Origin of the sequence: Pseudoalteromonas sp. SCSIO 43095, from assembly GCF_023650455.1 — a bacterium.
GTDB lineage: Bacteria > Pseudomonadota > Gammaproteobacteria > Enterobacterales > Alteromonadaceae > Pseudoalteromonas > Pseudoalteromonas tetraodonis.
This window is the reverse complement of record NZ_CP087995.1, coordinates 1,211,099-1,672,471: the sequence shown is the minus strand read 5'-3', so window position 1 is coordinate 1,672,471 and position 461,373 is coordinate 1,211,099. Positions and strand designations below refer to the sequence as shown.

General features: G+C 40.1%; 408 protein-coding genes, 5 tRNA genes and 11 pseudogenes (2 of these 424 only partly in view). 224 read left to right on the top strand and 200 right to left on the bottom strand.

Translation table 11 applies throughout. From position 1 onward, the window contains the following. Positions 1 to 2,441, bottom strand: the 5' portion of a protein-coding gene (gene rne, locus LOC50_RS07920) for a ribonuclease E (protein ID WP_250653028.1). Its footprint begins 721 nt before the window's first position; only the first 2,441 of its 3,162 coding nucleotides appear in the window; the start codon lies at positions 2,439 to 2,441; its stop codon lies off the left edge, out of view. A 769-nt stretch (positions 2,442 to 3,210) separates the two neighbouring features. Here rne and rluC point away from each other — a divergent pair. Both rluC and LOC50_RS07910 read left to right on the top strand, forming a co-directional pair. Further along, on the top strand, positions 3,211 to 4,170 hold the full coding sequence (gene rluC / locus LOC50_RS07915) for a 23S rRNA pseudouridine(955/2504/2580) synthase RluC (RefSeq protein ID WP_250653027.1): 960 nt from the start codon (positions 3,211 to 3,213) through the stop codon (positions 4,168 to 4,170). Between the two features lie 11 nt (positions 4,171 to 4,181). Then, positions 4,182 to 4,826, top strand: coding sequence for an HAD-IA family hydrolase (locus tag LOC50_RS07910; protein WP_250653920.1), 645 nt, complete (start codon positions 4,182 to 4,184; stop codon positions 4,824 to 4,826). Here LOC50_RS07910 and LOC50_RS07905 read toward each other — a convergent pair. Continuing rightward, complete coding sequence (locus tag LOC50_RS07905; RefSeq protein WP_248530680.1) at positions 4,819 to 5,415, bottom strand: Maf family protein; 597 nt, start codon at positions 5,413 to 5,415, stop codon at positions 4,819 to 4,821. The genes LOC50_RS07910 and LOC50_RS07905 overlap by 8 nt on opposite strands. 131 nt (positions 5,416 to 5,546) lie before the next feature. Here LOC50_RS07905 and yceD point away from each other — a divergent pair, with 131 nt between their 5' ends. From yceD to LOC50_RS07835, 14 genes are all read left to right on the top strand, one after another. Beyond that, positions 5,547 to 6,071: a 23S rRNA accumulation protein YceD gene (gene yceD, locus LOC50_RS07900; protein ID WP_036982975.1), complete on the top strand. Its 525-nt coding sequence runs from the start codon at positions 5,547 to 5,549 to the stop codon at positions 6,069 to 6,071. A gap of 9 nt (positions 6,072 to 6,080) precedes the next feature. Then, positions 6,081 to 6,251, top strand: a complete 171-nt coding sequence (rpmF, locus tag LOC50_RS07895) for a 50S ribosomal protein L32 (protein WP_008109865.1) — start codon at positions 6,081 to 6,083, stop codon at positions 6,249 to 6,251. A 12-nt stretch (positions 6,252 to 6,263) separates the two neighbouring features. Next, on the top strand, positions 6,264 to 7,301 hold the full coding sequence (gene plsX / locus LOC50_RS07890) for a phosphate acyltransferase PlsX (RefSeq protein ID WP_138626509.1): 1,038 nt from the start codon (positions 6,264 to 6,266) through the stop codon (positions 7,299 to 7,301). A 55-nt stretch (positions 7,302 to 7,356) separates the two neighbouring features. Further along, positions 7,357 to 8,283, top strand: a complete 927-nt coding sequence (fabD, locus tag LOC50_RS07885; RefSeq protein WP_036956225.1) for an ACP S-malonyltransferase — start codon at positions 7,357 to 7,359, stop codon at positions 8,281 to 8,283. Positions 8,284 to 8,294: 11 nt separating this feature from the next. Beyond that, positions 8,295 to 9,041 carry a 3-oxoacyl-ACP reductase FabG gene (gene fabG / locus LOC50_RS07880; protein ID WP_036982969.1) on the top strand — a complete coding sequence of 249 codons (747 nt, stop codon included), beginning with the start codon at positions 8,295 to 8,297 and terminating at the stop codon, positions 9,039 to 9,041. A gap of 250 nt (positions 9,042 to 9,291) precedes the next feature. Next, entirely contained in the window at positions 9,292 to 9,528 is a 237-nt protein-coding gene (acpP, locus tag LOC50_RS07875) for an acyl carrier protein (protein WP_008109873.1), read from the top strand. Positions 9,529 to 9,797: 269 nt separating this feature from the next. Beyond that, positions 9,798 to 11,036, top strand: coding sequence for a beta-ketoacyl-ACP synthase II (gene fabF, locus LOC50_RS07870; protein ID WP_008109876.1), 1,239 nt, complete (start codon positions 9,798 to 9,800; stop codon positions 11,034 to 11,036). Positions 11,037 to 11,104: 68 nt separating this feature from the next. Then, positions 11,105 to 11,896: an aminodeoxychorismate lyase gene (gene pabC / locus LOC50_RS07865; protein ID WP_036982968.1), complete on the top strand. Its 792-nt coding sequence runs from the start codon at positions 11,105 to 11,107 to the stop codon at positions 11,894 to 11,896. Then, positions 11,896 to 12,882 (top strand): endolytic transglycosylase MltG, encoded by a 987-nt coding sequence (mltG, locus tag LOC50_RS07860; protein ID WP_036982967.1) that lies wholly within the window; start codon positions 11,896 to 11,898, stop codon positions 12,880 to 12,882. Before pabC ends, mltG begins: the two co-directional genes overlap by 1 nt. Before the next feature lie 5 nt (positions 12,883 to 12,887). Beyond that, positions 12,888 to 13,514: a dTMP kinase gene (tmk, locus tag LOC50_RS07855; protein WP_016899838.1), complete on the top strand. Its 627-nt coding sequence runs from the start codon at positions 12,888 to 12,890 to the stop codon at positions 13,512 to 13,514. 1 nt (position 13,515) lies between these two features. Then, on the top strand, positions 13,516 to 14,430 hold the full coding sequence (locus LOC50_RS07850; protein ID WP_013464701.1) for a DNA polymerase III subunit: 915 nt from the start codon (positions 13,516 to 13,518) through the stop codon (positions 14,428 to 14,430). Positions 14,431 to 14,442: 12 nt separating this feature from the next. Continuing rightward, positions 14,443 to 14,769 (top strand): PilZ domain-containing protein, encoded by a 327-nt coding sequence (locus tag LOC50_RS07845; protein ID WP_008109887.1) that lies wholly within the window; start codon positions 14,443 to 14,445, stop codon positions 14,767 to 14,769. 17 nt (positions 14,770 to 14,786) lie between these two features. Continuing rightward, on the top strand, positions 14,787 to 15,566 hold the full coding sequence (locus LOC50_RS07840; RefSeq protein WP_036982965.1) for a TatD family hydrolase: 780 nt from the start codon (positions 14,787 to 14,789) through the stop codon (positions 15,564 to 15,566). Between the two features lie 4 nt (positions 15,567 to 15,570). Beyond that, positions 15,571 to 17,430, top strand: a complete 1,860-nt coding sequence (locus LOC50_RS07835) for an alkaline phosphatase D family protein (protein WP_250653026.1) — start codon at positions 15,571 to 15,573, stop codon at positions 17,428 to 17,430. 602 nt (positions 17,431 to 18,032) lie between these two features. Here the strand turns inward: LOC50_RS07835 and LOC50_RS07830 are convergent. The 4 genes from LOC50_RS07830 to LOC50_RS07815 all read right to left on the bottom strand — a co-directional run bounded on the left by LOC50_RS07830 (position 18,033) and on the right by LOC50_RS07815 (position 22,675). Next, on the bottom strand, positions 18,033 to 19,355 hold the full coding sequence (locus tag LOC50_RS07830; protein WP_250653025.1) for an O-antigen ligase family protein: 1,323 nt from the start codon (positions 19,353 to 19,355) through the stop codon (positions 18,033 to 18,035). 64 nt (positions 19,356 to 19,419) lie between these two features. Beyond that, positions 19,420 to 19,965, bottom strand: coding sequence for a hypothetical protein (locus tag LOC50_RS07825; protein WP_069439327.1), 546 nt, complete (start codon positions 19,963 to 19,965; stop codon positions 19,420 to 19,422). Positions 19,966 to 19,986: 21 nt separating this feature from the next. Then, positions 19,987 to 21,993 (bottom strand): bifunctional diguanylate cyclase/phosphodiesterase, encoded by a 2,007-nt coding sequence (locus tag LOC50_RS07820; protein WP_250653024.1) that lies wholly within the window; start codon positions 21,991 to 21,993, stop codon positions 19,987 to 19,989. Then, on the bottom strand, positions 21,977 to 22,675 hold the full coding sequence (locus LOC50_RS07815) for a transglutaminase-like cysteine peptidase (protein WP_248530688.1): 699 nt from the start codon (positions 22,673 to 22,675) through the stop codon (positions 21,977 to 21,979). Before LOC50_RS07815 ends, LOC50_RS07820 begins: the two co-directional genes overlap by 17 nt. A 257-nt stretch (positions 22,676 to 22,932) precedes the next feature. Here LOC50_RS07815 and galU point away from each other — a divergent pair, with 257 nt between their 5' ends. The 23 genes from galU (at position 22,933) to LOC50_RS07700 (ending at position 48,101) form a co-directional block, all read left to right on the top strand. Continuing rightward, complete coding sequence (gene galU, locus LOC50_RS07810) at positions 22,933 to 23,859, top strand: UTP--glucose-1-phosphate uridylyltransferase GalU (RefSeq protein WP_250653023.1); 927 nt, start codon at positions 22,933 to 22,935, stop codon at positions 23,857 to 23,859. Positions 23,860 to 23,867: 8 nt separating this feature from the next. Continuing rightward, positions 23,868 to 25,001, top strand: coding sequence for a non-hydrolyzing UDP-N-acetylglucosamine 2-epimerase (wecB, locus tag LOC50_RS07805; RefSeq protein WP_250653022.1), 1,134 nt, complete (start codon positions 23,868 to 23,870; stop codon positions 24,999 to 25,001). Between the two features lie 45 nt (positions 25,002 to 25,046). Then, on the top strand, positions 25,047 to 26,297 hold the full coding sequence (wecC, locus tag LOC50_RS07800; protein WP_250653021.1) for a UDP-N-acetyl-D-mannosamine dehydrogenase: 1,251 nt from the start codon (positions 25,047 to 25,049) through the stop codon (positions 26,295 to 26,297). Positions 26,298 to 26,306: 9 nt separating this feature from the next. After that, entirely contained in the window at positions 26,307 to 27,668 is a 1,362-nt protein-coding gene (locus tag LOC50_RS07795; protein ID WP_250653020.1) for a UDP-glucose dehydrogenase family protein, read from the top strand. Next, on the top strand, positions 27,665 to 28,654 hold the full coding sequence (locus LOC50_RS07790; RefSeq protein ID WP_250653019.1) for an NAD-dependent epimerase: 990 nt from the start codon (positions 27,665 to 27,667) through the stop codon (positions 28,652 to 28,654). The genes LOC50_RS07795 and LOC50_RS07790 overlap by 4 nt, the downstream gene beginning before the upstream one ends. Then, the gene (locus LOC50_RS07785) at positions 28,651 to 29,232 is read left to right on the top strand and encodes a serine O-acetyltransferase (RefSeq protein WP_250653018.1); all 582 of its coding nucleotides are present in this window, start codon (positions 28,651 to 28,653) and stop codon (positions 29,230 to 29,232) included. Before LOC50_RS07790 ends, LOC50_RS07785 begins: the two co-directional genes overlap by 4 nt. Position 29,233: 1 nt before the next feature. Next, positions 29,234 to 30,454: an oligosaccharide flippase family protein gene (locus LOC50_RS07780; RefSeq protein ID WP_250653017.1), complete on the top strand. Its 1,221-nt coding sequence runs from the start codon at positions 29,234 to 29,236 to the stop codon at positions 30,452 to 30,454. Then, positions 30,455 to 31,681 (top strand): O-antigen ligase family protein, encoded by a 1,227-nt coding sequence (locus LOC50_RS07775; protein WP_250653016.1) that lies wholly within the window; start codon positions 30,455 to 30,457, stop codon positions 31,679 to 31,681. Then, positions 31,656 to 32,735 (top strand): glycosyltransferase family 4 protein, encoded by a 1,080-nt coding sequence (locus tag LOC50_RS07770; protein WP_250653015.1) that lies wholly within the window; start codon positions 31,656 to 31,658, stop codon positions 32,733 to 32,735. Before LOC50_RS07775 ends, LOC50_RS07770 begins: the two co-directional genes overlap by 26 nt. Beyond that, entirely contained in the window at positions 32,728 to 33,234 is a 507-nt protein-coding gene (locus LOC50_RS17365; protein ID WP_284692558.1) for an acyltransferase, read from the top strand. Before LOC50_RS07770 ends, LOC50_RS17365 begins: the two co-directional genes overlap by 8 nt. A gap of 25 nt (positions 33,235 to 33,259) precedes the next feature. After that, positions 33,260 to 33,661 (top strand): serine O-acetyltransferase, encoded by a 402-nt coding sequence (locus LOC50_RS07760; protein WP_250653014.1) that lies wholly within the window; start codon positions 33,260 to 33,262, stop codon positions 33,659 to 33,661. A 16-nt stretch (positions 33,662 to 33,677) separates the two neighbouring features. Beyond that, positions 33,678 to 35,009 carry a phenylacetate--CoA ligase family protein gene (locus LOC50_RS07755; RefSeq protein ID WP_250653013.1) on the top strand — a complete coding sequence of 444 codons (1,332 nt, stop codon included), beginning with the start codon at positions 33,678 to 33,680 and terminating at the stop codon, positions 35,007 to 35,009. Beyond that, positions 35,006 to 36,052, top strand: coding sequence for a glycosyltransferase family 4 protein (locus LOC50_RS07750; RefSeq protein WP_250653012.1), 1,047 nt, complete (start codon positions 35,006 to 35,008; stop codon positions 36,050 to 36,052). The genes LOC50_RS07755 and LOC50_RS07750 overlap by 4 nt, the downstream gene beginning before the upstream one ends. After that, positions 36,039 to 37,229 carry a YyaL domain-containing protein gene (locus tag LOC50_RS07745; RefSeq protein ID WP_250653011.1) on the top strand — a complete coding sequence of 397 codons (1,191 nt, stop codon included), beginning with the start codon at positions 36,039 to 36,041 and terminating at the stop codon, positions 37,227 to 37,229. Before LOC50_RS07750 ends, LOC50_RS07745 begins: the two co-directional genes overlap by 14 nt. Positions 37,230 to 37,244: 15 nt before the next feature. Next, positions 37,245 to 37,976: a WecB/TagA/CpsF family glycosyltransferase gene (locus LOC50_RS07740; RefSeq protein ID WP_250653010.1), complete on the top strand. Its 732-nt coding sequence runs from the start codon at positions 37,245 to 37,247 to the stop codon at positions 37,974 to 37,976. A gap of 395 nt (positions 37,977 to 38,371) precedes the next feature. Beyond that, positions 38,372 to 40,606, top strand: a complete 2,235-nt coding sequence (locus LOC50_RS07735) for a choice-of-anchor A family protein (RefSeq protein WP_250653009.1) — start codon at positions 38,372 to 38,374, stop codon at positions 40,604 to 40,606. A 108-nt stretch (positions 40,607 to 40,714) separates the two neighbouring features. Beyond that, positions 40,715 to 41,113 (top strand): 3-phosphoshikimate 1-carboxyvinyltransferase, encoded by a 399-nt coding sequence (locus tag LOC50_RS07730; RefSeq protein ID WP_250653008.1) that lies wholly within the window; start codon positions 40,715 to 40,717, stop codon positions 41,111 to 41,113. A 189-nt stretch (positions 41,114 to 41,302) separates the two neighbouring features. Continuing rightward, on the top strand, positions 41,303 to 42,706 hold the full coding sequence (locus tag LOC50_RS07725; RefSeq protein ID WP_250653007.1) for an undecaprenyl-phosphate glucose phosphotransferase: 1,404 nt from the start codon (positions 41,303 to 41,305) through the stop codon (positions 42,704 to 42,706). Then, positions 42,690 to 43,904: an outer membrane beta-barrel protein gene (locus LOC50_RS07720; RefSeq protein ID WP_250653006.1), complete on the top strand. Its 1,215-nt coding sequence runs from the start codon at positions 42,690 to 42,692 to the stop codon at positions 43,902 to 43,904. Before LOC50_RS07725 ends, LOC50_RS07720 begins: the two co-directional genes overlap by 17 nt. After that, positions 43,901 to 44,422 carry a polysaccharide biosynthesis/export family protein gene (locus LOC50_RS07715; protein WP_250653005.1) on the top strand — a complete coding sequence of 174 codons (522 nt, stop codon included), beginning with the start codon at positions 43,901 to 43,903 and terminating at the stop codon, positions 44,420 to 44,422. The genes LOC50_RS07720 and LOC50_RS07715 overlap by 4 nt, the downstream gene beginning before the upstream one ends. 24 nt (positions 44,423 to 44,446) lie before the next feature. Then, on the top strand, positions 44,447 to 46,654 hold the full coding sequence (locus tag LOC50_RS07710) for a GumC family protein (RefSeq protein WP_250653004.1): 2,208 nt from the start codon (positions 44,447 to 44,449) through the stop codon (positions 46,652 to 46,654). A gap of 12 nt (positions 46,655 to 46,666) precedes the next feature. Beyond that, positions 46,667 to 47,395: a tyrosine-protein phosphatase gene (locus tag LOC50_RS07705; RefSeq protein ID WP_250653003.1), complete on the top strand. Its 729-nt coding sequence runs from the start codon at positions 46,667 to 46,669 to the stop codon at positions 47,393 to 47,395. After that, on the top strand, positions 47,388 to 48,101 hold the full coding sequence (locus LOC50_RS07700) for a VpsP family polysaccharide biosynthesis protein (RefSeq protein WP_250653002.1): 714 nt from the start codon (positions 47,388 to 47,390) through the stop codon (positions 48,099 to 48,101). Before LOC50_RS07705 ends, LOC50_RS07700 begins: the two co-directional genes overlap by 8 nt. Before the next feature lie 316 nt (positions 48,102 to 48,417). Here LOC50_RS07700 and rsmF read toward each other — a convergent pair whose 3' ends face one another. Beyond that, positions 48,418 to 49,857 carry a 16S rRNA (cytosine(1407)-C(5))-methyltransferase RsmF gene (gene rsmF / locus LOC50_RS07695; RefSeq protein ID WP_250653919.1) on the bottom strand — a complete coding sequence of 480 codons (1,440 nt, stop codon included), beginning with the start codon at positions 49,855 to 49,857 and terminating at the stop codon, positions 48,418 to 48,420. 265 nt (positions 49,858 to 50,122) lie between these two features. On the opposite strand from rsmF, the gene LOC50_RS07690 reads away from it, so the two are divergent. From LOC50_RS07690 to prpF, 5 genes are all read left to right on the top strand, one after another. Next, positions 50,123 to 50,839 carry a GntR family transcriptional regulator gene (locus LOC50_RS07690; protein ID WP_250653001.1) on the top strand — a complete coding sequence of 239 codons (717 nt, stop codon included), beginning with the start codon at positions 50,123 to 50,125 and terminating at the stop codon, positions 50,837 to 50,839. 63 nt (positions 50,840 to 50,902) lie between these two features. Beyond that, positions 50,903 to 51,781, top strand: a complete 879-nt coding sequence (prpB, locus tag LOC50_RS07685) for a methylisocitrate lyase (RefSeq protein ID WP_013464731.1) — start codon at positions 50,903 to 50,905, stop codon at positions 51,779 to 51,781. A 24-nt stretch (positions 51,782 to 51,805) separates the two neighbouring features. Further along, positions 51,806 to 52,933, top strand: coding sequence for a bifunctional 2-methylcitrate synthase/citrate synthase (prpC, locus tag LOC50_RS07680; protein WP_250653000.1), 1,128 nt, complete (start codon positions 51,806 to 51,808; stop codon positions 52,931 to 52,933). 113 nt (positions 52,934 to 53,046) lie between these two features. Beyond that, entirely contained in the window at positions 53,047 to 55,656 is a 2,610-nt protein-coding gene (acnD, locus tag LOC50_RS07675) for a Fe/S-dependent 2-methylisocitrate dehydratase AcnD (protein ID WP_250652999.1), read from the top strand. Between the two features lie 13 nt (positions 55,657 to 55,669). Next, on the top strand, positions 55,670 to 56,842 hold the full coding sequence (prpF, locus tag LOC50_RS07670; protein WP_250652998.1) for a 2-methylaconitate cis-trans isomerase PrpF: 1,173 nt from the start codon (positions 55,670 to 55,672) through the stop codon (positions 56,840 to 56,842). 69 nt (positions 56,843 to 56,911) lie between these two features. Here prpF and LOC50_RS07665 read toward each other — a convergent pair whose 3' ends face one another. Further along, positions 56,912 to 57,106 carry a hypothetical protein gene (locus LOC50_RS07665; protein ID WP_250652997.1) on the bottom strand — a complete coding sequence of 65 codons (195 nt, stop codon included), beginning with the start codon at positions 57,104 to 57,106 and terminating at the stop codon, positions 56,912 to 56,914. 255 nt (positions 57,107 to 57,361) lie between these two features. After that, positions 57,362 to 57,700: a hypothetical protein gene (locus LOC50_RS07660; protein ID WP_250652996.1), complete on the bottom strand. Its 339-nt coding sequence runs from the start codon at positions 57,698 to 57,700 to the stop codon at positions 57,362 to 57,364. 177 nt (positions 57,701 to 57,877) lie between these two features. On the opposite strand from LOC50_RS07660, the gene LOC50_RS07655 reads away from it, so the two are divergent. Next, positions 57,878 to 58,801, top strand: coding sequence for a hypothetical protein (locus LOC50_RS07655; protein WP_250652995.1), 924 nt, complete (start codon positions 57,878 to 57,880; stop codon positions 58,799 to 58,801). On the opposite strand, the gene LOC50_RS07650 is transcribed toward LOC50_RS07655, so the two are convergent. From LOC50_RS07650 to LOC50_RS07630, 5 genes are all read right to left on the bottom strand, one after another. Continuing rightward, positions 58,785 to 59,561 carry a transporter substrate-binding domain-containing protein gene (locus LOC50_RS07650; protein ID WP_250652994.1) on the bottom strand — a complete coding sequence of 259 codons (777 nt, stop codon included), beginning with the start codon at positions 59,559 to 59,561 and terminating at the stop codon, positions 58,785 to 58,787. The two genes, LOC50_RS07655 and LOC50_RS07650, sit on opposite strands and share 17 nt — an antisense overlap. Before the next feature lie 473 nt (positions 59,562 to 60,034). Then, positions 60,035 to 60,111 (bottom strand) — tRNA-Val (locus LOC50_RS07645). Positions 60,112 to 60,137: 26 nt separating this feature from the next. Then, positions 60,138 to 60,214: transfer RNA gene (locus LOC50_RS07640), tRNA-Val, on the bottom strand. 235 nt (positions 60,215 to 60,449) lie between these two features. Then, complete coding sequence (locus LOC50_RS07635; RefSeq protein WP_250652993.1) at positions 60,450 to 61,499, bottom strand: DUF3080 family protein; 1,050 nt, start codon at positions 61,497 to 61,499, stop codon at positions 60,450 to 60,452. Next, on the bottom strand, positions 61,477 to 62,832 hold the full coding sequence (locus LOC50_RS07630) for an MATE family efflux transporter (RefSeq protein WP_069439356.1): 1,356 nt from the start codon (positions 62,830 to 62,832) through the stop codon (positions 61,477 to 61,479). Before LOC50_RS07630 ends, LOC50_RS07635 begins: the two co-directional genes overlap by 23 nt. Before the next feature lie 192 nt (positions 62,833 to 63,024). Between LOC50_RS07630 and LOC50_RS07625 the strand changes: the two genes are divergently transcribed. Next, positions 63,025 to 63,651, top strand: coding sequence for a riboflavin synthase subunit alpha (locus tag LOC50_RS07625; RefSeq protein ID WP_138627701.1), 627 nt, complete (start codon positions 63,025 to 63,027; stop codon positions 63,649 to 63,651). Here LOC50_RS07625 and LOC50_RS07620 read toward each other — a convergent pair. Beyond that, positions 63,648 to 63,851, bottom strand: a complete 204-nt coding sequence (locus tag LOC50_RS07620; RefSeq protein ID WP_008464077.1) for a CPXCG motif-containing cysteine-rich protein — start codon at positions 63,849 to 63,851, stop codon at positions 63,648 to 63,650. The two genes, LOC50_RS07625 and LOC50_RS07620, sit on opposite strands and share 4 nt — an antisense overlap. A 213-nt stretch (positions 63,852 to 64,064) precedes the next feature. Beyond that, positions 64,065 to 64,934 carry a fructosamine kinase family protein gene (locus LOC50_RS07615; protein WP_036982909.1) on the bottom strand — a complete coding sequence of 290 codons (870 nt, stop codon included), beginning with the start codon at positions 64,932 to 64,934 and terminating at the stop codon, positions 64,065 to 64,067. A gap of 122 nt (positions 64,935 to 65,056) precedes the next feature. Here LOC50_RS07615 and LOC50_RS07610 point away from each other — a divergent pair, with 122 nt between their 5' ends. Then, positions 65,057 to 65,749: a hypothetical protein gene (locus tag LOC50_RS07610; RefSeq protein WP_024601678.1), complete on the top strand. Its 693-nt coding sequence runs from the start codon at positions 65,057 to 65,059 to the stop codon at positions 65,747 to 65,749. 98 nt (positions 65,750 to 65,847) lie between these two features. Here LOC50_RS07610 and LOC50_RS07605 read toward each other — a convergent pair whose 3' ends face one another. Further along, positions 65,848 to 66,210: a DUF3718 domain-containing protein gene (locus tag LOC50_RS07605; protein ID WP_193048898.1), complete on the bottom strand. Its 363-nt coding sequence runs from the start codon at positions 66,208 to 66,210 to the stop codon at positions 65,848 to 65,850. 443 nt (positions 66,211 to 66,653) lie between these two features. On the opposite strand from LOC50_RS07605, the gene LOC50_RS07600 reads away from it, so the two are divergent. The 3 genes from LOC50_RS07600 (at position 66,654) to LOC50_RS07590 (ending at position 70,176) form a co-directional block, all read left to right on the top strand. After that, positions 66,654 to 67,439 (top strand): hypothetical protein, encoded by a 786-nt coding sequence (locus tag LOC50_RS07600; protein WP_076920911.1) that lies wholly within the window; start codon positions 66,654 to 66,656, stop codon positions 67,437 to 67,439. Positions 67,440 to 67,539: 100 nt separating this feature from the next. Further along, positions 67,540 to 68,922: an amidohydrolase gene (locus tag LOC50_RS07595; protein WP_193048897.1), complete on the top strand. Its 1,383-nt coding sequence runs from the start codon at positions 67,540 to 67,542 to the stop codon at positions 68,920 to 68,922. Between the two features lie 12 nt (positions 68,923 to 68,934). Next, positions 68,935 to 70,176: an amidohydrolase family protein gene (locus tag LOC50_RS07590; protein WP_250652992.1), complete on the top strand. Its 1,242-nt coding sequence runs from the start codon at positions 68,935 to 68,937 to the stop codon at positions 70,174 to 70,176. A 110-nt stretch (positions 70,177 to 70,286) separates the two neighbouring features. On the opposite strand, the gene LOC50_RS07585 is transcribed toward LOC50_RS07590, so the two are convergent. Both LOC50_RS07585 and cspD read right to left on the bottom strand, forming a co-directional pair. Then, on the bottom strand, positions 70,287 to 72,509 hold the full coding sequence (locus LOC50_RS07585) for an NADP-dependent isocitrate dehydrogenase (RefSeq protein WP_250652991.1): 2,223 nt from the start codon (positions 72,507 to 72,509) through the stop codon (positions 70,287 to 70,289). A gap of 453 nt (positions 72,510 to 72,962) precedes the next feature. Beyond that, complete coding sequence (gene cspD / locus LOC50_RS07580) at positions 72,963 to 73,181, bottom strand: cold shock domain-containing protein CspD (RefSeq protein WP_013464751.1); 219 nt, start codon at positions 73,179 to 73,181, stop codon at positions 72,963 to 72,965. Between the two features lie 209 nt (positions 73,182 to 73,390). Between cspD and clpS the strand changes: the two genes are divergently transcribed. Together clpS and clpA are read left to right on the top strand one after the other, a co-directional pair. Continuing rightward, a complete protein-coding gene (gene clpS / locus LOC50_RS07575; protein ID WP_008110102.1) occupies positions 73,391 to 73,699 on the top strand; it encodes an ATP-dependent Clp protease adapter ClpS in 309 nt (102 codons plus the stop codon). 68 nt (positions 73,700 to 73,767) lie between these two features. Then, positions 73,768 to 76,029 carry an ATP-dependent Clp protease ATP-binding subunit ClpA gene (gene clpA, locus LOC50_RS07570; protein ID WP_036982899.1) on the top strand — a complete coding sequence of 754 codons (2,262 nt, stop codon included), beginning with the start codon at positions 73,768 to 73,770 and terminating at the stop codon, positions 76,027 to 76,029. A gap of 466 nt (positions 76,030 to 76,495) precedes the next feature. On the opposite strand, the gene infA is transcribed toward clpA, so the two are convergent. From infA to trxB, 5 genes are all read right to left on the bottom strand, one after another. Then, positions 76,496 to 76,714 carry a translation initiation factor IF-1 gene (gene infA, locus LOC50_RS07565; RefSeq protein ID WP_002962494.1) on the bottom strand — a complete coding sequence of 73 codons (219 nt, stop codon included), beginning with the start codon at positions 76,712 to 76,714 and terminating at the stop codon, positions 76,496 to 76,498. Positions 76,715 to 76,804: 90 nt separating this feature from the next. After that, complete coding sequence (locus LOC50_RS07560; protein ID WP_069439360.1) at positions 76,805 to 77,509, bottom strand: arginyltransferase; 705 nt, start codon at positions 77,507 to 77,509, stop codon at positions 76,805 to 76,807. After that, positions 77,502 to 78,218 (bottom strand): leucyl/phenylalanyl-tRNA--protein transferase, encoded by a 717-nt coding sequence (gene aat / locus LOC50_RS07555; RefSeq protein ID WP_036982897.1) that lies wholly within the window; start codon positions 78,216 to 78,218, stop codon positions 77,502 to 77,504. The genes LOC50_RS07560 and aat overlap by 8 nt, the downstream gene beginning before the upstream one ends. Before the next feature lie 182 nt (positions 78,219 to 78,400). Continuing rightward, complete coding sequence (locus LOC50_RS07550; protein ID WP_248530723.1) at positions 78,401 to 81,214, bottom strand: bifunctional aconitate hydratase 2/2-methylisocitrate dehydratase; 2,814 nt, start codon at positions 81,212 to 81,214, stop codon at positions 78,401 to 78,403. A gap of 294 nt (positions 81,215 to 81,508) precedes the next feature. Continuing rightward, positions 81,509 to 82,459, bottom strand: coding sequence for a thioredoxin-disulfide reductase (gene trxB / locus LOC50_RS07545; RefSeq protein ID WP_008110078.1), 951 nt, complete (start codon positions 82,457 to 82,459; stop codon positions 81,509 to 81,511). A 276-nt stretch (positions 82,460 to 82,735) separates the two neighbouring features. Here trxB and pssA point away from each other — a divergent pair, with 276 nt between their 5' ends. Beyond that, the gene (pssA, locus tag LOC50_RS07540) at positions 82,736 to 84,061 is read left to right on the top strand and encodes a CDP-diacylglycerol--serine O-phosphatidyltransferase (protein ID WP_250652990.1); all 1,326 of its coding nucleotides are present in this window, start codon (positions 82,736 to 82,738) and stop codon (positions 84,059 to 84,061) included. Positions 84,062 to 84,179: 118 nt separating this feature from the next. Here the strand turns inward: pssA and ald are convergent, their stop codons facing one another. After that, positions 84,180 to 85,301, bottom strand: a complete 1,122-nt coding sequence (ald, locus tag LOC50_RS07535) for an alanine dehydrogenase (protein WP_008110075.1) — start codon at positions 85,299 to 85,301, stop codon at positions 84,180 to 84,182. 139 nt (positions 85,302 to 85,440) lie between these two features. On the opposite strand from ald, the gene lrp reads away from it, so the two are divergent. The 7 genes from lrp to LOC50_RS07500 all read left to right on the top strand — a co-directional run bounded on the left by lrp (position 85,441) and on the right by LOC50_RS07500 (position 93,486). Then, on the top strand, positions 85,441 to 85,920 hold the full coding sequence (lrp, locus tag LOC50_RS07530) for a leucine-responsive transcriptional regulator Lrp (protein WP_036982893.1): 480 nt from the start codon (positions 85,441 to 85,443) through the stop codon (positions 85,918 to 85,920). A 196-nt stretch (positions 85,921 to 86,116) separates the two neighbouring features. Continuing rightward, complete coding sequence (locus tag LOC50_RS07525) at positions 86,117 to 88,606, top strand: DNA translocase FtsK (protein ID WP_250652989.1); 2,490 nt, start codon at positions 86,117 to 86,119, stop codon at positions 88,604 to 88,606. Next, positions 88,606 to 89,232 carry an outer membrane lipoprotein periplasmic chaperone LolA gene (lolA, locus tag LOC50_RS07520; protein ID WP_024601693.1) on the top strand — a complete coding sequence of 209 codons (627 nt, stop codon included), beginning with the start codon at positions 88,606 to 88,608 and terminating at the stop codon, positions 89,230 to 89,232. Before LOC50_RS07525 ends, lolA begins: the two co-directional genes overlap by 1 nt. After that, complete coding sequence (locus LOC50_RS07515) at positions 89,225 to 90,568, top strand: replication-associated recombination protein A (RefSeq protein ID WP_214552801.1); 1,344 nt, start codon at positions 89,225 to 89,227, stop codon at positions 90,566 to 90,568. The genes lolA and LOC50_RS07515 overlap by 8 nt, the downstream gene beginning before the upstream one ends. Next, complete coding sequence (gene crcB / locus LOC50_RS07510; protein ID WP_010389726.1) at positions 90,561 to 90,941, top strand: fluoride efflux transporter CrcB; 381 nt, start codon at positions 90,561 to 90,563, stop codon at positions 90,939 to 90,941. Before LOC50_RS07515 ends, crcB begins: the two co-directional genes overlap by 8 nt. Before the next feature lie 9 nt (positions 90,942 to 90,950). Continuing rightward, positions 90,951 to 92,255 carry a serine--tRNA ligase gene (serS, locus tag LOC50_RS07505; RefSeq protein ID WP_138627598.1) on the top strand — a complete coding sequence of 435 codons (1,305 nt, stop codon included), beginning with the start codon at positions 90,951 to 90,953 and terminating at the stop codon, positions 92,253 to 92,255. Between the two features lie 376 nt (positions 92,256 to 92,631). Continuing rightward, on the top strand, positions 92,632 to 93,486 hold the full coding sequence (locus tag LOC50_RS07500) for a DUF6236 family protein (RefSeq protein ID WP_008110062.1): 855 nt from the start codon (positions 92,632 to 92,634) through the stop codon (positions 93,484 to 93,486). A gap of 185 nt (positions 93,487 to 93,671) precedes the next feature. Here LOC50_RS07500 and LOC50_RS07495 read toward each other — a convergent pair whose 3' ends face one another. Further along, positions 93,672 to 94,853 (bottom strand): PQQ-dependent sugar dehydrogenase, encoded by a 1,182-nt coding sequence (locus LOC50_RS07495; protein ID WP_250652988.1) that lies wholly within the window; start codon positions 94,851 to 94,853, stop codon positions 93,672 to 93,674. Between LOC50_RS07495 and LOC50_RS07490 the strand changes: the two genes are divergently transcribed. Then, on the top strand, positions 94,838 to 95,299 hold the full coding sequence (locus LOC50_RS07490) for a hypothetical protein (protein WP_069439366.1): 462 nt from the start codon (positions 94,838 to 94,840) through the stop codon (positions 95,297 to 95,299). The two genes, LOC50_RS07495 and LOC50_RS07490, sit on opposite strands and share 16 nt — an antisense overlap. A gap of 74 nt (positions 95,300 to 95,373) precedes the next feature. Here the strand turns inward: LOC50_RS07490 and LOC50_RS07485 are convergent, their stop codons facing one another. The 3 genes and pseudogenes from LOC50_RS07485 to avtA form a co-directional block, all read right to left on the bottom strand. After that, positions 95,374 to 96,573 (bottom strand): Nramp family divalent metal transporter, encoded by a 1,200-nt coding sequence (locus LOC50_RS07485; protein ID WP_250652987.1) that lies wholly within the window; start codon positions 96,571 to 96,573, stop codon positions 95,374 to 95,376. A 245-nt stretch (positions 96,574 to 96,818) separates the two neighbouring features. After that, positions 96,819 to 97,159 (bottom strand): annotated as a pseudogene (locus tag LOC50_RS07480) (transposase); the annotation flags it as partial. 90 nt (positions 97,160 to 97,249) lie between these two features. Beyond that, a pseudogene (gene avtA / locus LOC50_RS07475) lies at positions 97,250 to 97,813 on the bottom strand (valine--pyruvate transaminase); the annotation flags it as partial. 234 nt (positions 97,814 to 98,047) lie between these two features. Between avtA and LOC50_RS07470 the strand changes: the two are divergent. The 4 genes from LOC50_RS07470 (at position 98,048) to LOC50_RS07455 (ending at position 104,334) form a co-directional block, all read left to right on the top strand. After that, the gene (locus tag LOC50_RS07470) at positions 98,048 to 99,061 is read left to right on the top strand and encodes an endonuclease/exonuclease/phosphatase family protein (protein WP_350309904.1); all 1,014 of its coding nucleotides are present in this window, start codon (positions 98,048 to 98,050) and stop codon (positions 99,059 to 99,061) included. Positions 99,062 to 99,416: 355 nt separating this feature from the next. Beyond that, positions 99,417 to 100,421, top strand: a complete 1,005-nt coding sequence (locus tag LOC50_RS07465) for an HlyD family secretion protein (protein WP_250652986.1) — start codon at positions 99,417 to 99,419, stop codon at positions 100,419 to 100,421. Next, complete coding sequence (gene rbbA / locus LOC50_RS07460) at positions 100,421 to 103,210, top strand: ribosome-associated ATPase/putative transporter RbbA (protein ID WP_250652985.1); 2,790 nt, start codon at positions 100,421 to 100,423, stop codon at positions 103,208 to 103,210. Before LOC50_RS07465 ends, rbbA begins: the two co-directional genes overlap by 1 nt. A 2-nt stretch (positions 103,211 to 103,212) precedes the next feature. After that, positions 103,213 to 104,334: an ABC transporter permease gene (locus LOC50_RS07455; RefSeq protein WP_248474596.1), complete on the top strand. Its 1,122-nt coding sequence runs from the start codon at positions 103,213 to 103,215 to the stop codon at positions 104,332 to 104,334. Positions 104,335 to 104,652: 318 nt separating this feature from the next. On the opposite strand, the gene LOC50_RS07450 is transcribed toward LOC50_RS07455, so the two are convergent. Continuing rightward, a complete protein-coding gene (locus tag LOC50_RS07450; RefSeq protein ID WP_248474597.1) occupies positions 104,653 to 104,823 on the bottom strand; it encodes a hypothetical protein in 171 nt (56 codons plus the stop codon). A 273-nt stretch (positions 104,824 to 105,096) separates the two neighbouring features. Between LOC50_RS07450 and LOC50_RS07445 the strand changes: the two genes are divergently transcribed. Further along, on the top strand, positions 105,097 to 105,516 hold the full coding sequence (locus LOC50_RS07445; RefSeq protein ID WP_250652984.1) for an MAPEG family protein: 420 nt from the start codon (positions 105,097 to 105,099) through the stop codon (positions 105,514 to 105,516). Positions 105,517 to 105,568: 52 nt separating this feature from the next. Here LOC50_RS07445 and yddG read toward each other — a convergent pair whose 3' ends face one another. Both yddG and LOC50_RS07435 read right to left on the bottom strand, forming a co-directional pair. Next, positions 105,569 to 106,471 (bottom strand): aromatic amino acid DMT transporter YddG, encoded by a 903-nt coding sequence (gene yddG / locus LOC50_RS07440; protein WP_250652983.1) that lies wholly within the window; start codon positions 106,469 to 106,471, stop codon positions 105,569 to 105,571. Positions 106,472 to 106,653: 182 nt separating this feature from the next. Continuing rightward, complete coding sequence (locus LOC50_RS07435) at positions 106,654 to 108,501, bottom strand: ABC transporter ATP-binding protein (protein WP_250652982.1); 1,848 nt, start codon at positions 108,499 to 108,501, stop codon at positions 106,654 to 106,656. 380 nt (positions 108,502 to 108,881) lie between these two features. Here LOC50_RS07435 and LOC50_RS07430 point away from each other — a divergent pair, with 380 nt between their 5' ends. Next, the gene (locus LOC50_RS07430; protein WP_250652981.1) at positions 108,882 to 110,276 is read left to right on the top strand and encodes a M28 family peptidase; all 1,395 of its coding nucleotides are present in this window, start codon (positions 108,882 to 108,884) and stop codon (positions 110,274 to 110,276) included. A 119-nt stretch (positions 110,277 to 110,395) separates the two neighbouring features. Next, on the top strand, positions 110,396 to 110,842 hold the full coding sequence (locus LOC50_RS07425; RefSeq protein WP_008110031.1) for a DUF4826 family protein: 447 nt from the start codon (positions 110,396 to 110,398) through the stop codon (positions 110,840 to 110,842). Positions 110,843 to 110,939: 97 nt separating this feature from the next. Here LOC50_RS07425 and LOC50_RS07420 read toward each other — a convergent pair whose 3' ends face one another. Genes LOC50_RS07420 through LOC50_RS07405 form a run of 4 tightly spaced genes read right to left on the bottom strand, consistent with a single transcriptional unit; the run spans position 110,940 to position 113,851 of the window. Further along, positions 110,940 to 111,407 carry an outer membrane lipoprotein gene (locus tag LOC50_RS07420; RefSeq protein WP_036982871.1) on the bottom strand — a complete coding sequence of 156 codons (468 nt, stop codon included), beginning with the start codon at positions 111,405 to 111,407 and terminating at the stop codon, positions 110,940 to 110,942. A 16-nt stretch (positions 111,408 to 111,423) separates the two neighbouring features. After that, on the bottom strand, positions 111,424 to 112,041 hold the full coding sequence (gene lpoB, locus LOC50_RS07415; RefSeq protein WP_051894383.1) for a penicillin-binding protein activator LpoB: 618 nt from the start codon (positions 112,039 to 112,041) through the stop codon (positions 111,424 to 111,426). An 11-nt stretch (positions 112,042 to 112,052) separates the two neighbouring features. Next, positions 112,053 to 112,478, bottom strand: coding sequence for a YcfL family putative periplasmic lipoprotein (locus LOC50_RS07410; RefSeq protein ID WP_036982869.1), 426 nt, complete (start codon positions 112,476 to 112,478; stop codon positions 112,053 to 112,055). Positions 112,479 to 112,486: 8 nt separating this feature from the next. Next, positions 112,487 to 113,851: a COG3014 family protein gene (locus LOC50_RS07405; RefSeq protein WP_250652980.1), complete on the bottom strand. Its 1,365-nt coding sequence runs from the start codon at positions 113,849 to 113,851 to the stop codon at positions 112,487 to 112,489. A 216-nt stretch (positions 113,852 to 114,067) separates the two neighbouring features. On the opposite strand from LOC50_RS07405, the gene LOC50_RS07400 reads away from it, so the two are divergent. After that, entirely contained in the window at positions 114,068 to 114,943 is an 876-nt protein-coding gene (locus LOC50_RS07400) for a DMT family transporter (protein ID WP_250652979.1), read from the top strand. Here LOC50_RS07400 and LOC50_RS07395 read toward each other — a convergent pair. From LOC50_RS07395 to LOC50_RS07365, 7 genes are all read right to left on the bottom strand, one after another. Next, a complete protein-coding gene (locus tag LOC50_RS07395) occupies positions 114,930 to 115,625 on the bottom strand; it encodes a M15 family metallopeptidase (protein WP_036982866.1) in 696 nt (231 codons plus the stop codon). The two genes, LOC50_RS07400 and LOC50_RS07395, sit on opposite strands and share 14 nt — an antisense overlap. Further along, positions 115,625 to 116,755, bottom strand: coding sequence for a succinyl-diaminopimelate desuccinylase (dapE, locus tag LOC50_RS07390; protein ID WP_250652978.1), 1,131 nt, complete (start codon positions 116,753 to 116,755; stop codon positions 115,625 to 115,627). Before dapE ends, LOC50_RS07395 begins: the two co-directional genes overlap by 1 nt. Then, positions 116,755 to 117,099 carry an ArsC family reductase gene (locus LOC50_RS07385; protein WP_069439382.1) on the bottom strand — a complete coding sequence of 115 codons (345 nt, stop codon included), beginning with the start codon at positions 117,097 to 117,099 and terminating at the stop codon, positions 116,755 to 116,757. Before LOC50_RS07385 ends, dapE begins: the two co-directional genes overlap by 1 nt. A gap of 4 nt (positions 117,100 to 117,103) precedes the next feature. Next, positions 117,104 to 117,601 carry a PTS glucose transporter subunit IIA gene (locus LOC50_RS07380; RefSeq protein WP_036982864.1) on the bottom strand — a complete coding sequence of 166 codons (498 nt, stop codon included), beginning with the start codon at positions 117,599 to 117,601 and terminating at the stop codon, positions 117,104 to 117,106. Between the two features lie 3 nt (positions 117,602 to 117,604). Further along, positions 117,605 to 117,991, bottom strand: coding sequence for an ACT domain-containing protein (locus LOC50_RS07375; protein WP_029609972.1), 387 nt, complete (start codon positions 117,989 to 117,991; stop codon positions 117,605 to 117,607). Positions 117,992 to 118,212: 221 nt separating this feature from the next. Further along, complete coding sequence (gene pta / locus LOC50_RS07370; protein WP_250652977.1) at positions 118,213 to 120,366, bottom strand: phosphate acetyltransferase; 2,154 nt, start codon at positions 120,364 to 120,366, stop codon at positions 118,213 to 118,215. 1 nt (position 120,367) lies between these two features. Then, positions 120,368 to 121,582 carry an acetate kinase gene (locus tag LOC50_RS07365; protein ID WP_138626867.1) on the bottom strand — a complete coding sequence of 405 codons (1,215 nt, stop codon included), beginning with the start codon at positions 121,580 to 121,582 and terminating at the stop codon, positions 120,368 to 120,370. A 253-nt stretch (positions 121,583 to 121,835) separates the two neighbouring features. Between LOC50_RS07365 and yfbV the strand changes: the two genes are divergently transcribed. Next, complete coding sequence (yfbV, locus tag LOC50_RS07360) at positions 121,836 to 122,282, top strand: terminus macrodomain insulation protein YfbV (protein WP_036956398.1); 447 nt, start codon at positions 121,836 to 121,838, stop codon at positions 122,280 to 122,282. Here yfbV and rlmA read toward each other — a convergent pair. From rlmA to xthA, 3 genes are read right to left on the bottom strand one after another with little or no spacing between them, the layout of a single operon-like run. Beyond that, on the bottom strand, positions 122,266 to 123,069 hold the full coding sequence (rlmA, locus tag LOC50_RS07355) for a 23S rRNA (guanine(745)-N(1))-methyltransferase (protein WP_013464793.1): 804 nt from the start codon (positions 123,067 to 123,069) through the stop codon (positions 122,266 to 122,268). The genes yfbV and rlmA overlap by 17 nt on opposite strands. Further along, positions 123,066 to 123,713, bottom strand: coding sequence for an energy-coupling factor ABC transporter permease (locus LOC50_RS07350; protein WP_250652976.1), 648 nt, complete (start codon positions 123,711 to 123,713; stop codon positions 123,066 to 123,068). Before LOC50_RS07350 ends, rlmA begins: the two co-directional genes overlap by 4 nt. Positions 123,714 to 123,718: 5 nt before the next feature. Beyond that, positions 123,719 to 124,525 carry an exodeoxyribonuclease III gene (xthA, locus tag LOC50_RS07345; protein ID WP_250652975.1) on the bottom strand — a complete coding sequence of 269 codons (807 nt, stop codon included), beginning with the start codon at positions 124,523 to 124,525 and terminating at the stop codon, positions 123,719 to 123,721. 239 nt (positions 124,526 to 124,764) lie between these two features. On the opposite strand from xthA, the gene LOC50_RS07340 reads away from it, so the two are divergent. The 4 genes from LOC50_RS07340 to rluB all read left to right on the top strand — a co-directional run bounded on the left by LOC50_RS07340 (position 124,765) and on the right by rluB (position 127,527). After that, positions 124,765 to 125,196 (top strand): hypothetical protein, encoded by a 432-nt coding sequence (locus LOC50_RS07340; RefSeq protein WP_036982857.1) that lies wholly within the window; start codon positions 124,765 to 124,767, stop codon positions 125,194 to 125,196. Between the two features lie 200 nt (positions 125,197 to 125,396). Further along, on the top strand, positions 125,397 to 125,915 hold the full coding sequence (locus LOC50_RS07335; protein WP_036982856.1) for an EF-hand domain-containing protein: 519 nt from the start codon (positions 125,397 to 125,399) through the stop codon (positions 125,913 to 125,915). A 155-nt stretch (positions 125,916 to 126,070) separates the two neighbouring features. Continuing rightward, entirely contained in the window at positions 126,071 to 126,661 is a 591-nt protein-coding gene (gene scpB, locus LOC50_RS07330) for an SMC-Scp complex subunit ScpB (RefSeq protein WP_250653917.1), read from the top strand. Beyond that, positions 126,658 to 127,527, top strand: a complete 870-nt coding sequence (gene rluB / locus LOC50_RS07325) for a 23S rRNA pseudouridine(2605) synthase RluB (RefSeq protein ID WP_036982855.1) — start codon at positions 126,658 to 126,660, stop codon at positions 127,525 to 127,527. The genes scpB and rluB overlap by 4 nt, the downstream gene beginning before the upstream one ends. Positions 127,528 to 127,599: 72 nt before the next feature. On the opposite strand, the gene LOC50_RS07320 is transcribed toward rluB, so the two are convergent. Further along, a complete protein-coding gene (locus tag LOC50_RS07320; protein ID WP_010389778.1) occupies positions 127,600 to 128,346 on the bottom strand; it encodes a YciK family oxidoreductase in 747 nt (248 codons plus the stop codon). A gap of 207 nt (positions 128,347 to 128,553) precedes the next feature. On the opposite strand from LOC50_RS07320, the gene LOC50_RS07315 reads away from it, so the two are divergent. Both LOC50_RS07315 and sohB read left to right on the top strand, forming a co-directional pair. Continuing rightward, positions 128,554 to 131,010 carry a VolA/Pla-1 family phospholipase gene (locus LOC50_RS07315; protein WP_250652974.1) on the top strand — a complete coding sequence of 819 codons (2,457 nt, stop codon included), beginning with the start codon at positions 128,554 to 128,556 and terminating at the stop codon, positions 131,008 to 131,010. 100 nt (positions 131,011 to 131,110) lie between these two features. Continuing rightward, positions 131,111 to 132,127: a protease SohB gene (gene sohB, locus LOC50_RS07310; RefSeq protein WP_250652973.1), complete on the top strand. Its 1,017-nt coding sequence runs from the start codon at positions 131,111 to 131,113 to the stop codon at positions 132,125 to 132,127. An 83-nt stretch (positions 132,128 to 132,210) separates the two neighbouring features. On the opposite strand, the gene LOC50_RS07305 is transcribed toward sohB, so the two are convergent. Continuing rightward, the gene (locus tag LOC50_RS07305; RefSeq protein WP_013464802.1) at positions 132,211 to 133,542 is read right to left on the bottom strand and encodes a dicarboxylate/amino acid:cation symporter; all 1,332 of its coding nucleotides are present in this window, start codon (positions 133,540 to 133,542) and stop codon (positions 132,211 to 132,213) included. A 185-nt stretch (positions 133,543 to 133,727) separates the two neighbouring features. Here LOC50_RS07305 and LOC50_RS07300 point away from each other — a divergent pair, with 185 nt between their 5' ends. Beyond that, positions 133,728 to 136,439: an Ig-like domain-containing protein gene (locus tag LOC50_RS07300; RefSeq protein WP_250652972.1), complete on the top strand. Its 2,712-nt coding sequence runs from the start codon at positions 133,728 to 133,730 to the stop codon at positions 136,437 to 136,439. A 253-nt stretch (positions 136,440 to 136,692) separates the two neighbouring features. Continuing rightward, positions 136,693 to 139,401, top strand: coding sequence for a type I DNA topoisomerase (gene topA / locus LOC50_RS07295; protein ID WP_250652971.1), 2,709 nt, complete (start codon positions 136,693 to 136,695; stop codon positions 139,399 to 139,401). Positions 139,402 to 139,568: 167 nt separating this feature from the next. Here the strand turns inward: topA and LOC50_RS07290 are convergent, their stop codons facing one another. After that, positions 139,569 to 139,811 (bottom strand): hypothetical protein, encoded by a 243-nt coding sequence (locus LOC50_RS07290; protein ID WP_016899532.1) that lies wholly within the window; start codon positions 139,809 to 139,811, stop codon positions 139,569 to 139,571. A 243-nt stretch (positions 139,812 to 140,054) separates the two neighbouring features. Here LOC50_RS07290 and LOC50_RS07285 point away from each other — a divergent pair, with 243 nt between their 5' ends. Then, positions 140,055 to 140,606 carry a TIGR00645 family protein gene (locus LOC50_RS07285; RefSeq protein WP_250652970.1) on the top strand — a complete coding sequence of 184 codons (552 nt, stop codon included), beginning with the start codon at positions 140,055 to 140,057 and terminating at the stop codon, positions 140,604 to 140,606. A 3-nt stretch (positions 140,607 to 140,609) separates the two neighbouring features. Here the strand turns inward: LOC50_RS07285 and LOC50_RS07280 are convergent, their stop codons facing one another. Both LOC50_RS07280 and LOC50_RS07275 read right to left on the bottom strand, forming a co-directional pair. Beyond that, positions 140,610 to 141,470, bottom strand: a complete 861-nt coding sequence (locus tag LOC50_RS07280; RefSeq protein ID WP_250652969.1) for an IS982 family transposase — start codon at positions 141,468 to 141,470, stop codon at positions 140,610 to 140,612. A gap of 168 nt (positions 141,471 to 141,638) precedes the next feature. After that, on the bottom strand, positions 141,639 to 143,279 hold the full coding sequence (locus tag LOC50_RS07275) for an alpha-glucosidase family protein (RefSeq protein WP_250652968.1): 1,641 nt from the start codon (positions 143,277 to 143,279) through the stop codon (positions 141,639 to 141,641). Positions 143,280 to 143,929: 650 nt separating this feature from the next. Between LOC50_RS07275 and LOC50_RS07270 the strand changes: the two genes are divergently transcribed. The 6 genes from LOC50_RS07270 (at position 143,930) to LOC50_RS07245 (ending at position 155,984) form a co-directional block, all read left to right on the top strand. Continuing rightward, positions 143,930 to 146,731, top strand: a complete 2,802-nt coding sequence (locus LOC50_RS07270) for a TonB-dependent receptor (RefSeq protein ID WP_250653893.1) — start codon at positions 143,930 to 143,932, stop codon at positions 146,729 to 146,731. A 104-nt stretch (positions 146,732 to 146,835) separates the two neighbouring features. Beyond that, complete coding sequence (locus LOC50_RS07265) at positions 146,836 to 148,329, top strand: tryptophan halogenase family protein (RefSeq protein ID WP_250653892.1); 1,494 nt, start codon at positions 146,836 to 146,838, stop codon at positions 148,327 to 148,329. A gap of 138 nt (positions 148,330 to 148,467) precedes the next feature. Continuing rightward, positions 148,468 to 150,327 (top strand): alpha-amylase family protein, encoded by a 1,860-nt coding sequence (locus LOC50_RS07260; RefSeq protein ID WP_250653891.1) that lies wholly within the window; start codon positions 148,468 to 148,470, stop codon positions 150,325 to 150,327. Next, the gene (locus tag LOC50_RS07255; protein WP_250653890.1) at positions 150,317 to 151,807 is read left to right on the top strand and encodes an MFS transporter; all 1,491 of its coding nucleotides are present in this window, start codon (positions 150,317 to 150,319) and stop codon (positions 151,805 to 151,807) included. The genes LOC50_RS07260 and LOC50_RS07255 overlap by 11 nt, the downstream gene beginning before the upstream one ends. Before the next feature lie 36 nt (positions 151,808 to 151,843). After that, positions 151,844 to 154,246 (top strand): glycoside hydrolase family 15 protein, encoded by a 2,403-nt coding sequence (locus tag LOC50_RS07250; protein WP_250653889.1) that lies wholly within the window; start codon positions 151,844 to 151,846, stop codon positions 154,244 to 154,246. A 25-nt stretch (positions 154,247 to 154,271) separates the two neighbouring features. Then, positions 154,272 to 155,984 carry an alpha-amylase family glycosyl hydrolase gene (locus LOC50_RS07245; protein ID WP_250653888.1) on the top strand — a complete coding sequence of 571 codons (1,713 nt, stop codon included), beginning with the start codon at positions 154,272 to 154,274 and terminating at the stop codon, positions 155,982 to 155,984. Between the two features lie 394 nt (positions 155,985 to 156,378). Here the strand turns inward: LOC50_RS07245 and LOC50_RS07240 are convergent. The 7 genes and pseudogenes from LOC50_RS07240 to LOC50_RS07210 form a co-directional block, all read right to left on the bottom strand. Further along, positions 156,379 to 156,692, bottom strand: a pseudogene (locus tag LOC50_RS07240) (IS110 family transposase); the annotation flags it as partial. Next, a pseudogene (locus tag LOC50_RS07235) lies at positions 156,682 to 157,053 on the bottom strand (IS982 family transposase); the annotation flags it as partial. The pseudogenes LOC50_RS07235 and LOC50_RS07240, both read right to left, overlap by 11 nt. A gap of 331 nt (positions 157,054 to 157,384) precedes the next feature. Continuing rightward, positions 157,385 to 159,109, bottom strand: a complete 1,725-nt coding sequence (locus LOC50_RS07230) for a proline--tRNA ligase (RefSeq protein ID WP_250653886.1) — start codon at positions 159,107 to 159,109, stop codon at positions 157,385 to 157,387. Positions 159,110 to 159,238: 129 nt separating this feature from the next. Then, positions 159,239 to 159,943, bottom strand: a complete 705-nt coding sequence (gene tsaA / locus LOC50_RS07225) for a tRNA (N6-threonylcarbamoyladenosine(37)-N6)-methyltransferase TrmO (protein ID WP_250653885.1) — start codon at positions 159,941 to 159,943, stop codon at positions 159,239 to 159,241. 172 nt (positions 159,944 to 160,115) lie between these two features. Further along, the gene (locus LOC50_RS07220; protein ID WP_069439394.1) at positions 160,116 to 160,685 is read right to left on the bottom strand and encodes an outer membrane beta-barrel protein; all 570 of its coding nucleotides are present in this window, start codon (positions 160,683 to 160,685) and stop codon (positions 160,116 to 160,118) included. Between the two features lie 249 nt (positions 160,686 to 160,934). Further along, positions 160,935 to 161,399, bottom strand: coding sequence for an acyl-CoA thioesterase (locus LOC50_RS07215; RefSeq protein ID WP_024602547.1), 465 nt, complete (start codon positions 161,397 to 161,399; stop codon positions 160,935 to 160,937). Between the two features lie 101 nt (positions 161,400 to 161,500). Then, positions 161,501 to 163,147 (bottom strand): electron transfer flavoprotein-ubiquinone oxidoreductase, encoded by a 1,647-nt coding sequence (locus LOC50_RS07210; RefSeq protein WP_248530761.1) that lies wholly within the window; start codon positions 163,145 to 163,147, stop codon positions 161,501 to 161,503. 219 nt (positions 163,148 to 163,366) lie between these two features. On the opposite strand from LOC50_RS07210, the gene LOC50_RS07205 reads away from it, so the two are divergent. The 4 genes from LOC50_RS07205 (at position 163,367) to LOC50_RS07190 (ending at position 165,755) form a co-directional block, all read left to right on the top strand. Beyond that, positions 163,367 to 164,116 (top strand): electron transfer flavoprotein subunit beta/FixA family protein, encoded by a 750-nt coding sequence (locus tag LOC50_RS07205; RefSeq protein WP_013464986.1) that lies wholly within the window; start codon positions 163,367 to 163,369, stop codon positions 164,114 to 164,116. After that, entirely contained in the window at positions 164,117 to 165,043 is a 927-nt protein-coding gene (locus tag LOC50_RS07200) for an electron transfer flavoprotein subunit alpha/FixB family protein (protein WP_069439396.1), read from the top strand. A gap of 118 nt (positions 165,044 to 165,161) precedes the next feature. Beyond that, positions 165,162 to 165,473, top strand: coding sequence for a hypothetical protein (locus LOC50_RS07195; RefSeq protein ID WP_248530762.1), 312 nt, complete (start codon positions 165,162 to 165,164; stop codon positions 165,471 to 165,473). 129 nt (positions 165,474 to 165,602) lie between these two features. Beyond that, positions 165,603 to 165,755 (top strand): hypothetical protein, encoded by a 153-nt coding sequence (locus LOC50_RS07190; protein ID WP_250653884.1) that lies wholly within the window; start codon positions 165,603 to 165,605, stop codon positions 165,753 to 165,755. A 320-nt stretch (positions 165,756 to 166,075) separates the two neighbouring features. Here LOC50_RS07190 and asnS read toward each other — a convergent pair whose 3' ends face one another. Continuing rightward, the gene (gene asnS, locus LOC50_RS07185; RefSeq protein WP_013464983.1) at positions 166,076 to 167,473 is read right to left on the bottom strand and encodes an asparagine--tRNA ligase; all 1,398 of its coding nucleotides are present in this window, start codon (positions 167,471 to 167,473) and stop codon (positions 166,076 to 166,078) included. Between the two features lie 290 nt (positions 167,474 to 167,763). Here asnS and LOC50_RS07180 point away from each other — a divergent pair, with 290 nt between their 5' ends. Further along, positions 167,764 to 168,198: an AAA family ATPase gene (locus tag LOC50_RS07180; RefSeq protein WP_013464982.1), complete on the top strand. Its 435-nt coding sequence runs from the start codon at positions 167,764 to 167,766 to the stop codon at positions 168,196 to 168,198. Between the two features lie 3 nt (positions 168,199 to 168,201). Here LOC50_RS07180 and LOC50_RS17360 read toward each other — a convergent pair. The 6 genes and pseudogenes from LOC50_RS17360 to bioA all read right to left on the bottom strand — a co-directional run bounded on the left by LOC50_RS17360 (position 168,202) and on the right by bioA (position 174,725). After that, positions 168,202 to 168,830 (bottom strand): annotated as a pseudogene (locus LOC50_RS17360) (CatB-related O-acetyltransferase). 30 nt (positions 168,831 to 168,860) lie between these two features. Then, positions 168,861 to 169,871 carry an ABC transporter ATP-binding protein gene (locus LOC50_RS07170; protein ID WP_036982836.1) on the bottom strand — a complete coding sequence of 337 codons (1,011 nt, stop codon included), beginning with the start codon at positions 169,869 to 169,871 and terminating at the stop codon, positions 168,861 to 168,863. Between the two features lie 13 nt (positions 169,872 to 169,884). Next, positions 169,885 to 171,384, bottom strand: a complete 1,500-nt coding sequence (locus tag LOC50_RS07165; protein ID WP_036982834.1) for an ABC transporter permease — start codon at positions 171,382 to 171,384, stop codon at positions 169,885 to 169,887. Beyond that, entirely contained in the window at positions 171,384 to 172,430 is a 1,047-nt protein-coding gene (locus tag LOC50_RS07160) for an ABC transporter substrate-binding protein (protein WP_069439400.1), read from the bottom strand. The genes LOC50_RS07165 and LOC50_RS07160 overlap by 1 nt, the downstream gene beginning before the upstream one ends. Next, complete coding sequence (locus LOC50_RS07155; RefSeq protein WP_036983462.1) at positions 172,431 to 173,243, bottom strand: hypothetical protein; 813 nt, start codon at positions 173,241 to 173,243, stop codon at positions 172,431 to 172,433. 180 nt (positions 173,244 to 173,423) lie between these two features. After that, entirely contained in the window at positions 173,424 to 174,725 is a 1,302-nt protein-coding gene (bioA, locus tag LOC50_RS07150) for an adenosylmethionine--8-amino-7-oxononanoate transaminase (protein ID WP_138627433.1), read from the bottom strand. A gap of 95 nt (positions 174,726 to 174,820) precedes the next feature. Here bioA and bioB point away from each other — a divergent pair, with 95 nt between their 5' ends. The 5 genes from bioB (at position 174,821) to htpX (ending at position 179,591) form a co-directional block, all read left to right on the top strand. Beyond that, the gene (bioB, locus tag LOC50_RS07145; RefSeq protein ID WP_138627432.1) at positions 174,821 to 175,861 is read left to right on the top strand and encodes a biotin synthase BioB; all 1,041 of its coding nucleotides are present in this window, start codon (positions 174,821 to 174,823) and stop codon (positions 175,859 to 175,861) included. Positions 175,862 to 175,916: 55 nt separating this feature from the next. Further along, complete coding sequence (locus tag LOC50_RS07140; RefSeq protein ID WP_069439403.1) at positions 175,917 to 177,071, top strand: aminotransferase class I/II-fold pyridoxal phosphate-dependent enzyme; 1,155 nt, start codon at positions 175,917 to 175,919, stop codon at positions 177,069 to 177,071. Next, positions 177,068 to 177,886 carry a methyltransferase domain-containing protein gene (locus LOC50_RS07135; protein WP_138627431.1) on the top strand — a complete coding sequence of 273 codons (819 nt, stop codon included), beginning with the start codon at positions 177,068 to 177,070 and terminating at the stop codon, positions 177,884 to 177,886. The genes LOC50_RS07140 and LOC50_RS07135 overlap by 4 nt, the downstream gene beginning before the upstream one ends. 18 nt (positions 177,887 to 177,904) lie before the next feature. Beyond that, complete coding sequence (gene bioD, locus LOC50_RS07130) at positions 177,905 to 178,588, top strand: dethiobiotin synthase (protein WP_138627430.1); 684 nt, start codon at positions 177,905 to 177,907, stop codon at positions 178,586 to 178,588. Between the two features lie 139 nt (positions 178,589 to 178,727). After that, positions 178,728 to 179,591: a protease HtpX gene (gene htpX / locus LOC50_RS07125; RefSeq protein WP_138627429.1), complete on the top strand. Its 864-nt coding sequence runs from the start codon at positions 178,728 to 178,730 to the stop codon at positions 179,589 to 179,591. Between the two features lie 59 nt (positions 179,592 to 179,650). On the opposite strand, the gene LOC50_RS07120 is transcribed toward htpX, so the two are convergent. From LOC50_RS07120 to LOC50_RS07105, 4 genes and pseudogenes are all read right to left on the bottom strand, one after another. Then, positions 179,651 to 180,979: an IS4 family transposase gene (locus tag LOC50_RS07120; RefSeq protein ID WP_250653883.1), complete on the bottom strand. Its 1,329-nt coding sequence runs from the start codon at positions 180,977 to 180,979 to the stop codon at positions 179,651 to 179,653. Positions 180,980 to 181,105: 126 nt separating this feature from the next. Next, positions 181,106 to 181,633 carry a lactoylglutathione lyase gene (gene gloA / locus LOC50_RS07115; RefSeq protein ID WP_250653882.1) on the bottom strand — a complete coding sequence of 176 codons (528 nt, stop codon included), beginning with the start codon at positions 181,631 to 181,633 and terminating at the stop codon, positions 181,106 to 181,108. A 697-nt stretch (positions 181,634 to 182,330) separates the two neighbouring features. Further along, positions 182,331 to 182,816: pseudogene (locus LOC50_RS07110) on the bottom strand (acetyltransferase domain-containing protein); the annotation flags it as partial. 127 nt (positions 182,817 to 182,943) lie between these two features. After that, positions 182,944 to 183,360: an MgtC/SapB family protein gene (locus tag LOC50_RS07105; RefSeq protein ID WP_036982817.1), complete on the bottom strand. Its 417-nt coding sequence runs from the start codon at positions 183,358 to 183,360 to the stop codon at positions 182,944 to 182,946. 270 nt (positions 183,361 to 183,630) lie between these two features. Between LOC50_RS07105 and LOC50_RS07100 the strand changes: the two genes are divergently transcribed. Beyond that, the gene (locus LOC50_RS07100; RefSeq protein ID WP_250653881.1) at positions 183,631 to 183,969 is read left to right on the top strand and encodes a hypothetical protein; all 339 of its coding nucleotides are present in this window, start codon (positions 183,631 to 183,633) and stop codon (positions 183,967 to 183,969) included. Here LOC50_RS07100 and fghA read toward each other — a convergent pair. Next, positions 183,923 to 184,765 carry an S-formylglutathione hydrolase gene (fghA, locus tag LOC50_RS07095; RefSeq protein ID WP_069439408.1) on the bottom strand — a complete coding sequence of 281 codons (843 nt, stop codon included), beginning with the start codon at positions 184,763 to 184,765 and terminating at the stop codon, positions 183,923 to 183,925. The two genes, LOC50_RS07100 and fghA, sit on opposite strands and share 47 nt — an antisense overlap. A 66-nt stretch (positions 184,766 to 184,831) precedes the next feature. Next, complete coding sequence (locus tag LOC50_RS07090; RefSeq protein ID WP_036982813.1) at positions 184,832 to 185,953, bottom strand: S-(hydroxymethyl)glutathione dehydrogenase/class III alcohol dehydrogenase; 1,122 nt, start codon at positions 185,951 to 185,953, stop codon at positions 184,832 to 184,834. Between the two features lie 130 nt (positions 185,954 to 186,083). Between LOC50_RS07090 and LOC50_RS07085 the strand changes: the two genes are divergently transcribed. The 7 genes from LOC50_RS07085 (at position 186,084) to LOC50_RS07055 (ending at position 193,833) form a co-directional block, all read left to right on the top strand. Continuing rightward, positions 186,084 to 186,956, top strand: a complete 873-nt coding sequence (locus LOC50_RS07085) for a LysR family transcriptional regulator (protein ID WP_250653916.1) — start codon at positions 186,084 to 186,086, stop codon at positions 186,954 to 186,956. Between the two features lie 134 nt (positions 186,957 to 187,090). Next, positions 187,091 to 188,308, top strand: coding sequence for a lipoprotein-releasing ABC transporter permease subunit (locus LOC50_RS07080; RefSeq protein ID WP_069439410.1), 1,218 nt, complete (start codon positions 187,091 to 187,093; stop codon positions 188,306 to 188,308). Next, the gene (lolD, locus tag LOC50_RS07075; RefSeq protein WP_036982810.1) at positions 188,301 to 188,999 is read left to right on the top strand and encodes a lipoprotein-releasing ABC transporter ATP-binding protein LolD; all 699 of its coding nucleotides are present in this window, start codon (positions 188,301 to 188,303) and stop codon (positions 188,997 to 188,999) included. Before LOC50_RS07080 ends, lolD begins: the two co-directional genes overlap by 8 nt. Next, positions 188,989 to 190,233 carry a lipoprotein-releasing ABC transporter permease subunit gene (locus LOC50_RS07070; RefSeq protein WP_250653880.1) on the top strand — a complete coding sequence of 415 codons (1,245 nt, stop codon included), beginning with the start codon at positions 188,989 to 188,991 and terminating at the stop codon, positions 190,231 to 190,233. Before lolD ends, LOC50_RS07070 begins: the two co-directional genes overlap by 11 nt. A 98-nt stretch (positions 190,234 to 190,331) precedes the next feature. Beyond that, positions 190,332 to 190,805 (top strand): YehS family protein, encoded by a 474-nt coding sequence (locus LOC50_RS07065; RefSeq protein WP_024601041.1) that lies wholly within the window; start codon positions 190,332 to 190,334, stop codon positions 190,803 to 190,805. A gap of 387 nt (positions 190,806 to 191,192) precedes the next feature. Further along, on the top strand, positions 191,193 to 192,545 hold the full coding sequence (gene gdhA, locus LOC50_RS07060; RefSeq protein WP_250653879.1) for an NADP-specific glutamate dehydrogenase: 1,353 nt from the start codon (positions 191,193 to 191,195) through the stop codon (positions 192,543 to 192,545). 709 nt (positions 192,546 to 193,254) lie between these two features. Then, positions 193,255 to 193,833 carry a GGDEF domain-containing protein gene (locus tag LOC50_RS07055; protein WP_250653878.1) on the top strand — a complete coding sequence of 193 codons (579 nt, stop codon included), beginning with the start codon at positions 193,255 to 193,257 and terminating at the stop codon, positions 193,831 to 193,833. A gap of 45 nt (positions 193,834 to 193,878) precedes the next feature. On the opposite strand, the gene LOC50_RS07050 is transcribed toward LOC50_RS07055, so the two are convergent. After that, positions 193,879 to 195,612: an AMP-binding protein gene (locus tag LOC50_RS07050; protein ID WP_214553229.1), complete on the bottom strand. Its 1,734-nt coding sequence runs from the start codon at positions 195,610 to 195,612 to the stop codon at positions 193,879 to 193,881. 330 nt (positions 195,613 to 195,942) lie between these two features. Then, positions 195,943 to 196,389, bottom strand: a complete 447-nt coding sequence (locus LOC50_RS07045; RefSeq protein WP_010389888.1) for a DUF3010 family protein — start codon at positions 196,387 to 196,389, stop codon at positions 195,943 to 195,945. A 566-nt stretch (positions 196,390 to 196,955) separates the two neighbouring features. Between LOC50_RS07045 and thrS the strand changes: the two genes are divergently transcribed. From thrS to LOC50_RS06995, 10 genes are all read left to right on the top strand, one after another. Next, entirely contained in the window at positions 196,956 to 198,866 is a 1,911-nt protein-coding gene (gene thrS / locus LOC50_RS07040) for a threonine--tRNA ligase (protein WP_036982803.1), read from the top strand. A gap of 59 nt (positions 198,867 to 198,925) precedes the next feature. Then, positions 198,926 to 199,486 (top strand): translation initiation factor IF-3, encoded by a 561-nt coding sequence (infC, locus tag LOC50_RS07035; protein WP_008110479.1) that lies wholly within the window; start codon positions 198,926 to 198,928, stop codon positions 199,484 to 199,486. A 212-nt stretch (positions 199,487 to 199,698) separates the two neighbouring features. Beyond that, on the top strand, positions 199,699 to 199,899 hold the full coding sequence (rpmI, locus tag LOC50_RS07030) for a 50S ribosomal protein L35 (RefSeq protein ID WP_004587840.1): 201 nt from the start codon (positions 199,699 to 199,701) through the stop codon (positions 199,897 to 199,899). 15 nt (positions 199,900 to 199,914) lie between these two features. Continuing rightward, positions 199,915 to 200,277: a 50S ribosomal protein L20 gene (gene rplT / locus LOC50_RS07025; RefSeq protein ID WP_008110477.1), complete on the top strand. Its 363-nt coding sequence runs from the start codon at positions 199,915 to 199,917 to the stop codon at positions 200,275 to 200,277. Between the two features lie 306 nt (positions 200,278 to 200,583). Then, positions 200,584 to 202,401, top strand: coding sequence for a M14 family metallopeptidase (locus LOC50_RS07020; RefSeq protein ID WP_036983458.1), 1,818 nt, complete (start codon positions 200,584 to 200,586; stop codon positions 202,399 to 202,401). A gap of 1 nt (position 202,402) precedes the next feature. Beyond that, positions 202,403 to 203,044 carry an MBL fold metallo-hydrolase gene (locus LOC50_RS07015; RefSeq protein ID WP_036982802.1) on the top strand — a complete coding sequence of 214 codons (642 nt, stop codon included), beginning with the start codon at positions 202,403 to 202,405 and terminating at the stop codon, positions 203,042 to 203,044. A gap of 84 nt (positions 203,045 to 203,128) precedes the next feature. Continuing rightward, positions 203,129 to 203,587 (top strand): Lrp/AsnC family transcriptional regulator, encoded by a 459-nt coding sequence (locus LOC50_RS07010; RefSeq protein ID WP_008110469.1) that lies wholly within the window; start codon positions 203,129 to 203,131, stop codon positions 203,585 to 203,587. A gap of 114 nt (positions 203,588 to 203,701) precedes the next feature. Then, complete coding sequence (locus LOC50_RS07005; protein WP_008110467.1) at positions 203,702 to 205,258, top strand: SulP family inorganic anion transporter; 1,557 nt, start codon at positions 203,702 to 203,704, stop codon at positions 205,256 to 205,258. A 258-nt stretch (positions 205,259 to 205,516) separates the two neighbouring features. Beyond that, on the top strand, positions 205,517 to 206,590 hold the full coding sequence (locus tag LOC50_RS07000; protein ID WP_008110465.1) for a sensor histidine kinase: 1,074 nt from the start codon (positions 205,517 to 205,519) through the stop codon (positions 206,588 to 206,590). Then, on the top strand, positions 206,587 to 207,411 hold the full coding sequence (locus tag LOC50_RS06995; protein WP_250653877.1) for a LytR/AlgR family response regulator transcription factor: 825 nt from the start codon (positions 206,587 to 206,589) through the stop codon (positions 207,409 to 207,411). Before LOC50_RS07000 ends, LOC50_RS06995 begins: the two co-directional genes overlap by 4 nt. A gap of 60 nt (positions 207,412 to 207,471) precedes the next feature. On the opposite strand, the gene pyk is transcribed toward LOC50_RS06995, so the two are convergent. Continuing rightward, positions 207,472 to 208,908 carry a pyruvate kinase gene (gene pyk / locus LOC50_RS06990; RefSeq protein WP_036982801.1) on the bottom strand — a complete coding sequence of 479 codons (1,437 nt, stop codon included), beginning with the start codon at positions 208,906 to 208,908 and terminating at the stop codon, positions 207,472 to 207,474. 350 nt (positions 208,909 to 209,258) lie between these two features. Here pyk and gnd point away from each other — a divergent pair, with 350 nt between their 5' ends. After that, positions 209,259 to 210,632 carry an NADP-dependent phosphogluconate dehydrogenase gene (gene gnd / locus LOC50_RS06985; RefSeq protein ID WP_036982800.1) on the top strand — a complete coding sequence of 458 codons (1,374 nt, stop codon included), beginning with the start codon at positions 209,259 to 209,261 and terminating at the stop codon, positions 210,630 to 210,632. A 67-nt stretch (positions 210,633 to 210,699) separates the two neighbouring features. Here gnd and ansA read toward each other — a convergent pair whose 3' ends face one another. Continuing rightward, positions 210,700 to 211,710, bottom strand: coding sequence for an asparaginase (gene ansA / locus LOC50_RS06980; protein ID WP_036982799.1), 1,011 nt, complete (start codon positions 211,708 to 211,710; stop codon positions 210,700 to 210,702). Positions 211,711 to 211,779: 69 nt separating this feature from the next. Next, on the bottom strand, positions 211,780 to 213,645 hold the full coding sequence (gene sppA, locus LOC50_RS06975) for a signal peptide peptidase SppA (RefSeq protein ID WP_250653876.1): 1,866 nt from the start codon (positions 213,643 to 213,645) through the stop codon (positions 211,780 to 211,782). Between the two features lie 322 nt (positions 213,646 to 213,967). On the opposite strand from sppA, the gene LOC50_RS06970 reads away from it, so the two are divergent. The 6 genes from LOC50_RS06970 to bamJ all read left to right on the top strand — a co-directional run bounded on the left by LOC50_RS06970 (position 213,968) and on the right by bamJ (position 218,930). Next, a complete protein-coding gene (locus LOC50_RS06970; protein WP_069439418.1) occupies positions 213,968 to 215,929 on the top strand; it encodes an oxidoreductase in 1,962 nt (653 codons plus the stop codon). Between the two features lie 557 nt (positions 215,930 to 216,486). After that, positions 216,487 to 217,035, top strand: a complete 549-nt coding sequence (locus LOC50_RS06965) for an NAD(P)H nitroreductase (protein ID WP_036982794.1) — start codon at positions 216,487 to 216,489, stop codon at positions 217,033 to 217,035. 203 nt (positions 217,036 to 217,238) lie between these two features. Beyond that, positions 217,239 to 217,616, top strand: coding sequence for a hypothetical protein (locus tag LOC50_RS06960; RefSeq protein ID WP_024601029.1), 378 nt, complete (start codon positions 217,239 to 217,241; stop codon positions 217,614 to 217,616). Between the two features lie 98 nt (positions 217,617 to 217,714). Next, positions 217,715 to 217,805: transfer RNA gene (locus LOC50_RS06955), tRNA-Ser, on the top strand. A gap of 114 nt (positions 217,806 to 217,919) precedes the next feature. After that, complete coding sequence (locus LOC50_RS06950; protein ID WP_036983456.1) at positions 217,920 to 218,243, top strand: hypothetical protein; 324 nt, start codon at positions 217,920 to 217,922, stop codon at positions 218,241 to 218,243. A 69-nt stretch (positions 218,244 to 218,312) separates the two neighbouring features. Continuing rightward, on the top strand, positions 218,313 to 218,930 hold the full coding sequence (gene bamJ, locus LOC50_RS06945; RefSeq protein ID WP_008112467.1) for a BamJ family beta-barrel-assembly machinery protein: 618 nt from the start codon (positions 218,313 to 218,315) through the stop codon (positions 218,928 to 218,930). 78 nt (positions 218,931 to 219,008) lie between these two features. Here the strand turns inward: bamJ and LOC50_RS06940 are convergent, their stop codons facing one another. Together LOC50_RS06940 and LOC50_RS06935 are read right to left on the bottom strand one after the other, a co-directional pair. Next, on the bottom strand, positions 219,009 to 221,399 hold the full coding sequence (locus LOC50_RS06940; protein WP_250653875.1) for a TonB-dependent receptor: 2,391 nt from the start codon (positions 221,397 to 221,399) through the stop codon (positions 219,009 to 219,011). A 151-nt stretch (positions 221,400 to 221,550) separates the two neighbouring features. Next, on the bottom strand, positions 221,551 to 221,940 hold the full coding sequence (locus LOC50_RS06935) for a YkgJ family cysteine cluster protein (RefSeq protein ID WP_250653874.1): 390 nt from the start codon (positions 221,938 to 221,940) through the stop codon (positions 221,551 to 221,553). A gap of 208 nt (positions 221,941 to 222,148) precedes the next feature. On the opposite strand from LOC50_RS06935, the gene LOC50_RS06930 reads away from it, so the two are divergent. The 3 genes from LOC50_RS06930 to LOC50_RS06920 all read left to right on the top strand — a co-directional run bounded on the left by LOC50_RS06930 (position 222,149) and on the right by LOC50_RS06920 (position 223,696). Further along, complete coding sequence (locus tag LOC50_RS06930) at positions 222,149 to 222,574, top strand: tetratricopeptide repeat protein (protein WP_008112472.1); 426 nt, start codon at positions 222,149 to 222,151, stop codon at positions 222,572 to 222,574. A gap of 360 nt (positions 222,575 to 222,934) precedes the next feature. Continuing rightward, positions 222,935 to 223,072, top strand: a complete 138-nt coding sequence (locus tag LOC50_RS17585) for a hypothetical protein (RefSeq protein WP_248474184.1) — start codon at positions 222,935 to 222,937, stop codon at positions 223,070 to 223,072. A gap of 27 nt (positions 223,073 to 223,099) precedes the next feature. Beyond that, the gene (locus tag LOC50_RS06920) at positions 223,100 to 223,696 is read left to right on the top strand and encodes a DUF1287 domain-containing protein (RefSeq protein ID WP_138627291.1); all 597 of its coding nucleotides are present in this window, start codon (positions 223,100 to 223,102) and stop codon (positions 223,694 to 223,696) included. A 110-nt stretch (positions 223,697 to 223,806) separates the two neighbouring features. Here the strand turns inward: LOC50_RS06920 and yfaE are convergent, their stop codons facing one another. The 5 genes from yfaE to ubiG form a co-directional block, all read right to left on the bottom strand. Then, positions 223,807 to 224,079, bottom strand: a complete 273-nt coding sequence (gene yfaE / locus LOC50_RS06915) for a class I ribonucleotide reductase maintenance protein YfaE (RefSeq protein WP_013464872.1) — start codon at positions 224,077 to 224,079, stop codon at positions 223,807 to 223,809. Then, the gene (gene nrdB / locus LOC50_RS06910) at positions 224,079 to 225,209 is read right to left on the bottom strand and encodes a class Ia ribonucleoside-diphosphate reductase subunit beta (protein ID WP_036982786.1); all 1,131 of its coding nucleotides are present in this window, start codon (positions 225,207 to 225,209) and stop codon (positions 224,079 to 224,081) included. The genes yfaE and nrdB overlap by 1 nt, the downstream gene beginning before the upstream one ends. Before the next feature lie 73 nt (positions 225,210 to 225,282). After that, positions 225,283 to 227,565, bottom strand: a complete 2,283-nt coding sequence (gene nrdA / locus LOC50_RS06905; RefSeq protein ID WP_036982784.1) for a class 1a ribonucleoside-diphosphate reductase subunit alpha — start codon at positions 227,563 to 227,565, stop codon at positions 225,283 to 225,285. A 410-nt stretch (positions 227,566 to 227,975) separates the two neighbouring features. After that, positions 227,976 to 228,656: an HAD family hydrolase gene (locus tag LOC50_RS06900; protein WP_214552424.1), complete on the bottom strand. Its 681-nt coding sequence runs from the start codon at positions 228,654 to 228,656 to the stop codon at positions 227,976 to 227,978. Continuing rightward, positions 228,656 to 229,366, bottom strand: a complete 711-nt coding sequence (gene ubiG / locus LOC50_RS06895) for a bifunctional 2-polyprenyl-6-hydroxyphenol methylase/3-demethylubiquinol 3-O-methyltransferase UbiG (protein ID WP_250653873.1) — start codon at positions 229,364 to 229,366, stop codon at positions 228,656 to 228,658. The genes LOC50_RS06900 and ubiG overlap by 1 nt, the downstream gene beginning before the upstream one ends. A 178-nt stretch (positions 229,367 to 229,544) precedes the next feature. On the opposite strand from ubiG, the gene gyrA reads away from it, so the two are divergent. From gyrA to LOC50_RS06845, 10 genes are all read left to right on the top strand, one after another. Next, entirely contained in the window at positions 229,545 to 232,244 is a 2,700-nt protein-coding gene (gyrA, locus tag LOC50_RS06890) for a DNA topoisomerase (ATP-hydrolyzing) subunit A (protein ID WP_250653872.1), read from the top strand. Between the two features lie 115 nt (positions 232,245 to 232,359). Continuing rightward, positions 232,360 to 233,442, top strand: coding sequence for a 3-phosphoserine/phosphohydroxythreonine transaminase (gene serC, locus LOC50_RS06885; RefSeq protein ID WP_250653871.1), 1,083 nt, complete (start codon positions 232,360 to 232,362; stop codon positions 233,440 to 233,442). After that, positions 233,442 to 234,719, top strand: coding sequence for a 3-phosphoshikimate 1-carboxyvinyltransferase (aroA, locus tag LOC50_RS06880; RefSeq protein WP_250653870.1), 1,278 nt, complete (start codon positions 233,442 to 233,444; stop codon positions 234,717 to 234,719). The genes serC and aroA overlap by 1 nt, the downstream gene beginning before the upstream one ends. A 107-nt stretch (positions 234,720 to 234,826) precedes the next feature. Next, positions 234,827 to 235,537, top strand: a complete 711-nt coding sequence (gene cmk / locus LOC50_RS06875) for a (d)CMP kinase (protein WP_250653869.1) — start codon at positions 234,827 to 234,829, stop codon at positions 235,535 to 235,537. A 95-nt stretch (positions 235,538 to 235,632) separates the two neighbouring features. Beyond that, on the top strand, positions 235,633 to 237,300 hold the full coding sequence (gene rpsA / locus LOC50_RS06870) for a 30S ribosomal protein S1 (protein ID WP_002961176.1): 1,668 nt from the start codon (positions 235,633 to 235,635) through the stop codon (positions 237,298 to 237,300). Positions 237,301 to 237,367: 67 nt separating this feature from the next. Continuing rightward, positions 237,368 to 237,655 (top strand): integration host factor subunit beta, encoded by a 288-nt coding sequence (ihfB, locus tag LOC50_RS06865; RefSeq protein ID WP_008114744.1) that lies wholly within the window; start codon positions 237,368 to 237,370, stop codon positions 237,653 to 237,655. A 21-nt stretch (positions 237,656 to 237,676) separates the two neighbouring features. Then, entirely contained in the window at positions 237,677 to 237,958 is a 282-nt protein-coding gene (locus tag LOC50_RS06860; protein ID WP_250653868.1) for a lipopolysaccharide assembly protein LapA domain-containing protein, read from the top strand. A gap of 2 nt (positions 237,959 to 237,960) precedes the next feature. Then, positions 237,961 to 239,097 (top strand): lipopolysaccharide assembly protein LapB, encoded by a 1,137-nt coding sequence (lapB, locus tag LOC50_RS06855; protein WP_214552419.1) that lies wholly within the window; start codon positions 237,961 to 237,963, stop codon positions 239,095 to 239,097. A gap of 33 nt (positions 239,098 to 239,130) precedes the next feature. Further along, positions 239,131 to 239,835 (top strand): orotidine-5'-phosphate decarboxylase, encoded by a 705-nt coding sequence (gene pyrF / locus LOC50_RS06850; protein WP_016899932.1) that lies wholly within the window; start codon positions 239,131 to 239,133, stop codon positions 239,833 to 239,835. A 90-nt stretch (positions 239,836 to 239,925) separates the two neighbouring features. Continuing rightward, positions 239,926 to 240,300: a hypothetical protein gene (locus LOC50_RS06845; RefSeq protein WP_250653867.1), complete on the top strand. Its 375-nt coding sequence runs from the start codon at positions 239,926 to 239,928 to the stop codon at positions 240,298 to 240,300. Positions 240,301 to 240,355: 55 nt separating this feature from the next. Here the strand turns inward: LOC50_RS06845 and LOC50_RS06840 are convergent, their stop codons facing one another. Both LOC50_RS06840 and LOC50_RS06835 read right to left on the bottom strand, forming a co-directional pair. Continuing rightward, positions 240,356 to 241,186 (bottom strand): CvfB family protein, encoded by an 831-nt coding sequence (locus LOC50_RS06840; protein WP_138627287.1) that lies wholly within the window; start codon positions 241,184 to 241,186, stop codon positions 240,356 to 240,358. A 2-nt stretch (positions 241,187 to 241,188) separates the two neighbouring features. Continuing rightward, entirely contained in the window at positions 241,189 to 242,511 is a 1,323-nt protein-coding gene (locus LOC50_RS06835) for a DEAD/DEAH box helicase (RefSeq protein WP_250653866.1), read from the bottom strand. A gap of 205 nt (positions 242,512 to 242,716) precedes the next feature. Here LOC50_RS06835 and trhO point away from each other — a divergent pair, with 205 nt between their 5' ends. Further along, complete coding sequence (gene trhO / locus LOC50_RS06830) at positions 242,717 to 243,724, top strand: oxygen-dependent tRNA uridine(34) hydroxylase TrhO (RefSeq protein ID WP_069439431.1); 1,008 nt, start codon at positions 242,717 to 242,719, stop codon at positions 243,722 to 243,724. 59 nt (positions 243,725 to 243,783) lie between these two features. Here the strand turns inward: trhO and LOC50_RS06825 are convergent, their stop codons facing one another. Next, positions 243,784 to 244,221, bottom strand: a complete 438-nt coding sequence (locus LOC50_RS06825; protein WP_248530779.1) for a hypothetical protein — start codon at positions 244,219 to 244,221, stop codon at positions 243,784 to 243,786. 221 nt (positions 244,222 to 244,442) lie between these two features. Here LOC50_RS06825 and LOC50_RS06820 point away from each other — a divergent pair, with 221 nt between their 5' ends. The 4 genes from LOC50_RS06820 (at position 244,443) to LOC50_RS06805 (ending at position 251,229) form a co-directional block, all read left to right on the top strand. Next, positions 244,443 to 245,459 carry an efflux RND transporter periplasmic adaptor subunit gene (locus LOC50_RS06820; RefSeq protein WP_250653865.1) on the top strand — a complete coding sequence of 339 codons (1,017 nt, stop codon included), beginning with the start codon at positions 244,443 to 244,445 and terminating at the stop codon, positions 245,457 to 245,459. Between the two features lie 2 nt (positions 245,460 to 245,461). After that, positions 245,462 to 248,542 carry an efflux RND transporter permease subunit gene (locus LOC50_RS06815; RefSeq protein WP_013464884.1) on the top strand — a complete coding sequence of 1,027 codons (3,081 nt, stop codon included), beginning with the start codon at positions 245,462 to 245,464 and terminating at the stop codon, positions 248,540 to 248,542. Positions 248,543 to 248,628: 86 nt separating this feature from the next. Then, on the top strand, positions 248,629 to 250,524 hold the full coding sequence (locus tag LOC50_RS06810) for a putative nucleotidyltransferase substrate binding domain-containing protein (protein ID WP_069439434.1): 1,896 nt from the start codon (positions 248,629 to 248,631) through the stop codon (positions 250,522 to 250,524). Between the two features lie 3 nt (positions 250,525 to 250,527). Further along, positions 250,528 to 251,229 carry a 3'-5' exonuclease gene (locus tag LOC50_RS06805; RefSeq protein ID WP_036982761.1) on the top strand — a complete coding sequence of 234 codons (702 nt, stop codon included), beginning with the start codon at positions 250,528 to 250,530 and terminating at the stop codon, positions 251,227 to 251,229. A 75-nt stretch (positions 251,230 to 251,304) separates the two neighbouring features. Here LOC50_RS06805 and LOC50_RS06800 read toward each other — a convergent pair whose 3' ends face one another. The 4 genes from LOC50_RS06800 to pxpB all read right to left on the bottom strand — a co-directional run bounded on the left by LOC50_RS06800 (position 251,305) and on the right by pxpB (position 257,206). Next, positions 251,305 to 252,885: a BCCT family transporter gene (locus tag LOC50_RS06800; RefSeq protein ID WP_036982759.1), complete on the bottom strand. Its 1,581-nt coding sequence runs from the start codon at positions 252,883 to 252,885 to the stop codon at positions 251,305 to 251,307. A 771-nt stretch (positions 252,886 to 253,656) separates the two neighbouring features. After that, positions 253,657 to 255,324 (bottom strand): asparagine synthase B, encoded by a 1,668-nt coding sequence (gene asnB / locus LOC50_RS06795; RefSeq protein WP_250653864.1) that lies wholly within the window; start codon positions 255,322 to 255,324, stop codon positions 253,657 to 253,659. Positions 255,325 to 255,611: 287 nt separating this feature from the next. Next, positions 255,612 to 256,553 (bottom strand): 5-oxoprolinase subunit C family protein, encoded by a 942-nt coding sequence (locus tag LOC50_RS06790; protein WP_250653863.1) that lies wholly within the window; start codon positions 256,551 to 256,553, stop codon positions 255,612 to 255,614. Then, positions 256,550 to 257,206 carry a 5-oxoprolinase subunit PxpB gene (gene pxpB, locus LOC50_RS06785; RefSeq protein WP_069439437.1) on the bottom strand — a complete coding sequence of 219 codons (657 nt, stop codon included), beginning with the start codon at positions 257,204 to 257,206 and terminating at the stop codon, positions 256,550 to 256,552. The genes LOC50_RS06790 and pxpB overlap by 4 nt, the downstream gene beginning before the upstream one ends. Before the next feature lie 361 nt (positions 257,207 to 257,567). Between pxpB and msrA the strand changes: the two genes are divergently transcribed. Next, positions 257,568 to 258,854 (top strand): peptide-methionine (S)-S-oxide reductase MsrA, encoded by a 1,287-nt coding sequence (gene msrA / locus LOC50_RS06780; RefSeq protein WP_248473878.1) that lies wholly within the window; start codon positions 257,568 to 257,570, stop codon positions 258,852 to 258,854. 838 nt (positions 258,855 to 259,692) lie between these two features. Here msrA and LOC50_RS06775 read toward each other — a convergent pair. The 9 genes from LOC50_RS06775 to LOC50_RS06735 form a co-directional block, all read right to left on the bottom strand. Next, the gene (locus LOC50_RS06775) at positions 259,693 to 260,571 is read right to left on the bottom strand and encodes a LysR family transcriptional regulator (RefSeq protein WP_013464894.1); all 879 of its coding nucleotides are present in this window, start codon (positions 260,569 to 260,571) and stop codon (positions 259,693 to 259,695) included. A gap of 247 nt (positions 260,572 to 260,818) precedes the next feature. After that, complete coding sequence (locus LOC50_RS06770) at positions 260,819 to 261,475, bottom strand: 3-oxoacid CoA-transferase subunit B (RefSeq protein ID WP_013464895.1); 657 nt, start codon at positions 261,473 to 261,475, stop codon at positions 260,819 to 260,821. A gap of 15 nt (positions 261,476 to 261,490) precedes the next feature. Beyond that, complete coding sequence (locus LOC50_RS06765; protein WP_013464896.1) at positions 261,491 to 262,189, bottom strand: CoA transferase subunit A; 699 nt, start codon at positions 262,187 to 262,189, stop codon at positions 261,491 to 261,493. A gap of 29 nt (positions 262,190 to 262,218) precedes the next feature. Beyond that, a complete protein-coding gene (locus LOC50_RS06760; protein WP_069439439.1) occupies positions 262,219 to 263,115 on the bottom strand; it encodes a hydroxymethylglutaryl-CoA lyase in 897 nt (298 codons plus the stop codon). Further along, positions 263,115 to 265,106 (bottom strand): acetyl/propionyl/methylcrotonyl-CoA carboxylase subunit alpha, encoded by a 1,992-nt coding sequence (locus LOC50_RS06755; protein WP_250653862.1) that lies wholly within the window; start codon positions 265,104 to 265,106, stop codon positions 263,115 to 263,117. Before LOC50_RS06755 ends, LOC50_RS06760 begins: the two co-directional genes overlap by 1 nt. An 8-nt stretch (positions 265,107 to 265,114) precedes the next feature. Next, positions 265,115 to 265,885, bottom strand: coding sequence for an enoyl-CoA hydratase/isomerase family protein (locus LOC50_RS06750; protein ID WP_250653861.1), 771 nt, complete (start codon positions 265,883 to 265,885; stop codon positions 265,115 to 265,117). Between the two features lie 12 nt (positions 265,886 to 265,897). Then, positions 265,898 to 267,505: a carboxyl transferase domain-containing protein gene (locus tag LOC50_RS06745; protein WP_250653860.1), complete on the bottom strand. Its 1,608-nt coding sequence runs from the start codon at positions 267,503 to 267,505 to the stop codon at positions 265,898 to 265,900. A 10-nt stretch (positions 267,506 to 267,515) separates the two neighbouring features. Beyond that, complete coding sequence (locus LOC50_RS06740; protein WP_250653859.1) at positions 267,516 to 268,691, bottom strand: isovaleryl-CoA dehydrogenase; 1,176 nt, start codon at positions 268,689 to 268,691, stop codon at positions 267,516 to 267,518. A 37-nt stretch (positions 268,692 to 268,728) separates the two neighbouring features. After that, positions 268,729 to 269,163: a MerR family transcriptional regulator gene (locus tag LOC50_RS06735; protein WP_008114692.1), complete on the bottom strand. Its 435-nt coding sequence runs from the start codon at positions 269,161 to 269,163 to the stop codon at positions 268,729 to 268,731. Between the two features lie 329 nt (positions 269,164 to 269,492). Here LOC50_RS06735 and LOC50_RS06730 point away from each other — a divergent pair, with 329 nt between their 5' ends. The 7 genes from LOC50_RS06730 to LOC50_RS06700 all read left to right on the top strand — a co-directional run bounded on the left by LOC50_RS06730 (position 269,493) and on the right by LOC50_RS06700 (position 277,142). After that, a complete protein-coding gene (locus LOC50_RS06730; protein WP_215522119.1) occupies positions 269,493 to 270,674 on the top strand; it encodes a thiolase family protein in 1,182 nt (393 codons plus the stop codon). A gap of 70 nt (positions 270,675 to 270,744) precedes the next feature. Further along, on the top strand, positions 270,745 to 272,235 hold the full coding sequence (locus LOC50_RS06725; protein WP_069439443.1) for a CoA-acylating methylmalonate-semialdehyde dehydrogenase: 1,491 nt from the start codon (positions 270,745 to 270,747) through the stop codon (positions 272,233 to 272,235). A 118-nt stretch (positions 272,236 to 272,353) separates the two neighbouring features. Next, positions 272,354 to 273,511, top strand: a complete 1,158-nt coding sequence (locus LOC50_RS06720) for an acyl-CoA dehydrogenase family protein (RefSeq protein WP_010389955.1) — start codon at positions 272,354 to 272,356, stop codon at positions 273,509 to 273,511. A 10-nt stretch (positions 273,512 to 273,521) separates the two neighbouring features. Beyond that, the gene (locus LOC50_RS06715; RefSeq protein ID WP_250653858.1) at positions 273,522 to 274,301 is read left to right on the top strand and encodes an enoyl-CoA hydratase; all 780 of its coding nucleotides are present in this window, start codon (positions 273,522 to 273,524) and stop codon (positions 274,299 to 274,301) included. Continuing rightward, on the top strand, positions 274,301 to 275,458 hold the full coding sequence (locus LOC50_RS06710; RefSeq protein ID WP_250653857.1) for an enoyl-CoA hydratase/isomerase family protein: 1,158 nt from the start codon (positions 274,301 to 274,303) through the stop codon (positions 275,456 to 275,458). Before LOC50_RS06715 ends, LOC50_RS06710 begins: the two co-directional genes overlap by 1 nt. Before the next feature lie 4 nt (positions 275,459 to 275,462). Next, the gene (gene mmsB / locus LOC50_RS06705) at positions 275,463 to 276,362 is read left to right on the top strand and encodes a 3-hydroxyisobutyrate dehydrogenase (protein ID WP_036982733.1); all 900 of its coding nucleotides are present in this window, start codon (positions 275,463 to 275,465) and stop codon (positions 276,360 to 276,362) included. A gap of 9 nt (positions 276,363 to 276,371) precedes the next feature. After that, on the top strand, positions 276,372 to 277,142 hold the full coding sequence (locus LOC50_RS06700; protein WP_036982730.1) for an SDR family oxidoreductase: 771 nt from the start codon (positions 276,372 to 276,374) through the stop codon (positions 277,140 to 277,142). A gap of 86 nt (positions 277,143 to 277,228) precedes the next feature. Here LOC50_RS06700 and LOC50_RS06695 read toward each other — a convergent pair. After that, a pseudogene (locus LOC50_RS06695) lies at positions 277,229 to 277,333 on the bottom strand (integron integrase); the annotation flags it as partial. Between LOC50_RS06695 and LOC50_RS06690 the strand changes: the two are divergent. Together LOC50_RS06690 and LOC50_RS06685 are read left to right on the top strand one after the other, a co-directional pair. Continuing rightward, positions 277,305 to 277,799 carry an endonuclease/exonuclease/phosphatase family protein gene (locus tag LOC50_RS06690; protein ID WP_250653935.1) on the top strand — a complete coding sequence of 165 codons (495 nt, stop codon included), beginning with the start codon at positions 277,305 to 277,307 and terminating at the stop codon, positions 277,797 to 277,799. The pseudogene LOC50_RS06695 and the gene LOC50_RS06690 overlap by 29 nt on opposite strands. Positions 277,800 to 277,966: 167 nt before the next feature. Next, positions 277,967 to 278,167, top strand: a pseudogene (locus tag LOC50_RS06685) (DMT family transporter); the annotation flags it as partial. Between the two features lie 357 nt (positions 278,168 to 278,524). On the opposite strand, the gene LOC50_RS06680 reads toward LOC50_RS06685, so the two are convergent. Next, complete coding sequence (locus tag LOC50_RS06680) at positions 278,525 to 278,728, bottom strand: hypothetical protein (RefSeq protein WP_036982727.1); 204 nt, start codon at positions 278,726 to 278,728, stop codon at positions 278,525 to 278,527. A gap of 99 nt (positions 278,729 to 278,827) precedes the next feature. Between LOC50_RS06680 and LOC50_RS06675 the strand changes: the two genes are divergently transcribed. From LOC50_RS06675 to LOC50_RS06665, 3 genes are all read left to right on the top strand, one after another. Then, positions 278,828 to 279,337 carry a GNAT family N-acetyltransferase gene (locus LOC50_RS06675; protein ID WP_250653856.1) on the top strand — a complete coding sequence of 170 codons (510 nt, stop codon included), beginning with the start codon at positions 278,828 to 278,830 and terminating at the stop codon, positions 279,335 to 279,337. Positions 279,338 to 279,455: 118 nt separating this feature from the next. Beyond that, on the top strand, positions 279,456 to 279,809 hold the full coding sequence (locus LOC50_RS06670; RefSeq protein WP_250653855.1) for an alpha/beta hydrolase-fold protein: 354 nt from the start codon (positions 279,456 to 279,458) through the stop codon (positions 279,807 to 279,809). Between the two features lie 395 nt (positions 279,810 to 280,204). Further along, a complete protein-coding gene (locus tag LOC50_RS06665) occupies positions 280,205 to 280,363 on the top strand; it encodes a hypothetical protein (RefSeq protein WP_250653854.1) in 159 nt (52 codons plus the stop codon). Positions 280,364 to 280,688: 325 nt separating this feature from the next. On the opposite strand, the gene LOC50_RS06660 is transcribed toward LOC50_RS06665, so the two are convergent. Next, positions 280,689 to 281,210, bottom strand: a complete 522-nt coding sequence (locus LOC50_RS06660; protein WP_028835232.1) for a TetR/AcrR family transcriptional regulator — start codon at positions 281,208 to 281,210, stop codon at positions 280,689 to 280,691. Positions 281,211 to 281,321: 111 nt separating this feature from the next. Between LOC50_RS06660 and LOC50_RS06655 the strand changes: the two genes are divergently transcribed. Continuing rightward, a complete protein-coding gene (locus tag LOC50_RS06655; RefSeq protein ID WP_250653853.1) occupies positions 281,322 to 281,504 on the top strand; it encodes a hypothetical protein in 183 nt (60 codons plus the stop codon). 96 nt (positions 281,505 to 281,600) lie between these two features. Here LOC50_RS06655 and LOC50_RS06650 read toward each other — a convergent pair whose 3' ends face one another. After that, a complete protein-coding gene (locus LOC50_RS06650) occupies positions 281,601 to 282,809 on the bottom strand; it encodes a porin (protein WP_069439450.1) in 1,209 nt (402 codons plus the stop codon). 616 nt (positions 282,810 to 283,425) lie between these two features. On the opposite strand from LOC50_RS06650, the gene LOC50_RS06645 reads away from it, so the two are divergent. From LOC50_RS06645 to LOC50_RS06620, 6 genes are all read left to right on the top strand, one after another. Beyond that, positions 283,426 to 285,012, top strand: coding sequence for an ABC-F family ATPase (locus LOC50_RS06645; RefSeq protein WP_250653915.1), 1,587 nt, complete (start codon positions 283,426 to 283,428; stop codon positions 285,010 to 285,012). Between the two features lie 153 nt (positions 285,013 to 285,165). Further along, positions 285,166 to 285,648, top strand: coding sequence for a 5-(carboxyamino)imidazole ribonucleotide mutase (gene purE / locus LOC50_RS06640; protein ID WP_036982714.1), 483 nt, complete (start codon positions 285,166 to 285,168; stop codon positions 285,646 to 285,648). A 2-nt stretch (positions 285,649 to 285,650) separates the two neighbouring features. Beyond that, the gene (locus tag LOC50_RS06635) at positions 285,651 to 286,793 is read left to right on the top strand and encodes a 5-(carboxyamino)imidazole ribonucleotide synthase (protein WP_250653852.1); all 1,143 of its coding nucleotides are present in this window, start codon (positions 285,651 to 285,653) and stop codon (positions 286,791 to 286,793) included. 187 nt (positions 286,794 to 286,980) lie between these two features. Beyond that, positions 286,981 to 287,910: a YeiH family protein gene (locus tag LOC50_RS06630; protein ID WP_250653851.1), complete on the top strand. Its 930-nt coding sequence runs from the start codon at positions 286,981 to 286,983 to the stop codon at positions 287,908 to 287,910. Then, complete coding sequence (locus tag LOC50_RS06625; RefSeq protein ID WP_250653850.1) at positions 287,910 to 289,079, top strand: endonuclease/exonuclease/phosphatase family protein; 1,170 nt, start codon at positions 287,910 to 287,912, stop codon at positions 289,077 to 289,079. The genes LOC50_RS06630 and LOC50_RS06625 overlap by 1 nt, the downstream gene beginning before the upstream one ends. Before the next feature lie 105 nt (positions 289,080 to 289,184). After that, positions 289,185 to 291,686: a S9 family peptidase gene (locus tag LOC50_RS06620; protein WP_250653849.1), complete on the top strand. Its 2,502-nt coding sequence runs from the start codon at positions 289,185 to 289,187 to the stop codon at positions 291,684 to 291,686. A gap of 38 nt (positions 291,687 to 291,724) precedes the next feature. Here the strand turns inward: LOC50_RS06620 and rrtA are convergent, their stop codons facing one another. Further along, the gene (gene rrtA, locus LOC50_RS06615; protein WP_250653848.1) at positions 291,725 to 292,318 is read right to left on the bottom strand and encodes a rhombosortase; all 594 of its coding nucleotides are present in this window, start codon (positions 292,316 to 292,318) and stop codon (positions 291,725 to 291,727) included. Positions 292,319 to 292,415: 97 nt separating this feature from the next. Here rrtA and ggt point away from each other — a divergent pair, with 97 nt between their 5' ends. From ggt to LOC50_RS06595, 4 genes are all read left to right on the top strand, one after another. Beyond that, positions 292,416 to 294,194 (top strand): gamma-glutamyltransferase, encoded by a 1,779-nt coding sequence (gene ggt, locus LOC50_RS06610; RefSeq protein WP_069439457.1) that lies wholly within the window; start codon positions 292,416 to 292,418, stop codon positions 294,192 to 294,194. A gap of 371 nt (positions 294,195 to 294,565) precedes the next feature. Next, entirely contained in the window at positions 294,566 to 296,260 is a 1,695-nt protein-coding gene (locus LOC50_RS06605; protein WP_036982701.1) for an NAD-dependent malic enzyme, read from the top strand. 127 nt (positions 296,261 to 296,387) lie between these two features. Further along, positions 296,388 to 297,716 (top strand): IS4 family transposase, encoded by a 1,329-nt coding sequence (locus tag LOC50_RS06600; RefSeq protein WP_250653046.1) that lies wholly within the window; start codon positions 296,388 to 296,390, stop codon positions 297,714 to 297,716. A gap of 97 nt (positions 297,717 to 297,813) precedes the next feature. Next, positions 297,814 to 298,524: an SIMPL domain-containing protein gene (locus LOC50_RS06595; RefSeq protein ID WP_250653847.1), complete on the top strand. Its 711-nt coding sequence runs from the start codon at positions 297,814 to 297,816 to the stop codon at positions 298,522 to 298,524. Between the two features lie 86 nt (positions 298,525 to 298,610). On the opposite strand, the gene LOC50_RS06590 is transcribed toward LOC50_RS06595, so the two are convergent. Beyond that, the gene (locus LOC50_RS06590; RefSeq protein WP_250653846.1) at positions 298,611 to 299,972 is read right to left on the bottom strand and encodes a DUF2254 domain-containing protein; all 1,362 of its coding nucleotides are present in this window, start codon (positions 299,970 to 299,972) and stop codon (positions 298,611 to 298,613) included. A gap of 120 nt (positions 299,973 to 300,092) precedes the next feature. Here LOC50_RS06590 and LOC50_RS06585 point away from each other — a divergent pair, with 120 nt between their 5' ends. The 12 genes and pseudogenes from LOC50_RS06585 to LOC50_RS06530 all read left to right on the top strand — a co-directional run bounded on the left by LOC50_RS06585 (position 300,093) and on the right by LOC50_RS06530 (position 310,184). Further along, positions 300,093 to 300,461: an MAPEG family protein gene (locus LOC50_RS06585; protein ID WP_138626592.1), complete on the top strand. Its 369-nt coding sequence runs from the start codon at positions 300,093 to 300,095 to the stop codon at positions 300,459 to 300,461. A gap of 6 nt (positions 300,462 to 300,467) precedes the next feature. After that, positions 300,468 to 301,367, top strand: coding sequence for a transporter substrate-binding domain-containing protein (locus LOC50_RS06580; protein ID WP_250653845.1), 900 nt, complete (start codon positions 300,468 to 300,470; stop codon positions 301,365 to 301,367). Positions 301,368 to 301,373: 6 nt separating this feature from the next. Further along, positions 301,374 to 302,007 (top strand): annotated as a pseudogene (locus LOC50_RS06575) (sulfotransferase). 74 nt (positions 302,008 to 302,081) lie between these two features. Then, entirely contained in the window at positions 302,082 to 302,654 is a 573-nt protein-coding gene (locus tag LOC50_RS06570) for a MiaE family protein (RefSeq protein ID WP_013464932.1), read from the top strand. 178 nt (positions 302,655 to 302,832) lie between these two features. Next, complete coding sequence (locus LOC50_RS06565; RefSeq protein WP_250653844.1) at positions 302,833 to 303,801, top strand: ATP-dependent 6-phosphofructokinase; 969 nt, start codon at positions 302,833 to 302,835, stop codon at positions 303,799 to 303,801. A gap of 27 nt (positions 303,802 to 303,828) precedes the next feature. After that, entirely contained in the window at positions 303,829 to 303,981 is a 153-nt protein-coding gene (locus LOC50_RS06560; RefSeq protein ID WP_249929830.1) for a hypothetical protein, read from the top strand. Positions 303,982 to 304,041: 60 nt separating this feature from the next. Continuing rightward, entirely contained in the window at positions 304,042 to 304,251 is a 210-nt protein-coding gene (locus LOC50_RS06555) for a DUF1090 family protein (protein WP_248473885.1), read from the top strand. 356 nt (positions 304,252 to 304,607) lie between these two features. Then, entirely contained in the window at positions 304,608 to 304,991 is a 384-nt protein-coding gene (locus LOC50_RS06550; RefSeq protein WP_013464929.1) for a response regulator, read from the top strand. Positions 304,992 to 304,999: 8 nt separating this feature from the next. After that, positions 305,000 to 305,905, top strand: a complete 906-nt coding sequence (locus LOC50_RS06545) for an AAA family ATPase (protein ID WP_138626588.1) — start codon at positions 305,000 to 305,002, stop codon at positions 305,903 to 305,905. 4 nt (positions 305,906 to 305,909) lie between these two features. Next, complete coding sequence (locus LOC50_RS06540; protein ID WP_502934583.1) at positions 305,910 to 306,899, top strand: DUF58 domain-containing protein; 990 nt, start codon at positions 305,910 to 305,912, stop codon at positions 306,897 to 306,899. Then, on the top strand, positions 306,892 to 308,865 hold the full coding sequence (locus LOC50_RS06535; RefSeq protein WP_250653842.1) for a transglutaminase TgpA family protein: 1,974 nt from the start codon (positions 306,892 to 306,894) through the stop codon (positions 308,863 to 308,865). Before LOC50_RS06540 ends, LOC50_RS06535 begins: the two co-directional genes overlap by 8 nt. Beyond that, positions 308,862 to 310,184, top strand: coding sequence for a Na+/H+ antiporter family protein (locus tag LOC50_RS06530; protein WP_250653841.1), 1,323 nt, complete (start codon positions 308,862 to 308,864; stop codon positions 310,182 to 310,184). Before LOC50_RS06535 ends, LOC50_RS06530 begins: the two co-directional genes overlap by 4 nt. A 184-nt stretch (positions 310,185 to 310,368) precedes the next feature. On the opposite strand, the gene LOC50_RS06525 is transcribed toward LOC50_RS06530, so the two are convergent. Genes LOC50_RS06525 through LOC50_RS06515 form a run of 3 tightly spaced genes read right to left on the bottom strand, consistent with a single transcriptional unit; the run spans position 310,369 to position 312,477 of the window. Continuing rightward, positions 310,369 to 310,803 carry an acyl-CoA thioesterase gene (locus LOC50_RS06525; protein WP_008114650.1) on the bottom strand — a complete coding sequence of 145 codons (435 nt, stop codon included), beginning with the start codon at positions 310,801 to 310,803 and terminating at the stop codon, positions 310,369 to 310,371. 5 nt (positions 310,804 to 310,808) lie between these two features. Beyond that, a complete protein-coding gene (locus tag LOC50_RS06520; RefSeq protein WP_069439467.1) occupies positions 310,809 to 311,627 on the bottom strand; it encodes a M23 family metallopeptidase in 819 nt (272 codons plus the stop codon). Beyond that, entirely contained in the window at positions 311,620 to 312,477 is an 858-nt protein-coding gene (locus LOC50_RS06515; RefSeq protein WP_250653840.1) for a 6-carboxytetrahydropterin synthase, read from the bottom strand. Before LOC50_RS06515 ends, LOC50_RS06520 begins: the two co-directional genes overlap by 8 nt. Positions 312,478 to 312,672: 195 nt before the next feature. Here LOC50_RS06515 and fabA point away from each other — a divergent pair, with 195 nt between their 5' ends. After that, on the top strand, positions 312,673 to 313,188 hold the full coding sequence (fabA, locus tag LOC50_RS06510; protein ID WP_008114654.1) for a bifunctional 3-hydroxydecanoyl-ACP dehydratase/trans-2-decenoyl-ACP isomerase: 516 nt from the start codon (positions 312,673 to 312,675) through the stop codon (positions 313,186 to 313,188). 63 nt (positions 313,189 to 313,251) lie between these two features. Here the strand turns inward: fabA and rmf are convergent, their stop codons facing one another. Next, the gene (gene rmf, locus LOC50_RS06505) at positions 313,252 to 313,422 is read right to left on the bottom strand and encodes a ribosome modulation factor (RefSeq protein ID WP_008114656.1); all 171 of its coding nucleotides are present in this window, start codon (positions 313,420 to 313,422) and stop codon (positions 313,252 to 313,254) included. A gap of 363 nt (positions 313,423 to 313,785) precedes the next feature. Between rmf and acuR the strand changes: the two genes are divergently transcribed. The 3 genes from acuR (at position 313,786) to LOC50_RS06490 (ending at position 315,952) form a co-directional block, all read left to right on the top strand. Then, positions 313,786 to 314,421, top strand: coding sequence for an acrylate utilization transcriptional regulator AcuR (gene acuR / locus LOC50_RS06500; RefSeq protein WP_069439469.1), 636 nt, complete (start codon positions 313,786 to 313,788; stop codon positions 314,419 to 314,421). A gap of 49 nt (positions 314,422 to 314,470) precedes the next feature. After that, positions 314,471 to 315,463: an acrylyl-CoA reductase (NADPH) gene (gene acuI / locus LOC50_RS06495; RefSeq protein WP_250653839.1), complete on the top strand. Its 993-nt coding sequence runs from the start codon at positions 314,471 to 314,473 to the stop codon at positions 315,461 to 315,463. Between the two features lie 72 nt (positions 315,464 to 315,535). Continuing rightward, complete coding sequence (locus LOC50_RS06490; RefSeq protein ID WP_248473853.1) at positions 315,536 to 315,952, top strand: VF530 family protein; 417 nt, start codon at positions 315,536 to 315,538, stop codon at positions 315,950 to 315,952. Between the two features lie 63 nt (positions 315,953 to 316,015). Here the strand turns inward: LOC50_RS06490 and LOC50_RS06485 are convergent, their stop codons facing one another. Continuing rightward, entirely contained in the window at positions 316,016 to 316,450 is a 435-nt protein-coding gene (locus tag LOC50_RS06485) for a DUF3859 domain-containing protein (RefSeq protein ID WP_036982677.1), read from the bottom strand. A gap of 43 nt (positions 316,451 to 316,493) precedes the next feature. Next, the gene (locus LOC50_RS06480) at positions 316,494 to 318,311 is read right to left on the bottom strand and encodes a protein kinase domain-containing protein (protein WP_250653838.1); all 1,818 of its coding nucleotides are present in this window, start codon (positions 318,309 to 318,311) and stop codon (positions 316,494 to 316,496) included. A 241-nt stretch (positions 318,312 to 318,552) separates the two neighbouring features. Between LOC50_RS06480 and LOC50_RS06475 the strand changes: the two genes are divergently transcribed. Beyond that, complete coding sequence (locus tag LOC50_RS06475) at positions 318,553 to 320,070, top strand: leucyl aminopeptidase (protein WP_248473851.1); 1,518 nt, start codon at positions 318,553 to 318,555, stop codon at positions 320,068 to 320,070. A gap of 551 nt (positions 320,071 to 320,621) precedes the next feature. On the opposite strand, the gene LOC50_RS06470 is transcribed toward LOC50_RS06475, so the two are convergent. Further along, complete coding sequence (locus tag LOC50_RS06470) at positions 320,622 to 322,529, bottom strand: beta-ketoacyl synthase (RefSeq protein WP_250653837.1); 1,908 nt, start codon at positions 322,527 to 322,529, stop codon at positions 320,622 to 320,624. Positions 322,530 to 322,657: 128 nt separating this feature from the next. Here LOC50_RS06470 and LOC50_RS06465 point away from each other — a divergent pair, with 128 nt between their 5' ends. Continuing rightward, a complete protein-coding gene (locus LOC50_RS06465) occupies positions 322,658 to 323,668 on the top strand; it encodes a GlxA family transcriptional regulator (RefSeq protein ID WP_250653836.1) in 1,011 nt (336 codons plus the stop codon). On the opposite strand, the gene LOC50_RS06460 is transcribed toward LOC50_RS06465, so the two are convergent. Together LOC50_RS06460 and LOC50_RS17435 are read right to left on the bottom strand one after the other, a co-directional pair. Further along, positions 323,646 to 324,023 carry a GGDEF domain-containing protein gene (locus LOC50_RS06460; RefSeq protein ID WP_250653835.1) on the bottom strand — a complete coding sequence of 126 codons (378 nt, stop codon included), beginning with the start codon at positions 324,021 to 324,023 and terminating at the stop codon, positions 323,646 to 323,648. The two genes, LOC50_RS06465 and LOC50_RS06460, sit on opposite strands and share 23 nt — an antisense overlap. A gap of 247 nt (positions 324,024 to 324,270) precedes the next feature. Further along, entirely contained in the window at positions 324,271 to 324,486 is a 216-nt protein-coding gene (locus LOC50_RS17435; protein ID WP_350309916.1) for a hypothetical protein, read from the bottom strand. 104 nt (positions 324,487 to 324,590) lie between these two features. On the opposite strand from LOC50_RS17435, the gene LOC50_RS06455 reads away from it, so the two are divergent. Beyond that, on the top strand, positions 324,591 to 324,731 hold the full coding sequence (locus LOC50_RS06455) for a hypothetical protein (RefSeq protein ID WP_250653834.1): 141 nt from the start codon (positions 324,591 to 324,593) through the stop codon (positions 324,729 to 324,731). Between the two features lie 12 nt (positions 324,732 to 324,743). Here LOC50_RS06455 and LOC50_RS06450 read toward each other — a convergent pair whose 3' ends face one another. The 3 genes from LOC50_RS06450 to LOC50_RS06440 are packed head-to-tail and all read right to left on the bottom strand — an operon-like array spanning position 324,744 to position 327,811. Continuing rightward, positions 324,744 to 325,256 (bottom strand): MgtC/SapB family protein, encoded by a 513-nt coding sequence (locus LOC50_RS06450; RefSeq protein WP_013464839.1) that lies wholly within the window; start codon positions 325,254 to 325,256, stop codon positions 324,744 to 324,746. A gap of 15 nt (positions 325,257 to 325,271) precedes the next feature. Beyond that, complete coding sequence (locus LOC50_RS06445; protein ID WP_250653833.1) at positions 325,272 to 326,417, bottom strand: GNAT family N-acetyltransferase/peptidase C39 family protein; 1,146 nt, start codon at positions 326,415 to 326,417, stop codon at positions 325,272 to 325,274. Further along, positions 326,417 to 327,811 carry a RimK family ATP-grasp domain-containing protein gene (locus LOC50_RS06440; RefSeq protein WP_250653832.1) on the bottom strand — a complete coding sequence of 465 codons (1,395 nt, stop codon included), beginning with the start codon at positions 327,809 to 327,811 and terminating at the stop codon, positions 326,417 to 326,419. Before LOC50_RS06440 ends, LOC50_RS06445 begins: the two co-directional genes overlap by 1 nt. 315 nt (positions 327,812 to 328,126) lie before the next feature. Here LOC50_RS06440 and LOC50_RS06435 point away from each other — a divergent pair, with 315 nt between their 5' ends. Beyond that, complete coding sequence (locus tag LOC50_RS06435) at positions 328,127 to 328,462, top strand: zinc ribbon domain-containing protein YjdM (protein ID WP_036982665.1); 336 nt, start codon at positions 328,127 to 328,129, stop codon at positions 328,460 to 328,462. 147 nt (positions 328,463 to 328,609) lie between these two features. On the opposite strand, the gene LOC50_RS06430 is transcribed toward LOC50_RS06435, so the two are convergent. From LOC50_RS06430 to LOC50_RS06405, 6 genes and pseudogenes are all read right to left on the bottom strand, one after another. After that, entirely contained in the window at positions 328,610 to 328,951 is a 342-nt protein-coding gene (locus LOC50_RS06430; protein ID WP_231485830.1) for a hypothetical protein, read from the bottom strand. Between the two features lie 226 nt (positions 328,952 to 329,177). Next, positions 329,178 to 329,348, bottom strand: coding sequence for a hypothetical protein (locus tag LOC50_RS06425; protein ID WP_250653831.1), 171 nt, complete (start codon positions 329,346 to 329,348; stop codon positions 329,178 to 329,180). Between the two features lie 104 nt (positions 329,349 to 329,452). Further along, on the bottom strand, positions 329,453 to 329,929 hold the full coding sequence (locus tag LOC50_RS06420) for a transcription elongation factor GreAB (protein WP_250653914.1): 477 nt from the start codon (positions 329,927 to 329,929) through the stop codon (positions 329,453 to 329,455). A gap of 265 nt (positions 329,930 to 330,194) precedes the next feature. Continuing rightward, positions 330,195 to 331,124 (bottom strand): protein translocase subunit SecF, encoded by a 930-nt coding sequence (secF, locus tag LOC50_RS06415; RefSeq protein WP_028835309.1) that lies wholly within the window; start codon positions 331,122 to 331,124, stop codon positions 330,195 to 330,197. After that, positions 331,117 to 332,955, bottom strand: a complete 1,839-nt coding sequence (secD, locus tag LOC50_RS06410) for a protein translocase subunit SecD (protein ID WP_250653830.1) — start codon at positions 332,953 to 332,955, stop codon at positions 331,117 to 331,119. The genes secF and secD overlap by 8 nt, the downstream gene beginning before the upstream one ends. Positions 332,956 to 333,062: 107 nt before the next feature. Next, positions 333,063 to 333,523: pseudogene (locus LOC50_RS06405) on the bottom strand (hypothetical protein). Positions 333,524 to 333,635: 112 nt separating this feature from the next. Between LOC50_RS06405 and LOC50_RS06400 the strand changes: the two are divergent. From LOC50_RS06400 to LOC50_RS06385, 4 genes are all read left to right on the top strand, one after another. Next, complete coding sequence (locus LOC50_RS06400) at positions 333,636 to 335,426, top strand: ABCB family ABC transporter ATP-binding protein/permease (protein WP_250653828.1); 1,791 nt, start codon at positions 333,636 to 333,638, stop codon at positions 335,424 to 335,426. Between the two features lie 195 nt (positions 335,427 to 335,621). Then, a complete protein-coding gene (locus LOC50_RS06395) occupies positions 335,622 to 337,700 on the top strand; it encodes a M13 family metallopeptidase (RefSeq protein ID WP_250653827.1) in 2,079 nt (692 codons plus the stop codon). Between the two features lie 200 nt (positions 337,701 to 337,900). Continuing rightward, positions 337,901 to 338,614 carry a YebC/PmpR family DNA-binding transcriptional regulator gene (locus tag LOC50_RS06390; RefSeq protein ID WP_128583594.1) on the top strand — a complete coding sequence of 238 codons (714 nt, stop codon included), beginning with the start codon at positions 337,901 to 337,903 and terminating at the stop codon, positions 338,612 to 338,614. A gap of 73 nt (positions 338,615 to 338,687) precedes the next feature. After that, complete coding sequence (locus LOC50_RS06385) at positions 338,688 to 339,965, top strand: protein kinase (protein ID WP_250653826.1); 1,278 nt, start codon at positions 338,688 to 338,690, stop codon at positions 339,963 to 339,965. Between the two features lie 46 nt (positions 339,966 to 340,011). Here LOC50_RS06385 and LOC50_RS06380 read toward each other — a convergent pair whose 3' ends face one another. From LOC50_RS06380 to glk, 6 genes are all read right to left on the bottom strand, one after another. Then, positions 340,012 to 341,136: a sterol desaturase family protein gene (locus tag LOC50_RS06380; protein ID WP_250653825.1), complete on the bottom strand. Its 1,125-nt coding sequence runs from the start codon at positions 341,134 to 341,136 to the stop codon at positions 340,012 to 340,014. A gap of 135 nt (positions 341,137 to 341,271) precedes the next feature. Continuing rightward, positions 341,272 to 342,276, bottom strand: coding sequence for a type I glyceraldehyde-3-phosphate dehydrogenase (gene gap / locus LOC50_RS06375; protein ID WP_036982650.1), 1,005 nt, complete (start codon positions 342,274 to 342,276; stop codon positions 341,272 to 341,274). Further along, positions 342,273 to 342,905 (bottom strand): bifunctional 4-hydroxy-2-oxoglutarate aldolase/2-dehydro-3-deoxy-phosphogluconate aldolase, encoded by a 633-nt coding sequence (eda, locus tag LOC50_RS06370; RefSeq protein ID WP_036982648.1) that lies wholly within the window; start codon positions 342,903 to 342,905, stop codon positions 342,273 to 342,275. The genes gap and eda overlap by 4 nt, the downstream gene beginning before the upstream one ends. 33 nt (positions 342,906 to 342,938) lie before the next feature. After that, positions 342,939 to 344,789, bottom strand: a complete 1,851-nt coding sequence (gene edd, locus LOC50_RS06365) for a phosphogluconate dehydratase (RefSeq protein WP_250653913.1) — start codon at positions 344,787 to 344,789, stop codon at positions 342,939 to 342,941. Between the two features lie 337 nt (positions 344,790 to 345,126). Next, entirely contained in the window at positions 345,127 to 346,140 is a 1,014-nt protein-coding gene (locus tag LOC50_RS06360) for a LacI family DNA-binding transcriptional regulator (protein WP_250653824.1), read from the bottom strand. Between the two features lie 29 nt (positions 346,141 to 346,169). Continuing rightward, positions 346,170 to 347,168, bottom strand: coding sequence for a glucokinase (gene glk, locus LOC50_RS06355; RefSeq protein ID WP_214552710.1), 999 nt, complete (start codon positions 347,166 to 347,168; stop codon positions 346,170 to 346,172). Between the two features lie 290 nt (positions 347,169 to 347,458). On the opposite strand from glk, the gene LOC50_RS06350 reads away from it, so the two are divergent. Together LOC50_RS06350 and LOC50_RS06345 are read left to right on the top strand one after the other, a co-directional pair. Further along, on the top strand, positions 347,459 to 348,475 hold the full coding sequence (locus tag LOC50_RS06350) for a LacI family DNA-binding transcriptional regulator (protein WP_069439487.1): 1,017 nt from the start codon (positions 347,459 to 347,461) through the stop codon (positions 348,473 to 348,475). 278 nt (positions 348,476 to 348,753) lie between these two features. Beyond that, positions 348,754 to 349,386: a trimeric intracellular cation channel family protein gene (locus LOC50_RS06345; protein WP_036982642.1), complete on the top strand. Its 633-nt coding sequence runs from the start codon at positions 348,754 to 348,756 to the stop codon at positions 349,384 to 349,386. Positions 349,387 to 349,395: 9 nt separating this feature from the next. Here LOC50_RS06345 and LOC50_RS06340 read toward each other — a convergent pair whose 3' ends face one another. The 5 genes from LOC50_RS06340 to LOC50_RS06320 all read right to left on the bottom strand — a co-directional run bounded on the left by LOC50_RS06340 (position 349,396) and on the right by LOC50_RS06320 (position 353,501). Further along, a complete protein-coding gene (locus LOC50_RS06340; RefSeq protein ID WP_250653823.1) occupies positions 349,396 to 349,635 on the bottom strand; it encodes a DUF3955 domain-containing protein in 240 nt (79 codons plus the stop codon). Positions 349,636 to 350,154: 519 nt separating this feature from the next. After that, positions 350,155 to 350,529, bottom strand: a complete 375-nt coding sequence (locus LOC50_RS06335; RefSeq protein ID WP_139129360.1) for a hypothetical protein — start codon at positions 350,527 to 350,529, stop codon at positions 350,155 to 350,157. A gap of 173 nt (positions 350,530 to 350,702) precedes the next feature. After that, a complete protein-coding gene (locus tag LOC50_RS06330; protein ID WP_036982632.1) occupies positions 350,703 to 351,911 on the bottom strand; it encodes an ABC transporter permease in 1,209 nt (402 codons plus the stop codon). After that, entirely contained in the window at positions 351,904 to 352,692 is a 789-nt protein-coding gene (locus tag LOC50_RS06325; protein ID WP_036982630.1) for an ABC transporter ATP-binding protein, read from the bottom strand. Before LOC50_RS06325 ends, LOC50_RS06330 begins: the two co-directional genes overlap by 8 nt. Continuing rightward, positions 352,689 to 353,501 carry a DUF3025 domain-containing protein gene (locus LOC50_RS06320; RefSeq protein ID WP_250653822.1) on the bottom strand — a complete coding sequence of 271 codons (813 nt, stop codon included), beginning with the start codon at positions 353,499 to 353,501 and terminating at the stop codon, positions 352,689 to 352,691. Before LOC50_RS06320 ends, LOC50_RS06325 begins: the two co-directional genes overlap by 4 nt. A gap of 107 nt (positions 353,502 to 353,608) precedes the next feature. Here LOC50_RS06320 and LOC50_RS06315 point away from each other — a divergent pair, with 107 nt between their 5' ends. Next, positions 353,609 to 355,237, top strand: coding sequence for a M28 family metallopeptidase (locus LOC50_RS06315; protein WP_036982626.1), 1,629 nt, complete (start codon positions 353,609 to 353,611; stop codon positions 355,235 to 355,237). A gap of 85 nt (positions 355,238 to 355,322) precedes the next feature. Then, positions 355,323 to 356,492: a putative manganese transporter gene (locus LOC50_RS06310; protein ID WP_250653821.1), complete on the top strand. Its 1,170-nt coding sequence runs from the start codon at positions 355,323 to 355,325 to the stop codon at positions 356,490 to 356,492. A gap of 58 nt (positions 356,493 to 356,550) precedes the next feature. On the opposite strand, the gene LOC50_RS06305 is transcribed toward LOC50_RS06310, so the two are convergent. The 7 genes from LOC50_RS06305 to seqA form a co-directional block, all read right to left on the bottom strand. Next, positions 356,551 to 357,879 carry an IS4 family transposase gene (locus tag LOC50_RS06305; RefSeq protein ID WP_250653046.1) on the bottom strand — a complete coding sequence of 443 codons (1,329 nt, stop codon included), beginning with the start codon at positions 357,877 to 357,879 and terminating at the stop codon, positions 356,551 to 356,553. A 135-nt stretch (positions 357,880 to 358,014) separates the two neighbouring features. Next, positions 358,015 to 359,583 (bottom strand): dihydrolipoyllysine-residue acetyltransferase, encoded by a 1,569-nt coding sequence (locus tag LOC50_RS06300; protein ID WP_250653820.1) that lies wholly within the window; start codon positions 359,581 to 359,583, stop codon positions 358,015 to 358,017. A gap of 8 nt (positions 359,584 to 359,591) precedes the next feature. Further along, positions 359,592 to 360,569 carry an alpha-ketoacid dehydrogenase subunit beta gene (locus tag LOC50_RS06295; protein ID WP_010390106.1) on the bottom strand — a complete coding sequence of 326 codons (978 nt, stop codon included), beginning with the start codon at positions 360,567 to 360,569 and terminating at the stop codon, positions 359,592 to 359,594. Beyond that, the gene (locus tag LOC50_RS06290) at positions 360,569 to 361,783 is read right to left on the bottom strand and encodes a thiamine pyrophosphate-dependent dehydrogenase E1 component subunit alpha (protein WP_013465000.1); all 1,215 of its coding nucleotides are present in this window, start codon (positions 361,781 to 361,783) and stop codon (positions 360,569 to 360,571) included. The genes LOC50_RS06295 and LOC50_RS06290 overlap by 1 nt, the downstream gene beginning before the upstream one ends. Before the next feature lie 265 nt (positions 361,784 to 362,048). Next, positions 362,049 to 363,101: a succinylglutamate desuccinylase gene (gene astE / locus LOC50_RS06285; protein WP_250653819.1), complete on the bottom strand. Its 1,053-nt coding sequence runs from the start codon at positions 363,099 to 363,101 to the stop codon at positions 362,049 to 362,051. 82 nt (positions 363,102 to 363,183) lie between these two features. Then, entirely contained in the window at positions 363,184 to 364,821 is a 1,638-nt protein-coding gene (gene pgm / locus LOC50_RS06280) for a phosphoglucomutase (alpha-D-glucose-1,6-bisphosphate-dependent) (RefSeq protein WP_248473834.1), read from the bottom strand. A gap of 9 nt (positions 364,822 to 364,830) precedes the next feature. Continuing rightward, positions 364,831 to 365,412 carry a replication initiation negative regulator SeqA gene (seqA, locus tag LOC50_RS06275; protein WP_069439500.1) on the bottom strand — a complete coding sequence of 194 codons (582 nt, stop codon included), beginning with the start codon at positions 365,410 to 365,412 and terminating at the stop codon, positions 364,831 to 364,833. Positions 365,413 to 365,726: 314 nt separating this feature from the next. Between seqA and LOC50_RS06270 the strand changes: the two genes are divergently transcribed. The 5 genes from LOC50_RS06270 to fur all read left to right on the top strand — a co-directional run bounded on the left by LOC50_RS06270 (position 365,727) and on the right by fur (position 368,259). Continuing rightward, a complete protein-coding gene (locus tag LOC50_RS06270) occupies positions 365,727 to 366,494 on the top strand; it encodes an alpha/beta fold hydrolase (protein ID WP_250653818.1) in 768 nt (255 codons plus the stop codon). Between the two features lie 95 nt (positions 366,495 to 366,589). Beyond that, the gene (locus LOC50_RS06265) at positions 366,590 to 366,811 is read left to right on the top strand and encodes a DUF2788 domain-containing protein (protein ID WP_008113777.1); all 222 of its coding nucleotides are present in this window, start codon (positions 366,590 to 366,592) and stop codon (positions 366,809 to 366,811) included. Between the two features lie 2 nt (positions 366,812 to 366,813). Next, positions 366,814 to 367,092 (top strand): LexA regulated protein, encoded by a 279-nt coding sequence (ybfE, locus tag LOC50_RS06260; RefSeq protein WP_008113775.1) that lies wholly within the window; start codon positions 366,814 to 366,816, stop codon positions 367,090 to 367,092. 13 nt (positions 367,093 to 367,105) lie between these two features. Further along, positions 367,106 to 367,633 (top strand): flavodoxin FldA, encoded by a 528-nt coding sequence (gene fldA, locus LOC50_RS06255; protein WP_250653817.1) that lies wholly within the window; start codon positions 367,106 to 367,108, stop codon positions 367,631 to 367,633. Positions 367,634 to 367,815: 182 nt separating this feature from the next. After that, a complete protein-coding gene (fur, locus tag LOC50_RS06250) occupies positions 367,816 to 368,259 on the top strand; it encodes a ferric iron uptake transcriptional regulator (RefSeq protein ID WP_036982608.1) in 444 nt (147 codons plus the stop codon). Positions 368,260 to 368,329: 70 nt separating this feature from the next. Here the strand turns inward: fur and glnS are convergent, their stop codons facing one another. Beyond that, positions 368,330 to 369,994, bottom strand: a complete 1,665-nt coding sequence (gene glnS / locus LOC50_RS06245; protein ID WP_138627012.1) for a glutamine--tRNA ligase — start codon at positions 369,992 to 369,994, stop codon at positions 368,330 to 368,332. 214 nt (positions 369,995 to 370,208) lie between these two features. Between glnS and LOC50_RS06240 the strand changes: the two genes are divergently transcribed. Further along, positions 370,209 to 371,279 (top strand): DUF3083 family protein, encoded by a 1,071-nt coding sequence (locus LOC50_RS06240; protein WP_069439502.1) that lies wholly within the window; start codon positions 370,209 to 370,211, stop codon positions 371,277 to 371,279. 78 nt (positions 371,280 to 371,357) lie between these two features. Here the strand turns inward: LOC50_RS06240 and sucD are convergent, their stop codons facing one another. The 8 genes from sucD to sdhC all read right to left on the bottom strand — a co-directional run bounded on the left by sucD (position 371,358) and on the right by sdhC (position 381,216). Beyond that, positions 371,358 to 372,230: a succinate--CoA ligase subunit alpha gene (sucD, locus tag LOC50_RS06235; protein ID WP_024603036.1), complete on the bottom strand. Its 873-nt coding sequence runs from the start codon at positions 372,228 to 372,230 to the stop codon at positions 371,358 to 371,360. Next, positions 372,230 to 373,396, bottom strand: coding sequence for an ADP-forming succinate--CoA ligase subunit beta (gene sucC / locus LOC50_RS06230; RefSeq protein WP_008464053.1), 1,167 nt, complete (start codon positions 373,394 to 373,396; stop codon positions 372,230 to 372,232). Before sucC ends, sucD begins: the two co-directional genes overlap by 1 nt. Before the next feature lie 176 nt (positions 373,397 to 373,572). Continuing rightward, positions 373,573 to 375,090 carry a 2-oxoglutarate dehydrogenase complex dihydrolipoyllysine-residue succinyltransferase gene (odhB, locus tag LOC50_RS06225; protein ID WP_138627015.1) on the bottom strand — a complete coding sequence of 506 codons (1,518 nt, stop codon included), beginning with the start codon at positions 375,088 to 375,090 and terminating at the stop codon, positions 373,573 to 373,575. 3 nt (positions 375,091 to 375,093) lie between these two features. Beyond that, entirely contained in the window at positions 375,094 to 377,913 is a 2,820-nt protein-coding gene (gene sucA, locus LOC50_RS06220; RefSeq protein WP_250653816.1) for a 2-oxoglutarate dehydrogenase E1 component, read from the bottom strand. A gap of 87 nt (positions 377,914 to 378,000) precedes the next feature. Continuing rightward, positions 378,001 to 378,717, bottom strand: a complete 717-nt coding sequence (locus LOC50_RS06215; protein ID WP_008112091.1) for a succinate dehydrogenase iron-sulfur subunit — start codon at positions 378,715 to 378,717, stop codon at positions 378,001 to 378,003. A gap of 10 nt (positions 378,718 to 378,727) precedes the next feature. Next, positions 378,728 to 380,500, bottom strand: a complete 1,773-nt coding sequence (sdhA, locus tag LOC50_RS06210) for a succinate dehydrogenase flavoprotein subunit (RefSeq protein WP_036982597.1) — start codon at positions 380,498 to 380,500, stop codon at positions 378,728 to 378,730. Beyond that, positions 380,501 to 380,848, bottom strand: coding sequence for a succinate dehydrogenase, hydrophobic membrane anchor protein (gene sdhD / locus LOC50_RS06205; RefSeq protein WP_013465012.1), 348 nt, complete (start codon positions 380,846 to 380,848; stop codon positions 380,501 to 380,503). Beyond that, on the bottom strand, positions 380,839 to 381,216 hold the full coding sequence (gene sdhC, locus LOC50_RS06200; protein ID WP_076916082.1) for a succinate dehydrogenase, cytochrome b556 subunit: 378 nt from the start codon (positions 381,214 to 381,216) through the stop codon (positions 380,839 to 380,841). Before sdhC ends, sdhD begins: the two co-directional genes overlap by 10 nt. 405 nt (positions 381,217 to 381,621) lie before the next feature. Between sdhC and LOC50_RS06195 the strand changes: the two genes are divergently transcribed. The 3 genes from LOC50_RS06195 to LOC50_RS06185 all read left to right on the top strand — a co-directional run bounded on the left by LOC50_RS06195 (position 381,622) and on the right by LOC50_RS06185 (position 384,675). After that, positions 381,622 to 382,908 (top strand): citrate synthase, encoded by a 1,287-nt coding sequence (locus tag LOC50_RS06195; protein ID WP_036982594.1) that lies wholly within the window; start codon positions 381,622 to 381,624, stop codon positions 382,906 to 382,908. 111 nt (positions 382,909 to 383,019) lie between these two features. Beyond that, positions 383,020 to 384,246, top strand: coding sequence for an aminotransferase class V-fold PLP-dependent enzyme (locus LOC50_RS06190; RefSeq protein ID WP_250653815.1), 1,227 nt, complete (start codon positions 383,020 to 383,022; stop codon positions 384,244 to 384,246). Positions 384,247 to 384,258: 12 nt separating this feature from the next. After that, positions 384,259 to 384,675 carry a SufE family protein gene (locus tag LOC50_RS06185; protein ID WP_250653814.1) on the top strand — a complete coding sequence of 139 codons (417 nt, stop codon included), beginning with the start codon at positions 384,259 to 384,261 and terminating at the stop codon, positions 384,673 to 384,675. Positions 384,676 to 384,711: 36 nt separating this feature from the next. On the opposite strand, the gene tcdA is transcribed toward LOC50_RS06185, so the two are convergent. From tcdA to LOC50_RS06150, 7 genes are read right to left on the bottom strand one after another with little or no spacing between them, the layout of a single operon-like run. Then, positions 384,712 to 385,509, bottom strand: coding sequence for a tRNA cyclic N6-threonylcarbamoyladenosine(37) synthase TcdA (gene tcdA / locus LOC50_RS06180; RefSeq protein ID WP_250653813.1), 798 nt, complete (start codon positions 385,507 to 385,509; stop codon positions 384,712 to 384,714). Then, positions 385,510 to 386,190, bottom strand: coding sequence for a TIGR01621 family pseudouridine synthase (locus tag LOC50_RS06175; RefSeq protein WP_250653812.1), 681 nt, complete (start codon positions 386,188 to 386,190; stop codon positions 385,510 to 385,512). Then, positions 386,183 to 386,947, bottom strand: coding sequence for a 3-deoxy-manno-octulosonate cytidylyltransferase (gene kdsB / locus LOC50_RS06170; protein WP_250653811.1), 765 nt, complete (start codon positions 386,945 to 386,947; stop codon positions 386,183 to 386,185). Before kdsB ends, LOC50_RS06175 begins: the two co-directional genes overlap by 8 nt. Further along, positions 386,935 to 387,132, bottom strand: a complete 198-nt coding sequence (locus LOC50_RS06165; RefSeq protein WP_008112074.1) for a Trm112 family protein — start codon at positions 387,130 to 387,132, stop codon at positions 386,935 to 386,937. The genes kdsB and LOC50_RS06165 overlap by 13 nt, the downstream gene beginning before the upstream one ends. Continuing rightward, positions 387,122 to 388,102 (bottom strand): tetraacyldisaccharide 4'-kinase, encoded by a 981-nt coding sequence (gene lpxK / locus LOC50_RS06160; RefSeq protein ID WP_250653810.1) that lies wholly within the window; start codon positions 388,100 to 388,102, stop codon positions 387,122 to 387,124. The genes LOC50_RS06165 and lpxK overlap by 11 nt, the downstream gene beginning before the upstream one ends. Next, positions 388,099 to 389,844, bottom strand: coding sequence for a lipid A export permease/ATP-binding protein MsbA (gene msbA, locus LOC50_RS06155; RefSeq protein WP_250653809.1), 1,746 nt, complete (start codon positions 389,842 to 389,844; stop codon positions 388,099 to 388,101). The genes lpxK and msbA overlap by 4 nt, the downstream gene beginning before the upstream one ends. A gap of 60 nt (positions 389,845 to 389,904) precedes the next feature. Continuing rightward, positions 389,905 to 392,172 carry a DNA internalization-related competence protein ComEC/Rec2 gene (locus LOC50_RS06150; RefSeq protein ID WP_250653808.1) on the bottom strand — a complete coding sequence of 756 codons (2,268 nt, stop codon included), beginning with the start codon at positions 392,170 to 392,172 and terminating at the stop codon, positions 389,905 to 389,907. On the opposite strand from LOC50_RS06150, the gene LOC50_RS06145 reads away from it, so the two are divergent. Then, positions 392,152 to 392,658, top strand: a complete 507-nt coding sequence (locus LOC50_RS06145) for a DUF2062 domain-containing protein (RefSeq protein WP_013465022.1) — start codon at positions 392,152 to 392,154, stop codon at positions 392,656 to 392,658. The two genes, LOC50_RS06150 and LOC50_RS06145, sit on opposite strands and share 21 nt — an antisense overlap. Before the next feature lie 97 nt (positions 392,659 to 392,755). On the opposite strand, the gene LOC50_RS06140 is transcribed toward LOC50_RS06145, so the two are convergent. The 21 genes from LOC50_RS06140 to LOC50_RS06040 form a co-directional block, all read right to left on the bottom strand. Continuing rightward, complete coding sequence (locus LOC50_RS06140; RefSeq protein ID WP_054201006.1) at positions 392,756 to 394,495, bottom strand: DUF3466 family protein; 1,740 nt, start codon at positions 394,493 to 394,495, stop codon at positions 392,756 to 392,758. An 11-nt stretch (positions 394,496 to 394,506) separates the two neighbouring features. After that, a complete protein-coding gene (uup, locus tag LOC50_RS06135; protein ID WP_250653807.1) occupies positions 394,507 to 396,420 on the bottom strand; it encodes an ATP-binding cassette ATPase Uup in 1,914 nt (637 codons plus the stop codon). Positions 396,421 to 396,435: 15 nt separating this feature from the next. Further along, the gene (locus tag LOC50_RS06130; RefSeq protein WP_016900376.1) at positions 396,436 to 396,675 is read right to left on the bottom strand and encodes a glutaredoxin family protein; all 240 of its coding nucleotides are present in this window, start codon (positions 396,673 to 396,675) and stop codon (positions 396,436 to 396,438) included. Beyond that, positions 396,668 to 398,785 carry a bifunctional 23S rRNA (guanine(2069)-N(7))-methyltransferase RlmK/23S rRNA (guanine(2445)-N(2))-methyltransferase RlmL gene (gene rlmKL / locus LOC50_RS06125; protein ID WP_250653806.1) on the bottom strand — a complete coding sequence of 706 codons (2,118 nt, stop codon included), beginning with the start codon at positions 398,783 to 398,785 and terminating at the stop codon, positions 396,668 to 396,670. Before rlmKL ends, LOC50_RS06130 begins: the two co-directional genes overlap by 8 nt. 90 nt (positions 398,786 to 398,875) lie before the next feature. Continuing rightward, positions 398,876 to 399,406, bottom strand: a complete 531-nt coding sequence (locus tag LOC50_RS06120) for a cell division protein ZapC (protein ID WP_193049184.1) — start codon at positions 399,404 to 399,406, stop codon at positions 398,876 to 398,878. A 129-nt stretch (positions 399,407 to 399,535) separates the two neighbouring features. Beyond that, positions 399,536 to 400,546 (bottom strand): quinone-dependent dihydroorotate dehydrogenase, encoded by a 1,011-nt coding sequence (gene pyrD / locus LOC50_RS06115; RefSeq protein WP_033103389.1) that lies wholly within the window; start codon positions 400,544 to 400,546, stop codon positions 399,536 to 399,538. 106 nt (positions 400,547 to 400,652) lie between these two features. After that, on the bottom strand, positions 400,653 to 405,494 hold the full coding sequence (locus LOC50_RS06110) for an NAD-glutamate dehydrogenase (protein ID WP_250653805.1): 4,842 nt from the start codon (positions 405,492 to 405,494) through the stop codon (positions 400,653 to 400,655). A 210-nt stretch (positions 405,495 to 405,704) separates the two neighbouring features. After that, positions 405,705 to 408,026 (bottom strand): efflux RND transporter permease subunit, encoded by a 2,322-nt coding sequence (locus LOC50_RS06105; RefSeq protein ID WP_250653804.1) that lies wholly within the window; start codon positions 408,024 to 408,026, stop codon positions 405,705 to 405,707. Continuing rightward, positions 408,026 to 409,021: a WD40/YVTN/BNR-like repeat-containing protein gene (locus tag LOC50_RS06100; RefSeq protein ID WP_250653803.1), complete on the bottom strand. Its 996-nt coding sequence runs from the start codon at positions 409,019 to 409,021 to the stop codon at positions 408,026 to 408,028. Before LOC50_RS06100 ends, LOC50_RS06105 begins: the two co-directional genes overlap by 1 nt. A gap of 124 nt (positions 409,022 to 409,145) precedes the next feature. After that, positions 409,146 to 410,510, bottom strand: coding sequence for a DUF1329 domain-containing protein (locus LOC50_RS06095; protein ID WP_250653802.1), 1,365 nt, complete (start codon positions 410,508 to 410,510; stop codon positions 409,146 to 409,148). A 13-nt stretch (positions 410,511 to 410,523) separates the two neighbouring features. Further along, entirely contained in the window at positions 410,524 to 412,620 is a 2,097-nt protein-coding gene (locus tag LOC50_RS06090; protein WP_250653801.1) for a DUF1302 domain-containing protein, read from the bottom strand. A 253-nt stretch (positions 412,621 to 412,873) separates the two neighbouring features. Beyond that, a complete protein-coding gene (locus tag LOC50_RS06085; RefSeq protein ID WP_016900377.1) occupies positions 412,874 to 413,095 on the bottom strand; it encodes a DUF2835 family protein in 222 nt (73 codons plus the stop codon). A 3-nt stretch (positions 413,096 to 413,098) separates the two neighbouring features. Next, positions 413,099 to 415,693 carry an aminopeptidase N gene (gene pepN / locus LOC50_RS06080; protein WP_250653800.1) on the bottom strand — a complete coding sequence of 865 codons (2,595 nt, stop codon included), beginning with the start codon at positions 415,691 to 415,693 and terminating at the stop codon, positions 413,099 to 413,101. A 50-nt stretch (positions 415,694 to 415,743) separates the two neighbouring features. Then, positions 415,744 to 417,228: a Na+/H+ antiporter NhaC gene (gene nhaC, locus LOC50_RS06075; protein ID WP_424077660.1), complete on the bottom strand. Its 1,485-nt coding sequence runs from the start codon at positions 417,226 to 417,228 to the stop codon at positions 415,744 to 415,746. A 157-nt stretch (positions 417,229 to 417,385) separates the two neighbouring features. Next, a complete protein-coding gene (prc, locus tag LOC50_RS06070) occupies positions 417,386 to 419,410 on the bottom strand; it encodes a carboxy terminal-processing peptidase (protein ID WP_250653798.1) in 2,025 nt (674 codons plus the stop codon). A 27-nt stretch (positions 419,411 to 419,437) separates the two neighbouring features. Beyond that, positions 419,438 to 420,076, bottom strand: coding sequence for an RNA chaperone ProQ (gene proQ, locus LOC50_RS06065; protein WP_008112041.1), 639 nt, complete (start codon positions 420,074 to 420,076; stop codon positions 419,438 to 419,440). 16 nt (positions 420,077 to 420,092) lie between these two features. Beyond that, positions 420,093 to 420,371, bottom strand: coding sequence for a hypothetical protein (locus tag LOC50_RS06060; protein WP_248473819.1), 279 nt, complete (start codon positions 420,369 to 420,371; stop codon positions 420,093 to 420,095). Next, the gene (gene msrC, locus LOC50_RS06055; RefSeq protein ID WP_036982553.1) at positions 420,371 to 420,829 is read right to left on the bottom strand and encodes a free L-methionine (R)-S-oxide reductase MsrC; all 459 of its coding nucleotides are present in this window, start codon (positions 420,827 to 420,829) and stop codon (positions 420,371 to 420,373) included. The genes LOC50_RS06060 and msrC overlap by 1 nt, the downstream gene beginning before the upstream one ends. Positions 420,830 to 420,957: 128 nt before the next feature. Then, entirely contained in the window at positions 420,958 to 421,338 is a 381-nt protein-coding gene (locus LOC50_RS06050; RefSeq protein ID WP_036982550.1) for a hypothetical protein, read from the bottom strand. A gap of 174 nt (positions 421,339 to 421,512) precedes the next feature. Continuing rightward, positions 421,513 to 421,603, bottom strand: a tRNA-Ser gene (locus LOC50_RS06045). 51 nt (positions 421,604 to 421,654) lie between these two features. Next, positions 421,655 to 421,745, bottom strand: a tRNA-Ser gene (locus tag LOC50_RS06040). Between the two features lie 252 nt (positions 421,746 to 421,997). Between LOC50_RS06040 and LOC50_RS06035 the strand changes: the two genes are divergently transcribed. The 6 genes from LOC50_RS06035 to LOC50_RS06010 are packed head-to-tail and all read left to right on the top strand — an operon-like array spanning position 421,998 to position 424,710. Continuing rightward, positions 421,998 to 422,663 (top strand): Bax inhibitor-1/YccA family protein, encoded by a 666-nt coding sequence (locus LOC50_RS06035; protein WP_008112034.1) that lies wholly within the window; start codon positions 421,998 to 422,000, stop codon positions 422,661 to 422,663. A 55-nt stretch (positions 422,664 to 422,718) separates the two neighbouring features. Further along, on the top strand, positions 422,719 to 423,072 hold the full coding sequence (tusD, locus tag LOC50_RS06030) for a sulfurtransferase complex subunit TusD (protein WP_069439524.1): 354 nt from the start codon (positions 422,719 to 422,721) through the stop codon (positions 423,070 to 423,072). Further along, positions 423,069 to 423,425, top strand: a complete 357-nt coding sequence (gene tusC / locus LOC50_RS06025; RefSeq protein WP_008112028.1) for a sulfurtransferase complex subunit TusC — start codon at positions 423,069 to 423,071, stop codon at positions 423,423 to 423,425. Before tusD ends, tusC begins: the two co-directional genes overlap by 4 nt. Continuing rightward, positions 423,422 to 423,688 carry a DsrH/TusB family sulfur metabolism protein gene (locus tag LOC50_RS06020; RefSeq protein ID WP_028835169.1) on the top strand — a complete coding sequence of 89 codons (267 nt, stop codon included), beginning with the start codon at positions 423,422 to 423,424 and terminating at the stop codon, positions 423,686 to 423,688. Before tusC ends, LOC50_RS06020 begins: the two co-directional genes overlap by 4 nt. Before the next feature lie 3 nt (positions 423,689 to 423,691). After that, entirely contained in the window at positions 423,692 to 424,021 is a 330-nt protein-coding gene (locus LOC50_RS06015) for a TusE/DsrC/DsvC family sulfur relay protein (RefSeq protein WP_008112024.1), read from the top strand. Beyond that, a complete protein-coding gene (locus tag LOC50_RS06010) occupies positions 424,021 to 424,710 on the top strand; it encodes an rRNA large subunit pseudouridine synthase E (RefSeq protein ID WP_250653797.1) in 690 nt (229 codons plus the stop codon). Before LOC50_RS06015 ends, LOC50_RS06010 begins: the two co-directional genes overlap by 1 nt. 44 nt (positions 424,711 to 424,754) lie before the next feature. Here LOC50_RS06010 and LOC50_RS06005 read toward each other — a convergent pair whose 3' ends face one another. Then, positions 424,755 to 426,029: a sensor domain-containing diguanylate cyclase gene (locus LOC50_RS06005; RefSeq protein ID WP_036982544.1), complete on the bottom strand. Its 1,275-nt coding sequence runs from the start codon at positions 426,027 to 426,029 to the stop codon at positions 424,755 to 424,757. Between the two features lie 465 nt (positions 426,030 to 426,494). On the opposite strand from LOC50_RS06005, the gene mnmA reads away from it, so the two are divergent. The 5 genes from mnmA (at position 426,495) to LOC50_RS05980 (ending at position 431,290) form a co-directional block, all read left to right on the top strand. Then, positions 426,495 to 427,595: a tRNA 2-thiouridine(34) synthase MnmA gene (gene mnmA, locus LOC50_RS06000; RefSeq protein WP_036982542.1), complete on the top strand. Its 1,101-nt coding sequence runs from the start codon at positions 426,495 to 426,497 to the stop codon at positions 427,593 to 427,595. Then, positions 427,595 to 428,197 (top strand): high frequency lysogenization protein HflD, encoded by a 603-nt coding sequence (gene hflD, locus LOC50_RS05995; RefSeq protein WP_008113587.1) that lies wholly within the window; start codon positions 427,595 to 427,597, stop codon positions 428,195 to 428,197. The genes mnmA and hflD overlap by 1 nt, the downstream gene beginning before the upstream one ends. Before the next feature lie 31 nt (positions 428,198 to 428,228). Continuing rightward, positions 428,229 to 429,599 carry an adenylosuccinate lyase gene (gene purB, locus LOC50_RS05990; RefSeq protein ID WP_069439525.1) on the top strand — a complete coding sequence of 457 codons (1,371 nt, stop codon included), beginning with the start codon at positions 428,229 to 428,231 and terminating at the stop codon, positions 429,597 to 429,599. 80 nt (positions 429,600 to 429,679) lie between these two features. Next, positions 429,680 to 430,822 carry a ribosomal protein uL16 3-hydroxylase gene (locus LOC50_RS05985; protein WP_248473812.1) on the top strand — a complete coding sequence of 381 codons (1,143 nt, stop codon included), beginning with the start codon at positions 429,680 to 429,682 and terminating at the stop codon, positions 430,820 to 430,822. 9 nt (positions 430,823 to 430,831) lie between these two features. Continuing rightward, positions 430,832 to 431,290 carry a GNAT family N-acetyltransferase gene (locus LOC50_RS05980; protein ID WP_248473811.1) on the top strand — a complete coding sequence of 153 codons (459 nt, stop codon included), beginning with the start codon at positions 430,832 to 430,834 and terminating at the stop codon, positions 431,288 to 431,290. 35 nt (positions 431,291 to 431,325) lie between these two features. Here the strand turns inward: LOC50_RS05980 and LOC50_RS05975 are convergent, their stop codons facing one another. Beyond that, positions 431,326 to 432,543 (bottom strand): pyridoxal phosphate-dependent aminotransferase, encoded by a 1,218-nt coding sequence (locus LOC50_RS05975; protein WP_250653796.1) that lies wholly within the window; start codon positions 432,541 to 432,543, stop codon positions 431,326 to 431,328. A gap of 128 nt (positions 432,544 to 432,671) precedes the next feature. Further along, complete coding sequence (locus LOC50_RS05970; RefSeq protein ID WP_036982530.1) at positions 432,672 to 433,016, bottom strand: Hpt domain-containing protein; 345 nt, start codon at positions 433,014 to 433,016, stop codon at positions 432,672 to 432,674. Positions 433,017 to 433,148: 132 nt separating this feature from the next. On the opposite strand from LOC50_RS05970, the gene LOC50_RS05965 reads away from it, so the two are divergent. Both LOC50_RS05965 and LOC50_RS05960 read left to right on the top strand, forming a co-directional pair. Then, the gene (locus tag LOC50_RS05965) at positions 433,149 to 433,742 is read left to right on the top strand and encodes a tRNA-uridine aminocarboxypropyltransferase (RefSeq protein ID WP_214552880.1); all 594 of its coding nucleotides are present in this window, start codon (positions 433,149 to 433,151) and stop codon (positions 433,740 to 433,742) included. A 21-nt stretch (positions 433,743 to 433,763) separates the two neighbouring features. Continuing rightward, the gene (locus LOC50_RS05960) at positions 433,764 to 434,549 is read left to right on the top strand and encodes a CLCA_X family protein (RefSeq protein ID WP_250653795.1); all 786 of its coding nucleotides are present in this window, start codon (positions 433,764 to 433,766) and stop codon (positions 434,547 to 434,549) included. Positions 434,550 to 434,566: 17 nt separating this feature from the next. Here the strand turns inward: LOC50_RS05960 and dcd are convergent, their stop codons facing one another. Next, positions 434,567 to 435,151, bottom strand: coding sequence for a dCTP deaminase (dcd, locus tag LOC50_RS05955; RefSeq protein WP_250653794.1), 585 nt, complete (start codon positions 435,149 to 435,151; stop codon positions 434,567 to 434,569). Between the two features lie 2 nt (positions 435,152 to 435,153). Next, positions 435,154 to 436,230 (bottom strand): iron-sulfur cluster carrier protein ApbC, encoded by a 1,077-nt coding sequence (gene apbC, locus LOC50_RS05950; RefSeq protein WP_250653793.1) that lies wholly within the window; start codon positions 436,228 to 436,230, stop codon positions 435,154 to 435,156. A gap of 177 nt (positions 436,231 to 436,407) precedes the next feature. On the opposite strand from apbC, the gene metG reads away from it, so the two are divergent. Both metG and LOC50_RS05940 read left to right on the top strand, forming a co-directional pair. After that, entirely contained in the window at positions 436,408 to 438,432 is a 2,025-nt protein-coding gene (gene metG / locus LOC50_RS05945; protein WP_250653792.1) for a methionine--tRNA ligase, read from the top strand. Positions 438,433 to 438,542: 110 nt separating this feature from the next. Further along, entirely contained in the window at positions 438,543 to 439,874 is a 1,332-nt protein-coding gene (locus LOC50_RS05940) for an IS4 family transposase (RefSeq protein ID WP_250653776.1), read from the top strand. Positions 439,875 to 439,981: 107 nt separating this feature from the next. Here the strand turns inward: LOC50_RS05940 and LOC50_RS05935 are convergent, their stop codons facing one another. Then, positions 439,982 to 440,623: a hypothetical protein gene (locus tag LOC50_RS05935; RefSeq protein WP_250653791.1), complete on the bottom strand. Its 642-nt coding sequence runs from the start codon at positions 440,621 to 440,623 to the stop codon at positions 439,982 to 439,984. 224 nt (positions 440,624 to 440,847) lie between these two features. After that, positions 440,848 to 441,021, bottom strand: coding sequence for a hypothetical protein (locus LOC50_RS05930; RefSeq protein WP_167378568.1), 174 nt, complete (start codon positions 441,019 to 441,021; stop codon positions 440,848 to 440,850). Between the two features lie 290 nt (positions 441,022 to 441,311). Between LOC50_RS05930 and LOC50_RS05925 the strand changes: the two genes are divergently transcribed. Then, complete coding sequence (locus LOC50_RS05925) at positions 441,312 to 441,701, top strand: Tll0287-like domain-containing protein (RefSeq protein ID WP_350309915.1); 390 nt, start codon at positions 441,312 to 441,314, stop codon at positions 441,699 to 441,701. Positions 441,702 to 441,715: 14 nt separating this feature from the next. Here the strand turns inward: LOC50_RS05925 and LOC50_RS05920 are convergent, their stop codons facing one another. The 3 genes from LOC50_RS05920 to LOC50_RS05910 form a co-directional block, all read right to left on the bottom strand. Next, positions 441,716 to 442,237: a DUF2937 family protein gene (locus LOC50_RS05920; RefSeq protein WP_214551966.1), complete on the bottom strand. Its 522-nt coding sequence runs from the start codon at positions 442,235 to 442,237 to the stop codon at positions 441,716 to 441,718. Between the two features lie 106 nt (positions 442,238 to 442,343). Beyond that, entirely contained in the window at positions 442,344 to 442,490 is a 147-nt protein-coding gene (locus LOC50_RS05915) for a hypothetical protein (RefSeq protein WP_250653790.1), read from the bottom strand. Positions 442,491 to 442,657: 167 nt separating this feature from the next. After that, positions 442,658 to 443,113 (bottom strand): GlcG/HbpS family heme-binding protein, encoded by a 456-nt coding sequence (locus LOC50_RS05910; RefSeq protein WP_250653789.1) that lies wholly within the window; start codon positions 443,111 to 443,113, stop codon positions 442,658 to 442,660. Positions 443,114 to 443,431: 318 nt separating this feature from the next. On the opposite strand from LOC50_RS05910, the pseudogene LOC50_RS05905 reads away from it, so the two are divergent. Beyond that, a pseudogene (locus LOC50_RS05905) lies at positions 443,432 to 443,921 on the top strand (fasciclin domain-containing protein). Positions 443,922 to 444,076: 155 nt separating this feature from the next. Then, complete coding sequence (locus LOC50_RS05900; RefSeq protein WP_250653788.1) at positions 444,077 to 444,790, top strand: flagellar brake domain-containing protein; 714 nt, start codon at positions 444,077 to 444,079, stop codon at positions 444,788 to 444,790. Between the two features lie 73 nt (positions 444,791 to 444,863). On the opposite strand, the gene lepB is transcribed toward LOC50_RS05900, so the two are convergent. From lepB to aceK, 4 genes are all read right to left on the bottom strand, one after another. Next, the gene (lepB, locus tag LOC50_RS05895; protein WP_250653911.1) at positions 444,864 to 445,454 is read right to left on the bottom strand and encodes a signal peptidase I; all 591 of its coding nucleotides are present in this window, start codon (positions 445,452 to 445,454) and stop codon (positions 444,864 to 444,866) included. Between the two features lie 450 nt (positions 445,455 to 445,904). Further along, positions 445,905 to 446,159, bottom strand: coding sequence for a DUF2999 family protein (locus LOC50_RS05890; RefSeq protein WP_250653787.1), 255 nt, complete (start codon positions 446,157 to 446,159; stop codon positions 445,905 to 445,907). 86 nt (positions 446,160 to 446,245) lie between these two features. Beyond that, positions 446,246 to 447,208 carry a zinc-binding dehydrogenase gene (locus tag LOC50_RS05885; protein ID WP_250653786.1) on the bottom strand — a complete coding sequence of 321 codons (963 nt, stop codon included), beginning with the start codon at positions 447,206 to 447,208 and terminating at the stop codon, positions 446,246 to 446,248. Between the two features lie 406 nt (positions 447,209 to 447,614). Next, positions 447,615 to 449,396: a bifunctional isocitrate dehydrogenase kinase/phosphatase gene (aceK, locus tag LOC50_RS05880; RefSeq protein WP_250653785.1), complete on the bottom strand. Its 1,782-nt coding sequence runs from the start codon at positions 449,394 to 449,396 to the stop codon at positions 447,615 to 447,617. Between the two features lie 117 nt (positions 449,397 to 449,513). On the opposite strand from aceK, the gene LOC50_RS05875 reads away from it, so the two are divergent. Together LOC50_RS05875 and LOC50_RS05870 are read left to right on the top strand one after the other, a co-directional pair. Then, complete coding sequence (locus LOC50_RS05875) at positions 449,514 to 450,461, top strand: LysR family transcriptional regulator (protein WP_036982498.1); 948 nt, start codon at positions 449,514 to 449,516, stop codon at positions 450,459 to 450,461. Between the two features lie 109 nt (positions 450,462 to 450,570). Next, a complete protein-coding gene (locus LOC50_RS05870) occupies positions 450,571 to 451,017 on the top strand; it encodes a hypothetical protein (protein ID WP_036982496.1) in 447 nt (148 codons plus the stop codon). A gap of 11 nt (positions 451,018 to 451,028) precedes the next feature. On the opposite strand, the gene icd is transcribed toward LOC50_RS05870, so the two are convergent. From icd to LOC50_RS05850, 3 genes are all read right to left on the bottom strand, one after another. Further along, positions 451,029 to 452,279: an NADP-dependent isocitrate dehydrogenase gene (gene icd, locus LOC50_RS05865; RefSeq protein WP_036982494.1), complete on the bottom strand. Its 1,251-nt coding sequence runs from the start codon at positions 452,277 to 452,279 to the stop codon at positions 451,029 to 451,031. A gap of 836 nt (positions 452,280 to 453,115) precedes the next feature. After that, complete coding sequence (locus tag LOC50_RS05855; RefSeq protein WP_250653784.1) at positions 453,116 to 453,580, bottom strand: hypothetical protein; 465 nt, start codon at positions 453,578 to 453,580, stop codon at positions 453,116 to 453,118. 19 nt (positions 453,581 to 453,599) lie between these two features. After that, positions 453,600 to 454,007: a hypothetical protein gene (locus tag LOC50_RS05850; RefSeq protein WP_250653783.1), complete on the bottom strand. Its 408-nt coding sequence runs from the start codon at positions 454,005 to 454,007 to the stop codon at positions 453,600 to 453,602. A 413-nt stretch (positions 454,008 to 454,420) separates the two neighbouring features. Between LOC50_RS05850 and LOC50_RS05845 the strand changes: the two genes are divergently transcribed. Together LOC50_RS05845 and LOC50_RS05840 are read left to right on the top strand one after the other, a co-directional pair. Beyond that, positions 454,421 to 454,588, top strand: a complete 168-nt coding sequence (locus LOC50_RS05845; RefSeq protein WP_007375427.1) for a hypothetical protein — start codon at positions 454,421 to 454,423, stop codon at positions 454,586 to 454,588. A 122-nt stretch (positions 454,589 to 454,710) separates the two neighbouring features. Continuing rightward, positions 454,711 to 455,544, top strand: coding sequence for a transporter substrate-binding domain-containing protein (locus tag LOC50_RS05840; RefSeq protein WP_250653782.1), 834 nt, complete (start codon positions 454,711 to 454,713; stop codon positions 455,542 to 455,544). 50 nt (positions 455,545 to 455,594) lie between these two features. On the opposite strand, the gene LOC50_RS05835 is transcribed toward LOC50_RS05840, so the two are convergent. From LOC50_RS05835 to rnm, 5 genes are all read right to left on the bottom strand, one after another. Beyond that, the gene (locus tag LOC50_RS05835; protein ID WP_036982490.1) at positions 455,595 to 456,176 is read right to left on the bottom strand and encodes a YceI family protein; all 582 of its coding nucleotides are present in this window, start codon (positions 456,174 to 456,176) and stop codon (positions 455,595 to 455,597) included. Position 456,177: 1 nt separating this feature from the next. Beyond that, entirely contained in the window at positions 456,178 to 456,729 is a 552-nt protein-coding gene (locus LOC50_RS05830) for a cytochrome b (RefSeq protein WP_024603087.1), read from the bottom strand. 159 nt (positions 456,730 to 456,888) lie between these two features. Further along, positions 456,889 to 457,719, bottom strand: a complete 831-nt coding sequence (locus LOC50_RS05825; protein ID WP_250653781.1) for a segregation and condensation protein A — start codon at positions 457,717 to 457,719, stop codon at positions 456,889 to 456,891. Positions 457,720 to 457,721: 2 nt separating this feature from the next. After that, positions 457,722 to 458,342, bottom strand: a complete 621-nt coding sequence (locus LOC50_RS05820; protein ID WP_013465078.1) for an L-threonylcarbamoyladenylate synthase — start codon at positions 458,340 to 458,342, stop codon at positions 457,722 to 457,724. Beyond that, positions 458,339 to 459,193: an RNase RNM gene (gene rnm, locus LOC50_RS05815; RefSeq protein ID WP_250653780.1), complete on the bottom strand. Its 855-nt coding sequence runs from the start codon at positions 459,191 to 459,193 to the stop codon at positions 458,339 to 458,341. The genes LOC50_RS05820 and rnm overlap by 4 nt, the downstream gene beginning before the upstream one ends. Positions 459,194 to 459,637: 444 nt before the next feature. Between rnm and LOC50_RS05810 the strand changes: the two genes are divergently transcribed. Together LOC50_RS05810 and LOC50_RS05805 are read left to right on the top strand one after the other, a co-directional pair. Further along, positions 459,638 to 461,206 carry an anthranilate synthase component 1 gene (locus LOC50_RS05810; RefSeq protein WP_250653779.1) on the top strand — a complete coding sequence of 523 codons (1,569 nt, stop codon included), beginning with the start codon at positions 459,638 to 459,640 and terminating at the stop codon, positions 461,204 to 461,206. A gap of 1 nt (position 461,207) precedes the next feature. Continuing rightward, on the top strand, positions 461,208 to 461,373 hold the 5' portion of the coding sequence (locus tag LOC50_RS05805) for an aminodeoxychorismate/anthranilate synthase component II (protein ID WP_013465081.1). It continues 437 nt past the right edge of the window; 166 of the gene's 603 nt are visible here — the first part of the coding sequence; its start codon is at positions 461,208 to 461,210; its stop codon lies off the right edge, out of view.

Below are 461,373 nucleotides of genomic sequence, written 5' to 3'. Positions count from 1 at the left end.
ACTGGAATGAAAGCAGGCGCTTCATCAGACTTCTCTTGCGTGCCTTCACCTTCAGGACGACGACGACGTTGACCTGATGCACGAAGATGGCGTGGTGAACGACGTGAGCGAGTACGTGTTTGCTCTTGCTCTTCATCTTGTTTAGCCACGTTATCGTTTGCATCAACAACAGCTTCTGTTTGTTCTTTAGCAGGTGCAGGTGCTTTTTCATCTGATACCGGCGCTTGCTTTTCAACAACAGGTGCTTGCTCTTTCACTTGTGGCTTGTCTTCTTTAACCACTGGTTGCTCAACAGCTTGTTCAGTAGTTTGAACTTGCTCTGTGCTTTCGTCTTGTACGCGAACTTTTTTACGTAAATTACGACGTTGACGACGTACCTTAGGCTTTTGCTCTTTTGGCTCAGCATTCTTATCAGATTTAACTGCAGTATTCGCATTTTGAGTTGCCTCTGCTTTTACTTGCGTTTTATCTTCAGTTTTATGCTCAGGACGTTTACGCGTATTTGAATTACGACGGCGCTTATTGCGATTCTCATTCTTTTCTTGCGTATCATTTACAGGCGCCGACTCATTTTTAGCTTCAGTGTCTGCAGTACGTTCGTTACGCGGTTTATTACGAGGGTTATTATTACGACGACGTTGGTTGTTATTACGACGACGATTATCATTACCACGGTTATTACTAGGGCGATCTTGCGATTGCTTTTCAGTCTGTTTTTCTGATTTTTGCTCAGTATCAGACCCAAATAAAGACTTAATCCATTTACCTAATGCGGCAAATAAACCAATTTCAGCTTTTGCTTCTACTACCGGCGCAGCTTTTGCTGCCGCTTGTGGAGCAGGCGTTGAAGGCATAACGACGCCTTTAAGCTTCGGCTCTTCACGAACAGTTGCCGCTTGCGATTTAGACATTTCAAATGCTTCAGGCTCAGGCGCAATAACTTGCTCGTAGCTTACAGTTTCAAGCGTTTCATCTTTACGTAAACGCATTACTTCGTAGTGAGGTGTTTCCATGTGTTGATTAGGAATAATCACTACATCACATTTATGATCCTTTTCAATACGGTGAACGCTACGACGTTGCTCATTCAATAAATAAGCGGCAACAGCAACAGGCACTTGAGCATTAACTTGAGCGGTGTTGTCTTTAATCGCTTCTTCTTCAATTAAACGAAGAATAGACAATGCGATTGATTCGTTAGAACGAATAGTACCTTGACCACTACAACGTGGACAAACACCTTGGCTTGCTTCACCTAGTGAAGGGCGTAGGCGTTGGCGCGACATTTCAAGTAAGCCAAAGCGAGAAATTTTACCAATTTGTACGCGCGCACGATCTGGGCGAGCAGCATCTTTTAAGCGGTTTTCTACTTCACGTTGATGACGTGGAGGTGTCATATCAATAAAGTCGATAACAATTAAGCCACCTAAATCACGTAAACGAAGTTGACGTGCAATTTCATCTGCCGCTTCTAGGTTGGTGTTAAGCGCTGTTTCTTCAATATCGCCGCCTTTTGTTGCTTTAGACGAGTTGATATCGATAGAGGTAAGTGCTTCAGTAGGGTCAATTACAATAGAACCACCTGAAGGTAAGCGCACTTCACGTTGGAACGCAGACTCAATTTGGCTTTCAATTTGGTAATGCGTAAATAACGGTGTGTCACCTTGATAAAGCTTAACGCGACTCATGAAATCAGGACGAAAGCGCTCTATGTGCGCTTTAGCTTCTTCAAAAACACGAGGCTTATCAATTAAAATTTCGCCAATGTCACGACGTAAATAATCGCGAATTGCACGGAAGATTACGTTGCTTTCTTGGTGAATTAAAAATGGTGCTTTAGCACTGTCTGCCGCTTGTTGAATGGCTTCCCAGTGGACTAATAATGCTTTTAAATCGTAGTTTAGTTCTTCAAACGATTTACCAACACCCGCGGTACGTACAATTAAGCCCATACCTTTAGGTAGTTCTAAGCGGCTTAGCGACTCTTTAAGTTCAGTACGCTCATCACCCTCAATACGACGAGAAATACCGCCAGCGCGAGGGTTGTTAGGCATAAGTACTAAATAACTACCTGCCACGCTGATAAAGGTAGTCAGTGCTGCCCCTTTTTGGCCGCGCTCTTCTTTATCAACTTGTACAATAACTTCTTGACCTTCTTTGATCACGTCGCGAATATTTGGACGACCATGAAAGGTGTAACCTTGCGGGAAGTAAGTACGGGCAATTTCTTTTAAAGGAAGGAAACCATGACGATCAGCACCGTAATCAACAAATGCTGCTTCTAAAGATGGTTCAATACGTGTGATTTTACCTTTGTAAATATTGGCTTTTTTCTGTTCATGACCTGGGCTTTCTATATCTAAATCATATAGGCGCTGGCCGTCAACCAGTGCTACGCGCATTTCTTCTTGCTGCGTTGCATTGATTAGCATACGTTTCATAATGTTACTCTACTAGTTTGTGTCGCTGACATGACGATGTTTTCTCGCCTGTTCAGGTGTTCCTATTTTTAGAATGTGCAGTCTCACGACTGGGTCTTTAACGGAACGGCTCTGTATTTAGTAAGCAGTATTTTAAATGCCGGCAAACAATAGGGTGTAATCACGCTATTAAATTCTAAGAGGATACAAACGTGTCGGCTGTTTAGCTCAATACTCGTTTTATCCAGAAGTTGGCCTGTCATAACAATCTTATTAAATGCATTCATATTAGGTACGTAGGGCTCTTTAGCTTCAAACCATAGTTTTGTTTTTAAACTACCGTTATCGTTTTTATGAGCAAAAATCGCTACCGATGTTAATGAACGCTTATTTATTAGATTTTTTTAGTTCTAAATAAGCTGCTGTACGGTACTACAATATTTGAGCGAATTCTGAACGGCGTTTTTTTACGCCGCCACTATCAGACAAATTATCTGTTCATTGCTTTTGTTATCACTTTAAAAATCAATTCATGTTCAAACTTAAGCAGCAATATATTACGCGCATTGCCGTTAGTTGTGCGCACGTGTTAACTGGGTATGTATAAAAGCTTTGGAAAACTTAACTCGGATCTGTATGATCGGTTACCCAGAATGTGCATCACGAATGTTTTAATGTGTTAAAAAGCACCGTTGTTATTTGCAAATACGAAATATTTGCGCTGCTGATTATCCCACTATTATAACTGTGTTAGCAACTAAATTATTTTACTTAAATCAGTGATTAGGCAATGTCAGAAAAAACCGGCTTACAAGTAACTTTTGTCACTATCAACGAAGACCACCTAGGTCAGCGTATTGATAACTTTCTTATTACCCATTTAAAAGGGGTGCCTAAAAGCGCAGTTTACAAAATTCTTCGTAAAGGTGAGGTGCGTGTAAACAAAAAACGCATTAAACCTGTGTATAAATTGCAGCTAGACGACGTTATTCGTATACCACCAATCAGAGTGTCAGAGCGTGAAGAGTTTGTCCCTTCGAAACTCGATAAAGTAACGCGCCTTGAAGACGATATTCTATTTGAAGACAAATACCTGATGGTTATTAACAAGCCATCGGGTATGGCTGTGCATGGCGGCAGTGGCCTAAGCTATGGCCTTATTGAAGCATTACGTGTTTTACGGCCAGAAGAGCGTAGCCTTGAGCTTGTGCATCGTTTAGACCGTGATACCTCAGGTTGTTTACTCATTGCTAAGCGCCGCTCTGTGCTGACTGCCTTGCATGAGCAATTACGCGAAAAAACCATGGAAAAAAATTATTGGGCACTTGTTGAGGGGCAATGGGACTCTAAAACAAAAAATGTGACTGAAGGCTTGCGCAAAAACACCCTAAAATCGGGTGAGCGCGTAGTACGTGTTGATAACTCTGAGGGCAAACCGTCGCATACCCGCTTTAAAGTGCTTGAGCGTTTTAACGATTGCTCATTAGTACAAGCATCCCCTGTAACCGGTCGTACTCACCAAATTCGTGTGCATACTCAGTGTCAGGGTCATGCTATTGCTTGTGATGACAAATATGGCGATCAAGGGTTTGACGAGTCAATGCGTAAACGTGGTTTAAACCGCTTATTTTTACACGCCCATGATTTAAGTTTTTACCACCCTAAAAACGAAACCACCATGCGAGTAGAAGCACCACTAGACAAAGCACTATCAAGTTGTTTAGTTAAACTTAGAGCAGCAAAAGCGTGATCTCACCCACCATGAAAAACTATAAGCTGGTGATTTTTGATTGGGACGGCACCATTATGGATTCAATTAGCAAAATAGTTAATTGTATCCGCAAAAGTGCACAGTTACTCAATATTGAACCGCCGAGCGATACGGCCAGTAAAAATATTATTGGTTTGTCGCTTGAAAACGCAATAGCGACCTTGTTTCCTGATTACAGTGAGCATCACGAAGCGCTTATTGCAGGTTATAAACAGCAGTATGCGCTTGATACCACCCCAACACCGGTGTTTGATCACGTTGCACAGGTACTCACTGCGTTAAAAAATCAAGGCGTAATATTGGCGGTTGCCACAGGTAAAAGTCGGGTAGGGTTGGAGCGTTTATTGGATGAAAGCCAGTTGCGTCACTTTTTTAGTGCCACGCGTACCAGCGACGACGCTAAATCAAAACCCGCTCCCGATATGCTCTATCAACTACTTGAAGAGCTGGCTATTAGCGCCGACGAAGCATTGATGATAGGCGACACGCAAATCGACATGGCAATGGCAAAAGCTGCAGGTATGGATAGACTAGGGGTAACCATGGGCGTGCACAACGCTGCGCAATTAAACGAGTTTACGCCTATTGCAACCGCTGACAACTATCAGCAGTTGCAACAACTTTTACTTAGTTAGTTTGAGCGCTTAATACATCTAAGCCAAACTCAGCCAATAACTGGCTGAGTTTAATGAGTGGTAAACCAATTAAATTATTTGGGTCATCACCACTGAGCTTTTCAAATAAACAAATACCCAAGCCTTCACTTTTAAAACTTCCTGCACAATTATAAGGTTGCTCTGCATCGCAATAAGCACTTATTTGCGCCGTTGTTAACGTTTTAAAGGTTACATTAAAGGGCTCAACAAGGGTTTTGCTTTGCTTAGTGTGTATATCGTACACACACAAGCCAGTTAAAAAAGTGATCGTTTGCCCACTAAATAAGCTGAGTTGTTTCATGGCGTTTTCTTTATTGTGTGGTTTACCTAATATTTGGCCATTAAATACAGCAACCTGATCGGAGCCAATCGCTAAGCCTTGGTCAAAATGCTCGACCGCAGCTGCGGCTTTTAGTTCGCTTAAACGCTTAACAAGATCGTTAGGTGTTTCGTTGCTGTGAGGCGTTTCGTCAACATCGGGCGAAAACGTTTCAAAAGGCAGATTAAATTTTTGTAATAAAGACTGCCTAAAAGGCGAGCTTGAGGCTAATATAAGAGAGTGCTTCATGGCATGTTTTCCTAGCGTAAATCAGATTGAGTTAGGATAAATCAGATCCGTGAGTAAAACACGTGAAAAACAATGTAAAATTGGTTTTTTACTTTGACTAACCCACTAACTATCTATATGATGCAGCCCCTATGCAAAAGGTGAAAATTCCCATCACCCTTCATCCGGGCAAAGCAGCGCAACACCGTTTAAAGTATGACGGCATTGTACCGCTTGAGAAACTTCCTCGTTTACGAGGGGTTATCCAGGAAGAAGTAGGTGAAATAGCGGTAAAAATTCATTGCAAAAACGATGAGCAAGGTTTAGTTGTGATTAGTGGCAATTTGTCCACACACGTAACTGTCACTTGTCAACGTTGTAATGGTGATTTAGGGTTGGATTTGGATCAAGACTTTGTGTATTCGCCAGTCGGTTTGGATGCAGAGTCAGATGATCTTCCAGAAAGCTACGACGAAGTAACACTTGATGAAAATGGTGAAATAGACGTGTTTGAGTTAATCGAAGACGAGCTTATTTTAGCTGTGCCATTAGTGCCTACCCACAACGAAGCTTCATGCAGTTATACAGCAGAGCCTGCCAGCTTTGGTGTTTTAAAGGCGGAAGATGATAAACCAAATCCATTTGATATTTTGAAACAACTTAAGAAAGATTCTTAGGAGAAGACTATGGCTGTACAAAAAAGCAAAAAGTCTCGTGCAAGACGCGGCATGCGCCGTTCACACGATGCGATCAGTGGTCCAACTTTAACTGTAGACCAAACATCTGGTGAGACTCATCGTCGTCACCATGTGACTGCAGATGGTTACTACAAAGGCGTTCAAGTAATTTCTAACTAAGAGATTGCTTATATGCTGACCAATCTAACCATAGCGTTAGATATGATGGGGGGCGATTATGGCCCCCGTTCATCTATCCCCGCAGCCGTTTCCGCGGTAAATGCTAATGCCAACTTAAAACTCATTTTATGTGGCAACGAGCAAGTAATAGCTAAACAATTAGAATCACTCGATTCACTTTCTCATCCTAGATTAATAATTCGCCATTGTAATGATGTTGTCACCAATGCCTGCGAACCCGCTGTTGCTATACGCTCAAAAAAAGATTCCTCAATGCGTGTTGCCCTTGATTTAGTTAAATCGGGTGAAGCGCAAGCCTGTGTTAGTTCTGGCAATACAGGGGCGCTATTTTTTATGGCGCATTACGTATTAAAAATGCTTCCAGGGGTGAAACGTCCCGCACTTATCTCTGCTGTACCTACTGAACGAAAAAATCCTGTTTACTTACTCGACTTAGGCGCTAATGTGCATTGTGATGCGCAAATGCTGTATCAGTTTGGCATTATGGGCTCAGTGGTTGCAGGCCAAGCACTTGGCTGCGATAACCCAAAAGTCAGTTTATTAAATATTGGCGCTGAAGATATAAAAGGCCATGAAGAAATTAAGCAAGCCGCGCAGTTAATGCAGCAAAGCGAGCTGATTAATTATATTGGCTACAGTGAAGGTAGCGATATTTTTTCTGGCAAAGCCGATGTTATTGTCTGTGAGGGGTTTGTTGGCAATGTTGCACTTAAAACCTGTGAAGGCATTGCTAAACTTATCATGAAAAAATTCACTCGCGCTCTCGAAAAGCACGTCGTTTACAAGTGCATGGCGTTTATGTTGGCGCCAATCATAAAAAAACTCTATAAAAGAGTGAACCCCGACCAGTATAACGGCGCTTCTCTGGTAGGATTGCGCGGTATTGTTGTTAAAAGCCATGGAAATGCCTCAGCTAAAGCATTTCATGCCGCAATCGACGAAGCAGTGAAAGAAGTAGAACGTCAACTTCCGGATAAAATTGCTGCTATCTTCGAAAAAACACATTCTAAAGACACGGCGGTTGAATAACAGTTAACGTGCCGTGTTACACATTATTTATTTTGTTTAATTAAAAGAGCAAACTATGGCACAAAAAATTGCACTTCTTTTTCCAGGTCAAGGCTCGCAAACTGTGGGTATGTTAAACGAGCTACTTGAAAGCTCAGACATAGTAAAAGCCACATTTGCAGAAGCATCAACCGCATTAGGATACGACCTAGCAGATCTCGTTCTTAACGGTCCAGAAGAAAAACTAAATCAAACTCACCGTACTCAACCTGCTTTATTAACAGCAAGCGTTGCTATTTACCGTCATTGGTTAGCTGCAAATCCAGATGCAGACGTTGTCATGGCAGGTCATAGCCTAGGCGAATACTCAGCACTGGTATGTAGCGATGTGATCAGTTTAAGTGAAGCCGTAAAACTGGTTGAAAATCGCGGTTTATACATGCAAGAAGCCGTCCCTGCGGGTGTGGGTTCTATGGCCGCTATTATTGGTTTAGGTGATGACGAAATTAAAGCAGCATGTGAAGCATCTGCACAAGGTGAGGTTGTTTCACCGGTTAATTACAACTCGCCAGGCCAAGTGGTTATTGCCGGTCATAAAGATGCAGTAGATAGAGCATCAGTCGCCTGTAAAGAAGCTGGCGCAAAACGTGCGCTACCATTATCGGTCAGCGTACCGTCGCATTGTGAACTTATGAAACCTGCGGCTGAAAAATTAGCCGCTGATTTAGCGGCTTTAACATTTAATTCACCTAAGTGTGATGTAATTAATAATGTTGATGTAAAAGCTGAAGGTTCAGCCGATGCAATTAAAGACGCATTAGTACGTCAGTTATACAGCCCAGTTCGTTGGACTGAAACAGTGCAAGCATTAGTTGCACAAGGCGTAACGCAAAGTTATGAATTTGGTCCTGGTAAAGTACTAACCGGGCTTGCAAAACGCATTGATAAAGCGATGGTGTGTGGCTCAGTTAACGACCTTGCATCAATCGATACAGCTAAATAAGAGTATATTATATGAGTAATTTATTTTCTTTAGAGGGCAAAGTTGTCCTGATCACCGGCGCTAGCCGTGGTATTGGTAAAGCGATTGCAAACACCTTAGTGGCACAAGGCGCAAAGGTAGCGGGCACAGCGACAAGCGAGTCAGGTGCGGCTAAAATTAGCGAATACTTAGGTGATAACGGTAAAGGTTATGCGCTTAACGTCACCGATCCTGGGTCAATTGAGGCTACATTAGCAGCAATTAAAGCCGATTTGGGTGATATTGATGTTTTAGTAAATAATGCTGGTATTACGCGCGATAATTTATTAATGCGCATGAAAGACAGCGAGTGGGACGATATTATCGACACCAACTTAAGCTCTATTTTCCGTTTATCTAAAGCGGTACTTCGCCCAATGATGAAGAAAAAGAACGGCCGTATTATCAATATTGGCTCAGTAGTGGGCACTATGGGTAACGCTGGCCAAGCGAACTACGCGGCAGCTAAAGCGGGTGTTATCGGTTTTTCTAAATCATTAGCGCGTGAAGTTGCTTCTCGTGGTATTACTGTCAACGTGGTTGCACCGGGATTTATCCAAACAGACATGACGGACGATTTGACAGATGAGCAAAAAGCAGCAACGCTTGCAAACGTACCTGCGGGTCGTTTAGGCCAGCCAGATGAGATTGCAGCAGCTGTGTGTTATTTAGCATCTGACGCCGCTGCGTACGTATCAGGTGAAACTTTGCATGTAAATGGTGCGATGTACATGGTTTAGCTTCGCAATGCGAAATAGTTAAACCACAAATTACCAATGAGTTTGCTAAAAAACATTGAATTTTTCGCAAACTTGCTTTAAACATACTTGAAATCGCTGTGAAAATAAGCGATAAAAGATAAAATAAACACTCAACAGGTTTGACCAGCAAATTATTTATGGTCAAAAGATTGAATCAGAGAATTATCGGACGTAAACTACGCCGCAATCTGAAAATAACGCATTGGCGTTTTTAATAAAGGAAAGAAGAATGAGCGATATCCAAGAACGCGTAAAGAAAATTATCATCGAACAGCTAGGTGTTAAAGAAGAAGAAGTTAAAAACGAAGCTTCATTCGTTGATGACCTAGGTGCAGACTCTCTTGATACTGTTGAATTAGTAATGGCTCTTGAAGAAGAGTTCGACACTGAGATCCCAGATGAAGAAGCTGAAAAGATCACTACAGTACAATCTGCAATCGATTACGTTACAGCTCACGCTGAGTAATTAATCGCAAATTAAGGGCAGCATTCGCTGCCTTTAATCTTTATATCCAAACCACCTCAAAGTCCATGATTCAATTCCAAACCCTCACTCATCATCAGCAATTAAATTGTTATTGCTCAGCGTTGGTTATTGGTTTGAGACTCGCACTTTGAGGTAGCTTGGGTATGATCATCCCCAATACTAATAACATAATTAGCAACAGCGTTAACGCTGAAATAAACTGAGCTAAGTTAATTGGTATAATAATAATTCCTTATTGGAGGCAAACCGTGGCTAAACGTCGTGTCGTCGTAACTGGCTTAGGAATGTTGACGCCGCTAGGCAATGATGTGCAATCAACCTGGCAAGGCTTATTAGATGGTAAAAGTGGTATTCAAAATATTACCCACTTTGATACATCAAAATTTGGTACTCATTTCGCTGGTTTAATCAATGATTTTGATGCATCGGCTTATATGTCGCCAAAAGATGCTAAAAAAATGGATTTATTTATCCAGTATGGCATTGCAGCGGGTGTTCAAGCTTTTCAAGATTCAGGCCTCGAAGTCACTGAGCAAAACGCAACCCGTATTGGTGTAGCGGTAGGTTCAGGTATTGGTGGCTTAACCCTAATCGAAGAAAACCACATTAAATTACTAAACAGCGGCCCACGAAAGTTATCGCCGTTTTATGTACCGTCTACCATTATTAATATGATCTCAGGTCATTTATCAATAATGCACGGCTTGCGTGGTCCTAATATTTCAATTGTGACGGCATGTACTACAGGCCTGCATAATATTGGCCATGCAGCGCGAATGATTGCCTACGGCGATGCCGATGCAATGGTTGCCGGTGGCGCAGAAAAAGCGTGTACGCCAATTGGTATGGGTGGCTTTAATGCCGCACGTGCGCTTTCAACACGTAACGACGACCCTCAAGCAGCGTCTCGTCCTTGGGATAAAGACCGTGATGGCTTTGTGCTTTCAGATGGTGCTGGTGTGGTTGTTGTTGAAGAATACGAACACGCTAAAGCCCGTGGCGCTAAAATTTATGCAGAGCTTGTTGGCTTTGGCATGAGTGGCGATGCCTACCACATGACCTCACCACCAGAAGATGGCGCAGGTGCGGCTCTGGCTATGGAAAACGCATTAAACGATGCGCAAGTAAATGCTGAGCAAGTTGGCTACATTAACGCACATGGTACGTCTACTCATGCGGGCGACAAAGCCGAAACGTCAGCGGTTAAAACCATTTTTGGTGATTCAGCGAAAGATGTGATGGTAAGCTCATCTAAATCGATGATGGGTCATTTACTAGGTGCAGCGGGCTCTGTTGAGTCGATAGTGTCTATCTTATCGTTGACCGAGCAAAAAGTAACACCCACAATAAACCTAGACAACCCAGATGAAGGCTGTGATTTAGATTACGTGCCGCACACAGCACGAGACGCCAAACTTGATTACGCGTTGTGTAACTCATTTGGTTTTGGTGGTACTAATGGCTCGTTACTGTTTAAAAAGGTATAATCTTTTTTAACAACGAACGACAATAAGAACCCAGTTGTTTAACTGGGTTTTTTTATGTGTAAAAAAATATGCAAACAATAATAACAGCAAGTGAAACCAGTAGCGTAAGTACCCGCGATAGAGGCTTAAACTATGGCGATGGCTTTTTTACAACCGCGATTATTACTGATGGACAGGTTGAACATTGGTCTTATCATAAAGCGCGTTTAATTGAATGCGCGCAGCGTTTAGGGTTTCCGGCGCTTGAGTTTAGCGCACTTGAGTCGCACATTACTCAGCAAATAGCATCAAAGGTTCAAGCGGTTGTTAAAATAGTGGTAACACGCGGCGAGGGCGGGCGAGGCTATGCGCCACTAAGCGAATGTAATTTAAACATTATTGTGAGTGTTTTACCTTATCCAGCGCATTATAACAGCTTACACGAGACAGGAATTAGTTTAGTCATCAGTCCAATTAAACTGGCTTTACAACCGCACTTAGCAGGGCTTAAAACCTTAAATAGACTTGAGCAAGTATTGATCAAAAATGCCCTACAAACCGAGCAAAGTGATGATGCACTTGTACTTGACTACAACAACAATGTAATTGAAACCTCGGCGGCTAATATTTTTGCAATAAAAAATAATAAAGTAATTAGCCCCAGGCTTGATGAGTGCGGCATTAAAGGTGTTTTTCTGCAATCTTTATGTGATAAATTAGCAATTGAATTTAAAACTATCAGCGTTGATGAGCTTACCCAAGCAGACGCGGTATTTGTATGTAATAGTTTAATGAAAATTGTGCCCGTAAAAAGCATAGGCGAGCACTGTTTTGATATTGCTCACAGTCGGTCATTACTAACAGTAGCCAAGGAGGCTTAGTGTTAAAAGTTATTGTATCAGTATTATTGCTGGCTTTTTTTAGCTCAGTGATTGGCTATCAGCAATTACAGGCAACAATTCAAACGCCATTACAGATAGCCGATAACACCCAATTTGAAGTTAAAAAAGGCACCGGATTTAATAAGTTGTGCCGTCAATGGCAGCAGCAACAGTGGGTAGAAGACTGTTGGCGGTTTCAAATATTAGCTAAACTCGACCCAACCTTGACCGATTTAAAAGCGGGTTTGTACGAGTTAAGCGCAGATAGCGTGATCAACAATATAAAAAAAATAAACCAAGGCGAGCAAGTTAGTTTTAGTTTTACCATTATTGAAGGCCAAGCACTTAGAGATATATTAAATGCACTAAGTACGGCACCACACTTACAAAACGATTTAAAACTCGAACAACTTGGCGAGCAAATAATAGGTAGGCAAACCCATCTAGAAGGTTGGTTATTCCCCGATACCTATCATTACCATAGCAATGATACTGCCAGCAGTTTACTAAAACGTGCTGCGCAAAAAATGCAGCAAACGTTGGCTGATGCTTGGCAACAACGGGCAAGCGATTTACCTTACGATACCGCTTATGAAGCACTGATCATGGCCTCTATTATCGAAAAAGAAACCGCGCTTGCCAGTGAGCGTCCGTTAATTGCATCGGCGTTTATAAATAGATTAAACACCAATATGCGCTTACAAACCGATCCAACCGTAATATATGGGCTAGGCGAAGATTTTGACGGTGATATTAAACGTAAAGACTTGATAAATTACACACCGTATAATACCTATCGTATTAACGGATTACCGCCCACGCCAATTGCCATGCCATCCAAAGAAGCAATTTTAGCCGCGGTAAACCCGCCTAAAAGCGAGTATGTTTACTTTGTAGCAAAAGGCGATGGCAGCCATCAGTTTTCAACCACATTAAAGCAACATAATGCGGCGGTTAACCGGTATATTTTAAATAAAAAGAATTAGTGTTTATGAAACCAAAATTTATAGTGATAGAAGGCCTAGAGGGCGCGGGTAAATCAACCGCTATTGCCCTGTGCCAAGACTTTTTAAATCATCATCATATTGATTTTATTAATGTCCGTGAACCCGGTGGCACACCACTGGCTGAATCGTTGCGTACCTTAGTAAAAGCAGAGCATCAAGAAGAAATCGCCTTTGAAACTGAGCTACTTATCATGTACGCAGCTCGCTCACAGCTAATGCACAATGTAATAAACCCTGCACTTGAGCAAGGGCAATGGGTATTGGCTGATCGTCACGACTTATCGTCACAGGCGTATCAAGGCGGTGGACGCGGAATTAGTGCAAACACGTTAGCGTCGTTATCCTCTATGGTGTTAAAAGGATTAAAACCCGATTTAACCATTTACCTTGATATTGACCCTGTTATTGGTCTTGAACGGGCAAAAGGGCGTGGTGAACTCGATAGAATTGAACAAGAAGCCATTGAGTTTTTTCAGCGCACCCGTATGCGTTACATAGAACTGGCAAACGATGATGAAAGCATTAAAACCGTTGATGCTAACCAAAGTATTGATAAAGTACACCGTGATATCACCAATGTACTGCGTACGTTTTTTTCAGGGTTAAAATAATATGGCATTGCCATGGCTTAACGATGTAGAGCAACGTTTAGCTCAAAGCTATAAAGCGCAGCGCTTTCATCACGCGCAGCTATTTTGCGGGCCTATTGGGGTAGGCAAGTTTGAGCTAAGCGATCAATTAGCTAACAGTTTGTTATGTCACAATACACAATCGCAGTTAAGTGCACCTAATAGCGTGCTAACGCCGTGTGGGCAGTGTAAAAGCTGCTCGTTAAACCTAGCTGGGACGCACCCAGATAAACGCGTTACTCAAGTAGAAGGGCAAAGCATAGGTGTAGACGACATACGCGGCATAAGCGACTTTATGCACCAGTCGGCGGCGCAAAATGGCAACAAAGTGGCGATTATTGAAAACTGCGAAAAAATGACAACGGCGGCAGCAAATGCATTATTAAAAACCTTAGAAGAGCCCAGTAACAGCCGGTTTTTAATTCTTACAACCAGCCAAGTGGCACAATTACCAGCGACTATTTTAAGCCGCTGTGCTAAAACTGAGGTCAAAGTAACCAATAGCCAGCTAGCACAGCAGTGGCTAAGCTCTTTAGATGTGCCTAACTACCCATGGTTATCATTGTTTTACAGTCAACCCCTGCAAGTAAAGCAGTGGCAACAGCAAAATCAGCTAGAAAGCATTGATACACTCTATAAATTTGCAACTGAGTTTAAACAAAGCCATAATTTCAATGCGTTAGTCGATATAATAAATAAACAGCCTGAGCTTGTTCGTATTTTTACCTTATTTTTAAGTGAGCAGTTAAAACAGCAGCTTTTAAATGGCATGAGTTTTGAAGCCTACCAAGTTGCACAGCAAGCCTTGAATGATTTTTTACAAAATAACATACAAATTCTTGGGCTAAACTTACCGCTTGCGGTATCACGACTAGCGTATACATTACGCAACCAATAAAAAGGATTAGATATGCAAGAGCTATTAGTTGATATAGATGACCTTGACGAACTATATCGCTGCTACATGCCTTTTTTAAAAAAAGGGGGGCTATTTGTACGCACCAATATGCGTTATGAGCCTGGGTATTCACTCGCTTTACGAGTAACCTTACCTGATGCCTTAGAAGACGATGTGGTCACCGGCAAAGTCACGTGGATCACTCCGCAAGGTGCACAAAGCTCAAACCCTCCGGGGATCGGCATTAGCTTTTTAGATGATAAAACAAACCTAAACGCGAAGATCGAAAAACTGCTGGGGACTATGTTAAACTCCGGCAATCCAACTTATACCATGTAGTAAAAACAGGCCTTATTTTGATTGTAGATTCTCATTGCCATTTAGACCGTCTTGATTTTGATAAACTCGATTTAAACCTAGACCAAGTACTTGATAACGCTCGCGCCAAAAAAGTAGAACACTTTTTATGTGTGAGCGTCACACTTGATCAGTTCCCTAATATGCTAGAGCAAATTAAGCATTACGACGACGTATCAGCGTCATGTGGTGTACATCCGCTTGATCAAAAAGACGCGCTTAATAAACAGCAATTAATTGATTTAGCCTCGCACCACAAAGTAGTGGCGATTGGCGAAACTGGGCTCGATTATTACTATGCAAAAGACACCCATGCCGTACAACAAGCCAGTTTTGTTGGCCATATTGAGGTGGCAAATGAATTACAAAAGCCGCTTATTATTCATACCCGTGACGCCCGTGCAGACACCATTAACTTAATGCGTGAACACAAAGCAGAAAATTGTGGTGGGGTGCTACATTGTTTCACCGAAGATTGGGATATGGCCAAAAAAGCCATTGATATGGGTTTTTATATTTCTATTTCAGGTATTGTGACCTTTAAAAATGCGGTAGAGCTTAAAGAAGTGGTAAAACAAATCCCACTTGAACGGCTGCTTATTGAAACCGACTCGCCGTATTTAGCGCCAGTACCGTACCGTGGCAAAACTAATCAGCCAGCGTATGTGGAAGATGTTGCTTATTATATTAGTGAACTAAAAGGCATTAGCTTTAACGAATTGGCAAAGGCCACCACCGATAATTTTTATTCTTTATTTAAATTAGCAGCTAAAGGCTAACCTCATGACGACTCTCTCGGTGCAACATCCTCTGTTACTTATGGGGCCCATGGTGCGCCGAGCAGAAAAAACCACAGTCTGTATTCAGTTTGCTACCTCAAAGCAGGTAAACGGCCGTATAGAGCTAATGGGCTACGAATGCTATAGCGAACAAAACAGCGTTAGACTGGGTGAACATTTATTTTTACAGTTCATAGTTATTAAACCAATAAACAGCCAGTTCCCGCGCGATATATTACTACAATATCAGTTATTTTTTGATGACAGCCCCGTTGATTTATCAGCGTTTAGTTTTAATGATGGTGCGTTACCTGCGTTTGTGATCCCCAAAAGACTGACGCAAATATTACATGGCTCGTGTCGCAATGCACATCATGCCGCAAAAGACAGCCTAGTTAGTTCAAGTCAGTGGCAAGCTACTCAACGCAGTAATAATCAGCAAGGGGCGCAGTTGCTATTGCTCTCGGGCGATCAGGTATATGCTGACGATGTAGCAGGGCCTATGTTATTAGCTATCCATCAACTCATTGAGCATCTAGGCATTTACAAAGAGCAACCGCTTGCACTGGATTTACCCGACGATATTAGCCAACAGCTTTATGGCCGCCATCATTTATTACCCACCACCTCGTGGAAAAAGCGCTCTAAATTAGGCATAGGTTATTGGTTAAAAAAAGACGAGCCACATTTTTCTAGCGTAAAAGCGTATAACCACCTTATTCATTTTGAAGAGTTTGTAGCGCTGTATTTACTTAATTTTAGTAGTACCGCGTGGCAATATGTTGACTTATCAAAGCTAAATTACTCAGGCGGTAACGAAAAAAGCCAAGCATTGTTTAGCACAGAAAAAGCCACACTCATTGATTACGCCAAAGGCTTAGCTGAGGTAGAGCGATTATGTGCCAATGTGTCTACTTTAATGATGTTTGACGATCACGATGTCACTGATGATTGGAACCTCACCGCCGGGTGGGAGCAAGCCATTAATCAAAACCCCAGTAGCAAACGTATTGTAAATAATGGCTTAGCAAGCTATTGGCTGTTTCAGGGAATGGGTAACGACGCACTACAAAAAACCGGTGCGCTACTTACTCCATTTTCAACAAGTCTAGCTGGGGATAAGCAATGGCAATTCAAAGCATTTGATAAACATCTAAATGATTTTAACCATTGGCATTATGAGCTAACAACTATTCCTAAAGTGGTGGTGCTTGATACCCGAACACACCGCTGGCGTAACGAGCAGAACTTTAATGAACCCTCAGGCTTGTTAGATTGGGAGCGTCTTACTGAGCTTGAAGAAAGCCTACTCAGTCATGACCAAGTCATTATTGTATCGCCCGCTCCGGTGTTTGGGGTTAAATCAATAGAGGCGATTCAAGCGGTGTTTAATATGTGTGGGCAACCGCTTATGGTTGATGTAGAAAACTGGATGGCGCACGAAGGCTCAGCTAAAAAACTGCTCGACACATTCAGACGAACCGACACCCCAAATGAAACGCTGATTTTATCAGGCGACGTGCATTATTCGTTTTGTTTTTCAGTGCAAAAGCGTTTTGGCGATCATCATAATAGAATTTGGCAGCTCACGGCCAGTGGCATTAAAAACGAGTTCCCGCGTAAGCTAATAAATGTGCTTGATAAGCTCGACTCCATTTTATATGGCCCTAAAAGTCCGCTTAACTTTTTTACCAAACGCTGGCACATGGAAGTCGACAAACACCAAACTAAAGGCAAAGGGCAAAAGTACCTAGTAAGTGATTCGGCTATTAGTTTGGTTTCCCTTAAAGGCGGTAATTTAGTCCGCTACCAGCTCATACACGGCGACGGCCACACCACCGAATTTGATTTAGAAGAGCAGTGATTTAAATACAAGAATTAGGTCGCTATTATTGCCTACGTGTAGCAGCGACTTCATGCCGCGTCATTTTTAATGTCGTGAGCGGCGGGCGACGAGCTTCGAGTTGCGGGCTAAATATCTAAAAGCGCAGCGACTCTTAACCCTCTTTGTGCATACTTTTCTTAAAGATCTTATTGAACTAAGAGAAGTGAATGAGGAACAAATGAGAAGGCCAAAAAGATATCAGGATACAGCTCGTAACCCGCCCCCCGCAGCCCGATAATTTGAACCTTTAACCTCTAGAAGCGCAGCGTCTCTTAGCCCTCTTTGTGCATACTTTTCTTAAAGATCTTATTGAACTAAGAGAAGTGAATGAGGAACAAATGAGAAGGCCAAAAAGATGTTAGGATACAGCTCGTGACTCGCTCCCCGCAGCCAGGTAACTTTCGACTTTAACCTCTAAAAGCGCAGCGTCTCATAGCCCTCTTTGTGCATAATTTTCTTAAGATCTTATTGTAATGATATAACTGGATGAAGTGTTAGGTGTTAGAGCTTGCTGACGGAGGGTTGCGAACTACGGGTTTCGGGATTAGGCTCGTAACCCGCTTCCCGCTCCCCGCAGCCCGTTAACTTTCGCTGCGCCGTTTTTTAATCCGTTTTGGTGCCGGTAACTTGTTGGTTAATAAAGCTAAACATAACACCACTATAAATAACATCGAATTAGCCCCCGCTTGCAGCGAATAATCAACCGACGAATGCAGCATCATTGCTACAATAGCTGTAGCACAACCAAACGCCACCCCCTGATAAAGGGCCGTTTTGCGCGTTCGCATAGTATTAATACACAACCATAAACAATAAAGCAACAGTAGTCCCAATAATGCCGTTGCAGGAATACCCAGCTCAACTGCAAATTGCACATAATCGTTATGCGCATTGTCGTAGTAGCCAGAGTAGGGCTCAGACTGATACGCAGGAAACGCAGTGTAAAAAGTACCGCCGCCCGAGCCTAATAACGGGTTATCTAAAATCAACGGGATTGAGTCGCGTACAACTTCATCGCGAGTTTCCGATTGTAAACTGGTTTCGCTAATACGTTGTTTTACCTTTTCTACATCGAAAATGGCACCAATGATGATTAAATCGATAATAAAAAAGCTCACAATCAGTAACTTAAATGCTTTAGGCTTTTGCTTATAAACAAACAGCGCCAGTAAGCTCACTATAATTAAGGCAATAAAAAACGCCGAGTTACCCATACGGCTGCGAGTTAAAATAAGCGCCACAATAATAATAATTAACGAAATACGTAAGATTATTTTAGAACTTAATAATACCTCGGCCCAGGCGCGTAGCGTTTGTTTTAAAGTAGGTTTATAGCCATTGTTAGTGCGTTTTAATTCGCTGATTAAAACGCCAATGCCTAAACATAAACACAGCGCTAAGTAATTAGCTAAAAAGTTAGAATAGGTAAAGGTACCAATCGCGCGGTCGGTGTGTTTGTAGCCAAATAAAGGGCTAACAATATCGGGCGATAAGTTTAAGTAACTAGCATACAAAGCTTGAAAAACACCGGCACAAATGACGGCGTAAATTAATTTTTTAATACGATTTACATTATTACAGTAATTAAATATTAACCAGCTCAACATTATTAAAAAGCTGGTTTTTAATAACATTTGTTTGGTTTGAAAAGCATCAACACTCACGCCAAATAACTGAACTCCACACACTAAAGCAACAATGCCTAAGGTAGCAAATAATGGCCAAGTATATCGAGGAGGGAAAAGCGCTTGTTGGTTATTTAAAACACTGTTTGCCAAGTGAGTAATAAAGGTAAAGCTAGTTAAAATACCAATAGCTAAAATTGCCCAAGGCCTGTAACTACCTAAAGGAAGGGGAAGCAAAAAAAGGATCAGACAAATAAGAAAAAATATAAAACGATTCAAAATAAACTCAAACAAAGTAAAAACGCAGCCAATTGGCTGCGTTTAAATATACTAATAGTAAAAACTAGTTACCGACTTCAGATATACCGTTATCACCGCCTGTACCACCAGAACCTGGAGGTGTTGGTAATGTTGGTAAGCTGCCTACTGGCGGAGCTGGCTGGCCAGTACCCGGACCTGCAGCAGTTGCTTCAGAAGCGGTTGTAGCATCAACACCCGCAGTAATTGCTGCCAGTGTAATTGCATCAGTATCTAAGCCTGCAGCTGTAAGTGCAGCTAAAAAGTCAGAAATTAATGGGTTATCTGCACCAAAACGTGCCACAACAGCAGCAACCATTGCATCAATGTCTGCAGCGCCACATGCGCCATTTAGTAGCTTTTCGTCTAGCTTGATTTTTTCTTTATTTTTACAAATACGTTTAATAGCTTCAACTAAATCTTCGCGTAACTGCTCTGTTGTAGTATCTGCTGTTACGTTGTTAAGAATATCAATTATGCTATTTATGTCCACTTCTTGAACCACTGCAGCATTGTCCGTTTGTGCATAGGTTGGAAGAGCAGTAAGAGCCGTTGCGCTAGCGACTAAGCCAGCTAAAAGTAATTTTTTCATTTCTCGTCCCTTGGTTGAGTACTAATTGCAAAATTTTAGCGCATCGGTGCAAAAAGTAAACTCTTTATTTACGCCATTTTCATTAGATTTAATGATTTTTGATGGTGGCAATATTAAATTACCTTGTACCCCATCACATCCTAGGTATTCAAGTATTTCTAAAGTCTCGGTTTTTTCAATTAAACAGGCTAAAACTTTAATACCAAAGCCATGACAAATATTATTAACTGTTTGAATATAAAATTGGCTTTGCGGGTTGGCCACTAAGTCTTGAATATAACTACCATCAATTTTAACGTACTCAATATCAAGGCCTTGTAAATACCTAAACGACGTTAAGCTAGTACCAAAGTGTTCAATACACACATTAATACCCAGCTCTTTAATTGCATCTATATGTAAAGACGCAATATGCACGTTATACAATAAGCTTATTTCATGTAGTTCAAACACTAAGTTTGTTTTAATTACTGGTTTAGTGTGCGAGTAAAGCGTAAGCCATTGTATAAAGTTGGCTGAATACAAGGATGCCTTACTAATATTCAGGGCAAACACTTCATTGGGATATTGTTCTTTAATATCCACAAAATTGCGTATAATTTTTTTATCGAGTTCTTCAGTTAAATTTAACTTTTCGGCCATGGCAAATAAGTGGCCGTTATTTACTTTTTCGCCTTCATGAATAAAGTGTGCAAACACTTCAAAGTAACATTGAGAATCAGTTTTATTAGCTTGTTTAACAGGTTGCACCGAAAAACTCACTTCGCCAGCATTTATAATAGACTTAATAAGCTTACGCCATTGGTTAACACTAAATAAGGATTCTTTATCGTTTTTATCAAACGTAGTGTCTTCACCTATAGTGCAACCAGTATCAAGTAGCGATAACACTTCACCTAAACTCGCTCCTTGCTCAACGCCAACAATCGCTAAATTAGCGTAACCGTTTATATGTAAGCTGTTTTCTTTTTGACTTAAATTATCAATGAGGTCTAGGCGGGCTTTATTTAAAAATAAAACGTCATACGGGGCGAGTAATACAAACGTGCCGCCGTTTAACCTAAAAACGGTTGAATTTGGTAACTCATCGGCAACATGCTTAAGTATTTTAGCTGCATCTAATACATGCTGGTCACCATCTTGGTAGCTTACTATTTGGTTTATATTATTTAACGAGGGTAGGGTCAGCATCATTGCAGTAATGGGCGCATCGTCAGAAATGTTATTGACCACAGAATTAAAGTGGTTTTCAAACGACTTACGGTTACCCAACCCCGTTAACGAATCTATGTATACTTCTTCAGTAAGCGCTTGTGTTTGTTTGGTCAGTGAATCAAACGTACTTTGTAAATTCATAACCATGTTATTGATGGCTTGTGTAACAGTACGAAGCTCCCGTGCTACTGGTATTTCTTTATTTAAGGTAAAGCGTTTTCGAGTCACTAAAGTGGCTTGATTTTCTACGGCTTTTAACGGCTTAAATACGGCGCGTAAAATTAAAAATGCAATAGCCAGCGATGCTGCTAATAGCAAAAATGAGCTATATAAGCTGCGAAGTGTGTGTTGCCATAAGGTAAGGTAAGATTGCCCAGTATGGCTGGTTACATCAAGTGTACCTGCCATCATCCAACCATTGTTTATTTCAGAATGCATAGTGGGCGCACTCAGTTCAAAAGCACTAATAAACCAACTAGGAACTGATTCAACGCGTTTAGGGTTTTGTAACTCAAATACAGTATTATTTTGCACATCAGTAAACTTAATTTCACTGTAGTAACCAGAGTCAAAAATAGCGGTTGCCATAGTTTCAGCAATCATTAGGTTATCGTCTTCTAAATAGGGAGATATAGAAAGCCCTAAACTGGTAGCGGTGTCTTGCGCATGGCTGGCCATTTGTGTTTGTAAATAATTACGGGTTGTATCCACATCGGTAATAACGCGTACACAAAATGAAATAACCGAAATTAATATGATCAAGCCATATACTTGAGTTTTTAAACTCAATCCATATTTAAATATTCGAGACATAACTACTAGTTCCTTTATTGTTACCAGCGGCGGGGGCAAGCTCACCTTGTTCAATTCGTTCTAGCATAGTGTTCCAAGCAGAAACCCCACGGCTATTTTTAACCTTATTACCTAACCCTTTCGATTTGGCTAACCATAAACCTTGGCCATTAAAACTGTATATAGGTTTTAAATCGCCCCGATTGCTTGCAGGCACTAATTTTGTATTAAAGTTATCAAGCACCAACGGTATTTGGTTAGGCTGTTCAAAGTATATAAGCACCATGTGTGGTTGATTAACCGTACGCTGGCGTACATACATAAAGCGTATTTTATCTTCGGGGATACCTAAAGCGATTAAAGTAAAATATTTAGCAATAACATAATCTTCACAGTCACCCATGCCAACACCTAGGCTTTCTAGCGGGGTGGCCCAGTAATCTTTTTTTTGCCAAAGATCGTCATCGGTTTTGTACTTTATATGCTTATTAAAAAAGTCATTAACCAAATGAATTTTTTGCCATTCGCTTTTGTCGGCAGAGTCATCTATAAAACTCAGCCATGTTTTTATTCGTTGGTGGCCTGCATCGCCGTAAAACTGCTTTGCACGGGTAATTATATCGCTATTACGCAAATGTAAAAGCATGTCTTGTGCACAAGCAAAAAAAGACACTAATATAATTATGCAAATTCCTACGCGCACAAATCCCATCCCTTAAAAGTTAACCGCACTATTATATTCCCATTGAAAGTAAATTGATAGATTACAAAAAAGGCAAAAATAACTAGTTAACATAAAATTAACACAAAACAATCAAAAAGGCTGCTTTTTATATTGAGCGATTATATGTGTTGTGTATAATAACCGCCCATATGGTAGTAGTGCTTAAAACTCGCTATTCGCAGCGACATTTATAAACAGCTACGTTAAAACCAAAAGTAACTATAAAAGGAATTGAAGTGAAAGTATTAAAAGCAGTCTTGCCTGTTGCAGGCTTGGGTACACGTATGTTACCAGCTACCAAAGCAACGCCAAAGGAAATGCTTCCACTAGTAGACAAACCTCTCATTCAATACGTTGTAAACGAAGCAGTAAAAGCCGGTATTAAAGAAATTGTACTGGTTACTCATGCTTCTAAAAACGCGATAGAAAACCATTTTGATACTAGCTTTGAACTAGAGGCAACTCTAGAAGCCCGCGTAAAACGCAGCTTATTAGAAGAGGTGCGTTCAATAATCCCGCGAGATGTAAGTATTATTTCGGTTCGTCAATCGGCGCCGTTAGGCCTAGGCCATGCAATACTTGAAACCCGGCCAATCATTGGCAACAACCCATTCGCTATTTTATTGCCCGATGTAATTATCGATCAATATAAGTCAAACCTTAAGGTTGATAACTTAGCGCAAATGATCGCCCAATTTGAACGCACGCAACATAACCAAATTATGGTTGAGCCCGTCCCACAGGCAGAAGTGCACAACTATGGTGTGGTTGATTTGGCGGGTAAAAATATTGCGCCTGGCGAAAATGCAGCCATTACCAATATGGTTGAAAAACCAAATAATGACGAAGCGCCCAGTAATTTAGCCATAACAGGGCGTTATGTTGTATCGCCAGCTATTTGGGACTTGCTCGAGTTTACACCTCCAGGGGCTGGCGGCGAAATACAATTAACAGATGCATTACTACAGTTACGTCATCTTGAAACAATTGAAGCGTATCATTTAAAAGGTAAGTCACACGACTGCGGCTCAAAATTAGGTTACATGCTTGCAAACGTAGAATACGCAATGCAATCAAACCTATTGGGTGAAGAATTTACCAAGCGTGTTAAGCAATTAATGGCAAATGCAAAAAGTTATGCAAAACCGGTTAGAAAAAATTAAGGGAAATCATGGCTATTAAAGTATTAAGTATTTTTGGTACGCGACCTGAAGCAATAAAAATGGCGCCGCTAGTTAAAGCGCTAAATGCAGCAGACGGTATTGATGCAAAAGTATGTGTTACTGCTCAGCATCGTGAAATGCTTGACCAAGTTTTAGACCTTTTTGAAATTGTACCAGAGTACGATTTGAACATTATGAAACCGGGTCAAAGCTTATACGATGTAACAACAAATATTTTGTTAGGTCTAAAACCTATTCTTGAAGAGTTTAAACCAGATTTAGTGCTTGTTCATGGCGATACCAGCACTACTTTATCTGCAAGTTTAGCGGCGTTTTATCAGCAAATTCCAGTGGGGCACGTAGAAGCAGGTTTACGCACAGGCAACTTAAGTTCACCATGGCCAGAAGAGGGTAACCGCAAGCTCACTGGTGCTATTACAAAGCTGCATTTTGCACCAACGCAAACATCGCAGCAAAACTTACTCAATGAAGCAGTAAGTGCTGACGATATCGTAATTACTGGTAACACCGTTATTGACGCATTATTACAAGTGGTTGATAAGGTAAAAACCGACACCGCTTTAATTTCAACTCTAAAAGCTAAATTCCCAGAACTCGATGAAACTAAAAAGCTTATTTTAGTTACAGGGCACCGCCGTGAGAGCTTTGGTGGCGGTTTTGAGCGAATTTGTGAGGCATTGGTAGAAATTGCAACTGCCCACCCAGATACACAAATTTTATACCCAATGCATTTAAATCCTAATGTACGCGAACCAGTAAATCGCATATTAAAAAATGTTGATAATGTGCATTTAATCGAGCCGCAAGACTATCTCCCATTTGTGTACTTAATGAATCAAGCTCACATAATCGTAACCGACTCAGGTGGCGTACAAGAAGAAGCGCCAAGCCTTGGTAAGCCTGTACTTGTTATGCGTGACACTACAGAACGCCCTGAGGCGGTAGAAGCAGGTACAGTTAAATTAGTGGGTACAGATAAAGCTCGCATTGTGAGTGAAGTAAATAACTTACTCACTAACGCTCAAGAATATCAATCAATGAGCCGTGCACATAACCCTTATGGTGATGGTAAAGCGTGTGAACGCATTGTGGCTAAAATTAAGCAACACTTTAAAGATTAAAATAAAGATTAAAATAAAGTTTAAAACTTTTTCAAGGATTTAGTAATGACAATTAAAACAGTTTCTGTTGTTGGTTTAGGCTACATAGGTTTACCCACTGCGGCGGTTATTGCATCGCGTGGCATGCAAGTAATAGGTTTAGACGTAAGCGAAAAAGCAGTTAATACCATTAATGCCGGTGAAATACACATAGTAGAGCCTGATCTCGACATAATAGTTCGTGGCGTAGTATCTACTGGTAACTTAAGAGCAACTACAACGCCAGAAAAAGCCGACGCGTTTATGGTTGCAGTACCTACACCGTTTATTCACAGCGAAAGTGGTAACCACAGCGCCGACTTAAGTTATATTGAATCGGCAGCAAAAATGATTGCCCCGGTACTTGAAAAAGGCAACCTCGTTATTTTAGAAAGCACCTCACCGGTTGGTGCAACAGAGCAATTAGCCGCTTGGTTAAGTGAAGCGCGCCCTGACTTAACGTTCCCACAAGATAAAGGTGATGCCGCCGACATCAACGTTGCGCATTGCCCTGAGCGTGTATTACCGGGTTATGTATTACAAGAGCTTGTGTCGAACGACCGTGTAATAGGCGGTATGAGCAAAGCATGTAGCGAAAAAGCCGTTAAGTTATACGAAACTTTCGTGCGCGGCGAGTGTATTATTACCAATGCCCGTACTGCTGAAATGGCTAAGTTAACCGAAAACTCATTTCGCGATGTAAATATTGCCTTTGCCAATGAATTGTCAGTCATTTGTGACAAATTAAAAATTAATGTGTGGGAGCTTATTAAGCTTGCTAATCGTCACCCGCGTGTAAATATTTTAAACCCAGGCCCAGGTGTTGGCGGCCACTGTATTGCGGTTGATCCTTGGTTTATTGTTGCAAGTTGCCCAGACGAAGCAAAAATAATTAAACAAGCACGCTTAACTAACGACGCAAAACCATTTTACGTAATTGAAAAAGTAGCAAAAGCCGCTGATGAATTTAAACGTCCAGTTATTGCGTGTTTAGGCCTTTCATTTAAAGCCGATATTGACGATCTTCGCGAGAGCCCGGCATTAAATATTGTTGAAGAATTAGCAGCAAAAAATATAGGTGAAATACTTGCTGTAGAGCCAAATATTTCAGAGTTACCGGCCAACCTAGCAGATAAAAATGTTAGCTTAGTGTCGTTAGAAAGCGCACTAGAGCAAGCAAATGTCGTTGTTGTATTAGTTGATCATAAACAATTTAAAGCTGCAGATAAAACAGAGTTTGCATCAAAAGTTGTTATCGATACCCGCGGTATTTTGTAAGGAATTATTATGAAAGTTACTTTTTACGGTATAGGTTATGTCGGCTTGGTTCAAGCTGCAGTTCTTGCTGATGCAGGTCACAATGTATGCTGTGTTGATATTGATGAAACACGGATAGAAAACTTAAAAAAAGGTATTATTCCAATTTACGAGCCCGGGCTAACGCATTTGGTAGAAAAAAACTTTGCGGAAGGTCGTTTAATATTTACAACAGATGCCCAGTTTGGGGTTGAATTTGGTGAGCTTCAGTTTATTGCAGTCGGTACGCCACCAGATGAAGATGGCTCGGCAGATTTAAAGTACGTATTAAAAGTAGCCGAAACTATTGCTACGCATATGCAAAAGCCAAAAGTTATTATCGATAAGTCAACGGTACCTGTGGGCACTGCAGATAAAGTTAAAGCAACAGTGCAGTCAATTCTTGATAGCCGAAAAAGTGATTTAACTTTCTCGGTGGTATCAAATCCTGAGTTTTTAAAAGAGGGGGCTGCTGTTAGTGACTGTAAGCGTCCTGATCGTATAATTATTGGTACAGACTCGACAGATGCAGAAGACCAAATGCGTGAACTTTATGCACCATTTAATCGAAATCACGAAAAAATTATCGTAATGGATATTAAAAGTGCTGAACTTACTAAATATGCTGCCAACTGCATGTTAGCTACTAAAATTAGCTTTATGAACGAAATGGCAAATATTGCTGAACGAGTAGGGGCCGACATAGAACATGTTCGCCATGGCATAGGTTCAGACCCACGAATCGGTTATCAGTTTATTTACCCCGGTTGCGGCTATGGAGGCTCATGTTTTCCCAAAGATGTGCAAGCACTTGTTCGTACGACTGACAGCATAGGCTACGAATCAAAAATACTCAAAGCAGTCGAAGCCGTAAATTATGCTCAAAAGCATAAGTTATTTGAGTACATCACAAAACACTATGACTTAGAAAAAAATCCAGATGCAATTAAAGGTAAGACTTTTGCGTTGTGGGGTTTAAGCTTTAAACCTAATACAGATGACATGCGAGAAGCACCAAGTCGTATTTTAATGGAACAGCTATGGGAGTCAGGGGCTAAAGTACAAGCATATGACCCTGAAGCAATGGAAGAAACCCAACGAATTTACGGTAGCCGAGACGATTTAAGCTTAATGGGTACCAAAGAGTCTGCTTTAAACAAAGCTGACGCATTAGTTATTTGTACCGAATGGCAGAACTTTAGAGCGCCAGATTTTGATTTGATAAAATCGAAACTAAGTAGTGCAGTAATATTTGATGGACGAAACTTATTTGAGCCAAATAGAATAAACAAAAAAGACATTAAATATTATAGTATTGGCCGTGGACTATCGGTAACAGAGTTTAATCTATGAAATATCTTGTAACAGGAGCAGCAGGTTTTATTGGTAACTTTGTGGCTGAGCGTTTATGCCAATTAGGTCATGAAGTTATAGGGCTCGATAACTTAAATGATTATTACGATCCTGCATTAAAACTTGCTCGTTTAAAGCGTATAGAACACTTTAATAACTTTAGTTTTATAAAAATGGAGCTTGCTGATAGAGAGGCTATTGCAGATCTATTTGCAAACGAAAAGTTCGAAAGAGTGATCCATTTAGCAGCGCAAGCGGGTGTAAGGTATTCAATAGAAAACCCGATGGCTTATATTGATTCAAACGTAGTAGGCATGGCAACAATATTAGAGGGTTGTCGCCATAACAACGTGAAACATCTGGTTTATGCTTCTTCAAGCTCTGTATATGGTGCAAATACTAAAATACCTTTTGCAGAAGAAGATAGAGTTGATCACCCAGTATCTCTGTATGCAGCAACTAAAAAATCTAATGAGCTTATGGCGCACACTTATAGTCACTTATATTCATTGGCTACAACAGGACTTCGGTTTTTTACAGTCTACGGACCTTGGGGACGACCTGATATGGCCCCATTTTTATTCACCGATGCTATAGCTAACGATAGAGAAATTAAAGTATTTAATAATGGTGAGATGCAAAGAGACTTTACTTATATAGACGATATTGTTGAAGGCATTATTCGTATTCAAGATCATGTTCCATGTGTTGAGTCTGGTAATACAAAAGAAGGCTCACAATATTATCGTTTATTTAATATTGGCAACAATCAACCAGTACAGCTTGAGTCTTTTATTAACACGATTGAAAATGCCCTTGCTAAAAAAGCGAATAAAAAGTATTTACCAATGCAAGATGGTGATGTTGTTCGCACATACGCTGACATAGAAGAGCTTAATAAACAAATAGGTTTCAAACCAGAAACTAATCTTCAAGATGGTATTAATAAGTTTGTAAAATGGTACTCGGAATTTTATAGCAAATGATAAACTCTTTTTTTGAACTTAAAGACTATATAAAACATGATTATTATAGAATTTATAAAACTGCATCTAAACTTAGCGTTTTTAAAAGTTTATTCTTTGGTGAGTCTTTTAAATATGTCTTTTGGTTAAGAGTTTGTGCTTATTTAAATGGAAAAAATAAGATTGTATACTTTATTTCTAAAATTATATTAAGGCATTACAAGTATAAGTTTACAATTTGTATTCCCGACAAAACGACTATTGGTAAAGGCTTTTACATTGGTCATTTTGGTAGTATATTTTTTTCACCTAAAGCTGTTATTGGTGAAAATTGCAATATATCTCAAGGTGTTACGGTTGGTCAGGTTTCGCGCGGTGTAAATAAAGGCGCTCCCTCAATAGGAAATAATGTATACATTGGCCCTGGCGCTAAAGTTTTTGGTGGGGTGAGTGTAGGGGATAATGTTGCTATCGGAGCTAATGCAGTTGTAACCAAAGATATTCCTAGTGATTGGTCTGTTTGTGGCGTTCCTGCAAAAATAATTTCACGTAAAGGGTCGTTTATTTACATAAATAACACTCTTTCGAGTGAACAATAAAATGAGTGTCATCAAAGGTGTTGCATGGGTTTTTACTGCGACAATTTTAACTCAGTTAATAAATCTAATAACCTTACCGTATATTTCAAGGCAGTACGATGAATCTGCAATATCTTCTCTAGGTATTATAACGTCAGTATTGACCCTCTTTCTAATATTTAGTTCTTTTAGACTTGAATTTTTTATAGTAAAAAAAGATGAAGCATTAGTAGCCCGTTTTACTCAAAGCCTTTTTCTTTTAACTGCTTTTGCTGCGATTATTTATTCATTTTTTTTGCTTGGATACTTGGTTTATAAAGGGATCGAACTCTCTTGGTATAGTTATTTTTTATTATTACCTTATCTGATAGGTGCTTTTTGGCAAAATATAGTTACATTTTCAGTAACTAAAACGGGACGTTTTCATCAATTGGCACTCTTAAAAGTTGCAAGGGCCTCTGTGTTACTTGTAATGATGTACCTGCTTAATACACTACAAGTATTTGGGATTATTTGGTCTTTAGTGATCTCGGTATTACTGCCTTTATTTTTCTATTTTTATATTTATTCACAAGAGATTAGAGGTGTTTTCACTGATGTTAAGGGCAAGTTAAAGCTATTAAGAGATGAGTTATTTAATAATTATCACGCTGCAATACAAGCAATGTTTAATGTTGTTAACTTACAATTTTTCGTCTTTTATGTGATTGCTTTTGAATCTAAAAAAATTATAGCGTCATATTTTTTTATGGAAAAGATTTTGAATGCGCCTCTAAACTTACTGGCAAGCAGCTTACGCCAAGTTATTTATAAACATTTTGTAGATAATAAAAGTAATAAAAGTAAGTTATTAAAGAGCTATATAACTGCTCAAAGCTTTTTGTGCTTTGTTGCAATTTCAACAGGAGCCTTTTTATACGTTTTTGGTAATGATTTGATCAGCTTTATTCTAGGTGATGGTTGGAACGAAGTTACTTTATTATTGAACGCCTATATTTTTATTATGGTTATGCAAATAATTAATATCCCAAGCACCTCGCTTTACCTTGCAATAGATAAAATAAATATTATGGCTCATCTCGAAAAGGCTGATTTGACAATTAAGATTTTACTAGCATTTTATTCAATTACTGCAGAGTTAAGCATATATGAATTTATTAGCATAGCTTCTATATACGTTGTTATTTATTACTGCACAGTGAGTGCTTTTTTATATCGCTCACTATTAAAAGGAGAACAGTAAATGTTAATAAGATTCTCTTACTTATCATTATTTTTTTCTTTAGGCATCTTGTTTTTCAGTCGAGCCCTCACTTTTTTGTTTGAGATGATGCCTGCAGGAACTGCAAGTAAACTATTTACACCAATAAGTTTAGTCTTTTATCTCATTTCTTTATTTATTATTATTAATAAAGTTAAGTATAAGAGTAACTTAAAGAGCCTTTTAAAATCTTCGCTATTTCCTTTGCTTATTTGCTTGGTTGCGTTTATTTCCAGTTTTTTCTCTATGTATGCTGGGCAGTCACTTATAGCATCAAGCGCTTTAGCAGGTACGTTTTTATTTGCAGCGGCTTTAGTTGTTTGTAACGATGAAGAGGCTTTAGTCAAAGTAGTCGTTACTCCCTTACTATGGGCTTTATCAGTAAGTATATTATTCGCAATTTTTATCCCTTCTATTGGTATTGATGACGGTAGCAACGATCCTGCACATCTTGGTTTATGGCAAGGAATTTTTGGTTTTAAAAACAATCTCGGCAGGACAGCCGTATTTACTATGTTATTTATGTTATTTAGCCACTTTAAGGGTTATAAATATAAATGGTTTGTTTGGTTAATCCCTATTGTTTGTTTACTAATGAGTAAATCAACAACACCATTAATATGCTTCTTTGTTGTTTTGTCATCGATTTATATCTTGAATTTTTATAAGAGAATTACAGTTGCCGCTAGATTAATTAGCATTCCAGTAATTATTTCTCTTGGGTTTATTGGGTTCTCTATTATTACTTTTATTATTACTGATGTTTTTGATAAAGATTTAACTGGCTCTGGTCGCTCCGAAATGTGGAATATCGTCTTAAATAATATTGACTATAAGCTTTTTGGTTATGGTTTTGGTGGTGTGTTTTGGGGAGAAAACCAGCCCGCAGAATTCACCATTGGTCGGCTTTATTACCATTTAGGCCACGCACATAATGGTATGATCGATGCACTTATTGATATGGGTTATGTAGGGCTTCTTACATATCCAATCGTTATTTTAATTCCTTATTTTACATCTATTAAAAGATTATTTTTGGGAGATTTAACATATACATTACCCTTAGTCGTTTTAACGTTTTTAACGTTTTATTCAATAAGCGGTAGTTCGTTTTTAAAACAAAATAATTTATTGTTTTTATTTTATTGTGTGGCCATTATTTATCCAGCATGGAGGAGAATAAATGAACGTTGTATTAGTTATCGCTAGCTTAGGAGTTGGCGGTACAGAGCAAAAAGTTATTCGCTTAGCTAATTATTTTGCAGCACAGGGAAAAGATGTAGAAGTATTATCGCTCTCTTTAAACAATTCACAAAAAGAGAAGCTTAATAGTGAGGTTAAACTTACCATTATCGATACTAACAGTAATATAAAAGCGCGTTTGAGTGCTAAGAAATGTGTTTTTAATTATTTAAAAAAACAGCAAGCTAGTGCTGGAATTATCCCGGCTATTTTTTATTTTAATTATTACCCAGCCTTATTTGTATCTTCAAAACTTATCAAACAAGTTGTATTTATTAATACAACCCATTTACTTGGCTTTATGAGTAAAGTTAAGCAAAAAATGGCTATAAAAAAAATGAAGTTTGCTAACGCTATTGTAATGGGGAATAGCGAATTAGCTGAGGAGTTTAAACGTTTTAATCAGCTTAAAAATACACGAATAGAGGTGTTACAAAATGGGATAGATACTAATTACCCTGTTAAGGAATGCTATCAAGTAAACGATGTATTTAGGTTGGTGGTTGTTGCAAGGCTCCGCCCAGAAAAAAGACATGCAGATATTTTTAAAGCAGTAAAAATATTATTAGATAAAAGCTTTAAAATCGAACTTGATTGTATTGGTAGCCAAGTTTTAGATGGCCAAGAAGAGCAGTTAAAACACGTAGTGGAAGATTTAAGTTTACAAAAGCATGTTAATTTTTTAGGTGAAAAAAATAATGTAAGGCAGTTATTGCCAAATTACGATGCATTTGTTTTACCTTCTAACGATACGTTTTCAAATGCGTTGCTCGAAGCTATGGCTGCAGGCCTACCTGTGCTTGGTGCTAATGTAGGGGGGTCGCCAGAAATTATTAGTGATTCAAATGATGGTTTGTTATATGACTTTATGAACCAGACCGATTTAGCAGATAAAATAGAAGGTTTAATATTGAATGAACAACGTCGCAAAAATCTTGGTTTAAGTGCGATTAATAAAATAAATAAAAATTTCTCTAGCGATTGTATGTATAAAAAATATGAGGCGTACATCAATGAATAACATATTAATAAAATTATATTTGTTTATTTATAAAAAACTCTTTGGCAGTGTAAGCCTTGCTAGAAAACTAGGCGTAAAAATTGGTGAAGACTGTCGCCTAATAGGTAAAGTTGATTTTGGCTCGGAGCCTTACCTTATAGAAATAGGTAAGCATGTAAGTATTACGACATCTAGTTTTGTTACACATGATGGTGGAGTTTGGGTTATGCGCAAAGAAAACCCAAAGCTTGACGTAATTGCGCCTATTAAAATTGGTAATAATGTATTTATAGGTACAGGCTGTATTATTTTACCAGGAACTATAATTGGAAATAATGTGGTAATCGGTGCAGGTAGTGTAGTTAAAGGTATAATTGATTCAGAAAGTATCTATGCAGGTATACCCGCTAGAAAGGTAAAGGAGTTAAGTGATTACAAAGATCAATGCTTATCTCAAGGACTTCACCTAAAAGGTGAAGCTAATAAGAAAAATCTTTTATGTGAAATGTTTAATCAATAATATTTTAGAATCAAGGAGATTAATCATGATGCTATACCGAATTGGAAATTGGTTTTATAGAAGTAAGATTCCCTTATTTCCCAAGGTAATTAATTTATTTATTAGGCTAGTTCATAACAGTGCCGTATTTTCTGAAACAAAGATAGGGAAAGGTACTATATTTGGATATGGAGGAATTGCGATTGTAATTCATAAGAATGCAACGATTGGTAATGATTGTGTTATTGGTTCTTGTGTGACAATAGGTGGTAGAGAAGGAAGTGGTGTTCCAGTAATAGGTAATAATGTATACATAGCAACCGGTGCTAAAATATTAGGAGGTATACACATTGGTGATAATGTTAAAATAGGTGCTAACGCTGTTGTTTTAATAGATATACCTGATAACAAAACTGCGGTAGGAATACCTGCACGTATTGTTCATTAAAAAGCAAATTAATATTATGTTTCAAAAAATAATTTATAAAAATTCGCCAATACTAATTCAAAACTTATTGATATCTACTCGCGCAATAATCAGATTGAGATTACGAGATAATACAGAAAGCAAATGCTTTTTAAAAAGAATTGAAAATAACGAATACAACAAGAATACATTAGATAGTTATGTTGAAAGTGAATTAAATAGCGTATTAATTAATGCTGTTGAAAACACCACGTTCTACGAGGAATATGATGCAAGTGATTTAGAGTCTTTTCCTCGATTAACGAAAGAAAGCATAAAAGCAGATCCGTCTGGGTTACGTTCTAAAAATAAACCCAAAGTGATAGTGAATGGTTCAACGAGTGGGACTACAGGTTCGCCCTTGATGATTCCACAATCTTTGGAGTCGGTGGTTAAAGAATTTGCTTTTGTTAAACGTTTGCTCGAATGGGCGGGTTATAAAAAAGGAGATAAAAGGGCCTGGTTACGTGGTGACTTAATTGTACCATTAGAGCAAAAAACGGGTGCTTTATGGCGATATTCTTTTTTTGAAAAAATGTTGATGTTATCCACTTTTCATTTATCAACAGAAACAATGCAGCAGTACATTGATAAAATGGTAAGTTATAAAGTTGATATAATTCAAGCGTATCCCTCATCAATAGTGTTATTAGCAAAATTTTTAAAAGAAAATAATGATTATTATCCTTCAAGGCTAAAGTCAATTATCACCTCTTCTGAGCAGTTAACGAAAGATGATAGGGCGTTAATAGAAGAGCGTTTTAAATGTAAAGTATTTGACTGGTATGGTTTATTTGAACGTGTTGCTGCAATTTCTAATTGTGAACATGGACGTTATCATTTACTTACCGATTATTCGTATGTTGAGCTTGAGCATGTATCGGATGAGGTATACGAAATAGTTGGGACTAATTTTAACAATAAATATTACCCGCTTATTCGCTATAAAACAGGCGATCAAGTGGTTTTGAGTGATGAAAAAGAGTGCCCTTGCGGGCGAGTTTATCCTATTGTAAAAGAGATTAAAGGTCGGCAGGTGCAGCATGTTTATAATACGAATAAAGATAAAGTATTTGCTTTAGATCAATGTGTAAAAGAAGCAAAAGGAATAATTGGCAGTCAATTTGAGCAATTTAAGTATGGTGAAATAACCATTCACCTTATTATTAATGATGAATTTAATGAGAAACAAAAAACAATAATAGAAAAAGCAGTTAAATCGCGTCTTGGTCTAGAAATGCTCGTTGTTTTTAACTTTGTTAAAGAATTAAAAAAGACAAAAAGTGGAAAGTCAATTCAAGCAATTTGCCATATAAAGGGAACTCAATGAACTTAATGATAGGGACTAGCATAGAGGGGCAAGGTGGTATTGCCTCTGTACTCCAACAGTATCGACAATACGGTTTATTGGACAAATGGAATATTAAACTGATTGTAAGCCATAAAGAAAAAGTTAATATTGCTACATCTATGTTTCTATTTTTAAAGTGTTTAATTGTAGTATGCTTTTATTTATTAAGTCGTGATATTGGCTTTGTGCATATTCATATGGCATCAAATGGTAGTTTTAAGCGTAAATCTTTACTTGTTAGGCTTATTAAACTTTTAGGTGGCAAGGTTATTATTCACTTACATGGTGGGGGGTTTAAGCTATTTTATGATGCATCGACCGCAGGGAACAAACGCCATATTTTAAATACCTTTATTAAAGCAGATAAAATTATTGTTTTGTCTAAGAGTTGGTACGCATGGTTAAACGATATCCTAGGTAATTCAACAAAACTTTCGATTGTTTATAATGCAACAGAGCAGGTTTGTGAAAATCCAGATCCTACCGCTGGCCATATTTTATTTCTAGGTCGTTTAGAGGAAGCTAAAGGCGTAAGTGATCTAATTTATGCATTTGCAAAAGTGAGCCATACTTATCCTACTATAACTCTAACTTTAGGCGGTACAGGCAATCTCGATTTTTATAAGTCACTAGCCACTGAGTTAGGTGTTGAAAATAAGATTGTTTTTGCTGGTTGGGTAAGTGGCGAGGCTAAAAAAGCATTATTTCGCTCTTCTGATATTTATTGTCTACCTAGCTACAAAGAAGGCTTTCCTATGGGTGTAATAGAGGCTATGTCAAGCCATTTAGCTGTTATAGCCTCTGACGTTGGAGGAATATCAGATGCCATCGAACATAATGTTACAGGCCTATTGTTTAAAGCCGGCGACCGAGAGCAGTTAGTACAGCACCTAGACAATTACCTCTCTAATGAAAAGCTTAAAAACGCAGTTAAAATAAATGCATTTGAAAAATTTAATACTGAATTTTCATTTGATGTTGTCATTCCTTCATTAGAAAAAGTTTATAATGAAATTACATAAATTAAATAAGTTATTACTTCAGCAAGCCATAACCAACAATTACAGTGGAGCTGATCCATTTGACGGCCTAAATAGCAAGTTATTTGAGCTTTTCCCTCGTTTGAAAAAAGGTGTTATTGGCCTTGCGTGGATTCAATTACATAAACGCTTAGCCGTGAATTTAAGGCCTTTATTTGGGGTACCTAAAAAGCGCAACCCAAAAGGCATTGGCTTATTTATTTTAGGTTTATTAGAAGACTATAAAGTTACAAATGAACAAACATACTTAGATGAGGCCATAGAGCTAGCTGATTGGTTGCTAACTCAGCAAAGTGATAAAACTATTTGGCAGCATAGTTGCTGGGGCTACCATTTTGATTGGAATGCCCGTGCGTTTTTTGTACCTAAAGGTAAGCCGAATGTTATTACTACTATATATGTAGCACAGGCTTTATATGCGTTAAGCGAAGTTACGAATGATAAAAAATACTCAGAGCCAGCAATTGATAGTGCCCACTTTATTGTAAAAACGTTATACAAAGAATGTGATGGTAGGCAATTTTTTGGTTATATTCCAGGTGAAACTGCTTTTGTGCATAATGCTAGCCTTTGGGGCGCAGCATGGGTTGCAAAAGTTGCTGTACTGACTAATAACCAACACTACAAACAGCTTGCTTTAAATGCGGCTCGACAGTCTGTAAGCGAGCAGGGGGCTGATGGCTCGTGGGTATATGGTGCTCGCCATCATCACCAGTTTATTGATGGCTTTCATACCGGTTATAACCTAGAAGCGCTACGCTTATTGAGTGATGAGTTGCAGATTGATGAGTTTGAATCTGCAATTGCAAAAGGTCTTACTTATTATAAAACACATTTGTTTGAGCAAGATGGCACCGCAAAATATTACAACAACAATCGTTACCCACTCGATATGCATAGTGTGTCGCAGGCTATTTTTACGCTATTAAAAGTAGGTAAAACGCCAGATGACTTTATAATGGCCGAAAAAGTAATAAACCGCGCTATTCAAACCTTGTATATGCCTAAAAAGCAGCGTTTTATTTATCAAAAAAATAAGTTTCTTACAAATAAGGTTGACTATGTGCGTTGGACACAAGCATGGGTATATTATTCGTGTGCTTATTTTAATCGACAAAAAATGAACAGCGCTAAAAGTGCAGTTATTGAACAACATTAAAAAACGGACTCAACAATGAAACGTATTGAATTTTTAAAAGCCCCCATGGATATTGCCACCATGCAAGAGACGGTGACTTTTATTGAAAGTAGAATTGAGCAAAAGCAATTTTTACAGCATGTTGTGGTTAATGTAGCCAAAATAGTTAATATGCAAAAAGATCCTGTTTTAGCTGAGTCGGTTAAAGCGTGTGAGGTAATTAATATTGATGGTATGGGCGTTGTTTTTGGTGCACGTTTTTTAGGGCACGATGTGCCAGAGCGTGTAGCAGGAGTTGATTTATTTCATGAATTATTAGCCATGAGTGCTAAACGAGACTTTCCTGTGTTTTTATTGGGTGCCACCGAAGAAGTAGTGAACAAAACAGCCGAAGTCGTTAAAGCACAAAACCCAAATTTAAATATTGCTGGCTATCATGATGGTTATTTTTGGCAGGATGAAGAGGCTGTGGTCACTAAAATACGGGAATCGGGCGCAAAATTATTATTTGTAGCTATAACCTCCCCAAAAAAAGAAAACTTTATTAATAAATGGCAAGACAAACTCGGCGTTGATTTTGTAATGGGAGTTGGTGGTACGTTTGATGTTGTAGCAGGCAAAGTAAAGCGCGCACCACAGTGGATGCAAAAAGCAGGGTTCGAATGGCTTTACAGGGTTATACAGGAACCCGGCAGAATGTGGAAACGTTACTTAATTACAAATTCTAAATTTGCATACTTATTAATAAAGAATAAGTTTAGTAGCTAATTTTTTAACATTGACTAAACCCCCCTCCCTCGCAAATCACTTTTAGACATCAAATTTCAAGCTGACAATATAATAATATAAGAGTTACAACAGAGTAACTCTTATGCTCTTATGTAACCCTTAACCTTTAACAAAAAATTAACAAATTGCAGTTCTTTAAGATGTGTTTTATGTTTTTTTTAAATTAATTTTGATTTTTTATTACTGTAACTCATTGATATTATGTTTTTGTGTTCTTTTAGGTAATAAAAATTAGTACTTTCGTAGTGTTTTTTATTCCTTTTGATTTTATTTGTGTATATAATGATCACAAAGCGCTTGATGAATTAACTTTCATTAAACAAATGACGCAAACTTAGTGCCTATAAATGCACTTTTCATTTTCGAGGGAAAAAATGACTAACTCATTACTTAAATTTAAAAAGATAAGTGCAGTGATCGCACTTTCTTTAGCTAGTTCTACAACACTGGCTGCAGATTTAGGCGTTGCCAATGATTTTTCTGCATTTGTTTTTAATGATTTTAAATCGAATTTTGGCCGAGCTGATGGCGCAATTGCTGCCGGTGAAATTGATCTTAAAGGTTATAGTGTAGGCTACACTCGCCCATACAGCCCTGAAGAATATTACTTAATTAGTGAATCTACTATCGACTTTAAATATGGTCGCCAATATGTAGGTAGTATGATCGCCGGTGGTGGTACTGATGTTCACTGGAGTGTTCGTTGGGGTATGGAGTGGGGCTCTAAAATACTTTCTAACCAAGATGAATCGGCGTTACCATTTAACTTTGATGAGCAAGAGCAATATTACAAAGATTTAAGTACACAATTAAGTGAACTGAATGAAACAGGTACAGTGTACCGTAAATGGGGTGGCCTTTATTTACAAGGTGATGGAAGCTCTGATAGACAAGTATTTAATTTAGATGCTCGTGACTTTGCTAAAGCGCATACTTTTAAAGTATGGGGTATTCCTGCGGATGCCACTGTAATTTTTAATATTACAGGTGATGACAACGTAGTTGTAAAAGGCAAGAGTTTTGCACGTTTACGCCACCATGCGAGTAAAACCGTGTTCAACTTTACTAATGCTCAAAAGCTAGACATTAAGGGCAACCGCTGGGAAGGCGTTGTATTAGCACCATATGCTGATATTAGAGGTGTATATGGTACAGCTAAAATGCCTATTATTGGCCAAAGCTTTTACGGTTCAATGGCGCTGTTAGGTGGTGAATTTGATGGTAACTTACCTAGTACAGTAGCACCAGTTTGTAACGAAATTAATATCGTTGATAAATGGAATTGGACTGCCAGTGAATATGAACCAACTTATGTTGATGTAATTTCTACGCCATTAGCAGCTCAATTAAATGATGATAACGGTGATGGTTTAATAAATGAGCTTGATGTAGTTGATATTATTGCTGTTACTTTTGACTCTGCGCAGTTCAGAAAACGTGGAATTGTAAGAGCTCTTAGTGGTGTTGATGGCTCAGAACTATGGTTAACTAAGGCTCAAGACGGGTCTGTGAGTTACAATCATGTTAACACTCACCAGTATTATTCTATTGCCGTAGCTGATCTAGATAATGATGGACTAGTTGATATATTTGCTTATGACTCTGTAAATGAAACATTAAACATATACAGCAATGAAGGTTTACTCAAAAAATCAATACCTCAACAAGTTGAAGGTTTACTATACGGCAGTACTACAATCGCCGACTTAGATGCAGATGGTTACCCTGAAATATTGTTTGGAAAAGTTATTTGGGATTTATATGATGATTCTGTCACTGCGTTACAGACACCGAGTAGTCATTCTTTTATACGTGTTGTTGAGTCTACAGTTGTTGATGTTGACTTGGATGGAGTTCAAGAAATTCTCGCCAATGGTATTTTGTATAACCAATATGGAGAAGTTATTTGGTCAAAAGGCACAGATAATGGTGAGACATTCGCATTACCAGTTAATTTTGATAACGATGCTTATCCTGAAATAGTCCAAACAGACCTAGACGGTACCATAACCTTATACGATCATGAAGGTTATCAATTGTGGAGCGTAAAAGCAGCATCAGAGGGAGCAGGTGTAAGCTCACTGGCTGACATTAATGGTGATGGTGTTCCAGAAATTATTAATGCTGGTGAAAACGAAGTCAGAGTTATTAACTCTAACGGTGTTATTTTATCAACAACACCTATGAATGACATGTCCAGCATGCGAGTGGGTACAGTGGCTTATGATTTTAATAATGATGGAAAATCTGAAGTTATTTACCAAGATGAAGAAAAGTTAAAGGTTTTTGATTTTAATTTAAACCAAGTTATTTACTCTACTATTCAGTCATCAGGTACTTTATGGGAATACCCAATTGTAGTTGATTTAGATGGTGATGGTTCTGGTGAAATTATTTCTGTATCTAATAGACTTCTATTAGGAGATAAACAGCCGACTAATGGCGTGCATGTTAAAACTTCAGGTAGTTGTAAATGGGCTTCTGCAACACGTATATGGAATCAGCATTCTTACTCAGGTGCTAATATAAACCAAAACGGGTCACTTCCATTACAACAAGAGAATAGCTGGGAAAAGTCTAATACTTTCCGTTCGGCTAACCTTAAATAAATAACAACACCTCCCTAAAAAGCCAATTATTTTTAATTGGCTTTTTATTATTGAAACCTGTAAAAAGTATTTTTAAGTTAATTAGTTATTGTTTAATCTGAGGTTTTTTTGTCTAACTTACAGCAAGATCCAGCTATTAGAAGTTTACTAGAGCGAATGCCTAAAAACATTCAAACTACATTTACTGATGAACAGTTAGCGCATTTAAAAATAGCCATTGGCGCTAGGCAGTGGGGTAACCATACTGTTGATTGCAGAGGCGTAGTTAAGTTTTTTAAATACCGTTATTACTATGTTTTTTTAGCAGGGCGAAATAGGCGAGAGCTCAGTGCTAAAGAGCAAAAAATAGCAAGGTTTACTCAAGCAGTATTTTTAAGCTTGGCAGTCACGTTTACTATTTTACTTACATTGCTGGTTTTATATTTGATTAAATCTGCATTGGGAATTGATATTTTTGAAGGATATTCGTTTGGTGTTTGGAGTTGGTTTAAGGGGTTATTTAATTAAACCTAAGTAAAATGCGAGTATTTACTTTAATACTTATTAAAAAAGCAAGAGTTAGCTAAAAGGTTTAAACATTAATTTTAGTACTTTTGTCGGAATCAGTAATTGAACAAAATTGGCTAATACTATATTATCCCTGTGGATTTTTTGGGGCTTTACTCACACTGAATTAGCTATAAGGAATTAAGCAAAATGACATCTTCAAGGACTTTTAAACCTTCAGGTTCCTCTGATGCCAATTTTTACCGATTATTTGATATATTTGCGTTGTTTTTAGCTTTTCAGTGCGCAGCCCTTCTTTACAATTTTAAACTTACCCCTATTTATGCTACTTCTGCACTAACCGTTGCACTTAGCTACTTGTACAGTGCTGAGCTGTTTTCTACTTATCGCTCATGGCGAGCTGGTAAGTTTAGAACAATGGTAATGTGTGCATGGGGTAGTGTTTTAATTGCTTTTGCGTTTTTATTAGTCGTGTCTTTTGTATTTAAGTTTACAGAGTCGCTTTCTCGCGTGGGAATCGCGATTTGGTTTACGCTAAGTGTGGCTTATTTGTACATTTGGCGTTTAGGGGTTTTTTGGTATAAACGTAGCCGCCGTAAATTAGGGCTATCGCAACGCAATGTGGCCATTATTGGTGCCACTGAGTCTGCAGCTTATTTACATGCTGAAATAGTTAAACATGATGAACTAGGCTTTAATTTTAAAGGTTTTTACGATGACAGAAGCCCAGAGCGCCTGTTTGAACAACTCGAACAACAAGGTGTTGAAGGGCGCATTCAAAATGCGGTAGATGCAGCGCGTAATGGCGAAATAGATATACTGTATATTGCGCTCCCCATGAAAGCACAAAAGCGCATAGCTGATATTTTATTACAGTTAGGCGATACCACCGTTGATGTGCACATAGTGCCTGACTTTTTACTCTCAAACTTAATACATGCTCGCATTGAGCACGTGGGTGATGTTGATACATTAAGCGTGTTTGAAGCACCGTGTATTGGTGCTCATGAATTTATAAAACGCACAGAAGATATAGTTGTTTCGGCTATTATTGTTACTTTAATCACCCCACTATTATTGACTATTGCTGCCGCAATAAAGCTGACATCTAAAGGGCCTATTATATTTAAGCAAGATCGCTATGGCTTAGATGGCCGCAAAATAAAAGTGTGGAAGTTCCGCTCGATGACGGTGACCGAAAACAGCGATGTGGTGACTCAGGCAACCAAGAACGATGCCAGAATTACCCCTTTAGGTGGTTTTTTGCGCCGCACTAGCCTTGACGAACTGCCGCAGTTTATAAACGTTTTAAAAGGCGATATGTCTATTGTTGGCCCAAGGCCCCATGCGGTTGCCCACAACGAAGAATACCGAAAAAAAGTAGAGTTTTATATGTTTAGGCATAAAACCAAACCGGGTATTACCGGTTGGGCACAAATTAACGGCTGGCGCGGCGAAACCGATACTTTAGATAAAATGGCCAAGCGAGTTGAATACGACCTACATTACATTAAACATTGGTCTTTATGGTTTGATGTAAAAATAATTTTTATGACAATTTTTAAGGGATTTAAAAGTGAAAATGCGTACTAATACAATTACCACTTTACTCGTTGCGTTAGGCTTATCAGCACCAGCTTTGGCAGTAGAATTAAAGCCAGGCAGTGTAATGACCAAAGATGGCGCTGAGGTTACACCTATGCTGCAGCTGGGTGTAAGTAGCAACGACAACTTTTTTAGCACTCCAGAAAACACCGAGTCGCGTTTAATATGGAATATAGCGCCGAGTTTAAATGCGCTTATTGAAGATGGCCCTGACAGTTATAAATTTGATATTGCATCAAGCACGTCGTTTCATAATAAAGACACTACCGATAATTTCACTCAAGTAAACTTGGGCGCAGGTGTACACAAAGAGTTTACTAGCCAACACCGTTTAGATGTTACTGGTGACGCCGATTGGTTATACGAGCCACGCGGTGCGGGTTTAACCGAAGGTCAAGGTAATGTTGTTGATGAGCTCGTTCATTACCAACAACAAAACCTAAAAGCTCGATATGAATATGGCGCTGTTAGCTCTAAAGCAATGATTGCTTTTACTGCAGGCTATTATAATAAAAATTATCAAAATTTTACGGCCGTGTCGCAATTTCGTGATTATGATAAGCCTATGTTAGGCATTACAGGTTATTATAATACCCAAGCTGGTACCCGTGCTTTTTTAGAAGTAAAGCAAGAAAACTATCAATACGATGTAATTGATTCAAACGGTATTTCACGTGATTCAAATGACGTTAAAGTATTATTAGGAATGGAGTGGGAAGCAACAGCTGTTACTTCAGGCTCTTTTAAATTGGGTTACCAAAACAAAGACTTTGAGTCTAACGTACGCGATAACTTTAGTGGTTTAAGCTGGGAAGCAGCCGCTGTTTGGAAGCCGCTTTCTTATTCATCACTACAATTAGTTACTAGCCGTGCAGCCAAAGATCCATTAGTGCAAGGCGATTACATTCGTGAAAGCGTTTATGGTGCAACATGGCAGCATGATTGGAGCGACTACTTAAGCTCTGTAGTAAGTGCTAATTACGTTGACCAGCAATACTCTGGTAATTTTAACCGAAAAGATAAAGTTAAAAATGCCCGCCTAGGCTTAAATTATTTAGCAAGCAACTTTGGTATGCTAACAGGCTATGTTGAATTTATTGACCGTAATTCAACTCAAACTAACATTGAGTTTGACCGCGTAATTGTAGGCCTTAACTTTACATTTGCACTAAAGGGTAATGAATGAAGGTTAAAATTTTAACTGGCTTTATATTGTTACTCAGCTTTTGTAGTTTTGCGAGTGATTCGCAAAACTACATATTAGGCGCAGGCGACAAAATAGAAATAAAAGTGTTTGGTCAGCCCGATTTAGACGTAACCTCACTACTTGGCAATAGTGGTGAGATAAACTACCCGTTTTTAGGCAAGGTTAAACTTGTGGGTTTAAATATTGCGCAAGTTGAGCGAACAATAAGCGAAGGGCTGCAGCCTGATTACTTAGTAAACCCTAATGTGTATGCGCAAGTTATAGAATACCGCCCTTTTTATATACATGGTGAAGTTAAAAAACCAGGTGGCTATCCTTATCAACCTGCTATGACGGTAAATCAAGCAATAGCATTGGCCGGTGGATTAACTGAACGCGCCTCGGTTGATAAAATATTTATTTTTAAAGAGCAAACCAAACAGCAGCAACAAAAAGGTAGTTTAAATAGCCAAATTGCAGCGGGTGACACCATAAAAATAGAACAGCGCTTGTTTTAAGCAGTTTAAGGCAGTAATAATAAAATGAATACACTATCTGAAAAGCCTAGCAACAACGAGGAAGTTATTGATTTAGGTGCTTATCTTAATGTTATTAAGCAAAGTAAATGGAAGATTTTAGGTTTTGCTATTGTAGTTACATTACTAACTATAATGGTTGCGTTAACTTTAGTGCCTAAATATGTAGCTACAGCCACTTTATTGATTGAGTCGGAGCAAACCAAGGCGGTGAGTTTTGACGAAATATATGGCTTAGATTCTACTAAAAAAGAATATTACTTAACTCAATTTGAAGTGATTAAGTCAAACAGTATTGCTCGTGAGGTTATTACTAAACTCAACTTAAAAGAGCATACCGACTTTATTGCTAAACCTTCACTTACAGGTGAGTTAAAAGGCATGGTTAAGCAGCTGTTACCTTTTTTAAATAAAAAAGAAAGCTCAGCGCTTAGCGAAGAAGAGCAAGCAGAGCGAGAAATGTTAGGTTTGCTTGCTGCATTCAAATCGCGTTTGAGTGTCTCTCCTATAATGAAAACGCAATTAGTGCGTGTAAGTTTTGAGTCAAGTGACCCTAAGTTAGCTGCTTTGGTAGCAAATACGGTGGGTGAAGTTTACATTGAAAGCCAAATGCGCGCTAAAATGGGTATTACACAGCAGGCGTCAAGTTGGTTAAATACGCGTTTATCTGAATTGCGTATACAACTAGATAGCTCTGAAGTGCGCTTACAAGCTTACCGAGAAGAACAAAAACTGGTTGATATAGAAGGCATAGCTGGGCTGGTTACTCAAGAGCTTGAGCAAACTTCAAAGCAGTTAGTTGATGCGCGTGCGACTAAAAATAACCTTGAAAGCATTAACCGTGTTATTAACGAATATGGTAACGACAACATAGAATTACTTGGCAGTATGCCTGAAATTACCTCACATCGTGTAGTACAAGATGTTAAACGCGAAGTGGTCTTAGTTGAGCGTAAGGTGAGTGAGCTTAGTGAGGTTTACGGCCCTAAACATCCTAAAATGATTTCAGCTAAATCTGAGCTTGCCACCGTTAAAACTAACCTTAATAAGCAAATTAAAGGGTTAATTACCGGTATAGAAAAAGAGCTTAATAGAACAACCCGAACTGTAAATGCGCTTGAGCGCGACTTAGCTAAAATTCGTGCTGAATATCAAGATATTACCCGCAAAGAAACAAAATATAATCAGCTTAAACGTGAAGTTGAAACAAACCGTAATATTTTTAACACCTTTTTATCTCGTTCTAAAGAAACTGAAGTAACCAGTGACTTTAGCTCAGCTGCTGCGCGCTTTACAGACCGAGCTTATGCACCAAATCAACCTAGCAAACCTAACAAAAAATTAATTGTTATTTTAGCTTTTGTAGCTAGTTTTGGTTTTGCTGTAGTAATGACCTTTGTTTTTGATGCCCTAAACGACACAGTTAAAAATAAAAATGATGTAGAAAATAAACTCGCACAACGAATGTTAGGATTATTGCCGCATGTTGCAGTTCCTAAGAAGAGCTATTTTCCGATTCATGCTTATTTAGAAGATACTTACCGCCGCTTTGCTGAGTCGGTACGTACCTTGCGTACTAGTTTATTGTTAACTCACCTTGACAGAGCGCATCAGGTTATTGCGGTTACCTCTACCTCCCCAGGAGAGGGTAAAACCACCACCTCTGCAAACTTAGCGATGTCGTTGGCACAAATGGGCAAAGTACTACTAATTGATGCCGATTTACGTAAACCAACATTAGCTAAACGTTTTGATATACCGGTATTTCACCCAGGTTTAAGTAATTTAATGATAGGTACTGAGCAACTAGCTGAGTGTGTTCATGTTGACAAGCAATCGGGTGTAACAATTATGCCAAGTGGGCAAATACCATCTAATCCACTTGAGTTGTTGTCAAGCCCACGCTTTGCACAATTGCTCAGTGAGTTAAAAGCGCAGTACGATCATATTATTGTTGATACACCACCTACACAAGCAGTAAGTGATGCATTGGTAATTGCACAAAGTGTTGATTCAGTTGTTTATGTTGTTAAGTCAGACATTACTCGTATTAAACCGATTACAGCCGGCCTTGAGCGTTTATTTGAGGTAAAAGCCCACGTTGCTGGTGTGGTACTAAACCAGGTAGATATGAGTAAATCTAAAGATGAGCATAGTCATGGCTACTATGATTATTACGATTACTCACAGCAACCTGAAAAGCCCCAAGCGTAATTAAGTTAATTTATGATTGATATTCATACGCATATTTTGCCGGGTATTGATGATGGCGCTAAAGATTTAACTGAATCTTTAGCGCTTTTAAAATTGGCTGAAAACGACGGCATTACTCATATGGTGGCAACGCCACATATACATATAGGCCGATTTAATAATTCGATTTCTCATATTTATGATAATTTGGCAAACTTACGGCTTAATGCAAAAAATGAAGGGATTAATGTAAAGTTGGCTGCCGCTGCTGAAGTACGCTTGGACATAGAGCTTATGGCAATGGTGATGGCTAATAAACTGCCTTTTATTGGTAAAATAGCAGACAAAAATGTGTTGTTATTAGAGCTACCGCATTCACACATGCCACAAGGTTACGATAAGTTTATTCAGTGGCTCGCCAAAAAAAATATACGCGTTATTATTCCGCACCCTGAGCGCAATCGCGATATTCAGTCCAACCTTTATTATATTCAACACTTAAACCAATTAGGCTGTGATTTTCAATTAACAGCATCGAGCATTGAAGGCGAGTGGGGCGAAAGCGCTCAAGCAATATCGTTGCAAATGTTAAAAGATGGTTTAGTGAACTATGTTGCCTCTGATGCTCATTCTGTAAAGCGCCGACCGCCTATTTTAAGCCAAGCTAGAAAAACAGTAGCGCAATTATTAGGTGAAGAGCAGGCCACAACGCTTTTTGTAACTAACCCGCTGCAACTAACCGAGTGCTTATTTAATGACTAAATTAAACATGGCCAAGGTAGTGCCTGCAGTTATTTTAGCCTTGATAGTACTTGTTATCGCTTATACCAGCATGCAAAGTATGCGTGCAAATGCATGGTACTTTCATGCGCTTAATATTGTGAAAGAGTCGGATGGTGCTTTGTCTGGTTCATCGCTTCAAGCTGCAGAAAATGCGATTACGTTGGCTACGAATATGGATCCTGACCATCCTCATTATTGGCACTTTTTAGCCCATATAAAAATGCTAGGTTTAGCCGGTATTGATACCACATCAAGTGAGCAGTCAGATAAAGTTAAGCAAACATACCAACAAGCTGAGCAAGCGTTATTAAAGTCGGTTGAGCTTAGACAAACTTGGGCACTAACCTGGATAAGCTTGGCACAAGTAGTAAGTTATCAAGAGGGGCCTACCAAGCGGGTATATGATTATATTCAGCAAGCTAAAAAAGTTGGGCCGTATAAGTTAGATGTTCACTTAGGTATCATCCAAATTGCGTTAATGCACTGGAATGAACTACCACCTACCTACAAAGCCCTTTATGTGAATGAGCTAAAGTTAGCCTCTAAATATGGTTATAAATTTTATGATGTGTTTAGTATGGCTGAGCAAATGAATCGTTTGCCAATAGTGTGTTTATCGCTGCAATTTGGTTCTCATTATGAGGCTATTAGAGGCAGTTGGATGTTTAATAAATACTGTGGTTAAAACACGAGCCACGAGCTTCGAGTGGCGAGCTCTGGGTTGCGGGCTTCGAGCCACGGGTTTCGGGTAACGGGCCTTGAACCTCGCACCTCGTAAGAAAAAAAAGACCCAGAGCTATAAGGAACTCTGGGTTATAGAGGGGCTCATATGTGAGCCCTGCGCTAACTAAAGACACTTTCAGATTCTTAGGGAGAAGAAGAAAGTTATTTAAGTATAGTCAAAAGTGCTAAAAATACACATTCTTGTTCGTTTTTTATACTGTTGTAATTATAGCAAGTTACATTTGTTATACACACCTTTGTTACATTTAAGTTAGAATTTACGCCCAGTTTATTAACTGCGTATTTTGTACTAAATCTCTTGGTAAAGAGTTTTTAACTTTATTTTTTTGCCATTTTCCTAACCCAATAGGGCAACCACATAAAGTTAGGATCACCTCGCCGCTGGCTTTGGTTACCTCTTCTAGGCGTATATCTTTACCATTAAAGTAATCGTTAGCCTGCTGATTGGTTAATGCCAGTACATTACTTTTACACTGCTTACCAAATACCGATGCAAATTCGTGCGTTAAGCGTACGCCATTTTTATGAATAACGCCTACTTGTATCCCTAATCGCGCGTATTTTATTTTATTTTGTATTGCTTCAAATTCATCAGGGAACAGCCAAAGCTCTTTGTCGCGCTGCATTAAAGTACCTGGCAGGCTTGTTAAACCAAATTGCTTTTTGAGGGAGCTCATAAACGCAGCTCTTTGTTTACTATCAAAGTCACTAAACGGGAACGCGCCTTTTTTAACTTTTAATGTTTGGTTTTCGCAGCTGCTGTGCTTTTTAAATTTGGCAATAAAAAAGCCTTCGCTGTCGAACGTTTGCGGCCAAACATGTAAGTAGCCCTCTGTGGTGGTGGCTTTATCAGCCCCTGGGAATAAATCGCTTAATGACTCAGGGCTTATATATTCGCCAAACTCATCTAATAATGCGCTGCATACTTGTTGGTTTTCGAGTGGGGTTAACGTACAGGTTGAATACACCAGTGTACCGCCAGGTTTAAGTGCATAAAATGCGCTTTTAATCAGATCTTTTTGTACTTGGGCAATGGTAATGTTTGATTCGATAGACCAATTTTTTAGTGCGTCACTATCTTTACGTACCGTGCCTTCACCCGAGCAGGGCGCATCAAGTAAAATGCTGTCAAAGCACTCAAACATGTAATTACCAAATACCACGCCATCAAAATGCGATAGCGCACAATTACCTACACCCATACGCTTTAGCGTGGCACTAAGCACTTTTAACCGTGACGACGACAGCTCATTTGCAACTAAAACGCCTTGATTGTCCATTAACGCGGCAAGTTGTGAGGTTTTAGAGCCCGGTGCCGAGGCCATATCAAGAACCGTTTGGCTGGTTTGTAAGCTTTGCTTTAGTGCCATCGGCGGCAACATTGAGCTTGCCTCTTGCACGTACATAGCCCCGCTTAAATGTAAATCGGTATTACCCAGCGCTAGGTTTTGCTCTTCATCATTTGGGCGCTCTAACCAAAAACCTTCATCACACCAAGGAATAGCGGTAAGTTGCCAGTTTTTTTTAGCCGCTTGTTGCTTAAATTCTTCAACACTCATTTTTAATGTATTAACGCGAACAGATTTACGTAAAGGTCGACGACACGCATTTAAAAAATCATCTAACGTAAGGTGATCAGGCAGATAAGTTTTTACGTCGTCAATAAATTGTTCTGGGATATAAGTGTTAGCGTCCACGATTTGGCTCATACAATAAAAATTAAAGCCGGATAATAGCATTTTTAACGATTTTTTTCAGTGTTAAAAATGAAATAGTAACCCTTAAAAGGTGTCGACATCTTGTTGAGAAAAATAGCTTAAACACTATTTTTTATTATACTTTTAGCTAATGCTGTCGACAATGTGGTGGTTTTTTATTCATTTTTAATGTTTTCAGGGTTGACACTGTAGGTTAATAAGCACATAGTTAATCCATAAATTGTCGACAATATAAAAGTACTTTATGACACAGCACTTGTTAAACGACACCGCAGTTACAACCGCTTCCGATAAAGTGTTTGTAGATATGCGCCGCGAGATAGTAGAAGGCAGTATTGCACAAGGCAGCAAAATATCAGAGCCGGAGCTTGCAAAGCGTTATGGTGTAAGCCGTGCAACGCTTAGAGAAGCATTAAACCGTTTAGAGAGCTGTTACTTGGTTGAGCGTAAAGCCAACATAGGTTGCCGTGTTGTGGCATTAACCGCAGAACGTTTAATTGAAGTGTATCAAGTACGTAGTGCCCTTGAAGGACTTGCATGTAGGTTAGCTGCCGACAATATGGAACCAGATGAAGTACAAGGCTTGAAACAATTACTTAATCAGCATTTGCAAACTCAGCGTGTTAAAGAAGGTGAGTCGTACTATCAAGAAGCAGGCGACTTAGATTTTCATTACAGAATAATCAAAGGCAGTAAAAACGCGCACTTAATTCATTTGTTATGCCACGACCTGTACCAATTAATAAGAATGTATCGTGTACAAATGGGTATGGTAGGGCCGCGGGTATCTAAAGCGTTTGATGAGCATTTAGCCATTATAAACGCCATAGAAAACCATGATGGAGAGCTTGCCGAAATGTTAATGAAGCGCCATATCAGTGCATCACAAGCAAATATACAAACAAAATTTGATAGATATCAACAATCAGTACAAGCCACTCAAAATGAAATGGCTAACTAGTACAGATGTTTAAAAAATACTAAGTTGCCAAAGAGCAGCCCCGTTCAAAGTTAGGAGAAGGTAATGTCAGCAGGATTAAAATTTAAACAGGCAATTGCAAATAACCATCCGTTACAAGTGGTAGGTACTATTAACGCGTACACCGCGATGATGGCTGAAAAAATGGGCCATCAGGCTATTTATTTATCGGGTGCGGGTGTGGCTAATGCCTCATTTGGTATGCCAGATTTAGGTATGACCAGCCTTGATAACGTGCTTGAAGATATTCGCCGTATTACCGGTGCTAGCGATTTACCTTTGTTAGTGGATGCCGATACAGGTTGGGGTGGGGCGTTTAATATTGCCCGTACCGTTAAAGAAATGACTAAAGCAGGTGCAGCAGGCTTTCATATTGAAGACCAAGTAGCGCAAAAGCGTTGTGGCCATCGTCCTAATAAAGAAATAGTTACCCAAGCTGAAATGGTAGACCGTATTAAAGCCGCAGTAGATGCAAAAACCGATAGCGATTTTTACATTATGGCACGTACCGATGCGTTTCAAAAAGAAGGCTTAAACGCAGCAATAGACCGTGCAGCAGCTTGTGTTGAAGCCGGTGCCGATGCCATTTTTGCAGAAGCCGTTCATGACCTTGCAGATTATCAAGCATTTACCAAAGCGATTAATGTGCCTATTTTGGCCAACATTACTGAATTTGGCCAAACCCCAATTTACACCAAAGAGCAACTAAGCGATGTGGGCGTAGAAATGGTGCTTTACCCATTAAGTGCATTTAGAGCAATGAACAAAGCGGCACTTAATGTGTACTCGGCTATTTTGAATGAAGGGTCGCAACAAAGCCAAATTGAAAACATGCAAACGCGTGCAGAGCTTTACGACTTTTTAGATTATCACTCATACGAAAACACGCTCGATAACCTTTTTTCAGCAAAATCTGACAAATAATAAAAATTCAACAGGAGACACATCATGGTAGATAAAGCATTAGGTGGCGCAGGCTTACGTGGCCAAGTAGCAGGACAAACCGCATTATGTACAGTAGGGCAAACAGGCTCAGGTTTAACTTACTGTGGTTACGACATTAGCGAATTGGCTGAAAAAGCGCAGTTTGAAGAAGTGTCGTTTTTACTTTCACGCGGCGAGCTACCAACATCAAGCGAACTGGCAGAGTACAAAGCTAAACTTAAAAGTTTACGCGGTTTACCAAAGGCACTAAAAACAGTGCTTGAGAACATCCCTAAAGACGCACACCCAATGGATGTAATGCGCACAGGGTGTTCTATGCTAGGTAACCTTGAAATGGAAAATGACTTTAGCGAAGCAAACGATGCGATTGACCGTATGGTGGCAATTTTCCCAAGTATTATTTGTTACTGGTATCGTTTTACTCATGACGGTGTTCGTATTGAAACACAAACTGATGATGACTCAGTTGGTGCACACTTTTTAACGCTATTACACGATAAAGCGCCAAGTGAATTATTTGCACAAGTAATGAATGTATCACTAATTTTGTACGCAGAGCATGAATTTAATGCCTCTACCTTTACCGGTCGCGTGTGTGCATCAACGCTTTCTGATATTCACTCATGTGTTACTGGTGCAATTGGTACCTTACGTGGTCCACTGCATGGTGGTGCCAACGAAGCCGCCATGGATATGATTGAAGGCTTTACCAGCGCCGATCAAGCAGAAGATGCACTGATGGGGATGCTTGAGCGTAAAGATAAAATTATGGGCTTTGGCCACGCTATTTACCGCGAGTCAGATCCACGTAATGTTATTATTAAAAAATGGTCTGAAAAATTAGCCGCAGAAGTGGGTGATGAGGTGCTTTACCCAGTGTCAGTTCGCTGTGAAGAAGTTATGTGGCGTGAGAAGAAGTTATTCTGTAATGCTGACTTTTTCCATGCATCGGCGTACCACTTTATGGGTATTCCTACTAAGTTATTTACGCCTATCTTCGTAATGAGCCGTGTAACTGGTTGGACAGCTCACGTAAAAGAGCAACGTGCAAATAACCGTATTATTCGCCCAAGTGCTGATTACACCGGGCCAGATGCGCGTAGCTACACGCCAATTGAATCAAGAGGCTAATTAGTTAGCGTTTAAGGTGAGCCTAGCTCACCTTTTATTGTTTATAGCGCTGATGATTACTCATTATAGCGCTTTAGCGTACTCTCCTCCGTCACCAAATTAGCGAATTTATTATGACCATTATTAATAATACCCAATACCGTAAGCCTTTACCGGGCTCAAATGTTGATTACTACGATACCCAAGCCGCCGTCGATGCCATTAAACCTGGCGCATACGCTACACTACCTTACAGTTCGCGTGTATTTGCCGAAAACTTAGTGCGTCGCTGTGAGCCCGAAATGCTAACCGATGCACTGAGCCAAATAATTGAGCGTAAACAAGACTTAGACTTTCCGTGGTATCCGGCACGCGTTGTATGTCACGATATTTTAGGGCAAACCGCACTGGTTGATTTAGCGGGCCTGCGTGATGCTATTGCTGCAAAAGGTGGCGATCCTGCAAAAGTAAATCCGGTTGTACCGACTCAACTGATTGTTGACCACTCATTAGCTGTTGAGCACGCAGGTTTTGATCCCGATGCATTTGAAAAAAACCGCGCCATTGAAGATAGACGCAACGATGACCGTTTTCATTTTATAAACTGGACCAAAACCGCGTTTAAAAATATTGATGTGATCCCACCGGGAAATGGCATCATGCATCAAATTAACCTTGAAAAAATGTCGCCGGTGATTCAAAACCGCGATGGCATTGCATTCCCAGATACCTTAGTAGGTACCGACAGCCATACCCCACATGTTGATGCTTTAGGTGTTATTGCTGTTGGCGTAGGTGGCCTTGAAGCCGAAAGCGTAATGCTTGGGCGCGCATCATATATTCGTTTACCCGATATTGTGGGCGTGGAGCTTACCGGTAAACGCCAACCCGGCATTACTGCAACCGATATTGTATTGGCTATTACCGAATTTTTACGCGAGCAACGTGTGGTATCGACTTACCTTGAGTTTTACGGTGAAGGGGCTGATGCACTAACCCTAGGTGATAGAGCCACCATTTCGAACATGACCCCAGAATTTGGCGCCACCGCGGCTATGTTCTACATTGACGATAAAACCATTGATTACTTGCGTTTAACAGGCCGTGATGAAGAGCAAATTGCCCTAGTAGAAAACTACGCTAAAACAGCGGGTTTATGGAGCGATAGCTTAAAAACTGCTCAATATGATCGCGTACTTAAATTTGACCTATCAAGTGTAGGGCGCAACATTGCAGGCCCTTCAAATCCGCATCGTCGTGTATCTACCAGCGATTTAGCAGCGCAAGGTATTTCGGGTGTTGTTGAGAACGAAGAAGGCTTAATGCCAGATGGCGCCTGTATTATCGCCGCGATTACCAGCTGTACTAATACCAGTAACCCACGCAATGTAATTGCTGCAGGTTTATTGGCGCGTAACGCCAATGCAAAAGGTTTAATGCGTAAACCTTGGGTTAAAACCTCATTGGCACCGGGCTCTAAAGCAGTGCAATCGTATCTTGAGGATGCAAAATTATTACCAGAGCTAGAGCAACTTGGTTTTGGTATTGTTGGTTTTGCCTGTACTACCTGTAACGGCATGAGTGGTGCACTAGACCCTAAAATTCAACAAGAAGTGATTGATCGCGATTTATATGCAACAGCAGTGCTTTCGGGCAATCGTAACTTTGATGGTCGTATTCATCCGTATGCTAAGCAAGCGTTTTTAGCGTCACCACCACTTGTGGTTGCTTATGCAATTGCCGGTACCATTCGTTTTGATATAGAAAAAGACATCCTCGGTAAAGATCAACAAGGTAACGATGTAACCTTAAAAGATTTATGGCCATCTGATGAAGAAATAGATGCGGTTATCAAACAAAGCGTAAAACCTGAGCAGTTTAGAAAAGTATACGAGCCAATGTTTAATTTAACCGTTGATTACGGCGAAGATAACGACCCATTATACGATTGGCGTCCAGAAAGTACCTATATTCGCCGCCCACCTTATTGGGAAGGGGCACTAGCAGGTGAGCGCAGCATGAGTGGTATGCGCGCGTTGGCAGTGCTTGGCGATAACATTACAACCGATCATTTATCACCCTCTAATGCGATTATGGCAAGCAGCGCGGCAGGTGAATACTTAACTAAAATGAACGTGCCAGAAGAAGACTTTAACTCGTATGCAACGCACCGAGGCGATCACTTAACTGCGCAGCGCGCCACGTTTGCAAACCCTAAACTATTGAACGAAATGGTATTGGATGAAAACGGCGAAGTGAAGCAAGGCTCATATGCGCGCATAGAGCCAGAGGGTAAAAACACACGCATGTGGGAAGCAATCGAAACCTACATGCAGCGTAAACAGCCACTCATTATTGTAGCAGGCGCTGATTACGGCCAAGGCTCGTCGCGCGATTGGGCGGCAAAAGGTGTAAGGCTTGCAGGTGTTCAGGTTATTGCAGCTGAAGGGTTTGAACGTATTCATCGTACTAATCTCATTGGTATGGGTGTGCTACCACTGGAATTTGCTGCAGGTACAACCCGCAAAACACTTAACCTAGATGGTAGCGAAAGCTATGATGTAAAAGGCGAACCAGCACCAGGGGCAACTTTAGAATTAGTGATCACTCGTAAAAATGGTGAAGTAGTCACTGTGCCAATGAAATGCCGATTAGATACGCAAGAAGAGCTTTCTATTTATGCGGCAGGCGGTGTATTGCAACGCTTTGCACAAGACTTTTTAGAAGCAACGCAAGCATCATAAGGATATAAAAAAGATGTTTAAACCACAAATTAAAGTGCCAGCGACCTATATGCGTGGCGGCACCAGTAAAGGCGTGTTTTTTAATTTAACTGATTTACCTGAGCCTGCCCAAGTGGCAGGCGAGGCGCGCGATAACTTATTACTGCGCGTTATTGGTAGCCCAGATGCGTACGGTAAACAAACCGATGGTATGGGTGGCGCAACCTCAAGTACCAGTAAAACGGTTATTTTGAGTAAGAGTGAACAGCCCGATCACGATGTTGATTATTTATTTGGTCAAGTCGCCATTGATAAAGCGTTTGTTGATTGGAGTGGTAACTGCGGCAATTTAACCTCTGCTGTGGGCGCATTTGCCATCAGCAATGGTTTAGTTGATAAAAGCAGAGTGCCAGATAATGGCATTGCTATTGTGTGTGTATGGCAGGCTAACATTAAAAAAAGCATTTTAGTGCATGTACCTATGGCCAACGCTCAAGTACAAGAAACCGGTGACTTTGAGTTAGATGGTGTTACCTTTCCTGCCGCTGAAGTAAAGCTGGAATTTATTGACCCTGCTGATGGTGATGGCGCGTTATTCCCAACAGGTAATGTGGTGGATGACTTAGAAGTGCCAGGCGTGGGCACGTTAAAAGCAACCATGATCAACGCAGGTATTCCGACTATTTTTGTAAATGCAAGCGATATTGGTTATTCCGGTACTGAGCTGCAAGATGATATTAATAGCGATAATGCGGCGTTAACTATGCTTGAAAGCATTCGTGCCCATGGCGCAGTAAAAATGGGCTTAATTAATACTATTAATGAAGCGCAAGCACGCCAACATACGCCTAAAGTGGCTTTTGTTGCTCCAGCAAAAGACTACACAGCCTCAAGTGGTAAGCAGGTTAATGCCAGCGATATAGATTTGTTAGTACGTGCAATGTCAATGGGTAAGTTACACCATGCCATGATGGGCACAGCCGCCGTGGCTATTGGCACAGCAGCCGCAATTGACGGAACATTAGTTAATTTGGCCGCTGGTGGCGGTGCTATTAACGAGGTTAATTTTGGTCATCCATCGGGCACACTTAAAGTAGGTGCCGAGGCGGTTGTTACAAATGGCCAATGGCAAGTGACTAAAGCGAGTATGAGCCGCAGCGCACGTGTATTAATGGAAGGCTGGGTAAGAGCGCCATTTGATTTTTAAACATTATATAATAGCTGATGGCTATGAGAGCATCAGCTTTATAGTTACCATGGAGTTTAAAATAAATCGTTAATTATCCAAGGTTATAACACTGCTGTTTTTTATTTTTATAAAGCGCTCAAATTCATTATTTGCACGTACATTCGCTATTTCTGCGTTGATATCATCTAAGATAAATTGCCAATTAGGCGTACTTTTACTGATTTCATAACACAGGGCTTTGTATTCTATGCTTGGCGTTAATGCAACTTGCGCACTAAGCATCCTCTTTTTTCTCTAGCTGATAATAGTGATTTATAAATACTGGCTTTTAGCACTTCTAAGTCGGCAACAATAAGCTCAACCCGACCATTTAAAAGCAAATGAATAAGCTGATACTCACTGTTAGCAACGATGGTTTTTATTTCGCCTTGTTCAATAAGTTCATCTAATTATTTACTATTTGTATATGAGCGTACCACCCCATAACCCTGTTTTTTTTACAGACTCAATACTGCCATCGTAATCTATGCTGTGATCTTAAAGTGCTACAAATGATAAGTCGCCACTAGGAATGGGCTCAGATAACGCCAATAACGGATTACGTGTTTTGGTTAAAGTGTTTTCTGACATTACATCGTCACTAATAAAATACTCAGGAAATAAAATATCAGCTTTACCTAATTCAGCTTCACGAACGGCACGCGTCCAAGGGTAAAACTCCATATGTACACCATAGCCGCTTTTGTATTTCTTTCCGGGAAGCGTGATGTTTTTATTGTCGACCGTATAGGTTACTGGCGCAGGTTGTGCGTAAGTGAAAAATGATAGCACTAGACTAAGGCAGCGATTAAAAATATTCTCATGAGGGTAATGCATTTTATCTTTAATTTTAAGTTTAGTGCGTTATTTGGAATAAACAACTTAAATAGTGAGGTTCTTCTAGAACAATTAAATATAGCCTTAAAAAGCGATAGCTATTAACATGCAAAGGTAAGTAATTTCACTTTAATACGACATAACAACTAAAAGTCTTTTTTACTAGAGGGAATTTTTATGGCTAACAAGCCAATAAGTGAAGACAATCCATTTGCTAATTTATCTGATGTACAGTGTGAGCAGATCCAAAATTGGTACCAAAAGCATATTTCTTCAACTTTACATTCTTTACTTAGAGGCAGTAAGTCTGGGCAAATTATTGAGAGTAAGTTAGAAAGTACTTTAAATAAAGCATTCTCTCAGAGCAAACAGCTTACTACTTATGCTATTGAGGGGAATTCGAGTATTAAATTAAAAAATGCCAGTGTTATGGCTGAGCTTAATGATACCCGTGATTTGTTTTATGGCGCGCAAGTTAAAATAAATATACTAGAGCAAAAAATAACAACCAGTGCTCAAGAAATACAATTATTAGAGACAGAAAAAAGCGAGCTGCAATTAGAAGTACGTAGCTTAAAGCAACGCTTAAATCACGTACTTTCAAAGCTAGAATCGCAAGGAGCCTCATTCCAAAAAAGCCATTATGTAGGACGTATATTAGTCCAGGCTTTGCGAGCAAGTTTTGAAAATTGGCAGCAAACTCCACAAGGAGAGCCCTTTAAAAATCATGATTTTTACAAGCTTTTCCCGCGTGTTTTGTACTCAAGCTTATTAAAGGAAATAGAAAAACTGCTAGGGGAGCAAGATTATAATCAAATCGAGCGTTCACTTAGTGATTTTGTGTTTAAGCAAAAGGGCTCGCCTGTAGAAAATTGGCCAGATGAAGACCCGATTTACGAGACGCGATTAATTAACCAAAAGCAGTCAGAGCTGTTAATAAAATTACATAGCCAACATCTGCAACGAAAAAACTTTACGTCCTATTTAGAAAAACGCCTTTCTAGTACTGGTTTTACCCATAAACACAGTGATTTATTGATGACTTTAGTTGAGTTTGCGACACACGATGAAAATAGCAAATTTTCTAGTTATTGCCATTAAATGATAAGCCAAGCTGCTCTAATCTAGTTGCAAAAGTATTTTGTGAGAGTGCTTTTTTTACTAATTTATAAAGCGTGTTTATACCAAGTTGCTGTGTTGGACGAATTAATAACTGGTTTTTATACGTTTGCGCGACGCGTTCAGATATAAGCAGCTTTTTTTTACTTTCTGGGTATTTATTGAGGTATTGATTTAAGTAAGAACGGGTAACAATCGCCATATCGCTGCGTTTTTTTAATACTAATTCAATACTTTTTTTATGACTGCTCAGTAACGTCATTTTATATTCGTTTTCAAGTATTGATGGATTGTTTTCAAAGTTTGCTAACTGATAATGATAGCCTAAAATCCCAATGAGGGTTTTATCGTCTAAGTTATCAAACCAAGCTTGTGACTTTGCAAATTGCTTTAAAGCAATAAATACTTCGCTGTCTGTTGCTATCACAGGGGAGTTACTGATTATATGGTTGCCTTGCAGCCACCCCCAGTTTGGATCTTCAAAAAATACCGCATCGAACAAACCTTGCTGATAATCTTTAAAGCGCCGAATAGGTGTGGTGAGCACAAGCTCAAAATGATAGTCAGATTGTATTTTATTGAGTTCGCTAATTAGCTCTACGGTGAGACCTGAAGCTCGGCCGTCAACAATCTCTACGTAGGGAGGAAATTCATAGCCACCCACTTTGACCAGAGTTTTAGCTTGAACTTGCCCAGCAAAAATAAATAGCAATAGTAATGTAATGAGTGCGGCAGACTTCACAGGTAAATCCTTTCCTAGAATACTTTCTGATATTTAACCTTATAAGATAGCCTACTTGTTAACATAGTATTAATTTTCAAGCAATAAATTCTGACTTTGCAACGTGATTAAATGGATGTTACCTGATATTTATTAAGGAAGTTTAGAGCGTGAGTGTTTTTTCTTGGAATGTTTTTTGATGTTGGGCGTTGCTTGATGGTGGTAGGTTACACAATGTCGGGTGGCGCGGCTTCGCCACTTAACCGACCTACGTTCCCAACAATTAACGTAGGTTGGATAATTCGGAGGCGTCATCCGACGATGTTGGATAATTCAAAGGCGTCATCCGACGATTTTGGTATTGGTTATTACCGGTGCAGGCCTTGCTTTATGTTGGGTGGCGTTTGGTATTGGAATGTTACCTAATGTCGGGTGTTTCACCCATGTCGGGTGGCGCGGCTTCGCCACTTAACCGACCTACGTTCTTTTTGAATTGGTACGACCGAGTGGATTCGAACCACCGACCTCTACCATGTCAAGGTAGCGCTCTAACCAGCTGAGCTACGGTCGTACAATTTTTTTAGGATTCTTAAATGTTGGTACGACTGAGTGGATTCGAACCACCGACCTCTACCATGTCAAGGTAGCGCTCTAACCAACTGAGCTACAGTCGTACTATGAGTTTACGTACTATTTAATTCATCCATGAAGCTTCATCCTGTCGGCGTCCTGCCTCCACCTCGTTCGGCTGCGAAGCTTCGCTTCGGTCTAATCTCGCCCAACTGAACTACAGTCGTACTTCTGTATTTAAGAATTGTTAATTGCTTAACAACGGTCGCTAATATATAGCGTGATGAGTGGTGAATCAAGCATGTTTATGTTATTTGAGTTTATTTGCCGTTTTTTTATTCATATTGGACTGATTTCGCACGTTTTATAAAATTTTTGCCACCAGATAACATGCTCTTTTGCTGACGCTTTTAGCTGAGCGAGTAAGTTGTTAGAATTTGGGTCAAGTAGGGCATTTACCGCTTCGCTACTCACTGCTTGATTAAACCATAGCTGCATATAAAGCGGCTGCAATGTTTCTAAATACCCGCTCAGCTGTGCTTGATAAGGCTGTATTTGTTTTAAATAATATTTATTAAATATATTACTGACAATTTTAGCTTGCTGCTTGTTTTTACCTTTAGGGCAAATATCTTCTACTACTAATGAATTTACAAACTGGGTTGCTGTATGATTTAAGCTAATTTGTTCTCGCGCAGCTTGAATAAGCTGTTGGTCAAATTTGTATTTGTTGAGCGTTTCAAGCGCTGACAAAATATCATCGCTGTTTATTGCCATACTCCCTTTAGTTTCTATTTGGTGTTTAATGGTCGTTAGCTTTTTAAGCGCCTCAACCGTGTCACTAAACCCAGCCGGTTGGCTGCTGAGTTCTTGGCCAGTTAGCTGCCAAGTGCTGCTTAGTTCAGGTTCACTATATAAAACATTATTAAAATAATAAGTGAGTTGAGTTTGTTTTTGGTTTTTTGCCGCTGTAATTTTACTGTGAACGTTGCTTTGTTTATCTAAGGTGTTTAAACAGTTTTGCGCGCTTTGAATAAAATCTATTTGGTACTTCAATTGGCTAGCAGCGGTGGCGGTTTTGCCTAATTGATTATTATGCTCGCTTATCAGAATGTTAAGTTTACATTGGCTAATACCAGCTAGTTCAGTTATGCCAATTTTAATGGCAGGTTGCAACGCTTCAACTGGCTTTACTAAGGCTAATTGTTGCAGTGGCTTTGTGTGTGGCTCAGGCGTTTGTAAGGTATTACTTAAGCGAGACAAATAGGTTTTATTTGCCTCACTGGGCTGCTCTGAGCAGCCCAAAAGCACCATACAACATGCCGCCAATAACCAATTAACCGGCAGTTTGGTATAGATTGATTGTTTAAGTGAGAATAAATGGTTCACGTTTAAATCGCCTATGAACGGTCAGCATCAGTAGTATAGCTGCAACTGATAAGCCAACGATAATGCCTATCCAAAAACCATGCGGGCCCATTGCTGGCACTATCATGTCTGTTCTTGCTAATACGTAGCCTAAACTAAAGCCGATTAACCAATAAGAAATAAAAGTAATATACGAAATCGGCGCTGTGTGTTTTAAACCACGTAAAATACCGTTTGCAGCTACTTGTAATGCATCAGGAAGTTGGTAAATACAGGCTAAAATCATAATTGATGAAGCAAGCGCAAGTACCGCAGGGCTATCGCTATATAATTGGCTAATCACATCACGCCCTATAAATGTAATAAAAGCGATAAACAACGCAACCATAGCCGCCATAATATAACTTGTTGATACTGCAACTTTTAATTGATCTAAATGATTCTGCCCAAATAAATTACCAATTCGTATGCTAATGGCAATTGAGAGGCTCAGAGGCATCATAAATAATAGTGCCGTAACACTGGCTGCAATTTGATGGCCAGACACAGCCACCGCACCCAAATGCGCAATAAACAAGGGAATACAGGCAAACAAGGTCACTTCAAAAAAAGTAGCGAGTGAAATAGGAATACCGAGTTTGGTAATAATACCTATGGTTTTAAAATTGGGTTTTTCAAAGCCAGTTAATAGGCCTTTGGCATCTATTTTTTTACTCAGCTGGCAATAAGTAACTTGCGCAATAGCCATTACAGTAAATACCAGTGCGGTGGCAATACCACAGCCAGCGCCCCCAAATGCGGGCAGACCAAAGAAGCCCTTAATAAAAATATAATTGAGTGGGATATTTACCGCAAGTCCGAGTAGGCTGATATAAAACGCAGGCTTGGTCATCCCCATGCCTTCGGTCATATTTCTATACACGGTAAAAATTAAAAAACCAAATACACCCCATTTAACAAAATGAATGTAATCAAAAGCAAGTCCCGCAATCGCCGGGCTAGTATCAAGCTGTAAAATAACGGTGTTGGCAAGCTGGGCAGCACAAAAACCTGCAATACTTAAAAGGAGCGTTAAATAAAGCGCTTGCTGAAAATAATGGCTAATGCCGTTGCGGTCTTTAGCACCCGCAAATTGAGCAATGACTCCCGTTAGGGCTAATAGAATACCTTGTATTGCTAATAAAATTGGGTTCCATATTCCTGTAGCAATTGAGAGGGCGGCAAGATCGGTAGGGCTCACTTGTCCGGCCATAATGGTATCAACCACTGACATTAATACTAAGGTCACTTGTGCTAAAAAAACGGGAAAGGCGAGGGAAAGTAAACGTTTAGCTTCCCAACTACAAAAAGTCATAAAAAACAGCTATTCAGAAAAATATGGGCGCATTGTAATCTATTGTGATTGCTCTATCTATGTAGACAATCAGCGAATCTATTTAATTGCTGCATAAGCTTACTTTTGTTGCGAATAAAAGTGCTCTTAAGTGAATTATTTTAGCGATTGATGCGTTAAACTAGCACTTTGTTAGAAAGAGAAGCGATTTTTATGTTTACCGGTATTATTCAAACTCAAGCAACAGTAGTCTCTAGAACCCATACGCAGGGTGTATTACGTTTAGTCGTTTCTGTTAATGAGCAATACGTAAAGCATTTAGACTTAGGTGCTAGCATCGCTATAAATGGTTGCTGCTTAACGGTTGTTAAAGTAGAGCTTAGTAATCAAGATGTAGTGGCTCAAGTGCATTTTGATGTTATTGACGAAACTTTGCAGCTTACTAACCTTGGACAACTGGAATTGGGTAGTTTAGTCAATTACGAGCGTTCTGTGTCGTTTGGTACTGAGCTGGGTGGGCACATAGTCTCTGGTCATATTCATTGTACTGCCAAAATAGTGCAAATAGTTAAACTAGAAAACAACTATAAAATACAGCTCAGCCTGCCACAAAAATGGCAAAAATATGTGTTATACAAAGGTTTTGTATCTATTAATGGCGCCAGTTTAACGGTTGGCAATGTTGATGAGCATGGCTTTTGGCTGCATTTAATACCAGAAACACTCGATATTACTAATTTAGGTGCAGCCGTTGTAGGTGATGAGTTTAATATAGAAGTTGATCAGCAAACATACACTATTATAAACACCGTCGAAAACTACATGCGCCAACATAGCTAAAATATTTGTTCGTCATCGCTGTCCACGTGTAACTCTAATTTATTACGTGCATAGTCTATATGCATATTTAAATGAATTAGATTACAGCAGGCACTGCATTCTTCGTAGTAGTCTTGGTCGCCCATACTGGCATCAAGGTCTAAATGAATATGGTGTCCACAATGTGGGCAGGCGATACGTTGTGATAAAAAGTCTTTCATAACACCCCCTTAAAAATTAAGTTATTTTACCTAGATAGCACATAACGGCTTAACACTAGGTAGCTTAAACTCTGACTAAATGATTTACTTATATTGAGCTATCAACAGTCACTTATTACAAGTAAATTCAATGCAATTAGCGTTAAAAATAACACTCGAATAGATTTATTTTTTAGAGTTCAAGTATAAGTATAGTGCTTATATTTTGTTTACTCATTTATTTAAGTTTAGTAGTTTTTCAACGTGTTCTTTAGCCTGATTTAAGTAATGGCCTGCATAAATATTGGCATGGTTTAAAATAGGGTAAAGCTGATAAATAAGCTTACGATGTTGGTAGTTCTGAGAGAGTGGATAATGATGATTATAGGCGCTATAAAATTCATCGGGTAATGGGGCAAAAAGCTCACTCATAGCAATATCGACCTCCCGATCACCGTAATAGCAAGCAGGGTCAAATAGGGTCGGAATATTATTTACAAATCCCATGTTTCCGCGCCAAAAGTCGCCATGTAATAACGAGGGCAAAACATGATGATTATGCAGTTGCTCTTTTACTAAATTTATCAGTTGTTCGGGGTCTGCCAGCACAATATCTTTTTCAGCTAATAGCTGTAATTGCCAACCAATACGTTCTTCTGCAAAAAATACATCCCATTTTTTATGCCATTGATTTGGTTGAGGCGTAGAGCTTAAATAATTGTCTGTATCAAAACCAAACATCGCTTGCTCGTGTTTTTGATGTAACATGGCAAGGTGTTCACCCATCGTTGACCAATGCGTGTGGGGAAGGTCATCAAGTGTAAGCCACTCTAATACGATAAACGCATATTCTATATTGGCGCCAGTTGTAATACAGTCGGGCACCATAAATATACTGTTTTGAGTGAGTTGTTTTAAGCCCTGTGCTTGTGCTTCAAAGCGATCAAGCTCATTTTTTTGCGCAATTTTAACTAAATAATTGTGCTTGCCATCACTTATATGGAAAAGCTTATCGGTTGATGTGTTTTGCAACTGACGTTTATGGGTGTGTTTAAAATCGTAATGGATAGCCTGACTGATCTGTTGATTGATTGTTTTCCACATAACAATTGCTCACCTTTTAAACCTATAAATAAACTATGGCAAAAAGGGATTAAATAAACAAATTAATCGGTGTAAAATTAAGACTATCAATTTCTGATACAAATCACTGAAATGGAATAAAAATGAATAAAAGTTTTATCACTAACTTATTGGCAGCGTGTTGTGTTGTTATTGGTTTTGTATTTGATCAAGCCATTGTACTTTCGGTGGGCTTATTTGCACTCTCTGGTGCGGTTACAAACTTACTCGCTATTCATATGCTATTTGAAAAAGTCCCGTTTTTATATGGATCGGGGGTGATTGCGCTCAAGTTTGAAAGCTTTAAAGTAGCTATAAGAAATTTAATACTTACGGAGTTCTTTTCTGAGCATAAAATAGACAAGCTTCTAAGCAAGGCGCAGCCAACGATAGACTTTGAATCGGTAATTGAAAAGGTAGATTTAAATCCCGCTTTCGATAATTTGTTAGTGGTGATAGAGCAATCACAATTTGGCAGCATGCTGGCAATGTTTGGCGGTACAGAGGCGGTAGAGCCAATGCGAGAAAAATTTATCGAAAAAATGCAATTATCACTGGTGCAAATAAGCGGCACCGACGATTTTAAAATGCTACTAAGCGATATGCTTACTCAAGGCAATAACGCGGAAAGTTTACATAATACAGTACTCAAATTAGTGGATGAACGCTTAGATGAACTCACCCCTAAAATGGTAAAAGAAATAATTCAAACTATGATCCGCGAACACTTAGGCTGGCTCGTTGTATGGGGTGGGGTATTTGGTGGCTTGTTTGGTTTGTTGGCAGCGCTTATTTAATAATAAATACACGTTAAGCAGGTACTAAGGCCTGCTTAACGTGTTTGATTCGCGTAAATTGAACGTATTAAAAACCGATTTCCTAGTCATAATTTAGGTTATTTAGATCCCGCCATAATAACCACCATCGGTTTATTTACCTTTGCCAAATCCCTTATTGATGTGTTGGTGGTAGCCTCAATATTGAAAAAGCGTGCAGATTTGTCTAAATTATAAAGCGCTACAAAATCATTCACTGATAAATTATTGCAGCGTAATTTTTTGCCAATTACATGCTTGTTGGTATGGAGCTCTTTAATTGTTTTGTGCAGTGTCAGTTGTTTGTTAGATGCAACGGCCATGCAAACTTGTGTACCGGGTGATGAATCAGTGGCAACAAAAGTGGTTGCCATTAGAGGCGCTGTTAATGTTGCTGCGCCCAATAATACAGTTGAATATAGAGTTGCTTTGAAAGAAATCATAGTAGTTGCATCTTTGTTTATGTGCAACTCAAGTATTGCTTAATGTAGCCGAAATCTTGTTAACTAAATGGGGCAAGCTGTAATAAGATGTGTATATAAATTATGCAATTTTGTAGGTGTATGAAAAGTTGTTCATAAGTAACCTGAACTATGAATAATGAATCTATCTCAAGCAGCTATTTTCAGCGCTAACTGCGTTGAATTTACTTGCAATAGGCCCGCTATTGACACGAAAATTCGCCTTGTTTTCACTGTAAATTTCTAGCTGGGGAAAACAAACCAAGTTATTAATATAATTCAATATGTTAGTAAATCTCTTAACCAGAGTTCAGGTTAAGTAATTTATTTTTGACACACTTTAGCGTTTTCATACTGAAATATTTTTTCAGACTGTTATTATCGCGCCCTAAATTTGTGGCATTTTATATTTTTGGAGCGCAATTGTGAATAAAACGTTAGCCAGTTACTACCAGCAAGCTTATGCATGTGAGCAACAGCATTTTAACCAATGTTTTTATTGCGGCTGTGAGGCAACAGAGCGCGATCATTGCCCGCCATTACACATGCTACAAAGTATTATTGATTTAGGCGAAGAAGCAGATTTTGTTGCTATTGCGGCTTGTTATGAATGCCATGCATTACTTCATAATGAACGCTTAATGACCATTGATGAGCGTTTTAGTAAGCTTAAAAAGAAACTATCAAATAAATACGCAAAGCCCTTACGTGTGTACAACATGTGGGAAGAAAGCGAGCTTGGCGACATGAGCGATGAATTTGCGCACAGCATTAAAGCAGGCATGAAACTCGGTAAAGAAGCGGCTGAGCGACTCGCCTTTACAGGGTTTAGTTATGCCACTGAAGAAGCGCGCGTTACGGTGCGCGAAAAAACCAAAGAGTTTGATGTAGAAGGCACCGTATTTACCGACTTCAAAGAAGCGCTTAACTATTGCATTACTGTATTAAAAGTACAAAAAAGTGATTTTTATAAAATTTTAGTCGAGGATTATCAAGGCGATTTTAATAAGGCATTGAGCCAATACAGGCATCGTCATGATAAAGTCACCGCCGCAAAAGATGGTAATACATTAATTAAAGATTTTTCAAAATTACATAAGCAAAATTCGGATTTTGTAACCCGAACGGTTAAACACTTTATTAGTAAAGATCCATCGCTCACCACAGAAGGGGCACTGGATAAGCTTTATAACAATTATATAAAAAAATAATTACAGAAACTCACCTTAAATAACGGCCTTTTCACCTGTTTTTTTAGCTTTATGCGTTTGCTTTCGCTAAAGTAGTAAAAAAACAGGAGAACCTAAAAACATGCAAAAATTTGCTCCCTCATTGTTAGCTGTTAGTTTAGCAGCGGCTCTTGTTGGTTGCCAAGAAAGCGGCCCGCAAGATGCAAAAGTAACCATTAATAAAAACCCATACCCAAGTACTTATCAACCCGTTGCTACATCAAGCACATTAATTACCAATGCCACTGTATTAACAGGCACGGGTGAGCGTTTAGATGAAGCCGATGTATTACTTGTTGATGGTAAAGTACAGCAAGTTGGTAAAGATTTAACCGCTAACGCAGACACCACTATAGATGCGCAAGGCAAATGGGTAACACCAGGTATTATTGATGTTCACTCTCATTTAGGTGCTTATCCAAATCCGTCGGTTGAGTCTCACCAAGATGGCAACGAAATGACTAGCCCAAATACAGCAGAAGTATGGGTTGAGCATTCAATTTGGCCACAAGATCCAGGCTTTAATCGCGCACGTGAAGGCGGTATTACCTCGTTACAAATTTTACCAGGTTCAGCTAATTTATTTGGTGGACGTGGCGTTACCCTTAAAAATGTACCGGCTCACACCATGCAAGGGATGAAGTTTCCTGATGCACCATACGGTTTAAAAATGGCGTGTGGTGAAAACCCTAAACGCGTTTATGGCCGTAAAGGTGAATTACCGATGACACGTATGGGTAATATGGCAGGCTATCGCACAGCTTGGATTGGGGCGCAAGAGTACAAGCGTGCTTGGGACAAATACGATGCTGATTACGCTGCGGGTAAAAACCCAGAAGCTCCACACCGCGATATTAAATACGATACCCTACGTGGTGTTTTAGAAGGTGAGGTTCGTATTCACAATCACTGTTATAAAGCTGAAGAAATGGCGATGATGATCGACCTTTCTAAAGAGTTTAATTATCACGCGGGTACATTCCATCACGGTATTGAAGCCTATAAAATCGCAGATTTACTGGCTGAAAATGGCTCGTGTGCAGCACTTTGGCCAGACTGGTGGGGCTTTAAAATGGAAGCCTACGATATGGTACAAGAGAACGTAGCGATTGTTGATGCAGTTAAAAACTCATGTGCCGTTGTGCATTCAGACTCAGACACGACGATTCAGCGCTTAAATCAAGAAGCCGCAAAAGTAATGTACAGTGCAAACCAAAATGGTTTTGATATTTCTGAGCAGCATGCAATTAAGTGGATCACGGCTAATGCCGCTAAATCACTCGGCATTGAAGATAAAACAGGCTCACTTGAAGCAGGTAAACAAGCTGATGTGGTTATTTGGAATCAAAGCCCATTTAGCGTTTACGCAAAAGCAGAGCAAGTGTTTGTTGATGGTGCAAAAGTTTACGATAGAAACGATAGCGCGTTCCAAGCACAAAGTGATTTTATGTTAGGTCAACAATAAGGAGCACCCAGAATGAAAAAATTATCACGTTCGTTTTCGCTTTCTCTGGTTGCTGCAGGGTTACTAGCATCGGGTGCGGTGAGCGCTCAATCTCTTGCTATTATTAATGCAACACTGCATACATCCTCAGATCAAGGCGTATTAGAGTCTGCCAGCATCGTAATGAATGATGGCAAAATTACTGCAATCAATCCTAGCGATGTCAAAGCAGATAAAATTATCGATGCCAAAGGTCAAATCGTGACCCCTGGTTTTATTGCCACTGTAAATCAACTTGGTTTAGTTGAAGTCGGTGCGGTTGCGGGCTCTCGCGATGCGGGAGAAGAAAAAGCAGGTATTGATTTTGATGTAAGCTTGGCATTTAACCCTCGTTCAAGCCTAATCCCTTATGCACGTAAAGGCGGTGTTACCCGTGACTTAATCACCCCGTACGGCGGTGACAGCATATTTGCGGGCCTTGCCAGTGTGGTGGATTTAAGTGGCAGCTTTGAAAGCGTACTTAAAAAACAAGCGGCATTAGTGGTTCATTTGGGTGAGCGAAGCAAAGGCTCTCGTGCATTTACATTGCAAACACTGATCAATAAGTTAGATGAGCACCAAACCAAAGCAAGCAAAGAAGCTAGAAAAGACGATGCTAAGCAAAGTGCTGAAGATAAAATAATGGCTAAAGTACTAAAAGGCGATATGCCATTACTAATTAGTGTGTCGCGTGCATCGGATATTGTTGAACTTATAAAAGTGAAACAGCAGTTTGGGGTAAATATTGTTCTTAATGGTGCGCAAGATGCCGTTGTAGTTAAAGATCGTATCGCAAAAGCGGGTATTCCTGTGATCATCAGTGCAATGGATAACTTACCAGGCAGTTTTGATTCATTACATGCAAGCCTAAATAATGCCGGCATACTAGAAAAAGCAGGTGTTAAAGTACTTTTAACTGTGGGTGGCGATGCCAGTCATAATGTTTACCAGCTCCGCTATGATGCCGGTAATGCAGTGTCTTATGGTATGAGCCAGCAAGGCGCATTAAAAGCGATGACTTCAAATGTGGCTGATGTATTTGGTATTAATGCCGGTAGCCTAGAAGTAGGTAAAGCCGCTGATGTTGTAATGTGGAGTAATGATCCGTTTGAGCTGAGCAGCCACGTAAATAAAATGTTTATTAATGGGGTTGAGGTAAGTACTGAATCTCGCCAAGATAAACTGCGTGAGCGCTATACAACAGAGTCGAACATGCCACGCGCGTACACAAAATAAACTTTTAAAGTTGAATTGAAAAGGCCGCATTAGCGGCCTTTTTTACGAATACCTTTTTCTTAGACACAAAAAAGGCGCTCTATGAGCGCCTTTTCGTTCATTTAACTGATTTATACTAGTTTAGATAAAATCTCGTTAAATGTTGTGCTTGGGCGCATTGCTTTAAAAGCTGCATCGTCATTTGGCTGGAAGTATCCGCCAATGTCCATTGCTCGGCCCTGTGCATCGTTTAGCTCGCTAACAATTTGCTCTTTGTTAGTTTCAAGGTCGCTAGCAATTTGCGTAAATTGCGCTTTAAGCTCGCTGTCATCATTTTGCTTAGCAAGTTCTTGTGCCCAGAATAAAGATAAGAAGAAATGAGAACCACGGTTATCAATCTCTTTTACTTTACGTGAAGGCGACTTGTTTTCAGCTAAGAATGTGCCGGTAGCTTTATCAAGTGTATCTGCAAGTACTTGTGCTTTTTTGTTACCTGTTGTTGTGCTTAGGTGCTCAAGTGACGCAGCAAGTGCTAAGAATTCACCTAAAGAATCCCAACGTAAGTGGTTTTCTTTTTCAAATTGTTGAACGTGCTTAGGAGCAGAGCCACCTGCACCAGTTTCAAATAAACCACCGCCATTCATTAGTGGCACAATTGAAAGCATTTTAGCACTGGTACCCAATTCTAAAATTGGGAATAAATCTGTTAAGTAATCACGTAACACGTTACCCGTTACAGAAATTGTGTCTTTACCTTCTTTGATGCGTGCTAGTGAGAACAAGGTTGCATCCATTGGCGATAAAATTTGAATATCTAGGCCAGCAGTGTCGTGATCTGGTAGGTATTTATTTACTTTTTTGATTAGCTCAGCATCGTGTGCACGTTCTGCATCTAACCAGAAAATAGCCGGATTACCTGTTGCGCGAGCGCGGTTTACTGCAAGTTTAACCCAATCTTGAATAGGTGCATCTTTAACCTGACACATGCGCCAGATATCGCCTTTCTCAACACTGTGCTCAAGTAACGTATTACCGTTTGTGTCTACAACACGGATAGTACCGTCAGCTTTTGCTTCAAATGTTTTATCGTGTGAGCCGTACTCTTCAGCTTTTTGAGCCATAAGGCCAACGTTTGGTACGCTACCCATAGTAGTAGGATCAAATGCACCGTGCTCTTTACAAAAATCAATCGTTGCTTGGTAAACGCCAGAGTAACAACGATCTGGAATTACAAAGCTTGTGTCTTGTAATTTATCGTCTTTATTCCACATTTGACCGCTTGAACGAATTGCAGCAGGCATAGAGGCATCGATGATCACATCACTTGGTACGTGTAAGTTTGTAATACCGCGATGAGAATCAACCATTGCGATAGCAGGGCGGTCAGCGTAAACAGCTTGAATGTCAGCTTCAATTTCTTCGCGCTTAGCGTCATCTAAAGTTTGAATTTTAGAGTACACATCGCCTAAACCGTTATTTACATCAACACCTAGCTCTTCAAAAAGTGCACCGTGTTTTGCAAAAACGTCTTTGTAAAATACTTTTACAGCGTGACCAAAGATGATTGGATCAGATACTTTCATCATGGTCGCTTTCATATGAAGCGAAAATAACACGCCTTTTTCTTTAGCTGCATTAATTTCATTTTCCAGGAATGCTTGTAATTTTGCAGCACTTATACGTGATGCATCAATAACTTCACCAGCAAGTAGCGGTGTGCTTTGCTTAAGTACAGTGATATCGCCATTAGCCGCTACGTGTTCAATACGAACATCCGTTGCTTCATCAACAGTTAGTGACTGCTCTGAACCAAAGAAGTCACCTTCTTCCATACTTGCAACATAAGACTGCGAATCTTTGCTCCATGCACCCATAGAATGTGGGTTATTACGTGCATATTTTTTTACTGAACTTGGTGCGCGACGGTCAGAGTTACCTTCACGAAGTACAGGATTTACTGCACTGCCTTTAATTTTGTCATAGGCGGCTTGAATTGCTTTTTCTTCATCGTTTTTAGGTTCTACAGGGTATTCTGGAAGTGCATAACCTTTTTCTTGAAGCTCTTTAATTACAGCGCGAAGTTGTGGAACTGAGGCACTGATGTTTGGTAATTTAATGATGTTAGCTTCTGGTGTTTTTGCCATTTCGCCAAGTTCTGCAAGTGCATCACCAATGCGTTGTTCTTCTGTTAGGTAATCCGGGAAGCTCGCAATTACACGACCAGCGAGTGAGATGTCGCGTGTTTCAACTTCAACACCTGCCGCATTTGTGTACGCTTGGATAATTGGTAACAACGAATACGTTGCTAATGCCGGAGCTTCGTCCGTTTTTGTATAGATAATTTTTGATGTCATCATCATTCCTAGATAGTAGGCCGCATTGGCCAAATTCAACAATGCAAAGAAATCATCGCCTAATACCTTATAAATAAAGTATTAATGTATGCAATGAGTAGTCTGTTAGGTGTTGGTACTCGTATAACCTAAACAAGGTAAGAATAATCACACCTGACGGACTAGTGTCTTTTATAACTAAAATTTATGTAAATCTAAACTAGCCATTAGGCTAAAGTAATTACGCTTTACAGGATAAAGAGTGTAACAAGCTTGGCTAAAAAGGGCTAGGATTACGCGCCAAACGCCAGCAGTTAAACATCTAATAGTGAAATTATTGGGGTAGATAAAATAAAATCAAGGAGTGGGGTTGAATTAACGAACAATGAAGCAATTAATATAGAAGTGGTTAGGGGTTTTAGGGAATTAAGCGAGGATCTAAATAGGTCGCTCGCTTTAGTCTCATATTTACAATCACTCTAAAATATCGCCGTTAGGGGCAATATTAGTAGCGTGTAGACCTTTAGGGCCTTGTTGTAATTCGAAGGTAACATCTTGACCAGCTTTAAGTGTCTTGTATCCGTCCATTACAATAGTGGAGTAATGAGCAAAAATGTCGTTCTCGCAACCGTCTTCTACGATGAAACCAAAACCTTTGGCGTTGTTGAACCATTTGACTTTACCACAAGCCATACTTCTACATCCTTCTATAAGTTGACTAATTTAGTTATCCTAAACTGTATTGTTTGTTAGACTGACTAAGGTTTAATCAATCACCATTTGACTGTAGTTTATTTAAGCAACCAGTCAAGTGTTTTGGGTTATTTTTTAACATTTTATTTATTTTTTTATTCAAGTTTGCTTGAGTTACAAAGACAAGACTATATTTAATTATGAGTGGTATGAAAGATTCTGGTGTTATCGACACCGTTCGCGATAGTGAAAAGCAAAAGTTGCAGCCACCGCGAAAATATAAAGTTGTGTTAAACAACGATGATTACACGCCGATGGATTTTGTAATTGAGATCTTGATGACGTTTTTTAATATGGATAGCGATAGAGCAACTGATGTGATGCTGCAAATACATCAGCAAGGTAAGGGCATTTGTGGTGTTTACAGCGCAGATGTAGCACATACCAAGGCTGAGCAAGTTAACCGCTACTCAAGGGATAACGAGCATCCACTGCTATGTAGTTGTGAGCAGGAATAAATACCACAAAGGTGAACTTTCATCTTTGAAGTGCGGTATAAAATTATTATCTCTGTAAGGGGTTGCCAATGCTAAATAAAGACTTAGAACTAACTTTGAACACCGCGTTTCGTGAAGCGCGTACACGTCGTCATGAGTTTATGACTGTAGAGCATCTTTTATTAGCTCTACTCGATAATCCATCAGCTGGAGAAGCGCTTAATGCGTGTGGTGTTGACATTTCTGGATTAAAAACAGAGTTACTTGAATTTATTGATGAAACCACACCGGTTATTCCTGATTTAGAAGAAGAACGCGAAACTCAACCGACGCTTGGTTTTCAGCGGGTATTACAGCGCGCGGTATTTCATGTGCAATCTTCGGGAAAAAATGAAGTGACAGGTGTAAATGTACTGGTGGCTATTTTTTCTGAGCAAGAAAGCCAGGCAGTTTATTTACTTAAAAAGAATGATATTTCTCGCCTTGATATTGTTAATTTTATTTCTCATGGGATTGCTAAAGGTGATGACGAATTAGGCGATGACACTGACGATATACATGAAGAAGTGCAAGAAGTTGACAGTGAAGAAGCGAGTAAGCTCGACAGCTTCACCACTAATCTCAACATACAAGCCAAAGAGGGCAACATTGACCCGCTTGTTGGTCGTGACAGCGAAGTAGAGCGCACAGTGCAAGTGTTGTGTCGTCGTAAAAAAAATAACCCATTACTGGTTGGTGAAGCTGGCGTGGGTAAAACAGCCATTGCCGAGGGTTTAGCGTATCGTATTGTTAATGAACAAGTACCTGAAGTTATTGCAGATGCGGTTGTGTACTCTTTAGATATGGGCGCGTTACTTGCCGGTACCAAATACCGAGGCGATTTTGAGAAGCGCTTTAAAAGCTTATTAAAAGAGCTACAAGCAAAACCGGGTTCAATTTTATTTATTGATGAAATTCATACCATTATCGGTGCAGGTGCTGCGTCGGGTGGGGTAATGGATGCCTCAAACTTAATTAAACCGCTACTTTCAAGTGGGCAATTACGTTGTATGGGTTCAACGACTTACGGTGAGTACAAAAACATTTTTGAGAAAGATCGTGCCTTGGTACGTCGCTTTCAAAAAATTGATGTGCTTGAACCTAGCGTTGAAGATACAACTAAAATTCTTAACGGCTTAAAAGAGCGTTATGAAGCACACCATGGTATTCGTTACACGCAAAAAGCGTTAAAGGCGGCAGCCGAGCTTAGCGCAAAGTATATTAATGAACGTCACCTGCCTGATAAAGCGATTGATGTTATTGATGAAGCGGGCGCAAACCAACGTTTGTTACCTACCTCTAAGCGTAAAAAAACGATTGGTGTATCTGATATTGAGATGATTGTGTCTAAAATGGCGCGCATTCCACCACAAAATGTGTCGTCTTCTGATAAAGAAACGCTGAAAAATTTAGACCGTAATTTAAAAATGTTGGTGTTTGGACAAGATCAATCAATTGATGCATTAACTTCTGCTATTCGCTTATCGCGCTCAGGTTTAGCAAACGAGAACAAACCGGTTGGTTCGTTCTTATTTGCAGGCCCAACGGGGGTCGGTAAAACTGAGGTTACCAAGCAATTAGCTAAATGCATGGGTGTTGAGTTTATTCGTTTTGATATGTCTGAATACGTTGAGCGCCATGCGGTGAGCCGTTTAATCGGTGCGCCTCCGGGTTATGTAGGTTTTGAACAAGGCGGCTTATTAACAGAAGCGGTTATAAAAAATCCACATGCAGTGGTATTGCTGGATGAAATTGAAAAAGCCCATCCTGATATCTACAACATTTTATTACAAGTTATGGATCACGGTACGCTAACAGATAATAACGGCCGAAAAGCTGACTTTAGAAACGTCGTCGTGGTGATGACCACCAATGCCGGCGTACAAGAAACTACACGTAAGTCGATTGGTTTTAGTGAGCAAGATCACACACACGATGCAATGGGTGAAATTAACAAAGTATTTTCACCTGAATTTAGAAACCGCTTAGATAACATTATTTGGTTTAATCACCTTGAGAAAGAGGTTATTTTACAAGTGGTTGATAAATTTGTTGTGGAGCTTCAAGCGCAACTAGACAAGAAATCAGTTAATCTTGAGCTTACCTCTAAAGCACGTGAATGGTTGGCTGACAAAGGCTATGACAAAGCAATGGGCGCACGCCCTATGGCACGTGTTATTCAGGAAGACCTTAAAAAGCAATTAGCAAACGAAATACTGTTTGGTGAGCTAATTTCTGGCGGTACGGTAAAAGTATCGGTTAAAGATAAAAAACTACGTTTTGATTACGAGAGTGACTTAACGCCAGCCTAACCTAAAAGGTTAGCGATTTTAAAAAGTCTGCTTTGTGCAGGCTTTTTTATTTGCCAAAGAAACAGGCAACAAAAAACCCAGCAAAGGCTGGGTTTTTTGTTTATTAAATGTAATTACTGGCTACTAGGGTCTGTTGACCTTTCAAGGTTAAATTTGCAGCAGTCTGTTTGGTATTTAGGCAAGGCAGAGCCTATGTGGTGTGGTTATTCCCCATAAATAGGCGATAACGCAGCATCAATGCCAAACAGGCGCTGCCCGAAGGGTTCTGCCTAGGGGCGATTTACTCTTTGTTGCTCGGTTTTTACTTAGCCCACTAGGTTACAAACCTCGCGCCGCGATTAAACCGCCCTTAGTTTGAACAAATTTTAATCCGCAAAGGTCAACAGACCCTAGCATTAATTACATTTAATAAACGCTTAAAGCTAGTTTGCACTAGCCAAAAACTAAATCTCGTTTACGCACTTACTTAGCGAGCACGGAATACGATACGACCTTTCGATAAATCGTAAGGAGTCATTTCTACCGTTACTTTATCGCCGGTTAAAATACGGATATAGTTTTTGCGCATTTTACCTGAAATATGAGCTACAACTACGTGACCATTTTCTAGCTCAACTCGGAACATTGTATTTGGTAAAGTATCAAGGACTGTCCCTTGCATTTCGATTACGTCTTCTTTCGCCATGTTTAGCGTAACACCTCTTTAATAGTTAAACGCTGCAGATTTTGCCCAAAATACGCCAATAAGTAAAGGCGCAGGGGCTATTTTTGTAAATTAAATAGCCAGCCACTGGTCATTGCACTGTTTTTGAGCAGGTAAAAACTGCGTTTTATAGTTCATTTTGTCGCATTCATCTATTTGATAGCCTAAATAAACAAACTGTTTGCGCTGCTGTTTAGCAAATTTAAGCTGCTGTAATATCATTACAGTGCCTAAACTAAAGTGTTCGTAGTCAGGATCAAAAAATGTATAAATGGCCGAAATAGCGTTGTCCATACAATCAGTTACAGCAACAGCTACTAAGTTTTCTTGATCCCAAAGCTCAATAAAAGTAATGGTTAACCAACTACAAAACAAAAAGCTGTGAAATTGTGATTTATCAGGCGGATACATACTACCGTCTTGGTGGCGCAAGCTAATGTATTTACTGTAAAGTGGATAGTATTGTTCGCGTTCAACTTGAGAATATTTTACCTCAAAGCGGTTTTTTGCTTTGTTAAGTTTACGTTTTTGCGATTTTGTCGGTATAAACTTATCAGCTAAAACGCGCACAGAACTACACGCGCTGCAAATAGGGCAGTGCGGACGGTAAATTTGGTTACCGCTGCGACGAAAGCCTAATGCTAATAATGACTCAAACTTATTGCTGCTGTAACAACTTGGATCGAGTATCACCAGCAATTGCTCTTGGCGATCAGGTAAATAACTGCACTCAAATGGTTGGCTTAGGCCAATACGAGCCGGAAGTTGTTCATTCATATATCGCGATTAGCTCCTGTGGCTGCCACATACTGGCAGCTGGGGTGTAACACTGTGCTTTATTAAGTTTAGTTAAAAATTCTTCACGTGGAATCACGCTGGCACCTAACGACATTAAATAAGGATTTTCTAATTGGCAATCAATAAAATGCGCATTGTGGCGTTTAAGCCAATTAACCAGCGCCCACATAGCCAGTTTGGAACAATTTGTTTGATGATGAAACATTGATTCACCACAAAAAACACCTGTTTGCATGATGCCATATAAGCCACCTGCAAGCTCTCCCTCGCGCCAAACCTCTAAACTATGAGCTAGGCCATTGTGATGGGCATTAATGTACGCCTGTTGCATTTGCAAAGTGATCCAGGTGCCATCGGTATCAATGCGTTGATCGCGACATGCTTCTATCACTTCTTCAAAGGCATGGTTTATGGTTACGGTGACCGGGTGTTTTTTTAAATGCTTACGTAGACTTTTACTAACATGAAAGTCATTGAGCTCAACAATACCGCGTTCACTAGGCGACCACCACATAATTGGCTCGTGTTCACTAAACCACGGAAAGATACCTTGGCTGTAGGCATTTTTTAATCGCGATACTGATAAGCATCCACCAATGGCAAGTAAACCATCGGGATCATCTAATGCATGGTTGGGATCAGGAAAAGCAAAGTGGCTTTGAGCGAGTTGATAGAGTTGTTTAGTCATAACACCGATTGAATAACTGCATGGTCAAGATAAAGTGTAACCTGTTGCTTTAAAATCACAAACTACAAATTATTGTGTCACTACATAGGATTTACTTTCTAAGCGCTATTTTTGTTAGGCAAAAAAAAGCGCGTTTAAAACGCGCTTTTAATTATTAGCTTAAAAAGTGCTAACTAATCGAATTAGCTAACCACTTTTACTGGTACTGCTTCACCTGCGTTAAACTTAGTTGTCATTGCTTCTTCAACAGGCGTAAACGAGGTAAGGTCAATACCTTCAACCGCAGACTTATACTCTTCGATAGTCGGGAAACGACCAAGTACAGTAGAAAGTACTACAACCGGCGTAGAACCTAATAGTGACTCACCTTTTTTCTCAGATGTATCGGCTACTACACGGCCTTGGAACAGACGAGTTGATGTTGCGATAACAGTGTCACCAGGTTCTGCTTTTTCTTGGTTACCCATACATAAGTTACAACCAGGGCGTTCTAGGTATAGGATATTTTCATACTTAGTACGTGCCGCTGTTTTTGGTTTTTCATCGTCAAATTCAAAACCAGCGTATTTAGCAAGAATATCCCAGTCGCCTTCCGCTTTAAGCTCATCAACAATGTTGTATGTTGGTGGCGCAACAACTAATGGTGCTTTGAATGTGATAGAACCGTTTTTCTTTTCAAGGTTACGTAGCATGTGAGCAATAATTTTCATATCGCCTTTGTGAACCATACACGAACCAACGAAACCTAAATCAACAGGTTTATCGTTGTAAAAAGAAACAGGGCGGATCACATCGTGAGTATAACGTTTAGAAACATCATCGTTGTTCACGTCTGGATCGGCAATCATTGGCTCAACGATTTGGTCCAAATCAACCACAACTTCTGCGTGGTATTTAGCGTTGTCGTCTGGAGAAAGTGCTGGCTCTTCACCAGATTGAATACCTGCAATACGCTTGTCAGCTAAGTCGATTAGACCTTGTAGCGTTTGCGCTTCGTTATCCATACCTTTGTTGATCATGATTTGGATACGTGATTTAGCAAGTTCAATTGACTTAATTAGCGTTTCATCATTTGAAATACAGATTGACGCTTTCGCTTTCATTTCTGCAGTCCAGTCAGTGAAAGTAAACGCTTGGTCAGCCATTAGGGTACCAATATGAACTTCAATGATACGACCTTGGAACACGTTTTCGCCGCCAAATTGCTTAAGCATTTGCGCTTGCGTTGCATGAACAACATCGCGGAAATCCATGTGCTTAGCCATTTTGCCTTTAAACGTCACTTTAACTGAATCAGGAATCGGCATCGCTGATTCACCGGTTGCAAGTGCAACAGCAACGGTGCCTGAATCGGCACCAAAGGCAACGCCTTTAGACATACGTGTATGCGAGTCACCACCGATGATGATAGCGCGATCATCAATGGTAATGTCGTTCAATACTTTGTGTATAACGTCAGTCATTGCATGATAAACGCCTTTCGGGTCACGTGCAGTGATCAAACCAAACTTATTCATAAACGCCATTAGTTTAGGAATGTTAGCTTGTGCTTTGCTATCCCATACTGATGCAGTGTGACAACCAGACTGATAAGCACCATCAACAAGTGGTGAAATCGTTGAAGCAGCCATCGCTTCTAATTCTTGTGCTGTCATTGGACCGGTTGTATCTTGCGAACCAACGATGTTCACTTTAACACGAACATTTGAGCCTGCGTGAAGTGGCGTATCTGATAGAACACCTACCGCATTACGGTTAAAGATTTTTTCAACCGCTGTTAAGCCTTGGCCTTCATGTGAAATTTCTTTTGAAGGTGCATACACAAGAGGAGTTTCAATGCCCAGCGTTTCAGCAGCAAACGTTTGTAGTTTTTTACCAAATACAACAGCGTAAGAACCACCAGCTTTCATGAATTCAACTTTTTGCGGTGTGAACGCTGATGATACATCAACCAGTTCTTTATCGCCGTTATAAAGCTTTTTCTCTTTTGTATTGATTGTTAATACAGTACCTGTGGCAACTGAATAAGCTTCTTCAAGCACTGCATCGCCATTTTCATCAGTTACAGTATTGCCTTCTGCATCTACTTTCTTAACCCAGTTTTTAAGGTCAAGACCAATACCGCCGGTTACATCAACCGTCGTTAAGAAGATTGGTGCGATACCATTAGTACCTGCAACAACAGGTGCAATGTTGATGAAAGGAACGTATGGACTTGCTTGTTTACCCGCCCAAAGTGCAACGTTATTTACACCAGACATACGAGATGAACCAACGCCCATTGTGCCTTTTTCAGCAATAAGCATTACTTTAGCATTAGGGTGTTTCTTTTGAAGTTCAACGATTTCTTGTTGTGCTTCTTCAGTGATCATACACTTACCGTGTAATTCACGGTCAGCACGTGAGTGTGCTTGGTTACCCGGAGACAGTAAATCAGTTGAGATGTCGCCTTCACCAGCAATGTAAGTTACAACTTCGATTTTTTCTTCGATGTCAGGTAGTTTTGTAAAGAATTCAGCTTTTGAGAAACTCTCTAGTAATTCTTTAGCAATTGCATTGCCTGCTTCGTAGGCCGCTTTAATACGCTCCATATCAGCATCGTATAAGAATACCTGAGTTTTAAGTACTTCAGCCGCTTGTGCTGCGATTGCTGCGTCATCACCAAATGCTAAATCAATTAGCATTTCAATTGACGGGCCGCCTTTCATGTGTGAAAGCAGTTCAAATGCAAATTCTGGAGTGATTTCTGCAACGTGCTCTTCACCTAAAATGATTTCTTTTAGAAACTGTGCTTTAACGCTCGCAGCACTGGTTGTTCCAGGTAAAGTATTATAAATAAAGAAATGCAGTGAATCTTTACGGTGCTCGTTATTAGTATCTTTAATTTGATTAATTATTTCTGATACTAGTTCAGCGCTATCGATTGGTTGTGGGCTTAATCCAAGCTCCGTTTTACGGGTTTGGATTTCTTCCATATATTTTGTATACAAACTCATAGAAAACTCTCGGTAATTTACTTGATATGAAGTTAAGCATTTTAACTGATTTTACAGTCTCTAGTAATGCCTAAATGAATAAAGCTTTTATTCCTGACGATAATTATAGCTAGTTTTACTTTTATAATTTGACGGTATTCGTTGCTCACCCTTAGATCCTATCGCACCTAAGCCATTAATTGTATAAATAAAACTAATTTCAATTATAAATACAATGAATTTTGGTGTGTGTACAGTTATGTTTGGGCACAAAAAAGGGCTGAAAATTCAGCCCCAAAAGTATGCTATGTATGCTTATAGGTTATCTAAAAAGCGTTCTGCATCAAGTGCAGCCATACAGCCAGTACCGGCAGAGGTAATCGCCTGACGGTAAATATGATCAGACACATCACCAGCAGCAAATACACCTGGCACACTGGTTTGGGTTGCATTACCGTTAAGACCAGATTCAACCACTAGGTAGCCGTCTTTCATTTCTAGCTGACCTTCAAACATATCGGTGTTTGGCTTATGGCCAATGGCAATAAACACACCCGCTAAATCAAGTTCTTCAGTAGCATCTGACGCCACATCTTTAATGCGAACGCCGGTCACACCCATTTGGTCACCAAGTACTTCATCAAGTGTACGGTTGTAGTGCATTACAACATTACCGTTCGCAGCTTTTTCAGCAAGGCGGTCAGCAAGAATTTTTTCACTACGGAAACTGTCACGACGGTGAATAACATGAACTTCATCAGCAATGTTAGACAGGTATAACGCTTCTTCAACGGCTGTGTTACCACCACCAACAACCGCTACTTTTTGACCTTTATAGAAAAAGCCGTCACAGGTTGCACAAGCAGAAACACCGCGGCCTTGGAAATTAGTCTCAGACTCTAAGCCTAAATATTTCGCAGAGGCACCGGTTGCAATAATTAAAGCATCACATGTGTAAGTACCTTGGTCACCGGTTAGTGTGAAAGGGCGCTTAGATACGTCAACTTTGTTGATGTGGTCGAACACAATTTCAGTTTCAAAGCGTTCTGCATGCTCTTTCATACGATCCATTAATGCAGGGCCGGTTAAACCGTGTGCATCACCAGGCCAGTTTTCAACTTCAGTGGTGGTCGTTAGCTGGCCACCTTGTTGAATACCTGTAATTAAAACAGGGTTTAAATTAGCACGTGCAGCGTAAACTGCGGCTGTGTAGCCAGCAGGGCCCGAACCTAAAATAAGTAACTTACAATGTTTTGCTTCAGTCATGATCTTTTCCTAAACGTTTAATACGGTTTCAATGCGCCCGATTCTAAGAAAAACAAGCAGGAAGTAAATAAAAGATGAGATTATTTTTTTTCGCAAATTACAAAGCTGTTCATTAATGTGTACTAGTAAATGCATTAAAGCCAGCGCCCGCCTAATAAATAGACTGTTAGCCAATAAAACGACGTTAATTCATGACCAGCCTGATTTTTTTTGTTATCTTTTAACTAATTTTGATTTGTCACTGCTTAATTATGTGACCTAAGTGAATAGGCAACTATGTTATTTTGGCAAGAGAAACCCGCATTTGGGTTGACTTCAAAAGACGTTAACGTCTTAACCAATGCGCAAGAATACCGTACGCAATTGTTAGATTTAATTGCCAACGCAAAAAAACGAATTTATATCACCACACTTTACTTACAAGATGATGAAGCGGGTCGTGAAATATTAGCCTCACTACACAGTGCATCGTTAGCTAACCCTTCGCTTGAAATTAAAGTACTGGTTGATTTTCATCGCGCACAGCGCGGTTTAATTGGTGCAGAAAAGTCTGAGGGCAATGCAAGCTTATATTGCGACAGCTTAGAGAAGTTTAATTCAAACGTTCAAGTGTATGGTGTTCCCGTAAAGGCAAAAGAACTGTTTGGGGTATTGCATTTAAAAGGCTTTGTTATAGACGATACATTGCTCTACAGCGGTGCCAGTTTAAATAATGTGTATTTGCAATATAGCGACCGATACCGACTCGATCGCTACTTTTTAATCTTGCAAAGCGAATTATGTGACTCAGTAGTCGATTTTATTGAATCAACTTTATTAAGCTCTGAAGCGGTACCAAGAATAGATCAACGACCGCTTAAACGCATGGCTGACTTTAAACTTGAACAAAAGCAACTTATGCGTGAGCTTAAATCGGCAAGCTATAAAAGTGCGCAGCACTTGAATACTCATGCAATGGGTATTCGTTTATTTTTAGGATTAGGCCGTCGTAATAATGAGCTTAATCGCTTAATTAAAGCGTTATTTGATACCACCGAGCAAGAGCTGGTGTTATACACGCCGTATTTTAATTTTCCGGCGCCATTAATGCGCTCTTTACGCAGGTTATTAAAGCAAGGTAAACAAGTTACTATTGTGGTGGGTGATAAAACCGCAAACGATTTTTATCTGCCACCTAGCGAGCCATTTAGTAAAATTGGTGCACTGCCGTATTTATACGAAACTATTTTACACAAGTTTGTAAAATCGCAAAAACGCCACATAGATAATGGCAACCTAAACGTATACCTTTGGAAACACGAGAGTAACTCGTTCCATCTAAAAGGGATTTGCTGCGACCGTAAAGTGCATTTACTTAGTGGGCATAACCTAAATCCGCGCGCGTGGGGGCTGGATATCGAAAATGGCATTCTGATAGAAGATCCTGAACAATCTATCATGCGCGATATTGATAATGAACGCCAAGAAATTTTAAAGCATTGTCGTCGTTTAACGGGCCCAGATGATCTAGAAACCATGGACGATTACCCACAGCCAGTGAAAAAACTGCTTGGTCAAGCTAAGCGCGTAAAAGTCGACTTTATTATTAAACGATTTATATAACATTAAGGTCTGTTAACCACAGACCCTAAAATTTAGATACAAAAAAAGCAGCTAATTAGCTGCTTTTTTAATGCTTATACCTAAATTATGGCTTAGGTATAAGCGGTAACAATAATAGTTACGCGTTTTCTACTGCAGTGCGTGGGTCAACATATTCCATATTGAACGCTTCAGCTACTTCTTTGTAAGTTACTTGGCCTTTAATTACGTTTAAGCCTTTTAAGAAGTGAGCGTCATCTAGTAGTGCCTTTTTGTAACCTTTGTTTGCAAGGTTAATAATGAACGGCAATGTTGCATTGTTAAGTGCAAACGTAGATGTACGTGGAACAGCACCTGGCATGTTAGCAACACAGTAGTGAACAACTTCATCAACGATGAAAGTAGGATCAGCGTGCGTAGTTGCTTTAGACGTAGCAATACAACCACCTTGGTCAATGGCAACATCAACAATTGCAGCACCTGGCTTCATTGCTTTAATGTGTTCAGCAGTCACTAGCTTAGGTGCAGCAGCACCCGGGATAAGTACGCCACCAATTACTAAATCAGCTTCAAGTACGTGCTTTTCAAGCGCGTCAGCTGTTGAATAAATAGCTTTAACTTTATTACCAAACTGTGCGTCTAGTGCACGTAATACGTCGATGTTACGGTCAAGTACAACAACCTCAGCACCTAGGCCAACGGCCATTTGTGCAGCGCTTCGACCAACCATGCCGCCGCCAATAACAACTACTTTAGCTGGCTCAACACCTGGTACACCACCTAGCAACATACCACGACCGTGGTTTGCTTTTTCTAGCGCTTGTGCACCTGCTTGAATAGACATACGGCCAGCAACTTCACTCATTGGCGCTAGAAGTGGTAAACCACCGCGTGAATCAGTCACAGTTTCATAAGCAATACAGATTGCTTTACTTTTAACAAGGTCTTCAGTTTGTGGAAGATCCGGTGCAAGATGAAGGTAAGTGAAAAGAATTTGGTCTTCACGTAACATTGCACGCTCAACAGCTTGTGGCTCTTTTACCTTGATGATCATTTCTGCTTTTGCAAAAACATCAGCAGCTGTTTCTAAAATTTCAGCGCCTGCTTGAACATAATCATCATTTGTAAAACCAATGCCCATACCAGCGTTAGTTTCAACAATCACTTGGTGGCCGTGATTTACAAGTTCGCGAACACTCGCAGGAACCATACCTACACGGTACTCATGGTTTTTAATTTCTTTAGGTACACCAATAATCATAATTTTGCCTTGTTAGAACGGGATAAAAATTTTTCACTATTATATTCATGCTAGGGTAGTGTGTCTCACCTTTTTTTAATCTCTTTGCAGTGTTAGTATCTGTAAAATTAATTTTATTAGAATAAAAAACTAAAAAGCCATGCATAACTTATTAGACCGTATTGATCGCAAAATTTTAGTCGAATTACAACTTGATGGCCGCCTGTCAAATGTTGAACTGGCCCGACGAGTTGGCCTAAGCGCCACGCCCTGTTTAGAGCGAGTGAAAAAGCTCGAACGAGAAGGGTATATTTTAGGCTACAAAGCAGTGGTTGATCCCGCCAAGCTTGGTCAAGGGCTTTCTGTGTATGTAGAAGTAACCATTACCAAAACATCGCCCGACGTATTTGAAGAGTTTAGTGCTGCTGTTAGAAAGCACAAAGAAATTATAGAATGTCATTTGGTTTCGGGTAATTTCGACTTTTTATTAAAAACCCGAGTTAACGATATGTCAGAATATCGCGGCGTGCTCGGTGATATACTATTAAAGCTGCCCAATGTGAGTGAAAGCCGCACCTATGTAGTCATGGAAGAAGTAAAAGGTGAAGAGGGCGTGGTGATCCGTCCTTTTGTTGCTTAATGATAGAGTAACAGCCTTTAAAATACTTTTATTGTTGCAGTCAATTTTGCTTGGCTTGGAAAAAGCCGATTAAATAATAAAAACTTGTTCATAATCAGGCCATCATGGTTAAGATAGAGTGCATCAAAATACATTTCCTGCTAAGGTATTCTATTGCCAAGTGAGTGTAAAAAATAATAATGAGGGATAGGTAATTATGCGCCTAAACGGTGTGCAAAGACTATTAGAAACGGGGCTGATCGTCAGCACCTTTGCAGCGGTATTTATTTTATGTGCTTTAATTAGTTTTCATCCTGCCGATCCTGCTTGGTCGCAAACGGGTGAATTTACCAACGTACAAAATATAACGGGTACAGCGGGCGCGTGGGTGGCCGACATACTATTACTTACCTTTGGCTGGCTTGCCTATTTTGTGCCAGCGGCTATTCAGCTGCTAGGTTACTTGGTGTTTAAGCAGCCACACCGTATTTTACAACTCGATTACACCACACTTGGATTACGCATTATTGGTTTTGCGCTGTTTATTACCTCAGCAACTGCTATTAGCAGTATTAATTTTGATGATATTTATAATTTTTCATCCGGTGGGGTAGTGGGCGATGTGATTGCATCAGCCATGATGCCAGCGTTTAATTTTACCGGTACCTCTATTTTACTACTGTGTTTCTTTTTTGCAGGGCTAACGCTATTAACGGGTGTGTCGTGGGTACAATTTGTTGATTACTTAGGTGATTTAATTGTTCGATTATACCGCTTTTTGGTGACCTATGCCCGGGGCTGGATGCAACGCGAACGCACTGCAGGTAAAGTACAAGACGATCAACCTGATGCCTATTTTGAAAACGATACACGCCAACAAGAACCTGAGCTTGCTAATAAAGTAGCAGACAAACCAAAAGCAATTGATAAACCAGCAACTAAGGTTAATGCCCCTCAAGACGACGAATTTATGCCGTTTGACGAACTTGACCAAATACTCGATCAAGAAATTAGCTTTAGCGCCATAGACGATGAACCGATGGACACAGAAGCAGCACTTAACGCGCTGGATCAAAGCCCTGTGGTTGAACCTGAAAAACCAGCAACAACCGTGGTTTCACCAGCAAGGCCAATTAACAAGCCAAAACAAGGGTTTCAACCGCCGCCAACTGCAAAAGAGAAGTTTGAGCAATTATTAGAGCAAGAGCCACCTCCGGGGCCATTGCCATCATTGGATTTACTCGACAGACCTGACAAAGCTAAAAACCCCATTTCGCAAGAAGAGCTTGATAGCGTATCACGCCTTGTAGAAACAAAACTACTTGATTTTAACGTACAAGCAACCGTGGTTGGGGTTTATCCAGGGCCTGTTGTTACTCGTTTTGAGCTTGATTTAGCACCGGGTATTAAGGTGTCTAAAATTACTGGGCTGTCAAAAGATTTAGCGCGCTCACTTTCGGCAATTAGTGTGCGCGTGGTAGAAGTTATTCCGGGTAAAACCTATATCGGTATTGAGCTGCCTAATAAATACCGTGAAATTGTACGTTTATCAGAAGTCATTAACGCGCCTAAGTTTGAGCAAAACCCATCGCCGTTAACCATGGTGCTAGGTAAAGATATTGCAGGGCAACCTGTGTGTGCCGACTTAGGTAAAATGCCACATTTATTAGTGGCCGGTACAACCGGTTCAGGTAAGTCAGTGGGCGTTAATGTAATGATATTAAGCTTACTGTATAAATCGGGCCCTGAAGATGTTCGCATGATCATGATTGACCCGAAAATGCTTGAACTTTCTGTTTACGAAGGCATTCCGCATTTATTATGTGAAGTTGTGACCGACATGAAAGAAGCGGCTAACGCACTGCGCTGGTGTGTAGGTGAAATGGAACGCCGCTATAAGCTGATGTCGGCTTTAGGGGTACGTAACTTAAAAGGGTACAATCAAAAAGTAATGGAAGCCAAAGAAGCGGGCTACCCAATTATGGATCCATTATTTAAAGATACCGATGGCATGAAAGACGGCCCAGATGAGCTAGATAAATTACCTAGCATAGTGGTGGTTATTGACGAATTTGCCGACATGATGATGATTGTAGGTAAAAAAGTTGAAGAGTTAATTGCTCGTATTGCGCAAAAAGCGCGTGCTGCGGGTATTCACTTAATATTGGCAACGCAGCGTCCGTCGGTTGATGTAATAACCGGTTTAATTAAAGCGAATATACCTACACGTATGGCGTTTCAGGTATCAAGTAAAATAGATTCGCGCACCATACTGGATCAACAAGGCGCAGAGAATTTATTAGGCATGGGTGACATGCTTTATTTACCGCCAGGCACCAGTGTGCCAGAGCGTGTGCATGGCGCGTTTGTAGACGACCATGAAGTACATGCCGTGGTAAACGATTGGAAAGCTCGTGCTAAACCAAATTACATAGATGAAATTTTAAATGGCGATGCCACTGAAGATATTTTATTACCAGGGGAAGCCAGCGAAAATGGCGATGAAGAGTCAGATCCGTTATACGACGAAGCGGTCGCCTTTGTAATAGAAACCGGTAAAGTGTCGGTATCATCAGTGCAACGTAAATTACGTGTAGGCTATAACCGTGCTGCACGTTTAGTAGAACAAATGGAAACATCAGGTATCGTGAGTGCACCAGGACATAACGGTGCGCGCGATGTATTAGTACCTAATGGAGCAAATTAATGAAAAAATTAAGTAGTTTATTATTAGTGCTTGGTAGTTTAGTGGCGATGCCAAGCTTTGCTGACGACAGCCAAGCATTACAAGATAAGTTATCGACTTTAAAAAGCTTTAAAGCACAATTTAAACAAAACGTAACCGACGGTGAAGGCCAACTGGTAATGCAAGGCCAAGGTAATATTGCGTTGCAACAGCCATTAATGATCCGCTGGCAGCAAACTAACCCAGACGACACTTTATTTGTATCAAACGGTGATAAAACCTATTACTTTGATAGCTTTGCTGAGCAAGTAACCATTATGAAAACCAGCGGTTTAATTGACTCAACGCCGTTTATATTGCTCACCTCTAAAGACCCAGCGCAATGGGAAAAATACAGCGTGATCGCTACCGATTTAGGCTTTAGCATTACCCCAAACAAAGGGGTAGAAAGCCAAGTAGAGCAGCTTGATATTACTTTTGCTGATAACGAGCAAGGGCTTGCAAAACTGGTAGTTAAAGATAACTCAGGCCAGCTGTCTGCGTTTACATTTAGTAATGCACAGGTTAATACTGAGCTTGATAAAACAACTTTTGAATTTACCCCGCCAGCGGGTGTAGAAATAGACGATCAGAGTAACGGTGAGTAATTTAGGATTTAACTTTGGGCCCGATGTGCGTCCACTCGCTGCGCGTATGCGCCCTTTGTCGCTTAACGATTACATAGGGCAGCAACATTTACTCAGCGCTGATAAACCTCTTCATCAAGCGATAGTAGCAGGGCGCTGCCATAGTTTAATTTTATGGGGGCCGCCGGGGGTAGGTAAAACTACGTTGGCACAAATTATTGCCAACCATGCCGACGCTGAATTAATTCAAATGTCGGCAGTAACCGCTGGCGTTAAAGATATTCGCGATAGCGTAACCCAAGCTCGCGATAACTTACAAAGCCGTGGTCAGCGCACTTTGATGTTTGTTGACGAGGTACACCGCTTTAATAAATCTCAGCAAGACGCGTTTTTACCGCATATTGAAGATGGCACTTTTATATTTGTAGGCGCCACCACCGAAAACCCCTCGTTTGCGCTTAATAATGCGATTTTGTCTCGTGCAAGGGTGTATGTTTTAAAATCCTTGCAGGAAAGCGATTTATACACAGTAATAGAGCGCGCACTCAAACAAGACGAACAACTTAGCCAAAAGCAAATCGTGATTGCAGATAACGCTAAACAAGCGCTGTGCCAAGCAAGCGGTGGCGATGCTCGTAAAGTGCTTAATTTACTCGAGCAAGCAGTGGATTTAACCACTGAGCAAAACGGCCAATTTCATGTTGACGAACAGGTACTCAGCCATGTATTGCCTACGCATTTAGCTAAATACGATAAAGGCGGCGATGAATTTTACGATTTAATTTCGGCGTTTCATAAATCAGTGCGAGGCAGTTCGCCAGATGGTGCGCTTTACTGGTACTGCCGTATTTTAGCCGGTGGCGGCGACCCGCTTTATGTTGCAAGGCGCTTATTAGCAATTGCTACAGAAGACATTGGCAACGCCGATCCGCGCGCTATGGAAGTGGCTTTAAACGCATGGGATATATTCCAACGTGTTGGCCCAAGCGAAGGTGAGCGCGCTATTGCACAGGCCACTTTGTACTTGGCTAGTGCACCTAAAAGTAATGCGGTTTATATGGCGTTTAATCAAGCTAAACAAGACGCTAAAAACGAGCCAAGCTACCCCGTACCAGAGCATTTACGAAACGCCCCCACCAACTTAATGAAAGACTTAGGCTATGGTGCAGAGTATCGTTATGCGCATAACGAAGAAGGCGCATTTGCTGCTGGTGAAAAATACCTACCGCCAGAAATGGATGGCAAACAATACTACCAGCCAAGTGATCGTGGACTTGAGCAAAAAATTAAACAAAAGCTCGAGTATTTAAAAGAGCGCGACGCACAAAGCCCAATAAAACGTTATGAGCATGATTAAACTTTACATGATGATAGCCCTTGGCGGAGCGTCAGGAGCTTGTTTACGGTTTTTTATTAGCGAAACCATGCTAAAACTCCTCGGTAGGGGATTCCCTTTTGGCACGTTGACGGTTAATATTCTGGGTTCATTGTTGATGGGCATTTTATACGGTTTAATAGATAAACAAGTTATTGCCGTCAGTCCTGCTAAAACCCTCATCGGAATTGGCTTTTTAGGTGCGTTAACCACCTTTTCAACATTCTCAATGGATTCGTTGTTGTTATTACAACAAGGTCACTTTATTAAAATGGCCCTCAATATCATCTTAAACGTGATGGTGTGTATTTTTATGGCTTGGCTGGGCCTTCAGCTAGTAATGCAAAAAGGTTAAAAAACTAACATGTTAGATTCTAAATATTTACGTCAAGATGTCGAACAAACTGCAGCACGTTTAGCCGCACGTGGTTATGAGCTAGATGTAGCGGTAGTGACTGAACTTGAAGAAAAACGCAAAACATTACAAGTAAAAACGCAAGAACTTCAAAGTCAACGTAACGCCAGTGCTAAAGCCATTGGTCAAGCAAAAGCAAAAGGCGAAGATGCACAGCCATTGCTAGACGCAGTTGCTAACTTAGGCAGCGAGTTAGACGCAGCTAAAGCTGAGCAAGACGAAGTGTTAGAAGCAATTAAACAAATTGCCTTAGCAATTCCAAACTTACCGGACGAGTCGGTACCAGAAGGCGCTGACGAAGACGATAACGTAGAAATTTTAACTTGGGGTACACCTAAAAAGTACGATTTTGAAGTTAAAGACCACGTTGATGTAGGGCAAGACCTAAACGGCCTAGACTTTGAAATGGGCGTTAAAATTAGTGGCGCACGTTTTACCGTAATGCGCGGCCAAGTAGCGCGTATGCACCGTGCACTTACCCAATACATGCTAGACACCCACATAGATAAAAACGGCTACACAGAAATGTATGTACCGTACTTGGTTAATAGTGCAAGCCTTTACGGTACGAGCCAATTACCTAAGTTTGCGGGCGATTTATTCCACACGTTAGGCCTAGTGAACGATGATGGCGAGCAGCAAGCTGGCTTTAGCCTTATTCCTACGGCAGAAGTACCGCTTACAAACAGCGCACGTGATGAAATTTACGAAGAAAGCGATTTACCTATTCGCTTAACAGCGCACACGCCATGTTTTAGAAGTGAAGCAGGCAGCTACGGTCGCGATACCCGCGGTTTAATCCGTCAGCACCAGTTTGATAAAGTTGAACTAGTACAACTTGTAAAACCAGAAGATTCAATGCAAGCACTCGAAGAGCTAACAGGTCACGCAGAGCAAATTTTACAAGCGCTTGAATTGCCATACCGCAAAGTAATTTTATGTATGGGCGACATGGGCTTTGGCGCAGCAAAAACATACGATTTAGAAGTATGGTTACCAGCACAAGACACCTATCGCGAAATTTCATCATGTTCAAACATGGCTGACTTTCAGGCGCGTAGAATGCAAGCACGTTTTCGTCGTGAAGGCGCTAAAAAACCAGAGCTTTTACACACACTAAACGGCTCAGGTTTAGCGGTTGGCCGTACACTTGTAGCAATACTAGAAAACTACCAACAAGCCGACGGCTCAGTTGAAGTACCAGAAGTATTACGCCCATACATGGGTGGACTTGAAGTGATTGGTAAAGCTTAAAGTACTAGCTGTCAGTTTTTAGCTATAAGCTTTAGAAAGCCGCTGTTTTAACGAACAGCGGCTTTTTTGTGGGTAAAAGGTTAAAGGGAAAAGGTTAAAGGCGAAAGTAAAAGTCTAAGTTACGCTATTTGTCACTAAAAATAGTAAACCTGCCTCTATTGTTTATTTGCACAACACTTTTGTCTAATATTACTGATCTCCACCATTTTGGTGTTTTTCTACATTCAGTAAATTTAGATGAGAGCTAACTAATTGTTTACATGTGCTTATTCGCTGGTTACATTAGATTAATTGTAATATTTAGACATTTGTCGGTTTATAAAACGACAAATGTCGGATACAAAATTGTTATGAGCACAGGCAAGGAGTGTACAAAATGGATAGAGGTGTTATAGCTTCACCTGGGATCATACATAGATTACCCAAAGGGTTTCAAATGGAACGCAGTCTGTCGATTGATGAACTACGTTATTACATACTTTATTGGGATAAAGTTGTAATTCCCGGGAATAACCTTGTTTATATTGGCTTGCCTGAAGAGGAGAAGTTAATTGAGTCCGGTGCGCTTGAGCGCCCAAGAGTTGGGTTTAATGGACGATTTGAAGGTGATCAAGTTACAAATGCTATATTGTCTTGCCAAAGCTTGGTTGCAAAGGATTTAGTGAAAGATAAAACTACCGACTGGGTTGTTCATCAGCTAGGTGGTGAATGTCTATTTCCTAACGGTTTCAATCAACGAAGAAACATTATTCGCGTTGACCTTGCATCATCATTACCAGTTCCGACTGGCAATGTTGATATTTATGAATTATTAGAGTTCAAGGAAAAAAGAAAGGATGAGCTAAGCTCCCTCCATGCACATTTAGATGACTTATATGAACAAGTCCTAAGCTCTGTTGATCAAGATTTAGCATCTAAAAGAGCTATTTCAGATTTAGCTAAGTCTATAGGTGATTTAGATTCTGTAACTAAGGAGCGTTTTAACAAAACAGGTAAATTTGATTTATCAGCGGAACTTAATTTAAGTGGTAAAGATATATCCGTTGGTGCTGCATCAGGGGCAATTATTGACTTCTTTGCATCAGGAATGACATTGCCTATTGCTACCATTGCAGGTGCTTTAATTTCAACAATAAAAGTACAATCTAAAGCCACTAATACTTTTCAGCCAGCTAATAATAATTCAAAACTTGCTTTTCTATCAAACGCGAAAAGAGAGCAGTTGGTGTAAAGTGCTCATAACAAGCTATTCAAGAGGGAAAATTTACAACTGGCTGTTTTCACTCTGTTCAACATTTTAGAACCAATGGGGGGCAAATCTTGACTTCAGATATCAGAACTTAAATTTTTCAAAGCGGCTTAATTCAAGCCGCTATTGTGCTCTAAAAGCGCAGCGTCTCTTATCCTCTTTGTAAATTAATTTGCTTTAAACAACATCAGCTTTGCCTCTTTTCCATCCGTTAAAATCGCCACATTACCTTCAGCAGTGACAAACACATCTCTGAGCCTGCCTGTGGCTTCTGGGAAAATATGAGTCTGGGTGTATTCACCATTCGCTAAATTTACACTGTAGAGCTTTTTATCGACCAATGTAGTAATAAGCACGTGACGTTGCAGTGAAGGGAAGGCTGCATGGTTAGCGCCATAATATGCCATGCCTGATGGGGCGATTGAGGGCGTCCAATCTACGGTTGGTTGAGCCATTCCGGGGTAGTCTCTAAAGGGGGAAATACGTGCTTGTGAATAATCGTCACCGTTGGTGATTACCGGCCAGCCGTAATTAGTCCCAGCGGTTAAGTAGTTTAGCTCGTCACCGCCTGCAGGGCCGTGTTCGTGACTAATAATTTGCTTGGTATCGTAATCATAAACCAAGCCTTGCAAGTTACGGTGCCCGAGTGAATAAATGGCATGCGCGTTAGCGTTTTTGTGGCTAATAAACGGGTTATCGCTTGGTGTTGTGCCGTTTAAGTTTATGCGTAATGTTTTGCCAAGTTGACTGGTAATAACCTGTGCTTGCTCACGGTAGTCAAAGCCATCGCCACTTGAAAATAATAATGTGTGATCAGGCAGCACAAGCGCGCGGCCAGAATAATGCTGCGGTGTGCCTTTATCGGTGACTACTTTATAAATAATTTTTGGCGTTGAAAATTGCGCACCATCAAACGTGGCTTTGGCTATTACTAGCCTGTTTGCATCAAGCTCACCTTGGGCGTAAGTGAATATAATTTCTTGTGATTCACTGTAATTTGGCGAAAGCACTACATCAAGTAAACCACCTTGCCCTGCAACGTATAAGCCCTCGAAGTTTATTTTAACTCGGGTTTGTTGGTTGTTTTTAATGATAACAACATGGCCATCACGCTCGGTGATTAACCAGGTATTGTTTGGGAGTTTAACCATGCTCCACGGTGAATTGAGCCCTGTTGCTAAAGTACTAGCAGTATATTGCTGTGTTGGTAACTCGGCACTGGCGTGACAAGAAAACGCTAAAAGTGACAGTAGCGTAATACAATATAGAGATTGTTTACCCTGCAAGCCTTTGCTAGTGTAAGGAAAAAGTTTTATTTTAAGTTGAGATAACCATGCAGTTTTTAACACGTATACTCCCGTCATTTTTAGTTTCTTGGTTACTAACATTCACTCTTGCTAGCTTGTTTCATAGTCAATACGTTGTCAATCAATTAGTTAATGTAGGTGTTGTAGTGGGCTTTAATGATCGTGTTAACTTAACCCTTGAAGATTGGCTCGGCTTGCTACCGACCTATGGCGCTATTATTGCGGTTGCACTTGCTATCGCGTTTTTGGTTACTTGGTTTATTGCTAAAAAAATGAACAAGCAAGGTACACAACTATTTGTTATTGCTGGTGTGGTGGCGTTTGCAACGGCGTTAATTGCGATTGAATCTATTATGAATATTACTATTATTGCAGGCGCAAGAGGTTGGGGTTTTTATGCGCAATTATGTGCAGGTGCAGTAGGGGGTTATGTATTTGCAAAATTCATTAAGGAAAATAAGCACAAGGCAGCGCATCGCGGCTTTTAAGTCAGTATTGGTCTGCAATGTAAAAAGCCGCTATTAATATAGCGGCTTTTGTGTGTATAAATTGCGTCTTGATATCAAAAAATCAAACTAAACAGCTTGTAACCACTTAAGCCAAAAATAAGCACTAACACCGGTAAAGTAAGCAAGTTTACCAACATTGAGTTGGTGTATTTGCCCATTACTGATTTTTGGTTAACCAGCCACACAAGGTAAGTGGTGACAATAGGCAGTAATAGGCCATTAGCTGCTTGGGCAAAAATTATCACGGCAACAGGGTCTAAACCCAGAGACGCCACGGCTGCACCAAATAATAAAATAACAATGGCGACACTTTTAAAGCGGGTGTTATCCATTTTATTTGACCAACCTAACATGCCACACACGGCGTAAGCACCGGCAAGCGGCGCTGTAATAGCACTTGTTAAACCTGCAGCAAATAAACCAATAGCAAAAAAGTAATGAGCGGCGTCGCCAAGCAATGGCTCTAGCTGCACGGCCATGTTAGCCGCACTAATTTGCCCCGCATCGGTGCCATAAAATGCAACTGAAGCTGTAGATAAAATAGCTAAAGTGATCACACCGCCTAAAGTGATTGATAGGCCTGTATCAACATTTGTTTGTTTAATCACTTTTTGCATGTCGCTGTTACTGTCGTGTCTAGCAGCGAGTACGCCGGAGTGCAAAAATAAGTTATACGGCACTATGGTGGTGCCCACTAATGCCAATACCGTGGTAATTGAACCCTCAGGCATACTAGGAATAAAGCCTGCTAACACATCATTCAGCGAGGGAGCAGCCATAACTAACGTAGAGATAAACACTAGGCTCATTAAAATCACTAATAAAATAAGCGCGTTTTCAACAACTTTGTGTTTACCGCTGTAAAGTAACACCGCACTTAAAAATGCAATGAGTGGCGTCCAAAGCTGGGCATTAACATGAGGAAATATTTCAATTAATCCCATGCTGGCACCGCTAAGGTTGCCAGCCTCGTAGGCGGCACTACCTACTCCAATGGCGCTGATCACTAAAAATATAGCGAGAGATTTAAATAGGGGCGTTTCAATGTGAGCTCTTAGCGCTTGCGCTAAATCTTGCCCGGTGGCTACGCCAAGGCGCGCCGCCATAGATTGTAATAGTATGGTGGCAATAACTGAAAACAGTAATGTCCATATTAGTGCAAAACCAAAGTTTGCACCTGCCACGCTGGCAGTCGTAATAGTCCCTGGTCCAATGAAGGCAGCGGTGACGAGTAGTCCTGGTCCTAATCGCATAATTGACCTTAATAGTACTTTTGCATATTGCTATTTAAAGTTACATCTAACGTTTTATAACGCGATGCCTGTATTATTGCTGCCACTTATATAAAGTGCCTTGCAGCGATAGCCGCCCCTTGGCAAACCCTTGTTTGATGATAATCATATGTTAAAAAAGGTCGCGTAGGATACCAACTTATATATAAATTTAAAGGGGGGGGGCGCGTTTGCACAAAATTAATACAATCAATAAATAACAGTAATACCGGCTGTCTATCATCAACATTCCCAGCTGTCACTTTTACAGCTAATAAACCCCCTTCATCATTATGATGAGGTGAAGTTTAAAGCCATAAAACCAGCCCATTGATCCTTTGCCTCGTTTGGCTTCTCCCGCAAAAACGTGGTTGCGAGGAATACGCATGTTGTGACACACACCTGATTGATGAAAGGCAATTAATATAGTCATCACTTCGCTAGAGGATAGTCGAGATGGCTTAATTCGTTGCTTTTCACCTGATTCTATTAGGTGTTTAAGCCATTGAGGTTCAAACAATAAACAAAAATCATCGACATCTAGGTAAATTGCATCTAAATTATTCATGCCCTTGCCTCGGTAATCTTATGTTTCTTGGTCGAAAGATCTGATCACCGCAAGGGCATTTAGTTCCATTTCTTATGTGCAGCTCAGGTTAGCTAATAAATCGAGATGCTGTACTTCTTCATCAGTGATGACATAACCTATAGGGTTAGTAGGGCAAGACACACAGTACGCTAATGCTGCTGTCGCTTGCTAATACTTGCTCAACAGCTTTAAATTTAATGATATATTTAAATTGGTTTGAGCCACTTTCAGTATTTAAAATTTCCATATCGGGCTTTGTTGCTACAAACATATCGTCTGTTAAGCTTTGATCTGCATAGCCTACATATCAGGTGCCAGCGGAAATAAAACCTTTTTATGGCTTCCATCAGGCATACTGCCAGCTAACAGATTGAATAACAAAAAAATTGGCTTGGCTGCCATTACCCGCAGGGCCATCGTAAAGTCTAAATACGTTGGAAAGTGTATTATTCACAACAAACTTTTGTAACTCATTGATAAAAAATCATTAACCTCAGGCACTAAGGCCGGATTACCACCACCGAGCATAACAATATTTGGATTGTTACTGTTTTTAGCATCGCCTAAATCTTCAATTAACTGAGTAATACCATTAGGTTGAGTAAATTTAGTGCCAAAGTTTGAGTAATCCATAATGACCGTGTGCCTTAAAAAATGATAAGTTAGTGTAAATTAACACTATGAATTTGATATTGAAAAATTTTCACCGCTTAGATTACTATAGCGATAACCCACTATGATCGTTTTTAATATTTTAAGTAGGGCAGCCTTATCAGCAACCTTGAATCACACACTAAAACACCTTTAAACACCACAGCAGACGATTCGGTTATTACTGATACGAGCCTTAAAATTGCTACTTTTAATTTGTTTAATTACCTCGAGCCGCCTAATGCCTATTATGAATTTGAACGCATATACACTGCAGAGCAGTGGGCTAAAAAGCAGCGTTGGCTTGTAAATTACTTAACCGAGCATCAGCCTGATGTGATTGGCTTTCAAGAAGTATTTAGTATTAAGTCGCTTAAAGAATTAGTTAAAGAGCAAGGTTATGCGTACTTTGCCGTGGTAGATGAGCCCCAGGTAATCGACGACTTTATTTACAAACGCCCTGTAGTAGCGCTTGCTGCTAAATATCCCATCGTTGAAGTGGCGAGTGTTGAGCATGACCATGAGCTTGCTAAAACCCTTGGCTTAACTGAGGATTTTACATTTAGCCGAAAGGTGCTTAGAGCTACAATAACCTTACCGCATATCGGCAATACCGATTGCTATGTGGTGCATTTTAAGTCTAAGCGCTCAATGATAGAGCTCGATGAGCAAAACCAAGATCTCACACCCGAAAAAAACATTATCGAGCTATTAAAAGCCGATATAGCAGGGAGTTGGGGCTCAACAATTCAGCGTGGCAGTGAGGCTACATTGCTGATGATAGACATCATTGCACGCCGCGAATCTGCACAAAACCCAATAGTTTTAATGGGCGATTTTAATAACAACTTAGCCGATGGTGTATTAAGCCATTTGTTAACTAATACGCTGCGTTTTGCCCCGACGTTTGACAGTAAAACTTACCTTGCAAAATATTGCCTTAACGACGCGTGGCAGTTATTTACAAGGTCGCAATTAAATTCGGCTAATCAAAATAATGAAAATACAGTAGATTTAAAGCGAAAGCCTACCCATTATATTGGCGCGAGCAGCTCAGTGCTTGACTATATTTTGCTATCTTGCGAGTTTGACTCAAGTTACGACGACAGCTTTTTTGAGGTGAGCCAGTACCATACTTACGATCGTCATTTAATTAACCCTGAATTTGAGCGTGATGATTTAAGCACCGATCATGGCGTGGTATTGATTAGCTTAGCATTAAGGTCGTGACGGGTTTTGTTACTAAAAATTATAAGCTAATCTGCCGCTGACATAATTAATATTAAGGCGCTCAGTAGGTGCCTTGATGTTATCCCTTTCTTTTATCCTGCTGTTTTAAAAAATCACTAATAAATAGTGCATTAACTCTAATTTATATTGATCCACATCACCTTTATTAACGGTGAGGATGGTAGATTAGTGACGCTGGATTTTTAAGTTCGTTTAAATTGCTTATTACAACTACCCATGTTGTACTTTCAAGGCAGGGTTGCTTTAATATAACAAATAGCGTGCTGTATCATAAAAATTTTTACCTTGACTACCCTCACTTACATTACTTTATACATACATGGAGTTTTAGCACATGACAATTAAATCAACGTTCAAATCTTTGAGTAAGCTCGCTGTTTTGGTCATTGTGGGGGGGCTGGCTGGTATGCTTGGCAAACCTTGCAGCCTACATCATTTGCTGAACAACTCCCTGACAGTGTTGCCTATGGAAATGGGCGAATTGAAGCGACTGAGTACGATATTGTTACAAAATTACCGGGCCCGCTTAGTTGACGTTATGGTGCAAGAAGGCGATATGGTCAAAGCGGGTCAAACGTTAGCGGTTATTGACACTGATGATTTAAATGCACAGTTACGTGAAGCTCAGGCGGGGCTTCGTGTTGCTAATGAGTCTCGTAAATACGCATTAGCGATTGTAGAGCAGCATAAAAGTGAGCTTAATTTTGCACAAACTGAATTGCGCCGCTCTGCAAAATTATTGGAAAAAGGCCATATTTCAAAAGAAGTGGTTGATCAACAACGAACCACCTCTACTATTGCGCAAGCTGCTTTAACCGCGGCAAACGTAAAAGTTGTGCAGTCGGATGCTGAAATAGAAGCAGCGCAGGCACGTATTGAGCGATTACAAAGCAACATAGCCGACAGCACGCTCACAGCACCAATCAATGGACGCATATTGTATCGATTAGCTGAACCTGGCGAAGTGCTTGGCAGTGGTGGTAAGGTTTTATCGTTATTGGATTTAACCGATGTTTATATGAGTATATATTTACCAACAGCGCAAGCGGGCAAGGTAACAATAGGCTCACAAGCGCGCATTGTTATTGATGCTATTGCCGAGTATACATTACCGGCTAAAGTGACGTTTGTATCTGCACAGGCGCAATTTACCCCTAAATCGGTAGAAACCCGAAACGAGCGCGATAAACTGATGTTTAGAGTTAAGGTAAAGCTCGACTCGCAGTTATTAAAAGATCATATCAAACAAGTAAAAACAGGGGTGCCAGGGCTTGCTTATGTGTTGTTAGCGCCTGAAAAAAATTGGCCTACGTCATTACAGGTACGAGTGCCTGAATAATGGATAACGACGATAAAAACATTCAACAGCCATCAAGTGAAAGTGTGGTTAGGCTTACTAAGGTGAGCCATCGCTATGCTAATAATCGCGTGCTTGACAACATTAGTATTTCATTACCTGCCGGGAAAATGGTCGGGTTTATAGGCCCTGATGGCGTAGGAAAATCAAGCTTGTTGGCACTTATCGCAGGGGCAAGGACGATTCAAGAAGGGGAGGTTGAGGTATTAAACGGCAATATGCGCAGCAGTGGTTTTCGTAATACGGTGTCGCCACGCATTGCTTACATGCCTCAAGGACTTGGCAAAAATGTGTATCCAACACTTTCTGTGTTTGAAAATATAGATTTTTTTGGTCGTCTATTTTCTCAAAATAAAGCCGAGCGAAAACAACGAATTAATAACCTTTTAAAAAGTACAGGCTTAGAGGCATTTGCCGATCGCCCCGCAGAAAAGCTCTCTGGCGGGATGAAACAAAAACTCGGTTTGTGCTGCGCACTGATCCATGACCCTCAATTATTAATTTTAGATGAGCCAACAACCGGGGTTGATCCGTTATCGCGTCGTCAATTTTGGCAATTAATAAACAGTATTCGCGCTGAAAATACACAGATGAGCGTACTGGTTGCGACCGCCTACATGGAAGAAGCCGATGATTTTGATTGGCTAGTCGCTATGGACGATGGAAAAGTAATCGGTACGGGCAGCCCACAAAACCTAAAAACGCAAACGAATAAAGAATCGCTTGATGAGGCGTTTATAGCATTACTTCCTGAAGAAAAGCGCCATGATCATCAGCGGTTAGTTGTGCCACCTCGCAAACAAGACATAAACACAACTCAGTTCGCTATAGAAGCAAATGGATTATGTAAAACATTTGGTGATTTTACCGCCGTTAACAAGGTGAGCTTGAGTATTGAACAAGGTGAAATTTTTGGCTTTTTAGGCTCAAATGGCTGTGGAAAAACCACCACAATGAAAATGCTTACGGGGTTACAACCGGCAACCAGTGGCGAAGCAAAATTGTTTGGTGAAAAGGTCGATGCCAATAACATCGAAAGCCGCAAACGCGTTGGTTTTATGTCACAAGCGTTTTCGCTTTATAACGAGCTTACAGTAAAGCAAAACTTGGTATTGCATGCGCGTTTATTTCACTTGCCTGCAGAGAAAATAGAGCCGCGCGTTAAAGATTTAATTACTCGGTTTAACCTTAAAAAATACAGTGACGATTTTCCTACCGATTTGCCCTTAGGTATTCGCCAGCGTTTATCGCTTGCTGTTGCGGTAGTACATAGCCCTGAAATGCTCATACTTGATGAGCCCACATCGGGGGTCGACCCCGTTGCGAGGGATGACTTTTGGCAGCTACTCATTGAGCTTTCGCGCGAACAAGGCGTGACTATTTTTATTTCGACTCACTTTATGGATGAAGCGGCACGTTGCGATAGAATTTCGTTAATGCATGCAGGTAAAATACTTGCCAGCGATACGCCAGCTGCACTGTGCCAAGCGCGTAATACCGACACACTAGAAGCTGCCTTTATTGAATATTTAGAAGAGGCGGTAAATGCAGCCGGAGCAAGCTCGGCGATACAAGCATCGATAACGGATAAAACCAAAGCATTGGCTACAGCGCCCGCTACTTGTAAAAATAACATTAACCCCGCATTTAGTTTGTTGCGGTTATTTGGTTATGCGCATCGCGAAACGCTAGAGTTATGGCGCGATCCTATTCGCCTAACGTTTGCTTTGCTGGGCTCGATAATTTTACTGTTTATTTTAGGTTACGGCATTACATTTGATGTTGAAGATTTAAGCTTTGCGGTACTAGATCAAGACCAATCGCCCGAGAGCCGCAACTACATTCAAAATATGGCAGGTTCACGTTACTTTATTCAAAGAGCAGATATTAAAAGCCCACAAGAACTTGATAAACGAATGCGAAGTGGTGAGTTAAGCGTGGCCGTTGAAATTCCACCTAACTTTGCTCAGCAATTTAAACGCGGCCGTAAACCTGAAATTGTAGTGTGGATTGATGGTTCTATGCCGTTTAGGGCAGAAACGATTAATGGTTATATGAGCGGCTTGTATTACAGCTATTTAACCAACTTATCTTTGCGCACTTATGCACAAGTACCAAACTTAGTGCCAGCTAATATTGAATCTCGCTATCGTTATAATCAAGATTTTAAAAGCATTGAGGCCATGGTGCCGGCGGTTATTCCACTGCTATTAGTATTTATTCCTGCGATATTGATGGCGCTTGGCGTAGTGCGGGAAAAAGAGTTGGGTTCAATCATAAACTTATATGTAACACCGGTTAACCGGCTGGAATTTATTATTGGCAAACAGCTGCCTTACATTTTAGTGAGTATGCTCAGCTTTTTTGGCTTAGTCGCACTTGCTATTACTGTGTTTGGTGTGGCGCTAAAAGGCAGCTTTTGGGCGCTTAGTTTGGCTGCATTATTATACGTTACAGCGACTACCGGAGTTGGGCTGTTAATTTCGGCTTTTACAAAAACACAAATTTCAGCATTGGCAGCCACTACGGTGGTTGTGTTAATGATTGCCGTTAACTTTTGTGGGCTAATTGACCCTGTTTCTTCCTTAGAAGGGTTTGGCGCTATTATTGGTAAACTGTTTCCGACCACCTACTTTTTAGAGGCGTGTCGAGGGGTCTTTAATAAAGCGCTTAATTTTTCTGATTTATCAGCCCAGCTACTGCCTTTATTCGCTTTTATACCTGTGCTGACTCTGGCCAGTGTATTTTTACTTCCAAAGCAGGACAAATAGCCATGCAACGTCACGGAAATATTGTTAATTTAGGTATTAAAGAGTTGCGTAGTTTATGGCGTGATAAGGTTTTACTGCTATTTGTTTTTTTTGCTTTTACTGGTTTGATTTATGTGGTGGCTTCAGCCACGTCGATAGAGTTAAATAATGCGCCGATTGCAGTTGTTGATCACGACCAATCGCAATTATCTAAGCGTATTATTAATGCCTTTTATGAGCCTTACTTTAAAACGCCAGACAGTATTTCATTAAGCGATGTTGACTCAGCTATGGATAATGGCCGCTATACTTTTGTGCTTAATATCCCGCCTTATTTTGAGCGTGATGTACTTGCAGCTAAGCAACCTACAATTCAAGTAAATATAGATGCTACGCGCATGTCGCAAGCATTTATTGGTGATAACTATATTCAAACCATTATTAACGGCGAAGTAAATGAGTTTGTGCAAGGTTATCGAACCGTTTATTCACTGCCAATAAAGCAATCGGCGCACATTATGTTTAATCCAAACATGACAAGTGTATGGTTTGGTAGCGTGATGGAATTAATGAACGTGATCACAATGATTTCGATTATTTTAACTGGCGCCGCGGTGATCCGTGAACGCGAACACGGCACATTAGAGCATTTATTAGTGATGCCATTAAGCCCCTTTGAAATAGTGATGGCGAAAATTTGGGCCAATGGGGTAGTGATTTTATTACTAACTGCGTTTTCATTATTTATTGTGATCGAAGGTTTGTTACAAGTGCCTATTCATGGCTCGCCAGGCTTATTTTTATTTGGCGTTGCTATTCATTTATTTGCGACCACATCGCTGGGTATATTGTTAGGCACACAGGCGCGCACCATGCCGCAACTCGGGTTACTGATGATTTTAATTTTATTACCATTACAAATGCTCTCTGGCGGTGTTACGCCGCGAGAAAGTATGCCTGAGGTGGTGCAAAATATTATGTTATTGGCGCCAACAACGCATTTTGTAAAATTTGCTCAAGCTATTTTATACCGAGGAGCAGGGTGGGATGTAGTTTGGCCTTACTTTTTAGCATTAACTGTTATTGGCAGTGTGTTTTTTACTGTTGCATTAATGCGCTTTCGTAAATCAGTGGCGCAAGGTTAGGGTATTAAAATATAACGCGTGTTTTCAAAAAAGTGGCTGTTTAAGATAAAGCCACCCGTTAACGTTAAAGCGCTAATGGGTGGCTATTGAAGTATGGGGGAGTGATACCATCCGCAATAATTATTAAGCGAATGGGTTTGACTTAGTTTAGTCTTGGGTTAAGTGGTAAACCTTTCAGTTGTTGTAACGCGTTGTTTGCTAAACGAGTTTTTTGTTGTGTGTGCATACCTAAAGACGGTAGCTGATCCGCATTCAAAACCAGTTTATATTGGCTTAGCGTTTGTATAAGATCAGCGTTTAATACACTGTAATTAAGCGCTATTTTTTTGCGAAATTGCGTTTAATGGTGGCTACGTCTTTGTATTGTGCCAACTTAGCCAAGTTTTCACCTTTTTCGATTTCATATTGAGCTGAAAAAGCGGGCGCTGATACACAGTTCAATAGCGCTAAGGTTACCAAGCATTTGGTTATTTTATTCATCATATTCATTTACCGTTCCGTTATCAGTAACACCATAAAACAACACTTAGAATAAATGCTAAAATAAAAATTATAAAAATATGTAATTAGTACTGGTTTTAAGTTGCGCTCAGACTCTAAAAAAATACCAAGACGCTGTGATAGAGTAAGTTTTATATAAAGAATGAATCTATTACAAAAAATTATTTTACTAAAAAGTAATTACTATATACATCAGTGGCTTATCTTTGGCTTGATAGTTGCTGTAACGACTACTCTAATAACTACACAAAGGATTAAACAATGACCGATATAGCACATTCAGCGTTTATAGCATTTTATTTTTATTTAATTATGATGTTAGTTCAGTGGGCAGTGGCGACGTTTAGTAAAGCCAAACAGCCTGGGGCTGTACCAGGAAAAATTGATAAAGACCTATCTCATGAGAGTTTTATATTTAGAGCGCATCGCACCTTTCATAACACATTAGAAAACAGTGCGTTATTTATAGGAACGGTTTTATTTGCCTTTGTGATGAATTACCACAGTTCGGTTTTTGCAATCTGTATTTGGGTTTACGTTATTGCACGTTTAATTCATATGGCACTGTATTACGCCATTGCCACAGAGAAAAACCCCAGCCCGCGTAGTTACTTCTTTTTAATCGGTGTGATTGCAAACATTGTGATGTTAGTGCTGTTAGGACTGCGATTAGCAAGCTAATTAAATGATTAAAGCGAAAAGCAGACAGTCCCTAGCTTTTCGCTTACTTATTTTATTGGGCTGGCTTTGTTTTTCGCGTCACCATAAAACACATTAATGAGCCTAATGTAACTAATACTACGCCTTGCCAAAATGCGTTGGTGAGCGATAGTGATAAGTAAATAGAGGCAAATAGCGTAGACAATACAGGAATAAAGTAAGACAAGGTGCCTAACAACACTAGGTTACCGCCAATTATTGCTTGGTTCCATAGTGCGTAACCTCCACCAATAACCACCCCTGCCAGCAATAAAGTAAAACTAGAATATACGTTAAACTCAAAGCTGGGTTCATTACTCAGTCCGTAACTTATCCATAAAGAGATTGCCGTGGCTGCAAAAAATACACTAATGGCATTTTTACCCTCGCTAAGTTTAACCGTTACACTGCAATACACAGCCCAAATAAACGCTGCTGCAAACGCCATAGAGTAGGGCAATGGGTTGTCGCTAATATTAGCGGTTAATACAGCCATAGATAAACCACTGTTGCCTGCAATACACCATGCAACGCCTAAAAATGCAATCAGTATGCTCGGGTAGACTAATACGCTTACTTTAGTGCGGTTAACAATAATTGATAATAATATGGTTAACGCTGGCCAAAGGTAGTTAATAATTGCCATTTCTAACGCTTGCTGGCGACTATTTGCAAAGCCGAGGGATAACGCTAAACACATTTCGTAAATAACAAATAAGCTGCCACCAAAGACTAAATAGCGTTTTGGGTAATTGCTTAGCCTTGGTACACCCATGACTAGTATTAAAAAAATCGCACTGACGCTGTAAATTAAAGCAGCACCGCCAATAGGGCTAAATAACTCTGATAAATCACGAATAAAGGCAGTTAAACTGCTCCAAAGTAAAATAGCGAACACCCCATAGAGGGTGTATTTATGTTTGCTTAAAAATGACATGGTGAATTGCTTGATGAATGATAAAAAGTCAGTCGCGAATGTGACATTTTAAAAACAGTGGGGCAAGAGGTAGACTATAAAATTCGACTAAATAACTATAAATAGCTTTAAAATCAAAGAATAAGTTTAATTTTAGTTAACAAGAGCAGGCTATAATAATAGCCCGCCTTCAATTAGTTTAATTACTCAACGCCAATAAAGCCGCCGGTTTGATGTGCCCAAAGAGCAGCATAAATGCCGCCTTGGGCAATTAATTCATCGTGACTGCCTTGCTCTACAACGCCGCCTTCATCAAGCACGATGAGTCTGTCCATTTGTGCAATGGTCGATAATCGATGGGCAATGGCGATTACTGTTTTACCTGTCATTAAATCATCTAAGCTTGCTTGAATAGCCGCTTCGACTTCTGAGTCTAAAGCGCTGGTGGCTTCATCAAGTATGAGGATTGGTGCGTTTTTAAGTAGTACGCGTGCAATGGCAATACGTTGGCGTTGACCACCTGATAGGGTGACCCCTCGTTCGCCTACTTGCGCATCAAAACCTTTATTGCCTTTGCTGTCTTCTAAATCGGTTATAAAATCAAGGGCTTTGGCTTGCTTAGTCGCATCGAGCATTTCGGCTTCTGTGGCATCGGGTCTGCCGTATAAAATGTTATCTTTTACTGAGCGATGTAGTAGGGATGTATCTTGGGTAACCATAGCAATATAGCGGCGAAGGCTTTCTTGGCTTACATCCGTAATATTTTGGCCATCAATACTAATGCTGCCTTTGTCGGTGTCGTAAAAGCGCAGCAACAAGTTAACTAATGTGGATTTACCCGCGCCAGAGCGACCCACTAAGCCGATTTTTTCACCGGGTTTAATGTTTAAGTTTAATCCGTTTATTACGGGGCCACGGTTATTTTCATTCGCGGCTTTACCGTAGTTAAAATGTACATTATTAAAGTCGATTGCCCCTTGGGTGACCTTTAACGTTTCGGCTTCTGGTTTGTCATCAACCGCAATAGGATTAGAAAGGGTGCGCATGCCATCAGCCACGGTGCCAATGTTTTCAAATAAGCTGCTAATTTCCCACATGATCCATTGGGCCATGCCATTGAGCCTTAACGATAAACTCAATGCCACGGCAATCGCTCCTGCACTAATGGCGCTTAACGACCATAAATACAAAGACACAGCTGCTACCGAAAACACTAACAAATAGTTTAAGCTTTGAATAACCACGTTTAAGCTGGTGACCAAGCGCATTTGTTTATAAACAGGCTGTAAAAATACATCCATACTTTGTTTAGCGTATTGTTCTTCGCGTTGAGTGTAAGAAAACAGCTTAATGGTTGAAATATTTGTGTAGCTGTCGACGATACGCCCGGTCATTTCTGAGCGTGCATCAGCCTGTGAGCTGGCAATACTTTTTAACCGGGGTACAAAGTAAATTTGCACGCAAATATACAATGCTAACCACACTAATAATGGCAACATTAAACGCCAGTCTGAGGCGGCCACTAAAAACACCATTGAGCTAAAGTAAACAGCAATGTACATCAGTACATCAAGTAACTTAGTGACTGACTCACGTACTGCTAATGAGGTTTGTAATACTTTTGTAGCGATACGCCCAGCAAATTCGTTTTGATAAAAGCTGACACTTTGACGCAGTAGATAACGGTGTGCCAACCAACGAATCGACATAGGGTAATTCCCCAATAGCGCTTGGTGTAAAATAGCTGATCTAAAAAACACCACTACAGGCATGACGACTAAAAGCATTAACCCCATTTTTATTAACGCGGATTGTTGCTGCGAAAACAGCTCTTCAGGTGTGTACTCGCCAAGCCAGTCAACCAGTTGTCCCATATAACTAAATAAAGACACCTCTAAAATAGCGAGTAATGCGGCACTGAGCGACATAAGCACTAACGACAGTTCCATGCCTTTAGTGTAGTGACGACAAAATGCAAAAAGGGTTTTAGGAGGCTGAGATGGAGAACGCTCTGGGAACGGTTTAGTCATCCGTTCAAATAGTCGATACATATTAACTGCTTAATTAAATATTTTATAAAGATGTCCCATTATACCATTGTAAAACACAAAGGCGCAGTGGGAATGAGGTGTGCGTCGGTTAACTTAAGTTGAGTTAACCGTTTATAGCTTAGTGTGGCCGGTTTTATTTTTTACCAGCCAATACGATATACCCAGTGCTAAATACGGTCAAAACAGTATAAGTGATTATTTTTATTAAAATAGTGTGCTTGAACAGAGGACTTGTTTGGTGAGGGTTAAATTGTAAGTAAAATTCAAGGTGTTAATAATCTGTAATTAAGCGTGTGATTTTTAGTGTCTATCTCAAAAGGTTTGCGGTTATTGGTTTCTGCTGTCATGTTGGTAGCATTTATTATGAGGATAACAATGCGATGTCTTATTTAGGTTTAAAGTTAGTTAATCGACTTATAAAGTATGGTGTGTTGGCATCATTATGCTCTGTAACGCTTACAAGCTTTGCTGGCGAGTCTACACAACAAGCATCATTGCATAAAATTGCACAAGAAATTTCGGCGCAGCGTATTGAGAGTGATATTCAAACGCTGGTGAGTTTTGGTACGCGACATACGCTATCAGAGACTAAGTCTGATACACGTGGTATTGGCGCTGCAAGGCGTTGGATTAAAAAAGAATTTGAAGCGATTTCGGCGCAATGTGGTGGCTGCTTAGAAATAATAGAGGTAAAACAAACCATTTCGGGAGAAAAGCGCATTCCTAACCCTGTAGAAGTGGTTAACATAATTGCGATTCAGCGCGGCAGCATTGAGCCTAATCGTATGGTGATGATGTCGGGTGATATAGACTCGCGCGTTAGTGATGTAATGGATTTTACCAGCGATGCGCCAGGTGCAAACGATAACGCTTCAGGGATTGCCGGTGTTATTGAGGCAGCGCGTGTTTTATCGAAATATACATTTAATGGCTCGGTTGTTTACGCGGCGCTCTCAGGTGAAGAGCAAGGTTTATTTGGCGGTAAAATTTTAACCGCTTATGCGCAAAAAAATAATTGGCAGGTTCATGGTGTTTTAAATAACGACATGATTGGTAATATTACCGGTATTAATGGCGTAACCGATAACACCACTGCACGCATTTTTTCAGAAGGGACGCGAGTGGTTGAAACCAAAGAGCAAGCGCGTACTCGTCGTTTTACAGGTGGCGAAGTTGACTCAGCGAGTCGTAATTTAGCGCGTTACATAGACACCATTGCCGATAAGTACATTGAAAATTTAGACACTATGCTGGTATACAGACTCGACCGATTTGCTCGAGGAGGGCATCATCGCCCATTTAATGATGCGGGCTTTGCGGCTGTACGTATAATGGAAACTAACGAGCATTACGACCGTCAACATCAAGACCTACGCACCGAAAATGGCATAGTGTACGGTGATACCATCGATGGGGTTGATTTTGATTACGCCGCAAAACTCACGTCATTGAATGCGGTGAGCCTAGCGTCAATGGCATGGGCACCAGCGCCACCGAAAGAAGTGAAAATTAGTGGTGCCGTACGCGCCAGTACCACACTTTCTTGGCAACCATCGGAAGATAAAAATATTGCCGGTTACAAAATTTACTGGCGCTATACGAGTGAGCCACAATGGCAATACAGCCAATGGGTTGATAATGTAAGCGAGTTTACGCTTAAAAATGTGGTTATTGATAACTACTATTTTGGCGTTGCTAGCGTGAATAAACAGGGTGTTGAATCGCCAGTGGTGTTCCCCGGTGATGTGGGGTCGTTTGATCACAACATAAAATAATCGGTTTGCTTAAAAACCCAGCAAACAGCTGCGAATAAGGTGTTAAGCACGCTATTTATGCTTGCGCCTTATTTGTTATGCCCTTAAAGTGTAAACAAAGAAGTAAAAAGGTTATTAAAATGCAGCAACAAGAACAAAAACCATTAACACCAGAGCAGCAAGCTGAACTTCAGCAACAAGAAATTCAATGGCAGCGCGAATGCTTTCAAAATGCGCAAAAGCATTTAGCTGAAAAAGGCATTATGCCCAAAACATTGCTTGAAAAAGAAAGTCGCTTTTTAGCGCCTTTATGTGCGCTTTGGAAATTTAAAGCGCAAAACGGTAAAAGCTACTGGGTGATCACCGGTCGTTTACCAACCGATCATGCTGAAGCGTCTGCAGCAAAAGATGCACGCGATGCAATGCGTTATTTTTCACTGCAGTGGCAGTTAAAGGCCGATCAAATTATTACCGCGGGTGCGCGAGATAAAACCCAAGCTGATTTTGCAAATTTACTGATTAACCGTGCACATGGTTTATATGAAATGCATGAAAACGAGCAGCTTTGGGCAAAAGAACCCGCTTAATAAATAAAAGTGAATACATTAAAAAAACCTAACTTAGCGACCTAAGTTAGGTTTTTTGTTGGAACTTTAATAATTAAGCTCGAAACATAAATAGACTCTAATAAGCGCTATCTACGCGGACTGTGTTATTAGTTAAATAAATAAGGCGCACATTATCACCTTGGTGAAAAGGCATAGCGGGATCGTTGTCTTGTACCACCATAAATTGTTCACCACTTTCTACTTGTATTAGTAGTTCAACTAATTGGAGGTTTTCATAGCGTTGTGTCTGTTGCTGATTATGCGCAACATTACCACCAATCACTGATCCTAAAATAGTCGCTACTGTGCGACCGCTGCCACCACCAAACTGGTTACCAATAACACCACCTAATAGGGCACCCCCAAAGGTTTTCCAACCGTTACTTTTATCGTGAACCAATTGTTGCTCTGTAATGTTGCGCACCGACTTCACTTTACCAAATAGTACTTGCTGCACAGGAACGGCTTTATTGCGTTCATACTTGGCAAAAGTGGGGGCGCTAAATATTAATAAAGTGCATAAAAATAAGCTAAGTGTTTTCATGGTTCGCTCCTGTTAGTTACCAACCAAAGGTAGATTTTTCACGGGTTTTACGAATTTCAGTTTCGTCAGCCCATTCAACAAGGCCACTTTGCATATCCATTAAGCGCATTGTAAATTTGTAGTATACATCTGCTTTATCAGCATTGGATTTAACAATGCTCGATAGGTTACCGTACAGCATATATTGCGCACCAATTTGTTTACCAAAGGCCACCGCAGTGCTTGGATTGATCAGTGCATCTTCATTTTGAAATGTAAGTTGTTCACGAACCGCTTCTACACGGGTCATATCAACAAATCTAAATTTTCCACTGCGAAGTAATTGAGTCGAAATTGAGTCGGTAATTGACTCAGTGTCTATGTGTTCACTGGTTTTGTTTTTAATACGCTCAACAAATACCACAGGGCGTGTATTGGCAGTCATAGTACCAACCACTGGCGAACTGAGCAGTGAGTCGGTCATTTGCGAGGCTACTTTTTGTAGGTCGGTAGAGCCAAAGTTTATATCTGTGGTTTCTACGGCTTGGGCATCACCATAACTAACGACTGCTTTATTAGCACAGCCGGTTAGTGTGAGTGCGGCTAAGCCTAAAATTGCATAGCCAGAGAGTGATTTGAATTGTTTATTGATCATCATGGTTTCCTTTAATCTTTAAATTTTTGAGCTTCAGTAGACACTTCTCTTACAGCTAAAGAGAAAGTAACGGCATTAGGGCTAGGCGCGAGTCCTGCAAGCTGAGTTTTAGCAAAGCCAAATAATGTGAGGGCTTGCCACGGCGAGTGGTTGCCTTTAATTACAAAGCCATCTTTATCAAACCAGTTAAATTGATACTGTAAATATTGTGACTTTTTATAGGTACTCGCCAAGGTGACTACCACGTCGGTTAAGTTATTTGTTTGACGGGTTTTTACATCACTAATTAATAGCTTTTTTGCTAACTGTGGATTGTTAACATTGAGCTGCTCTTTGTAGGCGTTGGTAGTTTGTTCAACTCCAATGCCTGAGGTTACAGGTCGGCTGCTACATGCACTAAGCATAAACAACGCAATAATGGGGAGTATGTATTTCATGATGGCTCCTAAAGTTGCACTACATGGGAGTTAAAATAGTTATTAACAGAGGTTAGGTAGATTAACGTTAACCTTTGCTTACTAACGGTAAAATTTATTGGCGGTTGTGAGCCAACATTTAAGGTATGTTCGCCTGCAGCCACTGCACTGCGGGCAAGACTAATTTGATTGGGTAAGGTAAGCCAGCTGCGAGTATCGGCTTGCTCAGATGCAAGATTATATAAGTTTGCTAAAATATTCCCCACATCACCGCCACTGCGGGCAAGCTCAGCGCGCAGCTTTTCTTTCGCCACTAAGCGAAATATTTGTCTCGATACGCGTCCAGCAACTTGCTGCTCTAACGTTTTAGCGGCCAGTGCTTCTAAGTGTACTAACGGGCTTAGTGATAATACATGGTCATTAATTTTGACGTTGTTAACGGTGCTTTCATAAGCATTATTTATATAAATGGGCATGGCGAGACTATAAAAGCGGGCGTCTCCTTGTGAAGTATAAATGGGTAATCGTAATTTAAATTCGTGTTGTTTTGGTATCAGGCCTTGTTCGAATAATATAACCACTTCACCTTGGTTTTTTTCTAAGCTGTTAACTTCGCCAAACTGGCGTTTAAATTGGTTAAAGTCATCAGCAAAACCTTGTTGCTTAGCAAGACGCAGTACATCGTGTTGTAAATACGGATTGTTAGGTTGTATTTCGAGCGCTTTTTTATAGTCTATGTAGGCATCATCTCCTTGCTTTGCCGTTTCATATAGCAAGCCTGATAAATAAAACGTGTACGCATTTTGAAAGCCATTTTTAACCGAGCGAATTAAGTTATCCATATTAGGGTAGTGTTGCTGTGCTTGGGCAGCGGCATTATCAAATTCGCTTTGATTATTTAGTAGTTCATCAACTTGTACTTTATTAGCACGGCGTATTTCAACTAAGGCGCTTTCAATATCATGTTTATAAACATAATTGAGCGCTTTGTAGCTATGCAACATACTCATTTCGTAGGCGGGCGGTGTATAACCAATAGCTGAGTCGTTGGTTAACAGCGCATTACTTTGCTCAAGCCCAGCACTTACTTGTATTTTTGCAGCTTGGCGCTTAGATTGCATTTGTTGATAGACATTTTCAAAATGAACTTGTGCGTTATCGGGGTTATTGGCTAAATCCGCGATGCGGCCTTGCTCTAATTGGCTCAGTAAATAATTACTGTGTGTTTTGCTGTTTTTGCTTATTAAGGAGCGTGCACTCTCAATATTATTATTCGTAATGGCTTGTCTAATAGGGGTGGTATTAGTGGCGTAATCATTAAAGAGATCGTCAAAGCCAATGGTGCTACAACCACTTACAATAAAGCAAAGACTAAAAATTAAAATGTGACGCACACGCACTCCTTCTTATTTATTCTGTAAGGTTAACATACTGCCAATAAATACAAGTGTGAAAGATTGTAAAAAAGCGTAGTGTATAAACATAGAACAAAAACCCTTAACAAAAACTTTATCATTTAAAAAATAACCATGTTAACGTTTACAGCATTGGGCGTTAATTTAATCGGTATATAAATAAGGTACATATTTATCAATACGTTAGGAATTAATTTGAAAGCAACACTGTTTACCATTATCGCGTTAGTTGCTTTTGCTGCAAACTCGTTATTGTGTCGGTTAGCGTTGGCGCAAGGCTACATTGATGCGTGGAATTTTACCGTTATTAGGTTAATGAGTGGGGCAGTGTGTTTGACCATTATTATGCTGCTCTACACTAGGCAGTTAAATAAAAAAGCGCAGTTAAGTAATCCTATTATTAACGATACTGGCAGTTGGCGAAGCAGTGCTAGCTTATTGATATATGCGCTGTGTTTTTCTGTTGCTTATATCGAGCTTGATACCGGTATGGGGGCGCTTATTTTATTCTCAGCGGTGCAATTTACAATGATTGGCTGGGGCATATATAAACAAGAGCGTTTAAGTGCTGTGCAATGGCTTGCATTTATAGTGGCGTTTGCGGCATTTGTTTACTTAATGCTGCCCTCACAGACAGCACCACCGCTGATAGCTGCATTATTAATGAGTATAAGTGGCATTACGTGGGGAATTTACAGTATTCGTGGCAAGGCGTGTGTGTCGCCGCTAAGAGCCACTACCTTTAATTTTATTCGTAGTTTATTAGTGCTACCTATTTTAATTGTGGTGGGAATGAGCCAGCTTAAAAATATACGTATCGAAGGAGCGTTACTTGCAATAGCCTCAGGTGCCATCGCATCTGGCGTAGGGTACAGTATTTGGTATGTGGCTATGCCACTATTAAAGAGCACGCATGCAGCCATAGTTCAGTTATGCGTACCCGTTTTGGCGGCTATTGCAGGGGCTGTGTTTTTATCTGAAACATTAACTGTACAATTTATGCTCCCCAGCAGTATCATTTTACTAGCGGTATTGGTTTTTACTTTAAATAAAAAGACTAAAACTGCTTAGCTGGTGGACTTACATTGATCACAAAGCGTTCATACAATGCAGGTAAGTGGGTTAAAATAGCATCTTTACCTAATAAATCACTGTGTTTAATGCAGTCGTGCAACACTTCTGGCGTAAGGTGGCGAATAAGCTGTGCTGATTGCGCTATGTGGCTAATATGCCAAAGCTCAGGAGCTACCCCGCCCAAGTCGTACTGGTAAGGTCGATAAAACCCAAATTCTGCTAGATGAGTGTCTAGCCATTGGCTTAGTTTAGCAAAAGGCCCACCTTGCTGATATTCATTAGGGCTCAATTGCAAAACATAATCGTCACTTACTGCGCCTTTATCGTAAATATCTAAATCAGTCCCTAAATGATGGCGACTCGCCCCCGGTAGCGCAGAATAAAGCATAATGGCAATGCATTTATCAATATCACTGAGCGAATTAATATCAACGTGTTGCTGGGCTTTGTTTAATACCGGCCGCTTAGCGGAAAATTTAGCGTTCCAAATAGCTGATTGACGGTTAAAATCCCGAAAACTTGATGCAATACATAAGTCAAAGCCTGCTGATGCAGCCGCTGTTTGCAGTGCAATAAAGTCATTTACAATATCGGCATGCAAAGAGTGATTTTGTATGGCAACTAAATGTGCATCACTTTGGCCAGTGATGCATTGTATGAGTTCTTTATTTGCAGTCATTAAGTTAACAGGTGCTCTAATATTTGTTCGTAAATATCGGCCAGCGCGATTAGGTCGTCGGTGCTAACACACTCGTCCACTTTATGAATAGTGGCATTACGTGGCCCTAATTCAATAACTTTAGCACCCGTTTGTGCGATAAAACGACCATCTGAGGTGCCACCTGTTGTTTCTAAGTTAGTGGTTAACCCCGTTACCGATTTAATTGCGGCTACGGTGGCATCAACCAATGGGCCGTGATCGGTTAAAAACGGCAAGCCATTCACAATCCAATTGAGTTCATAATTTAAATTGTGTTTTTGTAAAATGGAATTTACTTTTTGTTGTAGTTGTTGATGAGTAACTTCGGTACTAAATCTAAAATTAAATTGTACCTCTAGTTCCCCAGGGATCACATTGCTTGCGCCCGTACCGCCATTAATATTAGAGATTTGAAAGCTGGTGGCTGGAAAAAAATCATTACCCATATCCCACACAGTTTGGCTTAACTCGGTTAAAGCTGGCGTGGCTAAATGAATTGGGTTTTGTGCTAAATGTGGATAGGCCACATGACCTTGCACGCCTTTTATAGTTAAAAACCCCGTGAGTGAACCACGGCGGCCATTTTTAACCACATCACCGAGTACATCGCGAGAAGAGGGTTCACCTACAAGGCACATGTCTATTTTTTCACCGCGCTCCTCTAAAGTATCAATCACGCGGGTAGTGCCGTTAATAAACGGGCCTTCTTCATCTGAGGTAATTAAAAACGAAATGGAACCTTTGTGATCTGGATGCTTAGTCACAAAGCGTTCGGTTGCCACAATCATCGCTGCTAATGAGCCTTTCATGTCGGCAGCGCCACGGCCATGCAATAAGCCGTCTTCAATTAGGCCTGCAAAAGGCGGGTGCTGCCAGTTTTTTTCAGGCCCAGTGGGCACTACATCAGTATGACCGGCAAAACAAAAATGGGGCGATTGGGTCCCTTTGCGTGCCCATGTGTTTAGGGTATCGGTAAAAAATAGCGATTCAATATCAAAGCCAATGGCGCTTAGACGTTCATTCATCATATGTTGGCACCCGGCATCTTCAGGTGTAACCGACTCTCGCTGAATTAAGGCTTGGGCTAGGGTAATTACTGGATGGGTCATTATTTAAAAATCTCATCGTATTGTGCTGCTTTAAAGCCTAAGTGATATTGCCCGTTATTAACAAGAACAGGACGTTTGATCATCGCCGGTTGTTCAACGAGTAAATTTATAGCGGTTTGTTTAGTCAAGCTTTGTTTTTGCTCATCAGTAAGCGCTCTGTACGTTGTGCCACGTTTATTAACCAATTGTTCCCAATCAATATGTTCTGCAAAGTCGCTTACCATGTCGTTATTAACGCCGTCTTTGCGGTAGTCATGGAAAGTGAATGCGATGTCGTTATCGCTTAGGTATTTTTTTGCTTTTTTAATTGTATCGCAGTTGCTAATGCCATAGAGAGTGATCATAAATCTACTTCTTTTTAATAATAGTTAATAAGGTATCTACACCGGCATTAACTTGCGGGTGAGAATAATGAAAAGTGCCTAAATTATGGCCATTGAGAATTATAAGGCTGGCTAAAATAGGCGAGTCGAGCTCACGTAAATCAAAATAAGCAAGGCGTTGGCCTTTGGTTATTTTGCTGCCGTTAAGCTGAGCAATATGAGTATGCGTAAGTGTTTGTGAATCGGGAACAGCTAGGTTTATTAATACTTTTAAGCCGTTATTGGCTTTTAAAATAAATTCACAACCGGCACTTTTTACCTGCAGTAAGGTGCCATTGAAGGGCGCTAATACTTTATGACTCGATAAACTAACAACAATACCTGGGCCGAGTGTGCCAAAACGAAAAAAGGGTTGTGGATGCTCTTCCATTGGCATTACTTTACCACTGAACGGACTCGTGATTTGTATCGCGTTTCGAGGAATTTTATTTTTAGTTAAATAGCTAACGTCTTCAGATTTCATTATTTATTGAGTTACCACGTTGTAGCCATCGGCTTTAAGGGCTGTAATTGCTTTGGTGACCGTTTGTTTTTTTACTAAAATATAGTCGGTATCGTAGGTCGATATCGAAAAAATGGACACGCCGGCTCTGGCTAATACACCTGACAGGTTTGCCATAATGCCAGTTAACGAAAACCCTAAAGGGCCTATTACTTCCAGTGCTTGCCAATTAGATTCAGTGTCTTGGCTATCAATAATAAAGTCGACAGGGCAAACAACTGACAGTTCATCATGCGTTTTTGAGATAAAAAATAACGGTTGCTTTAACAGCGCAGGCGGTATGTCAGCATCAAGGGCTAAACTATGAATAGATAACACGGTGCTGTGTAATTGTAATGTTTGTTTTGACATTAAACGTATCGCCAGCAGCAAAATAATAGCTTTATAGTATAGAGTATTGAAGCTAAATTAAAGGCTCAAGTTTAGGCCGTGCTATATTTTTATTAGCTAAAAAATAATTGTCCACAATTTCTGTGGATAAGCTTGGGGGTTGTGAGGTATAAATAGCCTAACCAGTTGATTATTAAATAAAAAATGGCTAGGCTATAAAAAAGGCATGTTAATTACAGGCCTTAATTAAGCGCTTCTACTTGCGCCGCCTGAATGGCTGTTAAAGCAATGGTATACACAATATCGTCAACTAATGCGCCACGGCTTAAGTCGTTAACAGGTTTGCGCATGCCTTGTAACATAGGACCAATACTGGTCAAATCAGCACTTCGTTGCACTGCTTTGTAGGTGGTATTACCCGTATTTAAATCAGGGAAAATAAACACGGTTGCTTTACCGGCAACCGGGCTATCTGGCGCTTTTTTAATAGCTACACTTTCCATAATGGCCGCATCGTATTGCAATGGCCCATCGATAATGAGATCAGGACGCTTTTGTTGGGCAATTTTTGTTGCTTCGCGGACTTTTTCTACATCAGCGCCACTGCCCGAATTACCCGTGCTGTAACTTATCATTGCTACACGAGGTTCTATGCCAAATGCGGCAGCAGAATCGGCAGATTGAATTGCAATGTCGGCTAGTTGTTCAGCATTAGGATCAGGGTTAATAGCACAGTCACCATAAACAAGCACTTGATCAGGCAAAAGCATAAAAAATACCGACGAGACTAATGATGAACCTGGTGCGGTTTTAATCAACTGTAAAGGCGGGCGAATGGTATTAGCCGTGGTATTGACTGCCCCTGAAACCAGCCCATCTACTTTTCCTTGCTCTAGCATCATGGTGCCCAGTACCACGTTATCTTGCAGTTGTTCCTTTGCAATAACGTCAGTTAAGCCTTTGTTTTTACGAATTTCGACCATAGGTGCTACGTAGTCATTAATAATACTAGTTGGCTCTATTACAGTCACATGCTCGTTCAGTTCAATCCCTTGTTGCTCCGCGATTCGAAATATTTCATCGCGATCGCCAAGTAAAATTGTTTTAGCAATGCCGCGCTGGCCACAAATAGCAGCGGCTTTAATGGTTCTAGGCTCGTTACCCTCAGGCAGTACAATCGTTTTATCCGCTTTACGTGCTTTATCGGTTAATAAATACCTAAAGGCCGGCGGGGATAACTTGCGGGTTTTTCCCACACTTTTTGCTAATGTGTCCAGCCAATCAGAATCGATATGTGCAGCGTTATGATCTTTTACTTTTTCAATGCGTTGTTCATCGTCGCTAGGCACTTCTAGGTTAAAGTTATGCAACAATAAAGAAGTGCGCCAGGTATCGCCCTCGGTTGCCAAAATTGGTAGGCCAGTTTGCATAGCTTGTTCACATAGCGCCATAATACGCGGCTCAGGCTCAAAACCACCGGTAAGTAAAATTGCACCTAGTTTTGTGCCATTCATGGCCGATAAGCAAGCTGCAACGAGTATATCTGAGCGATCGCCAGGGGTTACCAATAACGCACCTGGCGTAAAATAGTTTAAAATATTGGATACCGTGCGGGCACAAAATGTAATTCGTCTGAGTCGGCGGTGTACCATATCACCTTCGTTGATAATAGTGGCTTTTAAATAGGCACTTAAATCTTTAACACGTGGGGCAACCAGTTCAAAATCCCACGGAATAGCGCCGAGTAACATAAACGGGTTTTTTCTAAAAATAGGTAAAGAAGCTAAGCGGTTTAATTCGTTATCAAGCGCTTCTGGCTTATAGGTATCGACTAAATCGGCGCGAGCACGACCTTCCTCATCAAGGGGGGCGTTTACTTTATTAAAAATACAGCCAAGCACGCGAGGATGGTCAATGCCACCATAGTTACCAGCGGCTATTTCTAGTCGGTCTTCAATTTGAGTAATGTTGTAATTGCCAGGGGTAAGTACAAAAATGATATCCGCCCCTAAAGTTTGTGCGATTTCTCGATTTACTCTCCCCGCATACGGTTGGCGACGGGTAGGCACCATGCCTTCAATAATAGCCACTTCATCATCGTTAATTTTACTTTGAAAACGCTCTACAATTTCTTCTAGCAGGTCATCGCCTTTGCCATCGCCAATCATTTGCTCGGCGTAATCCAGCGCAAATGACGTAGGTGGATCAATAGGTGAGCCTTGGGTAACAATTTGTGTTGACTTTTCTGGGCCTGTTTCACCCGCGCGTGGTTGAGCTATAGGTTTAAAAAAATTAACTTTAACAGTTTTCTGTTCCAGCGCCCTTACCAAACCCACCGATACTGAGGTTAAACCAACCCCAGTAGAAACGGGGATCAACATAATACGACGAGCCATATTATAACTCCTTGGTAATGTTTGCGGCATCAAGTGCGATCACCCATTCTTCGTTAGTGGGCATAACGACCGCTTTGCTACGTGAATCAGCTGTACTAATTAACCCAGCTTGGCCAAAACGTGCATCAAGGTTTGCTTGTGGGTCTAAATTAATACCTAAAAAGGCCAATTGTTTAAGTACTTTATCACGGATAATATCGGAATTTTCGCCAATACCGCCGGTAAAAATAACTGCGTCTAGCTGTTGCAGCGGGACCATGTAAGCGGCTATTTGTTTTGCGAGGCGATAACAAAACATATTAAGAGCCAGCATAGCTTGCTGGTTGCCTGCAATAGCGGCTTCTTCTATGGTGCGACAATCGTTAGACAACTCGCTTATGCCTAATAAACCACTTTTTTGATTGAGTAAGTCATCAATTTGCTGAGCAGTGTAATCGAGTTGCGTGGTTAAAAAGTTAAATAGGCCCGGATCAATGTCACCACAGCGCGTACCCATAACAAGCCCTTCAAGCGGGGTTAACCCCATACTGGTATCAACACTTTTGCCATTTTTAATCGCACACACTGAACAGCCGTTGCCTAAGTGGGCGCTAATAAAGTTACTGTTTTCAATAGGAAGTGCCAACAACTTCGCAGTTTGTCCTGCCACATATAAATGGCTGGTGCCATGAAAACCATAGCGCCTAACACCAAAGTCTTTATAAAGCTGATAAGGAAGGGCATAAAGATAAGCGACTTCATCCATTGTTTGATGAAATGCTGTATCGAACACGGCTACTTGCGGTAAGTTTTTAAATGATGCTTGCGCTGATGAAATACCCAGCAAGTTAGCGTGGCCATGCAAAGGTGCTAGCGTGGCTGCTTGCGTGATACCTGCAGTAACGCGTTCATCAATTAATACTGATTGGGTAAAATGCTCACCGCCATGCACAACACGATGACCAACAGCAACTAGTTGCTCATCAAGATTGTGATCTTTTATTAAATCAACCAGCGTATCAATGGCATGCGCGTGTGCCTGATTAGCAGCAAGTTTAATGGTGGTCTTTTCTCCCTTAAATTTATATTTTATTGAGGGAGCATCTGCACCTAGGCGCTCAGCTAAACCTGAAATAATGTCTTTTCCTGTGTTTGCATCAATAATTGCAAACTTTAAACTTGAGCTTCCACAATTAAGTACCAAAACATGGTTTGGTTTTTTTGGCAGAGTTGGCATAGAATCATTTTCCATTTAAATATTAATCAGTACACTTGGTTGATATATAAGCATTGTAGGCTTAAATGGGTATAGACTAAAGTGTAGTTGACTTTATTAAAAGGGCTTTGTGGAATTCTTTCTATAATTTATGCTTTTTGTGAGTTTTACTAATGAAATTAAGCATTTTTACCGATAAAGTGAGAGTTGTGTTACACTTTTATAAGCAAGATGCTTTTACAAGTGTTAAATGCCGTGATTGTGAGGATTTATAATGCAAAAAAGTGTGATATCACAAGTTCAATTAGGGCGCGCTTATGCTAAAACATGGCCTATGCGTAAAGAGGTCGCGCCATTATTTGCCGAGTTTAAAGTGATCAGAGCAACCGAGCTTGCGATTACAGTAATGCCTATTTTAGCCATGCTAACTTTGTTTTTTCAGCTTAATTATTTAGGCCCTGATTTTTTACCTCAAGCTATTGCCAGTAGTCTATTTTTTATCTCCTTGCCGTTACAAGGACTTTTATGGCTAGGTAAACGTGCGCAAACAGAATTAGAACCCGCTATGCTGCAATGGTACAACGAGTTGTTTGCAAAAATGGTCGCCAACGGTTACGACGCACAAATGGGGAAAAACAAGCCCCGCTATTTGGAGCTTGCTGAATTGTTAAAAGACATGTTTGATAAAATGGATAAAACCTTTACTAAAGAGCAGTTTTAACAAACTGGCTAATATAAAATGACAAGGTAACCTTATGATGCTGTTTTTGTTCAAGTGCCTGCCAATGCTCGGGTCTGAACTTCCATGCAAAGGGTGTCATCATTATTAAATTTCTTACGTCGCTAAATGTGAGTGACACTTGCTCTGTAATGAGCTGTTGCGATGATTGTTTAAAGCCTGTTGGCGTAGCAACTTCAGTATGTTCATTTACCGTATTATAGATATATTTTTTCAACTCTTTGAGGTGCATAGGCCCAGGGCTTGCCACCACTAAACAGCCATCCTCTTTCACAAGGCGAGAAAGTTCATCGTCGAACAAAGGGGCAAACACGCTAATTAACACATCAGCAAGGTGATCATTAAAGGGCGCGTGGCTTATTGATGCCACGCTAAATTGACATTGTTTGTATCGTTTTGCTGCGTATTTTACCGCCGACTTAGATATATCAACACCATACACAGTAGCTTGCGTGTTATTTGCTATAGCATGGGTGTAAAACCCCTCGCCACACCCTAAATCAATCACTATATTTGCATTGAGCGGTTTGACTAAATTAGCTAAGGCCGTCTGTAAAAATGCATAATGGCCTTGCTCTAAAAAAGAACGCCTTGCTTGTACCATTTCTAAAGAGTCACCGGGCTGTTTAGAGTTTTTATTTTGCACGGGGAGTAAGTTTACATAGCCTTCTTTGGCAAAATCAAAGCTGTGGTTATTATCACAGCGTAATGTTTTTTCATTAAGTGCCAATGGAAGTTTGCAAATAGGGCAATGGTAATGAAGACTCATGAGCCTAAATAGTCCTTATCAAAAAAAGTTTTTACCCAGTGCGGGCGATAGGTGATCATAACAGTTATTGCCATACCGTTTAGCATTGCTTCAGGAAACGCTAAAATAGGACTGAGATAAATGTAGTTTTCTGTTAGCTGATGCCAATTATATTCGCCAATTGCGTAATAAAAAACACCCCCAAGTATAATGTTAACGCAAGCAACGACACCAGCCGTTAAAAAGCTACAAACAAATATATAGACAAAAAAGTGCCGCGCTAAGTAGTGGTAACAAAGCATAAATACAAAGTAGCTTAATAATACTGGAATAAACGCACTTATTAGTAATTTTACCGCAATCAGCTCGAATGCTATTTGTCCAAAAGCAGTTAGCAGGGCTGTTGCTAATACACAACTTAAAATAGCCAGACGCCAGCCTAAAATCAGCGTAACAGCAGTAATGCCCAGTATATGAAGATCAAGACCAGGTAAAATACCGGCTTTTATACGCCATAGTAAAGCGAGCACCAGCGCGCAGGCAAACACACCGGTTTGCCTTGCTGGCGTATTAAATAAATTGGCGTATGTTGATTTATTAACACTTAAAAAGCCAATAACAATAACACCAATCCACAGTAATGCCTGTAATTGCACGCTTAGCATAATCGTTAATTAAACTCAGACCAAATAGGGGCATGATCTGAAGGCTTGTCGATAGCACGTAATTCGTAATCTATACCGGTGTCGATACAGCGAGCTGCTAAGTCATGCGTTGCCAGAACCACATCAATCCTTAGTCCACGATTATCAACAAAACCCTTAGAGCGGTAGTCAAACCACGAGTATTGATCGTTAGTTTCTGGGTTTTGCTCCCTAAAGGTGTCTTTAAAGCCCCAGTTTAATAACGTTGCTAGCCATTCACGCTCAACGGGTTGAAATGAACATTTTCCGGTTTTTAACCAGCGTTTTGCGTTTACCTCACCAATACCAATATCTAAATCGGTTGGAGAGATATTAATATCGCCCATTACAATTACATCTTGATCAGGCGTGTAATGACTATTTAGGTGAGTCATTAAGTCTTGATAAAATTGACGTTTATAAGGGAATTTAGTTTCGTGGTTGATGTTATCGCCTTGCGGGAAGTAGCCATTCATGACATGCAGGTCACGGCCATTTTCTTGCTCTACGGTAACGCTGATCATTCGCTTTTGCGACTCATCTGTGTCGGTGGAAAAGCCTTTTAATACCGACTTAGGCTCTTTTTTGCATAATATTGCCACACCGTAATGCGCTTTTTGTCCATGAAAATAAACGTGATAACCCATTTTTTGTACATCGTCTAGCGGAAATGCTTCATCGTGCACTTTGATCTCTTGAAGACCAATAATATCTGGCTGGTGTTTATCAATAATAGCTTGTAACTGATGTAGGCGAGCACGCAGACCATTGATATTAAAAGAAATCACTTTCATAAAGTTTACCTTCAAATTTATTTTCATTGTTGGCCAAATTGTATCAGTATTTGGAGCGACATAACATGACTGAAACGAGAAAATAACTGCACAAATATTGATCAATTTTGCTTGATGTTTAAACATTGTAAATGCAATATTAAACAATAAAATAAATAAAATATTCAATTAATATGTTAAAACTTGTCTATATAATGCGCAAAAATCGTATGTTTAACTCGTTCAAATAGGACCTCCTAATGAAAACTCAATTACTTTTAGCCGCCTCTCTTTTTGTTTCTGTAACTGCTACTGCGCAAAGCAATACGTATTACAGCCAAGACAACAAATTAGAGTCTAACTTATGTGTAGTAAGCGCCAATGAGGGGTTTTCGGCTGCTCGTAAAATGGCAGCAAAGCACGGTGTATATTTATCACGTTATTCAAAAAGTATCCTATGTAACGGTCAAGACATCCGTGACATTGCAAAAAAAGAAGAAGCAACGCAATCAGTTGTGTCTAAAGTAGAAGTATTTGCAAAAGATTCACACCAAGAAACACAGTTATGTATGACTGCAGTAAAGCAAGGCCTACAACCAGTACGTAAGCAAATTGGTAACTTAAATTCATTAAAGTGTAATGGCCAAAGTGTTACTGATTTTGTTAAGCGTTACCAAAACGCTGCAATCTAAATTACCGTTTTAGATATAAATAGCTCGGTTCCTACCGAGCTTTTTTTGCAAAAATTACCAGAGTAGCTTGCAAAAATTGCATTATTGAATATCGCAATAGAAGTTGTTTTTGGTTAATTGTTTGATTTTAATGGTTTATTTTTTTTGGCATCGTATTTGTATTACTAGATTTGAAATTTATTAATACAAGGATACGTCTGATGAAAAAATTAACGATAGTTTCTACTGTTTTAGCCGCATTGAGTTTAGCAGCTTGTTCTTCTAATCAAGGTTTAGAAAAAATCGACAGTGATTTTGCAAGCTTAGATAACGATAGCGATGGCTTTATTTCTAAAACAGAAGCCGACGATGATAGTATTTGGCAGCACTTTTCGAATATAGATACTAATATGGATAATCAAATAAGCCGTAATGAATATGACGCTTATATGCAGCTAAATGCTGGGAAAGTTGCTACAGATAGTGAAGTGAGTGAGTCTGCATTTAAGGCTGATATTGCGAAGTTTGATAAAATAGAAAATGACTTTAAAAGCTTAGATAATGATAGCAACGGTTTTATTTCAGTTTCTGAAGCTGACGATGATGATATTTCAAATCATTTTGGTTACATGGACAGCAATAAAGATAAACGAGTAAGTAAAAAAGAGTTTAATAGCTATATCCAAAAGCATGGTGATTCTGTTGCAGAGGACGATGCACTTGAGCAATTTAAAAAATAGCTAAATTACATTATTAAATACACTTGATACCAAGCCAGTGTTTTTCACTGGCTTTTTTATACCTATAAAATGTTATTTTATTAATATGTTTTCCTAGTTTGCCGTTGTTCTGTCATAATAGATGGCTGTGTGTGTTTATTAACTTTAGAGTGATTATGGTTGGTCGGCGAATTAGTGATGAACAATTAATTGAAATCATTGAAGCGGCGATTTTTGTGGCAGGCAAGCCCGTATCAAAACGTCATCTTAAGAACACGGTTTTAAACGACTTAGCAATTTCTATGGCGCGCATTAATGATGCTGTAGAGGCCATTCAAGTTCACTATCAGACGCGTGGAATACGTTTAGTTGAGGTAGGCAGTGGCTATCGTTTTCAAGCGTGCAGTAGTTTAAGCCCATGGTTGAGTAATTTATGGCAAGAACGTGCCCCTAAATACTCGAGAGCTTTACTCGAAACCCTGTCGTTAATTGCATACAAGCAACCCATAACCCGTGGTGAAATTGAGCAAGTGCGGGGTGTAGCAACTGGCTCAAATATTATTAAAACTCTGCTTGAAAGAGAGTGGATTAAAGTAGTTGGGCATAAAGAAGTACCCGGTAAACCGGCACTTTATGCAACGACTAAACAATTTTTAGATTATTTTTCGATAACGGGACTTCATGATTTACCCGCATTGCCAGAGCAACAGCAAAGTAAAATTACCCAGTTATTAAGTGATCCTTCTGTGAGAGAACCATCCAAATGAGTATACAAGGTGAAAAGTTACAAAAAGTCCTAGCCCGTGCAGGTGTAGGCTCACGCCGTGAAATGGAAAAATACATTGATGCAAATCGTGTGAGTGTAAATGGTAAAGTAGCTAAGTTAGGCGACAGGGTTGAAGAAACCGATTTAATTCGTGTTGACGGCCATACCGTTAAAATAGAAGAAAAAGCAGACAGAATTTGTCGTGTAATTATGTATAACAAACCAGAGGGTGAGTTAAGTACGCGTAAAGATCCTGAAGGCCGTAGAACCGTTTTTGACCGCTTACCTCGTATTGATGGCGATCGCTGGATAGCAGTAGGCCGATTAGACGTTAATACCTCAGGCCTAATGCTGTTTACCAATGACGGTGAATTGGCAAACCGCTTAATGCACCCAAGCTATGAAGTTGAACGCGAATATTCAGCACGTGTATTTGGTGAAGTCACTAACGAAACAATAAAAAACTTACTGCGTGGCGTAGAACTTGAAGATGGCCCCGCAAAGTTCACTGGTATCAAGCCTATGGGCGGTGAAGGTATTAATCGTTGGTATAATGTAACGCTTAACGAAGGTCGTAACCGTGAAGTGCGTCGTTTATGGCAATCACAAGATGTGGAAGTGTCACGCCTAATTCGTATTCGTTACGGTAAATTAGAGCTTGATAAGCGCGTACCGCAAGGTGGCTGGATTGAGTATGATTTAGATACAGTTAACTATTTACGTAAAACAGTAAAGCTTGGCAAAGAAACACAAACTAAGCTGTCTGTTATTCCTGAAAAGCGTAAAGACAAGCGCGCTAAAATAAACCAAATTCGCAAGGCGGTTAAAAAGCACAATCAACGTGTAAAACCGACTAAACGTAAGTAAATATGCTATTAGCTACTAATAAAATAATAAAGCCGCTTTTTATAGCGGCTTTATTATGTTTAAAACTAAATATTACTTTTTAGCTTGTGCGTCTAACGATTGGCCATTGATATCTTTTGAGTCATCACTCATTAAATACAGGTAAGTTGGCATTAAATCTTCAGGTGTTGCGAGTAAATCACGATCTTCACCTGGGAATGCACTTGCACGCATTGATGTACGGGTTGCGCCTGGGTTAATACAGTTAACACGGATTGGCGTTTTTTCAACTTCACACGCCCATGTTTGCATCATACCTTCTACTGCAAATTTAGAAATTGCATAAGGTCCCCAAAACTCTCTTCCTTTACGACCGACACCCGATGAGGTAAATACCACTGAGGCACTTTTTGATTTACGCATGACAGGGAATAGCGCTTTAGTGATCATCGCTTGTGCAGTGACGTTTACTTTCATGACGTTTTCGAATGTTGATGAACAAAAATGCTCTAACGGCCCTAAAGTACCTAAAATACCCGCGTTATTTAATAGTCCATCAAGGCGGCCAAATTGACTTTCGATCGTTGCGGCTAAATCACGATAGTTCTGCTTAGTTGCACCTTTTAAGTCCATAGGCACAATCGCTGGCTGTGGGTAGCCTGCATTGACGATTTCGTCATACACACATTCTAGTTTATTAGTTGTTTTTCCTAATAAAATAACGGTTGCACCATGTTTAGCATAGGTAATAGCTGCGACACGGCCGATACCATCACCTGCGCCTGTGATCAAAATTACTTTGTCTTTAAGTGCGTTTTCAGTTGCTTGATAGGTATGCATAAAAGTACCAATGTTTAAATTTTTTTTGATTTTAACATAGCAAATCGACAAGTAATCGAATTTATTACAAATTTAGGTGGCGAAACTAGAAAGTTTACGTTAAGTTTAACTGGTCTAATGTCTCATTAATATACTAGCTACATTATTTTAACTTAATTACACTGACTATAAACACACTATAAAAATAAGATTTGTGCGGAGAACACTATGAAAAAAATGCTACTCTCGCTCTCAGTTGCAGCTGCATTAGCAGGCTGTGGCGGCGGAGAAACGTTAGAAGATGTTAAAAACGATTCGGTTACAGTTATTCCAAAAGCTACGGTAAAGTTTGACCCTGCAAATGGTGTAATTTCGGTTCCTAATGATTTATTAATGAGCGGTACGCGCGATGGCACACTCAATATTCCTGGGGAATTAAATGACGAGAATGTTTCTATCTCTCGAGCTGAATATGCAGATCCGCAACTTGCACTAGGGGCACTTGATGGCTGGTCTACGCAAGTTCCTTTTAAAATAGATTTAACGTTTCCACCGGGCATTAGTCTAGATGAAACGTCTGCAGCTTCACCAGGCTCAGTACGTATTTTTGAAGTGATCATGGGTGCAAGCCTAACAGATGCCGAATGCTCGCAAGCACCAGCTGGTACAGCATGTAAACTAGTAGGTGAACTGACCTTTGGTGTTGATTTTGTTACACAAGGCTCTGGAGACGCGGTTGCTATTATTCCACTTAAGCCATTTAAGGCCGGTAGTTCATACATTAATGTGTTAACGACTGGACTGAAAGATTCAGAAGGGCGCTCAATTGAACCATCTTCAACGTATGCCACTGTTAAACAAGAAGCGCCTTTAGTAACGCCATCACAACTTGCGCTGCAAGGAGCTGTAAATAGCTACGAAAACGTAGTGGTAAGCTCTGGCGATATTACTAAAGACGATATTATTTACTCGGCTGCCATGACAATGCAATCAGCAGGTCCTGTGCTTGGCACAATCAAAAAGATTTTAGCAAAAAGTATAACAGAGCCAACAATTCCAACCCCTGCGTTGCAAATTCCAACTCAGCCTATGCAAAACGTACAGGATATCTTTGAGGACTTAGGTAGAGCAGTCCCCAACGTATTTCAGGCGGCACAATATCAAAAAGGGAGTATTCAACTACCTATGTATTTAGGCACGCCTGAAGGTAAAAGTATTGATGATTTAAATGATACTTACTGGCAAGGTATGTGTGATAACGCAGTAGCTGTTATGGGTTATAAAGCACAAGCTGGTGAAGGTTTCCCTACTGTTCCTGTTAGCGTTAATGATGCAAAATGTGCAGCGTTAAGTGATGGGCGGTTGCGTGATTTAGGTGTAGGCTTAGACGTTACACGTCATCTAACGAAATATAACTCACTTCCTAAAGTGCAGAGCATGGCAACTGTGCCAGTACAAATTACCAAACCGATTTTACCGGTTGTTAATGCGTACCGAACAGGCTTAGGTTTAGAGCCTTTTGCTGCTATGCCAGAAAATGGCTGGCCAGTGGTTATTATGCAACATGGTATAACCACACAAAAAGAAAGCATGTTAACGCTAACAGCGCAGCTTTCATTGCAAGGCTTTGCAACAGTTGCAATTGACCACCCTCGTCATGGCGAGCGTGGTGTAGATGTAGACGGTGATGGTACTGATGACTTTAATGCAACTTCGGGAAAAGGCTCTGTACTTAGTTACATGAACCTAAGCTCGTTATTGGTCGCCAGAGACAGCTTGCGTCAGTCAAGTGCTGACTTACTTGGTTTACGCTTAGGCTTAAGATTCAGCGGTGATAGTTCACTCAGTTATACCGATGTATCTTATATTGGCCATTCACTGGGCTCAATTGTAGCACCTGCATTTATTGCACAAGCTAATAGCCCATTAGACGACCAAGTAGATCCATTGTTTAAGGTTAACGCTGTAGCATTAGCAAGTGGCGGCGGCGGTATTGCTAGCTTCTTGTTAGAATCAGCCGCGTTTGGTCCATTTATTCAAGGCTCTGTCCTTGCTAAAGCTGGAACTGCTGAAGCTGACGAGTTTAATGCATTCTTAAATGCTGGTGCGTTATCGAACTGTGGCGCCTTGTTACCAGACATGCAGGACTTCTTAAGCTGTGGTTTTAATGAGTTTGCAACGGCACTTACCATGACTGGCGAAGCTGACAAACTTGCTAATATCAAAAGCGTGATGACGCAGTTTGTATTTGCAGCACAAACAGCATTAGATAGTGGCGACCCGACTAACTATGCAGCAACGGTTAAAGCACTAGAAACACCCGTGTATATGAATGTTGTTGTTGGTGATGGCACAGATAATAACAAGCCAGACCAAGTTATTCCGCCAATGACTGCTAAGACTGCTAACAATCCAATTGCAGGTACAATCCCTTTAGCCAACTTTATGGGGTTAGAAACAGTAAGTACATCGCAAGCACCAACAGAGATGGGGGCTAGCTATTTAGTTAAATTTAATACCGGCCATCATGGGTCAATATTAACACCTGAACAGGATGAGGCAGAGTCTTCTTCTGCTGCGGGTAGTGCAGCTGCGAATGCTGAAATGCAATTGCAGGTTGCTACTTACCTAGCTTCAAGAGGGCGCCTTTTAATGGTGCAAAACACTGAGGTTGTGACGAATTAATAATCAACCATTCAATTAAGTACTAAAAGCCACTGTATAGTGGCTTTTTTTTATTTTAAAGCATGCTAAATTGACTGAAATTTATAAACGGAGAACACAGTTGGAATTTTTATACGAGTACGGTTTGTTTTTTGCTAAAACCATTACCTTTGTTATTGCTATCGCTGTCATTTTGACCTTAATTGTAAGCTCGGCTGTTAAGCCAAAAGCAAAAAAAGGTGAGATAGAAATAGATGACTTATCAGAGCAGCTTACTAATATAAAAGAAAGCTTTTTAAATAATACGCTAGGTAAAAAAGAGCTAAAAGCCTATCAAAAGCAACAAAAAATAGAGCAAAAAAAAGCGGACAAAGAAGCGCCTAAATCACGACTCTATGTTATTGACTTTAACGGCAGCATGGATGCACATGAAGTAGAGAGTTTACGCGAAGAAGTGACTGCGATTATTTCAATCGCGGACCCTGAAAAGGACAAAGTGTTAGTTCGCCTTGAAAGTGGTGGCGGCGTGGTACATGGCTATGGTTTAGCTGCATCACAACTACAACGGTTTAAGTCAGCTGGTATTGAGTTGACTGTATCAATAGATAAAGTCGCCGCCAGTGGTGGTTACATGATGGCTTGTGTGGCTGATCATATTATTGCAGCACCGTTTGCAATTGTTGGCTCTATTGGTGTTATTGCACAAATTCCAAACTTTAATAAAATATTAAAGAAGAACGATGTCGAGTTTGAGCAAATTACGGCGGGTGAATTTAAACGCACGTTAACTTTATTTGGTGAAAATACCGATAAAGCCCGTGAAAAGTTTCGTGAAGAGATAGAGCAAACTCATGGTTTGTTTAAAACGTTTGTAAGTACACAGCGTCCCAGTTTGAACATGGACTTAGTGGCAACGGGTGAGCATTGGTTTGCAACCCAAGCGATTGAAAAAGGTTTAGTTGATACCATTAAAACTAGTGATGATGCATTGTTAGAGCAGCAACATCAGTATCAAATATACAAGGTTCAATACAAAATTAAAAAAGGGCTAAGTGAAAAGCTTGCAATAGGGCTCAGCCATGGTGTGAATAAAGCGGGCGTAAGTTTAATGTCAAAGTTTAAGGCGTTACACCCTTAATAATTTAATCACTTAAACCCAACAAAAAAGCCTTGTTACTTAACGAAGTAGCAAGGCTTTTTTTATGACTATTGTCAGAAATACTAATCAATAGATTTGTGGTAGTCTTCTAAATCTTTAGCTGCATTAGGGTCATTAAAGATACTTTCATCTAGCTCACCCTCACTTTTAGCAACGACACAGGTTACCATACAGTCACCCGTTACGTTTACCGCGGTACGGGTCATATCAAGTAGTCTATCAACACCTATTATAATTGCGATGCCTTCAACCGGTAGGCCTACTTGGTTTAATACCATGGCCAGCATGATCAAGCCAACGCCAGGAACACCCGCCGTACCAACAGAGGCAAGCGTTGCTGTTAATATCACCATTAAGTAATCAGAAATAGTTAAATCAACACTAAATACTTGAGCAATAAATACTGTGGCCACACCCTGCATAATTGCAGTGCCATCCATATTAATGGTGGCGCCTAATGGAATAGTAAATGAAGCGACCGAATTATTAGCGCCAAGCTTTTTAGTTGCCGTTTCAAGTGTGATAGGCATAGTTGCGCTTGAACTTGAGGTACTAAAAGCAAATAAACAGGTGTGTTTCATTTTAGCTAAGAAAGTGAGCGGGTTTAGGCCCGTGAGTATTTTTAGCAGTAGAGTGTAGTTTACAAATGCGTGTAATAATAAGGCTAAAACAACCACGCCAAAGTACTTAGCTAAACTCACAATTAAGTTAAGTTCAATGGTAGTGAACAATTTAGCCATTAAGAAAAATACGCCGTAAGGAGCAATATTCATTAGCAAAGTAACCAGTTTTAAAATAACGGTGTTTAAGTCTTCAAATACAGTAGCGACACGTTTACCTGCTTTTCCGCTAAGTGCCATTGCAATACCGAATAACAAAGCAAATACAATTACTTGTAACATGTTGCCCTTTGCCATTGCTTCAAAAGGGTTGGTAGGGAACATATCAATAATTACGCGAGCTAAAGTAGGCGCTTCTTTGGCATCATAGCTTGCTTGAGAAGGTAACCCAATGCCTTCACCTGGGTTAAATAGTAACGCGAGTGTAATTGCCACTGTAATCGCTATTGCCGTTGTAACTAAGTATAAACCAATTGATTTACCGCCTAAACGACCTAGTTTTTTAGGATCGCTTAAACTGCAGGTACCACATACCAGTGATACAAATACTAAAGGCACAACCAGCATTTTCAAACTGGCTATAAATATTTGCCCACCTACATGAAAAAGGCCATCAACAAAAAAGGCTTTAATTGGCAAAGAGAATAACCCAAGAGGGATTAGGTAATCGTCTTCACCAGCTAATATAGCCTGAAATATAAAGCCTACTGCAACACCAAGCACCATACCAATCATGATGCGAGTAGTTAAACTCATTGAACGGATTTTAGACATATTTCCAATCTATTTTTTATAAATTTGGCATAGACTAACAGCATGTAATTTTTTTTACAGAAAAAACGTCAACTTTTTAAAAATTTTTATCAAAAAAAGGAGTAAAAAACTGAGATTTTAGACTAAGTTATAGGTTAACATTAAGTAGATAAGTTTAACTTAGTAATAGCGCAACGGAGAAACCTATGCCTTTAACTCGTTTGCTCAGCATTATATGGCTCAGCACATTACTCATCGCCTGTGGCGGTGGTGGCTCACTGGAAAAAGAAAGTGGAACCGTTGGCGGTGATACTGGAGGCACCGGTGGAGACGCTATCGAACAAGCAATTCAAGTTGAACTTGATTTTGAAGATAGAATTGTTACTGCCGATAACCCGCTAGAGGTGGTTGCAACGGTAACCGGAAGTGATGGTCAACCTGTTGTGCGTCAAGAGGTAAGCTTTACCACAACACTGGGTTCTTTTATACCGGCTACAGGTAGCGCTTTAACAAATTCCAGCGGTGTTGCAACTATCGAGCTTAGCGCGGGTAGTGTTGAAGGAGCAGGAACCATTGTTGCTAGCTACGAAGACGCAACAAGTAAACTTGGCTTTTACACGGCAGGTGATGAGCCTCAATCGAATGACTCAACCGCAAATATTGACATTAAAATTTTACAAAACTGCCCTGATAGCTGGTTAAATATAGACAGAGATTCTATAGAGCTTGATCCATCTGACTGTTCTCAAAATAGTAATTTACTTGGGCAACAAGCTATTGTATACGCAAAAATCACCAAACCTGGCAGTAATACGCCAGCAAGTAATGTACTGGTTCAAGCGACAACAACGCTAGGTATTTTATTACCTGAAAGCTTAACGGCTAAAACGGATGCGTTTGGTGTTGCTATTTTGAATTTATTGCCTGGCAGTAGCTCAGGTGTTGGCCAAGTTGAGTTAACCGCTCAGGGCGGCGTTGCGAGTGCTTTATTTGAAATTAACGCTGTTCAAGTTAATGTAAATTTAAGCGCGGGTATTGCAACTGGTGATGTGTTGTCTGCAGGTTCTACTACTATTATTACCGCTCAGATTGTAGATGGCAGCAATAACTTATTCACCACTCCACTTGAAGTACAATTTACCTCGGCATGTGCTGAAGAATCTACTCCTAGAGCCACTATCGATAGTGTGGTAACTAGCATTGGCGGCACGGCAAGCGCAACTTATAAAGCGGATGGTTGTAATGGTATAGATACGATTACAGCAACCGTGGTTACCGGTGGCAACGTTGCTACTAAAACAATTAATATTAATGTAGCTGCCGCTCAAACGGGTTCAATCGCGTTTATGGGTGTGACCAATCAAGTGTTAGCTATTAAAGGAGCTGGCGGTCAGACTCTTACTGAAAATTCAGAGCTTACCTTTAAACTTTTAGATATTAATGGTAACCCTGTTGGTCAAAAGCAAATTGATTTTGCTCTTTCGCAAAACCCCGGCGGCGCGTTGCTAGACAGTGCATTTCAGTTTACCAATAATGAAGGTTTAGTGACTGTAAATGTCCGCTCAGGAAGAGCCGCAGGAGTTTTATCTGTTATTGCATCACATCAAGTTGAGGCTGGCGACGCATCACAAAATAATGTGATTTCTATTGTGTCAAATGACATAACCATTACCACAGGTGTGCCAGATCAAGACAGTTTTACGCTTGCAGTGCAAACATTTAATACCGAGTCATTAAATGAAGCCGGGGTGACAACAGACTTAACTGTATTTGCAGCCGATCACTTTAATAATTTTGTTCCTGATAACACGGCAATTTATATAGCCAGCGAAGGTGGTGCAGTAGGCACAATAGATGATCAACAATTTACACCTTTATTACTTTGCCGCACCATAGATGGTGTGTGTAAAGCGCAGTGGCGTAGCCAAAACCCAATTCCTTATCATTACAGCATTTATAAAAACTCTGTGGCTGATAAGTGTGACCGTTTTTTTGGTCAAGCAGCACCTTGTACATTAGGTATCAGAGAGTCACAACTAGACACAAACGGCAATCTACTTACCTATCTTGATAGTAGTGGTAACCCGATATCACTTGCGGATGCGCCAAGTAATGCGCCAATAGATTATCCATTAGGTGGTCGTGTAAGCTTGTTAGCATACTCAGTGGGTGAAGAATCATTTAACGATGTATCTGCTAACGGTGAATTTAATCAAAACGAGTTTGATTCTACATTACAAGATTTACCTGAAGCCTTTATAGATTTTAATGAAAACGGTATTTTTGACGGAAATTTACCCGCACCTGCGAACCCCGTAAATTCTAATGGCGGTGAGGATGAGTGGTATGTGGAGCGCTCTGGTGCACTAAATAATGGTCAGTTTGATTCCGGCGATGGCATTTACAATGGCTTGTTATGTAGTGACGAGGCGCTTGCTGCAAATGCATGTACGCGTGAAACAGTAAATGTACGCGATCGTTCAGAGTTAGTGATGTCTGGAAGTACACCTTACATTAGAGCTGTAACGGCTTTAGATGACTGTAGTTTAAGTGATGGTATTAGCTTAGAAGCTTCCGATATGGCGGGTATGTGTGACATAAACCTTATTGATATTAGCAATTCCACACCTTACAGCGCGATTTCAGTGACTATCTTCTTCAGTGATATTCATAATAATCCATTGCCTGCAGGTACTAAAGTTACTGTCACTGCCGACAATGGTGTGTTAAGAGGGTTAACAGATTACACCGTTGTGAATACTGCGCAACGAGTACCTGATTCTGTTTCGGTAAATATTACTAAAGAAGCTGAGCCTAATGAGGTTGATTCTGGGTTTTTATACATTGAGTTTGAAACACCTGGTGGGGTAAAAACACAGTTACCTGTGATGGAAATAGAAGACGAACCTAAGGTTTAAAATATGTGAAGGATAAAAAATGCCAACCAATAAGGTTGGCATTTTTGTTTCTATTCTATATATTCCACATCAATTATTCAAAAAGCACTGGTTTGATTAAATTTACAACAGAAATTGTTTGTTTATTCAGTAAATACTGAAAAGTTTGTATTAAAAGCTTGTAAGAACTAGTGTTTGTAGATATACCTATAAATATTCGCGCCGCATGAGTCGGCTAAACACATTTAAAAAACTAGGTTAGAAATAGGCAACTATGGGCAAATCGCTAGTAATTGTAGAGTCACCTGCTAAGGCTAAAACAATTAATAAATACTTAGGTAATGATTTTATCGTAAAGTCCAGTATTGGACACGTACGAGATTTACCTACTTCAGGTTCTGGCAAAAACAAGGCACCAGCAAGCAAAACGCCTGCTGAAGTGCGTAAAATGCCACCTGATGAGAAAGCAGCGTATAAACAGCAACGTGACTACACTAACTTAGTCGCGCGAATGGGAATCGATCCTGAAAAAGGATGGGAGCCACATTACGAAATATTGCCGGGTAAAGAAAAGGTTGTTCAAGAATTACAAAAGCTTGCCCAAAACGCTGATAAAATCTATCTCGCAACGGATTTGGATAGAGAAGGGGAAGCTATTGCTTGGCACCTTCAAGAAATTATTGGTGGCGAGCCAGAAAAATATAAGCGTGTTGTTTTTAATGAAATCACTAAAAATGCAATACAACAAGCATTCGAAACCCCAGGTGAGTTAAACACCGACATGGTTTATGCACAGCAGACCCGTCGCTTCTTAGACCGTGTTGTTGGCTTTATGGTATCGCCCCTATTATGGGCTAAAGTAGCGCGTGGTTTATCAGCGGGTCGAGTGCAATCTGTTGCAGTGCGTTTATTAGTTGAACGCGAACGTGAAATTAAAGCATTTATTCCTGAAGAATTTTGGGACATTCATGCCGATGTTAAAAATAGCGAGTCTGACCTACGTTTAGAAGTCACTAAACAAGCAGACAAGCCATTTAAGCCAGTAAATGAAGCTCAGGCTAGTGCAGCAGTTAAAAGCCTTGAGAATGCCGAATATAAAGTTGTCAGCGTTGAAGAGAAACCAAGTAAGAGCCGTCCAAGTGCGCCATTTATTACTTCAACAATGCAACAAGCAGCAAGTACCCGATTAGGTTATGGCGTTAAAAAGACCATGATGCTTGCCCAGCGTTTATACGAGGGGGGTTATATTACTTATATGCGTACCGATTCAACTAATTTATCGAAAGATGCGGTTGAAATGTGTCGCGAATACGTAACCAATGAGTTTGGTGCCAAGTATTTACCTGCTGATCCGATTAACTATAGCTCTAAAGGTAATGCACAAGAGGCGCACGAAGCGATTCGTCCTTCTAGCGTATCAGTGCTTTCTGGGCATGTTGAAGGTGTGGATGCCGATGCGAAAAAGCTTTATGAGCTTATTTGGCGTCAGTTTGTGGCCTGTCAAATGGTGCCAGCTGAGTACGATTTAACCACCTTAACGGTCGCTGCCAACGATTTTACATTGAAAGCAAAAGGACGTGTTTTACGTTTTGATGGTTGGACTAAAGTGCAACCGGCAGTACGTAAAAAGAATGAAGAAGAGCAATCGCTGCCTGCTGTTAAGCAAGGCGAGGTGCTTACATTAGTTGAGCTTGCTCCTAAGCAGCACTTTACCAAGCCACCGGCTCGTTTTAGTGAAGCAAGCTTAGTTAAAGAGCTTGAAAAACGGGGTATTGGTCGTCCTTCCACGTATGCCTCTATTATATCAACGATACAAGAACGTGGTTATGTACGAGTAGAAAGTCGTCGCTTTTTCGCTGAAAAAATGGGGGAGATTGTCACCGATCGCCTTGTTGAAAACTTTACCGATTTAATGAACTTCGATTTTACCGCTAAAATGGAAGGCCGTTTAGATGATATCGCCGAAGGTAAGCGTGTTTGGACGCAGGTACTTGATAAGTTTTATGCCGATTTTTCAACCCAGTTAAACATTGCCAAAGGTGAACCCGATGAAGGCGGTATGCGTCTTAATCAAATGGTAGAAACCGATATTGACTGCCCAACGTGTGGCAGAAAAATGGGTATTCGTACTGCTTCAACGGGCGTATTCTTAGGGTGTACTGGTTATAACCTGCCACCTAAAGAGCGCTGTACTACCACTATGAACTTAGTGTCGGGTGATGAAGCGGTTGCAGCTGATGTTGAAGACGTTGAAACAGAAACATTAATGCAAATGAAGCGCTGTCCAATCTGTGAAACAGCTATGGACTCTTACCTAATAGACGAAACCCGTAAATTACATGTTTGTGGTAATAACCCTGCTTGTGAAGGGTACATCGTTGAGCAAGGTACCTTTAAGATTAAAGGGTATGATGGTCCGATTATCGAGTGTGATAAATGTGGCTCAGACATGGAGCTCAAATCAGGCCGTTTTGGTAAGTATTTTGGTTGTAACAACGAAGAGTGTAAAAACACGCGTAAGTTACTTAAAAACGGCGAAGCTGCGCCACCAAAAGAAGACCCTGTGCACATACCTGAACTTGAATGTGAAAAATCTGACGCTTATTTTGTTTTACGTGATGGCGCTGCAGGTATTTTCTTGGCGGCTAACACTTTCCCTAAATCACGCGAGACGCGCGCGCCTAAAGTGGCTGAGCTAAAGCGTTTTAGAGACCGTATTTCACCTAAGTTTTATTACCTAGCGGATGCACCAGAAAAAGATCCAGATGGTAACCTAGCGGTAGTACGTTATAGCCGTAAAAATAAAGCCCAATATGTGATGACAGAAGTTGATGGCAAAGCAACTGGTTGGACGGCACACTACGAAGGTGGTAAATGGGTAGAAGAGGCTAAGAAAAAAGCCGCGCCTAAAAAGAAAGCCGCCGCTAAAAAAGCGCCTGCTAAAAGTAAAGCGAAAGCAAAAGTAAAAAAAGACGATGAATAATTAATTATTCACCGTTTTAAGTAATAAAAAACCGGAATGCACAGCCTGTGACAGTTCCGGTTTTTTTTGTCAAATAAAACCTATCGCAATGGCATTTCTAATCTGTTTTTTTACTTTACAGGATTAAAAAATGTAACCAATTTAGGTTCAATCCACTCAATTATTCATTAAATTTTAACAGCAGTGACTTTGTTATAGCCTTCAGATGTTAGTTCATCATTCACACACTTTAAAACATAGTTATAAAGCTCTTCATTGCTTACGTCGTCTTCTTTAGCCCAACTAACACACATTTCTGTGAATTCTTGAATCGTCTCAGCTGAAGCGTCTGTAGCATCGTTTGCCACTGCATTAGCAGCAGATAAAACGAAAAATGGTGCAACGATTAACGCGAGTAATGCTTTATTCATTTTCTTATTCCTAAAAATGGAGTAACAATCGAGTTATGTATGCATACACTGCCTACATAAAACAAGTGTAACCAAGCCAGAACATATCTGTTGGTATATTTATTTTTAATCGAATATAAAATAAAGGGAAACGAAATATTTTTATCGTTAAGATGAGCGTATCGCGTAAAAGTGTTTAACCTTAACTAATTGTGTTACAGCTAAATTTAGGCTAATGTCGCGTTTTAACTTTTAGGTGTTCTTATGTCAGAGCCACACACAAATAATATAAATAAAAAAATACAACCTGTTCATAAAGTAGAGTATGCTCTTGAGTCGTTTATATTCAAAGGACGCTGGTTATTAGCCCCATTTTTTGTCGGTTTACTATTTGCTGTGGTTTTATTACTAATAAAATTTTCTAAACAGCTGTATTTGATGGGGATCGCAACGTTTACTGCCAGTAATCAAGAGTTGTTGGTGGGTATACTAACTTTGGTTGATACCGCTTTGTTAGCTGGACTTTTATTAATTATTATATTTAGTGGCTACGAAAACTTTGTCTCTAAGCTTAATATCGACAATCATGAGGACCGTCCCGTATGGATGGGAAAAGTAGGGTTTTCTGGTTTAAAAATGAAACTGATTAGTGCGATAGTCGCTATTTCAGCCGTTGAGCTACTAAAGGTGTTTATAAGCTCTGCATCTCATTCAAATGATGAATTACTCTGGAAAGTGCTGATACACGTTACCTTTGTGGTATCGGGTGTACTGTTTGCATTTACTGATTACTTAAATAACCTCAGATCTGCATAAGAATTAAAGCCGAGTCACTTTTATACTCGGCTTTTTAGTCTGAAAAGTATAGGCAATTAATCCAGCCATTAAATTAACCATAAATGAGATGCAGCTGCGGTGCCTTGTGTGGTCTATTTGAGCCATATTTTTCAGCTGGTCGAAAACTGTTTCGATGATGAAACGCTTTGATAACATCGCTCTATCCCAAGATGATATTGGCTGACGTTTCATATTACTTCTTTGACCTGTAATAAAATCAATACCTTGCTCAGCAAGTTCCGCTTTTAAGTTTGCAGATACATAACCTTTATCAGCGTATAAACTACCTGCAACATTATCGACCATATCTAATACCGGCTGTCTATCATCAACATTCCCAGCTGTCACTTTTACAGCTAATAAACCCCCTTCATCATTCATGATGAGGTGAAGTTTAAAACCATAAAACCAGCCCATTGTTCCTTTGCCTCGTTTGGCTTCTCCTGCAAAAACTTGGTGGCGAGGAATACGCATGTTGTGACACACCTTGAGAGAAGTGGAATCGATAAATGCAATGCCTGTTGGTTTATCAAAGCGCTGCTTCAGATAGCTACACAGAGCAGGTAACGTGGCCTGAAGTAACTTCAACATACGTGTATAACTGACTAAATCAGGGAAATAATGTCGCCAATACTGACAAACAAATTTGGTGTAGTAAGTTTTAAAATCGCGATAACCTGATTGATGAAAAGCAATTAATATAGTCATCACTTCGCTAGAGGATAGTCGAGATGGCTTAATGCGTTGCTTTTCACCTGATTCTATTAGGTGTTTAAGCCATTGAGGTTCAAACAATAAACAAAAATCATCGACATCTACGTAAATTGCATCTAAGTTATTCATGCCCTTGCCTCGGTAATCTTATGTTTCTTGGTCGAAAGATCTGATCACCGCAAGGGCATTTAGTTCCATTTCTTATGTGCAGCTCAGGTTAAATAGTAAAACAATTAGCCATTAAAAAATGCTAAGAAAACCCGAGCAGTGCTCGGGTTTTTTATAATAATGTAAATATTAACTACAGTGGGCGTAATAACAACCAAATGGTTCAACTGTCAGTGTTTCATTATCAAGTTTTGCGTTGTGATGAGAAAGGTCGTTATGTTCATTTTCAACACTTGCATTAATAGTAAGTTTTGCTTGTGAAGCACTCAAATTGAATACACACAACATTTTTTCATCGTTTAGAGTACGGTAAAACGCTAAGATTGGTTCTTCGGTTTGTAAAAACTCAATATCACCTTCAAGTAAGACTGGCTGGTTTTTACGCCATGCCATAAATTCACGGTACGCATTTAATATTGAGTTTGAATCATTCTCTTGCTCAGTAACTGCTTGCAGCCTATGTTGCTGATCAACAGGTAACCACGGTTTTACTTCACTAAAGCCTGCATTTTGGGCATTTGGTTGTGAGTTATCTAGGTTTTCCCAAGGCATTGGGGTACGACAGCCATCACGACCTTTAAAGTTTGGCCAAAATGTAATGCCGTATGGGTCTTGTAAATCTTCAAACGCAACGCTGGCTTCACCGAGTCCGAGTTCTTCACCTTGATACATACATACGCTGCCACGAAGTGAAGCGAGTAGGGCGGTCAACATTTTACATTGCGCTGGGTTTACCTCTCCCGTTTCACTCCAACGGCTAGCAACACGTTCTACGTCATGGTTGCTAAATGCCCAACAAGGCCAGCCTTCAGTCATGCGTTGCTCAAGTGTAGTAACGGTATTTCTTATATACTCGCTCGAGTAATCATCCGTTAATAGCTCAAAGCTATAGCCCATGTGCAGTTTATCGCCACCTTGGGTGTATTCTGCCATGGTGGCTAATGAATCTTCAGATGAAATTTCACCCAGTGACACGGTTCCTGGGTATTTATTGAGTAAGGTGCGAATATCACGCATAAACTCAATGTTTTCTGGCTGTGTGTTGTTGTAGTAGTGATACTGAAAAGCATACGGATTGTCTTCACTAAAACCACGGCCCTGACGCTTTTCTTTTGGTTTTGCAGGATTATCACGAAGCAGTGCGTCATGGTAACAAAAGTTAATTGCATCTAACCTAAAACCATCAACGCCTTTTTTAAGCCAAAACTCAACATTGTCTAGTACAGCTTGGCGAACATCAGGGTTATGAAAGTTAAGATCAGGCTGTTCCGTGAAAAAGTTATGTAAGTAGTATTGTCCACGACGCGGCTCCCATTGCCATGCACCGCCACCAAAAATAGACAACCAGTTGTTTGGTGCTGTTCCGTCTTCTTTAGCATCGGCCCATACATACCAATCAGCTTTATCGTTGGTTAAATCTTCACGGCTATCAATAAACCATTGGTGTTGATCTGAGGTGTGGCTAAGTACTTGGTCTATAATAATTTTAATATCGCGTTGATGTGCTTGCGCAATGAGTTCATCAAAATCATCTAAGTTACCAAAAAGCGGGTCGATATCGCGATAATCGCTAATATCATAACCAAAATCTTTCATAGGTGATTTAAAGAAAGGTGAGATCCAGATAGCATCTACCCCTAAGCTTTTAATGTAATCAATGCGATTAATTATCCCTTTTAAGTCACCAATGCCATCGTTGTTGCTATCTTGAAAGCTACGCGGATAAACCTGATAAATAACCGCACCTTTATACCATTGCTTTTGGGTCATGCCTTTCTCCGTTTTCACACTGTCTTTGTGTTGTTCTTTTTTTGAGGTGTTAATCCTCGTTTATTTGAAAAAGCATACTTGAAGCCGGTCATACTGTAAAAAGTCTGCATACGTATGCACCGTTTTAAGGTCATTAAAAGAGGTTAAATCAATCACTTATTTCATCGATTTTAACGTCGGTTTATTGAATATCTCTTTACCAATTTGGTTTGTTAATTTATTGTTTGCGTTATTTAGGTGCTTAAAAATAAGGGGATGCACTAAATTGGTGATTATTAAAATTGGTCTTACCAATTGTACTTAAATAAATGTCCTCGATAATAATAAATTAGAAAATAAAATAGCCTCGTGTCATTTTATTTATGTTTAATGACGCACTTATTTTATCAAAAAATAAGTAATGACTATCATTAAAGCTACAAATGCTAATTGCACTAAAATAAATCATAATAAAACAGTAACTTATAAAGTGGTGTGTAAACTTGATGTTAATTTAATGTGTGTAATGCAACTTTGAATACGTATGCATAAAGTTGTTAATAAAATAATACGAGCGTTAGAATTCATCCTGACAACAAAATAAGCTCGCAGGCTTAACTATCACTTAAGCAAGTAAGCGGGTATCACATTATGGGTAACGGGAAAACATTATGGCTATGTTCAAACCAAGTATATTAACGCTAGCATTAACTGCTGCCGGACTATCAAGCTTTGCCACTACTGCGGCACAAGAAGAAACAATAAAAAAAGATGATGTAGAAATCATCGAAGTGAAAGGTTTTCGCGGTAGTGTTGTTGAATCAATTAATACTAAGCGTTTTTCAACACAGGTTGTTGAGTCAATTTCTGCAGAAGACATTGGTAAACTTCCAGATACATCTATTGCTGAATCAATCGCGCGTTTACCAGGTTTAACAGCACAACGTCTTGATGGTCGTGCTAGTCGTGTAAGTGTTCGTGGTTTTAGTGAAAACGAAAGTGCAACCACCTTCAATGGCCGTGAGCAGGTATCTATTGGTGACAACCGTGGTGTTGAGTTTGACCTTTACCCGTCAGAAATTATGAGTGGTGTTACTGTATATAAAACGCCAAGTGCTAGCATTGAAGCAGAAGGTATTGCCGGTGTAATTGATATGCAAACGGTAAAACCTTTAAGTAAAGGCGAGCGCGTGATCATGTTTAATGGTCAGTTAGAGCAGTCAGGTTTTGATAAGCTAAACCCAGATGGTGATGACAAAGGCTTTCGTGGCACGGTTTCATACATTGATCAGTTTGCAGATGACACTATAGGTGTTGCATTTGCTTACAATACTATGAGCTCACCAAACCAAGAAAAACGCTGGAATTCTTGGGGATACCCTGAATTCGACGTTGATGGACAGAATTATTCAATCTTAGGCGGCGCTAAACCTTTCGTACGATCGTCAACACTTGAACGTGATTCAGCGATGCTAGTAGTAGAAGCTGCACCAAACGACCGTTTAAACATGACATTTGATGCGTTGTATGTAGATTTTAACGATGAAAAAATCCTACGTGGTATTGAAATTCCATTTTTTCCTGGTTGGGGTGGGCAAGGCAATATAGATCAAAATAGTCTAACTATAGATGAAGAATCTGGGTTTATTACCAGTGCAACAACGCAAGGTCAACGCGTTGTAGTTCGTAATGATGTTGAAGAACGTGATGCTGAATTAACGCAATTTGGTTTTAATACTAAATATGACATTGACGATTCGTGGTCGGTAGAGTTTGATGCGAGCTTATCTGAAGTTGAGCGTAAGGACTGGAGCTTACAAAGTTATTCTGGCACAGGCCGCGGTGAAGCGAATGGTGTTGCTGACAACATTGGCTATTCACTTAATGGCGGCAATACCGGCGCCAAATTTAGCCACGAGTTAGATTATAGTGATTATGCTTTAATTCAGCTAGGTAGCCCTTTGTCATGGGGAACCAGCTCAGCGCTAAATAATAAGTACGGCTTAAATGATACGGCTTATCAAAACACTGCACAAGATGGCTTTATTAATGCACCTGAAGTCAATGATGAACTACATACTTTAAAACTAGCAGCAAGCAAGCTATTAGAAAACGATTACTTAAGCAAAGTAAGTCTTGGTATGTCATACCGCGACCGCGAGAAGAGTAAAAAGTCTGAAGGGTATTACTTAACATTAAGCGATTTCTCATTAGATAATCCTGGTACGCTTGTCGTTCCAGAGCAATATCGCCTTGGAACAGCTAGCTTAGACTTTATCGGTATGGGGGATATGATTGCCTATGATACCCGTGCACTAGTTGACGATGGATATTATAACTCAATTCAAGAAAGCTTAACGGATATAAAGCACACTACGCAATCGTACACAGTTCAAGAAAAAGTTACGGCGTTTTTTGTACAAGCAGATATTAATGCAGAAGTAGGTAATTTGCCGCTTTCTGGTAACGTTGGTGTTCGCTATGTTAGAACTGAGCAATCTTCGCAAGGTTTTGCGGCTGTGCCGAATGACGTGACTGGTCTAGTTGAAGCTGTTCCTAACAATGTGTCACACGATTATAGCCATGTTTTACCTAGTCTTAATTTATCTTTGGCGCTAGATGAAGATCAAACCGTGCGTTTTGGTGCCGCTAAAACTATCTCACGAGCCCGCCTAGATGAAATGAATGCTTCTGTTAATGCGAGCTATAATTCAGAGCGTCCTGATGAAAATGGCAACTATTGGTCAGTATCGGGTGGTAACCCTACACTTGAACCAAAAGAAGCAACGGGTTTTGATTTGACTTATGAAAACTACTTTAGTGCAGAAGGCTACTTCTCAGCGGCTGTATTTTATAAAGACTTGAGTCAATGGATATTTGATGGCGTATACGAAGTTGATATGTCAGGGGTTGCTGATCCTTCAACGGGAGAAATACCAGAGAATAGTACCGGTACTGCGTCAGGTAAAGTGAATGGCGGTGGTGGAGACCTTTGGGGTTATGAATTGTCTCTTGCTCTACCGTTTAACGTCTTTAGTGATTCACTTGAAGGTTTTGGTTTAATTGCCAGCCATACTGGGATTGAACAAGATATTGAAGATCAAAACGGTAATGAATACGAACTACCTGGTTTGTCGGATAAAATTCAAAGCTTAACGTTTTATTATGAAAACTATGGCTTCCAAGCGCGTACTAGTATGCGTAAACGTAGCGACTTTAAAGGTGATATTTACAATGCAGGTTATGAAACGCAGCAAGTGAATATCTTAGGTGAAACAATTTGGGACGTACAAGTTGGTTACGATTTTGGCGAAGCAGGTGTTGAGAGCTTAGATGGCTTAAATGTGACATTCCAAGTACAAAATATCACTGAAGAACCATTTACAACACTAAGTGGTGATAATGCCTTACAAGTGCGTGATTACCAAGATTATGGGCGTAACTTTATTCTTGGATTTAGCTACAAGCTTTAACTGAAATTTAGTTAAGATATTAGCCCTTGTAATTAGTTTTACAAGGGCTTTTTTATAGCTACTTTACCTAAGTTTTATCAACCTTTATGAACGTGAGCAATAATATGAAACCAATACAGCATGTCGTCATTGCAGGCGGTGGAACAGCCGGTTGGATAACCGCAGCACTACTTAATAAAGTATTAGGTAAAGTAATTAATATTACCCTTATTGAATCAAGTAGCATTGGTACTATAGGCGTTGGTGAAGCAACAATTCCGCCTATTATTCAACTTAATAACGCACTGGGTATAAACGAGCAAGATTTTATCAATGCCACTAATGCGTCTATCAAACTGGGTATAGAGTTTGAAAATTGGAAAACACCTGGGCATAGCTACATGCATGCATTTGGCTCGTTTGGTAAAGATTTTCCTTTATGTGACTTTTACAATTTTTGGGTGAAAGGGCACATTAATGGCAGCGAGGACTCTTTATGGGATTTTTCTCTTAACTATCAAGCTGCTAAAAAAAACAAATTTACGCCACTAAATGCTATTCCTAATACTCAATTACCTGGGCTTAGTTATGCTTTTCACTTTGACGCCACTTTGTATGCGGAATATTTAAAAAATCTTGCATTATCACATGGCGTTAAACACATTGATGCAAAAATAGAACACGTTGAGCAATGCCAAGATACAGGTAATATCACCAACTTAATGCTTGACGATAATAGCCAAATCCAAGGGGATTTATTTATAGATTGTACTGGTCAGCGCGCACTTTTAATTGAGCAAACTCTCAATACGGGGTTTGTTGATTGGTCGCATTATTTACCTTGCGATAGTGCCGTTGCAGTGCAATCAACAGGCAGCAACGAATTAAAGCCCTATACGCGCTCCATAGCCCATAACGCAGGTTGGCAGTGGCAAATTCCGCTACAAAACCGAACAGGTAATGGCTTAGTGTATTGCAGCCGTTATTTATCGGATGAGTCAGCAACCGCGCTTTTATTAAATAACTTACCGGGTGAGCCAACAACAAGCCCGCGCTTAATTAAATTTAAAACAGGTCGACGTTTAAAGCAGTGGCATAAAAATGTAGTCGCAGTAGGGCTCTCTAGTGGATTTTTAGAACCCTTAGAGTCTACTAGTATTCACTTAATACAAAGTGCGGTCACACGTTTAATTAAGTTGTTTCCTCATAATGGCGTTAGTGATGCGTTAGTTACTGAATTTAATAAGCAAAGCATCAGTGAAATCGAGCATATTCGTGACTTCATTATTTTGCACTATAAGTTAACTGAGCGAGAAGACACCCCATTTTGGCGTCAATGTAAGCAAATGGAAATTCCGCAATCGTTAGTGCATAAAATGGATTTATTTAAACAAACAGGCAAAGTTGTGCGCGAAAACGATGAGTTATTTGCAGAAGTAGCTTGGCAACAAGTCATGATAGGTCAAGGCCTAATACCTGATGACTATAACAGTATTGTTGACTCATTAAGCAGTAAACAGCTAACAGATTTATTCGCAACGTTAAAAACCCTAATAAATTCAACGGTAGATAAGCTGCCCACTCATAGAGAGTTTTTAGCTAAGTTAAAAGTAAACTAAGTGGCGTAACGTGGTGCTTTAGTTGCGGGTTAATTGTCACTGAATATGGCTGTGAATACGTATGCAGCAACTGTAACCAAGCCTTATTTAGCTTTAGTATGAACCTATAACAACACTGAAATAAAAATGACACACACAATGAAAAAAAGATTTTATACGCCATTGCTTATATGCAGCGCATTGCTGGTGCACGGTTGCAGTGATGACAAACAAACAAAAACAGACTTGTTAGTTAAGCAAACAGACCCAGTTAAGCCAGTGGTATATCAAGTATTTACTCGTTTATTTGGTAATACTCAAACCGCTAATGTGCCATGGGGAACCAAAGAACAAAATGGAATTGGTAAGTTTGCTGATTTTAACGACGCGGCTTTAAAAGGCATTAAAGAGCTAGGTACCACGCATGTTTGGTATACCGGCGTTTTGCATCATGCCTTGGTGGGTGATTACACTGCATATGGTATAAAACAAGACGATCCTGATGTGGTAAAAGGGCGTGCAGGCTCGCCTTACGCAATAAAAGATTATTACGATGTAAATCCAGATTTAGCTATTAATGTTACCAATAGACTTGAAGAGTTCAGCGCGCTAATTGAGCGTACTCATGAGCATGACATGAAAGTAATTATTGATATTGTTCCTAATCATGTGGCTCGAGATTATCACTCAATCGCAAAGCCTAACGGCGTGAAAGACTTTGGTGAAGACGATGATACCAGCAAGGCATATGCTAAAAATAATAATTTTTACTATGTACCGGGTGAATCATTTAAAGTACCAACAAACGACAGTTACCAAGTGTTAGGTGGCAACAAACACCCTTTAGCCGATGGCCAATTTAGTGAAACGCCAGCAAAATGGACTGGCAATGGAGCGCGCTCACCACATCCAGATATAAACGACTGGTACGAAACGGTAAAAGTTAACTACGGTGTTAAACCCGATGGCAGTTTAGAGTTTCCAACTTTACCTAAGTCGCTTGAAAACCAAGATTACCGTGCACATTATGCCTTTTGGCAAGATAAAGAACTGCCAAATAGTTGGTATAAATTTAGAAATATTGCCCTTTATTGGTTAGATAAAGGGGTTGATGGCTTTCGCTATGATATGGCTGAAATGGTACCCGTTGAATTTTGGAGCTTTTTAAATTCATCAATAAAAATACATAAACCCGATGCGTTTTTACTCGCCGAAGTATATAACCCGTTGATGTACCGCACCTATATTCACCAAGGTAAAATGGACTATTTGTATGATAAGGTCGGCTTTTACGACACCCTAAAAGGGGTTATGCAAGGTAAACAACCCGCTAACACGCTATTTAAAGCGCAAGCTGAAGTGGCAGACATTGAGCAGCACATGCTGCACTTTTTAGAAAACCATGACGAACAACGTATCGCAAGTCCTGACTTTGCCGGCGACGCTGCATGGGGTAAACCGGCTATGGTGGTTTCTAACTTAATTAGTCGCTCGCCAACCTTGCTTTATTTTGGTCAAGATGTCGGTGAAGATGGGTCAGAAAACGCAGGCTTTGGTTCGCCTACACGCACCAGTATTTTTGATTATATTGGCGTACCAGCGCACCAAGCATGGATGAATAATGGCAAGTTTGATGGCGCTAATTTAACCCCTGAGCAAGCACAGTTACGTCAATATTACATTTCAATTATGGCACTTAATGGTTTACCTGCTGTTGTTGCCGGTGATATGGCACCCTTGTTGGTAAAAGACAGTGATAGAGTGGTAGGTTTTGTCCGCTCTTTAGGCCAGCAATCATTATGGGTGCTAAGTAACTTTAGCCAGCAAGCGCAAACAGTCACTGTTACGCTCACGCCAAATCAAGCAACCATGCTCAAACCAAACTCCACGCTATACGACCTGCTAGAGTCGCATAACGGTATTTTGGTAAGCGATGAGAAACAAAGTACAACCTTTACGCTGACCCTTGATGCACTCAGTAGTGCCGTTTTAACAAATAAGGCTGATCATGAATTATAACAACAAACCAACCTTAAGCTTTTGGCAAATATGGAATATGTGCTTTGGCTTTTTAGGCATTCAATTTGGCTTTGCACTGCAAAACGGTAACGTAAGCCGTATATTTCAAACACTTGGCGCTAATGTCGACGATATTCCGATTTTATGGGTTGCAGCGCCGCTCACAGGCTTAATTGTGCAACCAATTATTGGTTATTGGAGTGATAAAACTTGGGGCAAATTAGGCCGCCGTCGTCCTTTCTTTTTATACGGCGCTATATTAACCACGTTATCGCTTTTTATTATGCCAAATTCCCCCACGCTTTGGATTGCTGCGGGTATGCTGTGGATTATGGATGCCTCAATTAACGTTACCATGGAACCGTTTCGTGCTTTAGTAGGTGACAACTTGCCAAACAAGCAGCGCGCCACAGGCTATGCCATGCAAAGCTTTTTTATTGGTGTGGGAGCGGTGGTTGCATCAGCACTCCCTTGGATGATGACCAACTGGTTTGATATTGCTAATACCGCACCGATTGGTCAAATTCCTGACTCTGTAAAGTATTCGTTTTACTTTGGTGGTGTTATTTTATTTATTGCAGTCGGCTGGACTATTGTCACTACAAAAGAGTACTCACCCGAGCAGCTTGCACAATTTAATCAACAAGAATCACAAACAACACAAACCAATCTTACTAATAGCGTTAATTTTACCAAAGGCGGCGTTATTTTTAGCGGCTTAGGTTTGCTTGTTTTAGCCACTGTATTAGGGCTGGATCTGGAAAAAGAACTTTACTTGCTGGCTGCTGGGTTAGTTAGTTTTGGTGTTATTCAATTTATTGCAGCGGCATTAAAAGCTAAACAGCACACTAGCGGCGGTTTTTATAATGTAGTGAATGATGTATTTACTATGCCTGAGGCGATGAAGCAATTGGCATGGGTACAATTTTTTAGTTGGTTTGCGTTATTTGCTATGTGGATTTACAGCACCTCAGCGGTAACCAGTTTTCATTATGGTAGCAGCGATACAAGTTCAGTGGCGTATAACAATGGTGCAGACTGGGTGGGTATTTTATTTGCAGCCTACAACGGCTTTGCCGCGATTGCTGCTTTATGTATCCCGATCATCGTTAAGTGCGTCGGCTTAAAAGTAGCACATGCACTTAACCTTATTTTAGGTGCGTTGGGCCTAGCAAGCTTTATGTTTATAAAAGATCCAGGTTTACTTATTTGGCCAATGATAGGCGTAGGTTTTGCTTGGGCGTCTATTTTGTCATTACCTTATGCAATGTTAAGTACTTCGGTACCGAGTCATAAAATGGGCGTTTACATGGGCATTTTCAACTTTTTCATTGTGATCCCACAATTATTAGCCGCCAGCGTACTGGGATTAATATTACGCCACTTTTTTGAAAACCAACCTATTTACGCATTAGTACTGGGCGCCGTGTCGTTTGTACTTGCAGCGGTTGCGGTATTGCGTGTTAAGCACACTCAATAAAGTAACGAGTAAACTGAAATTAATTAAGGCTTTAGAATGAAAAAATTAAATACAATTACCACCAGTTTATTAATGCTTGGTTTAACAGCTTGTGGCGCGCAGCAAGAGCCTTCAAACAGCTCTATAATGCAAATATCGGCGCCGGGTGCCCCTGGGGCAGAGCCATTTTGGGCTTATGCAGGTAAAACCGGTATTGGCACATCTTTTGAGCAATATCAAAATGGCCATTACAGTGATGAGGCCCCTACAGGTAAAGTATCAAAAGTATGGTTTTCGATTGCCAAAGGGATGATCACCGAAACCATGTTCGGGCTTATTCATCAAGCGCAAATTAAAGACATGCAATTTGTTGTAGTCGGAAAAGATTTTACAGTCACCGAAGCTGACGATTTAGACGTTACCATTGATTACTTATACAAAGACGATAAAGGCCGCCCGTTATCATTAGCTTACAAAGTAGTAAGCAAAGATAAACAAGGCCGCTTTAGCCTCGAAAAACACATATTTACCGATCCTGATGGGCAAAGCTTATTTGTACGCAGTATTTTTAATACCCAGCTTGAAGGTGTGAAGGCCTACGTCAGCGTTAACCCGTATGTTGATAATAACGGCCTTGATGATTTTGCTAAAACTACAGAACAAGGGCTGCTGGCATGGCAAGACAGCAGCTACCTTTCTTTGCAAGGTGCTCAGCCATTTAAACAAACAAGTGTTGGTTTTACAGGTGTGAGCGATGGTTTAAGCCAGCTTAAAATAACTCAGCAGCTTACTCAGGTTTATAAAAATACCGGTGAACAATCGGGTAATGTTAGCCTACTAGCAGAGCTGGGTGAAATTGGTGAAAACAGCCAGTTCGATTTAACCCTAAGCTTTGGTAATAGCGAACAAACCAGCTTTAAACAAGGCCAAGCTACGTTAGCCAAAGGTTACCAAGCGGTGCTTGATAATTACAACGGTAAAGGCGAAGCGCTTGGTTGGCAAGACTACCTGCAAAGCCTTGCACCGCTAAATAACATGAGCGAACAAACCGCTGATAACGGCAAATTACTTTACACCAGTGCCATGGTACTTAAAGCGCAAGAAGACAAAACTCATGCAGGCGCACTTATTGCCTCATTATCTAACCCATGGGGCGAAACCGTATCAGCTAAAACCGGCTCTACTGGTTACAAAGCCGTATGGGTGCGCGACTTTTATCAAGTTGCCATGGCGTTTATGGCCATGGGCGATAATGCAACCGCAAAAACCGCATTCGAATACCTTGAAAAAGTTCAAGTAAACAGCAAAACCCCTGGCAATAAAGGCGATACAGGGTGGTTTTTACAAAAAACACATGTTGATGGTGAACTAGAATGGGTAGGTGTACAGCTTGACCAAACAGCAATGCCACTCATGCTTGCATGGAAACTCCATCAAGCTGATGTTTTAACAGATACAGAGCTGAGCGATTGGTATAGCCGTATGTTAAAGCCTGCGGCAGACTTTTTAGTTGAGGGTGGCCGTGCAAACATTCTGTGGAACGACACACAAATAACGCCGCCAGCCACTCAGCAAGAACGCTGGGAGGAGCAAGAAGGGTATTCGCCATCAACCACCGCCGCTGTTGTTGCTGGTTTAATTACCGCCGCTGATATTGCAAAAATGGCAGGTGATGAGGTGAATGCTAAACGCTATCTTGCAACAGCAAAAAGTTACAACGCCGATATAGAAAGCATGATGTTTACCACCGCAGGTAATTTAGAATCAAACGCATCAGACGGCGAGTATTTTATACGTATTGGCCAAGACAAAGATGCTAACTCAAATACCAAAATTAACGCTAATAATGGCCGTGACGGGTTTAATAAAAAGCAAATACTTGATGGTGGCTTTTTAGAGTTGGTTCGCTATGGCGTACGTGATGCACTAGCGCCTAGCATAGTAAAAACCCTCCCAGAATATGATGACGAAACCCTAACAGATAACCTACAAGTTAAATACAGCTTTGAGTTTACTGATGGCAGCGGCACATTTGCAGGCTACCGCCGTTATGGTAACGACGGGTACGGTGAAGATGAAGTAACGGGCGCTAATTACGCCGAAGGTGGGAAAAACAGCCCAGGGCAACGTGGGCGAGTTTGGCCATTTTTTACCGGTGAACGTGGTCATTACGAAATTGCCGCTGCAAATGCCAATAACAGTTTAGATGCAACAAAACAGCAGGCTATTAAAAATAGCTATGTAAAAGGGCTAGAGCAATTTGCTAACGAAGGTATGATGCTACCAGAACAAGTATGGGATGGCGTAGGCGTAAATAAAGCAGGATACACGTTAGGCGAGGGTACAAACTCGGCCACACCACTGGCTTGGACGCATGCGGAATACGTGAAACTAGTGCGCTCATTAAGTGACAAGCAAGTATGGGATCATTATCCAGTTGTTACTAAAGCACTAAAATAACTGCAAACCATTTAACGAGGCTGAAATGAAAACATTTACCTTGAGCGCATTAGCATTAGCAATCATGCTAACAGGCTGCCAGAACGCACCATCATTAAATACCAAGACGAATAATACCGAAACATCGCAATTAAATACTAAACAACAAGCAAGCCCGTGGTGGGAAAGCGCCATTTTTTACCAAATTTGGCCCCGCAGTTTTTATGATAGCGATGCTGATGGCCATGGCGATTTTAACGGTATGACCCAAAAGCTCCCGTATCTACAAGAGCTTGGCGTTAACGCATTGTGGTTAACCCCGATGTTTGAAGCGCCGTCGTATCATGGTTATGATTTTACTGAATTTTACCAAGTAGAAAACGACTACGGCAGCATGGCCGAGTTTGAAGCCTTTATAAAAGCTGCTGACGACAAAGGCATGAAAGTCATACTTGATTTAGTTATAAATCATATATCAAGTAACCATGAATGGTTTCAGCGTTCAGCAAAACAACAAGCCCCTTATACAGATTACTTTATTTGGCGCGACGATATGCCAAAAGCCGGAAGCGGCTGGGGCCACGCATGGAGTAATAACGACCAACCCGATGCTGTATGGCATTGGAATGAAACTCGCCAGCAGTATTACTATGGTGCGTTTGGAGCAAGCCAACCTGACTTGAATTTACGCCACCCAGATGTTGTTGCCGAAATGGAAAAAATGGCTAAGTTTTGGCTCGATAAAGGCGTTGCAGGGTTTAGATTAGACGCAGTACGTTTTGCCATGGAAGGTGGCGCAGATGCGCAAGCCGATACCGACGAAACCATTGCATATTGGCAGCACTTTAACCAATACGTAAAAAGCGTTGATCCAGAGGCGTATTTAGTGGGTGAAGCATGGGCTGACATTCCCGTTGCAGCAAAATACTTTGGCGAAGGTAAAGGCCTCGACCAAGGCTTTGATTTTGAAGTAGGCTATAAAATACTGGGTTTGTTAAAACCCGATGCCAGTGGCGAAGCGCAATTTGGCACCATGCAATCTAACCAACAAGTCAGTAAAGTTGATGCCAATGTGCTCAAACAAAATTTACAACAGCGTATAGATTCAACTGCGCCACTTGATTTTTTTGCACCGTTTTTAACTAATCACGACCAAGAACGTGTGGCTTATCAACTTGCAGAGCACGACGATAAGGCAAAACTTGCCGCCGCCATGTTATTTAGCTCTCCTGGCACGCCGTATATTTATTACGGTGAAGAAATTGGCTTAACACAAGGTGGTACAGGTCACGATGTGTATAAACGTGCGCCAATGCAATGGGATAACAGCAATCAAGCTGGCTTTACTCAAGCTCAAACAAGTTGGGTTGAGCAGGCTGAACTGTTTGGTGATAACTACACCCAGTGGTGGCCAGAATTTTTAGCACAGCAAATTAATGCTGCTGATCGCAATGTAAAAACGCAACAAGCACAATCTGATTCACTGTGGCGTATATACCAGCACTTAATCACATTGAAAAAACAGCGCCCAGAACTGGGTATTAAAGGTAGTTATGAATTAACGCAACACAACAACGGCCTTGTCGAAATAACCCGCGAGTTAAACGGCAGTAAAAGTATGTTTATACTTAACTTAACCGCTAACCCGCAAAGCATCAGTAGCATAAAACGTGAGGGGTTAACGCCTAGCTGGCAACACGACCTCAATGACGAGCAACTCGCAGCCTATGGTTTGTTGTTACTAAACAACGCACTCTAAATAAAATATACACAAATTGGGGTTAACATACGTTAGCCCCTTTAGTGAATATGCTTTAATTGCATCCCCCCAACTTATAGCGCATTTTAATGAGTCATAAGTCGCTTAACTTCCTCTGGCGTCATGGCGCTTATCATAAAAATGAATATAAGATGCAATCCACCTCAGGTAGGTGTCCACGGTACGTAATGAATACTGACGTACCAACATATAATAAGCGACATAAATTAAAAATGGGGAACGCGTTTTCATATCATCACCAATGTTGAGGGCTGTATAAATATACAGCCTAGTTGTTTTGCTCACATATTCAAGAAAATGAGCGCACTTTCTTCTTATATTTAGTAGCAAGAAATAATTATAGCTGGCAATTGCATTAACTCTAATTCGTTTATCATGCGGGTACTCTTGCCAATCTAAGTTTTGTATTCACTGGCGTAAGCACCACTTCTTTAGCAATGGCCCATATGTACGCAATCATTTCTCGGGCAATTGCGGTGACAACCAGGTTGTAGTGCTTCCCTTTGGCTATCATTTTTTATAGCGCTTGCAGAGCCTAAGTTGTGCTTTCCACGCAATATCAATAATGTCCTTTGATAAACCTTCTTGTCGCTTTTGCATATCTGTCGATATATTTGCTGCATAGCGATAAGTGTACGCGCCTTCAACAAGGAGGCGTCTTGCTCGGCTATTTCCACATTTTGTGACACACCTTGAGTGGAGTGGAATCGATAAATGCAATGCCTGTTGATTTATCAAAGCGTTGCTTCAGATAGCTACACAGAGCAGGTAACGTGGCCTGAAGTAACTTCAACATACGTGTATAACTGACTAAATCAGGAAAATAATGTCGCCAATACTGACAAACAAATTTGGTGTAGTAAGTTTTAAAATCGCGATAACCTGATTGATGAAAGGCAATTAATATAGTCATCACTTCGCTAGAAGATAGTCGAGATGGCTTAATGCGTTGCTTTTCACCTGACGCTATTAGGTGTTTAAGCCATTGAGGTTCAAACAATAAACAAAAATCATCGACATCTAGGTAAATTGCATCTAAGTTATTCATGCCCTTGCCTCGGTAATCTTATGTTTCTTGGTCGAAAGATCTGATCACCGCAAGGGCATTTAGTTCCATTTCTTATGTGCAGCTCAGGTTAATTAGTAGATATGTAACGCTAGAAATATGGGAGCTTTTAAATGAGCTTAAAGACATGGCTATTGCAAAAGGCATCATAGAGAAGGACGATACGTAGTTTTAATCTATTTTCATCTGCTTTAAATTGATTATTAATAGTAGTATCAGTGACGCACATTTTGAACTTAAATCATCATATTCACGGCCATAAAAAACCGCTGTATGAAAAAATCATACAGCGGTTTTTTAATTAACTTTAAGCTTATGCATTAAATTGATTTTTGATTGTTTCAATCGCGCTATCAATATCTATCATTAGTTTTTCACCAGTGCGGCGGTTTTTAAGTTCTACCTTGTTTTCATCAAGGTTACGCTCACCAATTACAAGCGTGTAAGGTACACCGAGTAATTCCATGTCGTTAAACATAACACCAGGGCGCTCTTTACGGTCATCAAATAGCACATCTAAACCTGCATCTTTCAAACCTTGATATAGATTATTAGCAATATCAGGGATACGATGCGATTTATGCATATTCATTGGCACAATTGCTAAATCGAAAGGGGCGATGGCTTTAGGCCAGGTAATACCGTATTGGTCGTTATTTTGCTCAATGGCAGCGGCAACAACACGCGATACACCAATACCATAACAACCCATAGTCATTGTTTGGTTTTTACCCGATTCGCTTAATACACCTGCTTTCATTGCTTCTGAGTACTTAGTACCTAGTTGGAAAATATGACCAACTTCAATACCGCGCTTAATTTGCAACGTGCCTTGGCCACACGGGCTAGGATCGCCCTCAACAATATTACGGATATCAGCAACTTCGTAGTCTGTTACGTCGCGGTCCCAGTTAATACCACTAAAGTGCTCATCGTCTTTGTTGGCACCAGCTACAAAATCAGCCATTACATTCGCCGCTCTATCAACAATAATTGGCATGTTTAAGCCAACAGGGCCTAAAGAACCCGGTTTTGCGCCAATGGCAGCGACAATATCTGCCTCGGTTGCCATCTCTAGTGGTGAAGAAACCAGAGGGTGTTTTTCAGCTTTAAGTTCATTAAGCTCGTGATCGCCACGCAGTACTAGTGCAACTAAGCCACGTTTTCCGTCTTCATTAGGGGCGCCATAAACAATCAGTGTTTTAACACCGCGATGTGGTTTCACACCATAGTGTTTTTTCAGCTCATTAATTGTTTTAGCATCTGGCGTTGGGAATGCTTTTAGCTCTTTGCTTGCTTCAGGGCGCACTTCAGTTGGCGCTAGCGCTTCAGCTTTTTCAATATTAGCGGCGTAGTCACTAGCATCACTAAAGGCAATAGCGTCTTCGCCAGATTCAGCAAGTACGTGAAACTCATGCGATACACTACCACCTATAGAGCCGGTATCAGCAATAACAGGGCGGAAATCAAGGCCTAAACGTTCAAAAATATTACAGTAGGCTTTGTGCATAACTTGATAAGTTGCATCTAAACATTCATCGGTTAAATGGAATGAGTAGGCATCTTTCATAGTAAATTCACGAGCACGCATAACACCAAAGCGCGGACGACGTTCGTCACGTACTTTAGTTTGTACTTGGTACAAAGTAATAGGCAGTTGCTTGTAGCTGTTAATTTCTTTGCGGACAAAATCGGTGATCACTTCTTCATGGGTAGGACCCATAGCAAATTCACGATTGTGACGATCGGTAAAGCGCATAAGCTCTGGACCAAACTCACTCCAGCGGCCCGATTCTTCCCATAAGTCAGCCGGTTGAATTACTGGCATTAGCATTTCAATTGCGCCTGCTTTATCCATTTCTTCGCGTACAATGTTTTCTACTTTTCTAAGCACACGTAAACCAGAGGGTAGCCAAGTGTATAAACCCGAAGCGACGCGACGGATCATTCCGGCTCTAAGCATTAATTGATGCGATACAATTTCCGCATCTGATGGCGTTTCTTTAAGTGTAGCGAGTATATATTGACTAGTACGCATGTTTTTTCCGAAATAGAGTAATATGTTCTTTTAATTAAGGCGCTCAGTTTACCAGCGGATGCATTGACACTAAAGCGCTAAGTGATTTTTTATCGCATTTTATAGCCATAGCAGGTTTTTAAAGTTAGTTTAACTGGGCTCTATATGAGTAACCAGATGATGAGAGTCAGTCACTTGCCAGGTAATGTTGTATTCATACAAATTCATACCATAACTTTGTATGCCTTGTTTCTGCTTTTTATACGCTGGGCGAGGATCTTGTTTTAGCACATTGCTGATAAACGCTTGTAGCTCAGGATAGTGGCTTTGTTTATTTATAAATTCCAAAGCTTGCTCACTAAATTCAACACTCATGTGAGTTTCTGGGCGCGTGTCGGCAAAGCCTGCACTGGCATCAGGTAAAGCGTCTGAATAGGGCAAATAAGGCTTAATATCAACAATAGGTGTACCATCAAGTAAATCAATACCGGCGAGCAATAACGCTAACTGCCCTTTTTTGTATTCAATTCCCTCTAACTTAACAGCACTCATCCCTATAGCGTTAGGTCTGAATGTAGCGCGTGTGGCAAAAACGCCTTTACGCTCATTGCCACCAAGGCGCGGCGGACGCACCATTGCTGAATAGCCTTTATCTGCGGTTTCATGAAAACGAAATAATAGCCAAATATGGCTAAATTCATCTAAACCACGAACAAATTCTTCACGATTAAAATCTGGAGCAAAAATAAGTTTAGCTTTTGCTTCTGGCACTAATCGAGGTTGTCTAGGAATGGCAAACTTTTGTTTATACGGTGATTGAATATGACCAATAGCCGAAATCTGATAATCGCTCATAATGCTCGCTAACAAATAAAATAGGGAGGTATTCTACCTGTAATTACCATTGGTGGCATTAGCTTAATATAATCAGCATAAAGAGAGTTTAGACTGATTCGTTTAAATGTGGAATAACAAAGGGCAAGGCTAAACCTAGCCTTACCCTTACATTGCAACTATTGAGTTGTTATTAAAACATATATTGGAAAGATACTGACGCAACGTCCATTTCTGGGTCGATATCATCATCTAATTCGTAACGCTCATACTCTAAACGCACTTGCATATTGGTTGTGAAAGCATATTCAATACCTGCACCATAAAATACGTCACCACCGTCTTGTGATACGCTAACGCTGCCTACTGGTAGTTCTTGAGTTAAATCAGCATCCCATTCGAACCAACCGCCTTTTGCATAGATAGAAAAATTTTCAGTGATTGGCGCTGCAAAACGCGCTGCTAGTGATACCCCATCAATTTCTGCTTTACTGTCTATGTCACTCACTTCATCAAAATTTTGATAGGCAAGTTCAAGGCTTATATGTTCATTAAATTGAGTACCGATATAACCTTTTAACATTTGCGCGTCGTCATCGAAATCGGTGTCGTTTTCGCTATCTTCAAACTGAAATGAATATTGGCCGTAACCAATACCCGTATAAATACGTGGAGAGTCCATGTCGGTAACATCTGCCTGTGCTGCTGAATTAAAACCCAGTGTTGCTAAAGCAAGTGCAGAAAGAGAAAGTGTTTTAATCATTGTATAGCTCCTTTAAAAAATAATATCTAATGTTCGATAGATTCATCAAACGTCGATTTACTTATTGCAGTGAACATGCCAATAATTTTTTTGTTAATATTTGCTCTTAAAGTGTATTTATTGAACTTTTTTGGTGGTTTAAGTACGCAAAACATCCAGCTGTTAAGCGTACTGTTAATTTGTAAAAAAATAAAAATTGTAGAATTTACAGCTTGCTGTAGTTTATACATACCTGCAAAAGGTACCGAATTAGACTTGATAAAGTAAGTTTTCTGTTTCTATCGCTATTTGTTTCATTTTAATGGCATAATTTTCTAGCTTTTTATCTTCGTCAGTAACAGATGTGAATTCAGGAACGGCAACAGGGTAACCGGTCTCATCCATAGCAACAAAACTTATTACACAATGATTAGTTTCAACTAAGTTTTGGGTTTTAGGGTCGCCACAGCGTACTTGTATGAAAATTTGCATACTGGTTTTACCTGTGTGTGCAATTTTGGCTTCCACTTCAACAATCTGGCCAACCAAAATAGGACGGCTAAACTTAACGCCCGCAACCGATACGGTTACGCAGTAATGACCGCTCCAACCTGCAGCACAGGCATAGCCTGCTTGGTCAATCCACTTCATGACCACACCACCATGCACCTTACCACCAAAATTTACATCGGTAGGCTCTGCTAAAAAACGAAAAATTACACTCGACGACGCCATAACATACTCTCATTTATTCATATTACTTAACAGCATAGCGCAAAAAAGGGGCCGAAGCCCCTGCAATTTAGGATAAGTTTATAATTTCTTTAGAAAGGTTGTTACATATTGGGGTAGTTAGGACCGCCGGCACCTTCAGGAGTGACCCAGGTGATATTTTGGCTCGGATCTTTAATATCACAGGTTTTACAATGCACACAGTTTTGCGCATTGATCACAAAGGCTTGCTCGCCTTCGACTTCTTGTACTTCATAAACGCCGGCAGGGCAGTATCGCTGTGCAGGTTCATCAAATTTAACTAAATTTACCTTAATCGGAACTGATGCATCTTTGAGTTTCAAATGACACGGCTGCGATTCTTCATGATTAGTGTTTGATAAAAATACCGAAGAAAGCTTATCAAAGCTGAGTTTGCCATCAGGCTTCGGATAGGCAATCTTTTGAGCTTGATCAGCGTCTTTCAAAGTGGCGTGATCGGGTACGTTATCTTTAAAACTAAACGGTAGGGCACCCTTAAATATGTTTTGATCAAGGGTGTTATACGCACCGCCTGCAAATTTGCCTAAGGTATGCATAGCGGGGCCAAAGTTACGAGATTGATACAGCTCTTTATACACCCATGATTTTTTAAACTCAGCGGTGTACTGGGTTAAATCCGTGTTAGCTAAATCGTTTTGTAGCGCATTAAAAATCACCTCAGCGGCTATCATGCCTGACTTCATAGCCGTATGATTACCTTTAATCTTTGCAAAATTTAGGGTGCCTGCATCACAGCCCACTAACAAGCCACCCGGGAAATGCATTTTAGGCAAAGAGTGTAAACCGCCTTTGGCAATGGCGCGCGCACCATAAGCAATACGCTCACCCCCTTCAAGGGTTTTTTTAAATACCGGGTGGTGTTTTAAACGCTGAAACTCATCAAATGGGCTTAAATGTGGATTTGAATAATTTAAATCAACAATTAAACCAACCACCACTTGGTTGTTTTCGCTATGATACATAAAAGCACCACCGCCAGTATCGCCACTCAATGGCCAACCGGTTCCGTGAACTACTTTACCAAGCTGATGTTTAGATTCATCTACTTGCCAAATTTCTTTAAAGCCTAAACCGTAATGCTGTGGCGAGCTTTCATCGTCTAAAGCAAACTGATTGATCAGTTGCTTACCTAAATGGCCGCGACAGCCTTCAGCAAATACCGTGTATTTAGCACGTAACTCCATACCCGGCATGTAACCGTCTTTTTCGTCGCCGTTTTTATCCAGCCCCATATCACCGGTAATAATGCCTTTAACAACATCATCTTCAATAATAAGTGAATGAGCACTAAAGCCTGGAAATATTTCAACGCCCAAGTTTTCTGCTTGCTCAGCAAGCCAACGACATACATTCCCCATAGAAACAATGTAGTTACCGTTATTATGAAATGTGTTAGGGGTTGCAAAATGAGGTATAGAGGTTGCCTTTTGTTCGTTATTAAACCAATAAATTTCATCGCTTTGGACTTTAGTCGTAACAGGCGCGCCCAATTCTTGCCAGTTTGGCAGTAGTTCATCCAATGCTTTGGTTTCAAAAACAGCACCTGATAATACATGCGCGCCCACTTCAGAGCCTTTTTCAACCACACAAATCATGCACTCTTGTTGTTTTTCTTGTGCTTGCTGCGCGAGTTTAATTGCTGTTGAGAGCCCAGCAGGGCCTGCCCCTACAACAACAACATCAAATTCCATGGTTTCGCGTTCAATCATAATAACCTCTTTATCTATGACGGACTTACTCTTGCCCTATAGGCAAAAAGTAAGCTAAGCAACCTGTTATTTTGTGATGCAAATTAAACGTTACAGGTTGTGAATAGTTTAAGGTTATTTTAGGTTGACGTTTACGTCAACAGGAAGTAGTCTGATTTCATAAAATAAATAGGTTGACGTATACGTTAGCTTATAGGTTTAAATAATTATGGAGTCCCTATGAAAGTTCTCGTACCAATAAAAAGAGTGATTGATTACAACGTAAAAGCTCGCGTTAAACCTGATAACAGCGGTGTTGATTTAACAAACGTAAAAATGGCAATGAACCCATTTTGTGAAATTGCGGTAGAAGAAGCGATTCGTTTAAAAGAAGCGGGTACTGCAAGCGAAGTGGTTGTTGTGACTATTGGCGCTAAAGCATCACAAGAGCAATTACGCACAGCACTTGCCCTTGGCGCTGATAAAGCGATTCATGTTGAAACCGAGCAAAACCTAGAATCTCTTCATATTGCAAAGTTACTTGCGAAAGTGGTTGAGCAAGAATCTCCTGAGCTCGTTATTTTAGGCAAGCAATCTATCGATTCTGATAATAATCAAACGGGCCAAATGCTCGCTGCATTAACTAATCGCGGCCAAGGTACATTTGCTTCAAAAGTGGTTATTGAAAATGGCAAAGTGAATGTAACCCGCGAAGTTGATGGCGGTTTGCAAACTGTTGCACTTAATTTACCAGCGATTGTAACCACCGATTTACGTTTAAACGAGCCACGTTATGCGTCGCTACCTAATATCATGAAAGCCAAACGTAAACCGCTAGAAGTTATTGCGGCTGATTCGTTAGGTGTCGATTTAACACCGCGTATTGAAGTCGTTCGTGTAGAAGAACCAGCAAAACGCAGCGGCGGCATTATTGTTGAAGACGTTGCACAGCTTGTGGAAAAACTTAAAACAGAGGCAAAGGTGATTTAAATGAAAACTCTTGTAATTGCAGAGCACGATAACGGTGCCTTAAAACCAGAAACCTCAAAAACCATTAACGCCGCTAAAAAATTAGGCTTTGATGTCGATGTATTGTTAGCTGGCATAAACTTAGGTGCCATGAGTGAGTCACTTGCGAGCATTGAGGGTGTTACAAATGTATTACTTGCAGATAACGCGGTGTACGAGCATCAACTTGCCGAAAGCATGACAGATTTAGTGTTATCACTTGCAGATGAGTACAGCCATATTGTGGCAAGTGCCACAACGACAGGTAAAAACTTTATGCCGCGTGTTGCCGCATTATTAGATGTTGCACAAATTTCAGAAATTATTGCTGTTATTGACGCAGACACGTTTAAACGCCCAATCTATGCGGGAAATGCCATAGCAACGGTTAAATCACTCGATAATAAAAAAGTGATCACCGTGCGTGCAAGTAGCTTTGATTTACAAGGCGAACAAGCGCCAGCTAATGTCACAACCTTAGATACGGTCTCTGATTCACAGTTAAGTAGCTTTGTTAGTGTTGAGCAAACCGAATCTGAACGCCCAGAGCTCACTGCAGCTGATGTGGTTATTTCAGGTGGTCGAGGTATGCAAAATGGTGAAAACTTTGCACTTCTTAATGGTATTGCCGATAAGCTGGGGGCTGCAATTGGCGCTTCACGTGCAGCGGTTGACGCAGGCTTTGTCCCTAACGATATGCAAGTAGGTCAAACAGGTAAAATTGTTGCGCCTAATTTATACATAGCCGTAGGTATAAGTGGTGCTATTCAGCATTTAGCTGGCATGAAAGATTCAAAAATTATTGTGGCCATTAATAAAGACCCAGATGCGCCAATATTCCAAGTGGCTGATTACGGTTTAGTTGCTGATTTATTTGATGTATTACCTGAGCTTGAACAAGCTTTATAAAGTTTAATAATCACAGCATAATATAAAGTTAAATATTCTGATTTAAAGCCGCCGTTTCATTATTGATTCTGCGGCTTTTTTCATTAAAAAAACCAACAGCACAGCTAATGCAAGCCAAGTGTTACGGCTGATAAAACGAGCAGCAATTATTTTTGCTATTGGCTTAGCGTTAACTATTTACCCCTTTACCACGAGCATTGAAAACTTGAGAATACTGGGCGTATTACAGCGAATAGGCATTGCCTATATTTTAGCGTCTATCTGTGTATTGTTACTCAATAGGCGAGGGGTGATCAGCTTATTGGTTGTTATTTTAATTGCATATTGGTTACAGCTTTTAAGTGTTGGTTCTAATAATGCCTATGCACTAGAGAATAACCTGGATAGAACGGTTTATATAGCGGTGTTAGGTGAACCGCATTTGTGGTGAAATAAAGGATTAGCGTTTGATCCAGAAGGGCTTTTGAGCACCTTACCTAGTATCGTGAGTGTTTTATTTGGCTTTTAGGTTACCCGCCTACTTACCAGCTCTAGCAGTCAATGGACAAGTATTAAGCGTTTGTTGTTAATCGGGGTTGTCGGTATTGCACTAGGGCAATTAGGCTCGCTGATTATGCCAATTAATAAATCGCTTTTGACCAGTACCTTTGTTATTTACACCTCAGGGATTGCCTGTATTGTACTGGCCTTTTTTTGTGGCTTTGCGACATAGTAAAACCCGAACGTCTTGTTAATCCATTAATTGTGTATGGCTCGAATCCTTTGTTTTTTTATGTGTTATCGGGTGTGTGGGTACTGAGCTATTCACTAGTTAATATTGGCGAGCTAAACTTGGGGGGTGGATGTATGAGCAACTCGCTTTAGTTATGAGTGCTAAATTGGCATAGTTCACCTTTGCTTTATTACATGTTATGGGCTTTTAGTTAATGTCAAATATGCTTTATAAACGCAAGATATTTATAAAGATTTAGATAAAGACAATAAAAAACCAACCCTTAGGTTGGTTTTTTATTTAACGTTACAAAGCGTGGCTTAGTACGTTGCGCTGCCTTTAGTACGTGGGAATGCAATCACATCACGTACGTTACCCATACCGGTAACATAAGCAACTAAGCGCTCAAACCCTAAACCAAAGCCAGAGTGTGGCACGCTACCGTATTTACGTAGGTCGCGGTACCAGCTGTAGTCTTCTTTATTTAAGCCCATTTCGTCAAGGCGTGCATCTAATACATCAAGACGCTCTTCACGTTGTGAACCACCAATGATCTCACCAATACCAGGTGCCACTACGTCCATAGCCGCAACGGTTTTACCGTCTTCGTTTTGACGCATGTAAAATGCTTTAATATCTCGCGGGTAGTTTTTAATAACAACCGGTGCTTTAAAGTGTTCTTCTGCTAGGTAACGCTCGTGCTCAGACTGTAAATCTACACCCCATTCAACAGCGTACTCAAATTTCTTGCCACATGCTTTTAGAATTTCTACAGCGTCTGTGTAATCAACTTGTGCGAAGTCTTTTTCAACAAATTCTTCTAAACGGCTAATCGCAGTTTTTTCGATACGTTGAGCAAAAAACTCCATGTCGTCACGGCGTTCTTCTAATACCGCTTTAAACACGTACTTAAGCATGTTTTCAGCCAATTTTGCGATATCTTCTAAATCAGCAAACGCAACTTCTGGCTCTACCATCCAAAATTCAGCTAAATGGCGAGATGTATTTGAATTCTCTGCACGGAACGTAGGGCCAAAGGTGTAAATTTTAGACATAGCTGATGCATATGTTTCACCGTTTAGCTGGCCAGATACCGTTAGGAATGCTTCTTTACCAAAAAAGTCTTCGCTGTAATCAATTTCGCCTTTATCTGTCATTGGCAGGTTTTGCATATCAAGGGTTGATACGCGGAACATTTCACCCGCACCTTCACAGTCACTGGCTGTGATGATTGGTGTACTGATCCAGTAAAAGCCTTGCTCATGGTAAAAACGATGAATCGCTTGCGCTAAACAGTTACGTACACGCGTTACTGCGCCAATCATATTGGTGCGCGGGCGAAGGTGAGCGTGCTCACGTAAATATTCAATGCTGTGGCGCTTAGCCGACATTGGGTAAGTATCTGGATTTTCAACCCAACCTAACACAGTCACTGAATTAGCTTGAATTTCGAAAGATTGACCTTGTCCTGCAGATTGCACTAATACACCGGTGACCGACACAGAACAGCCTGCTGTTAAGCTTGTAACTTCATCATAATTATTCAGTGAATTAGGAACTACCGCTTGAATAGGATCAAAACACGAACCGTCATGAACGGCTAAAAATGATATTCCTGCTTTTGAATCGCGGCGTGTACGGATCCAGCCTTTAATGGTTACTTGGCTGTCTACCGCAACATTGCCTTTTAATAGCTCTGAAATCGCTAAATGGCTCATCTTCACTCCAATGATATAAGTTGCCTAACTATATAAATTAATTGTGCGTTACTCATGCATTTATGTATGTAAGGTCACTGCACTTGAACCTTGTATAATACCAGTAAAGTAAAATAAAAAAACTGTTGTGGGCAACTCTTTAAAAGTTTTTAGTCACGCGCGGTTTTTTTAACCAGTTTTTAGAGTTAAATGGCTACTATTACCATTTGTTACTCTGAAAATTCATCAATTTGTGGCATTATTAGTAATCAAACCGAATTAACGTTTACCATTAATAAAAAATGGATGCTATGAAACAAGTTTTTATTTTACGAGGACTGCCAGGCAGTGGTAAGTCATATTATGCGCAAAATCTCGCTGACGAATTATCGGGCGCAGATGAAAGCAATTATTTTATTTGCTCAACAGATGATTACTTTGTAAACGAGCAGGGTGAATATCATTTCGATAAGTTTAAATTATCGCAATATCATAACCTAAACCTAGCACGTTTTATTAACGCGTTAGCACAAGGTATTGAACTGGTTATTGTTGATAACACTAATATTAAAAAATGGGAATTCATTGCCTATTCGCAAGCAGCGATAGCTTTAGGGTATCAAGTAAAAGAAGTGATTGTTGGTGAAGTAAAAGACAAATCAATGCAACACTTATATGCCAAGCGCAATAGTCATAACATACCGCTTAAAACCATTAGTAAAATGGCCTACATGTTTGAGTGGTAATTATTAAATTTCAGCTAAAACGTCTATATCAGCGTGGGTAATGGCATCTAAATGAGCGGTAATTTTTTCACTGCTCCAGCCCTACCATGCAATTGCTAAAAGTTGATTGATAGTTGTTTCATCAAAACGCTTTTTTATTACTTTTGCAGGGTTACCGCCAACAATGCTATAGGCAGGTACATCATTGGTTACCACAGATTTACTCGCTATGATGGCGCCGCTGCCAATTTTTACCCCCGGCATAATAGTGGCGTTGTAACCAATCCATACATCATTACCTATTTCAGTATTGCCCTTGAAAGGTAAGTCAATTTGTTGAAGTGCAGACTTTTCCTAACCGTTACCAAATATAAAAAATGGATAAGAAGAAAAGCCGGAGGTTTGATGGTTAGCCCCATTCATTATAAAAGTAACGTCTTTAGCTATGGCGCAAAACTTACCTATGATGAGACGATCCCCAATAAAATCGAAATGATAAAGGACATTTTTTCAAAATGTTCAGGCCCATCAGGGTCGTCGTAATAGGTGTAATCACCCACTTCTATATTAGGTGACTTAATAAAGTTTTTTAAATAACCTACTTAAGGAAAACCGTCCATAGGTGATGGATTGTTTGGATTTGGTCCGTTCATGGTTTCCTCTCAAGTAAGATAAATACGCTACTAGCTTTTAAATGCCGCCAATGGGTGAGATGTACTGAGCGAAACATGTACCTTGTCACCTGGGTGTACAACCACCTCATGGCTTACTCGGCTAGTTACTACGGTTTCGCATGCAAGTTTAACCGCGCATAAACGGCTACCGCCTTCAAAGCGTACCCAAATTACTTCACCATTATTACCAATACTGCTTTGTACTAATAATACATCATCTGGACGAAGTAAAACTTCTACCTCACCAGTGTCACAATCAATGCCGTTTGCAGGCACATTACCAATGTCGGTAAGCGCTTGGCCGTTATTTAGGGTTCCTTTTATAAAGCTGGCTTCACCTAAAAAGCGCGCAACAAAGCGGTTGTTTGGGGTACTAAAACACTGCTCTGGGGTGTCAATTTGTTGTATTTTACCGCCTTTTAAAACACCCACACGATCGCCCACCGAAAGCGCTTCTTCTTGATCGTGCGTTACCCAAATTGCCGGTACACCAGCTTCTTTTAATGCGTTGCGGATATCCCAACGCAACATATCTTTTAAGGCAGCATCAAGGTTAGATAACGGCTCATCAAGTAATACAAAGTCAGGTTGGTGGGCAAGGGTACGCGCTAATGCTACGCGTTGCTTTTGCCCGCCTGACAGTGTGGCTGGTTTTTTATGCCTAAATGCATCTAAACCAAGAAGTTTTAGCCAGTGATCGGCAGGGCTGGTGTCTTTAAGTTTAAAACATACGTTTTGCTCAACTGTTAAATGAGGGAACAACGCAAAGTCTTGAAACACCATACCTACGCTGCGTTTTTCAGGCGCCACAGTATGCTTTGGTGTCGCTGTCCATTTAGCTACTTTAATTTCACCCTCACTAATTGGTAAAAGCCCCGCTAACGCTTGTAAAATAGTACTTTTTCCGCAACCTGTTGGACCAACAAGCATTAATATTTCGCTTTCACCTAAGGTGAAATTTAAATCGCTAACAACACGGTTACTGCCATAATCTATAGACAACTGACTTACAGATAGCATTTTTTATAAATCCTTAATGTTCAAACTGGTTGCGTTTTTCGCCAGACATCATAATAGCTAAAGCACCCGCAGAAATCACTACCAACAATAAGCCAGGAATAGCAGCACGGCCAAAATAACCGGCTTCGTAAACACGCCATAAGTAGGTAGATAGCGTTTCAAAGCCTGTGGGGCCTAGTAAAAGTGTGGCTTCTAATTCACGCATTGACTCTAAAAAGACCAAGGCGCCACCTGCAATAATACCACGCATAGTTAGGGGTAAAGTAATACGCGTAAAGGCTTCGCGCGGGCTTGCGCCTAGTACCCGCGCTGATTTTACCAAGCTTGGGTCAAGATGCTCGGTGCTGGTACGCACAGAACCTACCGCAAGTGGTAAAAAACGTAGCATATAAGCAATAATCAATAAGCCCAGCGTTTGATATAAAAAGGGTAGTTGTAAGCCGCCGTACACAAGCGCTGTGCCCATAACAATACCCGGAATACCAAAACCAAAGTAAGTAACACGTTCCATTATTTTACCAGCCTTACCACTTAAAGCCGCATGGGCAACCGGAATGGCAACAATAACTGTAACAATAGCGGCAATGGCTGAAGCGTAAGTTGAATGCCAGGCAATACTAAAATCAAACGAGCTAAAGCCATCACGCACTAACCACAAAGTAAATACTGCTAAGGGTAGGCCAATAGCGAGTAACAAAATAGGTGCAAAGGTGGCAAACATAGCGCCTAGTTGCCATTTTTTAGGGAATAAAATAAGCGAACGACCTTGACGCTCTGAGGCGGTTTTTATTTGTGATTCAATCATTAATAAAAAGCCAACAATTACCATCAGTTGCAGTGACAACATAGCCGCACGGCTTAAGGCAAAAGCATTATATTCCACATAAATAACACGGGTAAACGTATCTAAGCGCATCATTGCGGGAGTACCAAAGTCAGATAAGGTATATAGTGCAACCAATAACGACCCTGCAGCAATGCCATTTACTACGCGGGGTAAAATAACTTTAAATACGCTTTGCGTCATCGACATACCCAGCGTTCGAGCAGCGTTGACCATACTGGCATCTAAACTAAGTAAAGACGAACGGGTAGTCATCATAACAAACGGAAAAGTATACAAGGTCATGACAATGGCGGCTCCCGTTAAGCCATACATAGAAGGGGTTTCAAAACCAAGTAAGTTGTTTATTTCACCGCCAGGACCAAATGCAGCATAAAGCGTAAAAGCGCCAATGTAACTGGGAATAGCAAGCGGGGCTGCAAACACCACCAGCCAAAACTTTTTAAACGGTAACTGCACATAGGCGCTAATGAATGCTAAGGGCACACCAATTAAAATTGAACCTAATACAGTTAATCCCATTAACGACAGGGTATTGCCTAAAATAGTTAAATTATGGCTATCAAAAAAAGAGCTTGCGTCAGAGGCAAGCGTAATTAAAACAAAAATAGGGGTCAGGGTCACTAGCGCTGCAAGCAGCGCCATTGGGTAAGATGTAGGTATTCGCATTATAAAACGCCGCTGCTGCGCATTAAATCTATAGTTGGGCGTAAATCAGCCAACTGGGTTAAATCAATTTTAGGTGGCGAAATACTGGTTAACTTTGGCAATCCATCGGGTTGAGTAATGCCATTAACCAGTGGGATTTCATAGGCTTCGCTTGCTAAATAACTTTGCACTTCAATGCTAAGTAAATAGCGCATAAAGTTGATTGCCAGTGGGTCGTCAGATAACGATAAAATACCTGAAGCGTTAACTAAACAGCCAGCATCATTTTGCGTAAAGGCTAAATCAAGTTTTGCATCGGGCTTACCTGATTTTAAGCGCAGCGTGTAGTAATGATTAGCAAAACCAATGTCTACTTCACCACGTTCAACGCCCATTACCACACCGAGTTCACCGGCGTAGGTTTTAGATCGTTTTTTAACTTTTTTGAGCCACTTAGCCGTTTTATCATCACCTTCTAAAAGCCGCATAGCAGTAATAAACGATTGAAAAGAAGCATAAGCAGGCGCCCAACCAATACTTAAATCACTGTCGGCAATGTCCATAATGCTCGTTGGAATTTGCTCTTTGGTTAAGCGATCGGTATTAAAAGGTAAAGTACGAATACGGCCAGTAACAGGTGCCCATTCATCATATCTAAATTGTGGCTGTAATTGCGCTGATAAATCACTCGGCATGGGCTTGGCAAGACCGGCATCGGTAACTAAACCAATTGCCCCAGAGTCGACTGCCCAAAATAAGTCGGCACGTTTAACCCCTGCATTTGCTTCGGCAACAATGGTGTTGGCAAGCGCTGCGGTAGGGCCGCGACGAATGGCAAGGTCAAGTTCAGGGTTCTTTTTTTGAATGGCTTGTAATACGTTTTCGTATAAGCCACCTTCACCACGGCCTAAATAAAGCGTCAATGCACCTTTTAGTTTAGGCAATGTATCAACAGACACGGGGTTTGCAATAGCAATATCAGCGGCAAAAGCGCGTGAAAGCGATAGCGGTAAAGCACCCGCTACCCCTAACGCAGCTAAGCCTTGAATAAAGGTTCTGCGTTTCACTTAAAATACATCCTTACGTGCTTTTTCTGCTTTTTCAATCAGCGTTTGAGCGCGGCTTAGTTTGGTTTGCATATCAACAACCACATCACGAACTTCATCAACACTTTTATTATTAGAAATTGCTTGTGGAAGTGTGACGTTAAAGTCTTTTTCTAGGATTTCTACTAACTTCGCGTCTTGCTCAATTAGTGTACCTTCAACACCTTCGAATAAATGTAGGTAGGTGTCGTGCACTATGTTGGTGGCTTCATCGCTTAAACGTTCTGCGTATTTAGCGACCACTCGGTCTAATTTGTGTTTAATTTCGTCGATAGTCGCGCTTTGCGTCATTTCTTTGGTTGCTGTTGCTTTAACGCTATCTAATAACCCTTTTTGTTGAAACTTAGCCGCCAGTTTAACTGCGCCTAATCCTTGCCATAGGGCATTATTCATTGCTTGTTGTTGTTTGCGTACTTCTGACGCTGGTTTTTTATTATCGATAGCCATTTTTATGCCATACAAACCTTGCCAAATAGAGGCATAGACAGGCACGTAATTAGTTTCTATGGCGCTGTGGAATTTAACTGACTCCCAGTACTCAACCAAATCATCACTATTGACTGCTTTTGCGCCTTTTTTCTCGTAATCGCTTACCATGGTATCGACTTTAGAGATCATCCATTCAACGTCTTCATTGTAAGTTTTTAAATTAGCTTGAAGGTGATTAACATGCTCACCAATAGGGCCATTAGCAAGTGCCGGTTGTGCAAAAATCGCAGAGGCGAGTAAAAAACTTGCACTTAATGTCTTGGCAGGCTTAAGTAATATTTTCATAGCAAGTGAGTCCATAAATGTTATTGTAAATGATAGGCATTATCATATCCCTAAAGATCACTCAGATCAACACACTAAATGACAGGTCAGGGCTAAAAATACCAATGTTTTGGGACGAATAGGCAGCAAACTAATTATTTGCATAAATTTTAACGTAATCCTTGATGATAGTTAACCTATCTATACGTAATGTTTACCTTTTATGGCGTTATAAATAGCATCACATAAAGCGCGAATACTGTTTTTGTCACTTATATACGGTGGCATTAGATAAATTAGCTTACCAAAGGGGCGTATCCATACTCCTTGAGATACAAAATAAGCCTGAATTTTAGCGACATCAATGCTACCAGCCTCTTCTGTAAGCTCTACTACGCCAATAGCTCCTAAAGTACGTACATTCGCCACGGTGCTGAGCGCTTGGCATTTATGCAGCTGCTGTAATTGAGTATTTATTTCGCTGATATGGTGTTGCCAGTTTTGGCTTAGTAATAAATCAATACTGGCACAGGCAACAGCACAGGCAAGGGGATTTCCCATAAATGTAGGTCCGTGCATCAAAACCCCAGCTTCTCCTTCGCTGATCCCTGTGGCTATTTTTTCGCTAGTTATGGTTGCCGAAAGTGTCATTGCGCCACCAGTCAGCGCTTTACCTATACACAGTATATCGGGCTCTATATTGGCATGCTCTACAGCAAACAATTTGCCGGTGCGGCCAAATCCGGTGGCAATTTCATCGCAAATAAGCAGCACATTATATTGAGTGCATAGTTTACGCACACAGGCTAAATACTCAGGATGATAAAAATTCATTCCTCCGGCGTTTTGCACTATAGGTTCAATAATAAACGCGGCAACGTGCTGGTGGTACTTTAAAAAATAGCTTTTGAGTTCATCAGCCTCAGCTTGATTAAACGCACTATTAAATTGGCTAATAGGGGCAGGCACAAAAATATGCTCAGGCAAAAAACCAGCGTACAAATTATGCATAGAATTAATAGGATCGCACACACTCATCGCTGCAAACGTATCGCCATGGTAGCCTTTGAACGGAGTCATTAATTTTTGTTTTGTTGTAACCCCTTGGCTTAACCAATATTGCAGCGCCATTTTTATCGCTACTTCCACACTTACTGAGCCACTGTCGGCTAAAAACACCTTTGTTAATCCCTCTGGCGTTATCGCTACCAGCTTTTTACAGAGCTCTACTGCCGGCTGGTGGGTTATGCCACCAAACATTACATGGCTCATTTTATCTATCTGGGCGTGCATCGCTTCATTTAAAACCGGATGGTTATAGCCGTGAATAGCACTCCACCATGAGGCCATACCGTCAATAAGTTGTTCACCCGTTTCTAAGTAAATAAGGTTGTGATTTGCATGCGTAACGGGGTAAACCGGAATAGGTTGAGTCATTGAGGTGTAGGGGTGCCAAATGTGCTGACGATCAAAATCAAGGTCTATCGTTTGTTTTTTGTTCATATGTAAACTTTAACTAAGTGGGCTTCGTTGACAATGGTACGGCAATACGTATTCTAAGCCAATAACACCAAGAGCAAAAAATAAAAGAGAGTATTATGGAGCTTGCAACAGTTCGACACGATTGGACCCATCAGGAAGTAAAAGCCTTATTTGAAATGCCATTTAACGATTTATTATTTAAAGCCGCCTTTGTGCATCGCGCTAATTTTAATCCAAACGAAGTACAAATTTCTACGTTGTTATCTATTAAAACAGGTGCCTGCCCAGAAGACTGTAAATATTGCCCGCAATCGGGGCATTACAAAACTGATTTAGAACGCGAGCGCCTAATAGAAGTAGAAAAAGTGGTAGAGCAAGCACGGTTAGCAAAACAAAAAGGCGCCACTCGTTTTTGTATGGGGGCTGCATGGTCAGATCCAAAAGACAGAGACATGCCATACATTTCGCAAATGGTAAAAGAAGTAAAAGCCCTTGGCCTTGAAACCTGTATGACTTTAGGCATGTTAAATAACGAAAAAGCTCATGAACTGCGCAGTGCAGGGCTTGATTACTATAACCACAACCTCGACACTTCACCTGAATACTATGAGCAAATTATATCAACTCGTACCTTTCAAGACCGCCTTGATACTATAGGCAATGTGCGAGACGCTGGTATGAAAGTATGCTCCGGCGGTATTGTCGGTATGGGTGAGCAAGCAAGCGACCGCTATGGCTTATTAATGCAGTTAGCTAATTTACCCCAGCAGCCCGAAAGCGTGCCAATTAATATGCTAGTAAAGGTGAAAGGGACACCGCTTGAAAACGTTGATGACTTAGATCAGTTTGAGTTTATTCGTACCATTGCCACAGCACGTATTATGATGCCCCATAGTTACGTACGTTTATCAGCAGGACGCACAGCAATGAATGAGCAAATGCAGTCAATGTGCTTTTTTGCCGGTGCTAACTCTATATTTTATGGTGATAAACTTCTTACTACCGAAAACCCAGAAGCCGATGCCGACATGCAATTAATTAAAAAGCTCGGGATGAACCCAGAAACACGCCACGATTATTCAGATGAAGCCGTTGCTGCGTCTTTGTCATCGCAAGTGGCTGATAAAGCAACCGCAGAATTGTTTTACGAAGCGTAAAGTGCTCAGTACTATGCTAATGGTTTAAAGTATTGCGTTGAAGGTTAAAGCATTTATGTCATTTGAATTTATAAACACCCATTTAGATGAACGCAAAGCACAGCAGCTCTTGCGTAAACGCTATGTAGTACAAAGCGCAACAGCGCGCACTATTACGGTTGATGATAAAACCTACCTTAACTTTGCGAGTAACGATTATTTAGGGTTTGGCGATTCGCCGGTGGAATTAACCAGCGCGCCATTACTAGGTAGCCACAGTTCAGCACTAGTGACAGGTTATCAACAGCCACAGCAAGCGCTTGAGCAAGCTTTATGTAGTGCTTTGGGTTATGAGGCAGGTATGCTGTTTAATTCGGGCTTTAGTGCTAATAGCAGTGTTATAAAAGCGCTATTTCAAGATAAAGCGACAGCGCAACACAGTGCGATTTTTCAAGATAAACTCAATCATGCCAGTTTAATTGATGGCGCATTACACGCCAACGCCGCGTTAATACGCTTTAACCATAACGATATAAACCATTTACGCTCACGGCTAGAAAAATCAAAAGCGCGAAATAAGCTCATTGTATCTGAAGGTGTGTTCTCCATGGATGGTGATACCGCGCCAATCAAAGCGCTATTAACCTTAGCAAAGCAGCATAACGCGTGGTTAATGATAGACGATGCCCATGGTTTTGGTGCTTTAGGAAAATCGGGGCTTGGCAGTTGTGAAGCCTTAATTGCAGCCGACACCTTGCCCGATATCTTAGTGATCACCTTTGGTAAAGCGGTTGCTAGTAGTGGGGCGTGCGTATTAGGTTCGCAGCATTTTATAGATTACATGCTGCAGTTTAATCGTGATTATACCTACTCAACCGCTATGTCGCCGTTTATTGCCTCACATACTTTAGCGCGTATAAAGAGCATAAGAGGCGCCAACGACAAGCGAGCCAAATTAAACGCTAATATTGCGCTGTTTAAACGCCTAGCAAAAGAGCAGCACATTGCGCTAATGGACTCTAACACCGCGATTCAACCAATTGTTTTAGGCTGCGCCGAGCAAACGTTAAAAGCCAGTGAGCAACTAAAGCAGCAGTGCATTTGGCTAACGGCTATTCGCCCGCCAACTGTTTTACACAATACCTCGCGTTTGCGTATTACCTTAAGTGCAGCCCACACCCATGACGATATAAAACAACTCGTTGGTAGTTTACAGAAGGTCATTTCATGATAAGCCCGCAGGCAATTAAAACTAAGCCACTTAATCCCACCACAGTGTATTTAGCGACTCAGGCTTTAAAAAAAACCACAGCGCATAACTTTTCAAAAGCAGCAAACAGTTACAGCCAGCATGCCAATGTGCAAAAACAAGCAGCAAATGATTTATTTAAACTCATTAGAGCAAACCCTAAAAGGCTCTGTGTTGACCTAGGCGCAGGGCCGCTTGTTAATACTCAGGCTTTAAGGGCATTATTTGGCCAAGTTGTTGCCATAGATTTAAGTTTTAACATGCTAAAAAGCAGTGATTTATACACCCCAAAACTGTGCGCCGACATGGATAATTTACCGCTGCAAGCTAACAGTATTGATGTGCTATTTAGTAATTTTGCTTTGCAGTGGTCTACTAATTTTGAAATCTTAATGCACTCGCTTTATCAAGCATTAAAACCAGGCGGACAAGCCTATATTAGTACGGTTGTTGCAGGGTCATTAAACGAGATCAAAACCGCCTTTGCAGTGCTTGATTCACATAATCATATTAATCAGTTTGCAAGCCATAATAATATAAACCAATCGGTCGAAAATGCCGGGTTTAAGATCACCACCTCAAAAAAAGTCATTTATACCGATCAGCACAGTAGTGCATTAGCGGCTATAAAATCGATCAAAGCCATTGGTGCCACCACACAAAATCATGCAACAAGTCGTCGTGGTTTATTAACTAAATCAGCGCTGCAAAAAGTATGTGATGCTTATCCGATTATAAACAATAAAGCCCATGTATCTTACCATGTAGTATTGTTATCATTAGAAAAAGCCCAGTAAAAATAATAAGGCCATGCCATGAACCAGTTTTTTATTACCGGTACCGATACCGACGCCGGTAAAACTCATGTAACCAGTTTGCTGTTAAAGTTACTCGCGCAACATAAAAAGCGCGCAATAGGTTTTAAGCCGATTGCCTCTGGGTGTGAAATGGCGTTTGAGCAGCTTGTGAACGCCGATGCACTAATGCTAATGGAAAGCGCCACAGTCAGCGCTAAATACGACATAATTAACCCATTTGCATTTGCGCCGCCAATAGCTCCGCACATTGCTGCAGAGCAAGCAGGTATAAACATAACAGTAGAAAAGCTCAGCATAGCTTATCAACATGTTAAGCAACAAGGCGCCGATTACCTATTAACAGAAGGTGCAGGCGGCTGGGCATTACCAATTAATAATAACGAGTATTTATACGACTGGGTAAAAGCAGAGCAACTGCCAGTAATATTAGTGGTAGGGATGAAACTAGGCTGTATAAATCATGCATTACTCACTGCTGCACACATGCAAAGCTTAGGGATTAATTGTGTAGGGTGGATTGCAAACCAAGTTGATGCCACTATGGATGAATTCCAAGCAAACCTAGATTCACTGAAAACACGTTTACCATTTCCACTGCTTGCCATTAGCCCATACACAGAGCAAGCTCATAAATTACAAATTTATAAAACCCTGCTTGAAATATTATCGATAAATCCATAAATAACCCTTGTGTTGTGACATAGTTTGTCACAGAATAGCGCTGACGTTATGACATAGTGTGTCATAACGCAGTGATTGCTCAAAGCCGATCAAACATAGTAAATCGCTCAGCAATAAATGTTATTTTTGGAGAACTCGTATGAAACGTGTATTTTTGTTTTTATTAACTAACCTCGCGGTTATGTTGGTATTAGGTGTGGTGCTTTCAATAATAATGAGTGCGCTGGGCTTAAGCCATCGTAGCCTTGGCGGAATTTTACTAATTGCGACTGTATTTGGTTTTGGTGGATCGTTTATTTCGTTATTTATGTCGAAATGGATCGCCAAAAAATCAACTGGTGCGCAAGTGATCACCCAACCTCGTACCGAAACCGAACAATGGCTGGTAAACACTGTGGCTGCTCAAGCTAAAAAAGCCGGTATTAACATGCCAGAAGTGGCGATTTACGACAGCCCAGAAATGAACGCGTTTGCAACGGGCCCGAGTAAAAATAATTCGCTGGTGGCGGTAAGTACGGGTTTATTACATAACATGAGCCAAGATCAAGCCGAAGCCGTATTGGCGCACGAGGTATCGCATGTGGCTAATGGCGACATGGTAACGCTAACGCTTATTCAAGGTGTTGTGAATACCTTTGTTATTTTTGCCGCTAAAGTAATGGCTGGCATTGTTGACAACTTCATCAATAGCGATGAAGAAGAGGGCGGCAGCAGCTGGACTTACTTCTTATTCGATATGTTATTCCAAATATTATTTGGCGTACTGGCAAGCATAGTGGTTGCTCATTATAGCCGTAAGCGTGAATTTGCAGCCGATAGCGGCGCAGCTCAGTTGGTAGGCGCAGATAAAATGCGTTCAGCCCTTGAGCGATTAAAGCAAAACCACCCATCGCAATTAGAAGGCTCAATGATGGCCTTCGGTATTGCCAGTGGTAAAGGCATGGCTGAGTTGTTTTCATCTCACCCGCCGCTTGACGCACGTATAGACGCACTACGTCGTTAAAAAAATTCAAGTTTTTCACAGTACTTGTAAACAAAAAGCCTGCATTTGCATAATGCCAGTCAGTTAAGAACTGACTGGCATTTTCTTTTATAGGGGTACTTATTCGGCTTCTTTCTTATCACCCTTGGATAATGCCTATCTGGTAACCTATCGGGTAAGATAAACAATCTAAGTGTTGTCAGTAACTCATCGTAATGAATAGGCAACTTACTTGCACTATGTATTGGCGTAAACATAAAGAAAGCGATAACCTGTCGCATAGATTGGCTAAAGCTTAGCTGTGTAGGCAAAATATCCTCATCTTTAGTTGCATCAAGCATGACGATACGTATTAAATTGTAAGCGAGTAATAACCCCCATAACTTTTGACGTACCATGTCTGGTTTCTTACTACGTAACGTGTGTTTGCTATGATTCAATCCCTGCTTTATTTCTCTAAACGCCAGCTCAATTTCCCAGCGTTGAGTATAAACCTCTGTTAATTCTTCATATGGAAATCGTAAAGGGTCAATGAGAGAGCTAAGTACACGATAGCTTTTTCCATCCACTTTATAGGTGGTTAATCTTGCCATCAAGGTCTCTGGTAATGACTCAAATTTCTTTCTGGCTTGAGGACTTGTGGACAAAATCACTATTTTATCATTGTCATTTATACTATGTTCAACTTGATACTGTAAATCCTTCCTCGCGGGTAACATCCAGTGACTGTTATCTCCTTGGTTTTGCCACTGATGCAACAGTCCTAATGAGTAATAGCCGCGGTCAAACAAGGTAAGAGAATTATCTGGTACGGCTGGTAATAGTCGTTGAGCTAAGCTCATTTCACCTATGCGACGGGAGTCAAAGCTGCTATCTAACAGTAAATGGCTAGATACTTCCATAAGGCTACACATTCGTACTTGTGGGTAGCTTACTTCTCCATGTTGATTACTGTCACTGCCAAATGCTTCTCTGTTATCTTGATTATCATGAGTTCGAAAACTAACGCCATCAACAGCGAGTAAATTAAGTCCGCACCATTGTTCAAAAGACTGGGTGGAAAAGGTTTTGTGTGCAAGTAATTGAAATGTATGTTGGACTGACTCATAGCCTAACCTTTGCCGGCCTTGAACTAGCGCACTTGGCGCTACTAATTTGTTTTTTCCGGGTAAAGAGATGTCGAGTCTATTAGCGATATCCCAAACGGTTTCGTTTCGGAATAAACTCATTCCAATTACAGACCACATAATAGCTTCTAGCGGTAATCGCCTTTTACGCACAGTAGCAACACCTGCATGTTTAAATGCTTGTTCAAGAATATCAGGGTCAAGAACCTGTTTAAGTTTATCTAGTGTATGTACATCATTTAAAAATGAAGACATGTTATCGAAGTGCTGAATGAGAGACATAAAAAAATCCGATATTATTTCTAATATCGGATTTTGAAGCCATGGAAAGATCAGTCAAGTGATCATAAAAATATTCTTAACTGATCTGCATTATGCATTTGCAGGCTTTTTTATTTTTAATGTTTTTTATTGCGATTGAATAATGTCAGTAATGCCCTCCGGCGAGAGTATTTCAATCCAGTAACCGTCTGGGTCTTTAATAAAGGCAAGGCCTTTCATAGAACCGTCATCTGGCTGTTTTACAAACTCCACATCGTACTTAGCAAAGCGCTCACAGGCAGCGTATACATCGGGTACACTAATACCAATATGGCCAAAGCCTTTTGGTTCTTCATTACCGCTGTGATAACCGCTAAAGCTGTCGTCGTTTTCAGTGCCCCAGTTATGGGTAAGCTCAATCAGCGCAGGGCGGCGAAACACCCACTGGGTTTTTTGTTTATCATCGCCTTTTGGCATATCTTGCTCGTAGCCTAAAAAGTACAAGGTAAATTCCATATCAGGAAAGTCGTACTTACCTAACAACTTCATGCCCAATACGTTTTTATAAAATGCCAGCGACGGTTTTGGATCTTTAATACGTAACATAGTTTGCTGCATCACATAGCCCTCAGTGGCTTGTGCAATTTGCTCTGGGGATTCGTTATAGCTAGACATGAGATAATCCTTAATAAAATGACTGAAAAAACCTTAATGGATTTAAAAAGGCAGGGGGTGAGCTCATCATAATATACAACAGCAAAAATTATAACCACCTAGCTAAATCACTAGTCAATGAGTTGAGTGTTTTATAAGCGAAAAATGGCATGTTTATCGATACTGTTTATTTATGCAGTTGAGGTGTTTTGTCCAATAACATTATTTAAAGTCGCTTTGGTGTATTTAACAAGAGGTGTTTTACAGCCTACGTAATTAATTGTTTAAATTGAAGTTGTTTAGTGGAATTATTAAACAATGTAATATACGCCGTTTTGGGGTGTTATAACCCTCAAAGTGGTGTTCAACAAGCTGTTAAAACTCAAAAGTTAATAGGAATGTTAACAGATAAAGAAAGATCACAGCTTCAAGAGCGACTAGTAAAACTTTACTTACGATTAAACGGATACTTTTCTGATGGTTTTATTGTTCATCATGATATTAATGGCAGGATTAGCTCAGAAGTTGATATTTTGGGAGTTAGATTCCCAAATCATAGTGAATCCGAAAGAGAAGCGGGGTTATGTTCACGTTTGCAGCTAAATGACAGTAATAATATTGATGTCCTTATCGGAGAAGTTAAATCCAATGGAGTTTCACTAAGGTTTAACAACGCAATATCGACAAATATTGAGGTTTTGCGCAAGATCTTAAATCGAGTTGAAGCATCTAATAAGTTATGACCAAATACCAGTAATAACCCAGCTATAAATACAGGGTATATACTTATTAAGCGAAGCAAGCCAAGCACCACAAAGCCCCAGCCAATCGCCCAAATTACTTGAGCATATAACATCGGGAAAAGAGGATTAAAACTCCATGACCATGATACAATTGTAAACTCAAATAAAATAAGCACTAAGCCTCGAACTATTAAAGCGTTAGCAAACTGACGAGTACACGCGTATTTATGCTCTGTAATAGCGGCAGAGAGGCCTGCTAGAAATACAAATAATGGCGCACAAAAATGCGATATAAAGCGTGTGAAAAAAGTAAGCGCATCTGTTCCGGGTAAGGTCATGGGATCAGTTACTGAATAATTTAGACAATAATACATGCCGTGATCTATCACCATAAATATGATGATAATGCCGCGTAATAGATCAATATGATGCAAGCGACTTTGCGATAAAGCTAATGACATAAAATACAATTAACAAGAATGAAAAAAATGAACTTGATAATATGTTATATTATATCAAAAGGCGAGTTTGAAGATTAAAATTAACAGGGTGATCGCGTCAGCGCTAAGCAATTAATTATAATTTTCATTATTTAAATTTTTTAACATACCTAAGCGTTATGAAGTTTATTACTGCCAACAAAATAGCTATTTCATAGCGGCTGTACGCAATAGCGATACCAATTAAACCCATATTCCAAATACTCGCAGCTGTTGCTGTTCCGGATGTAGACTGGTTATTTTTTAAAATAGCGCCACCACCAATAAAACCAATACCTGTAATAATACCTTGTAACATTTTAGATTGCGCCTCTGCGCCCTCTAAAACTGACATAGCAATCAGTGCATAACCACATGATGCGACGGCAACTAAAGGAAACGTTCTTAGACCTGCTCCATTATGGCTACGTTCTCTATCATATGCCATTGGCAGGGCAAGTAAATACGCCATGCCAAGATGAATCAAATTATCAATAATGTCACTCCACTGTAGATCAATTTCCATTGCTATTTCCACGGATAAATTTTAAATAAGAAGCAAAAATTGAACCAAGGTATTAATTTAAATAAAATCATTGTGTTACCTTTTTATTATCGAGGGGGATGAGTGGCGTTAGCAATATTTACACAATAAAGTGCGTTTTTACCCAGCAATGAATTTCAGCTGCGTACCACACAAGCAAACTCTATTATGTAAAATTGTGGGGCTTACATATTTTTACAACACTCCTTTTTAAGTCGTATATAATTTGGCTCATTTGCAACGAGAGTTTACATGCGCATTTTATTAATTATTATCTTTTCAAATGTATTAAGTGGTTGCACAGTTATGGGTATATTTTTGGATGAAACGGCGAGATCCAAGTCAAACATCAATAGCACTAATAGTTTTGTAAAGGATAAAGATAGTTTTAGTTTTAGTTTTAGCAAGCTTGGTTACGAAACTGATAAAGCCATAATTGAATTTATAAAAGGAGATGACGGTGTGATTAAAAAATGTAGGCAGGTTACTAAGGTCTTAAAAGAATGTGTAGAAGTAGATAAATCTACTCTACACAGTAATGAATCTAAGCCGCTAAAAACTGATGATGAAATAATAAGTGTTGGTCTATAAAGCTACTAATAAAAAAGTAACTATGATCGTAGCCAGCGTGCATTTCGAGCTGCAGCGGATACGCTTTTTTATCAGCGATATCGACCAAGTTTTGCGGCTTAAGCTGCTCTTCTAAAAAGTTATCAGCATCACCTTGGCTTACCAGCATAGGTAAATAGTTTGCTTGCTCGGCTTGTTGCATTAATTCGCAAGTATCGTAGTGTGCCCACGTTGTTTTGTCGTCACCTAAGTAGCCTGTAAATGCTTTTACACCCCACGGACACGCCATAGGATTAACAATAGGACTAAATGCCGAAGCGCTGGCGTACGAATGTGGGTTTTTAAGTGCAATCATCAATGCGCCATGCCCGCCCATTGAATGACCACTAATTGCTTTTTTATCTGTAACAGGAAAGTGTTGCTCAATTAGTGCCGGTAACTCATTAACAACGTAATCATACATATTAAAATGGGTGTTGTAGGGCGCTTTTGTGGCATTAAGGTAAAACCCAGCACCTTGTGCAAAATCATAGCTGTCTTCGTTTGGCACGTTATCACCACGTGGGCTCGTATCTGGCGCTACAATGGCGATACCCAGCTCCGATGCTTTTTTAAATGCGCCTGCTTTTTGCATAAAGTTTTCATCGGTACAGGTTAAACCTGATAACCAGTACAGTACCGGCACCTTATTGGTTTCACTGGCGCCTGGCGGTAAAAACACTGCAAAACGCATAGTGCAACGAGTGCTTGAGGCGCTATGGCTGTATTGCTTATGCCATCCGCCAGCCACTTTAGCTGTTGAAATATTTTCTAACATAACAATCCTTAAAAGCCGTTACTTAATAGCAACGGCTTGTGATGGTAATTAAGTGAAATGAGCGTATTAGTAATGAATTACAGTACGAATACTTTTACCTTCATGCATTAAATCAAAGGCATCGTTAATTTCTTCTAGGCTCATGGTATGAGTGATAAAATCGTTTAGCGCAAATTCACCCGCCATGTAACGCTCTACAATTTCAGGAAGTTGTGAGCGACCTTTAACACCACCAAATGCGCTACCACGCCATACACGACCAGTAACAAGTTGGAACGGACGAGTTGAAATTTCTTGGCCAGCACCGGCTACACCAATAATCACAGACTCTCCCCAACCCTTATGACAACACTCAAGTGCAGAGCGCATTACATCAACATTACCAATACACTCAAATGAGTAATCAACACCGCCGTCGGTCATATCAACAATCACTTCTTGAATTGGCTTGTCGAAGTCTTTAGGGTTAACTAGGTCTGTTGCACCAAGCTTAGTGGCTAAGTCAAACTTGCTGGTGTTGATATCAACACCAATAATGCGACCCGCGCCCGCCATTTTTGCACCAATAATAGCCGATAAACCAATACCACCTAGGCCAAAAATAGCGACAGTATCACCTGGTTTAACATTTGCTGTATTTGTTACCGCACCCATACCTGTGGTTACGCCACAACCAAGTAAACAAATTTCTTCAAGTGATGCTTCTTTGTTTACTTTAGCAAGTGAAATTTCTGGGAGTACGGTGTACTCAGAGAATGTTGAGCAACCCATGTAGTGATAGATAGGCTCACCATCTTTATAAAAGCGTGTAGTGCCATCTGGCATTAGGCCTTTACCTTGCGTTTCACGTACTGCAGAGCACAAGTTAGTCTTACCAGATTTACACATCTTACATTCACCACATTCAGCAGTGTAAAGTGGAATAACATGATCGCCTACCTCAACACTGGTTACGCCTTCACCTACAGCGTAAACGACGCCAGCACCTTCGTGGCCTAAAATTGCAGGGAAAATACCTTCTGGATCTTCACCAGATAATGTAAAAGCATCAGTGTGACAAACACCAGTGGCAGTGATTTTTACCATTACTTCGCCTTTTTTAGGCATCATCACATCAACTTCTTCAACGCTTAAAGGCTGATTAGGGCCCCAGGCAATCGCTGCTTTTGATTTTATAAATTCAGACATGTGTATATCCTTTGTAGTGATTTGAATATGAATTGTAGACCCATACTGTTTGGGTGATGAGGTTATTGTATTTGTTTCTCAGATAATGATAATCTTCAATTTAATAAAACACTTTTACAGTATGGTAATAATTATGCGTTGGGAAGGAATTGATGAGTTTATTGCTGTTGGCGAAGAGGGAAGTTTTACCCAAGCTGCACAGACGTTAGGTTTATCGGTTGCTCATATTAGCCGCCATGTTACAAAGCTTGAACAACGGTTAAATACGCAATTATTAACACGTACCACTCGAAAGGTTGTGTTAACCAAAGAGGGCGAGCAGTTTTTACACCAAGTTAAACATTTACAGCACGCAATGGACGAGGCCACTCAAGGCTTAGCATCGGTACAAACCTCACCTAAAGGTAAAATTAAATTAACAGCACCGGTTATGTATGGTGAAAGTTTTATTATGCCCATTGTGCATTCATTTATGCATGATCACCCTGAGGTAGAAGTAATCGCAACGCTCTCTAACGAGCAAGAAAACTTATTAGAGGGGGGCTTTGATTTAGCCATTCGACTAGGCCATTTAAAAGATTCAAGCTTAAAAGCGCGGCGCTTGAGCTCGCGACGATTTATTATGTGTGCTTCACCTGCATATTTAGCGCGTTTTGGTGAGCCTCACACTTTGGGGGAGCTTAATAATCATCAATGTTTAATTGGCAATAGTAGTTATTGGCGAGTAAATGAAAATAATCGTGATAAACATATTAAGGTCGCAGGGCGATTGCATTGTAATAGCGGCTGGGCACTGGTTGACGGCGCTAAAAAAGGTTTGGGTATTGTTCAGTTGCCTGATTACTATATTGAAAATGAAATTAAATCCGGTCAGTTAGTGCCTATATTAACTGCATACCAACCACAACAAGAGGGCGTGTGGGGTCTATATCCGCCACGGCAATTTGTGGCTACTAATGTACGGGTATTACTTGATTACTTAATAACAGGGCTGAAAGTTTAGCAGGGTTTACTTGCTTGTTTAAAATATAGCCAAGTGTCAGATTTATAAATTATTTCTTACATTTATGGTGATATTCAATTGCGCTGAGTTCGTGCTACTATAAGCCACACTTTTGGCATTAATGTTTAATTAATATGTTTCAACCTGTTAGCCTATTTATCGGACTCAGATATAGCCGCTCCTCTAAAGGCAATGCGTTTATTTCGTTCATTTCGTTTTTTTCTATTGCAGGTATAGCGATTGGTTTAATGGCGCTTTTTACGGTCAGTAGTGTAATGAACGGCTTTGAGAGTAGTTTAAAATCAAATATGTTGGGGCTTATTCCACATGTTGAAGTGCAAGCCAAAGATCACTCCAAAGCGCAAATGAATTCGTTAAAATCTGCGCTTGAGCAATCACCGTATGTTGATCATGTTAGTTTATATCGCCATGGTGAAGCCATATTGCAAACCAATAAAGATCTTCACGGGGTGTTATTACAAGGGCTTTACGACAACAACGGCTCGCTATATAAAATCACCGACAAAATAGTGCAAGGCAATTGGCTAAATGTACTAAACAATAATTATAATATTGCAATAAGTCGTTATTTAAGCCGCAAACTTGGCGTTGGCTTAGGTGATAAGTTACGTGTAATTATGCCTAACGCATCTACGTACACCCCACTTGGGCGCATGCCAAGCCAACGTTTATTTAAAATTGCTGCTATCTATGAAACTGGCTCCGAAATAGACATGGGGTTGGCATTTACCAGTGGCGTATCACTACAACGGGTTTTAAAACTTAGCAACAATACGGTACCTAATTTAAGCGTGTCACTGCATGAGCCGTTTGCACTTGACCAATTTATGCAAGACAGCCAACACATACTCAATGACTTTAAACTCACCGACTGGCGAAGCAGTCAAGGCACTTTATTTGCCGCCGTTGCGATGGAAAAACGCATCATGTCTATGCTCCTTGGCTTAATTGTGCTGGTGGCGGTATTTAATATTGTATCGGCACTGACCATGATGGTCAGTGAAAAACAAAGTGAAGTAGCAATTTTGCAAACATTAGGACTCACACCAAGCCAAGTGCAAACCGTATTTATGGTACAAGGACTCTATAACGGGGTAATTGGCACAGTCGTGGGTGCTTCTTTAGGTATTTTATTAAGCTTATATATAAATGAACTGCTGGCTTTGGTTGGTTTAAATTTACTATCGGGAATTTCACTCCCCGTCAAATTTGATGTGGTTAGTTTAAGTGTTATTGCCGTTTTAAGCTTAGCAATGAGCTTTTTAGCGACTTTATATCCAGCGCGCCAAGCCGCTAAAGTAAACCCAGCAGAGGTATTACGTTATGAATGATTTAGTAATTAGTTGTGAAAAAATAAGTAAGGTGTACCAAGACGGGCAAAATCAGGTTGAGGTATTAAAAGGGGTTGATTTAGCCCTAACGCAAGGTGAAATGCTGGCAATTGTTGGCAGCTCAGGTTCAGGTAAAAGCACCTTGTTACATATTTTAGGCACCTTAGACACGGCCAGTGCGGGTAGTGCAAAAATAAAAAACCAAGACGTGGCTAAGTTATCTCGCTCGCAGCAAGCGGCTTTCAGAAATAAAAACTTAGGGTTTATTTATCAATTCCACCATTTATTAATGGAATTTAGTGCAGTTGAAAACGTTGCCATGCCATTACTCATAAAAGGATTGAGCGCAAAAGAAGCCAATAAGAAAGCGCTTAACATGCTTGATAAGGTAGGCCTTGCACATAGAAGTAGCCATAAGCCATCGGCTCTTTCTGGTGGTGAACGCCAGCGTGTTGCCATTGCACGCGCTCTAGTGACAGAGCCTGCGCTGGTGCTTGCTGATGAGCCAACGGGTAATTTAGATAAGCAAAATGCAATTAAAATTTACGATTTAATTAATCAGCTAAATAAAAGTTTAAACACCAGCTTTGTGGTGGTTACTCATGATTTAGAGCTGGCTGATAAGCTGGGTAAAATAGCGTACTTAGATGATGGTAAACTAACGATAAAAGAGTCTAGCCATGTTGCTTAGTGCCTTTATTAGTAAACGCTTTAGAGCCTATTCAGGCCATAAAGATGAAAAAAATGCCTTTGTAAGTTTTATAGCCAAAGCATCCACTATCGGTATTTTACTTGGTGTTGCAGTGTTAATTGTGGCGTTATCGGTGATTAATGGATTTGAACAACAATTGGTTCATCGTTTATTAAGTGTCGTGCCGCAAGTTGAATATGTTGCCCCAAGTAGGCCGATTGCCGATTGGCCTAGCAAAGTCGAAAAGTTAAAACAGCAACCACACGTAACAGGCGCAGCCCCATTTTTTGCCGTTAATGGTATGGCGCAATTTAAAAGCCAATTAAAAGCGGTTGAGATCCGAGGTGTTGAGCCTTCGTTGGAAGGTGATGTGTCAGCCATCAACCAATTTACACAAGGTAAATTAGTCAGCCAGTTAACAGGTGATGATGTTATTTTAGGCAAGCAAATTGTTAAGCAACTTAATATCGCATTAGGTGATAACGTGACCTTGTTAATCCCGCAAATTAGTGAAAAAGGCCGGTCATTACTCGCCCCAAAACGTGTTACCCTCACGCTTGCGGGCATTATAGAAATGGGCGGACCAATCGACAGCAGCGCTGCTTTTATTCATCTTAACAAAGCACAACAAACCTTAGGCTATGATCAAAGCCAAGTAACAGGGTTACGCTTGCGTGTTGATAATGTGTTTTCGGCGCATCAAATAGCGCTTCGTGTTGGCCAGACAATTACCGATTATGTGTATATTTCGAGTTGGCTTAGAACGCAAGGTAGCTTGTATCAAGATATTCAAATGGTGCGCACGATTGTTTATATTGTGGTGTTTTTAATTATCGCGGTGGCGAGTTTCAATATTGTGTCTTCACTGGTAATGGAAGTGCGTGAAAAAGAAGGCAATATTGCTATTTTAAAAACCATGGGTGCCAAAGACAGTACCATATTGGCTACTTTTGTCATGCAAGGCTTAACCCAAGCATTTGTGGGTGTACTTTTAGGCTCAATTGTTGGCGTGATTTTAGCAATTAATATTAGTGAGCTATTTACTTGGCTGAGCTTGTTACTGGGTGAAAACCCGCTAGAAGGTGTGTACTTTATCGAATTTTTGCCCAGTAAATTAGTTTGGCAAGATATAGTGTTAACTGTTATTGCCACCTTTGTGCTTGCAATATTGGCGACGCTGTATCCAGCATGGCAAGCAACACGAGTTGATCCGGCAAAAGTATTGGGTAATTAAAGACAGTATTTAATAGGGCACTAAGTGTAACTCTGATAAACTGCGCCGCTACTTAACAGCGTTTGTTTGCTGAGCACTTATTTACCTTGGAATTTACTTTGACAAATAACGATATTTTACGCCGTATTCGCTACACCTTTGATTTAACAGATTCAGCTATGGTTGATGTTTTCGCCGCAGCAGCGCAGAGCGTAAGCACTGAGCAGGTGATTGCATGGTTAACTAAAGAGGGTGAGCCTGGGTATACCCCAATAAGTGACACTGAATTTGCGGTATTTTTAAATGGTTTTATAAATACCAAGCGCGGCAAGCGTGAAGGTGAGCAGCCAGAGCCTGAAAGTAAATTGAACAACAATATTATTTTTATGAAGCTACGTATTGCTTTAAATATGAAAGCAGAAGATGTGATCGCGACCTTGGCGTTGGTTGATTTTGATTTAAGTAAACATGAGCTAAGCGCATTTTCACGTAAAGTTGAAAACAAGCATTACCGTGTGTGTAACGATCAAATCTTGCGTTTATTTTTAACCGGTGTACAGCGTACTTTTCGCCCAGATGGCGAAAAAGCTTAATGTATTTTATGGAGGTTGAATACAACCTCCATTTTGACCTCTCCACATTTACTCAATTATCCGTCTATTCTTCTACAACTTCAGTCTCATAAAGCATTTTATTTTGTCGCTCTCGTAAAACTGTAGAGTCGTATTTTGTTTTACTATTTTTTTAATACTTTTAACATGTTATTCATTCAAATGGCTGTTTTTAGCATATAAATTCTTTTTTAATGAGTTTTTATACAAAAGAAACAACAATTTAATTCAGCATCAAACACGTGCATCCAGTTTATCTATGATGTTAAAGTGTAAAAATAATGATCGGATAATTAATTTCTTCACTAGCAATAGCATTGATCATTTTTCCTATTTCAAATTAAAAAATACCTACATGGAAGAATAAATATGAATTATATACACAGAACAATTGCGCAATTAAAGCAGACGAGCCCTGCGCAATGTGAGTTTTATCAAGCGGTAGAAGAAGTGCTAGACTCGCTAGAGCCTATATTTGCGCAAACCAGTCATTACCAACAACAAGCAATTATTCAAAGAATGGTAGAGCCAGAGCGCCAGTTAATGTTTCGCGTGCCTTGGGTTGATGACGAGGGCAATATTCAAGTGAATAAAGGCTACCGAATCGAATTTAATTCGGCGTTAGGGCCTTACAAAGGCGGCTTACGTTTTCATCCAAGTGTAAATGCCAGCATCATAAAATTTTTAGGCTTTGAACAAATTTTTAAAAATGCACTGACTGGTTTGCCTATAGGCGGTGGAAAAGGAGGCGCTAATTTTGATCCTAAAGGACGCTCTGATGGCGAGATAATGCGTTTTTGCCAATCCTTTATGAACGAGCTATACCGCCATATCGGCCCCACCACCGATGTACCTGCAGGGGATATTGGCGTAGGGGCAAGAGAAATTGGTTATATGTTTGGCCAATATAAACGCTTAACAGGGCGCTATGAAGGCGTACTAACCGGTAAAAGCTTACTTTGGGGCGGATCGCTTGCTCGCAAAGAAGCAACGGGTTATGGCGCAGTTTATTTTGCTAACTATATGCTTGAAGATCGTGATGACAGCTTATCAGGAAAACGCTGTTTAATTTCAGGCTCAGGCAATGTGGCTATTTATGCCATGGAAAAGTTATATCAACTTGGTGCAACACCAATTACCTGTAGTGACTCAAAAGGCACTTTGTACGATGAGAATGGTATTGATTTAAAGCTGATAAAACAGCTCAAAGAGCAATCAAGAGGGTGTTTAAGTGACTACTTAGATAGTCATTCACAAGCCAAGTATACCCCTCGCGATGATTACCCAGAGGATGGTCATGCTGTATGGCGTTACAGTGCGGATGCGGCTTTTCCTTGTGCCACACAAAATGAATTAACCCAAGCTGATGCAAAAGCACTACTTGAAAATGGTTGTATTTTAGTTAGTGAGGGAGCCAATATGCCCTCAACCAAAGAAGCGATTGATTGCTTTATTGAAGCAAAAATAGCTTATGGCCCTGGTAAAGCGGCTAATGCCGGTGGGGTAGCAACCAGCCAATTAGAAATGGCACAAAATGCCAGTATGCAAAGCTGGACGTTTGAAGAAGTTGATGAAAAGCTTAAGCAAATAATGAAAGATATTTTCACCACAGCCAACGACACCGCAAAAGAATTTGATCAGCCCGGTAATCTATTACTAGGCGCTAACATCGCCGGTTTTAGACGGGTAGCCGATGCAATGATTGAACAAGGCGTTGTATAGTAGCGCCTCGGCTATTTAATTAACTCTCTACTTTTATTCGTTATATCCTGAATAGGGATTGTTCAGGGTATAGCAAAAATAATGTTTAATATTATTTAATAAGGTAAATTTAACTCGCTAATTAATAACAATAAACTATAGTGTGGATAAGGATCAGTGAGCTTATTAAGGAGAGTGCAGGTGCGTCTTATTCCCGCAATTTTTTATTTTTCAAGTGCGACAGAGCACGACTTCCAAAATCAACTTAATAAAAGCTCAATGCGTCTTGCTGATGCATCACTCTACCTCGTAACACTGTTTTTATTGTCTTTTATTTTTTATGTCTTGGTTTAATCAACAAGAGCCTGCCAATTCAACCATAACAATTTTACGTCTAATCATGGTGTTGTTATCGATAGTTCTCATTATTATAAATAAAACACTAAGTTCAGAGTACTTACATTCGCACTTTTTTAGTTATGCGGTTTTATTTTGTTTTTTATTTAGTTATTTCTTCTGGGTATATGTTCAGCGTTACGGTGAGTTGAGAGAGGGAGGGCCTATGCTTGTAGCAGCTGCATTTATAGCCATACCGATGCTGCACTTAGGACATAAACGGGTATTATGGTCAATAATTGGTATTACCTAGATATTTATTGAGCTTTTTTCTTCTACTTCTATTGCGTGGACACTTCATTTTTATTTCAGCATAGTTATTGTATTGGCCATAGTGCAATACCAACTAGATTCCCTGTTAAGAAAGCAATATAAAGCGGAATTATTTGAAACTGAAAAAGCCAATACCGATCAATTAACAGGTATGCATAATCGGCATAGTTTTGATAGGCGCTGTAAAGCACTAATTAACAAGTTAGCGCCATCACAATATTTAGGGTTAGCCATGATTGATGTCGACTATTTTAAAAATTATAACGATAACTATGGCCACTTAGAGGGAGATAATGTATTAGTAGCAGTCGCAAACCGCCTAAAACATTGTGACGCTGATATTGTGGTGCGTTTTGGCGGTGAAGAATTCATATTGATAAAAATATTTCAAGCGAATAAGCTAGACTGGTTGAATGACTTACCTAAACGCTTCGCAGACGATCCGATTGCACATCAGTATTCACCCTTTAACCGTATTACTGTCTCTGCCGGTATTGCAATTTATCAATTCACGACATACAGACCTTCTATTAAATCATTGTTGGCAACAGCTGATGTAGGGGTTTATAAAGCTAAAAATGCAGGACGAAATATCAGTATTACCGATTTTGTTGACCCTAAACAACCTGAAATTGAGTAAGACAATGCAAAGCACTAAGCTGATAGTGCTTTGCATTTAATCGGATTATGAAAATGCAGATTCGGCGAGCTCTTCTTGCATTTGTTCGCGCATTTTAAATTTTTGCAATTTGCCGGTTACCGTCATCGGGTAATTTTCAACAAAGCGAATATATTTAGGTTGTTTAAAGTAGGCGAGTTTGTCCTTTAAAAACAGACGAATTGCTTGCTCATCAAGCACTTCACCTTCTTTGGGTTGGATCCAAGCACAGACTTCTTCACCGAATTTTTCATCACTAATGCCAAAAATAGAGGCGTCTTGTATACCCGGGTAGGTGTAAAGCACTTCTTCAATTTCACGCGGATAAATGTTTTCACCACCACGAATAATCATGTCTTTAATTCTGCCAACAATGCTGACAAAGCCTTCGCTGTCCATTACCCCTAAATCGCCCGAGTGCAGCCAGCCTTCATTGTCGATAGTGGCTTTGGTTTTTTCTTCATCGTTCCAATAGCAGCGCATAATGCCGGCACCACGGCTACAAACTTCACCGGGTTGGCCTATTTTTTGAACTTCACCCACTTCATCAATAATTTTTACTTCAGTGTGTGCAAGCGCTCGTCCTACTGTGGTGACTTGACGCTCAATTGATGAGTCGGTTTCAGTGATGTTGTTGATTGGGCTACACTCTGTTTGTCCATAGGCTATAACGACTTGGTTCATATTCATGAGTGTTTGTACTTTACGCATAACTTGTTCGGGGCAGGTTGAGCCTGCCATAACACCGGTTCGTAATGTACTTAAGTCGTAATCACTAAAGTTATTAAGCTCTAATTCGCTTATAAACATAGTGGGTACACCATGAAGGCCGGTGCATTTTTCTTGTTGTACCACCTCCAATGTGGTTTTTGGATCGAAAGAATCACTTGGATAAATAGCTGCAGCGCCTTTACTTACGCACAATAAGCTGCCTAAAACCATACCAAAGCAGTGATAAAGCGGTACAGGGATACAGAGCTTATCATATTCAGTAAAGTGCATAGCTTGTGCGACTAAAAGCGCATTATTCAATATATTTTTATGTGTCAACGTAGCCCCTTTAGGGTTTCCGGTGGTGCCAGAAGTAAATTGAATATTGATATCTTGATTGCAATCGAGGGTTTTAGCCACCGCTTGAAGTTCTAATTTATGTGCATCGGTGGGCATGCTCATAACCTCATTAAATGAGAACATACCATCGACGGGTTTATCACCAATACAAATTACATTTTTTAAGGTGGGTAATTTGGCTGCGGTTAACTCACCTTTGTTACAACGGCTAAGCTCAGGTGCTAAACTTTGCAGCATATTAATATAGTGGCTGCCTTTAAATTCAGTGGCGGTAATAAGCGTAGAGCATTCCACACTGTTTAGTGCATACTGCAGTTCACTTGGACGATACGCTGGGTTAATGCATACCATAATGGCACCTATTTTAGCGGTGGCAAATTGTGTTAAGCACCACTGTATATTGTTCGGTGACCAAATACCGACCCGTTCACCAGGTTTTACCCCTAAAGCCAGTAACCCCATAGCAAGTTGATTAATCTGCTGTTGAAATTGCTTATAGCTTAAACGTATATTTTGATGGGCAACGACTACGGCCAGAGCGTCTGGGTTATTGTCGACAATGGTGTCAAAGTAATCGCCTATGGTTTGTTCTACTAATGGTGTGCTCTGAATTCCTTTAAAATAGCTGTTTGATAGCGGTATAGTGTTTATTTGTTCTACTTCTTTTATCACTTTTTGTGTCGCTTTCATGACATACTCCATGTTTTTATTTTTGAGAGGCCTGCTGCTTAAATAAACACGAATTGTCGACAAAGGAAAGGGGGTTAGACTAATGTATTATACTAACCCGCAATAATACTAAATCATTTTGAGGGGGCAAATCAGACGCTAGCTGTGTTAAAAATTTTTCATTTAGAACAACTAACTAACGAAATTTTTGCCTTGATATCGACACGATTTTCCTCCCTCAAATTAGATCACTTAGTTGAGCGAATTGGTATTACTGTTTTTATATAGAATTTAAACAAAAAAAACGCGTACTCTCTAGCGAATACGCGTTTTTATGAGGGTGTAATTAATTTACATTTCGTCGCTGCGATACGTTTTTTTCATGATGTAAACGTAAGCATTAACAAATGCATTTTCTTGATACTTTTTCAGACCGGTGTCTTCAAACGCGATGGGGATTGGATTACGTTTTACTTGTTCTTTTATTTCGGTGGTTGAAAACACGCGTACATCGAGATTATCGATTAACTGAATAGCGGTTTCCATTTTGAATCCTTTAGCGCTGCCAGCAAACTTACCTTTAGGTTGGCGTTCGCGAATGGCAACCGAATCAATTTGGTAATCTTGCATTAACTTGGCAAAATCAAACTGAAACTTACGCATTATTTCAGTGTCGTTACCGTTACCTAAGGTAAAGCGTGTTTGGCGTACATCACGAATATCAAAAACGTCATTATCTTTACTTAAAATACAAAGTAGTACATCACTACCGGTAATTTCTACACCACATGTTCTCATTGCTAATCTCTACTATAACTTAATTACCCGTTATTATACGCAACACGCATTAAAATGCGAGTTTAAGCACTTACAGTGGTGTTATTGTTAGCGCTTAACGTCCATTCGTCATTTTGATGTAACAAGGTCTGTTTATCTTTGCGGCTAAATGTGCAGCCCTCCTTTTTTTTAGCTAAGACAGCGCTATGGTTTGTTTACTTTAAACAGGTGTGAGCGTTGCTCAATTTTTACTTAGCACCAGGTGATAGCTCCCGGGCTTTAACTAAATCGCCCCTAGATTGAACAAATCCTAATACTGAAAACTCAACAGACTCTTATTAAACGTTATTAATTGCACTTTTATGGTAAAATTGGGTGGTTTTTAATAGCTTAAAACTTGTAATTAATGCTGCAGCACGCGACAATAACTTTCTTGTAGTTGAGCAGACTCAGCATCTACATTAGCCATTTACGGCGAAAAATAGTCAATGCTTATTCGTAAAAGCGTTGTCGAGTCATTCTCATTTAATTAATTAAAAATACACGTGATACATTGTAGGTGTCACCACTGTATGTAAGGATTTATAATGCCAGTTATTACTCTTCCTGACGGTAGTCAGCGTAGTTTTGAAAACCCTGTAAGCACTCTTGATGTAGCAAACGATATAGGCCCTGGTCTTGCTAAAGCCACCATTGCGGGTCGTGTTAATGGCGAACGCGTAGATGCGTGTGATTTAATTAGTGACGATTCTCGTCTTGAGATCATTACCGTAAAAGACGACGATGGCCTAGAGATTATTCGCCACTCGTGTGCGCACTTAATTGGTCATGCTGTTAAACAACTTTTCCCTGATGCAAAAATGGCGATTGGTCCAACAATTGATAACGGTTTTTACTACGATATTGATATGGAACATTCGTTATCTCAAGATGATCTTGATGCCATTGAAAAACGTATGCTACAGCTTGCAAAAACAAACTACGACGTAGTGAAAAAAACCGTTAGCTGGCAAGAAGCGCGCGACACTTTTGCAGCGCGTGGCGAAACATACAAAATTGAAATACTAGACGAAAACATCGCAAAAGATGACCGTCCAGGTTTATATCATCACGAAGAATACATCGATATGTGTCGTGGTCCTCATGTGCCAAACATGAAATTTTGTCAAAACTTCAAAATTATGAAAGTGGCCGGCGCATACTGGCGCGGTGATAGTGAAAACAAAATGCTACAGCGTATTTACGGCACAGCATGGGGCGATAAAAAGCAACTTAAAGCGTATTTAAAGCGTTTAGAAGAGGCTGAGAAGCGCGATCACCGTCGTATCGGTAAAGCACTCGATTTATGGCACTGGCAAGAAGAAGCGCCAGGTATGGTATTTTGGCACAACGATGGTTGGAGCATTTACCGCGAGCTAGAAGACTTTGTGCGTGAAAAATTACGTGAGTACCAATACGAAGAAGTGAAAGGTCCAATGATGATGGATCGCTCTTTGTGGGAAAAATCAGGGCATTGGGAAAAATATTCAGAGGCAATGTTTACCACTGAATCTGAAAAGCGTGAATACGCAATTAAACCAATGAATTGCCCAGGCCACGTACAAATTTTCAACCAAGGTTTAAAATCTTACCGTGACTTACCACTACGTATGGCAGAGTTTGGTTGTTGTCACCGTAATGAACCATCAGGCGCGCTTCATGGCTTAATGCGTGTACGCGGCTTTACCCAAGATGATGCTCATGTATTTTGTACAGAAGAGCAAATCATGGATGAAGTATCGGCCTGTATTAAAATGGTTTACGATACCTATGAAACATTTGGTTTCGAAAAAATTGTTGTTAAACTTTCAACTCGCCCAGAGCAACGTATTGGCGAAGATGAAATGTGGGACAAAGCAGAGCTTGCACTTGCTGACGCACTTAAAGCAAATGACATTGAATTTGATTATTTACCAGGTGAAGGGGCGTTTTATGGCCCTAAAATTGAATTTACTTTGTACGATTGCTTAGACAGAGCGTGGCAGTGTGGTACAGTGCAACTAGATTTTGCATTACCGGGTCGTTTGGGCGCTACTTATGTAGCTGAAAATAACGAACGTCGCACACCTGTTATGATACACCGCGCTATTTTAGGGTCTATTGAGCGTTTTATCGGTATTTTAACAGAAGAGTACGCTGGTTTATTCCCAACGTGGCTTGCGCCTAAGCAAGTGGTGATTATGAATATCACCGATAAACAAGCACCTTATGTGCAGGAAATTGTACAAAAATTAAATAAACTTGGAATTAGAGCCGCTGCTGACTTGAGAAATGAGAAGATTGGCTTTAAAATCCGAGAACATACACTTAAGCGTATTCCTTACTTACTGGTTGTTGGCGATAAAGAAGTTGAACAACAGCAAGTAGCAGTACGAACTCGCACAGGTGAAGACCTAGGCAAATTTAATGTCGATGATTTTATCGCTAAAATCAGTGAAGAAATCAAAAATCGACAGTAAAAATCGAGCGTGTAGGGCAATCACAAACGGCCAACTACACGCTTATATTATTGATATTCTTGGAGGAACGTACCATTAGAGGCGGCAAGAAAGGGCAACAAACAGCTCAAAAAAATCGTATTAACGAAGAAATTACAGCGCTAGAAGTTCGTTTAATCGACATCGACGGCGAACAAGCTGGAATTCAGTCATTAAAAGACGCGCAAGCTATGGCTGATGCAGCGGGTGTTGATCTTGTAGAGATCAGTCCAAATGCTGAGCCGCCTGTTTGTAAGGTTATGGACTACGGTAAGTTCATCTTTGAAAAAAGCAAAGAACTAAAAGAGCAGAAGAAAAAGCAAAAGCAAATCCAGATTAAAGAAATCAAATTCCGTCCGGGAACGGATGAAGGCGATTATCAGGTTAAGCTGCGCAACTTACGTAAGTTCTTAGAAGCTGGCGATAAAGCTAAGATAACTATCCGCTTCCGTGGTCGTGAAATGGCTCACCAAGAAATTGGTATCGAATTATTAAACCGTATTAAAACCGATTTAGAAGAGTTAGCAGTTGTTGAGTCTTTCCCAAATCGTGTTGAAGGTCGTCAAATGGTTATGATGATGGCACCGGTTGCTAAAAAGTAATAATTAGGCGATAATACGCACCGAATTTAGCTCAGGTTTGCAAGTGATATGAAAATGTCCACCTGAGTTAACCGGTTTTAAAGTAAAATTGCGGTATTTATATCGGGTTTTCACCGGAACATAGCAGTAAGTTAGGCCTTTAAAGTGGAGCTATAGCAATATATCTCACGCCTTCTTACTAATTTTAAAGCAATACAATTGGAGTTATTGCAATGGCTTACAAGCTAAAAAGTCACAGAGGCGCAGCTAAGCGTTTCAAAAAGACTGCTTCTGGCGGTTTCAAGCGTAAACAAGCGCATCTTCGTCACATTCTGACTAAGAAAACTTCTAAGCGTAAGTTACACCTACGTCCTAAGATGATGGTTCATAAAAATGACCATGGTCTAGTTTCACGTATGTTACCATTCGCTTAATAGGGGTTTTTAGAAATGGCAAGAGTTAAACGCGGCGTTGTCGCACGTGCACGTCACAAAAAAGTTTTAAAACAAGCGAAAGGTTACTACGGAGCACGTTCACGTGTTTACCGCGTAGCTTTCCAGGCTGTTACTAAAGCGGGTCAATACGCTTACCGTGACCGCCGTGCTAAGAAACGTACTTTCCGTCAATTATGGATTGCACGTATCAATGCTGCTTCACGTCAAAATGGTCTGTCTTACAGCCGTTTTATCAATGGTCTTAAAAAGACATCTGTAGAAATCGATCGTAAGATCCTTGCAGATATCGCTGTTTACGACCAAGTTGCATTCGCAGCGCTTGTAGCAAAAGCAAAAGAAGGCCTAGCGGCAGCTTAAGTTTTTGTATAAGTAATGAAAAGGAGCCCATGGCTCCTTTTTTTGTGCCTGTAATTTACTGTTTTAGCTATGTCATACCTTTTAGTGCCGTGTATCCATTTAACTTAAATTAGCTAAACCAGAATTTTAGGCATGTTCATTGTTGCTCTTAAGGTTGATATTAATTATGTTTTTATCAGTACTTGAGCAAATAATCAAAGGGAACTGCAGTTGGCTGCATTTTTTTGTTGAACCACCGCAGTTTTGGCATCTAAAAAGCTTTAATTGCTATAATTTCTTTAATTAATGCGTTTGCTAGAGAAGTATATGTTTATAAGTTTATTGGTTTTATCTGCAAGTATGGCAAATAGCGATCATTTACCGCCATTATTACCATGGGAAGGTAGTAGTACCTCACTATTACAACAACAGGGACCTTTAACCACAGACTTTGAAATTTCTGCGGGTGTCTCGTCTCCTAATTATGCTGATACCATGGCATTTGTTGATAGGTTGGTAGCGGCGAATCCCACTCAATTTAAATCAAAAACGATTGGCTATAGTAATAGTAAACGAGCAATAAAAATGTTGATTGCCAGCGAACAAGGTTTTTTTAATGCGGGGCAAATGGCCAATAGCACCAAACCAACCGTGCTTATTCAGGCTGGTATTCACGCTGGTGAGATTGATGGTAAAGATGCAATGTTTATGTTGCTTAGAGATATTGCTACGGGTAAACGACGCGATATATTAAAAAAGGTAAACATTTTATTTATTCCAATATTAAACGTTGATGGTCACGAGCGTAGTAGTGCGTTTAATCGAATCAATCAGCGCGGCCCAGTAAAAATGGGTTTTAGAACAAACGCAAATAATCTTAATTTAAATCGTGATTTCACTAAATTAGATACCCCCGAGGTTAAAAGCGTACTTGCAGTCATTAACGATTATAATCCGAATTTATATATAGACGTACATGTGACTGATGGGGCTGATTACCAATACGATGTCACCTACGGCTATAACCCAGTATTTGCTAGCGAGTCGCCTGCCATTTCAGATGCGCTTAACCGTTATTTTAAACCAGTGATTGATCAAACTCTCGCTGAGCAAGGCCATATTCCGGGCCCTTTAGTGTTCGTTATGGATAAGCAAGAATTTAAATCGGGGCTGGCCGGTTGGGTTGCCACACCGCGGTTTTCAAACGGGTGGGGTGATTTAAAGTCATTGCCTACCATTTTAGTTGAAAACCATTCTTTAAAGCCATACAAACAACGCGTGTTAGGGACTTATGTGTTTATAGATGGTGCTATTGAAGCATTATCAGCGCATAAAGATAAACTCGCTAATGCAGTAAAAAAAGAACAAGAATTTGTTCCTAAGCAATTAATTGTTAAGCGTGGTTACTCTGAGCAGCCTGATCATATCGCGTTTAAAGGTATTGCTTATTCTAAAAGCCTGAGCCCATTGTCAAATCAACAAGAAGTAAGCTATTTGGGTAAAAAACAAGATTATGACAAGCTGCCTATTTTTTGGCAAAAAGAGGTGCAGCACAGGGTTGAAGTACCAAAATCATTTTTTATTCCACCTGTTTACACCGATATTATTGAGAAATTAGTCCTGCATGGGGTGTCAGTTAATAAGCTCAGTGGTGCCAACACTCAGCCATTAAAAATGGCAAAAGTAGCGCAATATAGTTTTGATAAAGCGCCATTTGAAGGGCGTTTTAGAGTGTCGGCTAGTTTTGATTATGTACCAGCTACAAATGTGGATTTAGATGGTTGGTTTGAAGTGAGTACACAGCAAAAGGTAGGAGAGTTAGCTGTCCACTTGCTACATCCTGAGGCACCAGATTCATTTTTTGCTTGGGGGGAGTTTAATAGTATTTTTCAGCGCACTGAATATATGGAAAATTATGCTTTGATACCGTTTGCTGAAAAAATGCTTGCTGATGACCCAAAATTAGCCCAAGAATTTGATAAAAAAGTAAACCAGGATAAAGACTTTGCTAAGAACGCTGATGCACGTTTAAATTGGTTATATGAGCATAGCCCATTTTATGATCAAGCTTATTTAAAATACCCAATTTTAATGTCATACGAAGAGAATATAGTTATTCCAGCGCAAAAAGATAAAGAAATATAAGATGAAAATAATCACTATTCCCGTAACCCCGTTTATGCAAAATTGCCGCATTATAGTATGTGAACAAACCCAGCAAGCTGTCGTGGTTGACCCTGGCGGTGATGCTGACAAAATTAATGCAGCACTTAAGCAGCATAATTTATCATTGGCAGCGATTTGGTTAACCCATGGGCATTTAGATCATGTGGGCGCTGCGCATAATTTACGCGAGCAACACAAGGTAAAAATGATTGGACCTCATGAGGATGAACGTTTTTGGTTCGACAATTTACCGATGCAAGCCACTATGTTTGGCTTTAAACCGATCAATTCCTTCTATCCTGATGAATGGTTAGCTCATGGTGATAGTATCAAGGTTGGGCTGCTTGAATTTAAAGTACTTCATTGCCCAGGGCATACACCAGGGCATGTTGTGTTTTATCAACAAGCACACAATACGGTTATCGTCGGGGATGTTATTTTCAAAGGTTCAATAGGGCGTACCGACTTTCCTAGAGGCGACAGCAAGCAGCTAATCGACTCTATAGTGCAACATATCATGACATTACCACCGAACACTGCAATTTTAAGTGGCCATGGTAACAACACCCATGTTGCTCATGAACAGGCTACTAACCCATTTGTAAGTGGCCAGTTTGGTTGATGTGCATATTTGTTAAAAATAAGCAGACTGCTTTTTAAAAAGGCTGTATAATTTAACCAATTTATTAGATAAATAAGAAATAAAATGTCTCTAAATCACGTAGATCGCCAAATATTGGCACTTTTACAACAAGATGCAAGTTTATCAACTGCTGAGATTGCAGACAAAGTCGGACTTTCTCAGTCTCCTTGTTGGCGTCGTATTGCTAAATTAGAACAAGATGGCTATATCAAAAGTAAAGTCGCATTGCTTGATGAAAAAAAGCTGGGCTTTGATATGTTGGTTTACGCCCATGTACGTTTATCAAACCATGGTAAAAAGAATTTAGCTGAGTTTGAAAAATTAATACTTAGCTATGATGAAGTGACTGAATGTTACACCATGGCTGGCACTATGGACTTTATGTTGCGTATTATTTCTCAAGGCATAGAAGGTTATGAGCACTTTGTACGCGATAACTTGCTTAGCTTAGAATATGTACAAGAGGTTCATTCTAATGTGACCATGACGTGTGTTAAACGAAGCACAGCACTGCCACTTTAAACTTTACTAAGCAGCTAAAAACACACAGGCTGAATTAACTATAATTGTGAAATGAGCGCTAATTCGATAAAATCTAGCGCTTTTTTTGTTAGCGAAATAAAACTGAGGAACTCAATGTTTAACTTACTCAGCAGAGCGCCAAGCTCTGCTAAAAACGATATTCTCTCTGGATTGACCGTGGCACTTGCCTTGATCCCAGAAGCTGTTGCATTTGCCTTTGTTGCAAATGTAGAACCTCTTGTTGGTTTATACGCTGCATTTATTGTGGGCTTAATTACGGCTATTTTTGGTGGTCGTCCGGGTATGATTTCGGGTGCAACCGGTGCATTAGCGGTTGTGATGGTAAGTTTAGTACTTGATCACGGAGTGGAATACCTATTTGCCACTGTGTTGCTGATGGGGCTACTACAAATATTGGCTGGGGTATTTAAGCTCGGTAAATTTATTCGTATGGTTCCACATCCTGTTATGCTCGGTTTCGTTAACGGTTTAGCGATTGTTATATTTTTAGCCCAGCTTGGACAGTTTAAAGTGCCTGATGGTGCTGGCGGCCAAATGTGGATGACGGGCAGTGCGCTTTACATCATGTTAGGTTTAGTGGCGCTAACGATGGCAATTATTCACTTCTTACCAAAATTAACTACCGCGGTGCCTTCATCACTGGTTGCTATTGTTACTGTAACGGGTTTAGTGATTGGTCTTGATTTAGAAGCACGTACGGTACTTGATTTCTTAAAAGGCATGACAGGAAATGAAGCTGCAACCATTGCCGGTGGCTTACCACAGTTTCATATTCCTATGGTGCCTTTTAATTTAGAAACACTACAAATTATCTTTCCATATGCGCTTATTTTAGCAGCAATTGGCTTAATTGAATCGCTGTTAACGCTAAGCTTGATTGACGAAATTACAGAAACCCGTGGCCATTCTAATAAAGAATGTATTGGCCAAGGTGCGGCCAACGTCACATGTGGCTTTTTTGGTGCAATGGGTGGCTGTGCCATGATTGGCCAATCCATGATCAATATTAATTCAGGTGGACGTTCGCGTTTATCAGGTATTAGTGCCGCATTGATGTTACTGGCATTTATTATCTTCGCTTCAAGCTTAATCGAAATGATTCCACTGGCCGCATTAGTTGGAGTTATGTTTATGGTGGTACTGGGTACATTTGAATGGGCGAGTTTCAAAATGATGAAACGCGTGCCTTTATCTGATGCTTTTGTAATTGTATTAGTTTCGGGTGTAACGGTTATTACCGACCTTGCGATTGCGGTGTGTGTAGGTGTTATTGTCTCTGCGTTAGTGTTTGCATGGCAGCATGCAAAACATATTTACACAACTAACTATATTGATAAAGAAGGTTCAAAAGTGTACGAGCTACATGGGCCTTTATTTTTTGGTTCGGTTAAAAACTTTGCTGATTTATTTGATGTTAAGAACGACCCTAAAGATGTGATTGTTGAGTTTAAATACAGCCGCGTTGCGGATCATAGTGCGATTGAGGCCATCGACAGCTTAGCTGACAAATACAATAAAGCGGGTAAAAAGCTGCACTTGCGTCACTTAAGTAAAGACTGTACAGAACTACTTCATAAAGCACGTGACTTAGTTGAAGTGAACGTAATTGAAGATCCGACTTATAAAGTTGCTTCAGATAAGCTTGCTTAAAAAATAAAAGTAAACATTGATAAGCGAAAGGTGGATGCCTTTCGCTTTTTTTATGCGTTTTAAACCATCCGCCAGGGGTAATTGCAACACGAGTTTTAGTATGTCTAATGTAACAACTAAACCAGAACTGAACATCCATCCTGTATTTATTTAATTTATTGTTTGCGATAGGGCTATTAAAAAGTAAGACAGTTGGTAGTGCTATACCTGACGATAAATCGATATAATAGTGACAAATTTACAAGGTAATAATTAATTTTGAATTGGCAGTCTTTAATTGATAACAGACAACGTTTTTTCTGGCTTTTGCAAATTGCAGGCTGGATAGGTTATGCGTTAGTTAACTACATTGGTTCTAAAGTATTCGAAATGCGTGATATTTACGTATTCGTTATTTTACTAAACGCCTATGCGGGCTGTTTAATGACTGTGCCTCTGCGTTATATTTATCGCAAAATTTGGAATGCCTCACCTTGGGTATTAATTATTGTTGTATTTGGCGCCTCTTATATAACCGGTACATTATGGGCCGTGGTGCAAAAGTTTAACCTGTGGGAAATTTATCGCCACGGATACCGTCCTGAAGAATGGTTTTATTATTTACAACAAGGACTTGATTCTGTTTATATTATTTTGTGTTGGAGTGGTTTGTACTTTGGTGTTAAGTATTACCAGTTATTACAAAGTGAACGCCAAAAAGCCTTAAAAGCGACCACAATGGCGCACGAAGCGCAGTTAAAAATGCTTAGATACCAGCTAAATCCTCATTTTTTGTTTAATACGCTCAATGCAATATCAACCTTAGTTTTGGTAAAAGAAAATAAAGATGCTAACTTGATGGTATCTAAATTGAGTGACTTTTTACGCTATACGCTTAATACTGATCCAATTAAAAAAGTGCCGCTGGAGCAAGAGTTACATGCATTAATGCTCTATTTAGAAATTGAACGTGTACGTTTTGATGAGCGCTTACAAGTTAATGTGGACGTGAGTGAGCAGGCCAAACAAGCATTAGTGCCAAGCTTAATATTACAACCGATCATCGAAAATGCCATTAAGTACGCCATTGCCCATATGTCAGAAGGTGGTGTTATTGATATAAAAGCGCAAGTTTTTGCTAATGAATTATTACTTGAAGTGGGCGATAATGGGCCTGGCACTGATATTGAAAATGGTCAGTTAGTTAATGCACAAGGCGTAGGGGTGGCAAACACCCGAGACAGATTAAAAACGCTCTACGAAAATAATTACTCGTTTGTATTATCACATAATACGCCAAGTGGATTAAAAGTTAATCTGCGTGTCCCGTTTGAGAAGGCTGTGAAGAAATGACAAGAATAAAAACGCTTATTGTTGATGATGAACCATTAGCACGTAAAGGTTTAGCCGTCAGGCTTGAAGAGTTTTCTGATATTGAAGTGATCAAACTGTGTAGCTCAGGTTTTGATGCGATTGAAAGTTGTAAAAAAGAAAAAATTGATCTTGTCTTTCTTGATATTCAAATGCCTGGTATGAACGGTTTTGAAGTCGCACGTGCTTTAAGTGAAAGCAGTAAAGATTTACCTGCCATTGTGTTTGTTACGGCGTTTGATCACTTTGCTGTTAAAGCATTTGAAATTCATGCTTTAGATTACATTTTAAAACCCGTTGATGATAACAGATTAAAACAGGCGGTAGAAAAAGTGCATACCTATTTAAAAACTCAGCAGGATAACGCCCATAAGAAAAAACTAGCGAGTTTCGTAGCAGGGATAACAGGTAATAACTGCGAAGAAATTCTAAAGAAATTAGCCACTGGCGATACTTTAACTGATCGCCGCTATCCTGAATCATTGGCTGTAAAAGAGCAGGGGGAAATTGTCAGAGTACCTGTTGCTACTATACAATGGGTAGATGCGGCAGGTGATTACATGTGTCTGCACTGCCAAGATGGGCAAACGCATATATTACGTAAAACTATGAAAGAGCTTGAACAAGAATTGGATCCAAGCCTATTTGTACGTGTTCATCGCAGCGCGATTGTTAACACCAAACAAATTAGCAAGCTGGTAACTCAGGTTAGTGGTGAATATTTATTAGTGTTAGATAACGGGCAAGAGCTTAAAGTAAGTAGAAGTTACCGTGATAAAGTAAAAGCAGCATTAGCTAGCTAACTTTAATAAATAGCATAAAAAACGCGAGCTTTTAGCTCGCGTTTTTTATGCGTGTTACGATTACGAAACCGTGACTATTTTCATCGTGTTGGTTGCACCGATCGTTTCCATCGCATCACCGTGGGTAATGATCACGGTATCGCCTGCTTGTAAAGAGCCTGCGGCTACGAGTGTGCTTAATGCATCTTTAACCATGCTATCTTTTTCGCATTTTGTAGAGTCAAAAAATACAGGGTAAACACCACGATACAGTGCTGTTTGACCTAATGTACTTGCATGACGTGAAAGTGAATAAATAGGCAGTCCAGAGCTAATACGCGACATCAATTTTGCCGTGCTACCTGACTCAGTAAGGGTGATAATCGCTTTAACAGAGTCTAAGTGGTTAGCTGCATACATAGCTGATAAGGCAATTGATTCGGCATTAGAAGAAAAACGGCTGTCTAAACGATGTTTAGAAACGTGTGTTTCTTTTTGCGATTCAGCACCTAAACAAACACGCGCCATAGTCGCAACGGTTTCTTCCGGGTAATCACCAGCGGCTGTTTCAGCAGAAAGCATCACTGCATCTGTGCCATCAAGTACTGCATTGGCAACATCCATAACTTCTGCGCGTGTTGGCATAGGGTTATCGATCATCGATTCCATCATTTGCGTAGCGGTTACAACGGTACGGTTTAATGAACGAGCACGACGAATAATAAGTTTTTGTTTACCCATCAGTGCAGCATCACCAATTTCAACACCTAAGTCGCCACGGGCAACCATAACAGCGTCAGACGCTAAAATAATGTCATCAACTGCTTCTTGTGTTTCTACTGCTTCAGCACGCTCAATTTTAGCTAAAAGCTGTGCATTAGAGCCTGCAGCCTCCGCTAATGAACGTACATAACGCATATCATCGCCACTGCGAGGAAAAGAAACCGCAATGTAATCAACACCAATTTCAGCAGCAGTGATTAAATCTTCCTTATCCTTTTCCGTAAATGCAGGTGCCGTTAAGCCACCACCTAAACGGTTAATCCCTTTATTATTAGAAAGTACGCCGCCAACAGTCACAATGGTGTGAACTAAGTGACCTTCAACACTTTCTACGGTAAGTTGAATTAAGCCATCGTTTAATAGCAATAAATCACCAGGGGCAACATCTTGTGGTAGCTCTTTGTAGTCAATACCGACGGCGTTAATATCGCCTTGGCCTTTTTCCATTTTGGCATCAAGAATAAATTTTGCACCAACAGATAAGGTCACTTTGCCTTCTTTGAAGGTTGAAACGCGAATTTTTGGGCCTTGTAAGTCAGCGAGAATCGCGATGTGCTTACCAAGTTTAGTTGCAATATCTCGAACAGCTTGTGCACGGTTTTTGTGATCTTGTGCAACCCCGTGTGAGAAATTTAATCGAACGACATTTGCGCCTGCACGAATAATTTTTTCTAAGTTATTATCTCTATCTGTTGCAGGTCCAAGTGTCGCGACTATTTTTGTACGTCTTAACATTAAATTCTCCTGTGTGCTTTTTTTAAGCAAGTTGACGGTTATTTTGTTTTTAGCGATTACTAATAAAGAGCAATCTTTAGTTTTATGCAATTTTTATAACATTGCGACTATTATATACAAAATGAATATGTCATCATTATGACACCGGTGTCACAGGGCGTCAATGATCTAAAAATTTAAATAGCACTGCTATTTCTTCCCCTGAGAGAGCGGTTGTTTGATATAATTGCGGCGTTTATTTTAACTGTAATAAATGCATGTAGCTTTGCTCATGGCTGCGGTCTGAGTATAATGCACGCGGTATTATTTTAATTTACTAACCAAATAGTTGTTACCGAGGAGGGCACTAAATGCAAGTTGCATTAGTAGGGTTAGGCGTTATGGGGAAAAATCTTGCCCTGAACTTGATTGAAAAAGGGATAACGCTTGTCGCTTATGACAAAAACCCAAATGCGGGTGAAGAATTACTAAGTTGTGCTAAATCACAAGGCATGGCTGATAAACTTCACATTGTCTCTGATCTAGGGGATATGGTTAGGCGTTTAGAAGCACCGCGTTCTATTTTATTACTTGTGCCTGCTGGTGAGTTAGTTGATGCGGTTTGCAACGAGCTTATTGAAGCGGGTGTTCAGTGTAGTGACATTATTGTTGATTGTGGCAACAGTAATTACAAAGACGGTATTAACCGTAAGCTCAAATACCAAGATAAGTTTGAATTTGCCACTATGGGTATTTCAGGCGGTGCCGAGGGTGCACGTCACGGTCCAGCTATGATGGCCAGTGGTTCTGAAGGTGGCTGGGAGCGTGTCGAGCCATGGTTTACAAAGGTTGCTGCAAGCTATAAAGGCGAGTCGTGTTTTGCGCGTGTGGGCCAGTCAGCCAGCGGCCATTTTGTAAAAATGGTTCACAATGGAATTGAATACGCACTCATGCAACTAATTGCTGAAGTGTATCAGCTACTTCGTCACGGCACTAATCGCTCACCTAAAGAAATTGCAGAGATATTTAACGAATGGTCTCAAGGGCAGCTAAATAGCTATTTACTGTCAATTTCAAGCCATATTTTATCACTTGAAAATTCGCATAATATGCCGCTTGTAGATTTAATTGACAATAAAGTAGGCGCAAAAGGCACCGGTTTATGGACAGCACAAAACGCCCTTGAATTAGGTATTGCGGTACCGTCGCTAGTGGCTGCTGTACAAGCTCGTCATTTAACCAATGCGTGTAATACCACTGCCGCACAAGAAATGACGTACAGCGCACAAAATACCACGCAAGTAGATATTGATTTAGACGAGCTTAAAGATGCATTTACCCTTGCGAGCCTGTTGGCATACCGTCAAGGACTTGCATTAATTAAAGGCGCTTCACGAACTCATCAATGGAAAGTTGATTTAGCGAAAACGCTACAAACATGGCGTGCAGGGTGTATTATCCGTGCTGATTACCTTGATAGTGTAGCGCAAGGCGTTGAGTTTATTGACACGCTTGAAAAAGAGTCATTAGCGATGCGTAAAGTGACTGGCCAAGCCGTTATGACGGGTCTGGCGTTTCCTGTGCTTAGTGCAACACAAACCTACTTAGCTACGCTAACAACACCAAGTAATGGGCACTTAGTTCAAGCCCAGCGTGATTACTTTGGTGAGCACGGCATTAAAACTCACAGTGGTGAAACGTGTCATTTAACTGACTTAGTTGATATTGACGCAAAAGTTCGTTAATAAAATCTAAGTAAACAAAAAAGGACGCTATATAGCGTCCTTTTTTGTTATTTGCTTAACTGATTACTTAACGGGTCAGCTCACCACGCAGGTTATCTTGCATTAAATGGCGAATTGTTTCGATTTCTAGGTTTTGACTAAATAAGTAATGCAGTTTAGTTAAGCATGCTTCTAAGGTCATATCGTAACCGCTGATCACGCCTATGTTTAACAGCGCATTACCCGTGGCATAACCGCCCATGTTCACTTGACCTTTTAAACATTGGGTTAAATTAGTAATTATAACCCCCCGCTTACTTGCTTCATCCAGAATATCTAAAAACTCAGGGTCTTGTGGCGCATTGCCTACGCCAAAGCTTAGCAGTACGAGGGCTTTAATATTGCCATTAACTAAGCTTTTTACTACTTCTTTGCTGATCCCTGGGTATAAATACAGCACGCCAATAGCTTGCGGTGTAATAGGGGTAACTTGGAGTTCATTTTCTACATACGGGCTTAATTGCCCTTTGATCAGCTGAATATTAATACCTGAAAGCGCAAGCGGCTCTAAGTTAGGTGAGGCGAATGCATCAAACCCATCTGCATGGGCTTTAGTTGCACGATTGCCTCTGAACAACTGATTATTAAAAAATAAGCTGACTTCTGCAATGGGGTAGTTAGCCGCTAAATACATGGCATTAAGGAGGTTAACTTGACCATCTGAGCGTAATTGAGACAGCGGAATTTGTGAGCCGGTTACAATAATAGGTTTAGTTAAGTTTTCAAACATAAACGATAGAGCTGATGCAGTATAGGCCATAGTATCGGTGCCATGCAGTACCACAAAGCCATCGTAATCTTGGTATTTACTTTTTATGTCATCGGCGATGAGTTGCCAATGAGTCGGTGACATATCTGAAGAATCTATAAGTGGGCAGTATTCATGAATATCAAATAATGGCATTTCTTCACGATTAAACTCTGCGTTATTAACCACGGTTTCGGTTAAAAACCCTTCAGCAGGAATATAGCCACGAATTGATTTTTTCATTCCTATGGTACCGCCAGTGTAAGCGATATAAATGCGTTTACGTTTCATAAAAAAGCCCAGTAAAAAAACTAGGCTTAGTATAACGCTAACTGCTAATCAATACAGCCTGTTAAGGCACTATTGTGCAACTGTACACTCTAAACAGCGGGCATAAACACCTTGTGGATCGTTATAATCTTTTAGGTTTTCTACTTCACTGCTTAATTGTTTAATAACACTTTGCAGATTAGCTTGGCTGGCTAATACTGCTGTTTTTTGTGTTTCAAGCCCAAGTACTGATTTAACGGCGGCACTGCTGAAGATATCTTGAAGCATTTTTTCTTGTGGGCTAAGCGATTGCTTAATTGTTTTAACGTCATAATAGTTAAGCTTAGCAAGCTCAGCAGCTGCTTTAATCGCATCTTGTTTATTACCAAGTTTATCAACTAAACCAAGCTCTTGAGCTTGAGAGGCAATCCATACCCGACCTTGGGCAATTTTATCAACTTGCTCTGGGGTCATATTACGTGCCTCAGCAACCACATCTAAAAAGCGTACATACGCTTCTTCAACACTCATTTGAATAACTTTAGCCATTTTCTCGTTAAGTGGGCGAGTGATTGAAAAACCTGCCAATTCGGTGGTCGCTACGCCATCTGAATACACGCCTATTTTAGCGAGAGTATCTTCAAATGTCATAAAGGTACCAAATACGCCAATTGAACCGGTAATTGTACTCGGCGCTGCCCAAATTTCATTGGCCGCCGATGCAATCCAATAACCGCCTGATGCAGCTACTGAGCTCATTGATGCAATAACGGGTTTACCAGCAGCTTTAAGTGCAAGTACTTCAGCACGAATTACTTCTGAGGCAAACATGCTGCCACCGCCTGAATCTATACGTAAAACCACCGCTTTAACCTTGTCATCAAGTCGCGCTTTGCGAAGGAGGGCTGCAGTTGAATCACCACCAATTTCACCAGCACGGCGTTCACCATCAACAATAGTGCCTTTAGCAACCACAACAGCGACTTTTTCAGTCATAGGGTTATCAAACTCAATAGGCGGTTTTACTAAACTTAAGTATTCACCAAAAGAGACTTGTTTGAATGTTTTTCCATCTTCATTTTCTCCAACCAATTCAATTAATTGTTGGCGAATTTGCTGATTGGTTTTTAATGAATCAACCCATTGGTTATCCAGTGCATATTTACCGGCATCACCATTAGCGGCTTGCATTTTAGCTAAATAAACATCCATTGTTTCATCAAAGTTTGACTCATCAAAAGGACGTACAGCACTCACGTCTTGCTTATATTCATTCCATAAAGCACCTAGCCATACGCGGTTAGCTTCTTTAGCTGCCTCTGACATATCGTTTCTGATAAACGGTTCAACGGCCGATTTAAAGGTACCTACACGAAATATATGCTGAGTGACTTCTAATTTTTCTAATGCGTCTTTGAAGTAAAGCGGGTACATACCGTAGCCTTCAATAAGCACACTACCATAAGGATGCATCGCAATTTCGTCTGCATGTGCGGCAATGTAATATTGTGCTTGGGTGTAGTAATACCCTGAGGCAATCACTTTTTTACCGGTTGCTTTAAATGTTTCAAGTGCCTGTGTAATTTGTTTGAGCTTATTTAAATGTGCTTTTGGCATTTCTTGTAAATCAAGCAAAATAGCGCTTATACGCGAGTCTTGTGCTGCTTGATTAATTACTTCAACTACATCGTCGAGCAATATTTCACTGGGTGAGTCAGCACTGGCCGTTGCATCATTAATAGCGGCTTCAACAGGGTCTATATAGGTTTTTTCTTCGACAATAGGGCCATTAAGGTTAAGTCTAAGAACAGAGCCCTCTTCGACAATAATTTTATCACCGTCACTTGATACCGATACGATAAAAATAACGACCAAAAATAAAAACAATACGTTGAGTATTAAACGACGTGAGAAGTTGATCCCCGTCCATATACCTTTAAATACCTTTGCTATCAAAATAGCTCCTTAAATTGGTACAGCTAAAACGTTATTGCCATCTTAGCGTAGAATATAAATAAATTTAACTGCTAAATCGTAACGAAACATTTATAAATTCAATTACACTTGAAATTAAACACGTGTTTATTTAATAAATAATTACTGAAATTATGGCTGTAGTCACTACTTTTAACTCACGCTATTGGTCAAGATAAACGCAGTCAACAGGTTTTAAGTTAAAAAATTATTAAGTTTAATCTGCTCATATATTGCTTATTGTTGGTCATTAAAGCAGAATTGACTAAATGCACACAGGTTAGACCAGTTATTGGGGCACAGGATGTTAGAACAAAAATTAGAACTAAAACACACACAACTACGCAACCGTTTAGTAATGGGATCAATGCATACCGGCCTCGAAGAGGGGTGGCATAATCGTAAACGCCTACGTGCTTTTTATGAAGCACGTGCTAAAGGTGGCACAGCAATGCTCATTACGGGGGGATATAGCCCTAATCTTCGCGGCAAGTTAACGCCTATTTCATCATCATTTAATAGTTATTATGATGTTTTTAAACACCGTGCTTATACACAAGCTGTTCATCAACATGGTGGTAAAATTTGCCTGCAGTTATTGCATGCTGGGCGCTATGCCTATCATCCATTCAATCAAGCCCCAAGTGCTATAAAAGCACCGATCAATCCCTATAAACCTAAGGCTATGTCTTTAAGTTCAATCAAAAAAACCATTAAAGATTTTGCTCACTCTGCATATTTAGCAGAAAAAGCAGGTTACGATGGCGTTGAGGTGATGGGCTCTGAAGGTTACTTAATTAATGAATTTATGGCACCGCATACAAACAAACGAGACGATGAGTTTGGTGGTAGTCTTGAAAACAGAATGCGTTTAGCTGTTGAGATTGTAAAAGCAGTAAGAGCTAAAGTTTCAGATAAATTTTTAATTATTTTTAGACTGTCTGTAATCGATTTAATTCCTAATGGCTCAACTCCTGAGGAAGTAACACAACAAGCTATTGCACTTGAAAAAGCAGGTGTTGATATTTTTAATACTGGCATTGGTTGGCATGAAGCACGGGTACCGACAATTGCAAGCATGGTACCCCCAGGCGCATTTAAAGAAGCGTCAAAGCGTTTGAAAGATGTCATTAGCGTGCCTGTTATTGCCGTAAACCGCATTAATACACCAGAGATTGCTAATGATATTTTAACGGCGGGTGAGGCTGATTTAATCTCTATGGCGCGCCCTTTACTTGCAGATCCCGATTTTTTTAATAAATATCAAGCCAAGCGCTCTGAACATATTAATATTTGTATAGGGTGTAATCAGGGCTGTTTAGACCATGTATTTAAAGGTAAACGTGCTACGTGCTTAGTTAACCCACAAGCGGGTTTTGAACTTGATTACCCTCTAGAAAAAGCCGCAACAGCTAAAAATGTATTAGTGGTTGGAGCGGGTCCTGCTGGGCTTTCTTCAAGTTGCTACTTAGCGCAAAAAGGTCACAATGTAACGCTTATTGACCAAAAGCAGCATATGGGTGGGCAGTTTAATTTAGCCATGCAGATACCAGGTAAAGAAGACTTTAACCATACATTGGCTTATTTTACCAATGAACTTAAGCGTTTAAACGTCACCGTTGAATTAGGCAAAGCATTTGATGACGGTATGCTAAGCCAGTTTGATGATGTGGTTTTTGCCACGGGTGTAAGGCCACGTGAAGCCTCTATAGAATGTAGTGATGACAAACGTGTTTTTGCCTACGATGAAGTCATTCGCGGTGAGGTTGAACTTGGTAATTCGATTGCGATTTTAGGCGCAGGCGGTATCGGTTTTGATATGGTGGCATTTTTAAGTGAACATAAATCACAAAGTATCAGCGACTTTAAAACCCAGTGGGGAATAGAGTGCGATGCTCAGCCTCATAAAGATGAGCGTCAACTTTATATGCTTAAACGCAGTGAAGGGCGCTTTGGTGGTGATTTAGGCAAAACAACCGGTTGGATACATCGTCAAGTTGCTAAACAACATGGCGTTAAGCAAATTGCCAATTGCCAGTACCATCGTTTTGATAAAAACGGCCTAACTATCAGTGTTGCTGGCGAAACACAAGTATTGCCAGTTGATACTGTGATTGCTTGTATTGGCCAAGTGTCTAATGACGAACTATTTAAGGCGCAAGCAGAGAATGCCAAGGTTCATGTTATTGGTGGCGCTAAACTAGCAGCGGCTATTGATGCCAAGCGCGCTATATTCGAAGCCTTACAAGTTGCACGCAGTATCTAATATGCAATTTAAGTAAGTACACGGGTCTGATTATTTTTTAAAGATAGTTAACTTATAATCAGACCCTTATATTGTTGTTTTTTACCTTACCCCATTCCTTGTATAGCTAATAAATACGCTATTACGATTTTCAATGGTGTCTCGGCTACAACGCTTAACTGGCAAAATTAAATCTATAAAGCCTCTCATTAGTTCGACCTAATTATTTATACCAATTCGCTTAATTAAGTGATCTATTTTGAGGCTGGAAAAACGTGTTGATAGCTAGGCAAAAAATTTGCTATTTAGTTGTTCTAAATGAGAATTTTTTAACACAGATAGCGACACGTTTAGCCCCGTAAAATGATTAAGTATTATTGCGGATTGGTATTACACGCAAAAGGCGAGCGCCACTTTGTAATGGCACAAATACACGGCTATTTGGGTTGCGATATTATTTGTGTGCTTTTTAATCTAGGTGCTTTCTTGATAAGCAAATAATAACAGCGGGGTGCCCATTATATTTTAACCTAAGGGTTTCAATGGTATGCTATTGTTTTGTCTTTTGAGTAATTATAATGGATGCTATTGAGCTTTTATTAACCCGCCAGTCAGATGCAAAACTGACAGAGCCAGGCCCTAATGAAGAACAACTAAACATTATTCAGCAGGCTGGGCTCAGAGTTCCCGATCATGGCTGTATTGCGCCTTGGCAATATATTATTGTTCAAGGGGATGCACGTCATAAGTTGGGTGAAATTTATTATCAAAGCGCTTTGGCCGAGCAGCAAGCTGAAAAAGTAATTAATCGTGCTAAAGAGTTACCCCTTAGAGCACCCATGATCATTATTGCCATTGCAAAATATCAACAACATCCAAAAGTACCAAGAATAGAACAAGTTCAAAGTGCAGGCTGTGGCGTGCTGGCTATGCAACAAGCCGCATTTGCACAAGGGCTTGGCGGTATTTGGCGCACAGGTTACTTTGCACAAAGCCCCAGTGTTAAACAAGCGCTTAACTTAAACAATGATGATGAAATAGTGGGTTATTTGTATTTAGGGACGCCAGCAGTTGAGTGTAAAAAGTCACCGCGCCATAAACCAGAAAACTATTTTAGTTTTTTGTAGCAATAGGATGAACTTTTTATATTCAACATAGTCATAATTCATTAAGTTAATCGTGTTACACTACCGCGGTTAATATTGTAGCTGCGAGAAGCGCACGGAAGCACCATACGCAATAAATCTTCTTCAGTTTGTTTTTTAATCGGTTGTTTTTTGGTAATGTATGGAAAGTCTTACCAATAATAACGATAAAGAAGACGAAAATGATGGGAAATTTATTTTTACGTGAAAAAGAAAACTGGTTTGCTTGGTCAATCTGGGGTGTTGTTGGCGCGCTTGCGACATTTTATGTTGCAATGAATACACAAGCAGCTCATTTTATTGCTGCAACTGCGATGGGTGTCCTAGTACTGCTAACATGGTGGATGCAACAGTCTCGACGATTTGATTTTGGCAGAGCCTTTAAAATATGCTGCTATGTTCTATTATTCACCGTCCTACCTTCGTTTGTGTTAGTTGTGATCCCAAGTGATGATTTAAACCGCTTCGATTTAATATTTCAAAGTATTGCATTTTTAACTGCCAGCTTACTGGTGTGTTTAGTATGTTCTTGGATTGCCCGCAGACCTAAACAATATTACTAGGGTTTATGACTATCCTGATTAATATTTAACTATTTAAGCGGTTTTAGTAAAATAGGGCTTTACAAGCTAAGCGTATGATCTTATTATGCGCGCCGTACGGAGAGATGGCAGAGTGGTCGAATGCACCGGTCTTGAAAACCGGCAGGGGTTTATAGCCCCTCTAGGGTTCAAATCCCTATCTCTCCACCATTATTTAAAAAACCGCCTTATTGGCGGTTTTTTGCTATCTGGAGCTTTATTATGTCACAGTCCCCGGAGTTATCCTTTTCTAAACGTTTACTTAAGCACATCCTGCTATGGACTGTGTTTGGTTATTGTTACCAAAGTGCCATATCGTTATTACAAAAAATGGCCATTGATGCATACCCAGATAATGCGCTGATGATGACTTTCTTATATGGCATCGGGTTTAATCTTTTATCCGGGCATTTAATCACAAAATACGATCATTTTTGGCCTGTGTGGGGCGCGTTTTACATTGGCATTATCGGTTTAGTGGCTGTGCCTCTTTTATTGAACGGCGTGGCTGGATTATTGCCGATGAGCTTACTTGTTGGAATTTTGCTCAGTTTACCTGTATGTACCTTTGCTATTGGTTTAATTAAAGAAAAACTCAATAAAAACTAGCCCCAAACGGCTTTTGTTTTGTGATAGCATATATGGGTCTTTTAACTAACAAAACGTGAATAACACATTATGTCAGATAATTTTACTACAGATGCTGAAAAAGCAAGTTACGGTATTGGCTTACAAATGGGTGAGCAACTTAAGGCTAACCCTTTTGAAGGTTTAAACTTAAATTCAGTATTTGAAGGCATGAAAGATGCGTATGCAGGCAGTGCTTTTCAAGTAGAGATCCCTGAGATCCAAGCTGCATTTGAGAAAATCAACGAAGAGATCCAAGCTCGTCGTGAAGAAGAAGCTAAAGTATTGGCTGCTGAAGGTATTGCATTTTTAGAAGAAAACGCAAAACGTCCTGAAATTACAGTTACTGAGTCAGGTCTTCAGTACGAAGTACTTGCAACAGGTGAAGGCGAAAAGCCAACTGCAGAGTCTACAGTACGTGTTGATTACCACGGTACTTTAGTAAACGGTACTGTTTTTGATAGCTCATACGAGCGCGGTCAACCTGCTGAATTCCCAGTAGGTGGCGTGATCAAAGGTTGGACTGAAGCATTACAAATGATGCCAGTAGGTACTAAATGGCGTTTATACGTTCCTCATGAGCTTGCTTATGGTGAACGTGGTGCCGGTGCTGCAATCGCACCTTACTCAACACTTGTATTTGACGTTGAGTTACACGCAATTCTTTAATTAGAATTTAGTTATAAAAAAACCGCATTCATTATTTTGAATGCGGTTTTTTATTGTCTGATTAAAAATGAGCGCGTTTTAAAAGTAGCCTCTAACGCCAAATTGGAAGTTACGCCCAGGAAGAGGCGCCGTATCTTTAATAAATGAACTATGCACGAAACCAAGCTCATCCGTAATATTATCAACACTTAAGTAGAGCTGTGTATCCACTGCACCTAAATCAAGCTGATAATTGGCTTGTAAATCAATTAATGTATAGCCATCCGTTGCCGTTTCGTAAGCACTAATATCATTTTGCTCAAAGTAATGGGTTCCTGTTAAGGTAAATTGCGCATTACCTAGGGTATATTGTAGTTCTGAGCCCAATTTATTGGCAGGGATACGTGGTAAATTACCTTCATTATCTTTTAGTTTGGCACGAGTAGAGTCACCAAATACTTTTACCATGGCGCTGGGGTTTATTTGATAATGTGCATCAAATTCAAAACCATAAAGCTGCGCATCTTTACTGGTAAATTGATAAACATCAATTGCATCGCTGTGTCCATTGGCAGCAGACTCAAAGCCATCCATCTCATCAAACACTAATCCGGTGTTTTGTTGATAATAAAAGTTTTTAATATCGTTATAGAAAAAGTTGACGGTGTAGCCAAAGTCACCGCTAAAACGACGTAAACTAATATCAAAATTGGTAGAGGTTTCTTGTTTAATTTCTTCAGGTTCAAAATGCGCTTCTGCCCCTTCAATATGATAGCCCAAACCAAGCTCATAAGTACCTGTGGCAACATGCAAACCATTAGAGAGTAATTCAGCTGAAAGTGGCGCACGCTCTGAATGTGATAAGCTAACGGCTAGGTTGTGACTTGGCATATACTCCCAAATCGCACCGGCTGAGGCACTTACATTAGTAAAGCTTTGGGTGTAGTTAATAGTCTCATCTGCCGATACAGGTTGTTCATCATGGCTGTGCTGATGTGTATCTACATCACTTTTGATATCATAATCTTCTAGGCGGGCGCCAAGCTCTACGGTGACATCGCCAAATGTGCGTTCTTCAAGTAAATATAACGCATGAGTGGTAGTGACACTTGCAGGCGTAAACGCTTCTTCGCCAATTGCATCGTAATCAGATTCACTATAGTGATAGCCAATCATGCCATGCCATTGGCCTAACTGATGCTCTACATTTAAACGTGCTTCAGTGGTTTCGTTACTAAATGTGGTGCCAATCGCGCCATCTTCAATTTCACTGTGCGTATAGTCGGTGTAGCCAAGACGAAGGTTAATAGATTCAATCCAGTTATCATGAAATGCATAACTTACCAGTCCTTGCCAACGATCTTGCTCTAAATGAGCATAAACGGGAGTTTCTATATGTTCTTCATCCGCATGATTTTCATGATCGCCTTCTTCTTCATGGGCATGACCGTGATCATGTGAATGCCCAGGAATGCCATAATCTGTTTTAATATTGCCGTATGAAAAGCCAACAGTTAAATGATCACCGACATAGCTGGTACCAAAGTTTACTGTTTCACTGTCGATAAAGGTATTTTCAACTGAAGTGGCTGTTTCTTCATCGCCCTCAATGTGTACTTCACCTTCTTCATGTTCATCCGGTAGGTTAAAGCGAGGCGTTTGATAATCATCACCACTGCGTTTGGTGCCATCAAAATGAAAATTAAAGTTATTGCTGCCTGTTTCTAATTTTGCAGCATAGGTGTTCGCATTTGAAACGGTATCGTGTGTGTATTGCGCCGCTCCCGAGAGTGTGTCAGTATTATTGGTTGGAATACGGTTATCAACCACATTTACCACACCACCAATCGCACCAGAGCCATAAAGTAGGGTGCTTGGGCCTCGTAGTACTTCAATTTGTTCAGCGGCTAAGCTATCACTTGATGTTGCGTGATCTGGACCAATACGTGATGCATCACTGCTATCTAAACCGTTTTGAGTGATTTTAACACGAGGACCACCTAGGCCACGAATAATCGGACTTGAAGAGACAGGGCCGAAATAACTCGCGTTTACTCCTGGTATTCCTTTAAGTGTTTCACCGAGGGTCGGTTTCGCTTTATTTTTTAGTTCATCCCCTGATAGTACGCTTACAGGTGAAATCATTTCTAAGCTATTTTTATGCAGTGCCGAGGCATACACAACCACAGTTTCAACCGAAGACGGCTTTAATGTAACAGTAATTGTATCGTCTACATTCTCAAGTGATATACGTGAATCGATGTAGTTATCTTTACTAATATGTAATTGGCTTTTAGCATCTATGTCAATACTAAACTGACCTTGTTCATTGCTTTTCACGCTTTGTGACTTTCCATGAACATGAATTGTGGCATTGGCAATGGGTTGCATTTTTGTATCTGTTACTGTGCCGTTAATCGTTGCTGCTAGGGCAGAGTGAGAACACAAAACAGACAGTAGCGCTGAGGATATGAGTGTTAGCTTAGTCATAATTACTTCGAATCGTGGTTGTTATGTTGTGATATAATATAACACTACAAAATTATGCTATCAACAATGTTATACTATAACTTTAAAATTTGCGTTGAATAACACAATAGAGCGATAAATTTAGTCTAGCACGGTATTATTACAGTCAAATTTAAGAGCGACTGTCTATCATTAGTATGTCTAATTTTTTTTGTGCTTTAAAATGATTTTGTTTATCGACAGGTTCAAGCATTTCACATTCATCATTTATCATTTCTGAAATTAAACTTGGGTAGTGTTGGCAATCTTGAGGACGGTCATGATAAATACTGCAAGTATATTTATCTTTTTCTTCAGGAGATGCTCTATTGGCAAGCTCTAAAAATGGGCATTGCGTTAATTGCTCACCCGTTGTTGGGTCAAACCATAATTTATCGTTTTTAACGTATTGAAATATTTCAGGGTTGAATAACGCCCACATTGCAATTTCATCCTGATTTATATCTAAATCTGCCGCACCATATTTAGTGCAGCATTTACCGCATTGATTGCAATTTTGCATAGGGTAGGTATTTACTATTGCGACTTAAATTAAGTGTTAACTGTAGCACTGTAATATCCAGGTTTTTAAATTAAACCTCTGTTTTTATCGCTTATAATACTTTTGTAACAACGCAGCGCTTAATAATAATGTACTATTAGGGAATATATTTCGAATACGATGTCTTTAATAAGTCAAAAAAGGCGCGTCAATAAGGTAGCGAGTAATTATGAATACTAAAGTATACAAAGCGGTTCACGATTTGGCGGAAAAGCTGATGGCAGCGGCTAATAAAAATGATACTAAACAGTTTGAATCTTTATATGCTGAGCTAAAAGCTATTTGTATTGAAAACGAAAATACAGCGAAAGATCACCCTGTTCAGTGGGAAACATTAGCAGATTTTACCGAAGAGCTAGAAGAAGCTATCGAGACTTACGAAAAAGCGTTACAGAAGTCGATAGAAATTAATAACAAAGATCATATGTCGTCTGTTGCCTTTTCTATGGCTACTTTACAGCTTGAGCTGGGTGATAAAGAAGCGGCAATTAAAAATCTGCAAGATGCTAAAATCAGTGCGAATAAAATTGAAGACAAAGAATTAAAATCAGAGATCCATGAGTTATTAGAATCATTGGTTGAAGAAGAAGGTTAGACAACTTTATAGCCATTATTAATAATCAGCGTCAGTAATAATACCATTGGCGCTTTTTTTTGATAAAAGCAAATTCTGCGTCATTAAATGTTTATGCTTAAATTAAGTCACTAAGCAATTTTTTGAAGAAAACATGCTAGCGCAAATAGAACAATGGATTGATAAAACGAATAGCGAGTAGTTGATCAAAGAATATGCTGTGATACATTTGCTAGCGAATTTGCTGGCTTTGGATGTAGCAGGATCACCTATAAAGACACTTATTACATATTACCTCATGTTGCGTGTAATTTAAGAGTGCATTTTCATGAGCTGGCTCATGTCGTTCAATGGCGCGAGCTCGGTGCTCACGCTTTTATTATGCGCTATATCAATGAAATCCAAACCTGTGGTTATGATGATACTCCGCTTGAAAAAATGGCCTATAAACTTGGTGCGCACTTTACCAGCAATGGAAATAAACTTAATATTCCTGACTATATTACTCAACAGCTTTAGTTAATAAATATTATAAAAGGAATTTATATGTCGCGCTTTATTCTCTATCCGCTTGTTTTACTTGCCTTTGATGTAAAGGCAGCCGATTTTAATCATGATATTGTCAACGCATTGATCCATAGAACAACGCAACAAGTAACTTACGATGGCGCCTATCATAGGCTTGAATACCCTGGTGGCGATGTGCCCGCTAATATTGGTGTGTGTACTGATGTTATAATTAGATCGTATCGACAGCTTGGTATAGATTTACAAAAGTTAGTTCATGAAGACATGCAGAATAATTTTCGTGCATATCCTTCTAAGCGTATTTGGGGATTAACCAAGCCAGATAAAAACATTGATCATCGACGTGTACCTAACTTACAGGTTTATTTTGAGCGGCATGCACAAGTGTTAACTAAATCGCTTAATGCAGCAGAATATAAAACCGGTGACATAGTCACTTGGATGCTGCCAGGCAATTTACCGCACATAGGTATGGTTGTTAATCAAATATCGCAGGACAGTGGTCACCCGCTTATTGTGCACAATATTGGTCGCGGACCTGAAATGAGCGATATGCTTTTTGCTCATACAATTACGGGTCATTACCGATTTGTACCTACTGCTTATTCAGAGTAAATAACACGGCTATAATCGTGATTACTTGAGTAATAATTGCAGCAAACAGGTAAGTGAATAAAGTGAACTGTTAGGCATTACACTGTGTGGTTTGTTAACCTCAATGCTAGTTACTTTAAATTAATACTGATATCACCATTGGGCTTGCAGCAACACAACAGTATTTCACCATCACGCACAAAGGCTAATGGTTCTTCATTGTAATTTACTTCACCAGAGACAAGCGTAGCACGACACGCACCACAATATCCCTCACGGCACTGGTAAGCAGCATCAATTTTATTCGATTCTAAGCAGTGTAAAAGAGAAGGGCAGCCAGCGGTAAAATCTAAGCACTGGCTGTTATCTGCAAGTGTGACACTTGCAGTGGTTCTATCAGTCATTATAAATCAAAGTCACCAAATTCAGCTGCATCAACCTGTGAATCAATTTGACCTACAAGGTATGAGCTAATTTCCGCTTCTTGTGGAGCAACTTGCACGTTATCAGAAACAAGCCATGAGTTGATCCATGGAATAGGGTTACTGTTATTATCAAACTGTGCTGGTAAACCAATAGCAGTCATGCGTGCATTGGTAATGTATTCAACATACTGACATAAAATATGTTTATTTAAGCCAATCATTGAACCATCTTTAAACAGGTACTCTGCCCATTCTTTTTCTTGCTCTGCAGCGTCAACAAACATTTTGATTGCTTCTTCACGGCACTGTGCAGCAACAATTGCCATTTCAGGGTCGTCTTTGCCATCTTGCATAATATTTAAAATATGCTGAGTGCCTGAAAGGTGAAGCGCTTCATCACGGGCAATAAGCTTAATAATTTTAGCATTACCTTCCATTAGCTCACGCTCTGCAAACGCAAATGAACACGCAAAACTCACGTAAAAGCGAATGGCTTCTAATATGTTCACTGACATCATCGCCAGGTATAATTTCTTTTTCAGCTCGAATAGGTTAACTACAACGGTTTCACCATTAATGTCATGTTTGCCTTCACCGTAAAGGTTGTAAAGCGACACTGAGTTAATTAAATCGTCGTAATAAGTGGTTACGGCATCGGCACGTTCACTAATTTTGTCATTGCTAACAATGTCGTCAAAGATGAGTTCAGGCGCTTGGGTTACGTTACGAATAATATGTGTGTATGAGCGGCTGTGAATGGTTTCACTAAACGCCCATGTTTCAATCCATGTTTCAAGCTCAGGAATTGACACAATTGGCAATAGTGCAACGTTAGGCGAACGGCCTTGAACACTATCAAGCAACGTTTGGTATTTTAAGTTACTTAAAAAGATATGCTTTTCGTGTTCGGGAAGCGCTTGAAAGTCTAAACGGTCTTTACTTACGTCAACTTCTTCAGGACGCCAAAAGAAAGACAATTGTTTTTCAATCAGCTTTTCAAAAATAGGGTATTTTTGTTGATCGTAACGTGACACGTTAACGGTTTGACCAAAAAACATTGGCTCTTGCATTTGGTTATTATGATTTCTGCTAAAAGTAGTATAAGACATGTTTATCACTCAAAAAACTATCACTAAAACTGTCAGGACAAAGCGGGCAAGGCGCCCGCTTTAAGTTTAACTATTAAATTTTACACGCGCCGCCTGCACAATCATCATCTTCCACTTCTGGAGCGTCTTCTTGTGCATCTGATGCGCCATCACGGGTGTTGTGGTAGTACAGTGTTTTAACACCTAGCTTGTAGGCACCAAGTAAGTCTTTTAGTAAGACTTTCATAGGTACTCTACCGCCTTCGTATTTATTTGGATCATAATTAGTATTCGCTGAAATCGTTTGGTCGATAAATTTCTGCATTATGCCTACTAATTGTAAGTAACCATCGTTTGATGGGATATCCCACAGTAACTCATAGCTATCTTTAAGGCGTTCGTACTCAGGAACAACTTGCTTTAAAATACCGTCTTTACTTGCTTTAACACTAATATGGCCACGTGGTGGCTCAATGCCATTGGTTGCATTAGATATTTGCGATGATGTTTCTGATGGCATTAATGCGCTCAGTGTTGAGTTACGCATACCGTGCTCTTTAATGCTGGCTCGTAACGTATCCCAATCAAGATGAAGTGGTTCATCACAAATTTTATCTAAATCACGCTTGTACGTATCCGTTGGCATAATACCTTGTGAGTACGTTGTTTCGTTAAATTTAGGACAGGCACCACGTTCTTTTGCCAACTCGTTAGACGCTTTCATTAGGTAGTACTGAATCGCTTCAAATGTTTTGTGCGTAAGCGCATTTGCGCTGCCATCAGAATAACGCTTACCGTTTTTAGCTAGGTAGTATGCGTAGTTAATAACGCCTATGCCTAGCGTACGACGTCCCATAGTGGCATTTTTGGCTGCCGGCACAGGGTAGTCTTGAAAATCAAGTAGGTTATCAAGTGCGCGTACTGCAAGCTCAGCTAACTCTTCTAGTTCATCTAAAGACTCAATCGCGCCTAAGTTAAACGCAGATAATGTACAAAGTGCAATTTCACCTTCTTCATCATTCACGTTGTTAAGAGGCTTAGTTGGTAACGCAATTTCTAAACATAAGTTAGATTGACGGATCGGAGCCACTTTTGAGATAAACGGACTGTGTGTATTACAGTGGTCAACGTTTTGTAAGTAAATACGACCCGTGCTAGCACGTTCTTGAGCAAACATAGAGAACAGCTCAATCGCTTTAATTCGTTTTTTACGAATTGACTCGTCTTGCTCATATTTTACATATAGCGCGTCAAACTCGTCTTGGTCTTCAAAAAATGCATCGTAAAGGCCAGGCACGTCAGAGGGGCTGAATAACGTAATGTAATCGTCTTTAATTAAACGTGAGTACATGAGTTTATTAAACTGTACGCCGTAATCTAAGTGACGTACGCGGTTATCATCAACACCACGGTTGTTTTTAAGCACTAATAAGTTTTCAACTTCTAAATGCCAAAGCGGGTAGAAAAGGGTTGCTGCGCCACCACGTACACCGCCTTGCGAACAGCTTTTAACCGCTGTTTGAAAGTGCTTATAAAACGGAATACAGCCAGTGTGATACGCTTCACCGTTACGAATAGGGCTACCTAGTGCACGAATACGACCAGCATTAATACCAATACCAGCACGTTGAGAAACGTATTTAACAATTGCTGATGATGTAGCGTTAATTGAGTCTAAGCTATCGCCACATTCAATAAGTACACATGAGCTAAACTGACGCGTTGGCGTACGTACACCCGACATAATTGGCGTAGGTAAAGAAATTTTAAATAATGAAACCGCATCATAAAAACGTTTGATGTAATCAATACGTGTCTCACGAGGGTAATCAGCGAATAAGCTTGCAGCCACTAAGATATATAAAAACTGCGCGCTTTCGTAAATTTCACCCGTTACACGGTTTTGAACTAGGTATTTACCTTCAAGCTGTTTTACTGCTGCGTAGCTAAAGTTAAGATCGCGAGAATGATCTAAGTACGCATCTAGCTCATCTAATTCTTGCTCTGTGTAATCAACGAGTAAATGTGCATCGTAGCGTTTTTGTTCAACCATGTTAGTAACATGGTCAAAAAGACGCGGTGGCTCAAACTGGCCATAGGCTTTTTTACGTAAATGGAATACAGCTAAACGAGCAGCAAGATACTGATAATCAGGCGATTCTTTAGAAATCTGATCCGCAGCGGCTTTGATAATCGTTTCGTGGATGTCTTTAGTACGAATACCGTCATAAAATTGAATATGCGATTTAAGTTCAACTTGTGAAACCGAAACGTTATTTAAACCTTCGGCGGCCCATTCAATAACGCGATGGATCTTGTCTAGATCAAGCGGCTCTTTACGGCCGTCACGTTTGCTTACAGATAACTGTTGGTTCATAGTTTTGCCTGTATTCCTTGGGAATTAAATATTTTTGACCAATGAGTGCACTTAAAATGCCTAGTGCCTATTCTTTTATTGTTATTTATACCGCTTAGGTAAATTTAATTGAATAACATTTAGCCACAATATCTGGTGTTGTTCAAATTAGAGATCACAAGATAGTGTGGTCTGTGATCTTTTGCAAGGGACAGAAACCGCTCTCATTGTGGATAACGTTGGGATAACGTAATTGTGTTAGTAGGCATTAACCTTTGATCATTCGGTTAAGTTGAAATTTGTAAAAATCAACTAAGGAAAGATTAAATTTACGCTTTTTAAAAATAAATTTTGTCTGCTTTTTTTATCATCAAGCTTTGCGTAAAAACTAACACAATCACAATATGTAGTGTTTATTAATTAACATGGCACTATATGTGGTTAAAAGCATCTATAGGGCTATGCCAATTAAAATCTGCATTCCAAGCCAGTGCTTCGTCTACACTCGGTACATATCCCCACAGTGCGGTAGCGGTGTGCATATTCGCAGCTTTTCCTGCTTGTATGTCCCGCTGTGCATCACCTATATACAGGCAACGCGAAGGATCAACACTCATTTGCTCAGCACAATGTAATAAAGGAAGGGGTGAAGGCTTAGATTCTGCTAAGGTATCACCGCTTATCACAATTTGCGCACTCTTTAACGCAGGAATGGCCCTGACTAAAGGATCGGTTAAAAAACCAGGCTTATTTGTCATAATGCCCCAAGGTATTCCTTTATTATCAAGTGCAATGAGTAGTTGCTCTATACCAACAAAACATTGGGTATGGGTGGCAATATTGGCAGCGTAGTGTGCAACTAGCTCTGCTAAAAGTTGCTCTTGCGGTTGTTGCGCCCAGCCTTCTTTAAAACCAGCAGCAAGTAAGGCTGCTGCGCCATTTGAAGCTGCGGGGCGATATATATCACTGCCTACTTGGTGTTGTTGATGATTATGCAGCACACTATTAAGTGCAGCGCCTAAATCATCAGCGGTATCAAGTAAAGTGCCATCTAAGTCAAACAGCAGTGCTTGATATTCAATTGGGCTAGCAGGTGTTTGCGAGCTTGCCATTACACTAACTTCTCAAAATGCAGCATATAATTTACGCTTACATCATCATTTATTGTGTATTGCTTAGAAAGCGGGTTATAACTTAAACCAGCACTGGCACGTACTTTTAAGCCAGCTTGCTCTGCCCATGCAATTAATTGCGCAGGTTTAATAAACTTTTTATGGTCATGGGTACCTTCAGGGACCATTTTTAACAGTTTTTCTGCACCGACAATAGCGTATAAGTAAGCTTTTGGGGTTTTATTAAGAGTAGAGAAAAAAACATCGGCCCCAGGTTTTGCTAATTTAGCGACCGCATGAATAATAGAAGCGGGGTCGGGGACGTGCTCTAACATTTCCATGCAAGTGATTACATCAAAGCGCTCAGGGTGCTCATCAGCAAATTGTTCTGCAGGTACTTTTATATATTCAACGGGGACACTTGTTTCTAAGCTGTGTAACTTGGCGACAGTTAAAGGCTCTTGCCCCATATCGATACCTGTTACGTTTGCGCCCATTCGTGCCATGCTGTGACTTAAAATACCGCCACCACACCCAACATCGAGGGTTTCTTTATCAAATAACCCTTTAGTTTTGTCAGCGATAAAATCTAATCGTAATGGATTAATTTCGTGTAAGGGTTTAAATTCGCCTTCTAAATCCCACCAACGCTCTGCGATGGCTTCAAACTTTGCTATTTCTGCGTTATCTACATTTTGATGTTCGGTCATAAAATACTTCCTCGTCAATCTGAGGCCATTATATAGGGCTAAATTGATAAATCGCAAAGTTTTGCGCCTGTAAATTAAAATTAATTGTGATAGCATGGCTGCTTAGAAATAATAACAAACACTCTTAATACCTAATACTGGGTTGTTAAGAGCTGATACTGAAGGAATGTGATATCAAATGACTGATCTCGCCAATGAAATTCTGCCAGTCAATATTGAAGACGAGTTAAAAAACTCCTACTTAGATTACGCCATGAGTGTAATTGTAGGACGTGCATTACCAGACGTACGTGACGGTTTAAAACCTGTTCACCGCCGCGTCTTGTTTGCAATGAACGAGCTTAGTAATGACTGGAACAAGCCTTACAAAAAATCGGCCCGTGTGGTCGGTGACGTAATCGGTAAATACCACCCACACGGCGATAGTGCAGTTTATGACACCATCGTACGTATGGCTCAGCCATTCTCTCTTCGTTATATGTTAGTTGATGGTCAGGGTAACTTTGGTTCGGTTGATGGTGATTCAGCAGCGGCAATGCGTTATACAGAAGTACGTATGGCAAAAATGTCGCACGAATTATTAGCCGATCTTGAAAAAGAAACGGTTGATTTTGTGCCTAACTACGATGGCACAGAGCAAATTCCTGATGTATTACCGACTAAAATACCTAACCTGTTAGTTAATGGTTCGTCAGGTATTGCTGTTGGTATGGCGACAAATATTCCGCCACATAACTTATCAGAAGTAGTGAATGGCTGTTTAGCGCTTATTCAAAACCCTGAGTTAACCATTACTGAGTTAATGGATTATATTCCAGGTCCAGATTTCCCAACTGCGGCAATTATCAACGGTAAAAAAGGCATTGAACAAGCTTATCAAACCGGTCGCGGTAAAGTGTACATGCGTGCGCGTGCTGAGATTGAAACCGATGAGAAAACCGGCCGTGAAACAATTATTGTTCATGAAATCCCTTACCAAGTTAACAAAGCTCGTTTGATTGAAAAAATCGCAGAGCTAGTTAAAGATAAAAAAATTGAAGGGATCAGCGCATTACGTGATGAATCAGATAAAGACGGTATGCGTATCGTTATTGAGATCAAACGTGGTGACGTAGGTGAAGTTATTTTAAACAACCTTTATTCACAAACTCAGTTACAAACTGTGTTTGGTATGAATATGGTTGCGTTAATTAATAACCAGCCCAAGTGTTTCAACTTAAAAGAAATGCTTGAAGAGTTTATTATTCACCGCCGTGAAGTTGTTACCCGTCGTACGGTATTTGATTTACGAAAAGCTCGCGACCGTGCACATACGCTAGAAGGTTTAGCGATTGCACTGGCAAACATTGACCCAATTATCGAACTTATTCGTAAGTCGCCTACGCCCGCTGAAGCAAAAGTTGCACTAACAGCGCGTCCTTGGGAATTAGGTAATGTTAAAGCCATGCTTGATAAAGCAGGCGAAGACAACGTAGCACGCCCAGATTGGTTAGCAAGCGAACTGGGTATTCGTGATGGTCAGTATTATATTTCTGAGCAGCAAGCCCAAGCAATATTAGACTTACGTTTACACAAACTTACTGGTCTTGAGCACGAAAAAATTCTTACCGAATATCAATCGTTACTCGACCTAATTGCCGAACTATTATTAATTTTGGCAAGTCCGGAACGTTTAATGGAAGTTATTCGTGACGAGTTAGTTGAAATTAAAGAGCAATATGGTGATGATCGCCGCACTGAAATTAATGCCGCTGCACACGATATAAGCCTTGAAGATTTAATCAACGAAGAAAACGTAGTTGTTACGCTTTCACACGAAGGGTACGTTAAGTACCAAGCGTTAAGTGATTACGAAGCCCAGCGTCGTGGTGGTAAAGGCAAGTCAGCAACTAAGATGAAAGATGAAGATTTCATTGAACGTTTATTGGTTGCCAATACGCACGATACTATTCTTTGTTTCTCTACAGCGGGTCGTTTATATTGGCTTAAAGTATACCAGTTGCCACTTGCCAGTCGTGCAGCGCGCGGTAAGCCAATTGTTAACTTATTACCACTTGAAGCAGATGAACGTATTACTGCAATCCTGCCAGTACGCGATTATGAAGATGATAAATACATCTTTATGGCGACGGCGTTCGGTACGGTTAAGAAGACGCCATTAACGGCATACAGTCGTCAACGTGCAAGCGGAATCATTGCGGTTAACTTAAACGAAGGTGATAGCTTAATCGGTGTTGATATTACCGATGGCAGCAACGAAATTATGTTGTTCACTGATGCGGGTAAAGTTGTTCGCTTTAAAGAGGCTGAAGAAACGGCTGTCGTTGATGAAAATGGTAACCCAGTACTAGACGAAGAAGGCAAACCTGAAATCCGTTTCAAAGGTGTACGTCCTATGGGCCGAACTGCAACGGGTGTTCGTGGTATTAAGATGCCAGACGATCAGCGTGTTGTATCACTTATTGTACCAAAGAATGATGGCGCAATATTAACAGTGACAGAAAATGGTTACGGCAAGCGTACTCAACTTGAAGATTACCCATCGAAGAGTCGTGCAACACAAGGTGTTGTATCAATCAAAGTGAGTGAGCGTAACGGTGCTGTTGTTGGTGCTGTACAGGTTGATGACAACGACGAAATAATGATTATTTCGAATCGTGGTACCTTAGTACGTACTCGCGTTAATGAAGTTTCTACGGTTGGACGTAACACCCAAGGTGTTATTTTGATCAGAACTATTGACGAAGAGCAAGTAGTTGGTTTACAACGTATCGAAGAGATTGAAGTGACTGAAAGTGACTTAGTTGATATCGAAGACGTTGAAACAGTAGATACAGTTATTGATGAAGTGGCGGATGACAATCCTCCTTCAGAATAATTAGATTGAAAAAAGCGGCCTTGGCCGCTTTTTTTATATGGTTGAAAAAAACTAAAGACACTTGAATTAGTTTAATTCAAGTTAAACAGTAAATTACTGGAATGAGGAAAAGGTAATGAGTATATATAATTTTTGTGCAGGCCCTGCAATGTTACCACCGGCTGTAATGCAAAAAGCACAAAAAGAGTTTTTAGACTGGCAAGGGCTTGGCGTTTCAGTAATGGAAATGAGCCATCGCAGTAAAGAATTTTTAGCATTAACCGCTAAATGTGAAGCTAGTCTGCGTCGTTTAATGAATATTAGTGATGAGTTTGAAGTGCTGTTTATGCACGGCGGCGGTCGAGGACAATTTAGTGCCGTGCCTTTAAACCTCCATGTTGATGAAAAAAAAGCGGTGTATTGTGAGAATGGGGTGTGGTCAAAAAGTGCAACCAGCGAAGCAGATAAGTTTACAAATACACACGCTGTTGATGTGCGCAATGATGATAACGGCCTGTTTTCTATTAAGCAGGTAGCCGATTGGGTTTTACCTGCAGATGCGTCTTACATTCACTATTGCCCGAATGAAACCGTAGACGGCCTTGAAATATTTGATGTACCCAGTCATCCAACGGCGCCGATTGTGGCCGATATGTCATCGACTATTTTATCGCGCGAAATCGACGTTAATAAATTTGATTTAATCTACGCGGGTGCACAAAAAAATATCGGTCCGTCGGGCATTGCTATTGTGATTGTTCGCAAAACGCTACTTGAGCGTGAAGGGCTCGCTAAGCCGGGTATTTTAGATTACGCCCTTGAGGCAAAACAAGGCAGCATGTTTAATACACCGCCTACTTTTGCGTGGTACCTAGCAGCCGAAGTATTTGAATGGCTAGAGCAAAATGGTGGCGTCAAAGCAATGGAAGCACAAAATATTGCTAAAGCTAAGCTGCTTTATGACTTTATTGATGAATCGCCTTTTTATACCAATAAAGTAGCGCCGCATTGTCGCTCTCGTATGAATGTACCATTTTGGTTAAATGATGAAAGCTTAAACGAAAAGTTTGTAACGCAATCTAAAGAAGCCGGTTTACTTGCCCTAGAGGGGCACAGAATAGTGGGTGGTATGCGTGCTAGCATTTATAATGCTATGCCACTTGAAGGTGTACAAGCATTGGTAGATTTTATGGCGGCATTTGCTAAGGAGCACAGCTAATGGAACAACTACGCTTAGAGCCAATTTCTCGTGTTAATGGCAGTGTTACTCTACCTGGGTCTAAAAGCCTATCAAATCGTATTTTATTATTAGCTGCGCTGGCTCAAGGGACTACCGTTGTAGAGAACCTGCTTGATAGCGATGATATTCGCCATATGCTAGGTGCATTAAAATTATTAGGTGTTAATGTAGCCCTTAATGATGATCGTACTGTGGCAACTGTGGAAGGGGTCGGCGGTGTATTTAAAACGCCCAATGAGCCATTATTTTTAGGAAATGCAGGCACTGCGTATCGTCCTCTAACTGCGGTACTTGCTGCAGTATCTGGTGAATATGAATTAATAGGCGAGCCGCGCATGGAAGAGCGCCCTATAGGGCATTTAGTTGATGCCTTACAAGTGCTCGGGGGTGATGTTAGTTATTTAAAAAATAAAGATTACCCACCACTTAAAATTATCGGTGGGCAAATAGCCGGCGGTGAAGTCGAAATTGACGGCAGTATTTCAAGTCAATTTTTAACGGCGCTGCTCATGGCTGCGCCGTTATTTAAAGGCGATACACACATTAAAATTAAAGGCACCTTAGTCTCTAAGCCTTATATTGATATTACTCTGGATGTGATGGCGCGCTTTGGTGTGGCTGTTGAGCATGATAATTACACCACGTTCTTCGTTAAAGGTGCTCAGCAATACCAAGCTGTTGAGCGCATAATGGTTGAAGGTGATGCTTCATCGGCTTCTTATTTTATTGCTGCTGCAGCAATTGCCGGTGGCGAAATAGAAATTAAAGGTGTCGGGGCTAAATCAGTTCAAGGTGATATTGGCTTTGCTAAAGTGATGGAGCAGGTCGGTGCCAAAATTGATTGGTATGACGAGCGTTTAGTTGTTCGTAAAGGTGAGCTTAACGGTATTGATATTGATGCTAATGCTATACCTGATGCTGCAATGACCCTGGCGACTGTTGCCTTGTTTGCAAAAGGGCCAACCGCTATTCGTAATATTTATAACTGGCGGGTAAAAGAAACTGACCGTTTACATGCGATGGCCACCGAGCTTAAAAAAGTAGGGGCTAACGTAGTTGAAGGGCACGACTTTATTGAGATCACACCGCCAAAACATTTTAATAATGTGGCTGTAGATACCTACGACGATCACCGTATAGCCATGTGCTTTGCAATGGTAGCGGTAGGGGGCAAGCCTATAACGATTAACGATCCGGCTTGTACTTATAAGACATTCCCAAAATTTTTCAAAGTGTTAGCATCTGTCAGTAAATAAGCTATTTATAAGTATTTATAAAAAGTTACATACTAAAAGCGGATAATCTTTATTAATTGGCGTATAATGTGGCGGTTTATTTTGGTGTGCATTGAAGGAGGTTTTAAATGCCGGCGTTATTAATGCCCGTAATCACCGTAGATGGCCCAAGTGGTTCTGGTAAAGGAACTGTTTGTCGCCTATTGGCTGAAAAATTAGGCTGGGATGTGTTAGATAGCGGAGCAATTTATCGCGTACTATCACTTGCAGCACTTCATCACCAAATTGCTTTAGATAACGAGGAAGCACTTGTCCCACTAGCTGCAAATCTTGATGTGCAGTTTTTGATAGACAATGATACTAATGCAGGAAAGATTATTTTAGAAGGCGAAGATGTCACAACCACTATTCGAAATGAAGAAGTAGGTGCTGCAGCGTCTAAAGTAGCCGCATTACCGCGTGTTCGAGAAGCGTTGCTTCGCCGCCAGCGTGCGTTTAGAACAGAAAACGGTTTAATTGCCGATGGCCGCGATATGGGCACTGTGGTATTTCCAGATGCGCCATTAAAGATATTTCTAACCGCAAGTGCAGAAGAACGTGCTCGCAGACGTTTTGTTGAGTTGAATGAGCGCGGGCTTGATGTTACACTAAGTGGTCTATTACAGGACATTCAAGCACGTGATGATCGCGATATGAATCGTGTCGTTGCGCCGCTTGTACCTGCAGAGGATGCGATTGAGCTTGATACTAGCGAGCTTAACGCTCAGCAAGTGTTTGATAAAGTTATAACTTTATTAGATGCGAGCATCTCAGAAGGTAAGCTTCCTAAACGAAGCTAAATACATTTTATGCACCAGCAGGATGCCAGTGCTATTTTAACAACCCCATGCAGCATGGTTGCTTATTGGTATTAATATATGAGACGTATATTCGTATGTCAGAAAATTTTGCGCAGTTATTTGAAGAAAGCTTAAAGGGTTTTGAAGCAGAGCAAGGCTCTATCGTTAAAGGTACAGTTATTTCTATCGAGAATAACATTGTACTTGTAGATGCTGGTCTTAAATCAGAAAGTGCTATCCCTGCAGAGCAGTTCAAAAATGCTGCTGGTGAACTAGAAGTTGCTGTAGGCGACGAAGTAGATGTTGCACTAGATGCAATCGAAGACGGTTTCGGTGAAACTATCCTTTCTCGCGAGAAAGCGAAGCGTCACGAAGCGTGGATCCGTCTTGAGAAAGCATGTGAAGAGCAAGAAACTGTTACTGGTGTTATCAACGGTAAAGTTAAAGGCGGTTTCACAGTTGAAGTTGATTCAATCCGTGCTTTCCTACCTGGTTCACTTGTTGATGTTCGTCCAGTACGTGACACAACTCACCTTGAAGGCAAAGAGCTTGAATTTAAAGTAATCAAGCTTGATCAAAAACGTAACAACGTTGTTGTTTCACGTCGTGCAGTTATCGAATCTGAAAACTCACAAGAGCGTGAAGAGCTTCTTGCTAACCTTGTTGAAGGTCAAGAAGTTAAAGGTATCGTTAAGAACCTTACTGACTACGGTGCATTCGTTGACCTTGGTGGTGTTGATGGTCTACTACACATCACTGACATGGCGTGGAAGCGTGTTAAGCACCCTTCAGAAATCGTTAATGTTGGCGACGAAATCGCAGTTAAAGTTCTTAAATTCGACAAAGATAAAACTCGTGTATCTCTAGGCCTTAAACAGCTTGGCGAAGATCCATGGGCAGCTATCGCTGGTCGTTACCCAGAAGGTTCTAAGCTTTCTGGTCGTGTAACTAACCTAACTGATTACGGTTGCTTCGTAGAAATCGAAGAAGGCGTTGAAGGTCTAGTACACGTTTCTGAAATGGATTGGACTAACAAGAACATCCACCCTTCAAAAGTTGTTTCACTAGGTGACACTGTTGAGGTTATGGTTCTTGAAATCGATGAAGAGCGTCGTCGTATTTCTCTTGGTCTTAAGCAATGTATTGCTAATCCTTGGCAGGAATTTGCTCGTCTTCAAAACAAAGGCGACCAAGTTACTGGTAAGATCAAATCAATCACTGACTTCGGTATCTTTATCGGTCTTGACGGTGGTATTGATGGTCTTGTACACCTTTCAGACATTTCTTGGAATACACCTGGCGAAGAAGCTGTACGTGAATTCAAGAAAGGCGACGAAATCACTGCTATCGTATTGCAAGTTGACCCAGAGCGTGAACGTATCTCTCTAGGTGTTAAGCAAATCGAAGCTGACCCATTCAATAACTACCTTGATGCAAACAAAAAAGGTGCTATTGTTAAAGGTAAAGTGACTGAAGTTGATGCGAAAGGCGCAACTGTTGAACTTATCGAAGGCGTTGAAGGTTACATCCGTGTAGCTGATATCGCTCAAGAGCGCGTTGAAGATGCAACTACTGTTGTTTCTGTAGGCGACGAGATTGAAGTTAAATACGTTGGTGTTGATCGTAAGAACCGCACTTTAAGCTTATCTGTTAAAGCTCTTTTCGAAGCAGAAGAGAAAGAAGTACTAGAGAAGCTTAAGAAAGAAGAGCCAGTGTTTGAAAACGCAATGGCAGCTGCTTTCGCAAATGCACAAAAAGACTAATTAATTATAGTCTTTTAATTGGAAGGGCAGTTTATGCCCTTCCACTATTTCTTTTTAAGGAAACGCTATGACTAAGTCAGAACTGATAGAAACACTTGCTGAACAACATTCACATATTCCTGTGAAAGATGTTGAGAACGCTGTTAAAGAAATTCTTGAACAAATGGCCGGCTCATTATCTTCTTCAGATCGTATTGAGATCCGAGGTTTTGGAAGTTTCTCTTTGCATTACCGTGCGCCTCGTACAGGCCGTAACCCTAAAACAGGAGAAACTGTAGAGTTAGATGGTAAGCATGTACCTCATTTTAAGCCAGGCAAAGAACTACGTGACCGTGTAAACGAGAGCATTGCTTAGTAAAATTATTGGAGTAGTTACTTGTTCAAGGTATTAAAAATTATTCTGGCGGCACTTTTTTTAATTGGTGCGTTTATATTGGGTTCACAAAATCCACAATTAACACAAATTAACTACATAATAGCCAGTAATACATTACCTTTAGCCGTTATAATAAGTATCTGCTTTTTGCTAGGTGTTGTAGTGGGTTGTTTTGTGAGTTTTAAATTGTTCACGCAATTAAAGTGGCAAAATTACCGTTTAAAAAAGCAATTAACGCCTGAAAAAGATAATAATAAGCGTATTGCCAACAAAGACACCTAATTATGATTGAGCTGTTGTTTTTACTGCTTCCCGTTGCTGCCGGATATGGTTGGATCATGGGGAAAAACAGTGCAAAAAATCAGGCTCATCAGTTTAATCGTCAAATTACTTCTGAGTACAGTAAAGGCTTAAAGTTTTTACTGGATAGAGAAGAAGATCAGGGGCTTGAGCACTTAATTAATTTGCTCGAAGTAGCTGCTGACTCTGTTGAACATTATTCTACTTTAGCAACCATGTTTCGCCGTCGTGGCGAGCTTGACCGCGCAATAAAAATTCACGAACTGCTGCTAAAACACCCAAGCCTTAACGAAAAACAAGCCGCTAATAGCCGTTTAGAGCTAGCCGAAGATTATATTATGGCTGGCTTATTAGATAGCGCAGAAGAACATTTAATATGGCTGGTAAAAAATAGCCATGCAGATGCACTCGATCCTATTATTTCTTTATATTCACAAACCCGTGAATGGGAAAAAGGCATTAATATGTTTGAAGCGCATACTGAGCTTTTTTCAAAAGAACAACACTTTAAAGCCATCGCTAATTTTTACTGTGAGCATGCCATTGCCAGTAATAACCCACAACTTATGCGTAAAGCCATCAGCTTAAACTTTAAAACAATTAGGCCTTTATATGAGCTTGGACTGTCAGCTTACACCAAAGAAGATTACGTAAAAGCAATTTACTATTGGCGAGAACTCATCTGCCAATTTACTTTTTTTGCGCCATTGTTTATTGAAAAGTTAGCGCATAGTTATAAGCAACTAAAATTAACCCATCAGTTTCATGAACTCGTTGCGGAGTTATTAGAAAAAGGTGGAGTAATGATAAAAATACAGCACTGCCAAGCGTTGCTTGAGCAAGGCTATACAGAACAAGCCTTTGAGTTTTTAACTGATAGTTTAAAACGTCAGCCCACAATTCGTGGTTTTAGTTTTTTATTGCAGTTAATGAGCGCCGAAAATAAAAATACAAAAGATGTGCTTAATCAAATAGATAAACTTGTTACCTCATATATTGCTACTAAGCCCGACTTTCAATGTCAGCATTGTGGCTTTACTAGCTACACCATTTATTGGAATTGCCCTTCATGTAAACACTGGGAAACCATTGTGCCTAGCAGAGGCTTAGACGGATTTTAATCTTTATACTTTTCGCTCACTAGTAGGATAGTTATGTCTTTCGAAAAATCAAAAAAAATTCTTATCGCGCTTGATTATGATGATCAGCAAACTGCTTTAGCATTTGTAAAACAGTTATCACCAGATACCTGTCGATTAAAAGTGGGCAAAGAAATGTTTACTTATTTTGGTCCTGCATTTGTTAAAGAATTGGTCGATTTAGGTTTTGATGTATTTTTAGATTTAAAGTTTCACGATATTCCAAATACCGTTGCTAAAGCGGTGACTGCTGCGGCTAAAATGGGTGTATGGATGGTCAATGTACATGCATCGGGCGGTTATGAAATGATGCATAAAGCTAAACAAGCACTTGAGCAGTTTGGCGACAAAGCGCCATTACTTATTGCAGTAACTGTATTAACCAGCATGGACGAAGCTGAACTTGAGCGTTTAGGTATAACTAAATCTCCCCAAGAGCAAGTTATGCATTTAGCTAAATTAACAAAGCAAGCAGGGCTTGATGGTGTTGTTTGTTCCGCGCAAGAAGCGCAAAGTTTAAAGGCTGCTTTAGGGAAAGAGTTTAAATTAGTTACGCCAGGTATTCGCCCAGCGGGCAGTGATGCGGGCGATCAAAAACGTATTATGACACCTAAAGAAGCGATTGAAGCGGGTAGTGACTATTTAGTGATTGGGCGTCCGATCACCCAGGCACAAAACCCTGTAAAAGTACTAAATGATGTAAATGAATCAATAGCTTAAATTTAAAGTTAGCATAATTAAGAGCAGCTCCTTACAACTGTTTTTCTTTGTGCTACATTTAAATTACGGGTGTGCAGTGAGGGATTTGCTTTGCGTATAATAATATTTTTAGTTGTAATTATTATTAGTGGCTTTGCTGTTAATAAATATGTTTTTTCAACTAAAGTGTATGATGAATTTTCAAACGTTACTGACTTGGTATCTGGTTACCCCGTTGATTTATTCAAGTTTAAAAAAATTGCTCAAAATTATGCCCAGCATCTGTGTTACACCAATGAAGGTGTGTTAGCAGGAATAGATGTTAGCAGCAGAGACTGTGTAGCGACACATGATGAAATGCAAAATGAGTGTACAGAAAAAGTTTTTAGGCTAGCGCCATTAAATTTAGATTCTAAAAAAGAATTAATTGAATATTCAAATGAATATTCTCGCTGTACCTTACCTTATAAAAACATTAGGTTATAAATTTCAGATACTAAAAAGCCACTTAGGTTTAAAATTTAAGTGGCTTTTTATTTAATTATTTTAAACGAATAGACTTAGCTTCAATATCAATTAAGCCTTGTTTAAATAAACCGCCAATGGCTTTTTTGTAGTTTGCTTTGCTGGTCGAAAATACTTTTTTAATTAATTCAGGTTCAGACTTATCGCCTATGGCTAATATGCCACCTTCATCTTTTAGTTTTTCCATTATTTTTTCACCAAGCTCGTTTACTTTACCCATGCCAGGTTTTTCAAGTATGACGTCAATTTTTCCGTCTTCACGTACCTTTTGAATAAATCCTTTTAGCTTTTGACCAACAAACAGGTTCTTAAACACCATGTTGTAAAACACGACGCCAAAATGAGATTCTTCAATAAGCACCTTGTAACCAATATCAGTTTTGCCTGCAACAATTAAGTCAACTTCTTGTAAATGACTATACTGAGGCTCATCTTTTGATAAAAAACGGTTAAAGTTAGTTGAGGCACAAATACGCTGACTGGCGTTATCAAGATATAAACGTACTAAATATGAGTAGCCTTCTTGCATACGTGGTTTTTGTTCATTAAACGGTGCGAGTACGTCTTTTTCTAAGCCCCAATCTAAAAACGCGCCTATGCTGTTTATTTCTTTCACACGCAGTAGGGCATATTCACCGACTTGAGCATGCGGCTTTTTAGTTGTGGCTGTCGGCAGGTTTGCATTATCTAAAAATGTGAATACGCTGATGCTATCGCCAGCTTCAAGCTCATGTTTTATTTCATGTTTAGGTAAAAAAACTTCACCTAAGTCATGCCCATCTAAATAGGCACCTTCGTTGCTGACTTCTTTAACAAAAAGGGTTTGGGTGGTTCCTAGGTAACTCATAATTATTCCTGCTCAGGCTTTTTTTTACGACGCATCGGGGTATCACCATCAATATTAAGAGGTGCTTTAATTGGGGTCGTTGGCTTTTTCGGTTTTGCTTTTCGTTTTGGCTGTGGCTTATCAGTAGTCACTGTTTTTTTAGTCGGTTTAATTGGCGCTACTTTTTTCTCTTTAATGCCTTTAAATTTCGCTTTTAAACCCTCAACAGCAGCAAACGATAACTCATCATTTAAAAATGATTTTATTGCCAAGTAACTTGCCCAATCTTTAGGGCCCACAAGTGATAATGCGTTACCTTTAAAACCAGCACGACCAGTACGACCAATACGATGAACGTATTCTTCTGCGTGTTTCGGTAAATCAAAGTTAATAACATGGGTAACACTGAGTAAATCTAAACCGCGCGAAGCAACATCTGTAGTAATTAATATTTTAAAGTTTTCACGGCTAAACGCATCCATAATATCAAGGCGCTTACCTTGAGTTAAATCCCCAGCTAATGCGACAGATTTAAAGCCTTTACTATTTAATGATTCACTTAAACGGCTGGTATCAGCTCGTGTGGCAGTAAATATAATGCACTGGCCAACGTTATCTTGGTTTAAAAAGTGCTCAAGCAGTGCTTCTTTATGATCAAGGTGGTCAGCTAAGTACAGTGTTTGTTTAATATCACTGTGTTGTTCATTGGCTGCACTGAGCATAATTTGTTTTGGTTTTTTTAATAAATTACGCGATAACGCATCAACTTGAGCATGATCTAATGTCGCCGAAAACAATAAAGTTTGACGAAGACGATGATCGGCCAGTTCATTAATTAGTTTAAGTTGATCGGTAAAACCTAAATCTAAAATACGGTCAGCTTCATCGAATATAAGTAATTCTAGGCCACTTAATTGTAATGAACGTTGCTTTAAATGATCGGCTAAACGCCCAGGTGTGGCGACAACAAAATGAGGGTCGTTACGCAGTGCTTTAATTTGGTCGTTAAAATTTTCGCCACCGAGGATTTTAACGGCCTTTATGTTGGTACCGGCAATAAGTAATCGAAGTTGAGTAAAAACTTGGGTCGCAAGCTCACGAGTTGGAGCAACAATAAGTACACGAGGATCACGTTTACTGAGTGCTTTTTGTTTCATTACACGCTGCACAGCCGGTAATAAAAACGCTAAAGTTTTGCCTGACCCAGTTTTTGACTGAGCGAAAATGTCATGTCCAGCGAGTGCCGTTGGCACAGCATGAGCTTGAATATCGGTAGGCTGGGTGATCCCTTGGTGCGCTAATTGTGTTTCTAGGCGAGTATCAATCCCAAGATCAGTAAAGTGCAATGTATGTTTCTCCAATATGAGCAAGTCTGTATAAATTTATCCGCGCATTATAGCCCACTGAGCTACTGCGCTAACAGTAAAAAGCGCATTATCATCCATTTTTTTGCATTTAAATAAAAAAAGCGTAAAATACGCGCCCCATATGCGCCGGATTTACGATTCGGTAAACGCCACTTAAGGCTATCAAAGCAAAATAGGAAGCAAAATGACTGCTGTTCATAAAAATGATGTAACAAACGAGCACTTTGTAGTATGTGCTCTGTATAAATTTGTAGCTTTACCAAACTTTGAAGCACTACGTAAACCACTCTTAGAAGTAATGGAAGCCAACGAAGTACGTGGTACTTTATTACTTGCTGCTGAAGGTATTAACGGTACTGTATCAGCTAAACGCCAAGGAATAGATAACTTACTAGCATGGTTAGATACACAAGAGAATCTAAATGACATCGTAACGAAAGAATCATACGATGACGAATGCCCGTTTTACCGCACTAAAGTTAAGCTGAAAAAAGAAATTGTGACTATGGGTGTTGAAGGCGTAGACCCATTAAAAGTAGTGGGCAGTTATGTTAAACCACATGAATGGAATGCTCTTATTTCTGATCCAGAGGTGATCCTTGTTGATACCCGTAATGATTACGAAATTGAAATTGGTACGTTTCAAAACGCAGTAGACCCAAACACTAAAACATTCCGTGAATTCCCTCAGTGGGCCAAAGAAAACCTAGACCCATCAAAACATAAAAAAGTAGCCATGTTTTGTACTGGTGGTATTCGCTGTGAAAAATCAACAGCCTATATGAAAGAGCAAGGTTTTGATGAGGTATACCACCTTGAAGGCGGCATATTAAAATACCTAGAAGAAGTGCCAAAAGAAGAAACCATGTGGGAAGGCGAGTGTTTTGTATTTGATAACCGTGTAGCGGTAAATCATGACTTACAAAAAGGCTCATACGATCAGTGTCACGCATGTCGCATGCCTATCACAGAAGAAGAAAAGCTAAAGCCAGAATACATGGAAGGGGTGTCGTGTCACCACTGTATTGACAATGTAACCGATGAACAACGCGCACGCTTTGCAGAGCGCCAAAAGCAAATAGAGCTTGCTCAAGCGCGCGGTGAAGGCCACATTGGTAACGAAGCACAAGCTGTTTTACAACAACGTAAAGAAGCTAAAAAGGCGCAAAAAGAAGCACAGCGAAATAAATAAGCGGTACTTTTTGTTTGTACGTTATTAATAATAAAACCTCAGTTTTAACTGAGGTTTTATTATTTTAAACTCTTTTCACAATTGCTTGTATCTGTAGTAGAGAGCGTGACCTTATTGGCAGCATTGACGAGCACACATTTTGTGTTTTTATCGAGCTTTTTCTTTTGAATAACGGTAAATTCACCTTCATTAGCAGCATATAAATTATACTGATACGCGCTGTTACCCCCTTCAAATAAAGCAGTAAATAATCCACCGACTAGTCCACCAACAATCGCGCCGCCAATCATTTCTTCTTTGTTGCCATCTAAGCTATCTACAAAGCCAAACCCCGCACCAGCAGCTATTCCAGTTCCCACTTCAGAGGAGAGTGTTACTTTTTGTATTGATTCAACAGACGCATAATAACGTTTAACAACTTGATTTTGATCTGCCCGATCAATCCCTGATGATGCACAGCCTGATAGCAAGATCACCATAATTAAACTCTTTTTCATAAATGTTGCCTTTATTAAAAATATTGATGTGCTAAATCATAGTCATAAATGTAATTTAAATATGTGTGGATTTTGTATGCTGCTGTAAAAATATGTAGAGTGGCTAGCATGCTTAATTTCAGCTTATTGTTTTGCTAATTTGTCGTACTTAGCTATTTATTGATCATAGAGCTGTTAAACTACGTAACATAATGCAAATAATAATTAATTAGGGTAATCCTTTGAAATCGCGAATTCTTTTTACCAGCGTGTTTTTTTCTTTAATGTCGTTAAGTTTATCTGTAAAGAGTGCCAATGTCGTGGTGGAGCGGGTAGCTATGGAACGTGCTAAAGAGCAAGTTCAGGCTGTCGGTAACGCCGAAGCAATTCATTCGGTTATTTTATATCCGGCTGTGGGCGATAAAGTAACGGCGGTGCATTTTAAACCTGGTGATAGCGTAAAAGCTGGTGATGTGTTACTTGAACTTGATTCTCGCAGACAAAAAGCAGCACTTGAAGAGGCAAAAATAAAACTTGCTGACACTCAAAGAACCCTCGCACGTTTAAAGCAAAGCCAAGCAAAAGGGGCTGTGCCACAAAGTGATGTGGATGATGCAAAAACAGTTGTTGAATTAGCAAAAGTCACCCTTACCCAAGCAGAAACAGAACTTGAAGACCGCCAAGTTCGTGCGCCTTTTAACGGCACTATGGGACTTACCGACGTTGAAGTAGGTGACAGAATTACTCCCCAAACGGCGATTGCAAGTATTGATGATACGCGTGCTTTATATATAAATTTTAACGCCCCAGAATCGGCCGTTTATATGCTGCGCAATAAAGGCAATGTAAAAGTATTCCCTTGGCAGTCACAAAATGCTGTAAACGCAAAAATTGCTTATCTAGATTCACGAATAGACCCACAAACCCGCACCTTACGTGTAAAAGCGCAGCTTGAAAACCCGCAGCAAAAGTTTTTACCTGGCATGAGTTTTCGTGTTCATATTGAAGTAGAAGGGCAACGTTTTGCTGCTGTACCTGAAGCGGCATTACTGTGGGGAGCAACAGGCCCTTACGTTTGGACAAGTGTTGATAAAAAAGCCACTCGAATTGATGTTAAAATTGAACAACGACTTGCTGGTCGTTTATTAGTTTCGGGCGTTTTAAAAGAACAAGATAACTTAGTGGTAGAGGGCGTACAACGCCTACGAGCTAACCAAGAGCTAAGCTTCTCAGCGCCAATCGCTAATACGCAGGAGTAGCCATGAAACAGCAACCTATGATGCAAGACTTGCCATCAATGGCTATTCGCCGTCCAGTGCTTATTGTGGTACTGAATTTACTGATTATTATTGCCGGAATTGCCGCCATAGCAGGCGTAGAAGTTCGAGAGCTTCCAGATGTAGACAGACCCCGTATTACTGTATCAGCCTCGTTCCCTGGTGGTTCACCTGAAACCGTTGATACCGAAGTTACCAGTAAACTTGAAGGTGCCGTGGCCCGCGTGAGCGGTGTTAAATCGATTCGTGCACAAAGTGAAGAAGGTAATTCACGCATTGTGGTTGAATTTAGACCGGGTGTTAATCTGGATGATGCCGCTAATGAAACGCGTGAGTCAGTGGCTCGAGTGCAAAGAGAGCTCCCTGAAGAGGTAGAGCGCGTTTCTATTATTAAGGCTGATAACGACGCTGAAGCAGTAGTTTCATTAACAGTATCAAGCGAAAGTTTATCGTTAGAGGCATTAACAGAGCGGGTTGATGTTGATTTAGCGCCGCAGTTTTTAACTATCCCTGGCGTTGCCGACGTACGATTAAACGGCGATAGAGAACGTGTGCTCAGGGTTCGCATTGATCCATTAAAGCTCAGCAGCTTTAACTTAACTATTCCAGATGTCGCCGATGTACTCAGGCAAGCCCCCTTTGATGTGCCTGCAGGGAGTTTAAAATCAAACGATCAGCAAATAATAGTGCGCGCAGATGCAACGTCTGTTACTCCCGCACAGGTGGGCGATATTATAATTCAGGGAGATACTCGCATTAGCGATATTGCTGCCGTGTATTTTGGTCCTGCGGATCCACGCTCTATGGTAAGGCTCAATGGTAAACCTGTTATTGGTATGGAAATTATTCGCCAAGCACAGTCCAACACCATCGAAATTTCTGATGAAGTACTCAACCTTATAGAGGGAATGCGTGAGCGCTTTCCTGAGATGGAGTTTACGCTAACATCAGATGACGCGCAGTTTATTAGAAGCTCAGTAGATGAAGTGATTAACTCATTGGTATTGACGGTACTGCTAGTGATCATCACCTTATGGGTGTTTATTGGCTCATGGCGTGCAACATTAGTCCCAGCATTTGCCATTCCTGTTGCGCTTATAGGTTCATTAGCACTGATATGGGCACTTGGTTTTTCAATTAATATTTTAACCTTATTAGCACTGGTATTAGCGACAGGATTAATTGTTGATGATGCAATTGTAGTAAGTGAAAATATTCAACGCCAGCGAGGGTTAGGCCTTGGAAGGCGTGCCGCAGCGGTTGTTGGTACCCGCGAAGTATTTTTCGCCGTTATTGCCACCACTGCAGTGTTAGCGGCTGTGTTTGTACCCATCGCATTTTTACCCTCTACAGCAGGGCGTTTATTTAGGGAGTTTGGTGGCGTACTAGCTGGTGCGGTAATTATATCTAGCTTTGTTGCGTTATCGTTAGTGCCGGCGCTCACCTCAAAATTAAAACTCAAACAAGGTGGTTTTCACCCCTTTGCTAAATTTGGTAACGTGCTTGCCAATATTTATACCAAAACAATTCATAAAGTACTGGATCATGCGTGGGTTACCTTTATTGTTTGTTTATTAGTTGCAGGCGGTTCGGGTGCGTTGTATATGAGTTTAGATAACGAACTGCTCCCTACTGAAGACCGTGGTAAAATTAGAATATTTGCCCGCGGACCTGATGGCGTAGGCTTAAATTTTATGGATAGACAAGCCATTAAAATGGAAGATACCTTACTGCCTTTCGTTGAAAGTGGTGAAATTGAGTCTATTTACACTGTGGTTGGGCAATGGGATCCCAATATTGTGTTTATTACTGTGCCATTAAAGCATTGGGATGAACGTAACTTTAGCCAACAAGAAATTATTAATAAAATTCGCCAGCCTTTAGGCAACATCCCTGGTGCACCTGCTTACCCTGGTGGGGCAAATAGCTTAAATTTACGTGGCCAAGGTGGCGGCATAGAAATCGCTTTACTGGGACAAGATTACCTTGAAATATTTAAGGCTGCACAGCAGTTCTCAGCTGATCTTGAAAAAGCCGTGCCAGAGGTTGCGCCAGTAAGAGTATCGTATCAACCATCGCAGCCACAATTGCGTGTTAATATCGACAGACGACGCGCAGAAGAACTTGGCGTGTCTTTAAGTGATATCGCAATTACTTTAAGAGCCGCTATTAATGGTGACGATATCGCTGATTTAAACATAGGCGATCAATCTATTCCTATTATGCTACAGGCACAAAATCAAACTATTAACGACCCAAGTGATTTAGCAAACTTGTTTATTAGAGCCCGTAATAATCAATTGGTGCCGCTAAGTAGTGTCGCTAACATTTCAGAGGAAGGGGTTGCCGCAGAGCTTGAGCGTCATGCTCAGCGCCGTGCCATAGAGCTCAGTATGGAGCTGCCTGAGGGCTTAACAATTGCCACCTTAGTGGAACAAATAAAGCAAGTGTCTGAGCAATCATTACCAGCAGGTATTACTCTTGCATTTAAAGGGGAAGCACTAACATTTGAAGAAACCTCCAACGAAGTATTAATGACCTACGTATTGGCATTTTTAATTGTGTTTTTAGTACTTGCGGCGCAATTTGAAAATGTTAACAGCGCTATTGTAGTAATGATCACTGTACCATTTGGGATTACATCGGCCATTCTAGCGCTATATTTAACCGGCACCTCACTAAATATTTACTCGCAAATAGGCCTAGTGATGTTAATTGGGTTAATCGCTAAAAATGCAATTTTATTGGTCGAGTTTGCTGATCAATTAAGAGATCAGGGGCTGAGTGTTCGAAAAGCGGTTGAACAAGCTGCATTGGTACGTTTAAGACCAATCACCATGACCTTAATATCGACCTTACTCGGTGCGTTACCCTTAATTATGTCAACAGGTGCCGGAGCAGAAGCACGTAACGCCATTGGCTGGGTGGTATTTGGTGGACTCGCGTTAGCGGTATTGTTTACGCTTTACTTAACACCGGTGATTTATTTAGGGTTAGCCCGCTTTACCAGTCCTCGTGGCGATGAATCAAAGCAATTAGCCCAAGAGCTGGAGCAGCTAGACTAACTAATTACGCTAATTGGCTATTTTTCTTTGAAAAAATAGCCAATTAAGCCCACAATTCAACTAGATTAAAGCCACAAGGATCACTCATGCAGGCCGAGCAAGTTGAAATAGCCCAATTTTTAGTTGAACACCCCCCCTTTGATACGCTTGAGAGCGAGGCACTAAACGAACTAGCAATGCAAATTGAAGTTGCCTATTTTCGTGCACAAACTGATATTTTACATTTAGGCCAAGATATTAGTGACTTATATATTATTCGTAGTGGCTCGGTTGAAATTTCACGTCGTAATGGCGAGCTCTATAATCGTTTAGCCACAGGCGGCATTTTTGGCCAAATGGGCCTATTAATGAACCGCAAAGTGCGCTTTCCGGCTCGTGCGCTTGAAGACACCTTAACCTATTGTATTAATGTTAATACCTTCAATGAATACTGTGATAAATACGAAACCTTTGCCGATTTTTTCGAAGTTGATGGTAACGTACGTTTGCACCAAGCCATTGTAGAGCAAGCCGACAGCAATGATTTAACCACCGCGAAAGTGAAGTCATTATTACACCGTGATGTGGTCACAGTAACAATGCAAACTGCTATTAAAGACGTCGCGTTTTTAATGACCCAAGAATCAGTGTCTTCAGTGTTAGTTACTGACATAGAAAAACAAATAAGCGACGACCCAGAAGAAGACGACGGTCAAGTCGTTGGAATTATAACCGACAGAGACATTCGCACTAAAGTGGTCGCCCAAGGGTTAACATATGATACACCCGCCAAAGAAGTAATGACATCAAGCTTAGTACTACTTGATAGCAATGCATATGTGTTTGAAGCCGTATTAGCCATGCTAAGAGATAACTTACATCATTTACCTGTGGTACATAAAAAACGGCCAATTGGGGTAATATCACTGTCTGACATTTTACGTTATGAATCACAAAGTAGCTTACTGTTAGTACGCGGTATTTTAGCGCAGCAATCAGTTGATGACTTAGTTCATTACGCACGCCAATTACCTAATGTATTTGTACGTATGGTTAATGAAGATGCAAATTCGCATATGATCGGAACCGCTATGGCGGTCATAGGGCGTACCTTTAAACAGCGTTTATTAGCATTGGCCGAAGAAAAATTTGGCGAGCCGCCTATTCCTTATTGTTTTATAGCCTTAGGCTCAATGGCCCGCGACGAGCAGCTAATTGTGACCGATCAAGATAATGCTCTCATTTTGGATAATAGTTTTGATGAGGCACTGCACGATGAGTATTTTCAAAACCTATCAGATTTTGTGTGTGATGGTTTAGCTAAATGTGGCTATACCTATTGTGACGGTGAAATTATGGCGTCGTTTAAAAAATGGCGTATGACCCGTACACAATGGAAAGAAAAATTTGCTAGCTGGATGGCCGAACCGAAACCGCAAGCACTGCTTAATAGCTCGATATTTTTTGACTTAGATGGTGTGTGGGGCAAGCTAAAATGGGCCGATGAGCTTAAAACGCTGGTGGCCAAAGAAAGCAAAGTAAATAAGCGCTTTTTAGCAAACCTTGCTGCTAATGCTCGCAACAGAACGCCACCATTAGGATTCTTTAACGGCTTTGTACTTGAGCATAATGGCCAGCATAAGCGCTCAATGAACTTAAAACGCCGTGGTACGGCGCCGCTATCTGATGTGGTGCGCGTGCACGCGTTAGCGGTTGGCTCACGTAAACAAAACTCCTTTGAGCGCTTAGAAGATATTATAGAGGCAAATTTACTGCCTAAAGGTAAAGCACAAGATTTGCGTGATGCGTTTGAGTATATTGCCACAGTGCGTATTCGTCATCAGGCATGGCAAATAGAGCAGGGTGAAGCCCCAGATAATGATTTAGACCCCCACTTACTTTCACCCTTTGAGCAAAGTAATTTAAAAGAAGCTTTTGCTATTTTAGAGAAAGCCCAGAGCTTTTTAAAATTTAGTTATTCTGCGCATTCGGGTGTGAAATAAATTATGAGTAAATCAACGTTAAGGTGGCCACAGCGCTACGAGCAGTTATTGCAAACTGCGCAAAACCCGCTGCTTAAAGACTTTTATCAACAAGCGTTTACCAATCAGGCTGCTCCACTTAAAGATGTCCCTTTTGTGGCGCTCGACTTTGAAACAACCGGCCTTGATGCGAATAGCGATGATATTGTTAGTGTGGGGCTGGTGCCTTTTAATGTAAATCGTATTTATTGTAAAGAGAGCCGCCACTGGGTTGTGCAACCTCGACGAGATTTAAGTGAAGAGTCAATAGTTATTCATGGAATTACTCATTCAGAAGTGGATGAAGCCCCTGATCTTAATCGAATTTTAGCGCCACTGCTTGATGCCCTTAAAGGCAAAGTGGTGGTGGTACATTATGCTGCAATAGAACGTCATTTTTTTTATAACGCGCTACTTATGCGCATAAAAGAGGGCATTGAGTTTGCACTAGTTGATACGATGGAAATAGAAAGGCGGGCGCTTAAAGCACGGCAGGGGCTATTAGGCAGGCTGTTTAATTCAAAGCTAGGATCACTTAGGTTAAGTGATACACGGGAGCGTTATTCATTGCCATTGTATCAAAACCATAACGCGCTTACTGATGCACTAGCCACTGCCGAGCTGCTGCAAGCGCAGCTGAGTTACCACTATAGATCAGACACGCCACTGAGTGAAATTTGGCTTTAGCTATTGAAGCATTACTGTTTAAAATAGAGCACAAAAAAAGCCGCAATTTGCGGCTTTTTTATTATGAAATGTGTATTATTTAACTGGGCGAGGCTCAGTTCGTAAACCTAAAATTAAGCTTACACACATCAATAACAATACAATGGTAAATGGCAGACCGGTTGATATAGCCCCCGCTTGCAGTGCTTCAATCGCTTGAGTGCCACCAATCCAAAGTAATGCAGCAGCGATAGCACCCTCAACAGACGCCCAAAAAATACGCTGTGGTACCGGCGCATCAATCTTACCACCTGCTGTGATTGAATCGATTACAAGTGACCCTGAATCAGAAGAAGTAATAAAGAATACCAGTACTAAAACAATAGCAATGAAAGATAAAACGTTCGCCATTGGCATTTCATCAAGCATTTGGAACATCGCCATAGGCACACTTGTTAAACCGTCAGTTCCTAGGGCACCAATTCCATTAACTACTTGGTCAATTGCGATGCCGCCATAAATAGACATCCACAGGATAGTGACTGCTGTAGGAATAAGTAGTACAGCGGTTAAAAACTCACGAATTGTACGACCACGTGAAACACGGGCAATAAACATACCTACAAACGGTGACCACGAAATCCACCAAGCCCAATAAAATACTGTCCATCCATGCATCCATGTTTCATCTTCACGACCATGTGGGTTACTTAACGGAATAATGTTTTCTACATAGCCCATTACCGTGTTTGGTATATTACCCATAGATACAGCAAAACCAACTAAACATACAAATACCAGTAGCACTAAAGCAATAAGCATATTGACGTTACTAAGTAATTTAACGCCACCATCAATGCCTCGAATAACCGAGACGACGGCTAGTAAAGTAACACCTGTAATAACCAGAATTTGCGAACCTACGCCACCTTCTAAACCAAATACGTGGTTAATACCGGCAGAAGCTTGTTGTGCACCTAACCCAAGCGATGTAGCTAAACCAAATAAGGTTGCTAATACAGCTAAAATATCAATTATATGACCAGGCCATCCCCACGCTTTATCACCTAAAATTGGGTAAAAAATCGAACGAATAGAAAGCGGTAAGCCTTTATTGTAAGTAAAAAACGCTAACGAAAGCGCGACAACCGCATAAATGGCCCAAGGATGAAGACCCCAATGGAACATAGTTGCACCCATTGCCATTTTTGCGGCTTCTGGTGTGTTAGCTGTTACATTGAGTGGTGTTTCATACCAACCAGTGTAGTATGCAACTGGTTCAGCAACCGCCCAAAACATTAAGCCAATCCCCATACCTGCTGCAAATAACATTGCCAGCCAAGAAATACGAGAGTGAGATGGTTTAGCATCGTCGCCGCCTAAACGGATATTGCCGTAAGGCGAAAAAATTAAAACTAAACAAAAAATAACAAAGAAGTTAGCAGCCCACATAAACAGGCCGTCAAAATTATTAATAATATCGGTTTTAATACCATCTAGCGTCGTTTTAGCAACTTCGGCATCAGATACTAATACGGCAATTAAAAACAGCGCTATTAACCCTGCACTTATTCCGAATACAGGGTTATGTATATCAAACCCCCATTTTTGCACGTTGTCTTGACCTACGGTGTAGTCCGTATTGTCAATACTGTACTTGTCATGATTCTCGCTCATGCAATACCTCATTGGTTAATGAAACAGGCTGGCTTAATGCCAGTTTTTTATAGTTCACTGTATTCGTGTTATTAGATTCTTTGTCAAAGCTAACAACACGAATAATTAGAAGACTAACTAATTCAATTGCCCATCATACCTTTACTGCTAGGGGAGTTAAATATTAAATACGAAAGAATTAACACTTTGCTAAAATTTTGAGCTGACTTTGTCTTTTTTGTACATGTCTGGTCGCTGAGAAAATGAAAACTAACGCGTTAGCACTTTATTTTATAGTCGTAAATAGCAATGAATGCAAAGCTAAGTAAGTGAATATTCGGCCTAATCAGGCAAGAAAATAACTAAAAGCGCTATTGTATACGTAAAAACCCAAGCCAGGGTTTTAAATTACTATTAATTGTTAAGATGATTTTTTAGTTACATTTTAATAATGTTTTTATGTTTTAGGGTTATGAGCCAGTTAAACATTTTTCAATGAGGCTAATGAAAAGTTGGATTGAAATAGTTTTTGTAAAAAGCGACTAAATTATTCTGCTATTAAAACTAATTTGGTTGAAGGCTTATCTTACCTGTGAAATTTAATTCACAAAAATGGCAAAGAGACGCTTCGCTTTTAAAGAAGGGACAAACAACAGAAACTAAAAAGAGATGGAATGGCTTTTGTATTCTTATTTACTTCTCTCAGTACTATAAAATTTTTAAGAAAATTATGTACAAAAAATAGCGAAGTAAAGCTGCAGTATTTAACCTGCAGCGTAGGTAGTGTGTTAACTATTTTATATATGCTTCATTGTGAACGCCCGCGGCGCGCCCTGATGGATCGGCATTATTTTGAAATGATGCATCCCATGCAAGTGCTTCTGGGGTTGAACACGCAACTGATTTACCATGTGGTACACACTTAGCCGAGGCATCGCCTGGGAAGTGCGACTCAAAAATACTGCGGTAAAAATACGCTTCTTTAGAGTCTGGGGTATTAATTGGGTATTTAAATTTGGCATTCGCCAATTCCTGAACCGTTACTTGCTCATTAACAAACTCTTTTAAGGTATCTATCCAGCTGTAGCCAACGCCATCAGAGAATTGCTCTTTTTGACGCCATAACACTTCATCTGGGAGGTAGCCGTCAAAGCCTGCACGTAAAATGTGTTTTTCAATTTTTCCGCCTTTACACATTTTAGCTTCAGGGTTAATGCGCATTGCCACATCAACAAACTCTTTATCTAAAAATGGTACGCGTGCTTCAACACCCCAAGCCGCCATTGATTTATTAGCACGTAAACAATCAAACATATGCAGTTTTGAAACTTTACGGTTCAGCTCTTCATGAAACTCTTGTGCATTAGGCGCTTTATGAAAATATAAATAACCGCCAAATAATTCATCTGCACCTTCACCTGAGAGCACCATTTTTATACCCATGGCTTTAATTTGACGGGCCATTAAGTACATTGGGGTTGATGCACGAATGGTGGTTACATCGTAAGTTTCAATGTGGTAAATCACTTCTTTAAGTGCATCAATACCTTGTTGAATAGTAAAGATAATGGGGTGGTGAATAGTCCCTATCATATCAGCTACCTTTTGCGCTGCGGCTAAATCGGGGGAGCCTTCTAAACCCACCGAAAAGGAATGCAGTTTAGGCCACCAAGCATCACTTTCATCGTTATCTTCAATACGTTTTGCAGCAAAGCGCTGGGTAATAGCGGAAATAACCGATGAATCTAAGCCACCCGATAGCAATACGCCATAGGGTACATCACACATAAGCTGGCGCTTAACCGCCGCTTCCAATGCATCTTTTACATCTTCTGCTTTAGCATCGTTGTTTTTAACAGCGTCGAAGCGTTGCCAATCACGTTGATAGTAAGGGGTTAATTTGCCGTCTTTGCTGTAAAGGTAATGCCCCGGCGGAAACTCTTCAATGTGCTTACAAATAGGTGAGAGTGCTTTGAGCTCTGACGCTACATAAAAGTTACCGTGCTCATCGTGACCGGTGTAAAGTGGAATAATACCAATGTGATCTCGACCAATTAAGTACGCGTCTTGCTCTTCGTCATATAAACAAAAAGCAAAAATACCATTTAAGTCATCTAAAAATGCCGGCCCTTTTTGTTTATACAGGGCTAAAATCACTTCACAATCTGACTGGGTTTGAAAATCAAAGTCGACCTCTAAATTAGCGGCCAGCTCTTTGTGGTTATAAATTTCGCCATTAACCGCTAAAATATGGGTTTTTTCTGGATTGTAAAGGGGTTGAGCACCGCTCGATACGCCAACAATGGCTAAGCGCTCATGCACTAAAATTGCTTTATCAGATGAATACACACCAGACCAATCAGGCCCACGATGACGTAACAGTTTAGACATTTCGATCGCCTGAGTGCGTAACTGGCCGGGATCCGATTTAATATCGAGTACACCAAAAATTGAACACATAATTTTTCCTCATTCCTATTAAGTGCCTACGATAGCGAGTTTGCTAAAGACTAACCTTGTTTTATCAGAAATAAATAACTAAGTCACACGGCTTTTTTAAATTAATAAGAATAATTTATGCACCAAATAAGTTGCTGGTGCACCAATATGGTGAAATTGATAGTGTGATAGCAACTGATTGTACAATTTTTAATTTAAAACAGGCAGGGATAAGCATTTAATGCTCATGAAAATTTATATTTGCACCAAGTAGGTGCAAATGTAATCGTTAAGAAAATAGCTTTAAGTTAATTAGCCCAATAGCGATTTAAACTCAGTTTAAGCTGAGATAGATGTGCATCGAGTTTGTTTTTTGCCGCGTTTGCTTGTTCAAGCGTTACAAACTCAAAAGTAATTGAATCGGCGGTTCTAAACTGAGCAAACTGATGTAAATCCTCCTCTATTACATGGCCTATCAATGGGTAGCCCCCCGTTGTTTGCGCATCATTTAATAGCACAATTGGGTTGCCATCGGGTGGGAGTTGCACGCTTCCCGGTGCTACCGCGAGTGAGTGTAGCGAAAGCGAGTGTTGCATTATTTGGCTATTATTATGATCTAGGCGTACTCCCATTCGATTACTATTCGGGTTAATAGTAAATGAGGTGGTACAGAAAGCGTTTATACACTCAGGTGTAAGTAGTTCATGATGTGGGCCTTGATGTAGCCGAATAACTTTTCGTTTAGGCGGTGTTAATGCGCCTTTATTGCATAGCCAAGGCTGAGTATAGGGGGTTATTTTTATAATATCGTTGCTTTGTAATGCTCGGCCATTATAACCACCAATGGCTGCCCCTAAGTCAGTTGATTTAGAACCCATAACTTCAGGGCATTCAATTCCACCTTTTACGGCAATGTAAGCTCTGGAGCCACCGCGTCCTGTATCAAATTTAAGTGTTTGTTTTGCTTTTACCGGATAACTCCACCCGGGGTAAACGGCTTGAGCGTCAAGTTTAGCATTTAAGTCGGCTCCATGCAGAGCAATGACGGTATCGCACTCAAATTGTAATTCACATAACCCAACGGTGAGTTCAAGTACGGCATCGTTATCGTGATTATTTACTAAGCGATTGGCAATAATGTGCGCATAGGTGTCTAGACTACCCGAGCGGCTAACCCCTAAATGACGAAAACCCACACGGCCTAAATCTTGGATTGTAAGCTGTATACCGGGTTTGATTACTTTAATCATTGTTTACTCCTTTTAATAGGCACAAATTCAAGGGTGTCACCGGGTTTAAATAAACAAGGGTTTGAGGCGGTTGCATCAAATAAACAGGCATCAGTATGAGCAATAATATGCCAGCCACCGGGTGAGTCTTCAGGGTAAATGCCTGTTTGGTCTGCCCCAATCGCAATTGCGCCTTTAGGAACACTGACTCGTGGGTTATCACGCCTTGGGGTAAACAGTTGAGCGTTGAGCCCATGTAAATAAGGGAAACCGGGCACAAAACCTAAAAACAACACATGGTAAATTTCTTTACTGTGTAGATTAATTACCTCATCTATTGTTAGCTGGTGATAATTAGCCACATAGTTTAAATCTTCACCTTGATAATAGGTGTCTATTTTATGATGCTGACTTTCAAAGGCGTAATCATCAACCTCATCCCATAGTTTGGTTAAGGTGTTTTGCCATTGATGTAAATTACTGGCAGATTTTAAATACAAGGTTAATGAGTTCATCCCGGGGACTAAATCTATAAACTCATTGGTGTTTTTACAATACTGTGACAGCGCCCAGAGTTTTTTTTGCGTCGCAAGTATATGTTGTTCACTGTAGTGAGAAACATCAAAAAGCAGACTAGAATTTGTTAATATTTTTATACTTGGCAAAGTGCTCATACAGATAACTTATTAATATTGTTTGTATTTAAGCTATCACAGTCGATGTGCTATTACGATATTAATAGACAAACTCGGATCGATTAAATTCCCGTCTTCGTAAAGTTTTATTGTGTGTGAAATTTATTCTTGCGTTTAAAGGTCTGCTTTAGGGTCTGTTGACCTTTGCGGATTAAAATCGCTCCTAGGCAGAACCCGAAGGGCAGCGCCTGTTTGGCATTGATGCTTCGTTATCGCCTATTTTATGGGGAATAACCACACCACATAGGCTCTGCCTTGTCTAAACACCAAACAAACTGCTGCAAATTTAACCTTGGAAGGTCAACAGACCCTAGAGTAACTAAAACTAAGAGGTCATCGTATGTTTAAGCGGGTAATACTATCGGCGTTTGCCATTGTGGGCTTACTAAGTGCAATGAGTGCTATATCGTCAGATGAAATAATCAAACCAACTGATTTAGATGCAACCATGCATGTTGAAAAAATAGTGCTGGGTTCGGGCTGTTTTTGGGGGGCAGAAAAACGCTACGAAGCACTTAATGGTGTGTTAGACGCTGAATCGGGTTACGCCGATGGCCAAGGATTTAAGCCAACCTATAGAAATATCACTAAGTTATCCCGTCGCTTTGATGAAGATAATTACGCCGAAGTGGTGCAGGTTACCTTTAATAGTAATATTATTTCAGCAAGAGAGTTGTTGCAAAATTACTACGAGAGCCACGATCCAACGCAAAAGAATCGTCAGGGTAATGATGTAGGCACGCAATATCGCTCTATTATTTTAACCACTACCGATCAGCAAGCGAGTATCGCAAAAGCCGTCACGAGTGAGTATCAGCAATTATTAAGTAAAGCCGATTATGGAAAAATAGTGACGCAAATAAAGCCACTTGAACGCTTTTATTCGGCTGAAGAGTATCATCAAAATTACCTTGAAAAAAATCCAAACGGCTATTGCCCTGATCATTCAACCGGCGTTGTATTTACCCAAAGTGATAAACCTAAGGTAGATAATACTGCATTATTAAATGGCAAACAGATTGTCATTTTAGACTCGCAAAGTTATTGCCCTTACTGCGAAAAGTTTAAAGCGGCCGTTGCCAATGACTATAAAGGCACAATTCCAATGACTTTCCGCCATGCTGATCAGCTTGCAGGGTTAACGATTAAATCGGCAACATGGGCTACGCCTACCATATTATTTTTAGAAAATGGGGTTGAGGTCTATTCTCGCCAAGGCTACATGAACGCAGAGCAATTTTATAAAGCATTAGGTGCATTTAAGCTTGGCAACAGTGAAGCTTATAAGGTGGCTTTTAATGCTAAAACCGACAGCCCTTACTGCAAAGAATATGCTATTTTTAAAAACACACCCGATGGCATCTTTATTGATAAATTAAGCGGTGAGCCATTATTTGATACCCGTGATAGATTTAACTCAGGCACCGGTTGGCTTTCGTTTACCCACCCAATAAAAGACAGTGTAACCCAACATGAAGATAATAGCTGGGGAATGCAGCGCATTGAGCTTAAGTCTAAAAGTACCGGTATTCACTTAGGGCATTTATTTCCGGGTGAGGGGCCTAGAGGGCAAGATAGATATTGTATTAATGCGACTGTTTTAGAATTTGTAGCCAGAAAACAGTAAATTTTAAGCAAAAAAAAGCAGCGATGATTAAGTAACCTGAACTCTGGATAATAAATCTATCTCAAGCAGCTATTTACAGCGCTAACTACGTTGAATTTACTTGCAATAGGCGAGCTATTGACGCGTAATTTCGCCTTGTTTTCACTGGAAATCTCTGGCTAGAGAAAATAAACATAAATATCAATTTTGATTCAATACATTAGTAAATCTCTTAACCAAAGTTCAGGTTAAGTAGATACTTAACGGTCGCTGCATTTCAATTGACAACATCTTCACACACAATAAAGATTCGGGGGGTATTAGTACAAAACTAATTCTGGCTTATTGTTGTTAATGAGAATGAAAATAAAAACAACCCAAGCTCAGTCACCACCGGACTTGAGTTGTTTTTTACACTGACAACATCTTCACACACAATAAAGATTCTTAAGTTTATTGGCGGGTGTAAGGGTAAAAATAAAAACAACTCAAGCTAAGTCACCACCGAACTTGAGCTGTTTTTTACACTGACAACATCTTCACACACAATAAAGATTCTTTTTACTAGCTCGTTGTTACAAACTAATGAAATCTGATTTAAGTAACACGTTTTATATTTTTTAGCGTGTTGCCGTTTGGTTGAGTTAACTTTAGAGCTTTTACTCAATTTCGACAAGCGATAAAAACAAAACTAATAAGTGAAAAAAACTAACTTATGGGGTTTTAGATTTTTTAATAAATAAATCACTGATAAATAGTCGCTTTTGTTGTTGTTCCGGTAGGGGAATTTTAAAAATAAAAGTTGCAAACTTTAAAATTAGCTAATAAGCGCTCAACAAGGAGCGCTTATTTGAATCTGCTATTTAGTTTGCCTAAAGGTGTTAATCACCCATTTTGCAAACAAATCGAGAGGGTGATTAGCGGTACTTGAGCCATGCTGAACTAAATAGTATTTGTCTTTTGTTGTTAGTGGTTGCTCAAACAGTTTGTAGAGCCATTGCTCATCCAGCCAGCTTTGACTTATTGGCAAAGGAATAAGTGCAATGCCCATACCTTGCTGTGCAGCCCGTGCTACGCCAAACATACTGTCTATTTGAATAATTTGTGCAGGGGAAAAGTCATCAATACCGACTTTTTCAGCCCATTGGTGCCATGCCCAAGGCCGGGCTTTGTGAACAATAAGCGGCACTTGATTGAGCGCCTGGCAGTGATCGTTTTGCCACTGATCGAGCAGCTTTTTATTACACGCTGGAATATATTCTAAATTAAATAACTCAGTAGCTAGCCCATCAAGCGGTTTGCTTGAAGATAAAATGATTGATAAATCACTTTGGCGAGTCAACTCTTTTCGTGTTTTAAGGGTGTCCATGTGTAAATTAATATTAGGATGCTCACTCGTCCACTCACTCAGTTTTGGCATTAGCAATTCACTGGCAAAGAACTCGGGCAGGGTAATGGTTAAATTTACATTTTGTTGTAACTGACTAAATTCGGTGATGGTGCTTTCCAGCATATTTATAATGGGGTAAATCGCTTCAAAAAAGTTTTTACCAGCTGGCGTTAAGCTTATGGAACGGGTTTGCCTTTGAAATAAATCAATGCCCAGCTGCTCTTCTAGTTGCTTTATTTGATGGCTGACCGCCGATGGCGTTAAATACAGCTCTTTGGCGGCATGTTTAAAACTTAAGCTTTTTGCGGCAAAACAAAAAGAGCGAAGGCCGCGAATAGGTGTTTGCATGGTATCCAATATAAAGTTATTTCAATCACCTTATTACAGGCAATTATTAAACCAAAAATAAAAGCTAACTATATCAGTTATTTAATTTTTTTATTAGGGTGAATTCACCTAAGTGGTGCGTTAAATTCTCACTATAGTGCAAAAACTAAAATAAAGGCAAAAAAAATCCCTCTTGCGAGGGATTTTGGGTAACTCAGCGCCATTGGCACTGGGAATGAGGTCGGTACAGGGTGAAATTGTGAGTGGTTTAAAACACCATCTCAGGAATATCACCGTCGACAAGCAACTTACCTGCCGTTTTACTAATAATTTCATCAACTGATACGCCTGGTGCGCGTTCTAGCAAATGAAATGCGCCGTCTTTAACTTCTAATACAGCTAAATCGGTTACTATTTTTTTAACACAGTTAACGCCCGTCAGCGGTAACGTACAGCTTTCTAATAATTTAGAATCGCCGTGTTTACTGGCATGGGTCATAGTAACAATAATGTTTTTTGCACCAGCAACTAAATCCATTGCTCCGCCCATGCCTTTTATTAATTTTTTAGGGATCATCCATGAGGCTATAGACCCGTTTTGGTCTACCTCAAATGCACCCAGAACCGTTAAGTCTACATGACCACCCCGTATCATGGCAAAACTATCTGCACTGTTAAATATAGCTGCACCGGTAGCTGCCGTCACGGTTTCTTTACCCGCGTTAATCATATCTGCATCTACTGTGTCTTTGGTTGGGTATTCACCCATACCTAATAGGCCATTTTCGGACTGTAGCATAACTTCTATGCCATCGGGTACATAGTTTGCGACGAGTGTCGGAATACCTATGCCTAAATTAACATAGTACCCATCTTGTAGCTCTTGAGCGACGCGCATTGCGACTTGTTCACGTGATAATGCCATTTTAAGTGCTCCTGCTTAATCTCGTGTGGTAACACGTTCAATACGTTTTTCAAAGTTACCCTTGATCACGCGATTTACAAAAATGCCAGGGGTATGAATTTGACTTGGCTCTAGTTCACCGGGTTCAACTATCTCTTCCACCTCAGCAACGGTAATTTTACCTGCGGTTGCAGCCATTGGGTTAAAGTTCATTGCGGTATGGCGAAACACTAAATTACCGTAGCGGTCTGCTTTCCATGCTTTTACAATGGCAAATTCACCCGTGATTGACTCTTCTAAAATATAAGGGCGACCATTAAATTCTTTTACTTCTTTACCCTCAGCTACTGGCGTACCGTAACCCGTGGCGGTATAAAAAGCAGGAATACCGGCACCACCAGCACGCATTTTTTCTGCTAGAGTCCCTTGTGGTGTTAGCTCTACATCAATTTCGCCATTAAGTAGTTGTTGTTCAAAAAGAGCATTTTCGCCCACATAAGAGGCAACCACTTTTTTAATTTGTTTGTCTTGTAATAAAAGTCCTAAACCAAAGTCATCAACGCCGCAATTGTTCGATACGACCGTTAACTCTTTGGTTTGCATTTTTTTAATTTGGGCTATTAGTCCCTCGGGAATACCGCATAAACCAAAACCACCAGCGATGATAGTATCGCCGTCTTTTAAACCTTCCATTGCAGCTTCGTAACTCGAAACTACTTTATCAAAACCGGCCATGAGTGACTCCTCATTCTATGCTATTGCAATTATTGTGTGTGTAATGCCACTGAAACTTTACTAACAGGCTGTTTATTAAGCGCATTAGTAATTTGCCAACCTGCTTGTGCAAGCCTTTTTAAATCAATTCCATGTTCAATGCCAAGCCCTTGCAGTAAGTAAACAACATCTTCGGTGGCAACATTTCCTGACGCACCCTTAGCGTAAGGGCAGCCACCAAGGCCAGCAACGGCAGCGTCAACTGTTGAAATACCTAGGCTTAAGGCAGCGTAAATATTTGTGAGCGCCTGTCCATATGTATCATGAAAATGTACTGCAAGCTTACTTTTATCAATATGCTTGAGCAGCAATGTAAGCAGCTCAGTCACTTTACCTGCGGTGCCGACACCAATAGTATCGCCAAGGCTCACTTCATAGCAGCCAAGCGCTAATAACTTTTGTGCCACGTTTAAAACAACCTGAGGGTCAACGTCTCCCTCATAAGGGCAGCCTAAAACACAGCTTACATAACCACGAACGCGTATATTATTCGCTTTAGCAAAAGTCATTACCTCGCTAAAACGATCAATACTTTGCGCTATTGAGCAATTTATATTTTTTTGACAAAACGCTTCGCTGGCCGCCGTAAATATAGCAAATTCTTTAATACCAACAGCATGCGCAGCTTGTGCGCCTTTTAAATTTGGCGTTAAGGCACTTAAATTTATCTCTGGAAGGTCAAGCGCATTGATCACCTCGCTTGAGTCTGCCATTTGTGGCACCCATTTTGGGGATACGAACGCACCAGCTTCTATGTCTTTTAATCCCGCACCGGCGAGGGCATTAATTAGTGTTACTTTATCTTCAGTGCTGACGGTTTTTTCATTTTGTAAACCATCACGTGCACCCACTTCAACAATACGAACTTTATTTGCAAAGGCACTCATTAAGCACCTTCCTGCACAGTCGTATCTTCAACAATGGCTAACAGTGCGCCGTGTGAAACAAGTTCACCTTCACCAAAGCAGTAACTCTGTAATATGCCGTCATGTGGTGCATTAAGTGTATATTCCATTTTCATGGCTTCGATAATAACAACGGCATCACCTTTGGTGATAGTGCTACCTACTTCAATTAAATGTTTTACTACCGTGCCATTGAGTGGCGCAGCAAGCGGCAGCGCGTCACTTTCGTGTGAACTAATATAATGCTTATCAACACATTCAAACTTAGTTTGCAGTGCTTTATTCATTACAGTAATTTCATTGTCAGTTATGTTGACATGCGCACTGTGCTTTTCACCGTTAATAAATACGTTGCACACACCATTATTTAGCGTCCCTTGAACCCTGTATACGCCCGCACTGTGTGTCACATTGTAACCCTGCGCTGTTTTGATAGCGCTAAGCGGTAAATCTACAAATGGGATTTTAATTGCCTGCGGTGCATTTAAAGTAAAGCCACTAAGTTGTTGCCAAGGGCTGGCACTATTGTTTTGTGCTTGGTGCGTGTTTAACGACTCTAAATAGGCAAAAGCAGCAATAAGCTGGCTTGATAGCAATAATGACTCATCAACCGTAGCGAGTGAATCACCTTGTTCAGCAATAAAGTGTGTACTTGGCGCGCCTTGTTTAAAGCTTTTGTGGCAAGCTAAGTTATGTAAAAAGCCAATATTGGTACTAAAGCCCGCTAAATGAAATTGTTCAAGCGCCTGTTGCAAACGAGAAAGCGCTTGTTCGCGATTATCATCATGAACAATTAACTTTGCAATCATTGGGTCGTAATAAGGGCTTATTTCATCACCTTGGGCAATCCCGGTATCTATGCGTACAAATTCACTATTAACGGGGACGTGTAACGCTTCAATGGTGCCTGAACACGGAATAAAGTCATTTGCAGGGTCTTCGGCGTAAATACGCGCTTCAAAGCTATGGCCTTGCAGTTGAATATCAGATTGCTTTAACGGCAGTGTTTGCCCGCCCGCAATATTAATTTGCCAATTTACTAAATCAACGCCGGTTACCATTTCGGTCACTGGGTGCTCTACTTGCAGGCGAGTGTTCATTTCCATAAAGAAAAATTCATTACCGCAAAGTAAAAACTCAACGGTACCGGCACCACGGTAATTAATGGCTAATGCACAGCGTACAGCCGCTTCGCCCATTTCTTTACGCAGCGCATCAGATAAACCTGGAGCAGGGGCTTCTTCAATCACTTTTTGGTGTCGGCGTTGTAACGAACAGTCACGATCACCCAAATAAACACAGTTACCGTGATTATCTGCAAATACTTGTACTTCAACATGGCGAGGTTGATTAACGTAGCGCTCTAATAGCACTAAATCGTTACCAAAACCGGCAATGGCTTCACGTTGGGCGCCTTCAAGTGCAGTTATAAAGTCTTTCGGCTTTTCTACCACTCGCATCCCTTTACCGCCACCGCCAAAGGCCGCTTTGATAAGAACAGGGTAACCAATTTTTTTAGCCTCAGATTGCAAAAAAGCAGGGTCTTGTTTATCACCATAGTAACCAGGTACTAAAGGAACGTTTGCCGCGGCCATTATTTCTTTAGCACGGGTTTTTGAGCCCATTGCTTCAATACTCGTTGCTGGTGGGCCAATAAAAGCAATGTTATGGGCTTCACAGGCTTTAGCAAATTCACTGTTTTCAGATAAAAAGCCGTAGCCTGGATGAATGCAATCAGCGCCACTGACTTTAGCAACCTGCAAAATTTTATCTGCGACTAGGTATGAATCTTTACTTGGCGCAGCACCAATATGGTAGGCTTCGTCGGCCATTTTTACATGTTGCGCGTTTTTATCTGCATCTGAATACACCGCAACCGTGGTTAAGCCCATTTGCTTTGCGGTGCGCATAATACGACAGGCAATTTCGCCACGGTTAGCAATCAGAATTTTTTGTAATTGTACTGTGTTCATAATGCGTCCTAGAGTTGCCATTGGGGAGGGCGTTTATCAAAAAAGGCGCTCAGTCCTTCTTGGCCTTCAGTTGATACACGAATTTTAGCTATACGCTCTGCAGTCAGTGCAATTAGCTCCTCGTTTATCTCTTTATTGGCAACATCGTTAATAAGTGCTTTTGCGGCCTTAACGGCAATAGGGCCGTTATCAATCAAGGTTTGCAGCAAATTATCGAGGGCTGTTTCTAAGTTCCCAGTAATTTGATGCACTAAACCCAGTTGCTTTGCTGTGTGGGCATCAAACACTTCTGCAGTTAAAAAATATCTGCGTGCGGCACGCTCACCAATAGCCTTAATCACATAAGGGCTGATCACGGCAGGTATTAGCCCAAGTTTAACTTCACTTAAACAAAATTGTGCATCGTCTTTACTAAGCGCAATATCACAACAGGCAATTAACCCTAATGCTCCACCAAAGGCGGCACCTTGTACCGCACAAATTGTAGGATGCGGGCTCTTTGCTAATACCTGCATAAGTTTAGCCAGTTGCATTGAATCAGCTAGGTTATCGTTATAGTTATTATCTGCCATCGACTTCATCCAGGCTAAGTCGGCACCGGCTGAAAAATGTTTACCTTCGGTTTTGAGGACTAAGGCACGAATATCGAGCGTATTAGCATGTTCAATACATTGAATAAGCTCATGGATAACGTCGCTATTAAATGCATTACGTTTTTCTGGGCGGCTTAAAACGAGTACAGCCACATTAGATTTTGTTATTTGTAGTGTTACTGACATTGTGCACTCCGGTTACATTCTAAATACGCCAAACTTAGACTCACGCTGTGGTGCATTTTTAGCTGCAGTTAATGCAAGCCCCAACACATTACGTGTATCGACAGGGTCTATAATGCCATCATCCCATAAGCGGGCACTGGCATAATAAGGATGACCTTGTTGTTCGTATTGACTAATAATTGGCTTTTTAAAATCGCTAACTTCTTGCTCGCTCATGCTTTCGCCTTTACGGGCTAATCCATCTTGTTTAACTTGTGCCATAACACCTGCAGCTTGCTCACCACCCATGACTGAAATACGGGCATTTGGCCACATCCACATCATGGTCGGTTCAAATGCACGGCCACACATTCCATAATTGCCGGCGCCATAAGAGCCACCAATAAGCACGGTGAATTTTGGTACATCAGCACACGACACCGCCATCACCATTTTAGCGCCATGTTTAGCAATGCCTTCGGCTTCGTATTTTTTACCGACCATAAAGCCAGTAATATTTTGTAAAAATACCAATGGAATATTGCGCTGGGCACAAAGCTGAATAAAGTGCGCGCCTTTTTGCGCCGACTCACTAAATAAAATACCGTTGTTAGCCACTATGCCCACAGGGTTGCCATAAATGCTGGCAAAGCCTGTCACCAGTGTTTCGCCAAAGTAACGTTTAAATTCATCAAAAGACGAGTCATCGACAGTGCGGGCTATTACTTCACGCACATCAAATGGCTTTTTAAGATCAGTACCAACAATGCCGTAAAGCTCGTTAATATCGTAACGGGGAGCTTTTACGTCATCTAAAAATGGGGCGGTAGGGCGTGTGTAATTAATTCGCTCTATACATTGGCGTGCAATCGATAATGCATGCGCATCATTTTCTGCGTAATGATCGGCCACACCCGATGTTTTGCAATGAACATCGGCGCCGCCAAGCTCTTCTGCGGTGACTTCTTCACCGGTTGCCGCTTTTACCAGTGGTGGACCTGCTAAAAATATAGTGCCTTGCTCTTTTACAATAATGCTTTCATCGGCCATAGCGGGTACATACGCACCACCTGCGGTACATAAGCCCATAACCACTGCAATTTGTGGAATGCCTTTACCCGACATACGTGCTTGATTGTAAAAAATACGCCCAAAGTGCAGTTTGTCTGGAAATACATCGTCTTGCTCTGGCAGGTTGGCACCGCCAGAATCAACTAAGTAAATACACGGTAAGTGGCAACGCTCAGCAATATCTTGTGCGCGTAAATGCTTTTTAACAGTAAGCGGGAAATAGGTGCCACCTTTAACTGTCGCGTCGTTTGCAATCACCATACATTCAACGCCTTTTACGCGACCAATACCTGCAACCACACCGGCACAAGGTATCTCTTGTTCATACACACCAAATGCAGCAAATTGCGATATTTCTAAAAAGGGTGAGCCTTCATCTAATAAAGTACTGATACGGTCACGAACAAACAGCTTTCCTCTGCTTTCATGGCGCTCTTTAAGTGCAGCGCCACCACCTAAGCTAATATTGGCAACTTTATCGCGTAAATCATCCACCAGCGCCGACATATTTTTGTGGTTTTGCACAAAACTAGGATCGTGGGGATTAACGCTCGATTTTAAAATCGTCATAAATTAATCCTTAACGGCTTTCAGTAAATAATTCACGGCCAATCAACATGCGGCGTATTTCTGAGGTGCCTGCGCCAATTTCGTATAACTTTGCATCACGCAGTAAGCGACCTGTTGCGTATTCGTTTATGTAGCCATTGCCGCCTAAAATTTGGATTGCATCAAGCGCCATTTTAGTTGCAAGCTCTGCAGCGTATAAAATTGCGCCAGCTGCGTCTTTACGGGTGGTTTCACCACGGTCACAGGATTTAGCCACCGTATATACATAGGAGCGCGCTGCATTCATTTGTGTATACATATCGGCAATTTTGCCTTGAATTAACTGAAATTGACCAATCGGGCTGTCAAACTGCTTACGCTCATGAATGTAAGGCACTACAATGTCCATACATGCTTGCATAATTCCTAACGGGCCTGCAGCTAAAACAACTCGCTCGTAATCAAGGCCACTCATAAGTACCTTAACGCCTTCGTTTAAGTTACCTAAAATGTTTTCTTCGGGTACTTCACAGTTATCAAAGACCAGTTCACAGGTGTTTGATCCGCGCATACCGAGTTTGTCGAGTTTTTGTGCGGTAGAAAACCCCGGGAATGTTTTTTCTACAATAAAGGCGGTAATCCCTTTAGCGCCGGCGTTTAAATCTGTTTTTGCATAAATAACCAGAGTATCGGCGTCTGGGCCATTGGTGATCCACATTTTATTGCCGTTTAAAATGTACTTATCGCCTTTTTTCTCGGCTTTAAGTTTCATTGATACAACATCAGAGCCCGCATTGGGCTCACTCATGGCCAAGGCACCAATGTGTTCACCGCTAATTAGTTTAGGTAAGTATTTTTCTTTTTGTGCTTGTGATCCATTACGGTTTATTTGATTGACACACAGGTTTGAATGCGCACCATAGCTTAAGCCAATAGAGGCACTTGCACGGCTAATTTCTTCCATGGCAATAACGTGCTCTAAATAACCTAAACCCGCACCACCAAATTCTTCATCAACGGTCATGCCTAAAACGCCCATTTCACCCATTTGCGGCCAAAGTTGATTGGGAAACGCATTATCCAGATCTGTTTTTTCAGCTAGTGGGGCAATTTCTTGACTGGCAAAGCTGTTTACATGACTGCGGATCATGTCCGCTGTTTCGCCAAGACCAAAATTCATTTCTTTATATAGTGAAATAGTGCTCATGATTCATTCCTGTGTGTTTGATGACGTTTATTATATTTTATTCATCTATTTTGCTAAGCGTGTCGCGACAACGACGTTCTGCGGTAACCAACTCCATTAGTACAACTTTAATGTCGTCCATTTGTTGAGATAGGTCGGCCTTTTTTTCGCTGATGAGGTCAAGCATAGTAACTAACTGTTTAGCGCTTGATTTGTCTGCATCATACAGTTCAAACAAACGACCGGTTTCAGCCAAGGTAAACCCTAAACGTTTACCACGAAGTATTAACTTTAGGCGTACTTTATCGCGCTTTGAGTAAATACGTGTTTGGCCATTGCGCTCTGGCGATATTAACCCTTGGTCTTCGTAAAAACGGATAGAGCGGGTAGTAATATCAAATTCTTTAGCCAATTCGCTGATACTAAAAGTTTGTTCGTTTTTAGCCGGCTCGTTGGCTGAATTTGCAAAGTTTGTTTGATTATCTGATTTCATTGTAATGTTTACCTCATTCGAATATCACCAATATAAGTGAAGTTTACGTAAAGGTAAAGTGCGATTTAATTGTTATACTTTAGACGTACAAAATAAAGGCGGGTTTACAGTAGAAGTTGAGTGTTTATAAACGTTGTAAGCCATTTATGGAGGTTGTAATACATTTTTAGCAAGCTTGCTTTACAGTTTTTACACTAATTAGAAAGTTGATTTTAGATTTACGTTGGCGTAAACGTAAATTTTATGTATGCTCGTATTTATCAGATTAGTTTAAACATTAAGCTAAACATAATAAAACATGTTTGCGTTAATTGAAAATGGAGCCTTTTATGTCTTTCGAAAGCGTTGTAATTGTAGCAGCAAAACGCACCCCAATGGGTGGATTTATGGGCGCACTAAGTGATGCGCAGTCTACCGAACTAGGTGCTACAGCTATTGCAGGTGCACTTGCTCAAACGGGTTTAAGCAATGATGCAATTGATGAAGTGATTATGGGCTGTGTATTGCCAGCTGGCTTAGGCCAAGCGCCTGCACGTCAGGCTATGCTTAAAGCAGGGCTAGCACTAAGCACAGGCGCTACCACAATTAATAAAGTATGTGGCTCGGGTTTAAAAGCGGCCATGTTAGCGAATGACCTTATTAAAGCAGGTTCTATTGAATCAGCCATTGCCGGTGGTATGGAAAGTATGACCAATGCGCCTTATTTTATTCCTAAAGCCCGTGGCGGTATGCGTATGGGCCACGGTGAAATAAAAGATCATATGATGAGTGATGGCCTTGAAGATGCTTACGACAATAAAGCAATGGGTTGTTTTGCTCAAGACACAGCCGATGAATACGGTATTGGCCGTGAGCAAATGGATGCGTTTGCACTGGGTTCGTTAAGTAAAGCAAACGCAGCCATAGAAAATGGTAGCTTTGACAACGAAATCGCCCCTCATACTATTAAAACCCGCAAAGGTGATGTCACCGTTTCAATTGATGAGCAACCTGGTAATGCTCGCCCTGAAAAAATCCCAAGTTTACGTGCAGCATTTAAAAAAGACGGCACCATTACTGCGGCAAACTCATCGTCTATTTCAGATGGTGGCGCAGCACTGATTTTAATGAGCGAATCAAAAGCAAAAGCAGAGGGTTTAACACCACTTTGCAAAATTGTTGCTCACAGCACGCATTCTCAAAAACCCAGTGAATTTACCGTAGCGCCTGTTGGTGCAATGAACAGTGTGCTTGAAAAAGCAGGGTGGACAACCGCAGATGTTGATTTATGGGAAATTAACGAAGCGTTTGCCATGGTTACCATGCTAGCTATTAACGAGTTAAAGCTTGATGAGAACAAAGTTAATGTTAACGGTGGCGCCTGTGCATTGGGTCATCCTATTGGTGCTAGCGGTGCGCGTATTTTAGTAACACTTATCCATGCACTTAAAAACCGGGGTCTTAAAAAGGGCGTAGCCTCTTTATGTATTGGTGGCGGTGAAGCCGTTGCCATGGCCGTAGAAGCACTTTAACTAATAATAAAGCCGCAGCAACTAAAACAAAAACGCTGCGGTCCCCAATTTAATCAATAGGATTTTAATTATGCACCAAGTACCCTTACTCATTAACGGCGAATTTATTCAATCAACTTCAAATGAACTAATTGATGTTGTAAATCCTGCTAATCAAGAAGTGTTAGCGCAAGTACCTTGTGCTACAGACGCTGAAATGGACGCGGCTATTGCCTCTGCCAGTGAAACGTTTAAAACGTGGAAAGACGTACCAATTACAGAACGTGCGCGCATTATGATGAAATACGCGGCGCTGTTAAAAGAAAACCATGATGAATTAGCCACTATTATTTGTCATGAGCTAGGTAAAACATTTGAAGATGCAAAAGGCGATGTGTGGCGTGGTATTGAGGTGGTTGAGCAAGCTGCTAATGCACCATCGTTAATGATGGGCGAGACGATGGAAAACGTAGCGCGTAAAATTGATACCTATTCTTACATGCAACCACTGGGTGTATGTGCAGGTATTACCCCATTTAATTTTCCAGCCATGATCCCACTTTGGATGTTCCCACTGGCAATTGTGTGTGGTAACACCTTTATTTTAAAGCCGTCTGAGCAAGATCCACTTACGCCTATGCGCTTAGCTGAGCTATTTATTGAAGCCGGTGCACCAAAAGGCGTGTTACAAGTCGTGCACGGTACAAAACCACAAGTTGACCGCTTATTAGAAGACAAAGCCGTTCGTGCTATTTCGTTTGTTGGCTCGTGTGGTGTGGGTGCATACATTTATTCTAAAGGCACACAACACCTAAAACGTGTGCAAGCGTGTGTTGGCGCTAAAAACCACATGGTGATTATGCCTGACGCGAGTAAATCGCATGTTGTTAATAACTTAGTAGGCGCATCAGTTGGTGCGGCAGGCCAGCGTTGTATGGGTATTTCAGTGGCGGTATTTGTTGGCCAAGCAAAAGACTGGGTTGATGAAATTAAAGCTGGCTTTGAAGGTGTACGCCCAGGTGTTTGGGATGACGCAGACGCCGCTTATGGTCCGCAAACATCACCTGCAGCAAAAGCGCGTATTTTATCATTGATTGCCGATGGTAAAGCGCAAGGCGCAACCTGTTTAATTGATGGCTCTGACTTTACTGTTGAAGGGTTTGAGCAAGGTAATTGGGTAGGTCCAACGTTATTTACTGATGTAACCAAAGAGATGAACTTGTACAAAGAAGAGATTTTTGGCCCAGTACTGGCGTGTATGTTTGTAGATACCCTTGAAGAAGCCATCGCCCTTATTAACGAAAGCCCTTACGGTAACGGTACCTCACTATTTACATCAAGTGGTGCAGCTGCACGTAAGTTCCAACACGAAATTGAAGTGGGTCAAGTGGGGATTAATGTGCCTATTCCTGTGCCGTTGCCATTTTTCTCGTTTACTGGCTGGAAAGGCTCATTCTACGGCGATACTCACACCTATGGTAAACAAGGTATTCGTTTTTACACAGAAACTAAAACTATTACCTCTCGTTGGTTTGAGGATGACATTGCCTCAGGTCCAAACATGAGTATTAATCTTAAATAATATTGCACTGAATAATTAATAAAAAAGAGGGGCACAACACACAGTGTTGTCGCTCCCCACTAATTACTCCCTTGATGGGATGCACCGACAACAAACAAAACACAACAAGAGGTCTACCATGGACTTTAACTTATCTGAAGATCAACAAGCTTTTGCGCAAACGGCGCGTCAATTCGCAGAATCTGAACTAGCACCACACGCTGCCAAGTGGGATCGCGAACATATTTTCCCAAAAGACACAATTAAAGCCGCTGGTGAGCTTGGTTTTTGTGGTTTATACACCCCAGAAGAAGCCGGTGGTTTAGGTTTATCTCGTTTAGATTCAAGCATTATTTTTGAGCAACTTGCACTGGGTTGTACAGCTACTACGGCTATGCTGACCATTCATAATATGGCAACCTGGATGATCGCAAGCTTTGGCACCGATGCAGTAAAAGACAAATACGTTGAGCAATTGGTAATGGGTGAATTACTGGCATCGTACTGTTTAACTGAGCCAGGTTCTGGCTCTGATGCTGCGTCATTAAAAACTAAAGCAGTTCGCGATGGCGATGAGTATGTTATTAACGGCTCAAAAATGTTTATTTCAGGTGCCGGTGAAACAGAAATATTAGTGGTCATGGCGCGTACAGGGGCAGATGGCCCAAGCGGCATTTCAGCGTTTGTTGTACCAGCAGATGCCAAAGGCATTGAGTACGGCAAAGCAGAAGAAAAAATGGGCTGGAATGCACAGCCAACACGCTTAATTAGTTTTGAAGATGTGCGTATTCCAGCCGCAAACTTATTAGGCCAAGAAGGTGAAGGCTTTAAATTTGCCATGCAAGGCTTAGATGGCGGCCGTATTAATATTGCTACTTGCTCTATTGGTACAGCACAAGCGGCACTTAATACCGCACGTGAGTATTTAAAAGAGCGAACTCAATTTGGCAAGCCATTGGCTGCATTTCAAGCACTACAATTTAAAATTGCCGATATGAATACCGAGCTTGTAGCAGCCCGCCAAATGGTAAGACTAGCGGCGTTTAAACTTGATACTAACGACAGTGAAAAAACCACTTACTGTGCTATGGCTAAACGCTTTGCAACCGATGTTGGTTTTACTGTGTGTAACGATGCGCTGCAAATTCATGGTGGCTACGGATACATAAAAGAATACCCGCTTGAGCGCCATGTTAGAGATGTACGTGTTCATCAAATTCTTGAGGGCACTAACGAAATTATGCGTGTGATTATTGCGCGTCGTATTTTAGCCGAATCAGCCAGCGAAGTTTTATAAGGAGATTAGTATGTCAAACCCTAGCATTGAATTAACTATTGAAGGCCATGTAGCTATTTTAACTATGTCGAATCCGCCAGCGAATACCTGGACGAAAGACACCTTAGTGGCGCTTAAAGACACAGTTAATCAGCTCAACACCAATAAAAATATTTATGCATTAGTACTGACTGGTGAAGGCGAGAAGTTTTTTAGCGCCGGTGCCGACCTCAATGTATTTGCCAGTGGCGATAAAGGTGTCGCTGCAGATATGTCATGTGTATTTGGTGAAGCGTTTGAAGCGTTAACTAATTTTAGAGGCGTGTCGGTTGCAGCCATTAATGGTTATGCAATGGGTGGCGGCCTTGAAGTAGCACTTGCTTGCGACATTCGTATTGCAGAAGAGCAAGCACAAATGGCATTGCCTGAAGCAAAAGTGGGTTTATTACCCTGTGCTGGTGGAACGCAAAACTTAGCATGGCTTGTTGGCGAGGGCTGGGCAAAACGCATGATTTTATGCGGTGAGCGCTTAAAAGCCGATAAAGCCCTACAAATTGGCTTAGTGGAAGAAGTGGTTGCACAAGGTGAAAGTTTTGCAGCAGCGCTAAAACTGGCAAACCAAGTGGCAGATCAAAGCCCATCGTCGGTTGCTGCGTGTAAAACATTGATTCAAAAAGGGCGTCATCAACCTATGGCAAATGCGTTGCCACTGGAACGTGAACTGTTTGTTGGTTTATTTGATACCGAAGATCAGCAAGAGGGCGTGAACGCCTTTTTAGAAAAGCGCAAAGCTAATTGGGTGAATGGCTAATGAGTGAATTAACCCGTTTAAATTCAGCTGATGCTGCCGTGGTATTTGAAACGGCAACCACAGACAATGGCCGACTCATTGGTTTTGCTACGCTTAACGCGCCTAAGTCATTAAACGCGTTAAATTTTGAAATGATCAGCTTACTCGAGCCGCAACTACAGCAATGGGACAAAGACGATAACATTGCATTAGTGGTTCTTAAAGGCGCAGGTGAAAAAGCATTTTGCGCCGGTGGCGATGTAGTGAGCTTACACAAAGCAATGAGTGAAGGTAAACCGAGCTCACTGGTTGAAGAGTTTTTTACTCAAGAGTATCAGCTCGATTACCTTATTCATTGTTACAACAAACCCATTTTAGTCTGGGGTAACGGGATTGTAATGGGCGGCGGTTTAGGTTTAATGGCCGGTGCCAGTCATCGTGTGGTTACCGAAACATCACGCATTGCCATGCCAGAGCAAACTATTGGGCTTTACCCTGATGTAGGCGGCAGTTATTTTTTACATAAAATGCCTGCCCATGTTGGTTTGTTTTTAGGGCTGACCTCGGCATCTATAAATTGTGAAGACGCTAAGCTTGTATCGCTTGCCGACCACTTTGTAAATGCCGATAAGTACCCAGAGCTTGTTGAAGCATTACTCAATACAAAATGGGGTAAAACAGCAAGCTTAAACCACGACAAGCTAAGTAACTTGCTAATTGAGTTAGATAACAACTCTAGCCGTATGCCCAAAGGTAATTTAAAAGCAAACTTAAGCTTGATTCAAAAGCTTGGTGAGTTTGACACATTAGAGCAGCAGGTAGATTACATTTTAAACCTAACCACTGATGACAAATGGCTACAAAGCGCACAAAAATCGTTGGCGCATGGTTGTCCATTAAGTTGTGCCTTAGTGAGTGAGCAGCTCAAACACAGCAAAGGTAAAACGTTGGCAGAGTGTTTTAAAATGGAGCTTGCGATGTCGGTTCGTGCCGGTGAAGTGGGCGAGTTTCAAGAAGGTGTACGTGCCTTACTAATCGATAAAGACGGTGCGCCACACTGGCAGTTTAAAACGTTAGCTGATGTACCAAAAGAAGTGGTAGAGAGCTTTTTTGCAAATCGCTTTGGCGAGCAACATCCGCTAGAGCCGTACTTTTCTCAACTTAATTTACAAGGGTAAAGCGATGAGTAAACTCAATATAGGATTTATTGGTTTAGGTAACATGGGCGGCCCAATGGCGGCTAATTTAATTAAAGCTGGCCATACGGTGAGCGTGTTCGACCTAAGTGCTAATGCAGTGAACGAGCTAGTTGAAAAAGGTGCCAATGCAGCAAAAGATGCACAAACCTGTGCAACCAACGTTGATGTGCTAATTAGCATGCTACCGGCAAGCAAACATGTTAAATCACTTTATTTAGGCACAGACGAGCAATCGGGTTTAATTAAAGTACTGAGTAAAAGTACCTTAGTGATTGATTGTTCAACTATAGATGCACAATCAGCCCGTGATGTAGGCCATGCACTTGGCGAACAAGGTATTGCGTTTGTTGATGCACCGGTTTCGGGTGGTGTAGCAGGTGCAACAGCAGGAACGCTTACGTTTATTGTTGGTGGTGAGCAAGCTGCATTTGATAAAGCGAATTCTGTATTAGTCGATATGGGTAAAAACATATTCCATGCTGGTGATATTGGTGCAGGGCAAGTTGCCAAAATATGTAACAATATGCTGTTGAGTATTTTAATGGCAGGCACCAGTGAAGCCATTCAAATGGGTATTAATAACGGCCTCGACGCAAAAGTACTCAGCGATATAATGAGCGCAAGCTCGGGTCGAAACTGGACGTTAGAACTTTATAACCCCTGTCCAGGTGTTATGGATACCGCTCCTGCAAGTAATAATTATAAACCTGGCTTTATGGTTGATTTAATGGCTAAAGACTTAGGCCTTGCTATGGAAGCAGCGCAGCAGAGTAATTCACTAACGCCAATGGGTTCAATGGCTAAAAATTTATACACTATGATGCAGCACCAAGGTGCGGGCAGTGATGATTTTAGTGCCATTTTTAAATTGTTTTCGAAGTAGGAAAGTATCGTGGAAATAAAAAATAATACCGTAGTGATTACCGGTGGCGCACAAGGCTTAGGTTTTGCAATGGCGCAAAGGTTTGCCTTAATGGGCGCTAATATTGCCTTAATTGATATGGCACAAGCACAGTTAAATGAAGCAACCGAGCAGCTATCTGCATTACAAGGCGTAACGGGTACTATAAAAGGCTACAGCGCTAATGTAACCGTTGAGAGCGAAGTTGAAGACGTTTTTAATACCATTAACAGTGACTTTGGTCACATTGGGGTATTAATTAATAACGCCGGCATTTTACGCGATGGCATGTTTATAAAAGCCAAAGATGGCAAAGTGGTTAAAAAAATGTCGCTTGATCAATTTCAATCAGTGATTGACGTTAACCTAACAGGTGTATTTTTAGCCGGGCGCGAAGCGGCTAGCCACATGATTGAATCAGGCAAAGGCGGCGTAATTGTAAATATGTCGAGCGTAGCGCGTGCGGGTAATATTGGCCAAACTAACTATGCTGCCTCAAAAGCGGGTGTTGTGGCACTAACCACTACATGGGCTAAAGAACTTGGCCGTTTTGGTATCCGCGTTGGTGCCATTGCCCCAGGTGTTATTAGCACCGCCATGACCGATGCAATGAAGCCAGAAGCCAAACAGCGCATGCTAGCAGTAACCCCTGTAGGGCGCTTAGGTGAAACCGCTGAAATAGCCCATACTGCTCAGTATATTATCGAAAACGACTTTTTTACTGGCCGCGTGGTAGAAATAGACGGTGGTATTCGTTTGTAATTTGTCAGCTCTCATTTATTTATTGGAAGCACAGCTCAAGCGAGTTGTGCTTTTTTGTTTTCAATAGGGGAGGTTTATAACCTTGATTATAACTTTGAAAAAGGGCTAACAACCCCGTTAGTACCTTGTTGTAAAACATGCGTATAAATCTGTGTAGTACGTATGTCACTGTGGCCTAACTGTGTTTGGGGCGATCTTAGGCTTTTTCTCCCTTTCACTATCAACAGAGATGTCACTGTGCTGGCAGTCTGGACGAAGGGGCGGAATGACGAAGCATTTGGCTACATGGGGCAATTCTGGAAATACCTTCAAATTCATCATGAAGATCTGAGTCAGCCAAAGACAATCATTCTCGGCGATTTTAATAGCAATGTGCGGTGGGATAAGCCGGACCGATGGTGGAATCACTCAGACGTAGTAGCTGAACTCGGCGAGATGGGTTTCAAGAGCGCGTATCATCGTGCCTTTGAGGAAGAGCAGGGCAATGAGTCCAGGCCAACATTCTTCTTGCAGCGGAACCGCGAGAAGGCGTACCACATTGATTACGTTTTTACCTCTTCAGACTTTCCAGAAGAATGTGATTTGAAGATCGGTCAGCACGATGAGTGGATTTCAATCAGTGATCACGTGCCGTTGACGCTGAGCATCAACAATTAACAATCGGCTGCACAGCGACCGATTTTCCGTCGCTTCGCGGCTCCAAACCGGCGCGTGAGCCGGGCGTTAGATGCTTCATGTGCTCACAGTTTTTTTGAAAGAACAAGACTGCTTATTTCTTGAATATTAGTATATTCTTGCGCGAGATATAAAAACCGGAGAAAGCTATGAAGAACTGGATATTTTTAACCGCGGCTATCATTTATGAGGTAATTGCAACATCTAGTTTGAAGTCTAGTGAGGGTTTTACTAAATTAGCTCCTTCGTTACTTGTTGCTGGTTATGGTGCAGCGTTTTATCTGCTTTCACTCACTCTCAAATCAATTCCTGTTGGAATGGCATATGCAATTTGGTCAGGGCTTGGAATGTCTCGCTATTTTAATTACGCTGATCTATTCACCTTTACTTTATTCGAAAGAGAATGATATTCAGTTTAAATGGAAGTTAATTGAAATTATTGCATCAGATATAGATACAATAAAAATTGATAATTCAGGTATTCTTCAAATAATGAAAAAACATCGGAATAGATATTACCCTTACACGAGGGAAGGCAAAATATTACATGTAATTTCGGGAAAAGTAGTTAGAAAATGGGAAGTGTTACATGTTGATGAGCATAACCTTCGTCTAGATTCCCCACTCGGTATTTATGTTTTAAAACGTTAATAATGAAAATCTTTAAGGCTACAAATAACTGCAGCCTTTTTTCTATTACAAGTACCTTACTTATCTTGTTGTTCACGCGCTAATTGATTAGGTAATAACTGCTCTACAATTTCACGTGCTGGCAAAGTGTAACGCACGCCATCAAACATAACCGACGTAAACTCGTTAATATTAGTAATGCCGGTAAGGGTCCAACCTTCACCACGTTTTGGGCAGTAAACAGTAGTAGTTGGTTGTATTACTTTAAAATTGTCACTCATAGTTTATCTCAATTAATGCTTGTGAATACGGTATGGTAAGTTAATAATGACGCTCTATAAAGTGCTATTTAAAGCGCGTTTACTTTATTTGGCGTAGGCATGTTTAAAACTATAAAATTACCCCGCGTTACCTTACGTTTAATTACCCACAAACACGGCGCAGCGCTATTAACAATTTTAAATAATCCACTCGTTTATGAGTTTAACGATTATAAAACCCCGCTAAATAAACAGCATATTAAGCAGTTAATTCAAGATGATATATCGAGTTATTACCAAGGTGAAGGTGTTCGGCTTGCAATTGAACATAATATGAGTGGCAAATTACTGGGTACATGTGGCTTATATAAAATATGTAAACAAACTAAAAGTGCTTATATTGGTTTTGAACTGGATCCACTCTATTGGCAGCAAGGCTTAATGCAAGAAGTACTTATAGGCTTTGTCAGTGAAGTGCATAGCTCTTTAAACATTGAGCACTTATATGCAGAAATTCATGGCAAAAATGTTCGCTGTTATAACTTACTCACTAAACTTGGCTTTGTATTTAACCAGCAACTTAATAACGGTGTATGGCATAAGCAATTAACTAAAATGGATGGCACATGAGAATTAAAAAAGCGATTATTTTAAATGTATTGTTAGTGTATTTGGGTTTGTAATAACTGGGTTTAGTTATTATCAAAATAATGTTTCAGACTTTGTTGATGTAACCCTAGATTAGAAAGTGCTTAATGAGTCTTGTAAGGTATTTATAAGGTTACCCGATGATTTTGACAAAAATAAAGCGTATCCACTTATTATAAAAACAGATGGTTATTTTAATTTAGCTAATTGGGATAAGGCACTAAAAGCATTAAATACTGAAAGCATATTAAATGAGGCTATTTTAGTTGCTATACCTAATCAGTTTTTTATCGATACGCGAAATCGTGATTTAGTACCACCTTATGCAAGGAAAGACGTTAATACAAATCCTCGGTCTAAACATGAAACTTCGCCAGAAATTTTTGGTAAAGCTGATTTGTTTTTTGCTTTTATAGAGCAAGAGCTACTTATACCAATCCGCAATAATACTTAATCATTTTGCGGGGCTAAACGTGTCGCTACCTGTGTTAAAAAACTCTCATTTAGAACAACTAAATAGCGATTTTTTGCCTAGCTATCAACTCGTTTTTTCAGCCTCAAAATAGACCACTTAATTAAGCGAATTGGTATTACTTATTTAAAGGCTAAATACAGGTTAACTGAAAACCGTATATTAACGGGATTTTCGGCAGGGGGGCAGTTTTACTTTATATACGCTGCACACCAAACCAATGCTATTTAATGGTTACTTTGCATTTAGTCCTGCGCCTTGGTACGACGATATGACCGTAGTAAATCATTTTAATACCTTTTTACAAGCTAAAACACAAAGCTACTATAGAACCCACCTTATTATATTTTACTGTTGGCGGGGCTGAACATAAATTAATGCTTGAGGCGTATGATAACTTAGAGCAAAGTTTAGTAAGCCATGCTAGTAACTGGTTAGGGTGGGGGAGTAAAGTAAACCCTGATGCAAAGCATAATGATAATCCAGCATTGAGTATTAAGGGGGCTTTAACGGGCTATGATGAATTTATTAATTAAGAATATTGTTAAACTTGCACTAGTAAAACGGCTTAGCTGTATATATGTACAGCTAAGCCGTTTTGCTATAAATTACCTTATTTTATGGTGTAAATAGCTGGTGGATGCAAGGTGGTACAAAAAAGAACACATCATACTAGTAATGTTTAAATGTAATCTTAGCAATGAGGTAATATAAATTATCAATTTACTCATAAGTGGAGTGGTGGGTTTATAACGCTTATTGAGTTTGGCTATCTGAGTCGTTAAATAAAGAATTTAAATAACAAAAAAGGTGGACGGTGCTTTATTTATATCAGCACCGGTCTATACCTTTAGGACTTAATTACAAAAGCGCTATTTTATTACTTAACTGTCTAAGCATATTTTCAGCATTAGGTAAGGGGTCGTTTAACCCATCTATTAAGGTCATAAAATAACAGTCCATCATTACGCTTGCTTTTGTTTCATCAAACTTCGGTTGTTCACTAAAAAGCAGTTGTTTAAATTCATCCATCTGCGCTTTAAAAAAAGACGTTCTCCAAATGATGTCGCTAATTAATAGCTTACTAAATTCACTATTTTCACAATAAAAAGAATAAAGCGGATGAGCGTAGTGACGTAACTTTAAGCGAGGGGAGTGCTGCGTATCTAACTGCTTTGCTTGGTTAATAATAACGGCTATTTGTTGTTGCATACCGGCCATCAATAAATCAATTTTATTTTCAAAATGACTAAACACTGTACCTACAGCAACATTGGCTGCAACCGCTATTTCTCTTGTTGATGTGTGATCGTAACCTTGCAGCAAAAATAATTCCCATGCTGAAGCTAAAATTTTATCGCGTGTCTTTTCTTTTTTACTCATTATATTTCAATGCTTTACTTGTTTGTTTAATAAAAGAGCTAAGTCATTATTTGATTAATTGAGCTCGCTCAATTAATATTGTGAGCACGCTCATTTTTATAAGGATGTTACATGAAGTTTATCAAACGTGTTATTGGTTATATACTTTTTATTCCACTAATTTATTTTTATTCTTATTTGCTAGGGCCAATATTAAAAGCAGTTTTAGTCCCAGGAGGGGTTGTTTTTTTATGGCTTATTCTAGGGCCAACAGAGGGGACGCGTGCGTTAAAAAAAGCATTTAAGAAAAAATAGCTCAAGCTTCAACTAAACAAATCGAAAAAAAGCCCTGCTATTTTGCAGGGCTTTAAGTTTACCTTTGTGATTTTAAGCTTGAAAGCTCAACTGATATTAAAGAACGTATCTAAAACCAAAAGCAATACCGTCATCTTCAGATTGCTCCATTAGCGCTTGCTGCTGTTTATTATTACTTTCAAAATCACCAAAGTCTTTACGTGCTTCTACATAAAGTTTGGTGTTTTGGTCAATTAAGTAATGCACACCAATAACAGCAAATTGACGCTTAAATACATCATTAGGATCGGCATTAAAGTTTGGTTGAATTACGTAGTCATCACCTGCATCAAATAAGTTATAGGCAATAAATGGTCTAAAATCGTTATCAAAGCGATACGACACAAATGTTTCAATACCAATCGCATCTTTAATTAAACGACCTATGTTATCTGTATCGTGGTTTTCGTTTTTGTTGATATTAGCGGCTACATACAAGCCTGGCGCATCAATATTGCCCCAAATAACACCTGCACCATAAATTGAATCGTCAACAGAGCGGGTTGTTCCGTCGCCATACGTTAATTCAAACTCGCCGCGGTTAATACCCGCGGTCAGTTTTAGCTTATCAGTCACGTTATAGGTTACTGCACCGCCAAACGTATAGTTAAATTCAACTTGTTGTGCAGCAGCATCTCCAGACTCAAAATTTGCTTGGCATTGTGATTCTGTAATATTGCTTACATCACAAGTATAAAAAGCGCTGTTTTTTAACTGAGTTTGAACACTAAAGTCAAAGTCGTTGTAGCTATTACGGTATTGCAGTGTTTTATCACCACGACCAGTACCATTTACTGCACCATCGTCTTTGTTGTAAGTGTAAACACCGGCAGCGTTACCATCCCATACATAGCTGTAGTTTGTTGCATACACAACATCAAACCACGCACCCCATTGTTTACCAATCGTAATTTGGCCGTATTTATCGTGTTTAAGTCCTGCATAACCTAAACGATTATATAAAAACTCATCTTGAATAGATTCAAAACGGTTGTTGTATACAATATCGCTACTGCCAACAGGGTTGACACCCCATTCAACTAAAGCCATTGCTTCCCAGCCGTTTTTTAGTTGGCGTTTAAAATCAAAATTAATTCGTGAGGCACCATTGACGATTTCGTTTTGACCTTGAGTATTTATCACTCGCGCATCAATATATCCGCCTACTGCGACTGTATTTTTTTCATCCTTAAACACTTCTACTGCTGAAACAGTTGGAGCAGCTAAAATACCCGCAATTGCTAGCGATACTAATTTTCTTTTCATTGTGTGTGCCTTGCCTAAATTAAAGACGTTTTTATAATTACTAAATTCGAAGTCGTGCAGACTAGCAAAGCAATAAAAGGCTCAAAAGTGAAAAATTATCAATGACAATTAGCAAAAACACGCATCTTGTTCATTTTAAGTTAATGCTGTTTTTATTTTGTAGCCGTATAAACTGCCATTTAATTTTGGAATAAGATATTAGGCTTAAATGCAGGAGAGGGATTGTTGAATTTTTTTCATAGTTGCGCCTATCGGCATGGGTAGAGCTAAAACTCTAATACTATAAAAAAAGTTAATATAGCCGTATTAATTGTTAATAAAAGTGAAATGCGACCAAGTCGCCTGTAAACGCGATTAAATAATTTATAAAGGGTTTGATGCTAGTTGTTTTTTATTAAACATTTTTTTACTGTATCAACAGTACAATAATGAGTTTTACTCACCTTTTTAGCACATTTTCTCGCCCAGTACTTTGGCTATTTAATTGCTTTTATAGTTAATAAACAGCCACCGTTTACTTTGAGTTTGGTGCTATAAACTTTCATAGAAAAAAACGGTGATTTGGTTTAAACTGCGCGCAATTTAAATACTTCAGTCTCCCTTGGAGGGTAGCGCTATTATTAGTACAGCTAACATCACCATGCAATTTGGTGCTAAACCGTTATTTGAAAATATCTCAGCTAAATTTGGCGAATCAAACCGTTATGGTTTAATTGGTGCTAATGGTTGTGGTAAGTCGACCTTTATGAAAATCCTTAGTGGTGAATTAGAACCATCTTCGGGTAACGTAAGTACTGATCCAAATGAGCGCGTTGCTAAACTAAATCAAGATCAATTCGCCTACGAAGAATATTCTGTTATTGATACCGTGATTATGGGTCATAAAGAATTGTGGGATATTAAACAAGAACGTGACCGGATATATAGCCTACCTGAAATGAGTGAAGAAGACGGCATGAAAGTAGCCGATCTTGAAACTGAATTTGCTGAAATGGACGGTTACTCGGCTGAATCTAAAGCGGGTGAGTTACTATTAGGTGTGGGTATTGCTACAGAGCAGCACTACGGACCTATGTCAGAAATTGCACCAGGTTTTAAACTTCGTGTGCTTCTAGCTCAAGTTTTGTTTTCAGACCCTGATATCATGCTGCTCGATGAGCCTACCAATAACTTGGACATTTATACAATTAAGTGGCTTGAAGATGTATTGAATCAACGTGATTGTACCATGATCATCATCTCGCATGACCGTCACTTTTTAAATTCGGTATGTACGCATATGGCCGATATTGACTACGGTGAACTACGTATTTACCCGGGTAACTACGATGAATACATGTTTGCAGCTACTCAAGCACGCGAACGTTTATTAAGTGAAAACGCGAAAAAGAAAAGCCAAATAGCAGAGCTTCAACAATTTGTATCGCGCTTTTCTGCCAACGCGTCAAAGGCAAAGCAAGCCACTTCACGTGCAAAACGAATTGATAAAATTCAATTAGACGAAGTAAAAGCGTCGTCACGTCAGTCGCCATTTATTCGTTTTGAACAAGAAAAGCAGTTATTCCGTAACGCACTAGAAATGACTAGCTTATCGCAAGGCTTTGAAGAAACTTTATTCTCAGGATTAGAAGGCCTAGTTGAAGTAGGTGAGCGCATTGCTATTATTGGTGAAAATGGTGTGGGTAAAACAACATTATTAAACACTTTAGCAGGACGTTTAGCGCCTAAAAGCGGTGAGTTTAAATGGTCTGAAAATGCAAACATTGGCTACTATGCACAAGATCATGCCGATGAGTTTGAAAAAGACATGAATTTGTTTGAGTGGATGGAGCAATGGCAACAAGAGGGCGACGATGAGCAAGTAGTGCGTAGCTTCTTAGGTCGTATGTTGTTTTCACAAAACGATATAAAAAAATCAGTAAAAGTAATATCTGGTGGTGAGCAAGGTCGTATGTTATTTGGTAAAATTATGATGCATAAGCCAAATATTTTACTTATGGATGAGCCAACCAACCACATGGATATGGAGTCAATTGAAGCACTTAACTTAGCGCTTGAAGCGTATGAAGGTACCTTGATATTTGTGTCACACGACCGTCAGTTTGTATCATCAGTTGCCACTCGTATTTGGGAAATCAAAGACGGTAAAGTTATCGACTTTAGAGGTAACTACTCAGAATATTTAGCGAGTAAAGAAGCTTAATTGCTGATTGTTTCGCTGTTTAAAAAAAGCCATGTTTAACATGGCTTTTTTATTGTCTGCTGGTCGCATTAGTGCAGCATTTAAGTATATAATAGCCGCCATAAAACCGGACATAAGTCCGCTATTTTTAAAATACATTACTGAGGAGTATTTATGACTGTTGGCATTATTATGGGTTCTAAATCAGATTGGCCAACCATGGAACACGCCGCCCTTATGCTAGAAAAATTTGGCATTGAGTATGAAACTAAAGTGGTTTCTGCGCACCGCACTCCTCAATTACTTGCCGATTACGCAAGTTCAGCCGCAGAACGCGGTATTAAAGTTATTATTGCTGGCGCAGGTGGCGCGGCGCACTTACCGGGAATGGCGGCAGCGTTTACATCTCTGCCAGTTTTAGGCGTACCTGTTAAATCTAAAGCGCTAAACGGTGTAGACTCTCTGTTATCTATTTGCCAAATGCCAAAAGGTGTTGCGGTAGGTACTCTTGCTATTGGTGAGCCCGGTGCTGCAAACGCAGGTTTATTAGCGGCACAAATTTTAGGATGTCAAAACCCAGAAATCTTCGCAAAAATCGAAGCGTTCCGTAAAGAACAAACTAAGACTGTTTTAGCTAACCCAAATCCTGCAGAGTGATCATGAATATTTTAATTTTAGGGGCAGGGCAGCTAGCACGAATGATGAGCTTAGCTGGTGCACCGCTTAATTTAAATGTGGTTGCTTATGATGTAGGCAGCAAAAAGATTGTGCATCCGCTTACAAACGAAGTGTACCCAACAACGCTCGAACAAGCGATAGAAAACGCTGATGCTATTACGGCCGAGTTTGAACATATTCCAGATGATGTACTTACACAGTGCTGTAATAGCAATAAGTTTTATCCGGGCAAACAAGCCATTAAAACAGGTGGCGACCGTGCGCTTGAAAAAGCGCTTCTCGATAAAACCGCTGTTGCATGCGCGCCATATCAATTAATTACAGAAAAAGCGCATCTTGAACTCGCGGTTCAAACACTTGGTAAGCCATTAGTCATTAAAACATGCCAAGCGGGTTACGATGGTAAAGGCCAATGGCGTTTAAAATCAGACGATCAAATTGAACAGATTTGGGCTGAAATGGCTGATTTTATTGCATCAGGCACTGAGCACGCTCCGCACACCATAATTGCAGAAAAAATGATCCCTTTTGATCGTGAAGTCTCTATTATTGGCGCGCGCGACAAAGAGGGTAACGTTGCAATCTATCCACTTACTGAAAACCAACATACCAATGGCGTATTAACGCTTTCACTAGCCGGTAAAGATAATAGTTTAGTCGAGAGTCAAGCAACCTCAGCATTTACGCGTATTGCAAATGAGCTTAATTATGTAGGTGTATTGGCCATTGAGTTTTTTGATGTACAAGGTACATTATTGGTTAATGAAATTGCGCCGCGAGTTCATAACTCAGGCCATTGGACGCAACAAGGTGCTCATTGCTCGCAATTTGAAAACCATATGCGCGCTGTTGCCGGCCTACCTTTAGGTAGTACGCAAATTAAGCAGCCTACTGCTATGATAAATGTATTAGGCCAACCACAAATCCCTAATGATGTGTTAAAAACAGCAGATGTAACCAGCCATTGGTACGGTAAAAGTGTAAAACCTGGTCGCAAAATGGGCCACATTAATGTATCTGCTGATAATTTACAGCAATTAGGTGAACGCCTTGGTGAACTCGCAATGTGTTTGCCAGAGCAAGATTACCCCGGTGTATTAGCTACCAGCCAATCGCTATTATAAGTTAAAAAACAAAGCGATAAATTGAACTTAACTTCAATTTATCGCTTTACCTTCTAAAGGTTCTTTTCAATGATCCACCCAAAGTTTTGTATTATTGTGTGTGCCTTTTGTATTGCCTTTCCAACGGTTATATTTGTTGCCCCCGTTGTCCATAAACTGACTAATAAACTCATTCGCGCTTAACGTTATGATTATCGCTAAATTTCATAAACCTGTATTTATAATATTACTGGCCTTGTGTATCACTCCATTTATTGGCGCTGGTAGTGCCTTGGTTATGGGGGCGTTATTTGCGATTACCTTGGGTAACCCGTTTGCTGAGTTATCACAAAAGGCCAGTAAATGGATGCTAAAGTTGGCAGTTGTGGGATTGGGGTTTGCTGTTGATTTTAATCAGGTAATTGAGGTTGGTCGCAGCTCTTTAGTGTTAACAATTGTCAGTATTACTGCCATAATTGGGCTTGGCGAAATTTTAACTCAAGTGTTTAAACTTAATCGTAACACAGGCGTGTTAATTTCCTTTGGAACCGCTATTTGTGGTGGTAGCGCTATTGCGGCCATGGCACCGGTTATAAAAGCCAAAGATCATGAAGTGGCTGTGGCGCTGGTTATCGTATTTTTACTTAATGGTGTAGGGTTATTATTATTCCCTGCAATTGGGCATTATTTTGAACTAACCCAAGAGCAGTTTGGATTATGGGCTGCACTTGCAATTCATGATACCAGTAGCGTGGTAGGTGCATCGGCTACTTATGGTGCAGTGGCACTGAGCATAGCAACAACAGTGAAGCTTACTCGTGCTATGTGGATTATTCCATATACTACGCTTGCGGGTGTGTTTATGCGCTCAGATGAAAAGGCGAGTATTCCATTATTTATTGTAGGCTTCTTATTAGCCGCATTAATTAATACCTATGTGCCGTCGCTTTCATCTTATTGGGAGTTGATAAACATTGCAGCGAAGCAAATACTAGTGATGACATTGTTTTTAATAGGCAGTGGTTTGTCGTTATCGGTACTAAAGCAAGCGGGAATTAAACCGTTTTTAATGGCTGTGATTCTTTGGATCGTGGTTAGCTGTGTTATTTTATTATTAATCATAGATGGATTCATATAATGAGACATGATCTCGGTATTAAAATTATTGGTGGCTTTTTATTGTTACTGGTTTCAGCAAGTTATGTTCACGCAGAGTCATTACGGGTCGCAACGTTTAATGTCAGTATGGATGCAACCAATTACACCGCTAAAAATGAAAAAGTAAAAAGCGATGCCTTAGTTAACGCGCTGCGCTCTGACCACCAGCAAATTAAAAATATTGCTGAAATAATTCAACGCGTTCGTCCAGATGTCGTGCTTTTAAATGAATTCGACTACGTCCCTAAATCACAAGGGATCGAATACTTTAAAACCCATTACTTAAATGTAGGGCAAAATGATCAAGCGGCTATCGATTACCCTTATGTTTACATTGCACCAGTTAACACAGGCTTAGCAACTGAGTTTGACTTGGACAATAACGGCAAAAAAACCGGTGTAATGGGTGATGCACAGGGCTTTGGTTTTTTTGAAGGCCATTACGCAATGGCGTTTTTATCTCGCTACCCCATTGATTTTGACAACATCAGAACTCTGCAAACGTTTAAGCACAAAGATTTACCGAATGTGAAAATGCCGGTAGACCCAAAAAACAATACAAATTGGTATAACGAAGAAGAATGGAATGCTTTACGTTTAAGCTCTAAATCGTTTTGGGATATACCGGTAAAAGTAAATGATAAAGTAGTTCACATGTTAGCCTCGCATCCTACGCCGCCTGTGTTTGATGGAGATGAAGACAGAAACGGCATTCGTAATCATGATGAAATTAGATTAATTGCTGATTACGTTAATAACGAAAGTTACCTGTATGACGATAACGGTAAAAAGGGCGGGCTTGCAGCAAAATCGCGCTTTGTGATTTTAGGTGACCTAAATGCCGCCCCTGAGGGCGATAAAAAGCGCACAAATACAACAGATCAGTTACTTAAAAGCCCGATGATTAATGCCGGTTTTATTCCAACCAGTGAGGGCGCTAAAGAGCAATACCCACAAGCTTATGCTAAAAATTACACTGCTAATTGGCAAGCACGCGTTGATTATGTTCTGCCTTCAAATTATGGACTAACCATTAAAGATGGTGGCGTATTTTGGCCGAAAAAACAAAGCGAATTGTACCGTTTAATCAAAGATAGAAACGCATCAAGTGACCACCGTATGGTATGGCTTGATTTAACGGTTGAATAAACGGGTTACTCACCCCGATATCAGCGTTGTTTATCTTAAATAATTGCAATTATAAAGGTGCTTCTGCTTAAATACGGTTAATTATAATAACCGTCAAGAAGCACTATGATTTTTAAATTTTCATCTTCTAAAACACTTGTTGCAATGGCTGTTGCGTCAAGTGTTATGTTAGCGGGCTGTACAGCAACCGCCACAACTTCTAATGACTCAGCTATTCAAACAAATACCAAGGTTGCAAGTGTTGTTAACACACCTGCAGACATAGGTGTCTCAAAAATTACGCTTGAACAAGCGATGGCTCACCCTGATTGGATTGGACGTCAACCGCAAGGTGCATTTTGGAGTGCTGACTCAAGTACTGTTATTTACGCGCGAAAACAACAAGGTAGTGAGCTAAGAGATTTATTCACTCAAGCTGTAAACGCTCAAACAGCAGAGCAAGTGGCTTTAAATCAGCTTCACAGCGTAGGCTCAAGTAAAGCTGTTTTTTCTAACGATAAATCACTTCAAGCTTATGTGTTTGAAGGCAACATATTTATTAAAAACGTACAGTCAGGCGTAATTAAGCAAATTACGCAAAGCTCAGCCACCGAGTCAAAGCCACAATTTTTAAACGATGGTAACTTAGCGTATCGCCAAGGTAATATCTTTTTTAAAGTAGATTTAACCACAGGTTTAACCCGTGAAATTGCTAATTTAAAACTGGCTGACAAACCACAAGGCGTAAAAGAGCCAACAACTTATATTGCCAAAGAACAACATAAGCTGATTGATTATGTTGCACTGCAGCATAAAAACAAACAAGACAAATATGCGCGAAATGAACAAGTCAAAACTCAAAATAGCTCAATTGCCAACACGCATTACTATTTAGGCGATGGCAACACGGTTGATGAAGCCGAGCTTTCTCCAAATGGCGACGCGTTAATTGTGGTTGTTCAAGAAAAAAGTTCATGGCGTGGTGAAGGCGACATTATGCCTAACTACATCACTGATGATGCGACTATAGAGCCTAAAAAAGTTCGCCGTCGTGTGGCTGACGCTAAAGAGCAAACTTCTGAAATTGTTTATATTAACCTTGCAGATCAAAGCCAAACTACTTTAGGGTTTAATACCTTGCCTGGTTTTGATGAAGATGTACTCGCTGAGATTAAAAAAGAAAACTATGCCCGCGATGGCAAAACGTATAAGTCTAAGAAACAACCGCGTGGCATTAATGTAATTTCAGACTGGGGATGGGATCAATCGCCTATCAGCTGGAACGATGATGGCAGCCAAGTGGCGATTATGCTTGAAGCATGGGATAACAAAGATCGTTGGTTGGCCACCGTTGATTTTGAAAATAACAAACTCGTATCTCAACACCGTTTACATGACGATGCGTGGATTGCGTATGCGTTTAACGACTTTGGTTGGTTAAATGACTCAACCACGCTTTATTATTTATCGGAAGAGTCGGGGTACAGTCAGCTTTATAAAAAACCTTTAAATGGCAAAGCTATAGCTTTAACACAAGGTCAGTTTGAAGTGTCTGACTTAACCCTTACTGATGACAATAGTGCTATTTACTATAAAGCGAATATTGAGCATCCGGGTCTTTACGAAATATACCGCGTTAATCCACAAACAGGTGTTAGTGAGCAAGTAACCGACTTAAACGGTATGACGGATTACACCTTAAGCCCTGATCAATCTAAGTTATTACTTAGACATTCTAAAATCACTATGCCGACTGAACTTTATGTGGCAGAGGCTAAAGCAAACACAACTGCGACTCGTTTAACCAATACGGTATCTGATGCGTTTTTAGCTAAAAAACTCACAGCGCCTAAAATTGTTGCTGTGCCATCAAGTCATACAGATCAGCCCATATACGCCAAAGTCTATTACCCCGCTGATTACCAAGAGGGTGAAACAGGCAAAACCCGCAAAGCGGTTATTTTTAACCACGGTGCTGGGTACTTGCAAAATTCACACATGGGGTGGTCTGGCTACTTCCGTGAATTTATGTTCCATTCATTACTAGCAGATGAAGGTTATGTAGTAATGGATATGGATTACCGCGCATCTAAAGGCTATGGTCGTGATTGGCGAACGGCTATTTATCGCCAAATGGGAACACCTGAAACACAAGATCTAGCCGATGGCGTAAAATGGATGGCGGATAATGCCAATGTTAATACCCAAGCGGTAGGGACTTACGGTGGCTCTTATGGTGGGTTTATGACTTTCATGGCGTTATTTACCGCGCCAGACTTGTTTCAATCAGGTGCAGCGCTTCGTCCAGTGACTGATTGGGCTCATTACAACACAGGTTATACGGCTAACATTTTGAATCACCCTGATGTTGACCCGATTGCCTATGAGCGTAGTTCACCTATTTATTATGCAGAAGGGCTTAAAAAGCATTTATTAATAAATGCGCCTATGGTTGATGATAATGTGTTCTTTCAAGATTCAGTGCGTTTAGTACAGCGTTTAATAGAACTTGAAAAAGAAAACTTTGAAACAGCAATCTTTCCAGTAGAACCGCATGGTTTTGTTCAGCCTTCGAGCTGGTTAGATGAATACCGTCGAATTTATAAACTGTTTAAAGAAACGCTTTAATCGACTAAAAATAAAAACGCCACTTATGTGGCGTTTTTTTAACTGTGTTTATTATCGTTTTTGATGTGTTTTACAACCAGCGGCACAGCTAATAAAACCCCACCAATTGCGCCAATTAAATGCGCATCAACGGCCACCGTTGATTGAATAAGTTGACCAATTTCTGCGCTTGGACCATTAACTTGCTCAAGAATAAGCTTTATCCATACACCAATAAACAAGATATAACCTGATTTTAACCCAACGGTGACATCTTTTATGGCCCCCCACACGATCACGCCATGCAATAGCGCACTCAGCCCTGTATAAATAATGATTGTTGGACAAAACCAATAAACCCCCAAGCCACACCAAAGCGCAAGGAGTGCAACATTAAAGCTGTAATGCTTAGGCGTTGTGTATTCGCCATGAAGCAACCAAATAAGTGCTATACCGGCACAATTTAAACCTAAATGTGCCCAGTTAGCATGCACAAATTGGCTGGTGAATAAACGCCACAGTTGGCCTTGTTCAATTAATGGGCGATTAAACTCAAGCTCATTGTTCATACCAAGCCATGCTAAGAGCGTACTTAATACAATTAAACACAAGGGGGGTAAAACATAACGCGGCTGAAGGGGTAAATTAAGCATTTAATGATCATTTTTTTATATTTATTTTTGCATATTGTGCCTGTTTAACTTTAAGATGCCAATTATCTTCCATGCAATTTAAGTTTAATCAGTAATTATGAATTTTAAGCTCAACTCTTTATTTGCTCTCTCTTTAAGTGCACTGTCTTTCCCTTTATTTGCACAGCAAGCAAGCCAAATTGAAACCCGTGAACCAGAAGCCGCCACAGGGGTAGTACAAAAGCAATTAGTACCTGGCGATAAATACATGGTTGCGGCTGCAAATCCTTATGCCTCACAAGCGGGAAAGGCCATTTTAGCCCAAGGCGGAAGCGCCGTAGATGCCGCAATTGCCACCCAATTAGTGCTTACATTAGTTGAGCCGCAGTCATCAGGCATTGGTGGTGGTACGTTTATGATGTATTACAACAAAGCTAACAATAAACTCACCAGTTTTGATGGTCGCGAAACAGCCCCCAGTAATGCCGATGAAAACCTGTTTTTAAATGAACATGGCAAAGCTGTTAAATGGATTGAAGCAGTTGTAGGTGGTCGCTCTGTGGGTGTACCAGGTATTTTACATGCGTTTGCCAGTGCCCATAAACAATATGGTAATTTGCCATGGGCAACGTTATTTAAGCCAGCTATTGCACTAGCCGAACAAGGGTTTGAAGTATCTCCACGATTACATGGCTTACTCGTTAGGCAGTTAAACCCGGGTGTTATGAGTATGCCGGTGATCAATGAGTATTTTTTCCCCAATGGTGAAGTGATCAAAGTAGGCAGTATTAAAAAAAACCAGCCGCTTGCTAATTTATACAAAGACATTGCCTCACAAGGGATTGATGCTTTTTATAAAGGTGATAATGCAAAAGCCATGGTAAGTGCAGTGCAGAAATCAAAAATTGCCCCGGGTAAATTATCTGTACAAGATCTTGCTAACTACACCAGCAAAGAGCGCGCCCCTGTATGTATTAAATACCGCGTTTACAAAGTGTGCTCAATGGCACCACCTAGTAGTGGCGGTGTAGCGGTGCTACAAATTTTAGGCTTGCTTGAACATAAAGATATGGCCAATATTAAAGCTAATAGCGCAGAGGCTATTCATTACTTTAGCCAAGCATCGCGCATTGCGTTTGCTGATCGAAATAAATACCTTGGCGATCCTGATTTTACCCAAGTCCCTACCGAGGAGTTATTAAACAAAGATTACATCGCTACCCGCGCAAAGTTAATTAGCGAAGAAGATAAAAAAGCATTTCCTGGTGATCCAGTTGATTACTTAAGCTACGCAAATGATGACTCTTTTGAACTTCCGTCTACGTCACATGTCTCGATTGTTGATAGCAAAGGCAATGCTGTTTCGATGACCAGCTCTATAGAAATGGCGTTTGGTTCGACGGTCATGGTTAATGGCTTCATTTTAAACAATCAGCTGACTGATTTTTCACTCTCGCCGCGTAAAAATGGCAAGTTAGTGGCTAACAGAGTAGAAGCCCATAAACGTCCGCGCAGCTCAATGTCACCCGTGATGGTATTTAATCAAGATGGGAGCTTACGTTTAGTGGTCGGCTCTCCTGGTGGTAGTCGCATTATTGATTATGTAGCGCAAGTTGTTATTGGCGTTTTAGATTGGAATTTAAACGCGCAACAAGCCATTAATTTACCGCGAACCACTAATCGCAACGACTACACCAGCGTAGAAAAAGGCACTGCACTTGAAGCGGTGGTACCAAAGCTTAAAAAGCGCGGCCATGATGTGCGCGTGATTGACTTAAACTCTGGGCTGCATGCGGTAGAAGTTAAAAATAACCGTTTGTATGGCGCCGCCGATCCTCGCAGGGAAGGGATGGCATTATCGGATTTAAGTAATAATAAAGCCTCATTTAAATTCTAAAACATGTATAATCAACAGCAGGTTTGCAGCTAATGTATTACCTGCTGTTATTTATGTAATAGCTTAATAGTTAATGATTATTTGATTGAAAATAGTATGTTAACTAATGTAAAAAATTAGCAAATCTAAAAAAATAACTGACACTGTTGTAACCATTGCACACAGCAAACGCTGGTCTAATGCCCGTTTTTAATTTTTATAAATTCACAACAGCCTGCTAACATATTCACCAAATATGAGTGACTTTATACTAAAGTAGCGCTTGTATTTGTAAATTTTCAATGGTCTGACAAGCTTAAATGTCATTGCAATTTAGCCTTTAACAATGATAATGGCAGATCATTACTTAAGATTCAGTAAAGCTTGGAAATATGACTACAAATACCGATCCAAATTATCTTTATATTCCTTATTCTGGCCCAGGCCTAATTGAAACCCCGCTATTGAATAAAGGAAGTGCTTTTAGCCAAAAAGAACGTGAAAACTTTAATCTTGCTGGTTTACTTCCTCCTCGTTACGAAACAATAGAAGAGCAAGTTGAGCGTTGTTACCAACAATACTCAAGTTTTAACGACAACTTAAATAAGCACATTTATTTACGCGCCATTCAAGATAATAACGAAACGCTTTTTTACCGTTTAGTGCGCGATCATATCGAAGAAATGATGCCTATTATCTACACCCCAACAGTGGGTGATGCCTGTGAAAAGTTTTCTGATATTTATCGCAGTGCCCGTGGTTTATTTATTTCGTATGAAGATCGCTTTCACATTGACGATATTTTACGTAATGCCACAAAAGGCAAAGTAAAAGTGATTGTTGTTACCGACGGTGAGCGTATTTTAGGTCTTGGCGACCAAGGTATTGGCGGTATGGGCATTCCAATTGGTAAACTTTCTTTGTATACCGCGTGTGGCGGTATTAGTCCAGCTTATACGTTACCGGTTATGCTCGATGTGGGAACCAATAACGAAAAATTATTAAACGACCCAATGTACATGGGTGCTCGCCATAAACGTATTACACAAGATGAATACGATGAGTTTTTAGACTTATTCATTAAAGCAGTAAAACGTCGCTGGCCAAATGTGTTATTGCAGTTTGAAGATTTTGCTCAGCCTAATGCAATGCCATTATTAAAGCGTTACCGCAACGAAATTTGTAGTTTTAATGATGATATTCAAGGAACTGCATCGGTCACTGTGGGCTCTTTATTAGCAGCATGTCGTGTTAAAGGTGCTAAATTATCAACTCAAAAAGTTGTTTTTGTAGGCGCAGGCTCTGCAGGCTGTGGTATTGCTGAACAAATCGTTAGCACTATGGTTGCTGAGGGTATTAGTGAAGCACAGGCACGTAGCCAAGTCTTTATGGTTGACCGTTTTGGCTTATTAACAGATGGTATGCAAGGCTTACGTGACTTTCAACAAATGCTTGCACAACCAACTAGCTGCTTAGCTGATTGGATCTACAGCGGTGAATACGCGTCGTTATTAGATGTAATGCATTGTGCTGAACCAGATATTTTAATTGGTGTATCAGGCCAACCTGGCTTATTTACCGAACAAGTCATTCGCGCTATGCATGCTAAATGTGAATCGCCAATTATTTTCCCGTTAAGTAATCCATCTAAGCAAGTTGAAGCGTATCCAGAAGATGTAATTAAATGGACCGATGGCAAAGCAATTGTTGCAACTGGCAGCCCATTCGACCCAGTTGTTTATAACGGTGTGACTTACCCAATTCCACAATGTAATAATAGTTACATATTCCCAGGTATTGGCTTAGGTGTTATTGCCGCCAAAGCAACCCGTATTACCGATGCGATGCTAATAATGTCGAGCGAAATGTTGGCTGAGTCGTCACCTTTAGCTAATACAGGTAAAGGCAGCTTACTACCGGCACTGACTGAAATTGAAACGCTTAGTAAACGTATTGCGTTTGCAGTGGCTAAAAAAGCAATTGAAGAGGGCGTAGCCCTTGAAATTTCAGACGATGCGCTGTGGGCAGCCATCGACAAAAACTACTGGTTACCAAAATACCGTAACTACAAGCGTTGCAGCATTTAATTACAGTAGAGATTAAAAAAAACAGGCTTTTGCCTAATGCAGATCAGTTAAGAATATTTTTATGATCACTTGACTGATCTTTCCATGGCTTCAAAATCCGATATTAGAAATAATATCGGATTTTTTTATGTCTCTCATTCAGCACTTCGATAACATGTCTTCATTTTTAAATGATGTACATACACTAGATAAACTTAAACAGGTTCTTGACCCTGATATTCTTGAACAAGCATTTAAACATGCAGGTGTTGCTACTGTGCGTAAAAGGCGATTACCGCTAGAAGCTATTATGTGGTCTGTAATTGGAATGAGTTTATTCCGAAACGAAACCGTTTGGGATATCGCTAATAGACTCGACATCTCTTTACCCGGAAAAAACAAATTAGTAGCGCCAAGTGCGCTAGTTCAAGGCCGGCAAAGGTTAGGCTATGAGTCAGTCCAACATACATTTCAATTACTTGCACACAAAACCTTTTCCACCCAGTCTTTTGAACAATGGTGCGGACTTAATTTACTCGCTGTTGATGGCGTTAGTTTTCGAACTCATGATAATCAAGATAACAGAGAAGCATTTGGCAGTGACAGTAATCAACATGGAGAAGTAAGCTACCCACAAGTACGAATGTGTAGCCTTATGGAAGTATCTAGCCATTTACTGTTAGATAGCAGCTTTGACTCCCGTCGCATAGGTGAAATGAGCTTAGCTCAACGACTATTACCAGCCGTACCAGATAATTCTCTTACCTTGTTTGACCGCGGCTATTACTCATTAGGACTGTTGCATCAGTGGCAAAACCAAGGAGATAACAGTCACTGGATGTTACCCGCGAGGAAGGATTTACAGTATCAAGTTGAACATAGTATAAATGACAATGATAAAATAGTGATTTTGTCCACAAGTCCTCAAGCCAGAAAGAAATTTGAGTCATTACCAGAGACCTTGATGGCAAGATTAACCACCTATAAAGTGGATGGAAAAAGCTATCGTGTTCTCAGCTCTCTCATTGACCCTTTACGATTTCCATATGAAGAATTAACAGAGGTTTATACTCAACGCTGGGAAATTGAGCTGGCGTTTAGAGAAATAAAGCAGGGATTGAATCATAGCAAACACACGTTACGTAGTAAGAAACCAGACATGGTACGTCAAGAGTTATGGGGGTTATTACTCGCTTACAATTTAATACGTATCGTCATGCTTGATGCAACTAAAGATGAGGATATTTTGCCTACACAGCTAAGCTTTAGCCAATCTATGCGACAGGTTATCGCTTTCTTTATGTTTACGCCAATACATAGTGCAAGTAAGTTGCCTATTCATTACGATGAGTTACTAACAACACTTAGATTGTTTATTTTACCCGATAGGTTACCAGATAGGCATTATCCAAGGGTGATAAGAAAGAAGCCGAATAAGTACCCCTATAAAAGAAAATGCCAGTCAGTTCTTAACTGACTGGCATTAGGCTTTTGCCTGTTTTTTTATGCTTGTTCATCTTTAATTAACCGCATAAGGTGTTAACTGAGGCAATCAAATTTAAAAGGATAGACTTATGAAAACGCTTTCGATTTTAATCGCCGCATTACTTAGTACATCAGCTTATGCAAGCAACGCCCCAGAAGAGCCGCATATTTATGTTAAAGGTGAAGCTTCAGTAACGACGATGCCGGATCATGTTTTATTAACGGTGGGCATTACTGAAATAGATAAAGACTTAATTGCAGCAAAAAAACAAACCGATACCACTATGGCCAGTGCAATAAGTTTAGTAAAAAAACTAGGGGTAGATGATGCGGATATTAATGCCGGTCAAATTTCTATATACCGTGATAACCAATATAATCGTGAAACAGGTAAACAAGAGTTTACTGGCTTTAAAGTATCAAGAACGCTCACCATTAAACTCTCTGCAATTAATAAATACCCTGAATTACTACAGAGCTTAGTTAATAATGGCATTAATGAAATTAGACAAACGCAATTTTTAGCTAGCAACTACGATGAGCTGCATAAAAAAGCACAAAAAATGGCAATTAAACAAGCCAAAGTCGCGGCAAAAGAGCTAAGTGACGACTTTGATGTAGAGTTAAAAAGCTTATATAGCGCGTCGTTAACCCCGCTTGATATGCCATCTACACCGTACATGCGAAGTGAAAAAGTAATGATGGCAGACAGTGCACCTGGTAATTATGTCCCAGATGCCTATCATGCGGGTGAAATTACTATTAGCGCGTCAAGCTATGCAATTTATTATATAGATTAGGGCTTGATGATCTTTCAATGCCAAATAGGCGCTGCCGAGGAGCGATAACTCTTTGCCCCTCGGCAGAATAAATAGCTCTACAGAGCTTACTCGCTAATAGGTTGGTGCTGCTCAAAACGTGCCACCAACTGCTTACCTTGTAACTCACTAATTCGCACTATTGCTTGTAGCATATTTCTAATTTCTCGCCGGTCATACTCATTACAAATGTGCTGATTAATATCATCAACAATGGCACCTAAATAATTAAACACACTGTTTCGAGCTTCAACATCCTCGTTGGCAATAAACAAAATATTTTTAAATGCTTCAATAACATTGGTCATTACATAGGCATCTGCTTTGGCATAATTACGCAAAGGAGTGAAGTTATCGTGCAGTAATTCATCAAAACTGGTTTCATGGAAATAGAGCAAAGGGGCTTCTTCTGATTGATAATACGCGTAGTTAATCGCATTAATCTTTAGGCGAGCAATCAATAAAATACTCAGCATATCAATAGCTTTAACCGCTGTGCCCGGATCGTTAATCCCAGGGCTCATTGCTTTTACCGCAATTTCAGAAATTTGGGTTAATCCATAACGGTAATGATCGCTAATGTATTCTTCTATATAAAAAATAAAGCAGTCTAAGATTTTCTCTATTAACTCTTCGTTTTCACAAATGTCTTTATTACACTTTAAGAAAGGGTAGCCTTTAACGGTAAAGTAACCTTGCTTAACAGTAATAAAAAGTTCTATTTTTTCTTCAGCCAAAATAGCACACAGCTTATTTGTGTGAACCCCTTTGTAGTAACCCTCAGTAGTACTTTTTATTGAATGCCAATTTGAAAATTCAGGAAAGTTATCAACGGGGTTATCGCCTTGTTTGTTGATGATGTCTTGGATCTCTTGTTTGGTTTGTCTAAATAAACCATTTAATACGTTATCAACCTGAATTGCTTTTGAAATAGAGTGAATAAAAAAAACGAACAAGCCCAAAGAAATCAAACCAAAAATTAACGCAAAGAGTACCCCTAATGAGGGTATTGCCGTATTTCCGTTATCTAACTTATTAATATTAATGAGCATTATAATAGAATAAATAATACTGCCTAAATAAAACCCTAATACCATTTGATGCGATTTACGAGTAATAAGCCCAGGAACGACTCTGGGTGACAAGCTAGCGCTGGCCGCATTTAAAACCACCATCACCATAGAAAAACTAAATACAGTTAACGAAATAATACTACCAGCTAAGGTGCTTAATATGGTTCGTGCGTTTTCTGCACTGTCTACTAATACAAATGAGATTAATGATTTAAATTGCTCTATAGGGGCTAAATACTCAACAGACATAGTGAGTACAGCAAAAATTAAAAACGCAACAGACAGGAGCGAGGGATAAAAGCCAATACTGTTTATTATTTCACGATAGTGATTGATGATTTTTGTTCTTAAATACATATTATCCTTACTTATTACTATTCCAATGTATAAATTACTCTAGCATAGTTCATGATAAAACTACTGATTTACCGCTTAACTTATGTGTTATTATTGTTGAAAAATTAAATGGACTATACTGTGATCATATCTAGCTATGCGGCCTTATTGGCCCTTTATTATATTTATTTGAGTGTTAATGTTATAAAAATACGTAAAGCCGAAGGGATTTCGTTAGGTAATGGCAGTAATACCGCGCTTGAACGTGCAACCCGAGCGCATGGTAATTTTATTGAGTACGTGCCCATTAGCTTAATTTTAGTTTTTTTATTGGAGTATCAAGGGTTAGCTAGTCATTATGTACATGCACTAGGCGGTTTATTATTTATCAGCCGTGTTGTTCATGGGTCTGCCATTATTAACAATAATTTAAAGGCACGTGGATTGAGCATGATGTTCACCTTTGCTATTGTGATAGTAAGCGCGGTGTTATTACTTTTAAGTAGATAAACGATTATGCGGTTAGCTATTTTTTTTACATGTTTATATTTTTTCAGTTCACTGACATCATTTGCATGGGCAATAGAAAATAATAGCAAAAACACCGTTTCTAGTTTGCATGTTGTATACCCCAAAACAATGCGCAGTGGTGAAGATGAAATATTATACCCGTTAGTACTATTAAGAACAGCTCTGCAATTCAGCGGAGAAAATTTTACATTACAACCCTCAAGTATTTCGATGCCACAGAGCCGCGCGTTAAAGCAAATTCTTCATAATGATGAAATAAACGTAGCTTGGACCATGACCTCTAAACAGCGTGAGCAACAATTACTACCCGTTAGAGTGCCTATATTTAAGGGGTTATATGGGTGGCGTGTTTTGGTAACTACACAGGATAAAGTGAATACCTTATTAAACATCAATACCCTGAGCGACTTTAAAAGCATACACTTTATTCAAGGGCATGATTGGCCTGACACACAAATACTGCAGGATAACGGCTTAACTGTATCGACATCAATCGAATATAGTTCGTTATTTAATATGTTGATAAAAGGCCGAGGTGATGTATTTCCTCGTTCTGTGTTAGAGGTTGAAACTGAGCTCAATACCTTTAAAGATGAAGCCGGTGCTAACCTCACGATAGTGCCACACTTCTTGTTGCAATACCCAAGTGCAATCTACTTCTTTTTTAGTAAAGAAAAGCCCGAAATAGCGCAAGCGGTTGAGAAAGGCTTAGCTATTATGCGTAAAAACGGTGAGTTTGATCGTTTGTTTAAGGCTTATCATCGCAGTGCGATTGAGCATGCAGATATAAAAAATAAAATTATCATTAAATTAAAAAACAAGCAGTTACCCGCATTAACACCCCTTAATGATGCATCACTTTGGTTTTCAGGAAAAGACATTTAAAACGCCATGACACAAAAAATATTTATTATTGGTTTACCACGCACTGGGACGACTAGCGTATGTAATGCATTTTTAGATTTTGGTATACCTACTGCCCATACTGCTTACACTAACGCTTGTTTTGAAAATGCGGTGGCTATCGCTGACACACCTGTATTTAACGATTATCAAACATTAGATAAATATTACCCAGGTTCTAAATTTGTATATTTAAAGCGAGAACTTAGCGCGTGGTTGCCATCAATCAAACAGCTTTTACTGCGTATGCATACTAATTTAACGCGTGCTGATGGGGGCTTTAATATTCATTTAAAGCGCTGTTATTTAAATACGTTTAGTGATTTTTCACTCGAAAATATTAACCAGGATGAATATTTAACTAATTGTTATAACACTCATATTAATAGTGCTAATACTTATTTTGCTGACCGGCCCTAATGATTTTTTAGCCATTGATATAGCAAATCCCGAGAGTTTTAATAAGCTATGTGAGTTTTTAAATATTACCAGCAGCTTAGCTGGCTTTGAAAAAATGAACATGGGCGGTAAAGTCACTGCATGGAATGATATAAAGCACCCATTAAAAATTGAGTCGACGGCAAAAGGGCGGATTGATAAGTTTTTGCCTTATGAAAGTTAAATTTAAATCGCAACCAAAGATTTTTATTTTTAAATACGCTAAAATCCACGCATTATTTTATAAGTTGTATCACTATGTTTGAATTAAAATACCACACGCCATTTGAATGGACCGAAGTTGTTTTAGCCGACTTCGAAACCTTTTTACAAGACCACGCTGCTGCTGAGAAAAAAGCATCTGGCATGGCTATGTCAATGCTTTCACATTATCCGGATAAGCGTAAATTAGTTAAAGCCATGACTGACTTAGCTCTTGAAGAGTTAATTCATTTTAAACAAGTACTTAAACTATTAATTGAACGCGATACTAATTTAGGTGATGATAAAAAAGATCCATACATTAAACAAATTCGTGCACACTTTAGGCATGGTCGTGACGGTTTTTTAATGGACAGATTATTAGTAGGTGGGGTAATTGAGGCGAGGGGACATGAACGTTTTTCTTTAGTTGCCGAGGCACTACCTGAAGGAAAAGAAAAAGATTTTTATGTCGCAATTGCTAAATCAGAAGAAAAACATAAAAATTTATTTGTGGAACTCGCCTACGAATACTTTGATAAGCAAGAAGTTGACGAACGCTTAGACGAGTTACTAACAATAGAAGCCGAAATTTGTAAAAATATTCCTTTTACAGCGGCTCTCCATTAAAAATTACGGTATGTTGTTTTAAAAGCAAAATTTTCAATTTAAAACTGCTCCCTTCATACTGATTAAACAATCAAATAAACCCTAAGTAGATCAACTTTACTGCGCTTACTTTACACAGCCTACTCATAAACAGCTATTATGAATTATTGAAGTTTAGCTTATCGAAGGATGTGAACCGATGCAGCCAATTAAACACATTGCCGTATTAACCTCAGGAGGCGATGCGCCTGGGATGAACACCGCATTATTTGCCATAGTAAAAGCCGCTCAACAACACGGAATAAAAGTGTCGGGCGTTCGAAAAGGGTTTGAGGGTTTAATTGATAATGATTTAGTGACACTTGATTGCAAAAACCTACAACAAACCATGCACTTAGGTGGTACTGTGTTAAAAACAGCGCGTAGTGAAAGATTTAGAGGTGATGCCGGTAGAAATCAAGCACTAGCCACAATTGAACATAATAATATTGACGCTTTAATTGTGATAGGTGGAGATGGTTCATTTAGAGGGTGTTTATGGTTATCACAAATTACTGACATACCGTATATAGGCATTCCAGGCACTATTGATAATGATATTGCGGGTACAGATTACACCTTAGGGTTTGATACCGCAGTAAACACATCAATGCAATGTATTGATAATATTAGAGATACTGCAGAATCACATAATAGGGTGTTTGTTATTGAAGTAATGGGACGTGATTCTGGTTATATTGGCACTTATGCCGGTTTAACCTCTGGCGCCGATTCGATATTAATACCTGAAAATGATGAAGACATAACTTATTTAGTGAATAAAATTAGCGATTATCACAGTGAGCATGCTTTTATTGTGGTGGTATCTGAAGGTGATGAAATTGGCGTTGAGCATATATGTGAGAAAATAAATACCGTTAATCCCAGTATAGATTTGCGCGTAACTAAGCTAGGGCACTTACAACGCGGCGGTAATCCATCTGCAGCGGATCGTATGTTAGCAATAAGATTAGGCGTACACAGTGTTAAGGCTTTATGTGCTGGAGAAAGCGCTAAAATGGTGGGTATTTTAAATAACAAAGTATCAAATACTCCTATGCAAGATGTTGTAAAACAACATGTTATAAATGAAGAGCTGCAAGGGCTGTTATCTATATTTTGCCGCTAGCGATGAATTAAATAGGAATAATTAATAATGCGAGATAATAAAAACTATAAAATGACAATTATTAAAGGTATTACAATAAGTTTTTTATTTGCCGGTTCAACAGTCGTATTGGCCAAAGATGATTGTGCAGATTTAACGGGATGTGCGAAAAAAGCCTGTGAAGTTAACCACCAGTTATAAACTGCAAAACGCCAAGGTAATTCACATCAAGCTGCAGGTCTTAATAAATCACTCAATAACATAAACGCATATTGTACCCATGATGGATTAAAAGCAGAGTTGCAAGAAATAGATGATACAAATTCAGAAATTGAAGAATATAAAACCGATATTAAAAAAGCTAAGCGCCAAGGTAAGCATGACAAAGTTGAAAAGTATCAGCAAAAGCTAAACGACGAAACTAAACAGCTTAAGCAATTAATTAATGAGCTAAATAGTTTGATTAATTAAAATGTCATTACAGCGTTTTTATATTTAATAAAGTAGAGCATATTACTATAAATAAATAATGTGCGAATAAAAGGGCTAAAATACCATGTTTATAAGTGACGTAATTACCGATAGTTAGTTTGATTAAGTACATTTTAATCTTATTTAACATAATATAAATTATAGGTAGTAATGTACCTATATATAACCAGCGCTGTATTTTAAAAGCTTTATCTCACTATGTCCAATACTAGACGGTATCGGACATTTTATGACTTTAAACGACTATTATGGTTATTCATAGTTATCACCTTGAGGTTCCTTAATGCTTAGCTTAATATTAAAGCACAAGCCGTAAAAAACGTTGAAGTATTCATATGGAATTTGTACGCCCACTCGAACCAATTTTAATTATTGATGATGTTAAACAGATCCGCGCTGATTTAAGCCAAGTATTAGCCGGTTTAGGTTTTGATGACATTATTGAGTGCGATAATTTTAATTGTGCTAAACCTCTGCTTATTGAAAAATCACCCAACGTTATATTCTTAGATGTTGATTTACCTGATTCTGAAAGCATTGAAATTTTAGAGTCAATTAACAACGAACACCCTCATGCACATGTTGTTATGTGTTCAGGCCACAATAGCTTTGAAACAGTGCAAAATACCTGGGAGCTAGGCGCAAAAGAATTTATAGCTAAGCCCTTTAATGCGCAAAAAGTTGATGCGGTAATGAAACGTTTAGAACTCATAGATTAAAGGAAATTATGCAGCACATTGTTACGACAATAATTGATGACCTATCTACCGTTATATTTGGTAAACAACAACAAATAAAATTAGCGTTAGCCTGTTTATTTAGTGAAGGCCATTTACTAATTGAAGACTTACCTGGCATGGGAAAAACCACTTTGTCGCATGCATTAGCTGCAGTACTGGGGTTATCTTATCAGCGTATACAATTTACCAGCGATTTATTGCCCGCTGATATTATTGGCACCAATATATTTAATAATAATGAACATAGTTTTTCATTTCATAAAGGCCCAATTTTCAGCCAAGTGGTGCTCGCTGATGAAATAAATCGCGCGGGTCCTAAAACACAAAGTGCTTTATTGGAGGCGATGGAAGAACATCAAGTAACAGTAGATGGAGACAAGTACCCGCTCCCTACTCCATTTTTTGTAATTGCGACTCAAAATCCATTATATCAGGCAGGTACCTACCCGTTACCAGAATCACAACTAGATCGTTTTTTAATGCGAATTAGTTTAGGGTTTCCACCTAAAGATGCAGAAAAACGGTTACTGTTAAATAATCAAAAACGTGACTATTCGCAGTTACCGCAGCGAATTGAACAACATCAACTCAAGCAAATTCAAGATGCTATATCAAATATCACGCTAAGTTCGCCGGTGGTTGATTATATAATTGAGTTAGTAACTTATACTCGTGAGTCTCAAACATTAACAACTTCGCTTTCCCCAAGAGCCAGTATGGCACTGGCTAAATCGGCCAAAGCGTGGGCCTATATTGAAGGCCGTGACTACGTATTACCCGAAGATGTACAGGCTGTTTTTTCAAGTGTGTGTCAGCATCGATTAGGTTTACATAGTGATGCGGGCGATACACAAATAGCGGCCATTTTACAACATGTTTTAGTGCCCGTTTAGGTAAATGCGTATTTATAAATTTAAGCGCCCTACTTTTATTCACGATATAAAAAGCGCGATTTTAACAGCCTTATTAAAAAATAAGCACAAAAAAAATAGCATCACCTTAAAACATAATACTATTTATGTTTTACCATCCACGCTTGGCGTTTACTTTAGCGTTGTTGCATCATTAAATTTTGTAATGGGGATTAATTATCAAAATAATTTAATTCTGTTTATGGCTTATTTAATGTTTGTGATTATAATTTTTGCATTGTTATTGGGCTACAGTAATGCCAGAGGTTTAACTGTCAGCTTTAAATACGCCATTGACAGTTTTGCGCCTCAGACACCACAGCTAGTTTGGCAAATAGAAGCCGATGATCCTTGCCAATCAATTACATTGAGTTACCCCAATGATTTTAAAAATGCGTGTTACATTACGCGCGTTAAAAATGAAGTAATAAAATGTCAATTATCATTACCTTATACCAAGCGAGGCTGTTATGAGTTAAAGCCAATAAAAATTGCCAGTAATTACCCCTTTGGTTTAGTCAGTGTGTGGAGTTATATACAACCTAATAAAGTGGTGTATGTTTATCCGTCAATAATTAAAACAACAAATCAAAAACACCCAAACTTAGTTGCAAATAATACCGATGAAGGCACTGAAAAACATAAAGGTGATGACGAATTTGAAAGTTTAATTACTCATTTGCCAGAAATGGGGTTACAGCGAATATCATGGAAGCACTATGCAAAAACACAGCAATTACTTGTAAAACAATTTAGTGATTTTAAATCAGTCGATGCACAATTCGATTTTAACTTAGTCACGGGCGATACCGAACAGCGTTTAGGGCAACTCTGTTTTTTAGTTTGCCAAGCATTTGAAAGTGACATTAATTATTCTTTAAAACTTCCTAATAAATTAATCGCTAGCAATTCAGGCAAGCTGCATCATCAGCGCTGTTTACAAGCGTTAAGCCAAGTCGGTAATGATAATGAATGAGATTAAAAACCATCGCGTTATCAACTTTGCTCTATCGTTTATTTATTTAGGGCTAGTCAGTTTTTTTACAGAGCACTTACCCCTGCCCTTTATTGCAATGCTAAGTGTGTTATGTGGCTGGAATATTTATTTAACAGTTAAACAAAAGCAAAAACCCAACGCGTGGTTTGCTAATGGATTGGCCGCCATTGCTTTAATTATTATGCTAAGCAGCATAGGCTTTAAAGATACCGTTGTATTGTTTGTAGCCATGCTGTTATTGTCGTGTGTTTTTAAATTATTGCAGGCAAAATCAAAACAGCATTACCAATTGATCATTACCCTTACGTTCTTTTCACTCTCAGCGGTATATTTGTTTAGCCAAACCATTTTTACTACCTTAGTTATAAGCACCTTCTATATTTTAAACTTTGCGGTGCTAGGGTTATTAGAGTCTAGTCATAGCTTAAAACTCTCTTCAAAACAAAGTGCTAAAATTATGCTACTGGCTTTTCCTTTAGCCGTAATACTTTTATTATTTTTACCTAAACTTCCGGCATTTTGGCAACTACCTGGGCCCAAAATGGCACAAACAGGATTATCTGAACAAGTCGATCCGTTTGATATAGCAAAGTTATCAAATTCAGATGAACTGGTATTTAGAGCAAAATTTAATGGTACACCACCCCCTAAGCCCTATTATTGGCGCGCTATTGTACATGATGAATTTGATGGTGCAGCGTGGAAAACATCCTCATTTTTAAAGCAAGCGTTGATATTACCCGCTAAAAAAAGTACGAGTGAAACTGTTGCTCAGTATACGGTTATAGCTGAGCCTGCTATTTCAGATTGGCTATATGGGCTTGGTTTTTCAAGTAGTGAAACCCCCAATGTTATTGCCAATACTTTAGGTTTATTACGTAAACAGCAATATAAATCCAAAGTTTTACAATATGCAGTTAATAGTGAACCGTTATCTAGTACATCGCTTAATAAGTCCCAACAGCGGTTTTATAGCCAATTAACTGTTAGTAATAATCAAAAATCTCAGCAGTTAGCGCAACAATTAAAAAATAATAGCGCCAATGCTGATGAATTTTTTAATCAACTTTTAAGCTATTTTTCAAAAAATGAATTTAGCTATACACTTACACCCACCCCCATGCGCGGCGAAAATACGCTCGATCAGTTTATGTTTGATAATAAACGCGGTTTTTGCGGGCATTATGCCAGCGCCGCCGCCTTTATTTTTAGAAGCGCAGGTATTCCTGCGCGTGTTGTCAGTGGCTATTTAGGAGGCGAGCTAAATAAAAACAGTGATTATATGACTATTCGTCAATACGATGCGCATGCCTGGGTTGAAGTATATACCGGTGCCGGTTGGAGAGTATTTGATGCCACAGCGGTTGTCGCACCCGAACGGTTAAACGGCTCCTTGTCACAAAGTACCACCCTTAATGACGAATTTAAAAATAATATTAACTTTGGACTCGTTAGTTTAAGTAACTATGCCGCAATTAATTGGCTTAGACTTGAATTAGAAAATTTAGATTATCAATGGTCTAGTTGGGTACTTGGGTTTGATAAAGACAAACAACAAGATTTATTTGCTACCTTATTTGGTAATAAGTTTATTTGGCTGGTGCCGCTTGGGGTTATTATTATTTTAATTTTGAGTTTTACGGCTTACTTTATTTATTTAAACAGACCTAAAGCCTCAATAAAACAACCGCCACTGGTCAATGAGTATCATGAAATTATTCGTTGGGCTAATAAACACGCGATTAGCTATCCTGAAAATGCCACGCCAACCCAAACTTTAGAACACATTAGCAACCAAGCGCCCCATGCAGAGCAACAAATAACCGCTTTTTGTGAGTTATTTAAGCAAGTGCGCTATGCAAGGCATCCATTTACTAAAGAACGTAAAAATCAGGCTAAATATCTGATAAAATTAATTAAATCTACAAAACAGAGAAATCTATGAACGCAGTAATTATCGGCGTTATTTTAATGCTTGGACTCACTTTAGTCCGTGTAAATGTGATTGTTGCAATGACGATAAGTGCACTGGTTGCCGGATTAACCGCTGGCATGGGATTGAAAGAAAGCATCGATGCATTTAATTCAGGATTATCGTCAGGTGCCGAGATTGCTTTAAGTTATGCTATGTTGGGCGCATTTGCCGTCGCAATTTCTAAGTCAGGCCTAACACGTATTTTAGCTGCGAAGTTATTGGCAAAAGTTAACGCACAAACTGGCTCAAGCGAAACCCTGCTAAGCTATTTTATTCTGTTTATTATTTTGATTTGTGCTATTTCTTCACAAAATTTAGTCCCTGTTCATATTGCGTTTATTCCTATTCTAATTCCCCCGTTATTAGTGGTGTTTAACAAATTGCGATTAGACAGACGCGCTATTGCTTGTATTTTAACCTTTGGTTTAGCTACCTCGTATATGGTACTCCCTTATGGGTTTGGTGGAATTTATTTATACTCTATATTACATAAAAACCTAGTGGATAATGGCCTTGAAATAGTCAATACCAGCGTACCTTTGGCAATGATCATTCCTGCTATTGGCATGTTCGTGGGATTGTTAATTGCGCTGTTTATGACTTATAGAAAACGCCGAGAATATACAAATACCGCCCTTACCGTTGAAAGTAAACAAACAGAAATTGATAACCCCAAAAAAGTATTGATGGTTGGTTTATTTGCTGTAGTTGCGTCGTTAATTGCTCAAAATGCCAGTGGCTCTATGATATTAGGCGGCCTAGTTGGCGTGGTTATATTTAGTGTATTTGGTGTGGTTAAGTGGGAAGAAAACGGCGACGTATTTAGTAAAGGCGTGGCAATGATGGCAATGATTGGCTTTATTATGATCTCAGCACAAGGCTTTGCCGCAGTCATGAAAGAAACTGGGCACGTAGCCAGCTTAGTTCACAGTAGCGCCGCTATTTTTGATGGTAATAAGCCGATGGCTGCGGCTGTAATTTTATTAGTCGGCTTATTTATAACGATGGGAATTGGCAGCTCGTTTTCAACGGTACCTATTATTGCCACCTTATTTGTTCCTTTATGTTTAGAGCTAAACTTTTCCGTAATGGCAACCGCTGCACTTGTTGGTACTGCTGGCGCATTAGGTGATGCCGGCTCCCCTGCCTCTGATTCCACGTTAGGGCCAACTTCCGGACTCAATGTTGATGGTCAGCACGACCATATTTGGGATTCGGTTGTTCCAACTTTTATTCACTTTAATTTACCGCTATTGGTATTCGGCTGGATAGCCGCCATGGTACTTTAATTTTTAAAAGGTGTGTTTTGTGCACGCCTTTTTATTTTGAAATTTACACCCTCCTTTTTACTCATTATCGCAAACAAACAGTAATGCTAAGTTTGCAGCACTAACAGATTAAGTATGATGTGTTCTTAATGAGTTTTAATATAAGCACCAAAACTAGATGCTTATATTAATTTACTATTTAGCGTTATAACTCAAAGCCATGTAGCATTTTATCGCATACTACCGGTGTTGGTCTGTGGTTATCATCCACGGCAACAAAGGTAAAACTACCCGTAATAGCAGAATGCTTATTATCTTTGTGCATGGTTTCTAGGAATATTTCAACATCTACCTTTAGGCTGGTATTCCCTACATGCGACACTTTTGAGATTAATTCGGCAAATGAACCTGCCGGAATAGCCTCTTTAAAATCTACCCTATCAGATGAAATAGTCACTAATGGCTTACGGCAAAAACGGGTAGCTGCAATAAAAGCAACCTCATCCATCCACGCTAATGCATCACCACCAAATAGCGTATTGTGGTGATTAGTACGCCCAGGAAATACCGCTTTTGTAACCGATGTGGTCGAATCTTTTATACGCTGCGCAATAATTGCTTCGCGCTCTACTTGAGTCATAATCTCTACTTTTTGTTTGCTAATGTGTCTTGCATCAATAATGCAGGGTCAAGGCGTTCACCTTGCCAATTAAATCGCCAATCTAAATGTGGGCCAGTTACACGGCCCGTAGCACCTATTTCAGCCACTTTCATACCTTGTGTAATTTTATCCCCCACTTTTACATCTAGCTTGCTTAGATGAATGTAAGTCGAGGTAACCCCATGGCCATGATCTAAAATTAATGTGCCACCTGAGTAATATAAATCTGGTTCAGCAAATACAACGGTACCGCTGATCGGCGCATACACAGGAGAGCCTGTTTTATTTGCTATGTCTAAACCAAAGTGTGGTCTGCGTGGTTCACCATTAAAGTAACGCTGGCTTCCATAAACACCTGAAATACGGCCCTCGGCAGGCCTAAGCACAGGCTGTAAAAAGTATTCTAGGTCAGAGTTAACAGCGCGCGCTTTTCTTACCGCGGCCGCTTCACGGCTAATACGTTCACTGACCGCTTTTGGTGGCGATACATATTTTTTTGCAACACCGGTTATTTTATCGATGTTGTAGTCACGAAGGGTTATAACTAAATCTTGGCTGTGGCTTTTTCCACTTTTATCAACCCATGATAAAGTGTGGTTTGGTTTTGCATCACGACCAAAACCAAATACAAATAAGCCAGTATCAGATAGCTTTAATGGCTTATCATTTAAGCTAACCGATTTTGCGTTATTTAATTGCCCTGTAACCAAGCCGCCTTGAGTTAAATGCCCTTTTAGTTCAACTGCCAAAGCACTAAAACTAAATGATGCAATTAACGCTGACACTAATAAGGATTTAAGCATAACTAATTGACCCTTTGCCAACGCCTTCATAAGCGGTAATTTTTACGTCTTTTTCTGGATGCTGCAGTTTTACTTGGCCGGCAATATACTCAGCAATACATTCTACTGTGGTATCCATTGGTAAAATGTCGCAATGCGATTCGCTAATAGCCATTTCAAAATAACCTTGCGCGGCTGTATATGCAAAACACACGTCATCCTCTTTGGCGATAATATGTTTTAATTCAGAGGCGCTGATTTTATCTTCGCTGGTAGCTAAGTATATATCTTGCCATTTATCAGCCCACTGTTTTTGTAAACGAGGCATAGAAATACCGCCAAGGCTTATACCAATTTGTGAGCGATGGCCATGAATAATACGTTGGCAGTTACCATCATGCTTTTTAAGGCCATGGCTGTAGTGGTAGTAAAAACTTTGATTGTGCTCAGGCTTTAATACAAGTTCAATTTTTTCAATATTATCAGGAAGCTGTGGCAGTATTGTGGCAACTAAATACTCTGTAACCGACTCAATGGTTATCTTATCGGTATCAATCAGGCAAAAAGCTTGATGAGGCGCACTCATTGCTAGGTGCTTATTATCGGCAAACGTGCAATCTAATGTTTTGTGATCAGCAAACTCATGAATGCTGCCGTTTATATTGTTAGGTACGGCTAAACGGTGATCAATGCATTCATCAATGATGCCTTTTATTTGCTTTTTAACTAAGCCAAAGTCTAAAACCATAGACTCTTCATTTAGTTTGCCATGTAAAGTCAAATCAACAATCCAACTTTCGCCAACTGCACCGCGTTTATTGCATAAGTAAGAAAAATCAATCACAGTGAGTGAGTTAACAAAAAGGGTCATAAATTTCCTTTAAACTGATTAAAAGTCAGCCTTAATTATAATGATTTCTGTTAGTAATTGCGCGGTTTAATCATACTAAAATCAGTTCCATTGTCTGATTGGCTATATTTAAACCATTTTTTAACTGCTCCGAGTTGTTTAGCGTACAAGTGTACGCTAAAGTACGGGGCAATTTCTAAGCAAAGATAAAGTGTTATGGAACCTAAGAATAGCTATACAAAAGAAGATTTGATCCTTTGTGGTCAAGGTGAAATGTTTGGTGAAGGAAATTGTCGTTTACCAAGTGACAACATGTTAATGATGGATCGTATCATCTCTATCACCGATGATGGTGGTGAGCATGGTAAAGGCCAAATTATTGCTGAGCTAGATATTGACCCTAGCCTATGGTTTTTTGACTGCCACTTTAAAGGCGACCCTGTAATGCCGGGTTGTTTAGGCTTAGATGCAATGTGGCAACTGGTTGGGTTTTTCTTAGGCTGGTCTGGTGGCCCTGGTCTTGGCCGCGCATTAGGTGTAGGCGAAGTGAAATTTACTGGCCAAATCCTACCAACGGCAAAAAAAGTAACTTACCGTCTCGATATGAAACGCGTTATTAAACGTAAGTTGTTTATGGGTATGGCTGATGGCACTGTTGAAGTAGACGGCCGCGTTATATACGAAGCAAAAGATTTAAAAGTGGGCTTATTCCAAGACACTAGCGCGTTTTAATTTTAACGCACGCAACAAAAAAGCCTCTAACTAGAGGCTTTTTTGCTTAAATTCGTTGTGAGTTTATGTTTTATACATATTGCGATTTTCTATTGCCTCGCGCCAACCACCAAGCCACTCAGACTTAGGATCAACTTGTTGATAAGGGCAGTGCTCTTTTGAGCGACCAGCTAAACCAGCTTTAAAACCTTGAGAATGAGCTCTTTCTAAACGATCTCTTTTCTGTCTCTTCATCGGTAAAATCCTCACCTTTATATTTATATTTTTGTAGCATTAAGTTCATCTACATTTAATAAATAGCTAACAAAAATGTTTAATTCAAACACAAAATACAATTAATTTGTTTGACTTTAACTAAGCTGCTGATGCAATGATAAATTAATTTAAAAATAATTTTATTGCTCAACTTTAACCTATTTAACTTTATTAAAATGTACCGATACATCGGTTCAAAACACACAAGTGTCATATTTGTGACTAACAATATACCCTTAAGTTCCCAATTAATTTGTAATCAAAATATGAACGTCAGAGCTGTTTTAAAAACATTCCAAATAAAAACTTGATTAATTAAAACCGATCGGTCTAATATGAAGCATGAACAAAACACCAGCAGTTGCAACTAGGCGTGGCCGCCCACCCAAAATAGCCAGAGACAGCGCAGATACAAAAGCGCTGCTCATTCGTGTGGGCTTAGAAACCTTAACTGAGTTTGGCTTTAGTGCCACAGGGCTCGATACCATATTAAAAAAAGCAAAAGTACCAAAAGGCTCCTTTTATCATTACTTTAAAAGTAAAGAAGCCTATGGCTTGGCACTTGTTGATGCCTACGACGATTTTTTTATAAATAAACTTAAATGTTACCTAGAGCAATCCGAAGTCCCCGCACTCGAGCGCATTGTTAATTTCACACAAAGCGCAATTGCTGGAATGCAAAAGTATGATTACAAACGCGGGTGCTTGGTGGGTAACTTAAATCAAGAGCTTAATCATTTAAGTGACGACTTTAAAACCCGTTTAATGCAAAGCTACATCGCTTGGCAACAACAATTAAAACGATGTTTAGATTTAGCGCAGCAGCAACAAACTATTAATCCACACATTAATACCGAACAAATGAGTGAATATTTTTGGGTGGGTTGGGAAGGTGCAGTAATGCGAGCTAAACTAACCCAATCAAGTAAGCCACTTACCTTATACACAGAAATGTTTTTACGCGCATTACTCAGTTAATGTATTTTTTATTATTAATTTAAAGACGATCGGTCTAAAAGGAAATCTAATGAGCAATTCTATTAAAGCTATTGTTATAGATAAGCAAGACGACAACTACACTGCAGCCCTAAGCACCATAAACAGTGACGATCTGCCAAACGAAAATGTATTAATTGATGTGCTTTACAGTACCTTAAATTATAAAGATGGCTTAGCCATCACGGGTAAAGGCCCCGTTGTACGTAGTTTTCCTATGGTGCCGGGGATTGATTTACTGGGTACAGTGACTAGCAGCGACAGTGCTGAATTTAAAAGTGGCGACCACGTTATTTTAAATGGTTTTGGTGTTGGCGAAAAGCACTGGGGTGGCTTATCTCAAAAAGCAGCACTGAGCAGTGATTGGTTAATTCCCCTACCCGCTAACTTATCACCTAAACAAGCTATGCAAATTGGTACTGCCGGTTATACGGCAATGCTCAGTGTTATTGCACTAGAAAAGCAAGGCGTTACTCCCGAGTCAGGTGAAATTTTAGTGACCGGTGCTAATGGTGGCGTAGGTAGTTTTGCTATTTATTTACTAAGCCAGCTAGGTTATCAAGTCACCGCTGCAACAGGTCGTATGGAGCAAGCAGACTATTTAAAATCATTAGGAGCAACTAATGTAATTGATAGAAATGAGTTTTCGAACCCTGGTAAACCTCTGCAAAAAGAACGCTTTGCTGCAGCTATTGATTCTGTGGGTAGCCATACACTTGCAAATATTTGTGCATCACTTAAATATGGGGGGGTCGTTACTGCTTGCGGGCTTGCTCAAGGTATGGACTTACCGGCCTCGGTTGCACCATTTATTTTACGTGGGGTTTCATTAATGGGTATTGATAGCGTTATGCGCCCTAAAGCGGATCGTGTTGAAGCTTGGGATCGTTTAGCTTCATTAGTTAATGCTGATTACTTGGATAAAATTTCAACTGAAATAAATCTTGATCAAGTCATTGAAAGCGCCGAGCAACTAATGCAAGGCCAAATTCGTGGTCGTGTAGTGGTTAATTGTCAAAGTTAAGCATTTTTGCTACTAAACTCTCGTTATTAAATTTATAATGTTCGCTGATTTTTTAATAACGAGAGAACACCTATGAGCAACCAAGAACTTTTCAGTAATAACCCACTGCAAGGCGTTAAATTAGAGCAAGTGGTTGAAGAACTGGTTGAGCAATATGGGTGGGAACTCCTGCATGCCTACTTACAACTTAACTGCTTTAAAAATAATCCAGACATTAAATCTGCAGTTAAATTTTTGCGTAAAACCGAGTGGGCACAACAAAAAGTAGATAATTTCTATTTGTACCGCCTTAAAAACTTACCTCGCCCAGATGACGTACAATACGAACTGCCTCCACGCGACCGTATTATCCCTGAAGGTGATAAACCAGGTGACCCTTGCGAGTTAAGCTTTTCTGATGCCAAACGTATTCAAGCAAAAAAAGCAGCAAAACAACGTGCGCGTACCCGTAAGCAACGTTCAAATTCAAGTAACCCGTGGGGTAACTAATACACCTTTTAGGCAAGAGTTAACAATAAACGTTAGCTCTTGCGTTATTGCATAGTGTAGCAATTAATAACCACGGTATTTCCAAAAGTCGTCTTCGGTTTTTGTCTCTTCATTAGCCACTAACTTAAATGTTTTATCCGCAATGACTTTCCCCGCTAAAGATAAGGTCATACGCCAGTCACCTATTTTATCCTCAATAGGCTCCCATACCGTATCGCCTAAATAAAACGACCAGTCGTTATCTTTAACATATACAGTGCCCTCAAAAGGCAGCATCACTTCGCCATTGGTATCTATAATATCTGGGTGGTAAATACAGAAATGTAGTTTTTCGCCTTTGGCTTTTTTAATATTAACTATCAGACCAAATTCTACATCAAGTTCTGCTTTGACTTGCGTAGTGAATTGAGTAATTTGCGGTAGTGATTTACTGTCTTTGTCCCAGTGACTATATATGCCGAAACTTTGTAACGTAATTTGTGGTTTAGATTTTGCCATTGAACTTTCAATTTTTAAACCACCAGCTTAAGCGAGCGGTTTATTAATTAAGTAGTTGCTTTGGATTTTTAGGGTAATAATTGCTGGGTTGTTGTTCACATAAACCGAACTCACGAGTGTTTTTATAAGGTAACTTCATAAAGCCAGCTACCCCCACGTCGGTAATATTTACCGCGTATTGCATAAGCTTATTTAGTAAACGTTTAAATTCTACTTCTTTGCTGGCATCAAGTAATCTGTAGTAATGATGAATTTTCATCCTATCTGGCAGCGCCTCAAAAATAATACAGCCGGTATGATGTATCTGGTTTAGCTCAAATACACATTTAATGACTTTTTTAGGCAGTTGCAGTTGCTCATCGGGGTCTTTACCATCTTCAAAATATGAATGCGGACGCGTCACATCGCTGGCTTTTACATTAACCACTTCATAATCAAGCTCTGGTAATTGATTAAATTTAAATGCGCCGGTGCCATCACGTTCTAACTGAATTGTTTTGCGGGCATCAAATAAACAGCACTTAAATAAGCCTTTTTGGCTAATAGCTTGTGCAAGCATCACCGTGTTATTAACCGCATCAGTAAACGCGGTTGCGAGTGTTTCGTCATGCATAATGAGTGACGATTCAACATACAAAGATTCATCTTTCCAATGAAAGCTGAGCCCTCCTACTACAGGATATTTAGCTAAACGACTAATAGAGGCTAAAAATGCTTTTTCGGTATCCCCAGTATCAAATAAAAACTCTTTATAATACCTATCAAGCTGAGCATCGTTTACATCGAGTAATTGCTGTTTATGGTCGGCTTGGCGTAAAAATTGTTTTCTAGAGCTATAAACTACGGTTTCGGGTTCGGGGTCTTGGCTAAACCAAAACGGAATTGCCGCTTTAGTTTCTGTTTTTGGTAGTTGTGGTAAATACGCTTTTGCCATGGTTTCTATGTTACGCATAAAATAGTCACCCGCTTTGTCTCTAACCAACCGTTCTTTTGAAAGCATGCCATCAATAACGTTTGCCAGCTCCTTAGGTAACATTAAACTGCTGGCCGGTATAGCCTGAGCACCAAATCGGCAAGACTGCGCTGAGGCAAGAGCATATAGCGTTGATGCAACCCCTTGCTCATCAAAACGAGGGGATGACTTTTCACCCGACATTTGCGCATCACCTATAAAATAAACATCACCCATTCGTGCGTTAGTGGTACTTAAATCGCCGGACATTAAATCCATAAAATTACTGGCAATTGGGTTTTCTTGTTCATCTACTTGGGCATAAACAGAGCTTCCCCAGTCAACCAAGGATAGCTGCTTTTCATTTTCATCCCACACCAAGTTAGAGGGTTTAATATCACCATGTACAATAGGCTGCGGGCTTAAACCATTTTTATGACGACGTAAATCAAGCAACACATTTCTTAATTTAACCGCTAAGCTCATTATTTTAGCGGCCGGTAAGCGCCCTTGCTTTAGTGATATTTTTTCAAGGTCTTCACCAATGGCGCGCGCCATCATCAAAATACCTTGCTTTTTTATTCGCTCAAAGCCATAAAATGTTGGCACTAAGGGATTTTTGATTTGCGAAAGCATATACGCTTCATCTTCAAGGCGATCACGTACACTTTGCGCGAGCGTAATTCTAGAAAACTTAAACACCCAAGGCAGGCCATGCTCATCATCCCCTGCAAATACAAACCCAAATGCCCCTGAGCCAATCATTTCTACCTTTTTATACCCAAGCAAAGTGAGCTGTTTAATACAAATATTAAGCCACTGACGATGTTTTTTTGCATCACGGTGTGACAGCAAATAAACCGATTGCTCTTCGTTGATATAAAAATTACGAATTTCTTTAGCTTTCAATGTGGGTTCTCTAGGTTTGTTGTTAAAAGCGTAGTGTTACCTTTATGTTTAATAGTAACGCGAGCATTGTTTTAATTAAACCTTTAAGCATCACAATATGTTTATCAAGTCGTTATGTCATGGTAATTAGACATGAATTTAGACGTATATCGCTGTTATTTGCGATTTCGCCGTATCCTACTTAACCACAGCATCGTAAATAGTGTAAAACACACCTTTATATTATTCTTAGGTAAAAAAAATGAAACGTATTATAAAAGCCTCTTCAATCGCGCTTGCACTGAGTATGTGCATGAATGCCCAAGCCGCAGACTTTAATTTTTCTTCAAAAGTGAACAGCGATGCAAATACGCTGGTTGTATTTTATAGCCAAGATGGAAATAACAGCCAATTTAAAGCGCTCGACAAGCAGTTCGATGGCCAATTGCAACGCGTTATTGATATAGAAAATTTTACCGGCGATTACGCTAAAGTGGCACAACTTGCTGCGCCAAGTAAAAGTAACTACAGCCGCGTTTTAGTCGTAGGTACTGGTAAAACTAGCGAGCTTGATAAAGCAAAAGCAGCTAAGTTAGGCGGTAATATTCATGCTCAACTAGTTAAAGCCAAAGTTGGTACTGCCAGCGTTGTATTTGAAGATGTAACCGGTGTAAGTGACAATGCATTACTTGCTGCTAACTTTGCCCATGGTGCAAACTTACGCGATCATCGTTTCGAAAACTATAAAAAAGAACCAAACACTGAAACAGTTAGCTACACATTTGATGTTAATAACACCAAGCAAACTCGCAAGCTTTACACCCAATTAGAAAGTATTCAAGCGGGTGTTTTTTTAGCCCGCGATTTAACCTCTGAAGTCGCTACCGAAATGACGCCGGTTGACTTTGCTAATGCGGCAAAAGAATTAGCATCTTTAGGCGTAACCATCAAAGTATTAGAGCCTAAAGAAATAAAAGAACTGGGTATGGGTGCATTAGAAGCTGTTGGCCGAGGTAGCCAGCAAGGTGCCCGTTTAGTGGTTGCCCATTATAAAGGGTCTGACGATGCCCCTATTGCCCTTGTTGGTAAAGGCATTACATTTGACTCAGGTGGTTACAGCATTAAAACCGGCGCATCTATCGCACGTATGAAGTCAGACATGGCCGGTGCTGCTGCAGTATTGGGTACAGTTAAAGCAATGGCGTTAGCTAAAGCTGAGAAAAACGTGGTAGCTGTTATGGGTATGGCTGCGAATATGGTATCGCAGTTCGCTGTAGCACCAGGTGATGTTGTTCGCACAGCTGAAGGCTTGAGTGTTGAAATTTTAAATACCGACGCCGAAGGCCGCTTAGTATTAAGTGATGCTATGTGGTATGCGCGTGAGTATTACAAACCAGAAATTATGATTGATGTTGCAACACTCACCGGTTCAAAAATCCGTGCTGTAGGCAATGAATACGCGGCTGTGTTTTCAGATGACGACGCTTTAGTATCTCAACTAACGGTAGCCGGTAAACAAGTGAACGAAAACCTATGGCGCCTACCTTTAGGGTATAAAGATATGTTGGAGTCTGACATTGCAGATTTAACAAATGTGGGATCAGGTGGCCCAGGCGCAACCACTGCAGCCACTTTCTTAGAGCATTTTGCTGGCGATACACGTTGGGTGCATATCGATATTGCAGGTAATGCCTTAGTGAAAAAAGGTAAAGATGAGCTTTCGCCAGGGGGAACGGGGTTTGGTGTTCGCTTACTAAGCGAATGGTTATTAGCTAACTAATTGTTTATTAATACTAATAAAAGCGCCAAAGTAGGTTTACTGTTTTGGCGCTTTTTGCATTTTACTGAGTAGCTTTATAGGTAAGGCCTCATAAATAAACAGTTAAAACCGTTTTATTAATTGGTTTTGTTTAATTTATAGCCAAAGGTGAAAAAACAAACAGTAATGAGGTCAATGGAATGAAAGTAACCTACCTGCTTTATAGCGTTTTTATTTATCTATTTGTTTTCTTTTATTTTTTGAACAGCTCTGAGCCATTGCAGCTGGTGTTATAGTACTATTGTTTGCCTGTTTTATATAAAGCCTGCCCCTTCAAAAGTTAAACATAATCAAGACTCAACGCCTGTGCAAAGCTTCACCAATAAAATAGTTTCAGGCTGGCCATCCAAAGATTAATGCGGAATAAGAGATTAGTAATTTGAAGTATTTGCAAAGAGGTGAAGTTTTAATATTTTTGTTAAGGAACTAATTAGCACATTAGTTAAACTACAAAATGGGTTCATATATTAAAAAAGGCGCTTAAAAAGCGCCTTGCTAACAAGTATGTGTGCTTAGAACATATCTTGATAGGAATTTGTTGTACTGAATGTAATTGCTTTTTCAAAGCCTGGCAGCTGAATGCTGTGCTCATCAATAACAATGTCATTTTCATCAATCAGCCCATCACCAAAACGATAAACAAGCACGTATTGACCTAAATCTGCTTGTTGTTGATAGTGTTGTTGTGCTTCTTTTACTGCTGCATGCTTGCTGGTATAAAGCCCCATCGTTTCATCGCCATGACGCTTAGCAAGCATCTGCATCGTTACTTTTGCTGAAAGCACTGTGGCTGTTGCATTATTACCACCAAACCCTTTAGAGTTTATAAATGCAATATCCATATCACCACAATCATAGTGACTGTTACGAATATCTAAATGATCTGCATAAACATCATCAGCCACTTTATCTATGGTAGTAATGCCCGGCATAATATTATGACTAAATACACCTAAGGCAATGGCAAGCTGATCGCCACTGGCAGGTGCTATAGTATGGCCAACATACGCTTTAGGGGCGGTTACTTTCCAATTATCTATTGCAAATGTTTGCGCTACTTTATGATAAATTAACGACTCAGTTACGCGGTTTTGTGGTGTGCTTGAACCATGGGCTAAAATAAAGCTACGTTGCTGTAATGCCTCTTTACCTAGTAAGCTACTGGCAAGTGCAGCCGATTTTGCCATGGTAATGTAGTTACCAGGCCCAGGTGAAGTAATTGATTTCTTTACTCCATCGGCGTTAACAAATACATCAGGCACACAGCCCATAATGTCTGCACCTAGTTCAAGTACCAGCGCATCATCCATTAATATAGCCACTTGTGCGCCTTCACCTAAAGTAAAGCCACAGTTTTCGCCAAATGGACGGCTGCTTCTACGATAATCAGGTTCATCGTCATTACTTAAATCATCTAAGCGGCGCAAACCTTCAATATTAGCCAGCGCACTCATATTGCCAAAGCCTTCAACCACCTCAGGGGTAATCGCACATTCTACACTTGCCACAATTGCAACACGTGTGCGCCCTGCTTGTATATCGTTTACTGCTGCGCGCAAGTTATATAAAAAAGTAGCACACGCACCCGATGTAGAAAAAGTAGTTCCTACATTGCCCGTAACATAGGCGTTAATAAAATCAGTCGACATTGTATTTAAACCCAGTGCCAACTGCTTAGTGCTGACGCGATCACCTTGCTGGCGCGCTTTAACTAACCCACCTAAACCTTTATCGTCCATTTGGCCAATAACCGATGCTGAATAGGTACCAATTTTATCAGGCTCAACACTATTCATAATGTATTGCCAATCAAGTCCTGTTGATTTTATTGCATCGGTGGCAGCAAAAATAGTGGCTTGTAAGCCTCGAGGTTGGTAGCGGCTATTGTACATAATTGACGGATCAAACCCTGTGGGTAGTTGCCCTGCCGATTTAATTGGGTTATCACGAGTAGAATCATGTTTAATATCAAATTGAGCCGCAATAGTTACTTTCACTTTTTTATTTTCAAGCTCTTCTACGTGCCAACTTTCAGGAACTGGCGAAGGTAAATCACGACGGCGTGTTTCAAACACAATCGCGTTTTCATCCGATGCGGTTAACGTCATTTTTTGCTGCCACGGCGTGGCATCTACATCAAAGTGTTGTTTTTCAATTTTGCGAATTAATGTACCTGCAATAATTTGCTCACCAAAACGTGCTTCTATGTCGCTTTGCTCAACATTATTGCCTTGCATGTCTTGTAGTTGTCCATTCACAACACTCACTAAATTCATTAATGTGGCAAGGCCTAAAAATGTTTCTTGACGAGCTTGAGACTCTAAGCTATCTAACACGATACGACGATAACCTTGATGAAAAGAAGTACGGCCAGCGGCATTAATGCCTCCCATGCCGATAATGACGGGTAATGCGGTCATAATTTACCTTTAAAAAAACGTGTTATAATAATATGGAATTAGTTTAAATGGATTACGCACACATCTTTGTGCTTTAATAGCCAAATATTAAGCACAAAAGGCCAAAAACAACTGGTCGGAGCATTTAAATGAGCAATAATCCAACAAATTCACCATTAAATATAGCCATTGCTGTTTACTCGCACCTACTGGTAACTAGTTTAACCCTGCCAATTGAAATGCTCCAAGCAGGTGAAGCGTTCGCCAAGGGGCACACTAGTAAGCAACACTTTAGAGCGCTGAATATTCATTTAATTGCTAAAAATATGGCTCCTATTGCAACCAGAACAGGTTTAGCCATCGTGCCTGATTGCAGCAATGATAACGCCCCCTATTGCGATTTAATCATTGTTCCGGGTATTTGGCGTAATCCCCGCCCGGTTGTTAAAACGAATCAACCAATAGTTAATTGGCTCAATGAGAGTTTTACGATGGGAAGCCATATTATTGGTGTTGGTACCGGCAATTGTTTGCTCGCAGAAGCCGGTTTACTTGATGGTCACCCTGCAACCACTCACTGGCATTATGCCAAGCAATTTTCTCAAGATTATCCAAACGTTAGCTTAAAACCTGATTTTTTTATTACCCAATCAGAGCGCCTGTATACGGTAGCGAGTTTAAATGCCTTAGCTGACGTTATTGTTCATATTATTAGCCAATACTATGGTAAAGAAGCGGCGCAGCATGTTGAGCGGAACTTTTCACATGAAATTCGTAAACCCTACGAAGATCAACGCTATTTAGAAGGCGCCGTTAACCGACATGCTGATGAACTTATTGCACAAATACAATTTTGGTTAAAAACTAATTTATCTAGTGAGTTAGATTTACAAGAAGTCGCGGCACAATTTAGCTTAAGCTACCGCACGTTTACACGCAGGTTTCGACTTGCTACAAATCAAAGCCCTATAGAGTACTGGCAGCAGCTACGTGTTGAAGGTGCAAAAGAATTACTGGCCTCATCGAACTTATCAATTCAGGAAGTCGCGTTAGAAGTTGGCTATAACGATCAAGGACACTTGACCCGTGTGTTTAAAAAGGTATTGAGCCAAACCCCGAGCGAATACAGAAAAGTAGTCAGACGAAAGTTATTTGGTTAATTGTTTCTTTGCCCTTGTTTGATATTTTAGTCAGCCCGTTGACAACGCAGTATCGACCGTTGTTTTTAGCTAAATATAAATAATTATCGGCTAATCTTAAAATTTCACTCAGGTGAGTATGCTCATGTGCATCAATACCGACCAAGCCAATACTGATAGTGATGTTTAACGTGCTCTGCATATAAGTAAATTGATGATTTTGTATGTCTATTCTTAGCTTATCCATTGTGATTTCACTCAGGTGAGTATGCTCATAAGCATCAATATCAACCAAGCCAATACTAATAGTGATATTTAACGTGCTCTGCATATAAGTAAATTGATGATTTTGTATGTCTATTCTTAGCTTATCCATTGTGATTACAGGGACCTCTATGTCGTCATTTACCACCAATGTAAATTCTTCACCGCCAAAACAATAAACATGTTCATCACCGGCATCGTGCCCATATTTATCGTTTACTTTTTAAAAAATCCAGATCAGCTAAGGCAAAACAATAGGGGTTAGAAAAGTCGATATGGTTATGAAAATGGCTTTTAAAAGCACGTCGGTTATGAAGCTGCGTTAAGCTGTCGCGTAATGCTAAATTAATAATTTCCTCTTAATTAGAGGCTCTCATCGATTTAAAAACATGTGAAACACCCCGCACAATAATATACGTCAGAGAAAGATTAATGATGAGCTTAAAATTTATTTCAACTAACCGTTTGTCGATAATATAAAACAGCAGTAACAACGTAATCAAAAAGCCAAAGCTGCTTATAAAGCCATGCTTTTTTCCAAACAATAAGTAAACCAATACAGGAAGAGTACACACCCAATGCGATATGCCAGTCTCTAGATTAATTGCGGTGATAGCGAGCAACACAACCGCAAACTAAGTATAAATAACAGCATAGCGATGCCATAATTTAGAGCGGCTTGTTCTCGTTTGGTGAAACCGCAGAAGAACTAAACTCGTTAAAAATACTCAATGTAGACAATGTACAAGGTTATTTTATTGGCCGCCCCGCACCAATTGAAGATGCGCTTAGCTTCCAAAACAAAGCACTACCCGCATAAAAACGCCACTAATTAGTGGCGCTCGGTATCAATACTGTCTTTTCGATAATAGCGTTTATGATAACTTTTCACTTTAGCATGCACGCCTTTACTTAAGCTTTTAAACTTAGCTTCTAGCACATCAACGCCGTATAAAATACCCACCACAAGCACCGAGAGCTTAATAGCAGCCCCTAGATTCTCGGTTGCTATCATCACGCCAATGGAGGCCAGTACCCAAATGGTGGCAGCAGAGGTAACCCCGACTACCGCACCGTCTTTTGCGAGCATTACGCCTGCGCCTAAAAAGCCGATGCCGGTAATTATTTGCCCGACCACGCGAGAATGATCAATCACATCCCCTTGTAAATTAAACGCAGTCGATAAAAACAAGTAAGTACCTAAAGTGATCAGTGCAGAAGTACGGATCCCTACAGGTTTGCCTCGCAATTGCCGTTCTATACCAATAATAGCCCCACAAAAAGCCGCCGTACCAATAGCTGCCCACGAGTATGGGGCTACATCGATAAAATCTAAAAATGTCACTTAAAATCCTATCTATTATTTTTTACCAATAGCAACTGCTGTTCTAAGCCTTTGACTACCAAAAGCAGACATTTTACTAAAATCGCTGCGTGCAATTGGCACATATTGACAGTCAATCGCTAATTGGTTGTCGTTACCTGGTTCGCAAAACGGGTCATGTACGTACACACAGTGCGCATCTAAATGAGTAACACAAACCCAATGCGGTGATTTTTTTCCATCAAACCGATAAGTACTTATTAACAGCAACACACTAAAACCTTGGTTTAACCAGGTTTCTATATCAGTTAGTTCAACATCTTTGTAGGTAACAGAAATATTAGCCGAGGCTATACCTTCAACAAATTGCTGATGTACTGTCGCCAGCACCGTTTTTTTATTATCACTGCGTACCCCATCTAAAAATAATGGCTCTGAGGTATTAACAATGACCTCACTTTTAAATCCCCGTTTATTTGCAGCCAATGCCAAGCCAAACGGATGACAACCACCATGCCCCGAGGTCATAAAAATAGTGGTGCCTTCACGCCATAAGGCAAGTTCATGTGACTGACTCAGCTCTGTGCTGTTATCAAGCGAGCCCATTGCCATTAATAATGCCGCAGGCCCGCAGGTAAACTCGGTAGTTTGCTGATACCATGGCGTTAAACGCTCAACTTGCAACTCGCTGGTTTGACGGATGTTTTTTTGCATGCGCAAGGCATCACTGTGATCATCGTAATAATCACTGTACTGACCAAAAACACGATACCCTACACTTTTATAAAGCCCTATGGCGCTGTCGTTATTTACTGCCACTTCTAAACGCAAATAAATACGCCCACGCTCACTAGTAGCTTTTTCAAGGGCTTTAAGCAGCGTTTTAGCAATTCCTTTGCCCTGCATCGTCGGTAATACGGCTAACGAATACAAACGTGCTAACCGCGTGCCTTTGTGGCACCACACTAAACCGTAACCACATAATTGCGCATTATGCTCGGCGACTAATAAAATCCCATGTTTAGCACTAAGCCAACGCTTTAAACTTCGCGCACTAAGCTTATCGTTACTAAAGCAGGCATTTTCAAGCGCCACTAATGCTTTTAAATCACTCGCGCTTGCAGGGCGAATACTAATACCCGCTCCTGCAAAAATCGTCATATCAGACAATGCGTTAAGCATTAGCCGCGACCTCGTGCTTCAAGGCGCTGTTTAAACTCATCCATAATGATCATGTATAACTCATCACCTAAGTAACCATCTTCTACTTTGTGATCAATACTTGGGTTATCGTTTACTTCCAACACATACGCACGGCCTTGATGCTCTTTTACGTCCACACCGTATAAACCCTTACCCACGGTTTTACATGCTTTTAAAGCAGCATCCAGTACAGCTTTAGGTAATTCAAACGTAGGCAATGTTTCAAAGCCACCCGAGAAAAACCGTTTCGCGTCATGGTTATATATTTGCCAATGGTTACGCGCCATTAAATAACGACACGCATAAATAGCACGGCCATTAAGTACCCCTACACGCCAATCGTATTCTGTGTACATGTACTCTTGCGCCAGAACTAGCGCACTTAAAGCAAATAACTCACTAAGCTTAACTTCTAATTCATCACGATTAGCAACTTTATACACGCCTTTTGAAAACGACCCTTCTGGCATTTTTAATACCAGCGGATAAGTAAACGACGCTTCTAGTTGCTCAATTGTGTCTTTTGATTGATCTGCCACAACTACGGTTTTTAAGCTCGGTACTTTTTGATAATTAAATGCATCATGTAAGTACACTTTATTACAGCATCGTAAAATAGACTCCGCATCATCAATCACCACTATACCTAAGCTTTGCGCTTTACTTGCAAGGCGGTAGGTTGGGTGATCAATCGCTGTTGTTTGGCGAATAAACAACGCATCAAATTGGGCAATATTGTCTATTTCCTCAAAGCTTAGTGCTTTTGCGTTAATACCATGTTTCGCTGCTGCTTTTATAAAACGGGCTATTGCATCTTTATCACTTGGCGGTACTTTTTCGTTATGATCAACCAATATCGCCATATCCCAACGAAAACGGCGCTCTACTTTACCAATACGCCATTGCGTTTGGGTAAACTCATTTAGCTTTTCAATAAACGCAGCATATTGTTGCTCGCTTAGGGACGCTAATGATCCTTGTTGTAATAAGCCTTGCTCATCAACAAATAAAATAGGCGCTGGGTATTGTTTAAAAACCGATTTAGCGGCTTTAGCTTGTTGATCATTTCCCGCGTGACCAAAATAAACAGCACCATCAATATGGCCAATATTTTGTAATGACGCTTGATTGCTTCGAAGCGCGTTAATTGTTTTTACACTCGGTAATACTTGGTGCTTGCGGGCTTCTGCAAGCAATGAACAATAATAACCCTTACTCAAGTATTGGCTTGAGTCGCATAAATTAATAATGCGGGTTTTAGGTTCGTTACGTTTGGGGTAATCTCGTAAATAGGTGTCAAATGTAATGACATTTTCAAATGAAAGAGCAAGCGTTTGCTCATTGTTATCAACCACTATTAAGGTTTTAAACACGACTTTTCCTAGTTAAGTCAAAATATACAAAGCAGCCTTGCTAATCAGTTAGCTCAGCGAATAAAACAGCAAATAGAAACACCTATCGCACTAAGTGCAGTATTTAGCAAATCACTTAATACGATAGGTGCTTTAACGAATATCTACTATAAACGTTAGCGCTTAAATTGCTTAAGCGACAGGTGATTTATATGCCCTTTTTTAGATGCGCACAAACGAGATATTTTTAGCGTAAAGATAAAAATTTTTGATGAACTTTTTTATTGCTAATTTATGTTTTAAAATAGCCAAAATTTAATACTAAAAGTGATCATCATGTCTCTTCCCGCTTGTCCTAAATGCCAATGTGAATACGTTTACGAAGACCAACAGCTGCTTATTTGTCCAGAATGTGCCTATGAGTGGAACCCAAATGTTATTAATGACGAAGACGCTATTTTAGTGAAAGACGCAAACGGCACTTTACTTGCTGATGGCGACAAAGTAACCGTAGCTAAAGATTTAAAAATTAAAGGTAGCTCACAAGTTATTAAAATTGGCACCAAGGCCTTAGTAAGACGTGTACTTGATAAAAAAGATCATGAGCTTGACTGTAAAGTAGATGGCATAGGTGAAATGATGGTGACGGCTAAATTTGTTAAAAAAGCCTAAACCCATTGAGATTAAAAATTAAATTCAGCCATAACCTGTGTAAACTTGGCGCTTTATTACATTAATAAACTAAAATCTACTTTAACCAATTGATTTTAAGCGCCTTTTAAAAATTAAAAATCTAAATTCAGTTCTCATAGTGGTGTGTTAGTTGTCTAATATTACGACTTCTGCTTTGTGAAAGTGTGTTTTTGCGCTTTGCAAAACATCGGCAGTAAACTTTGAGTTTGGCACTGGTATATCAATAACATTGCCACTTTTACAAAATAAAGTAACGGTATTTGACGCTAACTGTATTTTAATTATCGCCCCTTTAGGAATAAGCTGCATTCTACTTTTATTATTATTGAACCAGTGAGGTTTTTTGCAAAGTAGAACGTTTTCTCCAATATCAGAAAAAACACGCTCAGGCCTAAAAGTTAAGTACTTTATAATTAAAGCTGTGAGTAAAACACCCGTAATTGTGACGGTAAAAATCCCTATCTCCATAATATTCCCTTAAATTTATGTCCTTATTTAACTGCTTATCCGTTAATGATTATCAGACTCAAGTAAATCTTATAAGTTCACGCTATAAATGCCTTAGTTGTGTTGAGTGAAACCGGCTAACATCGAGCTATAAACACCCCTTAACTAGTTTATTATATTAGCTTATTAGGTAACACAGTTAATGTTTCATCGTAAGCGCGTTGATTAAAATTATTCGAATGCGGGTTCATAAAACCATGCAAATAATCAACACACTTAGCGGAAACATTAGGCTTTGTTTAAATGCCATATCAACCCCGCCATAGGGATCGACAATAGACTGAGCGTTTAGTTTTTCAGCTAATACTTTTAAAGCCGCTGTTTTACCAAATATATCACTAACCAATACTAAGTTCATAAACGGCTCATCTTTAATTTTATTCTATAAGTTTCAGGCAATTATTTAATAAAGAGGCCTACGAGATGCTGCGTCTCAGAGCAAAAGACAAATAAATACTACATTCAAAGCACTTTAACTACATCGTAACTATGTTTTACATCACCGAGTGTTAAACTAACTTCATCATCGACTTGTTTACCTAATAACTGTTGGCCTAATGGTGCACCAGAGGTAAGTACTTGTATAGTTGTGCCTTTAATATCAACGGTTAATCCACCAGCTGCTGGGCCTAAATAAAACCATTTTTGTGTGCCTGCATCATCAGCTAAACACACCAATGAACTGACTACTATTGTGCCTGTAACGGCGTCGTTGTAGATGGCTTCAAATAGTTGTATTTCTTTATAACACTCATTCACCCGATCAGCGTGACCTTGCGCTAAATACGCAGCTTCAAGCCCGAGCGTATCATATTGAGTTTCTGCAATACTTTCTTCGTGAGTCGCGGTATCGTGAGCTGTTTTAGCTGCAATTTTCGCAGTATTGAGCCGCTCTTCTAAGGCAAAACGCAGGTGCTCTATAACATGGGCTTTATTCATTTGGAAATTCACTAAATACGGTAAAAATAATTTTGCCATTTTATACCAATCTACTTTGATATGGGACCTATTTTAACGATAAGAAAATGACTCTATAACTAGGCAAAATTTTTGACATCTAGTTGTTCTAAATGAAAAAATTTTAACAACGTTATAGGGGAATTTAATTCGTTAAATTATTCAAATATTTATGCAGGTTGGTATTAGCATTGTTGCTACACCTAACACCATCCCTTTGCTGTGTAACAACAATGCTGATTTAAGCCTATGGCATATCCATTAATGCCTGTGTTTGCTGATCCACTTGCTTATCGTAGTTTTTAGCACTTAACCCAAGTAGCTCGGGTAATGTTGCAGCAATACAAATGGACGATAACGTGCCTACGACTATTCCTGCAAACAGAGCAATGGCAAATCCCTGAAGCGGCGCCCCTGCTAACAGCCAAACACTTGCCACCGTTGCAAGCGTAGTCCCGGAGGTAATAAGCGTACGAGTTAAGGTGCTTTTAATTGCACTGTTTATAATACTACTTGGTTTGAGTGTGATGTTTGTTGGTATGCGCAACAGCTCGCGCACCCTATCTCCAACTATTATTGAGTCATTTAATGAGTAGCCAATAATCGCCAACAAACTGGCTAGAACAGTTAGGTTAAACTCTATTTGTAACCATGAGAATAAGCCAACAACCAGCACTAAGTCATGAAATAAAGCCACCACAGAGCCTAATGCCAAACGCCATTCAAAACGAACAGCTAAATAAATCATTACCGCAACCATAGCAGCAAATAATGCTAAGCAGCCTTGTTCAAATAGTTCATCACCCACTTGAGAGCCAATATAAGCCGATGATAAAACCTCAGCATTTATAGTTGGGTTTTGGATTATAGCCGTTTTCCAGTCATCGTTATTGCTTGTATTATTGGGGCCTTGTGTTAGTTGAAAATGATTATTGCCCTGTGCTGTTAGCTCAAATTCACCCTGATGATTTTTTGCAATAAATTGCTCAAGCTGTTTTAGTTCAACACCTTGGCTGGTGGTAAACTCTGTTAAGTATCCACCCGTAAAATCAAGGCCAAAGTTTAGCCCTTTTTGTGCAATGGTGAATACCGACAGTAACACAAATATGGCGCTGATCAGCATGCCTGTATAACGTATACCAGACCCTGCCTCACATTTTAAAAAAGAATTAAGCATGCGCGTTTACTCCTGCTTTTTTACCCAGCTTTAAATATAAGCTTTGGCTTAAATATTTCGATACATACACACCAGTAAATACCGATGTGATAAGTCCCAGCGCCAGCGTTATAGCAAAGCCTTTTACAGGGCCATAACCTATGCCATATAAAATAATCGCGGTGATCATCGTGGTAATATTGGCATCTAAAATCGTATTCGCAGCTTGTTTATAGCCCTCTTGTATCGCTTGATATGGAGGGCGTCCTTTGCGGCGCTCTTCTTTAATGCGTTCAAATATAATCACGTTAGTATCAACCGCCATTCCTATGGTTAGTACCAAACCTGCAATACCAGGAAGTGTTAAAACCACCCCAGGTAATAATGACATTAACCCCACTAAAGACGTTAAATTTAAAACTAACGCAACATTTGCAATAAGCCCTAAACGACGATACCACAGCGCCATAAAGGCAAGCGTTAACCCCATGCCTAACATTAAGGCCGCCAATCCATTGTTAATGTTGTCTTGGCCAAGGCTTGGACCAATAGTTTGTTCATGTACTATGGTCACTGGCGCAGTAAGCGACCCCGCACGAAGTAATAGCGCTAAATCGGCAGCCGCTTGCTGGCTTTGCATATTGGTTATACTAAAGCGTGAGCTTAAATGCTGGGCTATATTCGCCACATTAATGACTTCGCTTTTTTTAACCACTTCACCTTTAGCATTTTGTGAATACTCTGAATAGAGCGTTGCCATCGGCTTGCCTATATTCGCCTTAGAAAACGCCGACATAGCATCGCCACCTTGGCTATCTAGGCTCAGTTGTACTAAAGGTTTACCCCAGTCATCACGGCCAATATTGGCATTATTAATATGCTCACCAGTAAAAATAGGCACAGGGTCGAGCTTAATAGTCCCACCCGATTGCAAATTAAATGTTTGCCCGCCTATCTCTTTAAGTTGATAAAATCCAAGTGACGCGGTAGCACCAATAATACGTTTTGCCTCGGCTGGGTCTTGTACGCCGGGTAGCTCAATGCGAATGCGCTGCTTACCTTGGCGCTGTGTAACCGCCTCGGTAATTCCTAACTCTTCAATGCGTGAGCGAAGCGTAGTGAGTGTTTGGCTCATGACTTGATTATCAAATGCGCTGCGCCCTTGCTCAGAATAACTCACTTTAACGACCTGTAAGTTGCCATGAGTTGATGTGGTTATAGTTAGATTTTCAAAGCGGCTTTTAAGATCGTTAATAACTAAGGTTAGCTTTTCGGCTGCATTTTCTAATGCACTTATTTCAAAGCCTTGGTTAGTTTGCTTTGCTTTAACACCATAGGCTTTTTGTTTAACAATAATGGCTTTCGTTTGTTGGTAAGCACTGAGTAATTGCTCATCAATGGCTTTATCTAAATCAACATCAAGTACAAACAATACTCCGCCGTTTAAATCAAGACCCAGCTTTATGGGCGATAAACCAAACTCTTGTAACCAAATAGGGCTGGTTGCATGTTCTACAATTTTAACTTGTGTATTTGGGTAATTCGATTTTATAGCCGCTTGAGCTTGGGCACTTTGCGTAGGTGTATTTAAAAGCACATTAATTGTTGCTTGGTTTTCTACCCCTTGGCTGACCTCAAACCCTTGGCTATTTAAAAAGCGCACTATGTTTTCAGTACTTGGTATTGCTTGTGTTTTAACCTCAGGAGCGGCACTAATATGCAACCACGATTTATTCGGGTATAAATTAGGTAAGGCGCTTATTGCTAGTAAAACCAATACAATCAGCATGGCTACATAGCTTAATTTAAATTTAGCCATAAATGGCTTTTTTTGTTTTTTTAGACTTAACATCGTTGTTCCTTATTACTCGGCATAGCCCAGTAACGTACCTATTAGGTACAATTAATCTGCAGGTCAAAACGCAAAGCGTTAAAACCAATTAAATTAAATAAGAAACATTAAGCGTGGTAGGTGGTTACCGCGGTGTATAATAAATTCGCATCTTTCCAGCCGCTCAAGCGCGACTTTTTACTTTTAAATACCCAGGTATACCAAGGCTGACTTATGGTGACAGCTTGCGGTCGCAAAAAAATATGCCTACACCCATTTAGGGCAAAAAACTCATGCACTACATCGTATTCAGGATCGCCCTGCGCACTGTGTAAAAATAAAAATGAGTTATTGGCTGTTAGCCTAGGTTGATGCGCAGCAAACTCAGAATGCTTTGAGTTTTTATGCTGTAAATTACCTAGCGATTTTAAAGGTGTGGGAGCGTTAGTTAAATTTTCGACATTAACAACATGGCTATAACTGCTTTGGTTACTGTTTAATTCGTGTTTTACACCCATAGCATGGCTTTGCACACTAAAGAGTGCGACAAAAAACAAGCATGTAGCTAAAAAACGCGAAATTTAAACATCTGTCATTTAAAACTAAAATAAAGGATAGCTAGTATATAAGGGCAGCTAATTAAAATACAATAGCCAACATTAAGCTATTTCATTTATATAAAAACAATACTGAGATCCTCGATGCGCTCCAGACAAAGTTCAGTAAAACGCCCCGATGCCATGAATTTAAAACAAAGCATTCAAACTCTTTGGCCTTATATCACTAAATTTAAAGGGCGTGTGCTTATTGCCATATTAGCGCTTGTGGGTGCTAAAGGCACGACACTTCTTATGCCATGGGCTTTAAAAGAAATAATTGATGCGGTTGATAAATCAATTAACCCCCTACTGCTCGTCCCAACCTTATTACTCGTTATGTACGGCGCACTGCGATTTGCCAGCGTGTTTTTAGGTGAAGTACGCGATGCTGTATTTTCTCGAGTCACCGAGCATGCCATGCGTGATATTGGCCTTAAAGTATTTAAACATTTGCATTCGTTAGATTTAGCCTTTCATTTAGACAGGCAAACTGGCGGTATAAGTCGAGACATAGAGCGCGGCACCAGTGGCTTAAGCTTTTTGATGCGCTTTTTAATGTTTAATATTGTGCCCACGTTGTTTGAAATAATTACCGTGGCGATTATTTTTGGCACCTTGTTTTCTATTTGGTTTGCGTTGATCACCCTACTTGCTGTGGCTATTTATATCCTTTTTACCGTGACAGTTACCCAATGGCGAAACCGCTTTATTCGCGAGTCAAACGCTGCCGACAACCAAAGTAACACCCGCGCCATCGACAGCTTATTAAATTACGAAACCGTTAAATACTTTAATAACGAAGAGTATGAAGCTAAAACTTACGATACGTTTTTAGCAACCTGGGAACAAGCACGATTAAAAAACAGACTCTCGTTACTGGCGCTAAATTCAGGGCAAGCGCTCATCATTGCCTGTGCAATAACCGCATTAATGTGGCTTGGCGCAAGCGAGGTCGTCACGGGCGAGTTAACGATTGGTGAACTGGTGATGATCAATGCGTATATGATTCAACTCTTTTTACCGCTTAACTTTTTGGGATTTGTGTACCGTGAAATACGCCGAGCCCTTACCGACCTTGAAAACATGCTTGGATTACTAAATACCTCACCCAAAGTAGCAGATAGCGAAACCGCGCAACCATTAGCACTCAAAAATGGGGCAATTAGCTTTGAAAATGTTAGCTTTAGCTACGATAGTAAACGCCCTATTCTTAAGAATGTCAGTTTTCATGTAAACCCTGGTGCTAAGGTAGCGGTTGTAGGTGCTAGTGGCGCAGGTAAAAGCTCGTTAGCCCGCTTGTTATATCGTTTTTATGAACTTTCATCAGGCGCTATAAAAATTGATAATCAAGCCATAAACACAGTCACCTTGGCAAGTTTGCGTAAAGCTATTGCCATAGTGCCGCAAGATACTGTGTTGTTTAATACCAGCATACGCGAAAATATTCACTATGGCAGACCTAGCGCCAGTGAAGATGAGGTAAACAAAGCAATTAATATGGCGCATCTAACAGACTTTATTAATAGCTTAGACAAAGGCGAGAAAACCCTCGTGGGTGAGCGTGGGTTAAAAGTCTCAGGGGGTGAAAAACAACGGATAGCCATTGCCCGTGCTATTTTAAAGCAATCACCCATCTTAATCTTTGATGAAGCAACCTCTGCGCTCGACTCTCATGCAGAGCAAGCTATTTTAAAAGCAATGCGTGAAGTGGCAAATGATCACACCAGTATTGTTATTGCGCACCGACTTTCGACCATAACCGATGCAGACTCAATTATTGTTTTAAAGGCTGGTGAAATTATTGAACAAGGCAAACACCAAGAACTACTAGATCAAAACGGTGAATATGCCCGTATGTGGGCATTACAGCAAAAGCAGTCAAAGGCGCAATAAACTAAGCCGCTCAAGAACGATTGAAGTAGTTGAGTGTTTTTTTACTATTTTGATAGTATTTTATTCATCTTATCGACCGGTACGGTTATTCACCTCAAAAGGTTTATTTGCAGTGAAGTTATCAATACAATCAGATGGCTATTTTTATAACAAAAATATAACGAATTAAATAACGTGAATTTATAGGGGAATATAATGAAAAAGAGTTTAATTGCAGCGGCGCTCGCTGCCACATTTATTACCGGCTGTTCAGAGCCACAAACTACAAAAACTGAGCAAGTCGCAGCCGTTGCAGAAAAACCACAAGCAACTGAGAAAGCTGAATTAGGCACGTTTGGGGTTGATTTAACTGCCCGCAATGAAGCTGTAAAACCAGGCGATGACTTTTTTATGTATGCCAGCGGTTCATGGTACGACAACTATGAAATGCCAGCAGATAAAACACGCTATGGTGCGTTTTCTGCGTTAGCTGAACGCAGTGAAGAACGCGTAAAAGAAATCATTGAAGACATTGCAGCACGTGAAAATTTAAATGCAGAAGAGCAACTAGTTGCTGATTTTTATAATTCGTACATGGATACCGACACGCTTAATAAGCTCGGTGTAACTCCCATTAAACCATTGCTTAACGATATTAACGCTGTCGACTCAACTGATGACTTAGCAAAAATATTTGGTAATTCATGGCTCACAGGTGTTAGCGCCCCAATTGGTGGTGGTATGTGGTTTAACCGTTTAGATCCCAATAAATACGAAATGTCATTAGGTGCAGGTGGCTTAGGCTTACCCGATCGCTCTTACTACCTTGAAGATGCAGAACGTTTTGTAAAAACCCGTGAAGCGTATGTTGCACATATTGCCGATATGCTTAAATTTGCTGGTGTTGAAAATACCACTGAACGTGCACAAGCAATTTTAGCGTTAGAAACAAAAATTGCAGAAGGTCATTGGCCACGTGAAAAACGCCGTAATCGTGACATAACGTTAAATCAAATAAAACGTGACGAGTTAAGTACCCAGTACCCTGGATTTAATTGGGATTTATACTTTGCGCAAACAGGTTACAAAGTACCGCAGCTAAACGTGTCGCAGCCTGAACCTGTAAAGGCCATGATTGATTTAATCAACAACGAAGATATAAGCGTATGGAAAGACTACCTAACGTACCATGCAATTAATGGCAACGCTGGGCTGTTGTCAGAAGACATATTTAACAAAAGCTTTGCTTTCTTTGGTAAAGAGTTAAATGGTCAACAAGAGCCTCGTCCACGCTGGAAACGTGCTATCAGCCAAATGTCTGGCACTAGTTCACTAGGCTTTGCGATTGGTAAAATTTATGTAGATCGTTATTTCCCTGAGTCATCAAAGCAACAAATGTCTGAGCTAGTTGAAAACTTACGCACAGCGCTTGGCGAGCGTATTGATAACTTAGATTGGATGGGCGCAGAAACAAAAGTAAATGCGCGTGCAAAATTAGCGGCGTTTGTGCCAAAAATTGGTTACCCAGATGAATGGCAATCGTATGAAGGCTTAAGCATTAGCAAAAATGATTTAATGACTAATGTAAAAAATATGCGTGAGTTTTTCCAGGCTGAAAGTGTAGAAAAAGAGCTGAAAAAGACCGACCGCAATCGTTGGGGCATGACACCACAACGTGTTAATGCTTACTACAATAGTTCGTTTAACGAAATTGTATTCCCTGCCGCTATATTACAACCACCGTTTTTCGATCCAAATGCAGATCCTGCGGTAAACTACGGTGGTATTGGTGCTGTGATTGGCCACGAAATGGGTCATGGTTTTGATGATCAAGGCTCAAAATCTGACGCTAACGGCATACAACGTAATTGGTGGACTGATGAAGATCGTGCTGCTTTTGATGCTAAAGCCGACAAACTGGCGGCTCAGTACAGCAAATACGAACCAATTCCAGGTAACTTTGTAAATGGCCGTAATAGCTTAGGTGAAAATATTGGTGATGTAGGTGGTTTAGCCATGGCTTATCATGCCTATAAACTAAGCCTAAATGGTAAAGAAGCCCCTGTGATTGATGGTGTAACCGGCGATCAGCGTTTCTTCTTAGCGTGGGCACAAGTATGGAAAGAAAAACGTACTGAGCAAAGCATGTTAAACCAATTACGTGGCGGTACGCATGCGCCAGGTCGCTTTAGAGCACAAGCGCCTCGTAACCACGACGCTTGGTATAAAGCATTTGATGTAAAACCAGGTGATGAGTTGTACTTACCAGAAGACGAACGTGTTCGTATTTGGTAATCCCCTGACAACTGTTCATCGATTGTAAGGTATTAAACAACCCGCTTTGGCGGGTTGTTTTATTTTCCAACCATAATAACTGTTTCCCTTCGTTACTTAGTAATCAATCTCAATACTTACTAGCCCTGCCCCGCATTTACCTTTAGAATATGGGCTTGCAAATTTTTTCAATTATTTATACATATTAAGGCGAAACGCAGATGGGAAGAGCTTACCAAAACAAAAAAGATTCAATGGCTAAAACTGCGGGTGCTAAAACTAAAGTTTATTCAAAATACGGTAAAGAAATTTATATTTGTGCTAAAAACGGCGGTATTGACCCAGACGGTAACCTAGCACTGCGTCGTTTAATTGAACGCGCTAAAAAAGACCAAGTACCGGCTCACGTAATTGAACGCGCCATTGATAAAGCTAAAGGCGGCGGCGGTGAAGACTATGCAGCTACGCGCTACGAAGGTTACGGCCCAGGTAATTGCATGATTATTGTTGACTGTTTAACCGACAACAACAAACGTACCTTTGCTGATGTACGTGTGTGTTTTACTAAAGCAAATGCTAAAATTGGCGCACAAAACTCGGTATCACACTTATTTGATCACCTTGCTATTTTTGTATTTGACGGTGACGACGATGAAACCGTTCTTGAAGCGCTAATGATGGCTGACGTTGATGTAACCGATGTAGAAGTAGAAAACGGTAAAGTGACCGTATTTGCACCGCACACTGAATACAACAATACGCGTACCGCACTTGAAGAGATGGGTGTGACAGAGTTTGACGAAGACTTAATAGCCTTTGTACCCCAAGTAGAAGCCCCTATTGAAGGCGAAGATGTAGAAGTGATGGAACGCTTTTTAGCCATGCTTGAAGATTGTGACGACGTACAAAATGTTTACCACAACGCACAATTTTAAACATTAAGGCTTAATCGTATTTAAAGGCCAACTTAGTTGGCCTTTTTATTGATTTTAAAATGGATTATTAATTTTGAATACCCTTTCACAACTTCGCAGCGGCCAATTACTTGGTGCTAAACACCTACAATTAGTTGAAGCGCTAAGCCACTTTCCAGAGGAAATTTTTACCCTCGCGGATACCCTTGAAGTCTTGGATTTATCTAATAACAATTTATCTGATTTACCTGATGAATTTGCTTGCTTAACAAAATTAAAACGACTGTTTTTATCGTTTAATCAGTTTAACCATATACCTAAAATACTCGCTAAGTGCACTGCTTTGATCATGGTTGCATTTAAAGGTAATTACATCACTGAATTTGCAGATCACTGCCTACCTAAAGCGATTGAATGGCTTATTCTTACAGATAATAAAATAGCTAAGCTGCCTGCAACATTTGGCCAATACACCGCGCTTAAAAAGCTGGCATTGGCAGGTAATCAGCTCAGTGAGCTACCAATAAGCATGGCAAACTGCCATAACCTAGAACTAATTAGGCTCTCTGCAAATCAGTTAACTCAAATTGATGATTGGCTATTTGAACTACCAAAGCTGACTTGGCTTGCATTTGCAGGTAATTGCTTTAATAAATCACAGTGCCTTACCCAATCAAATTTAACCAATAAACCACTGGCAGATTACTCACTCAGTAAAGTAATAGGCCAAGGCGCATCAGGAATTATCCATCTTGCTTATTCAACAAATAAAGAGCCGGTTGCTGTTAAGTTATTTAAAGGGACTATTACAAGCGATGGTTATCCGCTGGATGAAGTTAATTGCTGCTTGCAAGCGCTTGAGCATCCAAACTTAATTAAAGTACTGGCTTACATTGAACAACAGCAACAGCTTGGTTTAGTGATGGAGTTAATTGATTCAAGCTTTACAAATCTTGGCTTACCGCCGAGCCTTGAAACCTGTACTCGAGATACATTTGAAAGCGATTGCCACTACTCTACCCAAGTAATTTATGCCATAGCGCAGCAAATGGTTAGCACTGTGGCCCACTTGCACCAGCACAATATAAGCCATGGTGATATATATGCGCACAATACCATGGTTGACCCGCACGCGCGTGTGCTGTTTGGAGATTTTGGCGCGGCAACTGATCTTACTATGCTCAGTGACTATCAACGTCAACAAATGCAGTTAATAGAAGTGCGTGCTTTTGGGTGTTTAATCGAGGATTTACTCACAACCTGCCAAGAGCAAAGCGCTGAAGTCATGCACTTAAAACATATTGCGCAGCAATGCATGAGCGAAAATATCACACAGCGGCCAACACTTAGCGCATTAGCTGACTTTTTATAGTGGTTATGCGGCCATTAATATTATGGCCGCAAGCTAAAATTGAACACTATTTTTGTTTTTTAAACGGGTAAATTTGTTGCTTCAGCATACCTACAGGCATGTAATCACCCACAACCCCATATTCTTTAGGCCACTCTGCTTGCCCTTTTACTGCAGTCCCAAACAAGTAATCTAAAAACGAAAAATGGGCTGCATAATTTCTATCAATTGCGGCTTTGTCGGATGCGTGATGCCAATGATGAAACTGCGGTGTAACCATAAGATACTTTAACCACCCAAATTTTACATTTACGTTGGCGTGATTAAATACCGCTTGAAAGCCTACAATAATCACGTACAAACTAATAATTTGCTGTGAAAAACCCAGCACAAATATAGGCGTTAACACTAAACTACGGGTGATCAGTATTTCTAAAATATGCTGACGAGAGCCTGCGAGCCAATCCATTTCTTTGGCACTGTGGTGCACACCATGAAATCGCCATAAAAAGGGGACTTCGTGATACGCACGATGTGTCCAATACTGCATTAGATCAGCCACCAAAATAATTAAAAATAGCTGCAGTATAAACGGCATTTGCGCTATGTAACCTTGTAATGTGCTCGACACCGCCCAACCAAAACCATAATGCACAAAATGATTCGTAACCAGTAATACAAAACCCACTATTAAGTGATTAACAAAGAAATGGTTTAAATCCCCGCGCCATTCACTACGCAATATTTTTTGCTCTTTTCGATGCGGAAGCAGTTTTTCAATTAAAATAAAAATTAAGGTTGAGCCTAATAAGTCTAATATAAACCAGTCTAAGCCAATATAAGGGGTGTTATCTGCAAAGTCATTCACTTCAACATTCGGACCGCCAAAGCCAATTGCCAGTACGATAAAAAACCACGCAGTCGCACCCAAACGCTTATTGGTATTTCGTACAAAATTTAGTAAGCCTAGACTTCCTGAAATAATAAGGGCAACAAACATAAGCTGACGTAAAAACTCGACGCTATAGCTTTTGCGTAATTCGGGAGTCGTTAAATATTCAGGAAAGTGGAATGCAAGCACTCCTAAGCAACTTAATATTGCCAAAAAGCAAGCAATATAACCGCTGATATTACCCTCACCGATTTGTAGGTGGCTAGTACGAAATATTTTTTTAGTGACGTGTTTTAGCATTATTTCCCTTAATATAATATGCAGTCCCTATTCTAGGGCGTATATTCTAGCAAACTTTGGGCTAACTAAAACACAAAAAAAGCCACGCAGTGCGTGGCTTGGCTGGATAAAGTAAAATTTAACTACACGGAAAAATTATAAATAAGCACCCAGCGCTTTAACTTGATCTAACATGCGGTTTGAGAAACCCCATTCGTTGTCGTACCACGCCATTACTTTAACCAATTTACCATCAGCACGCGTTTGCGTTGCATCAAAAATAGATGAGGCTGGGTTATGGTTAAAGTCGATAGAAACAAGCGGCAGCTCGTTGTACTCTAAAATACCTTTCATTGGCCCTTCTGAGGCTGCTTTAACTACTTGGTTAATTTCTTCAATACTTGTGTTACGCTTAGCAATAAATGTTAAATCAACTAACGACACATTAATGGTTGGTACACGTACCGCCATACCATCTAGTTTACCGGCAAGTTCAGGCAGAACTAATCCAACCGCTTTTGCAGCACCCGTTTTAGTTGGGATCATAGATTGAGTTGCACTTCGCGCACGGTATAAATCTGGGTGGTATACATCCGATAAATTTTGATCGTTGGTATAAGCGTGAATAGTAGTCATGCTACCTTGTTCAATCCCTACCGTATCGTTTATTGCTTTGGCTACTGGCGCTAAACAGTTGGTTGTACACGACGCGTTTGAGATGATGTTGCTATCGGCATTAATTACATCGCTATTTACACCATGCACTACCGTTGCATCCATATCTGTACCAGGTGCCGATACCACTACTTTTTTAGCACCGGCTTCAATATGCTTATTAGCTGCTTCGCGTGACGTGAATAACCCCGTACATTCAAGTACTATGTCAACGTTTAACGCTTTCCATGGTAAATTAGCAGGGTCACGTTCTTGCGTTAGCGTGATCACATCATCGCCAATTAGCATAGTGTTATCTTTAAGTGTTACTTGCTGTGAAAAACGACCATGTACTGAGTCAAACTGAGTCAGATGAGCATTTACATTGGCTGGGGCTAAATCGTTAATAGCCACAATTTTAATTTCATTATTTTGCGCTGATTCATACAGTGCACGCAATACATTACGACCAATTCGGCCGTAGCCATTAATTGCTACATTAATCATTTTTGACTCCTATTAACTTCACATGCTTGGCGAGCAAGCGTTTCAATAGCTTGCCAGTCTTTATTTTCAATAAGTTGCTTATCTAACATCCAGGTACCACCTACGCAAATAACATTGTTAAGTGCTAAGTAATCAGGAGCGGTTGCTAAACTAATGCCACCGGTTGGACAAAAAGTAATATCAGGTAATGGGCCGCCAATAGATTTAAGCATAGCAGCACCGCCTGCAGCTTCTGCAGGAAAAAACTTTAAGAACTTAAAACCATGAGCAGCTAAGTTCATCACTTCGCTTGGGGTCGCTGCACCGGGTAAAAATGGAATAGAAGACTCTTTTGCCAGCGCTAATAACTCATCGCTAACACCTGGGCTTACCATAAAGTCAGCACCCGCCTCTACTGATGCGTTAAAGCTTGCTTTATCCACCACAGTACCTGTACCAACATAAGCTTCGGGCACTTCCGCTTTCATTAGTTTTACAGCCTCAGCTGCAATGGGTGTACGCAGTGTAATTTCAAGTGCTTTTAAGCCACCGTTATATAACGCTCTTGCAAGTGGTGCGGCATCTTCTAATTTTTCGATTACCACCACTGGCACTACCGGTGCCGATGCTAAGATTTTTTCAATACTCATTACTTGTTCCTCATTACCCAATATGGCTAATTATTATTCAAGTCCAAAAGCACTTGCACCTAAATCGGCACTGCTTACGATATTTCTAAATCCAGTAAATAATTCACGACCTGTACCAAACGTTTGGCTTGCTTGGCTAATTTGCGGCTCTCGTTTAGCAAGCTCTTCATCACTTACATGCACTTTTAAAATACCATTAGGCGCATCTAAAGTAACAATATCGCCTTCATGGATTTTAGCTATAATGCCACCTTCTACCGCTTCAGGAGCTAAGTGGATTGCCGCTGGTACTTTGCCTGATGCGCCCGACATACGTCCGTCGGTAACAATAGCTACTTTATAGCCCTGATCTTGTAATGTTGCCATTACCGGCGTGAGCTTATGAAGCTCTGGCATGCCTTTAGCCTTAGGGCCTTGCTCTTTAAGAACAGCAATGAAATCTTGGTTTAGTTCGCCACGGCTGTAGGCATCTTGTAACTCACCTTGTGAGCTAAATACTTTAGCCGGTGCCGACACCACTTGATGAGACTTTGCAACCGCAGAAACTTTAATAACCGCTTTACCTAAGTTACCCGTTAGTAGCTGTAAACCACCTTGCTTACTAAATGGGTTACTTACTGGGCGAAGTACTTCTTCATCATGTGAGTTTTCTGGACACGCTACCCACTTAACTTTGCTTGGGCCGTTCGCATCACTCATAATTAGGTTGTCGTCTTTATCGAGTAGTGGCTCACACATGTAAGGTGCAAGGCCTTCGCCTAAAATAGTGGTTACGTCTGTATGAAGGTAACCAGCACCTGCTAATTCTCGCATTAAGAAGCCCATTCCGCCGGCTGCTTGAAAGTGATTAACATCTGCTGAGCCATTTGGGTAAATACGCGTCAGTAGTGGAACAACCGCTGATAAATCAGACATGTCTTTCCATGTAACTTGAATACCGGCCGCTTTAGCAATCGCCACAATATGGATTGCATGATTGGTTGAGCCACCTGTTGATAACAACCCAACTAAGCCGTTAATTATAGTTTTTTCGCTGATCACATCCGCTAAACACGGGCCATCTTTGTTTTCAGTAAGCTGCTTAAGCATAGTTTCAACCGCATTACCGGTTAAGCCATCACGCAGTTCTGTGTATGGATTTATAAACGAGCTACCTGGAAGGTGTAAGCCCATAATTTCCATTAGCATTTGGTTTGAATTTGCAGTGCCATAAAATGTACAGGTACCGGCGCTATGGTAAGAAGCGCTTTCAGCTTCTAGTAGCTCTTCACGAGATACCAGTCCTTGCGCAAACTTCTGACGAACACGTGCTTTGTCTTTGTTTGGAATTCCTGACTGCATTGGCCCTGCCGGTAAAAAGTACACAGGTAGGTGGCCAAATGATAAAGCACCAATTAATAGACCTGGGACGATTTTGTCACATACGCCTAAACAAAACACACCATCAAACACGTCATGCGATAACGAAACCGCAGTAGACATAGCAATAACGTCACGAGAAAAAAGCGATAGCTCCATGCCGTCACGCCCTTGGGTCACACCATCACACATCGCAGGTACGCCGCCAGCAACTTGCGCGGTGGCGTCAAATTTAGTGGCAATGCTTTTAATTAAATCGGGGTATTCTTTGTAAGGCACATGCGCAGATAACATGTCGTTATATGAATTGATAATTGCAAGGTTTGGCACCTCGTCTGCTTTTAAACGCGCTTTGTCATCGCTGCTACACGCAGCCATTACATGAGCAATATTGCCACAGCCTAATCCAGCACGAACTCTTGTTTGTTTTTTGGCGTGCGAAATACGCTCTAAATAGGCTTTACGGGTTTGTTTACTGCGCTCAATAACGCGTTCTGTGACTTCTTGAATTCGAGGGTGCAACATAATTTTACTCATCTCTATTCGTTAGAGGATAAAGGCTCAGTAACAACTATAGACTCCACGAAAATAACTGTACTGAGCATCTTTGACTTACCCGTTCAAAGGTACGCTACCAGGGAGCCTCTCACAACAACCCTGACACCGGTGTCAGTCATTAACGCATGACAATGACACCGGTGTCAACCCTTAGTAATAAAAATACTTCTTTTTTTTAGCATGTACAATAAATAAACGTGAATTTTTAATGAAATATCAGTGGAAAATAATGAAGATTAAAATGCAGATAAAAAAAAGCCCGAGTAAGCGTCACTCATACTCGGGCTACTGTGAAAAAGCGATGTTATTTTACGGCTGCGGTAGACTCACGCGTGATTAATTTTGCTTCTAAAATCACTTTATAAGGCGACTCTTGCGGCTCAATAATGTGGGTAATTAATTGGGTAACCGCTTGTTTAGTCATTTCTTCTACAGGTTGAGCAATGGTCGTTAGGCCTGGCCATATATGGCGCGCTATGGGCGCATTATCAAAGCCTGCAATAGAAATATCGTCTGGAACGCGTAAGTTGCGCTGAGTGGCTAATTTAAGTACAGCGGCTGCCATGTAATCATTCGATGCAAATACAGCAGTAGGACGTGGAGATAAATCTAAAATACTACGGGCACTGTCTACCCCTGAATGGTAACTAAAGTTACCCTCTTCAACTAAGCGTTCGTTAAATTCAATACCATGGGTTGCCAGTGCGCGTCTGTAGCCTTTAAAACGCTGCTGTGTAGCACTGTGATCTGGGTGACCTTTAATAAACGCGATAGAGGTATGCCCTAGGTTTATTAAATGTTCGGTAATCTCAAATGCGCCCTGCTCGTCATTACTGGTAACAGAAATAGAGTCATCTTCTAAAATAGCAGAAGCCACTCGGGCATAAGGAATTTTTCTCGACTTTAAAAAATCAACCAGTTCTGAAAAGTCACAAAATGGTGGCGTAAGTACTAAACCGTCAAGGCGTGATGACTGTAATAGCTGCTCTATGTTATTAATAAGTGCCTCACCTCTGAGCTCACAAGGGTGAATCAACAAGTTATAGTTGTTTTCTTGGCATGCAGCCAATGCGCCTGTTTGCACACGGGTGATATAACTTTTACTTGGATTGTCGTATAAGCAACCAATAATAAAACTACGGTTTTGTGCAAGTCCTCGAGCAATCGGGTTTGGGGTGTAATCTAGTTCTTTAAATACCGCTAACACTTTTTCGCGTGTAGCTGCACTGACATTAGGCTCATTGTTGAGTACTCGCGATACGGTTTTTTTAGAAACACCTGCATGACTGGCAACGCTGTTTATAGTGACTTTTTTCATCTATTTATTTCCAAATGTATGCAACGTAATTAAACCTGTTGACTCGTATGCAAACACGCGGCAGCACCAATTAAAGGAATGTTGTCTTGTGTTACTAATGTGACCGGTATTTGACCTGTGTACTGCGACATAATGCCTTTTTGCGAAAAGCGCTCAATAAAGCGGCTTTCCAGTAAACGAGCCTGCATTCTTGGTAATATGCCACCGCCAATATAAAGGCCGCCTAAGGCGCCGTAGGCCAACGCTAAATCGCCTGCAACACTGCCAATCCAATCACAAAATTGATTAAGGGTTGCTTCACACACTTCGCATTCACCACTATTGGCTAAGCTACTAATTTGTGCAGCGTCTAAATTCTTTGCGGCGACCCCTTTAACTGCAGCCATCGCTTTGTACAAATGAGCAATGCCAGGGCCCGAAAATACCGTTTCTACCGATACATGTGGGTGGTCTTTTTTGAGTTCTTGAATAAGTTGAGCGTCGAGTTGATTAACGGCTGCTAAGGAAATATGCCCGCCTTCTGAACTCATCACCGCGCATGAATGTGCGGTTCTAACTAAGCACGCTGCACCAAAACCAGTGCCTGGACCCATTACACCTATATTGGCAGACTCATCCGCTTGACCAGGTTTAACAGTGACATTTTGTGAAGGGTCTAAATACGGTGCTGCGTAGGCAAAAGCAGCAAAGTCATTTATAACGCTTAATTGAGTAAGGTCAAAGTGGTGTTTAAAATCATTGACGCTAAAGTGCCAACCTAAATTAGTTAAGTGAACTTGCCCTGCATTTATAGGGCCTGCTACTGCTAAGCACGCACGTTTAGGATTTATATGAGACACTGTTGATAAGTAGTACTCGGTAGCACTTTCGAGCGATCCATAGTTAGCACTGGGAAACGTAAGATTATGCTCAATGGTAAATTGATTACTTGATTCGTCGAACCCAGTGATCAACGCAAAACGAGCATTTGTGCCGCCAATATCGGCAACCAGAATAGGATCAAAGTGTGTGCTAGAGTGTAAACCCATAGTGTTATCTCTTTTGTTTAAGTAATGAGTACTTATTATTTTAATGGGGTATCATTGATACTTATTTACTTTGAGCTATCACCTCAAAGCAGCTATCACTGTAAAAAAAGCTACCTTAAATAATAAAGGTAGCTAATACGTTTTGACAACAAAATGATAAAACGCCCCTATTGTGACACCGGTGTCATGTCAAAATCAATAAAAAAATGCCTTTATTGATAAATAAGCTTGAAAAAATCCATCAATAAACGAGAATAGCCTCTTATTGTCCTCTTTAGTAAGTAATCGTGATGAAAGGTAAAGCCACCTCGTTTGATATAGCCCATTATGCTGGGGTGTCTCAATCTACAGTTTCTCGTGCTTTACGAAATAGTCCACTGGTAAATGACGAAACACGAAGACGTGTTCACGATATTGCTAAAAAACTTAATTACAAAGTAGACAAAAACGCCAGTAACCTTCGCACTCAACAAAGCAGTACCTTAGCATTATTGTTGTTTGAAGACCCTACCTCAGATGAGTCACAAATAAACCCGTTTTTTTTAGCCATGCTGGGCAGTATTACCCGTGCCTGCGCTAAAGAGGGTTACGATTTACTCGTGTCATTTCAATCGGCAAGTGCTGATTGGCAGGCAGATTACGAAGACAGTCACCGTGCAGATGGCATCATTTTATTGGGTTATGGCGACTACATTGATTTTCAGCCAAAATTTAACACCTTGCTTGAACAAAACACCAAGTTTGTTTGCTGGGGAGCAAGTGTTGATAACCGCCCTGATTTAACCATAAGTTGTGATAATTATGGCGGCGGTAAACTCGCCGCTGAGCATTTTTTGGCACATAGCCGCAAAGACTGCGCGTTTATAGGCGATGCCTCTGATCATAGCCCTGAATTTTTTGCCCGTTTCAATGGTTTTAAAGACGCGTTACAACAAAATGGTATTACACTTAATGATCGTAAAATTGCTAACGCTATTTCTACTGAAGAGTCTGGCTATCATGCCACGCGTTCGTTAATTGCTAATAACATTACCTTTAATGCACTTTTTGCTGCCAGCGACCTTATTGCAATAGGCGCAATACGGGCTTTAAAAGAAGCCAATATAAATGTACCAAAAGATGTGGCCGTAATTGGCTTTGATAATATATCTATTGCCAGTTACATAAATCCGCCGCTGACAACCATAGAACAAAACACCACTATAGCGGGGCAAATGTTAGTTGAGAACTTATTAAAACTGATTCGTGGTGAACAAGTACAAAGCACCCTACTGCCCCCGCGTTTAATTGCACGTGGGTCGAGCTAACACCGCTTTTAAAAACTAGCAAAAAAAAGGCAATAACACCCTGTCACCCTTAAATTTATTCAGGCTTTATTGCGTTTTTACGGTCATTTGTCCTTTTTGTTTTTAACACTAAAGCAAGTGGTTTCTTTGCATTAACAGGCTATTCACACCTTGCTATAACATTAGTTTTTTTAATCTGAAAGTGGCTGTTTTTAATGTAATTTTTCACTCGTCAATGCACTATTTTATCTCTACAATCGCACTTTTATTTTCATGTTAAATTTTCAAGTGATCATCTCATGCTTTTAACCATCGTTTATATTATGGGTATTACAGCAGAAGCCATGACTGGTGCTCTTAGCGCTGGACGCAGAAACATGGATTGGTTTGGTGTTATGTTAGTGGCCAGTGCTACAGCAATTGGTGGTGGCAGCGTGCGAGATATTTTATTAGGTAATTACCCACTGACTTGGGTAAAACACCCAGAATATTTAATGATCACTTGCCTAGCCGGTATTGTGACTACTTGGTTGGCAAAATGGGTGGTTAAATTTAAAGGCATATTTATGCGCCTAGATGCCCTAGGGCTTGCCGCATTTAGTATAATTGGCTGCCAAGTTGGGCTAAATATGGGTTTGCACTATGGAATTTGTGTAGTTGCAGCCATAGTAACCGGTGTATTTGGTGGGTTGTTACGTGATTTAATTTGTCGACAAGCGCCATTAGTACTTCATCATGAACTTTACGCAAGCGTAGCGCTTATTGTTGCTTGTTTATACTTAGCACTGCACCACTACAACATTGATGACAATATCAGCGTGGTTGCAAGTTTAGTGGTAGGTTATTTAATTCGAATGGCATCGGTACGCTTTAAATGGCGCTTACCTACATTTAGTTTGTTAGAGCCCTCTAATTTAAATAATGAGCAATAACAACAGCGGTTAATGCCCACCTCCACTAGCGCTTTTAAAGAGCCCTATTACTTTGCGGGCTAATAAACTGGCCACAAAAAATAACCCCAAAGCAAAACACAGCATACTCAAAGGCAAAAATAAGCTTTCATGCAATACACCGTTATTATCAACGTATTGATAATAACTATTCTCTACAAGCATAAAAATAACGCCTGTTAGTAACAAGCAAAAACCAAGCATCAATGTTTTATTAGTAAGTAAGTGCATAGTATGACCCGTGGTGACTCTTATAAAATAGTGTTTTATCTTTGTATCATCACACAGTCATTTAGAGTGACTGAACAAAGAATTAAGTTACCATTACAAACGCCTAAAATTGGGGCAATTAGCTTTTAAGCGATACGTTTAGACATATAGTAAAAATGGTCGTCACCTTTATCTATAATAAATCCCGTTCGAGCATAATGCGGGTACGCTGGGCTTATTTTAAAACGCGTAGCCTAAGTTGTATAGCACCTAGGAGCACGGCTAAACGAGAACACTCATTAATTGCTGCTGCACGGCAAAGGTAAATAAAAGAATAATCCATATAATTATTAGCAAGTTATTTGCAAGCGTCAATCTAACCGCCCCTATAATTGAATACATTTCCCAATTAACGAGCAATGTAATAACGATCAGAAAAGAAATAACTCTTTGTCCATACTTGTATACTAAATCTTGCATATCAACCTTACTACCTAAATTAAAAACACCCAACAACAGCTACTTTAATATATCTTTTATTTACTTTCGAATTTCGCTCAGTGAAGTGGGTCTAAAATTTGAGTTCGTTGTATTAGGTACAACTGATACCCGCTCTGCCTTATTTATTGAGAACTTAAACAAATCTAAATCTTGTGTTTGCTGTACTACACCTGAAACAAAATACGGTATTTTTGAGTTTAAGTTTTCAGCTTTGCCTAGATTATCGTTTAATTCTGATTCTTGAAAATAAGTCGCTGCCGATAAATTTGCATCAAACGGATAAACATCCTGTTCATTAGGCACGCCATCGCCGTATTCGTCTTTATTTTGCCACGTGCCTACCTGGGTAGTTGGCTGAATAGTTTTTGCGCGTAATGGTGTTGTGTATGTTAGCGAGCAAAAAGTGCAGCTCATACTCAATAGTGAGAGATAAAAAAGGGGTATTTACAAGAATCCATCCTTGTTTGGTTAGTCCATAGTTATAATAATAAAGTTTAACTATTTAATTACATAATTCAAACTACCTTAAATGCATAGCTTCGAAAAAAGCATCACTCACGTGATGCTTTTTTATGGTCTATGTTATTTTACCTAAATAGTACATCTTCACGGTTAAACCATTTCACACAAAATGCCAGTAGTGCCCCAGCGATGAATGCTGTTGCTAGGAATATCAATCCCACCAGCGTGTAATCGACGGTGCCTTTAACAATTTCTTTAATCGCTAAAGCGACGTTAGTTACCGGAATAAACGCTGTTTTTGAGCTCAGTTCCATATTAGGCATAATTGAAATAATAATCGGGAAAAACACGACCATGCTTAATGGCGTCATGTAATTTTGCGCTTCTTTAAACGAGCGTGCATAGATTGATATTGCCAGAGCTAATGCAGAAAAGGTTGCTGCTATAGGCAATAATAATACAAAAATCATCAGTAAGTCTGTGATAGCCAATGTACTAAAAGCGGCTTTAATAAATTCAAGATCAGCAAATGCCAGCGCTAAGGCTATCCAACACCCCATACTAATTACGGTTATAGTGGTTGATGCAATTGACGTGGTTAATAGAGTAATAAATTTACCCAATACTAGCTCAGTACGAGTAATAGGCGTAAGTAATAACGTTTCTAAGGTACCTCGTTCTTTTTCACCGGCCCCTAAATCAATAGCCGGATACGTTGCGCCTACCAGTACTAACGGGATAAGTAAATAAGGTAAAAACCCACCCACTTTTTCACCTAGGTTTTCGCGTTTATCGGCAGTATCTACTTTAACCACATTAACTGGCTTTAAAATAGCTTCTTGTGCGCTTTTATCTATACCAAAGCTCAGTAGTTTACTTTCTTGTAAAGTATCGCTGTACTCTTTAGCAAGCTCTTTTACACGCTCAAATAAGAAGTTAATTGATTTTGAGTCATTAAATACAACTTGCCATTCGCTTTGCTGTTGCTCATTTAATGTTTGCACTGCATCGCTTGGCAGGTATATACCCATGTCGATATCGCCGGCATTAACACCTGTTTTTAGCTCCTCAACACTGTTGAAAGTTTTATCACCTTTATATAACTCAAAGCTTTTGTGATAAAACACTTTATCAGAAAATTCTGGTGCATAGTCGCCATTGATAATCACATAGGTATTTACTTTTTGTTCAGCATCAAGCGCAGCTTGCGAGGATATAAACGCAACCACAGCAAATAACAACGGAAAAACCACAATAGGAAATATCACCACGAACAATAAGGTTTTTTTATCGCGTAGTAGCTCTGTTAATTCCTTTTTAAATACTTCAAACATCATGTTTCTCCGTTAATATGTTCATAAACGCTTGATTTAATTCTTCACTGTTGCCTTCCTGTTTAAATTCAGCAAGCGTGCCATCAAAACAACTAACGCCTTCATTAATTACCGCAACGCGGTCACATAAAAGCGCAACTTCATCTAAATGATGCGTAGAAAAAATAACAGGAGTACCTTGTGCTTTTAAGCCTTTAATAAAGTTGATCACCGTTTGGGTAGTCATAATATCGAGACCGGTAGTTGGCTCATCGAGAATAACAACGTCTGGGTGATGTACCACAGCACGCGCAATGTTGGCTTTTTGCTTCATGCCGGTTGATAGGTTCTCAGCGCGCTTATCAATAAATTTATGCATATCGAGTAAGGTAAATAACTCTTCACAGCGTGCCTTAATAGCCTGCTTGCTCATGCCGTGCAGTTTTGCAAAATACTCTATGTTTTCTTTTACCGTTAAACGACCATATAAACCAGTAGAGCCGGATAAAAAACCAATACACTTGCGCCCAATGAGTGGCTTTTTAATTATGTCGTTTCCTGCAATAGTAATACTGCCATCATCAGGTTTTAAAGCGGTAGAGATCATTCTTAATGTCGTGGTTTTGCCCGCACCATTAGGCCCTAACAGCCCTAAGACTTCGCCTTTTGCACAGCTAAAGCTGACATTTTTAACCGAGTGAAAATAATCTTTATCTTCACGGGGGTCTATATCATCTATTTTATTTTTTTTATGATCTTTAGTGAGCTTAAACTTCTTTTTAAGCGCGGTAACTTCTATCATTTTCGTGTCCTTCGTTTCGGTCTAAAATAGTCCGTGTTATCGTAAAATGATGGATTGTTATTCTCATCACACCAACCAGGAACACCTAATAAAGGTAAAGGTGAAAGCTGTTTGTTATCGGCTAAACAATCATCAGTTTTAATCATCTCATAAATGCGCTGATCTAGGTACTGGTATTGCGTTACTAAATCTTTACAAAATATTTCATCCGGTACATTTACAAATAAGGCTTTGCCAGTCAGTCCAATATAAGGTTTAGTCAACATTTCGTAGTTAGCATGGCCAAACATAAAAGGCGCAATGGTTTTACCCCACAGCTCTCTATGTTCGATGAAGGTTGTTTTCCATTGATGATCTCTTAACCACTCCTTCCACTGTGATTCGCTAATAGCTAAAACCACACCGCATTCGTCAAACAGGGTTAAAGCGTTACGATGTTTGCTACGCTGTTTTAACCCATGCAACGCTATTTCATCAACATGACGCTGATTAATAAGGGCTTTTGTTTTTGGAAATAAGCACCAAATAAAACCACCAAACAGATCATGCCAGTTTTGTTGTCGGGTGGGCACGTCCCCTGTTTCAAAAATGACTTGTTCATAATAGCGCTCAGCAAAATCAACCTTGGCATCATCGACCAAACGAATGGGGAGATTATTAGCATTGATAGCGTTTAAATATGGGGTAAAGTACGCAGGCTCAGGCCAGTCTGTTTGCTGATCTATTTTAAACAGCTGACGAAGGTGCTCAAATGCACCTCCATTTAGACTCGTTACTTGAAATTTTTCTGGAGGAGTAAAACGCTTCATTGTTACCTTTACTGTACATTTTTATCAGCAACAGTTTACCGCAAAAACTGGTTCTAATTAACAGAAGTTCATATACTAACGTCACTTAGAACAAAAAAAGAGCCAATATGAAACGTTATTTTTCTTTGACCCTAATCACAACGGCAATTTTAGCCGGCTGTGCAACAACAAGTATCACCTCTGATGATGTCGCTAAAGGCTACAACAGCATTCAAGCGGATGAAATTGCTAAGCATGTAAAAGTGTTAGCTTCTGATGAATTTGGTGGACGTGCTCCTTCATCTGAAGGTGAAAAGCTTACGCTTGATTACTTAACAAAAGAATTTACTGCTTTAGGCTTTGAGCCGGGTAATGGCGACAGCTTTTTCCAAGAAGTGCCGCTTGTATCGTTAGAAGCAGACTCTGATATGGTGCTTAATATTGGCGGTAAAGACTACCAATACAAAAAAGACATGGTTATGGGCAGCAGCCGTATTAGTGCGCAAGAAGGAATTGAAAACTCGGAGCTTGTATTTGTGGGCTACGGTGTTAACGCACCTGAATATAACTGGAATGATTACGAAGGCCTAGATGTTAAAGGTAAAACCGTTGTTATGCTGGTAAACGATCCGGGTTTTGCAACTAAAGATCCTGCTTTATTCACCGGCGATGCAATGACCTATTACGGCCGTTGGACTTACAAATACGAAGAAGCAAGCCGTCAAGGCGCTGCAGGCGCTATTATTATTCATGAAACTGCTCCAGCGTCTTACCCTTGGTCTGTGGTTGAGAACTCATGGAGTGGCGAACAATTTGGTTTCGTAAAAGAAAACAATAATATGGACCGTGTTGCTGTTGAAGGCTGGGTTACTGTTGATGTAGCAAAAGAGCTTTTTTCTAAAGCAGGCCTTGACTTTGAAACCGCCAAAGCAAACGCGGCCAAAGGTGCTTACCATGTTGATATGGGCGATTTAACAGCCACTGTGAATGTAAAAAACACCATCAAAAAATCGGTATCTTATAACTTTATTGCCACTCTTCCTGGTAGTAAAACACCCGATGAGCATATTATTTACTCTGCGCATTGGGATCATTTAGGAACGGATAAAAACCGTAAAGGCGATCAAATTTATAACGGCGCACACGATAACGCAACAGGTACAGCCGGTATGATAGAAGTTGCCGAAGCCTTTACCAAACTAGGTAAACGCCCTGACCGTTCAATGACCTTTTTAGCGGTAACCGCTGAAGAGCAAGGTTTATTAGGCTCGAAATATTATGCTGCGAATCCAGTTATTCCAGCTAATAAAACCGTTGCAAATATTAATATGGACAGCTTAAACCTATTAGGTAAAGTAAAAGATATTAGTGTGGTGGGTATTGGTAAATCACAAATGGATGAGCTATTAGCAACTGCGGCCAAAGAGCAAGGCAGAACGGTATCGGGCGACCCTAAACCATCTTCAGGTGGTTACTACCGCTCAGATCACTTTGCCTTTGCTAATATGGGTGTTCCTGCCATGTATGCCGGTGGCGGTACGCAAGCGTTTGATGAAGAAACTGCAAACTACCGTAAGCGTATGAGCTTAGTACTGCGTGGTTGTTACCATCAACCTTGTGATAGATACCGCGATGAGTGGGATTTATCAGGTGCGGTTCAAGATTTACAATTATTTTATAAAGTAGGTTTTGATATTTCACAACAAACTCAGTGGCCTACGTGGAATGAAAACTCAGAGTTTCAACGTAAAAAGTAACTACTGCGCCAACATGCAAATGATATTGATTATCATTTAATAAAATAGTACAGTGCGATCTCATTCTTTAATTAGGTCGTACTGTATGTTTTTAACATCCCATTTAGGAGTTATTTCGCCAACTGCAAAACGTGTTTTTCATCAAAATAAACGCCTAATTTTACCTCTGTTAATTTTAGCCTGTTTAGCCCTGCCCAGCTTACGCGCCATAACAATTACTGCGCTCAGTGATGCTTTTTTTCAAGTCAGTGTGTTTGTTGCTGCGACCTTATTTATTTACTACTACGCGATTGATCATTTACCCCAACTAGAGCTTCGTTACCTTAATGCTAAGTCACCGGCATTAGAGGTCAGCTTTGCTGCTTTTTTAGGTATGTTACCGGGCTGTGGTGGCGCGATTATTGTGGTGACTCAATTTACAAAAGGCCAAGCAAGCTTTGGCGCAATTGTTGCCGTATTAACGGCCACTATGGGTGATGCCGCGTTTTTATTATTAGCGACTCGCCCTACCGAGGGTTTAACCATCATGGCAATAGGGTTTGTGGTTGGCTCAGTAACGGGTTTAATCGTCAACACACTTCATAAAACAGGCTACTTATGCCCAACTTATCAAAAGCACACACCACAAGTTACCCTTTTACCGACGAAAATAATTACGCTCAGTAAGCCTATTTGGTACATCGCTATTATTCCGGGGTTACTCATTGCCTTTTTACTCGCTTTTAATATTGATTTGAGCCAATTTGGACAGTACACCACAATCACTGTTACTCATTTTGGCGCATTAATGGCGTTGTTTGTCGTATTTATGTGGGCGTTATCTTCAAAAGGTGAAAGCTATAAAGAAGTAACCTCAGAAGAGGATATATGCAGTCCACCTTCACAATTCACAAAAGTACTGCAAGATACGCATTTTGTAACCGCGTGGGTGGTTGCTTCCTTTATATTATTTGAACTATTGGTGACAGTGTTTGGTCTTGATTTAAAAACATGGTTTGTAAATTATGCCTATTTAGCACCTTTAATTGCGGTATTAATTGGTTTTTTACCCGGTTGTGGGCCGCAAATCATTGTGACCACGTTATACATTCAAGGTGTGATACCGTTTAGTGCTTTAGCAGCAAACGCCATTTCCAACGATGGCGATGCGCTTTTCCCAGCCATTGCAATGACACCCAAAGCGGCTATTATTGCTACAATTTATACCGCCATACCGGCATTAATGGTTGGTTATGGCCTGTATTTTCTGAGCTAAATCAGTCTAGCTTTTATTTATTAAGTTATTAAAAAACCAGCTAGTTGCTTAATGCCAGTCAGTTAAGAACTGACTGGCATTTTCTTTTATAGGGGTACTTATTCGGCTTCTTTCTTATCACCCTTGGATAATGCCTATCTGGTAACCTATCGGGTAATATAAACAATCTAAGTGTTGTCAGTAACTCATCGTAATGAATAGGCAACTTACTTGCACTATGTATTGGCGTAAACATAAAGAAAGCGATAACCTGTCGCATAGATTGGCTAAAGCTTAGCTGTGTAGGCAAAATATCCTCATCTTTAGTTGCATCAAGCATGACGATACGTATTAAATTGTAAGCGAGTAATAACCCCCATAACTCTTGACGTACCATGTCTGGTTTCTTACTACGTAACGTGTGTTTGCTATGATTCAACCCCTGCTTTATTTCTCTAAACGCCAGCTCAATTTCCCAGCGTTGAGTATAAACCTCTGTTAATTCTTCATATGGAAATCGTAAAGGGTCAATGAGAGAGCTGAGAACACGATAGCTTTTTCCATCCACTTTATAGGTGGTTAATCTTGCCATCAAGGTCTCTGGTAATGACTCAAATTTCTTTCTGGCTTGAGGACTTGTGGACAAAATCACTATTTTATCATTGTCATTTATACTATGTTCAACTTGATACTGTAAATCCTTCCTCGCGGGTAACATCCAGTGACTGTTATCTCCTTGGTTTTGCCACTGATGCAACAGTCCTAATGAGTAATAGCCGCGGTCAAACAAGGTAAGAGAATTATCTGGTACGGCTGGTAATAGTCGTTGAGCTAAGCTCATTTCACCTATGCGACGGGAGTCAAAGCTGCTATCTAACAGTAAATGGCTAGATACTTCCATAAGGCTACACATTCGTACTTGTGGGTAGCTTACTTCTCCATGTTGATTACTGTCACTGCCAAATGCTTCTCTGTTATCTTGATTATCATGAGTTCGAAAACTAACGCCATCAACAGCGAGTAAATTAAGTCCGCACCATTGTTCAAAAGACTGGGTGGAAAAGGTTTTGTGTGCAAGTAATTGAAATGTATGTTGGACTGACTCATAGCCTAACCTTTGTCGGCCTTGAACTAGCGCACTTGGCGCGACTAATTTGTTTTTTCCGGGTAAAGAGATGTCGAGTCTATTAGCGATATCCCAAACGGTTTCGTTTCGGAATAAACTCATTCCAATTACAGACCACATAATAGCTTCTAGCGGTAATCGCCTTTTACGCACAGTAGCAACACCTGCATGTTTAAATGCTTGTTCAAGAATATCAGGGTCAAGAACCTGTTTAAGTTTATCTAGTGTATGTACATCATTTAAAAATGAAGACATGTTATCGAAGTGCTGAATGAGAGACATAAAAAAATCCGATATTATTTCTAATATCGGATTTTGAAGCCATGGAAAGATCAGTCAAGTGATCATAAAAATATTCTTAACTGATCTGCATTAAGCTAGTTGCTGGTTTTTTAATTTATAAATGAATATGAAGAGTTAGCGCATTGCCATCATCATTTTAGCTGGCTGCTCTAGGTATTCTTTCCATAAATTATTAAAGCGCGCGATAGTGCCGCCATCAATTACGCGGTGATCCCCTGACCAACTTACTTGCATAATTGCACGCGATACCACTTGCCCTTGCTCGTCAAAGCGCGGAAGGTGCTGTAATTTACCTAAGGCAACAATCGCCACTTCTGGCTTATTAATAATTGGCGTAGCTATAGTGCCACCAATCGCACCAATATTGGAAATACTAATAGTACCGCCTTTTAAATCATCTGGTGCTACGCGGCCTTCTCGAGCTGAGTCAGTTAATTGCGTTAAATTATTAGCTACCTCTACAATACTTTTAGTTTGGCAGGCTTTAATATTTGGTACTAATAAGCCCACTTTAGAATCCACTGCAACCCCAATATTGTGATCATCGTAGTAGGTAATTTCACTGCAATCATCGTTTACTTTTGAGTTAAGTACCGGGAATTCAGTCATTGCCAAGGATAACGCCTTAATAAAAAACGGCATCATCGTAAGTTTAACGCCCTGTGCTTTATATTGCTCTTTAAGATCAGTTCGAAGTGCAATTAAAGCAGTTAAGTCAATTTCATCACTGTAGGTAAAATGTGGAATAGTAGAAACCGACGCCACCATTTGTTTTGCCATGGCCGCTTTAATCCCTTTAATTGCTTCTGTTCGCGTTCCACCCGAACTAGTTGCGTGTCCAGTACTACGAGTGCTTTTACTCTGAGTCGTTTGTGGCTTGTTAAGCTCAGAGGTATCCATGCCAGATGGCACTTCATTTTTTATAAACGCTTCAATATCTTCTTTATAAATACGGCCATTTTTACCACTACCTGGTACGCAGGTTAAATCAACGTCAAGCTCACGCGCTTTACGCCTAACCGCCGGTGATGCAACCGCTTTTTCGTTAACTATAGCAGTTTGCGTTTGCTTAGCGGGTGAGTCTGACGTTGCGTTACTTTGTGCTTTTACAACAGCTTGGTTAACATCAACATCTTCTTTTGCTGCTTGCCCTGCAATCGTCATTTGAAATAGTGGGCTATGCACCTTTGCAATTTCACCTTTTTGATAATACAGCTTTTGCACTGTACCTGTGTATTTAGCCGGTATTTGTACTAGCGCTTTATCGGTCATTACATCACAAACGGCTTGATCTTCTTCTATTTCATCACCCTCTGCCACTAACCATTCAACAATTTCACACTCAACAATACCCTCACCAATGTCGGGTAAGATAAAATCTTCTAAATGTTCACGAGTAGATGCTGGTACAGATGATGTTTCAGCCTTTTCGCTGGGTGCTTCCCCGGCAACATCCATTGCAAATAACGGCGCATGCACTTTAGCAATGTCGCCTTTTTTGCAATGCAGCTTAGTGATCACTCCATCGTGTACCGCAGGAATTTGCACTAAGGCTTTGTCTGTCATCACATCACAAATAGGCTGATCTTCTTTTACTGTATCACCTTCTTGTACCAGCCATTCGACTACTTCGCATTCAACAATGCCTTCACCAATGTCGGGTAATATAAAATCTTTAGCCATGGAAACCCCTAAAAGTTCACTGATTGTTTAATTGCGGCCATTACTTTCAATGCATCTGGAACATATTCTTTTTCAAGCGCCAGCGGGTATGGTGTATCTAAACCACAGACACGTAAAATAGGCGACTCTAAATGCAAGAAACACTCTTGAGCGATGGTTGCGGCAATTTCAGCGCCAAACCCATTAGTAATAGGTGCCTCATGACTAACAATAAGCCGACCCGTTTTTGTCACTGATTTAGCAATCGTTTCAACGTCCCACGGTAAAATACTGCGAAGGTCAATCACCTCACAGCTAATACCTTGCTCACTGGCTTGTTTAGCGGCTGCTTCTACGATTTCCATTTGTGCGCCCCACGCCAATAAAGTAACGTCAGTGCCCTCTTGAACCACTTCAGCTTTACCAAGTTCAATGCTGTAATCTTCTTCAGGCACTTCACCAGTTGAAGCGCGGTATAAACGTTTGGGCTCAAAAAATAGCACTGGGTTGTCGTCTTTAATACACGCACGCAGTAAGCCTTTAGCTTGGTACGGGTTACGCGGCACGACAATTTTTAACCCTGGCGTGTGAGCAAAGTACGCTTCTGGCGATTGCGAGTGATACAAACCACCAGCAATACCGCCACCGTAAGGTGTACGAATCGTTAGATTACCCACATTAAACTCATTACCACTACGATAACGAAACTTAGCAGATTCATTCACTATTTGGTCAAACGCAGGAAAGATGTAATCAGCAAATTGAATCTCTGCCAATGCAGGTGCACCAAAGGCTGCCAAACCATTAGCAAAGCCTAAAATACCTTGCTCTGTGAGCGGGGTATTGAATACGCGATGCTTACCGTACTTTTCTTGTAACCCTGATGTTGCTCTAAAAACACCGCCAAAATAACCCACGTCTTCACCAAAAATACACGCTTGAGGATGTTCATTCATGGTGATATCTAAAGCAGAATTAATTGCATGTAGCATGTTCATTTTAGCCATTACTTAATTCTCCCTGCTGTTGTTGGGTAGGCGTCTGGATGTGCTTTTATGTGCGTTTTAAGTTCATCATATTGACGTTGTAGAGATGGAATTGGCGTATCGTAAACATCTGAAATTAGCTCTTCTAACGCCGGCTTATCAATTACTTCAGCACGTTTGAGTGCCGCTAAAATATCATCACGAATTGTTTCTTTTGCTTTGATATCTTCTGCGTCATCTAACCAATTTTGTTTTACTAACCATTTTCTAAATCGCTCAATTGGGCATGTTTTATAGTTTGCTTCTTCATCTTTTGAACGGTAACCGCTTGGATCATCTGATGTTGAATGCGCACCTAAACGATACGCTATCGATTCAATTAATACCGGTTCACCTTGTGTCGCAGCAATTTTGCGAGCTTTTTTAGTTGCCGCGTAAACGGCGAGCGCATCACTGCCATCAACACGAATGGTTTTAATACCATAACCCACACCACGCGATGCAATCCCATCGCCTTTAAATTGCTCATCGGCTGGGGTTGAAATAGCATAACCATTATTACGTGCAAAAAAGATAACCGGTGCTTTATGTACTGCAGCCATATTTAAGCCTGCATGAAAGTCACCTTCTGAAGCAGCCCCTTCACCAAAATAACAAATAGTAACGTTATCAATAGTACTTGCTAGTTCACCTGTTTTAGCATCAATGTGTTTTACTTTTTGACCATATGCGTAACCCGTAGCCTGTGGAATTTGTGTTCCCAAAGGTGATGAAATGGTCATGTAGTTAAGTGCTTTAGAACCATAATGAATCGGCATTTGACGGCCTTTACCTAAATCTAATTCATTAGAAAACATTTGGTTCATAAATTGATCAAGGGTAAATCCACGGTAGTGCAAGGCTGCTTGTTCACGATATTGCGCCATGATCATGTCATCTTGTTCAAGGGCTGCAGCAGAGGCTGTTACCGCCGCTTCTTCCCCTAAACATTGCATGTAAAAGCTGACGCGGCCTTGGCGTTGAGCACCCTGCATACGTTCATCAAGCAAACGAATAAAACGCATGGTTTCGTATAATTTAATAGCGGTGTGTTTAGAAATATCAGGTGCAGGAGCACTAGGATGAATGTCGCCGTCCTCAGTTAAAATACTCAGGGTTGGAATATTAAGTGCGTGGCCATCAATAAACTCAAGCTCATGATTAATATTCAGCGATACGTTATTGGGATTACTCATAACCTACCTTCTTTTGTTGTCGGTATCACAGCGCCCCTTTGGATTATTATTATGGGTGATAGTTGCTGAATAAACTTTGCAACATCTGCACTGTATTTAATTAAAGCTGCCAACACTTTACGTTAACGTAAAGTGTTATTCAACAAAACTGTGACCAAACAAAAATAAATAATGAGCAAAAAACTGGCAAGTTAACTATACATATAATTAACCACTTATTAATCAGCTGGTTAAACTTTCATAACAAGTGGTCTGATGTGTTGATTTAGCTAAAGCGGCTATCCACTTGCATAGGGACTACCGTGAGTAATGCACGTTGCCCAATGGCAACCTGTGCGTTAGGAAAAATAATTGCTTCCCCTTCTACGTCGGCATATATGGCATTATCGCCATCGGTGGCTAAAAGCTCACCCTTTGCAAACCCTGTAAAATTCTCGGCATCGTCAGAAAACGGAAAACTAAAGTTTTGCTCTGTGCGGTTAATAGTACGATGAACAGAAAACAACTCAAAGTCGCTTGCATTAAATTCTGGGTATTTTACTTCTTTTTGGCTAATTAATGCAGTTAGAGTTTGTTTTGTTTTTGCAAAGCGTGACATGTCGTTTTCACCAAAGGGTTTCACTTGCCCAAGCTCCACAGTAAATGAGTCAGCCCCATGCACAAACGACGAATAGTAGCTAAACGTGGTAGCAGGCGACTTCATCATCAATACTGTATTTACACCACAGCTTAATAAGAACTGCAGTTGCGACTTTTTCCAAGGTTTGCCATGTAAGAATGGGTAAACAGCAAATTTTTCGTTTTTAGAACCGCGTATAGCGGTATGTAAATCATAATGACAGCGATACGTACCCTGCTCTGAACGCGCATAAAAATCGCTAACATATTGCTCAAGTTTACCAGCGCGAACGCGTTCGTCGTTCATCGCTATACCATCAACAGTGTGGTGGCCGTTAAACAAGCGGTTTAAGTTCTCTTCTACAAATCGTTTACCAATATTAATTGACTTAGGATTACCAAAAATAAATAAAACACGCTGTTGTAATTCAAGTTGCCCACTAATAATGTGTTTAATGAGTTCATCGCAAATTTCAATGGGGGCTGTCTCATTGCCATGAATGGCACTGGATAGCACCACATTTTTTGACGTTATACAATCTGGTTCAAACTCAATCACTCCGGTATCGTGAATGGTTACTTTAGTCTGGTTGTTAAGCGTAAACTGACCTGCCTCTAAATGCCATTCATGGTTTCGCGAAAGCGTTAAAAAATCACCATCTTGTTTTAATTGATTAATATATTCTGCAGTGGCTGACATAACGATAAAAGCCCTTTTTTTTTGTAAATTATAGATACAAAAACGGCTGATAAAATCAGCCGCTTTTAGTTGTAATTGCATATTAGCTAATCACTGAATCAACCAGTTTTTTAGCTTCTTTTTCTAATAAGGTTAAGTGCTCTTCGCCTTTAAATGATTCTAAGTAAATTTTATAAATATCTTCTGTACCTGACGGACGCGCCGCAAACCAGCCGCTTTCAGTTACCACTTTTAGCCCACCAATAGCTGCATTATTACCTGGCGCATGAGTTAGCTTTTGTAAAATAGGCTCACCCGCTAAGGTATCTGCTTTTACGTCATCAGCACTGAGTGCTTTTAATCGCGACTTTTGCTCAGGCGTTGCTGGCGCATCTAGGCGTTTATAAAGTGGCGCACCAAACTCTTGCTCTAGTTCTTTATACAGCGCAGACGGGGTTTTACCCGTAACTGCAAGAATTTCAGCGGCGAGCAACCCCATAATAAAGCCATCTTTATCTGTACACCAAACCGTGCCATCAAAACGTAAGAAAGCCGCACCAGCGCTTTCTTCACCACCAAAGGCCAATTTGCCTTTGTTTAAACCCTCAACAAACCATTTAAAGCCAACGGGTACTTCTTTTACTTTACGCTTGTTGCGCTCAGTTACTTTGTCAATCATTGAGCTAGAAACAAGGGTTTTACCGATTTCAACACTGGCATCCCAATCACGATGCGTTAGTAAATAGTCAATCGCTACGGCTAAAAAGTGATTAGGATTCATTAACCCATCTGGTGTTACTATGCCGTGACGGTCATAATCAGGGTCATTACCAATCGATAAATCAAAATCATCTTTAAGGGCAATTAAATTAGCCATTGAATAAGGTGATGAGCAATCCATACGAATTTTGCCATCTTTATCAAGCGGCATAAATGCAAAACGCGGATCAACACTGTCATTAACGACCGTTAAATCTAAATTATATTTTTGCGCAATCACTGGCCAAAAGTTAATGCCTGAGCCACCTAATGGATCAACACCAATCTTGATGCCTGCATCGCTAATCGCTTTTAAATTAATAATGTTTTTTAAATCATCAATATAAGGCGTCATTAAGTCTTCGTAGCGAATAAAACCAGAACGTGAAGCTTTAGCAAAAGGAAACAGTTCTACTTCAACTAAGTCTTCTAATAATAATTGATTGGCTCTGTCTTCAATCCATTTTGTAACGTCTGTATCTGCAGGACCGCCATTGGGCGGGTTATATTTAAAACCGCCATCTTCTGGTGGATTATGAGATGGAGTCACTACAATGCCATCGGCAAGCTCATTTGGATGATTTTTATTATAGCTAACAATAGCATGGCTAATAACTGGCGTTGGAGTAAAGTCACCATTTTCTTGGGTGATCACTTGGACTTCATTAGCAACCAACACTTCAATTGCTGAGTTAAAGGCCGCCTCGCTCAGTGCGTGGGTATCTTTACCTAAAAATAACGGACCAAATATATCGTTCTGTTTTCTGTAATCACAAATAGCTTGGGTAATTGATAATATGTGTGATTCGTTAAATTTTACATCGTAGGCACAGCCTCGATGCCCTGAGGTGCCAAATGCAACACAATGCTCGGGGTTTTGCTCTAAGTCAGGCTCATTTAAATAATACGCAGACACTAACTTTGGTACATTCACTAAAGCCGATTGTGGTGCAGTTTTACCTGCGCCGGAATGAATTGCCATGGTCTTTCCTTAAAGATAATCACGAATTTTTTCAGCTTGCTCGTTGCTATAGCCTAAACTAAGTGCAACTTCATGCAGCATCATTTTTTTACGCGTGGTATTAGAATTGGTCATCACCCAATATTCACTGTCAGTGATATTTTTTGGGTTCATACTACTACCGCTATTCACTAAGTCTTCTTTACTGGTCGCAAAATAAACACGATCTCGACCTTTAATATCTAGCACCGCAGAGAAATCTGTTTTATGGGTTCGATAAAATGCACTTAAAATAAATAAGAAACGACCTACAACGCCTTTTTGCATCGCCAATTCTTCTTTATTTAAAATATTAAATACGTTTGCATTTTTTTTATTTACCGGCGGTTTTGCCACTTGGGTTGGCTGTTCAACGTCTGCTATTGGTTGTTCTAATGGTGAATTAGACACACTAACGGTTTCATTTTTATGATCAGTGTCTTGTTTGGTGTTAATTTTTTCGCCGTTAAGATTTAATAAACGACGTAAAATAGTGGATGCACTCTCACCAATACTCTGTGTGTTGCTTGCAATGTACTGATATAACTCGTCGTCTATGTCGATTTGTTTCATGTTCTTCCTGTCATTACGGGTCACATTTTTCTTTCGATATGATTATACCCAAATCACCTCAAGATGCGAGCGTCGTTAGAATTAAAAGCGATTTAGGCAAGACATTATTACAAATAATAGTTACTCCAGTTTTAAAACCTATGACGAGTATAAATCACTTTTAAACCCTCACTGCCTTAACATATAAATAATTAATATCGACCAAATAATCAGGGAGCTAGGTATATTTGTACATAACGTTTAAATAATATCTGTATTTTTTGCTTTTTAGGGTAATGCTCGGCAAACTATGCGCAAAATTGAAGGAGACGTCTATGCAATTAAATTACAAACAAATTGGTCAAGGTCCAAATGTTATTTTGATCCATGGACTGTTTGGCTCTTTAGAAAACCTTAATGTGATTGCAAAACCATTAAGCGAGCATTTTTGTGTAACCAACGTTGATTTACGTAATCATGGCCTTTCCCCCTACAGCGATGAAATGGATTATACTGCAATGGCTAATGATGTTGTTGATTTAATGACGGCATTAAATATACAAAAAGCGCATCTGGTTGGGCACTCTATGGGCGGCAAAGTGGCGATGCAAATAGCGCTGAGCCATACTGATTTAGTCGATAAACTAGTGGTTCTTGATATTGCGCCTGTGAGCTACCCTGCGCGCCATACTCAAATACTTGAGGCTTTAAATGCAGTAAAAAATGCAGATATTAGTGATAGAAAGCAAGCTGATTTAGTAATGCAACCGTATATAGAGGAGTTAGGTGTACGTCAGTTTTTATTAAAAAGCTTATATAAAAATGATGATGGGCACTTTGTTTGGCGGTTTAATCTACCTGTGCTCGATGATAAATATTCAACTATTGTCGCAAACATTAATGCAAATAATTCTTGTTTGTGCGAAACTCTGTTTATTAAAGGTAATGACTCTGACTACATTTTAACCGAGCATCGCGAAGCGATTAATGCGCTATTTAAAAACGTCAGAGCAAAAATTATTCATGGTGCGGGTCATTGGTTACATGCCCAAAAACCACAGGCTGTAAACAAAGCAATCAATGATTTTTTAACTGCAGTTTAATGTTATTTTTATGGCGTGTTTTTGATTTATCACACTAAATAATTAAAGATTTATGTGCTATAGTACGCGCCGTCTAATTTAAAGGTTATACGTCGATGGTCAGTCAGTTTATTAACGAATTTGATACCTTAGGGTTGTATTTTGGCTTAGCAGGTATTTTTATTTTTATCGGCTTGGCAATTAAAGACGTACTGAAAAGCGGCAATGTGCCTAAATTTGGTCGTTATATTGTGTGGCTGGTACTCTTTTTAGGTTGCTCTGGCTTTATTGCCAAAGGACTTATTCAGGTATTTTGGCAAGGTGCGGGTGTAGGTTAAGCATGGCCAAGTCAGAAACAGATAGAACAACGCTTGATTTATTTGAATACGAGAAACGTCCAGGTAGGCCTAAAACGAATCCCCTTCCTCGGGATATGCAGTTAAAGGTTAATAAACGTAATCAAATAAAAAGAGATAAGGCACGTGGTTTAAAGCGTGTTGAATTTAAAGTTTCGTCACAGCTGTATCAGGCACTGAGTGATATGGCAGATGCACAAAATATTAGCCGCAGTGCGTTGATCGAAACAATTTTACAAGAAAGATTGGCTATTGATAGATAAAAGGTTTAAATCCATGGCAAGTGTAGGCATTTTTTTCGGAAGTGACACAGGTAACACAGAACACGTAGCAAAAATGATCCAAAAAGAATTGGGTAAAAAGCTCGTTGCTGTGCATGACATTGCAAAAAGCTCTAAAGAAGAGATTGCTGAGTTTGATCTGATCTTATTCGGTATTCCAACTTGGTATTATGGTGAAGCGCAATGTGATTGGGATGATTTTTTTCCTGAACTTGAAGAAGTAAGCTTTGAAGGTAAATTAGTGGCTATTTTTGGCTGTGGCGACCAAGAAGACTATGCAGAATACTTCTTAGATGCTATGGGCATGATTAACGATATCGTAACAGAACGTGGCGCTATTGTTGTAGGCCATTGGCCTACAGACAGTTATGATTTTGAAGCATCAAAAGCCATGGCTGATGACAAGCATTTTGTTGGTTTAGGTATTGATGAAGACCGTCAGCCAGAATTGACTGAGCAGCGCGTTAAGCAATGGTGTGCTCAGGTATATGATGAAATGTGCTTAAGTGAGTTAGCAGATTAATCCCCCCTTTTTAATGCTAACTGTTTAAAATATTATCAAACAGTTAGCATTTTCCGCGTTAATATTGATATAGATCACTTGTTCTTTGCACTTCCTGCTAAGGCACGTTATCCTAACTGTTATTGTGACGAGTACATCTTGCAAGATGTCTAGTATAACTAAATAAAATTGAGACAGATTTAATGACTGATCATAACTTGGAACTTAAAAAAGCCGGGCTAAAGGTAACTTTACCGCGTATTAAAATTTTAGAGATTCTTCAATCTCCAGATAACCAACACATAAGCGCTGAAGATGTTTACAAGGTTTTATTAGATCTAGGCGAAGAAATTGGTCTTGCGACTGTTTACCGTGTTTTAAATCAATTTGATGATGCAGGAATTGTGAGCCGTCATCACTTTGAAGGCGGTAAGTCAGTATTTGAACTTTCTGGCAGCACTCACCATGACCACTTAGTGTGTTTAAAATGTGGCAAGGTTGTTGAGTTTGAAGATGATTTAATTGAACGTCGTCAACTTGAAATAGCTGAAGAAAACGGTATTAAGCTGACCAATCACTCTCTTTACCTATATGGCGAATGTGAAGATAAAGACGTGTGTAAAGCGTTTGCGCAAAGCAATAGTTAAAAGCCTATTTAGTTTAATAAAAAAAACCTGCGATTAAGCAGGTTTTTTTATAACTATAAAATAGAGCATATTATTTGTGCTCTATTTTAGCCCACGAATCACGTAAGCCTACCGTTTGGTTAAATACCAGGTTTTCTGATTTAGTATCACGTGAGAAATAACCGGTACGCTCAAACTGAAAACCTTGTGCAGGTACAGAATTAGCCAATGAAGGTTCAAGTTTAGCATTAGAAATAACCACTAATGAGTCTGGGTTTAACGTGCTTTCAAAATCCTCTGCGGCTGCAGGGTTAGGCACACTGAATAAACGGTCATATAAACGTACTTCAGCTGTCACTGACTCAGGCGCAGATACCCAATGAATAACCCCTTTTACTTTACGACCATCGCTTGGATTTTTACCCAATGTTTCAGGATCGTAAGTACAGTAAATAGTGGTAATTTCACCATTGTCGTCTTTTTCAACACGCTCTGCCTTAATCACATAAGCACCACGTAAGCGTACTTCTTTATCAAGCACTAAACGTTTAAATTTATTGTTCGCTTCTTCACGGAAATCTTCACGTTCGATAAAAATTTCACGCGTGAAAGGCACTTCACGGCGACCCATTTCTTCTTTATTTGGGTGATTAGCCACAGAAAGTGTTTCTACTTTATCGGCTTCATAATTCTCAATCACAATTTTCAGTGGATCAAGTACAGCCATTGCACGCGGAGCATTTTCGTTTAAGTCATCACGGATACACGCTTCAAGCATGCCCATTTCAACCATATTTTCCTGCTTAGTAATACCGATACGCTGACAGAATTCACGCACAGATGCCGGTGTATAACCACGACGACGCAGACCCGCAATGGTTGGCATACGCGGATCATCCCACCCTTCTACGTGCTTATTAACCACTAAGTCATTAAGCTTACGCTTTGACATAATTGTGTATTCAAGGTTTAAACGTGAAAACTCAATTTGTTGCGGGTGACATTCAAGGCTGATGTTATCCAATACCCAGTCATATAAACGACGGTTATCTTGGAACTCTAACGTACATAATGAATGAGTAATGCCTTCAAGTGCATCAGAAATACAATGCGTGAAGTCGTACATTGGGTAAATGCACCACTTATCCGCTGTTTGATGATGATTAGCAAAACGTATACGGTATATAATTGGATCGCGCAGCACCATAAATGAGCTGGCCATATCTATTTTAGCGCGAAGGACACATTCACCTTCCTTAAATTCACCGTTACGCATTTTTTCAAATAATGCGAGGTTTTCTTCAGGTGATGTTTCGCGGTATGGGCTGTTTTTACCAGGCTCTTTTAATGTACCACGGTATTCGCGAGCTTGATCAGCAGTTAAGAAACAAACATACGCTAAGCCTTTATTAATAAGCTCTACCGCATAACCATAAAGCAGATCAAAATAGTTTGACGAATACTTAATCTCACCATCCCAATTAAACCCTAACCACTGTACGTCTTCTTTAATTGAATTAACGTAGTTAATATCTTCTTTTTCTGGGTTTGTATCGTCAAAACGAAGGTTACATAAACCGTTATAGTCTTTGGCGATACCAAAATTTAGGCAAATTGATTTTGCATGGCCAATATGTAAAAAGCCATTAGGTTCAGGTGGAAAACGGGTATGCGTTGTGGCATGTTTTCCACTTGCTAAATCTTCATCAATTCGGGTTCTAATAAAGTTATTTGGGCGATTCTCGATTTCCGCCATAGGATTATAAACCTCTGTATATTGCGTGATAACAAAACTACTGCATTATTACAAAAACCAACCTTAACATACAGTAATAGATGCGGGTTTATGCAGTTATTACCAAAGTTTGTTAGATAAGGGATAGTTTATGAGCAAAATTTGTTTTAGCGCAATATTAAAGTCATTAAAGCGATTTATAGTAAATGAATAACCCCAACTTAAAGGAACGAAGATGGCCTCATTAAATCAACACCGCATATATATTCCAAGTAATGCACGTGCAAATCATTACTTATTAGCTGAAATTACACCTAATGACGATTTTTATAAAAACTTCACTAATATAAATACTTGCTATGAACGAATTGCGCGCCAGTTATTTGCATTATGTGATGAATATGAACTGCATAATGTCCATTTACTCGCAAATGACAAACTCCCCGTGGTGAGATTTCATGATGAGTCTTACCAACTTGAAACCGATAAGCAAATGTTGTTTTTTTATAACCCTCGTTACCATGAAGCGCATAAACTACATCACACACAAAATCAGCAAAGTAAAAAAATACGCCTATTGTTTTTAGCTACTGGTGAAGATATACGTGCCCACTCTGCGCAATTTCATACCAATGTACAAAAAGTATTGAGTCATTTACAAGATCAGTTATTTTTAGACCAGCCAAGCTTTAAGCTGCGCGATCATCAACATTTAACCTATGATTTATTCGCTAAAGAAAAAGGTAATAAAGAAAGCTATGGATATAAACTAAGAAGTTTATACCCTCGTTATCAATCCAGACAATGCGCGATACCTAGTAGCCATGCTGAAATGACTTATGTCACCTTCTCTATTCCCGTGTCACGTAATATTAAAACGCAGTTTCAGAGTGAAATTAACAGCCAGACTTACCAGCCATTCTACTCTCACTTTTCAAAACTATTTACCCAGTTATGTGAAGATAATAAACTCACGCACGCTGCGATGGTTGCTAATGGCGCAATGCCAATAATTCGCAACAGCCAAGTAGATCGAAATGAGGGAAATGTGGAACTACAAAAAATTAGTTTTGATATAGAAGATTCAGCGCCACAAATGAAAGTATTTTTTGATGAAAATAAACTAGTAGAGACGCTGCATTTTGTCATTGTGGCAGCTGAGCATAATAAACATGAAATTGGCTATGGTCGCTTTATGAACCAAGTAGAAAAAACTATTCATGGCTTATGTGATGAGCTAGCAATTAATAAACAACGCCAAGATTTAGCTGTACGCTTTTTTCAGCATATCAGTTACCCGTTTTAAAATTAAGGGCTTTATACTCTTGCTATAAATAACAAAAAGGCTCGCAATTGCGAGCCTTTTTTAAAGAATAACCGCTGATTACCAGCCTGTTTTTTCTTTAAGTGCTTTACCGATATCAGCAAGTGAACGTACAGTTTTTACGCCCGCAGCTTCTAATGCAGCAAATTTCTCATCAGCAGTACCTTTGCCGCCTGCGATGATTGCGCCAGCGTGACCCATACGCTTACCTTCTGGTGCAGTAACACCAGCAATGTAAGAAACAACAGGTTTAGTTACGTTAGCTTTGATGTACTCTGCAGCTTCTTCTTCTGCAGTACCACCAATTTCACCAATCATTACGATTGCTTCAGTTTGGTCGTCTTTTTCGAACATTTCTAAAACGTCGATAAAGTTAGTACCTGGGATTGGGTCGCCACCAATACCAACACACGTAGACTGACCAAAACCAGCATCTGTAGTTTGCTTAACCGCTTCGTACGTTAAAGTACCAGAGCGAGAAACAATACCTACTTTACCAGGCTTGTGGATGTGACCAGGCATGATACCAATCTTAGTCTCACCAGGAGTGATAACACCTGGACAGTTAGGACCGATCATACGTGTACCTGTTTGATCTAGTTTAACTTTAACGTCAACCATATCAAGTGTAGGAATACCTTCAGTGATACAAACAATTAGCTCGATGCCCGCATCGATTGCTTCTAAGATTGCATCTTTACAAAAAGGTGCTGGTACGTAGATAACTGATGCAGTTGCGCCAGTTGCTTCTACAGCGTCACGTACTGTGTTAAATACTGGAAGACCAAGGTGCGTTTGACCGCCTTTACCTGGGCTTACACCACCAACCATTTGTGTACCGTACTCAAGCGCTTGCTCTGAGTGGAAAGTACCTTGACCACCAGTGAAACCTTGACAGATAACTTTTGTATCTTTATTGATTAATACAGACATTATTTGCCCTCCGCAGCAGCAACAACTTTTTCAGCCGCGTCTGTTAATGATTCAGCAGCGATGATGTTTAGATCAGACTTAGCAAGTACTTCACGACCTAGTTCAGCATTAGTACCTTCTAAACGTACAACTACTGGTACTGTTACACCTACTTCTTTAACTGCGCCAATGATGCCTTCTGCAATCATGTCACAACGAACGATACCGCCGAAGATGTTAACTAAAACAGCTTTAACGTTGTCATCTGAAAGGATAATTTTGAATGCTTCAGATACACGTTCTTTCGTTGCACCGCCACCAACATCTAAGAAGTTAGCTGGCTTGCCACCGTGTAGGTTTACGATGTCCATAGTACCCATTGCTAGGCCTGCACCATTAACCATACAACCTACGTTACCATCAAGGGCTACGTAGTTAAGCTCGAAGCTTGCTGCGTGAGCTTCACGCGCATCTTCTTGAGATGGATCGTGCATTTCACGGATTTTAGGTTGACGGTAAAGTGCATTACCATCGATACCGATTTTACCATCTAGACAGTGAAGGTTACCTTCATCTGTGATTACTAGCGGGTTGATTTCAAGTAATGCAAAATCGAAATCGTTGAACATATTACCAAGACCCATGAAGATCTTAACAAACTGTTTCATTTGCGTTGGATTAAGACCCAATTTAAAACCAAGCTCACGTGCTTGGTAAGCTTGAGGACCTACTAATGGATCGATCTCAGCTTTGTGGATAAGTTCTGGTGTTTCTTCAGCAACAGTTTCAATTTCAACGCCGCCTTCAGTAGACGCCATGAACACAACTTTACGAGAAGCACGGTCAACAACAGCACCTAGGTACAGTTCGTTAGCGATGTCAGTACAGCTTTCTACTAAAATTTTAGCAACTGGCTGGCCTTTCTCATCTGTTTGGTAAGTAACTAGGTTTTTACCTAACCAGTTAGCTGCAAACGCTTTAACTTCGTCGATAGTTTTAACTAGCTTTACACCGCCAGCTTTACCACGTCCACCTGCGTGAACCTGAGTTTTAACAACCCACATATCGCCGCCAATCTTTTCAGCAGCTGCTGCAGCTTCTTCAGGTGTATCGCAAGCGAAACCTTGAGAAACTGGTAAACCATATTCGGCAAAAAGTTGTTTTGCCTGATACTCATGCAAATTCATGATGCTTTATCCAATTTTTTATATTAAAAGAGTTGAATATTTATGCAAATAAACAACTATCCCAAATTGCATGCCTAGTATAGATCTCATGGCGCTACATGAAAACCCCAGTATGACCATAGGCACAAAAAAAAAGCTGTGATTTTAACTCACAGCTTATATTTCATACTACTTAATTAAACATCCAGCAGTAAACGTGTTGGATCTTCAAGTAACTCTTTAATTGTTACTAAGAAACCAACTGATTCTTTACCATCGATTTGGCGGTGATCGTACGATAACGCTAAGTACATCATAGGTAAGATTTCAACTTTACCGTTTACAGCCATTGGACGATCTTGGATTTTGTGCATACCCAAAATTGAAGACTGCGGTAAGTTAATAATTGGAGTAGATAGTAACGAACCGAATACACCACCGTTAGTAATAGTGAAGTTACCGCCGGTCATATCGTCAAGCGTTAGCTTACCATCACGGCCTTTAAGCGCTAGCTCACGAATCCCCTTTTCGATTTCTGCAACAGATAGCTTGTCACAGTCTTTAAGTACAGGTGTTACTAAGCCACGAGGTGTAGAAACAGCAATGCTGATGTCAAAATAGTTGTGGTAAACAATATCATCGCCATCAATTGATGCATTTACATCTGGGAAACGCTTTAACGCTTCAGTCACTGCTTTCACGTAGAAAGACATGAAACCTAAACGGATACCGTGGCGCTTTTCAAATACTTCTTGGTACTGCTTACGAAGATCCATGATTGGCTTCATGTTAACTTCGTTAAATGTAGTTAACATTGCAGTAGAGTTTTTCGCTTCAAGAAGGCGATTCGCAATGGTTTTACGTAAACGTGTCATAGGCACACGTTTTTGCGTACGGTCACCCATAGGTGCTGCTGGCGCTTCTTCAGCTTTTGCTGCTGGCGCAGGTGATTTTAAGAATTGATCAACATCTTCTTTAGTCACACGACCATTTTTGCCTGAACCTTTGATTTTTGATGCATCAAGGCCTTTCTCAGCAATTAAACGACGAACAGATGGCGTTAACACATCTGAACTGTCGCTTGAGCTTTCTTCTTTGGCAGCTTTAGCATCTGCTTTAACGTCAGATTTAGCGGGTGCAGCGCCTGCTTTTACTTTACCAATTACTTGCTCACCAAGAACAGTGTCGCCTTCGTCATGAATGATTTCACCCATAACGCCGTCTTCTTGGGCAACCACTTCAAGTACAACTTTATCTGTTTCGATATCTACCAAGTTTTGATCGCGTGTTACCGCGTCACCTGGTTGAACATGCCAAGTAGCAATTGTTGCGTCTGCAACTGATTCTGGAAGTACAGGTACTTTAATATCCACTTCTTTACCTTCTGATGCTGGTGCTGATTGCGCCGCCGGCGCGTCTTCTGATTTTTCTGATGCTGAACTATCTTCTTTTGGCTCTTTATTAGGTGATGCTTCTTGCGCATCACCAATTAAACCGATCACTTGGTCACCAAGTACCGTAGCACCTTCTTCTTGTGAAATTTCAGTGATCACACCGTCATTTTGTGCAACCACTTCTAAAACCACTTTGTCTGTTTCAATATCTACTAAGTTTTGGTCACGGCTTACTTTGTCGCCAACACTTACATGCCATGTAGCAACGGAAGCATCTGCAACCGACTCAGGAAGAACAGGAACTTTAATTTCTGTGCTCATTGCTTATCCTTTCTTTTCTATAGTAAGCGCGTCGGCAACGAGCGCTTGTTGTTCTTTAGTATGTACTGACATATATCCACATGCAGGAGATGCTGACGCCTTACGACCTGCATATTTCAATTTTGCACCTTGAGGAATTGCATCAACAAAGTGATGTTGTGAGCAGTACCAAGCGCCTTGGTTTTGCGGCTCTTCCTGACACCACACAAAATCAGTAACGTGCTGGTAACGTTCAATAATTGCTTTCATTTCGTCATGTGGGAACGGATAAAGCTGTTCAACACGAACAATTGCAATATTGTCTTGCTCAAGTTTACGACGCTCTTGTAATAGTTCGTAATAAACTTTGCCGCTACAAAATACAACACGTTCTACTTTCTTAGCATCAATCTCATCAATTTCATCAATGATATTGTGGAACACACCTTGAGATAACTCTTCAAGTGTCGATGTTGCTAATGGATGACGTAATAACGATTTCGGTGTCATTACAATCAGTGGACGACGCAGTGGTCTAACTGATTGACGACGTAACATTGCGTACACTTGCGCCGGTGTTGATGGCACACATACTTGCATGTTGTGATCAGCACAAAGTTGTAAAAAGCGTTCTAGACGAGCCGAGCTGTGCTCTGGACCCTGACCTTCATAGCCATGAGGTAACAAGCAGGTTAAGCCACATAAGCGACCCCACTTTTGCTCACCTGAACTTAAGAACTGGTCAAATACCACCTGTGCACCATTAGCGAAATCACCAAATTGTGCTTCCCACAATACTAATGAAGTCGGCTCTGCAGTTGCATAACCATATTCAAATGCTAATACCGCTTCTTCAGACAGTACCGAATCAAAAACTTCAAACGTACCTTGGTCTTCACTAAGGTTCTGTAATGGTAAATACGTTGCACCATCTTTTTGACTATGAACAACCGCATGACGGTGGAAGAAGGTACCACGGCCTGAATCTTGTCCAGTTAGACGAATATCAGTGCCTTCAGCTGCAATAGTTGCATACGCTAAAGTTTCTGCCATACCCCAATCAAGTGGTTTTTCGCCAGCAGCCATTGCTTTACGATCATCGTATATTTTTTTAACACGAGATTGTGCTTTGTACTCTTCTGGGTAACTTGCAACTATGTTACCAAGCTCTTTCAGTTTTTCAACTGGCACGCTAGCATCGTAATCAACACTCCATTCATGGCCTACATACTTAGCCCAATCTGAAGAGTGTGATGTTTCTGGCTGTATTTCTTCAACAACACAGTTGCCATCGTCTAAACCATTACGGTAATCATCTGCAAGCGCTTTCACTTCATCTTCTGTGAAAGAACCTTCAGAAATCAGCTGATCCGCGTAGATTAAGCGAGGTACTGGGTGTTTTTTAATTTTTTGGTACATAATTGGCTGTGTAGCGTTAGGCTCATCAGCTTCGTTATGACCATGGCGACGGTAACAAACAAGGTCAATCACAACGTCACGTTTAAACTGATTTCTAAAATCAAGCGCGAGTTGCGTTACAAAAGCAACCGCTTCAGGATCGTCAGAGTTTACGTGGAAAATTGGTGATTGAACCATTTTCGCGATATCAGTACAGTAATCAGTTGAGCGTACGTCGTCTTTTTTACTTGTTGTAAAACCAACTTGGTTATTAACAACAATACGGATACTACCGCCACAACTAAATGCATTAGTTTGCGATAAGTTAAACGTTTCTTGAACAACACCTTGACCTGCAATTGCTGAGTCGCCGTGGATAGTGATTGGAAGTGCTTTGCTACCTGTTTTGTCATTAAGACGATCAAGACGTGCACGCACAGAGCCCATAACCACCGGGTTTACGATTTCTAAATGCGACGGGTTAAACGCAAGTGCCATATGCACGTTGCCACCTTTAGTCGCAAAATCTGATGAATAACCCATGTGGTATTTAACATCACCTGAGCCTAACGTTTCTTTGTGCTTGCCAGCAAACTCATCAAAAAGTTCTGATGGATTTTTGCCTAGCACATTAACAAGAACATTTAAGCGACCGCGGTGAGCCATACCAATAACGGCTTCTTTTTGGCCACTTTCACCGGCACGGTGAATAAGCTCTTTTAACATAGGCACTAACGCATCGCCACCTTCAAGTGAGAAACGCTTAGCACCCGGGAACTTAGCCCCTAAATATTTTTCAAGACCATCAGCCGCTGTTAATCCCTTGAGGATTCGTAGCTTTTCATTTTTATCAAATTTTGGCCTAGACTGAACAGACTCTAAACGCTGTTGTAACCAACGCTTTTCTTCTGTTGATGTGATGTGCATATACTCGGCGCCAATAGAACCACAATAAGTGGTTTTTAGTGCTTGGTATAACTCACCTAAAGGCATAGTATCGCGGCCAACGGCAAACGATCCTACGTTAAATTCGCGGTCAAAGTCAGCATCCGATAAGTCGTGGTACTCTAGCTCTAAATCTCGTACACGTTCTCGTTGCCAAATACCTAGTGGATCTAGGTTTGCATTTTGGTGTCCCCGAAAACGGAAAGCATTAATAAGTTGCAGTACTTTAACCTGTTTAAGGTCGCCACCACTGCCCTCTGCTACCACTACTTCTCTATGCTTGTTTTTAGCAAGCGCCGCAAATTGTGAACGAACTTCTGAATGTTTTACTTCAACATCCACACCATCTACTTTTGGTAACTGTTCGAACACTTCTCGCCATTCTTCTGGCACCGAAGTCGCATCGTCTAAATACGCTTCATAAAGCTCTTCAACATAAGCAACGTTACCGCCGTTTAAATGTGAAGATTCTAGCCATGCCTTCATCACACCTTCGTGCATTTATAAGCCCTTTTTTTTAGCGCAGAAATTAATAGTTATATAACAAGATGGCTAATAAATTATTAGCCATCTTTCGTCTACTAGAAATTAAACCGAGCGGTTTAATAACATAGATTTTATTTGTCCAATTGCTTTGGTCGGATTAAGACCCTTAGGACAAACGCTAACACAGTTCATGATACTGTGGCAACGGAACACACTGAATGCATCGTCTAAGTCAGCTAAACGCTCTTCTGTTGCTGTGTCTCGGCTATCAGCTAAGAAACGGTAAGCATGAAGAAGGCCTGCTGGACCTATAAACTTATCTGGATTCCACCAGAAAGAAGGACACGATGTAGAACAACATGCACATAAAATACACTCGTAAAGCCCATCTAATTTATCACGTTCTTCGATAGATTGAAGACGTTCACCTGCAGCAGGCTCATCATTAATTAGATACGGTTTTACTTTTTCGTATTGAGTGTAGAACTGACTCATGTCAATAACAAGGTCACGAACAACAGGAAGTCCAGGTAATGGACGCACTACGATTTTACCTTTGCCATTTTTTTGCAGCGTAGATAAAGGAGTAATACATGCTAAACCGTTCTTACCATTCATGTTTACGCCGTCTGAACCACACACGCCTTCACGGCATGAACGACGAAACGATAGTGTAGGATCTTGCTCTTTTAATAGTAAAAGTGCATCCAATACCATCATGTCTTGGCCTTCCTCAGTTTGCAAAGTGTAATCTTGCATACGAGGTGCATTATCAACATCCGGATTGTAACGATAAACTGAAAATTGTACTTGTGCCATCGTCTCGCTCCTAGTAGGTACGTGCTTTAGGTGGGAAAGCTTCACGTGTTTTAGGCTCGTAGTTTACTTTACGCTTGCTCATTTCATCCGTTACCGGATTAAATATTGAGTGACATAACCAGTTTTCGTCATCACGATCTGGGAAGTCAAAGCGAGAGTGTGCGCCACGGCTTTCAGTACGGAAGTTTGCAGCTACTGCAGTTGAGTAAGCTGTTTCCATTAAGTTGTCTAGTTCTAAACATTCAATACGCATGGTGTTAAAATCTGATGATTTGTCATCAAGACGCGCGTGCTGTAAACGTTCACGGATTTCTTTAAGTTCAGTAAGACCTGTAGCCATTGAATCACCTTCACGGAATACCGAGAAGTTAAGCTGCATACATTGTTGTAGGTCTTTCTTGATTTGAACTGGGTCTTCGCCTTGACCAGTTGTTGAGTTTTCCCAACGGTTAAAGCGCGCAAGAGACGCTTCTAGGTCAGACTCTGAAGCCGCTTTAGAAATTTCAACGTCATTTAGGTATTCACCTAAGAAGTTACCTGCTGCACGGCCAAATACAACTAAATCAAGTAATGAGTTACCACCTAAGCGGTTAGCACCATGTACAGATACACAGGCAATCTCACCAACAGCAAATAAACCTTGTACTACTTTTTCGTTGCCAGCAGCATCGATGTTAAGTACTTGACCATTTACGTTTGTTGGCACACCACCCATCATGTAGTGACATGTTGGGATAACTGGAATCGGTTCTTTTGCAGGGTCAACGTGAGCAAATGTTTTAGCAAGATCACATACACCTGGAAGACGTAAGTTAAGCGTTTCTTCACCTAAGTGGTCAAGTTTCAACTTGAGGTGAGGACCCCAAGGACCATCACAACCACGACCTTCACGAATTTCTGTCATCATTGAACGAGCAACAACGTCACGAGACGCTAAATCTTTAGCATTTGGTGCGTAACGTTCCATGAAGCGTTCGCCATCTTTATTTAAAAGATAACCACCTTCACCACGACAACCTTCAGTTACTAGCGTACCAGCGCCAGCTATACCTGTCGGGTGGAACTGCCACATTTCCATGTCTTGCATAGAAATACCAGCACGTGCAGCCATACCAACACCGTCACCGGTATTAATGTGAGCATTGGTTGTTGATGCGAAAATACGACCTGCACCACCTGTCGCTAACACAACTGCTTTTGATTTGAAGAAGGTGATTTCACCTGTTTCAATTTCAATCGCTGTACAGCCCACTACATCGCCATTATCGTTTTTAACTAAATCAAGTGCATACCATTCTGAGAATACATTGGTTTTGTTTTTAACGTTTTGTTGATAAAGAAGGTGTAATAATGCATGACCCGTACGGTCAGCTGCTGCTGCAGTACGCGCAGCCTGTTCACCACCAAAGTTTTTCGATTGACCACCGAAAGGACGTTGGTAAACACGGCCATTTTCAAAACGCGAAAATGGTAAGCCCATGTTTTCTAATTCAGTAATAGCTTCTGGGCCAGTTTGACACATGTATTCGATAGCGTCTTGGTCACCGATAAAATCGGAACCTTTAACGGTATCATACATATGCCATTCCCAGTTATCTTCATGCGAGTTACCTAACGCGACTGTAATACCGCCTTGAGCAGATACAGTGTGTGAGCGTGTCGGGAAAACTTTAGAGATTAGCGCACATGTTTTGCCAGATTCAGTAATAGCAAGAGCAGCGCGCATACCTGCACCACCGGCACCAATTACTACGGCGTCAAATTCACGAACAGAATATTTCACTTAAACACCCCATAAAACGATTAAACCCACAGCTACGTAAGCAACAGCCATTAGGTTTAGTACAAAGCCTAAAAAAGCACGCAATTTAGCGTTCTTTACATAGTCGGTAAGAACCTGCCAAAGGCCGATACGGGTATGAACCATAATGCAAACTAGGGTGATTAACGTTGCCCCTTTCATTGCTAGGTTTGAGAATAGGCCTGTCCAGGCTTCATATGTGACTTCTGGCATTGCTAAAAAATAGCCAATAATAAAGATTGCATACGCGCTGATTATTAATGCCGTTGTGCGTAAAGATACAAAATCTTGTACGCCATCACGTTTAAGAGTTGCTTGATTTAAGACCATATCCACACCCCTGCCAATACAGCAAACACAACGCCAAGTGCCATCGCAATTTTAGCGCTAGTATTGCCTGATTCAAGTTCTTCCCAATGCCCCATATCCATAATAATGTGACGGATACCACCGATAAGATGATAACCCAATACAGAAAGGGTGCCCCAAGCTATAAATTTGGCAATGAATCCGTTAAACAGACTCTTGACGAATTCAAAACCTTCAGCTGAAGAAAGAGACTCTGACCAAGCCCAAATGACAAACGTTAAAGCAAAAAATAATGCAACACCGGTGACGCGGTGAAAAATTGAAGCTTTAGCCGTTGCCGGCATAGATATAGTTGTTAGATCTAGATTTACAGGTCTTTGCTTTTTCACAGTTACTTGCCCATCTTGCCCACAGTGGGGCTCATCTACTTGTTTTTCTAAAACCCACCAAATGTTTCTGGTGGAACTATCAAAATAAACGTATTGATACTAATAAAGTTCACTTTTTATGAAAATTATTATGTAAAAAAAAGTTTACCCAAATACAAATTGGTTAAAAACCTCCATTAGTATATATAGCCGGAGACTCTTTTACAATTCTTGTTTACTTTGAATCGTTTGCGAATTAGCCAATGGTATAATATTCAATCTATACCGAATATTTATTATACATATGTGCATAATACTTATAAAAATTGACTTTATACCCCTCTTTCACGTTAAAATGTAGGGATATGCTTAGAATAGATTTAGAATATAAAAATCAGAATAGTTATCTTAATAGGAGATACATAGATGGCAGATAAGAAAGCCACGGTCCATATTGATGGGCTAGATCCAATCGAACTTCCAATTTATCAAGGTACTGCTGGCCAAGATGTAATTGACGTACGTACACTCGGCTCACATGGTCACTTTACTTATGACCCAGGTTTCATGTCGACTGGTTCTTGTGAATCTACCATCACTTACATCGATGGTGGCAAGGGTGTTTTATTACACCGTGGTTACCCAATCGAACAGTTAGCAGAAAGCTCTAACTACGTTGAGTTATGCTACTTACTATTAAATGGTGAGTTACCAACTAAAGAGCAATACGATGATTTCGCTACAAAAATCACTCGTAGCACTATGCTAGATGAAAAAATCGCAAACTTCTTCCAAGGTTTCCGTTTTGACGCTCACCCTATGGCGATGCTATGTGGTGTGGTTGGTGCTTTATCTTCTTTCTACCATGAAGATCTGGATATCACTGATGCAGTTCAACGTAAAACAAGCGCTATTAAATTAGTTGCTAAGTTACCAACAATTGCAGCAATGGCGTACAAAACAAACATCGGTCAACCATTTGTATACCCACGCAATGACTTAAGCTATGCAGAAAACTTCTTACACATGATGTTCTCTGTGCCTGCTGAAGAATACAAAGTAAACCCTGTCACAGCTAAAGCAATGGATAAAATCTTCATGCTTCATGCGGACCATGAGCAAAACGCATCAACCTCTACAGTACGTTTAGCAGGTTCTTCAGGTGCTAACCCTTATGCATGTATTGCTGCGGGTATTGCATCACTTTGGGGCCCTGCTCACGGCGGTGCTAACGAAGCATGTTTAAACATGTTAGAAGAAATTGGCTCAGTTGATCGCATTGACGAATACGTAGCAAAAGCTAAAGATAAAGCGGACCCGTTCCGTCTTATGGGCTTTGGACACCGTGTTTACAAAAACTTCGATCCTCGTGCAACAGTAATGCGTCAAACATGTCATGAAGTGTTAGCAGAGCTAAACATTCAAGATCCATTGCTTGATATCGCAATGAAACTAGAGCAAATTGCACTTGAAGACCCGTACTTTGTTGAGAAGAAACTTTACCCTAACGTAGATTTCTACTCAGGTATTATCTTAAAAGCAATCGGCATCCCTACCAGCATGTTCACTGTAATCTTTGCAATGGCACGTACTGTAGGTTGGATCTCACACTGGGACGAGATGCTTTCTCAACCTGGCCACAAGATCAGCCGTCCACGTCAGCTTTACACAGGTAAAACACACCGTGATTATAAAGCAACTGACAAGCGCTAAGCATTAAGTTAGTTTATAAGGCCGCCTCTGCGGCCTTTTTTATTAACTGCTACTTGAGAATTATCTTAAACAGATTACAATTCCTGCCCACTTGATTAACTTTATGAGCCTATGTCTGTGTCCTCGTTTGATCCTAAAACAATCCGTAATGATTTCCCTACCCTAAATCAGACAATTAATGGCTACCCTCTTGTTTATTTAGACTCAGCAGCAACAACACAAAAACCACAATGCGTGATTGACGCTACGTCACAGTTTTACACCTCACAGAATGCAAATGTTCACCGTGGACGTCATACGCTGAGTGAGCAAGCTACAGCGGCTTATGAGCAAGTACGTCATCGCGTTGCCGATTATTTTCAGGTAACCAGTAGCGAAATTGTCTGGACCAAAGGTGCCACTGAAGCGATTAACTTAGTTGCTCATGGCTTAAGAAATACATTAACAGCTGCTGACACTATTTTAATTAGCCCAATCGAACACCACGCTAATATCGTGCCGTGGCAAGAACTAGCAGCGCAAACCGGGGCAACATTAAAAACTTTACCACTTAACGCAGATGCTACGTTTGATATAGCACAGTGTTGTGAAGTGATTAAGCGCACCGACCCTGCACTACTGGCTATTACTCACGCTTCTAATGCGCTAGGCAATATTACTGATTTAGTCCCCTTAATAGCCTCAGCGAAGGCGGTAGGCGCGCTAACCTTAGTCGATGGCGCACAAGGGGCGCTGCATTTAAGACCGAATTTAAAAAAGCTCGATTGTGATTTTTACGTGTTTTCTGCTCATAAAATGGTGGGGCCAACAGGGCTAGGCGGTTTATATGGCCGTTATACAGCCCTTAATGCACTATCGCCTTATCAAACAGGCGGTGAAATGATTGAAAAAGTAACCTTAACGCACAGTACTTATCGTAATGCACCGGCTAAATTTGAAGCAGGAACGCCAAATATAGCCGGTGTTTTAGGTTTTGGCGCTGCACTTGAGTATTTAATGGCGCTTGATCTGCAAACATTACAGCACTATGAACAGCAGTTGTTTATTTATGCAGCGAACGCATTGAGCAAAATAGACGGTATTATTATCTACAGCGACCTCAAATCGAATATTGGCACACTTTGCTTTAATTATAAAAATGAACATCCTTATGATCTGTCAACTTTACTTGACGGCTATGGTGTTGCTGTACGAAATGGTCATCATTGTACCCAACCTTTAATGAGTCATTTAAACCTAAATGGCTCATTGAGAGCGAGTTTTGCTTTTTATAATACGACTAAAGATGTAGACCAATTTATTGCCGCACTCAAAGAATGCATTGCTTTATTAGACTAATTTGGATAAATAATGACACACACATATCAACTCGTAACTAAAAGTATTCAAAGCAGTAGTAGCTGGCAACAAAAGTACCGTGAAATTATGTTACTCGGTAAAACGCTGCCACCTTTAGCCGATATATTAAAAACAGATGATGCGTTAGTGCCTGGCTGTGAGAGTAAAGTATGGATGTTTGTCGAGTTTGACCTAACCGAGAATGTACTGGTTGTAATTGGAGACTCTGATACTCGCATAGTAAAAGGCTTATTGGCGTTAATTTTAGCCCTGTATAACGGTTTAACACCCGAAGAAGTGTTAGCAGTAAATGCTTATGATGAATTTGAAAAACTTGGCTTAATCAGTCATTTGAGTGCGTCAAGGGGCAATGGAGTAAAAGCCATGGTTGAAACAATACAAACCATGGCCAAACAAAAAGCGCTTTAAGCGCTTTTTAAATACTATTAAACCAAAACACTTTATCTAAGTATTTAGACGCGCACGCTTGTCTAAGTATTTTTGAACCGCTTTAGCGGCAACAAAAAAACCAAAACTACCGGTGATCATCGTCACTGAGCCAAAGCCATTATTACAATCCATGTTCATACTGCCATCAGCATTTTGCTTCGCATGACACACACTGCCGTCAATACCTGGGTAAACAAGCTGTTCAGTGGAATATACACAGTCAATATTAAATTTACGTTTTGGGTTTGAACTAAAATTATATTGTTTACGCAAAATGTAACGCACTTTTGCAAGTAATGGATCTTGAGTGGTTTTCGCCACATCGCCAAAGGTAATTTGACTCGGATCGGTTTGACCACCTGCACCGCCAGTTGTAATTATAGGCATTTTATTACGTTTACAGTGAGCTATTAACGCCGCTTTTTCTTTAACCGCATCAATACAATCTATTACATAATCAAAACCTTGAATATGTTCTTGAATATTATCAAGGCTAATAAAGTCATCAATCACATTCACCACACACTCAGGGTTGATAAGCTTGCAGCGAGTTTTCATCGCATCAACTTTAGCTTCCCCTATTGTGCCTGTTAAGGCATGAATTTGACGATTTACATTAGTTGCACAAATATCATCTAAATCAATTAAGGTGATTTTACCTACGCCGGTACGCGCTAGTGCTTCAGCAGTCCAACTGCCTACACCACCAATACCCACAACACAAAAATGTGCTTGCTGTAACCACTCAAATTGCTGTTGACCATACAGTCGTTTAATACCACCAAAGCGGATATCAGTTACTTGTTCACTCATTTACCAATCCAGTTTCCACGGCGTTTGCCAAGAATTAAAATCTTGATGTTTTATCAATTGCGCATACTCTTCACCAGATTCTGGCAACAGGGTATGTTGTATTTTTTGCCCTTTCCATAAAAAATCCAGCGCAAATGCATGTAAATAGGTACGCTCTGCAGGGCTGCCTGCATAACTCGCATCACCCATTATGGGGGCTCCCAAACTCTTTAAAGCAACTCTTAGCTGATGGGTTTTACCCGAATAGGGTTTTAATAGGTAAGCTCTAAAACCACTTTTAAAACTAAATGAATAAAACCGCGTAATTGCGGGATTTATTTGCGAGTTTAATAGTTTAAAAGTACCCCGACGTGACTTCGCCATGTCTCCTTTAACCCAACCTTGCTTTTTTTTAGGCTTAGAATCAGTTACAGCTAAATAAAATTTATTAATAGTATGCTCAGTAAACATCTGGGTAAACTTTGCCGCAGCGTCTTTATGCCGCGCTAATATGATCAGCCCTGAAGTCACTTTGTCTAGACGGTGAACCGCAAACAATTTTTCGTTTAGTTGTTGCTCAGCAAGAAACACAAAACCAGGGCTTTCTTCTGAATGAAAATTAAGCCCTGCAGGTTTAGTTATAATATAAAAATCATCGTGCGTGTATTGCACCTTTAACACAGGCGTATCTGCTTTATTCACGCGCTTTACTTTGAATATGCGCAACGACTTTAGCTAAATCCTCTGGTGTATCAACCCCAGCATGAGGGGTCACCACCGCTTGCTCTATTTTAATCGCATAGCCATGGTAAAGCACCCTTAGCTGCTCTAGTGACTCTAAAACTTCTAATGGTGATACCGATAATTGAATATATTGCTTTATAAAGCCAGCGCGATACGCGTAAATACCCACATGGCGTTGAAAAGGCGCTAAGTTAAGTGGTTGCTGCTCTGCCATCATGGCGCTTCTATCAAATGGAATGCTGGCTCTTGAAAAATATAAGGCATTTTTATTGATATCGCTGACCACTTTAACCGCATTAGGGTTAAACACCTCATCACGCTCTTCAATGGCAACACTGAGGGTTGCCATTGGCGCGGTTGATTGCGCTAATAATGTAGCCACTTGTGACACGTTATCAGGGGATAATAACGGTTCATCGCCCTGCACATTAACCACGATAGTATCATCTGATAAATCAAGTAAATCAACGACTTCTGCTAACCGTTCAGTCCCTGATTGATGATCTTCTCGAGTCATCAATACATCATTGGTAAAGTGTTTAGCCGCATCAAATACTTTTTGATGATCGGTGGCTATAACCACTTTACTCGCTCCCGACAAACACGCTTTTTCATAGACATGTTGGATCATTGGCTTGCCACAAATATCAGCAAGTGGTTTACCTGGCAAACGAGTAGAAGCGTAACGTGCAGGAATAACAACTACGAATTCCACTTTTCTACCTCTTCAAGAGACAATTCTCGGGCTTCATTTTCAAGTAATACCGGAATATCATCGCGTACCGGGTAAGCAAGCTTTGCAGCTGTACTGATCAGCTCTTGGTTTTCTTTATCAAAGCGCAACTTACCTTTACACACGGGGCAAGCAATAATTTCGAGTAACTTCGTATCAAAGGCCATGATGGATCCCTTTTTCTTTTAATAGTAAATTTAATGTGTTTATTACCGCCGCTGTTGGTTGAGCATCAACAGGCAGGTAATACCAATTAGGCTTTGCAAAATCACGGCATTTAACCGCATCTTTTTCTGTCATTAATACACAGTCATCGCCAAATTGAGCGAAATCATCAGCGCTATAAGCATAATGATCGCGAAAATGATGTGTAGACAGTAATTTAATACCTTGTGCTTGCAGTGAAGCCTCAAAACGACCTGGGTTACCAATAGCACTCACCGCATGCGCAGCCTTTAAATGCGTCGCTATATCCGTGTTATCGGCAACGCGTTTAATAACCGATGGCTGCAAGCGATAACTAAACTCATCCTCAGAGCCATTTTCAATTACTAGGTCTACGCTCTTTAATCGAGAGACGGTTTCGCGCAGTGGCCCTGCGGGCATTAGCAAACCATTACCAAATTTTCTTTCGCTATCAACAATACAACATTCTATGCTGCGTGCCATTTTGTAATGCTGCATGCCATCATCAGAAATGATCACATCAAGCTTAAAGTTTGCGTTGAGCTTTTCTATATTGTGTTGCCTATTAGGGCCAACCACTAATGGGCACTGTAAACGGTTAAATAAAAGCACCGGCTCATCACCAGCCTCTAAAGTAGTCGTATTAGCAGTCACTAATAATGGGTAATGAGCTGCTTGCCCGCCGTAACCCCGACTAATTAAACCAACAGATAAGCCTTTAGCAGTTAAATAATCATAAAGCCACAACACAAACGGCGTTTTACCATTGCCGCCAACGCTTATATTGCCAACTACAATAACCGGCGTATTGCTCACAAATGACTTAAAAATACCGAACTTATAGCAATATCTACGCAGCAAAGAAATACAGCCAAAAATAGCGGACAGTGGTAATAGCAATAACGTAATTAAGCTAAAAGGTTTATACCAGCTTTGCTCTATTTTACTCACCCTTGCTCACCAAACTGCATTTTGCATAACGCAGAATAAGTGCCATCGTTAGCAAGTAAGTCTGTATGGGTACCACTTTCAATAACTTGACCGCTGTCTATTACATAAATGCGGTCACTATTTTCTATAGTCGATAACCTATGCGCAATTACAATAGACGTTTTGTCTTTCATTAATGTATCGAGGGCATGTTGAATAAGTTTTTCTGATTCAGTATCGAGCGCCGAGGTCGCTTCATCTAAAATTAAAATTGGTGCATCTTTTAATATTGCGCGAGCAATCGCGATACGTTGACGTTGACCACCTGAAAGCATCACCCCATTTTCACCAACAATAGTGTTAAGTTGCTCCGGTAAATCTTTAACAAACTCCCACACATGAGCTTGTTTAGCCACAGTATGGAGCTCTTCCATCGATACATCACGTTGGAGGCCATAACAAATATTATTTGCAATCGTGTCATTAAAAAGCACTACTTGCTGCGATACTAAAGCAAATTGACGACGTAAATCGGTGAGCTTATATTCATTTAAAGCAATACCATCCAGTAATATTTCACTGGGCGCTTCTAAATCATAATAGCGAGGTAATAAGTTTGATATGGTGGATTTACCCGAGCCTGAGCGGCCAACAAGCGCAATGCTCTCGCCCGCTTTAATAGTCATCGACAAATTATTTAATACCGGCTCGTCTTTGGTTGGGTATTTAAAGGTGACATTTTTTACCTCAATATGACCTTTAACTTTATCAACCGATAAGGTGCCCGTGTCTTTTTCTATTTCTTCATCTAGCACTAAAAATACACTCTGCGCAGCTGAAATACCGCGTTGTAAATCGCTGTTCACATTGGCAAGCTGTTTTAACGGGCGTAGTAACATCATCATCGAAGAAATGAGCACTACAAAATCCCCAGAGCTAATACTGTCTATCATTGAGGGCATAGACACCACCCATAAAATAACGGCCATTGCACTGGCGGCTAAAATTTGAATGATAGAGACACTTAACGCCTTAGTCGCATCCATTTTGATACGTTGCTGGCGATTATGATTATTAATTTTAGAAAATTGATCGACTTCTTGAGTTTGACCACCAAAGCCATGGATCACTTTGTGACCACTGAGCATTTGCTCTGAGCTGCGGGTAACTTGCCCCATCGCAGACTGAATATTTTTAGATATATGACGAAAACGTTTAGATACCACCGCCACTATAATAGCCACTAATGGAATAATAACTAAAAAGATTAACGATAATTGCCAGCTGGTATAAAACATAACTGCTAGTAAAAACACCACAAAAGCGCCTTCACGAACTACAATAAGCAGTGCTTTGGTAATCGCTTGCTGTACTTGCTCTGTATCAAAGGTAATTTTTGAAATAAGGTCGCCACTCGAGTTTTTATCATGAAACGATACCGGCAAATGTAATATATGCTCAAATAGTTCTTGGCGAAGCGCACGCACTACCTGCGAACCAACATAGCTTAAACAGTACGATGACATAAAATTAAATACGCCACGCCCAATCACCAACGCAATAACCACAAATGGCGCATAAGTAAGTACCTGACTATTACGCTCATTTAAACCTTCATCGATAAACGGCTTCATCAGTTGGATAAATAATGCATCCATACCTGAATAACCTATCATTCCAATAATTGCGACGATGGCAACCGACTTATAGGCACCAACGTAAGAAACAAGCCGTTTATAAATTTGTGTAGTACTTTGATCCATAACACTCTCTAAAACCACTGACAGCCTCTATTGTATCCTTAGCAACAGCAAAACAAAACGTCAATCTTTGATAAACCAATAACTTTCCTGCGCCCTCGCTGTAGTAAGCTCAAGGTGCTTAGCATAAAAATCAACCCTAACTTGTCCTACATCACCGGTACTATATTGTTTGGCGTTTATTTTATTGTAACGCTCAACTACCGCTTTACTTGGAAATTGCCACTGACCTTGATAGGCACTTGAATGAATCACAATCGTTGGGTTTACTGCCTTAATAAACTCGTCACTCGAGGAGCTGTCACTGCCGTGGTGTGGGCTTATCAAAACGGTACTTTGTAAATCATCTTTCTTTTTAATTAATTGCGACTCTCGCGTTTTTGATATGTCACCGCTAAGTAGCACACTATAGTTTGCCGCTGAGATTTTAACGATACAGGAATTATCATTACTATTATTAAATTCCTCTTTAGCAAAGGTTTGAATACTCAACCCATTAAAATCGAGTGTTGTTGCTATACAGTCGTTATATACACCATTTGGATGAAAATAATCAAAACTCCATGCATAACCGGCCGCTTTAAAATGCGCAACACCTCCGGCATGATCGTTATCTTGATGACTAACAATCGCGGTACTTACCGTTAAATTATGGGCGTCAATATAGGGTAGCAATACACTAGGCACACGACTAAAGCGATTAAAGTAACTCGGGCCAAAATCATAAATAAACGCATGTTTGTCTTTTTTTATCAAAACCATTAGGCCATGGCCTACATCAAATACGTTCAACTGCCAAAGGCTAGATTGCGTAAAATAATAATTAGACAGTAAAGTCAAAAGCGGAATACACGCCAGTACGCGAAGCTTAATAAAGTAAAGTAAAGGAACGACACTATAAAGCAGCACCACAGTGGTTATACTTACCTGACCAACATTAAGCCAACGTATGTGCTGCGGTATTGCCAGCAACATTTGATAAATATAGGTCAGTGGAAAATCATATAACACAATAAACGCATGCCAGTCGGTTAATAACCCTAGCAACACACTTAAAAATAAAGCAGGCATTAATACAAAAGATAAAATGGGAATAGCGACAAGATTTAAAACTAAACCTGCTAAACTCACGCCATTAAAAAAATATAATGACAGCGGTAATAAGCCAATAAATAATCCCAGTTGAATAACAAAAAGAGTGCGAATATTGGCTAACAATGAATGACCTAGCAGCGGAAACTGTTTTAAAACCATAAAAATAATACATACCGCTAAAAAAGAAAAATACAGGCCAGGATTAAGCAAACTAAATGGATTAACTGCTAGAATAATAACCAACGCATATAAAATACTTCGCCATCTAAGCGATTGCTTCGCTAAATAATAAAGCAACAAATAACAACCCAACATAATTAAGGCGCGGGTTGCCGAAATAATAAAATCACTCAAGTAAACATAAATAAAAGCGGCAACAAAGCCAGCAGCGCTATAAAACATAGCAATATTTAATGATTGATTTAGTTCAGGCTTAATCAACTTAAGAAAACAGCGCACTGCAAAATAACAAAAGCCGAAAACCAAAGAGATATGCAATCCAGAAATAGCCAGTAAATGACTTAACCCAAGACTTTGCATTAATTGTTTATGCTCAAAGGTCATTAACGACTTGTCTCCGGTTAAGAGCACGTAATATAGCCAATTAAGCTCAGCACTACTTACGAGCTTTTTGACATAAGTCCGATAAGCCGCAATATGATTATTTTGTGGGCGGTTGTAAATCGCTAACTGCTTATTTAATACTGTGCCTTTAAACGCTATTTTTTGTGTAAAGGCATAGAGTTGACTGTCGAACACAGTAAAATTTTTAATCCCCCTAAAATTTTTTAACCTAACTTGAGCAGTAAAAGCATCACCTGGCTGAATAGGTTGTGTTGAATTAATACTTAATAAGGCTTTAGGTGCTCTAAACTGACTATATTCGCTATCTTCCAAACGGGTTATTTTCACTTTTACGTATTGTGGAGGTGTTGAAGAAATAACCTCTTCGACAACAACATTGACTAAATAAGCATATTTTTCGTGCTCATTAGGTAATTCAAATGAATAAAACAAGATAAAATGTGCCGCTACACAGCAAATACCGCAAATAAAGCCTAACAATACAGTTAAAAACGGCTTAAAATACGTGCTCACAATGAGAATTGAAATTGTGATAACTGTAAATTCAAGGGTTTGGTAATAAAATACGGTAACAACAACTCCGATAACAAACCCAAGACTCATCCACACAGAAGTAAATGGTTGCTTTAAATGGCTAAAAAAACGATCCAACGGTTTTTACCCGATCCAAATAAAATTAGACATCACAAATCGCTAAGAATATTTGGCCGTCTTTTACATGATGCTAACCTTTGGCATTTAAATAGACGTTCGGCACGAGGTGCTTTTGCTGTTGGGCTCTTTTTTGCTTTCATCCCTGTTCCTTTTCAAATGGTGCTCGCGGCTGCCGCAGCGATAATTTTGAGAGTTAATTTACCCATTTCTGTTGCGCTAGTATGGATCACTAATCCACTGACTATGCCGCCAATTTTTTACGGCTCCTACCTTGTTGGTACATTAGTACTTAATCAACCTGAACAACACTTTGCGTTCGAAGCCAGTTGGGCATGGTTTATAGAAAGCTTAACGACAATTGGCCCTGCATTCTTAGTCGGTTCTTTGGTATGCGCCTCTATCGCCAGTGTTATTGGCTACTTTGGAATAGATCTAATTTGGCGCCGCTCTGTAAGGCGGGCATGGGGAATGAGAAATAATTAGCCTCTCTTCCCTTAAATGCTTACATTACTATAGACAAAAAAAACCCAACTTAACAAGTTGGGTTTTTTAGTCCTTCTTTTTAACGATTTAAGCTCATTTAAAATCTAAATACACGTCTTAAACCAACAAGTGGTAGTAATAATAAACCAAACCAAGAAAAACTCGCTGAACTGCGTTCATAAAACTCTGCATCTGGGGCTTTACAATTTTCAACTTCACCATTAGCAATCGGTGAAAGTTTTACTGCAACAGCAACACTTTCATATTGAATGTTACCATTTATGTCGGTTATGACCTCACCTAGTGAGTCTAATTTTTCAACCGTTTTAGTTGCCACACCAAATACTTCATTATTTTCGTTGATTGATTTCGCCTCTACCATTTTATAACTAAAGCTAGTTTCACCATCACTGTCAAAACATGGTAGTAGATTATTTAGATTAGTGATTTTGTCATCACCAATTTTATAAATAAACGCTTCTGAACGCCTTGTACTCGCTGTATCACCAACATCACCTTCGCCTACAATATAACCTTGATTATTAATATCATTTGCATATGAGCTTGAGCTAATAAAATAATCTTCAGGAAACACCGTCGTGTTTGTATTTATATCGTGGTAAAAGAGTTTGTTTCTTAAAGAGCCTTCAATGCGTTTAGTAGCATAACCTGCAATAATGTCATTATCATTGATTGCAAATGCTTTACCTCCTTCCCAATCATCTTGCTGGTTTATAAAGTCAACTACCTCACCGTCTTTAAAATAAGTTGGCATACTGTAGATTCTATTATCGTTGTCAATATCTCGGGTATCTGAAGACCCTACAGCAATACCATTACTATTCACAGCTAATGCAATACTATTAAATGGAGTTCTGTCTTCATCTTCTTCCGGAGTAAGCGCTAAACCTAGCAACTCTGTTGAAGTCACATTATAAGTGCTGTCTAGAGTCCATTTAACCGCTGTTTTATTAAACACACCTCGCGTATTTCGAGAATTAATTAACTCGATACAAGCCATAACTGGCTCATCAAGGCCATCACAATTGTCTGTAATTGTGGTTTGTCTCTCAGCAGGAATACTGACCGATACATTACCAACAACAATGTAACCAGTGTCAGTGGCAACAATATCAGATGCTTTACTAGTCCCACCGTGTTCAGTAAATTCTGGTAAAAGCGGCACTTCAACACCACCAGCAGAGATTAAAATTCCGCGCTCTATAAACTCACGAGTAAACCACGTTTCTTCATCAGTTTCGCCATCTGGTGTAAAGCTCACTTTATCAAATGCTGCACTTCCCCAACCAACCGTAGTACCGTCTTGCGCTACACCTGTATAAAAGTTACTTACTGATCGAGTTAGCCCATCATAATCAAGTGAAGATTCATCGAAAAGAGACTGCTCAGTTATTAAACCGTTATTATAGCTTGTAGCAATAAGCGAACTGATTTTTTGATATTCAAAATCTTCAGACCGAGAAGATAGAAAGCCAACCATAAAAGTATGTGCGTCAGCATTAGTGTAAACAGCATCATTATTTTCTATATCATCGAGGGTAAAGGTTATTTCTTTATCAATGTTTTCAAACCTTTTAACTTCGGTGTCGTATGCGCTCTTTATTATATTATCTGTAAAGTCGATATAACTAATATCAATAGGTAGGTTAAACAATCCGTTAGCTTGACCTATAATATGGCCGTTTTCACTCACATCAGTAACATAAGTATGTTTGGCAGCTTCAAAGTCACCTAATTCGGTTAACTGGTACGTTGCACTTAATGCCGATGTACTCAGTGTGGCTAAAACACTGGCCGCGAGTAATTTATATTTCATTTTATTCCTTACTACTGATTCTTTAATTCTTCAAGTTCTTCCCAACGCTCAAAAGCGGCTTCAAGGTCAGACTCAAGTTGGGCTAAATGGTTCAATTCCTTGGCTGTTATATCACTGTCTTGCTTGAAAAAATCTTCATGACTTACTCGTTCTTGTTGTTTTTCAAGTTCAGCTTCAAGTTGCTCCATTTTATTAGGTAGTTGCTCTAGTTCAAGTTTTAATTTGTAAGAGAGTTTATTTGCTTTGTTATTGTTTTTAACGGGTGCAGGCTCTGGTTTTTCAACCTTTTTAACTGGCTGCTGTTGCTGCTGCTTTTGCTGCTCTGCTAAATAGTTGGTATAGGCTTCATAATCGCTGTAACCGCCAACGATATCTGTTACCTTACCATTACCTTCAAAGGCCCATACACTTGAGCAAGTATTATCAATAAACTCACGGTCATGGCTAACTATCAGCACAGTACCTTGGTATTGATTGATGATATCTTCTAGTAACTCTAACGTTTCTATATCTAAGTCATTGGTAGGCTCATCAAGAACCAATATATTTGATGGCTTTAAGAATAACTTAGCCAGAAGTAATCTATTTTTTTCACCACCTGAGAGCGCTTTTACGGGGGTACGAGCACGTGCTGGCGGAAACAAAAAGTCTTGTAAATAACCTAATACATGACGAGAACGTCCACCCATCATCACTTCTTGCTTACCCTCAGCTACGTTGTCCTGAACGGTCGCTTCTTCATCAAGCTTTTCACGATACTGATCAAAATAAGCAAACTCTAAATTAACACCTTGCTTTATTTCGCCACTGTCTGCTTTTAAATCACCAAATAGAAGCTTTAATAAGGTCGTTTTACCAATGCCGTTAGGGCCGACTAATCCAATACGATCACCACGCATAACCAAAGTAGAGAAGTCATCAGCAATGATTTTATCTTTAAATGCATGGTTTAAGTGTTTTGCTTCAAACACTAATTTACCTGAACGATCAGCCGTTTCAATATTGAAATCGGTTTTGCCTACTTGATCAACGCGTTTTTTACGCTCATTACGTAATTGTTTAAGCTCACGAACTCGCCCTTCGTTACGCGTACGGCGCGCTTTAACACCTTGGCGGATCCACGCTTCTTCTTCTGCTAAACGCTTATCGAACAATGCATTTTGCGTTTCTTCCACTTTTAAATCATGCGCTTTTTGTTCTAAGTAAGTGGCATAATCACCTGGATAAGAAATTAGTTTACCGCGATCTAAATCTAAAATACGTGTTGCAACGGCGCGAATAAAAGCACGGTCATGCGATATAAATACAATCCCGCCTTTAAACTCTTTTAAAAATTGCTCTAACCACATTACACTTGTCATATCTAAGTGGTTGGTAGGCTCATCGAGTAATAATAAATCAGGCTCGCTCACTAGCGCACGCGCAAGTGCAACTTTACGTAACCAACCACCAGAAAGTGATTCTAGTTTTGCATCGGGGGTTAATTCTAGTTGGGTTAAAACCAGTTGAATACGACTATCAAAACGCCAGCCATCAGCTGCTTCTAACTTATTTGATAAGCGCTCTAATTTATTGAGTAACTGATCAGTACAATCTGATTGCAATTGTGTACTTACATGATGAAAATCAATCAGTAAGTTAGCAATTTCCGGCATACCTTGGGCAACATAATCAAATACAGTGCCGCTTGCGCCTTTAGGCGGATCTTGTTCTAAACGCGATATTTTTAAACTACCGACTTGGTTTATTTCGCCGTCATCGAGTATTACTTGGCCATCTAAGACTTTTAGAAGCGTTGATTTTCCTGCACCGTTACGCCCTACAATACACACACGTTCACCGCTTTCTATAACCGCATCGGCATTATCTAATAATGGGTGCGTACCGTAGGCTAATTGTGCTTTTGAAATTCTAATTAAATCCATAATTAATCTTTACTCTTATTCTGCTTGCGCTAAAAACTGCTGCGCCTGAGGTGCAGTAAACGGCCAAAACAATTGCTGGCCTTGTTGATTTTTTAAAACCGGAATACTGATTTGATACTCTAAAATTAAGGAGTCATCGCTCATAATATCAATAAGTTGTAATTCATCAGCTGATGAAAGTAACGGTTTTAACAGTTGCTCTGCTTGCTCACACAAGTGGCAACCGTCTGTGTGATATAAAACCCACTTAGCCATGTTTAATTAACCAGCTATTATGAATTTTTTTATTACGTTTAAAATCGAGAGATAAGGTTTTTTCTGAAATATTTTCCGCTTTTAAGCCTAAGCCCATTAACCCTACTTCGTCCATCACAAAGCCGCGTTTATTGTTAGAAAATATAAGCGTACCTGATGGGCTCAATATTTTTTTAACCCAAGTTAACAGCTTAATGTGATCATTTTGTACATCAAACGCATCTTTCATTCGCTTAGAGTTAGAGAATGTTGGAGGGTCTAAAAAGATCAAGTCGTATTGGCCTTGTGCATGCTCTAGCCATTTTAAACAGTCGGCTTGCTCAAACCGATAACGCGTATTACTAATATCGTTAAGTGCAAAGTTATCTTGCCCCCATTTTAGGTAGGTTTTAGATAAATCAACGGTAGTAATCGCTTTTGCACCGCCTAATGCAGCATGAACCGACGCTGTTCCCGTGTAGGCAAACAGATTTAAAAAGCGCTTATCTTTTGCATTTTCTTGAATGTAACGACGTGCAAGACGGTGATCTAAAAATAGTCCGGTGTCTAAGTAATCAAATAAGTTAACTTTAAACTTAGCACCAAACTCCTCTACCACCATGGTTCTGTTTTGCTTAGCCATGGGGGTATATTGTTCTTCACCTTTTTGCTTTTTACGTACTTTTACCGCAATGTTTTCAGGTGAAATATCCAATTGTTGCGCTGTTAAGCTAATAACATCTTGCAAGCGTTTCTCTGAGGTCTTTTCATCAATTTCTTTTGGTGCTGCGTATTCAAAAATAACCGCTGAATCTCCATAAATATCAACCGCAACGTTATATTCAGGAATATCTGCATCATACACGCGATAGGCATGTACTTGATTTTGCTTAAGCCAATTTTTTAAGCCTTGCTTATTCTTTTTCAAGCGATTAGCAAAGGCCATTGAACCTTCAAAGTTTAAAGCCGGTTTGTCATCCGTGGTAAGACTCACTTGCTTGTCATTAAGTTGATACAAGTTTAATTCAACATCAAGTGGGCCATTTTTAAATTTATAACGTTTTTGCTTCACCAATTTAAGCAGTTTAAACAAGCTTTCATCCATGCCTAATAAAGCTAGTTTCCAGTGGTTGAAGTGTTTTTTAAAGCCAACACCTAAACTGCGATGTAAGTTAACCAGCTCAGCCATAGAGCCAATTCGCTCACCGTAAGGTAAATTAGAAATAACAACACCCGGCAATTTAGCAACCGCAGTCAATTTAGTTGCATCGCTTTGTTTAAACTTAATTACCGTATCAAGTTCTGCGCGCTGCGCATTTGCAATGGCTTTATCAAGGACATTTGCATCGTAATCATGGCCAATCAACCACAATTTAGGGTCGGTAATATTTGCTAAAAGCTGCTCTTTAAGTTCTTTGAATTTTGCCACTCTAAAGCTAGGTAAACGCTCAAACGCAAATCCTTCACGAAATAGACCTGGCGCTTCATTACGCGCCATTCCAGCGGCTTCAATTAAAATAGTACCCGCACCACAACAGGGATCAAATAAAGGCTGATTAACATTTTCAAGCCAGCCACTGCGCTTAATAATTGCTGCAGCTAAATGTTCTTTAATTGGTGCTTTACCTTGACCTTGACGGTAACCACGCTCTGATAAACGCGGGCCAGAGTAATCAATATAAAGTGAAACACCATGGCGATTTAAACGTGCAACCACTCGTACATTCGCATCTTGCTTATCAACATTTGGGCGCTGTTCATACAGATCATTAAAATAATCAACAATCGCATCTTTAATCACTAAGCCTGAAAACTGTGTATTTTTAAGCGAATCGTTTGTGCCATTAAAGTCAACTGCAAAGGTTTGCGTAGGCCCAAACCACTCTTGCCAGGGTTGTAAGCGTGCAAATTTATACAAGCTGTCTTTGTCATTTACGCCTTCTTTTTCTTCAATAAGCATAAGTACACGCGTAGCAAAGCGTGTTGATAAACACACCTTTTGCGCTAGCAATGAGTCAGCCTCAAAGCGAACAGAACCCACAGTTTGTTTTGACACCGTAGCGCCAAGCTCTGTAAGTTCATCAACCAATAAATTTTCGATTCCGATAGAAGTAAGTGCGATAAATTGCAAAGTAAAAACCCTTAATAGCTAATTGCACGGGATTATAACATAGGTTTGCGTACAAATACGCCATAAACACGGTGGGGAAACTAAATTAGATTAAGCTGTTTGACTATCGTACTGTGAGATAATAAGCGGGTGAACACGGTTGTTTAGTACGCGGATCACTTCAAACTGTGAGAGTGATAAATTATCGTCAAGCGCAAAGGTTTCGCTTAAATTAATACACACAGAAGCATCAGGGCAATGCTCCACAATTAAAAACTCGCCAGTTTGAGATTCAGAGCTCAAGTTGATAACAGCTTCAGTACTAGGTGTTGTACCCGTGTAAGGTTTAAAAAACCAACTCTTAGCTAAAACGGGCTTTAATTGAAACTTAACCGCGGTGGCATTAAGCGCTATTTGACATAATTGCGCAGGGTTCCACAAGTTAAACTGCTCGAGGTAATAATATACCTGCTCATAAAAAGCGGCATCTTCTAAACTAAAGTAAGGGTTTTTAAAGGTGCAATCCGTTAATTGCCTTAGTTTATAAGGGGTGCATAGTTGCATATCGTCATTTAAATCTAGCAATAAGCGGTTTTTTTTAGCGCACACTATCCACTGCCATTGCTTTGACGCTTGTAACATATGCTCCTCCCTTCCTAGTACTTAATATGTAAATAAGACGATAAGCTTAGAGTATAGCTGATTTTGACCATTTTTAAAATGTCTTTTTAGAACATTTATCGAACGATCAAAAGCTTAGATAAAAGATCCTTATAAGCCGTTGATGATCGACTTGACCAATTGTGGTCCTTTATAAATAAATCCAGTGTAAACTTGAATCAAATCAGCCCCTGCGTTCATCTTCTCTTTAGCCGATTGAACGTCATCAATACCGCCTACACCAATGATAGGTAATTGATTATTAGTTAAACGTTTTAGTTCAGAAACAATATGAGTTGAACGCTCTCTAACAGGAGCACCCGATAACCCCCCTGCTTCATCAGCATACTGCTGACCTTGCACTAGGCTACGCTCAAGGGTGGTATTTGTGGCAATCACACCATCAATTTTATTCGTTAATAGTGATTCGCTCACTTGTTCAATTTGAATAGGATCTAAGTCTGGCGCAATTTTAACCAGCATAGGTACATTTTTATTATGCTTAGCAATTAAATCTAACTGTTCATTTTTTAAACTTTGCAATAGGTCATCTAATGCTGCGCCATATTGTAAGTCACGCAATCCTGGTGTGTTAGGTGATGAAATATTGACGGTTATGTAAGATGCATACTCAAACACTTTTCGCATACAGTGAATGTAATCATCTTTGCCTTGTTCATTCGGCGTATCTTTATTTTTACCAATATTAATACCTAAAATGCCATCATACTTTGCTGCTTTTACGTTATTTACTAGATTATCAACGCCTTTATTATTAAAGCCCATGCGATTAATAATTGCATTCGACTGTGGCAATCTAAACATACGAGGCTTATCGTTACCTGCTTGTGGACGCGGTGTTACTGTGCCTACTTCGACAAAACCAAACCCCATTTGGGCGAATGCATCAATACACTCGGCATTTTTATCAAGACCAGCGGCAAGCCCTACGGGATTTTTAAATTCGAGGCCTAAAAAGTTCACAGGCTTATTTGCCACGCTTTGTGACCACGCGGCACTTAACGGTGTATTAGCAAAGCGACGTAAGTTATTAAGAGCAAAATCATGGGCCCACTCCGCATCACGGGTAAACATAAAACGGCGAGCTAAATCGTAAAACATGAATATAATCCTCTTAAAGTTGTAGACAAAAAAATACCTCAGACAAGGCTGAGGTATTATATAACAAAAAACTGTTTAACGATTAATTTTAATCAGTTGCAGTTTATTACTTTGCAGAGGTATCACAGTTGTGGCTTAGTAACATAAGCTCTCTAAGTGCAACTGAGAATTTTGCAAAGTCATGACTTTGCGATGTTTTAAATTCAGTTAGCATTTGTTTCCAGCGCTGTAACAACAGATCTTGGCTATCCATCCACTGTTCAATTTGACCATCAACATCACTACTATCACCTTCAAAGCTGTTTAACACTACTTCAGATAATGTACGTTGTTGCCAATCTAACTCTTCACGATATGAAGCACGCGCAAGTGCTTGCCAATGGTTTGAAACAGGTTGATTAGTAATTTGGTCTAAGAACCAATGTAGTCCCATTTGCGCACCAAGTTTGAAGTAAGTGTGCGATACCATATCAATTTTACGGTTAGAGTTTTGCGCAATTTGTGTCAAGTCCATTACAGAGAACAAGCTTGATAACGATACAATACGCTGAGCAATCTCAACCGGAACACCGCTTTGCGTTAGCTCTTCACGTGCACTTTCTATACGATCGCTTTCTGCTTTAACAATGTATTTAGTTAAGTTTTCACTTAAATCGGCAAACGTAGGTGCAAATGCTTCAATTGATTGCTCAATTGTTTGTGCTTTCGTACGGTGACGTAAGAACCAACGAGTTGCACGACGAACAGTACGACGTAACTGGTACAACATTTCTGTTTGTACGCTAGACGGTATCTTGTTATCTAAATCACTAATCGATAACCAAGTTTCACGCATTTGGAATATTTCACTTGCGATTGAATAACATAATGCAATCTCAGCTTCGTTTGCACCTGTTTCTTCATTCATACGCACCATAAAGTTTAAGCCCATATCGTTAACAATATTATTTGCTAACTTAGTGGCAATGATCTCTTTGCGTAGTGGGTGATTATTCATAGCATCGTTAAACTTCTCACGTAATGGGCGTGGGAATGATTTAACCAATAACTGACGATAGTAAGGGTTTTCAGTAATTTCGTCGGTTACTAATGACTCTTTAAGAACCATTTTCGCATAAGAGACCAACACAGAAAGCTCAGGACGTGTTAAATCTCTGCCTGCGGCAGCACGCTCTGCTAACTCCTCATCCGTCGGAATAAACTCAATCGCACGGTCTAACTTGCCCTCTTTTTCAAGCGCATGAATAAAACGAATTTTTTCTTTAAGCGTTGAGGTCCCTTTCGATTGGGTAATCGATAAAGTGTGTGTTTGACGATAACAGTCTTTAAGCACTAACTCAGATACTTCGTCGGTCATTGAGTAAAGTAACTCATCACGTTGCTTACGTGTTAAATCACCTTCGGCAACTAAACCATTAAGTAAGATTTTAATGTTTACTTCGTTATCTGAACACGCAACACCGCCTACGTTATCGATAAAATCAGTATTTACACGGCCACCTTTAGCAGCAAATTCAATACGACCTAACTGGGTTGCTCCTAAGTTACCGCCTTCGCCAAAGACTTTAGCGCCAAGGTCTTTACCATTAATGCGCAGTGCATCGTTTGCACGGTCCCCTACATCCGCATCTGTTTCTTTAGAGTGCTTAATGTATGTACCAATACCGCCATTCCACAATAAATCAAACTCCATCATAAGTGAGGCTTTGATCAATTCATTAGGCGTCATGCTCGCTTTTTTAGTGCCCAACATTTTTTTCATTTCTGGGCTTAGCGTAATCGACTTGGCTGCACGAGAGAACACACCACCGCCGCTTGAAATTAACTCTTTGTTGTAATCTTCCCATGATGAACGTGGCAAATTAAATAAACGCTCGCGCTCTGGGTAAGAAGTAGCTGCATCGGGGTTTGGATCCACAAAAATATGTAAGTGGTTAAACGCCACTTGCAAGCGAATGTGCTTTGATAACAGCATACCGTTACCAAATACGTCACCGGCCATGTCACCAATGGCAACGGCAGTAAAGTCTGTGGTTTGACAGTTAATATCCATTTCACGGAAATGACGCTTAACAGACTCCCATGCACCACGAGCCGTAATACCCATCTTCTTATGGTCATAACCTACTGAACCACCTGATGCAAACGCATCACCTAGCCAGAAGTTATATTCGTTTGCGATGCCGTTGGCAATATCAGAGAAAGTCGCAGTTCCCTTGTCCGCTGCAACCACTAGGTATGCATCGTCTTCATCATGACGAGTAACATCAACAGCAGGTACAACTTCGCCGCGCTCAATATTATCTGTGATGTCTAATAAACCACGAATGAAGGTTTTATAACATTCTTGGCCTTCTTTGATAAACGCTTCGCGCTCACTAGGTAGTTGTTTACATACAAAGCCACCTTTTGAGCCAACCGGTACAATTACGGTATTTTTAACCTGCTGCGCTTTTACCAAGCCCAAAACTTCAGTACGGAAGTCTTCACGACGGTCTGACCAACGAAGGCCGCCACGCGCAACTTTACCAAAGCGTAAATGCACACCTTCAACACGCGGAGAATAAACAAATATCTCAAACGCTGGTACAGGTAGTGGGACTTCTGGAATTAAACTTGGCTGAATTTTAAGTGAGATGTAAGACTTAAACTTACCTTCAGCATCTTTTTGGAAGTAGTTTGTACGCAGCGTTGCAACAATCATATCAACGTATAAACGGATAATACGGTCATCATCGAGGTTCGCTACGTTTTCTAACTCTGCATAAATTTCTAAGCCTAGCTTTTCAAGCGTTTTAGCACTTGCAGGACTTTTAACTGAGAATTTTTTAGCAAATAAATTAACGATTTTAGCCGCGATGTGTGGGTAATTAGCAAAGGTGCTTTCGATGTACGTTTGCGAGAAAGTAACCCCAATTTGGCGCATGTATTTAGCGTACGCACGTAAAATTGATGCTTCGCGACCGGTTAACCCACCCATTAACACTAAACGGTTAAAACCATCGTTTTCTAAACGATTTGCCCACACACTGGTTAGTGCGGCACGAAAACGTGCGGAAATTTTATCAAAATCGGCCATCCCTTTGCTATCAATCAGCATTGAGAAGTCCATGATCCAATTAATGCCACCATCACTGGTTTTAACTGAGTAAGGTGTTTCACCTACAACACGTAAACCAAAGTTTTCCAGCATTGGCATCACATCTGATAAGTGAATTGGCTCATCTTTATGGAATAAGCTTAAACGAACAATATTGCTGCTCGCCTCTTCTTGTGGACGATAAAACAACATCTCAAGTTTGTTGTCATCGTTTAGCATTTCTAGCTTTTCAATATCAACAACAGCGGCACTTGGTAATACTTCTTCTTTGTATGAACGTGCAAAAGCGTTGCAGTATTTACGGTTTAATTCGTTACCACGGGCTTCACCAGCAGATTCCAGCAAGGCTGATTGGAGTTTATCTTCCCAGGTACGAGCGGCTTCAATTAGATTATTTTCTATGTCTTTCACGTTATATTCAATATTGTTATCGGTCACACGGACGGTGTAATGAGTACGCGCCAGTGTTGACTCTGAGAAATAAGTAGTAAATTCGACTTTAACGTCAGAATTAAATGCATTCGCTAAAATAGCCTGCGTTTCGCGGCGCAGCGCCGTGTTATAACGTTCACGTGGTACATACACCATACAAGATAGGAAGCGACCGTATGCATCTTTGCGAACAAATAAACGACACATATCGCGTTCTTGAATTTGTAACACGCCCATAGCAACTTCAAGTAGCTCATGTTCGCGAGCTTGCACTAATTCGTCACGTGGATAGGTTTCTAAGATATTTAATACCGCTTTGTATGCATGTGTACCCTTAGCAAAATCACACATATCCATAATGCGATTAATCTTGCTTTTAAGAACTGGGACATCAGCAGCGCTGTTGTTATAAAAGTTAGATGAGAATAAACCTATAAAACGGTCTTCACCAATCACATTACCTTTGTCATCAAAACGCTTAACACCCACATAATCAATATAGGCTGGGCGATGAACTCGAGATAATGAATTGGTTTTCGTTAATATTAATAAGTTGCTACTACGTGCTTCTTGACGAGCCACTTCAGGTAACTCAGAAAGCAAACGTGTATGCTCAGCATCCGAGTTTTTCATTAACCCTAAGCTGGTATCCATTTTACCTTTTAACTGATAATCACCTTGAACTGGCGACAGCTCATATTGGCGGTAACCCATTAATGTAAAGTTGTCTTTTACTAGCCAATCTAAAAACTCAACGGTTTCATTTATTTCGTTATCATTTTTATCTTTGTGGCTTTTAGGCAAGCTTTTGCTAACTGCGATTAGTTTTTCGCGAATAGGCTGCCAATCTTCAACTGCAACCGATACATCAACTAATACAGATTCAAGTTCTTTTTTGAAAGACTCAATAACAGTAGCATCTGTTTGACGGTCAATTTCTATAAAAAATACTGTTTTTGTTGATGTTGATTCTTGCTCTGCTTTTAAGCTTGATAACCCTGATATTTTATCGTTTTTATCACGCTGAATTTTCAGTGGGCTATGTAGAAGTAAGTGAGAGGCAATGTTTTCTCGTGTCATGGCCATACGCACAGAGTCAACTAAAAATGGCATATCTTTAGCAATGATCTCTACAATGGTATGCGATGACTGCCAGCCATCTTTTGCCACTTCAGGGTTGAAAACGCGAATAACTGCGTCATCTGATGTATTTTTTTCTAGCGAATTCCAAAGGCTAAGTGCAGCACCATATAAGTCACTGTCGTTGCGATTTGCCAAATCCTCTTTAGACATATTGCTGTACAAGGCTTTGGCGAATTTCTCAACGAGTAACACATTATCAGCGCGAACTTTTTTCTGGATAAGCTTACAGACGTTATCTAAAATAACCGAGGCTTGGCCTTCATTTCGTGTCATTGTATGTTCCTTAATCTATCACTGCTAGTTTAGCAGAGTATTTGTACAGCCATTTATTAGCGTGGAGTCAGTTAAATTCTAACCCTTTTGAAACTAATAAACAGCCTTTTCGATGAAAACATTTTAAGCATTTCAGCTATTTGGTCATCTATTCACAAAATATAGATATAAATGGCCATTACTGGCCATTTTGGAGCAAATTTATTCACCTTATTTTTTCTGGTCAGTCCAGAGCAAGCTGCCAATTGCAGGTAAAAGTAACACTGCGCCCAACATATTTACTAAAAACATGAAGGTAAGCAGAATTCCCATATCAACTTGGAACTTCAAATCAGAAAAAATCCACGTACTTACACCAATCGCTAATGTAATACCGGTAAATAACACCGCACTACCACGTTCAACTAATGCATTACGATAAGCAATACTCAATGGTACGTTTTGTTTTAACTGCCCCATCATCGATGACAAAATATAAATACCGTAATCAACACCAATACCTACACCCAAAGCAATCACTGGTAACGTTGAAACAGTCAGACCAATCTCAAGCTGTACCATCAGTGCTTGTGCAAGGGTTGATACTATGTACAAGGGTAATACCACCGCAATGGTTGCTTTTACACTCTTAAAACTAAGTAAGCATAAAATAATAACTGCACCGTAAACATAGAGCATCATGGGTATTTGCGCTGCTGAAACAGACTCATTTGTTGCTGCCATAACACCAACTGGCCCTGATGCCAATTTAAAGGCAAGTTTATCTGTGCCCTCTTCATCGGCAAATTGTTTTACTTTTGCAATCACGTTATCAATTGTTTGTGCTTTGTGATCGTCTAAAAATATAATCACCGGCATTACCGAACAATCACCGTTTAATAACCCTGTACTGGTTTCTACACGTGACGTTGATTGCACTAAGCTGGCAGAATTGCGCGGCAAACTTTGCCACTTTAAATTGCCCTCGTTGTAACCAGCATTAACTGATTGTGCCACTGAACTTAAGCTCACCGCTGACTGCACGCCCGCTAAGTTTTCAACTTTATATTGAAAACGCGATATACGTTCCATTACATCGTGCTCTGTACAGGCCGCAGGGTATGCTTCCACAATCACTTTTAAAATGTCAGACGAAATCGTGTATTTGTCCGATATTAAAAAGGTATCTTGGTTATAACGTGCATCTTGGTGCAACGATGGCGCACCTGCGTGTAAATCACCAATACGCATTTTATCCGCTTGCCAATACCCTAATACAAATAAAACCAAGGTGAAACCTATGATCATTTTTGCTGTTTTAGGGTCAGTTGCTTTAACTAATAAATCGCGCATTGCATCGAGTATATTAGGTTTGTTGGTATCACCCGATTGAATATGGATGCTGTTTTCAAAACGCATATACGATGCCCATACAGGCAATAAAATAAGGTTAGTAAATATAATAACGGCCACCCCTAAACTAGCTGTAATAGCTAGTTCACGAATGATGCCGATATCTATAGTTAAAAGTGTTAAAAAGCCAACCGTATCTGATAACAACGCAATCCCACCTGGCACCAGCAAAGCTCTAAAGCTAGATTGACAACACACGGCGGTCGTTTTGCCCTCAGTGACTTTTTTACCAATGGCGTTGATCATCTGCACACCGTGGCTTACACCAATTGCAAAGACTAAAAAAGGAACTAAAATTGACATAGGATCAAGGCCAAAGCCTAAACTAGACAATAAGCCTAACTGCCAAATAACGGCAATAATAGAACACACAATTGGTAAAATAGTGAGTTTCAAGCTGCCACAAAACAGCCATACCATGACGAATGTAAACGCAATCGCGATGGCAAAAAATAAAACAACCCCTTTTGCGCCTTCAGCGATATCGCCAGCCATTTTTGCAAAACCGATAATATGAATACTGATATTATCAGTACTTAAAGGTTCACGAATCTCGGTTTCTAATTTTTTTGCAAACGCGAGGGTGTCTAATTTTTCTTGTGTTTGCGGATCAGTCTCTAACAGTTGGGCGGTGACCATGGCACACGAATAATCGCTTGCTATCATACGACCCACTACTTTTGCCTTTTCAATGTTTTCTTTTACAACGCCTAACCCTTGCTTGTCTGCTTTAAAGTTAGCTGGAATGATAGGGCCCCCAGCAAAGCCGTCTTCAACAACTTCAACAAAACGGGCACTGGGTGAAAAGATAGAATTTACTAAAGGACGATTTACCCCAGGAATAAAATAAAGCTGATCGTGCACTGCTTTTAATTGAGTAAAAAATTCAGGATTGAAAATATCTCCGCTGTCGTCACATACGGAAATTAAAATACTATTTGCACCACCAAACTGTTTCTCATGTTTAGTGTATACCTTCATGTATTCATGATTGAGCGGGATATTTTTATTAAATGACGCATCAAGTTGAATCTGTGTTGCTTTAAAAACCAACAAACAGGTAATTAGCACAAAACTTATGAGTACTACTGTGCGGTGCCTAAAAATCGCTTTTTCTAAGAAATCTAAAATTGCTTGCATTAAGGGGTCAACTCCTTCACTTTAATGCCATTTTCTGTCGCCATAATAAGTCTATCTTTAACAATTACACCATCAAGTATTGCTTTACCATCAGCCAATTGCTCGTATGACAGCTCATCATCTTTTAGATGAAAAATAACACCGCTATTAGCCAGTAATAGCCATTGTTTATTGTTGTAGTTGATAATGCTATTAATAGTGGCGGTTTTGTCATTTTCTAAATGCTGCCATTGTCCACTGTCGGTTTTATTTACGAAAATATTACCGCGTAGTCCCGCGACGATTTGTTGCGATGAATCAGAAGCAAAACCAAAAAACGAGCCAGGGTAAATTTCATCTATCCGTTGCCAAGTTTGGCCATCGTCATCACTTTTTGCCATTAAGCCCATCTCTCCCACTAGCATTAAACCCGTGCTAGTCGGTTCTATGCGGTTAAAATGTGGCAAAATAGACGAAGTTTCTATTTCATACCCTTCGGGATCGGTTTCTTTTAAATCGTTTAAGTACGCTCTATCTTCACTAAATAACAGTGAATCTAAAAACCGTTTTTGCCAATGTTCGCCGCCATCACTGGTTTGATAAAACATACCGTAGGCGCCCACGGCATAACCATGTAAATCGTCTTTAAAATAAATATCTAAACAGGGTTTATCAAGTGAGGGCTTTGCTTGTTGTAACTGCCAGTTTTCACCACCGTCGGTGGTATATATAATTGTGGCGTCATGTCCACATGCCCAGCCGTAAGAATCATTAGTAAATTCAACCGCCGTTAGTAATACTTGTGTAGGCACTGATTGTGCTTGTTGCCAATTGTTACCATCAACACTTTTAATTACCGTACCGTGTTTACCCACAGCAATGAGCCCTGCTGAGGTTTGTGTGATATCGGTAAGGAGTGTTTTATCTGCATTAATCGCGCTAATCGCACTTAAAGGTGCGTCTTGTGCAAAACTCGCACCGCTTAGGATCAGGCTGGCATAAACCAAATACTTCATAAATTAAATTCGCCTTGAACTGAGGATTTGTTTGTCTGTTATAAAGAGGAAAACCTGTGCGTTAATAGACAAACGCGATGTGAAAGAAAAAAGGCACCTAGGAAACTAGGTGCCTGCTTTTATACTATCTGCCAGCGCGACGTAAAGCGCTCGATGTGAACTCATTATCATTAAATGACTGAGAAAAATCATACATCTTTTCTTGGTTATCTAAACCAATGGCTAAGTAACGACGTGAATTCAGGTCGTGGTATACCTCAAGCGTACTCCACTGAGTCGGTACTTCGTAGTAGTTAAGGCCATAAGCCATTGCTACACGGTACAGTTGGTCGCGATTATCGTATATATCGGTAACATGTACTTGCCAGCTGTCTTCATCAATGTAGAACACACGTTTTTTATAAATATGGCGCGTGTCATCTTTTAAGTTCGCTTCAACAACCCACACACGATGTTTTTCATAACGTGTATGCTCTGGATTGATGTGGCCCGGCTTTAAAATATCATCATAGGTTAGCTTATCGCTGTGAAGCTTGTAGCTATTGTATGGGATGTAAAGCTCTTGCTTGCCTTTTAGCGTCCAGTTATAACGATTTGGTGAGCCGTTAAACATGTCAAAATCATCGGTAGTACGTAAGCTATCTGCTGCTGTACCCGGAGCATCATAAGCTACATTAGGTGCACGACGAACACGACGCTGACCTGAATTATACGTCCACGCTTGACGTGGTGTTAATATTTGATCCATGGTTTCATGTACTAACAATGCCGTACCTGCCAAACGTGCTGGCTCTGTCACTTGCTGTTTAAACTTAAACAAAATATTAGAGTCTTGTAGTTCAGCCGGCGTTGCACTTGGATCAGAATATTTAACTAAGAGTTGCTCATCAAAGCCAACATAGTTGTACGACCCCGATGCTGTTGGCGCTGCTTGACCACCGAAGCGCTCAATTGATTGACCACGATAGCGAAGTAAATGGTTCCAAATTGCTTCTAAACCTGTTTTAGGAATTGGAAATGGAATACCAATTGCTGTGTTCTTAATCCCGTTACCACCTTCAATTAATTCAGCTGTAGTAGCAAATTTCTTTGTCGCATCGTATACAAACTGTGGGTATGACGCTGAACGACGTGTTTTGTAAATAGGCATTTTAAACGTATCTGGGTACGCTTCAAATAATGCTATTTGCCCTGGGCTTAAATTTTCTTTGTACTTATCAATATTGCTTTTATCTATAGTAAACAATACTTCATCAGTTGCGTAAGGGTCTAAGTGGTGCATACCCGGCTCATAACCTGCTGGTGCAGCAGTAATACCGCCGTTCCACGCTGGGATTGAACCATCTGCATTAGCTGCTTTTTCTGCCCCAATTGGGCTTAGGTCTTTACCTAGACGCGCAGCTTCTTCTGGACTAATTTTAGCCAGTGCTGTGTGACTTGCAAACAAACTACAAAACGCTGTAGCAATGAGGGTAGGTTTTTTAATCATAATAATGTTACCCCTAGATAGAATATTTTAAGTTAAAAGAAACGTAATCTCGGTCAGAGAAAGTGTTGGTGTCGCCACCACCCCAAAATGAGTTGTAACTTACATCTAAAGACCATGCATTTTGGTAATTAAAGCTCATAGTAGCACCTAGTGACTTACGATCTTCAATAAATAAGAACATTGGATCAGGCGTATTACCATTAACATCATGCGAGAACACAAAACGAGGTGAGAAGTTAATACCATTGTAAATATTAAAGTAATCACCTTTGGCAATTAAGCGATAACCCCAAGACGACGCCGTAGCAAACGATTTTTGCTCAGGACCATTTGATAAAGCCATATGCAATGCAGAATAGTCTGAACTACCTGGGCCTTGCATAATACCGCTTCGACCAGTACCAGAAACATTTAAACGCATTTCATCGTATTCAGGCATATTGTTGATGCGAACACCACCAATTTCACCGACAACTGCCCAGCTATCAGCACCTAATGACGGGCCGAATAAATGCGTAGCCGTAAACTGTAGCTGCGAAGTATTACGTTCAATGTAACCTTTAGCTAGCTCGCCTGGACCTACAACACTTACAGCATCACCTTTACTCATTTGCGAAATACCCGCAAATTCAGGGCGTAAGCCGGCAATCGCTAATTGCTCAGGCATAGCTGCATAAAGTAATTCTACGTCATCGATTTGTAGTGGTTCGTCTTCACGGAAAGTGAATTCACCTGCAAACGCAGTTTCACCCAGCGAGGTATTAAAACTCAAACCATATAGTTTAATATCTTCAGGGTATTCGTTTGTCGCTTTAGCAAATGCTGTTAGGTCAGAGACGTTATCAGAGGTAATTTCAGTGGTGGCAATCATGGCTAAATCTTGTTGCAATGATGCTTGCGTGAAATTAGATACGCGGCCCGAAATAAGAGGACGGCGGCTGTGATAATTTACATGATAAAGTGCCACTTCTGTATCGTTCCACTCTGGCAAAAACATACCTAAGCGCAGACCATATTGACCGCCATCATCAGGCTCTGTTTTACCGTTATCGCCTTTACCTTTAAGCGCAACTTTAGTTGGATGAGCTAAATACGTATTTGCAAGCAGTTTTTGGCCGTCAGCACTTGTTGGGTCAACGCCTTGTGCAGCGGCTGCTTGAGCAAAGGTTGCGTAAAGGTTATTAAGGCTGTCTGTTAAAAACGCTAAGTCAATATCAGGGTTTGAGGTAAAACCAAGCTGTACATTTTGTTGATAACCGTTTTCTGCTGCAAAATCATTGGTAGAAAAATAAGTCCCTGCTGCAGGTAAACGTGTTTCATGCCATTGGTATTGATAAAAGCCCTCTAAGGTCATGTTTTCTGTAAGCCCTAATGAGGCCCACAACATACCAACCGGAATAAACGCTTCTTTTAGTTCAGCACCTGGTGCTTTTAATCGGTCAATATCAACCGGGTTTACGTTAATACCATGAGAGATTAATGTACTTTCCCCCCAGTTAACCACTTGTTGACCAACTCGAATAGAAAGCGGGTTTTTGCCTTCATTTAAATCAAAGTTTGCCCACACATACGCATCAAGTAAACGAATGTCAGCACAGCTTTGCTCTTTAGTATCATCATCATCACACGGATCTACACCCTGACCAGATGTTGGATTAACGTAGGCACGATCGCCGTCCATTAATTCAAAATCATAAAAATACATAAAACGAGTAAATAAGCCGTAGTTATCTTTACTTATTGATAGGTCATGCGTGCCTTTTAATAGCTTTGAAAAAGTTTCGCCGCTATCAAAGTTTAAATCGCCTGCATCACCATTATTTGAGTAAGAGCCCGGTTGAGCCCAGACATCTTGAGATGAATAAATTGTATTGATTGCTGGGTTATAGCCAGTCCAATCGAAAGATGGGTTATTACTTTTACCAATAAGGTTAAAGTCACGGTCTTCTACGCGAATACTTTGCCCATAAGAAAAAGTAGAGTCGAAAGCGATATCAAAACCGCCTACCTCAAATGTTGCAGCCTGTGTCTGTGCTGCTGATAAACCGATAGCCGCAGCTGTTAAGCCGAGTACTATTTTATTTTTAACAAAAAGCGATCTTCTTATCATTTTGGTTCCCCCCTGTCGCGGGTATTTTTTGTGTGATCAAGTTATTGTTTTTAGTGTAATCGTAACGATAGAAGCGAATTAAACAAATTACAAATGGTCGCCTTCAATCAGTTATAAGTTTTTTATTTGTTTAACGTTTACGTATTGGTAAGACGTCATACCAGATAATTTATACACGTAAATTAACAATAGAACAAATCGAAATTAACAAAAAGGCAATATTTGTGTATATCTATATCACAAAAAACAACAGCTAGGCTACTCGTTCGAGACGGATGAACTTGTTTTCATTACTTAAAATAAGTCTAAACCGACCACGAATACCTAAACTAGACATGAAGGGCCGAAGATAATGCGCAGCAAAACGAATTGTTTTGCCGCTATCAGCTGTTACTTGAATAGAGCTATACCGGCCATGGTAATAATCCATGCACTCGTTATAGCTCAAATTTATATAAAAATAATGTTCTATCATCATTTATTGTAAGGCTTTTTCAACCTTTTCAAATAAATCATCGCTTAACCCTTCTAAATTCGAAAGGCGCTCTAATTGCGCTTTCATTGCACTGGCACGGGTTTCATCATAGCGGCGCCATGACATAAACGGTGTTAACATACGTGATGCATTTTGCGGGTTAATCGCATTAAGCTTAATTAATAAATCGCCAAGTAATGTATAACCTTGACCATCTAAGCGATGAAATTGTGCGGTATTAAAGTGCGAAAAACTCCCCACTAATGCACGAACTCGATTCGGATTTGAAAAATCAAAACATGGATGTGTATACAAGGCCTTAATTTTCTCAATGGCATCATCAGCGCTGTTCATTGCTTGTAGAGCAAACCATTTATCCATTACTAGCACATCATGGCGCCATTGGCTGTCAAAGTGCGCGAGTAATTTATTTGATAATGGGTGCGCAGCTTTAACCACACTGCTCAGTGCGCCAAGCACATTAGTCATATTTGTTGATGCTGCTGCCTGCTCAATTAAGCTTGCCGCCTCAGCACTGTCTGTTTTAGCTAAATAGTGCAAGCAAAGTTGTTTTAAAGCACGAATAGCCACCGCTTGGGCACTCACACTACCATCATCGGTGATAGCCTGATAACAACTTAAAAACTCAATATGTAGTTGTTTGGCAATTTGTTGTTCGAATAGCTCAATATTGGCAATAATGTCATCAACCGGGATAACGTCAAACTCCGCAGCTAAAGTATCAAAACTAGGCAGTTTTAACAGCTCAGCAATCAGCGCTAAATCACCCTCTCGTTGCGATATTAGCACCCTAAGTGCATCAATAACGGCATCGCTTAGTGGTGCATTACTAGCTGAAATAACGTTTGCCTTGAGTGCATTAATAAACAATTGTTGTTGTGCATCCCAGCGTGAAAAGTCACTGCGTGCAAAACGCATAATATGTAATAAATCAGCTTCAGTGATCTGTTGATTCAAAATACACGGTGCTGAAAAATCTTCTAGCAATACGGCGGTTGGACTGTGTTCAATATTATCAAAATGAAATGTTTGTTTAGCTTGAGTAACATTTAATACGCTATCAACCTTTTTACCTTGGTATTGCAATGCAATGCTTTGGCCTTGCTGATCTAAAAGTTCAATCGCAAAAGGAATATGTAACATCGCATTATCAGGCTGATTCAGTGGCGCAAGTTGCTCTATAGTGAGCGTGAAGATTTGCGCACTTTCATCATACGCTTTGGTGACGTTTAAACGGGGTGTACCACACTGATTATACCAACGCTTAAATTGTGATAAATCAATTGATGATGCATCACTCATTGCCGCAACAAAATCATCGCAGGTAACCGCTTGGCCATCATGACGCTGAAAATACAGTGTCATGCCTTTTTGGAAGTTTTCCTCACCCAACAATGTATGCATCATACGAATAACTTCAGCCCCTTTATCATACACAGTAACGGTGTAAAAATTATTCATTTCGATGACTTTTTCTGGGCGTATTGGGTGTGCCATTGGGCCGGCATCTTCGCTAAATTGATGAGTGCGCATCACTTTTACCGCGTCAATTCTATTTAGCGCACGAGAGCCTAAATCACTGCTAAACTCTTGATCTCTAAATACCGTTAAACCTTCTTTTAAAGACAGCTGAAACCAATCACGACAAGTTACACGATTTCCGGTCCAGTTATGAAAGTACTCGTGGCCAACAATAGACTCAATGGTGTGGTAATCTTTATCAGTTGCCGTTTCTTGATTTGCCAGTACACATTTGCTGTTGAAAATGTTTAACCCTTTATTTTCCATTGCTCCCATATTGAAAAAATCAACGGCTACAATCATATAAATATCAAGGTCATACTCTAAATTAAAACGTGACTCATCCCAAGCCATCGCTTTTTTAAGCGACGTCATAGCATGCTCTGTTTTTGGTAAATTTCCTTTATCAACAAATAACGCTAAGATGACGTTTTTACCACTGCGAGTTGTATATTTATCGTGTAAAACATCAAAGTCCCCTGCCACTAAAGCAAACAAATAACTTGGCTTTTTGAACGGATCTTGCCATTTTACAAAATGTCGCCCATCTTGCGTTTCGCCACTGTCTACTTGGTTACCATTAGAGAGTAAATGCGGAAATGCCGTATCGGCAATAATAGTGACATCAAAAGTTGAAAGTACATCAGGACGATCCATGTAGTAGGTTATTTTTCTAAACCCTTGTGCTTCACACTGAGTACAATAAGCGCCTCCCGATAAGTACAATCCCTCAAGTGATGTGTTTGTTTGCGGTGAAGTTTGCGTCACTATGCTTAACTGACATTCACCAGGCAGATTATTAATGATTAATTGCTGATTTATAATTTTATAATCTGTGAGCTCTGCACCGTCAATCGATAAAGAGATCAGGGTTAAGTCGATGCCATCTAATACCAGGGGGGCATTTGAATCACCCACGCGTTTAAGCGTTAATAAAGCATTTACTTGAGTCGTTAATGGCTGTAAGTCGAAAGTCAGCTCAGTATGCTCGATTGAAAAATCGGGGGCTTTATAGTCTTTTAAATATTCTGCTTGAGGTTTTTGTAGTTCAGTCATGATCACTCCAAAAAAATAGCCCCTTTTAGTGATAAAAGGAGCTACTTAAATTAAGCCGTTTGCTTAGGCTTGATACGCAGTATCTTAATACCTAAGTAAGCATAAATAACGGCTAAGAAAGGATTTATAAGGTTGAAAAATGCATAAAGTGCATAATCAAACGGATTGATTAATAGGACACTTTGCATATACGCACCACAGGTATTCCATGGTATGAGCGGGCTGGTAATTGTGCCACCATCTTCTAGTGTGCGTGACAAATTAACCGGCTTTAACCCGCGCTTTTTATATTCTTCTTTAAACATACGCCCGGGTACAACAATAGCAATATACTGATCTGCTGCGATAATATTGGTACCAATACAAGTAGCAATAGTTGAAGCAATTAATGAACCGGTACTTTTTGCGATTTTAAGAATACTTTTAACAAATATATCAAGTAGACCCGTTTTTTCCATAATCGCACCAAACATAAGCGCCGTCATGATCAACCATGTGGTTGTTAGCATGCCTGACATGCCACCGCCACTGAGCAACGAGTTCATTTTTTCATCACCGGTACTAATAGTAAAACCGTCAAAAAAGGTGGTCCAAACCAGTTTAAAGTAACCAACAAACTCGCCTTGAGTCATATCTATTTGGTTAGCAATTAAATCAGATTGAAATAACAATGCCCATACAGCCCCTATTACAGCGCCAATAGAAATAGCCGGAAACGCTGGCATTTTTCTTATTGCTAAGACTAGTAACACAATTAAAGGCACTAACATTTCTAAACCAATATTAAAGTTTTGTTGAAGAATTGATGTTATTTCATCAATTTGACCCGACTCGCCTGCCGCAGTGGCATTGAAGCCCATAAATACAAAAATGATTAATGCAATCACAAAGCTTGGAACAGTTGTCCATAACATATGGTGAATGTGTTCAAATAAATCAGCGCCAGCAACAGCCGGTGCTAAATTAGTTGTTTCTGACAATGGGCTAAGCTTGTCGCCAAAGTAAGCGCCTGATATAACTGCACCGGCGGTAACTGTCGGCTCTAGGCCAAGTCCAGAAGCAACGCCAAGTAATGCGACACCTATGGTCGCTGCCGTGGTCCACGAACTACCAATACTCATTGCTACAATGCCACAAATTAAACAACTCGCGGCGTAAAACCAGCTAGGGTTGATAATTTGTAAGCCGTAATAAATTAAGGTCGGAACCGTTCCTGATAATAACCATGTTCCGATAAGTGCCCCCACCATGAGTAAAATTAAAATAGCGCTAAGAGACAAGGTAATTCCCTCAATCATTGCATCTTCTAATTTTTTCCATGTGTAGCCATTTTTTAAACCAATCAGTGCTGCAGCAAAAGTTGCAAACAGTAATGCAATTTGATTCGGGCCTGATGATGAATCATCGCCAAATAAGTACACGGCGGCACCTAACAAACAAATTAATACAGTAATTGGAATGAGTGCATCAAAAAGTGTGGCACTTTTAAGTGGTTTTTCTTCAATGGGCTTCAAAATATAGACTCCTACACACATTCGATGCATGTTGATTATTTTTATTAGCACGTACGCGCATTTATTGAGCAGTGTTGATCTAGCTCAACTTTTGGTAATCCGCGATTATAACAATTTAGCAAATTATCGATAGTAAAAAAGGCGCCTAAGCGCCTTTTTTTAACGAGCAAAGCCTTAATTAGCGCTTAGCCATACGACCGTATCTAATATAATCTTGCGTTATTAGTGCCGCTTCTTCAAGGAATGGGTCGAGCTTTTCAATCACCTCTGGTACATCGTCAAGGTTTTCTACTGGCTTTTTACCTAAACGTTTTAAACGCTCGTTAGTACGAGCTAATGCACGTGCCTCATTTTCTTCTTTTTCTTTAATACGTTTTTTCTCAACTAAAGAAATCGTTTTACGATCTTTTTCTTCGTTGTAACGGGTAATATCTTCAAATACATAATTAAATTCAGGCTCTGTTTTAATTCGCTCATCATGTTGTTTTTCAAGATGACTGATGACCGGATCTAAACGCCCTATTTGTTTATACTGTGCTTTTACTATGCTATCCCATGGCAATGCATTGTCTTGTTTGCTTTCGCCCCACTCAGTTGGGTCAATGGCAGATGGGAACGTAATATCTGGGATCACACCTTTATGCTGCGTACTGCCGCCGTTGATACGGTAAAACTTAGCAATGGTGTATTGCACACTGCCTAGCGGGTTATCGTATAAATCATAAGCGCGTGCGAGGCCTTTATGCTGCTGCACAGTGCCTTTACCAAAGGTTTGTTCACCTATGATAACTGCGCGGCCATAGTCTTGCATTGCCGCTGCAAATATTTCAGATGCAGACGCGCTGTATCTATCAACAAATACCGTCAGTGGGCCATCGTAATAGGTAATGCCATCACGGTCTTTTTGCTCTTCAATGCGATTATTTAATGTATGAATTTGTACCACTGGGCCTTGATCAAAAAACAAGCCTGACAATTGCGTCGCTTCATATAGCGAACCACCGCCATTTTGACGTAGGTCTATAATAATACCGTCAACTTTTTGCTCTTTTAATTTAGCAAGTTCTACTTTTACATCTTTAGAAAGGTTGTTGTAAAAACCAGGGATTTCAATTACTCCAATCTTACTGGTTAGATCCGAATAGCTGGCTTCAAATACTTCTGATTTTGCTGCTCGGTCTTCCAGACGAATTTTATCACGGGTAATCTCAACTACCTTTGGCGTACCGTGAGCATCAGCACCCTTTAAATATTGTAAACGTACTTTAGTGCCTTTAGGCCCTTTTATAAGATCAACCACGTCATCTAAACGCCAACCAATAACATCAACAAACTCTTCGCCCTCTTGAGCCACACCAATAATGCGATCATCGGCTTTAATCTGCTCAGATTTGTCTGCAGGGCCTCCTGGAACTAGACTACGAATAACCGTGTAGTCTTCATCAGGCGTTAATACTGCGCCAATCCCCTCAAGCTCTAAGTCCATGTCCATTTTAAATTGTTCAGCACGTCGAGGTGACAAGTATGAAGTATGCGCTTCAATACTGCGTGCTAGCGAGTTCATTACAATTTGAAATGCGTCTTCAGATTTTGACTGAACAAGGCGTTTTTCTGCGTTTTTATAGCGCTTAGTCAACACCTCTTTAATGCCTGGCCAATCTTTGCCAGTCATTTTTAAACGCAGTGCATCATATTTTACCCGTTCGCGCCAAATTTCATCAAGCTCAGCTTGGGTAGTTGCCCACGGTGAATCTTCGCGGTCATAAAAATATTCATCTTCTTCGTCAAACGTCATTTCGTTTTCAAGTAGTGACAGTGAAAATTCATAACGTTCAAAACGGCGTTTAAGGCTTAAGTTGAAAATATCAAACGTAAACCCTAACTGGCCGCTAAGAAGCGCGTTATCAAAACGGTTACGATATTGCTCAAATGAGTCTATATCGCTTTTTAAAAACACGCTTTTATTAAAATCAAGGGATTCGATGTAACGATCAAATACTTTACTCGAAAGCTCATCGTTAAATCGAACGGGTGTGTAATGTGAACGAGTAAATAGATTAGCCACTCGTTTGCTGGCTGTACCATGCTGACTTTCTTGTTTTAACAAGGGTAAGTCTTCTAATGTTACCGGCTCTACTGCAGCAAATAATGAACCTGAAAACAGCGCAGCAACTAACGGAATGAGCGTAAACTTTTTACTCATACACAACTCCTTAATTTTTTTCGCAACTTAAATAATGTATAAGCTGTCGGCTTTGGTTTTTACTTGCATACCTGTCACTAGTTCAACGTGAACATCGTCTTTGTTTACTTCAGTGATTACTGCATTAACAAGTGCTTGGCCAAGTTTAACTTTAACCTTGTTATTAACCTTGACCTCGCCTGCAGGTAAAGGTTCAACTTTTCCTGAACGCTTAGGCGCAGCGGCTTTGGCAGGTTTTGCTGCAGCTGATGGATTTTTAGCTGAATGCGCTGGCTTCTTCTTAAAAGATTTTGCATCTGAGTCTTGACGTGGACGTTGCTGCTTTTTGCGCTTTGCCATTTTAGCACGGCTTTCTTCCAACGCTTTTTGTGCGTGGTCGATATGCTCTTGCTCAACTTTCTCGCCTTGATTTCCGTCAAGATCAATACGGAACTCAGATTTAGTAACCGCTTCAAGATAACGCCAGTTAGATGTGTATTTTCTAAGTGCTTGGCGTACTTGTGTTTTACTAACTTTTTCAGACCCTTCAATACGCTCAGCGATATCTTTAAAGATACCTACTTTAAGCGGCTGAATGCCTTCTTTTTGTTTAAAACATTGTGGAAATTCTTGGTATAAGAACTCCAATACTTCATTAATATCTTTTAGCTTGTTTGTGGTTTCCATTTTAGAACCTATTTAATCACATCTTTTCATCAAGGGCAGAATCAACATAGTGGATGCTCCAATCAACTAACTCTTCAAAGTCAGTTTCAATCACAGCCATATCACCACGTAAATGTTCCCAAATACCATTTATAATTTCATCAATTGAATCACAGTCTAAATCATCAGGTAGACGATCCCAGGCCATGTGAATCAAAGCATTGAGCGTTTCCGCTACATGTTCTTCTTCACCTTCCCAATCACCTACATCTTGAACGGCGAATAGGTAATCTTGAACATTTAGCAAATCTTTCATTACAGGCTAGCCTCTAAGCATTTTACAAGTGCTTCAAGCCCTGCTTGATCATCAGTATCAAATCGGCCAATACTTGGGCTATCTATATCAAGTACCGCAAATACACAGCCATTTTTCATGATAGGTACAACTATTTCAGAATTTGACGCCGCATCACAGGCTATATGACCGTCAAACGCATGCACATCTGAAATTAATTGGGTTTGCTTGGTTGCCGCAGCAGTGCCACATACCCCTTTTCCTACCGGAATACGAATACAAGCTGGATTGCCTTGAAATGGACCAAGTACCAATTCAGTTGGTGAATCCATAAAATAAAAGCCCGCCCAATTCACATCTTCTAAAGAGGTAAATAACAGCGCGCTAATATTTGCCATATTGGCAATTATGTTTGATTCACCGCCTATCAGCGATTCAGTTTGCTTAACTAATGACTGGTAAAAATCGTGCTTTTGCATACCAAACTACTTCTTATTAAACATACAGTAGCTAAAGGTACTCTTTGTCACTAAAAATTGAAACCTTTTGCGGGTAAAAAAAAGGAAATTACATAGTTTTACGACACACTTGATTAAATATTCTGCAATTAGCTTTGTACCGATTTACGCAAGCCACATAAAAACAGTCCTGCAGCAAATCCCGACATCACACTATTGATTAAAAATATCTCGCCAGTAGTCGCACTAAGCAGATAGCTAAAAATAGCGCCACCCAGTAAGCCAAGTGTTAATACCCCAGAATAATTCACCTTAGAATACTTAAACATAAGTAAGTAGCCTGGCACCACAAACGCAGCCATTGTTAACCCTACAATGTGGGCATTAGCAATGGCCGTCATCAACAGCCCTAAAAAGATAGACACCGCGTCACCACGCATAGTCAATGCGTAATATATTCCTAGCATACTGCCGATTAAAACAGGAGATAATAATGAAAGTGCGACGCTTTTAGCAAGTTGATGTTTCATAGTAAGAACCTTAAATACACAAGCATAAATCTTATTTCTTAGCATGCCCTAAGCGCTGTAGCTTATAAATAGAGACTATGGTCGTATTTTTTAACTAAATATACTTGGTTTTGAGGTTAGGTATAGTGAAAATTAGACACAAAAAAGCCCGCTAATAAGCGGGCTTTAATATAATGGTGGAGAGATAGGGATTTGAACCCTAGAGGGGCTATAAACCCCTGCCGGTTTTCAAGACCGGTGCATTCGACCACTCTGCCATCTCTCCGAAAGTGCATAAACTACAAGTAAGAGAGTACTCATAGTTGTTTTAATAAGGTGGTGGAGAGATAGGGATTTGAACCCTAGAGGGGCTATAAACCCCTGCCGGTTTTCAAGACCGGTGCATTCGACCACTCTGCCATCTCTCCGCACGGCCTGAATAATAGGGAAACCCATGGGCTTTGTGAAGCTTTTTTTTCAATTATTTGTTCAAGTGATTAAAAAACAACTAATTTGTTTAAACATAAAGCAAAAGAGCAATTCCTATACACCGAGTGAACTTTTATTTAAATTTAATTTGTCTATTGATCTACAAAGGTTTGCCCAAACATATAAGAGTTGATAATCTAATTTTAGTTAAATTACAGGAACTAATTAGTTTCACTTACAGGAGCTCTACAATGGCATTTAATCAATCGTACAATACTGCAAAGCCGGTAATGTCGACCATTGAAACAAACAAAGTGCTTAAAAACACTTATTTTCTACTTGCAATGACACTTGCATTTAGTGCCGTCACCGCTGGTATTTCAATGGCACTGCAATTACCTTATTTCATGGGACTAGTGTTCACTCTGGTTTCGTTTGGCCTTCTTTTTGTTGTAAACAAAAAGGCCGACACAGCATCTGGTGTATTTTGGGTGTTTGCGTTTACAGGATTAATGGGCGCTGGTTTAGGCCCACTCCTTAATCACTATGCGCAATTACCTAATGGCCCTATGCTAATTATGCAAGCGCTAGGTTCTACAGCGTTAATCTTCTTTGGTTTATCTGCTTATGCACTTAACACTAAAAAAGATTTCTCGTTTATGGGTGGTTTTTTAACTGTGGGCTTAATTGTGGTTATCGTGGCAAGTATTGTAAATATTTTCCTAGGTAGCTCTTTAATGTTTATGGTACTAAACGCAGCCGTGGTATTAATCATGTCTGGCCTAATTTTGTTCGATACGAGCAGAATCATTAATGGTGGCGAAACGAATTATATCCGCGCAACGGTTTCTTTATACCTGAGCGTTTATAACTTATTTACGTCTTTACTTGCGTTACTTGGCGCAAATAATGACTAATTAAATAGTTCTGTTAAAATAGCCCCTTTATTGGGGCTTTTTTATTGGAATAGTTTTGGCACGCTTTGTACTTTCTTTACATACTCCACCATCGGATCACGATACCACACAGCGTATTGTTAAATTTGCTCACGCCTGTTTAGCACAAGGGCATAGTATTGATGCAATATTTTTATACCAAGATGCTATCTATCATGCTTCTACGTATTTTGAACTTGCCTCAGATGAGCTCAATTTATCCTCACTTTGGCAACAGCTAGCCGACAAAAATATTAATTTAATGCTGTGCGTTACGGCAGCTGAAAAGCGTGGCTTAGATATTCAAAATACTGGTGTATTCGCTGTAGCGGGCCTCGCTGAATTTGCTATGTTAGCCAGTGAAGCAGATAAATGGATACAATTTAAATGATTAATGTACTCGTTATTAGTCAATCAAGCCCATTTGATGACATGCATATTCGCGATGCACTCGATATGACGCTTATTTTTGCCGCAGTTGATCAAAATATAAGTTGGTTGTTTAGCGGTCCTGCGGTGCTAGCTCTTAAAAAAAATCAAAGCCCGAATAGTTTGGGGCTTAAAGATTTTTTTAAAAATATTAAAACCCTAGAAATATATGATGTTGACAATATCTACGTGTGTGAGAAATCACTCATTGACTACGGTTTAAGTAAAAATGAGCTACTTATTGAAGTAAAAACCGTTAACTTTAATGCCCAAAAACAGTTAATTCAAAATCAGCAGCACGTGGTAACGCTATGAGCACTTTACATATATTTTCAAAACCACTGAATTACTACAGTGCAAACAGTCTCGATAATCTGATTATGCTAACAGACTCGGTTTTATTAGTGGGTGATGCCTGTTTTGCTAAAGGGCAATACAGACAATTTGCCGATTCGCTTTATATTTTAAAGGACGATGCAGCGGCGCGTGGTATCTCTTTAAATTTGAATGATAAAGCGATTAGCTATGATGAGTTCGTTACCCTAAGTTTATCATCTAAACAATCAATTACTTGGTGATTTATGTTGGAATTTAATAATCAAACAATAGACACAGATAAGCAAGGTTACCTGCTAGATCATACTGATTGGTCTAAAGAATTGGCCGATGTTATTGCACAACATGAAAGTATTATATTAACCGAACAGCATTGGGAAGTTGTTAACTTTGTGCGCGCATTTTATCTTGAATACAACACCAGCCCGGCAATTAGAATGTTAGTCAAAGCGATGGCTAAAGCGCTCGGTGAGGATAAAGGTAATAGCATGTACTTGTATAAACTTTTTCCAAAGGGACCGGCCAAACAAGCCACTAAAATTGCGGGCTTACCTAAACCTGCACGGTGTATTTAATGAAACAAAAAGCTAAAAACACGTCATCTTCAACAAGTAAACGCAATACAGGTCGTACATATTCGCGCAGTGCTGTAAAAAAGAGCCCGATAAAAAGAGCAATTAAGCCACAGATAGCCCAAAGCGATAAAAAAGTTATTTTATTTAACAAACCTTATGATGTCCTTTGCCAATTTACAGACGAGCAAAATAGACAAACACTGGCTAATTTTATTTCTATTAAAGATGTTTATGCTGCGGGTCGCTTAGACAGAGACAGTGAAGGCTTGTTATTATTGACCAATTGCGGGAAATTACAAAATACCTTAACCGCTCCTGGTAAAAAAACCAACAAAACGTACTGGGTACAAGTTGAGGGGGTGCCTACAGAAGCATCTATTGATGCGCTCAGTCAAGGGGTCGAACTCAAAGATGGATTAACCTTACCTGCACAGGTAAAATTAATCGATGAACCAGCGCTTTGGCCACGCAACCCCCCAGTGAGAGAACGTAAATCAATTCCAACATCTTGGTTGAGTATCACTATAAACGAGGGGAAAAACCGTCAAGTTCGACGAATGACCGCACACATTGGCCACCCAACGTTACGGTTAATTCGCTATAGTATTGGTAAATACACACTCGATGGAATTGAAACAGGTCAATATAAAATCAGTGGACCACTAACCAACAGTAATACTTTACGTTAACCTTTGCTTATCTGGTATTAAAAGCAAAGGTTAAACATGCTGTGTTATTCATGCCTTCCTAAGGCAATACAATTTCTGCCCTGCTTTTTTGCATAATACAGCGCACTATCCGTTGCTTTAAAGAAATCGACATGGTTAGTTTTTTCGCCATGTTTTACCGTATGAACGCCCATACTCACAGAGAGAAAGCCAGTAAAACTATCTTCATGAGCTATCGCTAAATCTTCAATAGATTTTTGTATTTGTTCGGCAATAAAGAGCGCACCTTGATCATCTGTTTGAGGGAGTAAAACAACAAACTCTTCTCCGCCATAGCGCGCTACAAAGTCCTCAGGACGACTGACTGTTTCTGCCAGCTTTTGCGCTACGCTATGTAAACACTTATCCCCTGCAATATGACCATACCTATCATTAAATTTTTTGAAATTATCTATATCAATAATGATCATAGAAAGTTGAGTATTTACTTTTATCAGTTTTTTAAATTCAGCATGTAATTTTTCGTCAAAACGGCGTCTGTTGGCAATTTTAGTCAATGAGTCTAAAAAGGCCATATCGCTGAGTATCTCTTGGGTTTTCAAACGCTCCGTCGCATCGTTAAATACAGCAATAAATTCACTTTCTACACTAATACCTGACACTTGCATTATCACTTTCGAGCCATCTTTACATACAATTTGATAGTCATTAGCGGGAATATCGTCATTATTTTTATTTGCCTGCGCCAAAGATTCACCCCACATCGTTTGAACAGACTCTCTATAACTAGGCTCAGGATACGCGACCTTCCACCACTGTTTTAAATTAGGAATATCATCAATTGTATAACCAAATACATCTACAAAGCGTTGATTAAGCTTTAAAATATCGCCGGTTACCATACAAACATTACACACGGGCAAAGGCAAAATAGTAAATAATTTTGCATAATGGCTCAGCTCATGTTTTCGCATTGGATGTTCAGTTGCACTACTAACAAAACGCTGCTGTTCAACGTGTTTCATTTCAAGAGAAGCATTCATAGTGGCAACAAAATGCCATTCTAACCACCACTTTTCTAGCTGCTTTAAAATGACTTGTTGAAAGGGATTAATAAAGTCTAAAGAATGTTCAATGAGTCTAAATAGCGCTGAAATAGGGTTGGGTTCTTCAAAGCGGTAAGGACGAGGAACCCTAATGGTTTGATAAAACAGTTGGTAGGCTGATTCTTTAACGTTATGTGGTAATTGTTCTGCTACTAAGCAGTCATCGCGCTGTACCTTTGTTGATAACTCAACAACGTAAGATTTTACCTTTTGTGCTTGAGAAGCATAATTCATATATTCATTCCATTGACTATATTATAAATACTTATTTGCGTGTTTATTCAATTTAAACTCATCTAAAGGTATTGCATAATCATTTGGTTGTAAAGGTTTGTTAATAACAATAATAAATATATTCTTTGATATTCTTTAAATAGTACTAACACCTTAAATAAACAACATTTACTCATCATTTATAACTTAAATGAGTGTTTGTAATTTAATGGCCTGACATTTGGACCTGTTGTTCTTTGCAAATTAAAATGTGTTCAAACAAAGGGGCTACAATAGCACCGCAAAATGTGTAATCAAATCGGCTAAGTAAAAATCGACTAACAAAGAGTAAATCATCCCTAACCAACATAAAAAAAAGCAACAAAATCTATTCAATAGCCCTTCCTCTCTTTAAGCACTTACAAAATACATGCTATAATCGCGGCCTTTCCAAGTTAACAGTAATCTGTATAAGCGAAATTATTCATGAGCGAAAATAGTCACATTAAAGTCATCGTTGGTATGTCCGGCGGTGTTGATTCTTCTGTATCTGCATATTTATTAAAACAACAAGGCTACCAAGTAGAAGGCTTGTTTATGAAGAATTGGGAAGAAGATGACAATGATGAATATTGCGCTGCCGCTGAAGATTTAAAAGATGCCCAAGCTGTCTGTGACAAATTAGGTATTGAACTTCATACCGTTAACTTTGCAGCAGAATATTGGGACAACGTATTCGAATACTTTTTAGCTGAGTACAAAGCTGGTCGCACACCTAACCCAGACATCATGTGTAACAAAGAAATTAAATTTAAAGCCTTTTTAGAATTTGCGGCTCAAGCACTTGGTGCTGACTATATAGCAACGGGCCACTACGTACGTCGTGAGCTCAGAGATGATAAATATGTTATGTGCCGTGGCCTAGATGATAATAAAGATCAAAGCTACTTTTTGTACACATTGAGTCATGAACACATCGCGCAAACGTTGTTCCCTGTGGGAGATATTGCCAAGCCAGAAGTGCGCCGTATTGCTGAAGAGCAAGATTTAATTACCCATGATAAAAAAGACAGCACCGGCATTTGTTTTATTGGCGAGCGTAAATTTAAAGATTTCTTACAAAAATTCTTACCTGCTCAACCTGGTGTTATTGAAGACACAGATGGTAACAACGTTGGTGAACATGAAGGCTTGATGTACCACACCTTAGGTCAGCGCAAAGGCTTGTTAATTGGTGGTATGAAAGAGGGCTCAGGCGAACCTTGGTATGTTGTAGACAAAGATGTTGAACGCAATGTATTGATTGTGGGCCAAGGTAAAAATCACCCTCGCCTATACAGTAATGGCCTAAATGCCAACCAATTACACTGGGTAGATCGTGTTGGTCCTCAAGGTACTACTCGTTGCACCGTAAAAACACGCTACCGTCAAGAGGACCTAAGCTGTACCTTGTTAGTCGGTGAAGATGGTATGGCACGCGTATTATTTGATGAGCCACAAAAAGCGGTAACCCCAGGACAATCTGCGGTATTTTACGCTAATGAAGTATGTTTAGGTGGCGGTATTATTGACTCGGTGATCAAATAATGAATCAACACCAAGTCATGGCGCTTGCAGCCATGTGTCAAGTGGCTAAGCAAGTTCAGAAGGTTGCTCAATATGGTCGCGCTGATGAACAAGATTTATCGATTTTATTATCGAGTATTGTGCAAACCTCGCCAGCGTCCCCTGAAGATGTGTATCAAGGTGAGCATAACTTACGTGATGGCTATAAAACATTGATGGCACAACTGAGTGCCGGTGCTCAAAAAGATGTAGAAATAGTCAAATATGTGGGTGGTTTAATGCAGTTAGAGCGTGCGCTTAGTGCTAACAGTAAAAGCCTCAATGAATTAGGTAAACGTATTGATGATATTCATCGTCGTTTAGACCATTTTGCTATTACCGATGACAGTGTTGTTGCCGGTTTAGCTGATATATACTCGTCGGTGCTAAGCCCCCTTGGGCACCGAATTCAGGTTTATGGTAAACCCGAGTTATTAAAACAGCAGCTCACGCAAAATAAAATCCGCGCATTACTTTTAGCCGGAATTCGCAGTGCAGTATTATGGCGACAAATGGGCGGCAAACGTCGTCATTTCTTTTTTGCAAAAAGAAAAATTCTCGCCATAGCTAAAACAAAAATTTAATTATCGTTCAAACTAAAATTTAGGAGTTATTATGGAGCTTTCAGCGTTAACGGCTATCTCTCCGGTTGATGGTCGCTACGGCAGCAAAACCACTGAACTACGCAGTATTTTTAGCGAATTTGGATTAATCAAATACCGCGTAACCGTTGAAGTGCGTTGGTTGCAAGCGTTAGCTGCAGCAAGCGAGATTAAAGAAGTCCCCGCTTTTAGCGACGAAGCGAATGCGCTGTTGAATGCCATTGTAGATAACTTCTGTGAAGCTGATGCTCAGCGAGTTAAAGACATCGAACGCACGACAAACCATGATGTTAAGGCCGTAGAGTATTTACTAAAAGAAAAAGTAGCTGATAATGCTGAGCTACACGCAATTAATGAATTTATTCACTTTGCCTGTACCTCTGAAGATATTAATAACCTATCTCATGGTTTAATGTTAAGTGAAGCGCGTAACAACGTCGTTTTACCTTACTGTGATGAGTTATTAAGCGCTATTAAAGAAAAAGCAATTGAGTACAAAGCCATTCCAATGATGACTCGTACACATGGACAGCCCGCAACGCCTTCAACTATGGGTAAAGAGTTTGCAAATGTTTACATGCGTTTAAAGCGTCAACGTGACCAAATTGCACAAGTAGAAATGCTAGGTAAAGTAAACGGTGCTGTGGGTAACTACAATGCACACCTTAGTGCATACCCTGACTACGATTGGCATACCCACGCCGATAAGTTTGTAACTAGCCTAGGTTTAACTCTCAACCCGTTTACTACGCAAATTGAACCGCATGATTACATTGCAGAACTTTTTGATGCAATTGCACGCTTTAATACTATTTTGCTCGATTTTGACCGCGACATGTGGGGCTACATTGCACTTAATCACTTTAAGCAAAAAACTATTGCGGGTGAAATTGGCTCATCTACTATGCCACACAAAGTTAACCCAATTGATTTTGAAAACTCAGAAGGTAACTTAGGCTTAGCCAATGCTATCTTTGGTCATTTAGCACAAAAACTACCTGTGTCTCGCTGGCAACGTGATTTAACTGACTCAACCGTATTACGTAACTTAGGTGTAGGTATGGGTTATGCGGTAATTGCATACCAATCAACCCTTAAAGGTGTAAGCAAACTTGAAGTGAACGAGCAACGTTTAGCAGATGAGCTTGACCAAAACTGGGAGCTGCTCGCTGAGCCAATTCAAACCGTTATGCGTAAATACGGTATTGAAAAACCATATGAAAAGCTAAAAGATTTAACCCGTGGTAAACGTGTAAATCAAGAAATTATGGCTGATTTCATCGATGGTTTAGACCTACCAGAAGCTGCAAAAATTGAAATGAAAAAACTAACGCCGGCTAACTACATTGGTCGCGCTGTTGAGTTTATTGATGATTTAGTTTAATCACTCAAATCTACTAATAAAAAGCGAAAGGTACCTGCCTTTCGCTTTTTTCATTTAGGTCTTAACGTTATAGGCATTCTATGTATCAATTAAAAATAAATGAATTATCAGAGCAAGCGTTCTTAAGTCAATATTGGCAAAAAAAACCACTGTTGATCAAAGCTGGTTTTAAAGATTTTCAAGACCCACTTGATGCGAATGAACTCGCAGGCCTTGCTATGGAAGACAGCATAGAATCGCGCATTATTACTAACCACAACCAACAATGGCAATCGCATCAGGGGCCATTTGACGATTTTGAAATACTCACTGATCAGCATTCGACGCTACTCGTGCAAGCTGTGGATCATTGGCACCCAGAGGCTGCTCAGTTACTTGAACCTTTTCGCTTTATACCAAATTGGCGCATAGATGATTTGATGATCAGCTACTCAACCCCAGGTGGCGGTGTTGGCCCACATCTAGACCAATACGATGTATTTATTATTCAAGGTGAAGGTAAACGCCATTGGCGGGTAGGATTACCCGACCCAACACTAAAACAATTTGCCCAAAATAAAACATTACTGCAAGTTGAAGCTTTTAGTGCTGTGATTGATTGTATTTTAGAGCCCGGTGATATTTTATATATACCACCCGGTTGTCCTCATGAAGGCTATGCGGTTGAAAATGCACTCAACTATTCAGTCGGTTTTAGAGCACCTAATCAGCAAGATTTACTTTCAAGTTTTGCTGATCATATTATCGACACAGAAAGCGGCCAAAAAAGGTATACCGACCATACCCTCGCCCTGCGTGATTCCAAAGGTGAGCTAACCCAAAGCGAAGTCGATAAAGTAAAAACGTTAATGCAAGCATTGCTTGAAGACGAGAGTTTATTTAAACACTGGTTAGGTAACACCCTTAGCCAACCTAAGCATGATATGGACTTAGCCCCTGAAGAAGACCCATTTAGTGTCGCACAAATACAACAACTGCTTGAAAACCAAGTAACATTTGAGCGTTTAGGGGGCACACGTGCTATTTATCAATGTATGGATGCAGAGTTACTTCTAAGTATCAATGGCGAAAACTACGCTTTACCCTTATCTGATTTAGAAGCGGTAAAACAGCTTACTGATTTTATTGAATTTGATAGTAGCGTGCTTAATGCAACCACACCTAGCCTAGATTTTATCGAAACTTTTACTACACTTGTTAATGAGGGTATTTGGTTTAGCTAGGAGGAGGTCATGGTTTATACCGTTGACAAAGTTGATTGGCAAAGTGAAAAAAGCCATCTGCAATATATAAGGGAGCGAGTGTTTGTATATGAATTACATATTCCTAAAAGTATTGAATTTGACAACTTAGATGCACTCGCTCAACATATTCTGGTCACCGATAATATGCACTCACCTGTTGCCACAGGTCGATTATGTAATGATGGTTTAATTGGAAGAATCGCCGTATTGCCACAGCATCGCAACCGCAATGTTTATAAGTCACTGCTTAATTTCATTGTTAAATTAGCAGCGGAGCAAGGTATTGAAGCAATCAGTATTAATTGTATTTTAAACGAAGTAGAACGATTCAAAAATAATGGGTTTACTGTGCAAGGCCACGTCTTTATGGAAGCAGGTATCCCAAGGCAACGTATGCAGTGCCCTATTGCATGCTTTGAAACACGACCATTTACTTTAGTGCATTAACAATAAAGCGAGCCATTTGGCTCGCTTTTTATTTTCTATTCTTGTCGGTAATCTTTGAAAAAACGCTGCATTTTCATCATTGCACTCGATAAATCATCTTTATTGGGTAAAAATACCAATCTAAAGTGATCAGGCTCTGGCCAGTTAAAGGCGCGCCCATGCACTAATAATATTTTTTCTGCTTTTAACAAATCAAACATCATTTGTTCATCGCTTTTAATATTGAATTTAGCGGTATCCACTTTAGGGAAAGCATAAAGCGCCCCTTTAGGCTTTTTACAACTAATTCCATCAATCGCATTTAAGCCGCGCCAAGCAATATCTCGCTGCACATATAAACGCCCACCGGGGTCTATTAAGCTATCAATTGATTGAACCCCTCCCAGTGCTTGCTGAATTGCATATTGTGCGGGCACATTGGCACAGAGGCGCATTGAAGCAAGAATATCTAAGCCTTTAATTAAATCTGTCATTAATGCCGTGCGACCACTTAACACCATCCAGCCCATTCTCAGCCCAGCAGCACGGTATGTTTTAGCTAAGCCATTAAAGGTGATGATAGGGAGATCATCACATAATGAACCAATAGAAGTATGGGCAACGCCGTCGTATAGAATTTTCTCGTATATTTCATCGCTTAACAGCAGTAGTTTGTGCTCTCGAGCAATATTGATCAATTCTTCAAGCAAAGCGTCACTGTACACAGCCCCGGTTGGGTTGTTGGGATTAATCAGCACTAATGCTTTGGTTTTAGAGGTGATTTTACTTTTGATATCGTCAATATCAGGAAACCAATCTTGCTCTTCATCACACAAGTAGTGAACCGGATTACCACCTGCTAATCTTACCGAGGCTGTCCAAAGTGGATAATCTGGGGCAGGAATTAACACTTCATCATCATTATTCAACAGTGCTTGAGTAACCATTTGGATAAGTTCACTCACACCGTTACCAATGTAAATATTATCAACGTCTAAATTGTGTAAGCCACGCTGTTGGTAGTGCTGATAAATAGCAACACGCGCAGAATAAAGGCCTTTAGAGTCACAGTACCCTTGAGCTGAATATAAATTACGGATGATATCGCGATGCATATCTTCTGGCATATCAAAACCAAATGCGGCGGGGTTACCTATATTAAGCTTTAATACCTTTTGGCCCTCATCCTCCATTTTTTTAGCTTGCACTAAAACGGGACCTCGGATGTCATAACAGACGCCGTCTAATTTATGACTCTTTTTTATTTCTGACATTGTTACCTCTAAAGAGCAAGTTAGTCATTAGACTAACGCAGTAAAGCCGTGAATTACTAGAAAAATTAAGCGCTTAAAACTGAAAAAAATTCACGTTAACACTCTTTTTTATTACTGTTAAAACACGCTTAGCGTCCAGCTAACCATGCATTTAGTTTTGCTTGTGAACCAGTAACTTGTGCCATTAATCCATGGGCTGCATTAACAGCCTGCTCGTCATTCCCGTTATTTAAATTATATTCAATTAAACGGGCAACTTCGGCTAAACTTGCCGCACCAAATTGAGCGGCGTTTGATTTAAGGCTATGAGAGTGGCGAATAGCAGCCTCTTTATCTTGCCCAATCGCAGCAATTGCTTCGTTACCCAATCGCTCAAATTCCGCACAACAAAATTCCAGCGTATCTGGAAATTGTTCTCCTAATAGCGATTCCATACTTTCTAAAGCGGATTCGTCAATATTGATCTCTGTCATATTCATGTCCTTCAATACGGTCCATCGATTTTCTTCTTATCTCTTACTCTATATCTAAGCACAAAAAAAACCAACTTTATTAGTGCAAAAATGTATAATTACGGTAAATGTACCAACAACATAGTGTATTCAATGGCACGTCCTCTTTGTAAACAGTGTAATTTTTCGCTAAGCACTTGTATTTGCAGCGCAATTACCCGTGTTAATAACCAAACTCAGGTTATTATTTTGCAGCACCCCAGTGAAGCAAAAGTTAGCAAAAATACAGCGCAGCTATTAGCTTTGGGTTTAACCCACTGTAAAATTATTAGAGGCGAAAATAATCAGGACTTCGCCAGTTTACAAAACCTGCCTATTGAATCGAGCGTATTACTCTACCCAAGCGAGAGCGCCGTAAAATTAGACCGACCGAATAGTAAAGAAAATCTACAAGAGATTACGCATCTAATTGTGATTGATGGTACATGGAATAAAGCCTTTAAGATTTTGCAATTAACCTCGTTATTACAACAGTTTAAAACGGTAAGCTTTAGCCATATCCCCACCAACCGTTATGCTATTCGTAAAGCCCCTAGAGCAGATAGTTTATCGACATTAGAAGCAGTAGCACATAGTTTATGGCTCATAGAAGCACTAAACCCTGCCCCCTTGTATGGTTTATTAGAGGAATTAATAAAAAAACAAACCCAACACATGCCCGCTCACGTAAAAGCACGTTACTTGTAATAAGCTGAAATAAAATAACCGATGCGTAATACCACATCTCGATTAAAACGCGGGTTTTCTCGCCAAGGTCCCGACTATCGTTTTGACGATCAAGTCGATTTTAGTGATATAAGAACCACATTTGGTTTTCGTTCTATGGTGGTTGGTAAATGGGTTACTAAAGAAGAGCGCTTTATTAGTGCCAACTTAATTTATGATGCGCTGGCTGATTTAGCGCAGATTTTGCATTTACCACCCACAGCCATTGGTCTGCGTGGCAAACTTAATTTCGCTTTTGGTCACGGTGGACAAAAAGGCGTGCAAGCACATTATAATGCGTATGACCAAACCTTAGCACTGGCTAAAAATGCAGGCGGTGGCGCTTTAGCCCATGAATGGTTTCATGCTTTTGATCATCATATTAGTGAGCATTTGTTTAAATCAAAAACCCGCTTTGGTTTCGCTTCTAAGTTATGGTTATCAAACTCACCCGACTTAAGCCATCCACTTAATGATGCACTTAATCAATTTTATAAACAGGTGTTTTTAGAGCAAAGCGGTGAACATGCCAATGAATTTGTAAATAAATGCATTGCGTTTGATAAAGCGCATAATCAGCTGTATATGAGTATGCCAGAGGAGCTTGCTGCTCGGTGTTTTGAAGCCTGTATCAACGAGCATCAAACAATCAAAAACAGTTTTTTAGTCGGCGGTTTGAGTAATAATAACTTAATTTATCCTGAGCTAGATCACACGTTACACGCCAATGAAGCGCTTAACCATTATTTTCAACTATTAGGTTATGCGCTTCATCAACTAGAAAAATAAGCTATTGTTTAGCTCAGTTATTTATCGTCACTGATACGACTTGCTACCGCACTATTCTGATCTTTATATTTTGCATCAATGCGGGTGTTATAAGGGCTTTCACACGGACCGGTAAGTGTTTCAAAACTCATTGCGCCAATTTTCATCATAGGTCTGAGTGCAAGCGGCAGCTTACCAGAGTTATAAAACTCTAAAACAATATTACCACTCCAACCAGGATCGATTCTGTGTGCTGTAACATGCACCATTAAACCCAAACGTGCCAGCGATGAACGCCCGTCTAACCAACCAACAATGTCTGCAGGTAGGGTTACTTTTTCATAGGTTATTGCCAACGCAAGCTCGCCAGGATGTAGAAAAAACGCTTCGCCTTCAGCTAATACAATTTCGTCGCTCATGATTGATTCTAACGCTTTATTAAGCTGATTTTTTGGACCACTTAAATCAACATAAGCGGCATTATGGGCATGAAATGTTCTAAACTTATTACCTAAGCGAAGATCAGCGGTAACCCCTGAAATCATTTCACTCGTTGGCGCGGGCTCGATAACAATGCGCCCATCGTTTAAGTATTCTTTAATATGTGTATCTGAAAGTCTCATTTTTAATCTTCCGTAATCACAACGTCAATCGCGTTGTGATGTTGTTGATAGTAAAGCGTGCTGGCAACCAATCGCGCGGCCGCGCTGTAAGTTTTGCTAATAACCGCATCTGTATTATCGGCAATCAACTTACCTTGCTCAGAGGATTCTCTGATATCAATCGCAAGCGGAATATGCGAAAGCACAGGCACACTATGCTTAAGGGCTAATTTTTGCGCACCGTCTTTACCAAATACATGGTTGGCCTCGCCGCAATGCTCACAAATGTAATGGCTCATATTTTCAATCAAACCGAGCACTGGCACATTTACTTTATTAAACATAGCAATACCCTTTTGCGCATCAGCAAGCGCTAAGTCTTGTGGCGTCGTGACAATCACGGTGCCACTGGCTGGCACTTTTTGGCTCATGGTTAATTGAATATCACCGGTACCTGGCGGCATATCTACAATTAAATAATCAAGTTCACCCCAATCGGTTTCATTTAAAAGCTGACTAAGCGCCCCTGAGGCCATTGGACCGCGCCATACGGTGGCATCATCGCTGGGGACTAAAAAACCGATAGATTGCGCTTTAATACCATTAGCATCAAACGGTTGTAATTGTTTATTGTCTTTTGTAACCGGCTCACTGCCAACTAATCCTAACAACATAGGAATTGACGGACCGTAAATGTCGGCATCTAGTATGCCTACTTTTGCGCCTTCATTTTTAAGCGAGCCCGCAAGATTTACAGCCGTAGTAGATTTACCCACCCCACCTTTTCCTGAGGCGACTAAAACAATATGTTTAATGGCTTTAAATTTCGCAGCCTCTTTAAGGTGAACACTAGCCGTTACGTTTACATCAATCTTTAAACGCTCAGTCAAAAATTGAGCCACATGCGGCATTTCAGATTGCGCCGCAAAAGGGAGATTGAGTTTAACCGTAATTGATTTATCAGTGTTTTGAGTGATATCAGCAATGAAATCTTGCTCAATACCCACAGCGAAAGCGGCACTGCGATAGGCCGCTAGAGCAGAAATAATCGGTTGTTTTTGCACCGATTTTGCAGAGAATAGTTTCGACAGTCCAAACATAGCAATAAAATAGCGTTTCTTTGATGAAAAGTGCCACGGAATTATGTAACATTCAGGGCATTAACACCAGTCAATTAGTAAATATCGATAAGCAGTGTGCTCTGTTATCACTTTGCTTATCGATAATGTAATAATTTTCATCTGTTCCTGACTAGGAACGCTTAATTCGGAATGATTATGGCACAGCGAAAGATCCTGATTACTAGCGCATTACCTTATGCCAATGGCCCTACCCATTTAGGGCATTTATTAGAGTATATTCAAACTGATATTTGGTCGCGTTTTCAAAAACTACAAGGCCACGAAGCGTACTATGTGTGCGCCGATGATGCTCATGGCACACCTATTATGCTTAATGCGCAAAAACAAGGGATCACGCCTGAGGAAATGGTAAAAAACGTTAGTATCGAGCGCCAACGCGACTTTGCTGATTTTAATATCAAATTTGATAATTACCACAGTACCCATAGCCAAGAGAATAAAGAATTTAGTGAGCTTATTTATAATCGCCTTAACGATGCCGGTCATATTAAAAAGCACACTATTTCACAGTTATTCGATCCAGAAAAAGGCATTTTTCTGCCAGATCGCTTTGTCACTGGCACGTGTCCTACATGTAAATCGGAAGATCAGAACGGGGATAGCTGTGATGCCTGTGGGGCAACCTACAGCCCAACCGAGCTAATCAACCCACGCTCTGTTATGTCGGGTGCTGAGCCTATCTTAAAAGATTCTGAGCATTACTTTTTTGATTTACCCGCCTTTGAAGACATGCTTAAAGAGTGGCTACATTCAGGCACAATTCAACAAGAAATGGCCAACAAGTTAGATGAGTGGTTTGCCGATGGTCTCCAGCAATGGGACATTAGCCGTGATGCACCTTATTTTGGTTTTGAAATTCCAAACGCACCAGGTAAATACTTTTACGTATGGCTAGATGCGCCTATTGGTTATATGGCGAGCTTTAAAAACTTATGTGATAAACAGGGCATCGACTTTGATGCATTTTGGCAAGAAGGTTCAGACGCTGAGCTTTATCACTTTATTGGTAAAGACATCATCTATTTCCACAGTCTATTTTGGCCTGCCATGTTAGAAGGCGCTCAATTTAGAAAGCCAACTAACGTATTCGCCCATGGTTTTGTTACGGTCAATGGCGCAAAAATGTCTAAATCAAAAGGTACGTTTATTAAAGCGCGTACTTATTTAGATAACCTAGACCCAGAATTTTTACGTTACTACTACGCAGCTAAACTTAATAGTGGCATTACCGATTTAGATTTAAACCTTGAAGATTTTGCACAACGTGTAAACTCAGACTTAGTAGGTAAAGTAGTGAATATTGCCAGTCGTTGTGCTGGTTTTATTACTAAAAAGTTCGACGGTAAGCTGAGCAATACAGTTATGCAACCTCAACTGCTTGCAGAATTCCAGAACGCATCAGCGACAATCACCGAATATTACGAGAACCGTGAATACAGCCGTGCAATTCGTGAAATCATGGCACTTGCTGATAAAGCAAACCAGTTTATTGATAATGCCGCGCCTTGGGTGCTTATTAAAGATGAGTCAAAGCAAGAAGAAGCGCATCAGGTTTGCTCACTAGGACTTAACCTATTTCGCGTGTTGATCACTTACTTAAAACCAGTGCTACCTGGCATGGCAAGTAATGTTGAAGCCTTTTTAAATGATGAATTATCTTGGCAGGGTGCGCAAACAGCGCTAGTAAACCACCCTATCAATAAATTTAAGCCGTTAATGCAACGTGTAGAAATGGATAAAGTGAATAAAATGGTTGAAGAATCAAAAGAAAGCTTAGTTGCTGAAAAAGACAAAATCGATCCTAATAGCCCACTTGCAAAAGAGCCTATTAGCGAAGAGATTGAGTTTGATGACTTTGCAAAGGTAGACCTGCGTGTTGCTAAAATTGCCAAAGCAGAGCACGTAGAAGGCGCTGACAAGCTGCTTAAATTAACCCTTGATTTAGGCGGTGAAACTCGCCAAGTGTTTGCTGGAATTAAATCGGCTTACGCACCAGAAGACATTGAAGGTAAACTAACGGTAATGGTTGCTAACCTCAAACCACGTAAAATGCGTTTTGGAATGTCTGAAGGCATGGTACTTGCGGCAGGCCCTGGTGGTAAAGAAATTTTCATTCTTAACCCAGACGACGGCTCTGAGCCGGGTATGCGCGTAATGTAATTATTATCGCTTAAAGCCGCTAATATTTAGTAATGCGGATCGTTTAAGTTAATTGAACGATCTTTCAGAGGCTTCATAATAGGCTACAACAAAAGTTGTGGCCTATTTTTATGTCTGAATTTATTAAAGAATTACACCTTACTACTGAGTTTAGCCAAGATCGTGATATTGATTCGTTTACTAAGCATATTCCCCTTGAGTGGATTGAAGCAGCCGTTACTCAAACAGGGAGAGCCTCTGTGCGTAAACGACGTTTCCCCGCCGAGCAAGCTGCTTGGCTTGTATTAGGGATTGGTTTATTAAGAAACCGCTCAATATCTGAAGTCTGTGACAAACTAGAGCTCGCTTTTCCTGACGCTAAAGGAGAGCTTCCACCATTGGCGACGAGCAGTATTATAAAAGGGAAAGAAAAGCTAGGCGCAGCGCCTATGAAACACCTTTTTAAACATACAGCAACGCAGTGGGAGCAGTCGCAAACTTTTGATGATGTGTGTGGTTTAAAGCTGCTCAGCATTGACGGTACACAATTTAAAACTCAAGATACACCGAGTAACCGTCACTTTGGCTATGCTAAATCGACAACAAACTTCCCCTCAGTACTTGCTGTGACCTTGATGTCGACAAGAACGCATTTAATATCCGATGCAGCGTTTGGCCCCATTACTCAAAGTGAAATTCATTATGCTCAACAGCTTGTTGGCTCAGCACCTGACTATTCATTGACGCTATTTGATAGAGGCTTCTTTTCGGCTGAACTATTTACGAGCTGGCAAGGTGTTAGCGAAAATCATCATTGGCTTACGCCCATCAAAAGCAAAATGCGCTATGAAATAACGGAGTCATTTAGCGATTACGACCACTTAATAACAATGCCTATTTCACCACAAGCTAAGAAATCAGCCCCTTACCTAGGTGATACATGGCAAGCAAGGCTTATTCAAATTCCGACACCTAAAGGGGAAATAAAAGGGTTCATCACCTCATGCGTCTGTCCAGAAAAGTACCCGCTGAAAGCGCTACTCGATGTGTATTGGCAACGATGGGAAATAGAGCGAGGCTATGGTGAGCTCAAGCAGTATCAACTATCAAATAAACCAGCATTACGTAGCCTGAAACAGGAAGGTATTTATCAAGAGCTCTGGGGTATTCTGACATCATATAATATCGTGAGACTTGAAATGGCAGAGATGGCTAAAGCCCATAAAGTTGAGCCATTACGCATCAGTTTTATTAACGCATTATACCTCATACAAGACGAGTTTTTATGGTGTTCAGGTCGAAGCCCAGGGACAATCCCTAAAAAGCTAAAAGAACTACGTGAAAACGGTAAACGGCTAATATTACCGGAGAAAAGAAAGCGAAAAGCTTATCCTCGAGCGGTGCTGGCAAAGACACAAAAATATCCGGTTAGATATAAACGAAAAAATACCACTCGTTCTTAAACGAGTGGTGTTACTAATATTTAGCGGCTTTTTTTTCATTTGTTATTTAGCTATTCTAATGAGAATTTTTAACACTGCTATTCTCTGGTTTGCTCCCTGAAAAATAATTAAGCATTATTGAGATTTTGTACTACCGCAACAACTTTTGCTAAGTGAATCACCAAGCTTTGCGAGCTAATATACACAAACCAGTTTATATAGCGCACTTGAGGGTAAAAGCCTTGCCCCTGATTACCATAAATCCAAAAAGCACCAATAATAGCATCAGCCAACGCAGCAAGAAAAAGCCCTAAGCTCACCCACACTATTGATTTGGGTGCGTTAATCCCACCATAGGCAACAACTAATACCAGACCCATAAGCCCAACAGCCGTTATCACTAAGCTATAAACCCCTGTCATAGCTAAAATAGTATCTCCTGCCCCCTCAAGATACATAGTAGAGAGCGACGCACTACTTAGCACCAGCACAACAACAAAAAAAAGTGCACTTTTTATAAGCGACACCCGGCGTTTTAGATTAAAAGCTAACACACAGGCTATAAATAAAAGGCTGTAACCAGGTGCAAAAAATAAGATTGAATCAACTAAGTAATCATGTTTTATCAAGGTACTATAGCGATAATAGTGTTGAGGTAAATTAAAATTAACCACATCACCCGCGATACACAACATAAAAGCGCCACTGCCTAAAAGAGCAATAAAGCGTAATTGTTGCTCTTTAAAACGTTTAAATACCCAAGCTGACATCGTTACACTATTAAACATAAGTAAGCAGAGCGAACTCAGAGTCAACAGCATTAAAACACGTTTATTTTCAGGCGCAAGTAGCCCTATTAACATCACAGCTAAAGCGCACAGCCAAGCTATAAAAGTAATAATTTGATGCGGATGTTTTATAGATAACGGATTAATTGCACTATCCAACCTTTAAAATTAATAACGTTAACTTAACAAGTTTTTATCGTCCAAGGCTATTTTTTGTTTTGCATATGCTGCATTTCTTTTTGTATTTTTAGCCGACATTGCGCCAACTGTTCAAGTCGAATTGCTTTAATAGCGGCTAATGGATCTTGTGCATTAAGTCCACCAGCATCATGGTTATTTTGTTGGTTTATTATTTTACTCTCACCGTGCTTATTGTGCATATCTTTTCTCTTGAAACTGTTTATCGATTTTAGGCGCGGTGCCTTAAGTAAAAAAAGTGCTTAAACGCTAAACGATTTACTTGAAAAACACCTGACACCCTGTATATTAGAATATTCTAATATTTAGAGGTGTATTATGCGCATTATTTTGCTTTTTTCCAGTTTATTTCTTTCATCCGCTGCTTTTGCTAACAATACCGACGAGGCACGACAAACCATTAAGGCATTTTCAAGTGATTTAAAACAGGTACTGGTTAGTACTATGAAACAAAGCGGCCCCACTAGCGGCAATAAGTGTATGTAATACAGCTGCACCCGCTATCGCTTCACAACATAGCAATAGTCCTTGGCAAATTAGCCGTAGTGCTTTGAAAACTCGTAACTCAGATAATCAACCCGATGCATGGCTCAAAAATGTTTTATTAAACTTTGAACAACGTAAGCTCAATGGCGAGCCGGTAGCAAGCATAGAATATCAAGAGCAAAGACCGGATGGCTGGTATTTTGTAAAAGCGATTCCTACTCAAAAAGCATGTTTAGCGTGTCATGGCAGTCAGGTTGACCCCACTGTTTCTAAAAAAATAGCGACTTTATACCCTAATGATCAGGCAACTGATTTTAAATTGGGTGACATTCGTGGCGCATTTGTTGTTAAAAAGGACAGTGAAAATCACCAATGATAACTCATTGACGATCAGCTATTAAATTTTACTGCATCGGATGCAATACGCTTTTTACGCCAAACATATAAAGTATGTGGCAGCATAAGTAATTGATTTAATAAAATAGCTAATACCAATGCAAACAACACTGCACTTGCGGTTAAAGGGATACCTAACTTAAAGTTATCAAGTGTACTTTGTAATCTGTCAACGCGCTCAGGGGAGAACATATACAGCATTTTTTGCACTAAATTACCTTGTTCAAAAATAGCCATCCCTTTTTTTAAATCGGCAAATTGCAGTAATGTTTGCTGTTTTTGATTTGCATCGGCTCTAACGCTAGGTTCAGCGTTAGCTAAGTGGCGGTTTATCATCGCTTGCGTGCTAGAAAAGTTATATTGCTTGGCCGTTTTTGCATAGCCGTCGACTTGCCATTTTGTTGCATGGTATAAGCCCGCTAAATGTTGTTGGTAATGATCACTCAACTGCGGTAGTTGCAATGAAACAATAAAAGCGCAAGCAAATAGTAGTTTATCAAACATCTTAACAATCATAGTTATGCCTTTTGCAGCTCTGATTTAAAAATGAGTACAGGTAATAATAACATGCACTCATTATTTACTAATTGAATTATAAAAGGACAGCTCGCTGCTTTTTTAGTTACCTTGCTTGGTGAAATTGGCGGTGCAAAGCATGAACTTGCTCTGCAAGTGCCGGTACTGGACCATAAACCGCCGTATTGGGAGAAATAGCCTCAATAGGCAAAGGATTGACCGGTGCTGTAGCAACGTGCATTTCACTAGACATACCCATTAGCATCAACAAGCACAGAGCCAAACGGTTCATCTCCTGCTTCTAACGCCTCTTTAGCTAGTGCTACGGTGCGTTTTAAGTGCGCTAAATCAGTCTCGTTCATAATCTGTAAACTCCTTTACTATCACTTTTGGGGATATTTAGTAACGTGAGCTGTTTTTCTACTGCGCTAACCATAACGCTTTGATCCCTGCTTTTGCAACAGGTACATCCTCACTGCCATGAGCACCGCCAACTCCCACAGCCCCCACCACAGTATCGTTTATATAAATAGGCACCCCGCCATCCAATATTAAAATGTTTTCACCTAAATAACGAAGGTCTGCTGGAATAGTGCCCTCTTTTATGCCTTTTGCTATAACTGCGGTTTTACGCTTTTGCGAATTGGCGGTATAGGCTTTTTTATAACTGGCACGAATAGTATGAACACCGGCACGATGATCGCGAAGTACCGCCAGCGTTTGCCCAGATGCATCCACAACGGTTATTGATACAGCTAAATTGTCTTTGTGCGCCGCTGCAGACGCTGCATTGACTATACGCTGTGCCATTTCACCCGTTAATTGTGCCACCATAGCCACATTTTCAAGCTGTTGATTATGAGTATTTATCTGCATTTCAGTTTGTCCAGCAACAGACGCTAATGAAGAAAGTGATGCAATGAGCGCTGTAAAAACAGCCCATTTTTTTCATGGTTTATTTCCTATTGTTAATTAATGATGTTATATCGCTGAACTGGATATAAAAAATTGAAAATAAACAGACCGTGTTTACTCATAAAAGCTTTCACGAGGAGGGTTAATAGCTGGCTTTGCTTTTTATTAAATACCTTTATTGGGATAAAGCAATGACCCACCCTTTTTTAAAAAATGATCGTAAGCTAGCAACCCTGCGCAATATTTAACCGACAACTAATCAATTTAAAGGAAAGTAACATGTTTAAGAAAATAGCGTCTGTTCTGACTTTTGTATTAGCAAGTTTAACCCTATCTTCAGCAGCTCATGCCGATCACCATGGTATGAAAAAAGATATCGTTGATGTAGCTGCTGCCAATGGTTCTTTTTCAACACTCGTTGCAGCTGTCAAAGCGGCAGGCCTCGTTGATACGTTAAAAGGAGATGGCCCTTTTACTGTATTTGCGCCAACTGATGAAGCATTTGCTAAGCTACCAGCAGGTACCGTTGAAAACCTTCTTAAGAGCTAAAATAAAGACAAGTTAACTGCAATTCTTACCTACCATGTGGTATCAGGTAAAGTAATGGCAGCAGACGTTGTAAAATTAGACAGTGCAAGGCTAGTCTGTGAATGTAACCACCAATGATGGCTCTGTCATGATCAACAGTGCCAACGTAGTAATGGCAGATGTAAAAGCCAGCAACGACGTGATTCATGTCATTGATACTGTTTTGTTGCCAAAAGAGTAACAACCTAATCTCAACAGCGGAGTAAAATACTAACTCCGCTCACTATTATAAGCACAAAATATCGATTTCTTTTACTAAATGCCCTCTTTTATACTAGTGATTTTTACACTATATTAAAAGATAATTAAGCATCTGTTAATATTGAGAAAGTGTTCGTGGAAACAAATAAAAATAATACTACTGTTGAAGATAAGCCAACTGAAGATCAAAAGAAGTTTTTCCTCGATTTACTCCCGGGAAAGATGATTGATATACAATTTAACAATCCCATTCAGGTTCGCTTTAAACTCACTTTAATCGGCTACGACACCGGTAAATATTTAATATTAAAATACCCTGCTCAAGCAGGTAAAAATGATTACAGCGACATTTTAGTTGAAGGTAATGGGGCTATTGTACGTTATATCATTGAAGACGAACGGGGCGAATGTATTGCTTTTTCAACCAGCATATTAGCGATTTCATTTCGCCCAGAACGATTAATTTATTTAGCTTACCCTAAAAAAATTGAAAGCCGACAATTACGTGAAACTAGCAGGTTGCCTACACACATTCCGGCTAAAATTAGTTTACATAAAAGCGATATTGATGCTGATAGTAAAAGCTTATTGCACGGTTTAATTATTGATATTTCTCCGAGTGGTTGTCGCTTTGCTATTCACGTAAGCTCTGGATTTGTTGCACTAAAAAAACGTCAAGTTTTTGTGCATATACTTTCTCCATTAGACAACGAGCCTGTTATTATTACGTCTTACATTAGGAATAACCAAATGAAAGGTAACCGCCTTAGCGTTGGTATAGAGTTTGATGCTTCAGAGCAAGTTAAGCTTAACAAGCTATTAGAAGCTTACTCGATTGATATTGATTAATGCCTTAAATAATCCTACCTGCAAAACAGCAATGGCTAACCAATCTTGCTTAGCCATTATAATAGTAAGTTTTTTATTCTAAACGCTTCAAAAATCGGTCACTTCTTGGCAAGTAGTAATCATCATAATCAAGCGAGACAATCACACGCTCTGCCCGACCAAGCAACTCATCACGTGTAATTAATCCAATAACCCGTGAGTCCGCACTGTTATCGCGGTTATCACCCATAACAAGATAATGATCTGCTGCTATCGATGTTGCCGAAAACTGCACTAAGCTTGCTGCCGATTTGGTAAGCCGTATGGTATGAGCATGCCCCTTTAAGTGCTCAGTTTTATCTAGCCACTGAATGCTCTTGTTTAAAGTGCTATAACTTACTTTCTCACCATTAATGGTCAATTCGTTGTTTTGAAATGAAATTGTATCACCTGGTGTGCCAATAACGCGTTTTATTAAACGGTTACCAGCCACCTTAGAATCAAATACAATAATATCGCCGGTTTTTGGTTCTGCCAGTCTTAACAGGGATACATGCGTAAATGGAATACGTAAATCATACGCCATTTTATCGGTAAGGATTCGGTCGCCTTCTTCAATAGTCGGTTTCATTGAACCTGTTGGTACTTCGTACCAATCGGCGACGGCACTACGAAGCACGCTCATTAAAATAATAAAAACAATAGGGGCCTGTTGACCTTTGCGGATTGGAATTTGTTCAAACAAGGGGCGATTTAATCGCGGCGCGAGGTTTGTAACCTTCTGGGCTAAGTAAAAACCGAGTAACAAAGAGTTAATCGCCCCTTGGAAGAACCCTTTGTGCAATGCCTGTTTGGCATTGATGCTACGTTATCGCCTATTTATGGGGAATAACCACACCACATAGGCTCTGCCTTGCTTAAATACCAAACAGACTACTGCAAATTCAACCTTGAAAGGTTAACAGGCCCTTAAGAACGGTTATTTTTCCAAAATTTATAAAGTCGCTTCATGTTTTGTCTCTGCTATAGGTTAAGTATTTAATTTAATTGTATAAATGCAGAGCCGTTCAAATGAGTGTGTAACAAAACATGTTTAGGGATAGAGACATGCATAAAACATGTCTCTAAAGATAGTTTACTGCTGGTTTAACTTGTCTTTCGCTTCTTGTACTTTTGCAAAATCTAAACCTAATTCATCCGTTGCTTCTTTAATTAAATGAGGTTGGGTCATTACTACCGCCATCAATTGCTGCAGTTTTTCAGGTGGTATGCCCAGCTCTTGTACTAAAGCCATAGCCATCATTGGGTTTTGGGTAAATGCTTCAAATAATGCAGCTACTTTTTCATCGCTGACATTGTGCTCTATTAATATTGCAATAATTGGATTCATTATTAACCTTAAAATCGAAATAGTTTGTTAAAGTATATGGCCTCATACAGGGATTAACAATATTAATCCCTGTGGCATTACTTGTTTCACTCTACCAACAATACAACTTTACCTGAGTTTTCATTACCCTCTAAAATGGCATGTGCCTCACTAGCTTGTTGCCATGGCATGGTTTTATAAATATTAAAGTCATACTTTTGATTGGCAATATCATCATAAAAGCGCGCTACAAATGCATCTTTTAACGCGCGTTTAAACGCAATACTGCGATTACGCAATGTGGAGGCATGAAACGAAATGCGCTTTTGTAATAAGCGTGCAAAATCGACTTCGGCAAAGCGACTATCTAAAAATGCGAGCATCACAATCTGACAATCCATTGCGGCCACTTTGGCATTTTTATTCAAATAGCGGCCAGAAACCGGATCGACTATGACGTTTGCACTTAAGTTATGTGCCTTCATATATTCAACAAAATCAGTGGTTTTATAATTAATCACATGGTCAGCACCCAAGCCTTTAGCGTGTTCACATTTTTCATCAGACCCTGCTGTTATTACCACCTGTGCACCGGCACTTTTTGCCATTTGAATAGCCGCTCCGCCTACGCCACTGGCACCAGCATGAATAAGCGCCGTTTGCCCTGATTGTAGTTTTCCTAACTCAAAGAGTGCGCCAAAGGCAGTTAAATACACTTCACTAATAGCAGCACCTTGTGCCATAGAAATATTATCTGGCAATTCCATTAATTGCTGCGCATCTACCGCGACATATTCACTGTACGCACCACCGGCACATAGAGTAAAAATACGCTTATCTTGCCATTTAGGGTCTACCTCACTGCCAAGCTCACACACGGTACCTGCACATTCGAGTCCTAGTATAGGGCTATCCCCTTCAGGAGCAGGATACTTACCTTGGCGCTGCATACAATCGGCGCGGTTAACGCCAATCACTGCTACTTTTACCAATACTTCATTACTGCTAATCTTCGGCTTGTCGGTTTGTTCAAACGCTAACTGCTGATCTTGATGTGAAATGTACTGCATAAATCTCCTCGTATTTTATTCTATTTGATTTTCGCCATACTTCGGCTTCAACTAACTCGTTATTTTCTGTGTAATATAATTAAAGTGTGTAGCGGTTAGTAATTTTATTGATGTAACCTCGGGGTTTTGGCACTGGCAAACACAAAGCCTGACAAAAAAGCGAAGCCAACTAATATAAACCTCATAATACTCCTTTTGGAGTTAACAGCGCCTTAAGTACAAAAAAGTACAAAAATTTAGCGCTGATTTAATCAGTTTATTGGCCCTTGTGGACTAACCTTTGTTCAATTTAGGCCAAACTCGTTGGGCAGTGCATGTTCTGCATTTATGCTGCGTTATCAGCAATTGCAGGGGAAGCCTTGCCTAAAAACACAACTTCGAATTTAACTATGAAAGATAAACAAAACTATAAATTATTAAAGCGCCAGCTCTGTTTATAAGGATACACATCAGGAAGCTGACCTTGCTCAATACCTTGCTGAGTCATTTGCCAGTACTTTGCCGTAAATAAATCACTATGATAATGATTAAAATGGCTAAAGGCACTGCTACTGGCACTAAAAAACACCTTAAATTGACTCGGGAATATATCATTTTGGTCTATATCAAAATAAGAATGTGAGCTTAATTCCTCTAACGCGTTGTCAGTATTTGGCACTTCTCTAAAATTACAATCAGTAAGAGGGCAAATTTCATCGTAATCATAAAATACCACTCGCCCCCAACGTGTCACGCCAAAGTTTTTCATTAGCATGTCACCGGCAAAAATATTTGCACTGGCAAGCTCTTTTATCGCTTTACCATAGTCAACCATCACCTGCTGCAGTGATTTACTGGTACATTGACCGATATATAAATTAAGCGGTGTCATTTTTCGCTCAACATAGACATGTTTGAGTATTAACGCTTTGCCCGAAATAATTAAGCTATTACCAATGTGTTTTTTCATTTCAGTAAGCAGTTCATCACTAAAACGACTTAAATCAAAGGCTAGGTATCTAAATTCATGAGTATCAACTAATCGCCCTACTCTATCAGCCTGTTTTACAAAGTTATACTTATCTTTTACCTGCTGTTTTGTCGCCGTTTTTGGCGCACTAAACTTATCTTTTATTACTTTGTACACATAGTCTAGGCCATCAATTGTAAAAACAAGCATCACCATACCTGGTGTACCTGGTGCTAAATGATATTTAAATTGCTCGGGGCTACTTTTAGTCGTGTCCACCTTATAGCGATAAAATTCTGTTTTCGCATGTTTAATAAAACCAATCGCATTAAACAATTCAAACCGTTGTTTGTGAGGCATTAACACACTTAAGTAATCTACATACCGTGCAGGTTGGTCGGTATCTACCATAAAGTACGTGCGCGCAAAGCCAAATAACAAGCTCAGCTGATCAGCGCCCATCATTACAGCATCAATTGTAAGCCCGTCTGGGGTATTTAAAATGGCAATTGCAAAGGGCATATTATCGCCATTTTTAGCAATACATCGTCCTATTACATAACACGCTTTATTTCGGTAAAAGTGTGAGTTAGCGTACTCAATATAGCCGTCATTTAAACTTATTAGCTCATACACTTGTCGGCATTGTTGCTGCGCCCCTTGGGTTAACGTTGCTTGTAGTTTAGCTAAGTCTTCGTTTAAACTTTTAAATGGCACTCTAAACACTTGTTCATTAACTAAGGTTTTAACTGCGCTATCAAACCCTTCTTTTAAGGAAATACGACTCACTAATCCTTCATAAGAACGTGGTTGCCCACGGTACTTTGCTTTTAAGACAAATAAATGCACCGTACGAATTTTTTTATTATCCCAAATAGCGCCAAAAGTAGAATTAAAAAACGTATGTGCAATTGGCTGGTTTTCATGCTCTTTAACCATTTCGCCATAAATATTTTTTGCACGTTGCCATGTTTGCGGACAGTTTAATTCATCATAGGCAATCACTTTAACGGCCTCACTCACCTGCTTTACTTGACGCTCATATACTTGCAAGCGCGCTCGCATTGCCGCTTGCACCTCATGATATTGGCGTTGTTCAAAGCGACTTTGTGCCCCTAAAGTAATATTTAAAAACTGTGCAAACATAGCTTCAAAGCCAGCAAATACAGCGCGTGCTAACTTAGTGGCTATGAGTACTTGTATAGGATTGTGGGTAGACGTTAACGACGTGCTAGGCATAGTATAGGCGCTTCTATTTTTAGCAATTATGCTGATTATTTTTTATTAGAGGTTTACACCTTAGCAAGCACGCTTTAATTTAGATAATTAATACAGCAAATAAATAAAATTGATCATATGAATATAAGAAATGTCGATCTCAACCTACTCGTCTATTTAAATGTATTAATTGATGAAAAAAGTGTGTCTAAAGCGGCCAATAAACTCGCATTAACACAACCAGCTATGAGCAATGCGTTAAAACGTCTAAGAGATTTATTTGACGATCCTTTGCTGGTACGAGCTGCGGGCTCCATGACCCCAACAGCTAAAGCCCTTGCCCTTAAGCCCGAAATTGAAGCGCTGTTAAAAATGGCAGAAGAGATCACGCAACCAAGTGAGCAGTTTAATCCGGCTACCGCCCACGTGACGTTTCGTATTATGGCAAACGATTATTTAGAATCGACGCTAATTGCCCCCTTTATTTGCGAGCAGCTAGCTAAAAATCCGGGCATTGACTTCGATGTACTTAGCCCCAGCGACGTGAACCTACAGGATATGGAAAAAGGCACTATCGATTTGGCAATAAACCGTTTTAATGGTCTGCCGCGCTCTTTTCATCAAGCTACTGTATGGCGAGATAACTACTGTTGTTTAACCCATCCACATAATCCATTTTTAAACGATGCAAACTTAGACCAATACTTAAAAAGTGAACATATTTGGGTTAATCGAGCCGGCTGGGGCCCCGAACCCGCTGTAACCAATAAATCAGGTAAACAAAAATTAGGCTGGGTCGATGAGGCATTATGGCAATTAGAACAAACACGTAAAATAAGAGTGTTTACTCGTCATTACATGATTGCCAGTTTACTGTGTCAATCTGAGCAACTCATTGCAACCCTTCCGCGTCGTCAAGCAAAGCTTTTAACTAGCCATACTAATTTAGTGATTAGCCCTGTGCCATTTCAAATCGTCCCCATAGAAGTAAAAATGATATGGAGCCCGTTGTTACACCATACACCAGCGCACCAATGGCTTAGACGCGAGTTGTTGGCGTTTGCAAATACAGTGATTGATAGGTAAAGAATTAAAATATTGATAAAATCAATATCAGTTATTGAAAACAACAATTTCATTAATATTACACTTAGCGCTACAGTGAAGTTAAGCCAACAAACTAAGAGTAATAATTATGCAAACATCAGCAAGCTTCACACAACAAGACGGATTATTCATTGATGCAAATTTACATCAATTCATTGAACAACAATTGTGTCGTAAAACAACACTTCAAACGCAACACGTTTACCAAGCGTTAGCTACGTTAGTTGATGAGTTTGGGTGTACATGTCGTAAAACAAAACACCAAGAAAACGACATTCTCGACGTGAATACTTTATTAAATGCATATCAACGTAAAAGTCATCCACATTGTCATGTAGATGCACAAACAACCGCAGCGGTTCTAGATGAATACTGTTGCCAAGTGCCTGCAATTATTGTGGTTGCTTTAATGGATACGCTTAGTGGCACACTCTGTGATGAGCCAAGCGCCCATAAACTTTACCACAGAGCTGCAGAGCTGACAGAGCGTCCATGCGTTCATCGCAAGCAAACAGCTAACGCCTCTGCAGCGTAAAATGCTGCCCTTTAAAAGTGCTCGATAACCTTGTTGGCAAATTGTTTGCAACTTAAGGTTGTCGAGTTATGATTTGATTGAGCTAAATCAAATGTAACCTGTCCACTGGCAAATGTGCTTTCAAGCGCGTTTTCAATTAAACAAGCAGCCTCACTCCATCCCATAAACTTAAGCATTAACACCGCACTCAATAAGCTACTGCTCGGATTTGCCTTATCTTGCCCTGCTATGCGCTCAAATGTACCATGTGTGGGTTCAAAAAACGCAACTTCGGTATTTAAGTTTGCCGCTGGCATAATCCCTACTCCACCGACTTGTGCACTGAGCATATCGGCCAAAAAGTCTCCGTTTTGATTAGTGGTGGCCACCACATCAAATTGAGCAGGATCCATTAAACACTGCTGAAGCATATTATCGGCAATTACTTCTTTAATAACCAGCGGCGGTAAATCAGCACGTTGTATTTCAAGCCAGCGCCCGTTTTGATGCTCAACGGCAGCATATTCACGTTTGGCCAGTGCAAATCCCCAACGCTTAAATGCGCCATCGGTAAACTTAAGTACATTACCTTTGTGAACTAAAGTGAGTGATTCACTATTATTTTTTAGTGCATAATTAATTGCATAGCGTATTAATCGCTCTGATCCCTCTTTAGAGATATTTTTAATTCCTAAACCACATTCTTGGGTAAAACGAAGCCGTGTTACGCCCATTTCTTCACATAAAAAATCGAGCATTTTTTCACTTTCAACACTGCCCGCTTGCCACTCAATTCCTGAGTACACATCTTCACTGCTATCACGCAGCACAGTAATATGCGTGGTAAATGGGTTTTTTAAGGGTGACGGTAATGCGCTAAATCCTTTAATGGTTCGCATATTTACATACAAATCCATTTCATGACGAAGCGCGACATTGAGCGAGCGAAACCCGCCTCCAAGCGGTGTGGTTAAAGGGCCTTTAATCGCGATTTTACACTCTCGTACTGCATTAATCGTTTCTTGAGGGAACCAATCACCGTCATAAAGCTTGGCAGCTTGCTCACCATTGTAAACTTGCATCCAATGAATTTTGCGTCTTGCGCCATAACTATGCTCTATGGCGGCATCCACTACTTTTCGCATCACTGGCATCACGTCCAGCCCAACGCCATCACCATCAATATAAGCAATAATAGGGTGTTCGGGTATATGCCACTGTCCTTGTTCATCAATAAGTATATTTTCACCATATTCTGGCACAGTAATATGTTGATATTGCATTGTTAACACCTAGAAAAGCATCCTCTTTCCATTAAAGCATGTTAGTTAATAGGTGTCTGTAATTGCATTTTTATAATTGATATCACCGCAGCGAATAACTGCACGGTATTCACTATTAGTAAAAATGAGGGAACGATTTTTTAATCAAGATGGCATCAGACATTTTATTTAACACCCGACCAAATAGAACATTACTGAGTAGAGCATAAGTGCAGATTAATTTTAACCACCTGATAATTATAAAATTAACCTGCTAAATGAGATTATTTGTAATAGGCAAATAAGTATTTATTAAAAATATATTGGCTTTGTATAACCGCAATAACAAATCCAAGTCCGCAATTTGTTGATGTACATGGCGTAATAAAGACTGATCACGAGATTTTTTTGTGCTCAGTTTTTATTTTTATTGGCTTTTTTTGCGACTAATTGTAAATCAAGTATCCACTTTTTTAGCCAAGCTAGGGTCATTTTGATAAAGTCCCATGGCGTAATATCTAAACTACCCTCCGCAGAATTTCCAGGTAATAAGAGGAAATCTATTGGCCATGTTTGCCATTGATCATTAATATATTCTTCTAGTGCTATAAAACTATGCGGCTTTAATGCTTGTTGCCATGTAGATAAAAGTGAATCGACTGGGCGTTGTAACTTAGTGTAAACCGTTTCTATTGTTTTAAAACTATTTACATAAGCACCAAACCAAACATGTAAGCCATGCTCTTCAATACGCTGCCCACGAGCCGCATTACGACCACTTGCGCCTTTACCACCTAAACGCCAATCTTGTTGGTATACAGTAATAGTTCGATGCTGTTGCCAATCACGCTGCTCAGTTAAATACAGTGCAGCGTTTGACTACCTAACTTCAGACCAAACATATCGGCAAGGGGGAAACTATCTAATTTATTAAGATGTGAAGTAAACTCAGGTTTCAAAAATTTAAAATGATGTATTTTTTTAATCATAGAGGGTGAGTGCATTACGCTTTGGTATACCGCTGAATCACTACTGCCATCGAGAAATTGCTTAAACAATATTTGATCCATTTGTGGATTAACAAACCCACTCAATAGCTGCTTTAATAATGACAAATCAATGCCTAACTGTTTACGAGAAAACAAATTTGCTACTTGCTCACCAAAATCATCTAGGACAGAGAAAAAATCATTTTCCTGCCCCTGAGAATTTATTGTAATTGTAAATAGCTCATGCATTTGTAGCTTTGATTCAGTCGAAAAATGATCAATGCATTCTAAAGATAGTGAAAAATTCGAAAGCTCAGTTACACACTCGGGCATAATGTAATCACATAAGTATTTAATTATAGCCCCACGTTTCGCGACCATTAATGAGTGCATAAATGTTATTAACGCAGATAAATGCAGGATACAAATATAGGTAGGTTATATCCTCATCTTCAACTTTAGCGATAGGCAACCAGATGATAATATCTGTTTCTTGCATCCAACAATGCTGATCGAAAGGCGGTGTCATTGAGACTATTTTTTCAATATCTGTAAATGTAATAAGTGCAAACTCGCCAAGTATTTTAAAACGAATATTCCCTTTAACGCCTACGTTTAGCGTTGAATCAATATATCTTTGTGATTTAGCTAATTCTATCTCAGCAAAAAAACCATACATAGTCGCAATGTGCATACGACAAGGCGGCTTTGCTATTGGATTAGATAAAAAATGTTGATATGGCGTAGATAGTGAGCTCATTTGACCCCCTCAGTTAAAAACTGAGTATAGTCAGATATATTCGGGTCTGTTGACCTTTGCAAATTAATATTTATGGCTATATGTGAATTCCACTCGATTCAAAGTATTTTAATAAATTGCTTGCAAAGTAAAATTTTGTGAAGTAGTATCGCTGCTTGGCTATAAAAAGCCCTAGCGGTTAACCTCTTTACCCTGATCCAGTAAGCCCCGCAAAACGTATATTCAAAAGCTAAGTTATTGTACGGCGAGAACCCCTATTAATACCTTGATGATTTATTTTTAATATCATCGTAAAAGTGTCATAAAGATCGTCAACACTGTAATGAAGCTAAACACAATGTGATTATTTATCATCTGTAATGTGCTTTAAGAAAAAGCCCAGAATAAATAACAAAAATAAAGTGAGTTTTATTATGTCATACAAATATAACGGATCTATGATCCAAATAGCACATCCAGTGCAATCAATTTCGGTTAACAAACATCGTGTAATCTTTAGCGATACACAAGGTTTGAAAAATGCATTGTTTCAAAAAGCAAGTGATGCACGTCAATTTGTAAAGTGGCTCAAAGCCAGCTAATTATCATTGATAAATTAAACACTTATAAATAAATCTAAATGCCAGCGTGAAGCTGGCATTTTACTTTTTGGTGTATTATTGACTACACTTAAATCCTTGTTTATTTATTCGTTGTAGTGCCAATGCGGTTTTCGTGGTTAATACTGTTAGTCTGTGTATTTTTAAGCACAAAGTGTAATGCCAGAACAATAAAATGGTTAACACATGATTTTGCGCCCTACTACATTATAAGCGGGCCGAATAAATCCCAAGGTCGTGACGAAAGTATTATTTCGCTTTTAGAACAGCAGCTGCCGCATATTACCTTTGAAAAAGTGATCATCCCCTCAGGTAAAGTGATTCAGGAACTCGCAAACCTGCAGTCTAATGCCTGTGCTTTGTCGCTCTATAAGAATAAATACCGCGAAGAGCGTGTTTATTTCACACATCAAAGCTCTACAGCAGGGCTTTCGCCATCAATTGCCATGCATACCAAGCTAAGTAGTGCGCTTGAGATTGAAGACACAAAACCGGTGTCATTAACCAATTTATTAGTTAATAAAAAGCTTACCTTAGGTGTATCTATGAATCGCTCCTATGGCAGTGAAATTGATAAAATAATCAACACCACACCCGGTATAAATCTGGTCATTCGGCCAACCCGCGATACCCTCAGTACGTTAACATATATGCTTAACCTTAAAAGAATTGATATTTTATTAGGTTACCCAAGTGAACATTATTATTTAGCAAAAACAATGGGCTTTACTGATAATTTAACCCAGCGGGTGCTCACTGAAGCACCAGAAATAAGTTACGGTTACATTGGCTGTACTAAAAACGAGCAAGGTGCAGAGGATATTGCTACGCTTAATCAACAACTCAAACTGATTAAGCAGACTGAAGACTATAAACAGATATTAACTCGGTGGTTACCAAGTCATTTCAAACCCAAATTAGAAGCGCATTTACAATAATAAAAAGCTAAGCGTGTTACTAATTAGCGCTTAGCTTTTTTAAAATAGTCTTACTGGCGAATACCTTCAATAAATAAACCAATATCAACATGGGTAGATGCTGGGCCTAAGTTATAGTCAATACCGTAGTCGGCCAGTTTTAAGCTAGTTTCTCCTTCAAAACCAACACGGTAACCACCCCATGGATCTTTACCTTCACCAATTTTATCTATTTCAAAGGTAATTGTCTTCGTAACACCGTGTAGAGTAAAGTCACCGGTTACTGTGGCTTCTTCACCGTCTTCGTCAAACTTAATCGCTGTACTCTTAAAGCTTGCCTGTGGGTATTTGCTTACATTTAAAAAGTCACTACCACGTAAGTGTTTATCACGTTCTGCGTGATTTGAATCTAAGCTTGCCGTATCAATATTTACACTAATTTGAGACGCATTTGGATTTTTAGCATCGTAGTTAAATTTGCCGTCAAAGGAATTAAAACGCCCGTGCAGCCAGCTATAGCCTAAATGTTTAATCTTAAAGTTTACAAAAGCATGCGCACCTTTTGTGTCAATAACATAATCTGCGGCATTCGCAGTGGTCGCTGTCATAAACATCGCTGCTGATAACGCTGAAGTTAAAAATAATTTTTTCATTTTAATCATCCTTTTGTAATGTGATCATTCTAATTAATGTTTTATCTTTATCGATAAAGTGATGTTTTAGCGCACCTAACACGTGCAATACTACAAATCCAATTAATAAGCATGCGCTATAGAAATGGATTTGCCCAGCTATATCAGCCTGAGAATCAAACGCAAAGTCGATAGCTTTTACATAAAAAAAGCCAAATACTTCTATGGGTCGTCCATCAGCCGTCGAAATTAAATACCCTGACACCATAATGATCAGTAAAAACAGATACATTAAAATATGTGCTGTTTGGGCTAATTGATTTAACTGCTTGTTACTGCCAATCGGACTTGGTTTAACACTAAAGTGTCGCCATAACAGCCTAAAAACAAAAACCGCTGCTAAGCTAAGGCCAATGCTTTTGTGTAGGTCTAATGATCCTTTATACCAACTATCATAATAAGTCAGCTCAACCATATATAAACCTAAACCAAACAGACCAAACACGGTCAGCGCCATTAGCCAGTGTAAAAATATAGCCACCACGCCATAGCTGGTTTTTGAGTTTTTAAACATTCCCTACTGCCAATCTCTTATTTAGTAATAACACTACGATATAATGATTAAGTGGTGATTAAAATAGCATATGTAAACACTTATCGTGCATATACGCACAGTAAATGGTATAAGGTTAGTATAATTGCAAATAACGTTGAGAAGGAATTAGCTAGCGGCTTACTCGTTAAGAGACACGTATATCTGGCTATCAGGTTCAACCTGTAAGCAGGCAATCAGGCCCTCTTTTATTAGTTCTAACATAGCGATAAAACTAACAACAACCCCACTGCGTCCCTCTTCAAAGGTAAATAGTTGAGTAAACGCAACAGGCGCTTTTGATTGGGATAAGGTATTTAAAATCAAGCTCATACGTTCACGCGTTGAAAGGCTTTCAGCGCTAATTAAATGATGCTCGAATGTTTTTGCACGCGCCATGACATCGCTTAGCGCTAACAATAAATCTTTAATTGCCAGTTCAGGTAATGGCTGGTTTTTTTCTGCTAGTTCTGGCACGCTTGCCTGCGCTATAAAGATATCGCGGCCAACACGAGGTAGGCTGTCTATATTTTCGGCCGCTTTTTTAAATTGTTCGTACTCTTGTAAGCGTTTTATAAGTTCGGCGCGGGGATCGTCTTCTTCTTCTAACTCTTCATGAACAGGCAGTAACAGCCTAGATTTAATTTGGGCCAGCAATGCCGCCATTACTAAATATTCACCCGCGAGTTCTAGCTGGAACTCGCTCATCATTTCTACATATTTTACATACTGCTCAGTAATGCTAAAAATAGACAACTCAAGAACATCTAGCTTATGCTTTTTAATTAGATAAAGCAGCAAATCCAAAGGCCCTTCAAAGGTTTCTAAAATAACTTCAAGCGCATCAGGCGGGATATATAAATCTTCGGGTTTATCAACAACGGCTTTACCATGTAAAAAAGCCAGAGGGAGCTTTTGCTGCACTGGCATATCAGGTGTTGGCGTTGATGATAGCGTCTCAGACTGTTTCATTGTTATTCAAATGGCGTTGTATCACCGCAACCAACACGAAGAATTTGAATATCATCTTCTGATAAATCAATCACTGTGGTCGCCTGCTCAGGTAAATACCCACCATGAATAATTAAGTCCACATGTTTATCAAGGCGCTCTAAAATGTCATCGGGATCAGCTTGAGTAAACTCTTCGCCCGGTAAAATAAGTGAGCACGACATTAAGGGCTCACCCAGCTCAGCTAATAAAGCACACGCTATTGGGTGCTCTATAACACGTATGCCTATGGTTTTTTTCTTGTCGTTTAATAACCGCTTAGGCACTTCTTTTGTACCTTTAAAAATAAACGTGTAAGGCCCTGGGGTATTATTTTTAATAAGCCTAAACATTTGGTTATCAACACGCGCATAAGTAGACAGCTCAGATAAATCACGGCATACCAAAGTAAAATTGTGATGTTTTTCAATACCACGAATACGTTCAATGCGCTCTTTAGCTTGCTTATTACCTAAATTACAGCCTATCGCGTATCCTGAATCTGTAGGATACACAACTACGCCGCCTTGTTTAATAATATCAACAGCTTGAGAAATTAATCTAGGCTGTGGATTATCTGGATGTATATGAAATAATTGACTCATAATGCAACTCCTTCGTGCTTTTCCCATGTTTGCCAAACCCCTTGGCAATCTTTAGGTAAGTATAAATTTTTTCCAAGTTCTAAATAGCTAGTCGGAAAATGAAAATCAGAGCCTTGTGAGCAAAGTAGCTCGTATTCTTGGCTCAATAGCCCTAAAAACTGACGTTCACTTGGCGCCTGCTGCGGCTGCGCAACTTCCATTGCATCTCCGCCTACTGATTTAAATTCCACTAACAATTTACGTAGCCACTTGTTCGACATTTTATAGCTACTTGGGTGCGCTAAAACGGCCACCCCACCTGCGGCATGAATCGCCGCAATGGCTGTTTGCATATTACACCAATTACTTGGCACGTAACCGGTTTTACCTCGCCCTAAATACTTTTTAAATACCCCAGGAAAATTTTTAGCTACACCACGCTCAATCAATGCTCTGGCAAAGTGAGCGCGAGTAATTTGTGCATTTTCGGCCAGCTCGCGAGCTTGTTGGTAAATACCATCGAATCCGTTTTTATTTAGTCGATGGCCAATCTCTATTGCGCGGGTTTCGCGTTTTTGCTGCTGCTCGCTCAGTAATGTATGCAAGGTACTATCGTTGGTATCAATATTTAGTCCAACAATATGAATTTCAAAACTTTCCCACTTGGTTGATATTTCAACCCCATTAATAAGTCTAAGCGGCAAGTTTTCACGTTTGATAAAAGCCTGTGCAGGTTCAATAGCAGCCACCGTATCGTGATCGGTAATAGCAAATACATCAATATTTTTGTCGACTGCTCGCGCTAATAATTCCTCAACGGTTAAATGGCCGTCTGAGTGCGTGGTGTGGCTATGTAGGTCGTATTTTATCAAATGAAAACTACTTAAATTTAGGGTTTAACGGTGTTTTACTCAGTATAACAAGTTTTTTAACTAAATTGTTTTAAATAAACACTTGACACAAAAGCAGTTGATACGTTTTACTGTAGCCACTTTTAGACATTAAAGAATTAACAACAATGAAAAATACAATTCACAACATCATTTGGTGGTGGCACTCTTAAAATCAAGGGTGATGAATTGTCGTGTCTAAACAAAAAATTCTAACCCGCTACCATGCGGGTTTTTTTATAACTAAATTTTGCAATACAAAATTAACAGGAATTAAAAACATGAATAACGTAAACACTCTTACACATCATTGGTGGTGGCGCCTGGCATAGCGGGACGGTAATGGTCTATCTATAATTTAGACATCGTTATTCAAACCCCGCACTGCTTAGCATTGCGGGGTTTTATTTTTTTAGGGGATGAGGTTTGATTTTTAGTCACATAACAACAACACCAGGTGAAGTGACCAGCATAACGCAAGTACGAGACTACATAAGTAGCCCACTTGCATTGTATGCCGCACTTGATAAACCTAACTCACTATTACTTGAATCTGCAGAGATAGATTCTAAAGATAGCGTAAAAAGCTTAATACTCGTTGATTGTGCACTGCGTATTGTCTGCCAAGGCAATCAAGTGAGCGTAACAGCACAATCAAATAACGGGCAGCAGTTACTCAACTATTTACAAGCTAATGTAAAAAACTGCGCATCACAGTTATCCGATACCACACTAACACTGGCGTATCACCCAACAGATGACACAATAGACCAAGCCAGTAAGCTGATTGCAGATAATGCTTTTAGCGCATTACGCACCTGTTTAAACAGCATTAAAAGTACCACTAACAATCCATTCTCGGTGTTTTTAGGCGGTGTATTTGCCTACGACATGGTGGCTAATTTTGAACAACTCACCGATGTACCCGACGGGGAAAACACCTGTCCAGACTATGTTTTTTATTTAGCAGAAACTCTGGTTGTTATTGATCATCAAAAGCAAACAACGGAATTAATTGGTAACGTATTTAATGGCCCTGATGTACATGCAAACTGCTTTGAAGTAGGCAAACAATTAGAGCGCTTGAATACATTATGCGACCATGCTGCTGATTTCAGCGCACCAAGCCAAACTGGCGACTGCCCAGTGAGTGTTGATATTAGTGATGAGCAATACTGCCAGCAAGTAATTAAGCTCAAGCGACACATAGTCGATGGCGATATTTTTCAAGTGGTGCCCTCTCGTACCTTCTCACTACCCTGTCCTGACTCTTTACATGCCTACAGCCAGCTAAAAAAACAAAACCCTAGTCCGTACATGTTTTATATGCGCGATGAAGATTTCTCATTATTTGGCGCATCTCCTGAGTCCGCGCTTAAATACGAAGTTAAATCCCAACAGGTCGAGGTTTATCCGATTGCCGGCACACGTCCTCGCGGCAAATTTGCTAATGGACAAATCAACCCTGATTTAGATAGCCGTATTGAGCTTGAGCTTAGAAACGATCAAAAAGAACGTGCAGAGCATTTAATGCTGGTTGATTTAGCGCGTAATGATGTGGCGCGCATTAGCATGCCGGGTACGCGCCATGCCAAAGAGCTATTAAAAGTAGACCGTTACTCACAAGTAATGCACTTAGTGTCGCGCGTGGTGGGGAAATTAAAACCCGAACTAGATGCCCTACATGCTTATCAAGCCTGTATGAACATGGGCACATTAGTGGGCGCGCCAAAGGTAAGAGCTGCAGAGCTTGTGCGCCAAACCGAAGGAAAGCGCCGCGGCAGTTATGGCGGCGCAGTTGGCTATTTAACTGGTGATGGTGCAATGGACAGCTGTATTGTTATTCGTGCAGCCTTTGTTAAAAATAATATTGCTTATGTGCAAGCTGGCGCTGGGGTTGTGTTTGATTCAGACCCAATGTCAGAGGCTAACGAAACCCGCGCTAAAGCACAGGCAGTGATCACCGCGATTAAATCGACATATGAGGCTGTATAAAATGAGTGAAGCACACCCTATTAAAATTTACTTTTTAGATAACTTTGACTCATTTAGCTATAACCTTGTTGATGAACTAACAATGCTAGGTGCTGAGTTAGTTGTTTACAGAAATAACATTAGCGCTGAAGTAATATTCAACAAAATGCAGGCAGAGCACAAGCAGG

Excerpts from the sequence above, each read along its gene's own strand:
- rluC (WP_250653027.1), top strand. The coding sequence starts at position 3,211 with ATGTCAGAAAAAACCGGCTTACAAGTAACTTTTGTCACTATCAACGAA.
- LOC50_RS07910 (WP_250653920.1), top strand. The coding sequence starts at position 4,182 with ATGAAAAACTATAAGCTGGTGATTTTTGATTGGGACGGCACCATTATG.
- LOC50_RS07905 (WP_248530680.1), bottom strand. The coding sequence starts at position 5,415 with ATGAAGCACTCTCTTATATTAGCCTCAAGCTCGCCTTTTAGGCAGTCT.
- yceD (WP_036982975.1), top strand. The coding sequence starts at position 5,547 with ATGCAAAAGGTGAAAATTCCCATCACCCTTCATCCGGGCAAAGCAGCG.
- rpmF (WP_008109865.1), top strand. The coding sequence starts at position 6,081 with ATGGCTGTACAAAAAAGCAAAAAGTCTCGTGCAAGACGCGGCATGCGC.
- plsX (WP_138626509.1), top strand. The coding sequence starts at position 6,264 with ATGCTGACCAATCTAACCATAGCGTTAGATATGATGGGGGGCGATTAT.
- fabD (WP_036956225.1), top strand. The coding sequence starts at position 7,357 with ATGGCACAAAAAATTGCACTTCTTTTTCCAGGTCAAGGCTCGCAAACT.
- fabG (WP_036982969.1), top strand. The coding sequence starts at position 8,295 with ATGAGTAATTTATTTTCTTTAGAGGGCAAAGTTGTCCTGATCACCGGC.
- acpP (WP_008109873.1), top strand. The coding sequence starts at position 9,292 with ATGAGCGATATCCAAGAACGCGTAAAGAAAATTATCATCGAACAGCTA.
- pabC (WP_036982968.1), top strand. The coding sequence starts at position 11,105 with ATGCAAACAATAATAACAGCAAGTGAAACCAGTAGCGTAAGTACCCGC.
- tmk (WP_016899838.1), top strand. The coding sequence starts at position 12,888 with ATGAAACCAAAATTTATAGTGATAGAAGGCCTAGAGGGCGCGGGTAAA.
- LOC50_RS07850 (WP_013464701.1), top strand. The coding sequence starts at position 13,516 with ATGGCATTGCCATGGCTTAACGATGTAGAGCAACGTTTAGCTCAAAGC.
- LOC50_RS07845 (WP_008109887.1), top strand. The coding sequence starts at position 14,443 with ATGCAAGAGCTATTAGTTGATATAGATGACCTTGACGAACTATATCGC.
- LOC50_RS07835 (WP_250653026.1), top strand. The coding sequence starts at position 15,571 with ATGACGACTCTCTCGGTGCAACATCCTCTGTTACTTATGGGGCCCATG.
- LOC50_RS07825 (WP_069439327.1), bottom strand. The coding sequence starts at position 19,965 with ATGAAAAAATTACTTTTAGCTGGCTTAGTCGCTAGCGCAACGGCTCTT.
- LOC50_RS07820 (WP_250653024.1), bottom strand. The coding sequence starts at position 21,993 with ATGTCTCGAATATTTAAATATGGATTGAGTTTAAAAACTCAAGTATAT.
- wecB (WP_250653022.1), top strand. The coding sequence starts at position 23,868 with ATGGCTATTAAAGTATTAAGTATTTTTGGTACGCGACCTGAAGCAATA.
- wecC (WP_250653021.1), top strand. The coding sequence starts at position 25,047 with ATGACAATTAAAACAGTTTCTGTTGTTGGTTTAGGCTACATAGGTTTA.
- LOC50_RS07795 (WP_250653020.1), top strand. The coding sequence starts at position 26,307 with ATGAAAGTTACTTTTTACGGTATAGGTTATGTCGGCTTGGTTCAAGCT.
- LOC50_RS07790 (WP_250653019.1), top strand. The coding sequence starts at position 27,665 with ATGAAATATCTTGTAACAGGAGCAGCAGGTTTTATTGGTAACTTTGTG.
- LOC50_RS07785 (WP_250653018.1), top strand. The coding sequence starts at position 28,651 with ATGATAAACTCTTTTTTTGAACTTAAAGACTATATAAAACATGATTAT.
- LOC50_RS07780 (WP_250653017.1), top strand. The coding sequence starts at position 29,234 with ATGAGTGTCATCAAAGGTGTTGCATGGGTTTTTACTGCGACAATTTTA.
- LOC50_RS07775 (WP_250653016.1), top strand. The coding sequence starts at position 30,455 with ATGTTAATAAGATTCTCTTACTTATCATTATTTTTTTCTTTAGGCATC.
- LOC50_RS07770 (WP_250653015.1), top strand. The coding sequence starts at position 31,656 with ATGAACGTTGTATTAGTTATCGCTAGCTTAGGAGTTGGCGGTACAGAG.
- LOC50_RS17365 (WP_284692558.1), top strand. The coding sequence starts at position 32,728 with ATGAATAACATATTAATAAAATTATATTTGTTTATTTATAAAAAACTC.
- LOC50_RS07760 (WP_250653014.1), top strand. The coding sequence starts at position 33,260 with ATGATGCTATACCGAATTGGAAATTGGTTTTATAGAAGTAAGATTCCC.
- LOC50_RS07755 (WP_250653013.1), top strand. The coding sequence starts at position 33,678 with ATGTTTCAAAAAATAATTTATAAAAATTCGCCAATACTAATTCAAAAC.
- LOC50_RS07750 (WP_250653012.1), top strand. The coding sequence starts at position 35,006 with ATGAACTTAATGATAGGGACTAGCATAGAGGGGCAAGGTGGTATTGCC.
- LOC50_RS07745 (WP_250653011.1), top strand. The coding sequence starts at position 36,039 with ATGAAATTACATAAATTAAATAAGTTATTACTTCAGCAAGCCATAACC.
- LOC50_RS07740 (WP_250653010.1), top strand. The coding sequence starts at position 37,245 with ATGAAACGTATTGAATTTTTAAAAGCCCCCATGGATATTGCCACCATG.
- LOC50_RS07735 (WP_250653009.1), top strand. The coding sequence starts at position 38,372 with ATGACTAACTCATTACTTAAATTTAAAAAGATAAGTGCAGTGATCGCA.
- LOC50_RS07725 (WP_250653007.1), top strand. The coding sequence starts at position 41,303 with ATGACATCTTCAAGGACTTTTAAACCTTCAGGTTCCTCTGATGCCAAT.
- LOC50_RS07715 (WP_250653005.1), top strand. The coding sequence starts at position 43,901 with ATGAAGGTTAAAATTTTAACTGGCTTTATATTGTTACTCAGCTTTTGT.
- LOC50_RS07710 (WP_250653004.1), top strand. The coding sequence starts at position 44,447 with ATGAATACACTATCTGAAAAGCCTAGCAACAACGAGGAAGTTATTGAT.
- LOC50_RS07705 (WP_250653003.1), top strand. The coding sequence starts at position 46,667 with ATGATTGATATTCATACGCATATTTTGCCGGGTATTGATGATGGCGCT.
- LOC50_RS07700 (WP_250653002.1), top strand. The coding sequence starts at position 47,388 with ATGACTAAATTAAACATGGCCAAGGTAGTGCCTGCAGTTATTTTAGCC.
- LOC50_RS07690 (WP_250653001.1), top strand. The coding sequence starts at position 50,123 with ATGACACAGCACTTGTTAAACGACACCGCAGTTACAACCGCTTCCGAT.
- prpB (WP_013464731.1), top strand. The coding sequence starts at position 50,903 with ATGTCAGCAGGATTAAAATTTAAACAGGCAATTGCAAATAACCATCCG.
- prpC (WP_250653000.1), top strand. The coding sequence starts at position 51,806 with ATGGTAGATAAAGCATTAGGTGGCGCAGGCTTACGTGGCCAAGTAGCA.
- acnD (WP_250652999.1), top strand. The coding sequence starts at position 53,047 with ATGACCATTATTAATAATACCCAATACCGTAAGCCTTTACCGGGCTCA.
- prpF (WP_250652998.1), top strand. The coding sequence starts at position 55,670 with ATGTTTAAACCACAAATTAAAGTGCCAGCGACCTATATGCGTGGCGGC.
- LOC50_RS07665 (WP_250652997.1), bottom strand. The coding sequence starts at position 57,106 with ATGCTTAGTGCGCAAGTTGCATTAACGCCAAGCATAGAATACAAAGCC.
- LOC50_RS07660 (WP_250652996.1), bottom strand. The coding sequence starts at position 57,700 with ATGCATTACCCTCATGAGAATATTTTTAATCGCTGCCTTAGTCTAGTG.
- LOC50_RS07655 (WP_250652995.1), top strand. The coding sequence starts at position 57,878 with ATGGCTAACAAGCCAATAAGTGAAGACAATCCATTTGCTAATTTATCT.
- LOC50_RS07630 (WP_069439356.1), bottom strand. The coding sequence starts at position 62,832 with ATGACTTTTTGTAGTTGGGAAGCTAAACGTTTACTTTCCCTCGCCTTT.
- LOC50_RS07625 (WP_138627701.1), top strand. The coding sequence starts at position 63,025 with ATGTTTACCGGTATTATTCAAACTCAAGCAACAGTAGTCTCTAGAACC.
- LOC50_RS07620 (WP_008464077.1), bottom strand. The coding sequence starts at position 63,851 with ATGAAAGACTTTTTATCACAACGTATCGCCTGCCCACATTGTGGACAC.
- LOC50_RS07615 (WP_036982909.1), bottom strand. The coding sequence starts at position 64,934 with ATGTGGAAAACAATCAATCAACAGATCAGTCAGGCTATCCATTACGAT.
- LOC50_RS07610 (WP_024601678.1), top strand. The coding sequence starts at position 65,057 with ATGAATAAAAGTTTTATCACTAACTTATTGGCAGCGTGTTGTGTTGTT.
- LOC50_RS07605 (WP_193048898.1), bottom strand. The coding sequence starts at position 66,210 with ATGATTTCTTTCAAAGCAACTCTATATTCAACTGTATTATTGGGCGCA.
- LOC50_RS07595 (WP_193048897.1), top strand. The coding sequence starts at position 67,540 with ATGCAAAAATTTGCTCCCTCATTGTTAGCTGTTAGTTTAGCAGCGGCT.
- LOC50_RS07590 (WP_250652992.1), top strand. The coding sequence starts at position 68,935 with ATGAAAAAATTATCACGTTCGTTTTCGCTTTCTCTGGTTGCTGCAGGG.
- LOC50_RS07585 (WP_250652991.1), bottom strand. The coding sequence starts at position 72,509 with ATGACATCAAAAATTATCTATACAAAAACGGACGAAGCTCCGGCATTA.
- cspD (WP_013464751.1), bottom strand. The coding sequence starts at position 73,181 with ATGGCTTGTGGTAAAGTCAAATGGTTCAACAACGCCAAAGGTTTTGGT.
- clpS (WP_008110102.1), top strand. The coding sequence starts at position 73,391 with ATGAAAGATTCTGGTGTTATCGACACCGTTCGCGATAGTGAAAAGCAA.
- clpA (WP_036982899.1), top strand. The coding sequence starts at position 73,768 with ATGCTAAATAAAGACTTAGAACTAACTTTGAACACCGCGTTTCGTGAA.
- infA (WP_002962494.1), bottom strand. The coding sequence starts at position 76,714 with ATGGCGAAAGAAGACGTAATCGAAATGCAAGGGACAGTCCTTGATACT.
- LOC50_RS07560 (WP_069439360.1), bottom strand. The coding sequence starts at position 77,509 with ATGAATGAACAACTTCCGGCTCGTATTGGCCTAAGCCAACCATTTGAG.
- aat (WP_036982897.1), bottom strand. The coding sequence starts at position 78,218 with ATGACTAAACAACTCTATCAACTCGCTCAAAGCCACTTTGCTTTTCCT.
- LOC50_RS07550 (WP_248530723.1), bottom strand. The coding sequence starts at position 81,214 with ATGAGTTTGTATACAAAATATATGGAAGAAATCCAAACCCGTAAAACG.
- trxB (WP_008110078.1), bottom strand. The coding sequence starts at position 82,459 with ATGACTGAAGCAAAACATTGTAAGTTACTTATTTTAGGTTCGGGCCCT.
- pssA (WP_250652990.1), top strand. The coding sequence starts at position 82,736 with ATGTTATTTTGGCAAGAGAAACCCGCATTTGGGTTGACTTCAAAAGAC.
- ald (WP_008110075.1), bottom strand. The coding sequence starts at position 85,301 with ATGATTATTGGTGTACCTAAAGAAATTAAAAACCATGAGTACCGTGTA.
- lrp (WP_036982893.1), top strand. The coding sequence starts at position 85,441 with ATGCATAACTTATTAGACCGTATTGATCGCAAAATTTTAGTCGAATTA.
- LOC50_RS07525 (WP_250652989.1), top strand. The coding sequence starts at position 86,117 with ATGCGCCTAAACGGTGTGCAAAGACTATTAGAAACGGGGCTGATCGTC.
- lolA (WP_024601693.1), top strand. The coding sequence starts at position 88,606 with ATGAAAAAATTAAGTAGTTTATTATTAGTGCTTGGTAGTTTAGTGGCG.
- crcB (WP_010389726.1), top strand. The coding sequence starts at position 90,561 with ATGATTAAACTTTACATGATGATAGCCCTTGGCGGAGCGTCAGGAGCT.
- serS (WP_138627598.1), top strand. The coding sequence starts at position 90,951 with ATGTTAGATTCTAAATATTTACGTCAAGATGTCGAACAAACTGCAGCA.
- LOC50_RS07500 (WP_008110062.1), top strand. The coding sequence starts at position 92,632 with ATGGATAGAGGTGTTATAGCTTCACCTGGGATCATACATAGATTACCC.
- LOC50_RS07490 (WP_069439366.1), top strand. The coding sequence starts at position 94,838 with ATGCAGTTTTTAACACGTATACTCCCGTCATTTTTAGTTTCTTGGTTA.
- LOC50_RS07485 (WP_250652987.1), bottom strand. The coding sequence starts at position 96,573 with ATGCGATTAGGACCAGGACTACTCGTCACCGCTGCCTTCATTGGACCA.
- LOC50_RS07465 (WP_250652986.1), top strand. The coding sequence starts at position 99,417 with ATGACAATTAAATCAACGTTCAAATCTTTGAGTAAGCTCGCTGTTTTG.
- rbbA (WP_250652985.1), top strand. The coding sequence starts at position 100,421 with ATGGATAACGACGATAAAAACATTCAACAGCCATCAAGTGAAAGTGTG.
- LOC50_RS07455 (WP_248474596.1), top strand. The coding sequence starts at position 103,213 with ATGCAACGTCACGGAAATATTGTTAATTTAGGTATTAAAGAGTTGCGT.
- LOC50_RS07450 (WP_248474597.1), bottom strand. The coding sequence starts at position 104,823 with ATGAATATGATGAATAAAATAACCAAATGCTTGGTAACCTTAGCGCTA.
- LOC50_RS07445 (WP_250652984.1), top strand. The coding sequence starts at position 105,097 with ATGACCGATATAGCACATTCAGCGTTTATAGCATTTTATTTTTATTTA.
- yddG (WP_250652983.1), bottom strand. The coding sequence starts at position 106,471 with ATGTCATTTTTAAGCAAACATAAATACACCCTCTATGGGGTGTTCGCT.
- LOC50_RS07435 (WP_250652982.1), bottom strand. The coding sequence starts at position 108,501 with ATGTATCGACTATTTGAACGGATGACTAAACCGTTCCCAGAGCGTTCT.
- LOC50_RS07430 (WP_250652981.1), top strand. The coding sequence starts at position 108,882 with ATGTCTTATTTAGGTTTAAAGTTAGTTAATCGACTTATAAAGTATGGT.
- LOC50_RS07425 (WP_008110031.1), top strand. The coding sequence starts at position 110,396 with ATGCAGCAACAAGAACAAAAACCATTAACACCAGAGCAGCAAGCTGAA.
- LOC50_RS07420 (WP_036982871.1), bottom strand. The coding sequence starts at position 111,407 with ATGAAAACACTTAGCTTATTTTTATGCACTTTATTAATATTTAGCGCC.
- lpoB (WP_051894383.1), bottom strand. The coding sequence starts at position 112,041 with ATGATCAATAAACAATTCAAATCACTCTCTGGCTATGCAATTTTAGGC.
- LOC50_RS07410 (WP_036982869.1), bottom strand. The coding sequence starts at position 112,478 with ATGAAATACATACTCCCCATTATTGCGTTGTTTATGCTTAGTGCATGT.
- LOC50_RS07395 (WP_036982866.1), bottom strand. The coding sequence starts at position 115,625 with ATGACTGCAAATAAAGAACTCATACAATGCATCACTGGCCAAAGTGAT.
- dapE (WP_250652978.1), bottom strand. The coding sequence starts at position 116,755 with ATGACCCATCCAGTAATTACCCTAGCCCAAGCCTTAATTCAGCGAGAG.
- LOC50_RS07385 (WP_069439382.1), bottom strand. The coding sequence starts at position 117,099 with ATGATCACTCTCTATGGCATTAGCAACTGCGATACAATTAAAAAAGCA.
- LOC50_RS07380 (WP_036982864.1), bottom strand. The coding sequence starts at position 117,601 with ATGAAATCTGAAGACGTTAGCTATTTAACTAAAAATAAAATTCCTCGA.
- LOC50_RS07375 (WP_029609972.1), bottom strand. The coding sequence starts at position 117,991 with ATGTCAAAACAAACATTACAATTACACAGCACCGTGTTATCTATTCAT.
- pta (WP_250652977.1), bottom strand. The coding sequence starts at position 120,366 with ATGGCTCGTCGTATTATGTTGATCCCCGTTTCTACTGGGGTTGGTTTA.
- LOC50_RS07365 (WP_138626867.1), bottom strand. The coding sequence starts at position 121,582 with ATGCCAACTCTGCCAAAAAAACCAAACCATGTTTTGGTACTTAATTGT.
- yfbV (WP_036956398.1), top strand. The coding sequence starts at position 121,836 with ATGCAAAAAAGTGTGATATCACAAGTTCAATTAGGGCGCGCTTATGCT.
- rlmA (WP_013464793.1), bottom strand. The coding sequence starts at position 123,069 with ATGAGTCTTCATTACCATTGCCCTATTTGCAAACTTCCATTGGCACTT.
- LOC50_RS07350 (WP_250652976.1), bottom strand. The coding sequence starts at position 123,713 with ATGCTAAGCGTGCAATTACAGGCATTACTGTGGATTGGTGTTATTGTT.
- xthA (WP_250652975.1), bottom strand. The coding sequence starts at position 124,525 with ATGAAAGTGATTTCTTTTAATATCAATGGTCTGCGTGCTCGCCTACAT.
- LOC50_RS07340 (WP_036982857.1), top strand. The coding sequence starts at position 124,765 with ATGAAAACTCAATTACTTTTAGCCGCCTCTCTTTTTGTTTCTGTAACT.
- LOC50_RS07335 (WP_036982856.1), top strand. The coding sequence starts at position 125,397 with ATGAAAAAATTAACGATAGTTTCTACTGTTTTAGCCGCATTGAGTTTA.
- scpB (WP_250653917.1), top strand. The coding sequence starts at position 126,071 with ATGGTTGGTCGGCGAATTAGTGATGAACAATTAATTGAAATCATTGAA.
- rluB (WP_036982855.1), top strand. The coding sequence starts at position 126,658 with ATGAGTATACAAGGTGAAAAGTTACAAAAAGTCCTAGCCCGTGCAGGT.
- LOC50_RS07320 (WP_010389778.1), bottom strand. The coding sequence starts at position 128,346 with ATGCATACCTATCAAGCAACTGAAAACGCACTTAAAGACAAAGTAATT.
- LOC50_RS07315 (WP_250652974.1), top strand. The coding sequence starts at position 128,554 with ATGAAAAAAATGCTACTCTCGCTCTCAGTTGCAGCTGCATTAGCAGGC.
- LOC50_RS07305 (WP_013464802.1), bottom strand. The coding sequence starts at position 133,542 with ATGTCTAAAATCCGTTCAATGAGTTTAACTACTCGCATCATGATTGGT.
- LOC50_RS07300 (WP_250652972.1), top strand. The coding sequence starts at position 133,728 with ATGCCTTTAACTCGTTTGCTCAGCATTATATGGCTCAGCACATTACTC.
- topA (WP_250652971.1), top strand. The coding sequence starts at position 136,693 with ATGGGCAAATCGCTAGTAATTGTAGAGTCACCTGCTAAGGCTAAAACA.
- LOC50_RS07290 (WP_016899532.1), bottom strand. The coding sequence starts at position 139,811 with ATGAATAAAGCATTACTCGCGTTAATCGTTGCACCATTTTTCGTTTTA.
- LOC50_RS07285 (WP_250652970.1), top strand. The coding sequence starts at position 140,055 with ATGTCAGAGCCACACACAAATAATATAAATAAAAAAATACAACCTGTT.
- LOC50_RS07280 (WP_250652969.1), bottom strand. The coding sequence starts at position 141,470 with ATGAATAACTTAGATGCAATTTACGTAGATGTCGATGATTTTTGTTTA.
- LOC50_RS07275 (WP_250652968.1), bottom strand. The coding sequence starts at position 143,279 with ATGACCCAAAAGCAATGGTATAAAGGTGCGGTTATTTATCAGGTTTAT.
- LOC50_RS07270 (WP_250653893.1), top strand. The coding sequence starts at position 143,930 with ATGGCTATGTTCAAACCAAGTATATTAACGCTAGCATTAACTGCTGCC.
- LOC50_RS07265 (WP_250653892.1), top strand. The coding sequence starts at position 146,836 with ATGAAACCAATACAGCATGTCGTCATTGCAGGCGGTGGAACAGCCGGT.
- LOC50_RS07260 (WP_250653891.1), top strand. The coding sequence starts at position 148,468 with ATGAAAAAAAGATTTTATACGCCATTGCTTATATGCAGCGCATTGCTG.
- LOC50_RS07255 (WP_250653890.1), top strand. The coding sequence starts at position 150,317 with ATGAATTATAACAACAAACCAACCTTAAGCTTTTGGCAAATATGGAAT.
- LOC50_RS07250 (WP_250653889.1), top strand. The coding sequence starts at position 151,844 with ATGAAAAAATTAAATACAATTACCACCAGTTTATTAATGCTTGGTTTA.
- LOC50_RS07245 (WP_250653888.1), top strand. The coding sequence starts at position 154,272 with ATGAAAACATTTACCTTGAGCGCATTAGCATTAGCAATCATGCTAACA.
- LOC50_RS07230 (WP_250653886.1), bottom strand. The coding sequence starts at position 159,109 with ATGCGTACTAGTCAATATATACTCGCTACACTTAAAGAAACGCCATCA.
- tsaA (WP_250653885.1), bottom strand. The coding sequence starts at position 159,943 with ATGAGCGATTATCAGATTTCGGCTATTGGTCATATTCAATCACCGTAT.
- LOC50_RS07220 (WP_069439394.1), bottom strand. The coding sequence starts at position 160,685 with ATGATTAAAACACTTTCTCTTTCTGCACTTGCTTTAGCAACACTGGGT.
- LOC50_RS07215 (WP_024602547.1), bottom strand. The coding sequence starts at position 161,399 with ATGGCGTCGTCGAGTGTAATTTTTCGTTTTTTAGCAGAGCCTACCGAT.
- LOC50_RS07210 (WP_248530761.1), bottom strand. The coding sequence starts at position 163,147 with ATGATTGAACGCGAAACCATGGAATTTGATGTTGTTGTTGTAGGGGCA.
- LOC50_RS07205 (WP_013464986.1), top strand. The coding sequence starts at position 163,367 with ATGAAAGTTCTCGTACCAATAAAAAGAGTGATTGATTACAACGTAAAA.
- LOC50_RS07200 (WP_069439396.1), top strand. The coding sequence starts at position 164,117 with ATGAAAACTCTTGTAATTGCAGAGCACGATAACGGTGCCTTAAAACCA.
- asnS (WP_013464983.1), bottom strand. The coding sequence starts at position 167,473 with ATGAGCCATTTAGCGATTTCAGAGCTATTAAAAGGCAATGTTGCGGTA.
- LOC50_RS07180 (WP_013464982.1), top strand. The coding sequence starts at position 167,764 with ATGAAACAAGTTTTTATTTTACGAGGACTGCCAGGCAGTGGTAAGTCA.
- LOC50_RS07170 (WP_036982836.1), bottom strand. The coding sequence starts at position 169,871 with ATGCTATCTGTAAGTCAGTTGTCTATAGATTATGGCAGTAACCGTGTT.
- LOC50_RS07165 (WP_036982834.1), bottom strand. The coding sequence starts at position 171,384 with ATGCGAATACCTACATCTTACCCAATGGCGCTGCTTGCAGCGCTAGTG.
- LOC50_RS07155 (WP_036983462.1), bottom strand. The coding sequence starts at position 173,243 with ATGAAAATATTACTTAAGCCTGCCAAGACATTAAGTGCAAGTTTTTTA.
- bioA (WP_138627433.1), bottom strand. The coding sequence starts at position 174,725 with ATGAACAAAAAACAAACGATAGACCTTGATTTTGATCGTCAGCACATT.
- bioB (WP_138627432.1), top strand. The coding sequence starts at position 174,821 with ATGGAGCTTGCAACAGTTCGACACGATTGGACCCATCAGGAAGTAAAA.
- LOC50_RS07140 (WP_069439403.1), top strand. The coding sequence starts at position 175,917 with ATGTCATTTGAATTTATAAACACCCATTTAGATGAACGCAAAGCACAG.
- LOC50_RS07135 (WP_138627431.1), top strand. The coding sequence starts at position 177,068 with ATGATAAGCCCGCAGGCAATTAAAACTAAGCCACTTAATCCCACCACA.
- bioD (WP_138627430.1), top strand. The coding sequence starts at position 177,905 with ATGAACCAGTTTTTTATTACCGGTACCGATACCGACGCCGGTAAAACT.
- htpX (WP_138627429.1), top strand. The coding sequence starts at position 178,728 with ATGAAACGTGTATTTTTGTTTTTATTAACTAACCTCGCGGTTATGTTG.
- LOC50_RS07120 (WP_250653883.1), bottom strand. The coding sequence starts at position 180,979 with ATGTCTCTCATTCAGCACTTCGATAACATGTCTTCATTTTTAAATGAT.
- gloA (WP_250653882.1), bottom strand. The coding sequence starts at position 181,633 with ATGTCTAGCTATAACGAATCCCCAGAGCAAATTGCACAAGCCACTGAG.
- LOC50_RS07105 (WP_036982817.1), bottom strand. The coding sequence starts at position 183,360 with ATGGAAATTGATCTACAGTGGAGTGACATTATTGATAATTTGATTCAT.
- LOC50_RS07100 (WP_250653881.1), top strand. The coding sequence starts at position 183,631 with ATGCGCATTTTATTAATTATTATCTTTTCAAATGTATTAAGTGGTTGC.
- fghA (WP_069439408.1), bottom strand. The coding sequence starts at position 184,765 with ATGTTAGAAAATATTTCAACAGCTAAAGTGGCTGGCGGATGGCATAAG.
- LOC50_RS07090 (WP_036982813.1), bottom strand. The coding sequence starts at position 185,953 with ATGTCTGAATTTATAAAATCAAAAGCAGCGATTGCCTGGGGCCCTAAT.
- LOC50_RS07080 (WP_069439410.1), top strand. The coding sequence starts at position 187,091 with ATGTTTCAACCTGTTAGCCTATTTATCGGACTCAGATATAGCCGCTCC.
- lolD (WP_036982810.1), top strand. The coding sequence starts at position 188,301 with ATGAATGATTTAGTAATTAGTTGTGAAAAAATAAGTAAGGTGTACCAA.
- LOC50_RS07070 (WP_250653880.1), top strand. The coding sequence starts at position 188,989 with ATGTTGCTTAGTGCCTTTATTAGTAAACGCTTTAGAGCCTATTCAGGC.
- gdhA (WP_250653879.1), top strand. The coding sequence starts at position 191,193 with ATGAATTATATACACAGAACAATTGCGCAATTAAAGCAGACGAGCCCT.
- LOC50_RS07050 (WP_214553229.1), bottom strand. The coding sequence starts at position 195,612 with ATGAAAGCGACACAAAAAGTGATAAAAGAAGTAGAACAAATAAACACT.
- LOC50_RS07045 (WP_010389888.1), bottom strand. The coding sequence starts at position 196,389 with ATGAGAACATGTGGTGTAGAAATTACCGGTAGTGATGTACTACTTTGT.
- thrS (WP_036982803.1), top strand. The coding sequence starts at position 196,956 with ATGCCAGTTATTACTCTTCCTGACGGTAGTCAGCGTAGTTTTGAAAAC.
- rpmI (WP_004587840.1), top strand. The coding sequence starts at position 199,699 with ATGGCTTACAAGCTAAAAAGTCACAGAGGCGCAGCTAAGCGTTTCAAA.
- rplT (WP_008110477.1), top strand. The coding sequence starts at position 199,915 with ATGGCAAGAGTTAAACGCGGCGTTGTCGCACGTGCACGTCACAAAAAA.
- LOC50_RS07020 (WP_036983458.1), top strand. The coding sequence starts at position 200,584 with ATGTTTATAAGTTTATTGGTTTTATCTGCAAGTATGGCAAATAGCGAT.
- LOC50_RS07015 (WP_036982802.1), top strand. The coding sequence starts at position 202,403 with ATGAAAATAATCACTATTCCCGTAACCCCGTTTATGCAAAATTGCCGC.
- LOC50_RS07010 (WP_008110469.1), top strand. The coding sequence starts at position 203,129 with ATGTCTCTAAATCACGTAGATCGCCAAATATTGGCACTTTTACAACAA.
- LOC50_RS07005 (WP_008110467.1), top strand. The coding sequence starts at position 203,702 with ATGTTTAACTTACTCAGCAGAGCGCCAAGCTCTGCTAAAAACGATATT.
- LOC50_RS06995 (WP_250653877.1), top strand. The coding sequence starts at position 206,587 with ATGACAAGAATAAAAACGCTTATTGTTGATGATGAACCATTAGCACGT.
- pyk (WP_036982801.1), bottom strand. The coding sequence starts at position 208,908 with ATGTTAAGACGTACAAAAATAGTCGCGACACTTGGACCTGCAACAGAT.
- gnd (WP_036982800.1), top strand. The coding sequence starts at position 209,259 with ATGCAAGTTGCATTAGTAGGGTTAGGCGTTATGGGGAAAAATCTTGCC.
- ansA (WP_036982799.1), bottom strand. The coding sequence starts at position 211,710 with ATGAAACGTAAACGCATTTATATCGCTTACACTGGCGGTACCATAGGA.
- LOC50_RS06970 (WP_069439418.1), top strand. The coding sequence starts at position 213,968 with ATGTTAGAACAAAAATTAGAACTAAAACACACACAACTACGCAACCGT.
- LOC50_RS06965 (WP_036982794.1), top strand. The coding sequence starts at position 216,487 with ATGGATGCTATTGAGCTTTTATTAACCCGCCAGTCAGATGCAAAACTG.
- LOC50_RS06960 (WP_024601029.1), top strand. The coding sequence starts at position 217,239 with ATGGGAAATTTATTTTTACGTGAAAAAGAAAACTGGTTTGCTTGGTCA.
- bamJ (WP_008112467.1), top strand. The coding sequence starts at position 218,313 with ATGTCAGATAATTTTACTACAGATGCTGAAAAAGCAAGTTACGGTATT.
- LOC50_RS06940 (WP_250653875.1), bottom strand. The coding sequence starts at position 221,399 with ATGACTAAGCTAACACTCATATCCTCAGCGCTACTGTCTGTTTTGTGT.
- LOC50_RS06935 (WP_250653874.1), bottom strand. The coding sequence starts at position 221,940 with ATGCAAAATTGCAATCAATGCGGTAAATGCTGCACTAAATATGGTGCG.
- LOC50_RS06930 (WP_008112472.1), top strand. The coding sequence starts at position 222,149 with ATGAATACTAAAGTATACAAAGCGGTTCACGATTTGGCGGAAAAGCTG.
- LOC50_RS17585 (WP_248474184.1), top strand. The coding sequence starts at position 222,935 with ATGCGCTATATCAATGAAATCCAAACCTGTGGTTATGATGATACTCCG.
- LOC50_RS06920 (WP_138627291.1), top strand. The coding sequence starts at position 223,100 with ATGTCGCGCTTTATTCTCTATCCGCTTGTTTTACTTGCCTTTGATGTA.
- yfaE (WP_013464872.1), bottom strand. The coding sequence starts at position 224,079 with ATGACTGATAGAACCACTGCAAGTGTCACACTTGCAGATAACAGCCAG.
- nrdB (WP_036982786.1), bottom strand. The coding sequence starts at position 225,209 with ATGTCTTATACTACTTTTAGCAGAAATCATAATAACCAAATGCAAGAG.
- nrdA (WP_036982784.1), bottom strand. The coding sequence starts at position 227,565 with ATGAACCAACAGTTATCTGTAAGCAAACGTGACGGCCGTAAAGAGCCG.
- LOC50_RS06900 (WP_214552424.1), bottom strand. The coding sequence starts at position 228,656 with ATGGCAAGCTCGCAAACACCTGCTAGCCCAATTGAATATCAAGCACTG.
- ubiG (WP_250653873.1), bottom strand. The coding sequence starts at position 229,366 with ATGACCGAACATCAAAATGTAGATAACGCAGAAATAGCAAAGTTTGAA.
- gyrA (WP_250653872.1), top strand. The coding sequence starts at position 229,545 with ATGACTGATCTCGCCAATGAAATTCTGCCAGTCAATATTGAAGACGAG.
- serC (WP_250653871.1), top strand. The coding sequence starts at position 232,360 with ATGAGTATATATAATTTTTGTGCAGGCCCTGCAATGTTACCACCGGCT.
- aroA (WP_250653870.1), top strand. The coding sequence starts at position 233,442 with ATGGAACAACTACGCTTAGAGCCAATTTCTCGTGTTAATGGCAGTGTT.
- cmk (WP_250653869.1), top strand. The coding sequence starts at position 234,827 with ATGCCGGCGTTATTAATGCCCGTAATCACCGTAGATGGCCCAAGTGGT.
- rpsA (WP_002961176.1), top strand. The coding sequence starts at position 235,633 with ATGTCAGAAAATTTTGCGCAGTTATTTGAAGAAAGCTTAAAGGGTTTT.
- ihfB (WP_008114744.1), top strand. The coding sequence starts at position 237,368 with ATGACTAAGTCAGAACTGATAGAAACACTTGCTGAACAACATTCACAT.
- lapB (WP_214552419.1), top strand. The coding sequence starts at position 237,961 with ATGATTGAGCTGTTGTTTTTACTGCTTCCCGTTGCTGCCGGATATGGT.
- pyrF (WP_016899932.1), top strand. The coding sequence starts at position 239,131 with ATGTCTTTCGAAAAATCAAAAAAAATTCTTATCGCGCTTGATTATGAT.
- LOC50_RS06840 (WP_138627287.1), bottom strand. The coding sequence starts at position 241,186 with ATGAGTTACCTAGGAACCACCCAAACCCTTTTTGTTAAAGAAGTCAGC.
- trhO (WP_069439431.1), top strand. The coding sequence starts at position 242,717 with ATGACTGCTGTTCATAAAAATGATGTAACAAACGAGCACTTTGTAGTA.
- LOC50_RS06825 (WP_248530779.1), bottom strand. The coding sequence starts at position 244,221 with ATGAAAAAGAGTTTAATTATGGTGATCTTGCTATCAGGCTGTGCATCA.
- LOC50_RS06815 (WP_013464884.1), top strand. The coding sequence starts at position 245,462 with ATGAAACAGCAACCTATGATGCAAGACTTGCCATCAATGGCTATTCGC.
- LOC50_RS06810 (WP_069439434.1), top strand. The coding sequence starts at position 248,629 with ATGCAGGCCGAGCAAGTTGAAATAGCCCAATTTTTAGTTGAACACCCC.
- LOC50_RS06805 (WP_036982761.1), top strand. The coding sequence starts at position 250,528 with ATGAGTAAATCAACGTTAAGGTGGCCACAGCGCTACGAGCAGTTATTG.
- LOC50_RS06800 (WP_036982759.1), bottom strand. The coding sequence starts at position 252,885 with ATGAGCGAGAATCATGACAAGTACAGTATTGACAATACGGACTACACC.
- asnB (WP_250653864.1), bottom strand. The coding sequence starts at position 255,324 with ATGTGTTCAATTTTTGGTGTACTCGATATTAAATCGGATCCCGGCCAG.
- LOC50_RS06790 (WP_250653863.1), bottom strand. The coding sequence starts at position 256,553 with ATGATTAAAGTAATCAAACCCGGTATACAGCTTACAATCCAAGATTTA.
- pxpB (WP_069439437.1), bottom strand. The coding sequence starts at position 257,206 with ATGAGCACTTTGCCAAGTATAAAAATATTAACAAATTCTAGTCTGCTT.
- msrA (WP_248473878.1), top strand. The coding sequence starts at position 257,568 with ATGTTTAAGCGGGTAATACTATCGGCGTTTGCCATTGTGGGCTTACTA.
- LOC50_RS06775 (WP_013464894.1), bottom strand. The coding sequence starts at position 260,571 with ATGCAAACACCTATTCGCGGCCTTCGCTCTTTTTGTTTTGCCGCAAAA.
- LOC50_RS06770 (WP_013464895.1), bottom strand. The coding sequence starts at position 261,475 with ATGGCATTATCACGTGAACAAGTCGCAATGCGCGTCGCTCAAGAGCTA.
- LOC50_RS06765 (WP_013464896.1), bottom strand. The coding sequence starts at position 262,189 with ATGGCCGGTTTTGATAAAGTAGTTTCGAGTTACGAAGCTGCAATGGAA.
- LOC50_RS06760 (WP_069439439.1), bottom strand. The coding sequence starts at position 263,115 with ATGAGTGCCTTTGCAAATAAAGTTCGTATTGTTGAAGTGGGTGCACGT.
- LOC50_RS06755 (WP_250653862.1), bottom strand. The coding sequence starts at position 265,106 with ATGAACACAGTACAATTACAAAAAATTCTGATTGCTAACCGTGGCGAA.
- LOC50_RS06750 (WP_250653861.1), bottom strand. The coding sequence starts at position 265,885 with ATGTCAGTAACACTACAAATAACAAAATCTAATGTGGCTGTACTCGTT.
- LOC50_RS06745 (WP_250653860.1), bottom strand. The coding sequence starts at position 267,505 with ATGACGATTTTAAAATCGAGCGTTAATCCCCACGATCCTAGTTTTGTG.
- LOC50_RS06740 (WP_250653859.1), bottom strand. The coding sequence starts at position 268,691 with ATGAGCACTATTTCACTATATAAAGAAATGAATTTTGGTCTTGGCGAA.
- LOC50_RS06735 (WP_008114692.1), bottom strand. The coding sequence starts at position 269,163 with ATGAAATCAGATAATCAAACAAACTTTGCAAATTCAGCCAACGAGCCG.
- LOC50_RS06730 (WP_215522119.1), top strand. The coding sequence starts at position 269,493 with ATGTCTTTCGAAAGCGTTGTAATTGTAGCAGCAAAACGCACCCCAATG.
- LOC50_RS06725 (WP_069439443.1), top strand. The coding sequence starts at position 270,745 with ATGCACCAAGTACCCTTACTCATTAACGGCGAATTTATTCAATCAACT.
- LOC50_RS06720 (WP_010389955.1), top strand. The coding sequence starts at position 272,354 with ATGGACTTTAACTTATCTGAAGATCAACAAGCTTTTGCGCAAACGGCG.
- LOC50_RS06715 (WP_250653858.1), top strand. The coding sequence starts at position 273,522 with ATGTCAAACCCTAGCATTGAATTAACTATTGAAGGCCATGTAGCTATT.
- LOC50_RS06710 (WP_250653857.1), top strand. The coding sequence starts at position 274,301 with ATGAGTGAATTAACCCGTTTAAATTCAGCTGATGCTGCCGTGGTATTT.
- mmsB (WP_036982733.1), top strand. The coding sequence starts at position 275,463 with ATGAGTAAACTCAATATAGGATTTATTGGTTTAGGTAACATGGGCGGC.
- LOC50_RS06690 (WP_250653935.1), top strand. The coding sequence starts at position 277,305 with ATGTCACTGTGGCCTAACTGTGTTTGGGGCGATCTTAGGCTTTTTCTC.
- LOC50_RS06680 (WP_036982727.1), bottom strand. The coding sequence starts at position 278,728 with ATGAGTGACAATTTTAAAGTAATACAACCAACTACTACTGTTTACTGC.
- LOC50_RS06675 (WP_250653856.1), top strand. The coding sequence starts at position 278,828 with ATGTTTAAAACTATAAAATTACCCCGCGTTACCTTACGTTTAATTACC.
- LOC50_RS06665 (WP_250653854.1), top strand. The coding sequence starts at position 280,205 with ATGCTTGAGGCGTATGATAACTTAGAGCAAAGTTTAGTAAGCCATGCT.
- LOC50_RS06660 (WP_028835232.1), bottom strand. The coding sequence starts at position 281,210 with ATGAGTAAAAAAGAAAAGACACGCGATAAAATTTTAGCTTCAGCATGG.
- LOC50_RS06655 (WP_250653853.1), top strand. The coding sequence starts at position 281,322 with ATGAAGTTTATCAAACGTGTTATTGGTTATATACTTTTTATTCCACTA.
- LOC50_RS06650 (WP_069439450.1), bottom strand. The coding sequence starts at position 282,809 with ATGAAAAGAAAATTAGTATCGCTAGCAATTGCGGGTATTTTAGCTGCT.
- purE (WP_036982714.1), top strand. The coding sequence starts at position 285,166 with ATGACTGTTGGCATTATTATGGGTTCTAAATCAGATTGGCCAACCATG.
- LOC50_RS06635 (WP_250653852.1), top strand. The coding sequence starts at position 285,651 with ATGAATATTTTAATTTTAGGGGCAGGGCAGCTAGCACGAATGATGAGC.
- LOC50_RS06630 (WP_250653851.1), top strand. The coding sequence starts at position 286,981 with ATGATTATCGCTAAATTTCATAAACCTGTATTTATAATATTACTGGCC.
- LOC50_RS06625 (WP_250653850.1), top strand. The coding sequence starts at position 287,910 with ATGAGACATGATCTCGGTATTAAAATTATTGGTGGCTTTTTATTGTTA.
- LOC50_RS06620 (WP_250653849.1), top strand. The coding sequence starts at position 289,185 with ATGATTTTTAAATTTTCATCTTCTAAAACACTTGTTGCAATGGCTGTT.
- rrtA (WP_250653848.1), bottom strand. The coding sequence starts at position 292,318 with ATGCTTAATTTACCCCTTCAGCCGCGTTATGTTTTACCCCCCTTGTGT.
- ggt (WP_069439457.1), top strand. The coding sequence starts at position 292,416 with ATGAATTTTAAGCTCAACTCTTTATTTGCTCTCTCTTTAAGTGCACTG.
- LOC50_RS06605 (WP_036982701.1), top strand. The coding sequence starts at position 294,566 with ATGACTACAAATACCGATCCAAATTATCTTTATATTCCTTATTCTGGC.
- LOC50_RS06600 (WP_250653046.1), top strand. The coding sequence starts at position 296,388 with ATGTCTCTCATTCAGCACTTCGATAACATGTCTTCATTTTTAAATGAT.
- LOC50_RS06595 (WP_250653847.1), top strand. The coding sequence starts at position 297,814 with ATGAAAACGCTTTCGATTTTAATCGCCGCATTACTTAGTACATCAGCT.
- LOC50_RS06590 (WP_250653846.1), bottom strand. The coding sequence starts at position 299,972 with ATGTATTTAAGAACAAAAATCATCAATCACTATCGTGAAATAATAAAC.
- LOC50_RS06580 (WP_250653845.1), top strand. The coding sequence starts at position 300,468 with ATGCGGTTAGCTATTTTTTTTACATGTTTATATTTTTTCAGTTCACTG.
- LOC50_RS06570 (WP_013464932.1), top strand. The coding sequence starts at position 302,082 with ATGTTTGAATTAAAATACCACACGCCATTTGAATGGACCGAAGTTGTT.
- LOC50_RS06565 (WP_250653844.1), top strand. The coding sequence starts at position 302,833 with ATGCAGCCAATTAAACACATTGCCGTATTAACCTCAGGAGGCGATGCG.
- LOC50_RS06560 (WP_249929830.1), top strand. The coding sequence starts at position 303,829 with ATGCGAGATAATAAAAACTATAAAATGACAATTATTAAAGGTATTACA.
- LOC50_RS06550 (WP_013464929.1), top strand. The coding sequence starts at position 304,608 with ATGGAATTTGTACGCCCACTCGAACCAATTTTAATTATTGATGATGTT.
- LOC50_RS06545 (WP_138626588.1), top strand. The coding sequence starts at position 305,000 with ATGCAGCACATTGTTACGACAATAATTGATGACCTATCTACCGTTATA.
- LOC50_RS06540 (WP_502934583.1), top strand. The coding sequence starts at position 305,910 with ATGCGTATTTATAAATTTAAGCGCCCTACTTTTATTCACGATATAAAA.
- LOC50_RS06535 (WP_250653842.1), top strand. The coding sequence starts at position 306,892 with ATGAATGAGATTAAAAACCATCGCGTTATCAACTTTGCTCTATCGTTT.
- LOC50_RS06530 (WP_250653841.1), top strand. The coding sequence starts at position 308,862 with ATGAACGCAGTAATTATCGGCGTTATTTTAATGCTTGGACTCACTTTA.
- LOC50_RS06525 (WP_008114650.1), bottom strand. The coding sequence starts at position 310,803 with ATGACTCAAGTAGAGCGCGAAGCAATTATTGCGCAGCGTATAAAAGAT.
- LOC50_RS06520 (WP_069439467.1), bottom strand. The coding sequence starts at position 311,627 with ATGCTTAAATCCTTATTAGTGTCAGCGTTAATTGCATCATTTAGTTTT.
- LOC50_RS06515 (WP_250653840.1), bottom strand. The coding sequence starts at position 312,477 with ATGACCCTTTTTGTTAACTCACTCACTGTGATTGATTTTTCTTACTTA.
- fabA (WP_008114654.1), top strand. The coding sequence starts at position 312,673 with ATGGAACCTAAGAATAGCTATACAAAAGAAGATTTGATCCTTTGTGGT.
- rmf (WP_008114656.1), bottom strand. The coding sequence starts at position 313,422 with ATGAAGAGACAGAAAAGAGATCGTTTAGAAAGAGCTCATTCTCAAGGT.
- acuR (WP_069439469.1), top strand. The coding sequence starts at position 313,786 with ATGAACAAAACACCAGCAGTTGCAACTAGGCGTGGCCGCCCACCCAAA.
- acuI (WP_250653839.1), top strand. The coding sequence starts at position 314,471 with ATGAGCAATTCTATTAAAGCTATTGTTATAGATAAGCAAGACGACAAC.
- LOC50_RS06490 (WP_248473853.1), top strand. The coding sequence starts at position 315,536 with ATGAGCAACCAAGAACTTTTCAGTAATAACCCACTGCAAGGCGTTAAA.
- LOC50_RS06485 (WP_036982677.1), bottom strand. The coding sequence starts at position 316,450 with ATGGCAAAATCTAAACCACAAATTACGTTACAAAGTTTCGGCATATAT.
- LOC50_RS06475 (WP_248473851.1), top strand. The coding sequence starts at position 318,553 with ATGAAACGTATTATAAAAGCCTCTTCAATCGCGCTTGCACTGAGTATG.
- LOC50_RS06470 (WP_250653837.1), bottom strand. The coding sequence starts at position 322,529 with ATGACCGCATTACCCGTCATTATCGGCATGGGAGGCATTAATGCCGCT.
- LOC50_RS06465 (WP_250653836.1), top strand. The coding sequence starts at position 322,658 with ATGAGCAATAATCCAACAAATTCACCATTAAATATAGCCATTGCTGTT.
- LOC50_RS06460 (WP_250653835.1), bottom strand. The coding sequence starts at position 324,023 with ATGGATAAGCTAAGAATAGACATACAAAATCATCAATTTACTTATATG.
- LOC50_RS06445 (WP_250653833.1), bottom strand. The coding sequence starts at position 326,417 with ATGCTTAACGCATTGTCTGATATGACGATTTTTGCAGGAGCGGGTATT.
- LOC50_RS06435 (WP_036982665.1), top strand. The coding sequence starts at position 328,127 with ATGTCTCTTCCCGCTTGTCCTAAATGCCAATGTGAATACGTTTACGAA.
- LOC50_RS06430 (WP_231485830.1), bottom strand. The coding sequence starts at position 328,951 with ATGGAGATAGGGATTTTTACCGTCACAATTACGGGTGTTTTACTCACA.
- LOC50_RS06425 (WP_250653831.1), bottom strand. The coding sequence starts at position 329,348 with ATGAACTTAGTATTGGTTAGTGATATATTTGGTAAAACAGCGGCTTTA.
- LOC50_RS06420 (WP_250653914.1), bottom strand. The coding sequence starts at position 329,929 with ATGAATAAAGCCCATGTTATAGAGCACCTGCGTTTTGCCTTAGAAGAG.
- secF (WP_028835309.1), bottom strand. The coding sequence starts at position 331,124 with ATGCTTAATTCTTTTTTAAAATGTGAGGCAGGGTCTGGTATACGTTAT.
- secD (WP_250653830.1), bottom strand. The coding sequence starts at position 332,955 with ATGTTAAGTCTAAAAAAACAAAAAAAGCCATTTATGGCTAAATTTAAA.
- LOC50_RS06400 (WP_250653828.1), top strand. The coding sequence starts at position 333,636 with ATGCGCTCCAGACAAAGTTCAGTAAAACGCCCCGATGCCATGAATTTA.
- LOC50_RS06395 (WP_250653827.1), top strand. The coding sequence starts at position 335,622 with ATGAAAAAGAGTTTAATTGCAGCGGCGCTCGCTGCCACATTTATTACC.
- LOC50_RS06390 (WP_128583594.1), top strand. The coding sequence starts at position 337,901 with ATGGGAAGAGCTTACCAAAACAAAAAAGATTCAATGGCTAAAACTGCG.
- LOC50_RS06380 (WP_250653825.1), bottom strand. The coding sequence starts at position 341,136 with ATGCTAAAACACGTCACTAAAAAAATATTTCGTACTAGCCACCTACAA.
- gap (WP_036982650.1), bottom strand. The coding sequence starts at position 342,276 with ATGATTAATGTAGCAATTAATGGCTACGGCCGAATTGGTCGTAATGTA.
- eda (WP_036982648.1), bottom strand. The coding sequence starts at position 342,905 with ATGAGTATTGAAAAAATCTTAGCATCGGCACCGGTAGTGCCAGTGGTG.
- edd (WP_250653913.1), bottom strand. The coding sequence starts at position 344,789 with ATGTTGCACCCTCGAATTCAAGAAGTCACAGAACGCGTTATTGAGCGC.
- LOC50_RS06360 (WP_250653824.1), bottom strand. The coding sequence starts at position 346,140 with ATGAAAAAAGTCACTATAAACAGCGTTGCCAGTCATGCAGGTGTTTCT.
- glk (WP_214552710.1), bottom strand. The coding sequence starts at position 347,168 with ATGGGTTTACACTCTAGCACACACTTTGATCCTATTCTGGTTGCCGAT.
- LOC50_RS06350 (WP_069439487.1), top strand. The coding sequence starts at position 347,459 with ATGAAAGGTAAAGCCACCTCGTTTGATATAGCCCATTATGCTGGGGTG.
- LOC50_RS06345 (WP_036982642.1), top strand. The coding sequence starts at position 348,754 with ATGCTTTTAACCATCGTTTATATTATGGGTATTACAGCAGAAGCCATG.
- LOC50_RS06340 (WP_250653823.1), bottom strand. The coding sequence starts at position 349,635 with ATGCACTTACTTACTAATAAAACATTGATGCTTGGTTTTTGCTTGTTA.
- LOC50_RS06335 (WP_139129360.1), bottom strand. The coding sequence starts at position 350,529 with ATGAGCTGCACTTTTTGCTCGCTAACATACACAACACCATTACGCGCA.
- LOC50_RS06330 (WP_036982632.1), bottom strand. The coding sequence starts at position 351,911 with ATGTTTGAAGTATTTAAAAAGGAATTAACAGAGCTACTACGCGATAAA.
- LOC50_RS06325 (WP_036982630.1), bottom strand. The coding sequence starts at position 352,692 with ATGATAGAAGTTACCGCGCTTAAAAAGAAGTTTAAGCTCACTAAAGAT.
- LOC50_RS06320 (WP_250653822.1), bottom strand. The coding sequence starts at position 353,501 with ATGAAGCGTTTTACTCCTCCAGAAAAATTTCAAGTAACGAGTCTAAAT.
- LOC50_RS06315 (WP_036982626.1), top strand. The coding sequence starts at position 353,609 with ATGAAACGTTATTTTTCTTTGACCCTAATCACAACGGCAATTTTAGCC.
- LOC50_RS06310 (WP_250653821.1), top strand. The coding sequence starts at position 355,323 with ATGTTTTTAACATCCCATTTAGGAGTTATTTCGCCAACTGCAAAACGT.
- LOC50_RS06305 (WP_250653046.1), bottom strand. The coding sequence starts at position 357,879 with ATGTCTCTCATTCAGCACTTCGATAACATGTCTTCATTTTTAAATGAT.
- LOC50_RS06300 (WP_250653820.1), bottom strand. The coding sequence starts at position 359,583 with ATGGCTAAAGATTTTATATTACCCGACATTGGTGAAGGCATTGTTGAA.
- LOC50_RS06295 (WP_010390106.1), bottom strand. The coding sequence starts at position 360,569 with ATGGCTAAAATGAACATGCTACATGCAATTAATTCTGCTTTAGATATC.
- LOC50_RS06290 (WP_013465000.1), bottom strand. The coding sequence starts at position 361,783 with ATGAGTAATCCCAATAACGTATCGCTGAATATTAATCATGAGCTTGAG.
- astE (WP_250653819.1), bottom strand. The coding sequence starts at position 363,101 with ATGTCAGCCACTGCAGAATATATTAATCAATTAAAACAAGATGGTGAT.
- pgm (WP_248473834.1), bottom strand. The coding sequence starts at position 364,821 with ATGGCAATTCATTCCGGCGCAGGTAAAACTGCACCACAATCGGCTTTA.
- seqA (WP_069439500.1), bottom strand. The coding sequence starts at position 365,412 with ATGAAACAAATCGACATAGACGACGAGTTATATCAGTACATTGCAAGC.
- LOC50_RS06270 (WP_250653818.1), top strand. The coding sequence starts at position 365,727 with ATGCAATTAAATTACAAACAAATTGGTCAAGGTCCAAATGTTATTTTG.
- LOC50_RS06265 (WP_008113777.1), top strand. The coding sequence starts at position 366,590 with ATGGTCAGTCAGTTTATTAACGAATTTGATACCTTAGGGTTGTATTTT.
- ybfE (WP_008113775.1), top strand. The coding sequence starts at position 366,814 with ATGGCCAAGTCAGAAACAGATAGAACAACGCTTGATTTATTTGAATAC.
- fldA (WP_250653817.1), top strand. The coding sequence starts at position 367,106 with ATGGCAAGTGTAGGCATTTTTTTCGGAAGTGACACAGGTAACACAGAA.
- fur (WP_036982608.1), top strand. The coding sequence starts at position 367,816 with ATGACTGATCATAACTTGGAACTTAAAAAAGCCGGGCTAAAGGTAACT.
- glnS (WP_138627012.1), bottom strand. The coding sequence starts at position 369,994 with ATGGCGGAAATCGAGAATCGCCCAAATAACTTTATTAGAACCCGAATT.
- LOC50_RS06240 (WP_069439502.1), top strand. The coding sequence starts at position 370,209 with ATGGCCTCATTAAATCAACACCGCATATATATTCCAAGTAATGCACGT.
- sucD (WP_024603036.1), bottom strand. The coding sequence starts at position 372,230 with ATGTCTGTATTAATCAATAAAGATACAAAAGTTATCTGTCAAGGTTTC.
- sucC (WP_008464053.1), bottom strand. The coding sequence starts at position 373,396 with ATGAATTTGCATGAGTATCAGGCAAAACAACTTTTTGCCGAATATGGT.
- odhB (WP_138627015.1), bottom strand. The coding sequence starts at position 375,090 with ATGAGCACAGAAATTAAAGTTCCTGTTCTTCCTGAGTCGGTTGCAGAT.
- sucA (WP_250653816.1), bottom strand. The coding sequence starts at position 377,913 with ATGCACGAAGGTGTGATGAAGGCATGGCTAGAATCTTCACATTTAAAC.
- LOC50_RS06215 (WP_008112091.1), bottom strand. The coding sequence starts at position 378,717 with ATGGCACAAGTACAATTTTCAGTTTATCGTTACAATCCGGATGTTGAT.
- sdhD (WP_013465012.1), bottom strand. The coding sequence starts at position 380,848 with ATGGTCTTAAATCAAGCAACTCTTAAACGTGATGGCGTACAAGATTTT.
- LOC50_RS06195 (WP_036982594.1), top strand. The coding sequence starts at position 381,622 with ATGGCAGATAAGAAAGCCACGGTCCATATTGATGGGCTAGATCCAATC.
- LOC50_RS06190 (WP_250653815.1), top strand. The coding sequence starts at position 383,020 with ATGTCTGTGTCCTCGTTTGATCCTAAAACAATCCGTAATGATTTCCCT.
- LOC50_RS06185 (WP_250653814.1), top strand. The coding sequence starts at position 384,259 with ATGACACACACATATCAACTCGTAACTAAAAGTATTCAAAGCAGTAGT.
- tcdA (WP_250653813.1), bottom strand. The coding sequence starts at position 385,509 with ATGAGTGAACAAGTAACTGATATCCGCTTTGGTGGTATTAAACGACTG.
- LOC50_RS06165 (WP_008112074.1), bottom strand. The coding sequence starts at position 387,132 with ATGGCCTTTGATACGAAGTTACTCGAAATTATTGCTTGCCCCGTGTGT.
- msbA (WP_250653809.1), bottom strand. The coding sequence starts at position 389,844 with ATGGATCAAAGTACTACACAAATTTATAAACGGCTTGTTTCTTACGTT.
- LOC50_RS06145 (WP_013465022.1), top strand. The coding sequence starts at position 392,152 with ATGGCTAAAAAAACGATCCAACGGTTTTTACCCGATCCAAATAAAATT.
- LOC50_RS06140 (WP_054201006.1), bottom strand. The coding sequence starts at position 394,495 with ATGAAATATAAATTACTCGCGGCCAGTGTTTTAGCCACACTGAGTACA.
- uup (WP_250653807.1), bottom strand. The coding sequence starts at position 396,420 with ATGGATTTAATTAGAATTTCAAAAGCACAATTAGCCTACGGTACGCAC.
- LOC50_RS06130 (WP_016900376.1), bottom strand. The coding sequence starts at position 396,675 with ATGGCTAAGTGGGTTTTATATCACACAGACGGTTGCCACTTGTGTGAG.
- LOC50_RS06120 (WP_193049184.1), bottom strand. The coding sequence starts at position 399,406 with ATGTTACAAGCGTCAAAGCAATGGCAGTGGATAGTGTGCGCTAAAAAA.
- pyrD (WP_033103389.1), bottom strand. The coding sequence starts at position 400,546 with ATGTTTTACGATTTAGCTCGCCGTTTTATGTTTACCCGTGATGCGGAG.
- LOC50_RS06110 (WP_250653805.1), bottom strand. The coding sequence starts at position 405,494 with ATGACACGAAATGAAGGCCAAGCCTCGGTTATTTTAGATAACGTCTGT.
- LOC50_RS06105 (WP_250653804.1), bottom strand. The coding sequence starts at position 408,026 with ATGCAAGCAATTTTAGATTTCTTAGAAAAAGCGATTTTTAGGCACCGC.
- LOC50_RS06100 (WP_250653803.1), bottom strand. The coding sequence starts at position 409,021 with ATGAAGTATTTGGTTTATGCCAGCCTGATCCTAAGCGGTGCGAGTTTT.
- LOC50_RS06095 (WP_250653802.1), bottom strand. The coding sequence starts at position 410,510 with ATGATTAAAAAACCTACCCTCATTGCTACAGCGTTTTGTAGTTTGTTT.
- LOC50_RS06090 (WP_250653801.1), bottom strand. The coding sequence starts at position 412,620 with ATGATAAGAAGATCGCTTTTTGTTAAAAATAAAATAGTACTCGGCTTA.
- LOC50_RS06085 (WP_016900377.1), bottom strand. The coding sequence starts at position 413,095 with ATGATAGAACATTATTTTTATATAAATTTGAGCTATAACGAGTGCATG.
- pepN (WP_250653800.1), bottom strand. The coding sequence starts at position 415,693 with ATGACTGAACTACAAAAACCTCAAGCAGAATATTTAAAAGACTATAAA.
- nhaC (WP_424077660.1), bottom strand. The coding sequence starts at position 417,228 with ATGTGTGTAGGAGTCTATATTTTGAAGCCCATTGAAGAAAAACCACTT.
- prc (WP_250653798.1), bottom strand. The coding sequence starts at position 419,410 with ATGAGTAAAAAGTTTACGCTCATTCCGTTAGTTGCTGCGCTGTTTTCA.
- proQ (WP_008112041.1), bottom strand. The coding sequence starts at position 420,076 with ATGGAAACCACAAACAAGCTAAAAGATATTAATGAAGTATTGGAGTTC.
- LOC50_RS06060 (WP_248473819.1), bottom strand. The coding sequence starts at position 420,371 with ATGAAAGATTTGCTAAATGTTCAAGATTACCTATTCGCCGTTCAAGAT.
- msrC (WP_036982553.1), bottom strand. The coding sequence starts at position 420,829 with ATGCAAAAGCACGATTTTTACCAGTCATTAGTTAAGCAAACTGAATCG.
- LOC50_RS06050 (WP_036982550.1), bottom strand. The coding sequence starts at position 421,338 with ATGAAACATCAACTTGCTAAAAGCGTCGCACTTTCATTATTATCTCCT.
- LOC50_RS06035 (WP_008112034.1), top strand. The coding sequence starts at position 421,998 with ATGGCATTTAATCAATCGTACAATACTGCAAAGCCGGTAATGTCGACC.
- tusC (WP_008112028.1), top strand. The coding sequence starts at position 423,069 with ATGATTAATGTACTCGTTATTAGTCAATCAAGCCCATTTGATGACATG.
- LOC50_RS06020 (WP_028835169.1), top strand. The coding sequence starts at position 423,422 with ATGAGCACTTTACATATATTTTCAAAACCACTGAATTACTACAGTGCA.
- LOC50_RS06015 (WP_008112024.1), top strand. The coding sequence starts at position 423,692 with ATGTTGGAATTTAATAATCAAACAATAGACACAGATAAGCAAGGTTAC.
- LOC50_RS06010 (WP_250653797.1), top strand. The coding sequence starts at position 424,021 with ATGAAACAAAAAGCTAAAAACACGTCATCTTCAACAAGTAAACGCAAT.
- LOC50_RS06005 (WP_036982544.1), bottom strand. The coding sequence starts at position 426,029 with ATGAATTATGCTTCTCAAGCACAAAAGGTAAAATCTTACGTTGTTGAG.
- mnmA (WP_036982542.1), top strand. The coding sequence starts at position 426,495 with ATGAGCGAAAATAGTCACATTAAAGTCATCGTTGGTATGTCCGGCGGT.
- hflD (WP_008113587.1), top strand. The coding sequence starts at position 427,595 with ATGAATCAACACCAAGTCATGGCGCTTGCAGCCATGTGTCAAGTGGCT.
- purB (WP_069439525.1), top strand. The coding sequence starts at position 428,229 with ATGGAGCTTTCAGCGTTAACGGCTATCTCTCCGGTTGATGGTCGCTAC.
- LOC50_RS05985 (WP_248473812.1), top strand. The coding sequence starts at position 429,680 with ATGTATCAATTAAAAATAAATGAATTATCAGAGCAAGCGTTCTTAAGT.
- LOC50_RS05980 (WP_248473811.1), top strand. The coding sequence starts at position 430,832 with ATGGTTTATACCGTTGACAAAGTTGATTGGCAAAGTGAAAAAAGCCAT.
- LOC50_RS05975 (WP_250653796.1), bottom strand. The coding sequence starts at position 432,543 with ATGTCAGAAATAAAAAAGAGTCATAAATTAGACGGCGTCTGTTATGAC.
- LOC50_RS05970 (WP_036982530.1), bottom strand. The coding sequence starts at position 433,016 with ATGACAGAGATCAATATTGACGAATCCGCTTTAGAAAGTATGGAATCG.
- LOC50_RS05965 (WP_214552880.1), top strand. The coding sequence starts at position 433,149 with ATGGCACGTCCTCTTTGTAAACAGTGTAATTTTTCGCTAAGCACTTGT.
- LOC50_RS05960 (WP_250653795.1), top strand. The coding sequence starts at position 433,764 with ATGCGTAATACCACATCTCGATTAAAACGCGGGTTTTCTCGCCAAGGT.
- dcd (WP_250653794.1), bottom strand. The coding sequence starts at position 435,151 with ATGAGACTTTCAGATACACATATTAAAGAATACTTAAACGATGGGCGC.
- apbC (WP_250653793.1), bottom strand. The coding sequence starts at position 436,230 with ATGTTTGGACTGTCGAAACTATTCTCTGCAAAATCGGTGCAAAAACAA.
- metG (WP_250653792.1), top strand. The coding sequence starts at position 436,408 with ATGGCACAGCGAAAGATCCTGATTACTAGCGCATTACCTTATGCCAAT.
- LOC50_RS05940 (WP_250653776.1), top strand. The coding sequence starts at position 438,543 with ATGTCTGAATTTATTAAAGAATTACACCTTACTACTGAGTTTAGCCAA.
- LOC50_RS05935 (WP_250653791.1), bottom strand. The coding sequence starts at position 440,623 with ATGTCAGCTTGGGTATTTAAACGTTTTAAAGAGCAACAATTACGCTTT.
- LOC50_RS05930 (WP_167378568.1), bottom strand. The coding sequence starts at position 441,021 with ATGCACAATAAGCACGGTGAGAGTAAAATAATAAACCAACAAAATAAC.
- LOC50_RS05920 (WP_214551966.1), bottom strand. The coding sequence starts at position 442,237 with ATGATTGTTAAGATGTTTGATAAACTACTATTTGCTTGCGCTTTTATT.
- LOC50_RS05915 (WP_250653790.1), bottom strand. The coding sequence starts at position 442,490 with ATGTCTAGTGAAATGCACGTTGCTACAGCACCGGTCAATCCTTTGCCT.
- LOC50_RS05910 (WP_250653789.1), bottom strand. The coding sequence starts at position 443,113 with ATGCAGATAAATACTCATAATCAACAGCTTGAAAATGTGGCTATGGTG.
- lepB (WP_250653911.1), bottom strand. The coding sequence starts at position 445,454 with ATGAGCGTGCTTCGTAGTGCCGTCGCCGATTGGTACGAAGTACCAACA.
- LOC50_RS05890 (WP_250653787.1), bottom strand. The coding sequence starts at position 446,159 with ATGAATCCAATTATTGCAATATTAATAGAGCACAATGTCAGCGATGAA.
- LOC50_RS05885 (WP_250653786.1), bottom strand. The coding sequence starts at position 447,208 with ATGCAGTACATTTCACATCAAGATCAGCAGTTAGCGTTTGAACAAACC.
- aceK (WP_250653785.1), bottom strand. The coding sequence starts at position 449,396 with ATGCCTAGCACGTCGTTAACGTCTACCCACAATCCTATACAAGTACTC.
- LOC50_RS05875 (WP_036982498.1), top strand. The coding sequence starts at position 449,514 with ATGAATATAAGAAATGTCGATCTCAACCTACTCGTCTATTTAAATGTA.
- LOC50_RS05870 (WP_036982496.1), top strand. The coding sequence starts at position 450,571 with ATGCAAACATCAGCAAGCTTCACACAACAAGACGGATTATTCATTGAT.
- icd (WP_036982494.1), bottom strand. The coding sequence starts at position 452,279 with ATGCAATATCAACATATTACTGTGCCAGAATATGGTGAAAATATACTT.
- LOC50_RS05855 (WP_250653784.1), bottom strand. The coding sequence starts at position 453,580 with ATGCCCGAGTGTGTAACTGAGCTTTCGAATTTTTCACTATCTTTAGAA.
- LOC50_RS05850 (WP_250653783.1), bottom strand. The coding sequence starts at position 454,007 with ATGAGCTCACTATCTACGCCATATCAACATTTTTTATCTAATCCAATA.
- LOC50_RS05845 (WP_007375427.1), top strand. The coding sequence starts at position 454,421 with ATGTCATACAAATATAACGGATCTATGATCCAAATAGCACATCCAGTG.
- LOC50_RS05840 (WP_250653782.1), top strand. The coding sequence starts at position 454,711 with ATGCGGTTTTCGTGGTTAATACTGTTAGTCTGTGTATTTTTAAGCACA.
- LOC50_RS05835 (WP_036982490.1), bottom strand. The coding sequence starts at position 456,176 with ATGAAAAAATTATTTTTAACTTCAGCGTTATCAGCAGCGATGTTTATG.
- LOC50_RS05830 (WP_024603087.1), bottom strand. The coding sequence starts at position 456,729 with ATGTTTAAAAACTCAAAAACCAGCTATGGCGTGGTGGCTATATTTTTA.
- LOC50_RS05825 (WP_250653781.1), bottom strand. The coding sequence starts at position 457,719 with ATGAAACAGTCTGAGACGCTATCATCAACGCCAACACCTGATATGCCA.
- LOC50_RS05820 (WP_013465078.1), bottom strand. The coding sequence starts at position 458,342 with ATGAGTCAATTATTTCATATACATCCAGATAATCCACAGCCTAGATTA.